Source organism: Marinomonas foliarum (genome assembly GCF_016906065.1).
Lineage (GTDB): Bacteria > Pseudomonadota > Gammaproteobacteria > Pseudomonadales > Marinomonadaceae > Marinomonas > Marinomonas foliarum.
In genome coordinates, this window is sequence record NZ_CP070273.1 from 2,045,686 (window position 1) to 2,507,058 (window position 461,373).

Genomic DNA, 461,373 nt, shown 5'->3' on the forward strand with positions numbered 1-461,373 from the left:
GTTTGGCGGGTTTTTAGATAATTTTCAATGGCAGTAATATAGTTGGGTAATAAGGTTTGTGTATCTGCCAGCAGTGAAATACCTTCAGAATCGATCAGAGAAGGAGGTATCTGAAAACCTGTGGCCATGGTTTCTTTAATACTCTTGAGTTCTTGGTTAAGTGGTTCTACATCGTTTGGTGTGAGCGCAGATATTTTTCGTTCAAGCTTTAATAGAGAAACTTCTAGATTTTTTACTTGGGTGGTCAGTCGGCTCAAATTACTGGCGTCACCTGAGGCGCTAGACAGCAAAGATAAATTATAAACTGAGTAGGCACCAAACCCTGCATAGCCAATGCAGACAAGGAGTACAATTGCCATTAGTTTTTGACGTACAGATAACGACATTAAGGGCATAAAAAACTCCATATTAAATGTATTAATTACGGTAAACAGGCTAGATGAAAAGCTGGGAGCATTAAAATCATATATTTAGATCATATGTGATAAAATAAACTTATATAGGTGGGAGTCGTTGTGGATCAATGTAAAGTTGAAAGAAGAACGAACTTATTTCAACTATCCTAGATTATTCTAGGAAAAAGTATTTGTTAAACCACTAAAACAACCAATATTCATAATAAGTTTAGACATATTTAGATTGGAATCTATGCAATCAACCCGTTTGCTTTGACACCTTTTAACTCTTCTCTTGTTTGAGTGTCACGATAGCCAGAATCCGCCATGAATGTTGGACGCCGTTGTGCTCATTCTGTGAGTTAACCCCGCTCTAGCGTCTACACCAATATGGGCTTTTAAGCCAAAGATGCTTAAATCAATGTAAAGTTAGATAATCAGCGAACTAAATTGCGATGATTAGGTTAGTACACGTGGGGAGAGGCAATGAGCGTTAAGAATTATTCACTGGGACAGGTCGGCGATTATGAGATCAAGCAATTAAAAGTCTTTAAAACCGTCGTCGATTGCGGTGGGTTTTCGGCGGCAGAAACTTCGCTTAATATTGGCCGATCAACTATCAGTCTACATATCTCTAATTTAGAAGCGCGCCTGAATCTTGTTTTGTGTAAGCGTGGTCGCGGCGGATTCTCTCTCACGGAAGAAGGCGTCATCATTTATGAAATGACCGAGAATCTACTTGAGTCACTCGATGCTTTTCGTACTACTGTAAATAACTTAAACGCTAGCTTAACGGGTAAGCTTCGCCTTGCCTTATCAGATAAAGTGAGTTTAGATCCACGTAGTCACTTCCCTGAGCTTATCCAGCGTTTCTCTTTAGAGGCACCTGAAGTTTCCATCACCACTAATGTGTCTTCTATGTCTAACATTGAGCGTATGATCCTCAATGACGAGGCTGATATAGGTTTTATTCCTTATCATCGCAAGCTGGACGGGCTAAGTTATGTGCAGTTATACAGCGATGATTGTTATTTATATTGCGGCAAGGATCACCCGCTGGCGACGATGTCTGCTGAAGAACAGGATGAACAGGTGAACAAGTTCCCAGCGACTCACGCGGGGTTAAAGCCGCACGAAGCGATCAGTGAGCAAATCTCAGGAATGAATCTGACGGCGATTTCATATTTTTATGATAGTCGTCTAGCTCTGATCTTATCAGGTCGTTATATCGGCTTTTTGCCAGAACGCTATGCGGAGCCCTACGTCGAATCTGGAAAAATACTTGCTGTCGCGCCAGAAAATCGCTCTTACACTTTAGGCGTCGCCGTGATTTGCAAGAAAACCACCCAACCTAATAAACCTCGTGAATTGTTCCTAAAAGTGTTACATCAGACGGTTGAAGAGCTGATTTCTGCGCCGTATTAGAGGTTAGCCATGCGGTTGGGCAAAAAGATAACCATCAAAATCTGGCGCTTCCGTATCTGAGAGCTTAAACAAGGTTTGTTTAACGTTCTCTAAATGCTGCCACATGGCTTGTCTTGCTCCCTCTGCATTTCGTTTACGCAGCTGAACGAGTACTTTTTTGTGATCGTCTAACCATTGATCATGATACGACGTGTCTTGTATGCGAGCATGAAGCTTTTTCCACATCGGATTACCATCGCGCATATCCCATAAGCGTGTGGCTGTATCCAGCAGCACCGTGTTCTGAGTAGCTTGAGCGATAGACAAATGAAAGTCTCTGTCTGCGTTATTGGCATTTTCGACGACTTCTAATTCCGCACTTTCGATATCTAGAATATCTTGCAGCTTTTGAAGGTCTTGTTTAGTGATAACAGGCGCCGCGCAAGCGGCGATTGAGCTTTCAATCTCTTGGCGGGCTTGTAATAACTCAAATGGACCGACATCCGATACCTGAATAATAGGCTGTAAAGAAGCGAGGCTATTTTTCAAATAACTGCCTGAGCCTTTTCTAACTTCGATCAGCTCTTCAATTTCCAACATGATGAAGGCTTCTCTTACTAAGGTTCTGCTGACGCCAAATAATTCTGCGTAAACACGTTCCGTAGGTAACTTATCACCAATCTTCATTGTGGATTTTGCAATTTCTTGCTTAATGCTTTCGCCAATTTCTCTGTAGAGTCGTTCTGCCATAGGAGGATTCTTAGTTACTTTAATTGCCATTAATCTGGTATGCCATTTTCACGTAAGACACACTTAAAGTCGATATTTTAATCAATCCGACAGATATAAATTACAATTTGGTATGCCAATTTTGCTGTTTTTACTTGTTAGACGCGAAATTTTCAGCTATTTTGAGAGAATAATAGGTATTTGGCATACCAAAAAAAATAATTAGGTATCGTAGTTTATGAAAATTCGATCAGCAAAAGTAATAGTGACCTGTCCTGGTCGCAACCTAGTCACATTAAAAATAGAAACAGACGAAGGTGTTTATGGCATTGGCGATGCGACGCTTAATGGTCGTGAAAAGTCTGTTGTTTCTTACCTTGAAGACCACGTTATCCCTACCCTAATTGGCAAAGACCCACAGCGAATAGAAGACATTTGGCAGTACTTGTACCGTGGTGCTTATTGGCGTCGAGGTCCAGTTGGTATGACGGCGATTGCCGCTGTTGATGTTGCTTTGTGGGATATTAAAGCCAAACTTGCTGGTATGCCTTTGTACCAATTACTTGGCGGAAAAAGCCGTGAAAAAGTGATGGTTTATGGTCATGCCACTGGATTAGATATTGATTCCTGCCTAGAAGAAGTTCGCAAGCATGTTGAACTAGGCTACAAAGCGGTTCGAGTGCAATGTGGCATTCCAGGCATACCAACGACCTACGGTGTTTCTAAAGAAGCGGGCAAACCTTATGAGCCTGCAGACTCTGCTCTACCTTCTGAGAATGTTTGGTCAACGGAAAAATACCTTAATCATGTGCCAGAACTATTTGCTGCTGTTCGCAAAGAGTTCGGTGAAGACTTGCATATACTGCATGATGTACATCATCGCCTGACACCAATTCAAGCGGCACGCTTAGGTAAAGAAGTTGAGAAATTCCACTTATTTTGGCTAGAAGATTGTACGCCTGTCGAAAACCAGTCTTCTTATGAATTAATCCGCAAACATACGACAACGCCGCTAGCGATTGGCGAAGTCTTCAATAGTTTGTCCGATTGCCAAGAGTTGATTCAAAATCAGCTCATCGATTATGTCCGCGCAACAATTACCCATGCTGGTGGCATAACGAATGTACGGCGCATTGCTGATTTCGCGTCTATCTTTCACGTTAAAACGGGTTTCCATGGTGCGACGGACCTTTCCCCTATTTGTATGGGCGCCGCATTGCACTTTGATACTTGGGTGCCTAACTTTGGCATTCAAGAACACATGCCGCATACCAAGGAAACGGATCTTGTTTTCCCTCATGCGTATGAGTTTAACGATGGCTTTTTCACGCCGGGTGACGTACCAGGCCATGGTGTCGACATTGATGAAGAGCTTGCTGCGAAATATCCCTATAAACCTGCTTATCTTCCGGTTAATCGCCTTGAAGATGGCACCTTGTGGAATTGGTAGAAAATTATGAAAGCGTTTCAAGTAGCAAATGTAAATGACTATGCTTTGATCGATACCAAACAGCCTGTTGCTGAAGCGGGTGAAGTATTGATTAAAACCGCCTTTGCCGGAATTTGTGGATCCGATCTTCACATTATTCATGGACAAAACCCTTTCGTTAAATTTCCTCGAATTACAGGGCATGAGTTTTCAGGTGTAGTGGCAGCCGTTGGCGAAGGTGTTACGCACGTGAGTGTTGGCGATAAAGTCTGTGTTGACCCTGTTATTAGTTGTGGCGAATGTTATGCCTGCCGTGCTGGACGCTTTAACGTCTGTGCGAATCTACAAGTGTTTGGTGTACACCGTAATGGCGGCTTTGGCGAATTCACCAGCGCGCCTGCAAGCAACGTTTTAGTACTTCCTGATAACGTCACGCTTGAACAAGCAGCCTTAGTTGAGCCTTATTCCATTGCCACTAATGTGTTATCTCGCATGGAACCTATTCCTGGTGACACCTTGTTGGTGTATGGCGCGGGCGTGATTGGATTGACTATCGTGCAAGTGGCGAAAGCCATGGGCATCGAACGCATCATTGTGACTGATATTGTTGATGAGCGCTTAGAAACAGCCAAAGCGCTTGGTGCAACGGACGTGATCAATAGTCGGGTAAACAAAGTAGAAAACTGTATCCAAGAATGGACTAATGGCGAAGGTGTACCTTTGATTGCCGATGCCGCTTGTATTCCAGCTCTTTTGCCCGAAATTTTACGTATTGCCTGCCCTGCTGGGCGTGTTGGTTTGTTGGGCTTTACCTCTACGCCAAGCGATCTTGCGCAAATTGAGGTGATTAAGAAAGAGCTGACAATAGTGGGTTCTCGTCTTAATAACCGCCGTTTTCCTCAAGTGCTTGAAATGATTTCGTCAGGTCGATTAGATCCTTTGGCTTTGATCAGTCATCGAATTGCTTTAAACGATATTGGCGATGGTATTCAGTTAATGGAAAACCACCCAGAACTTACTCGTAAAGTGCTTGTTGAGATGAGTAAGTAATTGATAACTCAATAATATAAATCTAAAAATAAAAATGGAGTTCCCTATGATTAAACCAATGTTAAAAGTCGCCGTCATGTCTTCAATCTTGTTGACTGGCTTAGCTCAGGCAGCTGATGTTACTTTGAAGTTTGGCTACCCAGCCAATGAAGAGAATATTTGGCATAAAGCCGCTTTGAAATTCAAAGAAGTAGCGGAAACAAAATCTAATGGACGTATCGACGTTAAGCTTTACCCAAATGAACAATTAGGTAAAGAAATGGATGTGATTAACAGCATTCAGCTTGGTACAGCGGACATGACAATAACGGGTGAATCGCTACAAAACTGGGCACCAAAAGCGGCATTAATGGCGGTTCCTTATGCCTTTACTAGCTCCGAACAGCTGAAAAAAGCCGTTAATGGTGACGTTGGTAAAGAAATCACTGATCAAATTACTCAGCGTACAGGTCTTCAGCCTATCGCATGGTTTGAGCGTGGCCCTCGCCATTTAACGTCTAACCGCAAAATTCAATCTCCTAGCGATTTAGATGGTTTGAAGTTGCGTGTTCCTAACGTACCTCTGTTTGTAAAAACATGGCAAACATTAGGCGCTAAACCAATTCCTATGGCGTTTAGCGAAGTGTTTACCGCGTTACAGCAAAATACGATTGATGGACAAGAAAACCCACTTAGCCTGATTAACAGCGCGAGCTTCTACGAAGTTCAGAAATATGTGAATTTGACAGGTCACGTTCGTAGCTGGATTTATGTGGTAATTGGTCAAGATAAACTAAACAGCATGCCTGCTGATTTGCGCACTATTGTTCTGGACGCTGGTAAGCAAATGCAAAGCTATGAGCACGGCATGTTTGCAGCTGATGAAGCGCAGTTGCGTTCTACTCTAGAGTCTCGTGGTATGGAGTTTGTAGAGCCAGACCTGAAAGCGTTCAAAGCCGCAGCTCAAAAAGCAGTACAAGAAGCTCTGACGCCTGAACAGCTTGCGCTTTACAACAAGATCTAAATCTCTAGTAACAGATCCAGATCTACATCCGTTTAAGACGCCTATTTTCGCTTCAAACAGCGAAAATAGGCCACTTTGGAGAAAAGTGCGATGAGTACCTCATCTCAAACCAATAACCCAAAAGACTATCTTGGCAAGTTGGAATATGGCATCCAATTGCTACTGCGCATAGTTGATTGGGTATTTTCTGTATTAGCGGTATCGGCTCTGTTAGCGATTGCGGCTGTTGTTGTTTTGCAAGTTGTCTCTCGTTTCATGTTGCCCAGTTCTCCTATTTGGACTGAAGAACTCTCCCGCTATTTGTTTGTATACCTTATCGTTATGGGTTCTGGGTTGGTGATTCGCCATAATCGCCATGTGCGACTGGAACTATTTCAGGGGGCATTAAGCCGATTCTGGAATAAAGTGTATCAAATTTCTTGTCACCTTTTGGCCGGTAGCTTCGCTATTTATATCCTGCCTTATGCCATCAAATATGCGCAAATTGGGCGTTGGCAAACCTCCCCCGCTCTGGAAGTTCCCATGTATTGGGCTTTTTTATCCGTGAGCTTTTTCTTCGCTTTAACGGCGTTTTATAGCTTTATGAGTATTGTGCTTGTATTGCTCGATCGAGATGATCAAGAGGTATCCTCATAATGGAAATCATTTTATTGTTTGCCGTGTTTTTTCTATTACTGCTCGTGGGTGTACCAATTGTTTTTTGCTTAGGTATTGCATCGCTAACGTATTTAACTATGGTGGGGATTCCGTTAACTATTGTGCCTCAACGCTTATATGCTGGCATGGATTCCTTTGTTTTGCTGTGTATCCCTGGCTTTATTCTGGCCGGTAATTTAATGAACGTCGGCAATATCACCGATTACATTATTCGTTTCAGTAATGCCTTGTTAGGCCATATTCGTGGCGGGCTTGGACTGGCCAATGTTGGTGGCTCGATGATCTTTGGTGGTATTTCCGGTACGGCCGTAGCCGATACAGCAAGTATTGGTGCCGTGATGATTCCTGGTATGGCGAAAAGTGGTTATGACAAACCTTTTGCTGCCGCCGTTACCGCTGCGTCTTCAACGATTGGTCCCATCATTCCTCCAAGTGTGCCTATGATCATCGTGGGTTCTTTGAGTGGCATTTCTGTCGGTAAGATGTTTTTAGCCGGTGTCGTTCCGGGCTTTATGCTAGGACTTGCCATGATGGTGACGGCCTATATTATTGCCGTGAAGCGTCAATACCCTCGCGAGAAACGCGCCACATTAAAAGAAATCTATACCGTTGGTAAAGGGGCGTTTTGGGCGCTGTTAATGACCTTTATTATCCTATACGGGATTATTGGTGGACTCTTTACACCAACAGAAGCTTCTATTATGGCCAGCTTATATGCCTTTGTTGTTGGCATGTTTGTCTATAAAGGTCTGACTTGGCAGAACCTTCCCAAGCTATTAGTTGATACGGTTTTAAGTTCTACCAGCTTGCTGTTATTAGTGGGAATGGCAAATTTATTCGGCTGGATCCTAACCAGTGAGCAAATACCACAAATGCTGGCGAGCGCTATTTTTAGCATTAGCGAAAACCCATTGGTGGTAATTTTAATCATCAACATCGTGTTATTGGTCGTTGGTGGGTTCATGGAAACCATCGCGGCGTTGATTATCCTTTTCCCTACTTTGCTAAAAGTGGCCGAAGGTATTGGTATGGACCCAATTCACTTTGGTGTGATGGCGGTGCTTAATCTGATTATCGGCTTAACAACGCCACCAGTTGGTGTGTGCTTATTCGTGGCGGCGGGTATCAGTGAATTACCAATGACGGCGGTGGTAAAAGCCATTTGGCCATTCTTAATCTGTAACCTTGTTGTTCTTTTACTGGTTTCTTATGTCCCTGCTATTTCATTGTGGCTGCCTTCGCTGTTGGGTTAATTAGGATTATTTAAATAATGAAAGTTCAACATATAAATAGCCAGATTGACGCTAGTAAGCATGATATTGGCATAGTTCACATTGGTTTAGGTGCTTTTCATCGTGCTCACCAAGCGGTGTATTTAGAGCAAACACTTGCTCTGCATGGTGGTGATTGGATGATCGCCAGTGCAAACATTCGCTCCAATTATAGTTTGGTTGAGCAGATGAATGCGGCTGAGCATTGCTATCATGTAGTGGAGTATGCCGATACGAGTAATGCTAATCTAAGAGAGATTAAAGCGATTAAGAACACGTTTTTCTGCGGTTCTGATGAAGGACGAGAAGCCTTACTCGCTCAAATGACAGCACCAGCAACTAAGGTAGTAACGTTGACGGTTACTGAAAAGGGTTACTACTTAGCGCCTTCTACTGGCGAGTTATTGGTAGGTGCTCCTGAAATTCAACATGACATGGCGTCTCCATCACAACCTAAAACGGCTTTGGGTTTGATCCTTGAGTCATTAAAGCAACGTCGTGCGCAAGGCCTTTCGGCTTTTACCGTATTGTCTTGTGACAATATGCCTCATAATGGTATTCGCGCCAAAGGTGCCGTTGTAGCGCTAGCCAAAGGACAGGATGATGAATTCGCCCAATGGATTGAGAAAAACGTTGCGTTTCCAAATTCCATGGTAGATCGCATTGTTCCTGCGGTATCTGAGCAAGATCTTGCTATGATTAAAGCTGACACTGGAATCAGTGAGCCGACCGTGGTTAAGTGCGAACAGTTTAGTCAGTGGGTGATAGAAGATCATTTCCCTGCAGGTCGTCCGCAGTGGGAATCCGCTGGTGTTCAAATGGTAGATGATGTATCCAGCTATGAAATGATGAAGCTGCGAATGCTAAATGGAAGTCATTCATTATTGGCATACTTGGGCTCTATTGCGGGCTTTAAAAGCGTCGCAGACGCCGTGCAAGACAAGGATATTCGTGCCTTTCTTGAACATTATATGATGCAAGAAGTGGCGCCGACCTTACCTAGCTTTAGCCAAACGGAAATAGCGATCTACTGCCAACAGTTATTAGCACGTTTTGAAAATGACAGTTTACAGCACCAGCTCAAGCAAATTGCGATGGACGGTAGCCAGAAGCTGCCACAACGCTGGTTGACTGGCTTAACGGAACTTCAAGCGCAAGCACTGGCAGCACCGGCGATAGAGCTTGGTATTGCTGGCTGGATTGCCTTTCTTTGTGATGCTGAACAGGGTCAACAAAGTATTAATGATCCGCTCGAAACAGTGTTATTTGAAACGGTTAATCGCTATAGAGACGATTCGGTCAGCTTAGTTGGCACTTTATTGCAACGTAACGATATCTTCCCATCTAGTCTAGTAAAGAACGAGGCTTTGCAGGTTCGTCTCGTTGGTTTAGTGGACGAGCTGTTAGCGGGAGCCAAGGTTCAGAGCTTGATGAGTCATATTTATCATCAAGAATGATAAGTAAATGCGGATAAAAAATTCAATTATTAGGCGTTCTTATTTCAGTAAGAGCGCCTTTTTTTATATGTTTGTTCCGTGAGTCAGGATACAAATTTTAACTAAAAGATAAAATTCCGAAAAGTTTTTCCTACATGAAGGGTGTATTGTTAATCAATATTGATAAAAGTGAATTTTTACTTTTTTGCGAGCATGAGGATAGTTAGAGCGGCAATATGAAAAAAATCATGGTACTGACCTCCACTTTGTTCATGGCATTTACCGCACACGCTTCTTCCGTGAATATCGCTTTGGATGCGGCTCCGAACCGTGAAGGTTCTGGCACATATCGATATGTAGATAATTTATTGCTCTCTTTAAATGAAGCTGGCTGGGAGACTGAATCGTTTCCGCGCAACAGCATAGGAGGAGAGAACGAACGACTTTCTATGGTTCGTTCGGGGACATTAGACATATCTATGTCCCAATATTCCTCAGCAGCGCAATTTGTCCCTGAAATGCAGGTGTTGCAGCTCCCCTATATGTTTAAAGACACAGATCATCAATATAACTTCTTCGTCAACAGCGATTACCTTGATAGCGTAAATAGACGTTTATCGAGCGAAGGGCTTCGTATCTTAGCGGTTGTGCCGACAGGCGGTTTTTTAGGTATTTTTAATGACGAAAAAACCATTAAAACGGTCACAGATATGCATGGTTTACGGATGAGAGCATTGGATGAAAATCAGCTAACCATCTACCAAAAGATGGGCGCGAATGGGGTATTAATTCCGTTTTCTGAAGTGCCTAATGCCCTGCGTGTTGGTATTGCTGATGGGTATATAAATGCCTCGTCGGTTCCCATTATTTTCAACCATACAGAGCTACTGAAACATTTTACTAATGCGAAAGTGATTATGTCTGCCCGTTTGGTATTGGCTTCTCAATATTGGTGGGACAATTTAACTCGAGCAGAAAAAGAGCAGTTTACGGCCATGTCACATGCCGCGCAAAAAGAAGTTTTTGAGTGGGTAAACTCTTCGGAAGAGAATCACCATAAAGCCTTGGTTGCAGCTGGCATAGAAGTCTATGAGCCGACAGCTGAAGAGTTGTTAACCTTTAAAGCGGCTGTAGCGACGATGAACCAACAAGTAAATGGTGTGCCTTTTGAGCGTGTGGTACAGCTACAGAAAATGATTAGTGATTATAAAACGCATTAACCGATAGTGCTTTTGATGGCGCATAAAAATGCGGCTCTGATAATTATTCAGAGCCGCATTGTTGTTTTCACCCTAAAGCTTAAACAATCTCTTTAAAGCAGCGTTTAAAGATTTCCATGCCTTCGTCGACAATGTCCATCTCGATGGTCAAAGCAGGAAGGAAACGAATAACGTTACCGCGGATACCACAAGATAACAGCACCAAACCATTTTCAGCTGCTTTTGCAGATAGCTTCTTAGCAAGTTCAGGGTAAGGTTTGTTCACATCGCCATCATGAACAAACTCCACTGCGATCATCGCGCCTGCATTACGGATATCACCAATAATGCTTGGGTACTCAGTTTGCATTTCTTCTAAGTGCTTAACGAAGTGAGCACCTACTTCTACTGCTCGGTCGCATAGTTTCTCTTCTTCGATAACATCAAATACCGCAAGACCGGCCGCACAGCCCACTGGAGAGCCGCCATAAGTGCCGCCTAAGCCGCCAGGAATCGGTGCGTCCATAATGTCTGCTTTACCAACCACCGCTGCGATTGGGAAACCTCCCGCGATGCCTTTTGCTGCTGTCATCAAGTCAGCCTCAATACCTGCTTGCTCGTGACAAAACATAGTGCCTGTACGCGCGAAGCCTGCTTGAATTTCATCAAGAATTAACAAAATACCATGTTCGTCACACAGTTTACGTAGCTTCTGCATAAAGCTTGCTGAAGCCATGTAAAAACCGCCCTCGCCTTGTACTGGCTCGATGATGATTGCCGCAACGCGAGAAGGCTCAATGTCGCAAGTGAAGCGCATTTGAAGGTCAGCAAGTGCTTGCTCTTCGGTAATGCCCAAGTAATCATTTGGGTAAGGGATATGGAAAATATCGCTTGGGAAAGGGCCAAAACCAATTTTGTAAGGGTTCACTTTACCTGTCAGACCCATGGTCATGTTCGTACGACCGTGGAAGCCACCGTTGAAAGCAATAATGCCCGGACGACCAGTGTAAGCACGGGCAATCTTCACACAGTTTTCCACCGCTTCGGCACCTGTGGTAACGAAGATGGATTTTTTCGGAGTGTTGCCTGGTGCCGCTGCGTTTAGCTTCTCAGCCAATGCTACCGCTGATTCGTATGGACTAACCATCACACAAGTGTGAGTGAAGCGCTCAAGTTGTGCTTGTACCGCTGCCTTTACTTTTGGATGGTTATGGCCCGTATTTACTACTGCGATTCCTGCACCAAAATCGATGTGACGCTTGCCTTCCACGTCCCAGATTTCTGCGTTTAGAGCGCGGTCAACATAAACTGGCGCCATGTTGCCTTGCCCACGAGCAATAGCGCTTTCTTTGCGTTTCTGTAGATCTGCATTGTTCATATTGTCTTTCACCTTTTAGAGCAAGCTCTATGTACATGAAGCGGCGTTAGCACCGCCTAATAGTTAACGATAAGAGTGGTTGAGTAAGGTAAAGCCTTACGCCAAGCCGCCCATGCACAAGTATTTGATTTCCACATATTCGTCGATGCCGTACTGAGAGCCTTCACGGCCACTGCCTGACTCTTTCACACCGCCGAATGGCGCGACTTCACTAGAAATAATTCCTTCGTTGATGCCGACCATGCCGTATTCCAATGCTTCAGATACACGCCAGATACGCGCGATATTTTGGGAATAGAAGTAAGATGCCAAGCCAAATGGGGTATTGTTCGCCATGGCAACGGCTTCGTCTTCGGTTTTAAACTGAAACAATGGCGCAACTGGACCAAAAATTTCGTTAGAGAAAATGTCCATCTCTTCCGTTACACCTGTCAAAATAGTTGGCTCGAAGAACTGCGCGCCAGCAGCCGTGGCTTTGGAACCACCGATTAGCGCTTTCGCACCTTTTGCTACTGCATCACCAACAAGCTGTTCCACTTTACTGATCGCAGCTGGATTGATCAGTGGGCCAATATTGACGTCTTCAGCAAAACCATCGCCAGTTTTAAATGTCGCAACACGTTTGGCTAGTTTCTCTGCGAAGGCATCGTACACACCTTCTTGTACCAAGATGCGGTTTGCACAAACACAGGTTTGGCCGGCGTTACGATATTTAGAAGCGATCGCGCCTTCGACTGCAGCGTCTAGGTCTGCATCATCAAATACGATGAAAGGTGCGTTGCCGCCTAATTCCATTGATGTACGTTTCACCGTTTGTGCGCACTGAGAAAGCAATAATTTACCGACTGGTGTAGAACCTGTGAAAGACAACTTACGCACCGTTGGGTTGCCTGTTAATACGCCGCCAATGGCTTTTGCGTCTTTACCAACCACTACGTTCAAAACGCCCGCTGGAATGCCTGCCTGATGCGCTAATTCTGCTAATGCCAAGGCGCACAAAGGCGTTTCGTCAGAAGGCTTGATCACAATCGCACAACCTGCTGCAAGCGCAGGACCCGCTTTACGCGTAATCATGGCGATTGGGAAGTTCCAAGGCGTGATGGCTGCGACAACACCTATTGGCTGTTTGATGGTCAATACGCGCTTGTCCTTGGCGAAGGTTGGAATCACATCGCCGTTCAGGCGGCGAGCTTCGTCAGCAAACCAATCAATAAAAGACGCGCCATAACCGACTTCGCCCTTCGCTTCCGCAAACGGTTTACCTTGTTCCAAGGTCATCAAGGTCGCTAAATCGTCTTGGTTGTCTAAAATTAGCTGGTTCCAACGACGTAATAAGGTTGCACGCTCTTTCGCCGTGCGGCCCTGCCATTCTTTCTGTGCTTTTTCGGCTGCTTCAACCGCTTGTGTTGTCTCGTCTGCGCCTAAATCCGCAACATCGATAATATGATCACCGTTGGCAGGATTGGTAATAGCGAAGGTCTTGCCAGATTTAGCTGCTACCCATTCGCCACCAATGTACGAGTGACTTTTTAGTAGAGAAGGTTGAGATAGTATTGCTGTCATAAAACACTCCAGACTATATTGCGGAGGATGGTGAGTGCGCGTCACAGTGCCGCACTGTCAATGTCTATCGATAGTAGGCAATGGGCACAGTTTGAAAAATGAGAAGCTATCAATTCAATGTTTGAAGATGTTCAAACATTGACTGTCATTTACAGGTCAATGCGACAAAACCAATATTCTGTATCGATTCTGCATGATGACGTGGCGAGCGTGAAATACCTCCCTTTGGGTATAAATGACTTTTTAAGGGGATGGGGTGGAAAAGCACGACTTACGTCGTCATTAGGCGATTTTTGAGTATAATAAAGTCATCATTTAAAGGCTGTTTCGCCTGTAACAACAGTTTATCTGAACAAATTAAGAGGGTATGGAGTTGGCGCAAAAAAGAGCGGTTGTTCGTCAGAGCTTACCCGATGTGATTACCGAAGATTTACGTCAGCGTATTTTGTCTGGTGACCTTGCTGAAGGCGAGTTGATTCGTCAGGAATTATTGGCAGAAGAATACGATGTATCACGTATGCCCATACGTGAGGCCTTAAAGCGTCTTGATGCTGAAGGCTTGGTGGTTTTCCAGAATAATCGTGGCGCGACTGTGACTCAACATTCACTGGAAGAAATTGCCGAAATTTTTGATGTGCGTATTTTACTGGAAGTCGATCTGTTTCAGCGAGCGATCCCAAACATGACAGTGCAACAAGTGGCTGAATGCGAGACATTGCTAGAAGCCATGGATGCTTCCTATCAAGCGGGTAACGTCGCCGAATGGGGGCCGTTAAATGGACAATATCACGCTAAATTGTACGAAGCGGCAGGACGTCATTTAACGGAAGCACTATTAGTACGAGTAACCTTGCAGGCTAACCGTTATGTCAGCATGCACATTGATAAACAAAATAAACGCGAAAGCGCCAGCCATGATCACCACGAGTTGTTGGATCTAGCGCGTCAAGGCGATGTGCTTGGGGCAACAGAGCAACTGCGTCGTCATCTGGTAAATACCAAACATCAAGTCATAGAATTCGTTAAACAAACTAGGGCACAGTAACCGTACTTTGCCCTATTCTGCTCACCCTTTCTTTAGCTTCAATAAATCCTCGTAAAGCGCCCGTGGAACCTCCAGCTCGTTACGCTCTAGATTAAACACTTGAGCTGCTTGGCGTCGTTGTGATGGAAGACGTGCACCTTGGTCAATCACATCGGCAAACAGTCGTTCTGCGCGATCATTGTTTTCAACGGCATGGCCGCCACTGAGCATATTAGGATCAAACGCAATAATGATTTCACCATGATACGGAGCCTCTGGTTTACCCCCAGCTGCCTCCATACTTTCCTTGCTGGTTAGGTCATCGATCAGTGGCCCCGCCATTAATTCGATCATCAAGGATAACGCAGAGCCTTTGTGCCCTCCGAAAGTCAGCATAGCGCCATTCATGGCCGCTTCTGCGTCTGTCGTCGGGTTGCCTTCACTGTCTATCGCCACGCCTTCTGGAAGCGGTTTTCCAGCGCGTCGGTACAGCTCAATTTCACCGCGAGCGAATTGGCTGGTGGCAAAATCAAAGGTAAATGGCGCTTTGCCATGTCGTGGCCAACTGAAAGCAAAAGGATTGGTGCCTAGCAAGCCGCGTTTACCGCCAGCAGGGGCTACCCATGCATGGCTTGGCAACATGGCCATACCAACCAGGCCTGCCGCCGACAGCATTTCAACTTCTGGCCAAAGCGCTGAAAAATGAAAGCAACGATTTATCGCCAGAGCGGCGACGCCATTCTTCTTCGCCTTTTCTATCAATAAAGGCATCGCCGCTTTCATCGCCAGCAGCGAAACGGCATCGTTCGCATCGGCGCGAACAACTGCAGGACCCACATCACTAATGGTTGGTTCTGCAGTGCCGCTGGCGCGACCAGATCGAATGCTTTCAACACACATAAACAAGCGATACAAACCATGGGAATGGCAATCACCAAGCTGGTTGGTGTAAATAATGTCAGTAATAACACTGGCATGTTCTGTATTAAAGCCATTACTGGTGAGTACCGATTCACTGAGTTCACGTACCTGGTTTAGGCTAAGAGTAATATTGTCGCTCATGGTATCTCCCAAGATTCAATGAAATGCGTATAAAATCACTTAAAACGCAAAGCTGAATAGGCTTCAAGTGGAATACTTGATGGCTGGTGGTGTATTAACTCCGCAACCAATTCCGCAGTGCCTGCGGATTGCGTTAAGCCTAAATGACCATGTCCGAAAGCATAAATCACCCGCTTAGATTGGCTGGAGTAACTGATGACAGGCAAGCTGTCTGGCATAGAGGGCCGAAAGCCCATCCATTGTTTACCATTTTCAATGTTCAGATCCGGTAAAAACTGAGCGGCTTTATCGAGCAAAATTTCGGAGCGCTTAAAGTTTGGCGCTAAAGACAAGCCACCTAATTCGACGGCGCCGCCAACCCGTACGCCACCGCCCGCCTTGGTGACCACAAAACCATGATTACTAAAAGTGATGTGGGTTTTTAAATCAAATGCACCAGCGGGCAAGGTTGTGTTGTACCCTCGTTCAGTATCGAGCGGCAAACTGTCACCAATAGACAGGGCTAAAGCTTTTGACCAAGCGCCTGCTGCTAGTACGATTTGGCTGGCTTCATAATCCGCCGAATCGCATTTTAAGCCAACTAAATCCTCTTTTAAATCAATAGCATGAACCATTGAAATGGCGATTTTACCGCCTAGTTTTTCAAACTCATTGGCCAAATGATCTGTCCAAATTTTAGGGTCGACAACATTTTTCCATTCTGGCGTAAAAACAGCATGAGTAAACCTAGGGTGAATGCCTGGCTGGATTTTGGCGATGGCCTGTGGGCAGAGCAGTAGCTCATAAACCACACCGTGTTCTTGGCGAGTCTGCCAGCCGGCAAGGCTGGCGTTGAACTCATCTTGTCCTTCGTAAAGCTGTAACTGCCCTTCGCGACGAATCATGGCTTCGCCATTAACTGCTTCAATCTGACGCTCTAATGCGGCTTTTGAAAAATTCATTAAACTGGCTTGCGCAGCTAAAGCGGCTTGGTATTTGTCTTTCCAGCTGGCGCGCCAGAAACGCAGCATCCAAGGCAATATTTTCAGTGCGTAAGCCGGACGCAAAGACAAAGGGCCGAGAGGATCGATCAACCATTTTGGCGCTTTGCGCATAATGCCCGGTGTCGCAAGAGGAATTACATCCGCAAAGGCGAACGCGCCTGCATTACCAGACGAAGTTTCAGCTGCGACGCCTCTACTGTCTAACACAAGGACTTGCTTGCCTTGCTGTTGAAGTTTTAGCGCTGCGCTTATTCCAATGATGCCTGCGCCAATGACGATGACATCATAGTGTTGCGAGTTCATAGTAACACTCCGTGGCGGAGCGGATCCGCAGGGTTGGTCATTATCTTGGCTTCTTTGGTGATAAAGGCTTGTCCAGTAATCGATGGCACGATAGCACCTTCTGGTACTTTGGCGGATGTGGAGAACTGATAACTCAACGTATAGCCGCTGCCGATGGTGCTTTCTTGGTAGATTTCTTCGCCAGGAGCGAGGCGCTGATCCGCTGCTAAACAGGATAAGCGAGCAGAACTGCCTGTGCCACAAGGCGAGCGGTCATAAGCATCGTCTGGGCACAAAACGAAATTACGACTGTGTCCTTTTTCTGTTAGTGCAGGCCCATAGAAAACAACGTGATCGATAATGCCGCCGTTTTCGCCCTCAATGCCATTGGCATAAATGCTTTCTCTTACCTTGATTCCTACTTCAGTCAGTGTACGAATATTGCTGGGCAAGACGGGCGTTGGACTGTCATTAACAATAAAGAACCAATTGCCACCGTAAGCAATATCACCGACAACCGTACCGACGCCTTCTACATTCAGAGTAACGCCTTTTTTTAAGCGGTAACTGTCTATGTTCTGCACTGTGACGGTATTGCTGTCGGTCAAAGTGACTTCAACAATGCCCACGGGCGTTTCTATCTTATGGGTGCCAATGCCTATTTTGCCAATGTGCGCCAGTGTCGCCGCAAGACCAATGGTGCCGTGACCACACATACCAATGACCGCCGCCGCATCAAAGTAAATTACCCCTGTAACGCACTCAGGGTTTGTTGGCTCGACCAACAATGCGCCCACCATGGCTTCTTGACCGTAGGGTTCCACCACTAATGAGCGATAGAAGTCTTTATGTTCTGTCGCAAGGCGTTTGGCTCGTTCAGCTAAAGGCCCAGATCCAAGATCAGGGCCACCTTCTAATACGACGCGGGTTGGTTCGCCTTCCGTATGGCTATCGACAACAACTATCATTGTGTTACCTGCATTCTGTAATCACTCCACCTTGTTTAGACCAATCGGCAAACCACGTCTTGAACAAGGCATATTGTTGTTCGCAGTAATGGCGTTGGGCATCGTTCAATTCGTCTGTTTCATTGAAATGTAAGCGGTATTCCTCTTCTCCATTCAACACTAACAAATATTTGAAGAAAAGCACCAATTCTGGACCTTCATCAAAGCTGGCTAATACACTAAAGGCCTCTTCCAACTCTTTTGCTCGGACTCGCGCTTCGGCATTGCCGGCGGCCGCTTTGCGTGACAAATTCGCCAGCAACAGCACCTCTTTTGGTAATGCTGTGCCTATACCTGTGATCGCACCGACTGCGCCACAATTTACGAAGCCATGGAAAACCGCGGTATCTACTCCGACCATGAGCAAGACACTGTCGTCTTTCGAAGTGATATTTTCCGCAGCATAACGAAGGTCGTCTTCACCACCAAACTCTTTAAAACCCACCAAATTTGCGTGCTCAGCACGTAAGCTGAAAAACAAATCAGCGCGCGTTGCGAACCCATACACTGGGCTATTGTAAATAATAGCAGGCACATCTGGTGCGGCTGACAATATCGCCTTGAAATGGTTCTTTTGCGCAGCAATCACTGTACCGCGAGACAGAACACGAGGAATCACCATCAAGCCTGCCGCTCCGACTTTTTGTGCGTGAGCCGCCAGCGCTACTGCGGACTTTGTGTTAATCGCCCCAGTGCCGACCACTACAGGTACACCAGCATCCACCAAGCGCTCCACGCCTTCCATGCGCTCGGCATCCGTTAACAAAGGCCAATCACCCATAGAACCGCAATACACCACCGCCGACATCCCCGCCGCGATCATTTCCTTACCCTTCTTCACCAAGCCATCGAAATCGGGCGTGCGATCCGCCTTACAAGGCGTCATCAACGCCGGCATGATGCCGTTAAAAACACTAACATCTAACACTGCATTACTCATCATTCGATACCTTTTCAAAGAAATTGGAGGAATTTGCTGACCATTAGTAAAAATGGATTTTGTATCCAAAATATACCGAGTGCAAAAAGTAGTCAATGAATTATCTGCATAGGTGCGATTTCTACAAAGATTTATACTGTTCTACTTGCTGGCTTTTGAAGAAGTGTGTTCTATATGTTTGCCTATAACGTTTAATAAGTTGTAAGAGGTTTGTTTGTCCTATTTAGATCAGTTCATGCAGCAGTGGAAAACGTATTTACAACAGCAGCTTTCCCTATGTGGCATGAACTATATAGTCTCGGAGGCTGGTGATGCTGCGGATATTAAGACGAATTCATTGGCGTATTTCAGTTGGCTTCGGACGACTTCTGGAGCCAATAAGAGTTTCGATGAATCAAGGGATGAAGTCGCTTGGATCATGCTGGAAAAGCAGTTAAAAGCCTTTGCGGAAAAAGCAGAAAAAGGTACGTTTGATCTAGTATCGAAGCTACACCTTGAGGAAAACCAAATTCAGATAGTTCTCAATTTTAGTTATGATGACGAGCAACATATCGTTTATGTGAGTTGAGCTCTGATTTCTTAATTATCGCGTTTCATCATAAGAAAATATTCTTGTCGTTTCCGAGAAGGAGGGTGTTGCTAAACCACTTCCGTTGATCTTGTAGGTCGCGCATTTATGCCGACAAAAAACTCGTTACAACAAATTTCGTCTTGTCGGGCTAAAGCCACGACCTAAAAAAACAATATAAATCAATAGGTTGTAATTTAGAAAACATAGGTTTCTCACGCAAAAGTCTCGTAATCATTAAGCCTTTTTCGCTGTCTTGTTCGGCAAGTCGGTAATCGTCCCGGCGCCGAGTTCTGCAGCTAAGCCAACGGTTTCATGGAGGCTTGGGTGAGCGTGGATAGTTAAGGCAATGTCTTCTAATGTGGCACCTAGTTCGATGGCTAGGGTCAGTTCTCCGAGTAATTCCCCTGCATGAGAACCAACGATACCAGCACCTAAGACGCGGTCTGTTGTTTCGTCATAAATGAGTTTGGTTTTGCCTTGGGTCACGCCGGAGGCAATGGCGCGTCCACTGGCACTCCATGGAAATACGGCGGTTTTAACTGGAATATCCTGCTTTTTCGCTTCAGTTTCGGTTAAACCAACCCAAGCCACTTCTGGGAAAGTGTAGGCAATAGAAGGAATAGCAAGCGGTTGAAAATCGACCTTGTGACCCGCAATTACCTCGGCGACGGTATGGCCTTGGTGCGAGGCTTTATGCGCCAGCATCGGGCCATGAGTGACATCGCCAATAGCGTAAATATTGGGTACAGATGTTTGGCACTTATCATCAGTCAATACAAAACCACGCTCGTCTAATTTGACGCCAATGTCTGAAATACCAGCGGTTTTGCCATTCGGTGAGCGACCGACAGCAACCTGTACTGCATCGACAGCGAGCTGGCGTTCGCCATCTTTGTCCTTCAAGGTAACGTTTAACGCTTCTGGTGTGGCTTCTATATTGGTCACTTGGGTTTTGGTTAAAAAGCTCATGCGGTCTTTGTTGACTTGCTCGAAGACCTTCACAAGGTCTTTGTCTGCGCCTGTCATGACCTGCTCGCCAAGCTCGGCAACCGTAATTTTCGCGCCGAGTGATTGATAAACCGTTGCCATTTCTAAACCAATAATGCCGCCGCCAAGTATCAATAGGTGCTCTGGAATACGTTCGAGCTGTAGCGCGCTGGTGGAGTCTAAAATACGTGGATCGTCATATGGCACAAAGGGCAGTTTAATGGCACGAGAACCCACGGCGATGATGGCGTTTTTGAATGCTACTTTTTCTTCTGAACCATCTTTTGAGACTGTAATAGAGTTTGTAGAGTCAAACTTGCCTTCACCATAAAAAACCGTGACTTTTCGCCCCTTAGCCATCAGTGCAAGGTTGCTGGTTAGAGTGTCTACGGTGGATTGTCTGTGGTGTCGAATGGCTTCAAGATTGATAGTCGGCTTGGCAAATTGCACGCCATGAGCAGGCTCGTCAGCCATCAGGATTTTACCTGCAACATGCAAAAGCGCTTTGGAGGGAATGCAGCCAACGTTTAAACAAACGCCGCCCAAGGTCCTGTGGCGCTCTATCATGGCGACGTTTAAACCTAAATCGGCTGCTCGAAACGCCGCTGCATACCCGCCAGGACCACTGCCCAACACTACTAAATCGTACATTATATTCTTCTCCTCTGGCTGTTTGATGAGGTAGGAAAGCATGCTACCTATCACTAGATAGGTAGAATATAGCTTGAGTATTCAAGTAGGGTCAATAAAATACCTATCACTAGATAGATAAATACATGAGATAAGTAAATGACGACGGATAAAAACGACACCAAAACGAAAATTATGGACACGGCCGAAGGCTTTATAGTGCAAGGTGGCTATAACGCGTTTAGCTTCCGAGACATCGCTGACGCGGTAGGGATTAAAAGTGCGAGTGTTCACTATCACTATCCGACCAAAGCCGACTTGGTCTCTGCCGTGATGGCTCGTTACACCGAATCGTTCTCTATACAATTACCCGACCCAACAGACGAAAGCTTAGATCCAAAAATTATGATCAATGGATTCATCGATGGCTTTAAAGCCAAGATAGTTGATCAGCGTGACATGAGCTTGTGTACTATGTTGACATCGAACAAGCCAATTTTACCTGAGGCGGTTTGTGTTGAGTTGGCTGCATTTTATCAGTTAATCTTAGATTGGCTGACTCAAGTCTTTATGCGTTTGAATGAAGCCACTGAAAAAATCGGATTTATGCAAGCGAGTCAACTACTTGCCTGTCTGCATGGGGCTTCAATTCTGGTACAAGGCACGAATCAGCCTGACTTTTTTGATCACGCTCTATCCGACTTTCGAAGTCGTTATCTATAAAACCATACGAGATACTAATTTCAGGCATGGCATGATTGAGGTATCATAAAGCTTCCATGTTTTATGCGAAAAGTTTGCTTAATGAGTCCAGCCGAAAAGCATTTATACAGTCCCACTTTTGAGTGGCGTTTTCTTCATCCACGTTTTTGGTTGACGTGGATTGGTGTATTTTTTTCGCTACTAATTGCCTATTTTCCTCAGCGCTGGCGAGATAAGTTAGCCAGTTGGGTTGCCTGTCATTTGTTGCATACCAAGAGCGGAGCGTTAAAACGAGCGCGAATAAACTTAGAACAATGTTTTCCAGAAAAACCGCTTGAAGAGCGCGAGGCGCTGTTGAAGAAAAACTTTCAAACAGCAGCACAGTTTTTTATCGCTTATGGTGAGCTAATTGTGCGCAGTAAGCGGCATTGCGAAAATCGTTGTGTTATGTCTGGGGAAGAGCATTTGTTCCCTCTGTTGGAAAGCGATCAAAATGTGATAGCTTTGGTCCCGCATTGTTGGGCCATTGATTACGCGGGTGTGATGTTGACAGCCAGAGGTCATAAAACGGTGGCCATGATTCGCATTCAGAAAAACCCCATTTTCAACTGGTTAATTCACCGTCAGCGTACTCGTTATGGCGCACGTGTTTATTGTCGTACAAGCGGGATTAAGCCTTTCATGTCTTCGGTCAAAGAAGGCTATTTAGGCTATTACTTGCCAGATGAAGATTTGGGTGCCCAGCATTCGGTGTTTACGCCTTTCTTTGCATCAAACAAAGCGACAATGAAGGGGCTGGGTAAATTAGCCAAACTAAGTAACGCGAAAGTTGTGCCTATGCTGCCTGCCTATAATGCCGAAACTGGCAAATATGAGCTTTTCATTTCTCCTCCGCTAGAGAACTTTCCTAGTGGAGATGAAACGACTGATGCATTGATAATGAATCAGGCGTTGGAGGCTATGATCGCCAAACATCCTGAACAATACATGTGGGTGCTTAATTTACTGCGAACGCGTCCTGATGGATCCCGTCTTTATTAGTGAGATGCTTCACGAAAATTGTCTATTAAGTGATAAACTACGGCCTACATAATTAGGCCGTTTTTATTTACTCTACAATCGACACCACAAGATGGAGCATTTCATGTCAGCAAGCTCAACCGCTACGGTAACGAACCTTGATGTCCAAGCCGTTAAAGACTATCTCCTGTCTCTTCAAGATCACATTTGCGCGACGTTAGAAAGTGTTGAGCCGTCTATGCGTTTTAAAGAAGATGCTTGGGATCGACCGAATGGCGGTGGCGGACGCACTCGTGTTATCGCCGGTGGTGAGGTTATTGAAAAAGGGGGCGTGAACTTCTCTCACGTCATGGGAGACAACTTACCGCCCTCGGCGACAGCAGATCGTCCAGAACTAGCTGGTGGGCGATTTGAAGCCATGGGAGTGTCTTTGGTTATTCATCCGAACAATCCAATGGCCCCGACATCTCATGCCAATGTACGTTTGTTTATCGTCTATAAAGATGGCATGGCGCCAGTTTGGTGGTTTGGTGGCGGTTTTGACCTGACACCGTATTATGGCTTTGATGAAGACTGTATCCATTGGCACCAAGCGTCTTACGATGCGGTTGAGCCCTTCGGTGAAGGTTATTATTCTCGTTTTAAAACATGGTGTGACGAGTATTTTTATTTGAAACATCGTGGCGAACCGCGTGGTATCGGCGGTTTGTTTTATGATGACTTTAACGACGGCAGCTTTGAGCATTGTTTCGGCATGATGCAATCGGTAGGTAATGCTTATACTGAAGCGTATTTGCCAATTTTAGAGCGTCGCAAAGATTTGCCATTCACAGAGCAGCAGCGAGATTTCCAACTGCATCGTCGCGGGCGTTATGTGGAGTTCAATTTGGTGTTTGACCGTGGTACGCATTTTGGTTTGCAGAGCGGATTGGGTCGGACTGAGTCTATATTGATGTCCTTACCGCCGGAAGTTCGCTGGACCTATGAGTATCAAATTGAGCCAAACAGTGAAGAAGCAAAATTAACTGATTATTACCTAACATCAAAAGAGTGGCTGGCTGCGCGCTAGTTGCGGCTTACTATTAGAAGAATTATCAAGGGAATACATTGTGGATCAATACGCTGTTGTTGGAAACCCGATTGCTCACAGTAAATCACCGAGCATTCACGCGCATTTTGCTGAACTAACAAAACAAGAATTGGCCTATTCTACCTTGCTTGGTGATGAAGCAGAGTTCGAAAACCAAGTCAGAGATTTTTTTGGAAAAGGCGGCAAAGGCTTGAATGTCACAGTGCCTTTTAAAGAACGTGCTTATGCCATGTGCGACATCTTAAGCCAGCGCGCCAAACAAGCGGGCGCGGTGAATACCTTGATGATGGGACGAAATGGTGACCTTTTCGGCGACAATACCGATGGAATAGGTATGGTTCGTGACATTGTTAGCAACCACGGACAAAGTTTGACCGACAAACGTATTCTTATTTTGGGGGCTGGTGGCGCGGTGCGTGGCGTGCTTGAACCTGTTTTGTCTGAGAACCCAGAATCTGTCACCATCGCGAATCGTACGGTCGTAAAGGCGCAGATTTTAGCGGATCATTTTGATTGTCTGGCGTCGTCTTTTGAGGCACTCGAAGGTCATTTTGATATTATTATCAATGGTACCTCAGCGAGTTTATCTGGCAGTTTGCCACCCTTAAAAGGTGAGCTAATAAACGCTAAAACATGGTGCTACGACATGATGTATGGCAAAGGGCGCACCATCTTTCTACAGTGGGCCCATGAACATGGCGCCGATGGCGCTGATGGTCTTGGTATGCTCGTAGGCCAAGCCGCAGAAGCCTTTTATCTGTGGCGACAAATTCGTCCTGAAACGGCCAGTTTAGTCGAGGTAATGCGCCAGCAGATGTAAATCTAACGGTATTGGCAATCAGCGATAGAAAGGAAAGTAGTATGAAAGCGCAGTGGTTCAATTCGGTCGATCAAATAGGCGAAGCCAAATGGCAAGAGGCTATTGGAGAAACGCGATACCCGTTTGCGCAATTTGCTTTTCATCAAGCGTTAGAACAAAGCAAAAGTATTGGCGACGGAACCGGTTGGTATCCTGAATACTTGCTGGTAATGGACGATGATGACAGCCCTCTTGCCATCGCCCCAACCTATTTGAAAACCCACTCCCAAGGTGAATTTGTTTTCGATTGGTCTTGGGCGGATGCCTACCAGCGTTACGGCATGCGTTACTTCCCTAAACGTATCTGGGCAATTCCTTTTTCCCCAGTAACTGGCTTACGTATCTTCTCTCACCTTGATCCAAAAGGCGATGATGACGAGTTTTCTCATCTGTACCCAGCGCTGGCCGAATTGATGACTCAAGCCAACCAAGAACGTGCGTTTTCAAGCTGGCATCTGTTATTTACCAAGCCAGAACACGCGGCGTTGTTCGCACCAAACAAAGATCTGCTGCACCGCATTTCCTGTCAGTTTCATTGGTTCAATCGTGATTACAAAGATATGGAAGATTACTTATCTCACTTCTCTAGCCGTAAACGCAAAACGGCACGTAAGGAGCGAGACAAAGTCGCCAAAGAAGGCATTACACTGACGCGCACCATCGGCAAAGATTTAACCACAGCAGACATCGATTTCTTTTACCTGTGCTATCAATCCACTTACGCTAAACGTGGACAGCAAGGTTATTTGACGCGAGAGTTTTTCGGTCAATTAGCTAAGAATATGGGTGATCAAATTCTCTTGGTACAAGCGTTCAGAGGCGATGAAGCCATCGCAGCGTCTTGGTGTTTCTTCGACGATCACTCTTTGTATGGTCGTTATTGGGGCTGTATGGAAGAAGTGGATTGCCTGCATTTCGAAGCTTGCTACTACCAAGGCATCGAGTTTTGCTTGGAAAAAGGGTTACAGCATTTTGATCCTGGTACTCAAGGGGAACACAAAATCGCCCGCGGTTTTGAACCTGTCTTCAGCCACAGTATTCACTACATTGCCCACGAAGGCTTCCGCGAAGCCATTGGCAACTTCTGTGAAGAAGAGGCGCAAGCCGTGCGTGAGTACCATCAAGATACCCACGCGTTATTGCCGTTTAAGCAGGAAAGCTGATTACTGCCAATGGCTCGGGAGGAAATTTGCTTAATTTGGAGAATCATTTCTCTGATACAGCACTGCCAAGGACGACACCAGACCTTCCATTGCTATGCGTAGTTCTGGTGGGCCAATGACTTCTAGTTCGGCACCAAAGCGCAAGAGTTCCGCGCAGCCGTGTACCGATTCTCCCACTGGAAATTTGGCTCGGTGCCAGCCTGAATCATCCATTGGCTCAATCGTCGCTTGTCTCACCACATAAGAAGAACTCACGTATTCCATGATCTTAACACCCAACGCGGTTAAACGTACTTCGGCGATAATTGGAAATTGAAGCGCTTCCATACGGCGTAAACTATCCTGCCAAAACGCGGCTAAATTGAAGTCTTTAGGCCGCTCGAATGTCTCATCCAGTAAGGTCAGTGATTCAATACGAGATACGCGATACGTTCGAACGTCTGTATCGACCTTCGCCATCAAATACCACTGTCCACCTTTTAAAACGATGCCTAGAGGTTGGGTCTGACGTTGTATTTCGCCTTTCCAACTCTGATAGCGCATGGTAATAAGCTGTTGCTCCAATACGGCAGTCATCAATGTTGGCAAGTAGGTGACTTGTTCATCGTCAGAAAACCAATTTGGCGCATCCAGCAAAAATCGGCTCTGTAAGCGGTCGGATTCATAGCGCATGTCTTCCGGTAAGGCGGCTTTTAATTTCAATTGCGCGTCAGCAAGAGTTGCTTGCAGCCCCATTTTTTGAGCTGGACCGGACAACCCCGTCAGAAACAGTGTTTCGGCTTCCTTCGCGGAAAGTCCATTCAGTCGGGTCCGATAACCTTGCAACAACCGATAGCCACCTTGCACTCCTTGTTCGCTGTAGACGGGGACGCCAATGGCGCTAAGTGCTTCGATATCCCGATAAACCGTGCGAATAGAGATTTCACAGGCGTCAGCTAATGCACGCGCGGTGACCTTTTCATGGGTCTGTAACATCATCAGAAGTTTCAGTATTCGACTGGCTCGCATGGGGGCTCTCTTTTTAGTGCCAAGCAGGTTGTATTTTTTCAGTATAGCGAAGATACCTGACATCAGGTGGCAGGTTTAGTCACTAATATAGCTCATGTACAACCAAAAATGATCTAACAACTTACTGAGGTAACGGATATGAGCGAGATTCAAAGCAGCCAAGACACCATCACTCTGTACCATGCTCCACAAACCAGAGGCACTGGCGTTTTGGTTTTGCTAGAAGAATTAGGTGTACCCTATGAGATGAAAGTGCTGAATTTTAAAGCAGGAGAAAACCAGCAGCCGGAATTTTTGGCTATTAATCCTTTGGGTAAACTCCCAACCCTTGTTCACAATGGCACTGTAGTCACCGAACAAGTCGCTTGTTATCTATATTTGGCTGATCTTTTCCCTGAAAAAGGTTTGGCACCCGCTTTAAATGACCCAAAACGTGGTGCTTATTTGCGCTGGATGGCCTACCAAGGCAGCAGCTTTGAACCCGCTTTGATCGACAAAGCCTTTAATCGCTCTCCTGTTGAAGCGTCTCAATTAGCTTATGGTAGTTTTGATAAAATGCTGAAAACACTGTTCGACCAAATAGCCAAAGGTCCTTATTTATTAGGAGAACAACTTTATGCTGTTGATATTCTGTGGGGTATCAGCTTGAAATGGTGTCGTATGTTTGGACTAATCACTACGAACCCTGTGGTGGATGCTTATATTGAGCGTGTAATCTCACGTCCAGCGTTTATTAAAGCTGAACAACAAGATCAAGCACTGTTGCTTGCCCAGGAAAGTGAGTAACCCCCTCCCAACCTCCCCCTTAGCAGGGGAAGGAGCCAGTCTTGCTGTATTAACTCCCTCCCTTTTTGTTTTTCAAAGGGAGGGTTAGGGAGGAGTTAAAGATCACACCTCTTGATGCGGGCCGAACAATTCGTAATGAATACGGTCGGCTTCTACGCCTAGGGTGAGTAGTTGCTGTTTGACAAACATCATGAAGCCAACGGGTCCACATAAGTAAAACTCGCCATCCGTCAGCGGTAAGCTGTCTTTTATTGCTTCTAATTGCATCATGCCGTTTAACACGCCTTCTTCTTCATTGTCAGCTTGCTCGTACCAAGTGTGAACGGACAAATTCAGTTGTCCTTTCAAACTGTTCACGTGCTCTTTGAAGGAATGCTGGCCTTGATGAGCACAAGCGTGCAAATAGCTTACAGGACGGCTGTATTGTTGCTTAGCGAGCGTGTTTAGCATAGCTTGCATTGGCGTTAAACCAACACCGCCAGAAATCAGTACCACAGGTGTTTGTTTGTCTTTAAACACGAAATCCCCAGCCGGTGGCATGGCTTCAATTTCATCGCCAATGTTTAAGTGATCGTGAAGGTAATTCGACATAACTCCCTTGATATCGCCCGCACCTTCGCGCTTTACGCTGATACGATAATTTTTACCATTTGGCGCTGTTGATAGAGAGTATTGACGTATCTCATCGAATTCATTGCCTTTTGGATGTAACTTAACGCCCAAATATTGGCCTGGCTGGTAATCAATTACCGCGCCACCATCGACAGGCTCAAACACAAAACTGGTGACCAAATCGGACTCTGGTGTTTTAGACGCCACACGGAAACGACGGAAGTCTTTCCAGCCACCAAGTTGCGCAGCGCGTTCTTTATAAAGATCGCCTTCGACTTGGATAAAGATTCCTGCTAGTTGCATGTAAGCTGCGACCCATGCTTCTTCTACGTCCTTGGTGAAGGCGTCTGGTGCTAACTCACGCAAGGTTTCAATCAGGTGATGGCCAACGATGTCGTATTGATTCGGTTGGATATTGAAACTGGTGTGTTTATGGGCAATACGCATGACAGCACTGGTAAGCACTTCTAAGTTATCGATGTGTGTTGCGTAGGCCGCGATAGCATTGAATAAGGCTGCTGGTTGGCCACCTGTTTTTTGGTGGGTCATGTTGAACACATCTTTTAGTTCTGGGTTATGAGAAAACATGCGTTGGTAAAAATGTTCTGTAATCGCTGTTCCTGCAGACGCTAATAAGGGAATTGTGGCTTTTACTGTGTCTATATGTTGTTGAGATAACATGGTTGTATCCTTTTGACGTAGATGAATAAAATCGGGTTATCTTCTCTATAGCGAAGTACGTGCCAACTTAAAATTTCTAATAAAATCAATGTTTTATTTTTATTTCAGCTATTTAAGAGTCAATATGACTCGCTAATATAAAAGTCTATATGATATCTTTGAGTCAAATTGACACGAACAGTCATTCGTCCTATGAGTCGATCATCATGAATCAGGTTTCTAATAATGCTTTGTTAAGCTTTGCCCTCGACCTTGCCAGCGCCGTAACGCAACCTAATCGCTTCGAGCAATTGGTGTACGCGGTGCGGGCAACGATCAACTGCGATGCGGTGGTCTTGTTGTCTCACAGTAATGGTGTGCTGACGCCGCTGGCTCAGCGTGGTTTATCGGAAGACCTAATGGGGCGACGCTTTATTATTGATGAACACCCGCGCTTGAAAGCGATCAGTCGTGGGCATTATCCGGTTCGTTTTCCTGCCGATTCCGATCTCCCCGACCCTTACGATGGCATGGTGTTAGGTCATGACGAGAATTTGCCTGTGCATTCTTGTATGGGTGTGCCGCTGTATTTGGAAGGCAAATTGATTGGCGTGGTGACATTAGACAGCATCCTGCCGGGCGTTTTTGATGATATCGACGCACGTGCGTTAGAAATCATCGGCACCATGGCGGCGATGACGCTCAACACCGCTATCTTGATGGAGCAATTAGAGAACCAATCACAACATGCTCAGAACGTATTGAAAGTAATTGGCGAGCAAAACCATGAAATGATAGGTCAGAGCAAAGCCATGCAAGACCTTAAACAGTCGATTAATCTGGTTGCCTCATCGGATTTTGCCATTTTGATTGAAGGAGAAACGGGCGTAGGCAAAGAGTTGGTTGCGAGAGCCTTGCATGAGCAATCTGCGCGCTCTGAAGCGCCAATGGTTTATGTGAACTGCGCTGCGATTCCTCATCATCTTATCGAAAGTGAGTTGTTTGGCCATGTAAAAGGCGCCTTTACTGGTGCGGATCGAGATCGCGACGGTAAGTTTTTATTGGCCGACGGTGGAACCTTATTACTTGATGAAATTGGCGAACTGCCGCTAGAAGTACAAGGCACTTTGCTTCGTGCTATCCAAAACCAAGAAATCCAAGCGGTAGGTAAAGATCAAATCCGCAAAGTAAACGTACGTATCATTGCTGCGACCAACCGACATTTAAAAACCGAAGTAGCAGAGAATCGTTTTCGAGCGGATTTATTTCATCGCCTCAGTGTGTTCCCGATTCAAGTTCCTGCGCTGCGAGACAGACAAGGTGACATTGCATTATTGGCCGGCTTTTTTGCCGAGCGCTTCCGACGTAAATTGGGTCTGCAACAACTCACCTTGTCTGCGTCGGCAATCAATTTATTAGATGCTTATCACTGGCCCGGAAATGTGCGCGAGCTAGAGCATGTTATTTCTCGTGCTGCGCTTTTCTCTAAGGCCGAGAGTTCAAAAGCTGATAATCCAAAGGGCATTACCGTTATCACTTCTACTCATTTAACAGGGTTACAAATTGATAATAGTGCTAAAGAAAAGATACAGAAAAATGAGCTGGAGCCGCGTTTAGAAAAACACAAACCAATCGATTTGCGTTTAGAAACAGAAACTTATCAACGAAATCTAATCCGTAAAGCGCTAGAAGACAATCAAGGAAATTGGACCAAAGCCGCTCAGCAGCTGTCTTTGGACCGCGCCAACCTAGCCCGCTTGGCGAAACGCTTAGGCATCTTCGTCGCCAAAGAAATTCGCTCTTAATCGTAAAGCGTTTCAGAAGCGCAATGACATTCCACTGAGGGAGGCGACAGTTTCGAAGAGGAATGTCATTGTGTTTCGTTTAAACTGATTCGCTGTGCCTAGCCGCACTCACCTGTCGAATCCGTTCCGCGGGAAATTCGAGTTTAGGTAATAAATAGGCTTTCAAATCTTCTGGATAACCTAATTCATCGAGAGCGGCTGCCATGCAGTTTAACCACATGGCTTTTTCTTTTTCGGTGACGATTAAGTGTGCGTGGGCTTGAGGTAAGCTGATTGGACCGTATTTTTGCGAGAAGAGTTTTTCGCCGCCCATCCAGCCAGATAGAAAAGACACCAGTTTATCGATGGTCAGTTCAATATTGCTAGGATGCATATCAAACAGCGGACGAAAATCTGGCGTGTTTTCCATGATGCGATAGAAGGCTTCGACTAATTTTTGCAAGCCCAGTAACCCGCCAACAGCTTGTAGAGTTGCGTCACCTTCACCATATACTGGTGGATTGGATAGAGTCATTTTATTCGGCGTCTTGTTTGGAATTATTTGGCTGATTTTGTGTTTTTTTTTGCTTCTTTCTCTTTGTCCATTTTGATCGAGTTGCGGTAGCCACCTATTGCCGCCAAAGCGCCAATGATAAAGCTCATATAAAGCGGAATTTGAAACAACATAGTAATACTGATGAAGACACATCCGACGGCTAAACCTTCGAGAAAGGGCTTGAATTGCTTGAGCATAGGAGTTCTCCGGACGATAAAAAAATAATCGCAAGTTTAGCAAATTTCCACGAAGAAGTGAGCTACTTGTGGAAAAAAGTACCACTTATCCAACATTAGAACGTGGTAATATTTTATATTTTTATGGTGACGTTTCTTGTGGACAAGTTAGTGAATAGTGCAAAAAAGAATCATCCCATGGTTTTTTTCAGGAAAAAAACCTCTTTTATGGTGAAAAGTGCCGCTTAATGTGAATAACTGCTATGATTTTCCACATTTTTTTCTGGTGCATGATTCCGCTGCTGGTCGATTTTTACCCACAGAAAATAAAGTATCCACAAGAGAGACATGAATGTCGAAATTTTCCTTACATTCTATTTTTAGCTCATATCGAGCAAATATAACGTTAAACCATAAAATTTGGCGCATGGCGTGGCCACCGATGATTTCGAACATTACCACTCCTCTATTGGGCTTGGTGGATACAGCGGTGGTTGGGCATTTAGGCACGGCAATACACCTTGCCGCTGTGGCGATTGGTGCGAGCATTTTTAGCTTTCTATTTTGGGCATTTGGCTTCTTGCGCATGGGCTCAACTGGATTGACTGCACAAGCTCTGGGACAAGGCGACGAACGACGCGTTCGTGAATTGCTCTTGCAATCGATTTTGATGGGCGTGTTTATCGGGGTCATGCTGATTCTATTCCGAGCCCCATTGATCGATTTGGCGATCACTCTGATGGAGCCAAGTGCTGAAGTGGAACCTTGGGCGCGTTTGTATTGTGAAGCGCGGATTTTCAGTGCGCCAGCGGTATTAGCCGGTTATGCCTTAATGGGATGGTTCTTTGGCGTGCAATATTCCAAGGGTCCACTGTGGATGCTGTTGGTGATCAACGTTGCCAATATGGTGCTCGATTATGTCGCGGTTTATGGATTAGGCATGGCGAGTGACGGCGTGGCGTGGGCAACTGTGTTTGCGCATTATATTGGCGTAACGGTCGCTGGCGTATTGGCTTGGCATAAGTTAAAAGGCTTTTCCGGTCATGTGCCGTTAAGTGTTTTAGCAAAATGGCGCGAATACATGGCGTTAGTGAAAGTGAATCGCTATCTTTTTGTGCGTACGATTCTTTTGCTATTGGTTATGTTGTTTTTTACCGCTCAAGGTGCGCGCCAAGGAGATTCTATTCTTGCTGCCAACGCTGTATTGCTAACTTTCTTGATGATTATTTCGAACGCCTTGGATGGTTTTGCCTTTTCGGTGGAAGCCTTGTGTGGCGAATACTATGGCCGCAAAGACAAAACGAATTTTAAGAAGGTCATTCAGCTCTCTACCTATTGGGCGCTGTTCGCTGCTTGTATTTTGATGCTGATATTTTGGCTTTTTGGTAATCAAATCATCGCTTTACTAACCAACGTACAAACCGTACGAGACGATGCGGCTCTGTACCTACCTTGGTTAATATTTTTCCCTCTGTTGGGTATTTGGTCCTTTATGTTGGATGGCATTTTCATTGGCACAACCAGCGTAAAGCAAATGCAAAACACCATGATCATTTGTGTCGTCGGCGTGTTTTTCCCTGTGTGGTTTATAAGCCAAGATCTTGGCAATCATGGCTTATGGCTCAGCCAAGCCATGTTGTTTATCGCCAGGGCCATCACTTTGTATTGGTGTTATCTGCAGAATATGAAAAAAGGCGTTTGGTTTGCAAATCCTTAAAACTTATTACTTCCTGTAAAGGACTCTGTTAATAATTGAAATTTTTCTGGCGGCGGGGTTTGTTACCATGCATGACGTGCTCTTTTTTAAAGTCACCAAACATGGAGAGAATTCAATATGTCGAAGAATTTCTTAAGCGAGTTAACCGGTTCTTTTGCCACGCCAGCGTTAGAAAATCCTACTGGCGTGATGATGGAAGCCGCGTATCAATATTTAGGTCTGGATTGGCGTTACATCAATTGCGAAATCCAGCCAGATGATCTTAAAGACGCCGTATTGGGTGCGAAAGCCATGAACTGGCGCGGTTTTAACTGCTCAATCCCTCATAAAGTGTCTGTTATTTCTCACCTTGATGACTTAGGCGAGTCGGCTCGAATCATTGGCGCAGTCAATACCGTGGTGAATCGTGATGGTAAGCTTATTGGTGAAAATACCGATGGCCGTGGTTTTGTCGAATCCGTTAAATCTAGCTTAGAGCTTACTAATAAGCGTGTTGTTTTGTTTGGCGCAGGTGGCGCGGCACGCGCCGTGGCGGTGGAACTGGCCCTAGCTGGCGTAGCACAAATAACTATTGTGAATCGCAATCAAGCGCGCGGCGAAGAGCTTGCCCAACTGGTTGCCGATAACACGTTGGCTGGCGCGGAATATCACGCTTGGACAAAGCAATATCAGATTCCTGCCGAGACGGATTTGGTGATCAATGTGACTTCTATTGGTTTATATCCCAATGTGGATGCAGAGCTAGATATAGACACAGATTCGATTAAATCTCACATGGTAGTTGCAGATGGGATTTTTAATCCACCTGAAACGCGATTGATTCAAACCGCGAAATCCAAGGGCTGCACGACGGTAAATGGCTTGGGCATGCTCGTTCAGCAAGGCGCGATTGCCTTCGAATACTGGACAGGAAAAGCCCCTTCTGTTTCTGTAATGAAAGCGGCATTGAGTGATGCTTTAGACATTACAGATCTGGATAGCACGGATTTGGAAAGTACGGAAAAGTAGCTTTCACTTATTCATCCAAAGATTGTTCAAAGCGGATTCTGGTGTTCATTACGTCGTAGTGAGCGCTGGATCCGTGTTTCCTCTTGGCGCATTTTCAATAAATTATCTTCCACGAAAACCAAATGCGTATGCGCCGCCGTGCGAGCGGCTTCGGCATCGCCCTCCATTATCGCTTGATACAGATTCGTGTGTTGTTCCATCACACGTTGTCGGGCAGCTTGTTTCTCGAATAGATTCCTAAGGTTGCTCGAAATGCTCTTCGCCAACATGGCGTGCAGGCTGCGGAGTGTGTGAAGCAAGACTACGTTGTGTGCTGCTTCCGCGATGGTCATGTGAAACTCCACATCGAGCTTGGCTTCCAAGGCGAAGGCTTTATTTTGGTTGGCCTCTACCAGTTGATTAAAGCACTGTGTGAGCTTGGTTTTGTCTGCGTCGGTACTGCGCAACGCGGCGTAATAAGCAGCAAGACTTTCTAGCGCATCGCGAAACTCCAATTGGTCGTATAAAAATTCATCGTGGGAACTGATCAAATCTTGTAACGGATCTTCAAAAGAACTGCCGAGTTGTTCCGACACATAAGTGCCACCACCATGACGACTGAATAACACACCGCGGGCGATCAGCTTTTGAATGGCTTCACGTAACGAAGGACGAGATACCTCAAAACGTGCGGCTAATTCCCTTTCTGGTGGCAGTTTTTGCCCTGCTGTAAAACTGCCTTCTAAAATCATGCTTTCGAGTTCTTTCATGATGATGTCGGAAATTTTCGGCTGTTTAACTCGCCCAAAGTGATTGGATTCCATGACTTTTCCTAAAAACTTATTCTTTAAAGATGGCTTTCACGCTTGCTGTGTATAAGTTAAAAAGTGGTAGAACCAATTAATATTGTCGCTAAAATTCACGAAATATCGACTAAAATATCAGTTGACAAAGTTTCTTTGAATTCTTACTGTGCCTTATATTTAAAAGGTAAATTGGTATTACCAATTTGTCTAGCGTTAATTTTCAATACTAATATTCTCTAACAATAAAAAGGCTACCGCCGTGGAAGCTTCCATGAACACTGATTCACTTGCTGATAAAACCGCTCAATATCGCGATCTATATTTTGCTTTGAAAGACGCGAAAAGCGGCGCGATTGACGAATCTCGATTGATCCGCGATCCACTGCGCACCTTGGCATATGGCACGGATGCGAGTTTTTATCGGCTGATTCCGCAATTGGTGGTACGAGTCGATAACGAAGCAGAAGTGCAATTGGTGCTGAAAGAAGCCAGAAAGCGCAATTTGCCAGTGACATTTCGAGCGGCAGGCACCAGTTTGTCTGGGCAAGCGGTCACTGATTCCATCTTGATGCAATTGTCGGATAACTGGAAGGGTCATCGAGTACATGAGCATGGTCACAGCATTTCGCTTCAGCCTGGCATTATTGGCGCGCGAGCGAACCAACTGCTCGCGCCCTTCCAGCGTAAAATCGGCCCAGATCCAGCGTCCATCAATGCCTGTATGATTGGCGGTATTGCAGCGAACAACGCCAGTGGCATGTGCTGCGGTACAGCACAAAACAGCTATCACACCATTCAAAGTGCCCGTCTGATTTTTGCCGATGGTTCCTTGTTGGATACCGCGGACGAAGCCAGCCGTTTGGCGTTTGGCAATCGTAACGCTGACTTACTCGATACGCTTAGTCGTTTGTCTAAAAGCGTTCAGGCTAATAGAGAATTAGCCGAAAAAATCAGACACAAATACCGGTTAAAAAATACTACAGGGTACAGCTTAAATAGCTTAACGGATTACCAAGATCCTTTTGATATCTTGCTGCATTTGATGATCGGCTCCGAAGGCACCTTGGGTTTTATCAGCGAAGTGACCTATGAAACCGTGGTTGATCATCCGATAAAAGCTGCGGCGATGATTTTCTTTGACGGTATGGAAATCACCTGTCGAGCGGTGACGGCGTTAAAAAGTTCACCTGTGTCTGCCGTGGAATTGATAGATCGAGCTGGCCTGCGAGCCGTAGAAGGTAAACCGGGCATGCCGGAAATATTATCGTCCCTTGGTTCACAAGCGGCGGGTTTATTGGTCGATGTACGCGCTGCCAATGCTGAAGAATTAGAAGCCAATTTAGTCTTGGTGAAACAAGCGTTAAGCGGCCAAGCCACACTTAATCCCATTGAATTTACTCAAGACAAAATCATCTACGATTCCTATTGGAAAATTCGCAAGGGCTTGTTCCCCGCTGTTGGCGCAGTTCGTCCTGTTGGCACCACGGTGATCATCGAAGACGTTGCCTTCCCTGTCGAACAGCTCGCCGAAGGTGTTTTGGAGTTGCAAGGTGTGTTTCAAAAACATGGCTACCGCGAAGCGATTCTGTTCGGCCACGCCTTAGAAGGCAATTTGCACTTTGTTTTTACCCAAGGCTTTGATGATCCAAAGGAAGTGAAACGTTACGAGCAACTGATGGACGAAGTCGCGCAATTGGTCGCGGTGAAATACAAAGGCTCGTTGAAAGCGGAACACGGCACTGGCCGTAATATGGCGCCTTATGTGGAGCTGGAATGGGGCAAAGAAGCCTACGACATTATGTGGGAAATCAAACGCGCGTTTGACCCGCAAAGCTTGCTCAATCCAGATGTGATCTTGTCGCACAATGCCAACTTGCATGTGCAGAACCTCAAACCTTTGCCGAAAGCCAATGACAAAGTCGATACTTGTATCGAATGCGGTTTTTGTGAATCCTCTTGTCCGTCAAAATCCATTACCTTAACACCTCGCCAACGTATAGTAATTTGGCGTGAAATTCAGCGGTTGACCGCAATGGGTACAGATCCGAAACGCTTAGCAGAGCTGAAAAAAGAGTATGATTATCAAGGGGTTGATACCTGTGCGGTCTGTGGCTTGTGTTCGATGCAGTGTCCCGTTGGCATCAATACGGGTGATTTAACCCGTGAATTACGCCATGATCGTCACCCAGACAGCAAAGTCGGTTATTGGGTTGCCGATCATTTTGAAGGCGTGACCAAGGCAGCGAAAGTCGGACTCAATTTTGCCAGCGGTACACGTCGCATTATTGGTGATTCAGGCATGACGGCGGTTACTTCGGTAATGAATAAAGTTTCCCAAGGAGCCGTACCTAAATGGCATAAACAAATGCCCAGCTCTGCCGCGTCTTTGAAGTCTATTCCTGTTATTCAGTGTAATAATATTCAAAGTAATGAGATGCAAGCGGATGACAGGCAGAATGAAGTGATTTACTTCCCCAGCTGCGCGACTCGCGTCATGGGCGCAGGGCCGAATGCCGAAGATAAACGCTCCGTCATGGCGGTGATGTTCTCTGTATTGCAAAAAGCAGGCTATAAAGTCACTGTACCTGATAATGTCGACAGCCAATGCTGTGGCATGGCGTTTCAATCCAAAGGGCAATTTGAAGCGGCCAACCAAAAAGCAAACGATCTCAATACGTTACTACTCGAAGCCAGCGATAATGGGCGAATCCCTATCGTCTGCGATGTCAGTCCTTGCTTGCTAAGAATGCAGGAAAGCCTTGATTCACGTTTAGAATTACACGAGCAAGTGGGCTTTGTATCTACCCATGTCATGCAGAATCTTACGGTGAAGGAAAAACTCAGCAAAATCGCCCTGCATGTGACTTGTAGCACAACCCGCATGGGGCTCGCTGACAGCTTCGTACAGCTTGCTCATCAACTGGCTGACGAAGTGGTGATTCCGCCAGACATTACCTGCTGCGGCTTTGCTGGCGACAAAGGCTTCTCCACTCCAGAGCTCAACGCCAGCGCCTTGAAAACCCTGGCCAAAGCCGTAGACGGCTGTGAAGCAGGCTACTCCAACAGCCGCACCTGTGAGATTGGCTTATCGGAACACAGCGGCATCGAGTATCAATCCATCGTCTATCTGGTTGATCAATTGTCGCACCCCTTAGTTTCTTAGATGCGCTTATCAAGAGGACGCTCATCGGTAAACCCGCAACAAAGACCAACGCCTCGTTACGGCGCTAAAGCGAGAACATCCACTCGGCGTTGGTCTTTGTTGCTTGTTGGATTAGAGTTCAACATCTATTCGAATACTATTGATTATATTAAGTATTTGTTGCGGGTGGTTTATATAAGCACAGGCAGAACTTTTTTTCTCTAGAGCTTTTAGTTCTGCATTTAATGAGAAATTTTTCAAACCAAAAAAAGTTATTGATTGATCGTCAAATATAGGATTATTAAAATTATATGATTTTGATTGTGCTATTTGTGATAAACCACCAGAAAGCTGTTTTATTGTTTCTATTACTTTTTCCTTTCCAATCACAAAATCAATTATTTTCGATTTTTCTCCATTGGCTTTGTAAGCCATCATTGCCCTTGATATAGGAGTTTTGGGCTCTATTAGCCCTCCATACAAAGCATCACCAAATACAATGCCAACTAAATCAAATATCGGGAAAATAGCCTCTTTAAAGTCAACTGAGGTGAGTACAACCTCAAGTTGTGTGCATATTTGTTTTAGACGTCTAAGTGATAGATGATCCTTGTTTAGTCTACATATCACATTGACAACTTCGCGAAGCTCTTCCACACCGTGGATCGACGGAAAGGTGTTTAACTCATTTATTTTGACGGTGCTAAATATATTATTTGCAGTAAGAAACTCAAGAAAGTTTGGTTCTGGAAGAGTAAAGCGTTGCTCAAAAAATCGACTGAGGTATTCATGAGAGTCAAAGTCATGGCCGTAGACGGCTTTGATGGAGTGTTGTAATTGGCTGGTATCCGTTGATAAAACAAAGATGAAGTCTGGAATATCAAATAAGTGTTTTACCGTCTCTAGCATTTCGATGGCGTAGGTTGGGCGGCAGCGATCTAGTTCATCAATGAAGATGAAGACTTGTTTGTTAGGATTGTCTTCAAGGGCGAAGTCGACAAGTTCGCGTGCTTGTTCTTTGAAGTCTTGGGTGAATTGCTTATGTCGTTTGTGTTGACTGGCAACTTCCAATCCTAAATCGCCCATATTCAAGTCGTCTTTTACAGCACTGTGATTAGTGACGGAGCCTGTGGCAGAAGCAATTAGGTCGAGTATTTCGCTTGTTGCCGCTTCTCCAAGAAGGTGTTTACCTACAACTTTTGACCCGATTGGCAGCATGCTTTTGCCCATATTAAATATGGCGCTGGCGACGTTTCTTTCCACATTACGAAATCTTGCATCGTGGTTCTTGATGTTTGATTTGATCTGCTCAAGCAGTTCGGCAATGATGATGGCGAGCGGATTATTTAGATAATCCGATTCCCACGCATCTATTTTGATGGCTATGTGGCCTTTGTCTTCGACAAGTTTTTTCCACTCTGTAACAAAGTAAGTCTTCCCTGTTCCCCACGCACCGTTGAGGTTCACAACATAGGCATTGTCTTTTGTGTTACGACTTTTTAGGTATTGAGTAAAACGCTCTGCGAGTTCTTTTCGCTTATTCCCCGTCGCGCAATTGGCAAAGGCTTTTGTATCTGTGTCGCTCATAGGGCATTCCTTTGTTAAATCAATCTAACAGTAGTCTATATCACAAAACCAACACTTAGCTGTCACTAGATCAACATCTCGCGGATGTTTGCGCTTTAGCGCCGGAGCGAGAGTTGATCTGGTAACAGCGTTACTGCGGACTAGAGCATGAACGTCGAGTACAAGCCAAACCCACAGACGATGAGCAGCGCCCAGCCTACGAATTGGAAGAAGACGGGTGTTTCAGCTTTTTGAATGCGGTTGTGGAGCTTTTGTCCGAAGACGTGACCTATCAAGGCGCAAGGCAGTAACCAAAGTTGGTGAATGAGCTGTAGGTCGATGCCAGCGATGAGGAAGGACACCATTTTGATCATCACCAGAATGAACCAGAGTACAAACAAGGTATCGCGCAGCTGGTGGCGGGGAACTTTGGTGGCGAAGACGGAGACGATAAGCGGTGCGCCGATTAAGGAGGTGCCGCTGACGTAACCGCCAAGCATGAGGAAGATAGTGTCGAGGAATTTGTTGTTGGTATAAAACGGCTTATTCACTATGTAAGATACGGCAAAAACGGCGACGATGACAAAAATTACGCCTGTAACTATGTTGCCCGGTAAGGTTAACAAGCCAAATACGCCGATCAATTTCGGTACTATCATGATGCCGAGGGCTTTTTTTAAATAACCCCAAGCGATATTGCCTTGTGCTTCTTGCGGTTCTTCGCCTCGTTCTGCAGCTTTAATCGCCTGTTGCTTCGTTACTTTTGAACCTTGCCATGCAATCCAGCTGGAAAATACCAAAAGGTGGATTGAAATAATCGGCAAAAATAGCAGCGGATCGTTTTTCACCAGCAATAAGAAAGGTAAAGCGAGTACGGCTCCGCCAAACCCTAAGCCACTGCGAACAAAGCCGCTCCATATAAAAATGGCGCCGATTAAGGCGTATTGCCACCAAAATAAGTGTTCCATGGTTATCCTTGTATTAAAAAGCGTTATGAGCGCTAGTGTAACCAAACTTTGCCTTTCAGACTAAGGGCTTGGGTGAAACCAGTGTTGTTGGTGAAGAAATTTAGTCAGTTCCTCTTTTAATAGTTTGGCTCTGGCCGATAAGCTGCGTCGATAAGGCCAGACAAGAAAAATCTCTCGATTTTGACCACGCCACTCAGGTAGTATTCGAACCAGCTCGCCCGTTTCAAGGGCACCTATCACCATACTCATGGGCATTAAAGTAATGCCTGCACCCGCTTTGGCAAGGTTAAGGGTGACATTCATATCATTACTAATATGTCTGTGTTCCTTATTAAGTTGGTGATGCTCTCCTTGCTGATTTATTAGTAGCCAGTCGACAAACATTTTAGATGCAATACTTGGTGCATTTTGAAGTTCTTCTATGCAATCAGGTAATGTAAAAGTCGCCTGTGGGGACGAAACCAGAACAGGCTCAATGTGCCCTAATTTATTTTGAATTAATGACGAGTTGGTTTGGTTTCCTGAACGTAAAGCGATGTCTGCACGTGTGTCCCGAATGTCTTGTAGTGTATTGCTTAATTCGATGTTAAGTGCAATATCTGGGTACAGTTTTACAAATTCTTGCCAAAATGCATCCAGAGGTCCGCTGCCTAAATTGACGGGTGCTAGCACTTTGAGGTCCCCTTTTAGGCTGTTTAGAGTTTGATCTAAATTAGAAATACGCTGGTCTAATGCATCGATAAACTCTGCACATTCTTCGTAGTAACTTTCTCCCACCGGCGTGAGTTTGAGGCCTTTGGTGGAGCGATGAAGTAACTCGCAGCCAAGCTTTTGCTCAAGGGCACTTATACGGCGAGACACTGTGGCGATGGTCATATCAAGGTGCTGGGCAGCAGCCGTCAGACTATGTTTATTAGCAGCGGTGATAAAAATCTTCAGGTCATCAAGCATTTTGCATTTTCGTAAATTTGATTTTGAAAAATCAGTATATTTACAAATATTGTTATTTGCTAGCATGTGTTCAGAGTTTGAGTCGTTTACTTACTTTTTGTCTGGGGCACTCTATTTTGAGAAGGCGATGAGTTAATCAGGAGAGAAAAATGAAACACAGAATTATTTTTGCCATGCTAATGTCGTTTACCCTGTCGTTGATTATGTCGGCATGGATTACGTACGTGAATATTGGGCTACACCCAGATTTTGTTAGTTTCTGGATGCATGCTTGGGTATTAGCTTGGCCAGCAGCGGGTATTATTTCTTTTATCGCAGGGCCATTTTTGCATGGTTTAGCGCACAAATTAGCCGCTAAAATCTAGTATCCAAGATAAGGCTTCGTTAAATATAGCGTCAGAAACAAAAAAACCGCTTGGAAGCGGTTTTTTTGTGTTTGAAATAAGGCTAAGTAGGTTCTACATCAGTATGAAAAACTTAATTGCTTGGCTTTTCATCCCAAACGGTTAGGTCAATATCATCACGAATTTCTGGGTAGTCTTCAGAATTGAAGACTGGAGTGTGCGTTTTCAATTGATTGAAATAGTCTTTGGTCAATTTCACCACTAAACCAGATAGCATCATGATGGCAATTAAGTTGATAGTTGCCATTAGACCCATAGCCGCATCAGCCGCATTGAATACCATAGCGACGCTTTCGTAAGCGCCCCAAGGGATCATGGCTAGCGCCAAAACGCGTAGAATGAAAATGCCTGGTTTATTTGCCCATTTTAGGTAAGTTAGCGCGTTTTCTGCGTAGCTGTAGTTACCAATGATGGACGTAAAGGCAAAGAAGAAGATAGCGACGGCGACAAAGTACTGACCTGCGCTGCCCACATGATGCGTCAAGGCGGTTTGCGTTAAGTTAATCCCTGTTTCACCATTACCCAAAGCACCAGATAGCAAGATCATTAATGCTGTGGCAGTACAGATCAAAATGGTATCGATGAATACACCTAGAGACTGCACCATACCCTGTGATGCAGGGTGATGAGGATTTGGTGTTGCTACGGCTGCGATATTTGGTGCAGAACCCATACCCGCTTCATTAGAGAACAAGCCACGTTTAACGCCGTTTAACATTGCACCTAATACGCCACCAGCAGCTTGTTCAATACCAAACGCGCTCTTGAAGATTAATGCAAAGGCAGCCGGTACGTCGCTGATGTTGCTGAAAATCACATACAAGGCAAGCAATAGGTACAATACCGCCATGAATGGCACAACGATTTCAGCAAAACGAGCGATTTTCTTGATGCCACCAAAAATAACAATCGCGGCCAGAGCCATGATGATTAAGCCTGTTACGCCTGTGTCTACACCGAATGCACCTTTCATTGCGCCGGCGATCGAGTTAGCTTGCACCGCGTTGAAGACCAAACCGAAAGCCAAGATAAGCGCAAGAGAAAAGACCGCGCCAGCCCAGGGAGCTTTTAAGCCTTTACTAATGTAAAACGCTGGGCCGCCACGAAGTTGGCCATTTTGATCGCGCACTTTATAAAGTTGAGCAAGAGAGCTTTCTGCGTAAGCAGTAGCCATACCAATCAAAGCCACAACCCACATCCAAAATATGGCGCCTGGACCACCTAAAAACAAAGCGACAGCAACACCTGTCATGTTGCCTGTTCCCACACGAGACGCAAGGCTGGTACAAAGCGCTTGGAAGGGTGAAATGCCACCGCGATCCGATTGTGGTGCTTTTAGAACAGTACGAATGAATTCAGGAAAACGACGGACCTGAATAAAACCTAGACGCAAGGTGAAATACACACCAACCGCTAGTAGCCCGTAGATGAGGATATAGCCCCAGAAAATAGTGTTTAAGAAGTCTATGATGGCTGCCATTTAGGGCACTCCCTTTATTCGATAAGATTATCGTTTTATTGTTCGTGGGTTGAATGTTAGAAATGCTTTTCGGGTAAGAAAGGCCCTCTAAGAAACGCGCAGAAGCTTAAAAAAGTGTGCAAGGGTAGCGATTTTATGGAAAACCGCAAGAGGAAAACTGCCGTTATGCACTTAAAAAGTGCATAAAAAGAGGTTTGTTACTTATGGCGGGAATACGAGATAAGGATCTGGGAAGGGATCTTATCTCGTTTGATAGCTTGAGGTTGTTAGTGTTTAGAACGCATTGGGAGTTGTTGGTAAAGGAAAAACCACTGTTTGGATGGGGTCTTGCTCTACCACACCCCACTCTCTTTTTAAGGGAACAACGCCAGCCCACACAGGCCAGTTGTTATCGGCTGGATCATCGATTGGTGGTTCTGCTCGGAATTTGACCGAGGCTTCGTCGATTTTGATGCGCACGACGCCAGTGGCTTTGATCTCTTGATCGTTGACTGGACGTAGTGTGTCCCAGCGGCCTGGGCTGACTTTATCGAGAAAAAGTTTGAACTGGCGTACTTTTTCATCTTTATCGTCAATCAATTCCGGTACGCCAAATAAGGTCACAGAGCGATAATTCACCGAATGGTGCATGGCGGAACGAGCTAAAACCAAGCCATCTAATAAACTCACGTTAATGCAGACCTTTTCAGGTTCAACGATTGGGCCTTTCACATTGCGCGCTTTAGAGTGTGCGTGCCAGTAGAAGTAGTCGCCTTCGCGCCAATGGCTGGTGGGTGTCACAAAGACTTGACCATCTTTAGTTTGCCCGACGTGACACATTAGCGCTGCATCAATAATGTCTAGCGCTAGGTCTTTATCGTAAGAGGCTCTGTTCGGCCCTCTTTTTACTTTGCTTAATGCCGTTTCTTCTAGCGACTGACTCATGCATTCTCTCCTTGTGTCTCAATGGGTGATTGGCTATAACAAGACTTTAGAGAAAACTGGCTTTTATAAAAATAGCCAGAATTAAGATAAAAAAGCAGGCCAGATATGAAGCACGGCATAGGCAGTTTACGTTTTTCACTTGATGACGAAGGCGCTCCTTATTACCAACAGTTGATTGAGCAAATCCAGCAAGGCATTGTTTCGGGAGCGTTATCTGTGGGTGACAAATTACCCTCCTCGCGTTTGCTAGCTGGCTCGTTGGGCGTTTCTCGAAGTACAACCTCACGGGCTTATGATCAGCTAATCGCAGAAGGTATTTTAACCAGCGAAGAAAAGCGTGGTGTGTTTGTTGCGGCTTTACCCATGGTGAACCATCGCACGACGTCATCTCACCCTATCTCTGCATCTACTCATAAAACGCCACTGACATGGGCATTTGATGCGGGGGCTGATGTGTCTGTCTTTCCTACCAAGGAATGGGCTGCGAGTATGCGACGTAGTTGGTTAAAGCCGGATTTCACTGTGTTGGAAGGTGGCTATCCAGCTGGATACCCTGCTTTAAAAGACGCAATAGTCGATTATTTGTATCGTGTTCGTGGTCTTGACTGTTCGGCTGAGCAAATTATTGTCACGGCTGGAAGTCGAGACTCGCTACTTTTATTGCAACATGCGATTACGTTATTAGGTGGTTCTGGAGGATCGTCAATGAAGTGGTGGTTAGAGGAGCCGACCTATCCGCCAATTCGCCAAGCTATTGATTCATCTGCCAAGGCGGGTGCCCTTTTGATTGATGAAGATGGCCCGTGTCTGCCAGACAGTGAATACGCTTCGAGTGTGGCGGTTGTTACGCCGAATCGGCAATACCCTCTTGGGGTAAGTATGAGTGCGGCTCGACGACAGCAATGGTTGCAGGCGTTGCAAAATAATTCCCCAAACTGGTGGCTGATAGAAGACGATTACGACAATGAGTTTGTCTATCAGGGGCGAAGCAATGTGCCTTTTATGCAAACGGCGAGCATGCATGATCAACCCCGAGATCGAGTGTTCTTTGTTGGGAGTTTTTCGAAAGTGCTGTTCCGTGGTTTACGGCTTGGCTTTATTGTTGCGCCCAAGAAACATATCGAAACATTACATAAAAGTCAGCGAGTGCTGGGGTCATCTGCATCCTTGCCAATACAGCCTGCAGTAGCAGACTTTATGATTCAAGGTCATTTTGATCGCCATGTAAATCGAATGCGTCGTCATTATCGACTTAAACGAGATGTTCTATTAGCGCTATTAGAGCGTCATTTAGCGACTTGGTTCGAATGGAAGAAGCCTCGCGGTGGCATGCATGTATTAATTGAATTAAAGTCTGCCTTTGTTCCTATCGTGCAAACTGATGTGGCTTTAGATCAGCTAATAGCCGAAGAACTTAAACTTGATGATGTACAACTTTCTCCTTTGTCTGACCACTACATTTATGCACAAAAAGAATCTAATAATTGTCGATTTGGTTTTTTATTAGGTTTTAGTGGTCCAAAAGAGGAAGAAATGACGTATATAGTGAACATTCTTCAAAATTGGTCACGTGCGAATTTGGTAAAAAAGAAGCCTTACTGATTGTAAGAAAAATGCCTTAGAAGGTTGTTAACCTTAGTAGTTGCGGGCTATGGCAGCAGGATTTGCTCAAGACAAGAATGTGAATTTTTACAAAAAGACCGTGAAGCAAACATGAACAAAGGCTAAACTAGACTTTGTGCGGTTGTATAATTTTTGCTATATTTCGCACACTTAAATTCGTATGAAGCGAGTAAAAACGGCTTTTACACTTTTGATTTTATGAATCGGATGGATAAATTGAACAAATTTCAAGACATTCAGCATCACTATGTGCATTCGGTATCCAGTGTCTTGGCGGATTCTTTACGCCATGCTGCCACCGTGTCTTGCTTGTTTTTGATTTTTTTCTTACTGATTGCTGCACCTCTCTCTGTTGATAACCAAAGTGTTATTAATATCGACCCTATTTTTAATGCGGGGCTAGCCTCTAGCCTCGTATTTATAACTCTATTATTGGTTAGTTATTGGTCCGTTATGGTCAATATCAACCCCGCTCGCCAGAAATTGGCCTTCTCTTTATTTCATGTGTTTGCTCCTAATGAGCAACCCAGTCGTGCTGAGGCGCGATGCATGATGAGATGTGGAGCTCCCCTTTTCAGATTTAGGTGATCCAAAAAGCTATTGCTGCGTTAATTCTGTTAACTAGGTAATAGTCTTTGTACTGTTTTCAGTGTGGTGATCTTTACTGAAATACCCGGCATTTGCCGGATTTTCGTTCTGTTGCTTGGTTGTCAGGTGGCAGTTTTGTGAACATAAGGGTTAGAGGATGATTCTCTTGTTAACTCGTATCCTAAGTAAAGTCGCTTTGGCGCTAATGGTGGGCTTGCTCGCCGGTTGTCAGGGTGGTGTGCTCGATCCTAAAGGGCAAGTAGGTATTGAAGAGAAGCAACTAATTATTGTTGCGACTTTGTTGATGCTGCTTGTTGTGATTCCTGTCATCTTCATGACACTGTATTTCGCTTGGAAATACCGTGAAGGCCGTGACGAAATTTACGAACCAAAATGGTCGCACTCCACAAAAATTGAAACCATTGTTTGGGCTATTCCAATTGTTATCGTCATCATTCTTGGTGTGATTACATGGAAATCTACTCACTCATTGGATCCTTACAAGCCTTTGAAATCGGATAAAGATCATATCAATGTTCAGGTCGTTTCTATGAACTGGAAATGGTTGTTCATCTATCCTGATTTAGGCATTGCTACAGTCAACGAACTGAGATTCCCAGCTAACGTTCCTGTCGCTTTCCAAATTTCATCTGAAGGCACAATGAACTCGTTCTTCATTCCTCAATTGGGTAGCCAAATTTACTCAATGGCAGGCATGGTGACTAAGCTTCACTTGATTGCAAATGAGCCAGGTACATTTGATGGTATCTCTGCAAACTACAGTGGTGCTGGTTTTACTGGGATGAAATTCAAAGCAATCGCTACGGAAACTGAAGCTGATTTTGACGCTTGGGTAGAAGGTGTGAAAGCTGGATCTCATAATGTCATCAATAATGGCATATTGGATCAAACATCCTATGAAAAGCTTGCTGAACATGATTTAGATGAGCATCACATTGAACCAACTCCAGTTCAGTACTACAACTCAATTGCATCGAGTATTTTCATGAACAACGTTACGAAGTTCATGAAAGACCATGGGCAAGTTGAATTGCTGAAAGGAACGTCTTTTGAACCTAAAATGATTCATGGCGAAATGGGTCACGGTGAGATGAATCATGGTGAGATGAATCACAGTGATATGAATCATGGAGAGTCTGAAGACTCATCGCATGATATGCATACGGAGGCTGGAAAATAATGTCTGCACTCTTAGGCAAACTATCGTGGGACGCTCTTCCGTACGACCCGATTGTTATCGGCACATTGTGTGTCGTTGCGATCGCTGGTTGTGTACTTGCTTTCCTACTTATTAAACACAAATTGCTTGGTGTACTCTGGAATGACTGGTTAACGTCTGTTGACCATAAAAAACTGGGTATTATGTATATCGTTCTAGCATTGGTAATGCTTATCCGTGGTTTCGCGGATGCCATTATGATGCGTTTGCAGCTCGCGCTTGCAACGAACGGTGATCCAGGCTATTTACCTCCAAGCCACTATGACCAAATTTTCACGGCTCACGGTGTCATCATGATCATCTTTATGGCGATGCCATTCATGATCGGTTTGATGAACATTGTTGTACCGCTACAAATTGGTGCTCGTGATGTGGCTTTCCCATTCCTAAACAACTTAAGCTTTTGGCTAGCTGTTTCTGGTGCGGTATTGGTAAATATTTCCTTAGGCCTTGGTGAGTTTGCTAAAACTGGTTGGGTGGCTTATCCACCGTTATCAGGATTGGAATACAGTCCAGGGGTCGGGGTTGACTACTACATATGGGCGCTGCAGATATCCGGTATAGGTACGACATTAACAGCAGTTAACTTCTTGGCGACTGTTTTCAAAATGCGTACGCCAGGTATGAAGTTGATGGATATGCCGATCTTCACTTGGACCTGTACTTGGGCCAATATCTTGATCGCAGCATCATTCCCAATTTTGACTGCTGTACTAGCGATGTTGACACTTGACCGTTACTTAGACTTCCATTTCTTCACGAATGATGGCGGCGGTAACTCAATGATGTATATCAACTTGTTCTGGGCATGGGGTCACCCTGAAGTGTACATTCTTGTACTTCCAGCATTTGGTATCTTCTCTGAGATCGTTTCTACCTTTACTGGTAAGCGTTTGTTCGGCTACAAATCTATGGTTTGGGCGACAGCGTCGATTTCCATTCTTGGTTTCATCGTATGGTTGCATCACTTCTTTACCATGGGTTCCAGTGCGAACGTCAATGCCTTCTTTGGTGTGATGACAATGATCATCGCGGTACCAACAGGTGTGAAACTATTTAACTGGTTGTTTACTATGTACCGTGGTCGCCTTCGTGTGACTGTACCGGTTCTTTGGACGCTTGGTTTCATGGTGACGTTTACTGTCGGTGGTATGACAGGTGTACTACTTGCAGTACCTGGTGCTAACTATGTATTGCATAACAGCTTGTTCTTGATTGCCCACTTCCACAACACCATCATTGGTGGTGCGGTATTTGGTTATCTAGCTGGTTTCGCTTTCTGGTTCCCTAAAGCAATGGGCTTCCACCTCAATGTTAAATTGGGTAAAGCGGCTTTCTGGTGCTGGTTGGTCGGCTTCTTCTTAGCCTTTATGCCTCTTTACGTACTGGGTTTCTTGGGTATGACTCGTCGTCTTAACCACACGGATAACCCAGACTGGAACATCTGGCTATATATAGCGGTTGTTGGTGCTTTTGTTATCCTCGCGGGTATCATTTGTCAGTTCCTACAATTGTATGTCAGCTTCCGCGATCGTAAGGACAACATGGATACCACTGGTGATCCATGGAATGGTCATACGCTTGAGTGGTCTACAGCTTCTCCGCCGCAGTACTATAACTTTGCTGAACTGCCTGTTGTTTCTGAGATCGATGCGTTTACCGATATGAAAGAAAAAGGCACTGCTTATGTTCGTAAAGAAAGCTACGCACCTATCCACATGCCTAAGAACACTAAGGCTGGGATTATCATTGGTGCCCTTATTACGGCATTTGGTTTTGCAATGATCTGGCATATTTGGTGGTTGGCAATTGTTGGTTTGGTGGGTTCAATCGTGACCTTTATTGCTCGCGCTTACACCTCAGATGTTGATTACTATGTTCAGCCTGATGAAATCGCTCAGATCGAAAATGAGCACCTAGATAACGTGGCTAAGGGGTAATCATGAGCACTACACATATGAATACGCACGACGCTCACGAAGCTGGTGCACATCACGACGAACATCATGATACTGGTGGCAACACCATCTTCGGGTTCTGGTTATACCTAATGACAGACTGCTTGCTTTTTGCATCAGTCTTCGCTACCTACGCTGTGCTCTTTATGAACACAGCAGGCGGTGTCTCCGGTAAAGATATTTTTGATCTTGAGTTAATCCTTGCGGGCACGGCTGCGCTACTTGTTTCAAGTATCACATTCGGTTTTGCAATGATTTGTGCTCATAACAAAAACCGTTCTGGTACGTTAATGTGGTTGCTGGCGACCTTTATTTTTGGTGGCGTGTTTATAGCCCTAGAAATATATGAGTTTCAGCATTTGATCCATAACGGCAATGGCCCTCAAGCTAGCGCTTTCTTGTCAGCGTTTTTTAGCCTTGTTGGCTTGCATGGATTGCACGTTACAGCAGGTTTGATTTGGATGGTTATTTTAGCTGTTGAAATCATGATGACAGGGTTGACTGGTCGATCATTGACTCGTCTGGCTTGTCTAAGCTTGTTCTGGCACTTTTTGGATATAATCTGGATCTGTGTTTTCACCGTTGTTTATCTGATGGGGGCGATCTAATGAGCGATCATTCTTCTGAAGCGCATTCACACGGTAGCGTGAAGTCTTACTTGGTTGGTTTTATCTGGTCTGTTATTTTGACTGGTATTCCATTCTGGATGGTAATGACGGAAGCGTTCGATAAGGGTCCAACTTACATAACAATCGTATTGTTAGCCATTGTTCAGATTTTTGTTCATTTGAAGTATTTCCTTCATTTGGACTTCTCTGAACAAGGTAAGTTGGATACTTATTCATTCATATTCTCTGCCGTAATTATTGTGATGGTTGTCGCGTTATCCGTTTGGATTATCTACGCTTCCAACGCAATGATGATGTAAGCAGAGTTTTTTGATGATTATGCGGACTTCTTTCATTACAAGTAATGTGTGTCCGACGGGAGCCTGTAAAGATGTTTAAGCGTTATCTTCAGGTGACAAAGCCTGGCATCATTATGGGTAACCTCATCTCTGTTGCGGGGGGCTTCTTTTTAGCCTCCCGTGGCGAGATTGACTGGATCCTTATGCTAGCGACAGTGATCGGTTTGTCGTTGGTGGTTGCTTCTGGCTGTGCCATTAACAACTATATTGATAGAGATATTGATGCGAAAATGCAGCGTACACGTAACCGTGTGACGGTAAATGGTGAAATGTCAGGTAAAGCGGCATTCTTCCATGGCGTTGTATTAGGTGTAATTGGTTTGGCTTTACTGTCGTACTTTACAAACTGGGTCGCGGTTGCTTTCGCGGTGTTTGGTTATGTAGTGTACGTCGGCTTGTATACATTGCACTTCAAGCGTAAGTCCGTTTACGGCACGTTTGTCGGTAGTTTATCAGGTGCTGTTCCTCCTGTTGTGGGGTATTGTGCGGCGGCGGGCCAGTTTGATGCTGGTGCTGCTATTTTGTTAACTATGTTTTGTATTTGGCAAATGCCACACTCTTACGCAATTGCTATCTTTCGCTATAAAGATTACGAAGCAGCAGGCATTCCTGTGTTGCCAGTGTCACAAGGCATTGCAAAAGCGAAACGCCATATTATTCTTCACATTGCCGCTTTTGCGGTTGTTGCAGCACTATTACCGCTGACTGGATATGTAGGAATAGGTTTTATGGTTGTTGCACTGGCTACCAGCCTTTGGTGGCTAGCAATGGCGTTACGAGGCTACCGTCCAGGTATTGATGTGAATGGTTGGGCACGACAAGTGTTCTTCTTCTCCATTATTACGGTAACGGCGCTGAGTGTGACTATGGCATTGGATTTTAATGAAGTTTCACCCAATCTATTGGTATTTAGCGCTCATTAATTCATGCTTTCCAAAACGGGCTTTAAGCCCGTTTTTTATTTCTTTTCTCCTTCCTGATAACTTTCTATTTTTTTCATTATTGGTTATTTTGAATACTTGCTTGTGGTATCTCACTTTGAAAGTGTGATCCTTAGATTTGGCATCCAGTATCAAAAAGGACGATGTGAATGAAAATGCTTTTGACTGTGACGGCATCAATTGCTGTTTTGCTTATTTTTGCTGCAAACCCTCTTTATGCGAATGTAGAGAATTGCCAAGCACTCGTCTCCAAAGCGCCTAAAAACGTAGACATTAAGACCATAATGATGAGAGCTGATAAGGATGTCCGGAGCCCGTATTGTTTAGTATCCGGTGTTATGGCTCGGCGTATGGGTGTTGATAACAAGTTTTATTCGATCAAATTTGAGTTACGTTTACCGAACCTTTGGCAGGGTCGTTTTGCCTATCAATTTAATGGCGGCAACGACGGTGAGGTTAAGCCTGCATTAGGTAAAATAACAGGTTTGCTTAACTCTCAGTACGCGATTAACCAAGGCTTTGCTGTTGTTTCAAGCAATGGTGGCCATGATTCAAGAGCATATCCTGCAATGGGGTTAGCCGGTGGAGCCGCTTTTGGTCATGATCCTGAAGCGCGTCGAGATTACGGCTATGGTGCAGTACAAAAACTCAACCCTGTTGCTCGATCTTTAGTCGAAAGTTATTACCAATCTCCGGTCCAATATGCTTATGGACTTGGTCAGTCGAACGGTGGTCGTATGGCGATGGTGGCCGCTTCTCGGTTTCCTGAGATGTTTGATGGGCTGTTAGTTGGCTACCCAGGTTTTAATTTACCAAAAGCAGCTCTACAACATGCCTGGGATATTCAAGCGTTACGTCGTGTCAATGATGATATCGGCCAAGCTTTGAGCAAGCGTGATTTAACGTTTTTTACCAACCAGTTACTAACCCAATGCGATACATTGGATGGAATTAGTGATGACTTGATTTTTGCGGTGGATGCCTGTCAGAAGGTATTCAATCCGAAGGCATTGGTCTGTAAAAACGACTTGGATAGAAATTGTCTTTCATTGAATAAGGTTGCGGCATTGATGCGCATGCACATGGGGCCTCACAATTCTAAAAACCAAGCGCTATACACGGATTGGGTTTATGACAGCGGCATTCGTTCTAACAACTGGCGGATGTGGAAACTGGAAAGTGAAAGTTCCGCGTGGAGCAATAAGCCAATTAGCTTAGTTATGGGAGGGGCTTCCTTAGCACATATTTTTACCACTCCATATTCTAATGTGCCTGGCGACGTGTATTCATTGGAAAACTACTTACTAAACTTTGACTTTGATAAAGACGCACCGAAAATATTTGCGACGAATAATCAATTCAAAGAATCTGCTATGTCTATAATGACACCGCCAGATGCTGCCAAGCCAAAGCTAACGGGGTTTCACAATAACGGTGGAAAAATGATTATTTTTCACGGCAATAGTGACCCTGTTTTCTCTGTAAAAGACACGGTACGTTGGTATGATTTCTTGGACTTTACCCTTGAAGGTCGAGCTTCTGAGTTCGTGCGTTTATATCGTGTCCCAGGCATGCCTCATGGCCAAGGTGGTTTATCTGTGGACCAGTTTGATATGCTTCAGCCACTAATTTCGTGGGTAGAACGCAAGGCTGCACCTCATAGTGTGGTGGCAGCAACACGGCTGGATAATCCGGAAATTACAGCACGTATGGCTGATTTAACTCGCCCTCTATGCCCTTACCCCTCTTATGCGAAATATCGTCAAGGCAGTTTGCAGAAGGCGAGTTCATTCCAGTGTGTCGTGAGTAAATAAAACTATGCTGCTTTTAGCGGCCACCACCGACATCAATAAAGCCACCAGTGGAATAGCTGGATTTGTCGCTGAGGAACCAGAGAATCGCTTCGGCGACCTCTTCTGGCTGTCCTCCGCGTTGCAGCGGTAAATTAGGCCCTATGCGATCCACTCGTCCTGCTTCGCCGCCATCGGCGTGCATGTCGGTGTATATCAAACCAGGTCTGACCACGTTAACTCGAATGCCATCGCTAGCCACTTCTAAGGCAAAGCCCTTGGAGAAAGAATCTACCGCACCTTTGCTAGCGGCGTAGTCTACGTACTCATTTGGTGATCCATAAACAGAGGCAAGAGACGACACATTGACGATAGCGCCACCTTCACCTCCTTGGCTCTTAGCCATGTCTTGAAAGGCTTCTTGGCAGCAATGCATGGTGCCAAAGACATTGGTTTGAAAGACTCGCTGCCAGCGTTCTGGTTGGGTATCCACAAAGCGTGCTTGTTGATCTAGTACCCCGGCACTATTCACTAAAGCCTTAATCGGCCCCCAGTTACGTCGAATTGTGGCAAACATCTTACTGACTTGTTCAGTGTTGCTTATGTCCGCTTGTATGCAATGTGCTATTCCGCCAGATGCGATTATGTCAGTGGCGACGTTTTCTGCAGAAGTCGCATCTTCTCGGTAGTTGATAATAACTTCATAGCTGTGTTGGGCCGCGAGTTTAGCCGTCGCTGCGCCTATGCCTCTCCCACCACCAGTAATCAAAAGTATGGGTAATTTCAAATCACTCTCCTTGTTGTTTTAGTTACTCTTCACAATAACGTGCCTACTTGACTAAAACCAGACTCTGACTCCTCTGATATTAAGGATTTTTAAACGATTATTTTTCATAAACTGAGGAAGTATTAGGCATCTTTATAAAGCCAGATTGAATATAGTAAGTAATATATATAATAATCATAAGATATTAAATTTGGTGGTTTTAATGCAAACAAACAACATTGGTTTTCTTCTAACAGACATCATTCGTCTCATGCGTAGAGAGTATTTAAAAAGCGATCTCTGTATGACCCCAATGCAAGCGCGGGCACTGGTATACGTTTCTCATTACGAGGGTATTCGACAAGTGCAATTAGCTGAAATGCTGGATATTCAGCCCATTACGCTTGCTCGTCTAATCGACCAATTGTCGGAAGATAATTTGGTCGAGCGTCGTCCAGACCCAAAAGACCGTCGTGCCTATGGATTGTATTTAATGGCGAAGTCGGCGCCATTGTTAGAAAAAATCGATGTTGAGGTGAAGCGTGTTCGTGAGAAAGCGCTACAAGGCTTAACAGATGAGCAAGTCACTGTTCTTCAGGATGCGCTCTCTGTCATGCATACAAATTTATCAATTGACTCGTCATTATAGAATTTACTTGGGGAAATACTGGAAATGAGTGAACAAGAAAATAATCCATCTGTTTCAAAACAAGTGGAAAAACGCACGACTCGTCGTACTTTATTAGTGGCATTGCCTTTAGTGGTTATTTTAGCTTCTGTGTTTGTTTATATGAAAGGCGGTCGCTATGTTGAAACAGACAACGCTTATGTCCAATCAGATATAACGACAATAAACCCCGAAGTATCAGGGGCGATCCAGTCTATTTCAGTTAAAGAGAACCAAAAAATCGAAAAGGGTCAGCTGTTATTTAGAATCGACCCAACCTCTTTTAAAGTGGCCGAAGCCAAGGCGCAAGCACAACTACAGCAAGTTCGTCTGAATTTATTGGAGCAAAAAGCTGCTTATGAAGAGAAGAAAGCTGAAATTCAATTAGCAGAGAAAAAATACACATTTAGCCAACGTGAAGAAAAGCGCCAAGGTAATTTGTTAAAGCAAAAATTCGTTTCTGATACGCAGTATGATCAAGCTCAACAAGCTGCTGAAGTCAGTGAATTGAATGTCACTACCTTGAAAAAGGACTTGTTCCGTTTGAAAGAAGCGTTAGGCGGTGACCCAAGTGCGCCACTGGAAGACCACCCAAGCTATCAAGCTGCCCAAGCGGCATTAGATCAGGCACGAATTGATCTTGCTCATATTGATATAAGGGCACCTGCCTCTGGTGTAGTGGCAAAAGTTCCTAATAGTGGTGAATACATTACAGCTGGCTCAATCTCAATGGTGTTGGTGTCTGATGAAAAGCAATGGATTGAAGCCAACTTCACCGAAAAAGATTTGAGCTATGTAAAAGAAGGACAAGACGTTGAAGTAGAGGTAGATGCCTATCCAGGTTTGGTTCTCTCTGGCAAAGTTGAAAGTATCAGCCCTGCAACTGGCGCTAGTTTTTCAGTTATCCCTGCCGAAAATGCCACTGGTAATTGGGTAAAAATAGCACAGCGACTCATGGTAAAAGTATCCGTAGATGAGAAGCCAGGCACACCCGTGTTGCGTACAGGCTTTAGTGCAAATGTCACCATAGATACAGAACATCATCGACGTTTGCTCGGTGTAGCTTTGTGAGGCGATAGTTATGGCGGCGACACAAAGCGTACAACCTAAAAGTGCTGGTACAACTCGTATCATGATTACGATATCGGTGATGCTGGCAACCATTATGCAAGCGTTAGACACCACAATTGCCAATGTTGCATTGCCGAATATGAAAGGAGCAATGGGAACGACTCAGGATCAGATTTCTTGGGTCTTAACGTCTTACATTGTTGCGGCCGCTATTTGTATGCCACTTACAGGTATTGTGGCTGCAAAGATTGGTCGTAAGCGTTTGTTTATGTGGTCTGTTGTTGGTTTTACTGTGACTTCGATCTTATGTGGTGCAGCCCAATCTTTAGATCAAATCGTCTTCTTTCGATTGCTACAAGGGGTCTTTGGCGCAAGCTTGGTGCCCTTGTCTCAATCTGTATTACTTGATACTTACCCGAAAGAAAAGCACGGCTCAGCCATGGCTATGTGGGGTGTGGGTGTCATGGTTGGGCCAATCTTAGGGCCTTATCTTGGTGGCTTATTGACCGAATATTACAGCTGGCGCTGGGTGTTTTACATTAATGTGCCCTTTGGCATCGTTGCTTGGCTTGGTCTTGCTGGTTTCTTAGAAGAGTCACCGTTGGATAAAAAGCGCAGCTTTGACCTTTATGGCTTTGTGTTACTTGGCATTGCCATCGGTAGTTTGCAGATGATGCTTGACCGGGGAGAATCTCAAAGCTGGTTTGAAAGTCTAGAAGTTATCATAGAGGGCATGCTCGCCGTTGTTTGTGGTTATATGTTTCTGGTTCATATTTTCACCCATGATCACCCCTTTATTGACCCTAAGATGTTCCATGATCGAAACTTTAGTGTCGGCATGGTGTTTATCTTTATCGTTGGGGTAATTCTATTATCATCAATGGCATTACTGCCGCCATTTATGAGTTCTTTGATGGGGTATCCAGTGGTCGACATAGGTGCAATTTTGGCGCCGCGTGGCTTTGGTACTATGGGGGCGATGATAATCGTCGGGCGTTTAGCTAACAAAGTGGATGCTCGCTATTTCATTTCCTTAGGTTTGTCACTGATTACCTTTTCTATGTGGGAGATGACGCTGTTTACGACAGAAGTCACCGCATGGGACATCATACGTACGGGGATGGTGCAGGGTGTTGGCTTAGGCTTTATTTTTGTGCCTCTATCAACCATTAGTTTTGCCACACTGAACCCTAAATATCGTAACGAAGGCACGGCGATGTTTAGTTTGCTGCGTAACATTGGTAGCAGTATTGGTATATCTGTAGTGACAACCTATTTGGCACAACGCTCGCAAATTAACCACGCTGCATTTGCAGACTATATCAACCCATTTAATCTTGGGTTGCAAATGGCTCAAGAAAGTGGGGTATATAATACTGCCACAACAGCGGGGTTAGCTGCGATAAACCAAGTTGTGACGGTTCAAGCGACCACTCTAGCGTACCTTCAAGATTTTCGTCTAATGATGTGGGTATCTGTTGCGGCAGTGCCTTTGGTTTTTCTTCTGAAAAGTCCTGCGAAAAAATCTCCGGCTTAAATTGACAACAAAAAATCTAGATTTCACTTCAATAGCCCTGATTTTTCAGGGCTTTTTTATTGTAATCAACGACTATGAGTATTACTCCTTATCGATCAATTCTGACATAAGCTAGCACTGTCTAAAGGCACACGTTATCATGCGGCAATTGGTTCTGTCTGGAGGTAAATATGAACTCATTAGATCGACATTTTATTTTGGGCTATGGCAGTCTAATCAATGGCGAAAGCCGCGCAAAAACTGGAGAAACTGGCAATGTATGGCCTGTTAAGCTTCATGGATTTGAGCGTCATTGGTCAGTGATGTCTGTCGATTATGGAATGAGTTCAGTAGCCGTTGTTCATGCTCCAGAAAAAGCCTGTAATGGGGTGTTGGTTGAAGTGCCTTTTGATCAATTTCCCTTGTTCGATGAACGTGAACAAGGCTATCAGCGAGCAAAGATTGATGCTGAACAACTCACCACCTATCAAGATGACCCACTGCCAGCGGGGACTTATTGGGTTTATCACACCCATGACGTGGTTGAGCCGCATCAAGAATGTCCGATTGCTCTAAGCTATCTCGATGTTATTTTGTCTGGCTGTTTAGAACATGGCGATGCGTTTACACAGGACTTTTTAGTCTTAACTCGAGGTTGGACATCGCCTTTGCTAAATGACCGGCAAGCACCACGCTACCCAAGAGTACAACCAGATCTTCCTACAGAGCGCTTAAATATATTACTTGCGCCTGTAACCACCCTTTCTATAAAAGAGCTATCTGTAACTTATGAATCTTAACTCGACGAGCCAATTGTTGGCACGCAACGAAGAAGAATTGGTTGGCAAAGTTTTATTTGCTAACCCTGAAGACACTTATCCATTGGATTTAAGCAGAAAGGCGGATGTGTCCGCGTGGTGCCAATCTAAAACCTTTTATGATGCTCTGTTGCGAGTCGGCTTTGTAGAGGAGAAGTTATTCTTGTCTGCTCAGTGGGCATTGGAAAATGGCAGTGATTTTGATCATGTTGTGATTTATCAGCCAAAAGCCAAAGAATTGCTCGACTACCTAATTGCAGCAGCTTTGCCTCTGCTAAAAGATGGCGGTCAGATATGGCTGGTGGGCGACAATAAGAGTGGCGTGAAATCGTCTATGAAGCGCTTAGAAGCGGGTCTAGACGAAGTAGGTAAAGTTGACGGGGCCAAACATTGCCTGCTGTACACTGGCTACAAGCGCCGCCCAGCGAAGACATTTGTATTTGAAGATTGGATCGTTACTTGGAAACAAGATATTGCAGGCCAAAGCTTCTCTTTATGCAGTTTGCCTGGTGTTTTTGGCCATGGAAAGCTTGATAAAGGTACGAGTATTTTATTAAACCAATTGAATGAACATCGTTTTATGAGCGATGTAGCCAATGCGCGTATACTCGACTTTGGCTGTGGCGATGGCATTATTTCCCTTTGGTTGCATAACAAAACAGGCGCGCATATCACAGCGCTAGATGACAGTGTTTTAGCGTTGAAAGCGACCGAGCTGACTTTTGCTGCGAACCAAATCAGCGATGCTGTTACCTTGATCGCTTCGAATGGCTTAAGTGAAGTAAAAGGCCGCTTTAACTACGTCGTGACTAATCCACCGTTTCATACGGGCGTTAACACCGACTACAGCATAGCGGAAAGCTTCTTTATGGGAGTTAAACAGCATCTTACCTTAAACGGTGAGCTGTTTGTGGTTGCCAATGATTTTTTGCGTTACCCGCCAATTCTTGACGCGGCGTTAGGATCGCATACTCGCCTTTATCGCGATAAAGGCTTTGCTATCTATCACGGCCGCCAACCTAAGAAGAAGTAATGCTTTAAGCGATAACGGAACTAAAAAAACGCCCATTTTCGAAAATGGGCGTTTTTTTGTGTCTTTAGCAGGGGCGATTTTTAAGTGTGTGCGTTGTATTCAGAAAATCTTCTGCATAGTTTAACGGTCGGTCAGTGCGAGTTTTATACCTAATAGTGCAAAGCTTGCAGCAAAGGTTTGTTGTAGGTATTTGGTGATTTTAGAGGAGCCAATTAAATATTGACGAGCTTTGCTTGCGAGCATGCCGTACAAAATGAAAATAAGGAGCGTCATCGCCATAAAAATACCACCAAGTAGTAACATTTGACTGGTTGCTGAGCTCATACTAGAAGAAATAAATTGCGGCAAAAAGGCTAAGAAGAAAATAGTGAGTTTTGGGTTTAATACATTGATTAAACAGCCTTTTAAAGCAATTTGTACTGAGTTTACTTTCAGCTCTTTTTTATTTTCTAGTTGCACTCCGCCTGTGTCCTTCCACATACACCAAGCTAGGTACAACAAGTAAGCAACACCAATAAATTTAATAACTTGAAAAGCCAAAGCGCTGGTATGAAGAATCACAGCGAGACCGAAAATACTGGCTAACATCGAAGGTAATATACCCAAAGTACAGCCTAATGCTGCAGCGAATGAGGCGCGGATGCCCAGAAAAATCCCAGTAGAAATAGTGTAAATAACGCCTGTACCGGGAATGAGAACTAGAATTAGGGACGTGATTAAAAACTCTATACTAATCATAAGTAATATCCTTTTATAGTGGATCCTGATATGGGTTTTGATAACATCAAATCGCTATCTTAAAACTTATAAAGTAACTAGTTTGATGTCTACTTAATATAACGAAAATATAACATCAATACCTGTATGAAATTGATGATATATTTGCGTATCTGGTGACATTGATAGGTATCTTCTACGACATCTGCTAGAGTCTCGCCTTAGTCATATTCATGCCCCCTAACACTAGGAAATCATTTTGAACAACAACGATATTTTACGCCGCCTTCGCTACACTTTTGATCTAAAGGAGCTAGAGATAGTAGATATCTTTGCTGCGGCAGATGGCATTGCTTCACAAGAGCAAGTCACCAGCTGGCTAAAAAAAGAAGACGATGCAGGCTATGTTGAAATGATTGATGTAGAAATGGCGACCTTCCTAAATGGCTTTATTAACACGAAACGTGGCAAGCGTGAAGGCCCGCAGCCAGTGCCTGAAAAACGCCTAACGAATAACGCTATTTTTATGAAGTTACGCATCGCCTTGAATCTGCAAGCAGAGGAAATCCTCGATATTATGTCGCTAGCAGAGTTCAACCTTAGCAAACATGAGCTAAGTTCTTTTTTCCGCAAGCCAGATAACCGCCATTACTGCGAATGCAAAGACCAAATCTTGCGTAACTTCCTGATGGGATTGCAAAAACAGTTTCGCGTGTAATTTCTAATCTTTTAGAACTTCGTGCTTTCAATAAAAAAGCTGCTGCCGACTAGGTAGCGGCTTTTTTATTGTCTTTTCACCCAATGTACAAAGATTGCACTATATGGATATTTGGATGAGCAATCCTCTGCGATATTGACCCTCTAATTATAAATATAAATGTTAGTAAGTAGGGTGGTATTCATATGTTGATTAAAAACAAAGTCGCACAAGCGGTTATTATTGCAGGCTTATCTTCTCAAGGTTTTGCGCTTGAATTGGGTGATTTTAATGGTACTCAATTTAGTGTTGGTGGTTATCTTAAGGCTGAGGGTGTGTTTAACAACCCAGATGAGAGCCGTAGTACGTTTGAAAGCAGTGCTAGTCAGTCACGCTTGAATTTTACCACTAGCCGTCAAGAAGGCGACCATAAACTGAAAGGCTTTATTGAAGGTGATTTCCGAGGCGCTTCTTCAGTATTTCGTCTTCGCCACGCAACATTGACGGTTGATAATTTAACGGTGGGTCAGACTTGGACTGGGCAGTTTTTCGCCAATGCACCTTTTGATACTGAAATGATTAACTTTTATGGAACGGGTATTGGTACGGTTTCAGGGAACGGAGCAGTAGTCCGACCTGACCTTGTTGCGCATTATGCAAAGGGTGGTTTGCGATTAACGGCACAGGATCCTCTTTATAGTCATGCAAGCCTTCCTGATTTGGTTGTCGGATACACACATAGAACCGCCGAAGGCCATGCTTATAACGTGTCGGTTACAGGTAGAGACGTCGACACAACGCCGTCTGATACAAACGATAGTGAGTCGAAATTTGGTGCCGCATTGTCTTTGGCTGCAAAGCTGAAATTTGGTGATACAAGCGTATCTGTAAGCGGCTTCTCTGGTACGGGTGCCGCAATTTATGCTGGTTGGGGTTACAACGGAGCTGCTGGAACTGCTGGTTCTGCTGAATTAGATGGTAATGGCGATCTATTGACGGTCACTGGTTTTTCAGCGGGCGTTGGTCATAAGTTGAGTGATAAGCTACGAGCGAATCTACGCTATGGTCAAGTGTCTACAGATGCTTCAAGCTTGGCTGATGATACGCTAACCATCACCACAGCCAATATGATTTATACATTCCTTCCAGGGCTTGATATTGGTGTTGAGCTACGAGACCAAAGTGCGGCGACTAATGGTGCTGCGAGCGGTAGCATTGTAACGCGTCCTGCTGGACAGCAAGTCGAAATCATGGCGATGTACAAGTTCTAATACAAGAGCACTAGCAAGAACAGACTGGGCCTTACCCTTTTGCCTAGTCTGTTTTTTTTAGCTCTAGGTTAATGAGTAAAATGCCTTAGCGTTTGAGAAGGCAATTCCCCAATTTGTTCTCTGTATTGAGCTGAGAATCTCCCCAAATTTGTAAAACCATACTCCAGCGCGACTTGTGTCACATTTCTAATGCGTTCATTGTTTTTTAATTCGGAGTGAATGCTTTCTAATTTTAAACGGCGTATGTAAGCGGACGGCGTTAGCCCTGCTTCTCTTTCAAAGAGGTTATACAAGGATTTGCGACTAATCTGGCATACCTTGGCTAATTCATCGATTGTTATGTCTGCTGTAATATTATCCAGTACATAATTCCGCACGCGCTCGACATGACGGTGAAGTGACAAAGTAGACTGAGGCTGGGTAAAGTTGCTCTTGAACATGGTTAGAATTGCACTATTAAATAGTCGACAGTAGTAAATCAATGCTCGGTCGCAAAGAGTGCGTTTATCCTGCTGTAACATGTCATTAAGCAGGTTAAATAAAGGCCCTGTCATTGGGAATACATTGGCTTTATGTTCGAATTGAATTGGGTCTTTTGTCGTTACATAGCCGAACTTTCGTGCGGTTTGGTGTAAAAAATCCGTTGGGATTTTAACAATAAGCTTTCGGCAGCTTTTGGAGTTGTTTGATTCAAATCGAGTGCCAGGCATGATTAAAATGGAGTCGCCGGCCCGCAATGTACGTACTTCATTATTAGATTTACCGATGCTATGGCCAGAGAGAATGATATGTAGGAAGTAAGCACTTGATACTTTAGACGCACGAATATTTGTGCTGGTGCCAGCTTCGTATTCTAAAATGGAAAGTGGCCCGAATTCCTTGAACGTTAACTTTGCAAGTTTCTGGAGCGGGGAGCTCTGGATGAAATAATACTCCCCAAACGCCTTATCTCGTAAAATGTTTGTTAGCGTTTGCGAAGAAGCTTCTGCGACATGAAGGTCGTAGATAGAAAAATCAAACTTCATATTTACACCAATGCATTAATTATTTTTATAAGTTAGCAATCTAGGTAAAACTTTGAATTCGTTTTACTGCGCCTATGAAGTGTAATGCTTGGTGGTTTGACTTAGTCATCCAATTTTGAGGTTAGTACATCAATTATTGATATAGTAAACAATATTCCTGTAAATTATTTTTCTGACAGATGATAAGAAGTGATGAGAGACCTAGGAGTAATCAATTTGATAGCAAGAGAGTGGAAAGCCTGTTGTCTAATGGCGAAAAACGGCTTCATTTTCTAATAGAGAAGAACCGAGAATTCGACTTGGTCTCTTGAGCCCGCTTGGTCTATTAACGTGAGTTGATAGTTGCCGGATTTTAGGTCTTTTAATGTGGCTTTTCTTTGCTGCTCTGGTAACAGAACGCCGTTTAAAAACCAGTAGAAAGGCGCTTCGCCTCCTTCGGCTGAAATGCGGATATTGCGATTTTGTTGCTTAGGTAGCTGGAACGCATCTTGATCTGTGAGTCCATGGATACGGACTGCTGATTGGCGAATGATATTGCCTGTTGTTTCACATCTAGAGTCCCAGCTAGGTATCCGAGAAGATCGGTGTTGTTCTGGTGTTAGCCAGTTATCTAGCGGTGCAGGCCAAACGGTGACCTTTTGGCGTTTGGCTTCGATCTGACAGCTGATATTGACCCGTAACTTGGAATCATTCGCTTGCCAGAATTGAAATTCAGATTGGTTGAATGGCTGCTGTAGCGACGCAGTGTTGTACCAAGTCTTAGGAATGGTGCCATCGAGGATATAAGCGCTGTGGCTTTCCTCGCAATCCTTTTTAACCATGTCACCTTGTGGCCAGCATATGTCTACTTTGGACACGCTGTCGGGCATTTGTGGGGCTGGGCGCTGATCGTTTAGCCGTTGATAAATATTGTTTAATAATGGCACTGCGGTAACTTGGCCATAATGGCCGGGCATGGGAACACCATCGGGTCTGCCAATCCAAACGCCTAATGTGTAGTGCTGGCTCACGCCAATCGCCCAGGCATCGCGGAATCCATAGCTTGTGCCGGTCTTCACCGCTAAGCCAGAAACAGAATCTGGATTATCTAATAATATTTTTCGAATAACCCAAGCTGCGCCCTCGCTCAACAGCGGTTGCTGTGATTGTGGGTCGGTAGGACTAAAACGCAGATGTCGTGCTTGGCCTTTGTTCCCAAGGCTGGTGTAGGCATAGACAAGATCTTCTAAGTCAGAGCCAACGCCACCGAGAGCCACCGCCAGATTAGGCTTTGCCCCGATCGGAAGCTTCAACTCGATGCCTGCTTTTTGCATTTTTAAGAAAAAGTAAATGGGCTTGAGCTGTTCCAATACTTGTACCGCGGGAATATTCAGGCTTTTTTGCAAAGCATGGGTGACGGAAACTGGTCCACTGACGCCACCGTTGAAGTTGTCGGGTTGATAGTCCCCGAACTTGAGTGGCACATCCATCAATAAGCTTTCGCTATGAATTAAGCCTTCATCCAATGCTATACCGTAAATAAAGGGTTTAAGTGTTGAACCTGGCGAGCGAGTAGCCTGAACCATATCCACGTAAGCGAAACGGCTGCTGTCATTGAAATCCGCCGATCCTGCGTAGACTTTTACCTTACCTGTTTGGTTTTCGACAACCAAGGCTGCAGCCGAGACTTTTTGCCCAATACCATGGACATAATTTCTCAGCAGGTTACTGATCTGACCTTGCCATTGAGAGTGGATAAAGGTTTTGATCTGAGGTGCTGTGCTTTGTGTTACTAATCGGCGGGCGAGCAATGGCGCTGATTGGTAATCTTGTTTGGTTATGGTGGGAATGTCTTCGATTAATGCATCGTTTAAGCGCTCTGTTGACCACTCTTCCAGTGTTACTAAACGGCGCATTAACTTGTTCCGAGCTTGCTGGGCGCGTTCGTTATGTCGATCTGGTCGGTAATAGCTGGGTGCTTGTGGCAAAACTGCTAAGAGAGCCGCTTGGGCGTCTGTTAGTTGTTTCACCTTATGACCAAAGTAACCCAAGGAAGCGGCTTGAATGCCTTCGTAGGTGCCACCAAAGGGCGCATGGTTGAGATAATAGGTGAGGATGTCTGCTTTGCTAAAATGCCACTCTAATTGCAGAGCACGGACGATTTCTTTGAGTTTTCCCCATACGGTTCTGGGTTCTGGGTAACGTATGCGAGCCACTTGCATGGTCAAGGTTGAGCCGCCAGAGACGATGTCGCCTGTGCTTATCCATTGCCAAGTGGCGCGAGTGAGAGCAAACACATTGACGCCAGGGTGATGGTAAAAATATTGATCTTCGTAAGTAATGAGCGCTTCGAGGTAGTTTCGGGAAACCTCGTCTAATGTTACCGGAAAGCGCCACACGCCGTTTTCATCGGCAAAATTACGCAAAATCGAACCATCCTCGGCAAGAACGGTTTGGCTCAACGAGCGGGATTCCAAGTCGATCGGCACAAGCTTGTCGAATATCAAGAAAGACAAAAAAAACAGAATTCCGGCGATGGGCAAACAAACCCATAACCGGAATCGACTATTCAACAGCGCCATTAACGAGGCTGTATTTCCAAGGTCGTAATCGACGTACCAATGGCACGGTAATTAGGACGATACATGTCTTCTACAAAGGGCGGTGCGACCTGATAAGTCCCCGGCGTGACAGCACGAACTAGGTAATAGAGCTTCTTCACAGATTTATCGGAAAGGCTCACGGAAGCCAGAAAGCGATCATCTCGATACTCTTGATACAGCAGGTTGTTTTCACGGAAGTAACGACCAAGCGGCTTTTCGTAAATCATAATGCTGTCTAGATCGACGCTGGCATTGCTGAGGTTTTGGTTCTCTAATTCCAAGCCTGCTGGCAAAAGGTCAATCACCAAGGCGTCTGGGATGCGTAAGTCATCATCCACCGTAGACACATTCAATTCCACAATGAGCAAATCCCCACTGGTTAATGTGGTTGGTGTCGTCGGTTGACCTGTTAGGTCGTAATACTGGCGGCTAATGCGCAGCCCTTCGCTGTATGGCTCTGGGGTGTTTTTAGGTGCGCCTTGGTATTGCAGGCTGACATACAGTTTTTGGTCGTCTGCGGTAATGCCTTTGAGCTTGCGCAACTGGTCGGCATCAAATACAGAGTTGAATGCCTGTTCTTTTACTAGCGACTGTTCACCAGAAGGTAATTGGATGTTCGCACGCCATTTACTGTTGTTATTGGCGTACTGGCGAGCCACTTTTAATAAAGCGATGCGCTCTTGAGTGCTGAACCAGCGTTTGCTTTGTAGGCTCTCAATCATCTTATCAACTAGATCTCCGTCATCCAGTCCAAGCTCTAAGGCAACCGCAAGACTAAGGGCTTGATCGCGCACAATAGAGCCGTAATCACGATAATAAGCATACTGTTTGCGGTCAATCTTTAGAGCCAGTTCAAGTGCTGTTTGGGCTCTTGAAGTGTCATTTAATTGATGTAATGCACCTGCTAAGTGCATCCAAGCAAGTCCAGATTCGTTTAGTTCTGTTGTCGATGATTGATCATAGAGTCTACGAACGAAGCTCAAGCTAATGGCATCCGCTTTGGCTAAGACAAACGCAGCATAAGCACGATAAGAGAACTGATAATAATCAGAGCTTTCGCTCCACATATCGCTTTCAGGGTTATTGTTGACAAAGAAGGTCAATCTTTCGATGGCGCGTTTTAGCATATCATCATCAATGACAACGCCTTGTTTACGCGCATCGACTAAAAACTCTGTAGCATAAACGGTGCCCCACCGAGATTCCCAACTGCTCGAATCCCAGTAGCCAAAGCCGCCATTGCTCAATTGCTTTGACTTAAGTTTTTCGATTCCGTCCTGGATTTGCTTTAGACGGAAGGCTTCGCTAAAGGGTTGGTTAAATTCTTGTTCAATACTGTCATGCAAATCGAGCTGATTGACCATGTCTTCATTTAACAACAGCCAAGGGTAAGTCGAGCTGGTGGTTTGTTCTACGCAGCCATAAGGGTACTGTAACAAGTTTTCAAATTGGCTTCTAAAGTTGATCGCAGGGCGATTAGAAATCGTTAACATCGCTTGAACACTGTTGTCTCGCAATGAGCTGATATCAAAGCTCGGCTTCCACTGTTCGTCTGGCTCAAGCGTCGCACGTAATTGGTTCGTTGCCCAAGGATAAGGGCTTCGCACACCAAGTCGCCACGTTCGCGTGATATTGATGTCGTCGCCATTGGTGGCATTAAGTGTAATGACACCTTGGCCTTCCATGTCCGAGCCTTTGATAGGAATGGAAAGCACGGTTTTTTCTTTATCGGCAAGCTCTAGGTTCTGCTGCAAACCTTCGCTAATGATGGCGCCATTTACTTCTACACTGACATCAAATGTCTGCTTGGCATCGGAAAGGTTATGCAGGTCAATGCTGATTTGGCTCTTATCACCCATCGCAAGGAAACGCGGCATGGCAATTTGCGAGACAAGCTTGTCAGCGACAATCATTTCGTTGTGAGCGCTGCCGTAACTGTGATCACCATAGACCACGACCATCCATTCCAATTTGCCATTGAAATTAGGCAGATCAAAACTGACATCGGCTTCGCCATTGACGAGAGCAACCGGCTCACTCAGGAAGGAGATAATTTGCACATCAGATTTTGGCTTTTTACCGCCGCGGCTGAGTTCTGCATCAGATTCATTAAAGGCATCGCCACCAAATTTCTGGCGGATCATGTCATAACCTAGGTTATTTATGATCTTGCCATAGATATCGAAATACGCCGATTCAAAACGACGCGGCGCATAAAAATACTGCTCAGGTTGAGGTGGTTTATAGCGCGTAATATTCAGCACGCCTTTATCAACAAGAGCGACCGTTGCATAAAGCGGTTGATTCCCAAGTTCTGATACATTCGCTACCTTAATATGCGCGCTAACTACTTTGTTTGGCTGAACTTTTTCTTCGGTGGTCAGCTCTACGTCGGCAATGGCATCTGGGCGAATGATGGGTAAATGCACAATTCCTAAGGCGCGTTTTGGTGCGACTTCGGTGACTTGGTCCGCTGGCGTTAACACCATCGCTGTGACGTATAAGTCGTGTCGATTCCAATTCTGTTGTACATCGAAACTAACTTCATTTGTGCCTTTTTCGATGTTCTTATGCAGGCTGTATTGAACGCCATTAGTGGATTCCACATTAATAATGCCATCACCAGCAACAGGACTGGTTAAACGCAATGTTGCTTTATCACCGGGCTCGTAGTGATCTTTATCCAACGACATTTGCAACATGTCGGGTTTTAAATTGCTGCTGCTTTGGTTATCCCAACTCCACTCCGTTTCAAACTCAAAGGTGCTTTTGGCTCCCGTTTCAGAGGTGACTTCCAAAATATACGTGCCCCATTGCACAGGGAAATCGACGGTGACGGCGTCGTCTTTGACGGCAATATTTTCATTACCAACCGTATAAATATGGCTCTGATAATTCCAGTACCAGCCTCGGGATTCGTTGTATTCCCAGAAGTACTCTCGGTAATTTCGAGACAGGCGAACACTGAGTTTGTCAGCAACCGGTTCCCCTTCTTGATCGACACTCAATAACTTAAATTGCAGCGTTTCATTGGATGCAGGTCGACCTTTAAATAATGGCTGGATACCAACCAACTTTTCGAAGTCTGGTAACTGTATGACGCTCTGATTCCGAGTTACGGGGCGACCGCCACTTTCGTAAACGCTGGCGCTAACAAGATAGCGCAATGGCACTGGCGTGCTGGCCCAATTATCGGGGATGGAAATCATCCCTTTGCCATCTTTATCCAGTTTGATTGCGTCGGTTTTCAGCGTGCGGCCGTTGATTTTTTCGTTGGCATTGCCGAAGTAATAATCCTTTAGCGAAGGAAACGGTGTCGTCGAAGGTGTGACAGTGATAACCGCATCGGCATCATTGCCAGCAGCAGGCGCACCATAAAGGTAATCACCTTGGATAGGAACATAAAATTTGCTATTGGTGGGAGCATAGCGAGTTTGATTAGGAACATCATCGTAAAAGGACAGCGTCAGGGTTTCCGGTAAAAAATCTTCTACCTGAAACCAGTAAGTATCCACATAATCGTCATTAATGCTGACTTCAAGACGCCATTTTCCTGTTGGCGCGTTGTCGCCTAACTGGAAACCAGTTTGATAAAGATTGGTGCTGTCGGGCTGCCAAGTGAACTGTTTTTTGCGTTCGCCACGAGCATCGTAAAGTCGAGCTTGCAGTGGTAGATTCGCCACTTTTTGGCCGTCAAAATCTCGCAGTAATAAATTAATCGAAACGTTTTCACCAGGGCGATAAAGGTCTCGCGGGCCGTACATAAACATCTGGTAAGGGCGATGTAAGCTTGGCACATTTGGGTAGGCGGATAAGTCTAATTCATCACGGTCTAATTTTAAGAAGGTAATGCTGTCGCCATGACGAGCAACCACGGATTGTGGCAAGTCGTTGGTCGATAATTGGTAGCTGCCGTCTTGTCCACTTGTGGCGGCTTGATCGTGGGCCGCTTGTTTATCTGTTTTCGGCCACAAAAACCGTAGATTAACATTAGCCATTGGTTTTGCCGTGGCAATGGAGTGACTGTAAACCACCAAAGAGTCTTTGTATTTTCTGGCGTGTAAGCCGATGTCTGTGATGGTGAAAACTGCCGTGTCGTAGGCGTAGTCATAATCACCTGGCTTGCGGATAACGGCCACATAAATGCCCGGAGCATTCTTTTCTATGACGGGATCTAAATTTAAATTGTAGGTCTTACGTTGATTGGCTTTGGCATCATTTTCATAGCGTGCAGAATGGACCAAATCGGCGTATTGCTTTAGTCGTGTAAGGCTGTAGTAATCGTTCATTCCTTGCAATGATGTTTCATCAAGAAAACGGTCTAAAGCGTCATCACGAACCCGAAAGACATCTAAGTCCACCGACTTCTGATTGATAACAGTGACTGGAATGCCATTTTGAATATTACCGACAAGAAAGCTGCCTTTACCGGAAAAATTGGCGCCGGGAACGATTGCGCGGGTTTTAACGGTTCGTTCAAAGCTATGAAGGTTACCTTTACTGTCTTTCTCGGTCAGCACTTTTCCCGTAAGCGATTTTGGTTTGGTGTCGACTTTTATGGTGTATTCGGTGCTGGGTTCAACAAATGGCAGTACCCATTGGCGACCATTATTTTGCGGTATCCAGATATTGCCAGTGGTGGGATTGGGTGTCACAGAAATTGATTTGCTTAGGTCGCTTTGAGGGTCAATGGCTTCGGTAAAACGAATCACCAAGGCGGGAGCCTTGTCTTGAGTAGTTTCGCTGACATCAGAAATATAAAAATCCGCCGCGTGGAGCGTGCTGGAAAGCAGCAACAAACTCATCCAAATGAGGTGGAGACCGGATAGAACTGACCGCATGACAAGCATCCCTTTTGCGTTTATAGGCAATGGATTCTATAAGCTCATACAGTGGGTTACAAGGTGAATAGGTGATGGTCCATAGAGTAAAGAGCACTTAATAAAAAAACGCCCTTGCGGGCGTTAATATAGACAAAACTGAAAGAGAGGGCTGTTAGCAGCTTACGCCGCACCCACCGCAATGGCCTCAATACGGTTTTCTTCCACAGCATGACAAGCAATCATGTGGCCTTGTTCTTGCTCCGCTTGATCGTCTAATCGCAGCAATGGCGTTTCGGTTTTACAGCGGTCGTTGGCATAGCTGCAACGCCCGTGGAAAGCACAGCCAGAAGGTGGATTAAGCGGTGAAGGCAGTTCGCCTTGTAGCTTAATACGCACACGGCGCTTATCTGGTGAAAGCTGCGGCGTACTAGAAAGCAATGCTAAGGTATAAGGGTGTTTAGGGTTTTCGAACAGCTGTTCGCGAGAGCCTTGTTCCACCACTTTACCCAAGTACATCACCATGACGTCGTCAGCGATGTGCTCGACCACGGACAAATCGTGGGAGATGAACACATAGCTCAAACCAAATTCTTCCTGCAAATCCATCATCAAGTTCAATACTTGCGCTTGAACCGATACATCCAGTGCCGACACGGGCTCGTCAGCGACGATGACATTTGGGTCGAGCATCAAGCCACGAGCAATGGCGATACGCTGACGCTGTCCACCAGAAAACATGTGCGGATAACGGTCGTAATGTTCGGTTTTTAAGCCGACTTTCGCCATGATAGTGAGGGCTTTTTCTTTGCGTTCAGCCTTGGATAGTTTGGTATTAATCACCAAAGGCTCTTCCAATATCGCGCCGATTTTCTTACGTGGATTCAGCGAGCCATAAGGGTTCTGGAAGATGATTTGGATCTTCTGGCGCAGCTTCGCTTGAGCATCTGCACTCAAGGTAAGTAAGTCTTCACCAAGGTGCGCTAGCTTGCCGCTGGTCGGAGTTTCAATCATGGTCAGCATGCGGCCAAGAGTGGATTTACCACAACCAGATTCACCTACTACCGCAAGGGTTTTACCTTTTTCAAGATTGAAGCTAATACCATCAACGGCTTTCACTACGGCATCTGGCTTAAATAGACCTTGTTTGACGTGGTAATGCTGCTTTAAGTCTTCGGCTTTCAAAATTAACTTGCTATCGGATTGGTTCATGCGGCTGGTCTCCCTTCGCGGTCCAATGGCGTATGGCATTTCACTTGGCGATCAAGATCGCCTTGGTTCGCAGGCTCCACCTTACGACAATGATCAGTCGCATAAGGGCAGCGCGGGCTTAGCAAACATCCCAATGGACGATCATATTGACCCGGAACCACACCGGGTAATGCTTCAAGGCGTGCTTTACCAGAGGCCGACTCTGGTAAAGAAGCCAGCAAGGCTTGCGTGTACGGGTGTTTCGGTGTGCTAAAGACTTCTGATGCAGGGCCAGATTCGACAATTTGTCCCGCGTACATGACGATAACGCGATGAGCCACTTCGGCCACGAGAGCCAAATCGTGAGTGATCAACACCAAGCCCATTTGCTTCTTGCGTTGCAGCTCGATCAATAGATCTATGATCTGTGCTTGAATGGTCACGTCTAGCGCGGTTGTCGGCTCGTCTGCGATCAATAAGCGTGGATCACAGGCAATGGACATGGCAATCATCACACGCTGGCTCATGCCGCCTGACAGCTGATGAGGATAATTGTCTAAACGTGATTCCGGTGCCGGAATACCCACTTGTGTTAGTAACTCAATAGCACGGGTTCTTAGTTCTTTCTTGCTGCCGCCTTGGTGCGTTTTTAACGCTTCCATGATCTGATAACCCACTGTGAAACAGGGGTTAAGACTGGTCATTGGATCTTGGAAGATCATCGCAATGTCGGAGCCGGTGAGCTTACGACGTTGTTTTTCTGGCATGGCTTGCAGATCTTGACCATCGAAGGTTAATTGGTCTGCGCTAACTTTACCTGGGAAGTCGATCAAGCCCATGATGGACAATGAACTCACACTCTTACCTGAGCCAGATTCCCCAACGATGCCGAGAACTTCCCCTTCTTCGACTTTATAACTGATGTTATCTACGGCGCGAAAATTGCCGAAGGTAACGCTTAAATTTTCCAACTGTAACAGTGACATAACAACCTCTCTTACTGTTTCAACTTGGGATCAAGGGCATCACGCAAGCCATCGCCCATGAGGTTAAACGCCAGTACTGTGATCAAAATCATCAAACCGGGGAAAGTAACCACCCACCACGCGCGCTGAACAAACTGCAACGCATCGGCCAACATAGAACCCCATTCAGGAGTTGGTGGTTGTGCGCCAAGGCCAAGAAAGCCAAGGGCTGCCATATCAAGAATGGCGCTGGAGAAGCCTAACGTTGCTTGCACGATCAATGGCGCTAAGCAGTTTGGCAAAATGCATACAAACATCAAACGCAGCGGGCTAGCACCGATTACGCGAGAAGAGGTCACATAATCTCGGGACATTTCTGCCATGGTCGCTGCACGGGTCAAACGCACATAATGCGGTAGTGAGACAATGGAAATCGCCAAGGCAGCATTCACTATGCTTGGTCCTAAGATGGCAACGATCGCAATCGCCAACAACAAGCTTGGCATCGCCAACATGATGTCGACGATACGCATGATGGCGGTATCTATCATGCCTTTAAAGTAGCCTGCAATCAGACCCAGTAAAATACCCATGATCAAAGACGCGGTAACCGCGACGAGGCCAACAGCAATAGAAAGGCGTGAGCCATAGATCAAGCGAGATAAGATATCTCGGCCCACATCATCTGTTCCTAATACAAAAGACCAGTTGCCGCCGTCTAGCCATGCTGGTGGCAATAACAGCGCATCGCGGTATTGTTCAGATGGGGAATGCGGCGCAACAAAGTTAGCAAAGACTGCCATAAAGCAAATAATCGCAATAACGACTAAACCGGCTACAGCGCCTTTGTTGCTGCTAAAATAGTGCCAAAACTCTTGTAATGGCGTCATTGGTACTGGCGCAGTCAATGGAATGTCTGTCGTGGACGTTTTTGTAGATGTTGTCATAAACGCCTCCTTATCGGCTGTGTCGAATTCGTGGGTTAACAATGCCGTAAGTGATATCCACCAAGAGATTCACGACAATGATGATACAAGCGACAATCAAAATACCGCCTTGTACTACGGGGTAATCACGGCGTCCGATAGACTCGATTAACCATTTACCAATCCCCGGCCAAGCAAACACGGTTTCGGTCAAAATGGCGCCGGATAACAAAATACCCACTTGCAGACCGATAACGGTAATTACTGGGATCAAGGCGTTACGCAGCGCATGAATCACGATGACTCGCCAAGGTGCAATACCTTTCGCGCGAGCGGTACGAATGTAATCTTCGCTTAATACTTCCAGCATAGAAGAGCGCGTCATACGGGCAATAACCGCCATAGGGATGGTGCCGAGAACAATACTTGGCAAGATCAGGTGCGAAACCGCGGAAGAAAACGCGCCTTCTTCACCGGACAATAATGAGTCAATCAGCATGAAGCCGGTAACGTCGTCTATCCAGTACACCACGTCGATCCGTCCAGAGACGGGTGTCCAACCCAGATTAACGGAAAATACCAACATCAATAGTAGCGCCCACCAAAATATGGGCATGGAATAACCGGTGAGAGAAAACGTCATCACCGAATGGTCTATCACGGTTCCTCGTTTTACCGCAGCAAAAATACCCGCGGGCAAACCGATTAGAATTGCAAAAATAGCCGCACAAAAAGCCAGTTCAATCGTGGCCGGGAAAAGTGTGAGGAATTCTTTCATTACCGGTTCTCTGGTAATGAGGGAGTTGCCTAGGTCTCCCTGTAAAACGCCAGTGACATAGTTGTAATACTGCATGTACAAAGGCTGATCAAATCCTAACTGGGCACTCAACTCAGCGTGGCGCTCTGCGCTCACACCGCGTTCACCAGCCATGACCTCGATTGGATCACCGGGAATTAAGCGAATAAGGGTAAAAGTCAGCAAGGTAATCCCGAGGAAGGTCGGAATAACAAGGCTTAAGCGACGGAAAATAAATTGGAACATAAAGGACAGGCTCTCTTGGGATGTTATGCGACCGAGTATTTTGCTCGGTCAGCAAAACATCTGCTCGCGTCCCAGCGAGCAGATGTTTTGTTTAGTCCGAAGACCGTATTTCTAAACGTTGATTACTTGCTGACGTTGTAGAAGTAGTGACCACCAAGTGGGTCAATTTTGTAACCTTTCACTTCTTTACGGATTGGCTCGTAAACAACTGAGTGAGCAACAGTGATCCAAGGAGCTTCACGTTTGAAAACAACTTGAGACTCTTCGTACAACTTAGTTCGCTCTGCTTTGTCAGATGTTTGTTTTGCACTTAGAAGCAAGTTGTTGAACTCTTCGTTACACCACTGTGCACGGTTAGAGCCGCCAACGCCGTCACAACCTAGCAATACGTATAGGAAGTTATCAGGGTCACCATTATCACCAGTCCAACCTAGCAATACGGTATCGTGTTCACCTTTTTTAGAGCGGTTTAAGTACTCACCCCATTCGTAGGAAACGATTTCCGCTTTTACGCCAACTTTAGACCAGTCTTCTTGCATGATTTCAGCCATACGACGTGCATTTGGGTTGTATGGACGTTGTACAGGCATTGCCCAGATGTTGGTTGAGAAACCATCTGGATAGCCTGCTTCAGCAAGTAATTTCTTCGCTTTTACAGGATCATACGGGTAATCAACGATGTCTTTGTTGTAAGACCACATGGTTGGTGGAATAGGGTTCTTAGCGACTTTACCTGCGCCTTGGAAAACCGCATCAATGATAGCGCTCTTATCCGTTGCTAAGTTTAGGGCTTGGCGAACACGAGGATCCGTGAACGGTTTTTTCTGTGTATTAAATGCCAAGTAACCAACGTTCAAACCTTCCTGGTTCATTAGGTTGATGTTTGGATCCGCTTCCATTTGCTTAAGATCTGCAGGGTTTGGGTACGGCATAATATCACATTCGCCCGCTTTCAATTTCGCGTAACGAACAGAGGCATCTGGTGTGATAGAGAAAACAAGACGATCAACTTTTGCTTTGCCTTTCCAGTAGTCTTCAAACGCTGTGTAGCGGATCAAAGAATCTTTTTGGTACTGAACTTTTTGGAAAGGACCTGTTGCAACTGGATCGATGTCTAGCTTTTCAGGTGTGCCTTTTTTCATGTAGAAATCGGCTTGTTCCTTAGAGAAAATAGACGCGAAGTCCATTGCAAGGTTAGCAATGAAAGGCGCTTCTGGTTTCGTCAAAACGAACTTAACGGTGTAGTCGTCGATTTTTACCATTTCTTTAATCAAAGTATCCATACCCATGCCAGTGAAGTACTCGTAAGAGCCGCCGGACACTGTGTGGTAAGGGTTTTCTTTGTTGCCTTGACGATCGAAAGTGAAAATTACATCGTCAGCGTTAAAGTCACGTGTTGGCTTGAAGTCTTTTGAAGAATGGAACTTCACGCCTTTGCGTAAATGGAAAGTGTATTCAAGACCATCGCTTGATACATCATAGCTTGTTGCTAAGCCTGGCTCTGTTTCAGTCGTTCCAAGTTTGAATTCGACTAAACGGTTGAACATGTTTTTTGATGTCGCATCAAAAGTTGTACCAGCAGTATAGAACGCTGGGTTAAAGCCCTCTGGGCTACCTTCTGAACAATAAACTAGTGTGGATGCTGCGTGAGCGGATGTGCCAATTGCTCCAGCGGCCATGAGTGCAAGCGTCAGTTTTGCTAACCCTTTTTTCATTGTAACTCTCCATTAGCATAATTATATTCGTGTTTAACACGTGGGAAGTCGAATCAAGGTATTCGTTACTTTTGTGATTATCTTGGGTAGGTTAAGAGCCATCTTGTTAGTTCGAGTCTTTTACAGTTTTTAAAACAAACCCCATCCAAACTCCTAGTTCGAATGGGGTTGCTCTGCCTCGTCCCTGAGCCCCCTTTAGCTATAAATGATGAGCCTGAATAAACAGAAACCTCAAAAACAGCGTCACTGAAGAGTACTTAAGCCAATTTAAATAACCAATCGAAATAACGATATGTCCTATACGTGGAATGAATACAAAATTTAGATAAAGCGATGAAAGCCTTGAAAACAAAGGTTTAGCAGGTGAACTCCTACGTAAGGAATAGGGAAGAAAAAGGGCGGTATTTTTTAAATAATCTGCAGGAAGTGGAAAGAATGGAGGTCGAAAGAGGTTTTCTAGCGAGTTTTTGTGTGGCTAAAACGAGAACAACTCCTGCTTAATCCACCCCCTTGAAGATAAGGTGAGGAAACAAGCAACACAAGTCCATCTCTTGAAAATAAGAGGGAGTGTGGAGGGGAATAGCACAGGCTCCTCCCCCTGCTAAGGGGGAGGTTGGGAGGGGGTTACTTTTTATCAAACGCTTTTATTAGAACCGATGTGTCTTGACGACTACGGCCTTCAGCAATAAGTGCTTGATAGTCTTGATCAACCGCCTGAGTTAAAGGAATCTGGATGCCCATTTTTTCGGCCTGAGCTAGGCTCAGCCCTAAATCCTTATGCATCCACTCTATGGCAAAACCAAAATCAAATTCGTCTTTCGCCATAGTCTCACCACGGTTTTCTAATTGCCAAGAACCCGCAGCTCCGTGCTTTAGCGTATCAACCAGTGTTTCTATGTCTAACCCTGCTTTCTGAGCAAAACGAATCCCTTCAGATAAACCGGACAACACACCACCGATAAGAATCTGGTTGACCATTTTTGCAACCTGACCGTTACCGACAGGGCCCATTAAGCTAGTGGCTTTTGCGTAGCAATCTAATATCGGCTGAGCTTTGTCTAAGTCGTTTTGCAAACCACCTATCATGACGGTTAATACGCCGTTTACGGCGCCCGCTTGGCCGCCTGAAACTGGTGCATCCATGAAGCGAAAGCCACGCTCTTGGGCTGCTTGATGAAGCTCTTTTGCCACTTCCGCTGATGCGGTTGTGTGGTCAATAAACAGAGTGCCTGATTTTGCGTATTGGAAGGCACCATCTGGACCTAAATAGACCGCACGTAAATCGTCGTCGTTGCCTACGCAGGTTAATACAATATCGGCGTCTTTTGCCGCGAGGGCCGGAGTAGTCGCAAAGGTGCCTATGTATTCGTTACACCAGCTTTGTGCTTTTTGTGTTGATCGATTGAAGACGACAACCTCATGGCCAGCTTTGCTGACATGCCCTGCCATTGGGTAGCCCATTGTTCCGAGTCCGATGAAGCTTACTTTCATTGCGTTTCTCCTTACTGCGTTGTTCGAGACATTGGTTAATGCATTAATTCAATGCACAAGATCATACGGATTTGCCGTTCGATTGCGAGATACAAAAAAGAGGTAATTGGAGCATACAGAGGCAAAATACAGTGGTTTTTGTCGTAATTAACGCCTTGTAATGAAAAAGAGGTTCGCCCGAATTACTTGTGGATAACTTTGTGCACGAAAAATCTGACGAGCGATTATTTCGCCTTAATGCGAATATGTTTAAATAATCGTGCATATTTTGTACTGAATTTGTTTTTTCCTTTTGCTTAAATTGCCATTACTCTATTAGCCAAGAGTAATGGCCGCACTGATATAATGTATTTAACTTGAGTATTATTCATTGTTGAGACTGATTCTCTTTTAATTTTTGCAAATAGAATGGCTATTTTTTAAACAAAATCAATTAAAAACAATGCGTTATGACTGAATTATATCCTTTATTGCCTCATGTAACGCATGTGCCAACGTGTCGTTCCCTTGGGCGTCTAAATGCACGCCATCGACTTCGCTAGGCTGTAAAACACCGGCAGCATTAAGGAAAATGCATTTGTTGTGTGCTGCAATATCTTGGTAGTACTGGTGAAAATGTTGTGACTTTTCAATGGCTCCGCTGAAACTCTCCGCCATAGAGCCCGTTGGGGATAAAATATTTGGTGGAGCGATGATCACAAGGGTTGGGCTTGGGAAACCGTGAGGATTTGGTATTCTTGACTTCTCGATCAGCTTCTCTACGCCTTTCGCCGCTTCAAAGGCACCCACATTGAAATGTCGCTTCAGGTCGTTGGTGCCTAGCATTAGCACTAAAATGTCTACTGGGCCAAAGGTTTCTAACGCAGCTTGAAGGTATGACAAGCCATTTCTGCCTTCCAAGAAAGGGTCATTCCATATAGTGGTCCGGCCCGGTAATCCAAAATTTATAACTTGGTGATGTTTCCCTAAAAGGTCATTTAAGATATTGGGCCAGCGTAAATGTTTTGGATAACGCCCACCATTAGGAATGCTGCCCCAAGTAAGGGAATCGCCATAACACAAAATAGTCGCCATAATCTGCTCCTTGCTTTTTTTATGAATCATTAGATAGTGTAGTTAATCTGCGGCGTTTGATCACAAAATAATAACGAGCTGTGAGAGGCCAACATGAATATAATTTCTTCTACTTACTCTTCTAAAAACGACATTCACTCGGCTTTTTATCGTCTGAAGAACTTGGCGAATCAAACCCCTTTTCCATCGGCTGAAGATCGTCAGTATTGTCTTGCTCGTTTACAAGTGGCACTCATGGATCATGAAACAGCCTTATTAGATGCCTTACAAAAAGATTTTGGACAGCGTGCCCATGAAGAATCTAGATTAATCGAGCTTGTCCCTTTGCTTAGCGAAATAAAGCACGCAAAGCGCCATCTTGTTAAATGGATGAAACCGTCAAAGCGTAACGTCCATATTAGTACCTTGCCTGCTAGCGCTAAGGTGTTCTATCAGCCCAAAGGCGTTGTTGGTGTCGTCTCCCCTTGGAACTATCCTGTATTGCTCTCTCTCGGGCCTTTAGTAGGGGCATTGGCTGCTGGCAACCGAGTGATGATGAAGTTGTCAGAATTTTGCCCTGAAACCAATCGAGTGTTGCGTGACATTGTGAACCAAGCCTTAGCTGAGGATTGGATAGAGGTAATCGAAGGCGAGGCCGATATTGCTAATGAGTTTAGTAAGCAACCTTTTGATCACCTTTTATTTACTGGTTCGACGTCCGTAGGCCATATCATTATGCGTAACGCTGCCGAGCATTTAACGCCTATTACTTTGGAGTTGGGCGGAAAATCTCCGTTGCTGGTAGCACCATCAGCGGATTTGCGAGATACCGCCAAGAAGCTTGTATTTGGTAAGGCTTTAAATGCAGGGCAAACCTGTGTCGCGCCCGATTACATTTTGTGTCAGGCAGATCAAAAACTGACCTTAATTGAGCAAATCAAACAGGAACTCGCTGTTTATTATCCAGAGGGTGTGTTGAGCCCCGATTATACGAATTTGATTAATATTCGCCAATTAGACCGCCTGAAAGGCTATTTAGATGAGGCCAGAGCCGCTGGTGTCATGTGTGACAATCTTATGCCCCAAGGTCCAGAGGAAAGTGATGGCAAGCTGGCGCTGCATGTACTGCATCAACCTGATGACAGGTTGAGCGTGATGCAAGATGAGATCTTCGGGCCCTTGTTACCCATTTTAACTTACACCGATCTGTCTGACGCCCTGTTTTATATCCAGCAACGACCTCGGCCTTTAGCAATGTACTTGTTTACGCAACAAAATGATGATCAAAGGCGATGCGAGGAAAATATTGCCAGTGGCAGCTTGGTGATCAACCATACCCTAGTGCAAGTGGCGCAAGCGGATTTGCCCTTTGGAGGCATTGGCGCATCGGGCATGGGCGCTTATCATGCTGAAGAAGGCTTTCGCACCTTTTCCCATAGCAAATCGGTATTACGTAAACGTGGGCCGAATGTTCTTGGTTTGTTAAGGCCGCCATACGGACGTCGTATTCATCGGTTAGTCGCAAAATACTGGCGATGGCTTTAATAAAATAAAAATCCCACGCTGATCTCTCAACGTGGGATTTGTCGTTCTACTGTATTTTATATATTTATTTCAACGCATTGAGTCTATTCGCAATGGCGTCGATCTCTTTACTCATGCGACTAAGCTGACTAGAGTCGCTGGCGTTACTGCCAGTTAACTCTTGCAAGCGAGAGACAAACTGGCTCAAGTCCTGTGACACTTTTTGCTGTTCGCCAGCGGCCACCGAGATTTGCGTTGCTTGATCTGTGATCTGAGAGAAAGCGCTCACCACTTGTTGTAAGTGATTCGCTGTCGACTCTGCAGTTGACACGGCACGTTCAGTTTCGCTGTGCCCCAGTTCCATAGAGCTAACGGATTCTTTCGACGCAACCTGCAAGCGTCCTAGCACTTGCTCTATTTCCACCGCAGAGCTTTCACTCTTCGCGGCAAGGTTGCGAACTTCATCGGCCACTACCGCAAAGCCTCGACCTGTTTCCCCTGCTCGAGCCGCCTCAATCGCCGCGTTAAGAGCAAGTAGGTTAGTTTGCTCAGCAATGTCACGAATCACACCTAACATACCGTTTGCACGACGACTGTCTTCATCCAGCTTGAGAATATTGGTTTGTGCTTGACTCATGGCACTGGTAAGAGAGCGCATCGTTTCGATGACGGTATTCATTTCGTCGCCACTGCTGCGTACGTCTTTATGAATGCGTTCAACGGTTTCTCGGGTTTCATTAGCGTACATGGCAACGTCATGAGAGGTCGCTCCCAATTCTTCTGTTGCCGCCGCTAAGGTAGTGTTTTCATCACTTAGACTGTTTGCCTTATTTAAGAAGTCATTACTGAATACGCTTAAACGACCTGCATCTTTTACAAGGTTGGCAGATTCTATGTGGATTTGTTCGAGCAATTTCTTCAGTTTGTCGCCATAAGCATTCACTGCCTGACGTAAATCACCTAGTTCATTCAATTTACCCACTTCCAGTTCTTGGGTGCTGCCGCCATCAGCCAGCTCTTGAATTTGTTGCGTTGTTTGGGTGATCTGACCAAGTAAACTACGGAAGAAAGAAATGGCGATGATGCTAACAATGATGAGCAAAGCCCCAATGACAATCATCAAGAATAAGCCCATGCTTTGAGCGATTTCCGTCATTCTTTCTTTTGGTACGACTAAGCCTATAGTCCAGCCTGTTTGTGGGTGTTTGATTAAATCCACATACGCTGCACCATCTAAAATAGCATCGTGATCAAGCGAGATAACTTGCTCTTTACCCTCTACTTTTTTCAATGCAGGCTTTAACCATGGAAGCTGATTGCCAAGCTCTGTTGCCGTAAGCATACTGCCATCGCTTTTCACTATATTCGCTTCCCCTTTTGGAAAGCTTAATACTTGGCCTGTTTGGTCAATGGCGAAGACATAACCTTGGTTTTCAGTACCATATTGTTCAAGAGATTTGGTAACGCCATCGAGCATCATATCGACCGTGGTGACACCGGTAAATTGATTGTTTTCTTTCATTGGAATGGTACAGGTTACCATTGGAATATTGGTGACAGGATCTATGTAGGCTTCGGACCAAGCACACAGTTTTTGTGAAGACGTTTTGCCAACAGTGTACCAAGACTCGTTGTGATAACCCGACCCAGCAGGATCATTGTAATCGTCGAGATAACTCATTTTAGAGCCATCACGTCCCCAGAAAAAACTACGTCGCTCTGTTCCGGATGTAAATGCAGAGGGTTCTGGCCAAATACCACCACCCGCTATGCTTTTGTCATCATGGTTATTAATAATACTAGGGAATAGCTTTTTGAAGAGCGCTTCTTCTTTAGGAAGCTGAGAGCCTGCTAATGCAAGGGTACTAGTAAGTAATTGGATTTTCTCCAGCTTGGCACTGAGTAATTCAGTTAATCCTTTTTGATTTACGGTAATTTGCCTTTGCCGTTCTGCGGTTAAGTCGGGTTTTACCTTCATTTCAATAACGATATAAATACTGGCAAGAGCGAGCAAGAGAATGACCACTAAACCAATATTAATTTGCTGTCGAATTCTTAACGGTGATTTCATAGTAGCCTCATTCTGCACAACACGGGGAATGGTGTATAAGACAATAGTCTTATACACAGACTGAGAGCAAGAGTATTTTTTATACAATCCATATAAAGGTTTTATCCTATCTTAGTTTTCCAAAAAAGATTTTTCATTTTATATATTAGACCTGTGATTGTTAATAGAGTATTTCAATGTTTTGATAACTCAGAATACTGAGTAAAGATGAGGAAGGTTTGTGGTCTGTAATAATACAATCGTAATCGCTCATTTTCCCCTATGACTAGCCTTACTCGCAGGCTCGCGCTAGCATGAGGAAATTTTTCTGGAGCTTGGCCCATGTTTCAACTTGTTCTTCTTAGTAATCAACAGCATATCGATGTAGCAAATCTGTCTCTATCCGCAGAATTAATGGGCTTACCGAAAGATATTCCGATTAGTGTACAGCAGACATGTCTTATGGGCGGCAAGCAAACTGGCTCACGTTTGATCACTTTGATCGTGGGGGATTCTGTGGTTCGTGTTGTGCCGACTCGTGGCATGGCAGTGCTTGATGTTGTCAGAAAAGATAAAGCAGGGAAGGACGTACGCTTTGGTTGGGATTCGCCAGTTAAAGAAGTCGTACATCCAAGCTTTGTTAATCAAGAAGCGTCTGGCGGCATTGGTTGGTTGGATGGTTTTAACGAGATGATTGTACGTTGTGGTTACCAGTGGGCAGGTCACCCAGGCCAAGATGGCGATGAGTTTTTGACATTGCACGGTCGTATTCAAAATACACCTGCCGACGAAGTAACTTTAGAAGTCGAGCAAGTGCCGCCGTATCGTGTGACCTTGCGCGGCCGAGTTGATGAAAAGCGTTTTAAGTCCACTAATTTCGAACTACATACTGTCTTGTCACTCACTCCTGATGAGCCATATTTATTGATTGAAGATACCTTGACCAACAAAGGCAGCTATCCACGTGAATACCAAGCGATCTACCACAATAACTTCGCTCAGCCGATTCTTGAAAATGGTGCGCAACTTCATGTTCCCATGGCGGAATTGTCACCGTTTAATGACTATGCTGCTGGTGGTTTGAGTGATTGGAATCAAGTGCCTGCGCCCACCAAAGATTTTGACGAAATGGTGTTTAATATTCGCCCGCTGAGTGACAAGAATGGTTTTTCCCATGCGTTATTGCATAATGCAGAGGCAAGCCGTGGTATAGAAGTGAGTTATCAAACTAATACTTTGCCAGTACTGACCATATGGAAAAATACGGACACACTAGAACAAGGTTACGTAATGGGAATCGAGCCGGGCACCAGCTTTGCTTATAACCGCTCTTATCAGCGTAATTTAGGTTTGGTGCCGACGATTGACGCGGGTGAGTCGAAACACTTTGTTGTGCGTTTTGGTTTGTTAACGGATGAAAGTCAAATCAAAGCCAGTGTGGAGAATATCGCTCAAATACAAAGTGCTCAAACCGCTCAGATGTTGTCTACGCCGATTGTGCGCCTTGGTGAAGCATAGAGGTTCGGGAGTATCGCTCCCAATCACCAGCTTCCATATAGGGTGCGTTATCGAGAGATTTGTTATAAACATAAATCCAGCCTCTACCATAAGGCGAGAAAACACGCTTTCTAACATACATAGAGCTTTCTGGCGTTTTTGGGTCGTAGCCTTCCAGTTGATCCAAAGACGCGAGTATCTCGTCTGATACGTCGTACCATTCCACTCGAATTCGGCCGCTTTCGTCATGGGTCGAAGCAATACCTGGGAAGTTACCTAGGTTGTGCATGCGAAAACCAGTTAGCCAGCCTAAACCGATGCGTTTGCATTCGGTAAGAAGTTCATGATTATTGAGCCCCTCACGAAGCGTTCCGTACACAGCAACAATGTTTGTAGGCATATTGAATTCCATAATGACAATCAAAGTGCACAAGATGAACTTGGTGGCGGTGTATTTCAAGTCCTCTAGATGGAAATTACAATGCCATGACACAACCTTGATGCATTCATGAAACTACGGACATTTGAATCGTTCGACTCAGCCTTTCACGAGATTTTGACCGTGCGCTTTTTCATGATCAAGCAGCCAGCGTTTTCTCTCTAATCCTCCCGCGTAACCGGTTAAGCTGCCATCCTTACCAATGACTCGATGGCAAGGAATAACAATGGCAACACGGTTCATACCGTTGGCTCTGGCAACAGCTCTGACCGCTTTGGGATTATCCAGGCGTGTTGCTTGTTCTTGATAGCTTGCTGTTTCACCAAATGGAATGGTGCCAAGCATCTGCCAAACGGCATTTTGAAAGTCGGTTCCTGGAGTATGAAGGGGTACATTAAATTCGCTTCGTTTGCCTGAGAAGTATTCTGCTAACTCTTGTTTTAGTTGATTAATATGCGCATTTTCACCCGCAACGATAGGCGCTTTCAAACGACGCTGTAAGTCTTCAAATTCAGTTTCTAACATACGTCGGTCAACGAATTCTAATAGACAAATTCCTTCCTCTGTTGCGCAGACAAACATAGGGCCAATGGGCGTTGTTAGCCTATCGATTAAAATCACAGCATTCTCCAAATTTAGGGTTGGCGCATGGCCAAGTAACTTTTTAAAAGTGTAACCGAAACCACTTAAGGAATCGTAGCCTGAATCTAACGCGGTACTGGTGGCCGTTTTGCCTGTCTTTAGTTCCTGAAAGGCATAATTGATGCGATACATGCGCTGGAAGGTTTGAAATGTCATACCGTAGTGTTGATTAAACCAACGACGTACAAAGATGGGCCGTATTCCAGATTCTCTTAATGTTTGGTCGGTGATTTTTGCCTTAGTACAATCGCGTATGAGGTTTATCGCCACTTGTACTTCATACGGTGCTTCGTGAGTATTTTCAGTTGGTCGACAGACTTTGCAGGGGCGAAATCCTGCGTCCATTGCATCTTTGAAATGCGTGTAAAACACGACATTTTCGCGCTTTGGTTTACGTGCTCGACAAGTCGCAATACAGAAAATAGACGTGGTTTTAACTCCCACAAAAAATACGCCAACGTAACTGGGCTCACGATTGAGTAAGGCTTGATAATAACCATCAGCTTGTTTTTCATTTGTTATTAACATGCGAATGTCCGTTTTGAATCGTTGTTTTTTAGATCGGCGTTGTGTTGATAAAACTAGGTTAGCTTGATTCTCTTTGTAGCAACAACCGAAAACTGAACGAGTATTTTTTATTGTTCTTCGAATAGAGGTAAATTATCTTTTGTCAGATTGACCAATACTCCTTATTATTCGTCCCTTCTTCAGGTCCTAGCTTCTTTGAGAGTAATCTAAGGGTGATGTTATGGATTACAGTTTATTTACTGTGTCTCTTTTGATTGGTACAGGTTTTATTGCTGGCATTATCAATACGCTGGCTGGAGGCGGTTCAAATTTAACATTGCCAGCGCTGATGGTTATGGGAATGCCGGCAGACATCGCCAATGCAACAAACCGAGTTGGCGTGTTTTTACAGAATGTGGCGGCGACCTTTGGTTTTCGCAAAGCGAAGAAGCTTGATAATGCGGACATCTTGCCAGTAATGATTCCGTCGTTACTTGGCGGCGTGGTCGGTGCGTTTGCTGCCAGTTATGCACCAGAAAATTGGCTTAAACCTTTGCTATTGAGCGCCATGATTGGCATGACGATTATCATGATTGTTCGTCCTACCATGATTGCGCCACCAGAAGGGACTGTGCCTTTCAAAGTATCGGAAAAGCCAAGTGCATGGATTGCCTTGTTTATTGCTGGTGTTTACGGTGGCTTTGTTCAAGCGGGAGTGGGTTTTATCTTGATTGCCGCATTGGCTGGCACTTTACGCTACGATCTAGTTCGAACCAACGCGCTAAAAATGGTCTGTACATTAGGCTTTACCGCCTTGGCGCTGGGAGTGTTTATTTGGAATGATCAGATTCTGTGGATCCCTGGCCTAATATTGGCTTCAGGTACCATGCTAGGATCCTTCCTCGCTGTGAAAATGGCCATTAAAGCAAACCCAAGCCATTTGAAGTGGTTTCTGTTTATCATGACAGTTTGTGGTAGTGCTGCTGCATTGTTAAGTGATTAACCTCTTGGAACTATCCTCACGGCATTAATGCCATGAGGACGGTACAGATGAGCTGACCTTGACGATTCACGCCAGCCTTAGGAAATATCTGTTTTAGCTGAGAACGAATGGTAGCTTCACTTTTAGAACGATTTTCGGCAATTTCTTTCAAGCTCATCCCTAGAACTAAATCAGCACACAGCTTAGATTCGGCAGGGGATAGATCAAAATACGCCGCGATCAATTCTGGTGTAGGCATTGAACGTTTAGCGCTATCATACAAAGTGGCCAAAATACCGCTGCCTTCAATTGGGGCAAGCGTCATAACTACAGGTTCTGTGCCACTTGCCTTAAAGATAATGACATCATTATCATAAATGCCTTGTCCCATGCTGGCGCGAATAATTTGGGTTGACGCCGTTAGAAATGAGTTTGTATGTTGGGCATTTTTGAATTCAAGACGTTTGTCTTTTACAGATATTTGATCGTGCCTTGATAAGAAGTCTTCGGCTTTTTGGTTCGCATAAATCAGCTCAGATCGTTCATTTAAAATGAAACTGGGATTGGGTAACGCGTCGATGAGCGCTGCCATAGATCGATTCGTGGTATTGGTTTTATCAAGTTGCTTATATAAAAGCACTGCTTGTTTGATAAAAGGTACCAAACGATTTAGCTGAGCAATTTCAGCTTCTTGATAAGCCCCTTGTTCCACTGTTCTTTGCATGGCCAACAATGTCGTATGTGTTTCCGTACTGTCGACCACCAGCCATGCACTATCAATCATGTTTTGATCTTGCTGCCAGCGATCGTAATTGGGTAGGTGCTTAACTTGCTCAATCAAAGACAGTGCTGTCTGAAATTGTCCAGGATGACAATGAATAGCATGATTGGAGACTAAGTCGCTCTCAATCATCTTGTTGTTTATGTACCATTCCATAAACTCTAAAGATAAGCCTGCGTACCAAATGCTTTCTATTTGTAAGGGATGTTTTCTAATGACGACCAGCTCAGCGGCACAGGCATCAATAGATTCCGTCAGTAGATCTAGGAAAGTATGAAAGCCTTCTGTTTCTATCAGGGCTGCATACAAGGATTGAATCAGCTGTGGTTCTTTTGATAATGGCTCGCAAGTGAACCTTGTATCCAGAATAGATTGGGGCATAGTTTTTACTACATCATTATTTTCTTAATAAAAGACATACTTTATTTTCAGCTCATACTAGATCAAGAATAGTCCTAGGTTTTATATTACTCTGATGATACATAATTATGACTAAGACATAATATAGTTATACCTAAGTGCACTATTTTTCTCTATAGACTCCTTGGTGACTTCCCACACTTTAAAGTTATTTTTTGTATTCGACTCTCCGGAAATGTAAGGTGAGAATTATCGGCTCAAGCGGATGGAGTGCGGAGAGGGCACCATGAGAATAAGACATTTCAAATCTTCAGATTCAACAAAAATAGCCGATCTTTTTCATGGTTCAGTGCATTCAATAAGCTCTGATATCTATTCAAAAGAACAGTTAGAAGCTTGGGCGCCAACACCGCCAGATTACACTATGTGGAAAGTGCGGTTAGAAAAAACTAAACCTTTTGTCGCTATTATTGATGGCGTGGTTGTTGGTTTTATCGAACTAGAACTGGATGGCCATATAGATTGCATGTACGTACACAGGGACTACCAACGCCAAGGCGTGGCGAAGGCACTTTTTAAGCACGTAAGTCACGAAGCGAGAAAAAATGGCTGTAAGACACTGTATGTTGAAGCCAGTATTCTTGCTAAAGCCTTCTTCGAAAAAATGGGCTTTGGTATTGAGTCTGAAAACATTGTTAAGAAGAACCGCCAAGAATTGATCAACTATTCTATGAGCGGTTTACCAAAGCCTTAGTTTATTCTCCTCAAACTTCTCCTGTGTTTAGCAGCATGCCTTGTGGGCTGGTGTCGAAGATCAAGACGCGATTCAAATCTACCGACATCGAGATATTTTCTTGGCGTTTGACATGGGAGCGTAGGTCGAGTCGGGCTTTGGCGTCTTCACCACCGAGTTTGAACATGATTTCCTTATCGAAACCAAGGTTTTCCACCAGTTCCACTTGTATATCGTTGAATTCAAATAGGTTGTCACTGGGCGATGACAAAGCGCTGTCTTCAAAGAAGTCAGGGCGAATGCCAACCAAAACTGTGTCGTGGGATTTGAGGTCCTGTAAATCTACATTGGCGATTTTCGCCGCTGGCAGTCGGTAATTATCGAATACCAGATCTTCACCTTCTATCTTGGCTTCGATCAAGTTCATCGCGGGTGAACCAATAAAGGTCGCGACAAAGGTGTTGGTCGGCTGTAGATAGATCTCCATCGGCGTGCCGACTTGTTCGACGATGCCATCGCGCATCACCACAACGCGGTCGCCCAAAGTCATGGCCTCGATCTGATCGTGGGTAACGTAGATCGCCGTCATGTTGTATTGATGCTGAATACGGGCGATTTCTGTCCGCATGTGATGGCGCAATTTAGCGTCCAAATTCGACAACGGCTCATCAAACAAATACACATCAGCATCACGAGCCAATGCTCGCCCCATGGCGACACGTTGGCGCTGGCCACCAGATAAATCGGCAGGTTTGCGATCCAAGTAGTCGTCGAGCTTGAGCATTTCCGATACGTCTGCGAGTTTCTCTTTAATCGTTTCAGCGTCCGCACCGGATTTTTTCAAGCCAAAGACGATGTTTTCTCGCACCGACATGTGCGGATACAAGGCGTAGTTTTGGAACACCATGGCGATGTTGCGTTTGTGTGGTGGCAAATCGTTAATGGCACGTTTGCCAATTTGTATTTCCCCTTGGGTGATGTCTTCCAACCCAGCCACCATGCGCAGCGTGGTACTTTTACCGCAACCGCTTGGGCCAACCAGCACGACAAACTCACCATCTTTTACTTCTAAGTTTAGGTTCTTCACAATCGGCAAGTTGCCATAAGACTTATTTACGTTTCGTAAGATTACTGAGCTCATAATTCTATTCCTTATCCTTTAACGCCGCCGTCTGTGAGGCCACCTGACAAATGCTTATTCGCCAACATGAAACAAATCACCACCGGTAGCAGAGTCAACATGGATGCGGCCATGATGCGATCCCAAATGGCGTTTTTCGAGGTAAACAAAGTTTGTAATGCCAAGGGCAAGGTTTGGAAATCTTGGTATTGTTTGAGGAACACGGAAGCAAACAAATACTCGTTCCAAGCGATGACAAAACAATAGATAAACACGGTAAACAGCATGGGTTTCGACAAGGGCATGATGATGCGCCAGAAGGCTTCTACCCTTGAGCAACCGTCCATCATTGCCGCTTCTTCTAAGGAGAAGGGAATGGTACGAAAGTAATTTCCCAACATGTACATGGCGACTGGCAAGGTCTGAATCAGATAAATCAAAAACAGACTGAAAATTGTCCCTGCGGCGCTGGATGCCAAGCCAACGTTGACGCTCATTTGATAAAGCGGAACCATCAGCAATACGCCGCCAACCATGTAGACAAACAAAACACCGTTTGCCATTAAAGATTGCGCAGGGAAACGTAAGCGCGCAATGGCATAGGCAGCAAGAGACGCCAAAAAAGTCGAGAAAATCCCTGTCACGAAGGAAATCACAAAGGTATTGAGCATGTAGCGACCAAACGGAAACACATCGCCGCCGGCGCTAAATTTATCCAGCAGCATCTGCTTTTTCTCGGCTGACAACGCGGGGTTGTCCAGTAGACGTTGCACACTCGCAGGGACATCCACTTCTTTTGCTGGCATCAAGCCAAGTAGCTCTTTGTAGGCATCCAAGTGTAAAACACGAGGAATGAGTGATGGATTACCCCAATCTATCGGATGTTTTAACGAGGTTGATAGAATCTGCAGAAATGGAAACACGCAGAAAATCACCAACGCGAGCACCAAGGCATACAAAATCACAGACTGGGTGGTTGAGCGTTTATTCATCATATTCTTCCCCTACCACTTAATGACTTTACGAACGTACAGCCAGATCAAGCCGACCAGCACGAGTAATTGAATCACCGAAATCGCGGCTGCTACGCCTTGATCGACAATGCCTGCGAACGCTTGGTAATATGTGAAAATTGGCAAGGTTTCGACATTGGGTGCAAGCAAGTAAACATCTTCAAAGCGGTTCAAATTCCAGATAATGCGCAGCAACACCACGGTGGCAATGACGAATCTCAGCTCTGGTAAGGTCACGTGCCAAAACCGTCCCCACGCATTTTGTCCATCTATCGCGGCTGCTTCGTACAAGTCTTTCGGTACGCTTTGTAATTTGGCGAGAAACAGCAAATAGGCGATCGGGAAATGCTTCCAAATATCGAAAACAATCACGACAAATAGAGCCGAGTCTGGGTTGCCGATGAGGTTTTCCCGTGTGTCCGTCAGATGTAAAACATCGACCACCACGTGGTTATAAATGCCGTTCACTGGATCGAAAATAAACTGCCAGCCAAATACCACACTGATGACGGGGGCAAAGTAAGGTAGGAGAATCAAACCGCGAGCCAGGTTGCGAAAGCGAAACTCTTGATTCATCAAAATGGCGGCCGCCAAGCCCAATACCGTTGTCCCGATTACAGTGCCAATTAGATAAATAACCGACACGCCGATGGAATGGTAATAACGCGGATTGCCGAGCAAATCCGTGTAGTTTTCCATGCCGACGAACGTCTTGGTGCCATTGAGTTGAACGTCAAAAAAGCTCAGATAGATGTTGAATAGAATTGGGTAAATCACCAGCAAGCCAATGATGCCGACCGCGGGAGCGACCAGTTTTAGACCCAAGCGAGATTCGTTTTTTATGAGTACAGAAGACATATGTTCTTCCCTTTTTTGCATTTGACCCGACCCTAGCTCTCCTCTTAATAAGGGGAGGGCACTGATTACTGCTCCTCCCCCTTTACAAGGGGGAGGTTGGGAGGGGTCTATTGTCTATTCGCCCATGATGGCTTTCATTTCCGCTTCGGCATCGTCCAGCGCCGCTTGCGGATCTTTTCCTTCAATGGTGACGCTGTAGATCATTCGTGGAATAACCGATTTAGCGAAGATGGCGCCGGAGGCTGGGAAGGTTTTACCTTCTACCACAGAGAAAGAGCGAATATCGTCAAAACCCGATACGATCTGCTTCATCTTGTCTGCACCATAAAGCTTAAATACACCATTTGGGTCTTCCAAATAGGCTGGATCTTCAGCGATGCCTTTCAACATAGGATTCATACCGCCTGGAGCCATGTGCAGGAAGGTGATGTAACTGGCTGGATCGTACATAAACTCGATGAAGTCTTTGGTAGCTTTAGTGTTTTCAGCACTTTTTGTTTTCAGTGCGACAAGACCAGACAAGGTGCCGTAAGATGCGGCGCTTTTGTGGGTGATAATTGGCGCGAACGCGGTATTTTTCACCAATTCAGGGTCGAAGGTGCCACCGCTGAGTTCTTTGAAGTTTGCTGAAGACAAAGAGCCTTTTGCCACTTCTGCGAGAGCAAGGTCATCCATTATGTAAGTGGAATAGAAGAACATGCCCATCTTGCCTTGTAAGTAATAATCCCGAGCGCGCCAGTTCTGTGGCCCTGGTGGATTGTACTTGGCTAACTCTTTGTAATACTCGATGGTTTCAAGGGTGGCTGGGCTGTTGAAGACCAAATTGCCTTTGGCATCGAACTCACTGGCATTATTGGATAGTGCCAGTTGGGTGAATACTTGTTCTGTGTAGCTGTCTTGTTTAGTGCCGATCAAAATGCCGTATTGATTATTGGCTTTGTCAGTCAGTGCCTTGGCGGCCGTTTCTATATTTTCCCAAGTGTTAGGTGCCGCTAGGCCTTTTTCATCGAACCAGTCTTTGCGATACCAAATGCCTTGAATAAAACCGTGATAAGGCAAACCATAGTAATCGCCAGAAGGTGAGGCTAGCGTGGTCAGTGCGCCTTTATGAAAGCGATTTTTGCCGATGTCTTGGATCACGTCTTGGTGTGTTTTGGTGTCGACTACGCCTTCTTCCCCCAGAGCCATGATGATTTCAGAGTTCACTTCAATTAACTGTGGTGTTGTGCCAGCAGCGACGGCGGCGGCCATTTGTGTTGCCATTTCGTTTTCATCAACCGCGACGACTTTAACCGTCACGCCATCGTTTAAAGCTTCAAAGGTGCTGGCAAGTAACTCGATATTTTGTAAGCGGTCGGTTTGGGTTTGTGCTGTCCAAAATTCTACTGTGGCAGCGTGAGCGAGCTGGCTTATCAGGAGTCCGTTTACCAGCATTGTGCCGGCGACGAATAGTGACGTTTTAGTTTTCATTATGGCTTCCTCTTGTTGTTATTTGTCTGCTTCTTATGGCTTTAAAAACGTGGGTTATTAAAGTCCTATCGACACAACCCCCGGAGCTAAAACGACTTGTAGGTCCTTCACCGGAGTCCCTTTGATGCGCGCTACCATCATCTGGGCAAGCTGTTCACCGATTTGTGCTGGTGGCGCTTGCTGAATGCTGGTAATCCCCATACTGGCGGTCAGCTCATCTGTGGGCGTATCACAACCAATCACACACACAGGCTTATCTCTTTCATTTAGCTGTGTGTTGTGCAATCGCATGGCCGCCAATGCGGCGGCACGTGCGCTGGTGCTGGTTAGGCAAATCAACGCGGTGATATCTGGGTGCTGGAGTAGAAACTCGGCACAAGCGAGGTAACTTTCTTCCTCGTCATAGCCCACTTCTAACCATTGTTCAGACGCAAGAGAAAGCCCAATTTGCTCGGCGGCATCTTGAATCCCGCGTCGCCTTTCTTGGGCGAAGAAATCCCGATCGCTTACTGACACCACACCAATTTTGCGATGTCCTTGTTCGTTCAGGCGACTCAGGCTTAAATGACCAACTTGGTAATTATCCAAATCCAGCCAAGCAAATTGCGTCGCGCGCTCGGTGCGTCCGTAACACACAAAAGGCACGTTAAGTTTCAGTAAACGATGGACTTTCGGGTCGTTAACCCGAGTGCGAAGGAGTAGAAAACCGTCTTGATCGCCTGCTTTTACTAGACGTTCAAACTCGCTTAATTCCTGTTTGCCGGTATCGATTGCCACCACTTGCAGCAAATAGCCTTCTGCTTGCAGCGCGTGTCGAGTTCCAGCCAACACCTTCGAAAGAATGGGGTCGAGATATTGTGTGTCTTGGCAAGGAATAATCGCCGTAATTACACGTTTTGCTTGCACCCAATGAGCCATTTCTGGCCCTTTCAATTGGTAGCCCTGTCGCGCAGCTTCTTTTAGCACACGCTTTTTTGTGCTCGGGCTAATGTCTGGGTAATCGTTCAGTGCTCGTGACACCGTGGATACCGACAACTCCAACTGGGTTGCTATCTCTTTAATTGACATAAATTAATTCACTGCACCATTCTTATTGTTACCACTGTCCATCATTCAAGCCTGATTTAAAAGACTTAATCGTGCATTTTGTGACCAGCAATAATTGACGTTAAGACCGAAAATGTTTCGATGCAATACTTTATTTTTGCACAATTTAAGGGCGTTTTGCCGCGGTGAGGTTTCTTTCGATTACATTGAAAATGTAGGGAACACGACATACTATCAAGATACTTATATTGTTAAGCGTATTCCCCATTATAATGAAAAAGATAACAAAACTGCCTGTTGATGCCAGAAAGCAAAAGATTCTCGATGTCCTTTTCGAGGATCCAGTGATTGCTCAGGCTCTTACTCAAATCAATGTTTTTGTCATTGATCATTATCCTGATGGTATGCGTATTACGAATAGCTTCAAGGGTCAGGCAGGTCAGTCCTCGCATGATGCATTTACTTGGATAGAATTGGTTCATCCCGAAGACAGAGCCCGTGTTCGCTCTGAATGGGAAAGGGTTGTATTGGGTCATGAAGATTTTTTCGAGAGTGAATATCGCTACATGATTCGAGGAGAATATCGCTGGATTTTAATTAAAGGCAGTATGATTTCTCGTACTTCTGATAGAGGACCAGAACTCTATATCGCCGTTGATCGAGATATAACGGAAGAGCGACGATTACGTCAGCTATTAGAAGAAGAAAGAGCACTCCTGGCGCAGTTAGTGATTAGGGACGAGTTTCTTAACATACTTAATCGGCGTTATCTTGAAACAAAGCAATCGCACTTTTTCCGCAACGATGGGCAAACACCCGTTGCTGTGTTGGTGTTGGATATCGATAATTTTAAGCAATTAAATACTCGCTTAACACATCACGGTGGCGATATGGTGTTGCAAGCCGTGGTAGGTGCCATTCAAACCTGTTTAGGCCGCTTAGACATTCTGGCTCGCTATGGCGGTGATGAATTTGCTTTGGTCTTTCCCCAGTCTTCGTTTGAATACGCTCATGATATGGCTGAACAAATCTTAGGCGCTGTCTCCAAGGTCGAGATTCCCAAGATAAGTGACATGACAATATCCGCTAGTATCGGCCTAGTTCACGGTAATCCAGTCGAAGGTCAGGATTTCTGGAGCTATTTTGAAGAGGCGGACGAACTATTGTTGTTAGCTAAAAAGCTTGGGAAAGCACAAATACAAAGCAAATTACTGCCTTAGTAAAGATAGGTCGAGATAAGCAAAATATAAAAAAATCGGTGAGGAGCACCTGTGAATTATCTATATTTTTGCTTTCCTCGACCATATCAAGCGGCCTTAATCCTTCATTTTGTCGACCATTTCGACAAATCTTGCTACGCCAGATGTAATCTCAGTGAGGCCGTGTGATACTTCATTAATACTTTCTTGTCCATGAAGGGCGATACCCGAAACCGAGCTAAGCATCTCATCCATATCATTGATTAAATTGTGATTTTTTTGTACGACTTCACTAATTTCCGATGTCGCTGTAGCCGTATTACTGGCCAGTTTTCGAACTTCATCTGCAACAACGGAGAAGCCGCGTCCGGCTTCGCCAGCACGTGCCGCTTCTATCGCCGCGTTAAGGGCGAGTAAGTTGGTTTGATCGGCAATAGAACGAATGGTGACGACTATATCGGAGATGCTCTTAGATTGAGTTTTCAGTAAATCGCCTAAATCTGCGGCCTGTTTTACTTTTTCGGCAATATCGTTCGATGTTTGCACTGACGCATTAAGAATCTCTACGGCGTTTGACGACACTTGACTGGTTTGTTCCGAGGTGGCTGCAGCCAGTTCAATCGCGTTCATCGCATTATTAACGCGTTCTGAAATGTCTGAAGCGAACTTAATGACTTTGTAGACGCGACCTTTTTCATCAAAAATTGGGTTGTATGTCGCTTCTAACCATATAATTTTTCCTTCGCCATCAAAGCGTTGGAAGCGCCCAGATGAATGCTGTCCATGTGCTAATTCGGACCAAAAGTTAGGACGTTCTCTGTAGAATTTATCATCACAGAACATTTTATGATGTTCGCCAACAATGTCTTTTAGGTCACATTTCATGGTCCTTAAAACATTACTGTTGGCGTGAAGTATGTTGCCTTCAGGGTCAAACTCTATGACCGCAAGGGAGCGGTCTAATGCTGTCAACACCGCATTCTTATTTGCCAAGGATTCTTGCATTTCTGTGATGTCGTTCGCTATTTTTAGTATCTTCGTTACCTTACCTGAGTCATCGGACACAGGAAAGTAGCTGGCTTCTAGGTGAATAGGTTGCTTGTTTTGTTTAAAGCGTAGAAAAGTACCGTGGAAAGATTTTCCTGCCTTAAGGTCATCCCAAAATGTTTTGTATTCAGTGGATTTTATGTATTCGTTGTCACAAAAAATACGATGATGTTTGCCAATAATTTGATCTAGTGAGTAGCCCACCGCTTCTAAAAAAATCGGATTGGCATCCAATATAATGCCATTCACATCAAAGCTAATACAGGCAGTATTTTGTTTGATGGCGTTTAATTCATCTTGGAACTGGCTTGAAGGCTGAACTTGTTCTTTCTTAGGCGACGACTTATCTTCTTTTTTACTGAAAAACATCTAGGCTATCCTTAATTAACGGCTTTTAACCTTCTGAGCAAAGTGGAATTTCATCTTTGGCTGATGAGGAAAAAGATGCTTTCCATATGTATCTTTCGATTATGGTTGAAGATAATGATATTTGCATAATCAAAAACACTATCTTCGAGTGATTTTTTGACTTTACGGCCTCTCAAATCCATCCCTTGTCCAATCAATTTTTTCTCGCATAAAGCAGTCTTCCGCATGGTCGCTGATGAGTCCCATGGATTGCATGAAGGTAAAAAAGCATTGAGGTTAGGTTAAAAAACAACCATACTGTATTCAAATGGATACGGATTTCTTTATGTATGATATTAAACTCACGGATGAGTTCAACCTTTGGCTGCGTCAGTTAAAAGATCACTCAACTAGGATTCGTTTAGCCCGCCGCTTAGAAAAGGCGTCACGTGGATTACTTGGCGATGTTAAGCCTGTAGGCGATGGTTTGTATGAAATGAGAGAGCATTTTGGACCAGGTTGGAGAATGTATTACGTTCAACGCGGGACGACTTTGATCATAATGTTGGCTGGTGGCGATAAAACGACGCAAAGCAGAGACATAGAATTGGCTAAACAGCGAGCTAGAAAACTGGATGAGGCGACATGACTTCAATAAAAGAATTAACCAACTTTGATATGGCCGAGCAGCTTCGTACCGACGAAGACATTGCCACGTATTTGTCTATGGTGCTTAAAGATGGTGATACTGACGAGCTTATTCATGCACTTGGTCATATTGCCAAAGCACGAGGCATGACTCAGATAGCCAAAGACAGCGGGCTAGGGCGTGAAAGCCTTTACAAAGCCCTCAGATCCGGTTCTCGGCCGCAATTTGATACGATAGTAAAAGTGCTTAAATCCCTTAATTTTGATTTGAAAGCTGTGATTCATACGCAAAAATAAGCAAATCGACTTCGATTAGATGTGCTTTCATGGCCTCACAAACCCCTTCCTCGCTTTATCAATTTCCTCCCGCAGAAAACAGTCTTCTGCATGGTCGTTGATGAGTCCCATGGATTGCATGAAGGCGTACATTGTTGTTGGGCCGACGAATTGCCAGCCGCGCTTTTTGAGCTCTTTTGAAAGGGCGATAGATTCAGCGCAGGTGGTTTGGGTTTCTGGCGGCGGTAGGCTGTTCTGATCGGGTTCGTAACGCCAGATAAAGGCCGCGAGGGAACCTTCTTGTTCGATCATTTCAATAGCGCGTTTGGCGTTGTTAATCACCGCAAGAATTTTTCGTTTGTTACGCACTATGTCTTGGTTGTTAAGTAATTCTGCTATTTCTTTCTCACCAAATAATGCCACTTTATGAAAGTCGAAACTCTCGAAGGCGGCACGAAAGTTGTCTCGCTTGCTCAAGATCGTGCGCCAGCTCAAACCCGATTGAAAAGTCTCTAAGCAGAGTTTTTCAAATAAGCGCTGATCGTCATCGACAGGAAAACCCCATTCGTTATCGTGGTAATGAGGAAAGTCTGGCGCGGTGCTGGCCCACGCGCAGCGGGGTTTATTGTCTGACTCGGTATTTGTACCCATATGCTATGCCCTATCAGACGGATGGTTGACACCATCGGTGGTTTCTATTTCACCAAGATCATAAGGGTTTACTCCTTCAAGACAACCTATGTTGTAGCCGTATAAATCAGGAAAGGATCGACGTTGGTGGTGGGTGTAAATGCCACAGTTTGAACAGAAGAAATGCTTGGCAGTATTGGTGTTAAATTGATACAGCGTTAACACATCATGGCCTTTTACTATGCGAAGGTTATCTAGTGCGACAGAGCCTACGATGGCGCCTTTTCGACGACAAATAGAGCAATCGCAGCGCCTTGGATTTTCGATACCGTTAGGTAGGGTTAATTCCAATTCAACCGCGCCACAATGACAACTTGCTTTGTGTTTAAGTCTTATCTCTGTTGGGCCGACTTGTTTGATCATGACATTTACCTCTTCAAAGGTTTCAGCAAACACACCACGCGTTCTATTTCGTTAAAGCCAAGCTGTTTGTGCAGGTTGACGCTTTTCTCGTTGGAGATCGGGGCGTCGCTGCCAAGTTCCAGAAAGCCTTGTTGTTTGGCCCATTGCTCGGCGGCGTGAATCAAGGTTTTGCCAATGCCTTGTCCTCTGTTTTGTTGACTTGAGTATAAATGATCTGATGTCTTTGATTTCAGATAGAAAATTCGACTCTTAACGTTGATTATTTGTCAGCATGTGACATTGAATGATACAAATATTCACGTCCTTCTGAAACATCGTTCTTTTTCAGTTATTTTGATTGAAAATATAGACTTTAGAGGCGAAAGGAAAGTTTTATTAAGCTATAGATGTGTTGTGAGAAATGCTACTTACTATAACCTCATGGTAAAATTGGGCTCAACAAAATGATAATAAAAGAGTGTAGATGCTGTGAAAATTGATCAACGAACTTCTAGAGCTATGAATCGGAGACTCATCCTAAATTTACTGCGTAAAGAAGGGGCGATGAGTCGAGCTGACATTGCAACTGTCACAGGGTTAAGCCCTGCTGCGGTTACGTTTGTAGTGAGTGATTTATTGGATGAACAATTTCTGTTAGAAGGTAACACGACAAAAGGAGGCAATGGGCGAAGACCAATACCTTTGACAATCAACTACGCCGGTCATCTTGCGATTGGCATTAAAATGAATGTAGATCACCTTGAGTGTATTCTGACGGATCTTTCTATAAAACCGATTTCCTCTGTGGTTGTTGAGTTTGCTAATACGTCCCCTGAAGCTGTATTAGACGCTGCTGTTATTGCTGTAGGACGCTTGCAGAAAGTAGCTGAAGCGCATCATAGATTCATAGGTATAGGTTTTACCATGGCTGGAACCATTGATGTTAAGTCTGGAATTTGTGTTCGCAGTCATCGATTTAACTGGAAAAATGTCTCTTTTGCTAAAATGCTCGAAGAGAAAGTCAAAGTGCCTGTCTGGTTGGAAGACGACACAATTGCTTTTGCGATGGCGCATCATCTATTTGGCGTTGGTCGGCAGCATAAAACCTTTGGTGCATTGGCTATCGGAGAAGGCATAGGTTGCGCCATTGTAATTGAGGGCGGCGTTCATCATGGTATTAATGGAGAAGCGGGAAAAATCGGCCATATAATTCATGATTTAAATGGTGAGCTTTGCGAGTGTGGTCGTCATGGTTGTTTGCAAACTTATTTCTCTGCACCTAGTCTTGTAGAGCGATGGCGTAAACAACGCCAACTAACTAATGTTGATCGATTTGCAATGAAAGAGGCTGCGTTAGCGGGCGATGATATAGCAATCCAGATTCTTCAAGAGGCAGGTCATCAAATCGGTAAGCATCTGGCGAGCTTTATTATTGTGACAGATCCAGAAGTCATTATTGTCGGTGGTGAATCGGTGACATTTGGTGACTTTTTGTTTGCTCCATTACGAGCAAGTTTAGAGATTTATTGTTTATCTAAACCACCCATTGTTATTCCAGATGAACGGGATGACTTTTGGAGTTCTGGTGCCGCGGTGTTAGCAACGCAACAGCTTTTTAATTTTGAGCTGCTTTTTTCTGAGGATCAAGCTCAATCATAAAAACAGAGGCTGCAATTGTTACATCGCAGCCTCTAAGGGAGAAGCTAGGCTACCCTAGCTTGTTTTACAGGCGAATAACTTTGTAATCATAAGCTGCTAATAAAACACGCTCTTCAATGGTTTTATTATAGATTATATCTAACCCCTTCGGTATATTTTCTATCAACACTTCACATTCTAATGTATTGATTAAGAAGAGTAATTTATGATTGTCTTTTGCTCTTATTACGGCTTCTATGCCTTTAGGCAAATCCTTGATGACAGGCTGTACGCTCGTTTTATTAAACAGAACCTTCGTTAGGCTTGGCAACATGTCTTCTGTCAAATAAGTAGTTAAATAACATGCTTGTCCTTTACCAACAGCGCGGTTCGTTAATAAAGGCTTACCCTCCATAAAACGAGTTTTCCATTGCCCAAGCTCATGAACATCATCTTCATGGCTGATTATTTCATAAAGGTGAGCCGCATCGAATACTTGATCATTCAGGCAATATTGATAACGGCGATTTGCAGAGCAAGCTGGCAAAGGTTTCTGTGTGTTATATAGACCTTGCTCAACCGGGAAGCGAGTAAACAACCCATCCTCTTGTGGAGAGGCAAGACGGCCAAACTCTTCAACCTTGATACCCAATAACGCAGATAGTCCCGCTACGGGCGCAAGCTCTGTTGGAATATGATTGTTTGTATCACGTGTACCAGTCATTGCTGAGACAAGTAAAGTACCGCCGTTTTCTACAAAAGCCGTTACTTTTTCTGTCCACTCAGGCTGCCACATTAGCCAATGAGGTACATATAGTACTTTTAAGCGACTTAAATCATCCTCAGGGTGGATGAAACCACATGATATACCAGACTCATAACAATGGCGGTAGAACAAAGTGGCATCATCTTGGGGTGATGGTAACCCCATTGGATAGGTTTTATGAGCTTCTTGATTATCAAAATCTGCCCCCGCAATACCTATGTCAAAGGCAACGGATGTTCCTAATAACTCATTTTTGATTAGGTTAATATCTGAGGCAAATTGGCACGCTTCATGGTAGCGACGACGAGGCTCATCATCATGATCGATCAGCCCCATCCAATATATCTCGGCTCCATAATGGGCTGGACGCCAACGGAAAAACATTAGGCCATCTGCACCACGAGCGACAGATGACATTGCCATACGGCGCATCTCCCCGGGTTCTGGTGTCATTGTGGAGAAGGCTGGTTGACTACCAAATCCAGATGCTTGCTCTGGCACAATAAAGTTTCCAGAGTGACTTCGACATATATCAAGCTGCAAAGCTTGTGTTACTCCATGACCTCCAGTACGACGCATTTCGTCATATAGCATTGGATAAATATCGAAACCGATGAAATCGAGATCTTGCCCAAATTGACCGCGAAAATCGATATCTGCAAGGTTTCCTAAATTGTGGAAAACAAACCACTTATTGTTAACGCCTTTAAGAATTTCTACTTGATCTCGTTGGAAATCCGCAGTGGCTTGAGCAAGAAATCGATGGTAATCCTGAACATGGCCGGGGCTTAAAAAAGAAGGCGCCATAGGAATCGGTAGCACGACTTGATCAAAGTTGTCATAAGCCGTTGCCCAAAAATTACCGCCCCAAGCAAAATTTAAAGCGCTAATATCTGCGTATTTATGACGTAAATAATTCCGAAACGCCAATGCTGTAGAGTCAGAATAAGACTCCGATACTGTTGTATTGAGTTCATTGTCTGTCTGCCAGCCGATGACATAAGGATTGTCTTTATAATGCTCTGCCAATGCTCGCGTGATTCGGCGGCTATGGTGACGAAGAACTGGACTTGTTGTATCTCCATGCTGACGAGAGCCATGACTGGCTTGGCGGCCATTTCTGTCGACACGTAAAATTTCAGGGTAATTTAGTGTCATCCAACGAGGCGGTGTTGCAGTTGGTGTACATAAAATAGTGTTAATGCCAGTTTTCCCTAAAATTTCAATAGCTCGATCAAAGAGGTCAAAATCAAATTTCCCTTCGTAGGGCTCCCATAGATGCCATGCAAACTCCCCCATACGAACGGTATTGAAGCCCGCGGCTTTCATCCGTTCTGCATCACGTAGCCAATAGCTCTCATCTACGTGTTCTGGATAATGTGGCACACCTAAAAGGAAGTCATCTAGATTTAATGGGCGCCATACAGATAAAGGTTTTTTGGGTAATACTTTCATTACTTAGGACTCCAATTCCAAAACAGATTCACTTTTAATTATTTTTTGTGGGCTGATGGTTGCCCCGTCAGGTGCAAATAGGTACAAGTTTTCAATTTGAAAGGCCAACTCAATTTTAGATTGGTTTCGAAGGGGAACCATCGCTGGAATTTGTACAGTTAAATCTTCTGTCCCCGTATCGGATTGATATGCTTTAATTGGTTGAGCATCCACGTATAGAACCGTTTCACGACCAAGTTGCTCTACCAGTTTTACTGTCGCTGTGATGGGAATATCTTGCTGGTTGTTATTCAAATTTCTTAGACGTAAGTTCTCAGGACGAATTCCTAGAGTGACTATGTCTGAAACCTTTAATTTGCTTTCGCCGTTTTCAGATAACGGACATTCAATTAGGGGTAATCCTTTCACAGAAATTAGTGCATGTTGGGCATTTGTCTTCTCAACTTTACCTTTAAAAAAATTCATTCGTGGCGCGCCAAGAAAGCCCGCGACAAATAGATTTATCGGATTTGTATACAGCTCAAGTGGCGAACCAACTTGCTCAATATGACCTGCATTTAATACAACAATACGACTTGCCATCGTCATGGCTTCAACTTGATCATGGGTCACATAAATCATTGTGGAGCCTAAACGAGCATGCAATGTCGATAGCTCGACTCTCATCTGTGTCCTTAAGGCTGCATCTAAATTTGACAGCGGCTCATCGAATAAAAATACTTCAGGAGATCGTGTGATCGCTCGGCCAATAGCGACACGTTGACGTTGTCCACCTGATAATTGTTTTGGATACTTATCTAACTGCTCAGTGATTCGAAGAATTTCTGCCGCTCGTTTCACAGCAAGAGTAATTTCTTCTTTTGGGCGTTTGGCCATGCGTAACCCAAATCCCATATTTTCGCCCACTGTCATATGCGGATACAAAGCATAGGATTGAAACACCATGGCGATATCGCGTTCTCCAGGATCAACATTCGTGACGTCACGCCCTTTAATGAAAAGAGACCCTGCTGTGATGTTTTCTAAACCCGCAATGGTTTTTAGCAAGGTTGATTTACCACAGCCGGATGGGCCTACCATGACAATAAACTCACCTTTTTCTATGGTTAAATTAATGTCTTTTAGTACGTGAAAACCGTTGTAATGTTTGTCTAAATTTGTCAGTTCGACACTGCTCATAATTGGATACCTCAAATTCAAAAACTCGGTTAGCCTTTTACAGCGCCCATGGTAAGACCTGACACGAAATGTTTTTGCATCATGAAAAACATCAGTACAGGTGGAATAGCGATGAACATAGTGGCCGCAGAAACGATGTTCCAAGCAGAAACATACTCACCCATTAAAGAGGTTAGTCCAGCGGTAACAGGTTTCACTGTATCGCTTTGGGTTAATACAATGGCCCAGAAGTAATCATTCCAGACAAAGGTAAATATCAAGATGGCTAATGCCGCAATTGCTGGTCGGACTAACGGCACAACGACATGAATAAGTATTTGCCATGGGCTAGCGCCTTCAGCTCTGGCCGCTTGGAATAATTCATCAGGCAAAGCTGCAATAAAATTACGCATAAACAAGGTCGCAAAGCCTGTTTGAAATGCTACATGGAAAATGATTAATGCTGCGTAGCTATCATAGAGTCCTAAGTTCACCATCAGATCTCTAATCGGAATCATCATTACCTGTTGAGGTAAGAAATTCCCTCCTACGAACATGGCAAAAATGAACCAATTACCTTTGAAGTGATAACGAGAAAGAACAAAACCAGTTAAGGTCGACAGTACTAAGATAAAAATAACCGAAGGAATTGTAATAATTAGGCTATTAAAAAAATAACGTGTCATATTGGTTTGCTGAAACACTGCCATATAATTTTCAAGAAGATTAAAGCTAGTTGGCATTCCCCAATAATTACCTATCATGACATCAGAGAAAGATCGAATAGATGTCAACATGATGGCAAATAAAGGCAATAACCATAGGGTTAGAACCATGAATACCAATGTCATGTAGATGAAACGGTGTCGTTTGTGGCTGTCAGGTACTTGTCTTGGATACATGATTATTTCTCCTCCGCTTTTACTAAGCCGCGTAGATACCAGACAATGAAGACTGACATGATCAGGAATAGCACCGTGGCAATCGCGGCACCATAGCCAAATCGATAAGAGAATAAGGATTGTTCATACATTTGATAGGCCAAGACCGTCGATGACCCGAAGGGGCCGCCTGATGTCATGACTGCAATGATGTCGAAAGAGCGCAAAGCACCAATAATAGTAATTGCTAGAGCTATAAAGCTGATTTGTTTTAGCTGAGGAATCACAATAAAGCGCAGCATATTCAAACCTTTTGCCCCATCAATACGTCCAGCGTTGATTTGCTCCTCATCTAGGTTGTTGAGTCCAGCTAAAAATAGAACCATACAAAAGGCTACTTGCGGCCAAAGGGCAGCCAATACAATCGCAGGCGTCACCCAAAAATCATCGGATAATAGAGCGGGTACGTTGGCGGCTCCAAAACTGTGAAAAATTAGCGCTAACAAACCGTAAGTTGGGTCGTAAAACCATCCAAAAATAACCCCAACCGTGACAGTTGATAACACCAGAGGCATAAAGAACAAAGATTTAGCTAAGCGCATGCCCCTAATTTTTTGATTGAGTAACAGTGCGATAGCAAGACCTAATGGAAGTGAACTCAAAAACATCACTATCCAAATAATGTTGTTACGCAAAGACACATAGAACTGAGGGTCATCTAGCAGTTCTTTATAATTATCGAGCCCAACCCAAACTTTAGCGCCAAAACCATCCCAAGAGTGCAATGAAATCCAAAAGGTCTCTATCGACGACAAGATAATGACGACAAAGAAAAGGATTAGCCCAGGGGCCAGCAATAGAACCGGAGTTAACCAGTTTCTATTGCTTTTCCAGAAAGAAGGCATGAGGAAATCTCCAATAAAATGAAACATTTTATTTATAAAAAGTGTTTATATATTTCGACGTTTTCTAGCCGTAAATACGCTGACGAGCTCGCTCAATTTTCAACAAAATGTTGTCGCGGTATTGAGGTCTCACCATAAACTCTTGGAATCCTTTTAAGCCTTCTCTAGCAAGGTCTGGGTGTGAATCTCTATCATAGTATTGAGCTGTCCCTTGTACGGATTTCATTTCTCTGGCAATCATATTAACAATTGCATCGTTAGACGGCGGACAGTCATTACGAGCGGGCAAATTTCCTTCAGGTTCAAGGTAAGCGGCTAAATTTTCAGGTTGATAAAAATAGGAGAGAAACTCTTTTGCAAGCTCAATATTAGGTGCACCAGATGGAACGTGAATCGAGTCCACAGAGAAATCTTCATATTGAGGCATGTCTGATTTAATTGTAGGAAAAGGAGCAAACTTGAGTTGGTCAAGATCCTCTTTGGGGAAGGAATATTTAATGAAGTTGCCTAAATCCATCATTGCGGCTTTTTTCTGGACCAATTGAGCTGCTGCTGGATCCCAAGCGTAAGAGGTGGCATTTGGTGTAAATAGATCAGCATTAATTAGCTGTTCCCATAGGTCAAATACTTCTTTCAAAGATCCATCGGTGTAGGGGATTTTGCCATTCATGAGCGCCATATGATGGTCTAAACCATTAATGCGTAAATTCATATGGTCAAACCATCCAGCTGCTGGCCACATGTTTTTTGTGCCCATAGATATTGGTGTAATGCCCGCTTTTTTTGATTGATCTGCTAGAAGGAAGAAGTCGTCAAAAGTTTTTGGAACAGTTAAATTGTGCTCGTTGAAGGTGTCTTGTCGATAAAACATTCCCCATAGAATACCGCCTGTTGGTAAACCATATTGGCGATCGTTTATTGTTACAGAACCAATGGTACCACCGAGTGCTTGACGGTAATTTTGTTGCTCGACTAGATCTGATAAATCAGCAAATAAACCTCGCTCAACAAAAGTGCGCATGCGACTACCAGAAAACCAAAAACAAATGTCCGGTGGGCTCGCAACAAGATAATTTCGAATTGCTGTTTTATGAGCTTCGTGGTCCATATTGTTTACGACGACATTCACACCAGCCATTTTGCCAAACTCTCTTGCTAGTCGCTCGATGACGAGCTTCTGTTCAACATTGCCTCGGTTAGAAATAATCGTTAATTGGCGACTTTTTCCTATGGCTGGAAAGGAAAGAGCTGCGCCTGCCAATACAGCACCTGCGCCTTGTATGAAGTGTCTACGGCTTAATGGGTTGAGTATTTTATCGTCTTTCATTGCTATCTTTACCCCGTTGTTTTTATTGTGGTGGTAATATGAGTAAAGCAAATAAGTGTCCTCAGGTAAATAGTTAATTTAATAAATTAACTATTTACCTGAGGTAATTCCAATTCAACTGCACCACAATGACAGCTGGCTTTGTGTTTGAGTTCCTGAATTCAAGTCCGAAGTGCGACACTTTTTATTTCAAGCTGCTAAGCACATCTCTTTAAATACGACTGCTGGCTGCTTGAACCCTAAACACTTCCTTGGGCGATAATTGATTCGTGTCATCGCCCAGTGAATCGTGTCATCTTCAATGTTTCTTAAATCTGTTCCTTTACGAATATATTGTCTCAAGAGGCCATTGCTGTTTTCGTTGGCTCCACGCTCCCAAGAACTGTAGGGGTGGGCAAAATATACTTTCGTCTCTAGCGCTTCTGCTATTTCCGCATGATGAGCAAACTCTCTACCATTATCCGCTGTAATCGTATGCACATGAGCTTTAAAGGGCGTTAATAGCTCTATTGTGGCTCGGGTGACATCAGCAGCAGACTTTGAATTGACTTTCTTTATCAGGTAAAAACGTGTCTTTCGCTCTAGAAGAGTGACAATTGAACCCGTACCATGTTTACCTAAAACGGTGTCTATTTCCCAATCTCCAAACCGCTTTCTTGTATCAACAATATCAGGCCGCTCTTCTATCGATACCGCATTCTTTATTGCCTCACCTTTTGTCCGCTTACCTTTTCGGTAACGCTTATGACCTTGCCTTAAGAGACGATAAAGTGTCCCTTTGAGCCTTTTATCGTCATTAATATACTGATAAATCCATTCATGGCTGACTGGTACACCGCATAAGGTTAATACATGAGAGACTTGCTCTGGACTCCAGTCAAACTCAATGAGGATGCGAACAAAATCAATGGTCTTTGCGGGTATTCGATACTTTGCCGACGCTTTTCGTCTTGTTAGGCTGCTCTTTTGTGCTTCTTTAGGACAGTAGCCGTTTATTTGTCTATTACGCTTTAACTCACGATACACCGTCGATCGATGGCATTTTATCGTACTGGCTATCTCAGATACGGAGGTTTCACGTTCTAAAAGGGCCGAAATCTGGTATCTTTTCCCTTCGGTCAACTGCTGATAATTCATGTTGGTACTGCTTTTTTCTGTGGTAAGAAGAATCATACCAACGTCAGCAGTTGGCTTCTTCTATACCTGCGTTGCAGTGTCGCACTTATTATCTGAATTTAGGTTTTATCTCTGTTGGGCCGACTTGTTTGATCATGATATTTATCCTTTTAACGGTTTCAGCAAACACACCACGCGTTCTATTTCGTTAAAGCCAAGTTGTTTGTGAAGGTTGACGCTTTTCTCATTGGTGATCGGGGCGTCGCTGCCAAGTTCCAGAAAGCCTTGTTGTTTGGCCCATTGCTCGGCGGCGTGAATCAAGGCTTTGCCAATGCCTTGTCCTTGGCAATCTGGTGACACAAACCAAGCCTCAATATAAGGCGTGGTTTGTTGGCTGCTGCCAGGGACATTGTCGCGAAGGTTTAGCTCGATAAAACCCACCATCTTTTTTGAGTTATCAAGCGCAACTAACACCTCTTTTACATTGGAGTAAGTTCCTAAAAAGAAGGCGTTAACTTCCGCTTGGCAGATGTCTTTGATCTCTGGTAGAAATTCGACTCTGAGTGCTGACCATGCCGCTGCATCGCTTGCTTGTATGGTGCGGATGTTGATTGTCATACATTAACCTTTGCTATTCTGTTTACTCATCTTTAGCGGCTTGTAATTTAGCTAAATCTGCACCGGCGATGGCTTTCAAACATTGGGTTATTTTCTCGGCGCTCCAATCCCACCAAGCAATGTTTTGTAGCGCTTGAATGGTTTGCTCGTCAAAACGATATTTGATGATCTTGGCAGGATTTCCACCGACCGCGCTGTAAGCTGGCACGTCGGATGTCACCACGGATTTGCTAGCGATGATGGCGCCGTTACCAATTTGCACACCGGGCATGATGGTGGCGTCGTAGCCAATCCACACATCATTACCTATATTCGTATCGCCTTTGTAGGGTAAGTCGCCAGCTTCGGGCGCCACTTTTTCCCAACTGTTGCCGAAGATGTAAAACGGATACGTTGAGAAACCAGCGTTGGCGTGGTTAGCGCCATTCATGATGAATGTAACGTCTTTTGCGATGGCGCAGAACTTACCAATAATTAGCTTATCGCCAATAAAATCAAAGTGATAAAGCACATTGTCTTCAAAACGTTCTGGCCCATCTGGATCATCGTAATAGGTGTAATCGCCAACGATGATATTGTTTCGGGTAATGAAATTTTTAAGATAACCCACTTGTGGGAAGCCCTTCATCGGCTCTTTATTATTTGGATTGGGTCCTTTCATATTGCCTCCTTTTCTAATCAATTACGTGCAAGGCGCGGTATTCGTCGTAGGCGAATTGGTCTGTCATGCCGCTGATGTAGTCTTGAATGAGACGACAGCGGAAATAGAACTCCCATGCATCATCAGTGATGGATTCCAGCTTGCAGCCTTTGAAATGAGTTTTGAAGTCAGTCAGACTTTTGTCTTCGATGGCGGTTCGATAGGCGCGAATGTGTTTTTGTGAGAGCTTTCTAAATACTCTCGCCTCGTATGCGGGTGCTTTTATGTCGTTGTCTAGAACCTTGTTGAAGCTGGCTCTGTCTAGTTTGAGTAATGGGGCATAAATATCCAGGAGTCCATTGATGATTCGGTAGCCTTGTAGCTCTTGCCCTTCTACTTCAGGCGTGCTGAAGGCGTATTTTCGAGCCACTGTTTTGAGTGTTTCGACCACGGCGTGATGATAGCTACCATCTTCAATTAGGGCGTTATTAAAAGAGCCGTGGAATACGGCATCGATATTATCGATAAAGCGCTTACAAGCGTATTTCGGCAGTTCTTTATTGATGCCTACACGCAGTCCAACAAAGAACATACTGTCGATTTTGTTTTGTCGATACATGGATTCGGCAGAGACAATAATCTCATCCATCATTTGATTGACTGACAGTTTGAAATCATCAGATTGGCAAGTATTGGTAAATTCTTCACGTAAAATGTTTGGTAAATCCGCAATAGATAAAATACCTTTCTCTTCCGCATCTTCGATATCGGCCACACCATAAGAAATATCGTCAGCAGCTTCCATGATGTATGCGAAGGGAGAGCGTCTTCCTTCTTGAATATTTAACGCTTCTCTTAATGCCTTGATAAAGGGCGCTTCACTCAAATAAAAACCGACCTTTTTTTGTAGGTAATTTTTATCTGGTTTGGAAGTGTCGCCACGACGGGTGTATTTCATAATGCCAGACAATTGGCTATAGGTGAGGTTGAGCGCAAGCAAACTGTGTACTAAGCGAATGGCTTGAGCATTACCTTCAAAGTTACAGATGTCACGTTCTAGAGCGGTCAGTTCGTCGTTGAGTTTGATGTCTGAGTCGTCAGTATCTGGCATAAAACGCTTAAGAAATTGGCTTGTATGTTTCTCAAACCATTTGATCATGGTGTCTTCTCCAAAGTGACCGAAGGGCGGGTTGCCCACATCATGCATCAGACAAGACATTTCGACGATGGATTCAAATTGGCGGTCTAATCCAGTCAGTCCATATTCCTCTAGCTTTCCCTTGTCTTTCGACAAACTCTGAAATACCAACTGGCTAATGTAACGTCCAACTTGCTGTACTTCCATCGAATGGGTCAAACGACTGCGTACGGCAGCATTGCGCTCGAGAGGAAAGACTTGTGTTTTCTGCTGCAAGCGACGAATAGCTGCGGAATTTATAATGCGCCCTCTGTCACTTTCGAAGTCGCCCTGTGGTGCTATTTTTGTGTCGTCAGAATTTCGGCTGTTATGAAGGCGGTTAGATCGAATTTTTTGTCTAAAATTAATTGTCATGAAGCACATCCTTGATCTGGAAACATTTCTTATCATTCGATAGTAACGATATTTTGGACGACAAGTCATGTTTTAAGTGATGGTATTTTAAACAATGAAGCGGATGGTTCGTTTGCTTATCATGCAGTTAGATATCGACTTGTCACATAACTGTCATCTTGATGCTTTCTACTGTCTGTATAGTCAAAGGTAAAAGTAGTAGGGAAAAATGTTATGCCTTCAACCCCAGTTGTGGCGACTCTACAAGAGCATGTGTCTTTTCTCTTGCATGAGGTCGAAACACACTGTCATCTCGTTGAGCTTTTTTTTACATCAGGTTCTGTGGAGTTATTGTCGAGTATTCGCGGGCGTCGTGGTTATGTGCAAGCGCTGCGTGAAAAAGCAGACATTGAAACGGCACGTTTATTAGAGCGTCGCAAAGCCAATACCACCTTCCATGCGCAAGTCAGTGGCATGCATACCTTGGTGATCGCCCTTGAGATGCTGACCAAGCATTGTTTCGATTGTGTTCGTGAGGGCACATTAGAGGAAGCCTACGAGCATCCGACAGGGCCAGAGTGCCGTAAGTTGGTGAAACGTATCAGGCGTGCTTTGCGCTTAGTGAAAGTCGGTGTGAGCGAAAATCGTCGACGAACGGGCATCAAGCTAGGTCGACGCACGCATAAGCTGCTGGCGAGCTATAACGAGCTGCAAGCGTTAACTTTGCAAGCGAAGTTCGACTTGAGCGATGACCAATTGCGCGCTGCGATTCTAAGCAATGTCAGTGTGAAACGCCTGATAGAACAATTAGGCGTGGTGGCTGAAGCCTTGATTAAGGTGGATCTTGGTCAAGTGGCGACATTGCAAAATTACCCTCATTTATTGGACAGCGCGACCAACCTAAATTATGACCTGCGAGATTTGAAAGTTCGCCGTTTGGCGTTGACTCGCTCTGGCAGTGCCATTGCGGCGATTACTCACAAGGATGAATCTGGCAAAGAGGTGCTAGCGGTTTACAAAGAAGGTGATCGTGCAAAGATTGATGAAGAAGTGGCTGGCGTGAATCAATGGCGCAATATTGACCCTAGATTAGCCCCTAGCGTTCTTTCTCAAACAGGCACATCTCAAGTCAATGGGAAGAGCGATGACAGCAATGAGCAATCGTCTTTATTGATCGAACATATTCCGGGAAAGACCTTGGAAGCTTTGTTACTCGATGGTGACCAAGAGGGCACACAAGCCGCGCTCAAAGTCTTGTTTAAAACCCTGAATCAAACATGGAAAGCCAGTCTAACGCCGGAGTCTTGCACTGCGAATTTCATGAAACAACTGCAAAAACGCATTGGTGACAGTCGTAAGGTTCATCCTGAATTTTTTAAAGACGAAGAACGCATTTGTGGTTACACCAGTCTAAGCTTTGATGAGTTAGTACGTCGCGTGGCGGTGAATGAAGCCCAATGGCGAGCGCCTTTTTCCGTGCTGACCCATGGGGATTTTAACGTCGATAATCTGATTTACGATGATGCGGAAAAACGCGTGTATTTTATCGATCTACATCGCGCGTCTTACTTTGATTATGTGCAAGATTTGTCGGTGTTAATGGTCTCGATTTACCGCTTACAGGTATTAAGTGGTGAGACGCGAACACAGATGATGGAAAGCGCCAAAGAGGTGTATCGCTTTGGTCGACGCTTTGCCAATCGTCAACAAGATACCTCGTTTGAAGTTCGTCTTGCGGCGGGGCTTGCCCGTTCTTTTGCGACTTCGACACGATTTATTTTTGATAAAAAGCTCGCATCTCGAATGCATTTACGCGCTCGCTATTTGCTGGAGCGTCTAGCAAAGCTGTCGTCAGAAGAACGCACCACAGAACAAGCCCAAACATTTACCTTACCGCTTAAGGAGCTTTACGTTGAATAAGCCGAGAATCGGGGTCATTGGCATCCCGGGAAAATGGTCCACAGAAGTATTGGCGGATCGCCTTGAAGAGCGTACTGGCTTTCGTGCTGTGATCGATATGAGTCAAGTTGAGTTGCGCTTAGACACCAATCAATTGATGTTTCAAGACTTGGATTTGATGACGCTAGACGGTTTGATCATCAAGAAGATCAGCGAAGTCTATGCGCCTGCCACAGAAGACCGTATTCATTTGTTGTCTTATGCAGAACGTGCTGGCGTCAAACTGTTTAGCCCAACTCAAAGTGTGGGTAACTTGGTAAACCGCTTAAGCGGTACTCTGGCGTTACAGCAAGGCAATATCCCCATGCCAAAAACGCGTATCACAGAGAACCCAGAACAAGCCTTTGCTACAGTGCGAGAATTTGGCTCCGCGATTTTAAAGCCGCTGTACTCCACCAAAGCCCGCGGCATGATCATGTTAACCCAAGACGACAGCGACGAATTTGTTCGTAACGCGCTGGAAGAGTATCGTCAGAGTCAGTCGATTTATTATATTCAGCAAACCGTGAAACTGGATGGTCGAGATTTGGGCATGGTGTTTGTCGGTGGCGAATACCTTTGTACTTACGCGCGCGTCGGCAATAAAGACTCTTGGAACACCACGATTAATAGCGGTGGCAAGTATGAAAAATTTGAGCCTGATGCCGAGCTGATTGAATTAGGCCGCCGAGCGCAATCTTGTTATGACTTGAGTTTTACCACGGTAGATATTGCCCTGACTGATCAAGGTCCAGTGGTGTTTGAGGTGTCGGCTTTCGGTGGCTTTAAAGGCGCGTTAGAAGGTTGCGATATTGACGCTGCCACTGTGTACGCGGACTTTGTTTTACAGGAATGTGCCCTACAAAAAGGTGTTGTACAAGAAGGCGCATTGCAGAAGAAGGAGATGGCATCATGATTAAAACCCTATTGAACTTGCCCCATGTAAACGAAGCACTCAGTCATTGTGACGAAACGATTCGACTTCATTTTGCCGACTTGTCGGTTATCGTGCATTCCAATGAAGCCATGTTGTTGGCTGGTATTGCCGATTATTATCGTAGTTATTTGAAGACCGAGGCTCACACGACAACGTCTTTGAATTTGTATGTGATGGAGCAAAACGTCGTTGGCGATGAGCTAGATTGGTTAAATGTGCCACGTGAAGAAGGCAAACAAGGCCGTAAAGAAGGCTATCTTGATGTGGCTGGTGGACGTTGGATTAAAAAATTCAAAACCGGTATGGCGTTTTTACAGCGCCCAGATCATGCGGTTGCTGTGGGCCCTTGTGCGTCTAACTTGGCACAAATTATTAACTTCATTAACAATCAGTTTTTGAATCATTACTTACGTGAAGGCTTCACCTTGGGCCACGCGTCGGCGTTTTGTGTAAATGGCCAAGCTACAGCCATCGCCGCTGGATCAGGCGGTGGCAAGTCCACCTTGATGCTGCGTTGTCTGGAAAACCCTGAGCGTGACTTTCTCACCAATGATCGACTGTTGCTAAAAAAGACAGAGTTTAAGAAAGCTGATGGAGGCACTCAAACCATCGGCTTGGCAAAGCTGCCACGAGTAAACCCAGGCACCTTGTTGCACGCCGAGCGTTTACGTCACATCTTGCCAGAAGCGCGCCAACAAGCCTTGCGCCAAATGCCGCAAAGTGAGCTGTGGTCTTTGGAAGAAAAATACGATGTTCAAATCGAAGATGAATACGGCCCAAACCGTGTTGTTTTAGCTGCAAACCTGTCTCGTCTCATTATGTTGGACTGGTCATTAGATAGCTCTGAGGCGACACAATTAGAGTCGGTTGATTTGTCGTCTCAGGCCGAAGTTATCGAAGGGTTGCGTAAACGTCCGGGGCCGTTTTATCAAGATCAGAGCGGTGAGTTTGCCGACCTAAACGCCATTGACTCTGTGGCGCACTATTGTAGTGAACTGGCGAATGCCGACGTTTATCGACTCACTGGCAAGATCGACTTTGATCGTGCTTATGAATTAATCGCTGCGTTGGACTGAATGCCACGCGCCTGATTAATGGCTCTTTTAATAGAAAAGGTAACCAATACAATGCAAAGCCCCATCCCAACCGTCACAGACCGCCCTCATCATGCTGACATTATCGCTCGCTTACCGAGCGAGTGGACCGCTTGGCCTCGGGATGAAAGCTCGGTGAATAGTCATGTTTTAGAAGCAAGCAAAACGCCTTCTTTATTCAAGAAAAATAAGCTGCGCTGGCCAAAACGTTCCGTGGTGTTTATTTCTGATCCTCATGCGGATGCAGCCGCCTTTGAAAATTCCTTGATCGCGGCAGGCGTGGCAGAGCGCAAGAAAAAATCGGGCTTGGGGCATCTTTCTCTGACCAAAAAAGGCAGGCAGTCTGAGATTATCGTTGGTGGTGATTGCTTGGACAAAGGGCCGAGTAATCTTGAATTACTGCGTAGTGTCAAACAGCTTTATAAGCTAAAAGCGCGGGTGACTTTATTGGCTGGTAATCATGATTTACGGTTACTGATGGGCTTGTTAGCGTTGGCGCGTAAAAAAGACGTGGGTAACCAGCATTTTTTCGTGCGCATGGGCAAAAAAGTTGTGCCGCTGTTTCGTGAAGTCTTCGATGAATATTTAGCGGATACAAAATGGGATAAGAAAATTCCCGATGAAGATGAGTGTCGAGAGTTGTTATTCCCAGGAGACGACTGGTTTAAAGCGTTCCCATTTCACGCGGCCGGCTTTTTGACTGCAGAAGGCATCGATCGTGAAGTGCGCAAGATGGAATCGAAAAATCACAGTTTCGAGAAACACTGCTTGTCGGCTGGATTGAGCTTACGACAAGTGTATGCGACCTCATTGAAATGTCAGCAGTTGTTTTTGCACAAGAAGGGCGAATTCAATTGGTTTTTCCGCAAGATGGAATTGGTTGCAAAACGTGGTTCATTCTTGTTTTTGCATGCCGGTTTAGATGACAGCATGGGGCAAATGCTACTGAAAAGCGGCACCAAGTATGCGAATAAAGCCTTCCACCAGAATTTGAAGCGTCGTGACCTGTTTAGCTTTTACTACAGCTCTATAGCCAACACGTTTAGAACCAAATACCGTGACGCCGATCTCCCATTGACCCATCGAGGTGTTAAAGCCATTCACAAGGCCGGTATTCATGTGGTTGTTCAGGGGCATATTAACCGCCAGCAAGGCCAGCGAATTACCATCAAAAAAGGCTTGGTGCATGTGGAAGCGGATATCACCTTAGACTGCCATTCGCGCACAGCTGAAGGGTTAAAAGGCCACGGTATTGGTGCGACCTTGATTGGTAAAGACACTGGTGTTGTTGGGCTCAGCTGCGATTACCCCACTGCGAAAGTTATTTCGGCTGAAGAACTGCAAGGAATCTACGGATAAGCATTATGAAATCGAAAACAGAATTTAAATACGAAGCCTTATTGGATGCCGACGATATTCAAGACGTCCTAAAAGCCCTGTCAAAAGGTTTGTCGAAAGGTAAACTGGAATTCAGTGAAGAAAAAGAAGGTACGTTAACGCTTGATCCAAAAGGTCTCATGCGTCTTAAGGTGCGTGCTTATGAAGATGAAGACAGTCAACAGTTCGAAGTCAAAGTACGCTGGGAAAAACACCCTAAGCGTCTTAATAAAACAGCACCTAATATATTGTCTTGATGCTGTTCACCCTCCCAAAGAGCGCTTTTGTTTGGATAAAAGCGCTCTTTTATATGCATTACAAAAAAATACAAGTCCTTTCTTTTTATTTGCACTTTTTGTTCTATATTCCATGTTGGAAGTCTCCATTTTCAATATGAGGTAAAGGAATATGCTCTCATTCTCACAAAAGTTATATCTAGGTTTCGCAATTGTTATTGGCCTTTTAGCTTTGGTTGGCTCGACGGCATTTTTTGCACTCGACAAGGCATCGAGTGGTTTTGATGAATACCGTTCTATGGCAAGAGCGACGAATGCAGTTGGTCGAGTTCAAGCAAATATGTTAATGGTCCGTATGGACGAAAAAAGCTACATAGCAACCGGAAGTGAAAAAGATAAAGAGGCATTTGAATATTACTGGGGTAAAACTCAGACACTCATCGATGAAGCAGCGATAGACCTTAATTCACCCGAAGACTTAAAAACTATTAACGAGCTAGAGGTGTCATTGACTAATTACTCTAATGGCTTTGAGGAAGTGGTGAATCTAAAAACTAAAAGAAACGAGTTAGTTGAGAAAGTTTTAAATGTTAAAGGCCCGATGATTGAGAGAAACTTAACTGAAATACTGATTTCAGCAAAAGAGGCTGGCGATGTTACTGCAGCTTTTCATGCATCGTTTGCGATGAGACATTTGTTGCTAGCGCGTTTGTATGTCCTGAAGTTTCTAGAGTCGAATGAGCTTGATGCCGTTGAAAGAGTGAATCAAGAAGTGGTTAACCTTAATACGGAAATACAGACACTAAATCGAGAACTACAAAACCCAGCTCGTCAGGCCTTATTAGAAACTGTTTCTCAGGACATGGCGATCTATAAGCAAGCCTTTGATCAGACAGTCTCGGTTATATTAGATCGTAACGCGATTGTGAATAATACATTGAACCCAATCGGTAATGTTGTGACTAAGATGACAGAGGACTTGAAGTTATCTATTAAGAACGAACAAGATTTACTTGGGCCTGAATTGACCGAAAGTAATGAGTTGGCTGTCTTTATTATCGAAATCTCTGTTGTCATTGCCATCTTATTAGGTGCTGTCATTTCTTGGTTGATTACTCGTGCAACCACGTCGCAATTAGGTGGCGACCCAGCTCTGGTCACGAAAGTTGTACGAGGAGTAGCAAGAGGCGACTTGGAAGTTCAGTTACCAGATAATAATGAACAAGAAGCAAGCTTATACGCAGCTATTCGTGTCATGGTAGCAAGCCTGAAAGATAAAGCGGTTTTAGCTCAAAAAATTGCTGATGGGGATTTGACGGCAACGGTTGTATTGTCATCCGATAAAGACAGTCTAGGGCGAGCCTTGAAGGATATGGTAAAAAACCTTAACTCTATACTTTTAGATATTCAAAATGCTGGTGAGCAAATTGCTGCTGGCAGTTCACAAGTATCAATATTTAGTCATTCTCTTGCTGAAGGCGCTACTCAACAAAAAGACAATTTGCAGACTATTTCGGCGGCATTGGAACAGTTGTCAGTGCAAACCAGTGAAAACGCCGAAAGCGCTAAAGAGGCGAATCTTCTGGCTGATAAAGCCCAGAAAGCAGTAGTTCAAGGTCAGTCGCAAATGCATGAAATGATAGTAGCGATGAATGAAATTAAAAGTGCTGGAGAAAGCATTGCTGGTTTTATTAAGACCATTGATGAAATAGCAGAGCAAACTAATTTGCTGGCATTAAATGCGGCCATTGAAGCCGCTCGTGCGGGCGAGCAAGGTCGAGGTTTTGCGGTGGTTGCAGATGAAGTGCGGGGCTTAGCGTCAAGAAGCACAGATGCTGCGGCTGAAACAGCGAAGTTAATTCAGCTTTCATCCACCAAGACGGCGAATGGTGTTTCTATTGCTGAAAGCACGGATAAGTCTCTGCAGGCAGTTTTTGATGGTATTAGTGAAACCTCAACTGTCGTTGCGAAAATCGCAGCGGCCAGCCATGAGCAAGCTTTGGCGGTGAACGAAGTGACCCAAGCGATGGCATCGGTTGGTGACGTTGTTGAGTTAAATGCAGCGGGTTCTGTTGAAGGTGCGGCCGCAGCAGAAGAATTGAGTGGTCAAAGTGCGGCGATGAAACAAACGATGGCGCGTTTTACCCTGGCGAGTTGATCGTTAATTAGCTATTTTTGGTTTATTGTTCGCCACCTACATTATAGGTATGGGTGGCGTTTCAATACTTTAGATAGTTATTTTTTCGAGGATACAGAAGGGGGCTACGCATGCTAGCGCTAAGACCAAATTGCGAGTGTTGTGATAAGGATTTACCACCGTCGGCTGAAGATGCCATGATTTGCAGTTTTGAATGTACTTTCTGTGTCGACTGCGTTGATACGAAGCTTCCTAATAACCGCTGCCCAAACTGTGGTGGTAACTTAGCCTCAAGGCCTATTCGCCCCGCCAATAAACTGGAAAATAACCCTCCTTCTTCAGAGCGCGTTATATCTGATTGTCCCTCAGTTGAATAGTCTTTATAGTAGTAATCAGTATTTGATACTCATTACTACTATAATTATAAGAAACGAAAGGGCTAAGTATGTCTAGATACCTAGTTTTTATGGTTGGGCTACTGTGTTCGCCTTCCTTAGTATGGGCTGCGAATCCGTCTATCAACGAGCTGAATTCCTGTGTGGCTTTGGTCGAATTTGTTGATTCCAAGCTGGATGACTACGCAAAGAATTATGCCGAAGAAGACATACGCGCTGTTCATACTGGATTATCTTCCTACCGTGATTACCTTCAAGAGGAAGTAATTACGCCACGACTACTTAATATGTATGGTGGTAACGCAGGCCAGGCAAAACTGATGCAGACACTGTTTGATCGACAAAAGAATACATTTGCTTCGCATCTCAATGAACGCTATTCCGAAAAGAAACTGTTTACCGAATATGCCGCTGCGATTAATGACTGCACGGCCTATACTCGTATCAAGCCTGAGGTCGTCAAGAAGCTTAATCTTGCTATCACCGCTATGATTAGGATGCAAAACCAATAAGCAAATCGGGTTGAACCTCGTCCCTTATACTTATTGGTTGATGTATGTTTTAAAAGCCGCTTGGTTGATCGATTAAATTAGCCACTGAAAGCAGATGTTGTTCATTTAAATAGCTGAGTAGTTCTGTATTAACATCGTGTTGAATATTGGGTAACCCTTGATTGCCAAATATACGATTTATTTCAATAACATATGGGACTGAGCCGACCATGGCAATGTCGAATCCAGCATGATTGATGTCTAGCGATTCTGCTAGATAGGTGACAAGGTCTTGAGCTTCTTTTGGAATTAAGCCCATTTCTACTTGGCCACCTTGGCTGATGTTGTTGTGAAAGCCATTATCCGATTGTAAACGCCAATAGCCACTGACAATCTTATTGCCCACCCAAATAACGCGCATATCTCTGTCTATTGGTAAATATTCCTGCACATAAAGCACGTTAGTTTGATCGATATATTCACGCCACTGCCCTATGGTCTCAATCAGAAACACGCCTTTACCCATGCTGCTACGTGGGACTTTAGCCACAAAAGGCGATGGCATTTCTTCCCAAATTTTTTCCGCTTCATAGGGGGTGTTTGCTGCAATAACGGTATAGGGGTGTTGCATGGGCACAATAGTGCGGAAAGTTCGCGTCATTTCGACTTTATCGTGGCCAATCATGTAAGTGGCAATACTGGGAAAAATACGCTTTTTAAGCCCGTGAACTAAGGCATTAAGTTGCCAATACTGAGGGAAAAGTAGCCAGTCGGCCTCTTTAATCTCATCTAGATGTTCATACATAGATTCTGGTTTTATGTAGCGAACCTGGGGTAAATGCAGTGTTCTTAGGGCGTCAAAAGATATGATTTTCATTATGTAATAATCAGTAACTAAACATGCCGCGATTGTGAGGCTTGATGATTAAAAAAGAAACAAAAAATCACCACAATCAGAGACAAAAGCTCTCTTGATATACGCCGCTTAATTTTAATTAATGTTCACGGGGGGCATATTTAAGAAAAATACCAAGAGACATCAGCAGGAACCCTGCACTAGCAACTATCGCTACTGGATAGTACAAATTGCCTGCCATGTCGAGCTGGCTGTATTTGATCACCATAATCAGACCTTCTAGTGCCATAGCAACACAAACTGTGCCGATAAATCTGGGCAGGGTTCGTCTTAATAAAACTATAACGTCATGCTCATTATCACTGCCGTATTCTTTGTTGATCACCATAGCCAATTCAAATACCGCAATGGCGATTATGTTTGAATTGATAACCTTAATGATGGCTTGGGTTAGGCTTTCACCATGGTTGAACTCATTGATTGCACCAGCGAAGCTGGCAATGACAACAAAACCAGAAAGGGTAAAAAAGATAGTCGAAAATGTTTTGGCAAAAAGTTTTTGAACATTAACGTTCATTGTAAGAATCCCTCTTATTTCAAGATGATTCTTACAATAGGGGTTCTCGAGTTAATAAATAGACTAATCAATAGGTTACCGCGAAGCTTCCTCATTGATGACATGGACATTTCAGTCTTTACGAATGATGATTGTTGGCTGAAAAGCGGTTAGTAAAAAAGAAAAAGCTGTCAAAAAGAGCGAAGCCAGTTGAATTTGTATTCGCTCTTTTTAGCTGGCTAATTGGAAGAATTAATCGTGTTTTGATTCAGCATCTTGGTTGCTTTGGCTTTACGAAGTCGTCGTACTGAGTCAACGATCAGCATAGCAAGAGCCGACCAGATCAATACAAAGGTCGTCAGTTTTTCTGGACTAAGTGGCTCGTCGTACAAGAACACCGCTAGAAAAAACATGCCTGTTGGACCTATATATTGGAAAAATCCAAGTGTCACCATACTGACTCTGTTCGCTGCTGCTGCAAAGCACATTAGTGGAACCATAGTTACCGGGCCAGCCGCAAACAGTAGCCAATTAACATTCGCGCTATTCTCAAACATGTTGGCGCTTGGTGACGGGCTGAGTACCAAATAAGCAAGGGCTAAAGGCAGCATAATGGCTGTTTCAATTGCCATACCGGTAAAACTATCCACAGCAATTTTTTTACGTACCAAGCCATAAAAGCCAAAGGTAATAGCGAGGATTAAAGCGATCCAAGGTAAAGAACCAAATTGAATCACTTCAAATACCACTGCACAGAAACATAAAACGACGGCGGCTTTGCGAACTTTATCAAGTTTGTCTTTGAAGAAAATGACACCTAATAAAATACTAATGAGTGGGTTTATGTAATAGCCCAAACTAGCACTTAGCATTTTGTTATTTTGTACCGCCCAAATAAACGTCCCCCAATTCAAGCCAATAAGAAGTGTTGATATCAGCATGGCCATTAGGGTTTTAGGTGAGTTTAAGACCTTCTTTAATGCGTCGGTGTAACGTAATAGGATTATCAATACAAGCACAATGACGCAAGACCAAATCACTCGATGGGCAAGAATCTCTGTCGCAGGAACAAACGACATTTCCTTAAAATAAATCGGCGCAATGGCCCAAAGCGTAAAAGCCGTTAACGCGTATAATATGCCGCTTCTAGAAGAGGTATGCATTGACGTTTTCCTATTCAATGAATGTGTATTTTTGAGTAACGAGTGTATAGCAATACTGAGTATTTGGTCAGGAGTTTGTTAAATATAAAATGGAGTATTTCATTATGATGATGGCTGTACTTATTGCCTAAGTAAAAAGATGGGTTTAAAGTTAACGCATTAATTTTACTTAATCGAACTTCGGGGCGGGGCGAAATTCCCCACCGGCGGTGATTTGACAAGATTGAAGAATCTATCAACAGCCCGCGAGCGCTTTGTTTATTATGAACAAAGGTCAGCAGATCTGGTGAGACTCCAGAGCCGACGGTCATAGTCCGGATGATAGAAGTCGACCAAGTCTTTGTTGTGTCTGATGCTTTTCAGGTGCTTCTGAGCTGCGCATTATCGTGTGTAGGTCTTGGTATATTCCTCATCACCCCTGTTCATCTTGATATTTGGAGAAACCAAAGATGGCAGGCACATTCTTTATTATGATCGCGTGTTTCACGTGGGCACTTGATACCTTGATTCGTTACCCTTTATTGGGGGCGGGTTATTCCACTCTGCAAATAGTCCTAATCGAACACCTTACCTTGGTGTTGTTTGTCGCACCTATGCTGTGGCGCTATCGCCATGTTTATCGCCATATGTCGATAAGTGGCTTTTCATGTTTGTTTTTTATTGGTGGCATAGGCTCTGCCATGGGCACCTTGGCGTTTACAGAAGCCTTTCATTACTTGAATCCAACGGTCGTTATTTTGCTGCAAAAACTGCAACCAATCGTGGCGATTTTATTGGCCTACTGGTTGTTGAAAGAACGTATTGAAGGGCAATTTGTCCGCTGGGCGGCCGTTATTTTACTGGGCAGTTTCGTAATGATGTGGCCGGATTTGCGTCAATTAGGCGATGCCCAATGGCACTATTCCAGTGACGTAAGCAGTATTATGAAAGGCTATGGATACACCTTGATTGCGGTTATTGCTTGGGGCGCGGCGACGGTCTGTGGCAAATACTTGTCTTACCAACATATGCCAGCGAACGCGATTATGTCCGGCCGTTTTGTTGCCGGTTTATTGGTGTTATTACCCATGGCATTAGCGCAGTCTGATGGCTTGAAAGTGATGACCTCTATCGATTTAAGCTTAGTGGTGGTGATGGCATTGCTTAGTGGATTTATCGGTATGTGGTTCTACTACCAAGGTCTAAAAACAGTCCCCGCGCAACTTGCTACCTTGGCGGAACTGTCCTTCCCTGTCTTCGCCGCCGCCATCAACTGGCTATTCCTTGATATGGGGCTAACTGGCTACCAAATCATAGGCGGTTTAATGCTTATCCTCGGCAACATCGGATTGCGCATGAAAGAACTGAGAAAGGCTGAGTTAACGGCCGTGGCTCAATAGTTTTAGTTGTTTTGCCTTAAATGGTCTGGAAGGTGTTCTTTCAGGCCATTTCTTGTTTCCCTCATTGTCCTTTTTGACCCTATGTTCTGCCCTCGTTTCTCGTTAATTGCCTTTTTATAATGCTTCTATCAAATTTAATGGTGGTAAGCATTATGACGTTTAAAGACAGTATGTTGGCTCTGGTGATTATCCTCGCTTGGGGATTAAACTTTGTGGTGATCTCTTTTGGCCTTGGCGAAGTGCCGCCTTTGTTATTGGGCGGGCTGCGGTTTTTAATGGTGGCGGCGATTGGTTGTTTGTTGGTTAAACGGCCTAATATTCCGCTGAAGTGGTGGTGTGTATATGCACTACCAATGGGTTTTATGCAGTTCGCCTTTTTGTTTATAGCGATGGCGAATGGTATGCCTGCTGGCTTGGCTTCTTTGATATTGCAGTCTCAGGCGTTGTTTACCATGGTGTTTGCGTTGGTCTTTTTGAAAGAAGGTGTGAAGTTTCATCAAGTGTTGGCGATTGCTTTAGCGGGCGGTGGTTTGCTGATGATTGCTGTGGTGTCTGGCGTCAGCGATATGACGTTGTTTGGGTTTATTCTAACCTTGTTCGCCGCAGCGAGCTGGGCGTTGGGGAATATTAGTGCTCGCACTATGAGTCAGAAAGGCTACGCAGTGAATGTGAACCTGGTTATTTGGAGTGCTTGGGTGCCGCCATTGCCTTTCTTTGTGTACTCTTGGTTTATGGAAGGGCCTGAGTTGATGTATTCAGCTTTGATGAATATTAGTTGGGTGTCTATTGGTGCTCTGGCTTATCTTGCCTTGGTGGCGACTATTTTGGGTTATTCTTTGTGGGGATATTTGATGGGCCGTTATCCAGCGAGCCAAGTTGCACCCTTGACCTTGGGTGTTCCTATCGTGGGTTTGACCTTTGCAGCGATAATACTGGATGAAAGCCTGTTACCACTTCAATGGATCGGTGTGTGTTTTGTATTGATCGGTCTGTTGGTTAATACTTTTGGTGTTCGGCTTTTCGATCAATTCAAAACAACCTTCAAAGAGGTATAAGGTGTCGGTGATAACTAAGATTCAAGTTTATTTTATTATGATGCCGAATAGTGTTTTGCTGGATACGATTGGCCCTGCGGAGGCCTTTCAATATGCAAATCGCTTTGTAGCTGGGGCCGAACCTTTGAATCAGAGACAATTTGAACTGCATTTTGTTGGCCCTGAAGTAAAGGTCGAAAATACCTTGGGGTTAAATATTCAAGTTGAACCACTACCTGATGTTATAGCGGTGAATAGCTGGGTTGTTAGTACTGGACTGGCGGGTGATCTAATTGATTTAGATACGCCTGCTATGGAAGCAACGATAGGTTGGTTAGTTCAACAGGAAAATTATATTGGTCGCTATATTAGTATTTGTGCAGGGACTTTATTATTTGCAAAAGCTGGGCTTTTAGCGGGTCGAGCCTGTACTACTCACCATATGCATTTAGAAGAGCTGCAAGCGATAGAACCGAGCGCTAAGGTGTTGGGTAATCGATTGTTTGCCGTGGATGATAGTTTTTATAGCAGTGCTGGCGTAACGGCTGGTATTGATTTGGCTCTGTATCTTATACAACAGGAATTTGGCGCAAATTGTGCGAGTCAGGTCGCACGTCATATGGTGTTGTTTTCTCGTCGTGGCCCAAATGATCCTAGTCAATCTCCATGGCTAGAAAACCGCAATCACTTTCATCAAAGCGTACACCGTGTGCAAGATGCGATTCAGGTAGACCCTGCACGCAATTGGTCATTAGAAAGCTTGGCAGCTGTTGCCCAGTGCAGTCCGCGTCATCTCGTGCGTTTGTTTAAAGAAAGCGCCGGTGTAACGACACGGGAATATATCCATAAATTGCGCCTTGCTTTAGCGATGCAGTTTTTGCAAAGCACCTCTTTGCCAATAGAAGAAGTCGCAGAACGTTGTGGCTTCGACGACCCAAGACAATTTCGTCGTCTTTGGGCGAGGCAACATGAATTTCCTCCTTCGCATTATCGAGCGAAATACTAAGCCTTTCCTTACTCTAATTATAAATATCTGCCCCTCTTTGGTGCTTTTTGCTTTAGAATAACGCCTGTAATTTGTCCGTAAGGTCAGCTTTTAAGTGCATCTTTTTAGTCGATGGCTTAATTTTCATTCTAATAAGGAAGCGAGATGCCAAACTCCTCTTTTCAATCATCAACCACCGAGCCGAAAACTCAATGGTTAAACGTTATTTTGCTGTGGGTGGCGGGTATCTCTGCTGCGATGCAATTTGCTAAGTTTTCTGTGTCGTTTGATGGTTTGCTGGAGCATTATCAGATGGGGGCGACGTCAACGGGCGCGGCGCTTTCCGCAGTGGGTATTGCTGGATTGGTGTTTGGTGTGTCGGCGGGCATGATTGCCAGTCGAGTGGGCTATTTGAAGGTATTGGTGGGCGCTTTGCTGCTAGGCGGTTGCTTGTCTTTGATTCAATCTACATTACCACATTTTAATCTATTGTTTGTGACCCGTATGCTGGAAGGCTTTTCTCAGTTGGGTGTGGTTGTCGCTGCGCCCACTTTGATTGCTAAATTAAGTGCCCCGCAACATAAGTCTTTGACCATGGGGATTTGGGGGACGTTTTTTGGTGTCGCGTTTGCGTTATGCGGTTGGGCTGGAAAGAGCATTTTAGACCAATACGGTTTGCAGACATTGTTTTTGAGCCATGGGCTTTTTATCACCGCAATCGGTGTGGTGTTGTTTTTCAAGCTAAGAAAAAATCCGGTTTTGGACTTGGTACCAGTGACAGAGATGCAAGACGGTTTTATTAGGCAAATGATCAAGATTTATCAGAACCCTCGTGCTTTGCTGCCAAGCTGTGTGTTCTTGTTTTATACCTGCACTTTGGTGTCTGTGTTGACCTACGTGCCTGGTTTGATTGGCGATTCTACATTGCAGAAGCTGATGATGGTTGTGTTGCCACTCATTAGTACAGGCGGTACTTTTTTAGCGGGTGCTATTGCGCAATATCTCATGCGACCACAGCGTGTTGCTTTGATGGCGTATTTTGGCGTTGCCAGCAGTGCGGTAGTTTTGTCATTAATCAGTGGCTCGGCTGAACTCTTCTGTGTTGTGGTTGGTGTGATGGTGTTGTTTCTAGGAATGGTACCTGGCTCTGCGCTAGCGATGATTCCCACTCTGGCTCGCAACCCAAGTGAGCAAGCGCAAGGTTATGGCTTACTTGCCCAGTTCGGCAATATTGGCGCAACGGTTGGGCCTCCGGCGTTTGCAACGGCAATCGCGGTTTATGGTCTTTCTGGCTTGGTCGTGTTGGTCTTGTGCGTTTGTTGTTTTGGCGTGTTGTTTAGTCTTTTAGCAGGGCGTATAAAAGCCGTTTTATAAACCGCGATTTATTCTTTTGGCCGTGTTTGCTTTAGTCAGGCGCGGCTTCGTTTTCTGCTCTCTGTGGATTATTTAAAAAATAATCCTTCTTGCTGTAATAATTCCAGTCTGTATTCTGTCTAACTACCATTAACGAATTGATTAATTGTATTTTTCCCGAGTCGCAAGGCTCTTTCGGAGTTCTACTAATGAAAAAAATTGGATTGCTGGTACTGATTGCGGCATTGGCAGCGGGCTTTTTCTATTTTGATTTGCACCAGCTATTAACGTTAGAAGGCTTGAAATCGGGCTTGGTACGATTTGAAGAGTGGCGTGCAGTCAGTCCGTTCTTGGTGGGTGGAGGGTTCTTACTCTTATACGTCATTGTGACGGCGTTGTCTTTGCCTGGGGCGGTCATTATGACCTTGGCGGCAGGCGCACTATTTGGCTTGCTGTGGGGCACTGTGATTGTTTCTTTTGCCAGTTCCATTGGTGCGACCTTGGCGTTTCTTGTGTCCCGTTACCTGTTGCAAGACACAGTGCAAAAACGCTTTGGTGATCGATTAAAGGCGATTAATGAAGGAGTCGAAAGAGAAGGCGCGTTTTATTTATTTACTCTTCGTCTTGTGCCTCTTTTTCCTTTCTTCTTAATCAACTTATTGATGGGGTTGACGACGATTCGTGCTTTGACTTTCTATTGGGTGAGTCAAATCGGTATGTTCGCAGGCACTCTGGTGTACGTCAATGCAGGAACTCAGCTTGGTCAATTGGAGAGTTTGTCGGGTATTTTGTCACCGTCTTTGCTGTTGTCTTTTGTCTTGTTGGGTGTGTTTCCGCTTATGGCCAAGAAAATTGTCGATCTGGTGAAAGCGCGCCGTGTGTATGCTGGATTTAGCAAACCAAAATCCTTCGATCGAAATCTGATTGTCATTGGTGCGGGTGCTGGTGGCTTAGTAAGTGCTTACATAGCAGCGACAGTAAAAGCCAAAGTCACCTTGGTCGAAGCCCATAAAATGGGCGGTGATTGCTTAAATTATGGTTGTATTCCGAGTAAGGCATTGATCAAAAGTGCGAAAGTCGCACATCAAATGCGCCATGCTGAAAACTATGGTTTGAACAGCAGCGAGCCGACGTTTTCGTTCAAAAAAGTCATGCAGCGAATCCACGATGTGATTGCGACAATAGAGCCTCATGATAGCGTTGAGCGTTACAGCAAAATGGGTGTCGATGTGGTGCAGGGTTACGCCAAGTTGATTGACCCTTGGACGGTAGAAATTCAACGACATGACGGCGACACGCAACGTTTGACTGCGCGCAGTATTGTGTTGGCAACCGGCGCTCGCCCTTTTGTGCCGAATCTGCCAGGTTTAGACGAGGTGGGTTATTACACCAGCGATACCATGTGGGACGCCTTTGCTAAGTTCGATGAGCCGCCGAAGCGCCTTGTGGTTTTAGGTGGTGGCCCGATTGGTTGTGAATTAGCGCAGAGCTTTGCTCGTTTAGGGTCCAAGGTTACACAAGTGGAACGCTCGGCTCGTATTATGGGCCGAGAAGACGAAGAAGTGTCTAAGCTGGCACAAGAAAGCCTAATTCAAGATGGCGTGATTATGCTGACTTCTCACAGTGCCGTACGTTGTGAAAAAGAAGGCGATGTGAAGCGTTTGATCATTGAGCATGATGGACAAGAATCGATCATTGAGTTTGATGCGCTCATCTGTGCAGTTGGCCGCGAAGCGCGTCTGGAAGGTTATGGTCTAGAAAATCTGGGAATTGAAACCAAGGGCACCATTGTCACTAACGATTATCTGGAAACTCTTTACCCCAATATTTTTGCCGCAGGCGATGTGGCGGGGCCATATCAATTTACCCATGTGGCCGCTCATCAAGCTTGGTACGCGGCGGTGAACGCTTTATTTGGTACCTTTAAAAAATTCCGTGTCGATTATCGAGTGATTCCTTGGACCACCTTTGTTGATCCTGAAGTGGCGCGAGTGGGCTTGAGTGAACAAGACGCCAAAGACCAAGGCATTGCTTATGAAATGGTGCGTTACGAATTGGATGACTTGGATCGCGCCATTGCCGATAGTGCGGCAAAAGGCTTTGTCAAAGTGCTGACGGTGCCGGGCAAAGATAAGATCTTGGGAGTGACCATTGTTGGCGAACACGCTGGGGATTTGTTGGCAGAATTTGTACAGGCGATGAAACATGGTCTTGGCCTGAATAAAGTCCTCGGCACGATTCATACTTATCCAACATGGGCGGAAGCCAATAAATACGCTGCCGGTGAATGGAAACGCGCACACGCACCGCAACGTATTTTGAACTGGCTGGAAAAATACCATGCTTGGCGTCGAGGTTAAGTTGATGAAAAAGCTTCGTTTATTGGTTTTAACGTTATTGAGTGTCTCCTTCGCTGGCCTGTTCAGCGCTCAGGTGATCGCGGCAAATACCTTCGATCACAGTCAATGGGATGCATTGCTAAAACAGTATGTGTTACCGCTCAATGGCGGTCAGGCAAGCCAAGTGGATTATCAAGGCTTTGCCGATGATAAGGCGCAACTGGATCGCTACTTAGCGGATTTGTCTAAGGTGAAAAGCGGCGAGTTTGATGCTTGGCCGAAAGACGAGCAATTGGCGTTTTTGATTAATGCTTATAATGCGTGGACAGTAGAATTGATCCTGACAGAGTGGCCGGATTTGGATTCGATTAAAGATCTCGGCAGCTTTTTTAGTTCGCCGTGGAGTAAGTCTTTTATTCCGCTATTGGGTGAAACGCGATCTTTGGATGATATCGAACATACCTTGATTCGTGGTTCAGATCGTTATCAAGACCCACGCATTCATTTCGCGGTGAATTGCGCGAGTATCGGTTGTCCTGCGCTTCGTAATGAAGCTTATACGGGCAAGCGTTTAGATGCTCAGCTAGACGAACAAACGCGACTTTTCTTGCAAGATCGCAGTCGGAATCGAATAGATAATGGCAAGCTAGCGTTGTCGTCGATTTTCAAATGGTATCGAGAAGACTTCGAAAAAGGCTGGAAGGGCTATTCATCGTTGGAACAGTTTTTAGTCGATCACGCAGTGGATTTGTCTTTAAACCCTGAAGAGGTTCAGAAGCTTAAAGACAAAGATATGCCCCCCCGTTTTCTAGATTACGATTGGTCGTTGAATCGTACTTTATAAATCGCTTCCCGTGCTGTTAGAAAAGCCTTTCATCATTTCCCAGAATGCGTTCGCTTGCGAACTCTGGGTTTGATGGCGTAAGCGAATCATAAAAATGGGCAGCTGATTCTGTGAGGTAAAATTCTCCACTTCAATCGGCACCAATTGTCCGTTACTCAATTCTGCCTGAATGCAATGCTTCGGCATGCGTGCCCAACCAAGTCCGTGCACCAACAAGGTTTTCTTCGCTTGAAAATCGTTTACGTACCAGCGTTTGCCTGTTGGTAAAACGTACCTATGGCCATTTTCTGAGGCGTTGGCCGTGGTGTCGTTGACCAAAATTTGGGGAATGGCGTACAAGGATTGTTGCTTGATCTTGGTGTCGCTGGTGTTAAGCGTGGCGAGTAATTCTGGGCTGATCACAGCAATCATAGTGATTTTATTCAGCTCGATAAAGGCGTGTCTGTCATCGAGCCCGTATCGTGGGCCAATGGCGATTTCGCATTGGTTCTTGGCGAGCTTTTCTTGCACTCCATAAAGGTGGTCTGTGGTGATGTCCAAGGCAATATCCGCGTGCTGGCGCTGAAAGGCTTTGATTCGTGACATGCAGTTATCGTCTAACGCCATTTGGCTTAAACAGAGTTGCAGTGGCGCTTCTGTGCCTTGGGCGAGGTCATTGCCTAAGTTTTCCAGTTGCAGAGCCTGAGACATGAGTTTTTGGCTTTGCAGGAAAAAGGCATGGCCTTCAGGTGTCAGCGTCGGCCGATAGCTGTTGCGGTCGAACAATAGAAAACCAAATTGCTCTTCTAGTGCTTTTACGGCCGCGCTAATGCCTGGTTGTGTTTTGTGAATAGCGTCTGCGGCAGAACGAAAACTGCCCGTTTCGACCACGGCAATAAAGGCTCTTAATTGATCCAGTTTCATGATGGTCTCAAGATGATTATTAATTTGGATCGTTTTGATAATAAAACGAGATTATTTATTGTTCATTATTTGCCGTATTATTGCACGCATAAAACGAGTCATGTCGTGAGATATTTGAAGGAGTGAAACGTGGATACTACGGTTGTTGTGTTGTTTTTAGCGGGTTTAATTACCGGCTTTTCTAAATTTTCTATTGGCGGCATGGGATTATTGGTCCTGCCTATTGTGATGATTGCTGTCCCAGGGCCTGAGGCGTTAGCCATTTTATTACCTCTGTATATTATTACCGACATCATGGCGGTGTTTAGCTATCGGTCTAAAATCGCTTGGTCTGTGTTAGCGCGCTTTTTGCCTTTGGCTTTTCTCGGGGTGTTTGTCGCCAGTCATTTCCTCGCAAACATTAACGCGGAACAGTTTGTGAGTTTTCTTGGTGTGATGATACTTGCCATGATTGCGCTTGGATTATATCTGGATTACCGCCCAACCTCTTTTATGCAGAAGCCGCTCGCGGCTTATTCCATGGGGTTTATTGGCGGGATTGTGACCATGATGGCCAACGCAGCGGGACCGATATTTAGCTTGTTCCTATTGGAGCAAAAGCTGGATAAGAAAACCTATGTTAGTACCCGCGCGTGGGCATTTTTCATTATTAACGTGGTAAAACTGCCATTTTATATCAGCCTCGGCTTGCTTTCAGTTGAGAGCACAAAAACCAGCTTATACGCAGTGCCTGGATTGGTGATAGGTTCTTTCATCGGCTACTACGTATTAAAAAAAGTGAACCCAATCCAATTCAAATGGTTAATTCGCATTATGTCGACGGTCGCAGCCTTGAAGCTGTTTCTGTTTTCATAGTGTTATTTTCCTAGTTTAGATAGCATCTCAGGTTTCATAAATTTGTGAATGATGACCATAAATAGGATGGACGGCACAAGAAGAATCAATGCGGTGATTGAGGCGATCTGATAGTTCCCTTCCATACTGGCGGTGTACAGCAAGAGTGGCAATGTGCTGATATTCGGCGAACCAACAAAGAAAGTCCCGGTAAATTCGTCTAATGACTCTAAGAAGACAAAAATACAGCTGGCGATAAGCCCAGGTGCGGCTTGTGGTAATACGATATGAAAGAAGGTGTAGAAAGGCCCTGCCCCCAAATTCCGAGACGCACGTTCTAGCATTGGGTCAGTTGATGAAAATGCCGCGACACTGATCCAGATAGAAAACATCAAACCATGAACACTATGGACTATGATCACACCTGGTAAGGTACCGTTTAAGCCAAATTCATAAAACAGCCGAGCGATGTTCATGTACACGGTTAAATTTGGAAATGCTTGAGGGATTAAAAACAGTAACATCCAAAAAATACGCAATGGCATACTGCGTTTGGAGAGAGCATAGCCCGCCGGAATTGAGACGATCATACAAACCACCACGGTTAATACCGCAATCAGTAAGCTGGTAAATAATGAACCAGACACATCGCTATAAGGGTTAAATACTTGCTGCCAATATTTGAATCCCCATTGGCTTGGGAGCGCATGAGGAAAGTACCAACTCTCCGTTACGGTCCAAATCAGTAAGTTCATGATAGGGCCAAATAATGCCAGTGCGAGCAATAAGATAAAGACACATTGCAGCCAAAAACTGAACCGCAAAGAGCGAATGTTGAACTTGTCTAGCAAGGCTTTATGTTGTGGATAGCTCATTAGTTAGCCCCTTTTTCTTTGAGATTTTGGCGCAGATAAAACCAAGCTAAGCCAGCGCAAATACAGTACGACACCAAGCCTAGTGCGTTCGCTACGTGATAGTCGCCATAAGAATTGATGCGGAACGCCATGTCCGCCGTCATCATGGTAGGTGAGCCTGTGCCTATCATCAGTGGAACGGATAATACGGACATCATGGTGACAATGGATAACACCATGGCAACGCCTAAAGTCGGAATAATTTGTGGCAAGATAATCTGAAATAGAATACGCAAACGTGACGCGTCTAAATTGCGAGCAGCACGGATTTGAGAGTCGTCCAAGGCGGCCATGGCGCCAGAGATTAACAAGGTCGAAAAGGCCAATTGCTTCCAGACAAAGGTAATAATGATGCCGCTCCAGCCAAGGAAAGACACGGTGTCCATGGGCGTTAGTAAGCCAGAAGCGACAAAGGCATTATTCATTAAGCCATTTTTTGCCAAAAAGGTGCGCATCATTTGCGCGGTGACAATAAAGGGAATGAATAAAGGCAAACGATAAAGAAAGGCCAGTGTTTTCGTTAAAGTACGAAAAGGCGATAAAGTAATCAAAGCGGCGATGGTGATGGATAATACCGCTAAAATGACGACCGAAATCAACACAATGATGATGGTAAAAAGGATGTCATTTGAGTAAAGCTCAAAGGCTTTGCTTAAATGGCTGAGAGTGATACTGCCATCATCTAATGTAATGGCTGAATAAAGCGAAAATCCCAATGGGTATAGAAAGAAAATACCGACCATGAGCGCGGCTGGGGCGATTAACCAAAGAGGGTTCTTTAGTAGGTTGTGTGATGTCGTTTGACGCATGTTTATTTCCAATGACCAACACAAGAGAAAATGGCCCCGAGCAGAGTAATTCAGAAAATTCGTGCTCAGGGCTTAGGTTGAGCGAGTACTTCGCTCAGTGGCTTAGCTCACAAAACTAGTTAGAAACGTTTCGCTCGTAGCCTTCTTTGATATCATCAAAGTACGGCCCAATCGGGAAGCTTTTTCCATATTTAGATAAATCGTTCGGTGTGATTTCTGCGAACAATTTTTCCCATGTGGCTTTATCAAGCTTGGCTTCTACATAATTCGCATCAATGCCTGGATACCAGTTGAACTGCTTCACAATACCGTTGGCTTGAATTTCTGGGCTGGTGGCTAATTCAATGAACTCGCGAGCCAGTTGAGGGTGCGCAGCTTTGGTTGGCGTCACGTAGTACATTGGTTGTCCCGGCATACCTGGTGCAATCAAAGAGAGTTTAAGCGATGGTGGAATCTTGCCTTGCTCTTTCCAGCTATAGAACATGTCGACCCAAACTGGCCCCATAAAAATCTCACCACGGTTTAGCATGTCTAACGTGCCTGCGTTGCCTGGTGTGAAAGTGATGTTCTTGTTGAACTCTTTTAGTTCGGCAAAGGCTTTGTCCCAAGAAGACTCAACACTTTTGTCGTACGGCATGGCAGACAATGTATGAGCATCTGTACCATAAGCGTAAATCCAACCTGTAACGAAGCTCACGCCAGACATGCCGTTTTTAATGCCGTTGTAGCCGAAAGATTTAGGGTGCTTTTGCGTCCACTTAACCAATTCGTCATAAGATGTTGGTGGGTTTGTAACGAAATCACTGTTATAAGCGATAGCGGTTTGGCTATGAAACATAGGCATAACGTAACCATCAACATTAATGCCGAGGGCATTTTTTGCACTGTCTCTGGATACCATTTTGCCAGTGTTAATATCGCTGCGATATTTTGCAAGCAGTCCATTTTCAACCAATTCACCACCAATTTTCTGGTGTACAACGGCCACATCAATGTCCCATTTATCCATACCGCTGTCGCTTTGTGCCGATAGCTTTTCCATAATTTTGTGGGAGCCCGCATCACCTGGGCCTGTACCAACTACGTTGACTTTCACACCTGGGTGCGTTGCTTCAAATTTAGGAGCAAGGTAGGTTTTTACGTAATCCACCATGTTTTGACTGCCGGCAGAAGCCACGTTCAGTGTGGTGTCTGCGTAAGCAAAAGTTGAAAATTGAGTAAGGCCGACAGCGGCAATTACGGCGATATTCGTTTTAGTAAACATGATTCATCCTCATTGATTAAACAGTAACGGCATGGTTTTTTTGATGCTTGGCATGTTCTACGCTTTTAGTGAAAGCATGCAGAGCATCGGTGGGAACGCGTAAAGTAACGGGAGTATTCTCAGGTAGATTCTGGTCGTGATCCGCCTGTATGGCGTGCTTCCCGCAGCGCACACTAATTTGGTAGTTATTGCCAAAGAACACACTTTGTTCGACGTGGCCGTTGATCACCAAGCCCGTATGGAAGTCATCTTTGCTTGCAGGTTGCTGAGTCGATAGCACTGCATTTTCACTACGAAAATAAATGTCTAATGGAGTGGCATGGTTACTCAGGTTTAGACTGAAAGCGTCGTCGTTAGTGGGCCACTCGATATGGTTTTCTGCCCCCATAAAGTCGGCAACAAAAGGCGTACTTGGGTGGTGATAAATTTCTTCGGGTGTACCAATTTGTTCTATTTTTCCTTGGTTTAACACGGCGATTCGGTCCGCCATTACTAGGGCTTCTTCCTGATCATGGGTGACTATGAGTGAGGTGAAGCCAAGTTGTTTTTGCAGGGCTTTGATTTCATGGCGAACACTTAGCCTTACCTTTGCATCAAGATTCGAAAGTGGCTCATCGAGAACCAGCACATCGGGTCTGATCGCCAACGCACGAGCCAGAGCCACTCGTTGACGCTGCCCTCCTGACAAGGCGGTAACCTTCTCATTTTCTAATCCCTCTAACTTAACGATGCTCAGTAACTCGCTAACTCGGCTTTCTATTTCTGCCTGTTTGGCTTTTTGAACTTTGAGCCCGTAGCCGATGTTTTGTGCGACGGTCATGTGAGGCCAAAGAGCGTAACTTTGAAAGACCATGGTAATGTTGCGTTTTTCGGCGGGAAGCTGAGAAACGGCTCGGTTACCGGCAAAAATTTCGCCATTACTAACAGGAACGAAGCCGCATAAGGCATTGAGTAGCGTGGTTTTTCCACAGCCAGATGGACCGAGTAAGGCAATCATCTCGCCTTGCTCAACGGTTAAATTGATATTGTCTAATATCATTTTTTTGCCGTAGCCTGCCTGTAAGTTCTTTATGTGTAAGTGCGCCATGCCTTCTCTTTTCTCCAAACCGATAAAACGAGTGTCGGTAGGATTTTTGAAGTTTTTTTAACAAATGAACACGTGTTCAGTGATTTGTAAAAAAAATGCAATCTCTAACCGACATTATGGTGGCCTACTTTGTCGGATCTTTATGACAATTTAATTAAGCTAAAAAGACATCTTGGTGAGGCAGTATGAAAATTGACGTAATTGGTAGTGGCAGTGCGTTCTCTAAACGCAACAATACCTCCTCGATTAGAATTATAGATTGTCAGCAAAACCAATGGCTTATCGATTGTGGGCCAACGGTGCCTCGGGCGATTTGGCAGCGAAATATTGGTGTGAATGATATTCAGGTAATTTATTTTACTCACATACATCCAGACCATAGCTCAGGTTTAGCCGCGTTGATTAACCAATGGAAAAGTTTCAATCGCACGGAGCCTTTGACTATTTTTTGCCAAGCCGAACAGCAGCAGCCTCTAAAAGCGCTGGTGGAGTTGGCTGTGTGGCCGGAAACTCAGGTGTGTTTTGAGATTCATTGGCAGGACATTGCGGACCAATTCGAATGGAAGCACTGGCACATCCGCACAGCGAACACTCAGCATGAAATGGCGAACAAAGCGATTCGAATTACGGCCGATGAAAAAACCTTGTTTTACAGTGGAGATGGTCGTCCTACTGCTGCTAGCCAGTCGTTGATGAAAGATGTGGACATGGCTTTTCAGGAATGCGCGTCTTTTGAGGCTTTATCTAATGACTCCTCTCATGGGGATTTGCCAGGTTGTGAGCGCTTGCTTGTGGACACTGGTGCTAAGGCGTTGGGGATTTATCATTGTTTTGATGAGGCGATACCGAGTTTATTGCAAGCTGTGAGGGATATTCCTGACATGTTTTTGAGTCGAGATGGTCTGCTGCTGGATTTAGACGATATCGACCTTAGTCATCATGCCTTTGATTCTATTTCAATAGGACAAGGAGGAAAAGTGTGAGCGATTCTCGGGGTGGACGATCTGTGTCTGCCGAAGATGTTGCGAAACTCGCTGGCGTGTCTCGTGCGTCTGTGTCTCGCGTGTTTAGCGATCAAGGCAATGTGGCTCGCGAAACCCGCGAAAAAATATTACAGGCGGCGAATGAGTTGGGTTATCAAGTCAATTTTTTGGCTCAGGGTTTAAACCGTAAACGCAGCCAGTTAGTCGGTGTGGTGGTGGCGCGCTTAAGTGATCCTTTTCGTAGCAGTTTGCTTGAGGGCTTGTTGAGTGAAATTCAGCGTAAGGGCTATCAAGCCCTCGTTACAGAAGTGCGTGATGCGGACGAATTGGAAATGACCATTCGGCGCTTTACGCAATTTCGTGTGTCGGGAGTGGTCGTCACATCCGGCCAGCCACCAGTGGAATTGGTTAAAGAGTGCGTACAACATAATATTCCTGTCGTCGGCATTAATCGTCATATGGATATCCCTGATGTGGATTTTGTCTGTTCCGACAATAAAATGGCAGCCGTTCTTGTTGCGGAGCAGTTTGTGCGTTGTGGCTGCTCGTCTATTGCTTGGCTGAATTATAAAGACTCTACTTGGTCTGGTATCAACCGTGGTGAGATGTTTTGTCAGGCCACGGCTGAGATAGGTCTATGTGATGAGAGCGATTTACTTCATATTATCGCCGACATGGATGGATATGAAGGGGGAAGGCAAGCAGCTCACGTCTTTTGTGCTGAAGGTGGGAAAGTCGATGGTGTGTTTTGTGCTAATGCTCAGCTGGCCTGCGGCTTTTTGGATGGGATGCGAGAAAATGGCTTTGATGCCCCCCAAGACTTTCACATCATTGGCTTTGATAATACGCCGCAAACTGCGCAATACAGTTATCGCTTGACGACGATTCATCAAGATGTCGAGGAAACCGCGAAGCGTGTCTTATCTTGCTTGGAAGCCAGGGGGCAAGATCCCTATATTGATCAAACTATAGAAGAAATACCGGTCAAATTGGTGATTAGAAATACCTCGCCAGACTTTGAATTGACCAGCATAAGGACAAAAGAACATGCAAGATAGCTATCAGATTTTAGAAACCGCAATTAGAGCGGCTGGCAAACGTGCTCAAAGCTTTCGTCAGTCTGGATTGTCAGTAACCACAAAAAGTCGGCAAGATTTTGTCTCTCAGGCAGATGTTGCGGTTGAAGCAGAGTTAAAAGAAGTGATTCGAGGCCTATTCCCAGACGATGGTTTTTTGGGGGAAGAAAGTGGTCTGGTTCAGGCTTCAAACCCAGAAAACAATGGAGTCTGGGTGATTGACCCTATTGATGGCACCACTAATTACGTTCAAGGTATGGACTATTGGTGTGTTTCCGTCGCTTATGTAAAACACAAAGAAATCCAGATGGGCTTTGTTTATGCGCCGGATAGAGAAGAATTTTTTATCGCCAAGAAAGGTCAAGGTGCGTATTTGAATGGCGTGCAATTAACTATTCATGAGCCTAAACAAGGTCAAGCACTGCTTGGACTAGGTCGGTCTAATCGCCGACCAGTACAAGAATACTGTGATCTTATCTTGATGTTGGATAAACAGAATATCGAATATCGACGTTTTGGTGCGGGTGCACTCATGCTGGCTCATGTGTCATCTGGGTTGGTTCATGGCTATTTTGAGTCTCATCTAAACAGTTGGGATGCTTTGGCGGGCTTGCTGTTAATAGAAGAAGCTGGCGGGCAAGTGACGGACTTCCTTAAGAACGATGGGTTGTTAAACGGTAACCTGGTTTGGGCTGCGAGCCCACAGCTGTGGCAAGACTTGAGACCACTGTTAAGTTCTTGAATGGTGTTTTTTCAATAACTCTGCGAAGATTGTCGGCCTTTAAAATACGTGATCGATAGAGTCTATGAGTCAGAATACTGGGTTTACAAACTATCTTGGTGCTTACAGCGCACAGGTTCAACAGCAAGCGCAAACTTTGTTGGACTCGGAGAAGTCTGGTGAGTGGTTATTAAAAAAATACCCAGTAGCTCACACCTTAAATGGCCCTCGAGCTTTGTATGATTATGCGATGGCTTTGAAGAACGATTTTATGCGCAGTTCGCCGCCGATCAGCAAAGTCATTTATGACGACAAGATCCACATTATTAATAACGCGCTTGGGTTACATACTTTTGTCTCTAGAATGCAGGGCAGCAAGCTAAAAGCGAAACATGAAATTCGTATCTCATCTTTGTTTCGGCGTATTCCTGAGCCGTTATTAAAAATGATCTTGGTACATGAGTTGGCGCATCTTAAAGAAAAAGATCACAACAAGGCGTTCTATAAGCTGTGCTGTTATATGGAAGCGGATTATCATCAACTGGAGTTTGATTTGCGCTTATATTTGAGTCATCGAGAACGATTCGGCGACTTATGGTAAGTCAGTGGAAGGAAGAAGAGAGCGAACATAAAAAAGGCCTATTTCTGATCAAATAGGCCTTTTTTAAACTATTTTATGCGTTGGCTAGCTTGAAGTCTGGCTTAATCGCGGTGAGCTTTTTCGTTAAGTAATTCAATAACACGCCATACATTGGGATAAATAGTCCAAGACTGATGATCAGCTTAAAGCCGAAATCAGCCAGTGCAATAGCTTGCCAATGTTCCGCCATAAATGCATCAGGGCTTTGGTAGAAGGCGATCCCAAAGAATGCCAAGGTGTCTAATCCATTGCCAAATACGGTTGACGCTGCAGGAGCGACCCACCATGCTTTTAACTGGCGAAGTCGATTAAATACCTGAATATCAAGAACTTGACCTAGCAGATAAGCCATTAAGCTTGCTATAGCAATACGCCCGACAAACTCGTTGAATGAAGCGAGTGCTCCGAAGCCTTGAAACTGTCCCTGCGCAAAGACAACCGATAGCACATAAGACACGATTAACGATGGAATCATCACTAGGAAAATAATTTTTCTAGCTAATGCTGCGCCGAAGATTCTGACTGTTAGATCCGTTGCCAAAAAGATAAACGGAAAGGTAAATGCACCCCATGTGGTGTGAAAACCCGCAACGGTGAAAGGGATTTGTACTAGATAATTGCTTGAAGCAATGATTAGTAGGTGGAACATTGCAAGGTAGCAAAGCGCCTTGCCTTTTTGCTCAGATGTGAACGTACTCATATTGTGGCCTTTTTCGTTTGCTTGGGGTGAGGGAACCCAAATTAAAAAGCTCGCTTTTAATTGACGAACTTTCAGCGTTTTCTATTTTATACATCTGACCATAAGGTCAAATGCGGAGCGGAATTATACATGAAACGCTTGGTTAAAAAAGATCCAGCTGTAAAAAATCCTGTAAATCTCCGGCTATCGGCTATCTCGTTTATTTAGTGGGCTTGATTGGGTAGCCAATGCGAGAGACCCAGTTATGGTAAAACCAACCAAATAGAATAATAAGCAAGCAGCCAGATAGAACCGGTGAAAGCAAAAATCCCCATGACGCATTGATTGATAATACTAGAAGCGGATTAGCGCCTGCGGGGGGGTGTAATGTATTGGTTAGCATCATCAAGGAAACACCAACGCCAACACTTACGGCCATTGTTAGTGGTGTCACGTCCCAAAATTGTAAGCTAATCAGCCCTATGGTTGTCGTTAGTAGATGGCCTCCTAGAATGTTTTTGGGTTGAGCTAATGGGCTATTTGGTAAAGCAAATAAAATGACCATGGTCGCGCCAAAAGGGGCCATGACTCCAAGATACTCTGGTGCAAATTGAGCGCCTTGAGCAATCATAAATATACATAGGGTTGCTCCTATTCCTGCCAAGCCGATAGTGAAGCATCTTGATTGGTAAGATGATCGAAAAAATCTCGATAACATGAATGTATTCCCCTAAGGTTCAAATAATCAGTGGGAGACTGATCTGTCTCCCTGATAGTAGACAAGTCTGTTCACCCATGTCAATATTCATTTTAAGTGAGGGAGAAGAGAAGTGACGAAACCTGATTTATTAATACACACGGCGTTTAAGCTTTTTTATCTGCATGGTATTCATGCGGTTGGAATCAACACTATTTTGGCTGAAACGGGTGTGGCGAAGAAAACCTTGTATCATCATTTTGCGAGTAAAGAGGCATTGATAGAGGCGGTATTGATCTATCGTGACCAAATATTTATGGATTGGTTAACGGCCCGAATGATGTCGGCTGGCGATGGCAAATCCGCCGTTTTAGGCTTGTTTGATGCGCTAGATGACTGGTTTCACGATAGAGTGGACGTATTGCTTCCCTTCAAAGGCTGTTTTTTTGTCAAAGCGAATGGTGAATTTTCTGATCACATGGTGAATGACATTTGTCAGCGCCATAAGCAAAATATAACGTCTTTTATCCAAGCAAACCTTGTTGGTCATTCATCGGAATTATCTGCAGTTGATTTAGCGCAGAGTATCAGTGTGTTGAAGGAAGGAGCGATTGCCCAAGCTTACGTTGCAGGTGACTTAGATGCGGCCAAGAGGGCAAAAGACATGGCTGTTGCCCTCTTGGGGTAAGAATTCAAATCTGTACCTGATTGATCAGTCTTCATCCTCGGAGCTGTTGATTCGAGCTAGCCTATCTTGCTCTTCCTCGAAGGCATCTTGGATTTCTTGTAAAACAGAGTCCACATCGGCTTCTTCGGTCGGTTCTTCGAAGTGGCCAGTTAACTCCGTGTGTGCGGTTAGCTTGCCTGCTTCAAATAACGCCCACATTTCTTTGGCGTATTTGGTTTCCAATAGTTCTGGTGCGAACATGCCGTAGTAGTTGCGCATGTTGTTTACGTCGCGTTCTAGCATCCATTCAGCATTATTGTTTGCGACAGCGTCGACAGCTTGAGGAAGGTCAATGATGACAGGGCCATGGGAGTCTACTAAGACGTTGAATTCCGATAGATCACCATGAATTAAGCCAGCAGACAGCATGCGGACAATGTCTTTGATGATGGTGTCGTGATCGCGTTTAGCTTGTTCAGCGGTGAGAACAACATCATTCAGTCGTGGAGCAACATCGCCGCTATCATCGGTGACAAGCTCCATCAATAAGACGCCATCGAAGCAGCCATAAGGCGTTGGGGCGCGTACACCTGCCGCCGCCAATCGGTATAAAGCGTCGACTTCGGCGTTCTGCCAAAGGTTTTCTTGTTCATCGCGGCCAAACTTAGAGCCTTTTTCCATCGCTCTAGAGCGACGGCTATTGCGCACTTTCCTGCCTTCACGGTATTGAACAGCCTGTTTAAAGCTGCGTTTACCGGCTTCTTTATAGACTTTTGCGCAACGGATCTCTGATCCGCAGCGAACTACGTAGACAGTCGCTTCTTTTCCGCTCATTAATTGTCGAAGTACTTCGTCTACTAAGCCGTCTTCGATGAGTGGTTGTATTCTTTTAGGGATTTTCATGCGGCTCGTTATACAGTGATTAGGTGGCTAATGAAACAACCAGGAATAGAAAATAGACTTTTTCACTGGTGTTACGAAATCGTGTTTACCTGCCATTACGGTCTTATTCGTTGATTTCACGCTTGTTATATTCGCTCCTCACCAGATATTCGATCATTTCATTGATTTTCATGTTCCTGTCTTCTGCTAGCGCATTGAGCTTTTGTTTGGTGTTGAGAGTCATGCTAATGCTATAAGGTTTCTTGCCGCTAGATTTCTCACGAAATTTTTTCTGGCTCCAAGCCTTCTTCATTTTATCAATGATTAATACTTTACGGTCTACGTTATCAGATAAATCAATAGTAGCAATAACTGCCGCTTTTTTTTCTGTGTCTGAGGTCGGTATCCAGGCCTGCTCTAAAGGTCTTTGAGTGATATTTTGTAGATAAGACCATGCCCAATGCCATTGTGCTGGGTTGTTTTCTTCTAGCCAATTGATCAGCGTATTATTAGTCTGTATCTCCTGCCATTTTACTTTCAGTGCTTCTAAGATGTCTTGTTGCTGCTTGTGATCGGCTTCGCCATCATAAAAAGCTGTTAATACGTCACTTTGCCTTTCCGCTGGTGTTTCTCTTTCAATAATAAATGCTTTGTTTGACAGTAATTGTAATGAATTATTGGTGTCGGCTGTGTCGAGTTCCGGCTTTTTAGTGAGGCGCTTTAAGTGACACCATAACCAGTTGCATAAACGCTCATCTTTTTTATCAATCCACCTGAAATAACTCGAAGGAAGTTGAGTGGATCTAAAAGCGGTACGCATTTGCGAGGCGAAGTTTTTAGGTGCTCGATTTTTATTAATCAAACTCTCTAGTTCCTCGTTGAGTTTTGATAAACGATCTTCGAGAGACTCCCCTCGTAAATTTCTTGCTGAGCTTCCTTTAATTGTTTTCAGTAAATAATCCGCATAAAAGGCACATTCTCTTTCTGATGCTGCTTCTAAAACTTCAGCGTTGCTTCTAATCATGTGGTCGATCCTTTTTTGACTGTTTTTTGTTTAAAAATACAAAATATTACTGTGTAGAGTTTTTCGTAAATCTTACGTGTATTTTAGTAATCTTACGGTAAATTTACAGTGAATCCATAGTAATTAAAAGAGTTTTTCTGATGATTTTATAGTGACTAAAAAGTCCGTTTTTGTGTAAGTGGTAAAAAATGTTTGCATGCAGGAACTAGATCAAGAAGTGAGTGGCTTTATGGGTACAGAAAGGCAAAATGTAAAAATACCGTGACGTCATCGGTTTATGACGGCGCGGTATTTTCATTGAGAGGGAAAAGGGTTCGGGGGGTAAGAGGTGAGCTTTTAGCGTCGCTTTCTTTTCGGCTTTTTATCTGTTGATGAGGAAAAACCGAGCGCTTTGGCTCTTAATTCTTTTTTGGAGGGTTCACGTCGTTTTGCTGAGTTATCAATAATATTAAGGTCAGGCTCAAAGCCCGAAAGCCATTGGGGGATGAACTGCTCATCGAGCATCTTTTCAATATCGGTTAATAGATAGCGCTCTTTTTCAGTGATCAAACTGATGGCAATACCTGTTGCGCCTGCTCGCCCCGTACGTCCTATACGGTGAATATAATCTTCGGCATTGTAGGGCAACTCGTGATTAATAACGTATTGCAACTGATCGATATCAATACCCCTTGCAGCTACATCGGTGGCCACAAGAGCACGAACTTTGCCATTTTTAAAGTCAGTTAATACTCTATCTCTTGCGCCTTGGGATTTATCTCCATGGATAGATTGGGTCGCTATTCCATCTTTTTGCATCTCTTTTGCTAGTTCATCTGCTCCTTGTTTGGTGCGTGTAAAAATAAGTACCTGTTGCCAGTTCTTTGAGCCGATCAAGTATGAAATAAGCGCACTCTTACGGTTTTTATCAACGGCATAGATGGTTTGTTCAACTTTAGATGCTGTGGTATTTCGATTGTCTACTTCGATGAGTTGAGGATCTTTTAAAAGTGTTTTGCTTAACGCGAAAATTTCGTCATTAAAAGTGGCTGAAAAGAAAAGTGTTTGTCTGGTTTCAGGTAGTTTTTTTAATATTCTTTGGATGTCGATGATAAAGCCCATGTCCAGCATTCGGTCGGCTTCGTCGAGTACCAGTGATTTCAGGTCACTTAAATCAATTAGATTTTTCATTATCAATTCAAGCAGGCGACCAGGTGTTGCGACCAGTACTTGGCAGCCATTTCTAAGTGCATCTAGTTGGACATTAATACTGGCGCCACCATAAGCAACTACTGATTTAATAAGAGTATTAGCACTGTATTTCTCAAAACTTGCATGAACTTGTTGAGCAAGCTCGCGAGTTGGAGTGAGTACAAGGACTTGAATACCAAGAGGGTTATCATTTGATTCTGTCGTAAGAATCTGGTGCAAAAGAGGCAAAGCGAATGCAGCAGTTTTCCCCGTACCTGTTTGTGCACCTGCCATCAGATCTTTTTTAGCTAGCACAGCTGGAATAGCTGCTTGTTGAATAGGTGTTGGGGTTGGGTAACCAAGGTTTTGTACTTGTAGAAGAATGTCTTGGTGAAGTCCTAATGAAGCAAAGCTCATGGGTTTCCTGCTAATAATAAAGATGCAAAGTTAGACTGTATTGTAGCACCTTGCTCTTCTTACTGATGGGCTTTTAACATGTTGAGACTGGGTTATTGGAATAAAACGAGAAAAGGCAGATCTAGGTAAGACCTGCCTTTATTGGTGCATCACATTTTATGTGCGAGACGGTGAGCCATTATTTGGTGGCTACATTGTAATCCATAACCAACTCGTTATTTTTCTTCCATGACTCTTGCTCTTCTGCAGACGCTTTAGGAGAGAAGAAACCTAATTGCGCATAGCTCAAGCCAAGGACAGGAGAGATCCAACAAGCAAAGGCTAGTGGAATATAAAGTAAGTTCTCGAAGTTACCATCGCCAATACTCAAACCTAAAGCACCGATAACAAAAGCACCACCTGCATTCCAAGGAACAAGAGGAGAAATCAATGTACCACCTTCTTCGATTGCTCTAGAAAGGTTAAGTGTTGAGTATTTCATACCGCGATAAACAGGCGCATACATACGGCCCGGTAAAGCGATAGATAGATACGGGTCACCTGCTACTAAGTTAGTCGCAACCGAGGTTAATGTTGCAGAAGTCTGAACGCCTTTAAAAGTGTTTACCCTTGTCATAATGGCGCTGATGACGGCTTCTAAACAACCGGTTCTTTCAAGTGCACCACCAAAACCCAGTGCAATTAAAATCAAGGAAATAGTCCACATCATTGACTGGACTCCTCCACGGTTTAACAGGCTGTTGATCTCATCTGAGCTTGTAGTAATGGAGTAACCGCTATTGGCATAGGTGAGAATGTCATGAACGCCTGCACCCTGAGTGATAGCTGCAACTGCAGCACCGGCAAGAACACCGGCAAACAACGATGGAATAGGAGGCATGCGTCGCACTGCAAGAACAATAACAACCAATGCTGGAGCGAGTAACCAAGCAGATATTTCAAAGTTATTCTGCAAAGAAGTAGTGATGGCGTTAATGCGTTCAAAAGAACTGTTATCACTGCCGATCAATGTGAAACCAGCGATCAAATAAATAACCAAGGCAATCAACATCGCAGGTATAGTCGTTGGCATCATGTTTTTGATGTGAGAGAACACGTCTGTGCCTGTCACCGCAGGAGCTAGGTTAGTAGTGTCAGAAAGTGGTGAGACTTTATCGCCAAAGAATGCGCCAGAGACAACAGCACCTGCTGTCCAATACATTGGGATTTCAAAACCCGCCCCGATACCCATGAGCGCCAAACCAACTGTACCAACAGTCCCCCATGATGTGCCCAAGGATAGAGAAACCACAGCACAAAGAAGCATAGCTGCAGCAAGGAAGATCTGCGGCGATAATAATGTCAGCCCATAATAAATAAGTGTTGGAACGGTACCACTGGCAATCCACACACCGACTAACATACCAACAAGAATCAGTACTGAAACTGATGGCATGGACACGTGGATTACATTGAAAATACCTTTTTCGATTTGCTTCCACTTCAATCCTTGTTTGATCCCGACCAATGACGTGAGCGCCAAACCAATAGCCAGAGGAATGTGTGGGGTGAAATCGCCGAAGTAAAATATTTGAATACCAAGTAACGCAAGCGTCAGTACAACGGGAATAAGAGCAAGCCCTAAGCTTGGCTTATTCATCTCCGTAGATTCTGTGTTTATTGACATAGACGGTTCCTTTGCTTTCTTTTTTGTTGGGAGTAAAGAGGAAGGTGGCATGTGACATGCGATATTCTTCTTTCCTTCATATAAGTTTTAGCAGGAAGACTGAGTTTATTCACGAACAAGTCGTAATACTTTGTATGAACAATGTGAAAGCTAAATAGGACTATAAGCGACGTTTAATAGGCTTTTTAGTAGTAAAGTTAAGTTTGCAAGACTACTTGAAATGCTCTAATGAGAAACAACAATTGAAAAGTAATACGACACAGCCAGTCTATAAAAATAATTTATTACTATTTTTTGCGCTATTTTTGGGCAAATAAAAACGCCACTGAATCCTATATTTAAGTCGACTATTCCCTGTTGTGGTCCCTAATCCACATAGGACAATCAAAAATGCACCAAGGCTGATCTTATCTGATTCGACGACCAGTTTTGTTACATGCCACTGTAAGGGGGCGACATGTTTTTAGAGTTGATGAAGAGCCAAATTTGCACCTATGTCATTAAATGGCTTTATTTAATAATGCTGAGATAATAAAAGAGAACATTCTGTTTACAACTCATCCAAGTATTTACATTTTGTTAATATTCTACGAGAGAAAAGGGTTCTTATCTTTCTACGTCTTAATTGTTATAGTTCTGGAGCAAATCACATAATGATTTGTTCAATATTACAAAATAACGACAAAAATGATCATGAAATATTGGATCCAACTTTTACCTTGTGTAGTGCATCACTATGTTAATGTCAGACAGTAAAATCCTCATTGTTGACGATTCAAGTGTCATCAGAGAGACCTTAGAAAGTTACTTTGCAGAAGAAGGCTATACCGTCACCAGTGCTGAAACAGCCGAAGCCGCAGAACAGTTATTGATTGAGCAAGATTTCGATCTTATCTTGCTGGATATCCGCTTGCCTGGCAAAGATGGCTTAACCTTGACGCGAGAGCTGAGAAGTCGCTCTGAAGTGGGCATCATTTTGGTTACCGGCAAGCAGGATGATATTGATCGTATTATTGGGTTGGAATGTGGGGCGGACGAGTACGTTTGCAAACCATTCAATGCACGTGAAGTATTGGCACGAGGTAAGAACCTAATTCGTCGAGTTCGAAAACAGCGAGAACTGTCCAAGACCGCAGTTGAAGAACCAGTGCTACAAGCTATTGGAACATGGCAACTAGATACGTCTCGGCGTGTGTTAGTAAAATCTGACCGTAGTGTGAATCAACTAACTGAAGGGGAGTTTCAGCTGCTGTTAGCGTTAAAAATGAGCGAAGGTGCCGTCCTGACGCGAGATCAATTAATGGACCGGATTAAGAATCGTACTTGGAACGCTACCGATCGGACGATTGATGTCTTGATTGGGCGAATCCGTCGTAAATTAAGTGAAGACCCTTTATGCCCTCAAATGATCATTACCGTTCATGGTGTTGGTTATCTTTTTAGTCATTCAGCCCAAGACGATTGCTAGTGCTGGTTATTGTTTATAAGTGGACACTGGCCGTTATTTTTTTGATAAGCGCTTCTGTGCCTACTTGGGCAGAGTCGTCGGCTGAGTTAGACAGTTTATCCGGGGCAACGGTAAGAGTGTGTGGAAACAATGCATACCCTCCAGTTACTTGGATAAACAAAAATCAGCAGATTGATGGAATCAATGTGGCCGTTATTCGACGTTTATTCGAGCCACTCGGTGTCACTGTCGACACCTTTCAAGACAGCAATTGGCGGCGTTGCATCAAAGAAGTGGAATTAGGCAATGTAGATATATTGTCTGGTTTTAAAACAGATGTCCGTCAGCAATTTATGACTTATCTTGATGCGCCAATTATTCGGGAGTCTATTTATCTTTATTACCCCATCGAGCACCCTCTTATGTTTGAAGGCTGGGAAGCATTAGCTGGCTTGCGAGTGGGAGTGTTAATGGGTGATAGCTTTGGCAATAAAGTCGACGCGGCACTACATAAATACCCCAGCCTTGAATTTGTTTCTACACAAGATCAAAACTTATTAAAACTGGCTGACAATCGTTTAGACGTCGTCCCTATGGGCGGATTGTCGGGCCAACTAGATCTTCGTCGGCTGGGGCTAGAAGGTAAAATTGGTTACACCAAGACAGATGTGAGCGACTTTTGGTATCTGGCTATTTCCAAAAAATCCTCATTAATTCAATGGCTGCCATTGTTAAACCAACGCTTAAACCAGCTTTTGAAAGACCCAGAAATAGTATCCAAGCTAGTGACTAAATATCACCAAGTTTACAGCGAAGACCTTGATCTAAGTCACAGGAGAGCTGAACAATAATGTCTCAATCAATGAAGTTTTCTTTGCTCTCCAACCTCCTGCGTTACAAAAAAATGCATCCTCTGGCGTATCGTATTTTTATTAAGCTGTTATCAATCAGTTTATTACTAGCACTTATTTCCACCAGTATTCAGGTGTTCAATGAATACCGACGTGAAAAGGCTTCAATGCAGCAGCAAACGGATTACATCACGTCATCCCATATCGAAGGGGTACGCAAGGGGCTCTGGGATTTGGACAGTGAGCAACTAGAGTTGCAGCTAAAAGGTATTATGAACTTTTCTAATGTGAATGCTGTAACACTGCATTCAGCTGACTGGAAAGAAGACATTATTGTCGGCGATAAATCCGCGATTCCAGATAATGGCACGACATTGCCTATTTACTATATCGGCCGTGATGGCGAGCCAACTACTCGCTTGTTGGGTGAATTGACGGTCTACCATGATTTGGCTGCGATTCAGTCAAAGCTGTTTCGTTCCGCCATCGAAATTGCACTTTTTCAAAGCTTATTAGTACTAATTAACGGAGTACTATTGCTGTTAATCGTTCACTTTATGGTGACCCGCCATCTTGAGTACATGGCTAGCTATACTCGTTCAATTGGTGCTGGAAATCTGAAAACGAGACTGGTATTACCGCATAAAACGCCTCGCCAAGACACAGATGAAATTGATTCTGTAGTGAATGCAATGAATGACATGCGAGAAGCGATACTAGAAGACATTAAACAGAAAGATCTGATTGAAGCCGAGTTGCGTTATCACCGTGATCAATTACAAGAGCAAGTGAGCCGACGAACACGACGATTACAAGGTGCAAAAGAAGCCGCAGAAAAAGCCAATGTAGCCAAGAGTCAGTTTTTGGCCACCATGAGTCACGAAATAAAGACACCGTTGAACGGCATTTTGGGGATGGTGGAACTATTGCAAAGTCAGCATCAGACTCCTCAAAGTGCGGAAAAACTCAGTGCTATTTATCAGTCAGGCGAAGCATTGTTAGAAATTCTTAATGGCTTGTTGGATTATGCTCGTCTAGAAGAAGGTATGTACAGTCCTGAGATTCTGCCATTCTCATTGAGTGAATTGGTGAATTCAACGAGCTTGTTGTTCTTGGCACAGGCTCGTCAACAAAACACTACTTTGAATGTCCAAATTAGCGAGCAGCTAGATGAACGTTATCAAGGGGCTGCTGGGGCGCTACGACAGATTTTGTCGAATTTGATTTCTAATGCCATCAAGTTCACTCACGATGGGTCTGTCACCATTTCAGTGGAGCCCGCCCAAGAGCATTCGGAGCAAGCCAAAGGTGTGCTGATTGAGGTGGAAGACACCGGAGTAGGAATTCCGAACCAATACCTTGGGCATATTTTTGAGCGCTTTAGTCAAGCCGATGAAAGTGTAACTCGACGCTTTGGTGGTACAGGGTTAGGATTGGCGATTACCGCTCAACTGGTGCGTGTTTTAGATGGTGAAATGGGGGTTGAAAGTGAAGAAGGGCGAGGCAGTGTATTTTGGTTTTATGTGCCTCTATTAGCGCTAGATCCTCCTCTTAGCTCCATTAGTGATGTGATAAAAGTACCGCAGAAACTGGCGTCTATGTCTATCTTATTGGTTGAAGATACACCAATTAACCAAGCAGTCACCACTGAGCTATTAGAAAAAGACGGTCATAAAGTCACGCTGGCTACTGATGGGCAGGAAGCTCTAAATAAAGCCTCTGAACACCTCTTTGATTTAATTTTAATGGACATTCATTTGCCCTTGTTAAGTGGTTTAGATGTGGCTGATCAAATACGTCATTGTGACCATATCAATGCGCGCACACCAATTGTTGCACTAACGGCGAACGTGCTACCAAGTAATGTTAAACAATGCCACGACATTGGAATTCGGGCTGTTATTCCAAAACCATTTAAACGCGAATTATTATATCAAGTGATGGGTGAGCAATTAAGCCGGAGTTATCAGTTTGATGACGGTCAAGAAAGTGTCACAGGTCTGATTAATTCAAGCCTTATACATTCCCACTTAGTGGCTTTGGGTAAACAGCGTTTGCAGAAATTGATGTCATTATTCTCTACAGCGGTGGAACGAGGCTTGGAAGAAATGGCTGAAATGAATGCTCAGCAAGACCTCTATGAGATTTCTGATATTGCTCACCGACTAGCGGGCGATGCCGATGCTGTAGGAGCTCAGGCCTTAGCTTATGCCTTCCGCGAGTTGGAAAGCCGTTGTAATGCCAATGGCGAAATAGACTTGAGTGCTGATATTACGAAGTTGACGCCGCTATATTTCTCAACTCTAGCACTATTAAAAGAGACGTTAAAAAATGCCTAATAAGTATTCATTATCAATCTCGGAGTGATGCCGGTCTTTTTTGGATAATAGTTACAAAACTCGTCTTTTTTATTTTTTAAATAAAGTGTTTCATTGACTCTCTGGCTTTGTATGGCTTAGTTGTTGCTTGTAAGTGATGTGCCTGCCTTTGTTTTAATTAGATGGAATCTTCGTATATATGACGATTAAGTCGCGCTTTTTACTCTCTACCACGTTCATTTTGGTATTAACTTGTTTCTTCTCTTGGCTTTCTATTCGTGTGCTTGCTGAAGATATTGTTGTGAGTTGGGTCGAGCGTTATGCCGAGAAACAAGCTAGATACGATAAAGTCAGAACCTTATTACCCCTAATTCAAGAAATAAACCTTTCTAAAGAATTTGCTGAGCTGGAGTCCTTAAAAGCGTGGGCAAAGCAGCCAAATAATGATTCATTAAAACAGCAAGCTTTGCTCGATACAGAGACGTTCAGAATGCGCTTTGCAGAGAAGTCCTACTTTATTGCATTGAAAGGGAGTGAGCGTTATTACTACAGCGACGAGGCTACCTCGGGGAATTTTTATCGTTATACCCTCGAGTCTACGAAAGAATCAGACGCTTGGTTCTATCAGATCATGGAACAAAATCTAGATCTCCATCTGAATGTAAACCCAGATGTAGAGCTAGGAGTAATTAAATTGTGGACTGATGTGTTAATCCGTCAAGGTGACGACGTCTTGGGGGTTGTTGGAACGGGGCTAGATTTGTCTGATTTTTTACATCAGATGGTTGAAAAACAAGATATTTATTCAGCAATTGTCTTTACCAATTATGAAGGCTCTATCCAGCTTCATCAGAAGGAGGAGTTGATTAACTACTCCTCTATAACTAAAAATGCCAAGGGTAAAAAGCTGGTTTTTCAATTGCTTGATGATGAAGAATCAAAAACTCGCCTAAAACAGTCTTTTGAGAGAGCAAAAGACAACCCAAATCAGACCGAAATGATCTCAGTGGATAAAGATGGGACTCGTCAGCTAGCCAGTATTATTTACATTCCCGAAATCGATTGGTTTCAAGTGAACTTTATTGATATTAATCGCTTTCTGCCATTGAGTGAGTTCTCCGGTCTGTTTATTGTCTTTTTTGTTAGTCTCGTTTTCGCCTTAATTATTTTTTATATTTTGTTGTCATTAATCGTTACAAGACCGTTAGCGGAATTAGACTTGTCTATTCGTCAGTTAGGTAAAAACCACTACCGTGCGCCCAAACTACGCTACTTTGCTGGTACTGAAATTAAGCGGCTGGTATCCCATTATCAAACAATGTCGACCTCTCTTTTAGAGTATCAGCACGAACTAGAAGAAAAGGTAAAAGAGCGAACGGCTGAATTAAATCGACTATCAACATTAGACCCTTTGACTGAACTATATAATCGCCGCGGTTTTGAAATACATATGAAAGAGTATTTGCAGTCGTGGCAAAAGGACCATGAACCCTTTGGTCTGATCAATGTTGATGTCAACGAGTTTAAATTAATCAATGATCGACTGGGCCATGCGGCGGGGGACTTTGTCTTGCAAAAAATAGCCTCTCATCTCTTGAGTGTGGTAGATAAAAAAGGTGTGGTTGCAAGGTGGGGTGGAGATGAGTTTCTAATTTTGGTTAGGGGAAAGCAGGAACAAGACCGTATTTCTAAACGCCTGCATGATGACAAACTTTTGCATGGAATTGACTTTAATGGGGATCAGATCTTCCTCCAATTTAGCATCGGAAATGCATTTATTCAGGAAAACGATACATTAGAGTTACTTTTAAATAGAGCTGATAAAGCTATGTATGAAGAAAAATTTCATGCGAAAACCTCTAGTTAATTAAGTAGTAAAGATCGATGTAAAATATAAAAAAATAGCCGTTTTAAATACAAAGTCAGTACTAATTTTTTTATTATCTTTTTCTAAATTTTAGCTAAATTTCTTAAGGTATTAATGAAGTGAGTTATTGATTTAAGCATAAGAGAATTAAGTAAAAAATAAGAATCAAACCTGTTGTTGGATTATTGTAATAACGTAACTGAAATGTATTATTAATTTTGAAAACATATGTTTTTGTGAAGTCTACTTATTATAAAAATAACATTCAGGTCTGAAAATTATGAAAAAAACGATTCTACACACTGCCATTGTTGGAAGTCTTCTATCCATCGGTGCAGTTCAAGCCGCTCCTTCCTTTGATGGAAATTTCGAGTTAAATACCGATGCCATTTCTAAAGCAGAAGGTGATTCTACATACAAGCAAGATGGTCGCCTTGAGCTAAACGTGACAGGCAGACACACAATGGGTGATAGCTTCTTCGCGGGTAAAGGCTCCCTTCTTATAAAAACAACGGGCGACGCTGTTGTTGATGATGCTTACGTCCAATTTGGTAATAGCACTTGGGACCTTCAGGCCGGTCGTTTTGAGGCAGTAAATCTGTTCCCAAAAGGCAAAGATACCCTCATTGAACACGTAGAAGCAGTAGATGTTTATGAAGCGAACATGACTCGCGGCCGTGAAGGTGATGATACTGGTCAGTTTGCTTTACACTTCAATGCGAGCGAAAGTGTTAAATTTGAACTTGCTACTCTTTATGGCGATCCAAATATCGATGAAACCACAGAAGATAAAGCGACGGCTATCTCTGGTATTAGACCTTCTGTAACCTTTGCTGCGGGCGCCGCGACTATTACAGCGGGCTATGAAAGTGTTAAGTATGATTTGGCAGCAGGCGGTGAAGTTAAAAAATCTGGTTATGCAGTCTCTGCTAATTTTGATGTGGCCGCTGCGAACGTTAATCTTGCCGCAACGTTCGGTAAAGATCATGAAACCGATGAAAAAGTGACTTCTATGATGGCAAATATGACATACGGTAACTTTGGTCTAGGTCTTATTGCTTCTTCTGTCGATGAAGGAACGAGTGATGATCCTTCTTTGTTAACCACTTATATTGCTTACACAGTGCCAGTGTTGGATATTGAGAATGCAACGGTGACCTTTGCTGGTTCATATTCAACGGCTGATAAAGTGGCTGCGGGTACAAATGATAAAGTAACTGCAGCACGAGTTCGATTTAACTATGGCTTCTAGCGTTTAGTTAAAGGTAAGAGCAATATTATTGGTTATTCCCTTTTCTGGTGATATTGCTCTTCATCGTGGTTATTTTCCTGTCCCACTTTTCTTCTAGTACACTTTACTTATTCGAGTGTAGATATCTTTTATCGAATAAAATGGCTTCCCATACAGATTTACGTTATTAAATATCTCACTCTGACACCATGGCGAAAATAAATGAGCCAAAGTGCCTGTGTGAGAGAATGAATTACTTAGCCGTTTCAAATGGGTTTTGTTGCTGGCTTTCTTCTGCATCATGGCTGTCATGTTTTAAATCAGCCAGCACTTTATCGGTTAATTTATAGCTGTATAAAAAGATAGCTAAACCGATGGTCGCACCAATCGCGTTACCTAGGTTGAGAGCGTCCCACATGCCTTGAATGACGGCTGGAGTTTGCTGTACAGCGTTTCCTGCAGTGGTTTCAATAAACCCAACCATAGCGAGATAACCCATTGCAATTGCCCCTCCAACCGCTGTTGTCGCTTTATTCGCAAAGGTTTGAGTTGCAAAGGTGACGGCTTCAAGGCGTTTACCTGAGCGTATATAGCCATACTCAATACAATCGGCAATGAAAATACTTGGCATAATCAGAGTGACACCAAGAGCAACAGCTTTGATCATGGTTAAAGCAACGAATGCTTCGATATGTTCATAGCCAATTACCCATGTAATCAAAGACAGAATGCATAGGGCGGCAGAAGCCCAAGCGAAGGTGGCAATTTTTCCAACTTTACGAATACCAATCGGCACTAATGGTGATGCCAGCATAGCTGGGCCAATCATGGCGAAAAGGAATAAGCCGGAAAGAGAGGGATCATTAAATACATCCCGTGCGATATAAGGCATTAAGGTAAAGGCAACGTTAGATCCACCAATAAAAACAAAGGCAAGGATAAACATCAGCAAGTATTTATTACCAGTGACCGTGCCTAATATTTGCTTAAGCGAGGGTATCTCTTGTTTTACTACGTGGCGTTCTTTTACTTTGCGAATGGTTAACATCAGAAGCATGGCAGTGAAGCACATAATGACAGCCGCCAGCGTCCATTTCCCACCGAGTTTTTCGACCAACCAAGGTGCGCTAATCATAGCGATGACCATGCCCACAAAGCCGCCAAAACGCACAAAAGAATAGATTACATTACGTTCGTCTTTGTTGTTGGTCATGACAGTGCCAATAGCGTAAGCGGGGGCATCAGAAACGGTATAGAGCATGCCCCAGCCTACATAAGTAATGAAGGCATAGACTATACGAAGCCACATTGGCTGCTCCGCTAGGTAATCACCGAAGGCAAAGACTAATACGGTAGCAAGAGGAACGGCCCAAGCAATTGCGTTCACCCAAGGTTTGAATTTACCGCCTTTAAAACGACTTCGCTCGACAAGAACAGAAAGAATTGGGTCATTAACCGCGTCCCATACTCTGGCTAAAAGAAAAATAATGCCCACTGTGCCAGCGGATAAACCGAGTACAGAAGTGTAGTAAATGCTGATAAAGATAGTCACAAACATAAAAATAATGTTTTGACCGGTGAAAAAGGTGTAATAGCTTACGCGTTCACGAAAACTGGTTTCATAGTTCGAGTTCGACATAATGGTCTCGTTGTTGTTTTTATTGTTTATTAACTAAGCCCTTCATTACGCATCAGTGATTCGTTGTAATGAAGGGCTTTTTAACAGAGTTAAACGATAATGTTTAAGCTCTTGTTTCCTTGTTATTTAACGAGGCAATAAGTTGCAAAATCTGATCTTCAGAATATTGCTGGCTATTGAATACTGGCAAATTACGTAATGGCATATCCGCCACCATGGACTCCGCCATCAGGCGATCGGCTTGTGCCGCAGAGTCATTCTGATCGCCGCCCATCATTTGGGTAAATACAGAAAGCATGCTTTCAAACAGAGGTTTGCCTAATGGTTCGTTGGCAATGTCACCCAAGGTTGAGTTCACCGTGTAAGGCTTAGTAGGAGTGGGGGCGGGAATGTCGTAACCTAATAACGCAGTGAATGCCGCGTCATTAAAATCACGTTTTGCAGGCTCAAAGTAGGTTTTTAATGCAGCATTGGGCTGTTTCTTTGCCACTTCCGTGTCTAAGGTAATATTGGCGGTATCGCGAATATCTTCTATAGAAGAGCCAATATGAATCTGATATTCATCGCTCTCAGCTATCCAAGATGATTGAGCTTCATCCCAATAGGCAAAGGCACGATAATCCAGCTCAAGCGCGATTTCTTTGCTTTCACCTGGTTCTAAGAAAACCTTTTCGAAGGCTTTTAACTCTTTGGCTGGGCGAGGTTGAGAAGGGGATTTTTGCCCAACGTAACACTGTACAACTTCCGCGCCGGCTTTATCGCCGGTGTTGGTGATAGTGATTTGTAGCCTAATAGCGTCATTTTCTTTAAATGGTGAGTGATCGCCACTTAGTAAGGTTAAATGGTAATAAGTGAAGCTCGTGTAAGACAAACCATGACCGAAAGGAAAAAGTGCTTTCGTGCTGGTGGTATCAAAATAGCGATAACCGACCCAAATAGCCTCGCGGTATTGCACTTGTTTTGTGGTGCCTGGGAAATAAGGTTGGCTTGGTACATCGTCTAAATTTGCTGGGAAGGTTTCAGCCAATTTACCACTGGGGTTTACCTCGCCAGAAAGCACTTTAGCCACCGCTGAAGCACCGGCTTGTCCGCCTAGATAAGCTTCCAGTATGGCGGGTACCTTGTCGACAAATGGTAGAATCACAGGTGCGCCATTTTGCAGCACAACAAGGGTTTTATTGAGCTGTTCGCCAAGCTCAGCGATTAGGTCTAGTTGCACCTGTGGCAGATTTAAATGCTGACGATCAAAGCCTTCTGATTCGTATTTTGGCGTCAGTCCTGCAAACAAAAACACCACGTCTGCTTGTTTTGCTAATTCAATAGCTTTGGCGATTTCTGCCGCGTCTTCTTTATCATTGAGATGGTAGCCAGCAGTGTAACTGACATTATCGGCACCAAACTGTTTTTTGATTTCGTCGAGAGGCTGTTCCAATTTGAATGGATTAATTTTAGAACTGCCTGCGCCTTGGTAGCGAGTGTTGTTAGCTAATGCGCCAATAACAGCGATTTTCTTTCCTGCAGCCACTGGCAATAGACCATCATTTTTTAACAGCACACAGGTTTCTTCCGCGACTCGCGCAGCGAGTTCATGGTGAGCATTTAAGTCGGCTTTTACTTTATCGCTTTCTAGAGAAACTTGTGATTTTAAAATCAGTTCCAATACGCGAGCGACAGATTTGTCTAACGCTTCCATCGTCAGTTGACCGCTCTCAACAGCAGCAATGATCTTCTTGGTATTCATATCGCCAGAGCTTGGCATTTCTAAATGCTGGCCATTCTTGACGCCTTCAACGCGGTCGTTATTGGCGCCCCAATCGGTAACAATAATGCCTTCAAAGCCCCATTCTTTAACAAGAATGTCGTCGAGCAATTGTTTGTGCTCTGCCGCGTAGGTGCCGTTTACCTTGTTATAAGAGCACATGACTGTCCAAGGTTGGGTCTGCTTAACCGCTCTTTCAAAAGCTGGCAGGTAGATTTCGCGTAAGGTTCTTTGGTCAACAACGGCATCGACCGTCATACGACAATGTTCATGATTGTTGACTGCGTAATGTTTTAGGCTAGTGCCCACGCCTTGGCTTTGTACGCCTTTGATCCAAGCTGCAGACATGTCGCCAGCCAGTAATGGGTCTTCGGAAAAATATTCGAAGTTACGACCACCCAATGGGTTACGTTTAATGTTAGTGCCAGGGCCGAGCAAGACCGACACATCTTCAGCGCGGCATTCTTTGCCAAGCGCGACGCCCATATCTTCAATTAACTTGGTATTCCAAGATGCGGCAAGTCCTGATGCAGTTGGGAAGCAGGTAGCTTTTACTGCTGCGTTTAAACCAACGTGATCGCCTTCGCCGGCTTGTTTGCGTAAGCCATGAGGGCCATCCGTTACCATGATGGAGGGTAAGTCTAAGCGCTCAATACCATGTAGGTTCCAAAAATCCTTGCCGGTACAGAGCATGGCTTTTTCTTCTAGGGTTAGTTCGGTTAAGAGTTGTTTTATTTTTGTATCACTCATCGTTTTCATCCTTTTTAAGGTTGTCGAGATGGTTTCATACCATCGAGTAGTAATTGAATTAACACAGGGGTGAGTTGCGGAATGGCCTCTTGTTCAATTTCCATTAAGGCATTTTTGCGTAGCAACATTCGGCGGAAAAAAGTTGGGACCGCATTGAATAGGGTTACCGCTAAATAAGCGGCTGGAATATCGGTTCGAATACTGCCTTCGGCTTGTCCTAGGGCAACAATGTCAGAGAGAGATTGGCTGACCGTTTCTGGTAATAATTGTGTCAGTTTTTCACGGAATTCGGTTGGTATACGTGATCCAGCATAGTAGCCATCAAACTCGGCAATAAAACGGTCATCGTCTTCGTATTGAGGATCAGAATAGGCTTGCATTAACACGCCAAGACCCTCGCGAATGTTGGAATAATGGCGAGCTTTGATTTTTTCTATGATGTTTTCATAAATATCGATCTTACGAGTCAGCACCACCACAAGAATGGCGAAGCCCAAATCGTATTTGTCTTGGTAATAGCGATACAAGGTATTACGACTCATGCCAGTGGCCGCCGCAATGTCTTTCATTTGAGTATCAGCAAAGCCATTTTCGATAAAAAGGGTTTCAGCAATGTTGATGATTTTGTCCCGAGTTGCCTCGGTTTGGTGAACCATTCTAGCAATCATAATAATGTTACACGTGTTATATTTTTTGAGGTAATTTAAGAGCTGATGAGTTTATAGTCAATGACTAATTGCACGATCAGAGGTTAAAAATGAGTAAATGGAATTGCAGCGAGAGAATTTAGAATAAAAAAAGCCTTTGCCTCCATTGTGGAGAAAAAGGCTTAAATTTTTATAAATCAATAGTTTAAATCATTATTCAATGACGCGTAGGGTCATCAAATCACTGTCTTTGGTGATGACCAAACTTGGATCAACGCGCAAACAACTGCCAGCGTAATGTCCCGCTACCGAGAAAGTACAGACTTGTGAGCGATATCCTTCAATGTCTGGTAGCTTCCATAGCGCTTGGAAGATTTGATCTTGATGAGCAAAGCGCCCAGTCGTCTCTTCCATTAAGTCGTCTTCACCGTCGTACAAGCTGATGTTAAAGCCACAGCGCCCCGCAATCGGTTTGCTCACATAACCGTTGGTTTTTAACGCATTGCTTAATTCAAAGGACGATTCCAATAAATAGGGATGATCGGGAAAAAGCAGCCATAAAACCGGTAAAATCGCTTTATTGCTTGGAATAAGCGTCCAAAGAGGTTCGTATACCATGACATCTTTACGCAATAATACATCGACTAAACGTGGTGCTTCGCTGCGTGCTACATCGGTTTTATAGTCGCGTAGACGTTGTTCATCGTCATCGCATTCGGCGCGGATTTGATCCAACGCGGTTTCCCATGCCCATGTCTTCCATACCCAACGAATTTTAACACCGTCAGCGTCGACTACATCGCCATCTTGGTCCCAGCGCAAACTGCTGACACCTTTGATAACCTTACAATTGAGTCCGGCTTTTTCCATGGTGCGTTTCATGAAAAGAGCGTGATAGTTCTCTTCTAAGTCTGTGTCCTGCATGATGTGAATCACACCTTTTACCGCACTGTTTTTCCACGCTTCGATCAATTCATCGACCAATTCTGTCGCAGAACCTTCGCCTTCCGCTACGCCATAATGCGTGGCCCACTTGTCTTGAATAATACCGGCTTCCATGTAGCAAGAGGCTGAGTCGCAGTTGTATTCGTATACCTTGATGCCTTGAGCAGACAAGCTGAAATCAAAGCGTCCGGTGATCATCTGGTTGCGACGGTTGTCCCAAGATTGATGGATTTTAGGCCACAAGGCAGGAGGGATATTAAAGCTAGAAAGCAGATCATCGTTTTGCAGCACATAATCGGTAGCGTGCATAAACAAGGCGTGTAATTCATTGGTCGCGCGTTTTAGTTCTCGTTCAGCGGACTCTGTCATCACCATGTATTTGTAGTCGTCTTCCGGTCGACTGGCGAGTTTGTGTCCGCCCATCATGTCGACAAAGGCTTCTTCCGCTGGATTCGCTATATTTAGCCAAGCACGAGAAGCTTGGCCTTTGTTTGGCACATGGCGAATTTGTAAATCAAACAACGCTGGGTCGTCTGGTTCAATATTTTCTGCGTGCAGGTCATCTTCAGTTTGGATGACCCAACCCATAATGGACGCATCGCCATAGGAGCAACGCAGCCAATAACCACCATCTTTGCTGATACGCGCATCAAGCACGCGAGAGTAATCTTGGCCTTCTTCCCACACTTGATGGCCGACGTTTTGCTCGACCAAGTACAAGCGATCCGGTAAAACTTTAGTTACAATCGCCACATGGCCGGTAACTTCAAATTCACCGCCTTCGTTCCAAATCAAAAGAGCACCGACTTCAGGATGTCGTAACGAGCCATTGCGAAATGATTTCAGTGGCAAGCGGCTTTCATCGGCAATGAGCCGAGCTGACGTTAAACGAAAAATATCATAAGCCATAGCAACATCATCAAAGATATAGCCTTTATTGAGATACAACCAACGCCTAGCAAACTCCACGCATTGCCACTTGTAGCCCATGAAAATGCCATCTACATAACTACGATAGGCATGCCGGTTGGGCAACTCATTGTCATCGGCGGAATCATAGTCGGAAGAGTAAACGGGCACATTGCCTGGCGCTATACCTAACAGGGTGCCAAAAGGCGCGATTGGCCTGCTGGAGTCGGATGTCATTAGCTTGAATTCCCTCACACGAAACGTGTTCAAACGGGTAAAAGAAAGTCGACATAAATGTCGTCTGATGCTCGCAATATAGTCCTTGAAAAGGTGACCTGCAAGCACTCTTGATGCTTATTTTTTGATCTGTATTTAAGAGAAGTTTGAACGACTATTCAGGAAAGAAAGTGCACGAGATTGTTTTTTAAAATAACTGCCATATCTAGTGTTTATCCTTTCTATAAAGATTGAAAATTATTCTGGAGTTCATCATGACAAACACAGCCACAAACCTGTTCAGCCCAGTAAAAGTGGGAAACTTAGAGTTACCTAATCGTTTTATCATGGCGCCTTTGACTCGCACACGTGCTCCTGGTCATCAGCCAAATGCCTTGATGGCAGAATATTATGCTCAACGTGCCAGCACAGGTTTGTTGATCACCGAATGTACTATGGTGACTGAGGGAACATCAGCCTTTGGCGATGATCCAGGTATATATTCCGCTGAACAGATCGAAGGCTGGAAGCTAACGACAAACGCCGTCCATGAAAAAGGCGGCCGTATATTTATGCAAATTTGGCATGGTGGTCGTGCTTGTCATCCGTTATTAAATGGTGGCAAAGAAGCCGTTTCTGCCAGCGCGATTGAAATCGATGGTGAAACTCATACTCCTGAAGGCAAAAAGCCCTACACGGTACCTCGTGCATTAACCGTGGCCGAAATCAAAGACATTGTGGGAGATTTTCGTCAGGCGGCAATCAATGCAAAAGAAGCAGGATTTGATGGTGTTGAAATTCATGGTGCTAATGGTTATTTGATTGATCAATTTTTGCGTGAAAGCTCGAACCAGCGCACAGATGAATATGGCGGTTCCTTGGAAAACCGTGCCCGCTTCTTAACGGAAGTGATCGAAGCGGTTACAGACGTATTTGGCTGCGATCGAGTTGGCTTGCGCCTATCACCACTTAATAGCTTCCAAAGCATGAAAGAAGGCGATCCTGTGGCATGGACTCGCTTCTTGAGCGAACATTTAAACCGCTTTAACTTAGCGTATTTGCATTTGATGCGTGCGGACTTCTTTGGCGAGCAGCAAGCCGATGTTGTCAGTGTCGCGCGTGACGCTTACAAGGGGCATTTGATGGTCAATATGGGCTACTCGCCAGAAGAAGCCAACCAAGTGCTAGCAGATAATCAAGCGGACAGCGTGGCGTTTGGTAAAGATATTCTTGCCAACCCAGACTTTGTTGAACGCGTTCAGGCGGGCGCTGAATTAAACGAGCCTAACCCAAATACCTTCTATACATCTGGTGCCGTAGGTTATACCGATTATCCATTTATGACTGCGTAGTCTCAGTTAATACAAGCTCAATCTGAAAACGCCAAGGTGAATGCCTTGGCGTTTTTTTTGTTGAAATTGTTAGATAAATTAAATGATTATCTCATCATAAAATTATTCTCATTCAAAGAGGATTGACGAAGGATCCTTAAGTCTTTTAACTTAGTTAAATTTACTTTCGCTTAAGGCAACATATCGTGACCATCTCTTCTACTCTTACTTCCAAATTGCCATCCGTCGGCACCACTATTTTTACCAGAATGTCAGCATTGGCGGCGGAAAAGGGAGCGATCAATTTGTCGCAAGGCTTTCCAGATTTTCCGCCTGATGCGCGATTATTGGCGCGTGCCTCGCAGGCGATTTTAACTGATAATAATCAATACTCGCCCATGACTGGCTTGCCAATATTGCGAGATGCGATTGCCAGCTTGGTAGAGCGTCATTATGGTCGAAAAGTTAACGCACTTAGTGAGATTACAGTGACGAGCGGTGCGTCGGAAGCCATTTTCGATACGATTGCCGCCTTAGTTCATAACGGCGATGAAGTGATTTTGTTCGATCCCGCTTATGACTTATACGAGCCAGCGGTGACGTTGGCGGGCGGTGTTTGTAAACGAGTGACGTTAACGGCACCGAATTTTCGCCCTGATTGGCAGGCGTTTGCTGAATTGCTAACGGATAAAACACGCTTGATATTAATCAATACGCCACACAACCCAACAGGAAGCTGTTGGCTGGCTGAGGATTTAGAATCTTTATGGCGAGCGATTGCGAGCCGAGACATTTATTTACTGTCTGATGAAGTGTATGAGTTTATTCACTTTGGTGAATCCGCAGTAAGTGTTCACAAACATGCGGAGCTTTCAAAGCGTAGCCTAGTGGTCTCGTCTTTTGGTAAAAGTTTTCATTTAACAGGCTGGAAGGTGGGTTATGTTGTGGCGCCAGCGGAATTAACTGTGGAGCTTCGCAAAGTACATCAGTTTGTTTCTTTCTGCACAGCAACGCCTTTACAACAGGCCTTGGGAGAACACCTAACCGCTGAACCCGAAGCAAGCACTGGCTTGGCCAGCTTTTATCGCCAAAAGCGTGATGTATTGAGAGGCGCATTAGCTAGCAGCCGTTTTAAGCTATTGCCTTGTGAAGGCACCTATTTCCAATTATTGGACTATAGCGCGATCAGTGATTTGGACGACGTAGCGTTTTGCGAATGGCTTATTGATCAAGTCGGCGTAGCCGCGATTCCAGTGAGCGTTTTTTACCAGCAAGCGCCAAGAGATCAGCGCATAATTCGTCTGTGTTTCGCTAAAGAAGAAATTACTCTATTAGAAGCCGCTCGTCGTTTAAGTGAGCTTTAACTAAATAAAAAAGCCAACATCGGTGTTTGTCACCTAGTTGGCTTTTATTGACCGCTTATTTTAGTAGTTATTTAGCTTGGCATGGTTTCGAACGCAGCCACATCGCTTAAGTGATCATCCCAGTTGCCTTTGCTATCCATGAATATATGCGCTTGCGGCGTTATATCGACATCTGTATCTAAGCAGCCTGCCGGTACCACAACCAAACCACGACTTTTCGCATCGGTAGGGACATTGGAGCCACAAACAGAGCAAAATGTACGAGCAAAGTTTGTGTCTTCTAATCGATAAAAGCTGAGTTTGTCTTCGCCGCTTAACCAATTTAAGGTCGCGCCTGGCGCAAAAAGGTTAGCACAATGCGCTGTACCAGAGGTTTTTCTACAACGGCTACAGTGACAAAGGAAAAACTTCTTAAATTCACCTTCCAGTTCAAATTTAACCGCACCACATAAGCAAGATCCAGTATGAAGATGGCTCATTATTGCATGCTCCAAACAAAGAGTTTTTTAATTATACGCCGACTGAAAACATGCCTTCTAAGTCATGTTTTGAATAAGCACGAAACGCCAACATAGTTTCTGTTTTTAAAATGTTATCGATCTGTGCAAGGTGCTGTGTCACCAATTCAGATAGTTGATCATTTGTCTGCACACGAGCAATGGCGGTAATGTCGTATGAACCGCTTACAGAATACACTTCAGATAAACCTTCAATAGAAGCCAGTTTTTCAGCGACTTGGTTGATGTACTTTTTCTCAACAGAAAGCATGATAATCGCGGTAACCATAGAATGTCCTTTTTGGATTGTTAATGTACGCTGAGGCTTGAATGAAAAGAGACGTCAGCGAATAGAGGGAATTAAAGCACCTTAAGTGTCTATTTACAAAGGCGCAAAGAGGGAAGTTAAGTGGATAAATGGGAAAGTTAGAACGGCGAAAAAAGTGGTTCTAAGGAGGAAAACGACATGTTTGAGTCATATAGTTTGAAAGGTGAGAAATATTTAGCCATAAAATTCTATAAGAAAACTTTATAGCAATCGCGAAAGTTATATTTTCTTTGATCTGCTTACTTAACTATTCATTTGTTTACGCAATAGTTTTGAAAAAAAACGCTAGACTCATTTGATTACATATTGGCACGGAAAAAAAACGGTAAGAGATTTAGTGCTTTTGGTATGCTTTATCTACGTCTTGGGGTGAGCATTCATAATGCCTAATACATATAAAATCATTTCTTAGAGGTAGAAAGTGTTCGAGACAAGTACAGCAGAAATAAATAGTAGCGTCGATTTAATGATGTCTATTTTGGGTGTTCAGAATCAAAGCAGAATGGATGCGGAACTCTTAGCAGGTTCCTTTAATTATGATTTGGAGCATCTAGTACAAGCTATTCGACAGCATTTAGGGATGGACGTCGCGTTTTTGTCTCGTTTTCATAATGGTAATCGTGAAATGTTGTATGTCGATAAAAAAGACATTTGTAATGGTTCACTTAATAAAGGTCATAAGGATAAAAACGAAGAAACTTATTGCCAGCTAATTGCCGAAGAAAAACTGCCGAGAATTATTCCTGATACGTCGCAGAATGAAATAACCAAAGCGTTAGCGGTAACAAAAATTTTAAATATAGGCAGTTATATTGGAGTGCCTATCTATCTCTCAGATGGTTATCTTTATGGTACTTTGTGTTGCTTCAGTGAGAAGGCTGATGAGTCATTGACGAATAAAGACCTTTCAATGTTAACGCTGTTTGCAAAAATTTCGGCTCGTAATATCGAAAAAGAACTGACCGCATCAAGATTACGCGAAGCTGCATGTGACAATATTTTTGACATTATAAATAACTGTAAGCTATCCATTGTATTGCAGCCAATCTATGATTTTAAAGCCAAATCTATTAAGGGCTTCGAATGTTTGTCTCGCTTTCAAGTCGAGCCATATCGTTCCCCTGATTATTGGTTCAATCAGGCAAACATATCAGGTGTTGGTGAAGCACTAGAGCTATTTGCTATTGAAGAATCATTAAGTTTATTACCGCTTATTCCTGAACAATATTATATAACACTGAATGTTTCTCCTAAGCACCTTACATCACTTTACTTACAATCTATGTTAGACAAAGCGCCTCTGCATCGTATTGTTTTAGAAGTAACCGAGCGAGAATCTATTCCAGACTATAAGGCGTTTAGAAATGCCATTCAGCACTTTCGAGACAGAGGCATGCGCCTTGCTGTTGACGATGCAGGGGCCGGCTTTGCCAGCTTCCAGCATATATTGGAGCTGGAGGCCGATATCATTAAATTAGATAGAAGCTTAATCGCTAATATCAATTCAGATCATAGAAAGAGAGCCTTGGTTGCCGCACTCATTGGCTTCGCGAAAGAAACCAAAAGCACAGTTTTAGGCGAGGGAGTGGAGACCTTAGCGGAGCTAGAAGTGCTGCAAGAATTGGGCGCACAAAAAATTCAGGGTTATTTCTTCTGTCATCCTCTACCGCTTAAAGACGTGCTGGCTTTTTGTGAGGCTTGAAGGCTTGTTTTAAGCCTTTTTCTGGTGCCTATTAAGTGTCACTAATGTACATTTCTTGCTCTTATCTCCCTGTAAAGTAACGCAGTCTTTTCCTATCAAACCAAAGAAAATGGTTTTTATGCACTATAATGGCATGTACTATGCGTGACTTTTATTTTAGCGCTGTGATGATTTGCGGGTTAAAACAACGATGACAAATGGAATGAGAGAGTCTTATGAATACAACGTTTAAAGTGTTACTTGGGATGGGGCTCGGCATCATTGTTGGCTTGATCCTCAATTTAACGGGGCTAAATGCCGATGGGACATGGGCGAACAGTTACTTAACGGATGGCTTGTTTAAAGTCGTTGGTACAATGTTCGTTAACGCCCTGAAAATGCTTGTTGTACCTTTGGTTTTCTTCTCATTGGTCTGTGGTGTGTGTGGCATTGGTGACATCAAGTTACTGGGAAGGATTGGGTCTAAATCGTTCGTTCTTTACCTTCTGACAACGGCCATTGCCATTGCCGCAGCGCTGACTATTGCCACCGCTTTTGGTATTGGTGAAGGCATGAATGCCGAGTCCTCTGTGACCTTCACAGGGAAAGACTCTCCACCATTATCGACGGTATTGATTAATATCGTTCCTTCAAATCCTATTAGCGCCATGGCGCAAGGTGACATGCTTCCGGTGATCTTTTTCTCGATCATGTTTGGTGTAAGCATCTTAATGGTAGGACAAAAAGCTAAGGTTGTTAGCGATTTCATTGAGTCATTAAACGACATAATGATGAAGATGGTCACCATTATTATGGAAGTGGCGCCGTATGCCGTGTTCTGTCTTATCGCTAGAGCTATAGCGGAATTGGGGATGGATTTACTCGCTCAGTTGTTGGGTTATGTATTGGTGCTGATTGGCGTCTTGTTCTTCCATTTATTTGTGACTTTGCAAGTGATCCTGAAAGTCTTGTCTGGCTTGAGCCCAATTACTTTCATGAAGAAAATGCGTAACACGCAAGTGTTTGCTTTTAGTACATCCAGCTCAAACGCGACGATTCCTGTTACCTTGCGTGCGGTGACAAAGCGCCTTGGCGTGAAAAACTCGGTAGCGTCTTTTACTGTACCGTTTGGTGCGACCATCAACATGGATGGTACTGCCATTATGCAGGGTGTCGCGACGGTCTTTATTGCCAATATTTATAATGTAGAGCTTGGTATGATGGGTTACCTAACGGTGATCTTAATGTCTGTACTGGCATCGATTGGTACCGCAGGCGTTCCTGGTGTTGGCTTGATTATGCTATCTATGGTGTTTGCTCAAGTAGGCTTACCAATCGAAGGTATTGGCTTGATTTTGGGTGTGGACCGCTTGTTAGACATGATTCGTACTGCGGTTAACGTGTCTGGTGATGCTGTAGTGTCTACTGTGGTTGCTAAGAGCGAAGGACAGTTAGACGAAAGTGTCTACAATGATCCTAATGCGGGTAATCAGTCTGAAATGCATTTAGAAACCAAACAGAGCTAATAACGGTTAGTATCAGAGGATTCTCTGAACAAACGAATCGTCTAAATAGAGAAGAGCGCAGCCCTCAAGGGTAAGCGCTCTTTTTTTACATGCGATACAGAGGTTAAAAACGTGTAACGACAGTCACGCCCGGTGGGTTGATCTTGTCTATGTTGGTTAGCGCTGCAATGGATTCTTCTAGGCTGATGGTGCGGCCAAGTAGTTTTTCTGGGCTGAGTTTTCCTGACTTAATCATCGACAACATGGCATCGTAACGGAACGCCTGCATGCCGTGACTGCCAATAATTTCTAATTCATGAGCGATAACCAGATTCATTGGAATCGGTGGAGTTGCTTGATCAGCTAACAGCAAGCCGACCTGAACGTGTTTCCCCAACTTTTTTAAACTCTTAATGGAGTTTATGCAGGTTGTTGGGTGGCCTAAAGCATCGATTGATACATGAGCTCCGCCACGGGTGATCTCTTTAATTGCTTCTGCTACATCAGGCACGCTGGTGGCGTTAATGGTCGCGTAAGCGCCTAGGGCTTTTGCTAATTCAAGTTTGTCGTCTGTCACGTCCACCGCAATCACATTGGCACCAATGCTGTTGGCAATCATGATGGCTGACAAGCCAACACCGCCACAACCATGCACAGCCACCCATTGTCCTGCACTGACTTTACCCTGATCGACAACCGCTCTAAACGAGGTCACAAAGCGACAGCCAAGGCTAGCCGCTGTGGTGAAGTCTATGCTTTCTGGCAAGGTAACAAGGTTCACATCCGCATTGTGAATAGAGACGTATTCGGCAAAAGAGCCCCAGTGAGTGAATCCTGGTTGTGTTTGATTACCACAGACTTGATGATTGCCACCGTGACATTCAGGACAAGAGCCACAGCCGCTAACAAAGGGCACAGTAACTCGGTCACCGACTTTAAAACGCTGAACATCTTTGCCTACGGCTTCAATAACACCTGCAAACTCATGACCTGGAACGTGTGGCAGCACAATGTCTGGATCGTGTCCCATCCAGCCATGCCAATCACTGCGGCAAACACCTGTCGCTTCAACTTTGATCACCACGCCATGATTTTCTGGCGTTGGATCTTCGACATTCATAATTTTAGGTGTGGCTGAAAAGCTTTCGTAGACAACGGCTTTCATGGTGTTCTCCTTTGGTGATCAATACGTCAGCCTAATAGACTACTGAATATAGAAGAAATTACCTTGCTCTTTTCCTTGTATATCAGCGAACTTAAGAAATACTATTTCAGATATTTGGTATTTAAGAGGGAAATCTTTCAATGGTGGCTTTGGATAAGGTAGACACTGATATTGTTCGACGTATGCAGCAAGACGGTAAGCTGACTAACGCAAAATTAGCCAGCGAACTTTCATTAAGTGAAACACCCTGTTGGCGCCGGCTAAAACGCCTCGAGGAAGAGGGTATTATTACCGATTATCAGGCGAACCTTGACCGACGTAAGTTAGGCTTTGGGGTGATGGCGTTTGTGCAGTTGACCTGTAATCAGCACGATGCAGAAATCACTCAAACTTTCGAACAGATGATCCAGCAGTGTGACAATGTTTTGTCTTGTCATAACACCACAGGTGCGGCGGATTTTTTACTGCAAGTGGTTGCTAAAGATTTAGACGATTACAGCCGCTTTGTGGATCAAGTTCTGAGAAAATTACCGGGTGTGTCTGCAATCGCTTCGAATATCTCTTTGCGAGAACTAAAAGCATCAACGCGGTTGCCAGTATAATGACTGTATTTTAGAGAAGATGCAGATAATACAAAGCCAACTGGTAAGGGTTGGCTTTGTGCTTCACACGCCAGAAAAACAAACAATCACAAGGTCATTACAATACGGCCTGTGATTTCACCTTTTTCCATATCGGCAAAAATCTCATTAATATCATCCAGTGTTTTTTCTGCAATAATGGCTTTGACCTTACCTCGTGCGGCAAATTCCAAGCACTCTTCTAGATCTTTACGAGTACCAACGATGGAACCAACTACGCTGACACCATTAAGCACCGTGTTAAAAATTGGCAACGGCATGTCTTCTGGCGGCAAACCTACCAAGACACATTTACCGCCACGACGAATCACGTCATAGCTCTGTCTGAAGCCCGCTTTGCTGACAGCAGTACAAACGGTGGCATGAACACCTGAGGTTGTGTCTAGAATTTCTTTTACGACATCGTCGGTTTTGAAATCAAAGAAATATTCTGCACCTAGTGACATAGACAGCTCACGTTTGGCTTCGCCTGTATCAACCGCAACGACTCGAAATCCCATGGCAACAGCGTATTGCACGGCTAAATGGCCTAGACCGCCAATACCAAATAGAGCGACCCAATCGCCAGGTTTTGCGCCAGAGACTTTGAGCGCTTTATAGGTCGTCACACCGGCACAGAATAACGGCGCTGCTTCAACATAACCTAAGCCTTCCGGTACTTTAACCACATATTCAGCATGAGCCGCGCAGTATTCAGCGTAACCACCATCGACGGAATAACCAGCATTTTGCTGCGAAAGGCATAAGTTTTCGTTGCCTGTTAAGCAATATTCACAATGTCCGCAGGCGCTGTACAACCAAGGAATGCCGACTCGATCTCCCAAGACCAAATGCTTTACCGCACTGCCGACTTCAACAATCTCACCTACGCCTTCGTGACCAGGGATAAAGGGCAGGGTAGGTTTTACAGGCCAATCTCCATGACAAGCATGTAAATCCGTATGGCAAACGCCACAAGCATGAATCTTGACGAGTACTTGATGTGGTTCAACATTAGGTTTAGCCACATCCTCAATGTTTAGAATGGCACCAAATTTACTGGCTACAGCTGCTTTCATAACAAACTCCATCTTTTTATTTAATTAGACGCAATGCTATGTAGTCATAGTGGCACAGAGGAGGAGCGGAAGAGCTGCTTTAGATCAAGGGTTAGGCCTAATTTTTATAAAGAAAAGAGGCTTTGTAAGGCCGTCTCTACTTTCTGCAGCAAACATGCAGTCTAAGTGCATCTACAGAAATACGGTTGTTTTTAATCAAGCCATCGCCAAGTATGTATGTAGCAACACGGAATAAAAGTAACGCTAATTAGGAGGAACATATGCAAAATCAAACTGCACAAGCCCACCACATTACAGACATTATTAAAGTGATGAACGGCGGTATTGAATTCTACCAAGAAGCGAAAACTAAACTTGATAACAGTACTTACCAAGCTTTCTTTGATCGTATGATTGGCGCTAAAGCAGAAGCGGTGCAAGAGCTACAACCCTTCGCTATTGATCAACAAGGCGAAGTCGAAAATGACACTAGCAACATGGTGAAAGCGCGCCAATCGTACACGAAGCTGTTGGCTAAGATCTCTGGCGATTCGACTACGTTTACTTATATTGATCAGCTTGAGGAAGTGGAAGATAAGGTTCTAGAAGAACTTGATTTGGCGCTAGAGCGAAAGCAAGCTCAAGACTGTGATGTTACCTTGCGTCGCGTTAAAGTCAGAATGAAAGAGTGCCATGATGAGATGAAGGCACTACAAGTCGCAGCTCAACATTAATGATATAGGGTGAGAAGCCGCGTTTTAGCCTTTGATTTGCTTTTACCTAAGGCAAAAACTTAGGGTAAGCGTTGCGGAACATTATTAGTATTGTAAAGCCAGCATGGGTAGATTAGGGGTCCATGCTGGCTTTTTTCATTTCTAATCATAGAGTTAGTGTGTAAATCACAGAAGTCACGTCAGGTCATGCAGGTTGCTATTCTTATCAGCTTTTGTCAGGGTGTAAGAAGAGGAGGCTTTTATGACCAATTCACAAAAGACAGTAACGGGTGCAATACTGTTACCAGTATTCATCCCAACCGTTATCGTTACCCTATTTCTTATCGTAGGAACCCTAAGTAATCCAGAGTTTGCAGGAGAGGTATTTCAAAGCGCATTGGCTTGGGTTACTCAGACTTTTGGCTGGTTCTATATGCTGGCTACCGCAATTTTTCTCGTATTTCTTGTTTGTATCGGATTCAGTAGCTGGGGCAATATTCGTTTAGGTCCAGATCATGGAGACCCTGAATACAGTTTTCCGGCTTGGTTTGCGATGCTTTTTTCCGCAGGCTACGGGATTGCCTTGTTGTTTTTTGGTGTTGCTGAGCCTGTCTTACACTTTTCCCAACCACCGAATGCTACTGCCGAAACCATTGGTGCAGCTCGAGAAGCGATGCAAATTGCCTATTTTCATTGGGGCCTTCATATCTGGGGGATTTACGGCCTGATGGGGCTGGTTCTGGCTTACTTTGCCTTTCGTCATGGTTTGCCATTGTCGGTGCGGTCGGCACTTTATCCCCTGATTGGTGATCGTATTTACGGACCTATTGGTCATATTGTCGATGTGTTTGCCATTCTTGGTACTTTGTTTGGTTTGGCGACCACGCTGGGTTTATCAGTTACGCAAATCAACGCGGGTTTACATTACCTTTGGGAAGGCATACCGATTAACACCATGGTGCAAATCACCGCCATTGGGTTAATTACGTTAGCTGCAATAGGTTCTGTGGTTGCTGGTATGGATAAAGGGGTAAAAAATCTTTCGATTTTAAATATGTGCTTGGCTGTCTTTATCATGGTGATTGTGTTTTTCGTTGGCCCAAGTATTCATATTCTTGATGCCTTCGTACAAAACACAGGCTCTTATCTCAGCAACATTGTAGAGCGGACGTTTAATCTACAGGCTTATACGCAAAGTGATTGGATTGGTAACTGGACGCTGTTTATCTTTGCGTGGACTATCGCTTGGGCGCCATTCGTCGGCTTGTTTATTGCAAAAATTAGCCGAGGTCGTACTATCCGCCAGTTTATCTTTGGTGTGCTTGCGGTACCGACGCTGTTTACTTTCCTATGGTTTGCTATCTTTGGCGATACCGCCCTGTATTTGATTATGGAGCAAGGTAAAGATGTCTTGATTGGCGAAGTTCAGGCAGACCATTCGGTAGCATTATTCCAGTTCTATGATTTATTGCCTTGGTCTACTTTCCTATCGGTGATTACCGTCTTTCTAATCATTACCTTCTTTGTTACCTCATCGGATTCTGGGTCCTTAGTCGTTGATTCATTGGCTTCTGGTGGTGCGCTGGAAACACCTGTGTGGCAGCGAGTCTTTTGGGCGTCTCTAGAAGGTATTATTGCAGCAACCTTATTACTGGCGGGTGGCTTAGGGGCCTTGCAAACCATGAGCATCTTAGCCGCACTGCCTTTTGCCATCATCATGTTGATTGCGGCACTTGGTTTATGGCGGGCCTTGGTAATCGAAGGGCATCGTGGTGCAGCAGTGGAAGCCGCTGCAACACCAGGTCGAGCATTTAGTAATGAAGGCAGCTGGCGCAAACGCTTAAGTACTTTGTTCAAGTTTCCTGGCGAAGCTAAGGTGACTCACTTTATTAAAGAAGTGGTTGAGCCTGCGATGGAAGAAGTACAAAAAGAGCTCGCGATTCATGGCTGGAAAGCCAATATCACTAGAGAAGAAAACGGTGTTACTTTTCAGCTAGAAAGGGACGAAAAGTTAGATTTCTATTACCAAGTAGTGGCCACGGAACATGAAATACCAGAAGCCCACAGTGAGAATTCGAAATACGATACTCATTGGCAGGCCGATGTGTATATTCGTAATGGCGCACTGGGTTATGAGCTCTATGGCTGTAGTCAGGATGAGGTAATACGTGATCTGATTGACCAGCTAGAACAGTACTTCAACTTTGTTGATGCCGCTCCAGGGCAATTACCTTGGAATACGGTGTCGTAGCTTAAATCTTGTTTAAAAGAGCAAAAGTCTATTAAAGCGTAAGCAAAAAAAGCCCGCATTGGCTCAATGAGTGAATGCGGGTTGTTATTAAATTGCTTATGCGTAATTTGCTTTTTTATCGCTAATTACTGACTCAGGGACGATGACACTCAAAGATTGAGGTCTGACGACGACTTCTAGCTTTTCAGCTTCACGCTCTTCGCCATCGATCACATAGTGACCTACTTGACTGATATCTACCGTTACACGCGATGCAGAACGATGGAATACGCCATTGTTCCCTTCAGGGGCTTCGCTGTCTTCATTTTGGTCGCCCAATCCAAGCATAGCCAATTCAGCCAAATTCAATATTTGCATGCGCTCAGGGTCTAACCAAGTTAAATCCAACTCGCCATCCATAATATTCGGTACGCCTTTACCTTGTGCTAAAAGCGTCGTTATAGGAGCGGCATTAGCAATGGTTAGGCTTGGTGTTGTGATGGTGAAAGGTTCATCGTCATTCAGTTGAATAGTAAATTCATGGACCTCGTTTTGGCCGATGGCTTCCCATAGACCTTTCAAGTAAGCAAGCTGACCACTGGTGTTCTTTTTACTACGGTCGGCTTTTTCAATCATCTGTTGCTCAAAACCAACGCCCGCCAGTAATAGCATTAATTCGCCGTTACAGGTTGCGGTGTCGATGCGTTGTTCGCAGCCATCAATTAGGTTTAAGCAAATGGTTTCCAAAGGTGCGACTTTTGACATGGTGCCGCAGAGCACATGGCTTAGCGCATTGGCGGTGCCAAATGGGATAATACCCAGCTTAATGTTGGTGCCTACCATGGCCGCTGCAACCTCAGTGACTGTGCCATCGCCACCACAGGCAATGATCATATCTGGCGAAGCTTTAACCGCTTCTTTGGCTAATGCAGTGCCATTTTTTTCTGGTGTGGTTGTTTTCACCGTGACATCAAAATAGGCTGATAGATAACGCAAAATAACGTCTTGTTGTGCTTCCCATTGGCGTGTTCCAGACACCGGATTGGCAATGAGCCAAGCGGAGTTATGCACCACCAAAAGCTTACTTTCTAAGGCGCTTTTTAGATGTTTAAACTGGCGTTTGTTTAAGCGAACAGTCTGGCGAATATCACGTATTTTTTCCATCACCTCTCTGGGAGTGGACTTAGGGTTCTGGCTCAGTAAATACGCTGCCATCATGAAGGCTGAGCGGCCTCGACCTAAAGCACAATGAATGACCACAGAGCGGCCCGTTTTACGGTGTGTGTGTATCCAGTTAAGAGCTTTTTGTATTTGCGTATCGGAAGGGACTGAGTGATCAAGAATTGGAATATTTAAGTAGTCCACATCGGCTTGATAAGACATCCAATTTAAAGAACTAAATTCAGCGGTTACGTCTAATACAGCGCTAATGTTCTCGCTTTTTATTTCATGAATATCCGAAGGGAATAAGCGTCGAGCCAAGAATAAGCCGTCATCTATTTTCTGTAACGCAGGAACAGAATCTGTGCTTCTCGCCCAACTGTTATAAAGCTGTGTGCTCCACAAAAAAGGCAGAAATACCCAGCGCACATAAATGGGTACTGTGCCATCGGAACGTTTGCGAAATATTGTTGGTTTATTAAGAAGATAGGCCAGACTGACAGTGAAAAAAGACAGGGCAAACCATGCCCAAGCGAGCTGGAAATAGACATTGCTGGTCATGATAACCAACAACACAAAAACAGCAGACACTAATAAATAATAGTTTGGTTTAAACAATACAACTCTCCCTAGAGTCCAGCCATAGTTCAAACAGAGTAACACACTGTTTTTTAAAAGTAAGACAGTAGCTCGTAAAGGTACAGATAGAAAAAAGAATCTCGCAATAAAAGTCAGATTTAGGACAGAATCGTCTTAGTATCTGACTCCTATCATTTGTGGGTTAAAGATCGGATTTTCGACCATGATTTTTTCTAAGCGTCGAGTTGCCTCATTGGCTTTTGGCGATGTGAAAAGCGTCACTTCCATGTCTGGAAGAGAGGGCAAATCCTGATAAATAGCCAAATCCTCTTCTTCTAAGGTGTGGTAAGGAACAATACCAACCCCTACGCCAGCGCGAACCGCTGCTAGAACGCCTGAACGGCTTTGGCTGGTAAAGGCGATGCGATAAGGAATTTTGGCATTGTCGAGTGCTTCACAGGCAAATTGACGGTGTTTACAACCCTCAGCAAATACCACTAAGGGCAGTACGCTTTGGGTATGAACAAAATGATTTTTTGGACCGATCCAAACCAGTTCATCACGGCGTAACCGAATGCCGCCTTCGGTATCAGCCAGCATTTCAACTAGAGCAATATCAAGCTTGCCTTTGTCCAAAAGGTCCAGCAAATAATCTGGACGATAATCACAAATCGCCTCTAGTTCAGCTTCGGGGTAGCTCAAAATGAAGTCCTGTAAAAGCGGAGCAAGCGTGCGGCTAGCGTACTGATCATGCGTTCCCAGCCGAACCACACCACTAATGTCCATATTCTGAAACGAACCAACAATTTGATCATGAAGGTTTAAAAGCTGTTGCGCATGCGCTTTTAATTGCTCTCCGACAGCAGTTAATCGCACACCATGTTGACCACGTTCCATCAGTGGGTTGGCGATTAAATCTTCCAAGCGATTGAGCTGCATGCTGATTGTCGATGGCGCCTTGTGCAGTTGTTTGGCGGCCTCAGTCAGGTTTAGCGTCTCAGCCACGACCATAAAAGTGCGAAGTAAATTTATCGGTAAATCACGCATTGTTTAGTTTTCAATATAGTTGAACGTAGAGTTGAATATTTATCGATTTACCGAATAAAAGCAAGCTCCTAATATGGCGCCATTGATTGTTTTTTATACATGTCTTTCAAGGGTGTTTTTAGCAAGGAGTTTTTGATGCGTATTCCAATAACATTTGGCTTTAATCAGGTTATCAGTCACGGCTTTGGTATTTTCTTGTTTGCGGCATTAGTGCCAACCATGCAAGGCTCGCTTGATATTACCAGTTGGCATCTCGCCCTAGCTGGGGCGCTAACACAAGTGTCTTATCTTATCGGTGCTATGTTATTGGGCGTAATTGGTCCGCGCCTAGACTCCGGTCGCTTGTTGCTGATCACAGGCATACTCACTACGTCTTTGCTGTTTACCATGGCATGGCTAGATAATACGACTGTCATGATTTTTGTTCTCACCGTGATGGCGGCGAGTGCGGCCATTAGTTGGGGGTCCATTGTGGAGCTAGTTACTCGGTACGGTCGTGCTGACCGCACAGCGACTAACTTGTCTATTGCTTCAAGCGGTACTGCTTGGGGTTACAGTGTTAATGGTTTGATCATTTTACTGATTGTTCCACTATTGGGATGGCGAAGCGGTTGGATGGCTGCATCGGTACTTGGACTGATTACCTTGGTAGTCACTTTTAGGTTACTTAAAAGCGTTCGATCTCAGTCACAGGATCAAGACATTGATGTTACTTTCGCAATGGGCACACGGCAGTTGTTTAAAACCGTATTGCGTGAACGCACCGCTTTTCTTGCTTGCTTGATTTTGCTACTAGTGGGCGCTTCAACCATTACTTTTACGACTTGGCTGAATACCTATTTGGCGGAGTTATCACTACCGCCAGCATTGGGCGGATATACTTGGGGGATTATTGGCGTAACAGGCATGATCGCGGGCTTTTTTGTTGGCAAATTGGCAGATAACAAAGGTCCTAGTGTTACGCTTTTGGTTATTTTTGGCATTTTTGCTTTAGGCTTGTTGGCTTTCACTTATCGTCCTGAGCAGTTTGTTATGCTTGCAGGCTTTGGCTACGGCATGATGTATTTCCCTATTTGGGGCATTATTGCAGGCTGGATAAGCAAACAATATTCTTCCAAAGCGACCATGCAGATCAACGGTATTGGCATGGTGACGTTTGGACTTGGTGGTGCTCTAGGCAATGTCTTGGCAGGGATGATTTACGATGCGACTGGTAGCCTGTCCAATGTGTATTTACTTATCTGCGGGCTGGCTGTCGTGTTGTTTGTATTGGCAATGTATATATTCTTGCATGAGCGCCAATCCAACAAACCACGCTCTGACAGCTTCTTACAGCCAGAAATTTGATCTGGTGTTTAATGGTATTGACCGTCAGCCTTCATGGCTGACGGTCACATTTTTCATTTTTACCCAAGCCGCACTTATACTTTTAACTTCGACAAAATGTTGGTTAATTGATTCACTGCTTCCACACTATTCTTATGGCCGGACGATAAGCTGGAGACAACGTCGCGTAATTCCTGTGCAGCATCACTGATGATTACAAGGTTACGATTAATCTCTTCTGCTACGTTAGACTGCTCTGTGGCGGCAGAAGCTACTTGTGAGGAATTCTCGGAAATAGTCACTACGCGATCGTTAACAAAACCTAATTTCTCTGCGCTGTTGTTGGCCACGGTTACTGTTTCGCTGATGTTAGATTGACTGTTGTTTATCAAGTTTACTGCGGAGCCGACGTCTTCTTGTAGAGCTTTTATAAGGGTGTCGACTTCCTCTGTGGAGTCTTGTGTACGTGCCGCGAGACTACGCACTTCGTCCGCTACGACAGCGAACCCTCTGCCTTGCTCACCTGCGCGGGCGGCTTCTATTGCAGCATTCAAGGCCAACAAATTGGTTTGCTCTGCGATAGCACGAATGGTGTCTAAAATGCTGTAAATTGCGTCGCTGCGTTCAGAGACTTTAGCTACTTGAGTGCTGGCTTCGTTCAGTTCAGAGGCAAAATGTTCTACTTGGCTGCGGTTGTGCTGTACTAAGTCTAATGATTCTTTAAGATAACCGCTCATTTCATTAGTGGCATTGCCATTTTCTTGAGCTAAGTTTGCCACATCAAAAGCAGAGCTCGACATCTCTGTTACAGCGGTCACAACGGACTGAATTTGATCAGTTTGCGATGAAATAGACGAGTCGACTTGTATGGTGGTATCAACAAAGCTTTCATTGGAATGTGCTACGACATGGCGCTGTTCATTGAGTTGTTGAACCATTTTTTGCAGTTTTTCAGTAAACAGATTAAAACCATCGGCAAGCTGTACCAATTCGAGATGTTTTTGTTGCCCCAGGCGTTGCGTTAAATCGCCTTCTTCAGAAGCCAGCTCCTTCATACGTGACGCGATATCACCCAATGGTGCGGTTACAGAACGTACTATTAGATAAATAACCCCTAACCCAATGAATACCAAAATCAATGAAAGTCCGAGTAAAATCGTTACGGCATTGTTGGTTTTAGCACTTAGTCCAGCGTTTAACTTTATGGATGGCGCAAGTAAAACGCTAGTCGGAACAGACAAGAATACAGTCCAGTTTTGAGCCGCGTGTCCAATGGCAAAATCACTGGTAAATGTCCACTCTAACTCTCCTTCAACCAATCCTTTTTTCGTAAGATCCACACCAGATAACGGAGTCGATTTTATGTTATTGCCTACCGCTTTGGGGAATGCACTGGAACCCACGATAATGCCACGTTGGCTAACAATAGTAATCTGCCCTTGACCATCGAATAGGTTTTGAGCCAAAGAAGTGACTTCGGTTTGAATCCTCGGCAAATTGACATCCGCACCGACCAAGCCGACAGACTTTTTGTTGACCAAGACGGGTTCGGTGTAACTGGTCATAAGCACACTATTGCCCTCTGATATTTCATATAGATAAGGATCGAGTAAGCAGGCATTAGCAGATTCTAGAGAGCATAAATACCATTCAGATTCACGAATACCATTGTCGTCTACTTCGGTGCCGTACTTCTCTGCAGACTCTGTTTCGTAAGAAACAAATTGCCCTTCTTCTTTCACCCAATATACATCTAAGGTTCCAACATCTGATGTCGTGAGCGTGTTCTTTGGCGACGTGCTGTCTAATTGGTCGTAACCGTTTTTTTCAAATTGAGCATACAAAGCACTCATGGTTGGCGTGCTTTTTACAAAGCCTTTTGTCATCGCGTGAACACGCTCACGGCTGAATGGTTCGCCGCTGTTTCCTATGGCTGTTTGAGTGAGCAGTGAGGCGAAGTTGGTCACCGTCGAAGCGGTGGATTCGAGGAACACTCGAACCTTAGTTTGTGCTTCATTAGCCGTGGACATTAGTAAGGTTTCTGCTTGGTCTTTTTGAACTTGATTTAGTTCATCTGATGCGAATTCATTGATTGAACGGATGGATTGAGTAGAGGCCAAAATCACAATACCTACTAGACACATGGCAAAAAAGCCAACGAGGAAAACAAGCTTTACTCTTATACTAAGATTCGACATCTGGAGCCTTTTTTTGGTTAGTCAATTGGATTGGATTCAGCGAGCGAATACGTTTTATTGGCTATTAGTGTAGACAATACGGCAATAAAAGATAAAAAAAAAAGCGTCAGGACTCTATATGCCTTTGGAGGTAGTTGCGCATTTTTGTACTTCAGGAGAAAGAGATAGCACTAAAAAAGTATTAGACTATGGTTTGGGCCCGCTATGGTATTGTTCTTGAGAATGATGGGAAGAACTCGACATATTGTTTCGCTGTTGCGAATAAAATAATGGATCAACATAAACCTAGCAAAAACGAGCTGTTATTTAATGGCTCGCAATGACATGGTTAATAGCTTTTGAAATTAGGTCTTTTTTCACCAATGTGCTTTTCACTGGTTTATCAAACCAGAAGTCCATTGGTTGATCAAAACCGATGCCGTGCATGTAGTTGTAGAGCGCTTTTCGCAGTCCGTCGCCAAGCATGTCGTGATCGGTTCCCGTTGGATCGGTGAAGTCCACGTCGTTTTCTGCGAACAAAATATCAGGGCGTTCTACGAGAGTGATGCCATATTCTTCCGGGTTAATACCAATTGGGCTGTGTGCTGTGGCGGCGAATCTATGCCAGAAAGCCGATTGAAAACAGCCTTGCGCCATCATCTGACGCACCATGTCTAAAGCGTCTATGGTTTCTTGCTCAGTTTGTGTCGGGAAGCCATACATCAAATAAGAATGCACCAGAATATCCGCATCACTGAAGGCTTTGGTTACGCGAGCGACTTGTTCGACGCTCACGCCTTTTTTCATCAGCTTAAGCAATCGATCCGACGCGACTTCAAGGCCACCACTGACCGCGATACAACCAGAATCCGCCAATAACTGACAGCGCTCTGGTGTGAAGGTTTTTTCAAAACGAATATTGCCCCACCAACTGATCACCACGCCGCGTTCGATTAGGCGTCTTGCTAAGGCAAACAAGGCTTTTGGCGGAGCGGCTTCGTCAACAAAATGGAAACCTGTTTGTCCGGTTTCTGCGATCAATTCTTCAATACGGTCCACCAATATATCGGCGCCTGCCGCATCGTAGCGATCGATGTAATCCAATGTCACGTCACAGAAACTGCATTTGCGCCAGTAACAGCCGTGGGCAATGGTGAGCTTGTTCCAGCGGCCATCACTCCAGATTCGGTGCATCGGATTGAGCATTTCACACAGGGACAAGTATTCGGTTAACGGCAAACCGTCGTAAATCGGTGTGCCGACATCAGTTTGCGGGATATCGTGAAGCTCGGCGTTTTCATTGTAGTGAACGAATGGCTCGCCATTTTCGTCTTCAGCGAGGAAGTAAGTACGCACTAACTCGTCGATTTCACGCTTTCCGTCAAAGAATTCCAGCAAGGTCATAAAAGGACGTTCGCCATCATCAAGGCAGAGGAAATCGACAAACTCAAACACGCGAGGGTCTTTCAGTGCACGTAGCTCGGTGTTAATAAAACCACCGCCCAATACCACAGGAAGATCGGGATTAATGCTTTTACAAGTTTGCGCAATACGCAGTGCGCCGAGCATATTACCGGGGAAAGGCACGGTTAATGCCACGACGCTGGGTTGCGTTTCTTCCAGATATTGCTCGACCAATTGCTCGAGGATTTCTGAACTGAAGCTCGGTTCGCCCATCAGCGTATTGTAGAGATCGTCAAAACTTGGGTTAGCTGCCGCTAGACGCTCGCCATAGCGACTGACTTCAAAATACGGATCGACGCCTTGAGTAATCACAGCCGACAAGTCATTAATAAACAAAGTGGCCAGATATTTGGCTTTGTCTTGCACGCCAAGCTGGCCAAAGGCGGTTTTTAAAATGTCGCCTGACACGGCTTCCATCTGTTCTATAGCATCAAACGCAGGCCCTTCAGGCAAGAAACGGCGGGATGTAATACGCAGTGCAAGGCTGGAATCTTTACCTTGTAAAAAACGAATAACCGGTTCAACGCAAAGGCGATAACGATCAAACTCCGCTAAGAAGCTAAATACGGCATCAGGCAGCTCGTCGTCTTCAAATGACTCGAAGTTGTCTTCCACATGCTGGCGGATAATATCCAGCGCAGGGGCTGTCATCATCTCTAAGAATAACTCAATGGCAGGGTCTCGCTGCACCGCCTCATAGCCCCGAGAGCGCAAAAAGCCCGTCAAATACGCCGTTGCTGGGTAGGGCGTATTTAATTGCGTCATGGGTGGAGTCATCAGAAGAACGGTCATAGCCTGCCTTTAAAGTAAAACCTAATCGGAATAGGCGGATTCTAGCATTTAAAAAGAGTTCCAACCTTTTTTAAATGCTGTTTTTCTAGCTGTTCTTTAGTTCAAGGATTATGAATTAAGACGTTTTCTAATGAAGGTAGAATTGGGGCTGCCCATAGCGGCATGTTGATACTATGGGCATTTTTCAGAAACTATTTTTTTTTAATTTTTATTCATTGTGTTGTTAATAAAATTAATTATATCGTTGTTAAATCGAGTGCTTTCTTCAAAAAATGGAGAGTGTCCTGAGTTTTCATATATTTTGCTCTGACTAGTAGAATTAAGCTCTTTAACTCTCTTTAGAGATGCGTTGGGGTTAACCAAAGCATCATGAGCGCCATAAATTAAAAGAAAAGGTTTGGTTAGCTTGCCTAGGCCATTCACAACATCCACATTCATACTTGGAACGGTTTTTTGCATGTTAAAAGATGCTGTCGCAGCATTGGCCAATAAAAGCTCAAAAGTCTCGGTATCAGGTTGTGTATTAAAGCATAAGCGTATGAAGTGACGTTCAGCTTCAAGATGTGTTTTTAGGTCTTCATCTGCCATACCACTATAAGTCTTTGGATGAGGTGTGATTTGTCCAGCCGCTAACTCAATCACTCCACCAACATACATAACACCCGCGATATGAGAGTCGCCATAGGTTGCTAAATAGCTACTGATGACAGATCCCCCTAGAGACCAGCCAACTAATATTGGCTTTTGTGGTGATGTGGTTTTAACCGACTCAATCACTGCGGCTAAATCATCGCCCCATAAACGACCATTTTGATATGATTCGATTGCCTCAGGTTGATCAGATAATCCATGACCACGAAGATCAAATGTAATTAAACGGTTTTTTGCCAGCTGAGGGTCATTAATTTGCGAACTCCAGCTTAAATGGCTGCCAAGCAGACCGTGAACAAAAATGATAGGTATTCCTTCTGGAGCCCCAGATTCTTGTACAGCAAGAGATACGCCATCGGCAGAAACCACTTTATAATTCTGATCACTAGCGAAAGCCAATGGAGTAAAAAACATTAAGAAAAACGAGTAGAGTAAGCTACTCAAAGCGAGCTTACGTGCGATTTTTATCATAAGATATATCCTTAGTTTAAGATTAAAAACGCAGTCTAAACCCTAACACTAATGTGAGAGTCAACGTAAAATTTGAGTATTCTATGCAAAACAGAAAACCAACAGGAACGATCACTATTGGCAATTTAGCTAAGCGATCAGGTGTCAGTGTGAGATCTATTCGACACTATGAAGAAGAGGGCGTATTAACATGCTATCGTGGAGATAATGGCTATCGTTTTTTTTCGATAGAAGCGATTACTCAGGTAAGGCAAATTCAGCGTTTGATTTCTTTTGGTTTCAATCTCAAAGATATACGTACTTTCCCCGAATGCATGAGACTAGTAGAAGGCGCTGAATTTTGTGAAGAAACACTCAGCGCTCAACAGTCACTGCTACAATCTATCGATCATCAAATAGAGACATTAGAAGAGCGTAAATATCAGCTACTGAAAACGATGTCAGAGAACATTTCCCAAGCATCATCGGTTATAGATGAAAGGTAATAGGTGTATAGATTAGGATTTACAGTGTTGTCGAACGGAAAGCATAATAGTCAACAAGTAGCTCGCATCTGTTCTATAGCATCAAACGCAGGGCCTTCAGGTAAAAAACGGCGGGATGTAATACGCAGTGCAAGGCTGGAACCTTTACCTTGTAAAAAGCGAATAACCGGTTAAACACAAAGACGATAGCGATCAAACTCCGCTAAGAAGCTAAATACGGCATCAGGCAGCTCGTCGTCTTCAAATGATTCAAAATTGTCTTCTACGTGCTGGCGGATAATATCCAGCGCAGGGGCTGTCATCATCTCTAAGAATAACTCAATGGCCTCGCTGCACCGCCTCATAGCCCCGAGAGCGCAAAAAGCCCGTCAAATACGCCGTTGCTGGGTAGGGCGTATTTAATTGCGTCATGGGTGGAGTCATCAGAAGAACGGTCATAGCCTGCCTTTAAAGTAAAACCTAATCGGAATAGGCGGATTCTAGCAAATGACCTGCACAAAAGCCCCGTGAATTCGGGGCTGGTGCCCGTTTATATTAGATAATACTAGCGAATAATGGCAATTATCACATCCATGACATTGGTATTTGTTGGGCCAGTAATAAAGATCGCATCCTGTTCACGCAAGTAGGTCCCTGCGTCAGCGCGTTTCAATGCATCTCGAACCGCGTGCATATCTTTTGCTGTTGAGCCATCTACAATACCGCCAGCTGCGTCGGTTGGACCATCACTGCCGTCAGTGCCGGCAACCAGCACCAATATGTTATCGCGACCAACGATGTTTTCTGCAATGCCTAGTGCCAGCGCTTGGTTACGGCCACCGTTGCCGGGGTTTTCGGGTAGCTTAACCGTTGGCTCTCCGCCAAAAATGTACACACCCGGTTCGGCATCTATTAGTTGCTGACCAATATAAGAAGACAGTATTTCAACATCGTCATACAGGTTTTCTGTATTTTCGATAACGTGATAGCCAAGCTCTGTTGCTTTGTTGGCCGCTGCTTCTCGGGCGACTTGGTTGGTACCAATTAAGGCAACGCTGGCAGCCGATGGACAGCGTTTAATTGACCCAGTGCCAGAGCCAATGGTACCAATGTCATCGCCTTCCACGTCGGAAATAGCCAGTACGCGGACGTCAGCACCTTTAAATTTTTCGAGTAACTTACCGTCTTTGACCAAAGAGGTTTCTTTGCGGCGGGTATTGATCTGACCAATATTATAGCCAGCTGCAAGCATTTGATCTGTTAGCTTTTGCCAGTCTTCCAAGCTGACATCGTCAGGCAGAGCTTCAGATAAAGCCGATGCGCCACCAGAGACTAAAAGAAGTAATTTACTACCTGCTTGCATGTCTGTGACCGTAGAGAGTATTTGCTTGCCAGCGTCTAATGAGTGTTGATCTGGAACAGGATGAGCTGACTCAAGAACCGTTACGTTGGTTGCATTCCACATAGTTTGGTCTGTGTGATCGTACTTTGTGACTAATAACGCAGGGCAATCGTTACCTAGTGCCGCTAAGGCACCTGCACACATGCCACTGGCTGCTTTACCGACGGCTATGATTTGATCTGGCGTGAAGTCAGTAAAGCTTTCTACTGCACGGTACGTTGCATTGTAGCCAGCCACCGCATTGATCGCAGCGTCAAAAATAGACACAGCAGAGTTTTTATCATGTGAATGCAAACCTGTTCTCCCTTACTTGCCTCAGAGGCATAAACTAAAAAACCGCATCAACAGGACAGAGTCACGCCCTTAGATGCGGTTTTTTGAATGTCTAACGACAGTATTACTTAATTACCAAGTGGCCCTTGCAGACCATTTTGAGCAAGTAACGTCGTGTAGATATTCGAGTTCAATACCATCATCTCCGAGTATTCAGCAACAAGTGCCGCGCGTTTGTCTGTGTCTTCGGTTGCGTTAATTGCTCCCCAGTATGCCGCAATTTGTGTTGCGCTGTCAGCTAGTTGCTTGATTTGCTCAGCTGATAACGCTTTAACAGAACTCGCGTTTACTTTGCCCACGCCGTTGACCGTCTTAGTACCACCGTTGGTGAAACCTTTAGGCAAATCGCCTGTTAGGTTAATCACTTTACCGTGTTGAATCACACTTAGGATTTGATCAACCGCTTGCTTAGCGCCTTCGACGCGAGAAACGTGTTCTGTGTCTGCCGCCGCATGTGGTAGAAGTTCCATTTTGCCTACGTGCTTTTCGTAGATGTTGCGGTAAGGAACCATTGGGCCAGATAATTCGCCAGTAGCTGGGTCTTTAAACAAATCCGCATCGATTGCTGCGTAACGGATTTGGCCGCTTGCTAAGGCAGCGTCTAACGCTTCGATGTCAACTACTTCGCCACGGTCGTAGTTAACTAGCACGGCACCTTGTTTCATTGCAGAGAAAACGTCTGCATTGATGATGTCAGAGTTGCTGAACTTGCCAGTATCAGCATTGAATGCACCTAGGCCAGTGTGTGGGCTAAGTACGTCAGCGTCTTGTGCTGCTTCAACGATGCTAGAGGCGTAAGTGAAGCCTTCAGACTCGATCCATTTCTGGTGCGCAGGACGAGCGTATACAGATACCTTCATACCAAATGCAGCGCCTAGTTTCGCTACTTCACGACCGATGTTGCCGTAACCAACAACAGCAAGCTTCTTACCTTCAAGCTTAGTCGTTGGGAACTCTGCAAGGTTCTTACCTGTGTCGAAGTCACCCGCCACAACGCGATCGTGCATGGCAGAAACTTGTAGATCAGGAAGCACTTTAAGCAGCGCTTTCATTGCCGCTTGTGCGGTTGCACGAGAGTTGAAGCTTGGTGTGTTCATCAGTGGTGCAACACCACCTTCACCGTTACCGCCGCCCCAGCTAGCAGAGCCCATGTTGCCAGTGCCCGCACCGATACGTACGCCACCTAACTCGAACTTAGATTCCGCTGGGAAGAATGTCGCTGCAGCGATCACAGCGTCGTATTGGCCTTCGCCCGTTTCAGCTAATAGCTCGTCTTCACGGCTTAGGCTTGGCTGGTAGAAGAAATGTACTTTACCTTTTGCCAAGTCGCCTGTTTCAGCAACAGAGCCGAAATGGAACTCACCGCCTTGAGATTTGATGTAAGCTGCAACTTCGCTGCAATCCGCGTTGCCGTCAGCATCGAATACCATGCCAACAAGATCAGCAATCAGTACTTTGTAAGCACGGTTAGCGTCGTCTACACGAACGTCAGCAGCATTTGATGCAGAAACGGCGCTTTCGAAAGACTCGCCTTGTTCAGCTAGCAATTCTTCAAGAACCGCATTTTTCGCACGTAGGTAGCAGTACTGAATGTTTTCGAGTAGCGCCGTGATGTCTTGTGAAGGACGGATACCGCCGATCCATGCGCGGTAGTCGCCTGGCGTACCTGGGAATGCGTTTACGTAACGAGCAACGTCTAGACCTTTCTCGTGCGCACCGTCAGTATGAGTGATACCTTCGTAGCCTAACATTTGCTTCGACTTAGCAATGATGCGAGCGTGAACGTCTGCGTCTGTGATGTCACCATCCGTCACTTTGAGAAGCGTTACGGCTGCACCACGAGAATCTGCATTAGATACACCAAGTTCGAACAAGTCGCTGCTTGCTATCCAGCTGTCTACAGACTGGCGGTTTGCTGCAGAACGCGCATTCAGTGCGTAAACATCACCTATCATGCGTTCGTTGCGAAGGATCGCAAAGGTGGTTTCGGCAAACGCTAAGGTGCTGAAGGTATTAATGATACCGCCAAGCATTTGGTCTTTTTCTGCATCGTAGATTGGGCCAAGATCAGTGGTTTTTTCACTGGTCAGTGGTTCTTTTGCGTCACGTGGCACTGCAATTTTAAGCTGACGAGGAATCGCCCAAGAAGGGTCTTTCTGGTTCGCATTGATCAGTGCTAAGGCAGGTTTAGTCAAAGAAACGATGAAGTAACCAGAAATACCGCCGATGGCTTTTTGGAACGGCATGAATAGGTTGCATTTTGTTAGTACGCCATCCACCAACTCTTTCGCCCAAGGCATAGCACCAAGTAGGGACGTTGCATCGATTACGGCGTGGTGTTCTTCTGGGTTAGCGTCAATCCAAGCCAATAAGTTGGCAATTTCTTGCTCTGTGTAAGTGGTCGCGCCTGTTGTTTCATGGCCCACACCGAAGAACAATTTAACGCCTTTTTCGATTAGGAAGTCAGCACTTGGAATCGCGCCTTCGCCTTCAGCAAAGATAATACGGTTTTCGTCACCGTTAGTCGCATAACGCTGTAATTCTGTTAGCTGAGTGCCCCAAGATTGACGAAAGAAACCGCCAGCCTTGCCTTCAGCCGATTCAGGCTTAGGCGTATCAACGTACACAATTTGAGAGGCATCGTTTGCAGTCATTAAATGCAGAGCTGCTGCGGTAAAGCCACTGTGACCACCACCAAGACCAACCGCCATACGGTTGGCTTTAGGAAAACCAAAGTAGCGGTGAATTTCACGCATCATGTCATTTAGGACTTTGTCTGCAGGGTAGCCACGGTGCATGCCACGACCGATTTCCGCAGTAGTGAAACTACCAATGCGATTACCTTTGTCGTCTAGTTTTGGGTAGTTTTCTTCTATCCAAGCGTCAAATTCAAAACGAAGTTGACGAGCATCCACTTCGTTTAATGTCATGTCTGTAATAGGACCAACGCCGAAGAACTGGTTGCTAGTAGCCTGAGGAGCGCCTTTTTGTGTCAGAGAAAGCGCACTCGCGCGAGCGGCTTTAAGTTGCTCAATTGAAGTCATCGTTTTCATTACCTGCAAGATAGTTTATACGTTCGCTCTGGCTTTAATGGCTATTCTAAGACCAGGCAGAGAAGAGTCCCTGTCCTTCCCCACAGATAAGAATGTTTACCCATGGACATTATCCAAACAGAGCATGGTTTTATTTTTTAAACACAAAACGATAAATGAGAATCTTTATTACGTTGTGCTAGTGCAGCAGTGTAATCTTGTTCAACGACATGAAAGTGTTCTGAAAACGCCAAAATAATGCGTGTCCCCTACAAATGGACGCAATTAATCGACTTAAAAGTGAAAAAGCGCACTTTATGGCACTAGGGGAAGGAGAAAGTGGGTGGCATGCTCGTATTAGAATGGTGAAATACGAGCTTTAAAGATTATTCAAGAATGGGCTTCAAATAGTCTAGGCCAAGTTGCTGCATTTGCTGTTCAACCCAATCGACTCTTTGACGAAGATAATAGGTTAGCTCGTTAGGGTTTCGAGTACGGGGACTTGGTAGCATGATGGCCAAGCGAGCTGCTTGGTTCATGGTGAGCTTGCTGGCGGATCTGCCAAAATAATGCTGGCTTGCGGCTTCGACACCATAAATGCCTTGGCCAAACTCAGCGATATTCAAATACACTTCAAGAATACGCTTCTTGCCCCATAGTGTTTCAAGGCCAATGGCAAAGCCTGCTTCTAATCCTTTGCGAATAAAACTTCGACCAGACCAAAGGAAAAGATTTTTTGCCGTTTGCTGGGTAATAGTGCTCGCACCACGAAGACCTTGTCCATCATCGTATTGGTCAAGCGCCTTACTTATCGCGGTAAAATCAACGCCGAAGTGATTGGGAAAGCGTTGGTCTTCGGAAGCAACCACGGCGAGTGGCATATAGGGCGGTAGCTTATCAATGCTGATCCAATCTTGAGTGACTGGATAAGGGCTTTGCAACATAAACGCTGTGGTTGGCGGTGGTATAAAGCGAAACACCAATAAAACAAGAATCAGCAATAGCAAAGCGCGCCAAAGAATGGTCCAAGTCTTTTTGAAAATACCCTGTTTACGCTTTGCCATTTATTCTCTCTTAATGATTCGAACGAGGCTTTCTAGCCCGCGACAACCAAGAGTATAAACAATAACAGTGGTAAATCTTTAATGAATCTTTAGTTTTTGCTGCGCAGACTCTATACCTCGATTCCTGTAGCATTCGTCCACCAAAATTTTACCGTCCGCAACATCGGATTTCACCTTACATTATAGCAATAGGACATTGCCAAATGGCCGACTTTAAAACCCATTTTACGGTGGCAGCCATACTCAGCGCACCATTGGCAGCCAGCACCTTTATTATGGGCTTTGCCAATATGAACGAGGCCATTTTTTACGCCTTGGCTGGCACCCTTGGTGGATTATTGCCTGATATCGATGCCGATGATTCTGCCGCTATTCGTCTGATATTTCGGCTCTTTGGCGCCTTGGCTGGTGGTCTGGCAATTGCGTTTGGCATGGAGAAACTGATTCATTGGCAGGTACTCGCCTTAGCGATTGTCAGTTATTTAGTGGTACGTTTCCCTATCCAATGGGTGTTTGAGCAATTTACTATACATAGGGGGACGTTGCACAGTCTGCTGGCCAATATGATGTTTGCCATGCTTGCCGTTCCTATTACTTATCACTTGTTCGCTCTTGAAGTGAAAACCGCTTGGGGGATTGGTGGTTTTATCTTCTTGGGTGCGACCATCCATCTCATACTTGATGAGTTATACAGTATTGAGCTGTCTGGCATGCGTATCAAACGCTCGTTTGGCACCGCGATGAAGCTCACCGATTGGGGTGAGCCGCTGGCGTCGCTGGTGTTGTTGCTCTGCTGCGTAGTGGGTTATTGGTTAAGCCCAAGCGCAGAAGCTTGGATAACAGCCTTTACTTGGTGGCCGGAGAACGTACAGTTATCAGAATGGTTTATACAAGAGCTAAACGAGTTACGTCAGCTCTGGGGTTAGGGGATAAATGGGTTCAGCGGATCAAGGCTGGCTTATGAAGACATAACCCAGTCTGTCGCTTCTTTCTTACGCTTGAACACCTTAATGTCTGCAGAGATAAACCAGCTAATTACACGAATTAGTCTGTTCTGCCAACGGCTTTTGCCGTAGATGGCAATGCGATTGAACTCACCGCCAAGTCTCTGACTTAATAAAAATTCCGACCAAGCGCTTTTAATGCTCCAGCCTTCAAACTCACTAATATCCACCAATAAACCCGCATAAGGGGAATGTATAGTGTACAGCGCCGCCTCTAGCTTAGGCGTGATGCTTTCGAAATCCATGTCGCTTGGGTGACCTGAGGTTTTCACATTAAGTAACAGCTTGTCGTTATAACGCTTTGCATTCAGTGAAACACCATTTGTGTAAGTAGACATAATTAGCTCCTAAAAAGCGCTTATCAATAGTGTTACTTTAGAACAAAATTGCCAGTAGGAAAGTTGATTAACTCAGCATAGATAGTCAGCAAGCAGCGTGTAATTTGCGCTTTTTGCTAAAAGTGTCAGTAAAGACAATAGAAAAAGGGAGAATCTCTATAATGTAGCCACCTAACGTGGATACATTTGCTTGAGTGTTGTTATGCCTAGGCACATATTATTGGCCTAGGCGTTTGCAAAGTAATGATGATTAGTTTGATCTTAATCAATAACAGTTGGCGAATTTAAGCTGTTTGTTGGGACAGCACACTGCGGCGGAATTGCAGGATAACCAATATAATCAAAAACCCTACCGCCAAGCAGAACGGAAACAGCACTGTCGTCACAGAGTAGGCTTCCAGCGCCACCACAGAGCACACATTACGTAAAATCATAATAATGAAGAAAACACGGCTGTCTTCAAAGGGGCGGTGATAAACTTTTCGAAAGGTGGGGCCAAAGCCTATCATATCGATCGTGGTCAGAATCAGGACTGCCCACAGGGGATCATTTGTTACGTACCACAGAGGCAGTGATGCCAAGGCAAGAGCCAAACATCCCCAGTCTAATTTAGTGATAGTGGCATCACCGCGCTTAATATACGCTAAGAAGGCAATGAAAATCGTAATAAAGCCCGATAGCCCGATGGGCCATGCGCCCACGCCGCCCTCGGCTTCTAGCTGAGCAAAGAATACAATGGTAGTGGTAATGCCCCAAATGACCCATGAAAATACATGAGGTTTCACCTTGCCTCGCAGGATCAGCGCAATATAAGGCACAAAACCAACCATCGCTAACGCAATAGCAATGCCACTAAAAACAAGCTTTATATTAAAATCCATCTGTCTTTCCTGCCTCATCCATCATAGTAACACTCGATTCTACCGACTTCATTGTTAAACAGACGGACAAAATACGTCAAATTTGCACCAAAATAGGTCGTTTAAAGTGAGTTATGGATTGTCTATTAAGTGATAGCCAAAATGGCTTCTAGCGCCCAATTTTTAAACACATCTAAATTGTCCAATTGTTCTTTGAGATGTTTTACAATCCAGAGACCATCCAAGACTCAGCACACCATAGAAGGGCAATGGCCAAATGAATCCATCGAACAAGGAAGTGGGCTCCAACTTAGTGGGAAAAGGCGTATTGTTATGCCTAGCCGCGATGTTGGTATTCGCGTCACAAGATGCCGTGACGAAAATCCTCGTGCAGGATATGTCCGTAGCGCAAGTGGTATTAGTGCGCTATTGGGTATTTGCCCTGTTTGCCATCGTTTGGGTATCACGCACCAGCACTATTCGCCATGCATTACGTTCAGTTCGTCCTAAGTTACAAGTATTGCGCTCCATATTATCCATCGCAGAGATTGCGATTTTTAATTTGGCTCTGCGTTATCTTGGCTTGGCAGAATCCCATTCGTTGATGGCGGCATTCCCATTGATGGCGATTGCCTTGGCGGCCCCCATCCTAGGAGAACGGGTAAGCATGAAATCGTGGTTAGCGGTTTGTGTCGGCTTTGCCGGAACGCTTATTATTCTTCGGCCTGGGTTGGACGTCTTTAAACCTGAGTCATTGATACCATTAACTGCAGCCCTGTGCTTTGCCTGTTACCATATCGTGACTCGTCAGGTGAGTTCAGCGGGTGATGGTTTTCATACCAACATACTGTATATGGCGTTGATCGGCTTCGTGTGTGCAACCCTCTTTGGTGTGACGGCATGGCGTGTACCAAGCATGCAGGAATGGATGCTATTGGCCGTGGTCTCGATTATGAGTGTCGCCGCGCAGCTTTTGTTAGTGAAAGCGCTAGAGTATGCACCAGCCTCGGTATTACAGCCGTTCAACTACAGCTTACTGGTGTTTGCCACCATTATTGGCTTCTTAGTATTTAGCGAACTACCAGACAGGTGGACCATAGTAGGAGCGGGCATTGTCATTGCCAGTGGACTGTACGTGATCTACCTACAGCGTACTCGTGAATAGTTTTTTATATGCACCCGAATCCCTACAGCCCGATATGGCAGTGGGGAATGACAGTTTTAAAGAAAATATTAAACGCTGACTGGCAGGCGAGTCTCGCCTATGAAGCGCGGTAGGGAACCGAGTCAGACGGATTAAATTTCCATCAGCCCAATTGACCCTAATTGTTAGACCTCAGCGATCAATATTGTTGAACTTGATTTCTACCTAACGCTTTTGCTTTATACAAAGCAAAGTCTGATTTGGTGTAAAGCTGCTCAAAAGAGGCTTTGCTATCTTCGGTTACGAGGCCGACAGATATGCTTAAAAAGACAGTGTGTCCATTTATCTTAAGAGGTGTCGCGGCGATCTGTTCTCGAATTCGATTGATAATGTTGAAGGCTATTTCCTGATCAGTATTGCGAAGAAAGATAGCGAATTCCTCGCCGCCAACTCTGCCAAATATATCGTATTGTCTCAGTTGTGTTGTTGCCAGCTTAGTAACATGCTGCAACGCTGCATCTCCAATTTGGTGACCAAATTCATCATTAACTTTTTTGAAAAGGTCTAAATCAATTAACGCCATTGTCGAGTAGGTTCCAGCGTGTCGATTGCGTTTTAGCTCATTCTCGACTGAATTGACAAAACCTCGGCGATTGGCACACCCAGTCAGCTCATCGACGAGAGCAAGCTCGCTGAGCTTTTCTAATGTATTTTCCAGCCCACCCTGAAGGATTTTTTGTTTGGTGATTTCTTTCATCTGAACTAAAAGAAAGCGGGACTCATTGACTTGCTCAGAAAATAAATACCAACGACCATCCATGAAATCGACTTCAAAAATTCGAAACGGGCGCGATCTTCTCATTTTATGGGCATAGTGTAAAAAGGCATTAACATCCTTAGAATCAATTTTCGCTCCACGGCCATTCGAGTAGTTTAGTCGAACAATTTCCTCAAACGATCTGCCTATGAGTTGTTCTTTAGGGTGGTAATTTAGCTCAGCGAAGGCTGAATTACAGAATATAAGTATGTCGTCTTGATCATATATACCGTAGCCGTCTTGGCTAAGCTCGATAAACTCGTTAATCATTTGAGCGCGTACTCCAAGTAATGACTCACAAAACTCAATCACTGTATAAAACATAAGGTGTTCATTGGCATAACTATAGCAGGGGTTAAGCAAGGCAACCCAAAATGCTATTCTGATTTTTAAATCTTGTGTCATCAGTGCAGAGGAAGACTTTTTTATCTGCCAGCGATATATCGAACTGAATCCTGTTAGAGCTAATATGGTTGGTCATCCTGCTGACTACAAATGGTCGAGCTATCGCTTTCACGCCCAGGAGTCACTGGATCTACAAAGTGAGCTTTGGCAGCCACATGAGCTTTATCTCAAGCTTTATTCAAATACCACATCCCAGAAGAAGAACTCGGACGGATTCGATCCGCTACGCATTCAGATATGGCATTGGGGAATAACAGGTTTAAAGAAGAGATTGAAAAGCTAACGGGCAGGAGAGTTTCGCCTGTAAAGCGAGGGCGGAAGCCAAGTAAGAAGGCTTAATTTTTATCTGGCCCCAATTGTTGAATTTTCATCTGACCCCAATTGTTGACCCCAATTGTTATAGCTCTCATAGCCCGAAAAATCATCACAAATGAAATAAATGGACGTTAGATTAATTTTGCACCTATGTGCAAAATTAATTTTTATGCAATCAGGTTGTCATATTGACCGGTTACTGTTCCGCTTGTTTTTTGGAAATCGCATCATACCTGTTTCACTGTCACTTTTAGGAAAACTCATGAATCGTTATTCTCTCATCGCCTCAGCAACTATCGCCTTGTTGGGTGCGTCTAGTAGCCTCGCTCAGTCTGTTGAATATCAATACAGCAGCAAGGCAACTTATGTACCTAAACAAGATTTAAACAGCTACGAAGCCGTACCTAATGGTTATGAAATTGCTTATACGCAATTGGTTGAACGCCACGGAGCACGTGCATTATCAAGTCCAAAATACGATATATTGACTAAGCAAGTATGGACGTTGGCGAAACAACGCGGTCAATTAACAGAGCTAGGTGAAAAACTTGGGCCGATCACCGACCAAGTAACCGCCGCAAACAAAACTCTAGGCTACGGCTTACTCACAAAAATTGGTGAAGAAGAGCCTTCAGGTATTGCCACACGTATGGCTGAGCGTTTGCCACTGTTCATGCGGAATACATCTCAACAGCCAGTCTGCATCCAGGTGCAAACATCAGGTAAAGCGCGGGCCAATCAAACGGCCCATTTCTTCATGCAGTCGCTTGCAAAAGACGTTAATTATGTAAGTGATGATGCGGCGCAGTGTTATCAAGCCCAAACACAAGCCAATAAAATTGATAAGAAGATGGTCAATAAATACGAGCTTTACTCCCACAAAACCAATCCAGCAAAAAACGCCAATTATCAAGAGTACAAAGGCAATTATGAAGCGTATAAAGCGTTTAAAAAATCAGACAAGCTAGAGGCGGTCTTTGATGAGCTCGCAAGACTGCCGCAAACTAAGTTATTAGCTCGTGAGATGCTAGAGCGCATTTATACCAAAGAGTTTGTCGATTTCCTTGAGCATCAAATTTCTGATGACAAAAACTGCGATGTGGCGGCTGGAAATTGCTTTAAAACCAATACTCGTAAACCAGATGAAACAGAAGACGATTGGAAGTACGTGCAAAACGAAGTCGATGCGGCATCCAAGCTTTACAACATGTTTATTATCGCGCCTGGGATGTTGCGAGAGGCCCAAGCACAAGGTGGTGAATGGGATCTGAAACAGTTTATTACGCCAGAAGAGTCCGCTTGGTTCGCTTACCAGTCTGATGCGGAAGATTTCTATGAAAAAGGGCCAAGCTTTGCGGATGGCCATGGTGTGACTTACAACATTGCGAAGCCCCTGCTAAAAGACATGTTCAATGAAATGGACGCCGTTGCAAACAACCGCCAAGCGGTTAAGCATGTCGCCAAACTTCGTTTTGCCCACGCGGAGCAAATTATGCCCTTGGCGGCGCTTCTGCATGTCGAAGGCAGCCAGAAATCCGCGTCCCCTGATGAACTTTATAGCCAAGCAAATAATGCATGGCGTGGCGGCTGGGTAACGCCTTACTCTGCGAACATTCAATGGGATTTGTTTAAAAGCAAAAAACCGAATAGTGCCACTTTGGTGAAGATGCTCTACAACGAAAAAGAAATCGGCTTTAAAGACGATTGTAACGTCTTTCCAGGCACTCAATATTTCTACAGTTTAAGCGAACTAAAACGTTGCTATGGCGATGAGTTAAGCCCTCTATAGCGGTACATCACCACTTTCAGTACTAAATGAACTCTTTATTAAATTATAAACACTTTTCAATAAGGTGGGGTTGCTGTTGTCTAGCGGCACGGACAAACCTCACCGAGGAACCTCACAATGAACAAGACAATTCTAGCAACCGCAATGCTTTCTTCTCTCACGACTACTTCCGTTATGGCAGCCACCATTGTTGATCAAGACGGCTTTAAATATAAACTGAATGGAGACATCCAAATCCAATTGCAAAAAGACAATGGTGAAGATAAAAATCTCTACGTGAATTTTGATTCTTTGAAACTTGATAACAAAATTTCTTATCAACTCACCAAGGACCTGAGTGCTTTTGGTCGAATTAAGTTTGATTTTGATGACGCGGCTAACGATGACGAAGATCAAAATAGCGCGGCACTCAAAGACGCTTATGTCGGTTTTGCTTACCGTGATACTGCGCTGTCGGTTGGTAAGCAAGATTACGCTACGGATGAGTTTGGTGTGGCGGAGGACTATGAGATGGACTCGGACGATGTGGCTTTTGATGAAACGGGTGGCGACGACGTGATCTTAGTAAACTTCGACCTAGACAAAGTTAACCTTATGCTTTCGACGGAATTACGAGCAGAAGGTGAAGACAGTGAAGGCGAGCAGTCATTTGATGCGTTTGCATCGTTTAATGTTTCAAACGTGGAATTCGCCGTCGCCTATCAAAATCGTGAGGAAGCAATTCATGGCGATAAGATGGACTCGTATGGTGTGAGTGCCAAATACGATGCCGGCTTTGCGACCTTCGCAGCAGACTACTCGGAAGCGAAAGACACGTTAAAAGTCTATAACCTCGTGGCCATGTTTGACGTAACCGACTCGACCACCATGGTGCTTGGTTATGTGAATAATAAACCTGAATCGGATGAAGAAGTTTATGAGTGGTATACCAACGTGACGTATGCGTTTCCTGAGTTTAAAGACGTAAAAGTCTTTGCAGAGCTTTCTAACACAAACAAAGAAGGCGCGGAAATAGCCTACGTTGCAGGCACGGAAATCGAATTTTAAACTTGGACTCATGCCCTACTTTCCGGTAGGGCACTGAAATTGTGAAATTGTGAAATTGGGGTCAGATGAAAATAGAAAACGGGTCGCCAGCTTGACTCAATAAGTGTTTACCCTAAGATATCGGCTAGTCTGATATTTATGAACAGGATGTTCGTATCAGCGTTTTTTCAGTAAAGCTTATTTCAAAGGAGTGAAATATGGCGAGGCTTCCACGACTTTGTCCGATTGGTATCCCGCAACACATTATCCAACGTGGCAACAACCGCCAAGTGTGTTCTGCCAGTGAAGATGACTTCATCGCTTATGTACATTGGCTAACGGAATACGCTCAAGAGTTTGACGTTAAAGTGCATGCATGGGTCTTGATGACCAATCACGTACATTTACTTGCAACGCCAATGACCGAGGGCGGTATCTCGAAGATGATGCAAGCACTGGGACGCCGCTATGTCCGTTACTTCAACTACACCTATCAAAGAACCGGTACATTGTGGGAGGGGCGATTTAAATCTTGTGTCATCAATGCTGAAGAATACTTTTTTATCTGCCAGCGATACATCGAACTGAATCCCGTTAGAGCTAATATGGTTGGTCATCCTGCTGACTACAAATGGTCGAGCTATCGCTTTCACGCGCAGGAGTCACTGGATCTACAAAGTGAGCTTTGGCAACCGCATGAACTTTATCTCAAGCTTAGCTTTCAGCAGGAAACGCGAGCGAAGCGTTATCAAGCCTTATTCAAATACCACATCCCAGAAGAAGAGCTTGGCCGGATTCGATCCGCTACGCATTCAGATATGGCACTGGGGAATGACAGATTCAAAGAAGAGATTGAGAAGTTAACGGGTAGGCGAGTGACGCCAAGAAAGCGTGGTAGGAAACCAAGCCAGATGGATTAAATTTTCATCTGACCCCAATTGTTACCAAACTTAGCTTAGTAATACTGTATTTTTGAAAAAATTTTCATTTTCTTTTAATATTTTATTGTTCTTAGATGCTCTATAAGATGCATACCAGTCCATAAGACTGTACACAACTGAATTTGAACGGCATATATTTCTACTGAAATCCTCGTTATTATTTACATCTTCTAAAAGTGTTAATAGCTGAGGCGTGCTTAAATATGAAACTCGATGAAAAGGGCTGTGTTCATAATCATCACTTTTCCCCATTAATTCAGAATGCAACCTAGTGAATTCATCTAAGGTTTTGTTGATTTTATCTATGGGTTCAATAGCGGATTCATTGCTCACACTAAATTTTGTATTATAAAGACCATGTAAAATGCTACTTTTGATATTATCACATTGTAGTGATGCCATATCCTCAAGAGATAAAATCAATTTAAAAATATCACGGCCATCTAAATTTATTTTTTTAGTATTGTTTGGGTTTTTTATTTCACCTTCATTTAGTAATATTAATTCAATAGTAGTCAGTTGGTTTATTGATTTTATAAAACTTAATGTCGTATCAATAAGTAAATGTAGAGGACTTCCAGATAGAGAATCTTTTGTTAATCCTTTTTTCTTAACTTCTATCAAAAAAATATAATCATTAGACTCTACAATAAAGTCACATTCACCTTGATTGCGATTAGTTTCTGTGATTTTTTTCATGTATTCGGGAGATAGGTATTCAAAGCTATGATGATATTTAACATTTGATGCTTCAAAATTCTCCTTTATGAAATTCTCTAATGCAAATCCTAAATTTTGTTCTGTTTTAGGATTGTATTTATCAGAAATTTTCAAAAGAGCACGATATTTTGCCATGTTATATGTTGCTATGTTGGTGATAATATAGCAACTTTTAATTCTAATTAATGGAGTTTCTTTGATGTTAGATTTAGTCGAATCAAAAGGAGATAAATAGTTTTTATTGATTTCATTTGCTGGTTTTGATATTGAGTTTAACATCTTTAGTATGTTTTTTGGACTGTCTAAATCTATACACAATCTGAGTATATGATCTTCTGTAAACTCACCAGATAAAGCCCCTTCTTGATATAGATAGTTTTCAAGTTTTTCCATAATTCTAGAGGCCAACATTATTTCAGAAAGACTATCTTTAGTGTTTTTTTCAAGGAGTTCAAAGATTCGAGGAAATATTTTTCTTCCATGTAAGGGAGATAATTGCGGTAAGTAATATATTTCAGGGTATAAAACCCACTCTCTTAGTTTTTTAATTATATTCTCTGAGTCAACATGAATATTCTCCCAAGGAGAAATCTTCTCTACATCAATAATTGTAGCAAGATGAGTGGATAGATTTTGTATTTCATTAAAGAATTTTTCTTGCTCTGCTATTTTTAATTTGCATGTTAGGTTTAAGTTCTTGCAGAATAGATTGAAAACATATCCGTATGGAGTAGATGGTTCTTGAAAAGTCGGAATTGTAGGCCTTTTTTTATAGAAAAAAAACCGTTTTTCATTATCTGAGTAGTTTTTACTTATAACTGAAATAAATTTAACAAAACCTTGTTTTCCAAGTTTTTCTACACGATAGTTTATAGCTGTAGCGAGTCTAACCAGCTCTGGGTCTTCTAGTTTTATATAACCATCAATACTTTCTATATTGAACCCCCTTTTTTTTAGATATAAAAGGGAATTAGCGATAGAAATGTATTCTTCTGGGACCATATGGTCGACTTTTATTTTTTTATACAATAAGTATAAAATAGAAAGCTTAATTGCTTTAATCCATTGATGTTTATTAGTAAAAATAAAAACTTTATCAGTTATGGCATCCCTAATAACCTGAAATATTTGAAGTGACTCATCAATTAGTTCGGATGATTTTGGGTTTAAAACTTTTTCAATTACTAGTTGTTGTCTCGTATTCAGAGAGTCTATACCAATTCCTGAAGAACTATTAAGCAACTTAGACAGTTCGGAATATATGATTTTATAATCACTAAAATCTCCAGAAATTTCATTTTTTATTTCATCCTCAACAAAGCTACTTTTTGCTTCAAGAAAAAGTTGATAGTAGTCATTGGTTGATCCCTTCATTACTTTATTCCTTCTAATTATTTACTGATCAAGTTTACTTGAATCTGAATTCGTATTTAAAGAGATATGCTTAGCAACTTGAAATAAAAAGTGTCGCACTTCGGACCTGAATTCAGGGGCAATTAGGTAGATGAAGCTAAATTCACATTTTAGCAATCTAAAGTCGAGATATATATTCCACATGGCGGACTCACTTTGGACGTCCATTGCCTCAACTAACATACCACTCTTAATAAAACAGCTAAGACGATTGTGAAACGTCATGGCATCCCGAATATCGATCTAATTTGAACCTATTTCGGTCTAATCTGTTTAAGACTTGATTTTTATTTGTGCCAAATGACTCCTTACTAGGTTTTATCGTTTATAATCTATGGTTTTTACATAAAACATAATATTTTCTTTAAATCTGAGGTCATTTCTTTTTCTCTTTTAAATAAATATATATTTATAATTAAGGTTATTAATAGAAGATATGCTATGAAATCAAAAGTATTAAATCTCTTGTTTAAAACTAGAAATTCAAAAAGGCCGTCTTCATTTTTTGTTAAGTACTCTATAACCTCAAGGCTTGTAGATAATAAGATTAATGTTTTAATTATTAGAAAAGCTATGCCAAAAATCCATTGTAAAGATGCGAATCTAGGTTCTGCTTTTTTTTCTAAAATTGACTTTATGCTATTGAAATTCTCTTTATTTTCATTTATAGCTTCAAGAATAATTTCAATATTGATTTTTTCTCTATTTAATTTATTCCATAATTTATATTTGAAGATTCTTTTTATTGATTTTAATAATAGGTATGCCATTGTTAGAAAACTTGATGCTATTGCTATAGAGTAAGAAACAATTAAAAATATGTCCGTATGATTTGGTTCGTTTTTTATTATGTTGCTCGTGATTAAACATGAAAAAATAGTCAATAAGGACATGAAGGTGATTGAAATAGTAATTGGTAAATTGATTTTTCCATTTGTATATAGATAATGAAAAGTTTCTTTTTTCATGGCTTTGTTTAGACTATTTATGAAATTGTCATACTTGCTTTTTCTTGCGAATATTATTTCTTTATTCATTATTTTTTAATTCTCTCTAGTTTTACAGGGTCTCAACAATGCTTTACTGTAATAGGGAGATAAAAAAGCTTGCTGAGTTGCTTACTTCATCAATTGACTATTTTTAGATCTGAGGCGCTCAATGCGCCTCGTCCCAGTTGTCTCCAACTCCCGCTTCCACAAGTAAAGGCACGTCGATTTTGCTGCTGTTTTGCATGATGTCGACGATTTTTGCTTGGGCTTTTTCTAGGTCTTTTTCTGCGACTTCGAAGATGAGTTCATCGTGTACTTGCATGATCATTTTTACGTCTAGGTCGGTGTCCGCTAGCCAGTCGTGCATTTTGATCATGGCGCGTTTGATGATGTCGGCGGCGGAGCCTTGCATGGGGGCGTTGATCGCGGTGCGTTCGGCGGCTTGGCGCATCATGGCGTTTTTCGCTTTGATGTCTGGCAGGTACAAGCGGCGGCCGTAGATGGTTTCCACGTAGCCTTTTTCTTTCGCGCCTTCGCGGGTGTTTTCCATGTATTGTTGCACGCCTGGGTAACGTTCGAAGTAGCGTTTGATGTATTTTCCTGCTTCTGGGCGACCAATGCCAAGCTGTTTCGCTAGACCAAAGGCAGACATGCCGTAGATCAAACCGAAGTTTATGGCTTTGGCGCGGCGACGTTGTTCTGTGGTCACTTCTTCTAAGCTCACTTCGAAGACTTCCGCTGCGGTGGCTTTGTGCACGTCGGCGTCTTTTGTGAAAGCGTCTAATAAGCCCGGATCTTGGGACAGGTGCGCCATGATGCGTAATTCGACTTGCGAGTAGTCGGCCGCCACTAACTTGTAGCCTTTAGGCGCGATAAAAGCTTGGCGAATGCGGCGACCTTCAGCAGAACGAATCGGGATGTTCTGCAAGTTCGGATCGGTCGACGACAAACGGCCTGTCGCGGTAATGGCTTGGTGGTACGAGGTATGAATGCGGCCCGTCTTTTGGATCATCTCTGGCAGTTTGTCTGTGTAAGTGGATTTCAACTTAGACAGGCTGCGGTGTTCCATGATCAAGCGAGGCAGTTCGTAGTCTTGCGCCAGTTCTTGCAAAATTGGTTCGGCAGTAGATGGCTGGCCTTTGGGTGTTTTTTTGATCACCGGCAAACCTTGTTTTTCGAACAAGATAACTTGCAGTTGTTTCGGCGAGCTTAGGTTGAAGCTTTCGCCCGCTTCTTCGTGGGCTTTGATTTCTAGCTCTTGCAGTTTTCCAGCGATTTCAGTGCTTTGCAGGTGCAAGAGTTCTGGGTCGATCAAGGCTCCGGTTTGTTCCATTTTCGCCAATACCGGAATCAGTGGGCATTCAATGTCTTTAAAGATGCTGACCAATTCTGGTGTGGTTTCGATTTTCGGCCAAATGGCTTCATGCAAACGCAAGGTGATGTCGGCGTCTTCAGCTGCGTAAAAGGCAGCCACTTCTAAGTCGATTTGGTTAAAGGTTTTTTGCTTCGCGCCTTTGCCGGCAATGTCTTCGAAGCTCACGTTGGTGTGACCAAGGAATTTGCTCGCCAAGGTGTCCATGTCGTGACGTGAACTTACGGAGTTGTACACGTAAGATTCCAACATGGTGTCGTAGGCAATGCCGCGCAAGGTGATGTCGTAGTTGTTGAGCACGTTGGCGTCGTATTTTAGGTGTTGGCCGACTTTGGCTTTGCTGTCGTCTTCGAGCCAAGGTTTCAGCTGTTCTAACACCCAAGTGCGATCTAGCTGTTCTGGCGCGCCTTCGTAATCGTGAGCCACTGGAACGTAAGCCGCTTCGCCCACTTCTACCGAGAAGGACAAGCCAACCAGTTCGGCGGCCATGTAGTTCAGCGAGGTGGTTTCTGTATCGAAGGCAACCAGTTCAGCGGCTTGGATTTTCTCTAGCCATTTGTTGAAGCTTGCTTTGTCTAAGACGGTGTCGTAGTTGGCTTCGATGTTGGATTTAACCGGTGTTTCCACTTGGCCATTTTGCTCTGAGGAAGCATTACCAACGGTATCGCTGGCGGTTTCTACGCTTGGCGCTTTGTCTAGGTCAGACAACCAAGTTTTGAATTCCAGCTTGGTGAACCATTCACGCAGCTTTTCTTTGTCGGCTTCGCCGTTTTTCAATTCTTGTGGTTCGAAAGGCAGTTCTACGTCGCATTTGATGGTCGCCAAGGTATAAGACAGCTCGGCCATCTCTTTGTTGTCTTCCATTTTTTGCTTCATGGTTTTAGAACCACGGAAGCCCAAGTCAGCGATTTCGTCTAAGCGCGTATAGATGTCTTTGATGCTGCCCAATCCTTGCAACAAGGCAAGGGCGGTTTTTTCGCCTACACCGGGTACGCCTGGGATGTTATCGACTTTGTCACCCATCAATGCGAGGTAATCGATAATAAGTTCAGGCGGAATGCCGAACTTGTCTTTCACGCCTTGGATGTCCATGACGGTGTTGTTCATGGTGTTCACAAGGGTGACTTTGTCGGTAACCAACTGAGCCATGTCTTTATCGCCCGTAGAAACCACCACGTCACGGCCTTGTTCGCCCACTTGTTTGGCGATGGTGCCGATTACGTCGTCGGCTTCTACGTTATCTATGATCACCAGCGGCAAGCCCATGGCTTCCACCACGCGGTGAATCGGTTCGATTTGCGGGCGTAGGTCGTCTGGCATGGGTGGACGGTGCGCTTTGTATTCGCTGTAGATCTCGTCGCGGAAGGTTTTACCCTTAGCGTCGAAGATGATGACCATAGGGGAATCTGGGTAGGTTTTGATTAGGCTGCGGATCATGCTGATCACACCGCGCGTGGCGTTGGTCGGTTGGCCATCGCTGGTGTGCATAGGTGGAATCGCGTGGAATGCTCGGTAAAGGTAAGACGAGCCGTCTACCAAGATCATTGGTGTTTGTGTTGTAGAATCCGTAGCCAAAATAGAACCTCTTTGTGAATCGGCAAATATGAGGTCTATTCTAAGCGGTTATGATGATTTTTACAGTCTAAACCCAGATAAAGTTACGAATGCTCTGTTGTGCTAGTCAACTATGAGTAATTGTCGCATTTTCATAGTTAATGACTGCTGAATGTCACTGAATGCGATGATGTTGTCTCGGCCACTTTCTTTTGCATGATACAAGGCTTGATCGGCTTCTTCGATTACGTGGTCAAACGCAGTGATCGAAGCAATGCGAGATACGCCAATACTTGTGGTGACTTTTCCCACAGTGCGAAAAGGAACCTGTCCAAAAACAAGATGGCAATCATTGGCTAGCTTATTCAATGTAGCGGCCGACGGGTTGGTAATCACCAAAAGAAATTCTTCTCCACCCCAGCGCACAAGGCAATGGTTGTCTCGGTATACGGTGCGCAAGCGTGAAGCGATTTCAACTAATACCTGATCGCCTGTGGCGTGGCCAAAGCGGTCGTTGATGTTTTTGAAATAATCCACATCGAGCAGTACTAAACCTATAGTGTCGGTTTGATTGTTGCGGTTTAGCCAGCTGTGTAAGCCGCGTCGATTATAGGTGTCTGTTAGGAAATCTCTGTCAGCGTGCATTTTATAGCGCATCAGGTCGTAGAAAATGTCGTCTAGTTGCTGCTTGATATTTTGTTGGTAAGGAATAATTGCCACAATAAACAAGCTGGCAGTGCCAAATAAAAATAACAAGTCGTAACCGCGCGATGTGTGCAATTCAGCTGGGTGCAGCAGTAAATAATGCAGTACAGGTAAGACGTTTAGCGCCCAGAATAAAGCCCCGAATTTGGTGTGCCTTTTCGGCAGCACCAACATAATAAGCATAGATGTCATTATGATCATGCCAGAAATGGGCGGATAGCTTTCGATAAATACGAGTCTTCCTTGCCACCCGTTATAGATAAACATAAAGGTGACTGGTGTGAAGGTAAGCAAGGTGATGGCCGCATACCAATTGAGGGTTTTGCTTGATCTAATCAAAGGGTTCTTATGGAAATACAGCAATAAGACCAAGCAAGCCGCGCATGTTACAAGGGGGAACACATTGAAAAATAACCCGCATAACCCATAGCTGAGCGCAGAAATAATCAGAAGTCTATAGATAGCATCTTTCAAGATGTTCTTTTGGTAGTTTGCTGAGTTCATTGCATCGTTTTGATCAGTTTGTTAAATACTTGGTTAAATAATATACGATGCGGCTTTTTTAATATGTTGCTACTTGGTGAATATATGTCGACTAAGTTATCTGAGTTGTAACCAGTGGCTTCGCATAGAATATAAAGTGTGCGCAGAAAAACAGGGGATTTGCGCTACTTAGAATTGACCTTTCTGCACTTATTGTGGAGCATAGGCGTTTTCATATTATCGTCATCCTTTGATAACAAATTAGGTAACACAACTTGGCTGTTTACACTTCCCTTTCGGACTCTGACATGCGCGCCTTAGTGGCGGATTATTATTTAGGTGAGCTGGTTTCGTTTCAAGGCATTTCCGGTGGGGTAGAAAACACCAACTACTTTTTGACAACGACAACGGGTAAGTACGTTGTGACTCTGTTTGAAGAGTTTGATTTAGACGAAGTTCCGTATTTCTTGGACGTTGTCGCTCATTTGAAACACAAAGGCTTTAATGTTCCTGCGGCTTTGATTGATATTCATGGTGAACGCCTACGTGAAGTAAATGGTCGACCGACTATCATTGTTGACTGCTTCCCCGGTGGTGAGCTGAAAGGCACGGACGAAACTTCTTGTCGATTAATGGGCGAAGCCTTAGCGAAGCTGCATATTGCGGGTGAGGACTTCCCTGTTCATCGTGATAGCCATCGTGGCGTGGCGTGGTGGCATAAAACCAGCCAAGCCATCGCAGATCAATTAGAGCCAGAACAAGCGGAATTATTGTTGTCGCAAATTGCTGAATTTGATGCCTTTATTACAGAACATCCAGATTTACCGAAAACCACTATTCATGGGGATTTGTTCTACAACAACACTTTGTTTGAAGGCAACAAGTTGTCTGCCATTATCGATTTCTACAATGCGTGCCATTCTTGGGTGATGTACGACTTAGCCATTGTGGTGAACGATTGGTGCTCGGATATGGCGACAGGTGAATTGAATAGCGCCAAATATAAGGCGTTAATAAAAGCCTATTTGCATGAACGTGAAGCCAGCCCAGAAGAGATTCTTGCTTGGCCGCATATGTTGAAAATCGCAGCGTTGCGTTTTTGGCTGTCTCGTTTGGAAGCGTGGCATGGGGCGAAGCATGACCCTGAACGTTTGGCGCAGCAGCATGATCCGCTTGAGTTTCAGCGTATTTTAGAGTCTCGTGTGCAATATTCCCCGAGCTTAGTTGAGTTCCTATAGGTCAGTTTTCGAGCTTTTAAGACTCTGTTCTTATGAAACTATTTTTTAAGGTGAAGTGATGCGTCTTTGGTTGTGTTTGTGCGTTACGGCTCTGTTTACGGGCTCTGCTATGGCACACCCTCATGTTTGGGTGGATTCTCAGTATCGTGTCAATGTCGACCAAGCCAATGTGTCTAGCCTTGCAGCGACATGGGAGTTGGATCTTTTTACGTCGACAAGCTTGATTGCTGAATACGACGTAGACGGTGATGGTGAGCTCACAGGTCAAGAAAAACTCGATATGATTGAGGTGTTGAAGAGCTTTGAGAATTACGGCTTTTTTATCAAAATGAAACAAGACGGCGCAGATTTGGTGCCAGAACAAGTGCGCGTTGCGGATGTTCGTATTCGGGACCAAATGTTGTGGATTCGTCTAGGCATTGATTTGCCTACTCCCGTTAATCTAGAAACTTCGACCTTGAGTCTGGCCTTTGGTGACGATGAATTGTATTTCGCCATGGAGCCATTGGAAGAAGGTTTAGTGCGTTTGTCCGGTGCCTTATCTGAAATATGTACGCCAGTAGAACGTGACGCTACAGAAACCTCCGTCGCCGTTTGGGTTGATCTGACTTGTCAGCCTTAATCTAATTATTTTCTAGCGATTTTTCGTTTTCAATGTTTCATATAAAGGTCTAAGCGCATGTTAGAACATTTCCAATGGTTGCCTTTCTTAGCCGCTATTACGGTACTTACTATGAGCCCAGGTGTGGACACTATTTTGGTGATGCGCAACGCGGCATCAGGTGGTTGGCGGTTGGGTTTTTTGACTAGCTTAGGCATTTGCATGGGGTTATTTGCTCATGCGACCGTGTCGGCGTTAGGCCTGTCAGTCATCCTGCTAGGTTCTGCAGGTTTGTTTACTGCCTTTAAATTAGCTGGTGCGGCGTATCTTGTGTACTTGGGTGTGCAAGCGATTCGAAGTGCGATGAAGCCGGTTGGCATGACCTTTAAAGATGCGAAAAATCCTAAGTCATTGACGGCATGGGGCAGCTTTCGTCAAGGGATCTTGTCTAACGTATTGAACCCTAAGCCGATTATTTTCTACATGGCATTTTTGCCACAGTTTATTGACCCTAGCCATTCGGCATTGGCTCAATCACTTTTTATGGCCTCACTTCATTTTATCATAGCGATGTTGTGGCAAACGTTTCTTGCGCTTATGGTTCATAAAGCGCGCGTTTGGTTGGCGCGACCAAAAGTGGCGTTGGTCTTGGACGGTTTAACTGGCGTATTGCTGTTGGGCTTTGGTGCAAAACTCGCATTGAGCCAGCGCTGAGTGCTAGGGGGTCTTGTATGACTGAGTACAAACGCCTTCTAGCAACATGGTTTCTATGATGTCGATGACTTTTATTCTGGGTACTCGACCTCTTAATTCCGCATCAATAAGCGCAGAGAATAAGCCGTGGCAGCATTCTGTCATGGCGACTGAGCTTATATCAATTCGAAAAACACCTTCTTGCTGACCTCGTAAAAAGAACTTGTCTAGAATGTCTTGTGTTTCGACACAAGCGCCACTTTCGGCTAACGCAGGCTGCCAATATTGTATGATGAAAATGGTTAGCTCTTTATTGGCGTAGTAGTTTTCTAGCAGCTTACGAATCCCTTCTCTTGGTTCCGCTGTATCGAGATCGGCGTCTCGAATAGCTTCTTGATAAGACTCAATACTGCGTTGTAACAGCCTTTCAATTAGGTTTTCTCGCGTTCGACAGAAACGATACAAGGTAGCCTTGCTCACACCGACAGCACAGGACAGCTCTTGCAATGATGCTCGTGGGTATTCAACCAAAGCAAGCGCAAGTGAATTCAGCAATGTGTTGTTCGTTTCTTCTTCAGCCATGATCTTTTTCCAAAATTTTTGACAGTTGACTTTTATTTCGACTTAAGTGCAACTCCTCGATGTTGGCATTTTACTTGGAATGTCGACGAGATGAAATAAAAAACTATAAAGAATCAAATGAATCTAAGTTGATTCATTTGGAATTGTTTAGTATCTTACCTGTCTTTCTCAGTCAGATAAAATTTTAAGGTACAAAACAATGATACGAATTTTAAAAAATGGACGGACGCTGCTAATGCTGGCTGCGTTATTTGTTGTGTCTGGCTGCTCTTCTAGTGAGCCAGAAGCTCAAGCGAGCCCTCCACCTAGTGCAAAAGCGGCGACCGTGACTACCGTGCAACCTATTGAGTTTGAAGAAAATGCCATTTTACCAGGAAGAATCGAACCTATCCGTGAGGCAGAAGTACGAGCTCGTGTTCCAGGTATCGTTTTACATAGAACTTTTGTAGAAGGCTCTGATGTTAGTGCGGGAGACGTCTTGTTCGAAATCGATCCTGCGTCTTTAAAAATAGCGCTTGATAGTGCTAAGGGTAAATTGGCCATGGCGGAAGCAACTCTGTTTGATGCCAAGATGCTGGTGGACCGTTATGCCCCGTTATTAAAATCTCAGGCTGTTAGTAAGCAAACATTTGATGCCGCTCAAGCGGCTTACTTGAGTGCTAGCGCGTCGGTTGCTTCAGCGAAAGCGGATGTGGCAAACGCTGAACTAAGCCTTGAATATGCAACGGTGCGTGCGCCTATTTCGGGTCGTATTGGCCGAGCAAATGTCAGCGAAGGCATGTTGGTCGGACAAGGTGATGCGACGCTGCTGGCTACTATTCAGCAGCTTGACTCTGTTTATATCGATTTTACTCAATCTGTAACCGATACCTTGAAATACAAGCAATCAGTAAAAGGTGAGTCTACTCATAGCACCAAATTGATAGCTAGATTAGACGGTTACGACAAGCGCTTTGAAGGCAAGTTGTTGTTCTCTGATAGCCAAGTTGACGAAAAAACTGGCAATGTTGTGTTGCGCGGTTTGTTCCCAAATCCAGAGAAAGTGCTATTGCCAGGTATGTATGTCCGAGTGGAAGCCGTTCAGTCTTATTCTTCAACGGCTATTTTGATCCCTCAACGTGCCGTGATGCGTGGCAACAGTGGTGCGTTTGTTTATGTTGTGAATGACCAAAACACAGTGGAGTCTCGCTCAATTACAACGGGGTCTATGTCGCAAAATTTGTGGCGTATTACTGACGGCTTAAAGAGTGGCGATAAAGTAATTATTGATAATGCTGCCATGTATCAAGCAGGAGAGAAGGTAACGCCTTCCGTTAAATTGGCCTCTAACATTTAGTCCATTGCTCCTTTCATCTCATTTATTAAGACGTTTTTAGAGGCTTAATGCATGTCTAATTTCTTTATTGCGCGGCCCAACTTTGCTTGGGTAATTGCAATCTTTATTTTGTTGGCAGGGTTGCTTGCTTTGCCAACGCTACCGGTATCGCAATTTCCGGTCGTCGCGCCACCGCAGATTACGGTAAGTGCTACGTACCCTGGTGCATCTGCTCAGGTGTTGGTGGACTCGGTGACTAGTGTTATCGAAGAAGAGCTAAATGGCGCGAAAGGTTTGCTCTATTTTGATTCGTCTAGTAACGCCAATGGTATTGCTCAGATTACTGCGTCTTTTGAACCGGGTACTGACCCAGATTTGGCTCAGGTCGATATACAAAACCGACTCAAAAAAGCCGAAGCCCGTTTACCAAGTAGTGTTATTGCACAAGGTGTACAAGTAGACCAAGCGAGCTCTGGCTTCTTGATGATTTATGCGCTGACTTTCAAAGGGGATGATTCGGCTAAAAGTATCGTTGCCTTGGCCGATTACGCAGCACGTAATATTAACAATAATATTCGTCGTGTAGAGGGTGTTGGTAAGCTGCAATATTTCGGTACCGAAGCGGCTATGCGAGTTTGGGTTTCTCCTGAGAAGCTGTTGAGTTACGGATTATCCATTGGTGATGTTAATAACGCGATTAGAAACCAAAACGTACAGGTTCCAGCGGGTAGCTTTGGTGGTCGCCCAGCGGATAATGAACAAGAGCTAACAGCCAGTTTGGTGGTGAAAGGCTTTTTAGAAGATCCTGAAGAGTTTCGTAATATCGTATTACGCAGTAGCTCCGATGGCTCTGCCGTGTATCTTAAAGACGTTGCTCGCGTTGAACTAGGCAAGCAAGACTATAACTTTGAGACCCGTTTGAATGGTCGAAAAGCCGTGATGGGGGCCGTGCAATTATCGCCTGGTGCAAATGCCATAGAAACAGTGAAAGCGGTTAAAGCCCGTGCTGCAGAATTGGAAGAAACTTTCCCCGATGATATTCAAATCAGTTTCCCTTATGACACGTCTAAATTCGTTAGCGCTGCGATTGAAAAAGTAATTTACACCTTGCTTGAAGCTATTCTGTTGGTTTTCTTAGTGATGTTGCTGTTCTTGCAGAATTTACGCTATACCTTGATTCCGACTATCGTAGTGCCAGTGTGTATTTTAGGTACCTTTGCGGTGATGTCTTTCATAGGCTTTTCAGTCAATATGATGACCATGTTTGGTATGGTGTTGGCGATTGGTATCTTGGTGGATGACGCCATTGTCGTGGTGGAAAACGTCGAGCGAATTATGGCGGAAGAAGGGCTTCCTCCGAAAGAAGCAACGATTAAAGCAATGGGACAAGTGTCTGGTGCCATTGTTGGTATCACTTTGGTGTTGTCTGCGGTGTTTGTTCCTCTGGCATTTATGAGCGGTTCCGTTGGTATTATTTATCAACAGTTCTCTATGTCGCTTGCCGTTTCTATTATGTTGTCTGGTATTTTGGCACTGACATTTACACCAGCGTTATGTGCCACCATATTGAAGCCGATCAACACAGAAGAACATCATGAAAAAGGTGGTTTCTTTGGCTGGTTTAACCGTAAGTTTGCCACTTTAACAAGCCGTTATTCGACATTAAATAGTAAGTTGGTTAGCCGTTCTGGACGTTTCATGTTGGTGTATCTTGTGCTGATTGCTGGCCTTGGTTATACCTATGTGCATTTGCCTGAATCTTTTGTTCCAACGGAAGACCAAGGCTATATGATTGTAGATGTGCAGCTTCCGGCTGGTGCTACTTTTTCTCGAACCAATGAGACAATGAAAAATGTTGAAGCGTTTTTAGGTCAGCGTGATGCGGTAGAGAATGTTGTTTCCGTTATGGGCTTTAGTTTCTCTGGTATGGGGGCGAATGCCGGCTTGCTATTCCCGACTTTTACCGATTGGTCTGCCCGCGAGCAATCATTGACGGATGAAACGACGGCCTTTAACCAGTTTGCCGGTAGCATTTCTGACGGCCGATCTATGGCGGTTGCGCCACCGGCTATTGAAGGTATGGGTAACTCTGGTGGTTTCTCACTACGATTACAGGACCGAAGTAACTTAGGACGAGAAGCGTTAACGAACGCGCGTAATGTGGTTCTAGGTCAAGCAAATGCATCTCCAATCATCGCTTACGCCATGATGGAAGGTTTAGAAGACGCACCTCAGCTTAGGATCGATATCGATCGTAAAAAAGCCACAGCTTTGGGCGTGGGTTTTGAATCGATTAATAATGCGGTATCAACGGCATATGGTTCTGCTTCTGTTAACGACTTCACCAATGCTGGTCGTTTGCAACGAGTAGTCGTTCAGGCGGATGTTGCTGACCGTATGACGCCTGAGCGCGTGTTAGAGCTGCAAGTTATGAATGATGAAGGCAACCTAGTTCCTATGCGTTCATTCGCAAGTAGCTTGTGGGAAATAGGGCCGGTTCAGGTGTCTCGTTACAATGGTTATCCAGCTTATAAAATTTCTGGGAGCCCTATGCCAGGTTATAGTTCGGGTGATGCCATGCTTGAAATTGAGCGCATAGTAGACACTTTGCCAAAAGGCATTGGCTTTGAGTGGACGGGACTGTCTTACCAAGAGAAATCGGCGGGTTCTCAAGCACCTATGTTGTTGGCTATTTCAATATTAGTGGTCTTCTTGTTGTTAGTTGCATTGTACGAAAGCTGGTCTATTCCGTTTTCGGTTATTTTGATTATTCCAATTGGTGCTTTGGGTGCGGTTGCGGCTGTGTATCTAACGGGAATGTCTAATGACGTCTACTTTAAGGTTGGCTTGATTACTATTATTGGTTTGTCAGCGAAGAATGCGATCTTGATTGTTGAGTTTGCTAAAGACCTTTATAAGCAAGGATATTCCTTGAGAGACTCTGCAATCGAAGCTGCCAAACTGCGCTTCCGTCCAATTATTATGACGTCTATGGCCTTTATTTTAGGGGTTGTGCCGTTAACATTAGCTTCCGGAGCTGGGGCTGCTAGTCAGCACTCTTTGGGTGTGAGTGTTATCGGTGGCATGATCTCTGCGACATTATTAGGTGTGTTGTTTGTCCCTGTGTTCTTTACATGGGTGCTTGGACGCTTTCAAAAGAAAGCAGTGTCATAAGACGCATTCATTTGCGTTTGAAAAATGAGTGAGCGTTCGAAAAGCCGACTTTATGTCGGCTTTTCTTTTTGTCATTCATTGTTATTTACTCCTCTTTCTTTCAGATTCTTTGCTAGAATTCTCTCGTCTGTGTTCTCTTAGAAGCGCTTTTTTAATAGAGACGGCTTTCAGATAGATATTTGCCGCGCCACAAGCGCTGCAAATTGGGTGTGTCCTAGCAATATATGGTAGGGCTTTAGATAATAAGCATGCGGCTTTGCTGCCTGTTTCTTTGGTGATTCTTTTAATGAGTTTATTGATCTCGACTTGGATTAAGTTCTTCTTTCTCTTCGCGCCGTTTTTTGTGTTGTCTATGTTTCTTGCGTTAACGCGTGGGGAGTCTTCAACCTCTCGTCGACAGGTGGCGAATAAGGCTATTATTGCATCTGTGGCGATATCGATTGTGTTGTTGTTTTTTGGTGGCAGTTTGTTTGCCGTATTAGGCATCACATTGGATTCTTTCCGTATTGGCTCTGGTATCTTGCTGTTTATGTCTGCCTTGAGCTTGGTTCGTGATGGGACACGTAATCATGCTGTGGGTATGCCAAGCGAAGAACGTGACGATGTGTCAGTTGTACCTCTGGCAGTGCCAACCATTATTGGGCCTGCGACTATTGGTACGATTCTGGTTTATGGCGCTGAATTGCAAGGTTGGGATTTAATTATCGGCTTATGCGGTTTGTTGTTGGCGTTGGGTACCTTAGCGATGATTTTGTATTCTGGTTCCTTGATCGAGAAAATGCTGGGTCGAACCGGCTTGAATGTCTTGTCTAAAATTACAGGTTTGATTTTGGCGGCTATGGCTGCGCAAATCTTTATGAGCGGTGTGATGGGATTTATAGAACCTGTTACAACAGCTGTTAGCTAGGCGGTAATAAGTTAAATCTTGTACAAATTGCGGCGTTTCTAGGCTTTGGCTTCTCCTTGACTTTGAGTTGTTATATCATAACAAAATTCTGTCCAGTCTCGGTGATAACCCATTATGGCAAAGAACGTCGCTTTTTTATTTTTCTCTTTCTTTTGTTTGAGCTCGCCTCTCTATGCCGCGATGGATTTTGCGGTGTATCAAGACTTTATTCAGTGGATTCTTGCTCAGCAGGCCACCTTTCATCGTGAGCTTGTGACTTTGGTGCGCTCTATTAGCAAGGGCGGCAGCCCTGTTTTATTGTGGGGATTAATCTCTACCAGTTTCTTTTATGGCGTGTTTCACGCGGCAGGTCCTGGGCATGGGAAGGCGGTAATTTCGGCTTATATGCTGGCGAGCAAAGCACCATTACGTCGCGGAGTTAGCTTGGCTTTTTTATGTGCTGGCGTTCAAGCAGTGATGGCGGTATTAGTCATTGTGGTGTTGAGCCAAGTATTTTCCTTGGCGGGAAAAGCCATGCAAATCAGTCGTTTCTTTGAAGTGGCGAGTTTTGCTGCGGTTGGTTTGATTGGTGTGTGGATTCTTGTGCGCTTATTACGCGGCCAGTCTGGTTGTGGTCATGATCACTCGCAAGATCATTTAGAAGAGCACCATAACCATTCTCATGAGGGTCACACACATGAAGGTCATTCCCATGGAAGTCATGGTCACTCGCACAGCCACTCTCATGATCATACTTGCTGTGCACACCATGAAGACGAGGCAAAAACCGCCCGTCGGAGTATTTGGGCCATGGTGGCTGCGGTTGGTATTCGTCCTTGTACTGGGGCCATTTTGGTTTTGTTATTTTCTTTGAGCACGGGTATTTTTGTTTGGGGCCTGGTGGCGACTTTTGCCATGGCGTTAGGCACAGCAATTACGGTTGCTTCTTTGGCGGGTGTCAGTGTGTTTGTGCGCGATACCGGCTTTGCGTTAAGCAGTGAGCATCGCGTTTGGCGACAACGAGTGTCGCGCGCATTTGGTTTTATTGCCGCTTTCGCTTTGATCATCATCAGTACTTCAATGATTTGGAGCTACTTAAGTAATGCAGGAAGGGCTTTCTAATGAAACATGAAGACTCGCATCAGCACGTCCATCACAACCATAATGACTGTATTGAGAGTGCGTTGAGCACGGCGGAAGCGCTGTGTGTCCAGCAGGGGCAGCGACTAACGAAAGTACGCCGTCGCGCATTGGAATTAATCTGGGAAAGTCATCGACCGCTTGGTGCTTATCAGCTATTGGCGAAGTTGGCCGAAGAAGGGTTTAACTCTGCACCACCAACGGTTTATCGTGCATTGGATTTTCTTTTAGGTGCAGGCTTGATTCACAAAGTTGAATCGATGAACGCTTACCTTGGTTGTGCCCATGCAGACAAAGCTCACAAAGGCTATTTCTTGATTTGCGACGAATGTCACAATGTTATGGAATTTGATTACCAAGATATTCATGCGGCGTTGGTTGAAAAGGCTGCACATCAAGGTTTTGAACTGCGAGCTGAAACCATTGAGTTAACGGGGTTGTGCGCGAAATGTAAGGAACAATCAGCAGGAGCAAACGCGTGAGTAAACGATTGGTTGCCTTTGAAAAAATTGGTATTGCGTTTGATGGTCGAGTACTGCTCGAAAACATAGATATGACCATTAGCGAGGGTGAGATTGTTACCTTAATTGGCCCAAATGGTAGCGGTAAAAGCACTCTGATTCGTACTCTGTTAGGTTTGCAAGAAGCTACGTCCGGCGAAGTGGTAAGACACAAAACCTTGCGTATCGGTTATATGCCGCAAAAGCTGCATATCGATCCGACCCTGCCATTAACGGTAAAGCATTTCTTGGCCTTGGTGCGTGGTGTCGATAAGCAACAGATTCTTCCAACACTCGAAAAACTTGGCATTGGTCATTTGCTCCAATCCCAAGTACATGTGTTGTCTGGTGGCGAAACGCAGCGCGTATTATTGGCTCGCGCTTTGTTGAATCGACCGAATTTATTGGTACTTGATGAGCCTGTTCAGGGCGTGGATGTGAATGGGCAAGTGGAACTTTATAACCTGATTGAAGGCATTCGTAATGAGCTAAATTGCGGTGTTTTGATGGTGTCCCATGATTTGCATTTGGTAATGGCGAAAACCGATACCGTGGTCTGTATTAATCAGCATGTGTGCTGTTCAGGTAGTCCGCAACACGTTACAGGTCATCCAGCCTATCAAGCTTTGTTTGGCGTACCAGGAGCAGACGAATCCATCGCGATTTATGCCCATCAGCATGATCATGTGCATGATGAACACGGTAGTATTTTGTCGGACGATGGCGATGCCCATGCCCATTGTAAACATCATTAATCACACCTAAGTTAGCCGATATTGGAGTTAGTTAAACCATGTTAGATCTTTTACTGAGAGCCTTGTTTGGTGGGTTAGGTGTGGCGGCGGTCGCTGGGCCGCTAGGGGCCTTTGTTGTGTGGCGACGCATGGCGTATTTTGGTGATACCTTGGCGCATTCTGCCTTGTTAGGCGTGGCGTTAGGCTTTTTATTCGACATCAACTTGAATCTTGCCATTATTGTGTTGTGTGTGGGCTTGGCCTTGGTGCTGGTGACGTTGCAGAAGAAGCACATTATTGCCACGGATACTTTGTTGGGGATTTTGGCACATTCCGCTTTGTCGCTTGGTCTAGTGGCGGTGAGTTTCCTCGATAACATTCGCATCGATTTGATGGCGTATTTATTTGGTGATTTGCTGGCGATTAACCAAGCCGATGTGTATTGGATTTATGGCGGTGGTCTGGCGGTTATCGCGCTATTGGTGACTTTCTGGAAGCCATTGCTCGCCGTTACCGTAAACGAAGAATTGGCAAAAGTAGAAGGTTATCCGGTAGAGGCGATTCGTTTATTGCTGATGTTGCTGGTGGCTTTGGTGATTGCCGTGGCGATGAAAATCGTCGGTGTGCTGCTGATTACCTCTTTGATGATCATTCCCGCAGCAACCGCACGGAAGCTGTCGAAGACGCCGATTCAAATGGCGTCGTTCGCTAGCTTGATTGGCTGCTTGTCGGTGTGTGGTGGCTTGTGGGCGTCTTATCGTTGGGACACACCAACAGGCCCAAGTGTTGTCGTCTGCGCGGCCTTGTTGTTCCTAGTGGCTTACACTCTGCCATTTAAACGCTTACGTTAGTTTATTCGGTGTTTTTATAGGCAGGCTTATTTATCGTCCGATTCCTTTGCCTTGGAGTAGGACTTTGATAAGCCGCGGATCATTTCCATTTGTTTGCCAAATTGACGACACGGTCCACAGATTGCCGTGTGCATAGCCAAGTTTATTTTTTCTTTAGCGGATAAAGGGCGGTCCAGTTTCTCCGAGAGCATCTGGGTCGCTTGTTTGCATTTAATCATTTACGATGTCTCCTTCTGAAACCAGTGGTCTTCTAGACATTCTCGTAAGCGGAGCCGAGCGCGATACAAGGTGACGTTTAAGCTGCTGACGGTTACTTCTTCGTTATGGCAGATTTCAGGCGTGTCCATTTCGAGAAATTCGCGCATCATAAATAACCTGCCGTATTTGGCTGGCAAGGCATCCAAACAAGCATCGAAGATTCGCCAGAAGTGAGTGTTTTCAACACCATGTTCTGGTTGATCCCATTTTTTTGGGCGCTCATCTTTTTGCCAGTGGCCATTTTCTTCGAACAAGTGCTCTATTAAGGCGTCGCCATTTAGGTTCGGCCCGTCTTCAAGCTGACTGGCTGCCGTGTGGCGTTTTTCCTTACGCAACAAATCGATAATTTTGTTCTTTAAAATGGAAAACACCCAAGTCTTAAACGCGGCTTGTCGCGCAAAACGATCAATATTTTGATACGCAGAGATCATCGCTTCTTGTACTGCGTCTTCGGCAATCTGATTGTCTCGAACTTGAAGCCTTGCGAACTTCAGCATCTGTGTACGTAAATCTTCAATAAAAACAGTATCCTGAAAGATATTTACTGCTGCTGAAGAATCTATTTCAACAGAGAGGTTCGCATTAGTCATTTAAGCCTCGGGTTGTTTGTCTGATTGTTAGACGATATTGGTCTGGTATTTATTACCATTCAACAGCGCTATTTTCATTTATCTTTCTGGCTCGCTTTTGCTTCAGCCAAGTACTCGTCTTTCAATTTAACGTAATTAAGTCCGGCATATTGAAAGTATTCGATTTCTTTGGCGTTAAGTGGACGGATTTGCTTAACAGGGGAGCCCATGTACATAAAACCGGTTTCTAAACGCTTACCTGGTGGCACCAAAGAGCCAGCGCCTATGATAACTTCATCTTCAATCACTGCGCCATCAAGGATGGTGGTTCCCATGCCCACTAAGACTCGGCTGCCAATGGTACAACCGTGCAACATCGCCATGTGACCCACTGTCACATCGTCGCCAATGTCCAAAGGGTGACCTTCAGGCTTGTAGGTGCTGGCATGAGTAATGTGCAAGCAGGAGTTGTCTTGAATACTGGTGCGAGCACCAATACGGATACGATGCATGTCGCCACGGATCGCCACCAAAGGCCAAACCGAGCTGTCTTCGCCAATGGTGACATCGCCAATGATCACGGCATTTTCATCGACCCATACACGGTCGCCTAGTTGTGGTGTTTTGCCACGGAAAGATTTCATCACCATATACTGCTCTCTTACAGGATTTGATTAATAGAAAGTGTTAATAAACGAAGGAACTATTAACACAATAGCGTTTTATGCATTGAAAAAGTGTTAAGACAACCTATCTTATTAAGCATAGTATTGACCAATGCATTACAGCGTTCAATTTTTAAAAGGATATCATGATATGTCACAGTCTGTATGGGACGCGACCAGCTTACCGAGCTTTACCGACGTCGATGTTGCGAACATCGAAGCGGATCTAGAGAAACTACTGAAACATAACCAAGCCGCGATTGATGCTTGTGTGAGTGAAAACGCCAATCCAACATGGGCAAGTCTTGTTTTGCCATTGGATCAACTTCACGACGACTTAAATAACTTTTGGTCGCCAATCAGCCATTTGAATTCCGTTAAAAATACGCCTGAGTTACGTGCCGCTTACAACGCTTGCTTACCAAAATTGACTCAGTTTTATACGGATCTTGGACAAAACAAAGCCTTGTATCAAGCTTACAAGAGTCTTGCTGAAAGTGAGGCGGCGAAAACGCTAAGCCAAGCTCAAAGTGAAGCCTTGGCGCAAACGATTCGTGATTTCGAATTGTCTGGTGTCGGCCTAGAAGGCGACGCCAAGAAACGCTATGGCGAGATTAGCCAGCGTTTGTCTGAGTTGGGCAGTCAGTTTGGTGAAAACGTATTAGACGCGACACAAGCGTGGAGCAAACTAATCACCGACGAAAGTGAGCTGTCTGGTTTGCCAGAGTCCGCTTTGGCACAAGCTAAGCAAATGGCCGAAGCCAAAGAAAAGGACGGCTGGTTGTTCACCCTAGATTTCCCATCTTACATTCCAGTGATGAGTTACGCCGACAATGCAGAACTGCGCGAAGAAATGTACCGTGCCTTTGCGACGCGCGCGTCAGATCAAGGTGGTGATATCAAATTCAACAATGCGCCTCTGGTTGACGAAATTTTAGAGCTACGTCATGAGATGGCTCATATTCTTGGTTTTGATAATTACGCAGAATTGTCTGTTGCCACTAAGATGGCGGACAATGGCCAGCAGGTTATCGATTTCTTAGGTGATCTAGCGAAAAAGTCAAAAAGCTCGGCAGAACAAGATCTTGCGCAACTAACAGCGTTCGCGAAAGACGAAAACGGCGTGGAAAAATTGAACGCTTGGGACATGACCTATTATGCGGAAAAACTACGCCAACATAAGTTCAGTATTTCTCAAGAAGAACTGCGTCCTTACTTTCCGATGAATAAAGTTTTATCCGGATTGTTTCACGTGGCACAAACTTTATTCGGTGTGGATATTCGCGAAGAAAAAGAATTTGATAGCTATAACAAGGACTTGCAGTTATTTACGATCAGCAAGGGTGGCGAAGACGTGTCTCGTTTCTATCTAGATCCGTATGCGCGTGAAGCAAAACGCGGTGGTGCATGGATGGATTCTTGCCGTACTCGCCGTCGTTTAAGTGATGACCGCTTGCAGCTACCGATTGCCTATCTTGTGTGTAACTTCACACCACCAATTGGTGATAAACCTGCCTTGTTGACGCACGACGAAGTGACGACCTTGTTCCACGAATTTGGTCATGGCTTGCACCACATGTTGACCCAAGTGGATGTATCTTCTGTATCGGGCATTAACGGTGTGGCGTGGGATGCGGTCGAGTTGCCAAGCCAATTCATGGAAAACTGGTGTTACGAGCCAGAAGCATTGGCTCATATTGCGGGCCATTACGAAACAGGTGAGCCGTTGCCACAAGACTTGTTAGACAAAATGTTAGCAGCAAAGAACTTCCAGTCTGGCATGCAGATGATGCGTCAATTGGAGTTTTCTTTGTTCGATTTCCGTCTACACATGGAATATCAAAAAGACATTTCTGTTCAATCAGTGCTTGATGATGTTCGTAGTAAAGTGGCGGTGGTCACACCGCCTGAGTTTAATCGTTTCCAAAATAGCTTCTCGCATATTTTTGCGGGTGGTTACGCGGCCGGTTACTACAGCTACAAATGGGCAGAAGTGTTATCGGCAGATGCTTTCTCGAAATTCGAAGAAGACGGCATCTTCAATAAAGATACTGGCGCTCGCTTCCGTGATACCATATTGGCCAATGGTGGCTCTCGTCCAGCAGCAGAATTATTTGCTGAGTTCCGCGGTCGTGAGCCAAGCACCGATGCCTTATTGAGACACAGCGGCATCGCGGCTTAACTTTTTGTACTGCAAGGAAGCAGCGCTTCGCCTGATGAGAATCTGACAAAGCGCTGCTTTTTTATAGCGCCGAATTAGGGCGTTACTTTTTTTGAAGGTAGGGTTATGACAGTAAAACGCTTTATCGCAGGGGCGGTGTGCCCTCGTTGTAGTGAGATGGATAAAATTCGTGCTTGGCGCGATGATGACGCCGAAAAGCAATATCGTGAGTGCGTTGGTTGTGGATACACGGATGAGCAATCTACGGTTATACAGGCGCAGCCCACTGAGATTCCAACACGAGTAAACACGCCTCACAGCCGCTCTCCAGAAACAGAAGAAGTCGTGATCAACTTCATTCCAAATCCTGGTACGACCAAGCACTAAACTTGCTCTGTAGGGTGATAAAAAAGCGAACGGTGCCAGCACCATTCGCTTTTTTATTGCTGCGTTTTTTCTAGTTATAGCCTTTAATCTGCATAACCGCTGCCGATGGCTCGAAATGGCATATCAAGATCCAACTCAGGTACTTGTAGGCCAATCCAGGTCGGGAAGGTGTTGCTGTTTGGTCCTGGGAATACAGTGTATTCGTTTGCCCAAGGGTAGCGCTTCACCGCTTCGTCAATTTTTGGAATCAATGCTTCGGCTTTTGGGCCAATAATAGACAGTACTTTTTCTGGTTTCGCGCCAAACCAGTAGCGATCTGGTGTCGCTGTTTTATATTCAGATAACGCTGGAAGTCCTCTTTCTACTCGCCAACCGACCACTTCATGTACCGTGTATTCAGATGCGTTTTTTTCTTTGGTCGCCACCCATGTATGAACCGCAAACCAGCCTCGCCAACTAAAAGCGTCGGCGGCATAAAACTCGATAACGGCTGCTTTTTCTGTTTCTGGTGATGGCGCGATGCCTGCAGGCTCTCGGCTTGCTGTGCGCCAGTTATCGTTCGAAGAGCATGCACTTAAAAATAGCGTGATGAAAATGAGTCCTAGATACTTTGCCATGCTTTGTCCTTGGGCTGTTGGGTATTTTATTGCTATTAACATACGCAAATTTTGGTGTATTTGGGTCACTATTTATGGCTTTGGTTCACTATTCCCTATTTTTTGCCAAGTTCAAAAAATGAGCATAAAAAAACGCCAACGATGTTGGCGTTTTGGTTTTGTACTTCTGAATAGATCTGAAATTAGTTCATTTCAGTAATGAACTCTTCACTTGAACGGCGTACTTTTTTCAGTTCTTTTAGCCAGTCGCCTTCTTCTGCACGGTAACCCAAAGGCAATAGAATCACAGAGCGTAGACCGCGTTCAGTAAGACCTAGGATCTCATCAACTTTAGCTGGGTCAAAGCCTTCCATTGGTGTGCTGTCTACGCCTTCTTCAGCGGCTGCAATTAAGGCAGTGCCTAGACCAATGTAAGCCTGACGAGCTGCGTGTTGGTAGTTCACTTCAGCATCACGTGGAGGGTAAGCGCCTAAAATCATTTGGCGGTAGTTTTCCCAGCCTTCATTTTTAAAGCCTCGTTCGTCGTTTACTAGATCGAACATTTTATTAATGCGTTCTTCTGTGTAGTTATCCCACGCAGCAAACACTAATAGGTGAGAACCGTCAGTGATTTGTGCTTGGTTCCAAGCATGGGGAACGATGGCTTCACGTAGCGCTTTGTTTTTCACCACAATGACTTCATATGGCTGAAGTCCACTTGATGTCGCTGTTAGGCGAATAGCTTCTAGGATGCGGTCTACTTTTTCTTGCTCAACAACTTTGCTTGAGTCCATTTTTTTTGTGGCATAACGCCAGTTTAGTTTTTCTAACAAATTCGACATGGTTATTCCTAGATAAGGTTTTTGTATGCCTTTAATATTGCTCTTGTTGTTATCAAGTTCAAGGTACATTTTGAGCATAAAGTGAGGAAGTTGAATAATCGGTTAACTGTTCGATTTAGTTGATATGTTGCAATAATATCTGCAATTACGCCCTAAAATGGTTCATTTTTGAGCGAGGATGAAGTAAGGTGCGGCTTTGAAAATTTCAACGGACCCCCTTCTAATGTCATTTGCTCAAAACCCCTCTTTGTTTCAGCGTTATCTTCGCGGTAGTTTAGTACTACAAATTGCCATCGGTATTGTTTGTGGCGTCGTCCTGGCGTATGTGTCGCCAAGCACGGCGCTATCAACTTCTTTGATGGGCGATTTTTTTGTTAAAGCACTTAAAGCGATAGCACCAATCTTGGTCTTTTTGTTGGTGATGGCATCGATTGCCAATCACAAGCAAGCTCAGCAAAGCCATATTCGCCCAGTGATTCTGCTTTATATTATCGGCACGTTTGTCGCGGCATTAACAGCCGTTGTGTTCAGCTTTGCTTTTCCTACTGAGCTAAATTTGGTCGCGCCAGATTTAAGTAAAAGTGCGCCTCAGGGAATTGGTGAAGTCTTACATACCTTGGTATTTAAGATGGTCGATAACCCTGTTAACGCTTTGGTTCAAGGGAATTATGTAGGCATTTTGACTTGGGCGATTGGCTTAGGTTTGGGGTTACGTCATGCCTCTGAAGCGACGAAATCTGTCCTACAACACATATCGACCAGTGTGACTGGTATTGTTTCTTTTATTATTCGTTTAGCGCCGTTTGGTATCTTTGGTTTGGTTGCGAGCACCATAGCCGCAACTGGCTTTGACGCATTGCTTGGCTATTCTCACCTATTGGCTGTGTTGATTGGTGCGATGCTGTTTATTGCCTTTGTGACGAACCCACTATTGGTATTCTGGAAAATTCGCCGTAATCCCTATCCTTTAGTATTTAAGTGCTTAAAAGAAAGTGGCGTAACCGCATTCTTTACCCGTAGTTCGGCAGCAAATATTCCCGTAAATTTGGATTTGTGTAAGCGCTTAGATTTGGACGAGGATACTTATTCTGTGTCCATTCCTTTGGGTGCGACCATCAATATGGCTGGCGCAGCGATTACCATTACGGTGTTAACCTTAGCTGCAGTGCACACTTTAGGCATCTCATTGGATTTTGGTACAGCGTTATTGCTTAGCGTGATTGCTGCCGTCTCTGCATGTGGAGCATCGGGTGTTGCGGGTGGTTCGTTGTTGCTGATTCCATTAGCGTGTAGCTTATTCAATATTTCGAATGAGGTGGCAATGCAAGTAGTAGCGGTTGGCTTTATTATCGGCGTTTTACAGGATTCTGCCGAGACCGCATTGAATAGTTCGACAGACGCTCTGTTTACAGCGGCGGCTTGTCTTTCTAATGATAAGAGCTAGATTTCAATAACCTTGTTATAGACCTGTGATAACAAAAAAGGGAAGCTGGGAGCTTCCCTTTTTTGTTTCTACGATTTGCTAGCTTAAACTGTTAAAGCTTAAACTGGGTAACCAGTTTATCAAGCTGAGCAGACAGTTTCTGTAAGTTGGTACTTGATGCAGTCAGTTCATCAGCTATTTCAGATGTCTCTGTTGTTAGCTGATTAATCTCTTCAACGTTTTTACTCATGTCGTTTACTACAAGAGATTGCTCTTCTGTCGCAGTGGCAACCTGAATGTTCATGTCGCTGATCTGACCAATGTGTGAAGTAATTTGCTCCAGTGATGTATTGGCTTCATTCGCCTGACCCACCACCTCGGTGCTCTGATCTTGCCCAGATTGGATAGTCGCAACGGTTTTGGCTGATTGCTCTTGAAGCTTATCGATCATTTTTTGGATTTCGTCAGTCGATGCAGCAGAGCGGCTGGCAAGGTTACGTACTTCATCGGCAACGACGGCGAAGCCTCGACCTTGCTCACCTGCACGGGCAGCTTCGATCGCCGCGTTCAACGCCAATAAGTTAGTTTGCTCCGAGATACTGCGAATCGTATCTAGGATGCTACCAATCGAATCTGTCTGTGTTGCTAGCGAATCAATGTCGGCACTAATATGTTGTATTTCAGTAGATAGCGCAGTCACACCTTGGCGAGCGCGTGCTACCAATCCTGCTCCTTGGTGAGCTTGTTTATCTGCTTCTTGGGCTGCTTTAGCTGCTTGAGACGCGTTTTCTGCGATGTTTTCCACTGTGGCGCCCATTTCATGAATGGCTGTAGCGATCTGAGTGGTACGATCTCGCTCATTCAGGCAGTTGGTGTGCGTTGCCTTGGCTTTCGATGCGACGTCGTTTGCGGTGTGAGCAAGCTGACGGGAGTTGTCAGCTACGTTTTCAATTGCCGTACGGACTTTAGTGATAAACTGATTAAAGTGCTGGGCGATATCGCTAAGCTCGTCTTTGCCATCAAGAGACATCATAGAACCAAGATCTAATTTGTCACTGGCAGTTGAAATATGTTGCTGTAGATAAGAAACTCGGCTGTTAAGACGACGTAACATTAACCAAGCTAAGATGATAGAGGCCGATAGTGCGATCACTATTAAGGCGATCATGTTGTTGCGGCTTTTTTCATAATTAATCTGGCTTTGGTTGTAGCTTTGTTGACCTTGCTCAAGCAGTTCGTCAAGGATGACATTGACGGCTTTACGCATTACGCCATAGCTGTCTGCGTATTTAGTTTTATATATTTCTTGAGCAGTCGTTAAGTCATTATTTTCGATAGCGGCAAGCATTGGCGTTAGCTCATCACGTTTGACTTTAGCGAACACGTCAATGAGATTCTGTACTTCAGCACGCATTTTAGGATTCACTTGGGAGTTCAACGCTTGCTTAAGCGCCATATCCATTTCTGGGATATCTTCTGTACGGGTTTCTTTAACGCGAGTTAGGGCACCTTTTTTATCTTGCATGGCTGGAATTTCTTGCAGCAAGATAATATCGATACCAACACGCATACGAGGGATTCGTGATGCAACTTCCGCGAGAGATCGCATTGGGGCGCTGGTATTTTGGGCCAACTGTTTAGTTTGCTCCTGTCCGCTAGAAAGACCGCGTAAGCCTGCCCAACTAACGAGTAAGAGCACAAGGCAAGGCAAGGCTATTACGGAGATAAATTGAGCTTTCAGAGACATTTTATTGAATATCACGATGTATTACCTACAGTAAGTTATTTTTATTGCGTTATTACTGTGAAACTCAAAGTCCATTTACGTTTTACAGAACAAGGTATGCTTGGTTAATTTATTGAGAGAATGCGTGAGTACAAAAAAGTCATCTTTAATCCGTGCTTTTTGTGCTCATCTTATAAAGGGTTCCCTATATTACCTCTAAAAAATGACACTTTTAAGTAATATTTGATGTTTTATTAACCAGTTTAAGAGGTGTGTATTGAGTAATGCATTTCGGTCGCTATCAAACTTGAATTACCGACTTTGGTTCGGTGGCGCAGTTATTTCGAATATCGGTACCTGGCTGCAGCGGACTGCTCAGGATTGGATCGTCATCGCCGAACTATCAGATAAGAATGCGTCAGCCGTAGGGCTGGTGGTATTTTTACAATTTGCACCACAGATTTTACTCTTGCCTGTCACTGGTTGGGCTGCGGATCGAATGGATCGTCGAAAGTTGCTGTTTATTACTCAATGCTTGATGGCGACCTTGGCATTGATTCTTGGCATATTGGTATTGAGTGGTCATGTTGAGCTATGGCAGGTATGCGCCTGTGCGTTTGCCTTAGGTTGTGTGGCGGCATTTGATGCGCCTGCTCGTCATGCCTTTGTGTCGGATCTTGTAAGTGAAAAAGAATTATCAAACGCCGTTGGGCTCAATTCTGTGTCCTTTAACTCAGCCCGCTTAGTTGGGCCGGCCATTGCAGGCATACTGATCGCCTTAATCGGGACTGGTTGGGTGTTTATGATCAATGTGCTGTCTTTTATTCCTTTACTAGTCGCTCTACATCGTTTCAAAAGCCGCCTGCCAAAAATTGAAACGGATAACAGTAAAAAGACGCCCGATGTAGCGAAGTTTTTGGATGGCTTTCGGTACATTTGGCAGCATCGTGAGATGGCCGTCATACTGGTTATGTCGTTTTTAATTTGTAGCCTAGGTATGAATTTTTCGGTGTACCTATCTGCGATGACTGTGCATGTGTTTCAAGGGCATGCGGATCAATATGGTTTCTTAATTTCTATGATGGCGATTGGTTCGATTAGTGGGGCATTGGTAACTGCTAGCCGTCGTTCTTCACCGACGTTTCGCTTTATGATTTATGTTGCAGCTATGTTCGCGGTGAGCTGCTTATTGGTGGCCATCAGCACGTCATTCTGGGCATTCGCTGTGCTGCTTATTTTGCTCGGCCTTAGTTTGCAGCTGTTTACTACATCGACTGCTTCTTATATGCAGGTGGCAACGGAGAAGCGCTATAGAGGCCGAGTGATGGCTGTGGTTTTGGCTACAGCAATGGGCAGTACGGCGTTGGGTGCGCCTTTGGTTGGTTGGATTGCTGACTTCTTTGGTGCTAGATGGGCAATCGGCGTGGGCAGTATTTCTGGGGTGCTTGCTGCCTTGTTGGGTTTTTGGTTTTTACGCCAACAGGCAAACACAAAGCGGGTTGATCCTCTATAATTTAGAATGAATGGCTTGATTAGTGAGTGCTTGGCACCTGTGCCGAACTGCAGTAGTCTTGATTTGATGTAATTTGTATCAGCCTAACAATATCGATGGAGAAGTTTATGTCGCAGCATCTTGTATTGAGTTTTATTGGCGAAGACCGCCCAGGCCTTGTTGAGAGCCTGTCCGACACCATCGCACGTTACAATGGCAACTGGCTAGAAAGTCGCATGGCGCATTTGGCCGATAAATTTGCCGGTATTTTGACTGTCTCTGTACCGCAGGATCAACAAGAAGCTCTAGTGAGTGCCTTACGTGATTTTGAAAAATTGGGTTTGCATGTCACCGTTGAAGTGGGTAAGCAAAGTGTTGGATCAGGCTCTACTTTGTCTCTCTCTGTGGTTGGCAATGATCGTCCGGGTATTGTTAAAGAAGTATCTCAGGTGTTGCATTCATTAATGGTTAATGTCAAAGAACTCACCACTTCGTGTGAACCTGCACCGATGAGCTCTGACATGTTATTTAAAACCGAGATGGTTTTAGTGGTTCCAAAAAACCTACTTTTGTCAGAATTAGAAGCTGCATTAGAAAAAATAAGCAGCGATTTAATGGTAGAGCTTTCTGTTAAACAGTTTGCCTAGCCTGATAAGTTATTTTGACTGCTGAACGATAACTTCAGAGCAATTCAATGTTGTCTAAACACCATTCTGCTCTTTCTAAGACGGCGTGCTTTTGTGTGTCGTCTTGCTTATCCCAATTACCGTAAATCATACCAATACGATGATTCTTCGCTAGATGTTGTCGATGCTTGACCATAAAACGCCAATATAAGCTGTTGAGCGGGCAAGATTCCTCGCTGGTTTTCTCTTTTACCTTGTAATGGCAATTACCGCAGTAATCGCTCATTTTCTGCATATAACTTCCGCTTGCCGCATAAGGTTTGGAGGCAATCCAACCGCCATCAGCAAATTGGCTCATGCCGCGCGTATTGGGCAACTCCACCCATTCCAAGGCGTCTACGTAAATGCCTAAATACCATTTGTCGACCTGCTCAGGCTGAACCTCAGTTAACATGCAGAAGTTCCCCGTGACCATCAAGCGCTGAATGTGATGGGCATAAGCGTAATCGAGAGATTGCCCAATGGCGCTGGCAAGACACTTCATCTTAGTTTGACCGTTCCAGAAATAGCTTGGTAGGTCTCGTTCAGCGTTTAGGGCATTTTGTTGTTGATAGTCAGGCATATTGATCCAATACATGCCGCGCACATATTCACGCCAGCCAAGAATTTGTCGGACAAAGCCTTCTATTTGAGCAATGTCGATATTTTCGTTTTCTTGATAAGCGGAAATAGCGGCTTTTATCACATGCTTTGGGCTGATCAATTTTGCATTAAGAGCAAAGGACAGGCGCGAATGATACAAACTCCAGCTGTGGGACGTTTGGTTTGTCATAGCGTCTTGAAAACGGCCAAAATTCGGCAGTAATTGCTCGCAGAAGAAGGCGAGTAAATTTAGCGCGTCTTGGCTGGTGACAGGCCAAAGTAAAGTCGATTCAGCTTGACCAATAGACGGAATTTGATGGCGTTGAATACGCTCAAGTAGGTGGGTCACATCATGCTGGAAACACAAGGGTGCTGGAATATCGGTTAAGTCTTTAGTTTTGAGCTTATTGCGATTGGCGTTGTCGTAATTCCATTGGCCACCTTCTGGCTGACCTTGATCGTCTATCAATATATTAAAGCGTAGGCGCATTTTGCGATAAAAGTGTTCCATGCGAACGGGATTTTTAGCGTGAAAGAGCCTAGGTATTTCGTTGAAAGGCAACAAAAAATGCTCGCTATCGACTATATTAAAGACTGGCGTCGAATTAGTGGTGGTTAGCGCATGATATTGTGCCAATACTCGATATTCATCAGGGCGCTGTAATTCAACACGTAGAATATCGTGTTGCTCCGTAAGACTGAATATTACCTCTTCTAAGCTTTGGTTCAGGGTATCATCTAAAGTAAGATAACATACTTGATGGCCATTTTCTTTTAGCGCATCAGCAAAGCGTTCTATCGCAAGAAAAAAAGCGCAGAGCTTTTGAATATGGTGCGTCACATAAGTGGCTTCTGGGTGTAGTTCAGCGATCAAATACAGCACACCTTGGTCATGTTTTTTGAACCAAGAGTGCGCAGCGTTGAGTTGATCGCCAAGAATAACGCGCAGAGTATGATATTTATGTTGGCTATTATGTACCATGATTAATTGCTTGATGTTGGGTAAATTGGCCAGTCAGCCGCATCGACTGAATCTAATTGTGTATCGTAGACTTGGCCTTGCCATTTATGAGTAAAATTCTGATTTGGGTCGTATTGTGCAGTTTGTTTTTCCAAATTGAAATGACGGCCGCCTCTAGGGTCTGCTCCGACACCTGCAATATATTGCCAGTTCCCCCAGTTGGAGCCGACATTGTAATCGATCAGTTGCTCTTCAAAGTAAGCCGCGCCATAACGCCAATCAATGCCTAACTCATAGATTAAACAACTGGCAACAATCTGGCGACCTCGGTTGCTCATAAAACCGGTTTCGTTGAGCTGTTTCATACAAGCGTTAACGATGGGGTAGGGCGTATTGCCTTGGCTCCATTTCCGAAAACGCTCCGCGTAATAGCTGCCTTGAGTTTGTTTTCCTGTTAAGCCACCCGGCAAGAAAAGTTGTTTACCATAACGCGTCGCGTACCAGTGAAAGTATTCACGCCACAGCAGTTCGAAATAAATCCAATAAGTGGATTCGCTTGCGCCGTGATCGCGTTCATAGACGTCGAGACTGGCTTTAATTTGTCTGGCTGACAAACTGCCTTGTGCTAGCCAAGGAGAGAGCTTGGTGGAATTTTCCCAACCATCTAATTCATTACGCATTGCTTTATATTGGTTCGGGAGATTGGTAGAGAAATAATCGCTTAGCTGATCCATTGCCGCTTCTTCACCACCCGTAAAGGCACTGTGGTTGTCAGTAATTTGGTGTTGCCATGGCATAATATTATGGATATTAAAACTCGGTGCAGGCGGTAGTTTGTGTAAGCTTGGCAGTGGGGTTGTCGAGTCTACATTTTCGACCAAGCGGCGAAACTTTGAGAATGATTCGGGTAATCCTGTTAAATTAAATGGTAGCTGAGAAGGCGTGAATAAACTCAGCCCATGATCTATTTGGATGCGCACGTCAGGATATTGGTTTTCGATGCGCTTAAGCGTTTGTTGCTCGTCCCAACCACCATGATGGTTACGATAAAGGTGGGATATGGGAACTTCGTTGAGAATCAAATTTAAGCTGGTGTCGGCATCCATAGTACTGACGAATAAAGTTTGTCCTACTTTAGCTAATGTCGCGTTTAGATCGTTGAGTCCTTGCTGTAAAAAACGACGGCGGTTTTCTGACATACCTTGCGTTGCGTAACGGCTTGGGCGTTGATGATGAGGCTCCATACAATACAAACAAACGAGAAAATCCACTTCCTGCATTGCTCGCCATAATATGTTCTGATCTGCGCTGCGTAAATCGTCTCCAAACCATACCAAACCCACTTTCATTACATCATCCTTTTTATTGTCTTGCTTAACCTTAGTACGTATTTAGGAGAACATTGGTTTAGATTGGATGCAAATCAGCGTTGAGTTAGTTATTTGGAATAACTTTGCTTAAAACCTTTCAAAAAGAAATTATTTTAACGAGCATGCAAAAACCATATCGAAAATAGGGTTATAATGCGCGAAAATTTCCCGTTTACGTTATAAGGTAGTGATAAATATGAGTCTTCCAAATTGCCCAAAATGCGATTCTGCTTACGTGTATGAAGATCAAGCTATGTTGGTTTGCCCAGAGTGCGCGCACGAATGGAATCCGAACGAAGTTGTGGTCGATGAAGATGCGCTTATTATCAAAGACATGGGCGGTAACTTATTGCAAGAAGGCGATAAAGTGACGTTGGCGAAAGACCTGAAAGTAAAAGGCTCTTCTCAAGTGCTAAAAATCGGCACCAAAGCGACTATTAAGCGTTTCGTCGATGGCGACCACGACATCGATTGCAAAATAGATGGCGGCGGCGAAATGATGCTGAAATCTCAGTTTGTGAAAAAATCTTCCGTTTAAGATCTGTAGAAGGGTTAGATAGGGCTCGTTTGGTCTTTTCTAACCCTTTTTTGTGTCTTTCTCTATTTCCCTATCCGATAGTCATCCCGTTAAATTTAGTGGTTTTGTAGGTTTATAGTGAGCATATCGATGAACTTGCGTACTTTTGCAGCTAGATGCTTGCGATTAGGGTAGATCGCATGAATCGGAATCTCCTTGCCTGAATACTCCGGAAATAGCTTAACAAGACGGTTCTTTTGTAGATCATCGACGGCTAAAAAAGAAGGCAAAAATGCCACCCCCATTCCTTCTACTGTCGCATCTTTCACGGCTTCACCACTATCAAAACGTAGGCGCTGTGTTCCTGCTATGGTGACATCCTTGCCATTTTCTTGGTGTAAATACCAAGCACTTGAATTGGGATTCAGCCCATAGATGAGACGCTGCTGCTCTTCTAGTGCGGTGATATCTTCTGTTATCTCATTTTCTGCTAAGTAGGTGGGCGATGCATAAATATAAGGAGAGTATTTAGCAATGGGGCGGGCAATCATTAAAGATTGGTTTGGCATATCTCCCATTCTGATTGCTAGGTCAAAACCTTCCTCTACCAAGTCCACAATTCTGTCTGTAAAGCTTATTTCTACTTCTAAATGGGGCCATTGCTTCAGGAATTTATTGAGGAGTGGCAATATCACTATCCTTCCAAAAGCCGCTGTTACAGTGAGGCGTAATGTGCCTTTTGGTTCCATGTCATCCTGTCGAACACTTTTTTCTGCATCCTCTATGTCGCTGAGTATTTGCGTGCACCTCTCATAGAAATACTGCCCATCGGAGGTCAATGAGACTCGGCGAGTAGTGCGATGGAGTAAGCGTGTACCAAGGTGGGCTTCCAAGCGCGCTAATGATTTACCCGCTGCTGAACGGGTTAAGCCCATCTTTTTTCCTCCAAGGACAAAATTTCCAGCTTCAGCAATAGCCACAAAAGTACGCATGGTGTTTAGCTCGATACTGCCCGTCGAATGGTGTGTGCTGAATTTTTGGATGCTCACTGTAGAAACCTATTCCCCAAGATATGACTTAGAATTTGGATTGTTGAATAAAATACCATAAAGGAGACGTTATGCTACCTGAAAATGCGAAAAATGCTTTAAATGGCTGGATAAAAGCGGCCACACCGATTATTGAAAAAATGACAGGCCAAAGTGACATAAGCTGGCCAGATGCCCGCGCTAGTTATGTTGATGATCTTGATAAACTGTTTCCTGCACCAGAAGGCGTTTCATTTCGTCATGTTGATCTAGGTGGTGTTTCTACCATGTTAGTCACACCAGATAATGTCATAGAAGGTCGAGTATTGTTTTATGTACATGGCGGCGGTTATGTTCATGGCGGCGTAAAAGCCTATCGAGGGTTAGCTGGGCATTATGCTAAGCAGCTTCGTGCTCAAGTGTATGTACCGGATTATCGACAAGCACCTGAGTACCCATTTCCCTTGCCGATAGATGATACATTCAATGCTTACAGGGCTTTGCTAGAGCAGGGGGGGGACCCTCGCACCTTAGCCATTTCCGGTGATTCCGCAGGCGGGGCCATGATCGTCACCATTATGAGAAAAGCCAGAGATGCGAAGCTGCCTCTTCCTGCCGCAGCGGTTGCTATTTCTCCTTGGGCAGACCTGACTCACTGTGGTGTTTCCGCCAGAATTAGAAATGGCATTGATCCAATATGTACTACGGATTTTCTCGACCAGCTAGCGGCTCTATTCTTGGCTGGCGAGTTACCAACGAACCCTGATGCATCACCTATTTTTGCGGATGTTAGAGGATTATCACCAACCTTAATTCAAATCGGTGAAAATGAAGTTATGTTGCATGGCGCGACCCGACTGGCTTCTCATCTTGGTGAAAACCGAGTTAGGACGACGTTAGAAGTATGGCCTGGAATGTTTCACGTTTGGCATATTTTTTCAGGGTTACTTCCTGAAGCTGATCACGCTTTACGAAATGCTGTTAGATTTATCGATGATGCTTTTACATCAGAGCTGGATACCAACGAACAAGCTTAAAAGCGCCCGTCTAACTAAGGTTTGTGGTTAAAAATTAGGAATCGCCTGTAAAAAGCAGAGAAAAGGTTTTTTCTCTGCTTTTTGGGCTTTTTTCGAAAAACGTGATCAGTATTTATTTAAAATTTTTGCCTTAAACACGTAACTCCCAAAAGGTAATAATGACGCAACAAATCCTATCAAGGCGTGTTTTGACGAAACCCCATATCGGGACACACTTAACGCCAACAGAATGTTAAATAAAATAAACAACCCTCCATGAACTGGGCCAATGATGCTTACATATTCCGGCATGTCCATCAGGCGTTTCAATGGCACGGCAATGAAGAGCAGCAATAGAAGCGACGTGCCTTCTAAAATGGAGATAAATCGTAACATTTTCATACTGTGTCTCTTTTATTGAAGTGTGTTGAAAGAATGTATTCAGCGCTAATAAGACCCCAGAATAACAGTTTAATTTCATTTCAAGGTCGGTTATTTAAAGAGTGGAATCATGTCAGCAGAGTCATTCGTTGAATGACGTCGAGAGTATTAACATCACTTCTGATTTTCAGCCCATTTTAGTAAGGCGTCTAGAGCAGGGCAAAGTTCCTGACCCCAGTCCGTTAAACGGTATTCTACTTTTGGTGGAACTTGATGATAAATGGTTCGTGTGACGATTCCATCGGCTTCCATTTGACGAAGCTGTTGAATGAGCATTTTCTGAGTGATGGCAGGAATGGCTTTTTCTAATTCAGAGAAGCGTTTTACTTGTCCGCCAAAGAGATGGAAGAGGATGACCAACTTCCATTTTCCTTCCAGAATTTTTAGTACTTGCTCTACGCCATCGGCTGCAGAAGCTGGCGTCCATTTTTTTGTCATTTTTTTTATGGCCTCAGCCCTTATGAGATCAAAAACTTACTTCAGAGTAAGTACCCTACTTTTTTGTCGGTTCTTGTTTTCCGGATAGCTTAACGCCATTCTTCTCAGACAGCAATTTGGCTTGTATTGAGCCACTAATTTAAGTGAAGGAGTTTTACTATGACAATTGTTCTTCCCAAACCAATCGCAAATTATTTTAAAGCAGATAAGGAAAATGGTGAGGCTATTGTTGCCTGCTTTTCCGAGAATGCAGTGGTAAAAGATGAAGGACAAACTCATATGGGATTAGATGCAATTAGGCATTGGAAAATGAGCACATCGTCTAAATATACCTACACAGTTGAACCGCAGTCATTACGCGAATGCGAGGAGAAAATGATTGTCACCGGTTTGGTCGCAGGTAACTTTCCTGGGAGTCCTGTGAATCTTCAATACGCTTTCACGCTGGATGGTGACAACATCACGGCACTGGAGATCTCCTTATGAGTTTTGACCTTGAATTAAATGGGCGTATAGCTTTGGTTACTGGCGGAACTAAGGGCTTGGGAGCGGCGGTCGTTGAGTCGTTACATGACGCAGGAGTGCATGTGATTGCCGTGGCTCGTTCTGTTCCTAAAGAAGCCCTAGAAGGCATTTCATACATAGAAGGGGATTTGCTGACGGCAGCGGGTTGTAGCGCGCTAGTAAACACCGTATTAGATAAGTTTGGTGGTGTTGATATTGTTGTCAATGTGCTGGGCGGCTCAAGCGCTCCCAGTGGAGGTTTTTCTGTCCTTGATGAGCAAGAGTGGGAAAATGCATTGAGTCAAAATTTACTGTCTGCGGTACGCATTGATAGAGGGTTATTGCCCTCAATGATAACAAAAGGCTCTGGTGTTATTGTTCACGTCACATCGATACAGAACAAACTTCCCTTGCCTGAATCGACTACCGCTTATGCCGCAGCGAAAGCGGCGTTATCCACTTACAGTAAAAGCTTATCGAAAGAAGTGGCGCCAAAAGGCATTCGCGTTGTGCGTGTTTCCCCCGGTTGGATAGAAACGGAAGCATCGGTTCGACTTGCTGAACGGCTTGCTGATCATGCCGGTACGGATTATGAAGGAGGTAAAAAGATTATTATGGATTCGCTTGGTGGTATTCCTTTAGGACGTCCAGCACAACCTTCTGAAGTTGCCGACTTAATTACCTTCCTAGTATCGGCTAGAGCTTCATCCATAACAGGCACCGAATACGTTGTTGATGGCGGTACTGTACCTACAGCTTAGAAGCTTTCCACATAGTTTCTTCTTGCTGAACCAGATAGTCAGCCAACATTAGCACTTAAAAAAACGCCCTCCGTTTTAGGGGAGGGCATTTTCATTGGGGAACTTTGTAATTTAGTTAACTTGTTAGCTTTTTTAGAAGCCAGCCCCTATGGCACCCATGATGTTGAAGATAGTGCCTCCAACAGATGAGCCGCTATCTTGATTTTGCTGTGCTGCTTTTTGTTGATTGATGGCTACTTGCTGATCACGTAGGACTTTAATTTGAGCAAATTTGCCTTTAAAGCTTTCAGCGGTATAACCATCTGCATTTTTGTGTGTTGGGTTTGCTCCTAAATCAATCAAAGTGGCAGCCAATATATTCCGATCAAAAAACTCTGCGTCATGCAAAGGGCTCATACTTTTTGTTTCGTATAAGTATGAGCCATAAGTGTTAAAGCCAACAATGACTGGAGTGTTATGGGTTACATTAACGTCTGCTCCATATTTCACCAGTATTCTAGCTCTTTCAGAAGACTGCACTTCATCGAGGTAGTTTCCTAGTTCGGTGAGAAACATACACTTTCCGTGGACACAAGAGTATCGCATATTCGCGTCTAGGCCATTTTCGAGTAAAGCGGTTAATAAATTGTTTGTTGTAGAAGTGAATATGGACTCATAAAGAGGAGAGCCATATTCAGGTAATTTGTTTGGATCGCCACCCATATCTATTATTTTTTGTACTGCAATAGCGGTATTTTTCCCATCACGAAAGGTTGGGGCCGGATTTTTTAGCACAGCAAAGTGATCTGGGTAATATGAATATGAAGAAACGACATAATGTAAACAATTGGTGTAGTTAAGAGTGTCGTCTGGATAGCGTTCCAATAATACTTGCATAATGTCGAACTCAGCGACTCCGCAAGCCAGCTCTGCAGCGGGGACATTAACCGGTGTGCGTGCCCATTGATTGTTAAGATTTAAATATCGTATAGAAACTTTATGGGCGGCATTGATGCTGATCAGGTATTTCACTGCGTCGAGGTTTCGGTTGTAGATGGCGGCCTCCATGGCGTTGGAGTACTCAATATAGCTGGGTAGGGCATCCTTTGAACTTGTTATGTAGGGGTTGTCTTTATGGCTTTCTAACACCGCCATATCATTGTTTGTTATTCCATGGATTTGGATATCTGCTTCTTTTGATTTTTGGCTCGCGCAACCAGATAACACAATTAGAAGTAGACTAAGGCTAAATAAGCGATTCATAACGAATACTCTTTGAAGCTATAAGGGTTAAATGTGCACTTAATATTAAATCAATATAGGTTGCGTATTGTGCTCCCTCTACCCCTATTTGAGGTATTTTAGTTTTTTATTGATTATAGAATGTAAAAAAACCGCCATCTAATTGAGCTAGATTGTCGACACCGTTGTCATTCATTCTATGTATCACTTCAAAGTTATACTTTAGGTACAGATCGATATTGTGCTGCTCGCACTGCAAGTACAGAGCAGAAATACTCATATTTTTAGCGTGATCAAAAACATGAGGAAGAATCATGTTGGAGTAACCTTGCCCACGTTTATTAGGTGGAACGAAAACACCACCGAGCCAATGCTTGTAGTCTCGGAAATCAGGGTGTTCATGGAACTTCAACTCCGCCGCAGCCAGTAACTCGTTATCGTCATGCAGAACAAAAGATAGGGGCAGACTCTCTCTATTTTGCGCCATTGCCGTGACTTTTATCAGAATATCGTCGAGCGAACGGTTAGGTGATAAATGTCCCCACTCATCGAAATACCACTGGGCGATGGTAGGAATAAATGACTTCTGATCCTATAAAAATGAGACATTCAAAGTAACCTCTTCACTTCTTAATTATTAAGTTGTTTAAATATATATTAAGTAGAGGGTAGTGATTCTAATTTATTTTCTAGATTAGTCCCCTGTTATCTCCTTCATTTCAATAAAAAAATTTTAAATTTATTATAAAATGATCCTGAAAACTTTATAATAAGTTTTGAATTAAGTTATGCCTTTTAAAGAATGGAAACTATGTCATGGAATACACTTATTTGAACTTATCTGATAAGTTCAATGTTGATACTTTGGCTCTAATATCATCTGTTCTTACTTAAAAAATGCCAGATTATAGAGACATTTATGTCAACAGTTGTAGATAGAAAAGTAAAAGAAGATGCTATTGGTTTACTAAAAAGTCATTCAATAGCCGGATTTTTCATAAACATCATTACCAGTGCTTTTTTGGCTTTTGGTTTTGAAAAAAACATTGATCAGGACGCAAAAGTGACTTGGTGGCTTGTCATGGTCAGTATCATAATTTGTCGTGCTATATGCTTTTTTTTAGGCCAACATTTTTTTGCTAAAAACTCGAAATACGACTTGTATGTATTTTCTGTTGGAGCCGTTGCGACTGCATTAATGTGGTCTTTTTATCCATTGTATTTTTATCAAAATGCCAGCGACCTAGAGTTGACGAGCACTATGGTTGTCATCGCCGGTTTTGCAGGTGGTTCAGCGATTATTCTTGCAGCAAATAAAGTATTAGCGACTTTTTATGTGCTTGTTTTGCTTTTGCCTTACTCGATATTGCTGACGCTTTCTGATGAAGCATCGCATCAGTCTTTGGGTTTTCTTGGTCTTTTTTTCGCGTTATTCGTTTTTATTAAGGCGATTAAATTTGCCGATTTTACTATCGATGTGATTTCCACTAAACATCAGAACGCCCTGTTATTATCTAGTATGGAGCAAAAAATACAGGAACGTACTGAGGCACTCATTACGCTTTCAAATATAGATTCACTCACTAATCTTTTGAATCGTAAAGCATTTTTAGAGCAGTTTAATGAATTAATCCACAACCAGCCAGAAACACTGTCCTTCGCTGTTTTGTTCGTCGACTTAGATGGCTTTAAAGGGATTAATGATACGTTAAGTCATGAAATAGGCGATCAAGTTTTAATGATGGCTGCCGCTCGTATTAAAAATTTCAACAGCGAATCTCAGCTTGTTTGTCGTTGGGGCGGGGATGAATTTATTGTTGTATTGCCTCATAAGAGTGGTTCTCAGACCTCAGCTTTTGCCCGAGACTTGATTGAAAAAATATCAGAGCCTTATTTTGATCATAACTATCGAGTGACCATTGGTGCCACTATTGGTATCTCGATTTATCCAGAGCACAGCCAGCGAAAAGAAGAACTGATTCAGCATGCCGATATGGCGATGTATCAACAAAAACGCCAAGGAAAAGGCCGTGTAGGTTATTTTACCGAGACTTTGCGTATACAGTTGCAGCGTGAATTTAACTTACGAGATCAATTGATAACGGCAATAGAGAAAGAAGAGCTACGTCTTGTTTATCAGCCGATTGTGAACGCTAAAACAGGAAAACCGGACGCCTTTGAAGCCTTACTGCGTTGGAATAGCGCTTTTGGACCAATTGCACCAGATCAATTTATTCCTATAGCCGAGCAATATGGCCAGATAAAAAGCATTGGTTTGTGGGTGTTAGAGCAAGCATGCCAACAAGCGAAGACGTTTCAACTAATATCCCCGAACCTGACTATGTGCGTCAATGTCTCTGTGGCACAGTTTCAAGATGAGGATTTTATCGAGCAAATTTCGGCTATCTTCCAAAAACATGATTTTGACCCTTCCAGCTTGAATATTGAAATCACCGAGTCTTTTTTCGCTTCGGATAAACAGGGGTTAATGCAGAAAATTAAAGCGTTGCAGGAAATGGGCGTACAGATTTCTATTGATGACTTTGGTACGGGTTATTCTTCCCTTTCATCGATGCAAGATATGGGCGTCGACATCGTCAAAATTGATAAAAGCTTTGTTGATAGCATCCAAGGCAGCGGGCTCAGCATTATTACTGCCGTACTGCTTATCGCCAAAGAGTTAAATTATCAGGTGGTGGCAGAAGGGATCGAGACAGAAGAGCAAGCCAATGTCTTACGAGATCTTAATGTCACCTATTTGCAAGGCTATTACTTTTCTCGACCCATCGAGTCAGAACAAGCGTTAGAGTATTTGGAAGCGTTGTAACTTTTATCTAACACACTTCGAATATTTGTAGTTCCACTAATGTGGGTTTGCGAATGCCGACACCGATAAAAACTCGCTCGGTAATCCACTGAAAGCGCTCTGAACTGGTTTCAAATTTGGGTACACTGCGAAAATACACGTCTTTTGGGTCCACGAGCTCGCCGTCTTTGATCTTTTGAGTTATTGGAGCGAGGCGGGAAGTTTGTTTCTAACCTAATTGCAGGAACAAAAAAACCGCCATCCAGCTAAGCCAGAGGGCGGTTTATATAACTCTAATTGTTTGCTTAGTTACGAATCAAGTAATCAAATGCGCCTAGAGCTGCGGTTGCGCCGCCACCCATGGAGATGATGATTTGCTTGTACGGTGTTGTCGTAACATCGCCTGCTGCGAATACACCTGGGATAGAGGTTTCGCCATGAGCGTTGATGACGATTTCGCCTCTGTTCGTTAACTCCAACGTGTCTTTTAAGAACTCGCTGTTTGGTACTAAGCCGATTTGTACGAATATCCCTGCCACGTCTACAAGATGAGACTCGTCGGTTAATCGGTCTGTGTATTTTAAACCAATAACACGTTGTCCATCACCGATGACTTCGGTTGTCATGGCGTTTTTGATGATAGTCACATTTGGCAAAGAGTTGGCTTTTTTCACCAATACATCGTCGGCACGTAAGGTGTCGGCAAATTCAAATACGGTCACGTGTTCAGTGATGCCGGCCAAGTCGATTGCCGCTTCGATACCTGAGTTACCACCACCAATAACGGCAGTTCTTTTGCCTTTGAACAATGGGCCGTCACAGTGTGGGCAGTAAGCTACGCCCTTGTTACGGTATTCTTGTTCGCCCGGTACGTTCATTTCTCTCCAACGTGCGCCAGTGGCTAACACAACGGATTTACTTTGTAGTATTGCACCGTTTTCCAATTCCACTTCGATGAACTCTTTCTTCTCTAGGCGAACGGCTTTTTGCAGCTTCATTAGGTCAACATCGTAATCCAATACGTGTTGCTCAAGGCCGGCGACCAATTTCGGGCCGTCGGTGGCTTTCACAGAGATGAAGTTTTCAATCGCCATGGTGTCACTGACTTGTCCACCAAAACGTTCAGCCACGACGCCTGTTCGGATGCCTTTACGAGCGGCATAAATGGCTGCGGCTGCGCCTGCTGGACCGCCACCAACAACTAGCATGTCGTAAGGTGCTTTTTCTGCTAACTCGGCCGCTTGTTTGTCTGCTGCGCCAGTATCTACTTTGTTGATTATTTCTGCCAGTGTCATGCGACCTTGGCCAAAGAGTTCGCCATTTAGGTACACAGATGGCACGGCCATGATGTTGCGTTCGTTTACTTCGTCTTGGAATAAAGAACCATCGATCATGGTCGCGGTAATGTTAGGGTTTAATACCGCCATTAAGTTAACAGCTTGCACCACGTCTGGACAGTTGTGGCAAGAGAGGGAAATGTACACCTCAAAGTTCAATTTAGATGTTAGAGACTTAATTTGTTCTAGGGTCTCTTGTGCCGCTTTGGATGGGTGACCACCCGCTTGTAATAGAGCCAGTACGAGAGAGGTAAACTCGTGGCCCATTGGGATGCCTGCAAAACGCACACGTGCTGCTTCGCCTTTTGGCGCGATGGCCATTTGCGGTGCACGACCTTGTGAGTTTGCATCTACCGTTAGGGTGATTTTGTCGCTTTTTAGCTTGGTAATTTCGCGAGCCAATTCAAGTAATTCTTCTGATTTTGCTGAACCGTTTGTGGACACAGTAATTTCAATCGGATTAACGATATTTTGCAGGTATGTGCCCAACTGCTGTTTTAAGTTTGCTTCTAACATGATGATGAAACCTGTATATGATTGAGTGATTTACTGTGCTGAGAGTAAAAAGGGGTCAGGTGTGACCCCTTTATTGTTCTTTGTTCGACAGCTTAGATTTTGCCAACTAGGTCTAGAGAAGGAGTCAGTGTTTCTTCGCCTTCTTTCCATTTCGCTGGGCAAACTTCACCTGGGTGAGCGGCTACGTATTGTGCTGCTTTTACTTTGCGAAGTAGGTCTTGAGCGTCACGGCCAATACCTTCAGCAGTGATTTCCATGGCTTGGATAGTGCCTTCTGGATCGATCAAGAAAGTCGCGCGATCTGCAAGACCTTGGCCTTCACGCATTACGCCGAAGTTGTTTGTGATGTTGCCTGTTTGATCGCCAACCATGTAGTACTGGATTTTGCCGATTGTTTCAGAGCTTGCGTGCCATGCTTTGTGAGTGAAGTGAGTGTCTGTAGAGACAGAGAATACTTCTACACCGCGAGATTGAAGTTCAGCGTAGTTGTCTGCAACATCGCCTAGTTCTGTTGGGCATACGAAAGTGAAGTCAGCTGGGTAGAAGAAGAATACGGCCCATTTGCCTAGCACGTCTTTTTCAGAAATTTCTACGAATTCGCCGTTTTTAAAAGCCGTTGCATTGAATGGTTTGATTTGTGTGTTGATCATTGTGTTTCTCCTAATATGTGTTTGAGTGCGTTACCAACAGAACTCATATTAGGGAAAATGGAGCTATAGTTAAAATTGTTATTAACTAAAGCTATGATTGATAAAAACTATTTTTGGTGGTGAAAACATAGAGTGGGAGAAAGAAGCAGGTAAGTAGACAAGGGAATCTCTTAAAGCAAAGGGGTTAAGTGACTAGCTTTCTTCGTCAGGGTAGGCTGCACGTACTTCTTCGATTTCGGGCATGACGGCATGAAGTAATTGGATTAATGAAGCATCGAAATGCAGGCCTGCATTCTCGTCCATGTACTTTAATGTTTCTTCAAGTGTCCACGGAGCCTTGTATGGGCGTTTAGAAAGTAATGCATCTAGTACATCGGCAATAGCGACGATACGACCTTCAATAGGAATCTCTTCGCCCTTTAGTCCATATGGGTAACCTGAGCCATCCCATTTTTCATGATGGGTAAGCGCAATGACTTTCGCCATATTTAACATTGGATCATCATCACAATCTCCTAAGATCTTGGCTCCGAAAATAGTGTGCTGCTTCATGGTGTCCCATTCATCATGATCCAATTTTCCTGGTTTTAGGAGGATGGAGTCTGCAATGCCAATTTTTCCAACATCATGCATGGGAGCAGCATTAAATACCATTTCTACCCAATCTGGGTTGCCACCATAGGCTTCTGCGAGGAATTTAGAGTAATGGCTCATACGAATAACGTGTGCGCCAGTTTCATTGTCTTTGTACTCTACGGCTCGCCCAAGGTGCTGAATAATGCGTAGGCGGTTCTGTTCCAGTGACAGTGTACGTTCTTTGACTTTCTTTTGCAGTTGGCGGTTTTGATTGTAGAGCGCGATATGTGTGCGAACACGCGCTTTTACTCTCGGAGGGCTGATCGGTTTGGTTATGTAATCAACGGCGCCAAGTGCGAAGCCTTGCTCTTCATCGCAAGGATTGGCTTTGGCGGTAACAAACAGGACGGGGATATCTGATGTGACAGGATTGGCTTTTAGTCGGCGGCAAACTTCGTAGCCATCCATTTCTGGCATCATGACATCCAATAAGATCATTTCTGGCTTAGGCGAGCTTTGTTGAGCAATTTGCAGTGCTTTTTTGCCATTTGTGGCGATTTTCAGATCGTAATCATTGCGCAACGTTGCAGCCAATACGTCAATATTTTCAGGCGTGTCATCCACAATAAGAATGAGAGGCTTGTGTTGTTCCTGTGTAAACATGAAAGTGTCCGCCATTATGATGTCGATTTATATGCAACTCACTATTGTTCTGGCATTAAGTCTTTTAACTTATTTAAGGCTGACTCAAAGTCATAACGAGTGATGGACTGACGAATGCTGTGTAGAACATCAATGCTTTCATTACCCTCCATGATGCTTTCAAGCTCTGCTGCAACAATATCCGCATCCAGCCTATTGTTCAATAAATGATCGTACAGCTTATTTAGCAATGTTTGATAGTAGTCTGATGAAATTTTTTGTCGTTTTTTTGTTGCTAACGGTGTTTCACTCGTCAGGCGTGCTTGCCGATCTTTATGAGATCGAATGGGCAGTAGAACACGTTCCAGCTCTTCTGCAAGTTGATTGAGCGCCTGTGTGAACTGTTCTTCTGATTGCTGGCAAGCATTTTCCAACTCGGCCGCTTTGTGCATTAAATCGGTCATTCCAATATTGCCGGCATTACCCTTTAAGGTATGTAACATGCGCAAGGCGTCTTCTTTATCACTCTCTTTATATAGTTCACTAAACTGTTTAACAAAGAGAGATTGAGAGTCATAAAAACGCAACAGTAAGCGCCAAAAAAAGTTGATGTCATATTGTGTTATTGCAAGCCCAACTGTTAGGTCAATACCCACTAGTTTTCCTAAGTCACGTTGTTCCTCAGGTGTAAGAGACTGTTGATAGAGTGTGGGGGCTGATGGAGCTTGTTGGACAGACGTTGGCTTTGGTTTGATCCATTTCTGCAATGTCTCAAACATAACATTGACTTGAATTGGCTTGGAAATATGGTCATTCATGCCACACTGAATCACTTTTTCTTCATCTCCTGCAAGCGCGTTAGCTGTCATGGAGATGATAGGTAAATCATGATACTTAGAGTCTTGCCGAATGATTCTCGTGGCGGTATATCCATCCATGACAGGCATTTGGCAATCCATAAGAATACCATCATAGGTATTGTCTTTAAGTTTATCGAGCGCTTCTTGGCCATTTTGGGCCGTGTCTACGATAAGGCCATTAGTAGACAGTAGTTCTTGTGCCAGTTCCAAATTCAGTAAGTTATCTTCGACCAATAATATGTGTGCACCGACCAAGGATTGAGTGTTCGTTTTAGGAAGTAAGGTGTGTTTTATTGGTACCGCGTATTCCAAGTGCGAGGATTGAATAATGGCATCAAACAACGAAGAAGGCGTGACTGGCTTGGTTAAGAAACCTGAAATGTTGACGTCTTTACTGGCTCGCCGTGCGTCGTCTAAACCGTAAGCGGTGACCATCAAAATGGTTGGGAAATCTTTGTCGCCTTGATGTTTTTCGAGTAGCGCTCGGCAGGTTTCTACACCGTCCATATCGGGCATTTTCCAATCAACCAATACTAACGAGAAAGGGTCCTCAGTTTGGTTTTCAGTAATCAGGCTTAATGCTTCTTTGCCACTGCTGGCGGTGGTGGCTCTTAGGCCAAAGTTATCAATAATATGACACAAGATATCCCGTGATGAACTATTGTCATCAACAATAAGCACTCGATGTGACAGCGGCAAATTAGGTAACTTTTCAGATTGAATCTTGCTCTGTTCAAACGCCACGGTGAAGTGGAAAGTACTGCCTTCATTCACTGTACTTTCTACCCAAATATTACCATCCATTAAGTCGATGATTTTTTTCGAAATGGCGAGCCCTAAGCCTGTGCCACCAAACTTACGAGTAGTTGATGAGTCGGCCTGAGAAAAAGACTGGAAGAGTCTGGTTTGCTGTTCTGCTGAAATACCAATACCTGAGTCTTTGACACTGAAGTGAAGTTCAATCAGGTCACCTTTTTGCTTGAAAACATGCGCAGAAATAATGATTTCACCTTGCTCTGTAAACTTAATGGCATTGTTACCTAGGTTAAGTAAAACCTGTCTAAGTCTTAAGGGGTCACCCATTAAATGTGGTGGTACATTAGGGGAAATATCGAACAAGAGTTCGATGGACTTTTCATCGGCTTTTAGCGCCAGTATGTTTGCGGCATCACCAAATACATTATTAATATTGAAGTCGATTTTTTCGATGGTGAGCATACCTGCTTCGACTTTAGAAAAATCGAGAATGTCATTGATGATGCCAAGTAATGACTCGGCAGAATAACTGACCTTTTCAATATAGCTGCGTTGTTTTTTATTCAAGTCGGTTAACAACGCAAGATGAGACATACCAATGATGGCGTTCATTGGTGTGCGGATTTCATGGCTCATATTGGCGAGAAAATCACTTTTAGCTCGGTTTGCTTGCTCGGCGGCGTCTTTCGCGACTTCTAGTTCATTAGTGCGGTTTTTGACTTCGATTTCGAGCTGTTCTCGGTGTGCTTTGAGGGCGTTTTCAGCTTGTTTACGCTGACGAATATTATGCCAAGTACAGAGTGTTGCGGGATGGTTGGCAATCATAATACTTGCCATGGTAACTTCTGCGATCAGAGGTTGGCCGGTAGCGTCAGACAGCAGCCACTCAAAACGATGATAACCTTCTTGCTCTACTTGTCTAAGAACATTTTCAAGAGCGGTGGAAGAGTTATAACCATTGGCTTGAGTGGGTGGGCTGAGTTCTTCCATGGTTTTTTGTTTGATGTCCCGCTCTTGGGTGAACCTCATTTGTTCAACGGCGGCCTTGTTACACTCCACAACTTTATGGCCTGAAAGTATCCATACAGGGTCAGGAGATAATTCGAACATGGAGCGGAAACGGTTCTCACTGTCGACCAAATCTGCTAGTTGTTTTTTAACTCGACGAGATACAATCCAAGACAAAATCAGCAATGCCAAGACACCCATCAGTACCTTTGACGACATTTTTTTAGTGAAATCATCAAGACGTGTTTCTACTTCGTAGTTGGTTTTTTTTGACTGGGACTGAACGCGTTCACCAATGGAATCCAACATCTTAGGTAAGTCTTGAAAAGCGCTGTAGAAGCGTTTGTCTAAACGTTCTCGGTCACTTTCAATTTGTAGTTGATCGATACGCATCTGGTACAAACTCAAGCCAGAAGGAACAATGATGTCCCTTTGTTGATTCACATAATAGCGATCACCAAACATCTCGTTCGCCAGTTTTTGAGTTAGCGATGTTATTTTTTTTGAGGCGCCACTAAAGTCTTTTTCTAACAAAACCGGCAGACGGTTTAGGCTTTCTAATATCGGTTTCACACCATTGTCTTTGATGTCTCTTAGATTGTCTCTGTCGGCCTCGGTTAGCATGAAGTTAATCAGTACTCTCAAGTCAGAAAGGCTCAGGATAATTTGACGTATTTGCGAGTTTAGACGTTGATTTCCAAAGTTACTGTACTCTAATGCTAGCTTTGCTTTTTGGTCGCCGGTGCTGTTGTTGTAGCGATATAGAATAACGGCTTCACTAAGGTGTATTTTACCTTCCACATCATTAAGCAAATCGCGAATTACTTGTAATGTCGCTAGGGTATCTTCTTTGTAGTTGTCATTTGGGTAACTTTGTTTAAAGATGCTGCGTTGTTGGCTCCAGACTTGAATATCTACAGTGAGTTGCAGTATTTGATTAAGTCCTCTATTAAGCGCTGCAGACAAAAATCTAAAATCAATATCTTTTTCTCCCGCTTTTTCCAGTGACTTTATGGCAGCATCGATGCGGTCTATTTGTTCTGCTGGTGGATAAACTGCGGCATAGTCTTCTTTCAGTACTTGGCGTAGTCGATATTGATGCGAGGGTAAAAGTTCTCTTAGTTCGGACGATGCAAATAGCAGCTCGTCTTGGGATGTTCTTGCGTCGTTGTAAGTGACTTTTAAGTCGGTCAGCGCAGTTGAGAGCATGATGGAGAAAGCGATTGTCATGGTAAGTGCCACAAACGTAAGCAGCCAGACTAAGGACCGGATACTAGATTTTGGCATTTTCATGGACACTTTCATTACGTATGACACCTACTCTAAGAGATTCGCGTAATCGAGATACAATTTTGACGCAGCGGAAAAAGGAATTGAAACCAGCTGCCCTACTTTCAACTGTGTTAACCATACGGAATGGCTTGCTTGATGCTCTTGGGGTGAGAGCATAAGCGGTACGCCAAGACCTATATCGAATTCCCCTAATGACTCAAGGGCATCAATGATTTTTTCGCGGCTTGTCGGTAATTCATTCGAAAATGGTTTGGTGAAGATTCGAGCCGCGATATAGCCTTCAAAGCTTAGTGGGTTTAGTTTAGCTTGTGGTGAATATTTAGCCATATCTTCACGGAAATCGATCGCTACAGGCAATGCTTTATCTCTAAATGAAGGCACCACCTGGGTGACTAGGATTCTGGCTGGTATGTCCTGTAACTGCTCCACAAATAAGCGACTGCCCATAAAGGAGATACCAACAAACAAGGGGTCTAGGCCATATTCTCGTGTTAATCGAATAAATTTGGCACTGGGGCCAGCGCTGCCAATCATGAAAATAACTTTGGGTGTGGGATTACGAATCAGTAAGTCTGCAACGGCGTGCTCTACCGCTAGAGTGTTGCGTGAGTATTCCATTTGAAATAGATCGTATTTTGGATCTATGTTGTGCTTTTCAATCAATTTATTAAGGTGCTTACGTCCCGTGCTGCCAAACATATCTTGTTGGTTAAAGAGTGCTATATCGTCTGGCGTCAAGTTTAGCTCGGCAGCGAGGGCATCAAAAACGGCAGCTAGTTCTTCTTCATAGCTAGCCCGATAGTTAATTAAGTAACGGTCGGGAGTAATAGGGCGAATAACAGAAGAGCCTGTGACAGGTGCAAATAGAAGCGTCTTATTTTCTAGGGCAATGGGCGCACTGACGGCGACAGTGGGGGTTCCTATATTGCCAAATAACACATCAACGAAACTTTCTTCAATCAGGGCTCTAACATTAGAGGCCACTTTTCTAGGCTCGTAAGCATCGTCCATGGCCATTAGCTGAACCGTGTGACCTGTTTCACTCTTGAAGCGAGAAAAAGCAGCGCGTGCGCCTGCGCTAAAGTCTTCTCCCATTGATGCGTTATCCCCTGAGAAAGCGCCACTCATTCCTACCTTCATAATCTGCGCAGATTGGCTCGTGCTTGCAGCGCTTAGGTTGGCAAGAACAAGCAGAAAAGAAAAGACGACAAAGCGCGATAAAACCATTGGTTTTTAGTTCTCCGTTGAAGGAAATATAACGACAGAAAATAGACTTAGATTAAGTGTTTAACGACTCTCGCTTGAGTGTAGAGCGTTTTCTAGGAAAGATGGGAAAGTATTTATATAGAAATTGTCTTGATTTGTTACTGATGTGCAACTTATTGCAATATAACGCTCATCAAAAGGGAGTTAGGGCTCATCTGCTTGATGAGCGTTATATCATTGAAAGGCTAGCGCCACTGCGCAAGGCGAGCCATTTGTAAATGACGCTCTTGCTCTGCCTGATCAACCGTGATCGGCGTAAACTGAATAATATCTCCTGGCTTTTGCTGTGCCAGAATGCTGCCACCAATACGTGTTACGCAGCCTATTTTTGGATAGCCACCTATGGTTTGCCTGTCTTGCAGCAAGACAATCGGTTGGCCATCTTTAGGCACTTGAATCGCACCATAAGCGATACCTTCAGAGATAATGCCTTTCAGGGTACTGTGAATTTCTTGTCCTTCTAAACGGTAACCCATGCGGTCTGAGTTTGACGATACAGTGTAATCGCTAGAGAAAAAGTTTGCCCGTTCCAAAGAGGAAAAAGATTGGTATTGGTAACCTAAAATCACAGGGATTTCTCTGTTGCCATAATTCGGAATCGCCAAGCGTGGTACGGATCGTTTTTCATGATCAGAACAAGCTTGATAGACCAACATGTCCCCTTTTTTCAGCTTGTCGCCTTTGCCGGTTAACCCGCCAACCTTTTCGCGTACGACGGTCGCAACACTGCCTAATATGGGGTCGCAAAGGAAACCACCTTTTACGGCAAGATAAGCACGCAAGCCCCAGACCGGCTGGTGGAAGGCCAGAATGTCGCCTTTTTTAATGGCGTAAGTTTGCCAAGGCGTGATGCTTCTATCGTTTAGTGTCGCTCCAAGATCCGCGCCAGTAATGGCGATGCTGGTGTCTGCTTGGGCTTCCAGAGTCAACATGCCAAAGGTGATTTCGACTTGAGGGCTGTTGTCTTTGTTATCTAGTAATGCGTTACCCCAGCGAAAGGCAACTTCGTCCATTGGCCCCCCCGTGGTTAACCCAATAGACTGATGACCATGACGACCCAAATCTTGAACCAGTGCCAATAAACCGGGTTTAATTACTTTAAAAGCCATCTAGCTGACCTCCTTGTACCAAGAACTCATCTCGAGAAATCGGCTCGAATCGAACCGAGTCCCCCATGGCGATCAGTGCGAGATTTTCACTTCCCCAATCAATTAAATTGACAGGCGTTCGGCCAATAATTTGCCAACCACCCGGCGTAACACTGGGATAAACTGCGGTTTGATTTTCTGCCAATGCCACACTACCAACCGGTACTTTTAGGCGTGGAGTGGTTTTTCTTGGAACATGAAGTTCATCGGGCGTATTCCCCAAAAAAGCAAACCCCGGCGTAAACCCAATGGCATAGGCGCGATAGGTTGTTTCACTATGACGCTGAATTATTTCGCTGATGCTCAAATGACAGTGCTTGGCAACGTCTTCGATATCAGGCCCGACTTCTTTACCGTAATAAACAGGAATCACCACTTCGCGCTGATCTTTGACTGAAAAGTCATTAGGATCAATGGCTTCTATGGTCTGGCGAATGGTTTTAAAAATAGCAAAGCGGTCATAATGGTCGTCATCAAACACCACCAATAGGGTGGTGTAGGATGGCACCAAATCAACAATGCCTTCTAGTTTTACTAAGTATTGTGTTACTTGAGCAATGTAGTTGGACGTAGCTTCGCTAATCACCCGACTAAAGGTTAATAAGCAGGCCTGATTACTGACCATTTCTATATTTGGAAGATTTTCACCGCTCATGATTTATTTCGCATTTGTCTGATTTTGTCGATCAACCAATGTACGGATGCGCGTTACGGCATCTACAGCATGAGCGCCATCGCCATGCACACAAATGGTATCTGCATGGATGGCCAGTTGCTTGCCTGAGCTGGTCGTTAATGTGCCTGTTTCGCATAATTGTTCGACTTGCTTTTCGATCAAATCAAAGCTGGCGTGAACGGCATTTGGTTCTTTACGGGGCGTGAGTCGACCTTCGTCTGTGTATAAGCGATCAGAGAAAGCTTCAAACCAAACGTTGAGACCGTATTTCTTGGCCATCTTCTTAATCTCAGGGGCTTCTGGCACGGCCATCACCATTAATGTCAATGTAGCGTCTAGTTCGCTTACTGCTTGCATCACTGTGTCTAACACAGCGAAATCTGCCATCATGGTGTTGTACAAAGCGCCATGAGGTTTGACGTAATCCACATGGGTGTTTTGGCTTTCGCAGATGCCTTTTAACGCGCCAATTTGATATTGAATCAACGCTTTTAATTCAGCGGGAGCAATATCCATATTACGACGACCGAAGCCAACCAAATCCGGATAAGCTGGATGCGCGCCAATGGTGACATTGTGCTGTTTTGCTAAGGCAACGGTCTTTGCCATGGTCAATGGGTCGGAAGCGTGAAAGCCGCAAGCGATGTTTGCTTGATCAACAAATGGCATGATTTGATCGTCTAAGCCCATTTGCCAAGTGCCGAACGCTTCGCCCATATCACAATTTAATTTCATTTTTGAATCCTTAAGCCTGTTCACTGTTAAGCGCTTAGTTTTGAGACATGGTTGTTGGTAAATAGGTCACAATTTCAGGAAAGATACTAATTAACAGAATGGCCACGCCAATAAGTAAAAAGAACGGTAAGGCAGCTTTTGCTACATACAAAATGTTCTTCCCTGTCAGGGCCTGAATCACAAAGAGGTTGAAGCCAACGGGTGGGGTGATTTGCGACATTTCCACCACTAATACAATGAAAATACCAAACCACAACAGGTCAATATTCGCTGCTTGTACCATAGGTAAGATGACCGCAACGGTCAGCACGACTACAGAAATACCATCTAAGAAACAGCCTAAAATCACGAATAACACGGTGAGGTATAGGATCAATTCCATAGGTGACAAAGACATGCCCGAAATCCACAAAGCCAAGGCTTTAGGTATGCCCAAGAAGCCCATTGCCAATGTTAGAAAGTGCGCGCCGATCAAGATGAAACCAATCATACAAGAACTTTTTACGGCACCTAATAAGCTGTCCATAAAGCTATGACGACTTAATGAGCCTGTGAGTGCAGCAAGCACCAAAGCGCCCGCTACGCCCAAAGCCGCGGCTTCTGTTGGCGTCGTAATACCGCCGTAAATAGAACCTAAAACAAAGCCAATTAAACCCATGACAGGCAATAGTTTGCGCAAGCCTTTAATGCGTGCCGACCAGCTAGTTTCATGGCCTGTTGTTTTAGGTAATTCGTCTTTATGTAGGTGTCCCCAGATCATGGTGAAGCCCATAAACAAAGATACAAGTAATAACCCCGGCAAAGCGCCAGCGATAAACAAGCGTGCGATAGACACTTCTGCCGCCACACCATAAACAATCAAAATAATCGATGGTGGAATTAACAGCCCCAATGTTCCAGAGCCTGCTAAGGTGCCGATGGCCATACGATCGCTGTAACCTTGTTTGCGAAGTTCAGGCAAGGTCATGCGCCCTATTGTCGCAGCGGTGGCTGCAGAAGAGCCCGATACCGCAGCAAAAATGCCACAACTAAGAATATTTACATGCAGCAATTTACCCGGAACGCCACCTAACCAAGGCGACAGACCTTTGAATAAATCCTCAGATAAGCGCGTACGAAACAGCACCTCCCCCATCCAAATGAACAATGGCAAAGCGGTCAGTGACCACGCAGTACTTGCCCCCCAGCTTGAGGTCGCAAAAAGCAAATCCACTTGATAGTTTTCAGAAAGAATTAAGCCCAAACCACCAATGGCGATTAGGGTAAAAGACACCCAAACACCCAGTGACAAAAGGGCAAGCATGGCAAATGCCAACAGGATAGAAATCCACATCATATCCATTAGATTTCCTCCAAAGACAGGGCGTCTTCTTGTTCACTGTAAGTAGGTTGTTTACCACCAAGTACTGAGATTAATGCATCCAAAATAGCTAGGTTGAGTGCGATGACACCAATGGCAACTGGCAGTTGAGGTATCCAAAGTGGCACAGGAATGTAGCCATATGACACTTCTTCATAAATATAGGACTCGTAAACCATGTAACAGCAGGCATAGGATAAATAGCTCAATAACGCTAAGGACAGTATTAGAATCGCGCCTTCTTGAATCTTGCGAGGTACCGGAGAAAATCGTTGAATCAGCAAGGTGACTCGAATATGGCCGCCTTCACGGAAGGTATAAGCCAATCCAAGAAAGGTCGATGCCGCAAGTGCATAGCCTGCGAAGTCTTCTGCAGAGGGGACAATAAAACCGAATAAACGACCGACGATTTGTGCTAATAAAAGCGAGGTAATAATAACGATACACAAACCGGACAGCAGGCCAGAGCAGAGGTAAAGTTTTTCTTTTAATTGGCTCATAGTGTTCACTTTTTGCTTGGAAGACACCGCCTAAACCTATCTTATGGTAATGGTTAGAAGTAGGCGGTGTTAGGAGGACACTTATATCTAATTGTTTTAATTAGATAGACTTAATCATTAGTTTTGGTAGCGAGTTAGGATTTCACCAATCTCTTTTGGTGCTTCTGCTTTCCACTCTTCTGTCATTGTTTTACCGATGGCTTTTAATTCTTCAACTAACTGAGAAGACGGGTCTGATACCATCATGCCGTTTTCAACCAAGGTAGCTTTGTCCTTCGCCGCGCGTGCTGCAATTTGAGTCCAACCAGCTGCCTCAGCGTGCTTGGCAGCGTCTAGTACGATTTGTTGAGTGGCTTTATCCAAACGACGGAATGAGCGCTTGTTGACCACCACAATGTTTTTTGGAATCCATGCTTTTACATCTGTGTAGTGATTCACATAATCCCAAGCTTGACTATCAACACCTGTTGACGGTGATGTAATCATGGCTTGAATGATACCAGTGCTAAAAGCTTGAGGAATGTCTGGGGTTTGGATCGTCATTGGCGTGGTGTTCATCAAATCAGCAAGACGAGATTGCGTTGGGCTATAAGCGCGCATTTTCTGGCCTTTTAGGTCTGACAAAGTGTTCACTGCATCTTTGCTGTAAAGGCTCTGCGCTGGCCATGCAACAGTGTAAAGCAACATCATGCCGTCTTTATCAAGTTCTTTAGCAATAGATGGCTTAGCTGCTTCCCACAATTTTTTAGCATCTTCAAAAGACGTGGCCAAGAACGGAATATTATCGTGCTTGTAGATCGGGTTTTCATTACCCAAAATCCCCAAGAACATTTCGCCCATTTGTACCTGCCCCGTTTTTACTGCACGTGGAATTTCAGGGTGTTTTACCAAAGAGCCACCAGAGTGAACAGTAATTTCAAGGTCGCTATTGTCTTGGACCTCTTTCGCAAAGGTATAAGCGATTTGCGTTTGCAGGTTGCCATCACCGTAAGGCGTTGGCATATGCCATTTTTCAGCAAAACTGGCTGTAGAGGTCAGACCGCCAAGAGCGATGCCGCTAACAATTAATGCATTGGATAACTTTGACATAGTAATCGTTCCTATTTTAAGTGTGGTTGTGTGTTTCTTATTATTAATAGCGCGATATTTTTATCTGCGCAGAGCTTCTCAGGTGTTCTTTGTAAGGCTAAAGAACAGCAAGATCGGTATCTAAAATATCTGTCACCAGCATTTTTCCTGGTGAATGGGTAATGCAAATCGGTGGTTTTGCGTTACGAATGGCCACCTGTGGTGTGACGCCACAAGCCCAGAATACGGGTACCTCTCCCTCTTTAACGCTGACTGCATCGCCGTAATCAGGCTTGCTTAAATCTGCGATACCAATCTCTTGTGGAGAACCAAAATGTAATGGCGCGCCATGAGCTTTTGGGAAACGTGTGGTGATTTGAATCGCTCGGATCGCATCTTTTGGTACATAAGGGCGCATTGTCATGACTGTGTTACCGAAAAAACGACCGGCTGGTACAGTAGCAATGTTGGTTTCATACATAGAAACATTAACGTCTTCTTCAATATTTCTTGGTGTAAGACCTGCCTGTGACAAAGCATGTTCAAAAGAAAAAGAACACCCTAGGACAAAAGCCACCATGTCGTCTTGCCATAGTTCTTCAATATCTGTACGGTTTTCGACTTTTTCGCCATTGCGGTAAACATAGTATTCTGGAATGTCGTGGCGCATATCGATGTCGTGGCCAAGCTCTGGCATTGTGAAATCGCCAACTTCAGAAACATCGATCAAAGGGCAGGATATTGGGTTCTTCTGGCAGTAAAGCAAAAAATCACTTGCCCAATCTGCAGGTAAAATAACCACGTTGCCTTGCATCGCCCCTTGTACCAAACCGCTCGTAGGGCCAGTGTGCGCTTTACTACGAATTGCTTGACGCAAATCATATGCTTTTTGCAGTAATGGTGACTGAGCTGGTTTCATGGAGGTTTTCCTTATTCTTGCCACAATCTATAGACCAAGAGTAGATCTTGCCTACCATAAAAGTCTAATCATGTTTTTTTGGGTTATTTGATAAAAAATATTTATTAGGTCGTTTGTAATGAGCATTATACCTTTGACGGAACAGACCAAGGAGGGTAGTTTTCCAGAGCAATGAATACCTAATAGTGAGCGAATCTATGACGCAATCCAAACTATCGAATTTTGCTTGGCAGGACCGAGATCTTATCGCCAAGTGGAAGAGTGCTTTAGAGGTTATTGATACAAAAGGCCAGTCAGTTTTTACTGAGCTGTTTGATTATATTGAGCCTCAGCCAGGGCCATTGAATGGAGCGATTATTTCGATTAAAGACCTGTTTCAAGTACAAGGCTATAACACGCAAGCTGGATCTGTATTTATTAATCAACAACTTGCCGACCAAGATGCTGCCGCTGTGGCTCAGTTAAGAGAAGCCGGAGCGAGCTTTTTGGGTCATACCAATATGACAGAACTTGCCTATTCTGGGGTGGGACTAAATCCTCATTACGGTACACCGGATAATCCGATTAATGCAGGTCACATTACCGGAGGATCAACCAGTGGCGGCGCTGCCTCGATCGCTTTGGGTGTGGCGGACGCGGCACTTGGTACAGACACAGGCGGTTCATTGCGTATACCGGCGGCGTTTTGTGGTTTAACAGGCTTTAAACCCTCACAACAAACTGTTTCCAGAGAAGGCTGTTTACCCTTGTCAGATTCACTTGATTCAATTGGTCCAATAGCTAAAACAGTAGAAGAGTGTGAATTACTGTGGCAGGTGTTATCTGGTACGACACCTTTAACTGATTGCAAAAGAAGCCAAGACATAGAAACGCTACGTATTGTCATACCGAGCAACTTTGGTTTGAACGATTTGGATGCGCAGGTTGAACAAGGTTTTGCCGAGCAATTGGCTCGTCTTGAGGCTGCTGACGTGGTGGTTGAACGATGTTTTATTGATGCGCTGGAAAACTATAAAACCTTACCTGTTTGGCAGTTTTCCGCCTTTGAAAGTTGGTCGTTTTATAGCAAGAATTACGATCTGGACAAAGCGAATATTGACCCACGAGTGGCCTCTCGTATCGCCCGTGCGAAAACCATTAGTGCTGAGAGTTTTCAGCAGACTCAAGCGGCTCGACAGGCGTTTATTAAGCGAATGTCAGAAGAGGAACCTAATACGGTTTTCTTGTTACCAACGGTGGCTGTGGTCGCACCTAAGTTGTCTGATTTAGAACAAGATTCCGAATACGATCGTCTAAACTTATTGTGCTTGCGCAATACGTCGTTAGCCAATGTATTAAACGGTTGTAGTATTTCCTTACCATTCAACTTCCAACAAGAGTCAATGGGGCTAATGTTGACCGCTGGCAACGGTAAAGATCAGGCGATATTGGATCTTGCCAAAAGGTTGCAGTCTATTTTAAGAGACTAATTACTGAGCTTGCTTTTTACTGTATTCCTGAGCGGAGACCACAGCAATATTCGTTGCTACTTCAGCAATGGGGTTAAATGGCTCGTCCGAATAAGAGGCGGTGAATGTGAGGTCATTAGGCGTCCAGACTGCTCTAATCTTTCGTAGGGATCCCGCCTCTAGTTCTTTAGTAATCATGATGTTCGGTAGGGTGGAAATCCCTACGGCGTCAATGGCTAAGCTACGGCAAGCAGCCAAGGATGTCGATGCAAAAAAGTGTGCTGGAGGCCCATCGAGCTCGCGGAATTTTTGATTGATTTCCACATAAGGTTTGGTGGCCCGAGCGTAAGTGATAATGGGCCACTTGGCTAATTCTTCTAAATACAATAATCGATCAGGCAGGTCTAAATGTGGACTTGCTACCCAAGAAAGAGAAAACGTACAGAGTTCGCGGTTAACAATATTTGGTTCTGAAATCGGCCCCATCAAAAGCCCTAAATCCAATGACCTGTCTTTTATACCATTGGCCAAATTGCTGGTGATATCGACGGTCATTTCCACATCAAGATTGGGCATGTCTTTGTTGAGCCGTGAAAGGAAATCCGGTAACCAAGTGTTTACTATGGTTTCTGAAACCCCCAAACGCAGCACACCTGAATATGCAGTAGAAAGCCCCGCGCGCTTTTTAAGTTGCTCGGTCTGGTAAAGAATTTTTTCTACATAAGGGAGTAATTCTTTGCCTTTTGAGGTCAGCATAATCGGGCTGGAGCCGCCTTCTCGTTCGAATAGTTTGACGCCTAATTCTTCTTCTAATCCTGATATCCGAGCTGAAATCGCTGGTTGCGTGGTATGGAGGCGCTCGGCGGCTTTACGAAAGCTTCCTAAAGAGGCAACCCAAACAAAAGTTTCAAGACGTTTATAGTTCACGTTATTGCGACCTCTAGTGTAATAAGTAGACAAAAAAGCAAGGATTGTCCAAAAGAGTATAAGGCTGGCAATGTTTCGGCAATCTTTTCGTTAAGTCTTACTCGGAGTAATAGGAGTGGCATAAAGCTTGCGGTATGCTGTAAACAATTTTATAGGACCATTTAAGATATGAACAAATTAATTAAGTTATTGCTTAAAGGGTTAGTGGCGGTGTTACCGATTGGTATAACCGTGTCTCTAATCTATTGGCTGTTAGCGACGGGTGAAGCGATTGCTCAACCATTGCTATTACTATTGATTCCAGAATCACTTTATTTCCCGGGGTTAGGCTTGATCGCGAGCTTGTCCATGCTGGTTCTGACTGGCTTCTTGGTGAATTTATACGGCTTTCGCTATCTGGTTAAAATTAGCCAGAATATTTTCGAGCGCATCCCGTTAGTAAAGTCCATTTACGGTGCGATTAAAGACATGATGATGGTCTTCAATTTGGCGGAAAAGAAGGAAATGAAAAGCGTTGTGTCGATTGAATGGAACGGCGCGCAAGTGATTGGTTTTGTTACCGGTGAGCAAACTGGACAGCAGCTCTTTGGCGAGCAAGACTTAGTCGGCGTTTATGTACCGTTAAGTTATCAGATTGGTGGCATGACGCTTTATATATCCCGTGACCGTTTGACTGAGTTGGATATTGGCGTAGAAGAAGCCATGCGTCTGGCCTTGACCGCAGGTGTGCAGAGTAAACCTAAGGCTGAATGATTTAAAGTTTGTATTTCACTAGAAATCATTGGGGCGTGAGTCAAAATTCTTTATCATACACTTCTTTTTTAGTAACTCTTTGAAGTGATGTTGGTAAGTATGCAAGAAGCGGCGCAAACGCAGAAAACAGTTATTGTTGTTGGAGCAGGCCCTGCAGGCCTGATGGCAGCAGAAGGGATCTGTGCCGCTGGCTATCAGGTTCATGTATACGATGCGAAGCCCAGTGCGTGCCGTAAGTTTTTATTAGCCGGTGTGGGAGGCATGAACATTACCCATTCCGAAGCGTATCCAGACTTTATTCAACGCTATTATGATAAAGCCGAGTGGCTTAATACCTCAATTAGTCAATTCAATGCTGATGCCTTATGCGAATGGATTCATGACTTAGGTATAGAAACCTTTGTTGGCACATCTGGCCGAGTTTTCCCCAAAGACATGAAAGCGGCTCCGTTATTACGTAGCTGGTTAAAGCGTTTACGTGATGCTGGTGTGCAGTTTCATATGCGCCACAAAATGACGAACTTGTCAGCCAATGAAGTGGTGTTTGAGTATGTTGGTGAACGTGTGACGGCAAAGGCCGATGCGGTTGTATTGGCAATGGGCGGTGCAAGCTGGCCAAAGCTTGGCTCTGACGGCGCTTGGTTTTCTGTGTTGACGAATAATGGCGTTGATGTGGCTCCCCTACAAAGCGCTAATTGCGGTTTTTACAGTGAGTGGAGTGAGCATTTAAAAACAAAATTTGCCGGGAACCCTCTTAAAGACGTTGCATTTTCTTTTACCTTGGCAGATGGGCAAGTGGTGACGAAAAAGGGTGAGTGCATTGTTACCCAAGATGGCATGGAAGGCAGCCTGATATATGCGTTTTCTAAATACCTTCGAGATGGCATTAACGACTCAGGCCAATCGTCTTTGTTGATGGACTTCCTGCCACTGCAAAGTGAAGAGCAAGTCATCAAAAAACTGCGTAATACCAAGCCGAAAGAATCCTTTAGCAAATATTTGAAACGCACCTTGAGTATCACAGGTGTGAAGGCGGTGTTGCTGCATGAGTCTTTTCCTAAAGAAGCCTTCCAAACGCCAGAGACTTTAGCTCGATGCTTAAAAGCTGTGCCTGTTAGTTTTTATAAAACTAAGCCAATAGAGGAAGTTATTTCGAGTGCGGGTGGTGTGTGCGAAAACAGTGTGAATGAGTCGCTTATGCTACATGCTATGCCCGGTGTGTTTTGTGCCGGCGAAATGCTGGATTGGGAAGCGCCAACAGGCGGCTACCTATTAACGGCGTGCTTTGCGACAGGTCATTTAGTCGCCAAAGGCGTGGATGAATTCCTGTCCTGAGTAGAAGATATAACCCCCTCAGTCTGAATACATAAAAAACGCCCAATGTTGCCATTGGGCGTTTTAATCTTAACGATTATTGAAGCTTTCTATTTTGGTAACACAATACATCCGTATATGAGAATGATTCGGTTATCTTAACGAAATATTAGTTAGACGCTTGTTGGTTTGGCATGCCGAAGCTGTACTGTACACCAACAGAAGTCACGTTATCTAAATGGTTGTCCTCAATGTCTTTCACTAGACGGAAGTCTGCACGAAGATCCACATCGCTGTTGATCGCGTATTTCACACCGCCACCCGCGTTAACTAGTAGGTTATTTGAGTCGCCATCAACATCTGTCATACCAACGCCTGCAGCAACATATGGCGTTAGATTGACGGTCGTAAATTCTGGAAGGCTATAGAGGCCATCGACTCGGTATTGATCTAGATCGTTGTTGCGTCCGCGTTTACTGGCATCTGAATGAAGGTAAACCGCTTCTAGAGCCAATGGGCTGTTTGTTTGATAGCCGACACCAATGGAGTAAGAGGTGTCATTTCCTGCTTGTCTATCGCTGTCCGTGTTGTAGTAACCGATGCTTGGCGTTACGGTAAAACCTGGTTTTGGTGTTTCTGCATATGCCATGGTAGCGAGTGATGAAGCTATTAGGACACCGCTAAAAAGAGTGCGTTTTTTAAAAGATGTAGACATATTATTTCTCCTAATGAACATAATGTTTTGTTGTTCACTATCTAGATTACGCTGATTTTCCCCCCTGAAAACCCCATCTCAATTGCGCAAAAAATAGGACATGAACACCTGCTGCCCAATCATGACGCAAGCTTTACTTAAGTGGTGATATTCAAGCAATACGATGGTCAAAATGTGTTCGAAAGGGTGTAGGAAATGCGCTGCTTATTACAGTAAGTTTTCACTTAAAAAATGCCAAAAAGTAATTGTGGCCTGACTATGAAGAAGTCCGTTACAAAGCCATAAAATAAGCAAAAAAACGCCCAATACAGAGTATTGGGCGCAAGTTGATAGTTAGCAGATAGTAACAGCGAGATGATTAGGCTTCGCTGGTGGAGATAATCGCAACAATACGGCGGTTCGCTTCACGGTGCTCTTCCGTATCGTTTTCGACAAAAGGTCGTTCTTCGCCATAACCGATGGCATCGACACGAGATTCGTCAACCTGAAACGTGTTGATTAGTACATCGGCAACGGATTGAGCGCGTTTTTCTGAAACGGTTTGGTTGTAGTTTGCCGCACCTGTATCGTCAGTATGACCTTCAATAACCACTGTGCTGCCAGGGTTCTCTTGAAGGAATACCGCTATTTTTTCAATATCCGGATAAAACTTCTGCTCAACAGTGGTTTTGTTAAGACCAAATTGAATGTTTATTTTTTCCGGGGGTAGAGTTTCTACAACGGTTTGTTGAGCCGGCTCTTCCATCATAGGGGCTTCTGTCATCGATTCTTCCTGAATCATTTCTTCCGGTTGCTCTGATATTTCTTCAGTCATCGGCTCGGCTTCTATTGGCTCGGCTTGCTGAACTGGCTCAGGCTCCACTTGAGTATAGGTTTGTTCGACAGGCGTATAGCTATCATTGCTAGAAGATGATTGCTTAGATGGGCCGCCAAATGTCATTTGCACACCCAAAGAGGTCACATTATCAAGATGATGATCTTCCACATCATTTACCAAACGGAAGTCTGCTCGTAGTGAAACCGTATCATTGACTGCGTATTTCAAACCACCACCGGCATTGACTTGAATATTGTCATGGCCTGTATCGTTACTAAAATCTGTGGTGCCAACACCTGCAGCTAAATAAGGGGTGAGATCTACGCTGTTTAGGGTCGGTAAATGATAGAGGCCGTCTAGACGGTATTGATCTACATCGACATTATTCCCTGCCTGCTTACTGTCGGCGTTTAGGTAAACAAATTCTACAGCCCATGGATTGTTAAATTGATATCCCAAACCTAAGGAATAGGCTTTGTCATCCTTAATATCTCGGTCGCTATCCATGTTGTAGTAGCCAATACTTGGCGTAATTGTGAATCCTTCTTGTTGTTGTGCAAGCGCCAATGTGGACAGTGAAGACGCTGCAATAATACTGCTGAGAAGCGTGCGTTTTGCGATGTTATAAGACATTTTTTTATCTCCTGATAAATTGCTATGTTGGTTGTTCTTTTTCCAGAATAGCGCGTTTATCGGGGCTTCAAAATTGACATAAAAGTGACCTTAAGCCCTTATGTAATAAGGGCTCTCGCAATAATGACGAGGATTTTACGTTATAGGCATTTTCAACACGGATGAAGAGGTCCATGAGCGTTTAAAAGCGTAGAAAAGGAGATATTCATTACACGAGATTTTCAAATTGAAAAAGAAGAAATGAGGTATCAGGCGTGTGTTGATACCTCATGTAAAGACAAGAACAGGTTAATCGTGCATTAATGACTGATGAGCGCCACCACCGGCCATTACACCAGCAGCCGAGGCTAAGGTAGCATTGTGCATTGGGCTGGCGGCATCGCCAGCCGCAAAGACACCTTCTACTGACGTTTGTTTCATTGCATTGGTTTTGATCACAAGACCAAGAGGGCCTTCTTCAAACTCACAGCCTAACTGTTCTGCAAATGGGCTTGTCATATGAGTCTTGGGGGCAACAAAGAGTGCCGCAATACGAATTGCCCTACCGTCAGCAAGGTACACCGTGGATATTTCAGGTGTTCGTCCAAGTACTTCAACTATCGGTGTGTTTTCAATGGTAACGCCACGTTTTTTCAGGAAGGCGCTTTGCTCTTCGTCCGGCTCGTAGAGACCCTGAGTAAAATAAGTAGTTGGGCCCCAGTCAGGGATCATCCCTGCTTGATGAATGGATATAGGGCTGGTGGCAAGAACGCCAAGTGGCTGGTTACGAACTTCATAGCCATGACAATAAGGGCAGTGAATGACGGTTGCCCCCCAGCGTTCTTTTAGGCCAGGGATGTCTGGAATCTCATCTTTTAATCCAGTTGCCAAAATGAGCTTCTTACTGGTCAATATGCTTTTGTCTGCAAGCGTAACGCTGAATCCTTCAGTGTGCTTTTCGACGCTTGTCGCTTTGCCTTCCACAATACTGGCGGTTGGGTATTTTAGTAACTGTCGATAAGCCTCTTGCTGAATGGCAAATGGCGACACGCCATCCAAGCCGAAAAATCCATGAGATTCATCTGCGAAACGATTTCTGGGTTCGCCTGCGTCGATGACAGTAACGGTTCTTTGTCCTCTTACGAGCTGCATGGCAGCGGAAAGCCCAGCAAAGCTTCCACCAATTACGATAACGTCGAGTTGCATTGGTTGTTCCTCATTTTTATCAAGAATAAATATTTATGAAACATCATAAGTTACATGAAACACCAAAGTCAACTCACGATACTTTTAATGTTTCATGATAAACTGAGTTAGAATGCAAAGATCGTTATTCACCATGAGATTGCTGATGAGAAAAGACAGCCGTTTATCCCGTATGCTGCATGTACTGATTCACATGGATCAGTTAGATGCGCCTGCCACGTCTGAAAAAATTGCTAAGATGCTTAATACCAATCCCGTTGTGGTGCGCCGCACCATGGCTGGTTTGCGAGACAAAGGCTATGTCACCTCTGTTAAAGGTCACGGTGGTGGTTGGTCATTAGCAATGGCGTTATCAGACATCACCTTGTTAGACATTCATAATGCCATGGGCGACAGTTCAGTATTTACCATTGGATTGTCTGATGAACACACATCTTGTCCGATTGAAATCGCAGTTAACCAAGCGATTAGTGACGTATTGATTGAAGCAGAAGCGTTATTGTTAGAGCGTTTTCGGGATGTGACATTGGACAAGTTAGCGGTCGGTTTTGCGGATTATCCGCTGAACCAACAAACCTCTAGCGGAGAGTAAAAACGTGGTTCGTTCTCAACGTTTGCTTGCTCTCATTGCTTTACTGCGCAGTCATCGATATCCGGTATCAGGCCAGACCTTAGCTGACAAGCTGGAGGTGAGTGTACGAACCTTGTATCGAGACATTGCGACTCTGCAAGAACAGGGGGCAAATATCCAAGGTGAAGCGGGCGTGGGTTACGTACTCAAGCCTGGTTTTCTACTGCCGCCATTAATGTTCACCGAGGAAGAAATAGAAGCTTTGGTTCTTGGCGCTCGTTGGGTGTCTCAACGCACTGACAACCAATTAAGCGACGGCGCACAAAATGCCTTGAACAAAATTGCAGCGGTATTGCCTATAGAGTTAAAAGACATGCTCGACGATACGACTTTGCTGATCGGTCCGAGTAAAGAGATGACCACAGATACGGTGGATATGGGCGACGTTCGCCAAGCGATTCGAGATGAAAAGGTTCTCTCCATTGATTATCGAGATTTAAAAGGCAAGCAGTCTCAGCGTCGAATCTGGCCATTTGCCTTGGGGTATTTTGATGAGGTTCGGGTGTTAGTGGCTTGGTGTGAATTGCGCCAAGACATTCGTAATTTTCGGACGGATAGAATTTTCTCTTGTGAGTTAATAAACACGCGTTACGCAACGCCTCGTCATGTATTGCTTAAACAATGGCGTGCGACATTGAGTAATAAACCTTCCTAATTCATTTACTACTGACAAGATCTGACACTCCGCTTATTTATTCTCACTTTATCGGGCCAAAGCCTGATGAGAAGTACTAAACTTTTAATGTGAAATATAAACAGCGAATAGGAATGTCAGTATGGATCTTTCAAATTTCACCATCTTATATGTCGACAATGTTCAACGCAGCGTGGATTTTTATCGTTCTTTATTTGAGCGCGAACCGGTAGAAGCCACCGAAAGCTTTGCTTTGTTTGTTTCGGAAACTGGCGCGAAGTTTGGTTTGTGGGTGCGAGAAGATGTTTTTCCAACAGCCAAGGATGTGCCCGCGGGCAGTATGGAAGTGGCGTTAACTCTTGATAACCTGATTACTTTGCAGATTAACTACATCAAATGGCGAGAGTTGGGAGTCGATATTATTCAAGAGCCAACCATCATGGATTTCGGGACTACTTTTACAGCGCTTGATCCAGATGGTCATCGTTTGCGTGTCTATACTCCTGAAAAAGCCAATAATAACTAAGAGTCGGTGATTAACCCGAAAAAGCACCGTCACTATTTATCTAATTGGCGGTGTTTTTTTGATTGAAAAGAAACGTAGTAGATCTTTTTTGGAGATTATTAATCAGAATGAAATGATGGGTTAACTGAAGGCATATTGATCCAGCCGATGAGCAAGCCTAGACTGATCTCATTCAATAAAGCCAATTCAGCGTTTTGCAAGTTGGCTACTTACTCCAGTTTTAGAGGTGAACAACTATGTTACCCACTTATTTTATTTCACACGGCGGCGGCCCTTGGCCTTATATTGCTGACATGCGCGCCATGTTTTCTAATCTTGAAGCGTCTTTGGTTCGAATGACACAAGAATTGCCTGAAAAGCCAAAAGCGATTTTGATGATATCAGGTCATTGGGAACGCAAAACCTTTGGTGTTCAGTCTAACCCTGCGCCTGGAATGGAATACGATTATTACGGTTTTCCTGCACATACTTATGAAGTGAAATACCAAGCCCCTGGCTCGCCAGAGGTGGCTAATCGCGTCGCAGATCTCATTAAAAGTGCAGGCTTTCCGGTGGATCTGGATGACAAAAAAGGTTTTGACCACGGTGCGTTCGCTCCAATGGCCGTGATGTACCCAGAAGCAGATATGCCACTGGTTCAATTGTCACTTAAATCGAACCTAAACCCAGAAGAACATATGGCGTTAGGTCGTGCCTTGGCACCCTTGCGTGAAGAGGGCGTATTGATCGTCGGAAGTGGTTTAAGCTTTCACAACCTTGGGTTAAGAGGCCCGCAAGCCATTAAACCTTCTACTGATTTTGATGCTTGGCTACAAGAAACCTTATTAGAATCCGAGCCAGCCGAGCGCAGTGCTAACATCATTGAGTGGGACAAAGCCCCTTACGCTCGTCTTTGCCATCCACGAGAAGATCATTTGATTCCTCTTATGGTTGCTCTTGGTGCCGCAGAGGATGGCAAAGCCACCTGTGTTTATCATGACGAAGGATTGTTTGGTGGTTGGACGGCGTCTAGCTTTCGCTTTGATTAAGGAAGGTGCGAGCAAGTCCTCTTGCCTCAGCATGTGGATAAAAGCCTGTTGTTCGAGGCGAGTGCCGAATGTGAATAGTGGTTCTATTTGCGAGGTGCTCAACAAAGAATACAGGCTTTTAGGCCATGCCCTGCGGGTCTTTCAGAGAAAACGTCACATGTCGTTGCGACTCTTTGAAAGGTACCTACATTTCTTCAGAGTCGCGCCTTATTTGACGATTTCTCTGAAAGACTGAGGTTTAGTAGACTTATTCGTACCTTCCTTAAGCGTTCTTAGGTTTTTTCGTCGTATATTTTTTGGTGGCTCTAGATCGAAAGCCAGATCTAGCGCCAACTTGTTTGATTCGACCTTTCATTTCCAGCATGGCAATTTTTATCTTCTTATTCGACGTTGCCAGTTTCTTTAACTGCTCTATTTCTTTTAAAGCCTCAGCAAATTGCTTCTGCTTAAGTAAAATCTCAACAATTTCCTGCATGTGGTTGATGACTTCCGTGTGATCCGTGGTGAAGTTAGACAAACTGATTTCAAACGCCTTTCTCGCATTGTTCAATGTCTCATCTGGTTGATCTGTCTGTTCGTTGTTGCGTGTCATTGTGGTCATGAAAGCCTTAGAGGGTAGGTTATATTTGGCGTCTAAAATCGAGTCGTAATACTTGTCGAGGAAGATTTGAAACATTGGCCGAAAAAGTGTGAAGACAGCGCGGATCGAACACAATGATGTCGCCAGCGGTGCCGGTCAATGTGACAACCTTCTGTTCGATGCCATGTAGCGAATTGCCTTCTTCAATGAATCGTTGGATTCGTTGATCAGGAGAACCTTCTTGAATAAGTTTTTGGAACCAAGGGTCTTCTTGAATAAGAGGGTCTAACACCTGATCCATAGGCAATAACGTTACGTCTTTAGGGCTCTCATACAGTCCGCTATTCACCGAAGAAAAAGCGTTTATTAACTCCTCGTTATTGGATGTTCCTAGAGTTTTGGCAAGACGCTCCGCTCGTCGATGAGATCCAGAAATGACGGTTGTCGCCCCCATATCTGCAGTGACATTATCAAGAAACACAAAGACAAATAAACTCCAAGGCTTGGCGTCACCTACCACAGCAGGTTCATCGCAGTGCCAAGATTTATGAGGTACATTCCAAACTGACTCTGAACCTGGAAAGCTTAACAAAGAATACCAAAGGTCTAGCGGGCGCCAAGTGTGATCGACAAATATTTGATCGATAACCGGTTGGATCGCACGCTCGATATCGTCTAATTTCCCTGCGGCTTTGAGCTCTCGCATAATCGACCCCATGCCGTTTAGTCGTTTTGCGCGAGCGTCCCCGATAGGGTTGTTAACATTGGAAAACCAAGTGCTAGGTTTGTCGAGATGAATGTCAAACTTGCGATGCACTTCCTGCCAAAGATGGGTTTGTACATCGGCAAGCATTTCAACATCGACGACATTGGAAAGTTTCAGGACTCCTTTGTTTTGGAAATCTTCTTGTTTAGATAATGTCATCGAATTAGTTTCCCGTTCAGCGTTAGCGTCTCAGTGAGTTCTGTCTAAGACCAATAATACCATTGAGCTCTATTTAAAGAAGGGTTGTAGTCTGAAAAAACACTTGTCTCAAAAAAAGTAGTTTATGCAGACAGTTATGATTACTTCACACCTAAAGGCTTAACAAAGCCCCCCCTTGCTATGTTTGTTGCCGATATGAGCCAGTGCTTTTTGATAAAAAGTCATTAATTAGGTCGATTGACGATTGCTCTGAAAGGATAAAGTCAGCGACCTTTGGATAGTGAAAATTACAGTCATGATTTTGTAAGGCTGGGGGTTGAGTGAAAAGTACTTTGTTATGCTCGCCCATTCGAAGAATGAGGAGATAATTATGAGAGCCACTTTACTTATTATTGCAGTCAGTTTGGTGTCGTTAACGGGTTGCGAGATAAATCGAGTGGGCGGGAAATTTGCTGGCATTGATATCGAAGCAAAGAGCGATGAAGGTCACAAAGATAATGGCTCATCTGGTAAGTTTTGTCCTCCTGGGCAAGCTAAAAAAGGTGGCTGCTAGCACCACATTTAACAATATTACCCATCGTTCAGAGTAAACTGAGATGAATTGAAGTGGTTTCATGTCAGTTTAATGGCGAAGTTTTCTGTTTTTAACATAAATTTTCAAATATTAGACAGAGTAATTTCCTAAAGTTGTCTATGGTTAAGAAACTACCATGCAATCTACGGAGAGAACTCGCATGAACAGAAAAGATGACCGCATAGAACATTTAGTCAGTTTACTCGAAAACTTAGAGAAGGTTTCGCTTCAGGATATTGCCCAAATTCCGCCTTCTCAGCAGCATATACTGGCCGAAAAAATTGAGAGCTTACAGGATGAGCTCAAAGCATTAATGACGGAAGATGAAAAAATCACTCATTGATTTGATGACTTTTGGTCTATGTTTACTTGCCAGATAACCTCTATATTTCAGCATATTCCCGCCAAAAAAAGACCGGCCTAAGCCGGTCAAACGTTCAGAGTACTGGGACAAACAATATAACGAACATTATTCCCAAGAACGAAGTAGGTCATCATAAGAAACCGTAACACCTTGAGGTTTCTCATTGGACAATTTCGCTTTTGGAGAGCCTGGTTGTGCCAACCAGTAAGCTTCGTCACGCGGTTTGTTCATTTTTGGTCCACAGATAGGTTGTACATTAGCGCGTTCTAGACGCTCCATAACCTTATCTTGCGCTGCGGCTAGGCCATTAAGTGCTTCTTGTGGTGTTGCTTCTCCGCTTGCTGCTTGAGAAATGTACTGCCACCAAAGCTGAGCCAGCTTAGGATAATCTGGCACGTTGATCCCAGTTGGTGACCATTGCTTACGCGCTGGCCCTTTGTAGAACTCAACCAAACCGCCTAACTTAGGAGCCGCAGCCGCCATTTCAGGAGAGTTGATGTCGGATTCACGAATAGGAGTTAAGCCTACGAGTGTTTTCTTCAAAGAAACCGTTTTTGCTGTGGTGAACTGAGCGTACAACCATGCCGCTAGGCGACGATCGTCTGGTGTAGAGTTCATGAAAGTCCAAGCACCAACGTCTTGATAACCTTTCTTCATGCCTTCTTCCCAGTATGGTCCAACTGGCGATGGAGCCATGCGCCATTTTGGTGAACCGTCTTCGTTTACAACAGGAAGACCTTTCGTTGTCATGTCCGCTGTAAACGCGGTATACCAGAAAATTTGTTGAGCCACGCCACCTTGAGCTGGCACTGGACCAGATTCAGAGAAGGTCATGCCTTGAGCTTCTGGTGGTGCGTACTTACGTAACCATTCTACGTATTTTGTTGTTGCGTAAACGGCCGCAGGGCCGTTTGTTGCACCACCACGAGAAACGCTTGAGCCTACTGGTGAGCAGGCATCTTTAATACGAATACCCCATTCATCGACAGGTAAACCATTAGGTGTACCCTTGTCGCCAGCACCCGCCATAGAGAACCAAGCATCAGTGAAACGCCAGCCTAGAGAAGGGTCTTTTTTACCGTAATCCATGTGGCCGTATACGCGTTCTCCATCGACGTTTTTAACTTTATCCGTGAAGAATTCGGCAATGTCTTCATAAGCAGACCAGTTAACAGGTACGCCTAGTTCGTAACCGTAAATAGATTTAAATTTCGCTTTTAAATCAGGACGAGCAAACCAGTCAGCACGGAACCAATAAAGGTTGGCAAATTGCTGCGTTGGCAATTGGTAAAGTTTACCATCTGGCCCTGTGGTGAAATCCAAACCGATGAAGTCGGCAAGGTCTAGGGTTGGTGACGTGAAATTTTTACCGTCGCCTTGCATCATGTCAGAGATTGGTACGACTTTGCCGTAGCGGAAATGGGTACCGATCAAGTCGGAATCGTTGACGTAAGCATCGTAGATGTTACGACCAGATTGCATTTGTGTTTGCAGTTTTTCGACAACATCACCTTCTTGGATCAAGTCATGGTTGACCTTGATGCCGGTGATTTCCGTGAAGGCCTTAGCCAATACTTGAGATTCATATTTGTGGGTAGTTAATGTCTCTGACGCCACGTTGATTTCCATACCGCGAAATTTTTTCGCGGCGTCGGTGAACCATTGCATTTCATCAAGCTGCTGTTGCTTGCTTAGTGTTGAAACGGTGAATTCGGTATCTACCCACTTTTTTGCAGCATCTGAGTATGCGTCAGCCCACAAGGTGGCCGAATGCATCATGACTGCAAAGGGTAAGGCGGCGAGTGCAATTTTTTTCTTATTGTAGTGCATGTTTTACCTCAACAAAGTTTAGTTTTTTATGTTCGGCTTCCGTGCCAGATAGATAGTCCATCAGTTCTTACTGAGAGAGACGCTGACTAGCCCCATCGCATTAGGATAAGCATCCAAAATGCACATAGGACGGTTGCCACCGCGATGTTCACATCCGTTAACGCAACGAATGCAAGGTGGATAAAAGCACTGCTAAGCAGGCCTATGAATAAGCGATCACCGCGGGTGGTTACCAGTGGCAAAAAGCCACGGCGTTCTACACAAGGTGAAATTACTTGCCATGTGGTCATACCGACCAAGATCACAGCAATGCCGATAAAAAACAGGGCAGTAGGTAATGTCCAAGACATCCAAGCCATAATAATTCTCCTTACACTCGACCAAGGGCAAAGCCCTTCGCCACATGGTTACGAACGAAGTAAATGACCAGCATTCCCGGAATAATTGTCAGTACACCTGCAGCCGCGAGCAGCCCCCAATCCATCCCTGAAGCAGACACTGTTCTCGTCATAATGGCAGCGATTGGTTTTGCTTCGACTGACGTTAATGTTCTCGCTAGCAATAGTTCTACCCAAGAGAACATGAAGCAGAAGAAGGCCGTTACACCGATACCTGAGCGAATCAAAGGAATGAAGATGCGTACGAAGAATTTCGGAAACGAGTAGCCATCTATGTACGCTGTTTCGTCAATTTCACGAGGCACGCCACTCATAAAACCTTCCAGTATCCACACTGCTAATGGCACAGTGAAAATACAGTGCGCTAGCGCCACGGCAATATGGGTGTCGAACAAACCCACTGACGAATAAAGCTGGAAGAAAGGCAGTAAGAAAACCGCAGGTGGTGCCATACGATTAGATAGCAGCCAGAAGAACATGTGCTTATCGCCAATGAACTTATAGCGGCTAAAGGCATAAGCAGCGGGTAAGGCAACCAGTAGACTGATAACCATATTCATGGATACGTAAAAAATTGAGTTTACGTAACCCATGTACCAAGTTGGGTCGCCAAATATCTTGGCGTAGTTTGCCAAAGTGAAATCCGCTGGGACAAAAGATAATCCGCTAAGAATTTCGGTATTGGTTTTAAATGACATGTTGATTAGCCAATAAATTGGCAGCAATAACAGAATCAAATACAGCACCAAGCCAAAGCGACCTCTAAGATGCGCGTTACGGGTTTTGCGCTCAGCTCGGCTATATACCGGAGCTTGCTCTTTTGTACCTGTATTGTGGCGCGTCATTGATGTTTTTAATTGCGTCATGATCCGCTCCTACTTGTCTTTTTGCATGTTCATGATGGTGGTGTAGAACACCCAACACACGAGCAAGATGATTAAGAAGTACACCAGTGAGAACGCCGCTGCAGGGCCAAGATCAAACTGGCCGATGGCTTGCTGTACCAAGGACTGACTCAAGAAAGTCGTAGAGCTACCTGGGCCACCGCCTGTTAGTACAAAAGGCTCGGTGTAAATCATGAAGGAATCCATAAAGCGTAATAACACACCAATAATCAGTACGTTAGTAAGCTTAGGCAGCTGGATGTAACGGAATACTGCCCAGCGAGACGCTTGGTCGATACGCGCCGCTTGGTAATAGACTTCAGGAATTGCTCGCAGACCTGAATAGCACAACAAGGCAACCAAAGGTGTCCAATGCCACACGTCCATCAAGACTACGGTTAACCAAGCGTCAGTAGGATCAGATGCATAGTTGTAATCGACACCGATACTACTCATAAAGGCTCCGAACAAACCTATGTCAGCACGACCGAAGATTTGCCAAATTGTGCCTACCACGTTCCATGGAATCAGCAGGGGAATCGCCACCAAAATCAAAGCCAAAGAGGCGCCGCGACCTTTAGTTGGCATCATCAAGGCAACACAAATACCCAGCGGTACTTCAATGATAAGAATGGTGAATGAGTAGATAAACTGACGCAGCAGGGCTTCATGTAAGCGGCTGTCTAGCATCACTTGCTTGAACCACTCTGTACCGACAAAGTAACGCGTATAAGGGTCAAAAATATCCTGTACCGAATAGTTCACCACAGTCATCAACGGAATGATGGCAGAAAAAGCAACGATGAGGAAAACGGGCATAACAAGGAACCATGCCTTGTTGTTCTCGACTTTAGTTTGCATGGTCGGTCTCCTTGTTCTGGTGCGCTGTGTCTGTTTGACCGTCTACATCAACCAGATATTCGTCCACATAGACCTTGGTCCATTGTTCCGGAAAGCTCACATAAATTTGGCCTGATGGGATTTTTTGGTCTTCGCTCAAGCGTGCCTTCATTACTTGCCCATGGAACATGAAAGACAGAATCTTGTAGGTACCAAGGTCTTCTACGTAATCTACGTCGACAGAAAAGGCGTCGTCGTTTTTACCATCCCACACATGGACAAATTCAGGACGAATGCCCAAAGTGACCTTGTTGGCTCCCATGGCTTTTAAACGCGTTAGCATGGCCTCGCTGACGGAGATTTTATGATCGCCAAACATTAGCGCTGCTTTTTCGTCTTGGCTTTTGAGTTCTGCCTCAAAAAAGTTCATACCTGGGCTGCCAATAAAGTAGCCAACAAAAGTATGTGCAGGTTTTTCGAATAACTCTCGTGGCGTGCCGAATTGGACGATTTGCCCGTTGTACATCACGGCGATTTTATCTGCAAAAGTAGAGGCTTCTAGCTGATCGTGCGTCACATATACCATGGTGATGTTGAACTGTTCATGGATTTGCTTGAGCTTACGACGTAATTTCCATTTCAGCTGAGGATCGATAACGGTAAGAGGCTCATCAAACAAAATTGCTGATACATCGTCACGTACTAAGCCACGTCCCATGGATACTTTTTGTTTTTGATCCGCTGACAAACCTTTGGCTTTACGCTTTAGCTGGTCAGACAGTTCAAGAATTTCGGCAACTTCGTAGACTTTCGACTTCACCTTGTATTCTGGTACGCCAATATTGCGTAGAGGAAAGGCCAAGTTATCAAACACTGTCATGGTGTCGTACACCACTGGGAATTGGAAAACCTGCGCGATATTGCGCTCTTCGGGTTTTAATTCGTTTACGCGTTTGCCGTCAAATAATACCTCCCCGTTAGAAGGTTTTAGCAGGCCCGAAATAATATTCAGTAGTGTGGATTTACCGCAGCCAGATGGGCCAAGTAGGGCAAAGGCTCCGCCTTGTTCCCAAACGTGAGACATTTCGCGGATGGCGTAGTCTTCTGGCTTGGTTGGATTATCGGTATAAGTATGCGCTAAGGCATTTAAGGTAATAGAAGCCATGATTATTGATCCCTCATTCGTGCTGGGGAATGCACCATCTTGCCTTGAGCGTCAAAGGCGTACAGCTTGTGCGTCGGGAAATAGACTTTAATTTCTTGATCCACTTGGTAAGCGTGAACCCCAGATAAATGCAGTACTAAATCAAAATGGGGGTTGTGAACATGCAAGAAGGTTTCTGATCCACTGATCTCCGCCAAATCAACTCGGACAGGCAACTCTAAATCATCGTCAGAGTGTGGCACCAAACCTATGTGCGAAGCGCGCACACCAAATTGATATTCACCAGGAGTCAGGCGGCGCAAATCGCTGTTCAAACGGAAATGGACAGTGTCGTCGAAAGTGACTTCTTCTTCGCTGACGCGACCAGGAACCACGTTGATTGGTGGTTCAGAGAACATCTCTGCAGTGATAATGTCTTTTGGCTGGTGATAAACCTCAGCAGTTGGCCCCATTTGCAGCAAGCGACCTTCGTTTAAAACAGCGGTGTTGCCACCCAGAGCCAAGGCTTCGTTCGGTTCGGTTGTGGCGTAAATAGCGATACAGTTACGGGCTTTGAACAAGGCGCGTAATTCTTGGCGTAGCTCTTCGCGTAATTTGTAATCGAGGTTAACCAGAGGTTCATCGAATAAGATAATTTGCGAGTCTTTCACCAAGGCTCTCGCCATGGCGGTACGCTGTTGCTGGCCACCGGAAAGTTGCAGTGGCAAACGATCAAGGAAAGGATCGATGCGAAGCATTTCTGCGGTTTCACGTACACGGCGGTCGACTTCTTTTTCATCCATCTTTGCCAAGCGAAGTGGCGACGCGATGTTTTCGTAAACCGTAAGATTGGGGTAATTGATGAACTGTTGGTACACCATGGAAATGTTGCGTTCGCGAACAGGCACACCTGTTACGTCCACTCCATTCATGAGGATTTTTCCTTTGGTAGGTCGATCAAGACCCGCCATGAGGCGCATTAGCGTCGTTTTACCGGACAGAGTGCGTCCAAGTAGAACGTTGAAAGAGCCGGGTTCGAGAGATAAATTTACATCATCGATCCACGTCTCGCCTTCAACAACGCGCGATACATTCTGCAGCGTCAGAGACATTGTAAGTACCTTTTTTGTTGTTATTGTTTTCTTGTGTGAACATCTTGTGTCTTTCGCAAGGCTCAAAAATGAACGCACAGTAATTTTGTCTGTATGTTGTAAATACTTACAAAAGCCGTGCCAAAAATATTTCTATACTTCTGGTAAGATATAACTCATTGAAAAATATTGGTTTTATTATGATTTTTAGTTGGGTTTGGTGGTTTTCACTTTCGAAAAAGGACTGTTCACGAGTGTTCAAAGTGTTTACAGTCTGCCAACTACAGTGAACATTTCATGCACACTCCGAGGGATCTCCTTGAGGTGTTGGAGTAGGAAATGCAAGACGAAGAAGAACAAAAACAACAACAAAGTGCTGCCGTATCTGCCGTCATAGACTCTGGATCGGAAACGAATTTGACGCAAACTCACAAAGAGCGAATTCAAGCGTCTTGGTATCGTTGCGAGCAATTTGGCTTGGATCACAGCAGTCGACCCGATTTCGCGACCTTGCCAAAAGGTTCGTTAACAGATCTGATAGATCAGCATCGTAGCTTGCTCGAAACCACAGAAAACGAAGTGTTGCCGTATTACGAAAATATTCTGAGCAATTCGGCGTGTATGATCGTTTTGGCGGACCGCCAAGGTCATGTACTGAATACTTGGGGGCAACCGCGTTTTGGCAGTGCTGCACAGCATGGTTTGGTAGGCGGGAACCAATGGACCGAAATGGGGGTTGGCACCAATGCGATTGGTACCGCTCTGATTACTGGCGAAGCGATTCAAGTGGGTCGAGATGAACACTTCTTACGTGCTAATCGTTTTATGGTTGGCTCGGCATCGCCTATCTACAACACCAAAAACGATTTGGTTGGTGTGTTGGACATCTCATCAGACGCGTATCTGCCTCAAGATCATACTTTTGGCATGGTCAAACTCATGTCGTTGAGTGTGGAGAACCGCCTGATATTTTCCGCCTTTCAACAAGAGCATTTCATTCTTAGTTTTAATACCAATGTGGTCAGTTTAGACAGTCATTGGTCTGGTATTTTGGTGCTGGATGAAAACGGTACGATTGTCTCTGCTAACCGTCGTGCAGAAGTGGTTCTCGCTCAGGACTTGGCGTTGCTCAACATTAATCAAATATTTGATATCGAAATGCGTGAGATCAAACATCATCCTTTTAGTTTGCCGATGAAGTTGATTGCCATGGGGCGCTATCAGTTTTACGTTAAAGTGATTCCTCCCGTACAGCAAATCATGCGCATACCAGACTTTCGTCAGCGAGCAGATTATGTTGCACCATCACAGCCAGAAGCCATTGTTATGAATGAAAAAAATCCACCAGTTGAAAAGGTGAAGAAGCCGGAAGAACTGTCGTTTAAAGCGATTCCAGATAACGTCATTCCACTGGCTGAATTACAACATGGCGACGATCGAGTCGAGCGTTTAGTGCGCCAAGCTCATAAGATTATGGAAAAAGATATTCCTATCTTGATTCATGGTGAAACGGGCGCTGGTAAAGAGATATTTGTACGCAGTTTGCACTATCACAGCTCTCGTGCCAAAGAGATGTTAGTGGCGGTAAATTGTGCTGCCATTCCTGCTGAATTGGTAGAGTCTGAACTTTTTGGTTATGAAAAAGGCGCTTTTACTGGTGCGCAAAATCGAGGCTCAATAGGTCTGATTCGTCGCGCGCATCACGGCACATTATTTCTCGATGAAATTGGTGAAATGCCCATGGCTGTGCAGTCGCGTTTGTTGCGGGTTTTGCAAGAAAGAGTGGTCACGCCATTGGGTTCTACTGAAGCCTTTCCGGTGGACATTAAACTGATTTCCGCCACCAATCGAATCTTAAAAGAAGAAGTGAAAGAAGGGCGTTTTCGCCAAGATTTATACTATCGAATTTCAGGTATGAACATCGAACTACCCGCTTTGCGCGAGCGCACTGACAAAGCGGCATTGATCAAATACCTTCATGAGCGTTTACGCAAAGAAGAACCAGGCCCAGCTTTGTCGCAAGCTATGTTGGACTTACTGGTGACGCATCCATGGCCGGGTAACATGCGCCAACTTGCTCATGTATTAAAAGTCGGCATGGCAATGGCCGATGAGGAAGAGCTAGAAGAATGGCATTTACCTGATGATTTCTTTGATGACCTCGATGCCATGGGACAAGTTGATGATTCAACATCATCAAAGGCTGGTAGTGAACAAGATGAACCGTTAGAAGACTTGATACCTAGGCTGTTAAATGAATTCAAAGGCAATGTCTCGCAAACCGCCAAAACCGCAGGAGTGAGCCGCAATACGGTTTATAAATATGCGAAGCCTAAAGAAAGTGATGCCTAAGCTGACAATGTCATCCCTGTTTTAACCTCTGTGGTTAAAACAGGGATCGGTATACTATCTAGCCACTTTTGCGACAGCTTCAATTTCAATTAAAATCTCTGGGGAAGCCAAAGAGGCAACGCCAATCCCCGTTAATGCAGGGCGTGAGGTACCTAGTGTGCTGGCGATAATAGGGACGATGTCTTCCATATGGTCTGCAACCTCACCACGCACATAGACTCGTAGCTGCAGGATATTTTCGACTGAGGAATTTGCCTCTTCTAGCACCGTGATTAAGTGTTTTGCTGCATTGGCAGTTTGCGTTTTCATGTCGTGATTATGAGTTTGAAAATCGGTGTCCCAGTCGACTTGCCCTGAAATAAAAACCAATCCCGCATCGTTATCTACCGTGGCTTGTGACATACCCGTTGCTGCACCATCATACAAGGATAGTGGATTAATGCGTTTAATGGACATAAAGACCTCTACATAGTGTTTAAAGTGACGCTAGGGTAGAGGTGAGTGGGGCGTTTGGCGATAAAGCTAAGCTTGTTGCTCATACAAGCGAAGATCATTTTTAATGAGCAAACTTCTTCTGGATGCTATCTAGTAACCAGCTAATTAATGGGTCATGTTTTGCGTTTGGGTGATAGGCAGCTACGACTTGATAACCTGGTGGGTATTTTTCTAATGGAAGCTCAACTAGTCCTTCGTAAGGTAATAGTCTCGAAGGAATGAATCCCACCATGTTTGACTGTTTTAAGGTTTCTTTCGCCATATGAAAGGAAGGGGCAGATACGGCAACATGACGTGGAAAACCTTGTTGTTCAAACCAAGTATCAGCAGAGCCTATAAAGCTGCCAACGCCAGGCGAAACAATGACGAAGTCGTGTGTGGTTAATTGTTCTAGTGATAGGCCATGAGTACGTTCAATGGATTTATTCGCTGTTACGCATAGGTATTTTTCGGTAAATAACGGCGTTGAAATCAATCCTTCGGGAGCATAGGCGCTGGTGGTAAAAGCAATATCTATTGAGCCTTGATGGATTTTTTTGGTTAGGTTGGCGTGTTCGATATTGGTAACGATCACTTTTACTTTAGGAGCGTACTGTCTAAGCTCTCTAATGAGCTCGGTGACGATCACTTCTTGGGTGTAGTCTGTTGCACAGATAACCAGTGTTCTTTCTGCTTCCTGTGGTGAAAACGCTTTTGCCAGAGGGATGCTATTTATGTAGGTTAATATTTTTTCGATGTGTTGCTCTATCTCTTTGGCGTAGGGTGTTGGAATCATTCCATGCCCTGTTCTAACAAAGAGTTGATCACCAAGAATGCTTCTTATTTTTTTAAGTTGAAGACTGACAGCCTGTTGAGAAACACTTAAATGTTCTGCCGCTGCTGAAATATTGCCGAACTGATAAAGAGCGCTTAATGTTCTAAGATGATTTATTTCAAGTTTATCTATCATGCGCGTCTCGTTGGCTATTAGTAGTACAGATAGGTGTATAGATGTTATTAATAGTTGCTAAATGATCGTTTTCAATACTTTTTTCTATGTAAAACACTCTGGAGTGAATGGCATGTTGCGTCAATGTTTCTTAGGGATTATCTGTGTTTTGTCATTAGCTTCTTGCAGTTCTCATTCTATTCAAGATGAACAAACTCGGCAGGCTAGTGTTAGTTTGCCTTTATTACATGGCTGGCATGATGACAAAGAGGTGCTCTACATAACAACCGACGTATCAGACCAAGCGGTGGCCAAAGCCAAAAATGCCAATTATGCGCCTCGGTTACGTGATGCTGTGCCGAATTACCCGAAACCACCCCAAGTGAAAACTGTGCTAGAGCGTGTGTATGCATTTCCGAATCAAGAGCAAGCTTGGAGCGTATTTGCGTCGGTTCCAGAGCCATTAGGTTATGAAAGCCAAGACACTCATTACTCGCCACTTTGGTTGATGTACGTCGTGGTATGGAAAGATCCAAGCAAGGCAACAGAATTGACATCTGAAGAAGCGATTTTTACGGCAGAAGATCAGGGGTTGGTTACCATCGAACGAACCGATGTCGTGCTTAATTGTCCGGTCATTCCGTTTTCTCTTGTTGAATAGCACTCAATTATAGAACGCTCTATTTAGGGCGTTCTTGTCTTTGAATATCCACTCCCAGTCGTTACTTAACACTCCCAATCCTGAGGCTCGTCCATCCCTTTAAATGAATAAAATTCAATGTGGTTAAGTTTAATTCATTTTTATTCATGATAATGGTTGCGTATAAATGTACTCATAGAGTCATTAGACAGATCGCCAATAATCAAAAACTGGCAAGTGAGAACAAGGAAGAGATCCTTATTTCACTTCAGAAAATAGGATACGAGGTCACCATGAGTAACGAATTTATCTTTACCATTAAGCGTATTTGCTTCGATGAAAATTACCGCCCTGCAGACAATACGCGCATCACAACGAACTTTGCGAATTTGGCTAGAGGAGAGAGACGACAAGAAAATCTTCGTGATGCATTGAGGATGATTAACAACCGTTTTAATGCGCTGGCGCATTGGGATAATGCAAAGGGAAATCGTTACTCTGTTGAACTTGAAATCATTTCGGTTGATGTTGATATCGAAGGAAAAGGCCAGTCCTTTCCAACCATTGAAATCTTGAAGACGAATATTTTTGATCATCATACTGAGCAGCGTATCGAAGGTATTGTAGGAAACAATTTCTCTTCTTATGTGCGTGATTATGACTTCAGCGTCTTGCTACCAAACCACAACAAAGACCAAGCGGAATTTAGTATTCCTGATAACTTCGGTGAGTTACATGGAAAGCTCTTTAAAAGTTTTGTGACATCGGACAGCTTTAAAGAAAACTTTACTAAGCCACCTGTTATTTGTCTGAGTGTTTCCGACAATAAAACGTACCAGCGTACAGGAAATCAGCACCCAGTTCTGGGGGTAGAATATCAACCAAATGGCACCTCTTTGACCGAGCAATACTTTCAGAAGATGGGCTTACAGGTTCGATACTTTATGCCTGCCAACAGCGCTGCGCCATTGGCTTTTTATTTTGTGGGAGATTTGCTTAACGACTACACCAACCTTGAGCTTATTGGCACCATCAGCACGATGGAGACCTTCCAGAAAATCTACCGGCCAGAAATTTATAATGCCAACGCGGTTGCTGGAAAGAGCTATCAACCTAACTTAAAAAACCTCGACCACTCTTTAACGCAAATTGTTTATGACCGTGAAGAACGCAGTCAGTTGGCGAGTGAACAAGGCAAATTTGCTGAGCAGAATTTCATAAAGCCATATCAAAAGGTACTTGAGCAGTGGTCTGCTAATTGCGCATAAACGCGACCCTTAATGGTTATTTTTCAAACATTACATTTAATAAATGGCATTCTTTATTATGAAAACAGATATTGAAAAAACAGTTGCTAACAACACACTGCTACCGACTTCAACCGCTGGCAGCTTACCGAAGCCCACATGGCTTGCAGAGCCAGAAACCCTTTGGTCTCCTTGGAAATTGGAAGGCGATCAATTAGTTGATGGTAAACAGGATGCACTGCGCATCTCGCTTCAAGAGCAACAGCAAGCGGGCATTGATATTGTCAGTGACGGTGAACAAACGCGCCAACACTTTGTTACCACTTTTATTGAGCATCTTAGCGGCGTTGATTTTGAGAATCGTCAGACAGTAAGAATTCGTGATCGCTATGACGCGAGCGTACCTACTGTCGTTGGTCCTGTTAGTCGTATCAAGCCAGTGTTTGTTGAAGATGCTAAATTTTTGCGTCAGCAAACCAAGCAACCGATTAAATGGGCGCTGCCAGGCCCAATGACCATGATTGATACACTTTATGATGATCATTATAAAAGCCGAGAAAAGCTCGCATGGGAATTTGCCAAAATTCTCAACCAAGAAGCAAAAGAATTAGAAGCAGCTGGTGTGGATATCATCCAATTTGATGAGCCCGCGTTTAATGTGTTTTTTGATGATGTGAATGATTGGGGCATCGCAACCTTAGAAAGAGCCATCGAAGGTCTTAAATGCGAAACGGCGGTGCATATTTGTTATGGCTACGGCATTAAAGCCAATACGGATTGGAAAAAGACGCTTGGGTCTGAATGGCGACAATATGAAGAAGCCTTCCCTAAGCTGCAACAATCCAGCATCGATATTATTTCGCTTGAATGCCATAACTCGCATGTGCCCATGGAGTTGCTTGAGCTGATTCGCGGTAAGAAAGTCATGGTTGGCGCAATCGACGTAGCAAACCATGCCATTGAGACACCAGAAGAAGTGGCCAATACTCTGCGAAAAGCGCTACAGTTTGTCGATGCCGACAAGCTTTATCCTTGTACTAACTGTGGCATGGCTCCGCTGCCTCGTGCCGTGGCAAGAGGCAAGCTACATGCCTTGAGTGCTGGCGCAGACATTATTCGAAAAGAGCTGGCTTTGTTGTCGAATTAATTGGCCTCAATCGTAAAAATCCCGTTCGAATTGACATATCGAAACGGGATTATCTTGGCTTTCTAAATCTGCTTTTTTAAATAAGTGTAACTAAAGCTCGTTTTACTCTGACACAAACTCGATGTAACTGGCTCTAACTGCAAGGTTATTTTCAAGCAAAAATTTCGACGGAGGTTGACCAGTATGTTTGCTAAAAGCAGAGCTAAACGCACTGGCAGATTGGTAACCTATCCTTTCGGCAATAGTGGCCATAGTATACTTTTGGCGCCTTAAAAGATCTTTCGCAATCGCCATACGCCATGCAATGACATATTCCATTGGTGTACAACCCACAGCTTTGTTAAAGCGTTGAAAAAAAGCGGAGCGGGACAATGAGGCCTCCTTTGCTAATTCATCGATCGTCCATGATTGACTCACATCTTGATGAATTTTTCGGATCGCAATGGCAAGCCGTTCATCGGCTAAACCGACTAACAAACTAGGAACTTCTGGCGTGTCCATCTTCGTTCTAAAAGCTTCAATCAGCAGAATTTCTAATAATCGAGCCAATACAGAATCACGGCCGGGGCGTTGCGCCAAGGATTCCTCAATAACAAGCTCTACCAGCGTGGTGAGTCTTTTTGCTTCGCGCAGGTGAACAAGTTTCGGAAGAAGCGATACCAGTATTTTTGAATCTGGCGCCTCAAATTGACAATGGCCAATAAGTAAATGCGCATTCAACTCTTGCTCTGCTTCACCTACAAAATAGGTACTAGCAGCCGTTTTAATGGGCACAGTATCGGCTTCTGTCAGTGCTAGAGGATGACTGCTGGCTACCGTAAAAGCATGTGCTTCAGGAACAAGGACAAAATCGCCAGCGGTTAGATAAATCGATTCTTCGCCTTTTAATGTGAACTCGCAATTTCCCTCTAGCACAACACAATAGAACGGATTACCGATTTCTTCGCGTCTAATACGCCACTTGCCTGCGGCATGGACTACCTTGGAAAAAGCGGCTTTTGGTTGCAATAGGGTCACAATACTCGAAAGAGGATCTATCATTTAAATACTATTGGTAATGTTATGTGGATTTTTCATTATATATTGTACATGCACCTTTAGATAGAGTTAACACCTCAATCGCTTAAGGAGCTTTTATGAATAATCTCGTTACCGAATCTAAGAATATCCCAGAGTCTAATAGTCAACTTACTCTGTCGATTAGCCCGATTGCCCTAACCATTGAAGGTCGTGAAACACCGCTTGAGCTCAGAATTACCCTGCCAGTAAGTGGCGAGGATATTCCAATTATCTTACTTTCTCATGGTCATGGTCCATCGTCGTACCTGCCTTCTAAAGATGGTTACGCCCCACTGGTAAACTATTGCGCTGAGCAAGGTTTTGCCGTTATTCAACCTACTCATGCAAGTTCAAGAGTGGGTGGTCTCGACAATACTCACCCAGATGCGCCACTTTTTCTCAATGAAAGAGTGCTTGAAATGAAAACTATTTTAGACAGTTTGGCGCAAATTGAGCGTGATATAGTTAGTCTTTCTGGCCGATTAGATAAAGAGCGTATCGCGATCGTAGGGCACTCTGCAGGGGCGATGACAGCGGCCATGTTAATGGGCATGACGTTACCACATATAAGCAGCGTATTAGATCAGCGTATCAAAGTGGGAGTTCTATTAGCGGCTGTGGGCAAAGGAGGAGATGATTTAATTGAATCAGCAAGAGAAAGGTTCCCTGAAATTAATCCAAATTATTCATCAATGACCACAAAAAACTTAGTAGTGTATGGTGATCAAGACCTTAGTCCGCACTTCACAACTCGTAACGCAGACTGGCATGCCGATCCATATCACATTGCTCCGGGCAGCGATTTTTTGCTGACGTTAATGGGCGGCAAACATGGCCTAGGTGGTATTGCCGGTTATGACGCAAAAGAAACCGATGACGAAGATCCTGATCGTCTCGCCATTACTCAAAAAATGACAGCAGCGTATTTAAAATCAGCTTTATATGAGGATGACAATGCATGGGAGCAAGCTTGTGAAGCTCTGCAAGCTTTTGCCAGTAAACAGGCTTACGTGGAAAGTAAACACTGAACGCTATGAAGCTTAAGACTCCAATAACCTAGAGATTCATTTTTGGGTAGATAAAAAAAACCGTTTCGAATTTAAAAGTCGAAACGGGGTTTTTATGTATTGCTAGTCAAAATTAATAAAGGCTAAATATTTGATACAACTTTTAGCATATCCAGAAACGCATCCACGGATTCCACTGCTGCCGACTCATGCATGGTGTGGTAACCAATAGTTGGGATTTGAATCGTTGTGCCATCTACCAAGCCATTTGATGCGGCGATAATACGGCCAAGTTCGGTACTTCCAAGGGAGCTTGGTTGCAGGCCTTGCTCAGCTCGTTTGGCGTTTTCATTTTCTACGTAACGGTTTTTATATAAGTAACTGATGTTGTTTTTCTCGCACAGCTCTTCAAGAAGTTTTGTACTGTCTTTGTTGAATGTGGCGTTGGCGTCTTTTTCCCTAAGTACCAGAAGCTGCTCGTTAGCCGCATCAAGATTCGGGAACGGGCTAGTATCAACCACAAATAAACGGTTGGTTGAACCGCCAAAACGACGGAACCATTCTAGTAAATAGCGCCAGCTTTTTCCTGCTTCTTCCTGTGCGGTAAAAAAGGCGGTGCCTTTGAAACCATGATCAAAAAGATGCACCAAAGCTGCGGCTGAAATCACGTTGTCGAGCTGACCTTCTAAGCGATTGTCGACTATGTGTAATTGGTCTTTAAAAGCGATTGGCGTACCTGCAACCACACCTTCTAACCCTTCGGTTTCGAAAATCAAGTTGTTACGGAATTCACAAACGTAAGAGCTTTTAATAGTTCCTTTGCCGCGATAAACCCCAGACCAAGGCTCGTAGGCGTAGATCTCCTCATGGTTGAAGCGCTCTGTGACCTTGGACATGAGTTCTTCAGACACCGAGTTGTTCAGTAAATCGGTGCGGTTTGCCGAAACAAACGCTGCGTATTGGAATTCGTTCGGACCCGTACACACCAATCCATGACGATCTATATGCGCCGAGAACATGGTACTAAACGGATCACTGCCTTGGGCAACCAACAAACCTTCGTACCAAGTGACTTTTGCCCCTCGCTCTTCCAGTTCGCGTTGTAACACGCGGAAAAATGAATGCTCTGCGCCAACCACACTGGGCGCGCGAATAAGCAGTTTGAGCAGGTCGATAAAGTCATCACTAGGCATGCAAAAGGTTCCAAAAAAGGGGGAATCGGAACCTTGTTTATAAACGGAATTGATTTATTAACATAATGTTTTTTTGTTATTTTAATTGTATATATTTGTATTCTCTGATTTATTCATTACACAATGCTTTTATAATAAAGAAATCATCGAAAATAGCAGAACTCACATTGGCAAGGAGGAAAAATGTTTTTTTCCAATAGCAAACTTAAAGCGAGAGTTGTTGAATTAGAGAAAGAATTGTCCTCTTTCCATGAAACGGAAGCTGATTTGAGAGAAGAAATGATATTTTTCTCTCTCGATTCAAACGGTATTATCCTTGAAGCTAATGAGCTATTTTTGACTGCTTGTGGGTATGAAAAAAGCGAGTTGATCGGGCGTAATATTAAAGAAATTATTGTTAAAAAATCATTAGCAAAAGAGCATTGTCAAAAGATGCTGTCCAGTATTAGTGAGAAGGATCACTGGCATGGTGCATTACAGCTGGTGACAAAAAGTGGCGAAGAGGCATGGTTTCGTTCAATTGTTCAGCCTAATACGCGCGGCGAAAATGATTCAGTGACGTTGGCTGTCTATTCCACCGAGTTAACACGCACTATTTCTCAAGCCAAAGAAACACAAGATATGTTGGCCGCTTTGAATCGTTCTTCAGCAGTAATCGAATTTAGTTTGGATGGTATTATTTTAGCTGCGAATGACAATTTCTTAAAAGGTATGGGCTACTCTAAAAAGCAAATTGTTGGCCAGCACCACAGAATGTTTTGTGAAACGCAAGAAGCAGAATCGCAAGAATATAAAAAGTTCTGGCAGCGCTTACGTTCAGGTGAGTTTGTTTCCGACCGCTTTAAGCGAATAGATAGTCACGGAAACACGGTATGGTTAGAAGCATCCTACAACCCAATACATGACGAAAGTGGCGATCTGTATAAAGTAGTTAAATTTGCGACGGTTATTACTGAGCAGATGAACCGTGAATTTGCGATCTCCGAAACTTCAGAAATTGCTTATGGCGTGTCTAAAAAAAGTGTCTCAGATGCATTAACGGGTAAACAGGTAATTGAATCGACCATTAAGACAATGAACGAATTGTCTGGTCAGATGAGTACCGCAGGGCAAGGGATTTTTGAGCTAAATACACAGTCCACCAAGGTGTCAGAATTGGTTGAAAGTATTCGAGGCATCGCTGATCAGACTAACCTTCTTGCGCTGAATGCTGCAATTGAAGCTGCACGAGCGGGCGAACAAGGTCGTGGCTTTGCGGTTGTAGCCGATGAAGTGAGACAACTTGCTTCAAGAACCAGTTCGGCTACGGAAGAAATCATCAAGGTAGTTGGTGATAACAAAAAACTAACTGAGCAAGCCGTTTCTCTTATCGAAGGCAGTATGGAGAAAGCGCAAGTAGCGCTTAAATTGTCTAATGATGCGGGAGACGTAATGAACGATATAGAAATGGGGGCAAACCAAGTAGTGGATGCCGTCAGCCAGTTTAATAATAAGCTTTAGGCTTTATTTTAAATAACGAATGTTCTCTATAATCCTCTAAGATTTTGTTTCTTAGAGGATTTTTTGTATATAGGACAAGCGCTCTAAAATAACGCCATCTGATCACCTTCCTTTGGAGGAACGGCAAAATGACGGCAATCGAGATAACTGAGTCGGTTGTCGTCCAGCCCATATTTGCGTCGTGCGACATGAAAGCGTTGATTGATTAAATCCGCGAAGATACCTTCCCCCGTCATGCGTTTGCCAAATTGGCTGTTGTAGAGCTTGCCGCCGCGCATGTCCATAATACGCTGCAAAACATGCTCAGCACGGTCTGGGTAATGCTGGTGGAGCCAATCCGAAAACAAAGGCGCAACCTCGTGAGGCAAACGCAACATAATGTAATTGATGGATTGCGCGCCAACCTCTGCGCAAGCAGCGACGATTTCTTCTAACTCATTATTGTTGATAAAAGGAATCACTGGTGCGACAAGAACCGAAACCGGAATTCCAGCTTCGCGTAAGGTTTTAATCACCTGTAAACGTGTTTTTCCAGACGCTGTTCTGGGTTCCAAAATACGCTTTAAATCGTTATTGAGTGTTGTCACACTGACCGCCACATGAATCAGATTTTTTTCTGCCATCAGCGTGAGTAACTCAATGTCTCTTAGAATCAGTGTGCTCTTGGTGATCAGCGAAATGGGTTGATTGTGGGCCAAGGCAATTTCTAATAACCGACGAGTGATTTTCAGCTGTTTTTCTATCGGCTGATAAGCGTCGGTATTAATACCCAAAGCAATGGGTTCACAACGATAGTTTGGGTGAGCCAGTTCTTCTTCAAACAGAAATGCTGCATTAGTTTTGGCAATCAGTTTAGTTTCAAAATCCAACCCTGGCGACAAATCTAAATACGCATGAGTCGGGCGAGCAAAACAATATACGCAGCCATGTTCACAGCCTTTATAAGGGTTGACCGACATGCGAAAAGGAATATCAGGGGAGGAATTGCGACTAATGATGCTTTTGGCGCGTTCATGACGAACCTCCGTTTTGGGAGATGAGGTTTCCAACAAGGCGATGGCTTCGTCGTTTTCATCTACTTCCACCAGCGTAATCGCAAAGCGCCCCGCCATATTATTGGTGGTACCACGTCCCTTGAGCGGATGGTTGAAAGGGGATTTTTCGCCTTTTTGATCGCTGTTATTGATAAAAGAAGAAGAAGACATAAAAGCACTCAAAATACTGTATATATAACCAGTATTTTGAGTGCTAAATTTGGATAAAGCAAGTTTTCATTTGTCGGTTTTTTACAACGAGACGTTACGTTTTTGTCGCATCAGGAATACAAAAGCGATGCCGCCGACAAGGCCGGTGAGAATACCGATTGGCATGTCTTCGGGTGGCATGATGATTCTGGAAGCGATGTCTGCCGCGACTAGGAACAAAGCACCGAATAGCGCCGATAACGGCAGGACTTTGCGATAATCGCCGCCAACCAACAAACGCACTATATGCGGCACCATTAAGCCGACAAAGCCGATGACGCCAGAAAAAGCTACCGCCGCGCCAGTTAGTAGGGCGCAGACAACAATCACAATCAGGCGGAAGCGCTCGACCGGAACGCCCAAGGTGCTGGCACTTTCATCGCCAAGAGTCATAGCGTTTAGATAACGGGCGTTGTAAATCAAATAGCCGGAACCGAGTAAAAGCGTGACCAGCGGAAACCAAAGTTGTCCCCATTGAGCCAGTCCTAATCCGCCAAGCATCCAGAAAATCACTGTATGAGACGATCGATGATCGCCCATAAAAATGAACAGATTTCCCAAGGCCGTCAGCACAAAGGCGACGGCGACACCGGCGAGAATCAAACGACCCGCACTGTGTGCCGAGGAAAAATTCGCGACAGCTAAGACCAAAAACATTGCACCTAAGGCGCCAATGAAGGCAAACACGGGAACTGTAACCACACCTAAAATCATGCCAGTGTGGAGCAAGGCGATAATCGCGCCTAACGCCGCCCCAGAAGACACACCCAATAAATGCGGATCGGCCAAAGGATTGCGAGTCACGGATTGCAGTGCCGCACCGACAATCGCCAAGGCAGCCCCGACCATGGCGGCAAGCAGTGTGCGCGGTAAGCGAACTGCCCAGATGATGTTCTCGCGCCCCATCGACCAGTTAGGCAGCGTGTTGGTGATCGACAGTTTATGGCCGATCACGCTCCACACAGTGGACTGGCTAATGGACACGGAACCCACACCAATTGCCACGCCCATTAATAGCAAGAGTAAGATGCTCAACATGATTAACAACGCTGGCAGGGGGATGCGTCCCATGATGGTGAGCTTTTTCTGGCCTGCTTTCATGATGCGGTTCTAAAAGCCTCAGCTAAGCGTTTAATTGCATTAATATTACGAGGCCCCGGCGTTGCCTCGACGTATTCCAATACCACGAAATGATTGTTTTTCACGGCTGGAATATTTTCGAAGGCTGGGTTACTGCGCAAGAAGTTGATCTTTTGTTCTGCAGTCACGTCGCCATAGTTAACGATGACAATTACCTCTGGAGATCGATCAATAACAGCCTCCCATCCCATTTGCGTCCAGCTTTTCTGTACATCATCAACAATGTTTTTACCGCCAGCAGCTTCGATCAAAGCGGTTGGCATGCCGAATCGACCCGAAGTAAAAGGCTGCTCTTCGCCGGAATCGTAAACGAAGACTTTCGGTGCTGTTTTTAATGGCTTGAGGTTGGCTTGGAAGTTAGCCAAATCTTGTTGGTAGCCTTTGACTAAAGCTTGCGCTTTTTCTTCTTTGTCAAAAATACGACCTAGATTGAGTAAATCAACATAAAGGTCATCCATGGAAACTTTTGGTTTGTCCATGATGTGAATACAGCTTTCTGTTAACTCGTAAACCTTGATGCCAAGAGGAGCCAAGGTATCAGGTGTGACGCCGCCACCGACACGCATGCCGTAGTTCCAGCCAGCAAAATAAAAGTCGGCATCGGCGCCTAATAGGACTTCTTTGTTTGGGTATTTAGGAGAAAGCTCAGGCAATTCACCAATGCCATTTCGTAGCGTTGGGTCTAGAGTTTTCCAGCCAGAAACACCTGTAAAGCCGACCATGTGGTCCTGTAGGCCAAGGGCCAACATCATCTCAGTTAGATTCACATCGTTTGATATCGCCGCTCTAGGCGCTTGCTCAAACGTGACCTCACGATCGCAGCTTTGTACCGTAACAGGATAGCCAGAAGCATTGGCCAAACCTGTCTGTAAAAGCCCAAGTAATGCGCCGCCAATAATTAGTGACGTGTGTTTGATGTGCGTATTGACGTTCGTTGTCATGAAAGTGTCCTGTTAATCATTCCGTTAATCATTGATGTAAAAAGAAAATCTTGGTCGTTGCGTGATGGGGTGTTCATCAATAATGGTGTCCACATCAAATACTTGTTTTATGCGTTGCTTGGTAAAGACATCATTGGGTGGTGCGCAGTCCTGCATTTCGCCGTTTTGCATCACCAGTACTCGGTCAGCGTAAGCGGAGGCGAGGGCTAAATCGTGTAATGACACAATAAGCGTGCAAGGCAGTTTTGCTAATAAGGCCAACACATCAAGCTGGTGACGAATGTCGAGGTGATTGGTTGGCTCATCGAGAATAAGTACATCAGGGCGCTGCGCCAACGCTCTGGCGATCATCACTCGTTGGCGTTCACCGCCAGATAAAGAGTCAAAAGAGCGATCGGCTAAATGTGCCACATCGAGTAAGGCGAGTGCGCTATCGACAATTTGGGAATCTTCGTCAGAGCGCCCCCAAACAAGCGACTTTGGTGTCAGGCCGATTTCTACCATTTCAAAAACGCTTAGACCAAATTCACCGCCAGCGTCTTGTAACACGGTAGCGATGCGTTGGGCGCATTGACGCGGCGACAAGGACCATAAATCTTGGTCATCAAGTAAAACCGTGCCCTTGGTTGGTTTATTGGTACGATAAAGACAGCGTAATAAGCTGGTTTTTCCGGAACCGTTCGGCCCAACAATCGCCAGAAACTCGCCTGGATGAATGGTGGCGGTTATTGGCTTGAGCAAGGTTTTGTCACGATAAGGCGACCAAGCGACGTCGTTCAGTTGTATGCCAGCGGGCTTGCAAGCGGAAAAAAACGCGTAAGAAGTATCGTCTTGTTGGCATTTATTAGTTGGAGTATTACTGGTTTGGCTGGTCAAGGCGATAGGGTTCCGTAATATTTAAATGTTATAATATAACAAAATAAGATATGGACACAATCTGCCCTTTAAAAGGCTGACTATACGTAAGGACGGTTAGCTCAACAAGGCCTGTTGATTGGCGAATTTTCATCTTCACATGCGCTAATTCAATAAAGAATCGGCAAGAGGACTATATTGGCTCACGGTAGCGAGGTAAAGTTAGCCTATTTATGCCATGAGATGAAATGAGGATCGATATGTCTGAATACTTTGCAACGGTTGAGTGGAAGCGTGGATCACAGTTATTTTTAGATAAAAAATACAGCCGTGCCCATGAATGGCAGTTCGAAGGAGGTATCGTTATTCCTGCTTCGTCGTCGCCACACATTGTGCCTTTGCCCATGTCTGTGGCAGAAAATGTCGATCCTGAAGAGGCCTTTGTTGCTTCTATTTCCAGCTGTCATATGTTGTTCTTTTTGGACTTCGCCTCTCGCAAAAACCTCATTGTCGAACAATACACTGACAACGCTATTGGTACCTTGGCAACTGGCCCAAATGGCAAACAAATGATGACTGAAGTCTTGCTTCGTCCAGCAGTCACCTTTGTTAGCGAAAGACCCAATGCCGAGGTGTTACAAGCATTGCATCATCAATCCCACGAAGCTTGTTTTATCGCTAACTCGGTGTTGACCGAAGTTCGAGTCGATGAGGCGTTTTGTATTTGATTTGTGACGTTAAACTTGGGTAATGGGAATGAACCAATCCAAGTCCTCAATCTCTTTAATCCAACGTTGAATATTTGGATACTCAGACAATTGATAAGCGCCGCCTTCTTCCGCCACATGGGTATAAGGGAAAAGGCAAATATCGGCAAGAGTCATAGTGTTTCCGACTAAATAAGTGTGAGCGGCTAAGGCCTCTTCCATTTGTTTTAACGCGGCGTGACCTTGCTTAATCCGGTCTGGCAGCATCTGCTTTTTTAGATCCGTCATGGCGTTATGAGTTAGCCAAAATCGTGGTGAAGCAATATTAGGTTCATGGCTGTATTGCTCCCAAAATAACCATTTATAGACCTTGGCTCTAAGGATCGGATCCGGTGGCAATAGCGAGGAATTATACTGTTCCGCAAGATAGAGAAGCACCGCATTACTTTCGCTTAAGCATTGCCCGTCATCCAATTCCAAGACTGGAATTTTTCCATTTGGGTTCATCGCCAAGAAAGACTCTGTACGCGTTTCGCCCTTGGTGATGTCATATTGTTTTAAGATCACTTTCATGTCTAAGCGCGCGCATAACAAACGGATTTTATAACCGTTCCCTGAGGGCAAGAAATCGTGCAGAATCATGAGTGTCTCCTTCTTAGTTGATGCTTTGATCATCTGATAAACAGCGCACGGAAAAAAGCGAATTAAATTGAAGGCTGGCTTAACGCATTTTGATGAATGCATTTAAGTTAAAGTGTGTAAAACAAAGAGAGGACAGCATTGGACACGGAACTATTAAAGACGCTTGTGGCGATTGTTGATCATGGCAGTTTTCAACGCGCCGCTATGCAAACTTTTCGTACTCCCTCGGCCGTCAGCATGCAAATGAAGCGGCTAGAAGAGCAAGTCGGCACCGAGCTGTTTTGCAAGCAAGGTCGGGAGCAAGTGCTTACTGAAGACGGTCAGCAGTTGGTGCATTACGCACGGCGCATCTTGCAGCTGCAAGAGAGCGCATTACAATCCATCAAAGGCCCACAGCAGGGTGTCTTGCTGAATCTCGGTTGCCCAAATGATTATGTGGCGAATTTACTCGTTATTGTCATGTCTGTCATGGAAACCATGCAGCCTAGTATTCGCTTTCGAATTCGTACGGGGACATCGGCTGAACTAAGAGAGCTGATGGACAAGGGGGAGGTGGATTTAGCACTAGTTACACGAACACCTGACAGCGACGAAGGTTTGACCTTGTTCCAAGACAAAGGTGTTTGGGTGGCGAAGAAAGGCTTTGATTGGACGACACTGAATCCTTTATCACTGGCCTTATATGAATCGAGCTGTAAATTCCATTCTAGCGCAGTTGATGGTTTGCAGAAAAAAGGCACGGATTATCAGCTGTATTGTGTGACCGCGAATCTTACCCTGATTGAACGTCTTCTAATGGCCGAAAAAGCTATCTCCGCCATCGCCAGCATCAGCGTGAATGATTCACTGGAAATCATCGAAAGTGACCTATTGCCAGCCTTGCCAGCGGTACAAATTGCCTTTTCCCGCTCCGCCTCCGCACCCGATTGGTTAACGATCGCTTGGATAGAAGAAGTAATTGAACGGGTGAGGAAGTAAAGTTAATGACAAGTTCAAGCCTCTGCAACAGTATAAAACCGTTCAACATTTTTCGTTATTTCACCCCAATGAGGAGACGCTTTCACTCTGGCTTGATGTTTCTCAAATGCCGCTTTGTCGGTGAATTCTTCGTACACATCAAAGTGTTGTGGGTTGTTTGAATCTCGCACCACAGTGAAGGCGTTGCAACCCGCTTCTTGCTGCGTCAGGGTGATGTGGTTGGGTAGCTCTGCCAATACCGCATTTAGATCTTCTGATGGCACTTCAATATGACCGCTTAGGGTAACGTTTGGCATGGTCGTTCGTCCTATCGGTTCTTTGTGAGAGAAAATGCCCAATTAAATTTCACTGCGCTGACGGCGAGTAATATCAATATCACTCCGAGTATTTGCGTTAGGCTGATATGGGTCGAAAAAGCCAAATGGTCGACAAATAGAGCGGTGATCGGATAAATAAACGATAGCAAGGCAATTAGACTGGTGGGTAGCTTTTGAAAGCTGTCGTACATGATGATGTACATAAATCCGGTTAGCACGGCACCGAGTATCAATAGATCCATCCAATGACTGGTTTGCGTCGGTAAATTGTTGAAGTCCGCAAAGGGCAAAAGCATAAAGATACCAACGACCACCTGTACCAAGGCCACAAATGTCGAAGGTACTTGGCTGACTTTTTTCGTCACCAAAGTAGTCACGGTATAAAGTAACGCCGCACCTAAGGCGAGTGATAAGCCAAATAATGCATAAGATCCATCGCTGCTTGCTTCACCCGAGAAGAGGGCATTGAGTTCATTCAAATCCAATTCTACGATTAAAAACAGCCCGATAAACGCCAAGGCGAGCCAAAACAGTAAGCTGGCCGATAACTTTTCTTTGGTGATTAACGCACCAGTTATGACTAAAAAGAGTGGTTGCATGTGATAAGCCACTGTGGCGATAGAAAAGGGAATGTAATTGAACGAAGCAAATAGAAATATCCAGTTTCCTACTAACGTTATGCCGCCCAAAATAATCATCAGCAAGACACTGCGCTGAAAGTATTCTCGACGAATTAGTCCTGCATAGTAGGCGTAACCGCCTAGAACAACAGCGCCGATGACGCAGCGGAAAAATACTACGTTCCAAAAGGCTTGGCCTGAACTGATAACAAAATAACCGATAGTGCCAGAGAGAATCATGGCGAGAACCAATTCGATAGTGCCTATGGTGGTGCTGGAGCGCTGCATGGTATTCCTTTGAGTCATGACGAAACTCGATAATAACAGAGTCTTAAATCAAGATTGTCATTTTGCTGTGTTAGAGAAGGTTAATGTGTAAAATGATTAACCATTATCGCTATAACTGTTCGCGCAACTATCCATGAGAACTTATGACTTCTGACAATTCGTTATTTCCTAAAAATCCATTATTACTCGACAACCAGTTGTGTTTTGCCCTGTACTCGACGTCTCTTGCGATGACGCAGTTTTATAAAGAGCCGCTTTCAGCGATCGGTCTGACCTATCCGCAATATACGGTGATGTTGATTTTGTGGGAGCAAGATGGCGTAAGCTTGAAGCACATCAGCGATGCGCTTGGGCAAAAATCTGGTGCACTTACACCCGTAATCAAGCGTATGGAAGCTGATGGATTAGTGCAGCGTTTACGTGGTGTGGACGATGATCGTAGCTTGAGTATTGCCTTGACTGAAAAAGGCAAAAAACTGCGTGAACAAGGTTTAGAAGTAAACCGCTGTGTTGCTGAAGCATGCGGAATCGATATGAATGAAGTGGTCGCTTTACGTGAGCAGCTCGTTGCCCTTAGGAAAAAACTTACGAAATAGGGCTTGCGCAATAATAGTTATTGCAATAACATAAATTCATCGGCTCATCCTATTGAGCCTTTATTTTTAACTTTATTGTTATCGCGATAATTATTAAGTAAGCAATATTCATCAATAGTGTTATTAAGGAGCAATATTATGAAACCTATTTACAGCGCAACAGCAACATCCACTGGTGGCCGCGACGGTCGCTCTGTTTCATCTGATAATAAACTGGACCTCGCTCTAAGCACGCCAAAAGAACTTGGTGGCGCTGGTGGTGAAGGGACTAACCCAGAGCAGCTATTTGCCGCAGGTTACTCTGCTTGTTTTATCGGTGCATTTAAGTTGGTGGCATCCAAGCAAAAAGTGAAACTTCCAAATGATGTCAGCATAACGGCTACCATTGGTATCGGTGAAAACACGAAAGGCGAAGGCTTCACTATCTGTGCAGATTTAGAAGTAGATGTGCCTGGCGTAGAAAAAGACGTTGTTGAGCAATTGGTTGAAGCCGCTCACAAGGTTTGCCCATATTCCAATGCGACACGCGGTAACATTGATGTGAACTTCACCATCAAATAAACGCTTTCAAATTGAAGCGTTAGTCTGAGAGTCCCTTTTGCATGAATTTGCAGAAGGGATTTTTTGTTGCGTTTTAATCATAGTCTTAACCGACTACACTGGTGTTGATACGACACATTTTCTGATTTAAATAGAGGTGAAACAGCATGACACATCGAAAGCTCGAACAGCATGAGATAGAGCAAGCCCTTAACCAGCTAAATACAGAATCGTCAGAAGACTGGGCAATAGAAGACGAAAAACTCAGTAAAACCTTTAAATTCAAAGACTTTCAGCATGCTTTCGGTTTTATGACCATGTGTGCGATATACGCAGAAAAGAAAGATCATCATCCCGAATGGTTTAATGTTTACAACAAAGTTAGCATTCAACTGACGTCTCACGATGTATCTGGCATCTCTAATAAAGACTTTAATTTAGCGAAAAAAATGGAAGCCTTTGCATTGTCTTTGTAACCGATATTTCGCGGCAACGCATAGGCTTTCGGAATTAATTGGCCATAATGGCTGCTAATAACTGGCTAGAAGTAGGCACTAGACCCACTTTAATTTCGAAAGGCTTGAATACTTTATTGATGATCTCAGAGGTGTAATTGCCCTTGTCGTTTTCGATCTCGGACAGAGTTTTACGTGACACACCTGCAAGCTCTGTGTATGCATCTTGCCGTAAGCCTAAGACACCAACACGTAGCTCCCGCAACGCCATACCTTGTGTTATTTCATTCATTAGTAGACGTTTAATTATTTGATTGATCGCAATGAGCTGCTCTTCACTTGTCATCGGCTCTAAACTTTTCGATGCGCGTTGGCGAAGAGAGTTGCTAGTCGACGCATTTGGTACTGCTAGATTAATAGTGTCAGCAATAGGTGCAGTCTTCTTTACCTCTACTACAGGCTCTTGTGCAACCTTGGCTGGTTTTTCTATCACTTCTACCGGTGTTTTGGCTTTTACTTCTTTCTTTGCTTTTTCCTGCTTTTTGGCTTCTAACTTTTCTTGTTTCTTCTTTTTTAGCTCATTTTTCTTTGATTTAGCTTTGTGCTTCTTCATTGGTTGAGCGCTGTCTAATTGTCCTTTCATCTTCATTTTTTGTCTCCGCAGTCTTTAGATAAAGCATAGTTGATACTATTAATAAAGTGAGAGTACAGAGCTAATATGACAGATAAGTAACAATAATGAATGAAGAGAAAGTTTATAACGTCCTCTATCCTGTTTTAGGACGCGTTACTCGTATTTTCCTTTCATAGTGACTTCTTTTAAAAGTACTTTGAAAGGAAATATCTCCATGAAACGATTTGCGTGTTTTGCTTTATTGGTTATCAGTTGGGCGGCGAATGCTTCTGCGTATTCGGTGGGTTTTGATCAGGTTCAGTTATATACAGACAGCGATAGGCCGTTAAAAGCCAGTGTTTGGTATCCATCACAGACGACCTTTCCCACTGAAAGAATTGCGGAAAACGCGGCGTTTTTTGGAAGCAATGTGGTACGAGTGGGAACGCCTTTGGCGGGTAAGTTTCCGCTGGTAGTGATGTCTCATGGTTATCGTGGCAACTGGCGTAATCAAAATTGGCTAGCAACGAAATTGGCACAAGATGGTTATGTTGTGGCGTCACTTGATCATCCTGGAACCACGTCGTTTGATCATTCTGCACAAGCGGCGGCTCAGTGGTGGCAGCGCGCAGGTGATTTATCGCGTTTGTTGGATTGGTTGTTAAACGAGTCTTATCTATTGCCAAATATCGATGCTAATAACGTTACCGCAATCGGTCACTCATTGGGTGGCTGGACGGTGATGTTGCTAGCGGGCGCGCAATTTGACCGTGATCAGTTAAAGCAAGAATGCAGCCTGAAAGCGAGCCCTCGTGTGTGTGGTTTGATGGCTGAGCTTGGTTTGGATCAACCGCAAGTCGGCGAACCGAATGGCAGCTTACAAGACACGCGAATCAAGCGAGTGGTTTCATTGGATTTAGGTTTAGCGCGTAGCTTTTCCCGCCAGAGCTTACAGAGTTTAACCACTCCGACTCTAATCCTCGCGGCCGATATCGATATTGGTGATTTACCTCAAGCAGAAGAATCCGGCTTTCTTGCCCAATATATCCCCAAAAATAAGCGTCAATACATTGTCTACCCAGACGCCGCGCACTTTAGCTTTATGCAGCTTTGTAAGCCCGGTGCCATTGATTTGATAGAAGAGGAAAATCCAGGTGATGGCATTGTTTGCAAAGATGGTAATGAACGATCTCGGGATGAACTTCATCAGGTGATGTATCAAGATATCATTCGATTTATCCAAGCTTCTTAGCCTTTGATATTAGCGCGGCGAAAGGCACTCGGTGTTTGTTGTGTCACGCGCGAAAACTCTCTATGGAAGTTAGACTTCGTTTGAAAGCCAGAGTCCAAATAAATTTGGGTGATGGCTTTGTCTGTGGTGAGTAAAAGTGTTTTTGCTCGTTCGATGCGATATTCGTTCACCACTTGAGAAATGTTGCGGCCGTAAACTTGGTTAATGGCAGCGGAGATCTGACGCGCTGGAATACAGGCTTTTCTGGCGAGTCTGTCGAGTGTTAGATCTGGGTCGAGAAATACTTCTTTGGTACTCAGCAAAACGTCTATTTTATGAATGATGTCTTTCACCTCATCGTCAGTTAACGGATGCTGAGACTTGTCTTTTGATTCTTCTACGGATGTTGTTTTTTCATTTTGATCGGACGCTTCTTCATTAACGCTGGGTGCCATACTTAGACTCATCATAATGACGGCAACTGACAGCATTGGCAGTAATATCGCATGACCAATAGCGAGAATAATCAGTGCATGCTCGCCAGCAAAAAAAGAAAAGTCGACGGCTAAAGCACCATCAATCATGGCAGACATTAAGAGAATACTACCGGCGATGCGTTCGGCTTTTAAGGCGTTATCGATGTCGGATAAACGCACTTGCTCTGGAAGGTTTGATGTTTTAAACGAGGCTCGAATTAATGCAATGCCATAGCTCACATAAAGCAGCGTTAACATTGGGTCCAAAGGTGGTCGCCAAAATGGATAACTGAAAGACGCCAAGGTAACAAAAATAGGTGGTAAAAAATGCCAAACTTTAAACTGATGGCGCTTATGAGCGCTTGAAAAACAGTACCAAGCGGTAACGGGAATACAAGAGGCCAGGATAGGTTGGATCAGACGGAATAAAGAATAATCAAAGGTCCAACGCAGACCAACGACGGTCGTTGTTAGCGCACACAAAGCAATAAAAACAAACGCGGATTGTGTGGTTTCTTCGCGACGAAAAAACAAGACGCCAGCCAAGATAGCTAACAGTAAGGCAACCACAAAAGGTAAGGGAATAGCGATCATTTTGGCTCCATCTTTTATCACTCAGATCTTTATTATGTCCTAGATCCTTATCAAGAACGTCCTTAAACCTGATTTAGGACGCGAATCTTTCTTTCGCAACGTACTGTTAAGCCTTCAATAACTCTTTGGGTTAATCAAAGGAGAAAAGTATGGACTGGTATTTTGATGCGTGGAAGCGTTATGCGCAATTTTCTGGACGAGCATCGCTAAAAGCATTTTGGATGTTCTTCTTGGTGAACTGTTTGATCTCGGTTGTGTTTGTTGTGTTGGAAATAGTCTTTCAATCGACATGGAAAATAGAGGCGCTTTATAGCTTGTTAGCTTTTTTACCTATGCTGTCTTTGACTGTACGTAGATTACATGACACTAACCGTTCCGCTTGGTGGTTGCTGGTGGTTTTGGTTCCCGCGATAGGCATGCTTGTTTTGCTGATGTTATTGGCCTTACCAAGTGAACCTGACAGCGACTTTGGACATTATCCACAAAATAACGCCATGCTATAAACAGGAGCCAAACATGAAAGATGTTAATAACTTACCCCACTTATCCACCATGTTATGCTCAATTTTACTGCTTCTGTCGGTTTCTGCTTGCAGCAGTGAAGCAAAAACCACGAATGAAAGTAACTTAGCATTTTCAGATGACGTAAAAGCCGTGGTCTACATAGAGTCGCCGAAAGTTGGTACTTTATTGCAGCTGCGAGGTATCGCAGGAAAAGGTGTGTTGATTGCCAAAAAAGACAATCGACAAGAAGATCAATCAACCTGTGTTTCTGCTCCAATTCGACTTGCCGCCGGAGATTTCAGTGGCGACAGCATTGGGATTCAGTCTGCAGAACCTATTCGATTGCTTATCTACTCCGATAAGGTCGTAGAAAAACTGGGGAGAGGGGATGAAGTGGTCAGCGAACATTATGTTATTACCGATCAAAATGATACCGGACTTGGCGACATCAAAATCGAATCTGGTTTAACGCTCAGTTATGGCTTTGTTCTTAACCCCGGCGAATGGTCTTGGTCATCCGTATTTGGTTTGGATCACCACGATGTGAATTGTAGTCTTAATAGCAATGCGTTAAATCGCCCAACTTGAGACGTTTTTCATACTGTCTAACAATATCTTTTTTGCCTGTTCGAAGCCGTCAGGCAGTGTATTGTTTTTGTGAGATACAAGGTAAATGGGATAAGTAAATTCTGCCGCGCCTTTTACCTTGTGCAAGCGTCCTTCTTGCAAATATCGATCAACCACTCGTGTGCGGAAATAGCCGTTTCCGCCTTTCGCTAACATGTATTTGAGCGCCATAGGGCCAAGCGAAAATTGCATCGCTGCTCGGCGGTTAAAAGGGACACAACGATCAAACTGCAGGGTGAATTCTTCTCCCCATTCAATGAATAAATCTGGCGTTTTTCGCTGTTTGGAGACGACGTGAATGAGCTTTTCCTCAATGATCTGTTCGACGATTAAACCGGGTAAATAGCGTGGACTATGAACAATAATGGCATCTACTTCTTGTTTCTGAAGGGATTGATACAAACTGTCAGTTGTCGTCACTTGGCTGTTGATGACTAAATGAGGCATGTCGTCACTCATCGCCAGTAGCCAGTCGATGAGAATCGGGTTCCACAGGCTAATTTCGCCACCAATCCTCAAAGTCTGCTGAGCCTGATAATCTGAAATGCCGCAAAGCTGCTTTGCTTGTTCCCAAGCTTCCATCATATTTTTCGCAGGAGTCACAAAGGCCTCCCCACTTTTGGTCAGCTTAGCACCGGCTCTATTACGCACAAATAAACGGCAATCTAAGGATGACTCTAGAGCCTGAACTCGGGCTGTTACTGTTGTTTGAGTCACATATAGACGCTCTGCGGCCTTGGCAAAAGTGCCCGCGTGAATAATTTCGAGAAATGTTCTGGCTTGCTCAATATCCATCTTTATTTTAAATGCAATTATATTGCACTTAAGCCTCATTTAAATTCGTTATACATGAGGCTATTTTAATCACTAAAATGGCGCCGTTACTAGGAAAACACTATAGATCGCTTTAGTTGTTTGAAATCGTTATTTATTTTTGTAAGGCCTCATTGAATAAATGTTCCTCTCATTTTGTCGTAATACTGCTCATTTCATTGGTATTGAAACCAATAAAACCTCCCACTTTGAACGCTTTTTATCAGGTATGACGGCTTGTCTCGCATTAGTTAGTGTTTACTATTTATCGAGTTTGTTTTTATCTCTACCGGATTCATTATTGGTGGTCGCTTCTATTGGGGCCAGTGCTGTTTTATTGTTTGCCATTCCCCATGGTGCTTTGTCTCAGCCGTGGCCCTTTGTTACTGGTCATCTAATATCAGCGCTGATTGGTATTGGTTTTTATCAGGCGTTCGGAGCGTCTTTTGTGACGGGGGCGGCCGCGGTCGGCGTATCGATTATCGGCATGCATTACCTGCGTTGCTTGCATCCACCTGGCGGGTCGACCGCACTATCGTGTGTTATCGGTGGCAGCAGCATACATGCGATGGGATTTGAATTTTTACTGTATCCGCTATTGATTAATCTATTAGCGATGCTGGTGTTCGCTTTCATCATCAACAATGGCTTTCATTGGCGGCGTTATCCCGCTTCTTTAAATGTTTCGCTCCATCAAGAAGCCCATGAGCAGCACCTGATTGAAATGGAAGACCTTTATCACGTGCTAGAGCAGGAAGACATTTTTATCGACGTGAGTGCAGAGGAGCTTATGCATATCTACAACGCCGCAAGAGAGCACGCGAAAGAGCACCATAAAAGACGTGTAGCGAAATTGCCGAGATAGGGCGCTATGGCTCTTATTGATCCATTTCGAGATTGAAATCTAATGCAAAAGGGCTAACATGTTTTTTCAATTCTCCTTTTTAAAAAACATGGTTTTTTGAGATTATTTCGTTACAGCCAACTGTATTGATAAGACCTTACTTTGCCTTCTTCGGCACCTGCTAGCCTAGTAAGCGCTCTTTATCGAATGATACATTCTATTTGGGCTGACACACTTCGATATCCCATAGTTTCATTAATTCTGTAATGGAAGCGTCGAGATCCGAGGCATCCACTCCATCTCTAGCTAGTATCGATACACCTAGCAGGAAACTATTGAAGGCGATTCCCATAGACCTAGCGTTCGCTTTTTTGGACAGCTCTCCCATAGCGATTGCGTGTTCTACGCATCGCACAAAGCCTTGAAACGTTCGTGAACGCGAGGCCGTAAGTGGTTCAACAACGTGAGTAAGCTCTGGCGTGGGTGCGCTCATTGTCCCCAAAGACACCATACATCCCTTGGGATGCCCTGATTCACATTGCATTTTTGTCGAGCGACGGAGTGCAAGCTCAACAGCGTCTCTGGGTGGAATCTCGTCGTCCCATAGGGAGTCTGTTACGCATGCATAAGTTTCTAAATAACATTGTACAGCTTCATTGAACAATTCCTCTTTAGAGCCGAATGCTGCGTAAAAGCTGGGTGTAGAAATCCCTCCACCAATATTAGCCTTTAGTTGGCTTAGAGAAGTCATTTCGTAGCCATGTTCCCAGAAAAGATGCATAGCTTGCACAACTGCTTTCTGGCGATCAAATGTTCTAGGTCTGCCCATTTTTGCCATTTCTTTCTCCATTTCTTTTATGACTTATATACTACTTGATACATAAGTTATTGACAATGTTAGGTGCTTTGTCATACATTTGTATCGATCGATCTATAAGTCGTCACGGAGACACATAAGTGCCAACGTGTAACCCACCAAATTTTTAAAGGACAGTTTTTTTGTGAATAATTCTCTCAATAAAGCAAATGCGGGAGATCCAGGTCGCTTACCTATGTCGGCACTGCTTGCATTGGCGATGACCGGATTCATTTGTATCGTCACTGAAACATTGCCTGCGGGGCTGCTGTCTCAGATCAGTGCAGGTCTGGAAATAAGCCAAGCTATGGCAGGTCAAATGGTAACTGCATATGCGTTGGGGTCGTTGCTTGCGGCCATTCCATTGACAATTGCGACACGTGGCTGGAAGCGGCGTAACGTTCTGCTGCTGACCATCTTCGGTTTCTTCGTTTTCAACTCGGTTACCGCTTTATCAAGCAACTATGTTCTAACATTGGTTGCTCGTTTCTTCGCGGGTGTTGCAGCTGGACTTGCTTGGAGTCTATTAGCTGGTTATGCGCGCCGTATGGTCCAGCCCCATCAGCAAGGCCGTGCAATGGCTGTCGCCATGGTCGGTATCCCTCTTGCTTTGTCTTTGGGTGTACCTCTTGGCACATTTATGGGCGCTACTATCGGTTGGCAAACTGCATTTGGCGTTATGTCAGGTTTGGCACTTGTCTTGATCGTCTGGGTGATAGCGAAGGTTCCTGACTATCCGGGACAGTCTGCTCACGAGCGCTTACCGTTGAAGAAAGTCTTCATGAGTCCCGGAGTACGACCAGTACTCTGCGTGGTTATGACATGGATGTTAGCCCACAATATTCTCTATACCTATATTGCCCCGTTTGTTGAGCAAGCAGGGCTTGGAGAACGAATTGACTTGGTCCTACTTACCTTTGGTCTTGCAGCCCTTGTCGGTATTTGGTTTGCAGGCATGCTGGTGGACCGATATTTGCGTACTACCGTTCTAACAAGTCTTTTAGCATTCGCTTTAATTGCTTTGATATTTGGATTTGGTGCTCAATCTCCAGAAATTATCTATATCGGTGTCGCAGTATGGGGCATCACTTTTGGAGGCGCATCCACCTTATTGCAAACCGCATTGGCCGATGCTGCAGGTAATGGTGCTGATGTGGCGCTTTCTATGAATGTTGTTGCATGGAATTCAGCTATTGCCTGCGGAGGTATCCTTGGCGGGATACTGCTTGATTCAGTGGGTGTTAGCTCTTTCCCTTGGTCTCTGTTGGCCTTACTTTCAATCGCATTTTTAATAGCTTGGTCATATCATTCGCATGCCTTTAAATCTGGGGCGCGTATTGGTGGAAGGTCGGCCGTTTAACATTGATTGAAAAATGTCTGATTAAGTAGGCCTAACAATCTAAGGACGTTTGACTAAGTATCATTATTTCCGCTAGCTTTTTGTAGCATCCAAAGGTTTGTATTACTTCGTTTTGAAAACCACACGCTAACTCTGGCGTGTGGTTTTACTTGGCTTCTGCGACAGTTAAAGCACTGCCCCGATGAATTGTTTCAATTCATCGGTTTGTGGGTTGGATAGGATGGTTTTTGGATCGCCTTGTTCCCAGACTTTGCCTTGGTGCATGAAGACGACTCGGCTGCCGACATCGCGGGCGAAGTTCATTTCATGAGTAACTAGAACCAAGGTGATGCCTTCTTTTGCCAGTTGTTCGAGTACTTTTAATACTTCGCCGACCAGTTCAGGGTCGAGAGCAGAAGTAATTTCATCGCACAGCAAGACTTTTGGCGACATTGCCAAGGCACGGGCAATGGCAACACGTTGTTGCTGGCCGCCAGACAGTTTTTCTGGGAAGCTGTCGAATTTTTCTGCAAGTCCCACTTTTTCCAGCATGGCGCGAGCCGTCGTTTCTGCCTCGGCTTTGCTTTTCTTCAACACAATCGTCGGCGCAAGCATGACGTTTTCGCCCACTGTCATATGTGGGAAAAGGTTAAAGTTCTGGAATATCATACCGACGCTAAGGGCAAGGCGACGAACCTGAATGTCTTCGGTGGTGACTTCTTTACCGTCCACCGTGATGCCGCCTTCTTGGTAATGCTCCAAACCATTAATGCAGCGCAGTAGCGTACTTTTACCAGAGCCACTTTTACCAATGATGGAAACCACTTCGCCCGCTTTGATGTCGAGATCAATGCCTTTTAGCACATGATGATCGCCATAGAATTTATGGACTTGATGTAAGTTAACGAGAGACATTGAATTTTTTCTCCAGATGCTTGCTGTACAGAGACAGTGGATAACAAAGTATGAAGTAGATAAGTGCAACGAGAGTAAAGACTTTAAACGGTTCAAAAGTGGCGTTATTTAACATGGTGCCAACTTTAGTCAGTTCGACAAAACCAATTACTGATGCCAACGCGGTACCTTTAATCACCTGTACTGAAAAGCCGACCGTTGGTGCCGTCGCCACGCGAATCGCTTGTGGCAAGATAATAAAGCGTAAGGTTTGTAAGAAGCTCAAGCCCAAGCATCGGCTGGCTTCCCATTGTCCTTTAGGTAGTGTGTCTATACAGCCACGCCAAATTTCAACCAAGAAGGCGCTGGTAAAAAACGTCAGTGACAAAATCGCTGCACCCCACGCGGATATTTCATAACCCAGCATGGATAAGCCAAAGAAGCATAAGAACATCTGCATCAGCAATGGTGTGCCTTGAAACAGTTCCACGTAGATTTTTACGATGCGTTGCATTGTAGGATTACGGGTTAAACGCATGGCGGTTAATGTCAGTGCGACCGTAGTGCCGCCGATAAAAGCTGCGAGTGACAATAAAATCGTCCATTGTGTCGCAAACATTAGATTGCGCAGAATGTCGTAGTTAGAAAATTCGATCATTGAGTATTCCTCATTTTGCTTTTCATCGAGAGCCTCTTAATCGGCTGTACGATAAGCAAATAGGCGTTTTCCTAAAGCGTTGAAAGCAAATCGCAGCAGAATAGACAAACCTAGGTACATCAAGGCGGTCACCAAGTAGCTTTCAAAAGCACGAAAATTACGTGATTGCACAAGGTTGGCGGCGTAGGTTAAGTCTTGCACCGAGATCTGAGAAATAACCGCAGAACCCAGCATGACGATGATGCATTGGCTGGTGAGAGCTGGGTAAATCTTTTCAAATGCCGGAACGAAGATCACGCGCGTCAGTGTTTGGCGAAAGTTAAGCCCCAACACTTTTGCCGCTTCTATTTGGCCTTTGGAAATACTGGCAAGACCTGCACGAATGATTTCTGTGCTGTACGCGCCAAGGTTAATGGTCAGAGCAATCATGCTGGCTTCCCATGGCGACAACATCATGCCAATAGCAGGAAGACCAAAGAAGATAAAAAAGAGCTGAACAATAAACGGCGTGTTACGAATAAGTTCCACATACACACTGACGACTCGTTGACTGGCTCGGTTGCCGTATTGGCGAATCGTCGCGCAGGCTGTTCCCAATGCCACGCCCAAGATCGTTGTCAGTACAGTGAGTTCAACAGTGGTTTTTAAACCACTGAGGAACACGTCGCTGTATTGCAAAAGATCAGAGAAATACAACATAACGAAAGCCTTATGCGCCGAAGCCTTTAGGTAGTGGTGCTTTTAACCATTTCATGGAAATGTCGTTTAATTCACCCGATGCCAAGGCGCCTTTGATCAGCTCGTTCACTTTAGCTTGTAGAGCCGTTTCGCCTTTTGCCATACCAATGTAACAAGGTGAGTCTTTCAGCATGAATTTACTTTCTGGCGCGCGTTGTGGCTGACGTTTAGCAATTTCAGCCGCAACTAAGTTACCAGTGGCAATCAAGTTAACTTGGCCAGATAGGTAAGCGGTTAGTGTGGTGTTGTTGTCTTCAAAGCGTCGTACGTTGACAGACTTAGGTGCATTTTTCTCAAGCTCTAAATCCTCTACTGAACCGCGAGTAACGCCGACGGTTTTGTCTGCTAGCTCACCGATTTCTGACACGGCAACCTCTTTAGAACCAAAAACACCTAAGAAGAAAGGAGCGTAAGGCGTCGAAAAGTCGATGGCTTTTTCACGCTCTGGGTTTTTACCAAGGCTCGAAATAACCAAATCTACTTTTTTAGTTTGTAGGTAAGGAATGCGGTTGGCGCTGGTGACTGGGACGATTTCGATTTTTACGCCCATTTCTTCCGCGATGTAATTCGCCATGTCCACGTCGATGCCTTGTGGTTTCAAGTCGGTACCAATGGAGCCAAATGGAGGGAAGTCTTGAGGAACAGCGATACGAATAAGGTTGCGATCTTTGATGTCTTGCAGCACATCAGCGCTTGCGCTTAGTACACTGAAGCTAGCCGCAATGATTAAAGTTTTGCTAAGCAATTTTGTTAATCTTTTCATGGTTGGGGAGTCCTGTTTCATTTTGTGAATGCCTGAAACACAATTTGCAACAGTCATGCCAATGTGAAACAAAAGTTTCTTTAATGCTGATTTATGTAACAAATCGCAGCATAATAAGTGCGAAGCGCGTTATCAAGAAAGAGTGGGGGTGCTAGGCTCTACAATGGAAAGAAGGTTCTAGTATTTATTTGGCGCACTATAGTTGGGCGACCATGCTTTTTTGGTGCGTTACTGTATTTTCTAGTTATCAAATTACATAAGACGCTATCAAAGCATTAATCTAAGTTGGCAGCTTAACGATAATCGATTACCGTAGAGCAAAATATCCCCGAATAGAGGTTAACCCGTGGCGACAAAGCAGGATGTGCTATCCCTGATCGAGCAGACTTACCCAACGCTGTCTCCATCAGCGCGATCCATAGCGAATTACTTACAACAGAATCCCTTGGCGATTGTGAGTCAAACGTCTGCCGAGATTGCGGATAACACCAATACGTCAAAAGCGACAGTGAGTCGTTTCTTTCGCCAGCTTGGTTATGATTCTCAGCAAGGCGCGAAGCAAGCGCAATTAGCTCTGCGCGAAAGTGGCGTGCCGATATTCACCCAAGGTTCGTCTTTGGATCAAACCGCACAAGAGCTAAAAAACTTGTCGTTAACCTTTGAAGGATTACGACCAGAGACTCTGAATGAGATCAGCGAACGATTAGCTAAAGCAAGCCGAGTCACCTTGATCGGTTTTCGTAATGCTTATCCGTTGGCGTTGCATTTTCGTCAGCAGTTGCAACAGGTACGTCATTCTGTGCGCTTATTGCCACAGCCGGGGCAAACTTTGGGGGAAGACCTACACGATATTCTGGATGATGAAGTGGTTGTCTTGCTGGGTTTTAGACGTCGTACCCGCCAGTTCAAACAAATCGTAGAAGCTTTGCAAGGCCGAAATACCATCTTGATTACCGATCCAACAGGCCAGGTTTATAACCAACAAGTGTCCCATGTAATGGTGTGTCACCTTGGTAACGAAAGCCCATTCGACAGCTACGCAGCGCCAATGAGCTTGATTTCCATGCTGTGTAATCGCGTGTTTGGTGTTCTGGGCGATGCGGCTAGCCGCCAGACGCAGGCGATTTCGGTATTGTATGAAGATTTGGATGAATTGGAGCCTTAACGGTCTTTGATACTTTTGCAGAAAAAATAGATTTATTTTTCGTTTCAGTTGACAGGATGCTGAAACGATTGTTTCATGTATTCTACACAAGCGGAGGACATATGAAACATTTTATTGTACAAAATCCTTTTATCAATTTAAGTGAAACGACTTGGAATGATAGTTCCTCTGACGATTCTTTGTTGCCATTAAGCGATTTACGTTTGGCGGTGAAAGACTTGTTTCATATGGCAGAACTGCCGACTTCCGCAGGCAACCCAACTTGGTTAGCGACTCATCCTATCCCGACAAAAACGTCTTCCAGCGTTGCTGCTTTGCTGAATAATGGCGCGATTTTTTGTGGAAAAACCATTACTGATGAGTTGGCTTACAGCCTTAATGGCCAAAATATTCATTACGGAACACCCTCAAACCCGATGACACCTAATCGTCTCCCAGGCGGGTCGTCATCGGGTTCGGCGGTGGCCGTTGCGGCGGATCTTGCTGATATAGGGTTAGGCACAGACACTGGCGGCTCGATTCGCGTGCCAGCAAGCTATAACGGTTTATTTGGATTACGTCCGACCCATGGCGTGATTCCATCAGACAATATGGTTGCTCTTGCGCCGTCTTTTGATACGGTAGGTTGGCTCACCAGAGACTTAGATGCATTAGCGAAAACAGCTAGCGTTTTGCTTAAAAACAAACCGCCGAAAGAATTTAATAACATATTGATTGCTAAGAATTTAATCGATCAAGTTGAGCACGTGAAAGAGCTAAATATTCAGCTTCAAACATGGCGTGAACAAGGTCGCTTTCCCAAAGAATCTTCCGTCGTAATCGACACTAAAGTGTGGAAAACCAGCGAGACATTTCGAACCTTACAAGGCGCAGAAATTTGGCACGAACATGGTAAATGGATCAAGAGTTTAGAAGGTCTTGATGGTGTATTTGCGCCAGATATTCAGTCACGTTTTGAGTGGTGTAAAACCATTTCCGAGGCCGATGTTGCTGCTGCGAAACAACAAAGACAGCGTTTTACGGATTGGTTAGAACATGAAATCGAGGGTGCTGTGTTGATCATCCCAACCACGCCAGGTTTAGCGCCATTATTTGATGCGGCCGATGATGAACTCGCGGCCTATCGTAATCAGTTGATGGACATTACAGCCATTGCTGGACTAGCTGGTTTGCCGCAATTGCATCTGCCTGTTTGTACCTTACATGGTGCGCCATGTGGCTTGTCTTTAGTGAGTTCAAAAGGTACAGATTTGGCGCTGATTGAATTCGCAAAAACCTTAATGGAGTAGCGTCATGAAAAAGAACGAGATCGCTTTTACTGCGCCGCACTTTAAAGCCACAGAAACAGGGCAAAAAATCCTTAAACAAGGTGGCACAGCGATAGAAGCCATGGTGGCTGCCGCGGCGACGATTGCCGTGGTGTATCCACACATGAATGGCTTGGGTGGCGATGGTTTTTGGTTGATCAGCGAGCCGGGAAAAACACCAGTCGGTATCGATGCTTCAGGGAGAGCCGCTGAATTAGCCACGCTGGATTTTTATCACGGCTACGACAGCATTCCAGCCCGAGACGGCAAAGCCGCTGTGACTATGGCCGGTGCTGTTGCAGGCTGGCAAGAAGCCTTAGGTGTGAGTCAAAAATGGCAAGCCGCCTCTAACGCACAAAACTTACCTTTATCGACCTTGCTTGATGATGCCATTCAATTAGCGAAAAACGGCAGTGAGGTGACAAAAACCTACGTCGATGCCAGCAAAAAAACCTTTGCTGACTTAGTTGGTGTTCAGGGTTTTTCTGAGGCATTTTTGAACGCTGGTGGCCTCTATAAAGAGGGCGATACGTTGACTTTTCCAGTACTGGCAAAAACGCTGGAACAGTTAGCTGAAAAAGGCTTAGACGATTTTTATCACGGCGATATTGCCAAACGTTTGGCGAAAGATTTAGCGAGTGCAGGTTCACCGATTCGCTTGGCGGATTTTCATTCTTATCAGGCAAAATGCGTAGAACCTTTGCAGGTCAAAACCAGCGTCGGCTCTCTTTATAATCTGCCAGCACCGACGCAAGGCATCGCGTCTTTATTGATTTTGGTCTTGTATGACAAGCTTTATACGCAAGGTAAAACCGCGACAGACATGGCACATTTGTTAATTGAATGCACCAAACAAGCCTTTATTGCCCGTAATCAATTTGTCACTGACGAGTCCCGTTTAGCAATGGACCTGTCATCTTTACTGGATGATGAGCAACTGGAAAAAATGTGTCACGAGATTGCTTTAGAGCGTGCGCAGCCTTGGCCTCATCAAGCCAAGCATGGTGACACTATTTGGATGGGCGCCTGTGACAGTGAAGGCCGCATGGTCAGCTACATTCAGAGTTTGTATTGGGAATTTGGTAGCGGTGTGGTGAGTCCTTCCACTGGTATTGTGTGGAACAACCGCGGCTCGTCGTTTTCTCTTGAAAAAGGCTCTTTGCAAGAACTTGGGCCGAATTTAAAACCTTTTCATACGCTGAATCCAGCGTTTGCTGAACTAAACGATGGTCGTCGTATGAGCTACGGCACCATGGGGGGAGAAGGGCAGCCACAGACGCAAGCCGCTTTGTTTAGCCGTTATGTTTATCACCAGATGCCGTTGGATCGAGCCATTAGCGAAGGTCGTTGGTTGCTCGGTCGAACGTGGGGCGATGTAAGTCATAATTTGAAAATAGAGCGTGACTTTGCTGATATCGCTGCGGATGAATTGGTGCAACGCGGACATGATCTAGTCATCGTTGATTCGTGCAATGAATTAATGGGTCATGCGGGCGCAGTGGTGCTTCATCAAGATGGACACACTGACGCAGCAACGGATCCACGTAGTGATGGTTCAGCCATCGTTAGTACTTTTGACTAGCAACACTTTTAGTTTTGTAGGCATGATGAGAGAGATACGACCGTGATCAGGCGTGAGATGTTATTTAGCCATTTATATTGTTTTTTTGTAGGTCGTGGCTTTAGCCCGACAATACGTGATTTGTCGTAATGCGTTTTTTGTCGGCCTAAAGGCGCGACCTACAAGACCGACGGAAGTCGTTTAGCGACACTTGGGACGGGGTTATGCATTCAGTAACACCTTGATCTAGTAATACTTTTTTTGGTTGTTTTACTTAGGAGAAAACAGAAAAATGTCATTCATAATGGAAAATTATTCCATGATTCTTGCCATGATGGCCACGGGTGTGGTTGGCGGGATTTTAGCGGGTTTACTGGGCGTTGGCGGCGGCATCGTTATCGTACCTGTGTTGTTTTTCTTGTATCAAGGATTGGGAGTCAGTGCGGATACGGCCATGCTGGTGGCGACAGCAACGTCACTAGCGACGATTATTCCTACGTCGATTAGTTCGATTCGTGCCCATAAAGCCAAAGGCAATGTGGACTTTGATTTGTTGAAGCGTTGGGGCTTTTTTATCTTCTTGGGTGTGATGCTCGGCAGTTTTGTCGTAACACGTGTGGATGGCCAATGGCTGACTTTGCTGTTCGGTATTATCGCAACCTTGTCTGCGCTAAATATGCTGCTGGGTAAAAAAGACAGCATGTTTAAATCCTTACCAGGCAGTGCAGGCCAAGGCGTGATGGCGACTTGTGTTGGCTTTTTTAGCTCAATGGTTGGCATCGGTGGCGGTACGCTGACTGTTCCTATGCTGACTTTCTGTAACTACCCTGCGCACCGTGCTGTAGGTACAGCAGCAGCAGTAGGTTTGATCATTTCTTTACCTGCAGCCTTGACTATGTTGATTTTTGGGCAAAGTCCAATTGACTCCCCTTACGGTACTGTCGGTCTAGTTAACTTGATTGGCGCAGCCTGCATCATTCCATTGACGGTGTTATTTGCGCCCGTCGGTGCGGCATTAGCTCACCGTTTAGATGCGGCTAAATTGAAGAAAGTCTTCGCTGTTGTGTTGATTTTCACTGGCATCAAAATGCTTTATCAGGTTTTAGGTTAGGAGATTATTATGCAGCCGCTTTCATTGCCACCAAGATTATTAATGGGTCCGGGGCCAATTAACTGTTACCCACGCGTGTTGTCGGCTATGTCGACTCAGTTAGTGGGGCAATACGATCCGACCATGACCAGCTACATGAATGAAGTCATGGAATTATACCGTCGTGTTTTTAATACCCAGAACCAACAAACTTTTTTGATCGATGGTACTTCTCGTGCCGGCATTGAAGCGGCACTTGTGTCTTGCCTGGAGCCTGGCGATAAAGTGCTAATTCCTATCTTTGGTCGTTTTGGTCACTTGTTGGCTGAGATTGCTGAGCGCGCCGATGCGGAAGTTCACACAATTGAAGTGCCTTGGGGGGAAGTATTTGATCCACAGCAAATCGAAGATGCGATCAAGAAAGTACAGCCAAAATTATTGGCGATTGTACAGGGCGATACTTCGACAACCATGTTTCAGCCATTAGAAGAGCTAGGCGATATTTGTCGCGCTCATGATGTGTTGTTTTACACCGATGCCACGGCCTCAATCGGCGGTAATCCGTTGGAAGTTGACGCGTGGAAAATCGACGCTGTGTCAGTGGGTTTGCAAAAATGTCTTGGTGGCCCATCAGGCAGTGCGCCAATTACCTTGAGCGATCGATTTGTGTCTTGTGTACGCAAGCGCGCCCATGTGGAAGCCGGGATCCGTGATGCTCATCATCAAGGCTCATCTGGCATGCGCATCCGTTCGAACTATTTTGACTTGCCGATGATCATGGATTATTGGGGCGATGAGCGTTTGAACCATCATACGGAAGCGGCAACTATGTTATTTGGCTCCCGTGAGTGTGCAATCCAATTACTGAGCGAAGGTCAGGATGCGGTGATTCAACGTCATCAGTTGGCTGGCAACGCCATGCTGCAAGGTGTTATCGCTTTGGGCTTACAGCCATTTGGTGATTTGAAACACAAGATGAGCAACGTAGTAGGCGTACATATTCCTGATAACGTCGATGGTGAACAAATTCGCCATGATTTGCTAAACATTTTTAATATCGAAATCGGTACCAGCTTTGGCCCATTAAAAGGCAAGGTTTGGCGTATTGGCACCATGGGTTACAACGCTCGCCAAGACGCTGTTTTGCATACCTTGCAGTCGCTAGAAACCGTACTTCGTCGTGCTGGTTTTGCGTTACCAGCAGGCGCTGCGGTAGACGCGGCCATGTCGGTTTACGCAGGAGAAAAATAATGACAGATTACGGCAAACTCGCTCAGTTGGTCATGGACCGCTGTGACGAACTTGGCAAAATCAGTCAAAGCGACGATTGCCTAGATCGTCGTTATCTCACCAAAGAACACAAACAAGCCAATGGATTGGTGGGCGGCTGGATGCAAGAAGCGGGCATGCAAACCTGGCAAGATGAAGCAGGTAATCTATGGGGACGTTGGCAAGCAGACGACCCTGATGCACCGCGATTTATCATGGGCAGCCATTTGGATACGGTGCCAAACGGTGGTCAATACGATGGCATGTTGGGTGTGATTACACCTGTTACCTTGATCGCAGCGATGCAAGCCGCGGGTGTTCGTTTGCCGTTTCACCTAGATGTAGTAGGTTTCGGCGACGAAGAAGGCACGCGTTTTAGTTCTACCTTGCTTGGCAGTCGTGCGCTGACAGGTCAATGGCCTGCAAGCTGGGCCGATGTGAAAGACAGCGATGGCATTAGTTTATCGCAAGCACTGAAAGACTTTGGTTCGGACTTCGCGAGCATTCCCAATGCGGCCATCGCAACCGACAACTTACTTGGTTACCTTGAACTGCATATTGAGCAAGGACCAGTGCTAGAAGATTTAGACTTGCCCGTCGGCGTGGTCAGTGCCATCGCCGGGGCAAAGCGCTTTGAATTTAATATTACCGGCATGGCAGGACACGCGGGCACAGTGCCAATGAATCTGCGCCAAGATGCCCTTTGTGCCAGCAGTGAAATGATTCTTGCTGTAGAAAGAGTTGCTCAAAATCATGGTATTGTTGCTACAGTCGGCCGCATTCAAAATCGTCCCAATGGCGTGAATGTGATTTCTGGCAACACCGGCTTTTCCCTCGATATTCGCAGCGAATTTGATGATAAACGAGACGTCGCGCTCGATGAGATCTTGCTGAAATTAGACGCCATTGCCGCTCGTCGTAACGTGGGCATTGAGCGCAAAGCGACCCATGCTGCTAACGCTGTGCATTGTGACGCCAAGCTGCAAAGCGTGCTACGTAATGCGATTGAAGTACAGAATATTCCTGTTCATACTTTGTTCTCTGGTGCGGGACACGACGCTATGGCGATTGCTGACATTTGTCCTGTGGCCATGTTGTTCATGCGCTGCGAGAAAGGCATTAGCCATCATCCAGCGGAAGCGATTGACACGCCCGATGTAGCCGTGACCTTGGCCGTGCTGAACCACACATTACAGAATTTGGCCTAAAGCTTTTTTTGGGCTACTCCGAATAACGCCTCGCTCCCCGAGCAGGCTCGAAGAATCGCTCTGGCGTTATGCGGAGTAGCTGATTGTGTGTGGCGTAACGCCTCGCTCCTGCTGTACTGAACCTAGTATCACGTTTCGCTCCCCGAGCAAGCTCGAAGAATCGCTCTAGCGTAATTCTGGGTGCAGTTTGTGATGGGCGGTTGGATAATCGTTCTAGCGTTGTAATACGAATACACGAAAAAGGCTTCCATGCGTTTAATTGGCGCTGACGTGTCGAGGAACGAGACAATACGCAAGCCAATTGAATTGCATGGAAGCTTATGATGACGGTAAACGAGCAGACTAGAACTTATAAATTTGGTAAGTAGAGAGAATTTTGATGATTTTTACGCGTATTTTTAACGATGATCAGGGAAGAAGCCATTTCGGTGATTTGAATATTGATGTCCGTGATGGTGGCCCCATTGGTTTCTTGTCGGAGCGTTTTCCAGCGGGTGAGATGATTTTTCGTGAGACTCCAAGCGACTACGATTTTAAATGGCATCCAGCGCCGCAGCGTCAGCTTTTGTTCATTATAAAAGGCCGTTGTGAGTTTAAAGTGTCGTCTGGTGAAATCCGCCAATTTGGTGCAGGTGATGTGGTTTTGTTAGAAGACACAGAAGGCGAAGGCCACTGTAGCAAAGCCTTATTCAACGAAGTCAGACACTCGATTTTTGTGACTGTGCCGGATGATGCGGTGTTTGGTTAGTACACACGTTAAACGCTGAATTTTTTAGTAATTCTTAAAAGCCTGAATCGAATGATTCAGGCTTTTTTATTGTATTTCATTTGGTCTTTTACATCGTGCTTAATGTTTATGAGGATGATAATTGTTATTATAACGATCTGTTAAAAAGAACAATTCAAGGAAGCTCCTTAAGATGCAGGTAAACCGAGTAAGAAAATTGGCATTTCTGCTAATAGCATTTTTGCTGATTTTAGTTCCAGTCAATCAGGTGATGGCGTCAGAAACAAAGACGATTATTCATGCGATGGGCAGCACTGATGTGCCCAAAAAAGCCTTACGTGTGGTGACCTTGTTTCAAGGGGCGACGGATTCTGTAGTGGCGTTGGGTGTGACGCCAGTTGGTGTGGTGGATTCTTGGGCACAGCAGCCAACCTATGAATATTTGCGAGATGCTTTAAAAGGCGTAGCTCATGTGGGATTGGAAACTCAACCGAACCTTGAGGCTATTGTGGCGTTAAAGCCAGATTTGATTATTGCCACCAAGTCTCGCCATGAAAAGATCTATCGTCAATTGTCACAGATCGCGCCCACGGTAATGGCAGAAAATGTTTATGACTTTAAAACCACCCTGGATTTAACGGCTGAAGCATTGAGCAAGCAAGAGAAAGGTAAGCAGGTTTGGAATGTTTTTCAGCAGCGTATTAGGATTTTCCGTAAGGCCATCAAGCAGCGCGAGGCAAACTGGCCTTTGACCGCCGCGGTTTTAAATATTCGCGCGGATCATTTGCGCTTGTATTTGAAGCAAAGTTTTTCGGGTGTGGTGTTGAACGAGATAGGCTTTCAATTCCCTTTGCCAAATGAAAAAGGTTGGGGTGTTAAGCTGAAAACGAAGGAAGCCTTGCCAAGTGTGAACGCGGACGTGTTCTTTATTATCCTGCAGTCTAATGATGCAGCCGTTAAGCAAAATTACGATGCGTGGCGTGCCCACCCATTATGGAAGATGCTCACCGCCCCTAAAAACCAGCAAGTGTATGAAGTGGATAATGTGGCTTGGTTATTGTCAGGCGGGATTTTAGGGGCTGAGAAAATCTTGGATCAGCTATACCAAATCTATAACTTACCTCAGGCAGGCCACTAGAGCGTTTATGGTCTTATTCAGTAGTCGTACTTTTAAATGGGGTCTTCTTGCTCTGTCTCTTTTATGCCTGATGGTCTCTTTAATGGGGAGCGTTGCCTATGGCCAGTATGTTGTTTCAATGAAATCCGTTTGGACGGCATTTTGGGCATATGATCCTCAATCGATAGATCACGTTATTATCCGTACCACGCGTTTATCCCGTGCTCTTGTTGCTTGTTTAGTCGGCTCGGCGTTGGCAGTTTCCGGTGTCTTGATGCAAGCCTTAACGCGTAATCCGTTGGCATCACCGTCTATTTTTGGTGTTAACGCAGGCGCCGTGTTTGCGATTGTTTTGTTTTCCACCTTCTTTTCGGTCACTTCCCTGAATACGTTTTTATGGCTGGCTTTTTTGGGCGCGAGCGTGGCTGGTGCGTTAGTTTATGGGTTGGGTAGTTTAGGAAAAGATGGATTGTCTCCGGTTCGTATTGTCTTGTCTGGGGCAGCGATTTCCGCGCTCTTCATGGCGTTCACCCAAGGCATATTGGTGATAGGTCAAGAAGGCTTAGACAGTGTGTTGTTTTGGGTGGCGGGTTCCGTATCGAGTCGTGATTTGTCTATGGTAATTCCATTAGCGCCAGCTTTTGTTGTCGGTATTGTGTTGGCAATTCTGGCTGCGCCACAGATCAATATTCTGTTGTCTGGCGATGATATTGCTAAGGGATTAGGGCAGAACACGGTGTTGATTAAGGTGGTGCTGAGTTTGCTGATTATTGGCTTGGCAGGCGGTTCTGTCGCCCTCGGTGGCAGTATTGGTTTTATCGGTTTGATGGTGCCACATATGGTGCGTTCCGTGGTGGGTTATGATCATAAATGGTTGATCCCATTAAGTGCTTTATGGGGGGCAATTTTGCTACTGTGTGCTGATGTAATTAGTCGTTTTGTGATCATGCCAGAAGAGGTACCCATTGGTGTGACAACGGCTATTTTGGGTGCGCCCTTCTTTATTTATTTGGCGAGAAAAGGCGGTAAACGTGAGTAAGTTTTTCAGCGTTCGCCATCGATTCTTTTCTTTCTCGACCCCTGCGCGTTCCTTGTGGTCGATGTTTATTCTCTGTGTTGTTTTTCTAGCGATTATTTTGCTTTCCCTGTGTTTGGGTGAAGAGTTTATTACTTTGCCTCAGGTGTTTAAGGCGCTGCTTGGAGAGGCTAATCAAGCGGTGCAGTTTGTCGTGGAAACCTTGCGCCTACCAAGGGTGCTGATGGCGTCGATGGTAGGCGCGGCCTTGGCATCGTCTGGGTTGGTGCTGCAATCCATGATACGCAACCCGTTGGCGTCCCCTGACATCATTGGCATTACCGGCGGCGCTTCTGCGGCGGCGGTGTGCTTTATTTCGTTTTTTGCGGCGGCAATGGGCATGGTTTGGCTGCCTATATTCGCTATTGCAGGCGCTTTGTTAGCTGCTTTATTGATTTACGCGCTGGCTTGGAATAGTGGCGTGACTCCGATGCGGTTGGTATTGGTCGGCATTGGTATTTCCTCGGCGATGGGCGCAGTGACGACCTTTGTTATTGCGGCAAGTCCACTTTCGACCAGCATTACAGCGTATATCTGGCTGACAGGCAGTGTGTATGGCGCGAGCTGGATTGAGGTGAAGGCCTTATTACCTTGGTTGTTGATTTCATGGCCGTTGGCGTTTTATTTAGCGCGTCGCGTGAATACTCAAGAGTTGGGCGATCAATTGGCTACGGGCTTGGGTATCTCCGTTCAGCGTTTGCGTTTGGCCTTGTTGTTTTTGAGTGTGATTATGGCGGCGCCAGCCATTGCTTATGCGGGGGCGGTGGGTTTTGTGGGCTTGATTGCGCCGCATATTGCTCGTCGTCTTGTGGCACGCAGCTTTGCGCTTTTGCTGCCAACTTCTGCATTGGTGGGCGCTTGCCTAGTGATGATGGCAGACTTATGTGGTCGTTTATTGTTTCAGCCTTTGGATATTCCTGCTGGTGTTTTTGTGTCTGCTATTGGCGCGCCATTTTTCATTTATTTACTCTATCGACAGCGGTTCTAAGTCGGTTGGACATGTTGGGATTTTTTAACCATGAGTTTGTCTGAAAATCATGTATTAGGCGATAAGGTATTAACTCAAAGTCCATTAGAAAGTGTGACGCTTTCCTTAGGTTATGAGAAAAAAGCCATTATTAAGTCTTTGGATTTAGCTATTCAGTCTAACCAAATTACAGTGCTGGTGGGCGGTAATGGCTGTGGTAAATCTACCTTGCTGAAGTCGTTTGCGCGGTTATTAAAGCCATCCTCAGGGCAGATCCTCTTGAATGGTGCTGATATTCACTCATTGTCTGGAAAAGACGTGGCTCGCAAGCTGGCTATCCTTCCACAAGGGCCTGTTGCGCCAGAAGGTTTAACGGTGGAACAGTTGGTGCGTCAAGGTCGCTATCCTCATCAAAATTGGTTGCAAAGCTGGACGGAAGAAGATGAGTGTTTAGTACGTAAAGCTTTGCAAGACACCAATATGACTGAGTTTGCTGATCGTTCCATTGATGCTTTATCTGGTGGGCAGCGGCAGCGAGCTTGGATTGCCATGGCGCTGGCACAGAATACCGATATTTTGTTATTGGACGAGCCGACAACCTATTTGGATTTAACCCATCAGATAGAGATTCTCGATCTGCTGTTTGAGCTTAATTTGACCCAGAATACGACTATTCTAATGGTGTTACATGACTTGAATCTGGCTGCTCGTTACGCCCACAAAATGATAGCCATTAAAGACGGTACGGTTTTTTGCCAAGGCGCACCAGAGGCGATTTTAGATCATGATATGGTGAAAGCTGTGTTTGATATGGAATGTCATATTAGCGCAGACCCTCTGTTTGGTACGCCAATGTGCATTCCTTATGGAAAAGGTCGCAAAGTCGACACTCAGGCCGTTGAGAATGTTTAAACAAGACAATAAACATGCGCTTCTTTCTGCTGAGTGGGAAGTGTTGGCGGGGTTTGGGCTTAAGGCTTATCAGCAAGATGAGCCGCTTGCGATTGATTCAAACAAGCTATTAGATGACGACTTGTGCTTGGAAACGCTGCGCAACATTATGCCAGAACTCGGCGCCCCAAATCTGAAAATTACGGCGTCTTTAGTAATCAAGCGAGTGGCATTTCTTACGTTGGCACCTTTCTTATACGCCATGTCTGGGTTTGATAAAGGCCTTGATGGTTCCATAGAAAACAGTGTTTTCGAATATCCGTTAGATAACAGAATTTGGCAATCCAAGATGCCATTAAAAAATACATCGGTGTCAGTTTTAGAAAGTTCGGATAACGAAGCGCGAGACGCTTGGCGAGATGAGATATTGAGCAAAGTATTTTCGGGGCATTTAACCTTGTTGGTCGAGCAATTTTACCGCTTAACTAAAGTGTCACGGCGTGTTCTCTGGGAAAATATTGCAGTGCGGGTTTTTAGTATTTACGAGCAGCGTATTCTTACCAATATTGCTGAAGAGAAAAGGGCGATAGCGGAAGCGGATTATGCGTATTTGCTTGATAAAAGTACGACGGATTTATTCGGTTTAAACGAAAACCCTTTGATGGTTTTTTATCGAGATAAGCAATTAACGGCACTATCGGAAAACCCTGTTCGAGTTCGACGTACTTGTTGTTTTTACTACCAAGCGACTGAGCCGCCAGTGTATTGCGGCTCCTGTCCTTTGCCTTTGAAGAAAAAGAGAACAACCCCACCTTAACCCTTGAAGATAAGGGGAGGAGGCTGTTCTCGTTCTTAGGGGGTTAAAAATCCAAACCATAAGCCAATGTCACTGTACGGCCTCTACCTTTGAAGTAGAAGCTGTCGTTTGCGTAGGCGGCTTGTGAATAGTAAGTGAAATAATCTTCATTCAAGAGATTGGCCACGGAGACATTCATCTTGCCTACTGGCAGTTTATAGCCAATAGATGCATCGACTAGAGTATATCCGTCAAAGTCTAAATCCTCATTATCAAAGCTTCGGCTGAAGGCGTGGCTTACTTGCAGTAAAGAAGATAACTTTTCATTCCAATTTGCGTTCCATGAAGTAACTAAACGATTTGGTGATATATCAGCTCCTGTTAGCTTAGTCTCTACCTTTCCATCACCATCTGTGTCTGATTTACCTTGAATGAAAGAATAGCTAGCTTGCAACTTGTGCTTTTTGTTTAGTTGGAATCCTAAAGAAGCTTCTGCGCCTTGAATTTCTTTCTTTTCACGTTTGACAATATAAAGCCCATTTTCTTCAACGATACGGCTACCTAGGTCTGAGTCAGATTCGTAGTAGCTTAACTCGAAATCATATGGATGGCGGTTTACACGAAATCCCACTTCATAGTTATCGGTCACAATTGGGGATAGATCTATTAGCGAATCAACGTCTTGACCTGCAATATCAACCCCGCGAAGTACGCGTCCAACGTCAGGCATGCCAAAGCCTTGTGAGTAGTTGGTGAAAACACTTACGGCCGGTGTTATTTTGAAAACAGCACCTGCGTTGTAGACTGTTTCGTGGAAACTTGGGCTTCCGCCATTGACTGTCACACCGTTGTTAGCGGCCACTGTTTGATAGGTGCCTACGTCTAATTTAGCGTGTTCATCACGAACACCTGCCTGCAACACCAAGCGCTCGGTTGGCTTATATTCAAACTGAATGAAAGGTGCATAGTTGGTATATTCTGTTTCTGGAACATAAGTGCGGTTGGTTAATATCAATGTCTGACTGGTTTTGTCCTGTAGTAAATCTAACCCTGTCGTGATGCTTAAAGTATTATCTAATAGGTCATTTTTGGTCAGGCTAAATTTCGCACCGATTTTTTCAGATTGGTTTTGGCTTTGGTCGTAAAGGGTACCGCTTGGAGCAATGCTGGTGTCCTGAAAACTGTTGGAGTTTGATGCTCCGTAACGACCTTCAAAATCTTGATGAAAAGCTTGGGCTTTAAACTCCATGCCATCAAGGTCGCTGTCAGTGTAGAAAAGACTGGTTGTTTGCACGTCGTTATAAGGAGCCACACCGTTTGGTGGTGTGCCTTTGACAGAGCTGGTGGCAACACCATTATCTCTGTCACCATCCACTCCGGTAAAGTTCATGCGTCCTTTCATTTGGTACTTATTAACTTCTAGTTCCAGCCTTTGATCGTCGCCTAACCAGTAGCCTAATTTGACAAAAGCGTCATAGCTTTTTGAATCCATTATGTCGCCACGAACGGTTGCCGCCCCAACATAGTTACCATCGGCATCGAGGTACATGCCTTGTACTTCGTTGGTTAGACCGACAAGGTAATCGAAATCGCCTTGTGATCCTTCTGCTTGATAGCCAATTTTATAAGATAAGGTGTCGCTGCTTATTTTTTCAGTCGGTGTGGTCATTTGTACATCGACATGTTGTTTTAGCTTGTTGGAGCGCGTTGATTTGGTGATGAAGTTAATGATGCCGCCAGTTGCTCCTAGGCCGTGAACGGCGGTTGCGCCATGGATAACTTCGATGCGTTCCACCATAGAAAGGTCAATAGTGTGGGCAGATCGACTGCCTTCTCGAATGGGGTTGGACTGTGGCACACCATCTATCATGTATAAAACAGAGCGGCCGCGGAATGTCTGGCTGCTGTTATTCAGTTTTTGTGTATTTGGAGAATAAGCAGGTAGAAGGTTAGACAGGGCCTGAGAACTATCGGTTGAAATAGAAAGCTGCTCTTCGATTTGCTCACGATTGATAACGGTAATGACCTGAGGGCTGTCTTCTTTTTTCGTATTAGAGCGGCTGGTTTGGATAACCATAGCATTAAGATTAATTGCTTGGTTGTCTGTTGTCTGGTACTGGCCACGTTCTACCAAGCTATAGGTACCATCTTGATTAGGAACCATCTCTAAATCAGTAGTAGATAACAATTGCTCAATGAGTTCTATCGGACTGGTATTGCCAGAAATGCCTTTACTTTGAAGGTCTCGCGTTAATGTTGAGTTAAATGAGAGTGCTATATTGTGACGAGCAGCAAACGTAGTGAGAGCGTTTCCAAGATTGCCAGCTTCAATTTTTAGTGGTTGCTGAACGCTCTGGCTTGGTGCTTCTTGTGCCAAAGTAAGTGGGCTAATACCAGACGCGATTATTAAACCACTGCAGGTTAATGTTGTGCTGATTGCCTTCTGAAATTGTGTTTTTAAATGTGTTTTTTTACGGGTAGACATGGCCACCTCCTTTTTCAAATTAGGATGCTTATTAGTTGTTTAACTAGTAAGCCACCTGAAAAGAAAAAAAGTGTCAGCCGAAATAGGAATTATTTCGTTTTTTTTTTGATTAGGTGGTTTTTGACTTCCTTAAACGGCTTCTAAAGTGACCCAATAATTCCCCAGATGACTGTTTATTTGAATAGGGTAGGTGTGCGATAGCATGCTGAAAATGGTATTGATGTTTTTAAGAGGAAAAGCACCTGATATATCGATGTTTTCAATATCGGGAGAAACTCGTAGTAAGCCTCTATGATAGCGGGAGACTTCTCTGATGAACTGGTTTAATGGCATATTGTGAACAGCTAGCATGTTGTCTAGCCATGAAGTGGTTTCTGATGCGAGTGCTTTACGAGATAAAACACCATGGCTGGATAGCTCGATTTGATAGCCTGTGCTAATGGTATTGTCTTGCGTGTTTTTTACTAGCCTAGGTGACGCTTCAACCTGACCCTCAATCACCCCTAACCTGGTTAGACCGCTATATTGGCGTACGGTGAAATTCGCATCCAAGGGCGATAAAATTGCATCCTGTGTCTTGATTGTAAAAGAGGGTAGCTGTTGAGAGTGTGTCGATACAGTATGAACTTGGATTTCACCTTCTCGCAGTGATAATAAGCGTGCCTTGTCATCAAACGAAATATCAAATGCCGTTGCCGTATTGAGTTTCACCATAGTACCGTCTGGTAAGGTGACTTGCTTTTGCTGTCCTTTCGCTGTGCGATAATCGGCGTTCCATTGCTGACTGTCGACTGTTTTATAGCCTCCCCAAATTAACGGTCCAGAAGCCAATAATAATGCCAGCTTGCCAATATTTAAACGACGTGTTGCATCGTCAGGTCGATTCAATACTGCGTAAGCAATGTCTTTAGGTAAAGTGTCCACTTGATTGATAAAATGTTGGGCTCGTTGCCAAGCGAGCTGATTGTCTTTGTCTGCTTCTAACCAACCTTGTAGTTGTTTTTGCTCGTTGTCAGTGAGTGGCGTTTCTTGTTGTCTGATTAGCCAATCAGCGGCTTCGTGCATGCTCTTTTTTGATATCTTATTCAAAAAAGTCGTCCCCCATCAAAACAAAGCACTTAACATAAGCTTGTTTCATATATCGCTTCACTGTGGCGAGAGAAAGCTGCATATCATCGGCTATTTGTTGATATTTTTTACCCTCTATTTGCGATAGCAAAAATACCTGTTTTACTTGGCTTGGAAGGCCATTTAGCAAAGCATCTACTTCCTCCAAGGTTTGTAAAATAATGAACTCATTTTCAGGCGAAATGACGAAAGATTCTGGCTGCTTTGCTAACAGCTCTAGGTACGCCTGTTCTAACGATTTTCGTCTGTAAAAATGACACACAAGACCTTTGGCAATCGTTGCTAAATATGCCTTGGGTTCCTTGATGGTTGCCGCATTTTGCTTCGCGTGAATACGCAAGAAAGTATCTTGAGTTAAATCAGCGGCATCGAATGGGCTGTCTAAACGTTTACGAATCCATGTGAATAGCCAGCTGTGGTGGTTGACATATAAAGAGTGCATTTCGTCATGTTGCACACTGTGGTTCGCATTGTGCGGCATGAAACCAAGCCTTAAATAGTGGAATGATAATTAATATCATTAAAAGGCTTTGTGGCTACCATGTCAAGAAGTGTGTTGGCGTGGATGCTATTTTGCATCGAATAGAGAGGAAAAAGCGCCGTTGTAAAGTGAATACAGGCGCTCTCCATTTCTTTGTTGGTCATTGTAATAAAAGGTTTTTAACGCCAAATCATTCTGGAGGATGATTCGCTATCCAGTGATCCGCGATGTCTTCGCGGCGGGTGATCCAGACGTCGTTGTGGGATTGCACGTAGTCGAGGAATTTCTTCAGTGCCATAAAGCGACTTGGTTTACCGAGTGTTCGGCAGTGCATGCCGATGGACATCATTTTTGGTGCGGTCGCGCCTTCTTCATACAAACAATCAAAGTTGTCTTTCAAGTATTGAAAAAACTCCTCTGCATGGTTGAATCCATAAGGCGAAGAAAACTTCATGTCGTTGCAGTCGAGCGTGTAAGGCACGATCAGGTGTGGTTTGCTACCACCATTTGGAGTGTCGACCTTTACCCAGTAAGGTAGGTCGTCGCCGTAGTTGTCGGAATCGTATTTGAGTTGCGCTTGCTCGGCCACTAAGGCGCGAGTATTTGGCGAGTCGCGCCCTGTGTACCAGCCTGCGGGCTTCACGCCAGTGATTTCTTCGATCAAGGCAAGGGCTTGTTGCATGTGCTCGCGTTCTTGCTCGATTGGCATGTCTTGGTAATGAATCCATTTTAAGCCATGGCAGACGATTTCGTGTTTGCCTTCGACAAAGGCTTTTGCTACTTCTGGGTTACGTTGTAACGCGGTGGCGATGGCAAAAACAGTGAGTGGTAAACCACGCTTTTCGAACTCATTTAGAATGCGCCAAACACCAGTGCGAGAACCATATTCGTAAAGGGATTCCATGCTCATGTGACGGTCTTTGAAAGGCTGCGCCCCGAATATTTCGGACAAAAAAGTCTCGGCGTGTTCATCACCATGCAAGACGCAGTTTTCACCGCCTTCTTCAAAGTTTAAAACAAACTGGACAGCAACTCGGGCATTGTTGGGCCATTTTACGTTTGGCAGCCCTTGGCGGCCATAACCCGCGTAATCGCGTTCTAAATAGTGTTTCATTATCTGTGTTCCATTATTTTTTTATGTCGTTTAGCAGCGGTTATAAACTCCAGTGGGCATAACGCCCAGTAAAAGCTTTGCTAACACGCTGTCCGTATTGACCTTTTTTAGAGGTTTGTAGCCCTAACTGATGCAATGATTCTGCCAGTTTTACCGCGGCGACAACGCCATCAATGATAGGAACAGGTAATTCAGCAGACAGCTTTTCCACCAAACTCGACATGCCTGCGCATCCTAATACTATCGCTTCTGCACCGTCTTGCTCTATGGCCGCAAGGCATTCCGTTTTTAGTAGTAAGTAAGCCGCTGGGTCGATATTTTCTAATGCCAAAACAGGAATGTCGGTGGCTCTGACACCGCTACAATGATGCTTATGACCATACTTTTGTAGTAAATGCTCACTCGCTGGTAAGGTACGAGATAGCGTGGTCACAACCCCAAAACGATGGGCAATCAGGCTGGCCATGTGAAAACCTGCTTCAGCAATGCCAATTACGGGGGCATCAGCTAATTCGCGCGCTGCATCTAGAGCTGGATCGCCAAAACAAGCAATAATATGAGCGTCGACACCTTGTTGTTTGCCTTGCTCGATAAGATCGAGAAGAGCAGCGCTGGCAATGACTTCATCAAAAGCGCATTCGATGCTTTTGGGGCCATGCTCAGGAGTGCTAGCGATAATATGGGTGCTATCAAGAGCTATAGATTGCGCGCTCAGCACCATAGCGTGAGTCATGTCGGCGCTGGTGTTTGGGTTGATTAGTTGGATTTTCATAATGTCCTTTTAAGGCACTAAAAAGTTTAACGAGAGAACAGTTGTTGGAAATCTATGTTCTCTTCAGATTTGCTTTCGAGAATGAGTGAGGATTTGATGTGTTTAAGGTGATGACTCATCCAGTTTTGCGCCTTGTCTGCGTTTCCTTGATCAAGAAGATCCAGTAGCTCCGAGTGCTCGCCGCAGTCGCAACCCACACTGCCGCGAGTACCGTAAGCAGCCAGTATTAAAGAAGATCGATAACAAAGCTGTTCGATAAAACTAGCCAGTACTTTATTGCCAGATAATGTTGCCAATTCATAATGAAAGCGAGCGGTTAACTGGATAGAATCAGCTAGTTGATTGCTTTCTTCTGCGCGTTTTTCTTCTATCGCCATAGTGCGAAAGTGTTGAGATTGGGCCGAATTCCAGTGAGATAATACAGCAGGGATGAGTTGTGGCTCGATCAGAATGCGGCTGTCTAGTACTTCTAATGCTTCTGCTTTGCTTGGGTGATTTACTTGTGCGCCTTTGTTTTTCTCGATCACCACAAAATGTTCTAAGGCGAGCCGCTGCAATACTTTGCGGATGCCTGTTCGGCTTACACCAAATGCTTCTGATAAGCGGTCTTCAGGTAAACGCGCCCCAGGTGGTAATTGGTGTTCGACAATGGCTTTTAGTATTTGTCGGTAAATGTTCTCGTCGTTCGACATGAGTATTTCTCTATAAATTGTATACGATATTTTAGTAAATATGCTTGATAAGACAATATAACATGTCAGTTTGTTTCGTACATCTTAAACAAAAAATCAATTTATTGTGCACAATGCTGGTGTGCATAAATAACTTTTGACTTAATTTAGTGCAATTTTATCGATGTTTTCGTCTGTCATTTCTGTTATTGCTTATATTTATTGAACTCTATTGTTGGCACATAAATTGTATTTAGTATTGTATACAATATAAAAGGAATGTAGCCATGAAGAAAGAGTTTGAGCAAAGTCCTAAATTGGCAAATAGTGATCTCTTGCCAGAAAAAGATCAGAAATGGGGTTGGTACAGCATCTTCGCTTTCTGGATGTCTGATGTACACAGTGTGGGTGGTTATGTGTTTGCCGCCAGCCTGTTTGCGTTAGGGTTAAATGGTATTCAGGTGTTTATCAGTTTGTTATTAGGGATTTCTATTGTATTGGTGTTTGCCAACTTGATGGGGAAGCCGGGACAGAAAGCAGGTATCCCTTTTCCTGTGGTAGCACGAATGTCTTTTGGTGTGTTCGGCGCTAATATTCCAGCCATCATTCGTGGCTTGATCGCGGTTGTTTGGTACGGTATTCAAACCTTTTTGGCATCCAGTTCCTTCATCATCCTTCTGTTGTACTTTTTTCCAGATATGGCGTCTCTTGCTGATAAGTCATTCATTGGGCTTTCGTACTTAGGTTGGATTGGCTTCACTGCGATGTGGCTTGTGCAAGGGATTGTGTTCATGTTTGGTATGGATATGATTCGTAAAGTGATCGATTGGTCTGGTCCTGCTATTTATATCGCTATGTTTGCTTTGTGCATTTATATGGTGGATCGAGCGGGTTGGGAAAATATCAGTTTCAATCTGAGTTCAAATAACCTGACGGGCCTAGATGTGTATGTGCAGATGTTCATCGCGATTGCTTTAGTAGCGGCGTATTTTGCAGGTCCAACGTTGAACTTCAGTGACTTCTCTCGTTATTGCGGCAGTTATAAAAAGTTGAAACTGGGTAATATATTGGGCTTGCCCGTTAACTTTGTGTTGTTCTCTTTGTTCAGTGTGGTGATTGTTTCGGCTTCGATTCCTGTGTTTGGTCAGATGATCACCGATCCAGTGGAAACCGTGAAACGTCTTGATTCTGGTTTTATCACGGTACTGGGTGCATTGACGTTTATCTTTGCGACAGTGGGTATCAATATCGTGGCGAACTTTGTTGCGCCAGCGTTTGATTTTTCGAATGTTTCTCCACAGAAAATCAGCTTTAAAGCGGGTGGTTTTATTGCCGCATTTGGTTCTGTTCTGCTAACGCCTTGGAACCTGTTCAATAACCCAGAAGTGATTCATTACACAGTGGACGTATTAGGCGCAATGATAGGGCCTTTGTACGGCATTATTATTGTTGATTACTACTTCATCAAGAAAGGTCATATCGATGTAGCGGCTTTGTATACGGAATCGCCAAAAGGTCGATACTGGTATGAGAATGGCGTGAATAAGAAGAGTGTTTATGCCTTACTGATTGCTGGCTTTGTTTCTATCTTAGCGACCTTTGTATTTAGTTCTTTGGCAAATTACGCCATCTTCATTGGTGGTATTGTGGCGGCTTTGGCTTACCGTTATATGATGGAACCTGAGCGTGTTGCCTTGCAAAGTATGAATCTTGCGAAGTCGTAATTTGATCTAAGAAAATGTGTAGAAAATGAAGCCCCGCATTTTTCAATGCGGGGCTTTTTGTTGTGACGAAAGTTATTGAGTCGAATTAAGTTGAGGCAGCAAGGTCTGCTTCAGCAGCGGCCAACATGTCGAACTCTTCTTCTGGTGTTTTCGCCACTAGGCGGTTTTTGCTGTACAAGAAGTAGTAAGCGGCGCCGATGGCGAACAATACCAGCGTGTAGAAAAACGCGCGTGGATCGTAAGCGTAAACACCCGTCAAAGCCAATAGAGACAACACAAAAGCGATAGATGAGGTAACGATACCGCCAGGTGTTTTATATGGGCGTTCCATGTTTGGTTGCTTGATGCGCAATAAGATATGGCTTAACGCCATCAAGGCATATGACACAGTCGCGCCAACAACGGCCATGGCTAACATCAGGTCGCCTTCGCCAGTTAAAGAAGCAAGAAAGCCCAAAATACCAGGTACGATCAAAGCGCGAGAAGGCACTTTGCGTTTATCGGTAACAGACAAGCTCTTAGGAAGGTAACCGGCGCGAGACAAAGCGAATACCAAACGGCTGTAACCGTAGATGATGGAGAAGAAAGAGGCGATCAAGCCAGCAAGCCCCAATACGTTAACCGCGGTTGCCAAGGTTCCGTGACCTGCAAAGTTCAAGGCATCCACTAAAGGCACGGCACTCTTACTCATGGCGTCTGCACCTGCTGCGCCCGCCAATAAAAACACCACTAAAAGTGCAGTGAAAAGTAAGAAAATCATCGCGCCGATAATGCCCTTAGGCACATCTTTCGCTGGGTCTTTGGCTTCTTCTGCTGCAAGAGGAACGCCTTCAACAGCCAAGAATAACCACATGCCAAATGGCAATGCAGCCCAAACGCCATACCAACCCATTGGCATAAACTCAGACGCGCCAGCGGCATCGGTTACGGCAACATCGAATAAACGGCTTGTATCAAAATCACCAATCAAGGCCACCGCCGTTGCTAAGATGGCGATAACCGCCAAGCCACTGATGACCATCATGACTTTTAGTGCTTCACCAACCCCAGCCAAGTGGATGGCAATAAAAACAAGATAAAACGCCGCATAAACCCAAGGCCCATTAAATCCTAGGAGGGCTTCCACCGCAGAACCGATAAATATCACAATGGCAGCCGGTGCTAAAGCGTATTCAATTAATACTGCCAAGCCTGTTAAATAACCACCAGTAGGCCCCATCGCTTGACGAGCAAAACTGTAACCGCCGCCCGCCGCTGGGATAGCGGCAGACATTTCTGCCAATGACAAAACTAGAGTTAAATACATTACCGCCATGAGCCCTGCCGCAATGGCAAACCCGCCCCAGCCCGCTTCAGCGATGCCAAAGTTCCAGCCCGCGAAATCGCCTGATATTACGTAAGAAACCCCTAAACCCGCTAGCAAAATCCAGCCAGCGGAGCCCCTTTTTAACTGGCGTTTTGCCAGGTATTCTTTATCTAATTGATCACTCATTGTCGTTCCTTTTGTGTTCTAGTTAAGTGGTTTAACCGTCATTTTTGCCCGATGGGCTTATGTATTTCTTGTCCCTAAGAGATGAGGAAGTTCTTTGACTCCTTGGTCGTGTCCATAATTAAATCATCGTCTGATCTATCTTTGAGTTTGACGCCAGACAGCTTCAGGTTTCGTGCTTCGTTTAATAGATAAAAGGCTTTGCGTGCGGCCTCTTGGTAGACCAAACCCGCTGGACGGATATTGGATATACAGTTGCGATAGGCATCGGTAAAGCCGACTTTGCCGCCCCAAGTTAGGTACAAACCTAAACTATCGGGCGAGCTCAGCCCCGGACGTTCGCCGATTAACACCAAAACGCACTTGGCGTTGAGTCGTTCACACACATCATCGCCAATGGCCACGCGACCTTGTTTTACAAAGCAGATAGGCGCTAGCTTCCAATCTTTTATATGGCTAGAAAGTGCGTGCAGAAAAGGCAGCGTGTTTTGCTCTATTGCCAATGATGACAAACCATCAACCACCACAATCGCAAGGTCATAATCTTGTGAAGTGGAAGCTCGATGTTCGTCTAGTTTATTGGCGGATGCTTCGTCTAATCGGCGGCCATAATCTGGACGCTGTAGATAGGTTGCGCGATCCGTCGCGCGACTGTGCAGCATTAGGGGGGCACAGTGTTTCGTCCAATCTTTTGCCCAGTCTTGCTCCATGAGTGTTTTTGATAAGGCGTCGCAATCAAGTTGGGTGTGAACCGCATCAATGGCCTGAGCGTGGGCAAGTTGAAACGCTAATAAATGCTTGGTTGGTAGGCTGATACCGGAGCGGCCCAATCCAACCCGCGCATCGGTAAAAGCATTAAGCTTACTCCACGCGTTTTCGGTGACAGGCTCTTCTTTTCCAGTAAGAACAGAAGCATGCGGATGGGGCGGAAAAGACTTATTAGATTTAGGGGGATCTTGGCTCATGAGCGACCTCCAATCATACGATTGAGTGACTTATGAAACGCATCGGGTAGCTGGTGATTGAGCGTAAATTGCTCGTTGTTTTTGAAGATTTCCATCTTGGCTAGCCAGAGATCAAATTCCGGCGACGGCTTCAATCCTAATACCTTTCGAGCATATAGCGCATCATGAAACGAGGTTGTCTGGTAGTTCAACATGATGTCATCGGAGCCAGGAATGCCCATCACAAAAGTACAGCCAGCGACACCTAAAAGTGTCAGTAAATTATCCATGTCGTTTTGGTCGGCTTCGGCATGATTGGTGTAGCAAACATCACAACCCATGGGTAAGCCAAGCAACTTGCCGCAGAAATGATCTTCCAAACCCGCACGGGTGATTTCTTTGCCATCGTACAAATATTCAGGGCCGATGAAGCCGACTACCGTGTTAACCAGCAATGGATTGAACTTACGTGCTACTGCATAAGCGCGTGCTTCACAGGTTTGCTGATCTAAGCCGTGATTGGCGTTGGCGGACAAGGCACTGCCTTGGCCTGTTTCAAAATACATAACGTTGTTGCCAACTGTGCCGCGATTCAGCGACAAGGCCGCGTCTTGCGCTTCGGCCAGATTTGCTAGGTTAAAACCAAAACTGTCGTTGGTGGCTTGAGTTCCGCCTATAGACTGGAAAACCAAATCCACTGGCGCGCCTTGCTCGATGCATTCAATGGTGTTGGTAACGTGAGTTAAAACGCAAGATTGAGTCGGGATTTCATAATGCTGGATGACTTCGTCCATCATCTTGATCAAGCGCGTGGCTTGCTGCACGTTGTCGGTAGCTGGGTTGATGCCTATCACGGCATCACCATTGGCGTAGAGCAAACCGTCTAACATGCTGGCGGCGATACCTGTTAAATCGTCGGTTGGGTGGTTGGGTTGTAAGCGCGTCGATAAATGCCCCGGTAAACCAATGGTATTGCGAAACGCGGTTTTTACATGGCATTTTTTTGCGACCAGAATCAAATCCTGATTGCGCATAATTTTACTGACAGCAGCGGCCATTTCTGGCGTCACACCGGGGCGAATCTGAGTCAGCACGTCGCTGGTGGCTAAATCGCTCAATAGCCAATCACGAAACCCGCCCACGGTAAGATGTGAAATCAAAGAAAAGGCAGTTTTGTCATGATCGTCTAATATTAGTCGGGTAATTTCGTCTTCTTCATAGGGAACGAGGGCTTGCTCTAGGAAAAGGCTCAGTGGAATATCGGCAAGCGTCATTTGAGCAATGACACGCTCTTCAGCGCTTTCGGCGGCCACACCGGCTAAGCGATCACCAGATCGGGCCGGTGTGGCCTTCGCCATTAACTCGGCAAGATCGACAAAGCCGAAGGTGCGTTCTCCAACTATGTTGCTGAATTGAAAGTGCTGACGTTGAGAGGAATGTAGCTTGCTCATAATGATTCTCGCGCTTTACTGAGAGGGTGTTGGTTCAAGAAAGCAAACTAGAAAAAGGTGTCAATTTTGCATAGCTTGAACATATATGACGTTAGTTAACATTACGGAATTCCATAAAACGACGTTATCGAATAATGGCAAAATTAATAAAATCTTTATTTTTCAAATTGTTAGGTTGGTTTTCTATTTATTTCGAAGAAAATCAATAAACATGGACAGACGTGATTATGTTGAATTCAATGATTGACGCACCAAAACAGGGCTTTTTCTCTGATATATCGAAAGCTGATGCATCGCAAGTTCGTGTGCCGAAAGTAAGATTGTCGGAAGCGCACGACGCCGATTTGCATGCCAGTAATCTGACCAACTGGCAACAAGAGTACGATCAGACCAGCCGTGGTAGCTTTTACGGTCGTATTGTCGAGCTGCCGTTTGATGGATTGCAGGTTTTTTGTGAGCACACCAGTCAGTCATTGCAGCAAAAATGTGTCGTTTGGCCTGACTCTGTTTGGTTGGGGATTCCTCTTGCCGATCAAGAAGAGAGTCGCATTAACGGTTTAACGATTCATGAAAATAACATCATGTGTCGACCGGGCGATTGTGATTTCCAGCTTTCCACACCGCAGGATTATGATTTATATGGATTAGTGGTGGATCGATCAAAGCTGATCAAAATGGCCGCGATTCACGGGGTGGATCTAAATTGGAAAGAACTCACCGAATGTGGTCGCCTTGGAGTACCTGACAAAACCCTAGACGAAGTGCGCTTCTTACTCGCGCGTTTGCTCAGTGCAGAAAGCAGAACGCCACCGCGCTTGCAGCAAGACATTGTCATGATGGCTTTGTTGGAAGTACTCAAAGTAGAAACCCCACAACCTGCCAAAACACAAAGCTATTATCACCGTAAAAGCGTTGTAGATAATGCGCGTCTGTTTTTAGATCAACACCTTGATGAACCTGTCACAGTTACCCAGTTGTGTGAAGTAACCAATGTCAGCCGTCGCACCCTGCAATACAGCTTTGAAAGCATTCTCGGCGTCAGCCCTATTCAATACCTGCGCATTAGTCGACTAAACGGCGTGCGTCGCTCACTGGTACAAGCGAAAAGTGGCCAAGCTGTCAGCGACATCGCCGCCCTATGGGGATTTTGGCACCTGAGCCAGTTTGCCAAAGACTACAAACAACTGTTTGGTGAAACACCCTCAAAAACACTCACAGGGCTGAGTAGTTGAGCACAAAGTAAGATAGTTAATGACAGGCTCGGTTTGTGTAATAAATAAATCTTTCAAAAAAATATCGGTTATCTGAAACCTTTTTTCAAAAGATGAGTATCTCTGTATGAGCCGCCCAATTGGGTGACAACTAGTTTACTAATAAAACTCATATAGGATGATTATGATGAAAAAGACAATTATTGCTGCCACAACTGCTTTCGCTGTTTCTGCTTGTTCAACTGGCTTTTATGGAACATCTGACCAAGATAGCCATATCGCTGGGTACGCGCTTGCTAATAATGGAACGACTTTGATCACAATGGGGTCTATCGCGTCTCCCGCTAAAATGGACACTTTTACGCTAAGTAGTAAGCTTGATGCCGTGGCTTATCGTCCTGTCACTGGCGAGCTGTTGGGCTATTCCAATGGTGCTGTCTATTCTGTTGATGCTAAGACTGGCAAGCTAACTGATCTTGGTGCTAGCTTCACAAAAGGTGCCATGATTTCAAAGGATGCTTCAGCAACCGCGATGGATTTTAATAACGCCATTGATGCTGTTCGTATGGTTGGCTCTGACGGTACCAACTTGGTGTATTTCCCAGTCGGTTTTGGTGACCAAGATAAGCGTGCTAATTCAGTATTAAAATTCACCTCAACATTCTATGCAAAAGGCGATAGCAACGAAGGCATGACGCCTGAAATTTTTGCCAATGCTTACACGAACGCCATTGCCGGTGCAAAAGCATCGAGCACTTTCCAGTTTGCGTTAGACAGCAAAACAGATTCCTTGGTCAGCCTTGCTAATAATGCAGGCGAATTAAAAACCGTCGCTAAGATCACCATCAATGGCAAGGCCGTAGACGTATCATCAATGGGTGGCTTCGATATTGTTTCTGCCAAAGAAGGTTCTGACGCCGCTTACGCTGTATTACAGCTCGAAGGTGCATCAAAAGCTGGTCTTTACTCTATGAACCTTACGACAGGCGCGGCAACCTTAATGGCCGACCTACCAATGGGTGGCTTTAGTGGTTTTGCTGTCTCAAGCGCAAAATAATGACAAAGGGTGTTTTTACACCATCAGTCATTTAAAGATAGATAGAGGCTGATAGCTAGGGCCCAGATGAAAAATCTCCGTATTCTTCATCTGGGCCCTAATTAATTCTAAAGGTCTATTCCTCGACCTTTTTTATGTTGATCATTAACTGATAACCTCTGTTACGAAAGCTGCGGATGGGGTTGTCGTTGCCTGTTTTTAGTTTATTGCGTAAGCGAGAAACGAGTACTTCAATGCGATTTTTCTCGAAAATACTAAGGTCCTCGTTAAAGGCTTCTGACACCATTTTTGGAGATACGATTTTCCCCGCATGTTGTGTGAAAAGCTTAAGGAGTATGCTTTCTCTCTCATTGATCTCTATTGCTTGGCTATCGGGAGTACAGATGATGTGTTGTGATGGTGAATGTAACCATGTGTTTTGATCTTGTGGGGCTTTATCATCAGCTTGCGAATTGTTACTAAACCGTCTTAGTAAAGTGTGAGTCGTGGCGAGTAATTCACGATAATCAAAAGGCTTGGTTATATACGCATCGGCTTCACTAAGCCCAGAGAGCTTGTCATCCATTGAGTTGCGAGCAGTGACAAAAATAATCAATATATTCTGTGTTGTTGGATCGTTTCTTAATTTACTCGCAATAGATAAACCGTCTTCCCCAGGTAAGTTCCAATCCAGTATGACCAAGCTTGGTATTTGCTCTTCCATTAAGCTGGAAAGCTCTTTGGAAGAGCTTGCTCCATGGGCATCGTAGCCCTCACTTTTTAGCCATAACAGCCCGTTTTCTAATAAAACGGCATTGTCTTCAACAAAATAAATACGTGCCATGTTCGGGGTTATTCCTAATCTTTTTCTACCGCTGGAATCCATACCTCAAAGGTGACTATCCAAATGTCTTGTTCTTTTTGGGTATAACATTCTATATACCCTGAGTGAGCTTCAATGATAGCTTGAACCAAATATAAGCCCAAGCCAACCCCTTGAATATTTGGGGTCTCAGCCTGACGGTAATACTTTTGAAACCATATTTTAGTATTGGGTTCTTCGGCTGATTTATAATGATTAGACAAGGAGACTAACGTGCCCTCTTGTCCTTTTCGTGTCGCCTGTGTTGCTGTGATGGAAACCAATGAGGTTGGTGTTTTATATTTCAACGCATTGACTAATAGATTGCTTAATACCAGCTCAAATAGAGATGCATCTGCATTTACCTTCAAGTTAGCTGGAATATCGATCTTGTATTCTTGGTCGCTAATGAGCAAATAATCAAGAGTATTGGTAGTGACACGATAAACATTAATAGGTTCTTGGTTTAGGGTGAAATGCTCTTTCTCTGAATGCTCCGTCATTAATGTGGTGTTGATTAAGGTGTTTAGCTCCCTCACTGATTTCTGGATAGTCTCGTGTCGTTTTGCCACAGCAGGGGGAATGTGAATTTTCTCTATGTTTAATGTTTGTAAGACGCTATCAATCACTGTAAGAGGCGTTTTTAATTCATGGGTGACCAACGCCATAAAATTGGCGTGGTCCGCTCTGCGTTGCTTTTCAATTTCCAGTGTTTGTCGCGCTAAATGTATTTGGGTGTCAAACTCAAATTTCATTTTGTCTTCGGCTTTTTTATTTTCATGTAGAACCTGATACATCATGATAATAAACACAAAAGACGTGACTTCAGGCATGTAGACAAAAATAGAAGGTATGGACACCCGCTGTGTCGCACCAATAACACTAATGAGGTTTAACACAAAGAAAGCGACATACCCAACAAGGAAGATTTGACTACCTGCCACCTTGTTTTTGACGCCTACCCAACAAATGTAGGCAAGTATTGGAAATAGTAAAAACGAGGCTTGATACATTAAAGGAGCAAAAAAGCGGAAGCCATCAAAAAATATACTGAGAAAAGTGGCGGCATTTAACCCTAGGTCTATGAGTAATATCGAATGCACTCGTGGGAATTGTTTCTTTGTCTCAAAAAAACTAATAAAGAATAAAGCGATTCCCGATAGTAGTAAGCAAACGCTACCAGGTGCTAGCAAGTTCACAATAAAAGGCTGACTTGGGAAAATATATTGTGTCAGCGTGCCCGCCGTCACTAAGCGGTGAAGAATACTGCCAATAATATAGATACACCCTAATGCATACGCCCTTTTTTTCGTTAGCCAAGACATGACAAAGCCATAAAAGCAAAGCATGAGCCAACTGCCAATGGCGATACCGGACAATAGATTTTGTGTGTTGTGCGCGACAAGCGCTGCTTCTTGTGTTCTGAGCGTCAAATTTAGTGTGGTGGAGCTGGTGGTTTGTAGGCGAATGTAAAAGGTGTGAGGCTGATTGTCAGGCAAATTGAGAGGCAAAGAATAAGGTATTAATGGGTAGGCTTGTTGGTCTGCTGTTAGCATATCACCCACTTCCGCAACAGGGTTACTTTTATCACCCTGAGTTGAATATAGCTTCACACTGTCTAGATAAGTTGGGTTGATTGATAAAAGCCACTTTGCAGCGCTTGCGTGATCACGTTGTAGCGTTAACTTAAACCAGTGCACATTACTTGAAAAACCAGCAGAAAATGGAAATGCCACGGGTGAAAAGGCATCCGGCTTGGCTTGTATATCTTCTAAATCTAATAAACCTGTTTTATCAACAAAATACCCAATGTGTTTATCGAGCTTTACTGTGTTCACGCCATTGTTGATAAGCGTCACTTGGGAAAATGCCGACCAAGAAAAAGTAAGCGCAAAAATAGCAATAAAAAGCCGATGTAAATTCAACATAGATTCCGTGTTTTGGCTGGTATTCGGATAACGTATGGGATGACATCTTAAATGTCTTGTCTTACAGCGTCTAGAGCCTTAGTGAAATGGGTGTTTGCCTTATTTTGCATAGTTATTTTTCATTTTTCGACACTTTGACAGCTTTCGTCAGTTTCGGGTCTCTTCAAAGTATTATCCTTGACGCATTTCTGACCGAGTGGTGGGTTTTGTCGCGCTGCTGGTCCATTTTTGTACTTAATGCTTTGGAGTTAAAAAATTAATGAATCGTTCGTTTCGTTTAGTATGGAATGCTGCACTTGGCCTATGGGCTGTCGCCAGTGAAGCCGCCAAGGGCAAACATAAAACCCAATCTTCCAGCAAAATCCCCAAACTAAAGTCCGGTGTACTGGGCAGCGTGCTTATTGCGGGTATTGGGTTAATGCCATTGTCAAATGCATTGGCTGCTGTTGATTGGAAGGGAGGAGAAGGTTCTTGGGCAGAGGGTTCGAATTGGGATAGTAGTTCGGTGCCAACAGATTCAGATATTGCTCTAGTTAACAGTGGAACAGCGACCGTAGACGGCGGGACTAAGGCCGTAAGTCGTAATTTATACATAGGAAGTCAAGGCAACTCTGAAGGTACCGTTACAGTAACGGGAGGCGAGGCTTCTTTAAAACTAACAGGTTTTCTTAATGTTGGTATCAGTGGAAAAGGCATTTTAGATATCTCTAATGGGGCAAGGGTTACTGTTACTTCTAGCCAGAATACAAGTATCGGACTTAATGAAGACTCTGAAGGAACTGTTAACATAACTGGAACGGATACTGCCTTAGAAGTAAATAGTTCGATGTATATTGGTTCTCGAGGTAAAGGCACTTTGTCAATTTCTGAAGGGGCAAAGGTAACTTCGGGTGACGTTCTTTATATTGGAAAAACCAATGGCTCATTGGGTACCGTTACCGTATCTGGAAGTGGTTCTTTGATAAAATCAACACGCAATATTTTCGTTGGTGACGGAGGTACAGCCACCTTGACGATTTCTAACGGGGCAAAGGTTACTTCGGATAGCGGTCTTTCTATCGCAAGCTTGGATAGCAGTGAAGGCACCCTTAATATTGGTGCTGCAGAAGGTGAAGCAGCAGCGGCAGCCGGTATATTAACGGTAGGCGAAGATAGTGTCGTTAGGTTTGGTCGCGAGGCGATTTCCGACGAGATGATGGGGATGGATATGCCCGCGCAATTTGGCACGGGCTTGTTAGTGTTTAACCATACCGATACTAATTATGTTTTCGCTTCTGACATCGCTGGCGGAAGGAGCGACAAAAGCAATATCAACATTGTGAACGGCACCACCCGTTTTACTGGGGATTTAACTGGTTACGAGGGAAATACCAATGTTAAGGGCGGTACCTTATCCATTGCTGATGGCGAGACTTTGACATTAGGCGGTAATTACAATCAGACCAGCGGTACTCTGAAAATAGGCGCCAGCAGCCTCAACAGCTTCGGTAAGTTAAAAGTGACTGGCACCGCGACCTTTGCCGCAGGCTCCAAAATTAATGTAGATGTCACTGAAACCAACAGTTTGGCGGCGGGCAGCATGACGAAAGTCGTCGAAGCGGGTACGTTGACGTCTGATGGTTTTGTTGTAACCGACAACTCAGCCTTGTTTGACTTCACAGCGGTTGTCGAGGGTGACAATGTTAACTTAACCGTTGTTCAAGGTACGACGGATAATTCAGATACGGATAATTCAGATACGGATAATTCAGATACGGACAATTCAGGTAATGGTGGTTCAGACAATGATGATTCCGCAACTTCCAATGATAAAGCCACGGTAGTGAAATATGTGCAACAGCAAAATTTCACTACCGGCCTAGGTGCCGCCACTGTGCTTGATAAGTTTGTACAAGGCGGCACAACGGGAACTGGTATGGATACTGTTGTGACCGCCTTGGGTAAGATTTCCACCGGTAAAGAAGTCAGTAACGCCGTGGCGCAAACCTTGCCATTATTGTCTGGATCGTCCTCAAAAGTGTCTGCTGGCGTAATGCAAGCCAATGGCAATGTGGTGGCGGCGCGTCAGTCTAGTACGGCGAGTGTATCCTCTGGTGGTCGTTCAGTCGAAACTGGTACCTCTTCGGGTGATGGTTTTATCTCTGACAAAAATGCTTGGGTTAAGCCTGTGGGTAGTTGGGCGAAGCAAGATTCCCGTGGTGGCGTAAGTGGCTACGATGCCGAAACCTACGGCATCATCGGTGGTATGGACGGTGATATTAATGACAACACGTCTGTGGGTTTTGCCTTGTCTTATATGAACACCAAAGCCGATGGTAGAGTAACGAGTACAACCAACCATGCGGATATTGATGCTTATCAAGCAATGTTTTACGGTCAGCGCAGCTTGGGAGAAAGCTTCCACAATGTGGATGTGACTTGGCAGGCTGGCTTGGGTGTTAACCAAACCGATGGCACACGAAATATCAACTTTATGAGCACCACGGCGAAATCTGACTACACCAGTTATACCGGGAATTTAAGTGCTGGATTAGGACGTACTTTTGTTGTTAATGGTGACACCAAACTCACGCCAAGTGTGCGTGCAGATTACTCTTATATCAAAGACGAAAGTTACAAAGAAACCGGTGCGGATGCCTTGAACCTAAACGTGCGCAGCAACACGTCAGAAGCTTTCTTAGTTTCGTTGCATGGTGATTTGAATCAACGGATTAACGACAGCTTGTCATTGGCGGTCAGCGCTGGTGTGGGTTATGACGTCATGAACGATGCCTCTAGCACTACAGCGTCTTATGCTGGTGGTGGTGCGTCTTTTATAACAGAAGGTTTGGACTTGTCTCCTTGGGTGGTGAGTGCGGGTATTGGTGTCAATTACGCCTTGGACGATGCGACAGAAATTACGGTTCGTTATGACTTAGAAGGGCGTTCCGACTTCCTAAGCCAAACAGCCACAGCGAAATTTACTTGGATGTTTTAAAGGCTAAAGTCTCGTTTTTAAACACCAAGTGGTTATGATAAAAGCCTCGCATTATTATGCGGGGCTTTTTTTTGCATCGAAAAGGAATGGTATGAAAACGTGTTTTTGGGTTTTTATAGTGTTATCCGTATTGATACTGCAAGGCTGCGCACGTTTTTCCGTTGAAAGTCGAGTAGAAAATGCTGATTCAATGGCGGAGCAAGTGGGTTGGAAAAAACAGACAATAGATACTGAGTATTTTGCCATTCGTAGCTATTCACCTCGTTTTGAAAAAAGCCGATTAAGTGATCGATTAGCGGTTTATATAGAAGGTGATGGCTTGGCGTGGATTAGTCGTACTAAGCCTTCTTCTAACCCAACGCCGATGAACCCTTTGGCCTTGACACTTGCGATGAAAGATCGAGGAAGTGCCGTGTATTTAGGTCGCCCTTGCCAGTACGTTGAAGACAAAAAATGTTCTAGAAAGTACTGGACAGCTGAACGTTTTGCTCCTGAAGTTGTGGCGTCAATGGATGAAGCTGTATCACTGGTGAAAGCAAAAATGCACGCTAGTCAGCTTGTTTTAGTGGGTTATTCTGGCGGTGGCGCGGTGGCGGCTTTGGTGGCTGCAAAGCGTGATGATGTGGTTCGACTCGTTACTGTGGCCGGGAACTTAGATCCTCAAAAATGGACTCAGCAACTGAATGTTTCACCTCTGACTGGCTCGCTTAACCCTGCCGACTATTGGGAAAAATTAACCGACATTCCACAACTTCATCTCGTGGGTGAAAATGATAGTTCGGTACCATTATTTGTCGCCGAGTCTTATCAAGGACGTTTTCCTGCGGAAAAGAAGCCGGAGGTCAAAGTGGTGGAAGGTTTTGATCACCATTGTTGTTGGTCAACACAATGGCCGGAACTGATGGAGTAAAAGCAGATTACACGTCGTACCGCCTCAAATTATCTACTACAGCAATGTAAAGCATGTTAAAAAAAGAGTATCGCTTCAGTCTTAGATAATTGCCATTGGGAGGTGAAAATGAGCATCCAAATTCGTCCTGCTGTGATTGATGATCTACCCGCGTTAACGGACCTTTATAATCACTACATTGTGAATACGGCGACGACTTTCGATATAGAGCCTTATACATTAGAAGGTCGAGCGGTTTGGTTTTCGCAGTTTGCGCCCACAGGTCGACATCGTTTACTGGTGGCGGAACAAGACGGTGAAATTCTTGGTTATGCTTGTAGCGGTCAATTCAAACCAAAACGCGCTTATGAAACCTCGGTGGAAGTTAGTATTTATCTAAAGCCAAACACCAAAGGTCGAGGTCTAGGAACCGCTCTGTATCTTGAGCTGTTTGAGCAACTGGAAACAGAAGACGTACACCGCGCCTACGCGGGCATCACCTTACCCAACGAAGCCTCACAAATTATCCATGAAAAATTCGGCTTTGAATCCGTAGGTGTCTACCTAGAAGTGGGCCGAAAATTTGGACAATACTGGGATGTAGAGTGGTTTGAAAAAGAGGTTGGTGGAAGTCATTAAAAAGCCAAGCCCAACGTCTTTGAAAAATTGGGTTTGGCTTAACGTCGTTTTTCTGGGATCACTTCCTCATTAGATAAAGAAAGTAAGCACCGCCAATTAAGGATGACAATAACCCCGCGGGGAATTGCCAAGGGAACCAAATAACTCGCCCCATCCAATCTGCCATCACCATGACTAAAGCGCCAAGTAGGCAAGCGGTTATTAGCTGTTTATAGGCCGTGTTTTGGTTAAGTGCGCGTGCCATGTGTGGTGCTAATAATCCGATAAATGTCAGAGGGCCTATGATGGCGGTACAGAGTGTTGTTATTGCCGCAATCAAGACAAATATGACTCGGCGAACGAGCAGCGTATTGAGTCCTACACTGCTGGCAGATACTTCACCAAGAGCGATTAAATCTAGCCACCGATGAAGCAGCACGGCGATAAGGCCAAACACAGCCACGCCAACCGCTAAAATACTCACGTCTTGATAACTCACTAAGTAGGTGGATCCTGAAAGCCAGGTCAGCAGGGCGCTGACATTTTCTTGGCCAGATGACATAGAAATTCGCATGATCGCATCTAAAGCCGCGCTTAAAGCTATGCCTGTTAGTAATAGCTGAGAGGGAGCAAAACGATGCTTTTTACCTAGCCACCAAATCATTGAGGTAACGGCGAGAGCACCCAATGTGCCAATAAGAATTTGCTCATAGCGGTTAATGCTGATGCCAAAAATAAGAGTGCATAAGACAAGGGTAAGCGCCGCGCCGGAGCTTATGCCTAAAATTTCTGGGCTAGCCATCGGGTTGTTCGTTAGGCGTTGAATAAGCGTTCCTGTAATGGCTAAACCAATACCCGCAAAAAGGGCGCCCAGTATTCGGGGTGTACGCAGATGCAGTAACGTATCATTGACCGCGAATTCCCAGCCTTGTGTATTTTTACCGACAAATAAAGCCATGAAAGAAATACTAACCAAGGCGACAATTAAGCCGATAAGAACGGGCAGAAAACGGCGATGGCGAAGGTGAGGAGCAGCTTCATCGGTCGCACGTAACTGAGATGGCCAAGTTTGGCGATTGAGCAGCCATAATAAGAACGGTGCACCTAACAGTGCGGTCATTGCGCCAGTAGGAAGCAAATCACCTGTCGCTGCCGATATAGGCTGCGTCAACTGATCGGCGAACAACAGAATTAACGCCCCCACTAATCCGCTAGCAAGTATTTGCTTTGTCAGGTTTCTAACGCCTAATAGTCGAGTAATGCCTGGTGCGACAATGCCAATAAAGCCAATAATGCCCACTTCACTCACAATCACAGCGGTAATGAAAATGGCCGAGGTCAAGGCAATAAGCTTAATGCGTTTTACATTGTTGCCTATTGTGTTGGAAACACTGTCTCCTAAAATTAACGTATAAAGAGGCCGTTGAATGAGCAATAACGCAATCATTGGCACACTCAGCAGGGGCAAAATACGTTGCACTGACTCCCAACTATTTTGGTGTAATGCGCCTGCTCCCCAAATGAAAACAGAGCTTAAATTGCGTTCATAAACCAACATAAGCATGGTATTTGTTGCGCCAATAAATAGGCTGATGACCATTCCTGAAAGAATTAAATGAATGGGAGCAAAACCTTTTCTAGCGGCAATTAAAAACACGAGTATGCTGGTGCCTGCGCCTCCAATGAAGGCCGGAACAAAATGAGGTAATGTCATGCTAGCGGGTATAAAAAGCACCCCCAAAACCATACCTAATTGAGCGCCAGAGGCGACTCCCAATGTCGTCGGTGCTGCGATAGGGTTGCGCAATACAAACTGCATAATGCAACCGGCGACGGCAAGCGAAAAACCGCAAATGCAGGCTATGGCGAGTCTAGGCAGGTACGTTAAATAAACAATGAGCTCTTTATAATTGGTCGTATCGTAGTCAAACACGACTTTTTGTAAAAGCGACCAGCCACCGGCATAAGGCGTCGTATACTGAATAAAGGCGATGACTAAGCCAAGAGCCAGCACTAAGCCAATAGGTAGAGTGATTCGAATCGGTAAAGCTGTCATAAAATAAAAAGCCGTTATGGTTGCGCCGCGAAAATATCAACAAGCTGATTGCTTAATCGCTGAACGGCTAACAACCCGCCATAGTTCCAGACTGGAGGTAACTTGTGTACTTTGTTTTGACGGGTAAATGCCATCGCCTGCCATAGTGGTGAGTTTTGAAACTTATCGAACTCGGTTGGCTTGGTTGATTGCAATAAAACGACATTGGCTTGCTGGTGCTCTGCTATTTTTGCCAGTTCTACGGTCGAGAATCCCCAAAAGCTCGTACTTTCCTGCCATTCATTTTGTAGACCCATTTCGTTAACTGTATCTTGGATTAATGAGCCAGCCCCTTCAAAGTGGAGTGTGCTGCTGTCGACAAAGCGGACAAATAAGAGTGGGTCCAATTGAGGGTTAGCGGCCTTAATTAACGCCCCGTTTTTCTTCAATAGAGCTTGTGTGTCGGCAATGATTTTTTGGGCTTCTTGTTCTTTTCCAAGTATGTCGCCGAGCTTTAGCGTCAGTTCTTGAGCGTTTTTGTAGGGCGTTCTTTTGTCACTATAAACATCGTAAATCAATGTTGGGGCTATGTTGCCTAGTTTCTTTATAGCAGGAGCCAAATGACTACTGATTAAGATTAGGTCAGGTTTAAGGCTTGTTAATAACTCTAAACTTGGTTCGTTACGCGCGCCAACATCTTCAATGCCTTTCGGTAGCTTAGGGCTTGCTACCCATGCCGTATACCCTTCTTTATCCGCCATTCCTATTGCTGTAACGCCAAGGCTGAGTAGTGTCTCTGTCATGTCCCAGCCGATAGAAATGATTCTTTTTGGCGGCGTCGTAAAAGCACTTGAGGTGATCTCGGATGAGTTAGCCGCAGACACCAGCGTCGATATAAATAAGGCGAGACAAATAAATAAACATTTCATGATAGGTCCTTAAGGAATGTAGCTAATGGGATGGCCGGTTATTGGGTGTTGAAAAAGTGCCAGCTCCATGCCGTAAATTTTCTCTAGTGTGTCCACTTTCATCATTTCGCTTGGCGATCCTTGAGCAATGACTTCGCCTGAATGCAGAGCGATTAAGTGATCACTGAATTTGGCGGCCATATTGATATCATGCAGTACCATAATGACGGTTAACCCAAGACTCAGATTCAGTTCTCTTATTAGGGCTAATAGCTCGTATTGATGTGAAATATCTAAGGCAGATGTTGGTTCGTCAAGTAAGATGCACTCACTTTGTTGGGCTAATAACATGGCGATCCAAGCACGCTGGCGCTCACCACCAGACAGGGTGGCGACAAAGCGATCTTGATAGTCTTCTAGCCCAACTTTTTGAATTGCCTCTTGAATGAATGCTTTATCTTGCGCTGTGTATCGACCAAAGGCGCCTTTCCATGGAAAACGCCCAAAGCTAACCAGCTCCTTAACGGTAACACCATCGGTGACTGGAGGATGCTGCGGGAGATAGGCTACTTTGAGTGCAAACTCTTTTGGCTTGAAGTGGGTTATTGCTTTGTCCTCAAGCAAAACCTCGCCTTGAGACGGCGCATTTTGACGACTTAGAAGCTTCATTAATGTCGATTTTCCGCAGCCGTTATGGCCAAGCAGCGTAGTAATAATACCTTTTTGAAAAGTTAGATTTGTTGGCTGTAATATGGTGTGCGGGGATATCGTAACGGAGGCATTATTAAGCTGAAGCATAGGGTTCGTCGTAATTATGTATAGGGTTCGTCTTGTTGTATGGGCTTAGGCTATAAATATCATACATTGATAATATTAATAATGCTTCTCATTTGTAGTGTTTATTCGACTAGCTTTAGCAAGATACTGTCCAATGTGGCTTTAAGTTACCAATAATTAACCTAGGTTAATTTCTTCTCTTTTTTGCATCTGTAGTCTTGGTTGTACTCTATATCTACAGATTATTGAAAGGATCGCAGTATGTCGTTGTCGTCTAGTCTACAAAATTATCTATCTGATCTTGATTTGGCTGTGCCAGAACAGCCAAATATGGAATTTGTTAAAGCATTACAGTCGGCCCATGTGGCTCGTTATAGCTTTAATAGTTTGGCGGTGGTGCTGGGTGAAGAAATCTCTTTGGGCCTTGATGCTATTAGTCAGAAAATCGTCACGCGAGGATTAGGTGGATATTGCTTTGAGCATAACAAACTAACCTTTGAGCTTTTGAAAGCGTTGGGTTATGACGTACAGCTTAAGTTGGCGCGCGTGCTGAATAATAACCTCGAGCGCGAAGCGGGTAGAACCCACCGAGTAACCTTGTTAACGCTAGAAGGTGTGAGCTATTTAGTGGACACCGGCTTTGGTGGTAATGGGCCAATTGCGCCATTACGACTCGATATCAATACTGACCAAACAGCGGGTTTGGATCGTTATCGTCTGTTGGCAAAAGATAAGGGCGAATACGATCTTCAGGTAATAAAGGACAATGACTATTTCACCCTTTACCGTTTTGACAATGCGGCTTACAGCGATGCAGATTGTGAGTTAGGGCATTTTTATTCTCATAAAAATCCACAAGCGGTGTTTTTAAAGAACTTGATGGTGACGCTGAAAAAGCAAGATCAGACAATTGCTTTGGTGAACAACGAATTTATTACGAGAGATTACCAAGGTGAACAGAAGCGGTTGATCGAAAGCTCTGAATCTCTTGGCAATATTTTAGCGTCTGAGTTTGATATTGCCCTTGAACCCGCAGTGGTTGAGCATTTATTTATTCGCTTTTTAGCGCCCATGTTGTCGGTGAATGAGGCCGGAGCAGAGTCATGAGTTCATTCTTTACTTTGTTATTATGGGCGTGGTTGATGGCGTCTTCTTTTATCGTATCGGGTCATATGGTGGAATACGCGAGTCCTATTGCGACCTCGGCGTTTCGCTTTTTATTGGCGATGTTGATTATGTTGCCGGCGCTATTATTCAGTTGGCAGCGTGGCAAGCAGAATAAAATAGAGCAGTTCCGAGCCTTGTTCGCTTCGCGTCAGCGACTTTTTCATTACGTGGTGATCAGTGGCGCGTTAGTCGGCTTTTTTATCGGTTTGTTTGTCGCTTTGCAGTCGACCACGCCTTTGAATACATCGGTTTTGTACACACTGGTTCCCTTAATTGGTGTAATGATTGCGAGAGTTTGGCTCAAAGAACTCGCGCCTTTGTGGCGAGTGATTGGTTTTGTTCTTGGCTCTATCGGCGCGATGACAGTGTTATTTTCGACACAAGGCAATGATGGATTTCAGTGGCATTCCGGTGATTATATTTTTATTGGGGCATGTTTTTTATTGGCTTTGCATGTGGTGTCGGTACAGAAATGGGGGCGTTCGTTAGGGGCGTTGTCTGGCGCGTTTATGATTATGCTATTTGGATCGTTTTGGCTGCTGCCTATTGCATTGATTTGGGGCGAGCTGGATCAGGTGCAATGGTCGTCACAAGGTTTTTGGGTAAATGTCTTGTACCTGACCGTCTTTACGACCTTGTTTACCTTTGTCTTGCAGCAGCGTTTAGTGATGACGGTTGGGGCGAGTCGGCTATTGGCGATGTCTTATACGATACCCGTTTGGGTTGCGTTATTTACCGCGTTGACTCAATCACGTTTATTAAGCTTGGTAGATTGGCCTTTTGCTTCAGGTATTCTCATTTTAGGTGTTGCACTGTTTCTTATTGATGGCAATTTAAGCAAGGTGAAAATAGTCCATGGATCGAATTCAACTGCAAAATAGTTTTCAAACCTATTTTAACGAATTAGGTTATGACATTGATTGGCAAAGGCTGACGGTGCCAATGGACGTTCATGTCATTCGAAAAGGCGATTATTTATTTCAACAAGGGGATTTTGCGAATCGTCTGTTTTTTTTACATTCTGGACTCGTGCGTTATGTGAGTGTTTCCGATGAAGGCAAAGAGTTCACGCAAACCTTTGCGAAGAGCCCAAGAATCATTGGCTCAACTAAGGCGATGGTGACTGAAGCACGTGTTTTGTTCGGTATTCAGGCCTTGGAAGATAGCATGATCTCTTCCTATCCTTGGCGAGCTTTTTATGAGCAGATGCGTCAGGATGTTGGCTTTTTAGAGTGTTACGCTAAATTTCTAGAGCGCATTTTTATTGCTAAAGAAGAGCGTGAAAATGCCTTTGTAAAACATTCCGCCGAGCGTCGCTATCTCGATTTTTGTGCCGACTACCCTGAACTTAAAAATGTTATTCCGCAGCAACAAATTGCGTCTTATATTGGAATCACGCCAGTGGCGTTGAGTCGAATTAGACAAAAGTTAAATCGACGTTAATTTATGTTGAATAGAGAGCTTCAACTCACTAATAAAGGTTTGGGTGATTGCGGACTGTCGCTCGCGATGCAAGGTAATTCCTATTGTGCATTCAGGTTGGGGGAGCGTAATGGGTATTTGCTTCAGGCGTGGGTTGAGTTTGTTAATGTTCCAATCATCATAAAATAGTAGCGCAATGGCGTCGCTGTGAATAACGAGCTCTTCTGACGAGGCAAAGGTTAACATTTCAAGCGCCTGAATCGGTGGCTTGTTATCGATACTATGAAACAAACTCTCGAAATAATCCCTAATAGGCGTGCCATGACGCGCTACGATCCAACGTTCATTGACCAAATCGCTTAGTGTTTTTGCATAGCTGTGAACGGGATGATCAGCACGAGCTATTAAGGCGTATCGAGCACGCAATAATGGCAGCTCGATGAGCTCTGAATGGATTGGCCCTTTTCTCATCAGCCCTAGAAAACAATCTATTTCACCTTGTCGTAGTGCATTCGCCAACATATGGTAGGGGCCCTGCATAGCTTGCAGTCGAATGCCTGAGTGTTGTTTGAAAATAGAGGCAAACGCAATGGGAACAATATCTTGGCAGGAAAATGACAGCATGCCAACGGATAGTCTGCCCGCTAATTCATTGGGTAAAGATTGAAGTTGATGCTGAAGAGACTGAACAACAGGTGAAACTCTGAGATAGAGGGAAGCAAGCTGTTTGGCGGCAGTTTGTGGAATCAGACCTCGGCGTGCCCTTGAAAAAAGAGGCTGCTGCACCATGTTTTCGACTTCTTTTAAGGTTTTGCTGACCGCCGGCTGTGTCATCTCAAGTATTTGTGCTGCGACTGAGGCGCTGCCGACTCTCACCACGGCCTCTATGATCATCAAATGGCGCCATTCAACATAGGTTTTTAGCTTTAGTAAGGTAGTGGTGTTTTGCTGTAGTTGGCGCTCTGTATCAGCGATGGCTTGTAAAATGCTGTTGCAAGACGAGATTACTAGCTCCCCTGCTGAAGTGGGCTCCGCTCCGCTCCAACCACGCGTGAAAATACTCACCTCTAAGGCATGCTCTGCTTGTGATAATGCTCGCGAGACACTGGATTGACTCAGGCTTAATGAGGTACTGGCGTCCTTCTCGGTACCTTTTTTCATGATTTCTCTAATCACACGACATTGTTTTATGGTCAAAGGAAAGTGTGCCGTGGTGGTGTTCATCTTGTGTTTCCTGTTAGTAGATGCCTTCCATTATAGGTTTCTAATCTATGATATAACCAAATTTAAATCTATGTTTTTAAATGTGCATATGGCAAGGCGGCCTTTTATGTGTACCTTTAAATAATCAAGTTTTACTTAGTGAATGTGCTCGATGAGTGCAGGCGGTATACGAATGAATAATAACAAGAAGCCTTACAGCAATATTCCTGGCACGACCGTGTTTGACGGCGATATGGCCAGAATAGGTTTTCACCTCAATCAGTTTTGTATGTCTTTAATGAAAGAATCGAACCGAGTTGCGTTCAAACAAGATGAACGGGCTTATCTTGATCAATGGTCCATGACTGAGGACCAAAAAAAAGCCGTGTTGGCTCGCGACTTTCGTCAACTTATTGCCCTTGGTGGCAATATTTATTACCTCGTCAAAATCAGTTCAAATGATGGGCTTAGCGTCGCGGCAGCGGTGTCTAGCATGACTAATTTATCTCCTGAAGATTACATGGAAATGATGCGCAACGGTGGTCGATCGCCAGAGGGCAATCGATTCACGAATGAAAAAGAGTCTGACAAAAATCCGTCCAAGGAGAAGCAATAATGGCAAAGATTACGGCAGGATTGGGAACCTCTCATGTTCCATTGCTTGGACACATTATTGATAAAGGCGACAGCGGTGACGTTAAATGGGCGCCGATATTTGATGGTTTTCAGTTCACTAAAAAATGGATTCGCGAGCAAAAACCAGATGTGGTGATTTTGGTGTACAACGACCATGCGACCGCATTTGATATGAAGTTCACCCCAACCTTTGCTATTGGCTGTGGCGAAGAATATCGCCCAGCTGACGAAGGTTATGGCACACGCCCTGTTCCTACAGTAAAGGGGGCACCAAAAATGGCGTGGCACATTACTGAGTCGCTGATAAAGCAAGGCTTTGACATGACGATTGTCAATGAAATGGATGTGGACCATGGTCTTACCGTTCCTCTATCCATGGTGTTTGGTCAAGTTGATGAATGGCCTTGCCAAGTGATTCCTTTGGCGGTGAATACTGTTGTTTACCCTGCACCAACTGGAGAGCGCTGTCTTGCTCTTGGCAAAGCTATCCGAGCCGCTATCGATCAATATCCAGAAGACGTGAATGTTCAGGTTTGGGGAACGGGCGGTATGAGTCATCAATTACTGGGTGAGCGAGCAGGTTTGATTAACCAAGAGTGGGATCTCGCTTTTATGGATGATTTAAAAAGCGATTACGCCAAGTTAGCTGCGATTTCCCAAGTTGAGTACATTCGCGAATCCGGCACAGAAGGGGCTGAAATGGTGATGTGGTTGATCATGCGTGGGGCATTAAACCACGATGTAACAGAGATTCATCGTCATTACCATGTGCCGGTTTCTAATACTGCGCTGGGGCATTTGATCTACGAAAATTTTGATGAAAAGGGAGCCTAAATCACAATGAATGTGCGAATAACTAGACCCAAATTAGTTTGTTTAGCTGGTTTGCTATGTGATCAACGAATGTGGCAAAACGTCGCATCTCAATTAGAAAAAGATGCAAACGTCGAAATCATGAGCTTCGCAGGTTTTGATGATCTAACCGAAATGGCTCGGTTTGTGTTATCCAGTGTTGAAGGTGATTTTGCTTTGGCAGGTCACTCTATGGGTGGACGTGTCGCTCTGGAAATATATCGCCTTGCACCTCAGAGAGTAACGCACCTTGCGCTTTTAAATACGGGAGTGCACCCAAAATCGGACAAAGAAATCCCAGGTAGAATACGATTAATCGATTTGGCGAAACAGCATGGAATGGCGCTTTTAGCGGACGAATGGCTGGTGCCCATGATGTCTCCAAAGGGCTTAGAAAATAGGTCTCTAATGGAATCGCTTGAGAAAATGGTTATGGCGTATTCGGTTGAAGATTTTGAAAAGCAGATACAGGCTTTGATCAATCGTCCTGATGCAGAAGGCCAGCTCGCCAACATATCAGTGCCGACATTATTACTATCGGGAACGCAAGACACATGGAGCCCTGTTGCCCAGCATCAGGTAATCCAACAAAAAATTACGGGCAGTGAGTTGGTAGTGATCGATGATGCTGGTCATATGGCGCCAGTAGAGCAACCAGAAAACGTTGCTGCCGCACTGCACTCATGGTTACAGAAGTAGGTGAATGATGAGTACGCAAGCGATAGAAAAGATGTTGATAGAGTGGCAGTGTCAGTCATTGGTAACACGTTCTATTAACCTACTTGATCAATGTCGATGGGAAGAGCTGGCGAAGTGTTATGCCGAAGATGGCGTGCTTTATCGCCCTAGCGCACCAACAATAAAGATCGAGGGACGAGAGGCTATTTTAGCGTCTTTTACAGCTCGTCCAGCAAAAGAAACCTGTCATGCGTTGACGAATCTGGAATCCAATATTATCGACGATAGGCACGTTATTGTGACATCGAGAGTGGTGTTGTTTGCAGCAAACAAAAAAGCTGATGGTGAAGAAAGTCTACTTGAGGCAAATGCTGATGTTTTCATTGGCCGTTTTGTGGATGAGCTTAGAAAAATTGGTGATGAGTGGGCGATTTCGAAAAGACAGGGCTCGATTGAACTACACTACAAGGGTAGATGATCTGGCTTAGGCTAGTCAGGGTAGTTAAAACGATTTGCTAGGTGGTATAGAGGGTTAGAGGGCTAAAGTAATCGTTAAAGGTTAATCAGTTAAAGTAGGGTTTCTTTTAAAGTAGGGCGCTCCGTTTACTCGGTCGGTGCCATTACAAAAATAATAAAGCCTTTAAGAAGGCGCAAAGCAACATTGGGAGAATACTTATGTCATTGAATAAAATCATTCTTGCGGCGTCAGCGGCTATTGCGATATCTGGTCAAGTCTTTGCACAAGAGTTGAAATTTGCCAGTTTTACGCCACCGTTCCACACTATTAATGCGTCAGTGATTGAAAAACTCAATACGGATTTATCTGCCGCTACTAATGGTTCTCTCACCGTTCGCGGTTACCACGGTGGAGAGCTAGGTGCGGGCCCTGCTGAGCAATACGTGCGTGTTTTGCAAGGCGCTGCCGACATGTCTTGGGGCTTGCCGGGTTATACATCCTCGCAGTTTGGTAAAACCATGATTGCGGAATTACCAGGCGCGATCCCTGAAGATATGCCTGGTTATGAAGCGCTTTGGCGCGCTTATGATAAACATTTAAGTCGTGAGTTTCCTGGTACTAAGCCCGTAGCATTGTGGACATCTGAACCGAATATTTTCATTATGCGCAATAAGGTAATTCGTACACCAGCGGATCTTGCTGGTCTTAAGATTCGTGTTGCAGGTACGACTGCTGCGGAAGTGGCAAAAGCATTAGGCGCAACGCCTGTGCAAATGCCAGCAAGTCAAATTTATAACGCTATGCAAACTGGTTTGATTGATGGGGTTATAACGGGTGCGTCTACCTTGAAAGATTTCAAATTAGATGAAGTTGCTGATGCGATGACATTGGGGGCGCCATTAGGTCGATTAACTTTCTATTCTGTACTGAGTAGCCGAGTTTACGATGGATTAAGTGCAGACCAAAAAGCAGCGGTGGACGCAGCGAGTGGCCTTAGCCTATCAAAAAGTGCCGAAGATGCTTGGATGAAAACTGCCATCGCAGCACTTGAAGCCGCAAGAGCGGATAGCGCGAATACTGTGGTAGAACTGACAGATACTGAAAAAGAAGCCTTTGCAAAGGCTGTGTCTGGCGTTATCCAGTCCTATGTTAAAAGTGTCGATGGTGCAGAGACACTGTCTGCATTGAAAGGCAAATAACATTATGTTGAACGCAATACGCACATTGGCGGATAGGCTAATTGGCTTATCCGCCGCCTTGGGGGCTTTGGGGTTGATCGTGGAAGTGGTCATTCTTTTGGCGGATGTTATTGGACGAGCCTTTGGTTCGCCAATTTATGGTTCACAAGACATGATTACTATGACGATGGTCATCGTGGTTTTCGGGGCTATGGCTCTGTGTGACCGCCAAGGAGGCCACATTGCAGTGGATCTTTTCGAACGTAGTTATCCGGCATGGATGAATCGACTGATCGATATCTTTTCCGCCTTGCTTGGTGCCGTCATCTTTGTGGGTATTGCTTATGCCGTTAACGAAAGCGCTAAAATTTCAACCATGTTGAACTTGTCGACTAATTTGTTGCGCTTGCCAAAAGACATATTTCAACACTGTCTGTCTATCTTAGCTTTATTAACCGCTGGAGGAATGTCGTTGCGTGCTGTTGAATTAATTCTATCGGGGCGTGACATTCGCAAAGGGGATGCTGCATGAGCGCTTCAATGATTGGTTTTATTGGCATTTTTGTCATGTTTGTTTTGCTGGCATTACGCGTGCCTGTGGCGTTTACCATGTTTTCGGTGGGCTTTGTTGGTATTACGGTGCTTGATAGTAGTCGATCTGCGTTTAGTTTGTTGGCTTCTGAAACCTTTACTTTAGCTTCTTCTCCTGAATTGGTGGTTATTCCGCTGTTTATATTGATGGGGAACGTGGCGTCAGTCACGGGAATGAGCCAAAAACTCTATGATGCGGCGTATGCCATTATCGGGCAGCTACGTGGCGGACTGGCTTCTGCAACAGTAATTGGTTGTGGTGGTTTTGCTGCACTGTCTGGGTCGTCTGTTGCGTCAGCATTGACGATGGGCAAGGTGGCTTTAGGGCAGATGGATCGCTTTAAATATAACAAAAGGCTATCGACAGGTGTCGTTGCTGCTGGTGGTACGCTTGGTATATTAATTCCTCCTTCGACTGGCTTTGTTATCTATGCCATTTTGACTGAGCAAAGTATTGGTCGCTTGTTCTTGGCGGGGGTTTTGCCCGGCATCATGCTGTTGATGTTGTTCATTTTAGTGATCACCGTCATTTGTTGGTTCCGTCCTGAATATGGTCCAGCTGGGCCGGCAACCAGCTTGCGTAAAAAAGTGAAAGCTTTAATAGGTGCTGGGCCGATTGTCTCGGTGATATTACTGACGATAGGCGGAATTTACGGCGGGTTGTTCTCTCCAGTTGAAGCGGCTGCCGTAGGTGCTGGTGTGGTGATTTTGGTTGGGTTTGTAACTCGTACATTGTCACTAAAAACGCTTTGGCATGCGTCTCGGGATGCGGTTGTCACAACGGCTACTGTGATGCTTATCTTGATTGCGGCTCATTTGATTAACCCGTTTATGGCGTTAAGTCATATTCCCTCAGCGGTAGGCGAATTACTGTCAGGGCTAGGCTTGGGCGTTATTGGAACGCTGATACTGATTCTTGCTATCTATCTTGTGTTGGGTTGTTTTCTTGAAGGCTTCGCCATGTTGGTTCTGACCTTGCCAATATTCTTTCCGATTATTGTTTCACTAGGAATAGACCCAATCTGGTTTGGTGTACTGACGGTGTTGACTCTCGAAATGGGGTTGATTTCGCCTCCAGTGGGAATCAACGTCTTTATCGTTAAGTCTGTCGCGCCAAAAGTAGAGTTAGGTGATATTTTTCGCGGTGTCTTACCCTTCTGGCTGATGATGATCTTGGCGGTAGCCTTATTGATTATCTTCCCTCAGATTGTACTTTATCTTCCTAACACTATGTTTGGGTGACCTTAGCACAGTAGTAAAAATACGAGATATAAAGTAAAAAGCCCCATGTTATTTTCCAATTAATGGATAAATAACATGGGGCTTTTTATCAAGCGTTTGCTTGTTCTGCTTTGACTTTTTCTAGGACTTCTTCAATAGCGCTTTTGAATACTTCTGCTGGCTGCCCACCAGAAATTGCATAGGCGTTATTGATGATCACAGTCGGCACGGAGGTGATTCCATTCTGTTGCCAGATCTTTTCTTGCTGACGTACTTCTTCAGCAAAATGACCATTTTCCAAAATCCCTTTGGCTGCTGCTAGGTCTAGATTAACGCTGGCAGCAAGATTCGCTAACGTGCTGAAGTCACTGACATCTTGGTTGTGTGTAAAGTGCGCTTTAAATAGCGCTTTTTTAAGCTCAACCTGTTTGCCTTCTAAGTGGGCCCAATACAGCAAGCGGTGAGCATCAAATGAGTTACGCATGCGGCTTTCTGAATTGAAGTTGAAATCAAAATCGATTTCCTTACCTCTGGCTTGGATCATTTCTCTGTTTTTGTCTGATTGTTCTTTATTGATGCCGTATTTTTCTGTGATGTGTTCGCTTAGATCTTGACCTTCTGCAGGCATGTTCGGATTCAGTTCAAATGGCTGGAAGGTCAGTGTGGTATCGATTTTGTCGCTAAGTTGATCCAGTGCTTTATTGAGATTACCAAGACCGACAACGCACCAAGGGCACATTACATCGGAAACAAATTGAATATCTAATGGCTCTTTCATAGTGGTTCCCATCGCTTGTAGATAAAAGATTAAGGTTAAAAATTGTACATAGGAAAATAAATGGGGGCGTGTGTAAGAATTAAAAGAGAGAAAGCCTTCCCGTGGTGACCATTGCAGATAATTTACACAAACCTGAATAAATTAACCTTAGGGTCGCTCTGAATCTCCTGCAAAAGTTTATTGATGATCCTATTCTTGTGTGATGTTATACATTTAATATTTTTTAACTGACTTGATGACATTCACTAGGTTAACAGGATTAAGATTAATGACTCAGAACACTTATAATAATCAGTATGTGTATGTTTCAAATGCAAAAAGCGGCACTATTACTCGATATCTATTAGACGATAAGCAGGGGAAGTTGGTCCCTTTAGGCAGTACGAAAACGGGTGAGAATGTGATGCCGTTGTCTGTCAGTCCAGACAAGTCTCATTTATACGCTTCAATACGCTCTGAGCCATTTCGCGTTATTTCTTATCGTATTGACCCTATATCTGGTGATTTAAAACAAGTTTGTGAAGCGAATTTACCAACCAGTATGGCGAATATTGCGACAGATAAGACCGGGCGTTTTCTCTTTGCTGCGTCTTATGGCGGGCATGTAATCAGTGTTAGTCCTATCGATGATAATGGTGTGGTGGCTCGTGAGGCACAGCAAGTGCTAGATACTGGCCGCAATGCTCACGCTATTCATGCTAGCCCAGATAATCGTTTTGTATTTTCTTCTAGCTTAGGAGATGACGAAATCATGCAGTATCGGTTTGATGAACAAAGCGGACAACTAACATCAAACTCGCCTGCTTCCGTTAAAACTGAAAAATACGCAGGTCCAAGGCATCTTGTGTTTTCTGACGATGGTCAATTCGTCTATGTTCTTGGAGAGCTATCAGGAACGGTAACCACGTATGCTTTTGATAACAAGACAGGGTTGTTAACACTCAAAGGCGAAAGTGAAGGCGTTCCTGCAAAAGCCTTGTCTTTGGAAAACGGTGTGCCGCCTTCTATAAAAGCGAGCAATGATCATCCTAAAGTGTGGGCCGCTGATATGCATTTATCAGTGGATGGTCGTTTTTTGTATGTGTCTGAGAGAACCAAAAGTATCATTACGACTTTGTCGCTTGACCAGAAAACTGGCCTGCCAAGCTACCAAAAAATGACTCAGGTCGAGCAGCAGCCACGTGGATTTGCTCTCAGTAAAGATGGTCGCTTTATGGTGGTGTCGGGTGAAAAAGACGCCAATTTAGGTTTGTATCGAGTGGATGTAGAGACCGGCGAATTCACTAAGGTAGATGAGGCTCCAACTGGTGAAGGCGCTAATTGGGTCGAGATTGTGAATTTGTAATGGTTGTTGAGTGAATAAAAAAAGCATCCTGGCAGCTCTCTAGTTTATGCAGAGTGGAAGGATGCTTCTTTATTAGTGATGGCGGTTAAACAATCCCAGCGTCCACGACAAAGTTTTGGCCTGCGCAGGCGCGACTGTCTTGGGAGGCAAGAAACAGCGCCATAGCAACAATATCGTCTGGCTCAATACGGAATTTAAGCGACTGCACATCAATAAATTCTTGATCCAGTTCTGGTGTTAACCAAAGTGCTTTTTGACGTTCTGTGACCACCGCTCCCGGAACAATGGAATTGACTCGAATACCGCGAGGGCCAAGTTCTCTTGCCATGGTGCGTGTCATTGTGTGGATCGCACCTTTTGACGTAGTGTAACCGACCATGCCAGCACGGCCACGCATCCAGCTGATCGATCCCATGTTGATAATGCTCGCGCCTTCTTTCATCCATTTTGCTGCCGCTTGCATACCAAAGAAATGCGGGCGCATGTTGATGTTTAGGCAGTTATCCCAGTATTCTGGTGTGACGTCTTCGATTTTATGACGGTCATCTTTGCCCGCGTTATTGATCAATACGTCTAAGTGGCCAAGCTCTTGTGCTGCATCGTCAATGGCGGATTGCAAAGCAGCAATGTCGCGCACGTCGACTTTTCTAAACCAAGGCGTCACTTTGAATTCGTCGGCCAGTTTTTGGTTTAACGCCGTAGAGCTAGCGTCATCAATATCGATGTACGCCACACGTGCGCCTTGTTTCATAAAGTGATGAACAAGGAATTCGCCAATCCCTGAACCACCGCCCGTGATAAACACGACTTTGTCTTTTAAGGAAGGGTATTGGTTGGTTAATGTCGGCATGTATTATTCTCCGATCGACAAACAATGGGTGTGCTCATGGCGACATGAACACACCCTACAAGTTTTAATTTATCTGCTATTTATCTAAACCGGCAACACAAACATATTTAGTGTTTATGTAGTCTTCAATGCCGTATTTAGAGCCTTCACGGCCAAGACCGGATTCTTTATAGCCACCAAATGGCGCAACTTCTGTAGCGATGACGCCAGCATTCACTCCGACTAAGCCTGTTTCTAGTGCTTCTGCTACACGGAAAATACGACCAATATCGCGAGAGTAGAAATAAGACGCTAGGCCGTATTCGGTGTCATTTGCCATGGCGATGACATCGTCTTCTGTTTCAAACTTGAAGACGGGTGCCAAAGGACCAAAGGTTTCTTCTTTGGCAAACAGCATGTCTTGTGTTGCGTTGGCGATAACGGTTGGGTGATAGAAGTTGTCACCTAATTCATGGCGTTTACCACCGGTGACGACTTTGCCGCCTTTACTGATCGCGTCTTGTACATGCTCGTCCACTTTATCGACGGCTGCGTGGTTAATCAGCGGGCCTTGTTCTACACCGCTTTCAGTACCGTGGCCGATTTTCATGGCGGCTACTTGTGTCGCGAATTTCTCAACGAAGGCATCGTACACGCCTGCTTGAACATAAATGCGGTTGGCACAAACACAAGTTTGGCCAGCGTTACGGTATTTGGACATCATGGCACCCGCAACTGCATCATCGATGTTGGCATCATCAAAGACTACGAAAGGCGCATTACCACCAAGTTCAAGAGAGACTTTTTTCATGGTGTCAGCACAGTCTTTCATCAGCAATTTGCCGATTGGTGTAGAGCCAGTAAATGTCAGCTTACGTACAACAGAAGAGTCGGTTAGGGTTTTGGCAATTTGGCTCGCTTTACCCACAACGATATTAATCACGCCTGCTGGAATGCCAGCTTCAATCGCTAGCACGCCCATGGCCAATGCACTTAATGGGGTTTCGGAGGCGGGCTTGATGATCATGGTACAACCTGCCGCAAGTGCTGGACCTGCTTTACGAGTGATCATGGCGGCAGGGAAGTTCCAAGGTGTAATAGCTGCACACACGCCAACAGGTTCTTTCATTACCAAGATACGACGGTCTGGTGCGTAAGTTGGAATCATGTCGCCATAAATGCGTTTGCCTTCTTCTGCAAACCATTCAATGAAAGAGGCGGCGTAGCCAATTTCGCCACGAGATTCTGCTAAAGGCTTGCCTTGCTCTGCAGTCATCAGTTGCGCTAGGTCTTCTTGGTTTTCCATTAGTAGGTCATGCCAGCGGCGGAGTAATGCAGCACGCTCTTTGGCGGTTTTCTTTTTCCAGGTTTTTTGCGCCGCTTCGGCGGCAGCGATGGCTTGCTGGGTTTCGGCAGGACCAACGCTCGCAATGGTTGTTACTAATTCACCGGTCGCTGGGTTGAATACGTCGAGCGTGTTGCCTTCTGAAGATTCGACCCACTCTCCATTGATTAAACATTTTGTTTGTAGGAGTGCTTTGTTCTTTAGTTCAAGCATTGCGGTACCTCTATTAGTTTGTTCGCTTTATTTTTAGGTTGTTACGGTTTGTGTTTATTTCAAGTCGATGCTTTTTTTGTCCACTATTTTTAATAGCTAAATAGGATAGTTCTTGACTTCTCTTATGTCTTATATAAGAGTTATATCATAAGTTTGAAGAAGCCGTAAACAATCATTGTTGGTTAAGCGCTCGAACGATAAAAATAAACACTGAAAGAACAGGACTACATCATGGCAAAACGTATCGAAGACCTTCGCAGTCAGCGTTGGTTTGCTCCTGACAATATGCGAGCTTTTGCGCATCGACAACGAACGCAACAGACTGGATACAAGCGCAGCGATTTCATGAATCGCCCCGTTATAGGCATCATTAATACCTGGAGCGACATCAGTACTTGTCATACTCATCTTAGAGAGCGTGCCCAGTTTGTCAAAGAAGGCATTATTCGTGCCGGCGGTTATCCATTAGAAATGCCTGCCATGTCACTTGGTGAAGTGATGGTAAAGCCAACCACCATGATGTACCGAAACTTCCTTGCGATGGAAACGGAAGAGTTGCTGCGTAGTCATCCGATTGATGGCGCGATTTTAATGGGCGGCTGTGACAAAACCACACCGGGCCTATTAATGGGCGCCATTAGTATGAACATTCCAGCTATTTATATTCCCGCTGGCGCGAGTCTAAACGGTAATTTCAAGGGCGAAAAAATTGGCACGGGCACTCATACTCGAAAATATTGGGATGAAAAACGTGCGGGTAATTTAAGTGATGAAGATTGGCTCGAACTAGAAGCTAAAATGACGCGTTCTGTAGGTACTTGTAACACCATGGGTACGGCTTCTTCACTGACCTCTATGGCGGAAGTGTTGGGCTTTTGTTTGCCGGGTTCGGCAACTATCCCAGCGGCCGATTCTGCCCATCAACGCCTGTGCTCTCTTGCAGGTGAACGTATCACCAAAATGGTATTTGAAGACCTAACACCAAAATCCCTTGCCACCAAAGAAGCCTTTGAAAACGCCATTGTCACTTATGTTGCGCTGGGTGGTTCCACTAATGGCATTATCCATTTAATCGCCATGGCGGGGCGTGCTGGTATTGATTTACCCATGTCTTTGTTTGATGAATGGGCACGCAAAGTCCCTGTTATTGCCAATCTTATGCCGGCGGGAGAATACTTAATGGAAGACCTATTTTATGCTGGTGGTCTGCCTGCTTTATTAACGCGCCTAAAAGAATTTCTCCATCTTGATCAAGGTAACGTCAACGGTCGTACCTTGGGTGAGAACTTGGATGGCGTCGAAATTTATAATGACGACGTGATTCGCTCTCTAGATAACCCAGTAAACGACCGCGGCACGATTGGTGTGATTACTGGAAACCTCTGCCCTGATGGTGCTGTATGTAAACCTTCCGCGGCCTCTCCGCATTTATTGAACCACCGAGGCAAAGCCTTGGTATTTGAAAACCACGCTCAAATGACGGCGCAGATCGACGACCCTGATCTTGATGTGGATGAAAATACCGTTTTAGTCCTAAAAAATGCTGGGCCAATTGGTGGTCCGGGTATGCCTGAATGGGGCGGTTTACCAATTCCGAAAAAGCTTTTGCAGAAAGGCGTGCGTGACATGGTGCGTATTTCGGATGCGCGCATGAGCGGCACGCACTATGGCACCTGTATTTTACACGTTGCACCTGAATCTTATATTGGCGGGCCGCTGGCCTTTGTTCAAACCGGTGACTGGATCGCCCTGGACGTGGAAAAACGCACGCTGAATCTAGAAATTAGTGATGAAGAAATGGCGGCTCGAAAAGCGGCTTGGGCACCACCACCACCAAAGTTTGCTCGTGGTTATGGCGCTATGTTTTCAACCCATGTCACCCAAGCAAACGAAGGGTGCGACTTTGACTTTTTACAAGGTGACGCTGTCATCGATGAACCGGAGATATTCTAAATGAGCAAGACGATTAACCCATTTAAACAGCGTTTACTGGATGGTCAAAAGTTGATTGGAGGCTGGACGCTGTCTGGTAGCCCAACGGTCGCAGAGGCTATGGCGTTTTTGAACTATGACTATTTGGTGGTGGATTTAGAACACAGCCCTGCCAGCATTCACGATACTACGCCGATTTTACGTGCGGTTGAGCAAACGCTAACCGCAGCGGTGGTTCGTATGCCAAGCCATGATCCGATTGCGATTAAGCAAGTATTGGATCAAGGCGGTATGACCTTGTATTTCCCATTCGTTGAATCGGTTGAAGAGGCAAAAGCCATTGTTCAAGCCTGCATGTACCCACCATTGGGCAAGCGCGGCTTTGCCAAAATGCATCGAGCGGCGCGTTATACCACTCGTGAAGATTATCCTGCAGCGGCCAACGAGCAGGTGTGTTTGATACCTCAGCTTGAAACGGTTGAGGCGTTAGAACTTGCGGTAGAAATCGGCAAGGTGGAAGGCGTCAGTGCAGTATTCATTGGTCCTGGAGATTTGTCGATGACAATGGGCTTGCCAGGTCAGGTAAATCACCCTGATGTGCGTGCCAAAATCGTGGCTTGTGTGAATGCCTGTAATCAAGCTGGGATTCCTGTAGGAACGGTTATGCCTACGCCTGACGATGCAAAATGGGCGTTAGAAGTTGGCTTTAGTTTTGTGTCGATTGCCAATGATCTGGCCAATATGTTGGGTCAGTGTAAAGCGCATTTGGCGCAAATGAAGAACTCGTAAAGGTGTCTCTATGCTTTTATTAACAAGAATAATAACTTTGCTAGGGCAGGTAAATTCTGCCTTCGTGTTCGTTTTCAAGTATCTGGCAATCACCGCTGTGGCAGTGATGACGGCTTCGATTCTCGTTCAGGTGTTTTGTCGTTATGTGCTTAACGACTCATTACCTTGGTCTGAAGAGCTAGCGCGCTACCTGATGGTTTGGATGACGTTTTTGACACTGCCTGTGGTCTCTCGCACTAAGCAACATGCGGCGCTCGATATTATTTTAGGGTCTTTACCAAGGCGCTTGAGCTTGCTGCTGGAGTTGGTGTTGTATGTATTGGTCGGGATTGTCTTGTATTACGCGTTTAATAAAAGCCTAGATTTCGCCCTAAAAGGGACGCGCATGTTAGCCACGGCGCTGCCTATTACTAAAGCTTGGTCATACATGGCGATGCCGATTGGTTTTGGCGTCATGATGCTGGTGTATATCGAACTTTTCTTAATTGGTATTGCGCGTCTTTTTAATGAATCTAACGACGACCATTTTGTGTTGTCAGATAGCGAAAGCGAGGGATAACCCATGGGTATTTCATTTTTCTGGATTTTGCTTTCTGTGATGTTTTTGGGGATGCCTGTTGCGTTTGCTTTGTTGTTTGCGCCGGGTTTGAGTCTATTTCTAGAAGGCAAAGAGATGTTCTATCTCTTGCTGACACAGCGTTTGTATAACGGTATTGATAGCTTTCCTTTGATGGCGATTCCGTTTTTTATGTTGGCAGGTGAGGTAATGAACCGCAGTGGCATTACCTTGTCGCTTGTACAGGTAAGCCAAGCCTTCATCGGGCATCTACGTGGCGGTTTAGCGCAAATTAATATTTTGTCTTCTATGTTGTTTGCAGGCCTTAGTGGTTCGGCGGTGGCGGATTGCTCGGCGTTAGGGAAAATGCTGATCCCAGCGATGGAAAAGAACGGTTACTCGCGTCGTTTTGCGGCGGCCGTAACAGCAGCTTCGTCTGTGATTGGGCCGATTATTCCGCCAAGTGGCATCATGATTTTGTATGCGTTTGTGATGAACGTATCAGTTGGTGGTCTGTTTGCCGCAGGCCTTGTTCCAGGCGTTTTGGTTGGCACTAGTTTGATGGCGATGACGTGGTTTTTAGCACGTCGTCGCGGTTATAAAGTGGCATCAGAAAAGGCGTCTTGGTCAGAGCGTGGTACGGCGGTTAAACAAGCTTTTTGGCCTTTGATGACGTCGGTTATTTTGCTTGGCGGTATTTTATCTGGAGTGTTTACACCGACAGAGGCGGCGGCGGTTGCGGCTGCCTACGCTTTGGTTGTTAGCTTGTTGTCGAGAACGATGAAGATGAGTAGCTTGCCAAGCTTGTTTTACGCGACGGCTAAATCGTCTGCGGTTATTTTGTTCCTTGTTGGTAGTGCTGTGGCGTTTTCTTCGGTGATCAGCCTATCTGGCGCGCCACAAAAAGTCGCTGCGATCATGGTTTCTTTGACTGAAAATCCATTGCTGCTACTGCTGATTATTAACTTGCTACTTTTATTTGTCGGCATGTTCTTAGATGCCGGCCCTGCGATTCTTATTCTGGGTCCTATTCTTGGGCCGATCGTGACGCAGTTTGGTATTGATCCTTTACATTTTGCCATCGTGATGTGTGTCAACTTGACCATAGGTTTGACCACGCCACCCATGGGCTTGGTGCTGTTTGTTGCGTCCAGTGTGAGTGGCGAGCGAGTTGAGACGATTAGCCGCGAAATGCTGCCTTACTTGGCGGTGCATATCATGGTTATTTTGCTCATTACCTATATTCCAGCATTAACAATGACCTTGCCTCGTTTGCTCGGTTTTGCCTCCTGATGGATGGTAAACCACGGTTTTTTGGCATAGTTAAGGACGAAACAAACGAGGGAGGCTTTTATGCTTATGGATAGTTCGAGCCTGCTTTTATTATTGTTCTTTGCGCTCGGCAGTTACATTCAGGCGACAACAGGTTTCGCTTTTGGATTGATTGTCGTGAGCAGTGTGTCTGCATTAGGTTTAGCGCCTATTGAGGTCACTGCGTTTGCGGTGAGTGTGTTAAGTCTTATCAATGCTGGGATTGGGCTTTATGGAGGGCATTGGAAACAGATAAATCTTCGAGCTTTCTGGGGATTTGTTCTGCCCTGTCTACCCGCAATATATCTTGGAGTATGGTTGCTTGGTTACCTTGGCGAGAACGCATTAGGCTGGCTTAAATTTAGTTTAGGTTTGTGTATTGTCGTCAGTAGTTTGGTGATGATGCTACAAGCTCATAGAGTGAGAAAGAAATCCTCTGCTGGTGCTTTTGCTGTCAGTGGGGTGATAGGTGGCGTCATGGGTGGCATGTTTGCAACGTTCGGTCCGCCGATCACTTTCATGATGTATCGCCAGCCAGATGACCAAGCCAGAATACGCGCGACCTTATTAGGTATATTTTGTTGCACGGCGGCATTGCGCGTGGGATCAGTTAGCCTTTCTCAAGGTGTTGATATCGACACCTGGCTGTTATGTGCGCTTGGCTTTCCTGTGGTTGTGATAGCGACCTTAGTAGCGAGAAAGTTTCCTATGCCTATTTCGGGGCGAGCGATGCGCTTCGTGGCGTTTAGTTTGTTGCTATTGTCGGGTGTTAGCTTGATGTGGCAGGGATTTTAGATAGGATAGTTTTTACAAATAGACAAGAGCGCGTGACCTTGTGGTGATGCGCTCTTTTTGTTTGTTAATTTTTCGAGTCAGTTAATTGAGTTCGACAAGATAATGTAGGTCTTCGCTGTTGGCGCGGCTGATTCGGTATTCCACGGTGCGTCCATCTAGCGCCCTAGCGGTACGGCTAACTTCTAGGAGAGGTTGTCCTGCTGCGATGTTTAAAACGCTTTGATCTTGTTCATCGGCCAATACCGCTTTTAATCTGTCGGTGGCTTTGTGGATCGTGATATTAAAGTGTTGTTGGTAGTAGTGATAAAGTGAATGTGGCAACTTTTCTTCTTTATCTAAATTCATAAAGTAGCGATGGGGCAGATAGATTAACTCACGAATGGAAGCCGTATTGTTAATCGAACGCACACGATGAATTTCAATGACTTTCTCTTCTGGTGGCAGTTCGAAAAGAGTGCGCAGTTTATCATCGGGTGTAATTAATTGTGTTTCGAGTAATTGGGCGTAAGGCAGCTCGGGAATATCGCCGTTGTCACTTTTGAAATGGAAAAAGTGAAACATCATTTTTTGCAGTGTGTGTTCTGATACAAAGGTGCCAACGCCTTGACGACGAAATAAGACATTGTCTTCTGTTAATGCGTTAAGTGCCTTTCGAACCGTTCCCTGACTGACGCCAAGCAGGTCTGCAAGTTGAAACTCACTCGGTAAAATCTCACCGGGCTTCCAAGAACCTTCGATAATTCTTTCCGTAATTAGCTCTTGAACCTGTTTATACAGAGGTTTGAAGGTAGGTGATGGCTGCGGTGTACTGACTGTCATGGTTGGCCCTGCTGTGTATCGAATCAATTTAGAATACCAGACGAAATAAAAAAATCTGTTATTTTCTTGCACTTTATGTCTTATATAAGATATAAAACAAGTTATAACAATATAATAGTTCATTTGCTATCAATAATCGCACGGCGCTTAGTTAATAAATGTTCTGTTGGCCTGTTTGACCACTTACGTGATTCAGAATAAAAATACGTGATCCTAGAATAAAAATACGGAGCCTTCGAAATGAAAAAAACCGATTTACTAAAAAAGACCACAGCTGCTTTTGTTCCAACATTGGTTGCTGCGAGTTTGTCTCTAGCTGCGATGCCTACGTTGGCGGCTGATTACGAATTCAATATCGTTCATCTTTCTAATACAAGTGATGAAGATTATGATGGTGCAGTAGTATTGAAAGACCACGTAGAAGCGCAATCCAACGGTCGTATAAAGGTTAATATTTATTCTGGTGGCCAGCTATGTGGTAATCCAACAGAATGTATTGAAGCGCTACAAGCGAACTTGATCCAAGTGTTCAATACTACAACGGGAGGTTTGTCGAACGTTTTTCCTGAAATTCAAGCAATTGATATCCCATACATCTTCCCAACAGATCGAGTGGCTGAGTGTGCGCTAAATAACGAAATGCTAGTTGGCCCGATTCGTAAAGAGCTATTGGATCGAACTGGCACTATGCGCTTAATGACGATTGGTAACACGGGCGGCTGGCGTAATTTTGCAACCACGAGCAAACAGATTAAAACCCCAGAAGATGTGAAAGGTTTGAAGATCCGTACGATCAACTCGCCAATCCAAATGCAACTTGTAAAAGCGATGGGTGGTAGCCCAACGGCTGTGCCTTGGCCAGAAGTATATACATCATTGGCAACTGGATTGGTGGAAGGCACTAAAAACGGCATTACCGATATTATGGGTATGAAATTTAACGAACATATTAAATACATGACGCTAGATGGCCATGGTTATATGGCGTCTATGTGGTGGATGAATAACGACTCACTGAAAGATATGCCAGAAGACCTTCAACACATCATGATGGATGGCTTCGATGCGTTACGTGAAGTGACAACCGTCATGCCAAAACGTCGTCAGATTGAAGCCTACAATGAGTTTAAGGCATCTGGCGGTACGGTTTATGCGCCGACAGCAGAAGAAAAAGCGCAGTTCCAAGAAGCGGCGAAACCAGTGCGTGATTGGTTCGTTAATGAATATGGCGCTAAGTGGGTCGAAACCACTGAAAGCGCGGTTAAATCCTGTGAAGCTTCTATTAATGACGCTTACATGGCACAGAATTAATCCACGAGAACTGTGTTAGTGAAATAGTAAATATTCTTCTGAACGGTATTTTCCGTTAAGCCAGTGCTTGCACTGGCTTTTTTTTGCCTGTTGTTTGGTGTTGATAATTGTCGAGTTTTATTATTTCGGCACTTGCGCTTGAAGGTGGGCGATTAATCTTTCCATCAAGGGCGTTAGGCTGTTTTTACGCCATACAAAGTGGATGTCGAGTTCTGGCAAAATACCATCAATCGGGCGGTAAGTTAAGCCTTCTCGCTGGTCGAATTGTGTGGATTCTGGAACAAGTGCGATGCCCACACCAGCGGCCACTAGAGTTCGAGTGGTTTGAGTCAACCGAGCGATTTGTACAATATCAGGCTCAACGCCAGCAGCATGCAGGTGATGCATTATTTGGTCGTACAAAGACGGATGGGCTTGTCTAACAAACGAGATAAACGGCAGTTGGTGTAAGTCACTTAAAGGCACACTTTCTTTTTGCGCAAGTGGATGATTCTCTGGCAAGGCGAGCAGGTGTTTTTGCGTTTCATAGCCTTGGTGTTCTAGGTCGGTGATGTCCATTAGGGGATTAAGGAAGATCATCGCCAAATCGATTTTTTCTGTTCTTAGGGCATCCAAGGCATGGGTTGTGGTCATTTCTTCTAGATTGAGCGTCACGCCATGATTGTCTTGTTTGAACTGAGCAATGCCTTTGGAAAAATGCGGCGTGCCAGCCGCCCAAACAAAACCCAGTGATAGGTTGCCTGATGTGCCGTTGGAAATACTTCGAACTTGCTCTTGTATTTTTTCCCAGTCCTGCAAAAGGGCCCTTGCTTGAGGTAGAAGAGCTTCTCCTGCAGGCGTCAGAGAGACTTTCTGGCTACTACGCTCAAAAAGTACGGCGCCAATTTCATCTTCAATGGCTTTAATTTGTTGCGACAGAGGTGGCTGGGCAATATGCAATCGAGCCGCTGCGCGTCCAAAATGCAGCTCTTCCGCTACGGTAATAAAATACTTTAGTTTTCTAAAACGCATGATATCTTTTTCATATTAAGCATGTGATTAACATATATTAGACATAATGATGCGCTTTTCCTATCTTAGCCTTACAAAATAATTCTAAGTTAGGTGAGACACCATGAGCAGAGAAAAAATCGACGGACAGCTTTTTAGCTACACAGGCCCAGCCTTTCATTACATCAATGAAGAGGAGCGTCACTTCTTCGCCAAAGAGCCAGCGCAGTTTCGAGTGAATCTGATTGGCTGCGGTATGATCGGCATGGAGCACATGCGCGTAGCGACTCGCGTTGGTCGTTCTGCTATTCATGGTGTGTTCGATCTAAACGAGCGCAGCGTGAAAGTGGCAAAAGAAGAGTTTGCGAAAATCACTGATGAAGACTTCAAAGTCTACAAAACGCTAGAAGCGGCGTGTAATGACCCAGAAGTTGACGGTATTTTAATTTGTACGCCTAATTTTACGCATCTTGATGTTCTAAAAGTGGCGATCAAATCGGGCAAGCATATCTTCATGGAAAAGCCGATGGCGACCAAGTTAGAAGATGCCTACGAAATCACCAAAATGGCGAAAGAATATGGCGCTGTGTTGCAGATCGGCTTGCAGTATCGCTATAAATCGATTTATTCCGAAGCCATTCATGAAGTGCTAGAACGCAAAGCGGTCGGTGAAGTGAAGATGATCAACATCATGGAGCACCGTATTCCCTTCCTTGATAAAGTGAATCAGTGGAACAAGTTCTCTAAATTCTCTGGCGGTACACTAGTAGAAAAATGCTGTCACTACTTTGATTTAATGAACCTGTTTGCTCAATCTCGTCCAGTACGCGTTTATGCTAACGGTTCCCAGTCTACCAATTTCCGTGACTTCGAGTTTAAAGGCGAAAAATCCGATATTCTGGATAGTGCTTTTGTCACTGTTGAATATGAAAATGGCGTGCGCGCTGGTTTTAACCTTTGCATGTTTGCGCCTATGTTCCATGAAGAGCTATTGGTGTGCGGCGATGAAGGCCGTGTGAAAGCCGCTGAGATTGAAGACTTCAGCGAAAACGCACGTTTGCGTACAGAGATGGAAGTCTTTTGTGGTCAGAATCGTCCATCTAAAACCTCACAGCCAAGCTACCCTAAATTGATTGAGGCCTCTGGTCACAACGGTGCTACTTGGTTTGAGCACATCGCTTTTGCTGACCAAATGGCTGGTAAGCAAACTAACAGCGCGACAGTCGAAGAAGGTTTCTGGTCTGTTGTAGTGGGTTGTGCAGCGGAAGAATCTGTAAAAACAGGTAAAATTGTAGAAGTCGCAGAACTGCTTAAATCCAAAGGTATTGATCTTTAATCATTTTTTTAAATAAGTCAGATCGCAAACCAGTCTTTGTTTTCAAGGACTGGTTTTTTTGTTTGCTGCTGTAATTTGGGCCATTTTTTCTAGTGTTATTATGGAAGTGTGGTGCTACTTTTTAAGAGCAATAAAAAAAATAATTCCATATTGAAATGTAGGTTGTATGATGTATGATGTTATTGCGTTCGATAAATGGAACTAATGACAACGTCCTACATACAAAAACAATTATAGGAAAAGTGGTTATGAAAAAAATACTCCAGAGCACAACAATTTTTATGGCAGCTGCTTGTGCATTAGCGCCTGCGGCAGCCTATGCTTCAGACAATCCAATTAGAGGAAACATCCGCGTTGTAATTGGTTCTAAATCAACGGGTGGCGATACTTATCAGGCTTCTTCCATTATCGCTGAAGCACTTGCGAAAAAGATTGATGCGAACATTAAAGTGGATGCCGTTGGCTTCTCTGCTGCCTATCAGGCATTAGGTCGAGTGCCAACAGGCAACACTTTAATGATATTCCACGACCAAGCCTATCTTGGAAATCTATATGGCCAAAAAGGCTATGAAGACCCTTTCAAAGAGTGGACGATAGGGCCTTCTTTCGCCACGAATCCAGGTAATGGCTACCTTGTACCTAAAAATTCTCCATACAAAAACATGGATGAGATTCTAAACGCTGCAGGGAACGGTAAAACAATACGCGTTGCGATTCAGCCAGGTGGTGTATCTGAGATTGGCTATACCGCAATGAAGAACGCGGTGCGTTTGGCGTACCCAGGTCAAGAAGACAACCTTGTTGCCTTGAATACAGGTTCTCAATCAGACAAAAACCAAGCTTTATTTGATGGTCTAGCAGATGTTATCAATGGCAGTGTACAGGCTAATGAGCAATATACTCGCCTTCCTGCTGATGACCAAAAGGCCATGGATTTTGTTTGGTTGACTGCAAAAGCGTCAACAATTGCTAAAGCAAACCCTAACGGTATGGGAGAAACCTCTCGTGATCAGTTGATGCAATACGCATCCGGTCTTGGGGTGAATATTCCAATGGACGCAGAGAATAACTTTACCTTTGATAAAGAGTTCTACTTTTTATACAACAAGCGTATGTCTCCGGAAGTGATTAAGTTTTTAGACAATGCGTTGGCAGAAGTATTTGCTGATGGCAAGGTTCAAGAAACATTTAAGAAATCCTTCTTTATCCCTAACTTCCGTACTTCTGCAGAAGCGCAAAAGCACTTCCAAGAGAAGCGTGACAGTTATGCGAAAATCATTAATAACCTACATAAATAATTAAAGTAAGTCGGCACCGTGGAATGCAGTTTGGCTGCGGTGCCGTAATCTTTCGCTAGAGAGGGTTATAATGTCTGACTGGTTTTCATCCTTAAATACCGTAGTGATCGACTTCGATACATCCCATCTGTTTTTCCCAAGGATTGTTATTTCCTTGTTGCTGATTTTAGGATTGGTGATAGTCGTCTCTTATTTTCGTCCTGTCATGCAGGCTATTCGTGCCGGTCGATATCAGTTCTTTGCTAAAAATGCAGACTTTTTTCGTCTCTTAATGACGTTCGCTTTGATTCCTGCTTATTTTTGGGGGATGGATGCGATAGGGACAATGCTACCTAATATGGGGTTAGGTTTTTTACTGGCATCGATTCCTTTTGTCTTCCTGATGTCGATGTTGTACTGCCACGATATGACCCGTCGTAACCTGATAATCATTGTTTCCAACGCAGTAATAACACCGACCTTTGTTTGGGGTGTGCTTTACCACCTATTCGCTGTGTCGATGCCTTAGAGGCGGAGTGACTTTATGGAATTTCTTGAATTACTTTCACCGTCCTTCTTTTTATTAGCGGCGGCTGGATCCATCATCGGCATCATTTTTGGTGCTATCCCTGGTATGACAGCGACAATGGCTGTTGCAGTGTGTCTACCATTAACTTATACCTTGGGCTTACAAGAAGGCTTAGCGCTGTTGCTAGGACTATATGTTGGCGGTATTTCGGGTGGTTTGGTGCCTGCTGTATTGCTGAATATTCCAGGTACGCCGTCGTCGATTACGACAACCTTTGATGGTTATCCGATGGCGCAACGGGGTGAAGCCGAGCGTGCCCTGAAGACCTGTATTGTTGCTTCTTTGTTTGGCGGTACGTTCAGCGCGATCGTATTGTTCTTCTTTGCGCCTGTCTTGTCAGACTTCGCTATTAAGTTCTCATACATTGAGAAGTTCCTAATGATCTTTTTTGCAATGTCGGTTATTGCGTCATTGTCTAAAAATATTCTAATGGGCGTTTTTAGTGGGCTACTTGGTGTATTGCTTAGTTTGATAGGCACTTACGATGTGTCTAACGGTGGTAATGGCGAATATCGTCTAATGGCACCGTTCATGGAACCTTACTTGGCTTATGGCTTTTCATTGTTGCCGGTATTGATTGGTCTTTTCGGTATTTCAACCATCATTGAAGAAGCTGAAAAGGGCGCCAGAGAACCCTCTTTTGAAAATAAAGTAAATCTCAGTAAAGGTACGCCTTTTCGCTTCAATATTTTCAGAGGCCAATTTAGTAACTTATTGCGCTCTTCTTCGATCGGCACATTCATTGGTATGTTGCCTGGTATTGGTGGAAGTGCGGCGTCGATTTTAGCGTATACACAACAAAAGAATTTTTCTAAGCACCCAGAGAAGTTGGGTAAAGGTGAGCCAGAGGGCTTGGTGGCATCAGAGTCGGCAAATAACGGTTTGACTGGTGGTGCTTTGATTCCTTTGTTGTCGTTGGGTATTCCTGGCGACAGTACAACTGCTGTCTTGATTGGAGCCTTTACGCTGCAAGGTTTACAAGTAGGGCCTTTGTTCATTGGCGAAAATATAGACACATGGTTCTCGATGATAACGGCGCTTATGTTTGCCAACATCGTCATGTTTATCGTGATGTTCTATGCCATTCGTCATATCGCTAAAGTGGTGCTGATTCCGAAATTTATCTTATACCCAATCATTGTAATGATGTGTGCAGTGGGCGCTTATGCGATTAACTACGGCATCATGTTTGATGTATGGACATTGTTCTTATTCGGTGTTGCTGGTTGGGTCTTTACTAAGATTGGTATTGAGATTGCGCCTTTGGTTATCGGCTTTATCTTGGGCAGCAGTGCCGAAGTGTATTTTGTGAAGAGTTTAGAGTCTTACGGTGAGTATTCCATTTTGTTCACCAAAAGTCCGATTGCGATGGTGTTATGGGGGTTGATTATTTTATCTATCGTCGTGTCTGTGATGATCCATAGAAAAAGCAAACAACACGCGAATAAAGAGGTGAAGTCATGAGTGATTCTTATGTACTGATTCAAATACATGAAAGTGACAATGTTGCCATTATCTTAAATCAAGGTGGTGCACCAAAGGGGGCCGAGCTTCCAGGTGGCGTTGTCTTGTTAGAAGACGTGCCACAGGGTCATAAGGTTGCTTTGGCTGATATTGCTAATGGCGGTGAAGTGCGTCGTTACAATGAAGTAGTGGGCTACGCAAAACACGAAATTAAACAAGGCTCTTGGGTGTCTGAGAAAGTGGTCGATATGCCGACGCCTCCTGCACTCGATGAGTTGCCACTGGCGACTCGCGAGAAGCCTGCTTTTGAGCCTTTGGAAGGTTATACCTTTGATGGTTATAAAAATCCGGATGGCTCAGCGGGCACTAAAAACTTGTTAGGTATCAGTACCAGCGTGCAATGTGTTGCCGGTATTACTGACTATGTTGTTAAGTTGATCAAAAAAACGCTTTTACCAAAATACCCAAATGTAGATGGCGTTGTGGCACTCAATCATAGCTATGGTTGTGGGGTGGCAATTACTGCGCCTGCGGCTATCGTGCCAATTCGTACATTACAAAACATCGCTAAAAATCCGAACTTTGGTGGTGAAATTATGGTGGTAGGTTTGGGTTGTGAAAAGCTCTCTCCATCACGCTTGCTTGAAATAGACGATGAGCAAGCGATTAATATTTTGCCAAACTCTGAAGCGGCCAAGACTTTAGAAGACCATGTGGTGAGCCTGCAGGATGAAAATCATCACGGTTTCCAAGATATGGTCGACCATATTATGGAGATGGCCGAAGCGCACCTTGAACGTTTAAACAAGCGACGTCGAGAGCCGTGCCCAATTTCAGAGCTGGTTGTTGGTATGCAGTGTGGTGGTAGCGATGCTTTTTCTGGCATTACTGCGAACCCCGCTGTTGGTTATGCGTCAGATTTGATTGTTCGTGCAGGCGGTTCTGTCATGTTTTCTGAGGTGACAGAAGTGCGTGATGCTATCCATCTTTTAACGCCACGAGCGGACACAGTGGAAGTTGGAAAGGCCTTGCTGCGTGAAATGCAATGGTACGACGATTACCTAAATCAAGGTCAAGCCGATCGCAGCGCAAACACCACACCGGGTAACAAAAAAGGCGGTCTGAACAACATAGTGGAAAAATCCCTTGGTTCCATTACTAAGTCGGGTAATAGCCCCATTATCGATGTGCTAAGTCCAGGTGAGCGTATTCGTAAACGAGGGCTTATATTTGCGGCAACGCCTGCCAGTGATTTTATTTGTGGCACCTTGCAGTTCGCTTCTGGAATGAATATCCAAGTATTTACCACAGGACGTGGTACGCCGTATGGCTTGGAGGTCGCCCCTGTTATTAAAGTGTCGACAAACTCTACGTTGGGTAAGCGTTGGCACGACTTAATTGATATGGATGCAGGACGTATCGCGAGCAAAGAAATTACTTTAGAAGAAGCAGGCTGGGAGTTGTTCCACCTCATTCTTGATGTCGCGTCAGGGCGTAAGCAAGTGGCTGCAGATAAGCTGGGCTTACACAATGATTTGGTCTTATTTAATCCTGCACCAGTGACCTAATTATTAGGCGAAATGTCATTGCTATTTGAATGTATGGTTGTATGATGTATAACAAACTAAAAATTTCTAACAAGCCTTAAGGCAAAGTTAATAACAAGAAGTGAGGAAAACAAAATGGCTTTTTCTGTTGAACAAATGCGCGGCGCTCTAAGTGATGGTCTTTTATCATTCCCGGTAACTGACTTCGATGCGAACGGTAAATTTAACGCTGAGACATATAAAGAGCGCCTAGAGTCGTTCATCAAGCACGGCGTTTCTTCAATTTTCATTGCTGGTGGCACTGGCGAGTTTTTCTCTCTTGATGAAGAAGACTTCCGCGAAATCGTTAAGGTTTCTGTTGCAACAGTAAAAGGTCGTGTACCAGTAATTGCTGCTGCAGGCCGCAGCGTAAAAGATGCGTCTAACTTTTCTAAAATTGCTGCAGATGCAGGTTGTGATGGTATCTTGTTGATGCCTCCATTCTTAACGGAATGCCCAGAAGACGGCATCATAGAATACGCATCGGCGGTTATGGCGAGCGCTGATACTCAATTTATTTACTATAACCGTGGTAATGGCATTCTAAGCGCTGAGTCTGTTAAAGAGCTGGCTGCTCGTAACCCGAACATGGTGGCGCTAAAAGATGGCGTGGGTAACATCGCAGCATTGAATGACACGATTAAAACAGTAGGTGATCGTCTAGTTTACATCGGTGGTGTTCCAACGGCTGAGATCTTTGCTGAAGCCTACCTTTCAATTGGTGTTAATACATATTCATCTGCTGCGTACAACTTCATGCCTGAAATGGCGATGGACTTTTATAAAGCATTGCGTGGTGGTGATCAGGCAACGGTAACGCGTATTATTCAAGATTTCTTCATTCCTTTCTGTCGCCTACGTGACACTAAGAAGGGTTATGCGGTAAGTCTGATTAAAGCTGGTGCGGCACTGAAAGGCATCTCAGCTGGCGATGTGCGTCCGCCTCTTACTATGCCAAACGCTGCAGATCTTGCTGCTTTAAAAGCGATTATTGAACGTAATTAAGCATTAAAGATTAAGGTGGGGGAGTTTACTCTCCCATTCGATCTAATAAATCGGGGAGAGCCCATCATATGTTTACAACAATTAAAAAAATGCAGGTAGTGCCAGTTGCTGGCTATGATAGTTTTCTGCTGAATCTTAGTGGTGGTCACGCACCATGGTTTATTCGTACAGTAGTAATACTGGAAGATAATGATGGAAATATCGGCCTAGGCGAAGTGCCAGCAACCGATAAAATTATTTCTACACTGGAAGAATGTCGCGCCCTAGTCGAAGGGCAGAGCGTCGGAAAGTGGAAAAGCATTATTAGTGATGTGCGTAATGCGACATCCGGTAAAGTGGATGATGTTCGCGGCAACCAAACCTTTGACCTTAGAACGGCTGTTCACGTTATTACAGCAATTGAGTCTGCATTGTTGGATTTGGCTGGTCAAAATATGGGCTTACCTGTTGTTGATTTACTTGGTCAATATGGCAAACAGCGCGACGAAGTTGAAGCGTTAGGCTATTTATTTTTCCTAGGTGACCGCACCAAAACAAACTTGCCTTACCCAACCTATGATAATCCTGTTGATGAGTGGGATCGTGTACGTGGTCTAGAAGCCGTGACGCCAGATTCTATAGCAACACTCGCAAAAGCCGCTTACGACCGTTATGGCTTCAAAGACTTTAAATTAAAAGGTGGTGTTCTTGATGGCCATCAAGAAGCAGATTGTATTCGCGCATTATACGAAGCCTTCCCAGAAGCACGTTTGACGTTAGATCCAAATGGCGCTTGGACGCTTGATCAGGCAGTAGAATATCTAGATCCAATCAAACACATGTTGAGCTACGCAGAAGACCCTTGTGGTCAAGAAGGTGCTTGGTCTGGTCGTGAAACTATGTCTGAATTCAAACGCAGAACGGGTTTGAAAACCGCAACTAACATGATCGCAACGGACTGGAAACAGTTCAAAAATGCAGTGCGTATGGACTCTGTTGATATTCCGCTGGCCGATTGTCATTTCTGGACCATGCAAGGTGCCGTAGCCGTAGGTGAATTATGTAACGAATGGGGCATGACGTGGGGATCTCACAGCAACAACCACTTCGATATCTCTTTGGCGATGATGACGCATGTTGCTGCTGCTTGTCCGGGTGAAGTGACCGCAATTGATACCCATTGGATTTGGCAAGATGGCCAGCGCGTTACCAAAGACCCATTAAAAATTCGTGGTGGCAAAATTACCGTACCAACTAAACCTGGTTTAGGTATTGAATTGGACCGTGAAAAACTGATGGAAGCGCACGAATTATATAAAACGTTAACCTTAGGGCAGCGTGACGATAGTCAGGCAATGCAGTTTCTTATTCCGGGTTGGACATTTGATTCTAAGAAACCAGCGCTTGTTAGATAGTTAGCACTGGGGTAATGTTCTGGGTTTTAGAATATACGGCGTATTTAGAATGGATGGGGTTAAAACGGTGGCTAAATCACTACAAATAGAGCGAGTGGGTAAGGGCGATAGCTTAGCAAGCAATGTTGCAAAACAACTTGAAAAGCAAATTTCGGCTGGCCATATTTCTGTTGGAGATAAATTACCAACAGAAAATGCATTATGCGATCTATTTGGTGTGAGCCGCACCGTTATCCGAGAAGCAATTACACAGCTGAAGTCACTGGGTCTGGTTGAAACGAAACGTGGGGTTGGTACCAGCGTTATTCGTGCTCAGTCTAGTGAGACGTTGTTTGCTTATCAGATTGACCCCACTGCCATTGCCGATATTCTACATATCTTAGAAATGCGTTTGAGTGTTGAAACAACGGCTTGTGAGCTGGCAGCTTTACGTCGCTCAGAAGAAGATGTGGCAATACTTGAAAAACATTTTAATGATTTTGACGAGGCATTAAGTCGAGGCGAATTGGCACGAAAAGAAGACTATGCTTTTCATTTAGCTATTTGTTCTGCTACTCGTAACCCTTTCCTTAAACAGTTCTATGAGCAGTTTAATAAGAACGTTATCCCAAGAGCAAAGTTAATAAATACAGACTTGGAGCAAGTTGCAACAGACGAATACTTACGTCGTATTCGATCTGAGCATCTTGAGATCTTTAACTGTATTAGAGACCAAAATGCAGAAGGTGCCAGACAGGCAATGCATAACCATTTATATCGTGCCTATCACCTATATGAACGTTATCAAAGCGATAATACGTTTGATTTAGAGTGAGACCATTTTTACGCGCGATCAGATTATTGTATTGCACAAAGCCTTCACCACAATGTAATTGAGACGAACCTAGCTCGTTTCTTTTTATTGCTCGCGCGTGTTTTTTAAGCACGCGCTTATTTTGTACAAAAAAATTGGGGGAAACATGGATACGAAAGGGCTTCTTAAAGGCACTTCATTGGTGGCAGGTAACGATATTACTGGCACGCAAAAAGCCATTTATGCAATCAATCCTGCGACAAATGAAACACTTGAACCTGCTTATAATGGCGCAACCAAAGACGAAGTTGAGCAAGCGGTGAGTGCTGCTTGGCAAGCATTTGATCAATACCGTGCCATTAGTACAGAAAAACGTGCCGCTTTCCTAGAATGCGTCGCTGATGAAATTTTAGCATTAGGTGATGCCTTGGTAGAGCGTGCTATGGCGGAATCTGGTTTGCCAAAAGCGCGTATCGAAGGTGAGCGTGGCCGTACTATGGGGCAATTACGTTTGTTCGCTGGCGTTGTTCGTTTGGGTAAAGCTACGGATGCTCGCATTGATCCTGCTATGCCAGATCGTGCGCCATTGCCTCGCTCTGATTTACGTTTCCAAAAAATTGCCTTAGGCCCAGTTGCGGTCTTTGGTGCAAGTAACTTCCCATTGGCTTTCTCTGTTGCTGGTGGTGATACAGCGTCTGCATTGGCGGCAGGCTGTCCTGTTGTCGTAAAAGCACATTCTGCTCATCCTGGTACGTCTGAACTTGTTGGTCGCGCGATTACGGCAGCGGTTAAAAAATGCGGCCTGCCTGCAGGCGTTTTCTCTCTACTTTATGGCTCTGGCCGTGAAATCGGTAGTGCTTTGGTAGCGCACCCTTCTATTAAAGCCGTTGGTTTTACTGGATCTCGTAGCGGTGGCGTTGCGCTGATGAATATTGCTGCAAATCGTCCTGAGCCAATTCCTGTTTATGCAGAAATGAGCAGCATCAACCCAGTCTTTGTCATGCCTGAAAAACTGTCTGCTGAAGCGCAAAGTGTGGCGAAAGGTTTTGTTGGCTCACTTGCCATGGGCGCAGGTCAATTCTGTACAAACCCAGGCATGGTTGTTCTGTTGAAAGGCGAAGCGGCGGATAGCTTTAAAGCAACGGTTGCTAGCGAAGTACAAGCATTGGGCACACAAACCATGCTAACACCTGGTATTTACCAAGCTTACTGTGAAGGTGTTGAGAAACTGAACAACAACTCAACAGCGGCACTGTTGGCGAAAGGTAATGATAGCGATCAACCAAACCAGTGTTGCCCACATGTATTCGCTACCAGTGCGAAAGCTTTCTTGGCTGATGCATCAATGGAAGATGAAGTATTTGGCTCAACGTCTTTGATCATCGAGTGCGATACCTTGGATGAATACAAGGTGGTGGCTGAGCATTTAGAAGGTCAATTGACTGCAACGGTTCAAATGTCTGATGAGGATGTTGAAGCCGTTCGAGCTTTGTTACCCACGCTAGAGCGTAAAGTCGGTCGTATCCTATGCAATGGCTACCCAACAGGTGTAGAAGTGTGTCATTCCATGGTTCATGGTGGTCCTTTCCCTGCAACCTCTGATAGCCGTTCTACGTCTGTTGGTAGTGCGGCGATTGATCGCTTCCTACGACCAGTGTGTTACCAAGACTTCCCAAGCTCATTGATCCCTGAAGCCATTCAAGATAAGAATCCTTTGAATGTGCCGCAATTGGTGGATGGAAAGTTTAACTAAGTCACACTTATTAAGCTCCAATAATCGCTATTTCAAGGGGCACTTCGGTGCCCCTTTTTATTTGTTGCTGTGCTATTTGGGAGAGATTGATGGAAGTGACTGCTTTTACGGCTATTTTGGATGTGTCCATCCCCGTTTTATTACTGATAGTGGTTGGGGCCTTTCTGAGAAAGCGAGGCGTCATTGATGACAGTTTCATTGCTTCTGGCTCACGCTTTGTCTTTGCTGTCGGCATGCCGACGTTACTCTTTTTTAGCATGCTTGGGGCGAGTCCGAGTAATTTGATGTCATGGCAAATGCCGCTGTTTTTTGCGGTAGGTATACTGCTTACCTTCGGTTTCGCATGGTGGTTATCTGGCCGTGCGAAAGTGCCAGAACACGAGCGAGGCATCTTTATTCAAATCGCATTTCGCGGTAATACTGGTGTGTTCAGTTTAGCCCTTGTTGTGAACATGTTTGGCGACGAAGGCGTTGTAATAGGCGGTGTTTTGGCCAGTATCACGTCTGTTATGTTTAACGTGTTGGCCGAAATTGCTCTGTCACGTTATCAAAAAGACTACACCATTAGTCACAAAGCATTGTTTGGCACCATCGTGCGCAATCCGATGATTGTTGGTGTTGTGGCAGGCATTATCGTGAATCTGATCGGCTTGCCGATTCCGAGTCAGGTAGTGACCACAGGTAAGTATTTAGGCAGTGTGACTTTACCCTTAGCTTTGTTGTGCATTGGCGGCTCGTTGGCTACCAGTCGCTTTATTTTACCGCGCCGTATTTCGTTAGCGATTGCGGTTAAAGTTTTTATTAGCCCAGTGATTTTAACCTGCTTGGCTGCATTATTAGGCTTCTCTGAGCACGAGCAGTTGTATCTATTCTTGTTTTTTGGTGCGCCCGTCGCAGCGTCAGCCTACGTCGTTTCTGTAGCCCATGGCAGTGACGGCAAAGTGACCGCCAATGCCATTGCCACATCCACCTTAGTCGGCTCATTGGTGATCGTATTTATCGCTCCAGTGCTGTTGGCGATACTTTAAACGGACATAAGGAAATCATTATATGAGTAAAATCGACGTATTGGTCGTTTGGCCAAACCGCCCAGAACAAATGCAAATGCTGGCAGACACTTATGAACTACATCGTTACGATCTTGCCTCAGTAGAAGAAAAAGCCGCCATGATCGGTGCTGTTGGTGACAAGATACGTGCGGTGGCAACCACTCACGGGGGCGGCTTTGACGAAACCTTATTGGCGCAACTGCCGAATTTGGAAATCGTTTGTTCATCCAGTGTGGGTCTGGATACCATCTGCGTGGAAGCCTGCCACAAGCGCGGCATTCCTGTTACAAATACGCCGGATGTATTGACCGATGATGTGGCCGATATGGCGATGATGCTCACATTGACGACACTGCGCCGTATGTTGCCTGCAGTGGATTGGATTCAGAGTGGTCACTGGGTCGAGAAGGGCATGATGCCGTTGAATGCCTCTCTGAAAGGTAAAACTCTTGGTATCGTAGGCTTAGGGCGAATTGGCAAAGCCATCGCAGCCCGTGCTGAAGCGTTTGGTATGAGTGTCAGTTACTTCAGTCGTCAAGCTAAAACAGATGTCGCTTACCGTCACTACGACGATCTGGTTGCCTTGGCAAAAGACGTGGATGTGTTAGCACCGGTCATTCCTGGTGGCCCAGCGACAGAAGGCTTAATTAGCCGCGAAGTTTTGAAAGCATTAGGTGAGGACAGCTACTTTATCAATGTTTCGCGTGGTTCCGTCGTTGATGAAGAGGCGTTAGTAGAGTTGCTTGAACAGCGCGCGATCAAAGGTGCGGGTTTGGATGTATTTGTGGATGAACCGAATGTTCCTAAAGCACTACTGTCTATGGATCACGTGGTCTTACAGCCTCACTGTGCTAGCGGCACTTACGAAACGCGTGCTGCCATGGCGCAATTGGTAGTGGAAAATCTCGCTGCGCACTTTGCAGGTAAACCACTGCTTACGCCTGTTATTCTTTGATTTTCTAGATAAAAAAGCTCGAATTTCCATAGGGAAATTCGAGCAAGCTAGAGCACAACTTTTGCCTGAACATTGCTCCTTTAAGTCGGCAAGACATTAAAGGATCTAACCTCTTAGAAGCGTGGTACGGTGCCTTTCCAGTCTGGTTGGTACTTGCGCATTTCCGCAACGTCATCACGAGCACGGATGCCACAGTTTTCATAGTTTTTGGCTAACACAGCTAAGGCGTCTCTATCCAATTCCACACCTAAGCCAGGTTTATCAGGGACCACGACTGCGCCATTTTTGAATGGGATCTTGCCGCCGACAATCACTTCCTCTTCTTGCCAAGGGTAGTGTGTGTCGCAGGCGTAGGTTAGATTATCAATCGCTGCGGCGGCATGAGTCATGGCCATTAAGCTGATGCCTAAGTGAGAGTTGGAGTGCATTGATAGGCCGATGTCCCATGTTTTACACAACTGTGCCAATTCTTGTGTGGCTCTTAGGCCGCCCCAGTAATGGTGATCAGACAAAATGACTTGCACCGAATCCAGCTCGATGGCCTTTGGAATGTCAAAGAACCCAATGACATACATATTGGTCGCTAATGGAATGTCGGTCATGGCGCTTACTTGTCCCATGGCTTCTTGGCCGTGGGCAGGGTCTTCTAAATATTGCAGTAGTCCATTGCCAAATTTGTCTAATAAGCGCTTGGTGGTTTCAACCGTCCAACCACCATTGGGATCAATACGCAGCGGTACATCTGGGAAGGCCTCACGTAGTGCTTCTAGCGCTTCAATCTCTTTTTCCGGCTCGAACACACCCGCTTTGAGTTTGATCGATTGGAAGCCGTATTGATCAATCATCTTTTTCGCTTGCGCAACGATTTGCTCTGGTGTTACCGCTTCGCCCCATGTATCTACCCATGGATCATCGGTAAAGCCATGACGTTCAAATTTGTAGAACAGGTAAGCGCTGTAGGCAACTTCATCGCGTACTTTACCGCCTAATAAATCACATACAGGACGGCCTGTAATCTTACCCATTAGGTCTAAGCAAGCGACTTCGAAGGCAGAGAAAATACGTGGTACTGTGGTTGCGCCCAATGTTCCTGGGGCGATGTCTAGCCCTGAGTTTGGATCAGGTAGAGTGACAACGGATTCAATCTTGTTACGGATCGCATTGACATTGAAGACATCCATGCCCACTAGGTGTGGCGCGACTTGGCGCAATTGGCTGATGGTCTGTTCGTCGCCATAACTTTCGCCTAAACCGTACTGGCCGTCTTCTGTCTTTATTTCAATAATGGTGCGTAAAGCCCATGCTTCATGAACACCATAAACATTGAGTAGTGGAGGATCACGGAACGCAATAGGCGTAATTTCAATTTGTTTAATACGTGACATACGGTTATCTCCTGATAAAAGGGAGTCTTATCGATGGCTTTTTGCCATCAATAAGAAGGTTAAAAATGTAAATGGTTAATATCCTAAAGTGCTAGGCAAAACCTGCGGCGAGAGCAAACATACAAACGATTAGAATGGTGGCAACAACGCCCCCCGCAATCCAAGGCGCAACGCCATAACGGTCAATTTCAGACTGATTATCGTGACCAATCATAAATATTCTCCTAGGTTAATTTCCGAGCGCTTCGGGAAGCCAAAGGGCGATTTGAGGGAAGCTCATTACCAGAATCAACCCGACAATTTGTAAGCCGATAAATGGCAACACAGAGATGAAGATTTCTTGCAGAGAAATGTCTTTTGGTGCGACTGATTTGAGCCAGAAGCAGGCTGGACCAAACGGTGGTGATAAGAAGTAAATCTGAATGTTGAGAACAAACAGAATACCAAACCAGACTTTTGCTTGATCTGGCGTCAGCCCAAGCTCAGGCGCTAGGGTCATGACGACGGGGGCAAAAACAGGAACCGTAATTAGCACGATGGCGATCCATTCCATAAAGGTGCCTAAGATCACCAAAATCAGCATCATTACCAAGATTACGCCAATGGCTGGAATGCCAAGGTTCATAAACAGTGAGCGCATAAAGTCCGCGCCACCGATTAGATTGAAGATACCGACAAAAGATACGGACCCCAGTACCAACCAAATGATGGTGCCCACGGTGGCCATAGAACCAACTAAAGATGCCTTAAGCATGGACCATTTAAATTCGTGACGCACTGCAGAAACAATCATGGCACCCAAGGCACCCACTGCCGCCGCTTCGGTGACCGAAGCGATACCGCCATAGATGGACCCCATCACACAGCCGATTAGCATAATGCTCAGGAATACTGCGCTCAGACGAGCTTTAGACAGCTTACGCTCTTCACCTGTTAGCGCTGCTACTTCTTTCGCTGTTGGCGCTAATTTAGGATTAATGTGCACACGAATCAGAACATACAGTGCATAGAAGACCGCCAGCATTAGCCCAGGTACGGCTCCTGCCATAAATAGATCGCCAATGGCGACTTCAGCAGACAGGCCGTAAACGATCATGATGATCGAAGGTGGAATCAGGGTTGCCAAGGCGCCTGCAGCACAAATTAAGCCAATGCTCATTTTTCGGTCATAGCCTAAGCGCAGCATTTGAGGCAAAGCCACAAGACCAAGCATCACAATTTCGCCGCCCATTACACCGGACATGGCCGCGAGAATAACCGCCACAACTACGGTTTGTACTGCCACGCCACCGCGTAGATTGCCTGCAAATATCGACATGGCATCGAACAAATCTTCTGCGATACCTGATTTTTCTAGGATCGTCGCCATTAATACGAAAAAGGGAATGGCTATCAAGGTGTAGTGGTCAAGCAATGCTGCAGTGTTGGCAGATACTAGGTACAACCCGCGCGGGCCAAAAAAAGCAACGGCCATTACGACTGAGACGATCAAGGTTACGATACCCAGTGGCATACCTGTCATCATCAAAGACACCAGCATCGCGACCATGATTAAGGATATTACCCCTAAGCTGTATGAGCGCATGTCCAGTGCAGCGCTTGGGTCTAGGCTTTGGCCAACCGCTGAGAAGTAACCACTCACGCCATCGAAAATCGATCCAGGTCCAGAAATATAGGCCAGTACACCATTAATAAAGTACAGCACCATAAATAGACCGATTATCTTCACTGCCGCTTTGGCCCATCTGCTGTTTACGTGACGCCAAAGGTTAACGGTTAGCTGAGCGAGGTACATGAATCCACCCAGCATGAGTAAGGTTTTCAACAGCATGGGCATGGGGGAATTAAACGCACTACCGGTACGTTCAATATGATCTATCGCCATGTAGGCGCGCATGGAAGCATCGGATAGCAACAGGAATAGCGCAACAATACCAATGCAAGATGCAAATAGATCAAGGCGCCATTGGGCTTTAGGGGAGACGATATTATGAATCACCGTAATACCAATATGGCGTTTCTTTAGCGTGATGTAGCCTGCCGACAGCATCCAACTTGCGGCGCACAGCACCATCACCACTTCAAATGCCCATTGTGTTGGCGAATTAAACACATAGCGGGCAACAACTTCCCATAAGGTGGCACCGGCCGCAACAAGGTAAAGCAGCGAAACCCCAATGCCAGAAAAGTGGCTAAAGTGATCTATGGGCGTGTATTCGAATTCTTCATGCTGCTGCGCATGCTCAATCGGGTTGTCGTCGGCAATTTCGACAATGTCATCAGCGTTGAGGCTTTGAGTTTTGGACATAGTGTTCACCTGATCTATCAGCCTACTGCATGGGGAGGCTTATTTTTATGTGAAAGGTGCGACGGCGGGACAATGCCCAGCCGCCGCTAGTGGTAAATCACTCTTGGGCTAGAGTAGGCCTTTTTCGGTCATGAATTTAACGTGTGCTTTGTACACTTCTGTTGCTAGAGGTGATGCACTACCGAATGCTTCCCATGCTTGTTTCGCGATCTTACGGAAATCGTCTCGCTCGGATTGAGGCCAGTCGATGACGGTAATGTCGCCTTTGGCTTTGTCGCGTGCGACCAGCTCTTTATCTTTAGCATCTAGATAGGTGCGTAGGTCTGCGTAAGCGCTCAAGAACCATTCTGTTAGAGCAGCTTGGTCTTCTTTGTCTATCTTGTTCCAGGTTGCTTCGTTGATGGTAAATTGCATAAAAGGCATTGAGTGAATGCCAGGATAAATTGGAAATTTGGCGACCTTGTGCATGCCGCTGGCGTCATTGTTTGCGTACGCTGAAGAGTCAGCCGCGTCAATCACGTTTTTCTCTAGTGCGGTGTACACCTCAGAGCCTGGAAGTGACACGGGTGCTGCGCCGGCACGACGAAATACGTCTGCAGCAAGACCTTCAGGAGAGCGAACTTTCAACCCTTTCATATCTGCGACCCCACGAACCGGTACTTTTGATACGAAGGCTTCGCGTTTTTCAGAGCTACAGCCAATGACATGAACGCCGGGATCGTATTTGTTGTACATCTTTTGTAGCAGCTCTTTACCGCCGCCTTGCATGCAAAACTCTTCAATTTGGGCTGGATTGTCATAGCCTGCAATTAAGTCGCCCATTAACGCATAAGCGGGGTCTTTACCTGCAAAATAGCTGGTTGCGGTTAAGTCGCCATCCAAGATTCCCATAGAAACGGCCACAGGCGTTTCTTTATGTGAAACGACAGAGCCAATAGGTAGCAATTCTATTTGCAGGTCGCCTCCAGTCATTTCTTTTAGTTTAGGTATCCATATTTGATTCAAGCGAGTCAAACTGATGTGTGACGCATTAAAGCTGGTTTGGACCTTGAGCGTTTCAGCGTAGGTTGGGGCTACTGAAAATACTAACCCTGCTGTAAGTAGAGTTGCAGTGAGCGTTTTAGGTATGGATTTGAGAGGCATAGTTCTTCTCCTGATTTTTAGATTTATTGTTAGGAATTGCTCTTTATAGTTTCTTATATACTAATATATTAGTTGGCTTTGTCATTCATATACTAATATATTAATTTCGATGCGCAAGTCTTTTTTCTTTCGTGCTGCAAACGGCTCTGAGATAATGACTTAACTATTTAAGGCAAAATATGGCTTCAATCTTATGAACCAGAAGAATAATTATTTGATTAAAAATTATTTAGAGCAGAGTAACGACTTACCTCGTACAGCGGTTGATCGTGTGTATGATGATCTATTGCGTCGCATTGTTAGTTTAGAGCTTCCACCGGGATCGCAGCTTGTTCGAGGTGAGATGTGCAGTGAATATAAAGTCAGTCAAACACCGGTCAGAGAAGCATTGCTGAGACTAGAGCAGGTGGGCTTGGTGAATGTTAAGCCTCAGTCTGGTACAGAAGTTTCTTACATCGATGTAAAACAATTAGAGCAGAGTCACTTTCTTCGAGAGGCGCTCGAATTTGAAGTGGTGCGACAGTTAACGCTGATTTCAAACGAGGGAATTGTTTCACAGTTACGAGAGATTGTTGCAATGCAGGAGCAGGTTTCTACAGCAGACAGCGAGGACATTATCATGTTTGCTAAACTGGATGAGCTGTTCCATCGTTCAATGTTTACTGCCATAGGCCATGAGTCTTTGTATAAATTGGTGCGTTCAAGGTCTGGGCATATGGATCGTGTGCGACGCTTGCATTTACCTTCTGAAGGCAAGATTCGCAGTGTTCTGGCTGGACATACGGCGATTATTGATGCGATCGCGAGCGGTTCGCAAGACAAGGCTTTTGAGGCTATGCGTGATCATTTGGCGGGTACTATTTCACGAGTACGTATTTTACAGGAGGAATTTCCTGAGTATTTTTGCTAACCGTTATCCGCATTTTGGTTCGATATAAAATCCCTTGAACATTCCTTAATTGATCAACGATAAGTTGGTATAAAATAGGCTTTTTATGTACTGATAGAGCTCTCTATTAACCAAAAAGGTTGGTAGAGCGTTTCTTTATGGAGTCTATGTTGTTGGAAGCAAAAAGCGTTATATTGGATGTGGCTGCCCCCGTTTTACTTATGGTGGCGATGGGGGGCTTTTTAAGACGAATCAGGCTGATTAACGACGATTTTATTCTTGTTAGTTCACGGTTTGTTTTTAAAGTGTGCATGCCAACGTTGCTGTTTTTAGGGCTGTACTCTAATAATCTAAGCGGTCTCATCCGTGTGAACTTTGCGCTATATTTTGTCTTTTCTATTTTCCTCACTTTTTTGCTCGCTTGGTTTCTCGCGATTCGTATTTCATTGCCCTCTGCCCAGCGTGGGGTTTTTGTACAAATAGCCTTTCGGGGAAATTGCGGTGTTTTTAGTTTAGCGCTAGCCGTTAACATGTTCGGCCAAGAAGGCGTTGCTATCGGTGGGGTTATGTCAGGATTAAGTGTGCTGCTGTTTAATATTTTGGCGGAAATAATTTTGACTAGGTACAGTGATGGCGCTCTGCGTATTCGGTCTATGTTGAAAAACATGGCGCAGAACCCTCTTATACTGGCAATTATTCTTGGTGTTCTGGCGAATTTGTGTGCTTTACATTTACCTGTCTTTATCGTAAAAACAGGCTCCTTGATTGGTGGTGTAACATTGCCTTTGGCGTTAGTTTGTATTGGTGGTGCGTTGGCGACAAGCGGTCTTCGGTTACCTAGGTTTTTTTCTTTTGCCATTCTAAGTAAGGTGCTGATTAGCCCGTTTTTGTTTACCTTTATTGCTTTTTGGCTTGGTTTTACCCAAAAAGAATTATTATATCTCTTCCTATTCTTGAGTGCGCCAACGGCTGCATCTGCTTACGTGTCGGCAGTATCGAAAGGGGATGATGGCAGGTCGACTGCGAATGCTATCGCGAGCTCGACGTTAATTTCATCGGTGATCATTGTAATTTGTGTGCCTATTATCGTTAGGCTAACAAGCAGCTGATTAGCCCAAATTTTTGAGAATGTAGGGCTGAGATAAGCGTTTGGCCAGTCATACTATGAATGGCCTCTGTCTATTTCCCTTATTAACTCTCTATATCGTCTAAGCCCATTCGTTAAGTGGGTTTTCATCGCTTTTCTTGCGGCTTCTACGTCTTTTTCGGCATAGGCATCAATGATGGCTTTATGTTCTTCTATTAATATTTTTTCAAGATCAGGTTTCTGAATTAGGTTCGCCTCATCATGTAGGCGAGTGCGTGGGATAGAGCGCTTAGCTAATATGGATAATAGATCCACAAAATGCTGGTTGTTGCTTGCGCTAGCAATGGCATGGTGAAAATCATAGTCTTCTTTTTCAGCATTTTGCTGATTTTTCAGCTGGCGCTCTAGCAGGTCAAAACACCGATAAATTTCTGCTTCTTGCGCTAGTGAACTGCGTGATATAGCTAATGCAATACTTTCAACCTCAAGTGCAATGCGGATTTCGATCGTCTCTATGATCGCTGTTAAGGTCATCTCACCTTGCGCTAAGCTTGCTACTGTTTCCGTTTTTGGGCTGGATACAAACACTCCTACACCCTGTTTTGCTTCGACTAAACCTTCAGCCTTAAGAGTAGCGATGGCTTCACGAAGGACGGTTCTGCTTACTCCCATTTCTGCTATTAAGCTTGGCTCTGTTGGTAGTTTATCTCCAGGAACGAGCTTTTCTTGAGCTATTTTTTCCCGTAGACGTATCGCTGTCAGTTGTGGAAGGCGCAATTTGGTGTTGTCTTTTTCTGGCATTTTTATAATGACCTGTTACTTCTCAATTTACATTACGTGCATAAGCGGTCGATAAGTATATCACATATGATGACTCTGTTTTTTCTTTAAATTATGGCTGTTTTATAGGAGAAATACAGTCTTTTTAGATTTAGTCATATGATGTCTGTTGTAATACAACTAAATCTTATGATACAAATTAATTGTTGGTGATATGTGTTTGCTTAAACGGTCATCTCGACAACATAAACCGCCACCGATAATGGTGACGAAAAAGGAGAAATAACAATGATAAAAAAATTTTCCACTAAAAAAATCGGGTCTGCTTTACTGGTTAGTGGTGCTTTAGCGGCTTCATGTTTTGCGCCCTTAGCGCAAGCGGATTGGAAGGGGTGGAATGTCCATCCAGCTGGCTATCCTGTAACGGTTGCGATGGAGTCTTTTATAAAAGAGGCTGAGAAAGCGACCGATGGTCGTGTCAGTGGCCGAGTTTATAATGGCGCTATTCTTGGTAGCCAAGAAGATGCTATCCAAATGATGCAAGTTGGCGGTATCGATTTTGCAGAATTTAACTTAGGCCCTATAGGCGCCTCTGTTCCAGAAGTAAATGTCGTTTCTTTACCATTTATTTTTAAAAGTGTTGAACACATGCATCGGGTTATGGATGGACCTGTTGGTGACGAGCTAAGTAAGGCAATGGAGAAGAAGGGGATTATTTCCCTAGCTTGGTATGATTCTGGCTCTCGCTCATTTTACGATTCACGTAAGCCGATAAAAACACCAGAAGACATGAAAGGCCTGAAGTTTCGTGTAATGAATAATGAACTTTATGTTGGCATGGTAGAAGCGCTTGGTGGTAACGCGACGCCAATGGCTTATTCTGAAGTTTACCAGTCTCTTAAAACTGGGGTAGTGGATGGTGCTGAAAATAACTGGCCATCATATGACTCTAGTAACCATTTCGAAGTGGCAAAATATTATTCTTTGACTCAGCACCTTATCTTGCCTGAAACCTTGAGTGTCAGTGCAAAAGCATGGGCTAAGTTGTCTCCAGCAGATCAAAAGGCAGTTCGTAAAGCGGCACAAGACAGTGCAATGCTTGAACGCAAACTATGGGCAGAAAAAGTCACCGAGAGCCGTCAAAAGCTAATCGACGCAGGTATTGAAATTACAGAGATCAAAGATAAATCGGCCTTCCAAGATGCAATGGCACCCGTTTATGCGAAAGCGGTTAAAGATAACCCTACTTTGGCTCCATTAATCGAAAAAATTCGCAACACGAACTAAATCGTAGAGTGAAGTAAGCGCCGTCATCTAATACTTTGGTGTTGGGTGGCGGTAATTCGATGATTTTTTATCGCGAGTAATGTGATGAATTCTTCTTCTATAAAAGAACCCGTCGTGAAGCGTTTTCTTGATCTGCTGTCAGTCATTGCGATGAGCATGTCTGGCGTTTGCATGGTCATTCTTGTTGTCTCGTTCGGTTGGTTAGTATTTGGTCGTTATGTGTTGAATGACACCCCAACTTGGGTCGAGCAAATGGCCATGTTGTTGGTTACTACGATCACGTTTTTAGGTGCGTCAGTTGGTATTCATCAACGTACGCATTTAAGTGTTGAAATGCTGTCTTTGGTGCTACCAGAGAAGAGCATGAAATGTGTCGATATTTTTATTGATCTAACGCTATTCGTGTTTGGTGTTGCTATGGCTTATTACAGCCATGAACTGGCATCTTTTGCTTGGAGTCGCAACATTCCTCTATTGGGTATTCCCGATGGCATTCGTTATATTCCAGTGGTGACTGCGGGAATTCTAATTTCTCTTTTCTCTTCCTACCGTGTATTCAATGGCGTAGCCGCACTGTGTTCGCCTCAGGAAACCGTGAATAAATCTGCTCCAAAAGGGGACCGATAACATGGGTTTAGCAATTTTATTAGGCATTTTTGCCTTGTTAACTGTGGTTGGTGTGCCGGTAGCTTTTGCTCTGGGCATGGCTGCGATCAGTGCGTTTTGGTACGAAGGTCTGCCACTTATGATTGGTTTTCAGCGCATTGTGGCCGGCATGTCTACCTTCTCTCTATTGGCTATTCCATTTTTTATTTTTGCCGGTGAGCTCATGCTGCATGGTGGGATTGCTGCACGTTTGATTCGCTTAGCGTCTGCCAGTGTTGGTTGGATGCGTGGCGGTTTAGGACAGGTTAACGTCTTCTCTAGTATGTTGTTCGGCGGTATTTCTGGATCAGCGGTAGCGGATGTATCGGCACTAGGGTCTTTGCTTATACCTGTGATGAAGGAAAAAGGCTATGACGATGATTATGCAGTGAATGTCACGGTAAGCTCTTCTATCGCAGGCATTATGATTCCGCCTAGTCATAATATGATTTTATATGTGGTCGCAGCAGGTGGCGGTATTTCCGTTGCTAGCTTGTTTATTGCAGGCATAGTGCCCGGTATTTTGATGTGTTTGATGTTGGGTTTTGTCGCTCGTTGGATCGCGATTCGTAGGAACTTTCCAACTGAACAATTTGCGGGGTGGCGTTTTGTCTTTGTGGCGTTTATTGCCTCTTTCCCTGGCTTAATTACCGCGATCATTGTGGTGGGTGGCGCATTATCTGGCATCTTTACCGTGACTGAGTCAGGGGCTATAGGTGCCTTATATGCAATAGTCATTACAGGGTTTGTTTATCGCTCTTTAAGCTTAAAAGACTTTTGGATTGCTGTTATCCGTTCGGTAAAAACAACAGGGATGGTGATGATTTTAGTTGGCTGTGCAGGCGCATTTGGATACATGCTGGCTCTCTATGAAGTACCAAAAGTGCTAGCTAGTGCGCTTACGTCTGTTTCGGATAATCCGATAGTCATCTTTTTGCTAATGAACCTGATTTTGCTTTTGTTAGGCATGATTATGGACATGGCAGCACTGATTCTAATTTGTACTCCTATTTTCTTACCGGTTGCCGTTAGTTTGGGCATGGATCCAGTCCAGTTTGGCATCATGTTGATGATGAACTTAGGGTTGGGGCTTTGTACACCGCCTGTTGGTGGCTGTTTGTTTGTGGGTTGTGCCATTGGTGAGGTGCCAATACAAAGAGCTGTGAAGAGTATTTGGCCATTTTACTTGGCGATGCTGGCAGCGCTGATGCTGGTGACATATATCCCTGCTGTGTCTATGACTTTGCCTAGCTGGATTAACCCATAACGATAGGGTCATTGCTGTGGCCATAGGAGTAAAAATGAAACGTGTTTTGATCACTGGCGCTGCTGGCCATTTAGGTAATGTTATGCGTCCCCGATTAAATGATTGGGCGACAGAAGTTCGCCTTTCTGACATTACCAAAGTAGATAATATAAAAGCGAACGAACAGTTTGTGCAGTGCGATCTAGGGGATGCCGCTGCGGTTATGTCCCTTGTTGAAGGATGTGATGCCATTGTTCACTTTGGAGGGGTATCAACAGAGAATACGTTTGATAATATCTTAAATGGAAACATAAAAGGTGCTTACAATTTATATGAAGCCGCCAGGAAAAATGGTGTAAAGCGTATCTTTTTTGCTAGTTCCAATCATGTGGTTGGTTTTCATGATAGAGAAACACTTTTAGATGCTCACTGCGCAATGCGACCTGACAGTATGTATGGGCTATCGAAATGCTTTGGTGAGCTATTGGCACAGTATTATTACGATAAATTTGGTATTGAATCGGCAGTAGTTCGCATTGGTTCTTGTTTTCCCAAACCGAGTAACCGTCGCATGTTATCGACTTGGTTAAGTGAAGGGGATTTGTCAGACTTGATCAAAAAAGTATATGCCGCAGATCGATTAGGTTGCACGGTTATATATGGTGTATCTGACAACCCAAGCACGTGGTGGGATAACCGCCACGCCAAATTTATAGGTTGGACACCAAAGGATTCATCTGCGGTGTTTGAAAATGAAGCGTATTTGCAAGAAGAGCAGGCAGACCCAAATGATCCAGCAGTCCGTTTTCAAGGAGGGGGATTTGCCTGCGCAGGGCATTTCGAAGATTAGCGTTACAACTTAGTTTATTTCGATTAAATCAAATCGGTTCATAAGGTTTATTGCTCGATTTATTGGGCAGGGCTTTGTGCTGCCAAAATAAGAGCTTTTTACCCAAAAAATAACAAAAAAGGATGATTCTATGACACTTTCTGTCGAGCGTATTCGAGCTTCTCTTAGCGATGGTTTGCTTTCGTTTCCAATTACAGACTTTGATGAAAAAGGCCAATTTAACCCAGAAACCTATAAGGCGCGCATTGAGTGGTTTATTGAGCATGATGTGTCTGCTGTTTTTGTTGCGGGTGGTACAGGGGAATTTTTCTCTTTGGATTTAGCAGAATACAAACAGATTGTTAAAATTGCTGTGGAGACTGTGGCCGGGCGGGTACCTGTGATCGCCAGTGCGGGGCGGAGTGTGGCTGAAGCTAAGGCGTTCGTTCTTGCCGCCGAAGAGGTTGGCTGTGATGGTATTCTCTTAATGCCTCCATTTTTAACAGAGTGCCCAGAAGACGGTATTATTGAATACGCGTCTCAGATTATGCAAAGCAGCCCTATTCAGTTCATTTACTATAACCGTGGTAACGGTATTTTAGGGGCGGAAAATGTTAAATTATTGGCTGCGAATAACCCAAATTTAATTGCACTAAAAGATGGTGTGGGCAATATTGCAGCCTTGAATGATACGATTAAAACGGTAGGCGATAGACTGGTATACATCGGTGGTGTGCCAACGGCGGAGATCTTTGCTGAGGCCTATCTTTCGATCGGCGTAAATACCTATTCTTCTGCGGTATTTAACTTTATGCCAGGTATGGCAAACCGTTTTTACAAGGCATTGCGAGAGGGAAATAAAGCCGTCGTTACCTCTATTATTCAAGACTTCTTTATTCCATTTTGTCGTCTACGGGATGAGAAAAAAGGTTATGCAGTTAGCCTTATCAAATCGGGGGCATCAGCGATCGGTCGATCTGCAGGGGAAGTCAGAGCGCCTTTAACTATGCCGACGAGTGAGCAAGAAAATCGGCTTAAAGCCCTAATCGACGCGAATAAATAGAGGTCTTCACTGCTACCCTAATGCTTGCTGGGAGTTGAAATGTCAAATTTCGATGCACTGTGCATGTCTCTTAGTTTTTAATAAAAAAGCCGCTGTTCATATCAATATGAGCAGCGGCTTTTTTGCATTTTACTTTATTAGTAACTACTAGGCGGGTAAAACACCTAATTCCACTAAGCGTTCATGTAAATAGCTTTTTGCCGTATGGCGTGCGGAAAGCACGACTTCCGGCTTCGGATGTAAGAACAGAGGCAGAGAAATACGCGATTTGGTTTTGTCTGCGCCTTCTGGGTTTATTACACGGTGCGACGTTGATGGGAAATACCCACCAGAGGCTTCTTGCAGCATGTCGCCAATGTTGACGATTAATGTACCAAAGTCGCAAGGTACATCCATCCAAGTGCCGTCTTTTGCTTTGACCTGTAACCCTGGCTCGTTGGCAGAAGGCAATATCGTCAATAGATTAATGTCTTCATGGGCACCTGCTCGAATCGCACCGAGCTCTTCATCACCCTTTAGTGGTGGGTAATGCAAGATACGCAGTAAGGTTTGCTGGCTATTTTCTACCATGCTGGAGAGTGGCTGTGTGTAATGCTTTGCCACGTCAGCTGGAGAGTGTTCTTCTACCCAAGCCAGTAGTTCCTCTGCCAAGCTGGTGGCTTCGCCATAATATTGTTCTAAAGATGGCTTCTGCTTTGCTGGGCATTGTCCCCAAGGGTAGTAATGGAAGTATTCTTTTATATCTCGCTTGGTGTGGCCTTTTGCTGTTTCGGCTACTTTTGGCGAGAAGTAACCATCTTGTGGACCAACATTGTAGCGATAATCGTACTTGCTCTCATCCGCAAAGAATTCTTGCCAATCTTTGTAGATAGCACTAACGAGTTCTTTTTTGATTGGATGGTTTTTAAGGACACCAAAGCCTGTTTCACGAAGGGATTTTACAAAGTCTTCTGCGGCGGTTGGGCTTTTGTAGTCAATAGCTTGTAATTGCATGATTGTTTCCTATAGGCCAAATATTGGCTTTTTGTCTGAATAAGTACCGTTTGATAATAGATGGATACGGAGAATTTTCGAGAACAATATAGGGAATCTAAGACGACCAGCCACTGTGGAAAAAATAACGCAAATCGACGGTTTCGGCTTGATAATGCTGAATCCATTGCGCCAAACTCATCGCGTGCAGACGATCAAATATCGCAGCGTTAGCTGATTCAATTTGTACGTGTTGTGATGATGTTAAGGGCACTACCTGCCTCCTAAACGCATGGTTTTTTTAATCCTATATAAAGGATCAGAAGTGTTAGTTTACTGTTTGAAAAGTAAGTTTTGAAGGGATTCAGTAATAAATTGTCACAGAGGGGTGGGTTAATTCTCAGTTTGTCCTATACTGCAGGGGTCGGCTATCCACATTTGCCGTCTTCTTTAGCACTTCTCTACTGTCTATTTTTTCGTTTTTGTTGGCAAGTTTGGTCTCAGGTTCAAGTACTTCTTAGGTTTTAATAACAGGCGCTTTCGTTGCGCTGTCATCAATTTAAAGAGGGCACATGACTATGAATGCATTTTTCGATTCTTTTAAAAATCACTTTTTAATTTCAATGCCACACCTAGATGACCCACATTTTGAACATACTGTTATTTATCTTTGTGAACACACCAAAGCTGGTGCCATGGGGATTATTATCAATCGTCCCTCAAATGTTGATTTTACCGAATTGGCAGACCATCTTGGAATTCAAATTCACAGCCCACGTTTAACCTCTGAACCAATTTACACAGGTGGTCCAGTGGAATCGGAGCGTGGTTTCATATTGCATACTGCAGATAAAGTTTGGAGTAACACGCTACGTGTTACCGACGACATTTCCCTGTCCGCGTCCTTAGAGGCGTTAGAAGAAATCGCGCAAGGCGCTGGCCCTGAAGCCTTTCGTATTACGTTAGGTTGTGCCGGTTGGGATGCAGGTCAGCTGGAAGGTGAGATCGCCAATAATGATTGGCTGGTATGTGAGGCGGATTTAGACGTATTATTCCACACACCAAGTGATATGCAATTTACTGCCGCGACACGCGTGTTGGGAATTGATATTACAAGACTTTCACCGGATATAGGACATGGTTAATGACAGCGTCAATCTCGACAGAAATGTCTTTAGACGATAACCAGAAGCCCAATACTGCTCGTTCAGTATTGGGCTTTGATTTTGGCACAACACGAATGGGAGTGGCAATTGGTCAAAGTATTACAGGTACTGCCCGCCCACTGAATCCATTAAAGGCAAAAGATGGCATTCCTAATTGGGATGAGATTACCCGTATCGTTGAAGAGTGGAAGCCGGATGCGTTTGTTGTTGGTTTACCCTTAGATATGGATGGTACAGAAAATGAGATGTGTCAACGTGCACGCAAGTTTGCCAAACGCTTGCATGGACGTTTTAACCTTCCTTACCATATGATGGACGAACGCTTGTCTTCTTATGAAGCCAAAGGGCAGGTTATTGCCCGCGGGGGAAATCGTAATTTTAAAGATAACTCGGTGGATGGTTTGGCTGCTCAAATGATTGTCGAAACATGGTTTGCAGAATCGAGTTAAGCGAACGGGTTTGAATAGCAGTTTTTACGAATTTATTAGCAAGGTTTGAGAAATAATGAAGTTAGATTTAGAGAAATCTCTAGCGTCAATGAAAGTGCAATTAGCAGCCTATTGTGAGCAGAAAAGCATTGAAGACGCGATTGTAGTTGGTATTCATTCTGGTGGTGTTTGGGTGGCAGAACGCTTGATGGCAGCTGTGCCAACGAGTGAACCTTTGGCTACGCTTGATATTACCTTTTACCGTGATGATTTTACCAAAGCCGGTTTGAATCCTAAGGTGAATCAAACCTTGTTGCCTGCAATCGAAGATCGTCACGTTATATTGGTTGATGATGTACTTATGTCTGGTCGTACTATTCGCGCAGCGATGAATGAAATCTTTGATTTTGGCCGACCAGCCAGTGTGACTTTAGCCATCCTTTATGATCTTGGCCAACATGAGTTGCCGATTGCGGCGGATATTGTGGGTGAGCGATTGACACTTAATCCTGAACAAAGGGTTAAGTTGGTAGGGCCAGAAAACTTAAGTGTCTCGGTCATTGATGCTCATTAATATGCGCGACAAAGCTTTATTTTTTGTCAAACACGTACGACAATTAACGTATGGATAAGATTGACGGTGCGGCGGTTGCAAGAATGACATTTCATCAGAAAACAGGATGGAATAACCGTTACGTGTCATTAATGCCCGGTTGCAGATTGCCTGTACCGGGCATTTTCCTATCTAGACTTCCTATTTAAAATAGAGAATGACGACCATGTCGTCTTTGCAGTTTGAGGAAAGCAAACCATGATGCGATCCGAACCTCGGGCATTACAGTTAAATGAACACGGCCAGCTTAAGCATTTCCTAACGTTGGATGGATTAGATAAGACCATTTTGACGGAGATTCTGGATCGAGCCGACTCCTTTCTTTCGATGGGCGAACAGTCTGTAAAGAAAGTTCCTCTGCTACGTGGTAAAACCGTAGTCAATTTATTTTTCGAAAACTCTACTCGTACGCGCACAACTTTTGAATTGGCCGCCAAACGCTTGTCTGCCGATGTTATCAATTTAAATATTGAAACATCAGCTACATCAAAGGGGGAATCCTTGCTGGATACCCTAAAAAACTTGGAAGCTATGCAAAGCGACATGTTTATTGTTCGCCATTCAGACAGTGGTGCAGCGCATTTTATTGCTGAGCACTGCACGCCAAATGTTGCCATTATCAATGCAGGCGATGGCCGTCATGCGCACCCAACACAAGCTATGTTAGATATGCTGACGATTCGTCGTCACAAGGGAGGCTTTGAAGGGCTAAAAGTCGCTATTGTTGGCGACATTCTTCATTCTCGGGTAGCACGTTCACAACTTCAAGCGCTAACAACATTGGGTGTGAGTGAAGTGCGTTTGGTTGGTCCTAAAACATTAGTGCCTAGTTTCTTTGCTGAAATGGGTGCGACGATTTGCCATGATCTAGAAGCCGGTCTAAAAGGTGTCGACGTGGTGGTTATGCTGCGTTTGCAAAAAGAACGCATGAAAGGCGCTTTGTTGCCAAGTGAAAGCGAATTTTATCGTTTGTATGGTTTGACTGAAGAGACGCTTGCTTGGGCAAAACCGGATGCCATTGTGATGCACCCAGGCCCAATTAATCGTGGCGTAGAGATTTCATCAGAGGTTGCTGACGGTAAACATTCAGTTATTTTGGATCAAGTAACCAACGGTATTGCAGTGCGCATGGCGGTATTGTCTATGGCCATGAGTGGGCAACTGCAAAGTGATGAATCGTCAGCTGTGAAGGATGAAGAATAGTATGAAATTACGTATTCAAAACGGTCGTTTGATCGACCCAAGTCAAGACATCGACGCAGTAACAGAATTATTCATCGATAATCAAAAAATCGTTGCGATCGGTGAGGCGCCAGAAGGTTTTGAAAACGCCGAGGTGGTTGATGCCTCTGGTCAGTGGATTTTACCTGGGCTAGTGGACCTTGCAGTGGCACTGCGTGAGCCTGGTCAAACTCAAAAAGGCAGCATTGCGACAGAAGGTCGTGCAGCTGTCGCCGGCGGTATTACTACCTTGGTCTGCCCACCAGACACGCGACCTATTGTCGATACGCCTGCAGTGGCGGCATTGATTCAAGACAAAGCCGATGAAGCTGGAATGGCGAATGTGTTTCCGATTGGCGCATTGACTCAAGGTCTAGAAGGCGCACAACTGAGTAACATGGTTGCTTTAACTGAAGCTGGCTGTATTGCACTGTCGAATCATCGTCACCCAATGGTCAGTACTAAAGTGTTGTCTCGAGCGCTTGAATACGCAGCGACACACGATTTGTTGGTGGTCTTCCATCCCGATGAGTCCAGCCTTTCAGAAGGTGGCTGTGCCCATGAAGGCTTGATGTCGACTATGCATGGTTTGGCGGGTATTCCTGAAGAAGCGGAAACCATCGCCTTAATGCGCGATTTATTACTGGTCGAGAAAACTGGCGTACGTGCGCACTTTGCTCGCCTGTCTTGTGCCAAGTCTGTCGAAATGATCGCTGACGCAAAAGCGTCCGGTTTGGATGTGACTGCGGATGTTGCAGTGCATAACTTGCTGCTAAACGATCAAGTGCTAGGTGGTTTTGATGGCCATTTTCATGTGTTGCCACCTTTGCGGAGCGATGAAGATCGCTTGACGCTTATCGAGGGCATCAAGGCGGGTGTGATTACAGCAATCTGTTCTGATCATCAGCCTCATGAAAAAATGGCAAAAACTGCGCCTTTTGCTGCAACTGAACCAGGCATGGCAAACGTCGAGGTATTATTGCCATTGGCTATGTTGCTAATGGACGAAGGGGATTTGGATTTCACTACGGTTTTGAAGTGCTTAACCTCTGGTCCAGCGGCTTGTTTTGGTTTAGAGGCGGGTTCTTTATCCGTGGGTAGTTTTGCTGACTTTACCCTATTTGATAGCACTGTGCGCTGGACTTGGGATTACGAAGGGCGCAGGACAAAAGGCCATAATTCGCCTTACTTTGGTGAGGAGTTTGTAGGTCGAGTGCTGACGACATACATTTCTGGCCAACGCGTTTATCAAGTGGCATAAACGCTCTGTAGTGTAAGGTCTAGCTAAGTTTTTATTCGGCTAGACCTTACTATTTCTTTACTTTTACTATTCGGCCGTTACTCTAGTTTGAATTACAAACGGATGTGGTTTTAATCTTTTATGTCTAATGCCCCCTCAAATATACTGCTAGAGCAGCAGCAAACCTTGCTCTCTCGTATTGCATACCTTGAAAAAGAGCGAGACTTCATAAAAAAGTTGTACAGTGGCATGCCTCAAATGCTGCAGACAATTTCAAAAGGTGCTTTGCTTAGTTCCTTGCTGGATAGCTTTAAAACTAAGATGCAAGCACAGCTGCCGAATGCATATTGTTTGTTTCTTACCACTGATAAAGATTGCCTACAGTGGCGCCTACAATACACAGACTCTGTTAATACTGCATTGCTCAATTCGAATAATTTCCTTAGCAAAATCCCCCAAGCTTTAGTGACCTTTGCTGCAAGCCCTTCTTGCCCACAGCGCCATGATGAAGAAATTCAAAGCGCATCAGGATGGAAAGTTTGGCAGTCGTTTATTAATGAACGGGGTTTTTCTGATGTATCTATGGTCAGTGTGTCGGACGGACAAGGTTCTATTTATCTGATGTTAGTATTCCAGCGAGACGCGCATCGATTAGAAAGTGATCTGATGATGTTGGCGTTGGATAATTACGCGTCTTGGTTGAGCGCGGTATTTGAAAGAGAGCAGGCAGATTTATTATTGCTGGAAGACAGTCATCGAGATCCAACAACTGGTTTGCTTAGACGATACAGTTTTGAGAATAGTTTTGGCATCATTCTGAAAGACTCCCGTCGCCATTTTTTACGCGCAGCGTTATTTTCAATTAGGGTTCTTTCTTCGTCCGCAATAAAAGAAACAGAATTAAAAGCGTTGGCTGAAGTGATGCAAGATACTGTGCGTGATAATGACCTAATTGCCTATTTTGGTGGGCGAGAACTGGTGATGGGAATTCGTATCCAGCATTTAGCAGATGCTGAAGTGGTGGCGCAAAAGTTACAGAAATCACTCAATTCACCAAAGTTCACTGACTATGCTTTGTTACAAGGAGGCTTGTCTATCGGTATTGCTTTTTACCCAGAGCATTCATCCCTTGAGTCTCTTTATGCAGCAGCGTCGTTGGCAGCTAATTCTTTGGGAAATGTCCCTGGCTATCGAATAGAATTTCATGGCAATTGTTTTCAATCCAGTGCGGACTTTTATTCTCTTTAAGCTTTTTTCAGCCTTTTAAAAGAATGCTATGCTTCGCCTTTTGTGGCGCTTCCTTTATTATCGGTTAGATGTATTGGAATAACCGTTAGATTTAATAACGATAACAAAGAGGCGTGGCAGACATGGCGACTGAAGTAGAGCTCAACGACACCAAAGAAATTAGAGCGAATTTAGCGGTCGTCTCTCAACAGATTGAAGAGCTTGAGCTGCAATATGATCGGACAGCAGGCAGTGTTCGTTTATTGGCAGTGAGTAAAACCAAACCCATTGAAGCAATAAAAGCCGCCTACGATGTAGGGCAACGAGCATTTGGTGAGAACTATGTGCAAGAAGCCGTAGAAAAACATCATGCTTTAGCGCACTTAGACGACCTTGAATGGCATTTCATTGGCCCTATCCAATCTAACAAGTCTCGTTTAATTGCCGAATCAATGGATTGGGTTCATTCCGTTGACCGGGAGAAAATTGCTCGTCGTCTTAGTGAGCAGCGCCCAGATAACATGCCGCCATTAAATGTCTGTATTCAAATAAATATCAGCGGTGAAGAAAGCAAAGCGGGCGTATCCTTGTCTGAATTGAAGGACATGGTGGCTTTAGTTTCCAGTTTGCCAAATTTGCAGCTCAGGGGCTTAATGGCGATTCCTGCGCCACAGGACAATTTTGCCGCGCAATGTCTTGTGTATGCGCCTTTACATCAGGCGTTCATTGAATTATCCAAATCCGATAGCATGATAGATACCTTGTCTATCGGTATGTCTGGTGATTTACCCGCGGCCATTGCGTCTTGCAGTACCATGGTTCGTGTGGGCACGGCAATTTTCGGTGCGCGAGACTATTCTGCTAAGGCATGATGGGCTGTATCGTAATAAAACTTTAAAACAGACGGCGATAAAGCCTCTGCTACAAGAATGAAATAATAGGATTTGAAATGACACCAAGCATTGCTTTTATCGGCGTTGGGAATATGGCGAGAGCCATTTTTAGTGGTTTGCTGGCGAGTGGTTATCCTGCTGATAAAATCATGGGAACCTCTAGAACACCGGAAAAACGCGAATATTACCAACAGCAATACGGCATTTCCATGCTTTCAGAGAATGAGCAAGCTGTGAACGAAGCGGATGTTGTTGTGTTGTGTGTGAAGCCAGCACAAATGCAAATGGTTGTTGAAGAGTTTGCCTCCTTTGTCCGTGAAGACCAGTTGTTTATTTCAGTAGCGGCTGGTGTGGAACTGAATGCACTGGCGACCTGGTTAGGTAAACCGGCTGCTGTAGTGCGTAGTATGCCAAACACGCCTTCTCAGCTGGGTGCTGGTATGACGGGCTTGATTGCCAACCAATACACAAATGAATCTCAGAAAGAATGGGTAAGCGAGCTTTTTGCAAGCATTGGTAGTTCAGTGTGGATAGAAGACGAAATACACATGCACACAGTGACGGCATTATCAGGAAGTGCGCCAGCGTACTTCTTCCGTTTTGTAGAAGCGATGGTAAAAAATGCCAAAGAACAAGGGCTAGATGAAGAGACAAGTCGTCAGCTAGCCAGCCACGCTATGTTAGGTGCGGCACGAATGATTGTTGAATTAGAAGACCCGATTGATCAATTAAGAAAGAATATTACTTCGCCAAAGGGAACGACAGAGCAAGCTTTGTTGTCTTTTGAGGCGGCTGATATTGATAAAATAGTCGCGAATGCTATGTATGCGTGTGCTGAGCGCTCGAAAGAGATGGCAAAAACTTTTTCTGCTAAGAAAGATTAATTTAAGGACATAGATAACATGTACTCAGATCCATTTGTAATGCTAGTAAAGGTTATTTGTAACCTGTACTTATTTATTGTGTTGTTGCGTTTGGTATTGCAACTGACGAGAGCAGATTTTTATAACCCGATTAGCCAAGGCATTGTGAAAGCAACCAGCCCTATCGTATTGCCTTTGCGAAAAGTGATTCCCGCTATTGGTCGTTTGGACACAGCATCGCTGTTGTTGGCTTTTTTAGTGCAATTTATCACAGTTGCATTAGTTGTAATGATTAGCGGAGCTGTAATCTCTTCGGCCAGTTATGCTATTTACACGGTTGCAGGAACCCTTTATCACCTGCTTGATCTGTATTTCTGGGCCATGCTTATTTCTGTTATTTTGAGCTGGGTTGCACCGGGTGCGAATCATCCAGGCGCTATGCTGGTTGGGCAAATAACGGCTCCTTTGTATCGTACTTGTCAGCGATTTATTCCAACGTTAGGTGGTCTTGACCTGTCGCCGATATTTATCTTCTTGGCGATTTCATTCTTGAAGCAAATGCTGGCTCCTTACAGTATTTAGTAGCATAGAATTAGGTGCAATGGGGTCGATACATAGTGGACTGTGTTTCGACGAATTGAGAACAAGGTCGTATTCCTATATGATGCGACCCCTGAATGGGAATTAGAGCGCATTTATAGCGCCAGCAGCCCGACATGTTCTCCTTTATTAATTTTTTTGGATGAAAGCTATGAGTACGATTGCGGTTTATCCTGGGACATTTGACCCTATTACAAACGGCCATACGGATTTGGTTGAACGCGCATCAAAGCTATTTAACAAAGTTATTGTAGCGGTGGCAGCGAGCCCGAAAAAGCGTCCAGCCCTGTCTCATGAACTGCGTATTTCATTGGCGAAAACGGTATTGGGCCATTTGCCCAATGTAGAAGTAGTGGGTTTTGATAACTTGTTAACAGAGTTTACTCGTTCGGTGAATGGTCAAGTGGTTATTCGCGGTCTTCGAGCGGTGTCAGATTTCGAGTATGAATTTCAATTAGCCAATATGAATCGTGCGATTGCACCTGATGTAGAAAGTATTTTTCTGACACCTTCAGAGAAGCACTCTTATATTTCTTCAACATTGGTTCGAGAAATTGCGTCGTTGAATGGTGACTTTGGGCAATTCGTTAGCCCAGAAGTAAAATGTGTTTTACAGGAACACTATAAAACCATTTAATCTTGGTTTTGTTCATTGTCGTTATTTATACCGCTGAATATATTATGGCGGTTTTAGGAGAGAATTATGTCTCTTATTATTACTGATGAATGCATCAATTGTGATGTGTGCGAACCTGAATGTCCGAACGAGGCCATTTCTCAAGGTGAAGAAATATATGTAATTGAGCCATCAAAGTGCACCGAATGTGTTGGCCATTTTGATGAGCCTCAATGTCAGCAAGTTTGCCCTGTTGACTGCATACCTCTGGATCCAAACCGTAAGGAAACAGAAGAGCAGTTGATGGAAAAATATTTAACGCTTACAGGTCAACTGTAGCTTATAGGTTGTTGCTGCTATCGACGCTAATAGTTTTATCTTTTTAGCGGGGATATTGCTATTAGTTAGTATTCTCGCAAGCTCATTTACTGTTCGTGTCGGCTTACCTTTATTACTTGTCTTTCTCGGTATCGGGATGTTGGCAGGGGAGGACGGGGTAGGCCGATTGGATTTCGACAATCCAAATCTTGCCTTCTTCGTTGGTAATCTCGCATTGGCTGTCATTCTTCTAGATGGCGGTATGCAAACCAAAACCAGCACTTTCCGTGTGGCCTTATGGCCATCTTTGTCGCTTGCTACTCTTGGTGTTGTGTTAACCACGGCGTCCGTTGGTACATTCGCTGCTTGGCTTTTAGACGTTAAACTCATTTATGGTTTATTACTGGGGGCCATTGTTGGCTCCACCGATGCGGCTGCAGTATTTAGTTTACTGCGCAATAGCGGCGTTAAACTTAATGAGCGAGTGGGCGGCACGTTAGAAATCGAATCGGGTGCCAATGATCCGATGGCAATCTTACTGGTGGTGATGCTGACTGGCTTGCTGCAAAGTTCTGAGCCGCTAAGTGTGTTGGCGTTCCTAGGGCAAATGGTACAGCAGTTTGCGATCGGTGGTGTGTTAGGCGTGCTTGGCGGCAAGCTGCTATTAATGGTTTTGCGTCGTGTACCTCTAATCGAAGGCTTGTACGCACTGCTGATTATCGCATTTGGTTTGGCGATGTTCTCAGGCGTAAATATTATTGGTGGTAGTGGTTTTCTGGCGGTTTATCTTGTTGGGCTGACCGTTGGTAATGGTCGGATCAAACAGCAAGAAGCTATTTCACAAGTTATGGATGGTTTGGCTTGGTTAGCTCAAGCAGGCATGTTCTTATTGCTAGGTTTGTTAGTAACGCCTTCAAGTCTGCTGACCCATGGCTGGCAGGCGGTTGCAATAGCTGCTTTCTTGATTTTTGTTGCTCGCCCTGTTGCCGTAATTCTTTGCTTGTTGCCATTCGATTTTCGTTGGCCTGAACGTTTTTATATCAGTTGGGTGGGGTTGCGTGGTGCGGTACCGATTGTCTTGGCGCTATATCCTGTCATTGCAGGGCTGTCTAATTCGGAATTGCTATTCGAAATTACCTTCACGGTCGTACTCATCTCTTTATTGTTACAAGGCTCAACCGTGCCGCAAGTAGCACGCTGGTTGAAAATTGAAGTGCCACCCGCACCAGCTCCTACCACAAGCTTCTCTTTGATTAGCGATGCAAATGCAAACCACTCATTAGAATTGTACGAATTCTTAGTGCAAGCCGATGGTGTGCGTATACCAAGCACTATTCTCCAGAATGTGCCGAGTGAAACGGTTTCTACGCCTCAGCTCGTATCGCTGGTACGTAATCAACAGCCAATGGTAGTTGACGCACAAACAGAGCTGAAGTCTTGTGACCGCATTTGGATGCTACTTCACCCTGGTGATGTGAATGATGTTGCGCAAATATTTTCGCAGAAAGCCTCGTCGTCTTTCTTATTGCAGAACTTCTTTGGTGAGTTTGCCATTCGCGGCGATGCGTCTTTGATTGATTTGGCAAAAGTGTACGGTGTCCCACTTGATGGTATTGATGAATCAGACACCGCAGCAGAATTGTTGCAGCGCCAATTAGGTAAGCATTTGGTGGTGGGTGACCGAGTGCGTTTCGGCAATATACGACTAACCATAAGGCAAATGAACGGTGGGGAAATCGAAGTCATTGGGCTTAAGCTTCAAGATAAGTAAGCTAAAGCCCAATCTTAGTTAAGTGTTAAATAACCGTCTTATTTCTTCGCTTGATGGGATAGCTTGATCATAGTTGATCAGTACAATAAGTCCCTCGGCATCGATGGTCGACTTCGCCTGAGGGTGAGTCACTATGCTGCCATCCTTATGAACATAGCCTAGCGCTGTCCCTATGTCTTTCTGGATCAGTGTGGTGACGACTTTTGCCCATACAACATTATGTAAGACCACATTTAGTCGAATAGTATGGTCGCCTTGGTGTCGAAACAGGTCCTCTAATACTTGCTCAGTGCCTGGAGCAATCAAAGAGCGCACCAGCATTTCTGGGTAAGCGCGTACGGGTCTAATGACTGCTTTAGCTCCGGCGTCTTTAAACCTAGGACGGTTCGAATCATTAACGGCCTCAGCCATAATGAACGCGGTCGAGTTAAGTGCTTTTATGCGATGTAAGATGTCAAAGGTTAAGCTGTCAGAATGGATTTCTTGGTTATCGCGGCACAGCACAATAATGTATTTTGCTGTGTCTGCTCCTGCCGATTCCAACATGCCATCTTCTAACGCATCTCCAGTATGATGAACCACGCCTTGGGATCTTAGGGTCAACGGTAAGCCGTCTGGGAAGGCCTCTGTGAGTATTTGGATTGGCACATCGACTAATTCTGGTGTTTGGCAAATTTGGTCTACTAAGAGCTCTAAATAACGCTCAGAGTCGTACTGCGGAGTATTAATAATAAGAATATGATTTTGCATGTCATCCCATCTCATTCGGCCTTTAATACGCATTTCTTTGCGCGATAGCCTGATTTCAACATAGTCACTAGCAATTTGAGCAAGCAGGGTTATCCCCATACCATAGATTAAAACAATGGTAGAAAACTGCCCCCAAAAAGTGGCGGCAGAAATATCGCCATAACCTGTGGTACTGGCCGACGTCATAGTTAACCAAAAGGCTTGCCACCAATTTAGGTCTTCAAAGAAAACCATCGCTAAACTATGGAAGCCAATAACGCCCGCCAAGAAGATGAGGCGTTTTTTTAGATCGCTGGTATCGTGAAGATGTACTTTTTTACGAAATTGGCGGCGACTGTTTTTTTTCTTTAAAAGCAGTGAAAGAGAATTCATCGTACCTCTGCTGGTTATTCGCTGTCTGCAGGCATAGCATAACCCAGCTGACGCCAAGATTCGTATACCATCACCGCGACTGTATTAGATAGATTCAGACTGCGAGAGTTCGCTTGCATTGGCAAGCGTAAACGCTGAGCTGGAGGTAAAGCATCAATAAACTCTGCTGGCAATCCACGAGTTTCTGGACCAAACACCAAGACATCATTTTCGGCAAAGTTTGCTTCACTGTGTGTACGGCTGCCTTTAGTCGTTAGCGCATAAACAGTGCCTATCTCATTTTGATCAACAAACGCCTGAAAATCAGGATAGCGTTTTAGGCGAGTGAACTCGTGATAATCCAACCCAGCTCGACGTAGTTTTTTATCTTCTAACTCAAAACCTAATGGCTCGATAAGATGAAGGTGATAGCCCGTGTTCGCACACAATCGAATGACATTGCCTGTGTTAGGCGGTATTTCTGGTTGGTAAAGTACAATATGCAGCATGGTATTATCTCCTTGATATAGGAAGATAATACCAGAGCAGCAGAAGAAACTAAGATTTTAATTTTTTTTCAAAAAAACTATTGACCCTAAAAAAGGTTTCTCTATAATACGCCCCACTTGCCCAGATAGCTCAGTCGGTAGAGCAGAGGATTGAAAATCCTCGTGTCGGCGGTTCGATTCCGTCTCTGGGCACCATGATTAAGAGAAAGCCTGCTATTTTAGCAGGCTTTTTTTTGGTCAAAATGGCTTGCTCATCTCCATAGTCATTTTTTTCTATTTGCCCAGATAGCTCAGTCGGTAGAGCAGAGGATTGAAAATCCTCGTGTCGGCGGTTCGATTCCGTCTCTGGGCACCATTGTAATTTCTTAAACCTCCTTTTAAATACTGAATGGCTCTCTTTTATTCGAGCGATCTCATTTCGTTTTTATTATGCTCATTTTTAATAAGTCCCTGAAACTTCGCTGTTCACACAATGTCATCTTTTCGTTGCCAATCGCTTAAGGTGAATTGCTTTTTCTTACATAAAGTAACTAAGATTAAATCTTAAATGTGTGTCGATTTCGCTATGCTTAGTAGTTCTTTGGTGGAGCAAGTAAATATGATGAAGGTGATGTCTGTCATTGCTGTAACAGCGCTGGGGTATTTTGTCCTTGGTGTGCTTGGACTTGCTGTGGCAATTTCTCCTGGTTATTCAACAATCATTTGGCCGGCTTCTGGGTTAGCGGTAGCTGCATCTATTTTTTATCCTAAACTTGCACCTCTTGGTATTTTTATCGGGTCCTTGTTACTCAATATTGGTGCGACTTGGTATAACCATCATATTTTTGCTTTTGTTCTACCGGCGCTCATCGCGTTCGGATCGACGTTACAGTCAACTGTTGCTGGTTATCTTGTGCGTCGCTTTGTGGGTGTGCCTTTTCAGTTTCATCGTACGGCGTTGGTTGTGCGGTTTATCCTTTTAGCTGGTGTTCTTTCTTCTCTTATTGGCGCAAGTGTGGGGTCCTCTTCGTTACTTGCTTTTGGTGTAATTGGCAAAGAAGCCTTTTTAACCAACTGGCTTGTTTGGTGGGGCGGCGACATGATGGGGGTGCTGGTTATGGTGCCTTTACTTGCTGTTTGTTTCCCTCGGTATTTTGGCAATCGATTCGATAACTCTTTGCGTCTGCTGAGTGGTTTTTTGTTTGTTTTGGCTATTACGATTATGTTGTCGTGGGGTAGTAGTTATTCCGAATGGAATAAGCAGTCAAAAGAGTTTGATGCAAATGCTGAATTGTTAGAGACGTTACTGGCAAATCGAATTAAAAACAGTGTGGATATGTTGCACAGTTTTGTTGGGTTGGTAAACGGTAGTGAAAAAATTCAAGCTAATGAGTTTGATATTTTTGCGAACAGTGTGATGCAACGTGATAATTCTATTTTAGCCGTGTCGCTGAATTTTTTGGTGACTGGAGAAGATATTCCAAGCTTTGAAGAAAAGATCCAAAGAAATTACCCGAAGCATGTGTTTCGAGTTAAGGAGAAAGACAGTACAGGAGTATTAAAGTTGGCGACGCCAAGACCTAAACATATTGTCGTAACCTTTATGAGTCCTTTTAAGAAGAATGAGGCTGCATTGGGTTACGATGTCTATTCACAGTCAGATCGACGTTTTGCCTTAGATAATGCCATTTTTCTTCGACAGGCTTATCCGACATCTCCGCTTAAATTAGTTCAAAATTCCACCGGTGTGCTTTTATTTCTGCCGTTCTTTGATCGTCAAACAGACACTGTACGTGGTGTTGCTGCAGCGGTTATTGAGTTGAGTTCTTTAACCGACACTATAGTTAATCAAGGGGGGTTACCTAATACCGATCTGTATTTAGTGGATGCTGATAATGGCGCCCCTGACCCTATTATTGTAGCAAAAAGTACGGCTTCGAATTTATCAGGAAAAGAACTTGTCACGCGCTATAACGGAGGAAAATTTGAGCACGCTGTTAGGTTTGATATTCAGGTGGGCGCAAAATCTTGGCAGCTTTATCAGGTTAGCGACAGCTATTTCTTTAAACCGCCTTGGATTGTTAAATTTGTTTTAGCGTGTGGCTTTTTGTTCACGGGTTTATTTGGTTGGTTTTTATTGATCGTCAGTAGTCATACGTCAGAAATCGAGAATCGCGTTAGATTGAGAACACGTGACTTGCAGCTGGTGAACGAGCATTTAAAAGCGTCTGAGCTGGAGCAAAGTAAAGCTAAGGAAGAGGCGCAAGAAGCGAGTCGTGCGAAGAGTGAGTTTTTGGCGAACATGAGCCATGAAATACGTACGCCACTGAATGGTGTTATTGGCTGTTTGTCTTTGTTGATGAATACTAAACTGCAGTCTGAACAATCTAAATTAGTGAGTATATCTCAGCAAAGTGCTGAGTCTTTGTTGGATATTCTTAATGACATTTTAGATTTGTCCAAGATCGAAATGGGCGGGTTAGTGTTAGAGAAACACGAGTTTGAACTGCCTGATTTGATTGAAGAAGTGACCAACATCTTTGTTCTCAGGGCGGAGGAAAAAGGCATAGTACTAAACTCGCCTGCGGTGTTGGTTCCTGAATTAACCTTGTTCGGAGATCGGTTACGACTCAAGCAGGTGTTGGTGAATTTGTTAGGCAATGCGATTAAATTCACTAGTGCTGGTGAAGTGTCTTTACGTATTGAGGTGGAGCCGCTATCCGACGCGGATGTGGTGTTACGTATTAGCGTTGAAGACACTGGTGTCGGTGTGTCTGAGGAGAGTCAGCGTCGATTGTTCCAGCGCTTTAATCAAGCGGACAGTTCGACGACTCGTAAGTTTGGTGGTACTGGACTAGGTTTGGCGATCAGCAAAGAAATTGTCGAGGCGATGGCGGGTGAAATTGGCTTGGTATCGGCAGAAGGCAAGGGATCGACCTTCTGGTTCCGTGTGCCATTTGAAACGCGTTCTGCGCCTATCAAAGAAATGGTGGTAATGCCTCAATTTAAGATGACGTTAGTGTATATTAATGACACTGGGCGAGAGTATGTTAGTGCGATACTTGACTCTCTTGGTGTTACACACAATGCATATAGCAACCTTGAGCAGGCCTTGTCTGAAAGAGAGTTAATTGGTCAATGCGTATTATTGGATACCGATGCTCTGGCTGCAGGAAACCAAGTTGATGTGACAGCATGGGATACCTTTTGTATAGCTAAAACAGTGTCGCAAATTTTATTGCATGGACGTTCTGATGCAGAGCCTGAGAAAGAGAAATATATTGATAGGTTAACCAAGCCTATCTTTATCCGGCCTTTGCTAAAAGTATTAGAAAATATAAAACCTGTATTGGAAGGAGAGGTGGTTATGACAGTTAAAGAAACGGAAAACACGTCAGAAGGGCGTCCTGTCTTTAATGCCAAGGTTTTGTTAGCTGAAGATAATTTAACCAATCAGATTGTGGCTCGAGGTCTATTAAATATGTATGGCGTTGACGTTGTGGTGGCCAGCGATGGACAAAAAGCTGTAGAAGAAGCCCAAACTACTAAGTTTGATATGATCTTTATGGATTGTCAGATGCCAGTGATGGATGGCTATGAAGCAACTCGTGTAATTCGTCAGTCTTCAGGCGGCGCAACGCCGTCAGATGTTGCGATTGTCGCTCTTAGTGCCAATGTTATGAAAGGCGATGAAGACGAATGCTTTGCTGCAGGCATGAATGACCATATTGCAAAACCTATCTCACAAGATAAGTTAACTGCGATTCTTACAAAGTGGCTTTCTTAAGGCGATATTATGAATACGGTCATAGATATTGAGGTTCTTCCTAATGATTGAGCTAAAGGTGTTTGATAATACTGACTACAGTAACCGTTTAGCATGCAATCAGGAGTTGATGGCTCTGGTGGCAGCGGAGTTCATTAAGGAAGCCAAAGGCTTATTGGACATGTTACATGCGCATATTGTTAACCAAGAGTGGGACGAATTTTCATTGGTGTCGCACCGTTTGAAAGGTGCGGCACTAGAAGTGTCCGGTAACCGTTTTTGTAAGCTCATTGTGGAAATGGAAATGCAGTCGAAGCAGGGCAACGTCGACACTCTTTCATCTCGTTATAGCATGTTAAAAGAAGAATTCGACGCGCTTGTTTATGCGCTCAACCAATACGTTTTACAGTAATTATCCCTTCATTTTTTTGTCGATATTCATGGGTATGGCCGTTTTTATATGGTTGTACTGAATGTCTTTGTTGGCTATGTCTTGAGTATTTCCTCCGTTTTGGTTTCATTTGAATGCTTGTTGTATTTCAAATGAAACCTATCTATCATCAAAATGAAATATTTTCTTTCTATAGTGGTTCTTTCTTTTCTAATAAAAACTCATTGTGAGGAACACGGAAATGCATAATTTGAAGTTAGCGTCAGTTGTTGTTGGTTTATCTATGGCAAGTTCGGCCTTTGCTGCCACGCAAGTAGAATGGTGGCATGCAATGGGTGGTGCAAATGGTGAAAAGGTCAATGAAATCGCCAAAGCCTTTAATGACTCACAAAGTGATTATGAGGTAAAACCTGTCTACAAAGGCAACTATACCGAGACTATGACGTCAGCGATTGCGGCGTTTCGGGCGAAACAGCAGCCAGCCATTGTTCAAGTATTTGAGGTGGGGACCGCGAGCATGATGGCGGCCGAAGGTGCGATTTATCCTGTGTATAAATTGATGAAAGACTCTGGTCAGGCATTTGATGAAAGTGCTTACTTGAGTGCGGTGACAGGCTATTACTCGAACACTGATGGCGAAATGCTTTCTATGCCTTTCAATAGTTCCACACCTGTTCTGTATTACAACAAAGATTTATTCAAAAAAGCGGGCATCAGCCAAGCGCCTAAAACATGGCAAGAAGTAGAAAGTGTGTCTAAGAAGCTGCTCGCGTCTGGCGTTAGTTGTGGCTTTACGACCGCTTGGCAATCTTGGGTGCAGTTGGAAAACCTAAGTGCTCGTCATAACGTACCTTTTGCAACGCTGGAAAACGGCTTTGCAGGGTTGGGAACAGAGTTTAAATTCAATGGTCCTTTGCAAGTTGCTCATATAGAGAAAATGGGTGAATGGCAAAAGAGTGGTATTTTTAGTTATGCGGGTCGTACCAATGACGGCGCAGCTAAATTCTATAGCCAAGAATGCGCTATGTTTACTGAGTCTTCTGCGGGTTACGCTGGTATCAAACGTAACGCAACATTCGACTTTGGTGTGAGTGAACTTCCATACTGGGAAGGCAAAGTTAAGCAGCCTTCTAACACCATTATTGGTGGTGCGTCTTTATGGGTGCTGCAAGGCCACTCTAAAGAAGAATATAAAGGTGTTGCTTCTTTCCTAAGCTACTTGTCTAAAGCGTCAGTGCAAGCAGATTGGCATCAATTCTCTGGTTACCTGCCAATCACTAAAGCGGCTTACGATTTAACCAAAGAGCAAGGCTTCTACAAGGCGAACCCTGGAACAGAGACAGGCGTTAACCAAATGACGACTGGCACGCCAACTGCCAATACCAAAGGTTTGCGTTTTGGTAACTTTGTACAGATTCGTGGCATCATCGATGAGTCTTTAGAGTCTGTCTGGAGCGGTAAGGTTGATGCACAAACAGCACTAAATACGGCTGTTGAACGTGGTAACGCGCAACTTCGTCGATTTGAAAAAGCGAACAAGTAAATAAAATCTGCGCCCTTATGTTTTATACGTAAGGGCGCTTTATATTTCTACGATAGTTTGTTTTTTTATTTGTTGTTCTCTTTTGTTTGGATTGTCCGATGACAGTTACCTTTCCCCAAAAAGGCCTACCTTGGCTATTGTTGTTGCCGCAGTTGTTGGTCACAGCGATTTTCTTCCTTTGGCCTGCTGAACAAGCTTTAGAGCAAGCGTTTTATCAAGAAGACGCCTTTGGCTTGAGTCGTGAATTTATTGGTTTGGAAAATTTTATCGATTTGTTCACCGACCCTCTGTACTACCAATCTATGTTAACCACTTTGGTGTTCAGTTTTTCTGTTGCCATTGTGGGCATGTCGTTGGCGCTTTTCTTAGCTGTGATGGCGGACCGTGTGATCCGTGGCAAGCTAGCGTATCAAACCTTATTGATTTGGCCATATGCCGTCGCGCCAGTGTTGGCGGGTGTGTTGTGGTGGATTTTATTTGATCCGAGCATGGGGCCGATTGCCTTGTGGTTGAAGTCGGCCGGTGTTGACTGGAATCATTATCTTGATGGCAACCAAGCGATGATCTTGGTGGTAATTGCTTCGACTTGGAAGCAAATCAGTTATAACTTTTTATTTTTCCTTGCGGGTTTGCAAGCCGTGCCACGCTCGCTTATTGAAGCGGCGGCGATTGATGGTGCAAGTCCGTTTAAGCGCTTTTGGACCATTGTTTTTCCGCTTTTGTCTCCGACGACGTTTTTCTTGTTAGTTGTTAACCTTGTATACGCCTTCTTTGAAACCTTCGGTGTAATCGATGCGACCACCAAAGGCGGCCCAGGACAAAGTACCACGACCTTAGTTTATAAGGTGTTTGATGACGGTTTTGTTGGTTTGGATCTGGGTGGATCGGCTGCGCAATCGGTTGTGCTCATGGCGATTGTTGGTTTGATGACCGTTATTCAGTTTCGTTTTATTGAGCGGAAGGTGCAGTACTCATGATCGAAAATCGACCTTGGTTAACCTTTGCTAGCCACGCCACGTTATTGGTGGGGATCGGCTTGGTGGCATTACCTGTTTGGATGGCTCTGGTAGCGTCGACGCATCCTGCTTCGGCATTTGGTGTCGGGCATATCCCTCTGTGGTTTGGTGATGCTGGTGTAGAAACATGGGGAACCGTGTTGTTTGAAGAGGCGGGCAACGGTGTGGACACGCCTGTCTGGTTTATGATGCTGAATTCTCTGATCATGGCACTGGGCATTACCTTCGGCAAAATCGTCATTTCTTTGTTATCGGCTTACGCCATTGTGTTTTTTCGATTCCCGTTTCGTAACTTGTGTTTTTGGATCATTTTTATGACCTTGATGCTGCCAGTTGAGGTGCGGATTGTGCCGACCTACGAGGTGGTAGCGAATCTGGATCTTCTCAATAGCTATACGGGGTTAACTCTGCCTTTGATCGCCAGCGCAACAGCGACTTTTTTGTTTCGCCAATGCTTCTTGAGTATACCGGGAGAGCTGGTGGAAGCCGCGCGAATAGACGGTGCTGGGCCATGGCGTTTCTTCTTTGACATCTTGTTGCCTCTGTCTCGAACTAATATCGCGGCCTTGTTTGTGATCTTGTTTATTTATGGTTGGAATCAATATTTATGGCCTTTGTTGATCACCACGGACGACGCTTATTACACCTTGGTGATGAGTATTAAGCGCATGCTGTCGGTGACCGATGGTGATATCGCATGGAACCAAATTATGGCAACCACCTTATTAGCGATGTTGCCACCAGTTGCGGTGGTGATAGGCATGCAGAAGCTGTTTGTTAAAGGCTTAGTGGATTCGGAGAAGTAGTAATGACGGACGTTATTTTAGAAAAAGTGGGTAAGACTTACCCTAATGGTTATCATGCTATTCCAAGCGTCGATTTAACGATTGAAGAAGGCGAATTTATTGTTTTGGTCGGCCCTTCTGGTTGTGGTAAATCCACCTTGTTGCGCATGGTGGCAGGTCTGGAAAGTATTTCTACTGGTGAACTGCGCATCCGTGGCGAGCGCATGAATGAGAAGGAACCCGCAGAGCGTGACATCGCCATGGTGTTTCAGAATTACGCCTTGTACCCGCATATGTCGGTGTACGACAACATGGCTTACGGCCTGAAAAACCGCGGCATGCCAAAGGATCAAATTGCAGAAAAAGTCAGTGATGTAGCACAGATGCTGGGCTTAACGGAATTGCTGCAACGTAAGCCGCGTCAATTGTCTGGAGGTCAGCGCCAACGTGTTGCTATGGGGCGAGCCATGGTTCGTGACCCGAAAGTGTTCTTGTTTGATGAACCCTTGTCTAACTTGGATGCAAAATTACGTGTGCAGATGCGTGTCGAAATTCGTCAGTTGCAGCGTAAATTAGGCACCACGACCTTGTATGTGACCCATGATCAAGTTGAGGCGATGACCTTGGCAGATCGCTTGGTGGTTTTAAACAAAGGCAAGGCGGAGCAAATTGGTACGCCGATGGATTTATACAATAAACCGGCAACGCCTTTTGTGGCGGCGTTTATTGGCTCGCCATCGATGAATTTGATCAATGCGAATTTGACTGAGCAAGGTATTAAAATTTCTGACGCCTTAACACTGCCTTTGTCCCATCAACATCGTGGAAGCATTGTTTGGGGGATTCGCCCAGAGCATCTAGAAGTGAGTGATGAGCACAATGCCGATTTCGCTTTGCGTATCCAAGCGGTAGAATCACTGGGAGCGGAAACCTTAATTCACGGTAAAATAGAAACAGCATCAGGTGATGGAGAACCCTTGGTAGTGCGTTTGTCTGGACCGCATTTGCCGGATGTGAATAGTCTTATGTGGTTAATGGCGCCAGCACAACACTGGCATTTGTTTGACGAGAAAACTCAACAGAGACTGTGAGAACAAAATGCAAAATAATGATGTTTCAAAAGGTTATATTTTGAAAGACAAGGTGTTGGATACAAAAGTAATGGGGCACCGTGGTGCTGCACTATTGGCACCTGAAAATACCTTGGCGTCTATCCGAGCGGCTGCTGATGTGGGTGCAACGTGGGTGGAAATCGACGTGTATTTAATTGCTGAAGGTGGCTTGGTTATTTTTCATGATGACACACTTGATCGTTGCACTGATGGTTCAGGTTTAACGCGTGATGCAAGACCAATGGATATGGCAGAATTGGACGCCGGGTCTTGGTTCTCGGACAAGTTCACTGGTGAGAAAGTGCCCACTTTATTGGAGGCATTGGAATGCATTCAGTCGTTAAATCTGGGCCTGAATCTAGAGATTAAACATGATAGCACCGATGTAGAAAATATTGTGCCTTCTGTATTAGCTATGTTACGTGATCATTGGCAAGACAATGACAAACTGATGATTTCCAGCTTCAATCTTGCGGCGTTAGAGCTATGTTATGAGATTGATGCTCAGCGACATCTTGCGCCCTTGTATGAAGACATTCCTGAAAATTGGCTGGAGCAGCTTAAGGCTATTAAAGCGTACAGCTTGAATTGTGATTATTCGCGATTAACCGAAACTCAAGCGCGAGCTATCAAAGCGGCAGGTTATAAGTTGCTGTGTTATACCGCCAATGACCCTAAAAAAGTGGAAGCACATTGGGAGTGGGGAATGGATGCGGTAATTACCGATGATCCGACTCAGTTCTCATCACTGTTGGCAGAATAAATTAAGGGCGTTGTGTGGGATTAAATGAAAGGCAAAACCAGATATTAAACTGGGTGCAGCAAGAAGACGCCCTATTGGTTGAAGAGATGGTGGCACGCTTTAATGTGTCATCACAGACCATACGTAAAGACATTAATCAACTAGCAGAACGTCATCTTGTGCGTCGAACTCATGGTGGTATTGCGCCAGTGTCTAGTGCGGAAAATTTACCGTTCGACCATCGCCAGTTTTTGAACAGTGACGCGAAAGAAGCGATTGCCGCTGATGTTGCTCAGGTGATACCCGACGGCGCCTCCGTGTTTCTAGGGATTGGCACCACAGTGGAATATGTGGCGAAAGCTTTGGTGTCTCATCGTGACCTACAAGTATTTACCAATAATTTAACAGTGGCGAGCATCTTGGGTAATTACCCTGAGATACGAGTGCGCGTTTTGGCTGGAAAGTTACGTCATCAGCATCATGATTTAGTGGGTGAAGAAACCTTGTCTGGATTGCGCCAATATTATTTTGATTACGGCGTATTAGGCTGTGGTGGTCTGGATGAAGATCAAGGAATATTGGATTTTGATCCTGAAGAAGCGGCGGTGAGCCGTGTTTTGGTCGAGCAAAGTCGTCATAGTTTGTTGGTTGCTGATCAACACAAATGGGCGCGCAAGGCCATGGCGCGAGTACAGCCTTTTTCTGCAGTAGATTGGCTTTTTAGTGATGTACTGACAGAGTCGCAAACTCATTTACTCACCGCTCATGGTGTTCAAATTAAACTTTGTGCTTAGGACAATTATGTCGATATCTGTGCCTTCTGCGTTGTCGCTTTCTTCTTTAGAAAGCCAGATTTGCCAAAACTTACGATTTATTCTAACGGATTTTGATGACACGCTAACATGGGAAGGCCAGTTGCCTGTGGAAACTTTACAGGCGTTGGCGCAACTTGAAGCAAAAGGCATCAAGGTGATTCCAGTGACAGGCGGTTGTGCTGGCTGGTCCGATATGATTGCTAGAGCACTGCCTGTTGATGGTGTGATTACTGAAGGTGGTGCGTGTTTTATTGGCCGAACGGCTGACCGCCATCTGACGTATTCTTTCTGGCGCGATGAGTCAGAAATGCGTGCCGAGCAAGCGGCTATTCTTGCTCAAGTGAATGAAGTGCTCACTCAGTTTCCGCGTTTACATTTGGCAAGAGATCAGGCTTATCGTTTGACTGATGTGGCTATTGATTATGCGCAAGATGTCAAACCCGCAGCGGTGGCCGATAAAGATGCTTGTTTGGCGGCTCTCATTGAAATGGGATTAAACGCGAAAGCCAGTTCGATACATATAAACGTTTGCTCGCAAGGCTATGACAAGTTTTCAATGGCGCAGAGAGTATTGAGTAATGTGTATGGACTGAGTGATGCGCAGCAGCAAGAACAGGTGCTTTATGTTGGCGATGCGCCCAACGATGAAAGTATGTTTGCGCGCTTTCCACTGAGTGTTGGTGTTGCCAATATTGCCCAGCATTTGCCGATGATGCGCCACCGACCTCGTTATCAGACGACGCAACCGGGTGGTTTGGGTTTTGCTGAGCTGGCAGATTTTGTTTTGTCCGCTAGGCTTTCTTAAGCTGTCTTCGTTTCGATATGAGTGTGGCAATGCCGACGGCAACGCCACCGAAAATCAAGCCGACCGAGAAGCTAATGCCTGTGTTTATTAAGCTGGTCATCAACGGCAGGTGAGCAATATCACCAGAAATGGCTAGTTCAGCAAGATGATGCAAAGCTGGTAAACCATGAACAAAAATGCCGCCGCCAACAAGGAACATGGCAATAGTTCCGACAATGGTTAGAAGCCGGATCAGCATGGGCGCGCCTTTCAATATGACTAGTCCCAGAGGTTGAACGAAGGCGTTTTTTGATTGATTAAGGTGTAGGCCAATATCGTCAAGGCGAACGATTAATCCTACCAATAAGTACACGCCCACGGTGACAGCAAAAGCAATCAGGCTCACCACTAGAGCTTGTGTTAATAAGCTTTGCTCTGCGACGGTCCCTAAAGCGATAACAATGATTTCTGCTGACAAAACGAAATCAGTTCGAATGGCGCCTTTTACTTTGCTCTTTTCTAAAGTGACTAGCTCTGCGGCGGATTTTGCTTGTTTGATATTTTGTCTAAGTGTTTCTTTTTCTTCATGGTTGTCTTTAAAGGTATGAAGGAGTTTTTCTGTGCCTTCAAAACACAGATATAATCCGCCAGCCATGAGTAATGGTTGAATGAGCCACGGAATAAAAGCACTGATGGTCAATGCCAATGGCACTAAAATAAGTTTGTTTAAAAACGAGCCTTTGGCAACAGCCCAAACGACTGGTAATTCTCGATCGGCTTTGACGCCGGAGACTTGCTCTGCGTTTAAGGCAAGGTCATCGCCTAACACTCCTGCGGTTTTTTTCGCCGCGACTTTAGAAAAAACGGCAACATCATCTAATAAGGTGGTGATGTCATCAAGAAGTGCCAATAAGCCTGTCATTGCCATGATGGTTCGCTCTAATGGTAAATAAAAAATTTACGGGTAAACACAAGGAATTAATGTACTTGGTATAGAGTGTCGCTTTTTGAATATTATAGATAGATGTTAGTTGATTTTCATGACATTTATCGTCTACATACGTGCTATTGTTTGAGTAGTTTGTATGTTCGAGTTTTTGTTCTGTAATTTATGATGGAGTATTGTTTGGTGAGTCGGCACTCTTGGCTATCGCTCTCCTTATGGTCTTAATAAGAGGTTTTTTATGACGAGCTCTTTACGCATTTGGCGTCGTATGGAGGTGCCAGATCTTATTCGTGTGCATCGTTATCAGAGTTTGCCTGAACAGGGTCCTAAAGTGCTCTTTTTCAGTGGTGGCTCGGCACTCAATAAAATTAGCCGAGTTTTTAAAAAATACACACACCACTCTGTACATTTAGTGACACCGTTTGATTCTGGTGGTAGTTCCGCGCGTTTGCGTGCCGAATTTGATATTCCTGCCGTGGGAGATTTGCGCAGTCGTTTAATGGCTTTGGCGGATGAAACCGTCATGGGGCAGCCGGAAGTGTATGCACTATTTACTCACCGGCTTGAGCAAAAAGCCGATCCTCTAGCATTAAAGTATCAACTGCAGCAGCTGGTGATGGGCGAGCATCCGCTTATCGAAACTATTCCCAATCCGATGAAAGCGTTAATCCAGAATCAACTTGCTGTCACCCAATCACACATTAATGATAGTTTTGATTTGCGTGGGGCGAGTATTGGTAATTTGATTATGGCTGGAGGCTATTTAAGTAATCAGCACCAGTTAGATCCCATTGTTTTTTTATTCTCTCGTTTAGTTAAAGCTTTAGGTGAGGTAAAGACGACATTAAATGCTAGCCTTCATTTAGGTGTGGAGCTTGAAAATGGGGAGTATGTTCTAGGCCAACATCGGATAACGGGAAAAGAAACCGACATATTGCCCAGTCCAATAAAGCGCATGTGGCTGAATAAAGGTTTGCGCCATGTTATGCCGACTAATCTCCATATTGCTAATGATCGTGTTGATGCAATTAAAACGGCTGATTTGATTTGCTATCCCCCAGGTAGCTTTTATAGCAGTCTGTTAGCAAACCTTATGCCTGAAGGGGTTGGGCGCTCTATTTGTGCAAATCCTAACCCCAAAGTCTACCTGCCTAATTTGGGCGTGGATCCCGAGCAGCAAGGTTTATCTCTGATGGAGCGTGTGACACGTTTGATATCCACCATATCGGCCGATACGAAGAATGTAGGGCCATACTCTTCATTGGATTATTTGTTATTAGACGATGTCTATGATTATGGCGAAATAGACAGTGTGTTCTTGAATGATCTGAAGGTGACTGTTATCAAAACGCCTTTGATCACCGATAAACAATACAAATACGATGAGCATTTGGTTGCTAGAGCTTTGTTATCTTTTGTATAAAGGGTCTATTCGAGCTACAAAAAAAGTATATGCTGCTCTTATGCAAAGCAGGTTTTTAGTCTAGATATATACTGATTAGATGCAAACGACCTATTTGTATTTTTAGAGCATCGTCTTTAATGTCTAACGCATTAAATATGGCACGTATCAAAAAGAGAGTAATAATGAGTACACGAGTACTGATTTGTGATGATTCAAAGATTGCCCGCAAGCAATTGGCTAGAATATTGCCGACAGACTGGGATGTCGAAGTCGAGTTTGCTGAAGACGGTCAAGAGGCACTGGATATCTTGTCATCTTCAGATTTTGATATTCTGTTTTTAGACTTAAATATGCCGGTGAAAGACGGCTATGAAACGCTCGAAGCGTTACAGTCCTTTGAGCAGGCGCCAGCAGTAATAGTGGTCTCTGGTGATGTTCAGCCGAAGGCTATCCAGCGGGTAAGGGATATGGGGGCAATAGCCTTTCATAAAAAACCCGCATCCGCTGAAGAGCTGCGTAGTTTATTGATTTCGCTAAAACTTTTTTCTGTCGATAGTGATGATCTGCAGAGTAAGGTTGTTGCTGAGCAGCAGACGGCTGCAGAGCAATTTACTCTCAACGAATGCTTACAAGAAATTTCGAACATTGCTATGGGGCGTGCCGCTAGCGTATTAGCAGAAATGCTGAATGTATTTATTAAGCTACCTGTGCCGACTGTGAATATTTTGGAAGTCAGTGAACTGCAAATGGCGTTGGACTATAGCGTTAAAAAAGACAGTTGCTCAGCAGTGTCGCAAGGTTATGTTGGCTCTGGTATTGCGTTTGAAACTCTGCTCATCTTTAGTGATTCCAGCTTTCCAGATATGGCGAAACTTTTAGGCGTGACGGATACCATTACGAGAGAGTTAGAAACAGAGCTTTTGATGGATGTCTCTTCTGTTTTGGTTGGCCCTTTTATGGCTGCCATTGGGAAGCAGCTTAATATCGATTTTAGTCATAGCCATCCGCTGTTACTGGGGCAACATGTTAAAATTGCCGACTTGATTAATGAAAAGAAAGCGACGTGGAAAAGAACGTTAGCGGTTGAAATTGTCTATGAAGTGGAAAACTATCAGATTAGTTGCGATTTAATTATGCTTTTCACTGAAGATTCTGTGCCAACGCTAGAAAATTTATTGTCCTTTTTGGTTGAGGAAGACGAATGAGTAATGAAGCGGATGGAATGGCAGATCTTCATTGGATGTTTGATATGCTTCATCATATTGATGTTGGGCTTGTGGTGTTGGATTCGAAGTATCGAGTAAAGCTATGGAACAACTTCATGGAAAATCATAGTGGTGTGAGTTCATCGATAGCGAAGGAGCAATCTTTGCTGACGCTTTATCCAGAATTAGATACAGGGTGGTTGCACCAGAAGTTGGATAATGTCTTTGCTTTGAAAACGCCGATTTTTATATCTTGGGAGCAGCGACCGCATTTCTTTCCATTTAAAAGTTATCGTCCCATTACAGGTATGGCAAATAAGATGTATCAGAATGTAGCAATACGTCCAATCTCCAGTCCTGATGGGTCAATCAAGAATATATGTTTGGTTGTCTATGATGTTACAGATATCGCAACCAATAAAATGGCATTATCTGCTGCTAACCATAAATTACGACGCCTGAGCCAAGCTCTTTCTAAATAGTGCCTTCCTTTTGTGTGTTTTTGGAAAAGGAAGGTGTTTTCTGCTATTTTTTCTTGGCTGGGATTTTATAAAGTTCCACCAATGTTTCTTCTTGCTTGTCACCCTGTAAGCATAGCCCCTCAGGGTCGATGAGAACGCGCCCATTCATTGCTTCACGACCAAGTAACATTCTGTAGCCCATGGTATCTCTATTGGTTAGCGTGACTTCTGCTTCCCAAGTTTTATTACCAAGTGTCAGAGGTACACGAATGACAGGGCGGCTTTCTTTGTCTCCGCTCGAGCTTTTAATAACTCTTTGATCAACAAGCTGAGCTTCACAATGAACGGTTGCCTTACGATTCTTTTGTAGGGGATGAACCTCAAAACGTACCCAGTGTTCATCATTGTGGGTAAAGCGCTTGATGTTAATCGCATGCATCGAAGAGGTTTTTGCCCCTGAATCTACTCTTGCTTTAATAGCTGGGATGTTTAGAGAGGGAAACGCACACCACTCCTCGCAACCAATTACTATTTTAGGATCACTTTGTTGATTCATAAAAAATTCAGCGCCTCTGGAAAGAAAAATAGAACACTCTATATATCAGGGAAATACCTGCTAGGTTGTTGTGTTTTATAGCTTAAAAGCGTGGTGAGGTTAAGTTTTAATTGCTGTTCTGATTGCTTATCTACTCTGCTGAATTGTTAGTATAACTTCAAACTATTGTAATCATATTGGCTGCAGTTAATATGGGCGTATTAAAACACTTTTATGGAGTTATAGATGAATGGCCGACTGATTCAAGAGTTGGAAGAGCTGGGTGGTGAAATTCGCCCGTCAAGCTTTAGAAAATGCGATCAAATCATTATCGAGCAACCGGGCTTCAGCGCATCCATCGCGTTGTGGGGCGGTCATTTAGAAAGCTTTATTCCTGCTGGTCAAGAGGACCTTCTTTTTCAATCCGTAAATCAAGGTGGAGAAGGGCGCTTCGGTCGCCGCCATTTTGGTGTTCCTGTATGTTGGCCGTGGTTTGGAGCCAATTATGTCCATGATGACTATCCTGCACATGGAGTAGCGCGTTATTTTCGTTGGGAATTTATCGAAGCGGGACGTTTTAAAAATGGCGACGTGAAAATTGTGATTCGTTTGGCGTCTGAAAATCATCCTTTGGTTGAAGAAATGTGGCCGTACGCTTTTGAATTGCGCCAAGTGTTTCGTTTCTCAAACAAAGGCTTCCGGATTAATTTCTCGGCAGCTAATCTATCTGATAAAGCTATGCCAGTAAGTGAAGCGCTGCATACTTACTTCAATATATCGGACAACCAAACCGCAGAAGTGCATGGTCTAGAGCAAGTCACTTACGTTGACAAATTTGATAACGGTAGTCGTCACCTTCAACAAGGTGCTGTGACGCCGTGTGATCATATGGATCGCGTCTATGTATCTGCACCAGATGTGTGCGAAATCCATGATCCAGGCTTGCAAAGAAAATTAGTAATCAGTACCGAAGGTAGCAATAGCACTGTGTTGTGGAACCCAGGTGCTGAATTGGCGAGACAGCGCGTTGATATGGAAGACGAAGATTACCGACGTTTTGTTTGTGTGGAAGCCGCTAATGCTCTTACTGACGAATACGATATTCCTCCCGGTGGCATCCATCAGCTGAAACTAAAAGTGAGGCACAAGCCGCTGGTGAATGAATAGTGTTATTAATCACTCATTGAGTACCGTAAAGTAAAAAGCCCGTTAGGAGTGATCCTAGCGGGCTTCTCTTTGACTATAAAATCGCTCAAGAGCTTTTACGTTCAAGAGCTCTTAGTCAATGTTGTATTCTACGATTAATGGTGCATGGTCAGAAAAACGCTGGCCTTTATAAATCGTGCCACCTTGGATTAGGTTTTTTATTCCAGGTGTGGCGATTTGATAATCTAAACGACCGCCTTCATCCAGCTTCCAAGCACGCTCATAATCTGGCCACCAAGTATATTGTTTGTCTTGCTTATTCACTTGGCGGAACGCATCTATATATTCCAACTCATTGAAAATTTCGTTAATCCATTTGCGCTCTTCTGGTAAAAAACCAGAGTTGCGCTGGTTCACGAACCAGCTGCTCACATCAATTGGTGAACGCGCCACGTTGGCTGTACCACAGAAAATAAATTCACGACGCTTGCGACGGGTTTTAATTAAGTGGTTTTTAAAACCCTCCATGAAGCGATATTTATGTTCTTGTAATGCTTCTTCATGATTGGAGCCATGAGGCGTTAGGAAAGCACCTATGCTGACTTTATCGAAGTCTGCTTGAATAAAGCGTCCTTCAAAGTCGCATTCAGGGAACCCCATTCCTGTCATAATGGCTTTAGGCATGGTTTTGCAATAGATTGCAACGCCAGCTTGCTCAGGGTTCTCCATGGAGTCAAAGAAGTATGTGTTGTACCCAGGAGGGAAAAACACACTGTCATTTAACGTACGTTCGTCTGCTTGTATGTCTTGTAGGCATACAACATCTGGGTCCTGACGAACCATCCATTCGAAAAAGCCGCGTTCTGCAGCTTGTCTTATACCGTTTACATTAAGGCTGATGACCTTCATTTCTGGTCCCTACAATTCCTAGCCGTGTGTTATATTAGCACCTATCCAATGTTGGCATGGCTTCGCTCGTTCTTGGCGGCGCTTTGTTGTGTATTATTTTTATCTTTCTGGAGTTGGCATGAAACCTTACCAAAGAGACTTTATCGAATTCGCTATTGAGCAAAATGTGCTACGTTTTGGCGAATTCACGCTTAAATCAGGACGCGTAAGTCCTTACTTTTTTAATGCCGGCTTATTTAGCTCTGGCCAAGCACTTGCGAAGTTAGGACGCTTTTACGCAACCTCATTAATGGAAGCAAATGTTCCATTTGATGTTCTGTTTGGTCCAGCCTACAAAGGCATTCCATTGGCAACAACAACGGCTGTTGCCTTGTATGACCATCATAATGTAGACACACCATACGTTTTCAACCGTAAAGAAGCAAAAACTCACGGTGAAGGTGGTTCTCTAGTGGGTGCTCCTTTAGCAGGTAATGTCATGATTATTGATGACGTTATTACCGCAGGAACAGCCATTCGAGAAGTTATGGCTATTATTAAAGATGCTAATGCCACACCCGCTGGTGTTCTTATCGCCCTAGATCGTCAAGAACGAGGCCAGGGTGAATTGTCTGCCATTCAAGAAGTCGAACGTGACTTCGGAATGCCAGTTATTAGCATTGTCTCTTTAAACGACATTATGACGTATTTAGCAGAACAGGATTCTCCTGAGTTTGCGAAACATCTTAATGCGGTTAAAGAATACCGTCATCAATACGGTATTTGATGCAAAAAATTTCGTTAAGGTTTTAGATAATAATCTAAAACCTTAACGATTTAGCATCAAGTTCTGTGCCAATACTGTCCATTGCTCTTGCCAAATGTCCATTGGCTTAACTTTAAATTCGCTGCGAACGTAATGGCGGATCTTACCTTCGATAATTGCAATCAGAAAATTCGCACATGGCGCAACCCCCATCGTTGGTCGTAGGCCTTGCTTTAAGTCTGCTTCACGAATGATCTGCTTTAACTGGGTTTCGATACGGTCAAATACTTGTGCAATACGAACTCTAAGTCGTTCCGTCTCACCAGCTAGCGCATCTGCAGTTAATAAACGGCACATGCCTGGATTTTGTTCGGCAAAACCAAGAATCAGCTTCATGATGACTTCTATACGAGAAACCACATTCGACTCTTCTTGGATGATCAAATTGATGCGAGTAAAAAGGCTTTCCTCAATAAACTCGATTAAGCCTTCAAACATTTTCGCTTTACTGGGGAAATGACGATACAGAGCAGCTTCCGATACACCAACTTGTTTTGCCAGAGCAGACGTAGTTATACGTGCTCCTGGGCTGCTTTCTAGCATTTGTGCTAGAGATTGCAGTATTTGAGTGCGGCGATCGTTTTTTTTATTGCTCATGTGTCGAGTCCAGTTTTCTGCCAGTGTTATTTATTGCTTGTACTGATTGCTTTTACCTAGGCTTATTCGCCTACTTTGGTATTGGAAATTAGCGTACCAACACCTGTGTCGGTAAATATTTCTAATAAAGTCGCGTGCGGTACCCGACCATCAATAATATGTGCGCTTGTGACGCCGGCGTTTACTGCAGACAATGCGCAGCTGATTTTTGGTAGCATGCCGCCGTAAATCGTACCGTCAGCGATCAGCGCGTCTACTTGAGCTGTGCTTAATCCTGTTAAGACATTACCTTGCTTGTCTTGTACGCCAGAAATATTGGTGAGCAACATGAGTTTTTCTGCACCAACAGCTTCCGCCACTTTGCCAGCAACAAGGTCAGCATTGATGTTGTAAGAGTTACCTTGATCGTCCACGCCAATTGGCGCGATGACAGGAATAAGGTCACTGTTTTCAAACAATTTTAGAAAGCTAGTATCTATGCTTGCTACTTCACCTACATGGCCAATATCCACTTGTTCTGGAGTAGACATGCCTTCGGCTTGGTGCTTAACGAACAATTTTTTCGCTTTAATAAAGCGGCTATCTTTGCCTGTGATACCAATGGCTTTACCACCTGCTTCACAAATCAAATTAACGATCTCTTTGTTTACTTGACCACCTAGTACCATCTCAACAACATCCATGGTGGCAGTATCGGTTACGCGCATACCATTGATGAATTTTGATTCGATGTTCAGCTTCGTTAGCATGTCGCCGATTTGAGGCCCGCCACCGTGAACAACGATAGGGTTAATGCCAATGGCTTTCATCAAAACGATATCTCGTGCAAAGCCTGCTTGTAAATTTTCATCTGTCATTGCGTTGCCGCCGTATTTGATAACCAGCGTCTTACCAGCAAAGCGTTGGATGTAAGGAAGCGATTCGCTTAAAACCTTAGCCACATCTAAAGCAGACTCACGAGAAAAAGCCACGATTTATGTACTCCTGTAAACAAAGAATGGGTTGCATGAAAAATAGATACAATATGCTGGTGTTACTTATTTAAAAAAATAACAATTTTACCGAGTCAGTTTGATAAAACGATGACAGACAAGGCCAGTAATGAGTGTAAGCAACCACTTAGGTTTGAAATAATAGCGTGATATTGAAGGATTAACTATAGAAATTTATACGAAATTGACGAAGTTTTGACTTATGAAACTTAATATTATCAGACTGGCGTGGGAAGGGTGAGTGAATGTAGTAAGGCACTTAGAAAAGGTGAATTATTCTCACCCTTTCTAAGTATTCTGTGCTTACTTGGTGCCTGTGTGACCAAAGCCGCCTTCACCACGTTCGGTGCTTTCGAATTCCGTGACAATATTAAATTCTGCTTGAACAACAGGAAGCAAAACTAATTGAGCGACACGTTCGCCAGGTTCAATGGTGAATGTTGTATTGCCACGGTTCCAACAAGACACCATTAGCTCACCTTGGTAATCTGAATCGATTAAACCTACTAGGTTGCCCAATACAATGCCATGTTTATGGCCTAATCCAGAGCGTGGCAAAATAGTTGCTGCTAAATTTGGGTCTTGGATGTAAATAGACAAGCCTGTTGGTAGTAGCGTTGTTTCACCTGGTGCAAGGTCGATTGCCTGATCAAGGCAAGCGCGCAAATCCAAACCAGCAGAACCTTCTGTCGCATAAGTTGGTAATGGAATCTCTTTGCCGATTTTGTCGCTCAGGATTTTTAATTGAATCGCTTGTTTCATGGTTATCTTCTCTTTTCTCTTAGTGCATGATGAGGTTTAAATCGCAGACTTAATGTATTGCTGAATAAACTCAACGAGTTGGTTTGCTAGGTCGCTTTTTGCAGCTTTGTCAGGCGACCAAGTTTTGTCTTTGGTAATCACTGTGACTTGGTTTTCATCTTGGTTAAAACCAATATCGCTGCGCGAAACATCATTGGCGATAATAATATCCAGTCCTTTGCGTTCTAATTTGCTTTTCGCGTATTCGGTCACATTCTGTGTTTCAGCGGCGAAGCCAATGATGGTTTTGGCGCGTTTTTGTAGGACAAGTGTCGCTATTATGTCTGGGTTTTTAACCAGCGTCAGAGTCATTTCATCCGTGTCAGATTGTTTCTTCATCTTTTGATCGCTGGCGGCTTTCATTTTGAAGTCGGCAACGGCTGCGGCACCAATGAAGACATCAGCTTGAGTGCTCATGCTCTGCTCGCACGCAGCTAGCATTTCATCAGCGCTTTTTACTGCAATAATATTCGCTCCAGTGGGCGGTGTTAATTGTACTGGGCCACTAACCAAGGTGACTCTCGCGCCACGGGCAATTGCTGCACTGGCGAGGGCGTAACCCATTTTACCTGAGCTGTGATTACTGATGTAACGAACTGGGTCGATAGATTCCATGGTTGGACCTGCGGTAATAACCCAGTGTTGGCCAGTTAGATCTTGCTCGATTAGAGAGCCTTGGAAATGCGCGATAACAGCATTAAAAATATCATTCGGCTCACTCATGCGCCCAGGCCCAATATCACCGCAAGCTTGCGCGCCATCAGCAGGTCCGATGTTTAATACGCCTCGTTCGGCTAGTAGTTTTGCATTGGCTTGTGTTGCAGGATGGCGCCACATGGCTTGGTTCATAGCAGGAGCAATCAAAACAGGGGATTCGGTGGCTAAACATAGGGTGCTTAATAAGTCGTTTGCCATGCCTTGAGCATAGCGCGCCATGAAGTCAGCAGAAGCGGGTGCAATGACGATTAAGTCAGCCCATTTTGCTAGCTCTATATGTCCCATTCCCGCTTCGGCATTTGGGTCTAATAAGGTACTGCGAACAGGGTTGCCAGAGATAGCTTGTAGGGTCATCTCAGTGACAAAAGCTTTTGCACCTTCTGTTAAAACGACTTGAACCTCAGCGTTAGCCTTAGTTAACAAACGAATTAACTCGATGCTTTTATAAGCAGCGATGCCACCAGTAATACCTAATAGAATGCGTTTTTGAGCGAGACTTGACATAAAAAACTTCTCAATTCGATCTGTGATAGATAAGGTTAGCAAATAAGGCAGGATGCCTTTTGCGAGTATTTTTACGTTACCGCTAACTTTGCTTGTCTAAGTTAAAGCAAGATTATCATGTATCAAGGAGTAGATCATGAGTATTAAACATTGGCCTGAGCAGGAAAGGCCGCGTGAGAAACTAATTCACCAAGGTGCAGGCGCCTTAAGTGACTCTGAACTTTTAGCTATTTTCCTTCGTACTGGAACGCAAGGCATCAGCGCGGTCGAGCTTGCTCGGCAAGTATTGTCTCAGTTTGGTGGGCTACGTTCCTTAATGTCTGCGAGCCGTGAAGAGTTTTGCCAAGGTTTTGGCTTAGGGGATGCAAAATACACTCAACTGCAAGCTGTACTGGAAATGTCCAAGCGCCATCTGCAAGAGCAGCTAATGCGCGAAACTGTGTTCACCAGTGCAGAACACGTCCGAACTTATCTTTCTTCCCAGTTACGCCATTCGCAGCGAGAAGTCTTCGCGGTGCTCTTCTTAGATACTCAGCACCGATTAATTCGTTACCAAGAGCTTTTTATGGGCACCATCGATGCTGCCGCGGTTTACCCTCGTGAGGTCGTTAAAGCAGCACTGCAATACAATGCCGCCGCGGTAATCCTCGCCCATAATCATCCAAGTGGCGTAGCCGAACCGAGCCAAGCGGATATCAGTATTACCGAGAAAATCAAACGGGCTCTTGATCTCGTCGATGTGCGGCTGTTGGATCACTTTGTGGTCGGCGATGGCTCGCCAGTGTCCTTGGCTGAGAGGGGACTGGTATAGGCGGTTTTACAATGAAGATAGTGATGCTCTGTAGAGGTAAACGCTAGTTTCAATAAGAAGTGCGACTATATGTTTCGTTGGTGCTTTTTGTTCGAACGCGCCAATTGATCATTTTTTTAACAAAAGAATTGCTCAATGGGTTGGCTTATGGGAAAATGCGCGCCGCTATATCCTCGGTATGGGATTTTTTTGATTCATAAGGAATCATGCTCCGCCTGAGGAAGTGAAACACTTCCAATAATCTTTCTGGATAGCAAAAGGTATTTAATTATGTCTCGCGTATGTCAAGTTACTGGGAAGCGTCCTGTTACAGGTAACAACGTTTCTCACTCAAAACGCCGTACTAAACGTCGTTTTCTTCCTAACCTTCATTGGCACCGTTTTTGGGTCGAAGGTGAAAACCGTTACATCCGTTTACGTGTATCTTCTAAAGGTATGCGTATTATCGATAAAAAGGGCATTGAAACAGTTCTTGTTGAAATGCGCGCTAACGGCGAAAAAGTATAAGGATCTGAATCATGGCTTCTAAAGGCGCTCGCGATCTAATTCGCATGGTATCTTCTGCTGGTACTGGTCACTTTTACACAACTGACAAGAACAAGCGAAATACTCCGGACAAACTTGAAATGAAAAAGTTTGATCCTGTTGTACGTAAGCACGTTATGTACAAAGAAGCGAAAATTAAATAATTTTCGGTCTTTGTCAAAAGGAACCGACTCAGTGAGTCGGTTTTTTTGTATCTAATAGAAACACCTTGTTCATTTGGTCAATATTTTTCCTGTGGCAATTAGTAGCTGCACTTTATTTGTTTACTCAGTATTGTCTGTGTGTCTAGTCATCATTGAGGTTAACTATGCCTGAGTTACCAGAAGTAGAAACCACCTTACGTGGCATCGAGCCCAAATTAGTTGGACGCACTCTTGCTAGAGTGGATATTCGTCAGCCAAAGCTGCGCTGGTTAATCACGCCTGAGCTAAGCTCAGAAATGGTAGGTGAGGAAATTACTCATCTTTCCCGTCGTGGTAAATACATTGGTATTCATACGTCAAAAGGCACCTTGGTTGTTCATCTTGGTATGTCTGGTAGTTTGTATTTTGTGCCTGCCGAGACGCCGCCGTTGTTTCATGATCATGTGGATTTTTGCTTTGCCGATGACGATGTATGGTTGAGATATACGGATCCGAGACGTTTCGGGGCAATTCTGTGGACAACGAAAGATTGGAACGAGCATGAACTAATCGCACATTTAGGCCCAGAGCCGCTCTCAGAGCTTTTTAATGCTGACATGCTGTATGCGAGAGCGAAGGGGCGCAAAGTTCCTATTAAGACTTTTATCATGGACAGCAAGATCGTGGTGGGAGTTGGTAATATTTATGCGAATGAAGCGCTATTTAAAGCGGGAATCCGTCCAGATCGTTTGGCGGGTAAAATTAGTAAAGTGCGTCTGGCGCGTTTGGTAGAATGCATTAAAGTGGTGCTGGCCGCTGCCATTAAACAGGGCGGAACCACGCTAAAAGACTTTGTTGGTGGTGATGGCAAACCGGGCTACTTTAAACAAGAATTAGCGGTTTATGGTCGAGCAGACAAACCATGTATCTCATGCAATGCTCCCTTAAAAGAAATTCGTCAGGCTCAACGTAGCACTGTTTTTTGCGTTAATTGCCAATCTTGACCATTTGTTTATGTCTGCATGAGATTGGCGGCATAAGAATTGCTGTTCAGCTATAATGGGTAATTGTTGTTACCTAGAAAAAAGTGTTTTCTGGATTGGCTTTTTGCCATATAAGTAAGAATATTGCTTAAAATGTGCATATATCGTTGCGGTATAGAGTTAATCGGTTTATTTTTGACCAGTTAGGCAAGATTCTATGGTTGCCTAGAACATATTACATAAATAAGAGGAATTGGAATGAAAGCTGTCTTTCTTGCGTCAGTAACAGCATTGGCTATCTCATCAAGTTTAGCCCAAGCTGCATCAGAACCTGCAGTTGTTTATGATCAAGCGGGTAAATTCGATAAATCTTTTAACGAAGGTGTTTATAACGGCGTTAAAAAATACACGGCTGAAACGGGCATTCAGGTTCGTGAATTTGAACCTAAAAACGAAGCGCAAGTAGAGCAAGGCCTACGTCGTTTAGCAAAACGCGGTTATTCTCCAATCGTTACGGTTGGCTTTAACATGACGTCTGCGGTTGAGAAAGTCGCGAAAGATTTTCCTGAAATTAACTTCACTATCATTGATGGTGTGATCGACCTTCCAAACGTTCAGTCTGTTGTTTTTAAAGAGCAAGAAGGTTCTTTCTTAGTGGGTGCTTTGGCAGCTATGGCGTCTAAAACCGATACAGTAGGTTTTGTTGGCGGTATGGACATTCCTCTTGTTCGTAAGTTTGGCTGTGGTTATGAACAGGGTGTTAAATATGAATCTCCTAACGCCACTGTCTTGCAAAACATGACGGGTTCTACTGGTGCAGCGTTCAATGACCCAACGAAAGGATCTGAATTAGCTAAAAGTCAATTCTCTAAAGGCGCAGATGTTGTGTTTGCTGCAGCCGGCGGTACGGGTATCGGTGTTTACCAAGCAGCAAAAGACGAAGGTAAGTTGGCGATCGGTGTTGACTCAAACCAAAACCATATCCAACCAGGTACAATGTTGACGTCTATGGTTAAGCGTGTTGATGAAGCCGCTTTCAAAACCTATACAGATTCTGCTGCAGGCACTTGGAAACCAGGCCTAGTTGTATTGGGTCTTGCTGAAGACGGTGTTGATTGGGCGTTGGATGATAATAATGCCAAGCTAATCACTGCAGATATGAAAGCGAAGATCAATGATATTCGTGCAAAAATTATTAGTGGTGACATTGCAGTTCACGATTACATGTCTGACAACACGTGTAACTACTAACCTGCCAAAGAAAACAGTTACTTACGTCATGTGAGTAACTGTTTTTTTTGTTCTAGTGTGTTTGATTCTTAAGCAGATGAATTACTTTTAGATATGACGAATAAAACAATGCCATACGCAATTGAGTTGCGAGACATCAGTAAACGTTTTGGTGCCGTTCAGGCCAATAAAGACATTTGCTTACAAGTTCCAGCAGGTACGATTCACGGCATCATCGGTGAAAACGGTGCGGGTAAATCTACCCTGATGAGTATCATTTATGGCTTTTATGAAGCCGACACGGGCCATATTGAAGTAGATGGCAAGCGTGTTGATATTCGTAGTTCTCAAGATGCGATCAATGCCGGCATCGGCATGGTGCATCAACACTTCATGTTAGTGGAAAATTTTAGTGTTCTTGAGAATGTTATTTTAGGCGCAGAAGGCGGCGCGGTACTTAAAAATGGTATCGGTGCAGCGCGCGTAGAATTGCAACGCTTGGCTCATGAATACAGTTTAGACATTGATGTAGACGCAATCGTAGAGGAACTTCCGGTTGGTTTACAGCAACGCGTTGAGATCTTAAAAGCATTATATCGTGGCGCACGTATTCTTATATTGGATGAGCCGACTGGTGTACTGACGCCACAGGAAGCTGACCACCTGTTTCGTATTCTAAAAGCCTTAAAAGAACAAGGCGTTACTGTTTTGCTCATTACCCATAAGCTCCGTGAAATCATGGCTTCCACCGACAATGTATCGGTGATGCGCCAAGGTGAAATGGTAGCGCACCGAGAAACAGTCAATACGAGCAAGGAAGATCTTGCTGAGTTGATGGTTGGCAAAAAAGTCCGTCTTACTGTTGATAAAGATGAAGCTCAACCGAGTGATGTTTTGCTGTCTGCGAAAAACTTATCTCAGTTTGATAGTCAAGGCGTGAAGCGCTTAAAGGACGTAAGTTTAGAGCTGCGTGCTGGTGAAATCCTAGGTATTGCTGGCGTGTCTGGTAATGGTCAAAGCGAGTTATTAAGTGTTCTTTCAGGCATTACGCCGATGGATGAAGGTGAAATCCACTTTGCAGGCCAAGTGATTAACGCAAAAGCACCGAAAAATGCCGCACAAATGCGCGATTTAAAGATGGCTCATGTGCCGGAAGATCGCCATAAAATGGGCTTAGTAACGGGTTTTGAAGCTTATGAAGCGGCTGTGTTGGGTTACCATAACTCGCCAGTTTATAACGGTAAAATCCTAATGAACCGCAAGGCGATGCTCGATGAATGTAATGATCGCATGGCGGCTTGGGATGTGCGTCCACCAAACCCTCACTTGAAAACAGCAAATTTCTCTGGTGGTAATCAGCAGAAAATCGTTATTGCCCGTGAAGTTGAACAAAACCCTGAAGTGTTATTGATTGGTCAGCCAACTCGCGGTGTTGATATTGGTGCGATCGAAAACATTCACGAACAAATCGTAAAACTAAGAGACTCAGGTAAAGCCATTTTACTTGTGTCCGTTGAATTGGATGAAATTATGGCACTAAGTGATCGCATTATTGTGATGTTTGATGGTGCGGTTGTTGGCGAGCTTGATGCAAAAGATGCGAACGAACGAACCCTTGGCTTGATGATGGCTAATGCTTTTAACGAAGAAGAAGGGGTATCGGCATGAGTCAGGCGAAAGTTCCTGCTTGGGTAAATGTTGCCCTTATTCCAGTGCTGAATATTTTGTTGGCATTTCTGGTATCTGGCTTGGTAATTCTTGCTATTGGTGAAAACCCGATTGAGGCCGCTGGTTATTTGATCTATGGCGCTTTTGGTTACGATGAAGGTATGGGTTATACGCTGTATTACGCGACAAACTTGATCTTTACAGGCTTAGCGGTATCGGTTGCCTTTAAAGGTGGCTTGTTCAACATAGGTGGTGAAGGGCAAGCCTATATTGGTGGTTTGGGTGTGGGGTTGATCTGTTTGTCTCTTGATCACACTATGCCGTTTTATGTAATTGCGCCTTTGGCGGTAATTGGTGCAGCGGTATTTGGCGCAGCATGGGGCTATATTCCTGCGTACTTGCAAGCCCGCCGTGGTAGTCACATTGTTATCACTACCATCATGTTTAACTTTATTGCCTCTTCGTTGATGGTTTACTTAATCGTGAACTGGTTAAAACAAGATGGCCGTATGGCACCAAATAGCCGAACATTTGAAGAAAATGCTTGGTTACCTTATTTGCATGAAGTTTTTTCACCACTTGGCATCGAAATCGGTGACTCTCCACTGAACTTGTCTTTCATTTGGGCTTTGTTGTGCTGTGTGTTTGTTTGGGGATTGGTTTGGCATACCCGTTGGGGTTACCAGCTGCGAACGCTGGGTACAAACCCAACAGCGGCGCGTTATGCCGGTATTGATACCGCTAAAGTAACCATCTGGGCGATGCTGATTTCTGGTGGCTTGGCTGGCTTTGTTGGTCTGAATGAAATCATGGGTGTGAACCATAACTTATTGCTCAACTTCACGGCGGGTTATGGTTTTGCGGGTATCGCGGTGGCCTTGATGGGACGTAACAACCCGATTGGTATTATCTTGGCGGCGATTTTGTTTGGTGCCTTGTACCAAGGTGGTGCTGAGTTGGCATTTGAAATTCCAACCATTACGCCTGAAATCGTTGTGGTAATTCAGGGTTTGGTGATTTTGTTCTCTGGTGCGCTTGAGCATATGTTCAAGGATCGTATCGAAGGCTTTTTTATTCGCAGAGCGGTCGCGTAGGGGAAGATTATGTTTGAAACATTGATACTCATGTTAGACGCGACAATGCGCGTTTCTACTCCGCTTATTTTCGCTGCACTAGCGGGCTTATATTCTGAGCGCGCGGGCATTGTTGATATCGGTTTAGAAGGTAAAATTCTGGGCAGTGCCTTTGCGGCAGCAGCGGCAGCATCTGTTTTTGGCTCAGCTTGGATTGGCTTGTGCTTTGGTATAATGGCCTCGGTTGGCTTAGCCATGATTCACGGCTTTGCTTGTATCACACACCGTGGTGATCACATTGTTTCTGGTGTAGCGATTAACACGATAGTAGCTGGTTTAACCGTTACTTTATCAATGCATTGGTTTGGTATGGGAGGTCAAACACCTGCACTAACTGGTGATGCGCGCTTCTTAGACATTACCTTCCCATTTGCAGATGCGTTGGAAAGTGTGCCTGTGATCGGATCTATTTATTCGAATTTGCTAAGTGGCCATAATATTTTGGTTTATTTGGCATTTTTAATGGTGCCTATTACTTATTGGGCGATTTATAAAACTCGTTTCGGTTTGCGTCTGCGTGCAGTGGGTGAGAACCCTCATGCGGTAGATACGGCGGGTATTTCGGTCTCTTTCATTCGTTATCGCGCCTTGATCATTTGTGGCATTTTATGTGGTCTTGCTGGCGCGTATTTGTCTACAGCTCATAACGCTGGTTTCTTGAAAGACATGAGTGCGGGTAAAGGTTACATGGCATTGGCTGCGCTTATCTTTGGGAAGTGGCGTCCTGTTCCAGTATTGCTGGCTTGTTTGTTGTTTGGTTTCTTGGATGCTGTGGCGGTTCGCATGCAGGGTGTTGAGATTCCAGGTATTGGCCAAGTGCCAGTTCAGGCAATTGAAGTTTTACCATACGTATTAACTGTCTTGTTGCTTGCAGGTTTCATTGGCAAAGCGATCGGTCCTAAAGCCATTGGTCGCCCTTACGTGAAAGAGCGAGCCTAGCATGTCTGATATGAAACAGAATGCAGAGCTGTTTGAACTTGCTAAAGACGCGATGAATAAAGCCTATGTGCCTTATTCTAAGTTTCCTGTTGGTGCGGCGATAGTAACGGCTGGCGGCAAGATTTACTCTGGCTGCAATGTCGAAAACGCCGCTTATCCAGAAGGCACATGTGCTGAAGCGGGTGCAATTGCTTCTATGGTGCTTGGCGGTGATACGCAGATCAAAGACATCTATGTGATTGGCAAAGGGGACGAATTGGTAACGCCTTGTGGTGGCTGCCGTCAGAAAATTCGTGAGTTTTCTTCTGTGGATACCATGATTCATATTTGTGGCGCAGAAGGAGTGAGAAAATCTCTTACGATGAACGAGCTATTGCCTTTCTCGTTTGGCCCAGAAAATCTCGAACAAGCTAGCTAGTATTTAATTGTTAGTTTACAAAACCACCTTCGGGTGGTTTTTTCGTTTAGGCGTCTTGGTTCCTTGAAAGCCAGCGCGCCAGCATTGGCCCAGCAATCAGTACCAATAAAAACCTTGCCACCTGCATGGCCATGACAAAAGACACATCGGCGCTGGTTGATGCGGCAATAATGGCAACAGAGTCAGCACCGCCAGGACTTGTGGCGAGAAAGGCTGTGAGTGGGTCGATATCGGCAAAAGTGATCAAAAGCATGGCTAAGCAAGCGTTAATGGCAATGAGCGCTAGAATCGCGCCTAACACGTGCGGGAAGACATGCCATGCGTGTTGTAATACTTGCCGAGTGAAGCGAAAACCAATACCCCAACCTAATATGGCAAAGCTGATCGCTAAGCACCAATGGGGTAGAACGATAGGTAAAACACCGGTGAACTTAATCACTAGCCCTATCGCGAGAGAAAGCAGCAAAGGCCCGCTTGGAAGGCGAAGCTTTACGCCAATAATGCTCACCACCAAGATGACCGATAATGTGATGGCGAAACCTGACCATGAAGGCACGCCGAGCCAATCAATCGACTCAGTAGTAACACCATCAACGTGAAATACCGCCGCAACAACGGTTGCCGCGATAGCACAACACGCCACACGCAAATATTGCATAAAGGCGACTAGTCGCATATCCGCTCCGTAGGATTCAGACATAATGGTCATTGCTGAAGCTGCACCGGGAGACGAGCCCCAAATGGCCGTGGTGCCAGGTAGTAAACCGCTACGACTAAGCAACCAACCTAAAAAGCTAGACGCGACAATCGTCGAGACAGTGCCAATTAGAAACAACGGCCATTCCATAGAAATCTTTGCAAAGACGGTCAGCGGAAGGCTGTTTGCTATCATCATGCCCAAAATGCCTTGAGCCATTAAAAACAGTGGTTTGGGCATTGTCATGCCTGCTCCGCTAACCGCCAAAGTGATGGCTGTGATCATAGGGCCAAGCAACAGTGCGGCGGGTAAGTTTGCGTATTCAAAGCACACCACCAAAACAAAAGACACGGCTAATAAGACGGATAATCGCCAAGTTGTAGGCCAACGAGAAGGGGTTTTACAAAGCAATAAAAAACGAGAAGTCATGTCTATCTTTAGAAAAAAGCAGTGGGTTTAATGGCGCAAAGCATACCTGAAATGAGCGGGCATTATTGGTGCCTCTGGTGATGTTAACCATACTCGCAACTTATGTTCGCTATTATTGGGCGTGTTTAGGTTAATCATGAAAAGATATACCTGAAAACTGACAATACTCTGACGGATGTTTCGTTGCGCTGAATTTGTTATACCTATCTATCTGTTACTATAGCGCTGAAAATCAAAGCGACTTAAAGGAAAAGAAAAAACCATGCGAACAATTAGTATCTTATGTTGGGTCATCTCTTCTCTCGTTTTGACAGCCTGCGCGAGTGGTCCAATCAGTCGCTCCGATTCCGTCGGGTTCGAAGAAAGTGGCGGAGCCAGTTATTACGCCATGAAGTACCAAGGCCGAAAAACCGCCAGCGGAGAATTGTTTGATCAAAAAGCCATGACCGCAGCTCATAAACGTCTGCCTTTTGGCTCTAAAGTCAAAGTTACCAATGTCGATAATGGCAAAAGCGTTGTAGTGCGTGTTAATGATCGCGGGCCCTTTGTTCGTGGGCGTATTATTGATCTGAGTAAGTCCGCCTTCCAACGCATTGGAAACACTCGCGATGGTGTAATAGAAGTTGAGATTGAAGTGCTGCGTTGAGACCTTTGCACAACTACTGTGCTTGCCAATACTATGTTAAAAATAGACTCGAATTGCTCATTTATAACCCATAAACTCCGCCTTCTCGTCTATTTTTGCCTTGTCTTGACTTCGCTCGTGACATTGTGAAAAAGGTCTCGGTTTCATTTCACAGTTAGGAAGCACCTCGACACTTTTCAAGCATGCTTGGTGTCAGTTTAATGCTCGCTACCATTTGACCGAAATCGTCTGGATCACGCTGTATGGTGAACCCTAAGTGTCGGCAGAACTCTATCATGCGTTTGTTTTCAGCTAAAACGATGCCTTTCATCACTCGAATGCCTTTGTCGGCGGCGACTTGCATCAGTCGTCGCATCAGGTAAGACGCTAAGCCTAAGCCTTGGAATTCATCGCCAAGCACGACGGCAAACTCACAGCTTTGATCGTCGAAGTTATCTATGTATCGAGCTGTGCCAATTAATACATCTTGTCCATCCCGTTGAATCACCGCGAGCAAAGCCATTTCTCGGTCATAATCAATGTGTGACATGCTGGCGAGCATGCGAGGCGTTAATTCCTCGATATTGGAGATAAAACGAAAGTAGCGAGTCTCGTGGGACATGCTGCGGACAAAGTCCGCTAAGATGCCAGAATCTCTTGGTAAAACAGGTCGAACGGTGGCGATCTCGTCACTTTTTAATACTCGCTCCGATACCCATTGTCTTGGGTAGGGATGAATGGCGAGATGTTCATAGCGTCGCCAGTTTTTGCAAAGACGAAGGTTTGCTGTGACATCCGCGTAAACACTGCCACTATCGTGAAGCCTCACATCGGACAGTTCTAAGTTTTCAATTTCGGGCAATTCACACACCATGGTGGATAAATTGCGCAGCAGGCTTTCCAATTCAAAAGATTCTTCGCCGGGAAAGGCGCGCTGAATTAAATCTTTCGCCAAAATGGTATTCAGCGGCGGCAAGGCAACGGCTTCCGCTTGCTTATGTTGTTGAGCGCCTTCTAATGACAGTCCGATGGCTGGGCCAAACACCACATCTTGAAAGACGCGTAAATGGATGGGAGCGGATAACTGATTTGAAGACTGACGACGAGTGATTAATCGAATATGAAACAGCTCAAAAATATCTCGTAAAGCATCCGCTGTTGGCGCTTTATCACCTTGTTTGTAAAGTAGATTGAGTTTGTTTGTGGCTTCTGAGACATCGATTTTAAAGCGGAACGCATGGCTGTCTGGCGATTGCTTGGCGAGTAATTGGTTGCGCTGGAATTGCACCAAGAATTGAAACCCCTCTATGGCGGTTTCTGGGGTGCGGAAGGTTGGAATGCCTGCTTCATTAATGCGTGTGCGCATGTTGGTCATATTTCCACCGCCGAGCAAACAGACCATGACGAGCTTTTTCTGAGTGCGATGCAATTTGATAATGAGGTCGTATAAGGAGTCGATATCGATGAGTGCGGTTGGGCTGAGCGTTAACAGCACGGCTCCGCAGTCTGAACTGCTTAGTGCATCGGCAGCGAGATCGATAAAGAGATCCGTCGCGCAACTCGCCCAAACGGTTGTCACAGGGCCAATGCCGCCACGGCCTGCCATGGTGGATTCCAGTTTATTGTGCAGTTCGCCTGTTGGAGTAAGCAAATCAATACCCAGTTCTGTAGCTCGTTGTGCGGCGAGTTCGCCCGGCCCTGCCCCATTTCCTATGATCAATAAAGAGCCATCTTTGACTCGACGAGCATTGGTCATTACCGAAGCGGCTGCGATTAAATCATTCAAACGTCGGCCACGTACCGCACCAGTTCGGCTTAGTGCCGCGTCTAACACACGTTCGTCTGCGCCAATAGAATGTTCTGTCACAACGGCAACTGGTTTGCTGCGCCCTGTAGCGCGCAGGCTGCTGAGGAAACGAGTAGGCCGACCAATTTTTTGTAAATACATCAAAATCGCCTGACTGTCGAAATCATTGGATAAGTAATCCAAGACCTGTGACGGCATCACATCAACGGGTGTCCCCATGGATACTACTTGAGAAAATCCAATGCCTTGCCAAGTTGCCCAGTCCACAAGGGCGCTGGCGACTGTACCAGATTGAGACATCAAGGCTAAGCGGCCCGCTAGCGGTTGCGTTAAACCAAGCCAAGCAAAAACGCCTTGTTTTGGGCGACAAATACCAAAGCTGTTAGGGCCAAGTAAACGCACATTGTTCTTGCGCAGTGCTTCAACCAGTGATTCTTGGCTGTCCCCCGTCCACGATAACATCAGCAAAGAGCCAATGCCTGCAGCACCGCAGTCAGCAATAATGTCTTCCATTGATTGAGTGCTGTGGGTGCCCACCAATACAGCGATGTCTGGACTGGTGGTTAATTCTGTTAAGCTTGCTACCAACGGAAAGAGGACGGTTTTAGCAGGCTGAACACCCGCTAAATACACAGGACAAGATTTTTGAGCAGTAGATAATGAGTTTAATAGAGCCAACATAAGCGGATCGTTGGCATCGTCGCCAGTGAGCACCACCATAGATTTAGGGGCGAGTAGAGATTGTAATGCGTGTTGGCTCACCTGATCTTCTCCATAAACTCAATGTACATCTTATGACAGTAGCACAGTCTTCGTCTGTCGCAATGATAGACCATGGTAGGATAGATTGTTTTGGTGCTTTTGTGGTTTGATACAAGACACGAAAACGCCAAAGACATAAAAAATAATAATGTAGAGACACCGAATGACAACGGCTTACATCACACACACTTATTGCGATAAGCATGATATGGGAGACGATCACCCCGAGTCTCCGTTGCGCCTTGGGGCGATTCAGAATCGTTTGATCATGGGACAGTTGATGGATTTTCTACGTCGAATGGAATCCGATCCCGCGACGCGAGAGCAGGTTCTCCTCGCCCATGATGAAGCCTACGTGGATTCCATTTTTGCGCGCGCGCCAGAAGAAGGCCATGTGGAATTAGAGCCAGAAACCTTGATGATGCCGCATACTTTGGATGCGGCTTTGTACGCTGCTGGTTCTGTGATTAAAGCGGTTGATCTGGTTATGACAGGCGAGATGGATAATGCGTTTTGCGCCATTCGTCCGCCGGGCCATCATGCAGAATACGACAAAGCCATGGGGTTTTGCTTGTTCAATAACATTGCCGTTGGAACTCGCTACGCCATTGAACAATATGGTTTAGATCGCGTGGCGATTGTGGATTTTGACGTTCATCACGGCAACGGCACAGAGGATATTTTCAAATCCGATCCCAAAGTACTTTATGCGTCCAGCTACCAGCATCCGTTTTATCCCTACAGCGATCCGGGCGCTTCTCACGATAATATTCTTCATATGCCGTTAGACGCTGGCTCTGGAAGCGAAGCATTTCAAGCCATTATTTCCGAGCAACTCTTACCTGCGTTGGAAGCCTTCAAGCCTCAGTTGATTATGATTTCCGCAGGCTTTGATGCCCACAAAGAAGATCCAATGGGGCAACTAAGACTAAGTGAGTCAGATTTCACTTGGATCACTGATCTTTTGATGGATGTAGCGGAGCGACATTGTGATGGGAAAATCGTCTCTGTCTTAGAAGGCGGCTACAACGTAGATGCCCTAGGCCGTGCGGCGTTTTGTCATATTCGTAGTTTGATGAAAATTTGACACTATCCTAGCCCTATAACGTTAGGACTAGGTATTTAAAGTCTTATGAATTTATTTCGACAGTGCATTAGGCAACCATAATGCAATCTCTGGGAATAGACAGAGAATAAAGGCCGCAACACACATCAAAATAAAGAAAGGGAAAGCGGATTTTGCGACTTGTCCTATCTTTTCTCCGGTAAGACCTTGTAAGACAAACAGATTAAAGCCAACTGGCGGGGTAATCTGTCCAAGCTCTATTAAGATGACAAGAAAAATACCGAACCAGATTGGATCAAATCCTGCCAAAATAACAATCGGCAGAGTGATAGGTAAGCTCATAACGGTAATGGATATGCCATCTAAGAATAAACCTAATATGACGTAAAATACCGCCAGCGCTAACAGCAATAAGCTAGGAGAAAGATTCAAGCTAGCGATATAGCTGGCGAGTTCAGACGGCAGATGAAGAAATCCCATTGCCGTGGACAAAAGCGCAGCAGAGACCAATATGCTGCAGACCATGGTTGAACTCAATAAGGTGGCAATCATAGCTTCTTGTATCATTTTAAAAGATAACTGGCGTTCTTTTATTAGAATAACAAGTGTCGCAAATACACCAACGGCTGCGGCTTCTGATGGTGTGGCAATACCAGAGTAAATAGCTCCCATAACAATGACGATCAGTGAAATAACGGGCAACAGGAGGAAGATGCTTTCTAATTTCCCTGCTGTTTCAGACTTTTCAGGCGGACAAAGTGAAGGGTTTAACAAGGCTCTGATCACTATGTAGCCAGAATAAAGCGTCGCAATTAAAATGCCTGGTAACACTCCCGCCATAAAAAGCTTACTGATTGACACTTCTGACTGGATTCCATAAACGATCATCACAAGAGAAGGTGGAATTAATAGGCCTAAACTACCAGCGCCAGCCAAAGATCCGATGGACAAACTTCTGTCATAACCGCGCTTTTTCAGCTCTGTTGTGGTGATTTTTCCGACGGTTGCCGTGGTGGCTGCGCTTGATCCACTTACCGCTGCAAATAGTGCGCAGCCAAACACATTTGTGTGCAGTATGCCGCCAGGAATTTTTTTCGTCCAAGGCTCTAAACCTCGAAACAATCTATCCGAAATATTGGATCGAAAGATAAGTTCGCCCATCAAAATAAAGAGCGGGATGGCAGATAATTCCCAAGAATTGGCGGATCGAAAAAGAATGCGGCTGAGTATGGCGCCAGCGCGATCCATACTGACATCGCCAATGACAATGAGAGACAACAAGGCAACGATGGCTAGGCCTGAGAATACCCAAACACCAAGCCCGAGAACCAAGAGAATTAGGGCGATAACGCCAACGGCTGATAATACAATTTCCATCTTATTTATTGATCTCGATGTGAGGGGCGTGGCGTGTAGATATGAGGACAAGTATTCTGACAAAGAGCGTCAAACACAAAAGACCTAAGCCAACGAGCACCATGCCTTCAGGGATCCACAAAGGTGTTTCTGCAATCGACTCACTGGTGATATTGCGCTTAAAGCTACGGGATACATTGATGTACCAATAACATGACACCCAAAAAAACATGGTAAAAGAAACGAGAGAGATAAACGTATCTAATAGCCAATGGTACTTTTCAGGGAGTCGGTCGCTTAAAATATTGACCTTAATGAGCCCGTTTCTTTCTAAGCTGTAGCCTAATCCCAGAAAGGTAATCGTTGCGATTGCGTAACCAACGAATTCATCTAGAACATAGGTTGATGTGCCGAAAAGACGTAAGACTATTTCCAGCAATATATGGCATAGAAGGTAAGCGATTAGCAACATTGCAAGGGCGCCAGACAGCTGGTTAAGCCGTCTGGATAATAAAGCCAAAGAGCGGATGATCATTTATTTTTCTCAAAATCTGCCATGATATCGCTACCAGATGTACCTGTGTCTTCTAACCATTCTTTTAATGATGGTTTTGCTGATTCTTGTAACCAACTAATAAAGTTTTTTGAAAGATCTTGATGAATGGTTACGTTGTTGGCCGCGAGGTCTTTGTAGTTGTCTGCAACTCGAGTTCTTACCGTTTTCCAATTATGCTCATCTGTTAATGCAGCCGCTTTTAGAATGGCACTTTGCTCATCAGTGGATAAATCATCAAACGCATCTTTGTTCATATGAACCATGTTCAGAGGAATGGCGTATTGAATGGCGCTGTAGTTATCAAGGTGTTCCCAAAACTTACCACTTGCACCTGCGTCAGCGGAAGTAAGTACCGCCTTGATTCCACCTGTGGACAGCTGAGGAACTACGTCTCCCCAGGACAGCTTAATAGGTTCAGCGCCTGCCTCGCGTAATGTTAATGTGCCATTTTTGTCATAGGTACGGATTTTCAAATTAGCGAGCTCTGCTTTTGTGGTTACAGGTTTTTGGGACCAAATACCGCTGGCAGGCCAAGGAGAAGCGTAAAGAAGAATTTGTCCATTTTGAGCAAAGACTTTTTGATAATAAGGTTTAGCTATTTGATAAAGTTGTTCAGCTTGGTCTTCGTTTTCAACGATAAATGGCAATGAAGACAACAAAAATATAGGGTCAATACCTGCCATGCTGCCAGCCAATGTGTCAGCGATCTGGATAGCATTATCGGCAACCGCGTAAAAGTTATCTGTCGATTTGAAACCTAACGAACCGCCTGTATGAAGCGTGATATCTACTTCACCCTTGCTCAGTTTGGTGACTTGATCAATGAAGTATTTGTCCCCTTCAGCGTGAATTGATGTCGCGTTGTACTCATTAGAGAAGTCAAATTTAGCGGCGGCTAATGTGAATGGTGCTTGGGACAAGGCAATAGAAACTAACAAAAGGCTAGAGCTGCGCATACGACTTTATTCCTTCGAGAGTGGGGATAATCCCACTCTAGGCCGCTTCTCTTCTGGTTGGGTTTGCTATAACGACAAAAGACTGATGGATAGCGACACCTTCTTAACAGGTGAGGAAGTGCTGGCATCAATCAGGTGCATTTGATTGATGTGTGAGTTTACGTATCTTGAAAAGTGCGTCGAGTGTCCGTTGGTGGTTGGCCAAAGAATCGATGATATGTACGGCTGAAATGAGCTGAGCTGACAAAGCCGCAAGCAACAGAGATTTCAAAAATACTTAAGTTCGACTGTTGTATTAGCTGACGTGCGCGGGTTAAGCGGTATTCCATATAATATCGAGCTGGTGTGACGCCGACGTTAATTTTAAACAATCTTTCTATTTGTCGACGAGAAATGCCAACTAGCTTAGTAAGTTCATCAATACTTAATGGGTCTTCAATGTTATTTTCCATTAATTGGATGGCTTCTTTAATACAATCTGGTGTATGCGTTTCGGATCGCAAAAAACGGTTAATTGTTTTGGTGTCAGCGTTGCTTGTTCGATCCGAACCAATCACTTCTGCTACGGCTTGGGAGCAATCTGGCCCATAAGAGCCTTTTATAAAATGAAGCATCATATCCAGTGCTGTGTTCGGGCCGCAACACGTGAATAGTCCGCTGTCTTCGGTAAAAGAAGAGGTAGACAAGTTCAGCGATGGGAAACGCTCTCTCATAATGGCTTTATTGTCTTGGTGGATAGAGATGGATTCACCTAGTTTGATTTTACTGTCGGCAATATAGAAGCTGCCATTCCACAACCCCATGATGGTGGCGTTAGTCTGCGCGGCTTTGACTATTTTCTTGTTAAGAGAGGGCTCTGGTTTAAGCGAGCTACGGAAACCACCGCATATGATAAGGATAGAGTCTTTAGTTAGTTCGATGTCTTCAATATTGCCATCTGTGGTTAACTCAATCGAAATATCTGATAGCGCTTTTTTATCCTTTACACTGTATGTTTTACACTCGTAAATCGGGTGATCATGCACTAGGTTAAGCGTTACTAGTGTATCGAGAGCGATAGAGAAAGACGACATTGAAAAGTGGTCAAGTAGAACGAAGTTTGCTCTTCTGGTCGGGGTAGAAGAATTTTTAGTAGGTGTCGAGCTAGAGTAAGCAAGGTTCGAGCGTTTCAGATGGCTCTGAAACAAAGAGGTGTTTAGCTTTTCGCTGACTTCCAACATTCTTTACCCTTTATAATTTTTTGTGGACACAATATCCGATTTTTAAAGCAAAATAAATGCCGCCAATTCTAAAGTATAGTCTTTAGAATTGAGCTGTAGATAACAATAAGCGTGACAGACGCTTTATCTTCTTGGGTAAAGAAAAAGCAGCTCAAATGATGCTGCTTTTTTAATGTATTTTGTTATTTTTCCCAGCTTAATAGCACGGGCTTCTGTGCGTCATGAGCAAAGAAGTAACCCGCTTTCGGAGTGACATACAAAGTTTGCCCTTTGTCGAAGCAGTTTTTATCGAATGCTTTGTGAGGTAGATCGATTTCCCAGACGTCGTTGCTTTGCCAATCAATCGGAGTGAGCTCTAGACGTACTTCGGCGCCAATCGGGTTGATGGCAATGACGCGCAGCGGCAAGCTGGCTTGCGCCGTTGGTTCTCTTGATACAAAGAACTCATGAGAGCGAATATACAATTGTCCGTCTTTTTGTTCTGCACCATTTGGCAGAGCGATACTGGCTTGCTGATTTTGCCAGTTGCCGTTTTCCATTTTGCCTTCAAAGACATTGGCGTTACCAAGGAAGTCGAATACAAATCGGCTATTGGGTGACGCGTAAAGTGCTCCGGGTTGGTCGATTTGTTCAATGTGTCCATTGCTCATGACGACAACGCGATCAGACAACTCCAAGGCTTCTTCTTGGTCATGGGTAACGAAGACACTGGTGAAACCTAGCTCATCGTGCAATCCGCGTAACCAGCGACGTAGTTCTTTACGAACCTTGGCATCTAAGGCGCCAAAAGGTTCGTCTAGTAACAAGACTTCTGGCTGAGTCGCCAAGGCGCGTGCCAAAGCAATACGCTGCTTTTGACCGCCTGAAAGCTGAGATGGGAAACGGTTAGCAAGATGTGCAAGCTGTACCATTTCCAGTAAATGCATCACACGGGTTTTGATTTCGGTCGGGCTTGGGCGTTCTTTACGTGGTAAGACTTCTAAGCCAAAGGCCACATTGTCAGCCACTGTCATATGGCGGAACAAGGCGTAGTTTTGGAATACAAAGCCCACGCGACGATCTCGCACATGCAAGTTAGTCACGTCTCGGTCGCCAAATTGAATGCGGCCTGTGTCTGCGCCTTCGAGCCCAGCGATAATACGTAGCAAAGTGGTTTTCCCTGAACCAGATGGTCCAAGCAAGCCAATCATTTCGCCTTCGTTGATATCTAATGACAAAGGTGACAAGGCTTGAAACTGCCCAAAGTGTTTGGAAATGTTTTCAATCAAAATGCTCATTGTGTCACCTGTCTTTCTTTTTCAGCTTCAATTTTTAAACTACGTTCCTGACGCCATTCGATGAAGGCTTTCAACAACAAGGTAAGTAGGGCAATCATTGCCAAAAGCGAGGCGCTGGCGAAGGCTGCCGCTGCTTGGTAATCCTCATATTGTGCTTGTACTAATAATGGCAAGGTATTGGTTTCGCCTCGAATGTTGCCAGACACCACAGACACTGCACCGAACTCTCCCACGGCGCGCGCATTGGTTAGGATAACGCCATAAATCAGCGCCCATTTGATATTTGGTAGAGTCACACGGCGGAACAGCTGCCAGCCAGAAGCGCCCAGAATCACCGCCGCTTCTTCGTCTTCTCGTCCTTGTTGTTGCATCAAGGGGATCAATTCACGTGCCACAAACGGACAAGTTACAAACACGGTTACCATGACAATACCCGGCCAAGCGAACATCAATTGGATGTCTTGATCATACAACCAAGAGCCAATCCAGCCGTTATTGCCGTACAGCAATAAGTACAATAAACCAGCGACCACAGGGGAAACTGCGAAGGGAATGTCCATCAGGGTCATCAAAAGTTTGCGACCTGGGAATTCAAAACGCGTCACAGCCCATGCGAGCATAACGCCGAAGACCAAGTTGATTGGCACTGTTAACGCCGCAACGACTAGAGTTAAACCAATCGCGTGCAAGGTGTCGGCTTCAATCAAACTGTTGAAGTAGTGAGCAGCCCCTTCCATAAACGCCTGCTGGAAAATGGCAATGAGCGGCACAACTAACAAAATCGCGGTCAAAAACAGCGTGAGACCAATGAGTAACCATTTCACCAATGGGCTGTCGCCGACTCTAAGTTGGTTCGATGAGTGTTTAGACGATGACATATAAGCTTCCTAACTGCGTCCGTGAAGACGACGTAAATAACGCGCCTGCCAAATGTTAATGGCGAACAAGAGGATCAGCGACGCCATCAGTACAACCGAGGCAATGGCGCTGGCGGCAGGGAAATCGAACTCTTGTAAGCTAACGAATATCATTAAGGACGTAATCTCGCTGACGTAAGGCATGTTGCCCGCGATAAAGATCACCGCGCCAAATTCGCCTAAGCTACGAGTGAATGACAAGGCAATTCCCGTCATCAATGCTGGCCACAAGGCGGGGAAAATAACCCGACGAAATACAGACCAATCGGACGCGCCTAAGGTCATTCCTGCTTCTTCCTCTTCTGGTGACAGTTCTTCCAATACTGGCTGAACGGTTCTTACCACAAAAGGAATACTGGTAAATGCCATGGCAAGCACAATACCCCAAGGTGTGTAAGCGACTTTTAGCCCTAGGCTTTCGAGGATTTCACCATACCAACCATTTTGCGCATATAAGGTGGCTAAAGTGATACCGGCAACCGCGGTTGGCAAGGCAAAAGGCAAATCCACCAAGGCGTCTAGAATACGGCGTCCGGGGAAGTCGTATCGAACTAACACCCATGCGAGCAATAAACCAAAAAAACCGTTAAAAATCGAAGCAAGTAAAGCTGCCCACAGCGTCACCTTGTAACTGGCAACAACGCGTTCGTCGCTAATCACTTGCCAATATCTGTCCCAGCCCATATCGACCGATTGCATAACCAGCCCGCTCATTGGGAGTAATAGAATCAAGCTGATAAACAGTAGAGACGTGCCCAAACTCAAACTGAGTCCGGGCAAGACGCGTTTATGGCGAGGCCGAGTCTCGGTCGCGCTTAGATGTGTTGCCATGTATTTGCCTATTAGGGTCTTAATGAAAGCAGTTCAATAATAAAGACGCTAGTCGCTTTAGAGACAGAAAAGCCGGAGACGCAAGCGTATCCGGCTAGTTGTTATCTATTTAGATATTAGCGGCGCTGAAGTTGGTCTAGTTTACCACCATTTGCGAATAATTCTTTAGTCGCTTGTGGCCAGCCGCCAGCAATATTTTCGACGGTTAACAAATTCACTTCAGGAAACTTGTCGGCAAATTCTTTTTTCACTACGTCGTTGTGTACGCGGTAGTTGAAACCCGCCAATAGACGCTGAGATTCTTCGCTGTACAAGTAGCTTAGGTATTCATGAGACACTTCTTCTGTGCCGTTTTTCTTCGCATTTTTTTCCACTACAGCGACTGGGAATTCCGCCAAGATAGATGTCTTTGGTACAACCACTTCGTACTTGTCTGCACCGTATTGGTTACGAATATTGTTTACTTCCGATTCGAAGGTAATCAATACATCGCCAATGCCACGCTCAACAAAAGTCGTTGTCGCGCCACGGCCACCAGTATCAAACACAGACACGTTTTTTAGGAAAGTACCTAGGAAATCATCCACTTTCGCTTCGTTGTCTTTACCGAAGGTATTTTGTGCATAACCGTAAGCCGCTAGGAAAGTGTAACGACCGTTGCCAGAGGTTTTAGGGTTTGGGAACACCAATGCCACATCATTACCAGCTAGATCGCCCCAGCTTTTGATATTTTTCGGATTGCCTTTACGAACTAGGAAGGCAATCGTTGAATAATAAGGCGAGCTGGCATTTGGGAATTCATTTTTCCAATCTGCTGGGATCATTTTGCCTTTGTCATGCAAAACTTGAACGTCAGTGACTTGGTTAAAAGTAACGACGTCTGCTGACAAGCCATTCATGATGGCGTTGGCTTGTTTTGAAGAACCTGCGTGAGACTGTTTGATCTCGATGGTTTTGCCCGTTTTCTCTAACCAATGTTTTTCAAACGTTGGGTTGTAAGTGGCAAACAACTCACGAGCGATATCGTAAGACGTGTTAAGAATTGTTTGATCCGCAGCCGACGCTTGAACGGCTCCGCTCAATAACAATGTACCAATAATAGATTTTAAAAAGCGTTGCTTAGATTTCATAGTGACCTCATCTGGGAAGCTTAATATTTCATTATGTGAGAGGTTACTTAAAAGATTTAGTTATTACAACGGCTATAAATAAACTTTTTTGGAATATGCATAAGGCGTTTTTTGCAAAAGATATTTTTCAATTATTTAATTCTTTAAAAAATGTTTCGTTTCAATGACTGATTGCAGCCAATCCATAAATACAGTTAGGCGTTTGGTTGTTTGTCTACGTGATGAGTAGAGTAAAGACACCGGCATTGGCTCGGCTTCAAATTGAGGTAGGACAGAGATGAGTAGGCCTTTCTTGATGAGGTTTTCTGCGCCAATAGCGGGGAGTTGGGCAATGCCAAGCCCTGCTAAACAAGCATCTAAATAAGCATCTGTGCCATTAACCGCTAGGCTGCTTGGCATGGGTTGTTGTTTTACTGTGTCGCCTTCCATGTATTCAAATTGGGCGTCGAAATTACCGAGCATATGAGAATATCCAATCAGTTTATGATTGGCTAATTCTGCAAGACTCTGTGGAATACCATATTTTTTAACATAGCTTGGCGATACGCAGTTTACGCTTCGGTACAGCGTTAATGGGCGAGCGATAAGGCTACTATCTTCAAGATCACCCACCCGAATGACGCAATCAATGCCTTCTTTAATCATATCTACTCGATAATCTGCGCTGCTGATCTTTAAGCGTATGTTCGGGTATTTTTCGAGAAAGTCGGCCAAATGCGGAATGACAACCGTAGTGGCAAAGCGGCTTGGCATGTCGACTCTGAGTACACCGCGAACATCATCAGGGTTGCGTTGGAACTGGCTTCCTAGGGCATCTAGTTCGGCGAGCAGTGTTTGGCACTGTGGCAAGTAGGTCTCACCGTCTTGCGTTAAGGTGATGCTGCGCGTACTGCGATGAAAAAGCCGCGTGCCTAATTCACTTTCAAGTCCTTGTATGGCACTGGATATGCTTGATTTTGGTAAGCCAAGAGCGTCTGCTGCTTTGGTGAAGCTACCGAATTGAGCAACCAATACAAAGCGCTGCATGGCTTCAAACTTGTCCATCTCTTCTACCTTTGTTCGCTTAATACGAACAATGTTATCACTTTTATCATGTATATCGATCACAATAAATTATCTACTCTGTTCAACGTGCCCAGAGCCGATATGGTTTAAGGCTTTAAAATTCTTACAGAATAGATTGGAGTGAGTGATGAATAAATTAGCAATTATTACTGGTGCTAGCCGTGGTTTAGGAAAAAACAGTGCTTTAGCGTTAGCTGACAAAGGCATAGATGTTATTTTTACTTATCACAATAATCTTCAAGCGGCACAAGATGTGATTGAAGAGATTAAACAAAAAGGCCAAAAAGCTTTTGCTCTTCAATTGGATACACGCGATTTTGATGCCGTTCCTGAGTTCGTTAACCAGCTTCAAAATTTATTGGTCAATGAGTTTGCACGAAGCGATTTCGATTATTTGTTAAATAACGCTGGCACAGGTTTGCGTGCAAGTGTTGAAGAAACCACTTATGAAGAGCTAGAAAATATGCTGGCGATCCATGTAAAGGGGCCTTTCTTTTTAACGCAGGCATTATTACCACATATTAAAGACGGCGGTCATATTCTCAATATTTCTTCTGGTTTGGCACGGTTTAGTATGCCAGGTTCAAGTGCCTACGCGATGGCCAAAGGTGCTGTAGAAGTCATGACACGTTATATGGCTAAAGAGTTCGCAAACCGACAAATCCGCGTAAATACCTTGGCACCAGGCGCTATCGCTACAGACTTTGGCGGTGGTAATGTGCGTGACAACCAACAAGTGAATAAAATGGTGGCATCTGTTACCGCCTTGGGGCGGGTTGGAGAGGCGGACGATATTGGTAAAGCCGTTGCCATGTTACTGAGTGAAGACAGCGGCTGGATTACGGGACAGCGTATTGAAGCGTCTGGCGGTATGTTTCTATAACTACACACTGCCTTCTTTTTCAATCACTAAAATGCGCGCCTCACCAACGGGGTGCGCAACATGTTCAGTGCCAATCGCCGCGTAGAAAATATCGCCGACAGACATCAATTGAACAAGCTCTTTTCCATCGACTCGATAGTGCATATTCACCTCGCCGTCTAACACCACAAACACTTCTTCACCATCATTGATGTGCCATTTATAAGGTTGATCCGTCCAATGTAAACGCGTCGTCACGCCGTTCATATTGGCAATATCCAACGCGCCCCAAGCACGATCTGCAGTGAAATCTTTGGCTTTGATGAATGTCATTGTTTTTATTCCTGAATGAGAGATACAGCACGACGTTAGAATGTCATAGCAATGAAGACAAGGTAGTATTTTCGCTTAGGTTAAAACGACGGTGATAAAGGTCAAAATGTGGGCCGGATGTGGCAAAGTGTTGGGAGGGGTAGGGGGGGGATAAAAATGTTGATTAGAGACCGCTTTTAAAACGATCTACTTGCTATTTAGTATTTACGTTTTCAATCACTTTTTCTCGCGCCTCTTGGTTTGAAAGGCCTTTGCCTTCAGTAAACTGTTGTTCTGCTATTTTTATTTCCTCAGCAAGTTGTCGCTCATTGTGGGTGGCGACGGCTTGTTCTAGCGATTCTTTTAAGTCTTCATAGAAGTTCATTTCTTATAACCTACTTAGCTCAGATTTAGTTGTTTTTATTTTAGTGCACTTTTCATGCTTATGCTCTTGCTTCACTATCATGAAATCTATATTGTACTAGTACGTGAATACATAACTGTTTATCAAATAGAAGTGCCTATGAAAGATTTGGTCCAGTTTTTAACCGAAGCCGGTGATGAAGTGGTGTTGGAGAAGCGCTTGAAAGCTTTGCTAACACCGAAGGAAATCAATGAGATGCAACACAGGTTACAAATTTTATCTCTGTTGGAGCAGGGTGTTCCGCAGCGAGACATTGCGAAACAATTGGGTGTGGGTATTGCCACTGTAACCCGTGGTTCCCGAGCATTGAAGGAATTAAAAGAGATATGAGTTCATATAATAAAAAGCCGCAGCGCATCACGCTGCCGCGTAAGCCTAAGTACGTCACTATCAGTTCTGCCTGCGATTTTTTTGATCTGTTTAAAAAGATCGAGAAGCGTTTTGATAATTGTTTTATGTTGGAATCTCTTGGTGAAGAGAGCTTTATTTCCCGCCATTCGATCATTGGCTTTGACCCTGAAAAATTGATTTGGGCCGAAGGCAAGCAGCTGTTTATCCAAGAACGTGATGGCAGCACGGAATCTTACGAATCTGATAATCCATATTACTTGCTACGTGACATTGTGCCGCAGAACATTTTGTCGCGCGGTTTTGCTGGTGGTTTAACGGGTTATATCGGTTACGACAGCATGAATTACTTTGAGCCAACCTTGGATCTGCAATCGAGCGAGATGTTTGATGCGTTTCGTTTTGGTTTGTACAAAGATGGCTTGATTCTGGATAAGATGACAGGCGAAGTTTTTTACTTTTATTACGACGATAATTCCACTGGAAATCGTGTGGAATTAGTGAACGGCATGATGGCGGAACCAACGCCAGAAAACGGTCCATTTGTGGTCACGCCAGCGGGCGAGTCCATGAGCAAAACCGATCACGCTGATGCGGTTGCTAAGGTGAAGCAAGACATCATCGAAGGTAAGATTTTCCAGTGCGAAGTGGGCTTCAAAAAATGGTTCGATATGGAAGGCGACACTATCAATTTGTACGAGCAATTGCGTGAAGTGAACCCATCGCCGCAAATGTATTACATTAATTTTGGTGAGCAAAAAGTTATCGGTGCCAGCCCAGAATTGTTATTCCGTGTGCGCCAAGGCGAAATGGAAACCTTCCCATTAGCGGGTACAGCGAAGCGTGGTAAAGACGCCGCAGAAGACACCGCCTTTGCGCGTGCTTTGTTGAATGACCCAAAAGAAATCGCCGAACACAATATGATTGTTGATCTACATCGTAACGACATCGGCCGTGTGGCGCGATTCGGTACGGTAAAAGTGCGTAGTTTGATGGACATTAAACGCTTTAGCCACGTTCAGCACATTTCCAGCGAGATTGTCGGCATCATGGCAGAAGATCACGACATGTTCTCTGCCTTGGCGAGTAACTTCCCCGCAGGAACCTTGACGGGCGCGCCAAAAATCGAAGCCATGAAGATCATCGATGATTTGGAAAACGACGGCCGTGGGCCTTACGGTGGTGCGGTTGGTCAGTTCTCTTTCAATGGCGACTGTATGTTTGCGATTCCAATTCGTACTGTGTTTGCCAAGGGCAACAAAGCTTATGTGCAAACCTGTGGCGGCAATGTGTATGACTCCAATGCCGAAGACGAATACGAAGAAATCCAACGTAAATTTGCTGGCACTAAACGCGTGTTAGACAGCTTTGCACCAAAAGCGAATCAGGAGTAAGGGAAGCATGAAAGTTTATATTATCGACAACTACGATTCCTTCACTTACAACCTGTATCAGTTTATTGGTGAAGTGTTAGAAACCGAAAAAAGCCGTGGCGAGATTGACACTTTTGAGGTGATTGTCAAACGTAACGATGAAGTCACGTTGGATGACATTCGTGCCGCTGCGCCAGATCGCATCATCATTTCTCCAGGACCAGGCTCTCCAGACGACAAGGCGTATTTCGGTGTGTGTGCCGACGTCATTCTAGAGTTCGGTAAAACCATTCCACTAATGGGCGTGTGCTTGGGAATGCAGGGAATTTGTCATGTATTTGGCGGCAAAGTAGTGAAAGCGCCATTGCCAATGCATGGTAAAACCAGCCCGATTACGCACAACGGCGAAGGTATTTTCCATGACATTCCAGATCAATTAGAAGTCATGCGTTATCACTCGCTCATCGCCGAAGCAGAAAGCTTTCCTGACGTATTGGAAGTCACCGCCTCGGTAGGTGATTTAAAAGAAGCCGACTTCAACGACATTGCTACGATTCACCAAGGCGGCAAGTTTGAACTGATGGGCGTTCGTCATAAAGAATACCCGATCCAAGGCATTCAGTTTCATCCAGAGTCCTTCGCAACCGAAGGCGGAAAAGACCTAATCAGAAACTTCTTGTTTCAGGTTTGATGAGTTAAAAATTTAGTACCTTTGAAGTAATAGAAAAGCAGTGCTCAGAAATGGGTGCTGTTTTTTAATTTTTAATCCATTGCCAGCCACGTCCGAGCCATTCATAAAAAGCGCGCTGGCTTTTGTAAGCAGCGTTGGCGTCGATTTGCCAGTCGCTTTTCTCGGACCCTAAATACAGAGCCGGTGCAGGAATAATGTTGATGCCGGTTTTTTCGAAGAAGATAGACGCACGCTTGAGGTGTGATGCTTCTGTTACCAAGGCCGCGAGTTTCCCTTCTAAATACGGTTTCATCATATTAGCTTCCTCTTCGGTGTCTTTGGCGAGAGGAAAGGCTTTAATTCGGTTGGGTTGTACGCCTAATTCTATGGCTGCTCGGCGCATGACTTCTGCGTGAGGTTCTCTCATTTCACCAGAGTAACCAGACACAAATAATTGCGCGTTTGGGTTGGCCTTTAAAATGCGCAAACCTTCCTCAAGTCTGAATAGTGCGCTGTTGCCTAGTGCCATGATTATCGGTGTATTGCTTAAATCTTTGTGTCCACTGCCAAGAACGATCACTGCGTCTACCGGTTGCTGAATATTAAACACAGGATAGTCGTGTTCTACCGTCGCAATCAGTGTATTGGAAACTGGGTTCCAGCTGGTTAATCCCAACATTAATATGCCGCAAAAGAGGAAAAATTTAGCGACTTTAGGCCATTTCTTCATCAACAAGAATGCGAGACTCATGGCCAGCAAAGTGAGAGGAATTGGCATAAGCATCATGCCGATGGTTTTCTTAAGGTAAAAAAGAACAATGCCCATGGAGCTATCTCTTTAATTATGTCGTTTTAGAATACAGAGAGCATAAAGTAGTAGGTAGTCATCTTAAAGTGAAAGTGCTCATAGAATTTAGTTTTTAAGGTTCGTTATTTGAATGGTTTTAAGTATTGATCTTTACTACTGGCTATGGATTGATAGAGGTCTATTTAATAAGGAGAAAGCTCTATGTTGATTGAAGTTTGGCTCGCTTTTGTTGTCGCGTCTATTACCATGTTGGTCATTCCTGGCCCAACGATTTTGGCTGTGATTGCGAATTCAGTAGCCCATGGTCGACGAGCGAATATCCCTTTGGTGGTTGGTGTGGCGCTGGGGGATTCCACCGCGTTATTAGCTTCTTTAGTTGGATTAGGGGCTTTGTTTTCTGTGTCGGCTTTTTGGTTTACTGTGGTGAAGGGGGTTGGTGGCTTATATCTTTTGTATTTGGGATTTAAGTTACTTAGGTCAGGCGCATCACCAATGAAGATTCCTTCATCTGACAAGCTCACGTCAAAATGGCGTCTGTTTTTGAATACCTACATTGTGACGGTTTTGAACCCCAAAGGTATTATTTTCTTTGTGGCATTTTTGCCGCAGTTTGTTTCTCCCCATGGCAATGCTGCTGAGCAGCTTTGGATTTTGGCGATTACCTTTGTCACGTTGGCGACCTTGTCTGCATCTACCTATGCCTTTTTTGCACTGAAAGCTCGTACGCTGCTGTCTTCTGAAAAAGCGATGCGCGGCTTTAATCTGGCAGGTGGTTCCTTGATGTCGATTGCTGGTATTTGGGCGTTGTTTGCTCGTCGAGTCTCATCTTAGTCATTGCGATTCCAAAAGGCGTTTTAGCGTACCGTTTTATGGGTAAAATAGTCGCGACTTTTACGTGGATTTTATGAATATGATGACGCCCGAGATTTTTATTAAGCGCCAATGTAAGGCCGACACAGTGGAGCGAACCTCTTTGATTCAGTCATTGTGGAGTGGTTACGGCGAGGTGGTGCGTTATTCGCTAACGGGACAAGAGTCGCCATCGTCTGTGATCGCCAAACATTGTACATTTCCCATGGACGTGAATCACCCTAGAGGCTGGCATTCGGATCACGCGCATTTGCGTAAAGTTCGCTCATATAAAGTTGAGCAGAATTGGTATCGACAATGGGCGTCCCGCTGTAATCTTTCGGCTCGAGTTGCACAGTGCTACGGTGATTTGTATGACGAAAAGACAGGGCATCGATTAACCTTATTAGAAGATTTAGACGCTGCTGGCTACGCGGATCGATATAACGCTCACAATATCGAGTATTTGATTTCTTGTATTAATTGGCTCGCAGCGTTTCATGCGGGCTTTATTCACCCAACACCTTCTTCTGATTGGCCGCAAGGCTTGTGGCGCAAGGGAACCTATTGGCACCTTGATACTCGGCAAGAAGAGTGGTCAGTCATGGCTGAGGGCGAATTAAAATCTGCCGCGTCTGAATTGGCAAAATGTTTGGATAACGCACGCTTTAAAACCATCGTGCATGGCGATGCTAAAGTGGCTAATTTTTGTTTTTCTCCACTCGATAATCAGGTGGCGGCTGTGGATTTTCAATATGTGGGTGGTGGTGTTGGAATTCAGGATCTAGCGTACCTTTTAGGGAGTGCGTTATCTGAATCTGAACTGACAGAAAATATAGACTACCTACTGGAGCATTATTTCTCTGAGCTAGGGCGTGAGTTAATGGCGCAAGGAGAATCGCAAGCTTTTGCTCAAGAGGTTGTCGAAGAATGGCAATACTTGTTTCCTATCGCTTGGGCTGACTTCCATCGTTTTATTATGGGCTGGTCTCCGACTCATCCGAAGAACACACCTTTTAGCCAGCAACTAACGGATCAAGCACTAAGACAGTTACGACGATCTTAGTGCTCGGTTTGTTTTCGCAGTGGCTTCTGCACTCATAGGGTCTTCTGGCCAAGGATGTTTCGGATATCTTCCGCGCATTTCTTTGCGTACTTCAGGGTAAGCCTCACGCCAAAAGAAAGCCAAATCTTGGGTCACGGCAAGTGGTCGCTGCCCTGGCGAAAGCAGTTCGATACGGACGATTTGATTGAGTACGGTTGGGCTATTCGTATAGCCAAACATTTCTTGCAGTTTGACCCTTAGGGTTGGCTGTTGCTCACAGTAATCAATAGCATGACTCGCCCCAGATGGCACAGTGATACGCGAGGGGACTTTTTTATTGAGAAATTGCTGTTGGCTCCAATCTAACAGAGATAACAATATATCGTTTAACGGGAGTTTATTCATCGCTTGTTGATTGGTTACTTTACCAAGATATGGCCCGAGCCATTCTTCTAGATCGGCCAATAATGCCTTATCAGAACAGTCTGACCAGAGGTTTTGTTTGTCGTGCATAAAGGCAAATTGTAAGCGCGCTCGAAGCTGCTCGCTGGAATCGTTCCAAGGTAAAACCGAAAGACCTTCTTGGCGAATATGCTGGCAAATCGCTTGGCTGATGTCTGTTTCTGATGGCTTGCTCAGTTTTTGTTTATCAATACACAGTTTGCCGATCCAACGTTGTGATTCACTTAACAGGCGGGCGTCTTTTTTTGACCAAGCGAGATGGTTTTTTATGATAAATAAATCGGAAAAATCATCTATCAACGTGGAAAGTTGGATCGGATAGGCGAGAAAAATACGATCCTCTTCTTGGCCATGATGTCCGCCGATATCCAGCGCGATAAGCCACTCGCTCTGTGCACAAGGGTCGAGTGACGATAGGCTCGCCATGCGCCCATTAGCCAACTTGTAGCGAGTCTTGTCGTGGTCTTGCCCTGAACGTTGAGCAATACGATCCGCAAACGCTCGAATCAACAAAAAGGCGACTTCCTGTTGATTATTAGCTGACGTTTGTTGAACGCTGATTTGCTGACTGCGTCTTTGCCATTGTTGCTGAGCGTTTAAGTAGTTCTGTCTCGGTCGCTTACTCTGCGTCTGATTGTGACCGGCTAACCAGCTCAGTCGATCTGATAAGTCGCTATGATGATTCGCAAAGGGATCGCCTTCCGACAGTATGGTGCAGATGGCGCTGGCTGCATCACTGTCATCATTTTGTTTTCCATCTAAAAGCAATCGAGCGAGTCTGGGTTCGATGCCGAGATTGCTCATTTGCTCACCGAGTTGGCTTAACTTTAAATACGGTTGTGATGTTTGATTTTGTTCAAGAGCTTGCAGATTGGTTAGCAAGTCGATCGATTGTTGCCAGTGGCTGTTTGGTGGCGGTGTAATCCAATCTAATTCAAGACGCTCTTGTACACCCCATTTCGCCAAATCCATCACCAAACTGCTGAGGTCGCTGATTTCTATTTGCGGCTGAGCTTGCGGTGCGAGTTGATGTTGTTGACTTTCGCTCCACCAACGATAACAAATGCCTTCTTCGGTACGGCCTGCTCGGCCCATTCGCTGAGTGGTTTCTGCCTGGGTCGCGCGACGAGTATGTAAGCGTGTCGTTGCTGTGCTGGCATCAAAGCGCGCTTCTCGACTTAAGCCGCTGTCAATCACCACTCGGATACCATCAATAGTTAAACTGGTTTGGGCAATGGCAGTGGCGAGTACAATTTTTCGATTAGGCGCTGTCGTTGGCTCAATGACGGCTTCTTGTTCTTTTAAACTGAGCTCGCCATATAAAGGCAAGATGCTTAAATGTGGTTCATGGCCTAAACGCTGCTGTAACTGGCTTGCCGCTTGGCGAATTTCTTTTTGACCTGGTAGGAAAACGAGTAGGCTGCCAGTTTCTTCATTAAAGGCTTGGCAGGTGAGTCGTACTACTTCATAGGTGACTTGAAAGGTCTTGAGTGCCTTGTTGCTGTAATGAACGGTGATGGGAAAACTGCGGCCTTGGCTGGTTAGAGTCGGGCAGCCGAGTCGTGTTTCAAGCGCCTCGGTATCAAGTGTGGCGGACATGACTAACAGCTTAAGCGGGTCTTCATCGCGATACAGTTGTCGTGCTTGCAAGCATAAAGCAAAAGCTAAATCTGAGTGCAAATTACGTTCGTGGAATTCGTCGAAGATTACTAAAGCAATGTCATCTAAACTGGGATCATCGTGCAGCATACGCGTTAGCACGCCTTCGGTGACTACCAAGACTTGCGTCTGAGCGCTTTCTTTTCCTTCGTGACGAATACGATAGCCAACGCGTTTTCCAAGCGGCTCTTGCAAGGTATCAGCAAGACGCTTTGCAGCCGCTTTCGCAGCCAAACGTCTTGGTTCTAACATGATGATCTTGCGACCTTTTAGCCAAGCTTCATTCATTAAAGCCAGCGGCACTACCGTGGTTTTACCTGCACCGGGCGCGGCTTCTAAAATGGCCTCGTGGTGATGCAAAAGCTGGTTTTTTAGCTGGGGAATAAGTTGGTAAATCGGTAGTTCGTTAGACATAAGACCGCTCATTAATACGCTGTGATAATGATAACGTTTTTAAGCTGTTAGCGCAGTCTCACTTTCGGTTTACCAATGGCGATATCGGTTTTGCAGGTGGCGATGCAAGGCAAGAAATAACCATTTTGCTTTTCTCTGTTGTTTAAGCCATGCGGCAGGCGTTGAGCGTAATCAATTTCACCAGATAGCAAAGGGGTGAGGCAAACGCCACATACGCCATTGGTACAGGCTTGTTTAATTGGAACGCCTGCGGATTTCAGGGCCGACATGATGGTTTCTTCAGGTTCTGCTTGAATGGATTGCTCAGGTTCTAAAAAAGCGAGATGAATCTTTTTCTTCTGAGGTATTAGTTTCTGCTGCACGAGAAGCTTTTCCTTTTGTTAATCTGCTATTAACTTTAACATGATATTAATAGTGCAATGATAGAGGCTTCTCTAGCTTGGTGTGCGTCTAATAAAAACGATAATGGATTCCAACCCAGACAATGACAGAACAACATAAAAAGACTTTATTGGTAGTGGATGACGATCAAGATATTCGTCAGTTGCTTTGTGATGCTTTGTCGCAGAAAGGTTACAAAGTACTGGAAGCGGAAAATGGCAGCCAAATGTGGCTTCACCTTGAAGCTGAGCCAGTCGATTTGGTATTGATGGATCTATATTTACGAGAAGAGGATGGTTTAAACCTTGCTCGTGATACTCGTGAACGTTTTGCAATGCCGATCATGATGTTAACCGGAAAAGGCGATGAAACCGATCGAATCTTAGGGCTAGAGTTAGCCGCAGACGATTATATGATGAAGCCGTTTAATTTACGTGAACTGACAGCGCGAATTCATGCCTTGTTACGCCGTTCTTATCAAGCCCCACCAACAGCGGGAAGTACGATCAATCAAGATCACGACTGTTTAAAATTCGGTAGTTGGACTTTGGATCTCACTGCGCGTCTTTTGCATGATCCGGACGGCAAATTAGTAACATTAACTTTAGGTGAGTTTTCTCTTTTAGAGGTATTAGCGCGTCATCCAGATCGTATCTTTTCTCGTGAGCAACTTATAGAGCAAAGCCGAGGCTTAGAAACTGAGGTATTTGATCGAACAGTTGATGTACTGATTCTGCGCCTAAGGCGAAAAATAGAGAGCAATCCAAAAACGCCTGAGTTCATCAAGACTCAACGAGGTCTTGGTTACTTTTTCCAAGGCCCAGTGCGGATTAATTAAATGCGTTTTACCAGTATTCGTCAAAAAGCCTCCTTGTCTATTTTAGCGATTAGCTTGGTGGCGTTTTTTATGGTGGGGATTGGTTGGCAATCCATGCGCGTCAGTGAAGCTTCTTTATCAGAATTTGAGTCAGAAACCCTACCTGAAATCTCTACCTCTTTAACGCTAGCCGAAGGCGTTGCGCAATTGGCCGCGATAGCACCTTATACCGCAGGTTCTGGGCGTCCTTTTCAGTTACAAACTGAATCCGAGCGCATTCATCGTCGTATTCTTGAGCTGCGCGGAGTTGCTGACAGTTTGACGGATTCTGTCTTTCAACAGGATATCGATAAACGATTGGATGATCTGCAAACCACCCTTGAAGAGCTTGTTGCCTTGGTGCGTGAAGAGTTGTATCTGCGAGAAGACAGCTTGGCGCAACAGTTTCGGATTCGTCAGTTGCCGCTAAATGATGATGCCGCTAGTGTGACTAATCAGCAAGG

Annotated in this window: 427 protein-coding genes, 2 tRNA genes, 2 pseudogenes and 1 riboswitch (2 of these 432 cut by a window edge); of the genes and pseudogenes, 228 read left to right on the forward strand and 203 right to left on the reverse strand. The window is 44.5% G+C overall.

Annotated elements, in window-relative coordinates; translation table 11 throughout:
* Together JSY38_RS09460 and JSY38_RS18505 are read right to left on the reverse strand one after the other, a co-directional pair.
* A protein-coding gene (locus JSY38_RS09460; RefSeq protein WP_205113043.1) for a methyl-accepting chemotaxis protein crosses the window boundary here: on the reverse strand, positions 1-395 show its 5' portion. The gene continues 1,498 nt to the left of window position 1, outside the view; only the first 395 of its 1,893 coding nucleotides appear in the window; its start codon is at positions 393-395; its stop codon lies beyond the left edge, outside the window.
* Between the two features lie 254 nt (positions 396-649).
* Positions 650-803: pseudogene (locus JSY38_RS18505) on the reverse strand (IS5/IS1182 family transposase); the annotation flags it as partial.
* A 78-nt stretch (positions 804-881) separates the two neighbouring features.
* Between JSY38_RS18505 and JSY38_RS09465 the strand changes: the two are divergent.
* Positions 882-1,820 carry a LysR family transcriptional regulator gene (locus tag JSY38_RS09465; RefSeq protein WP_205113044.1) on the forward strand — a complete coding sequence of 313 codons (939 nt, stop codon included), beginning with the start codon at positions 882-884 and terminating at the stop codon, positions 1,818-1,820.
* Positions 1,821-1,823: 3 nt separating this feature from the next.
* Here the strand turns inward: JSY38_RS09465 and JSY38_RS09470 are convergent, their stop codons facing one another.
* On the reverse strand, positions 1,824-2,549 hold the full coding sequence (locus JSY38_RS09470) for an FCD domain-containing protein (RefSeq protein ID WP_205113045.1): 726 nt from the start codon (positions 2,547-2,549) through the stop codon (positions 1,824-1,826).
* A gap of 217 nt (positions 2,550-2,766) precedes the next feature.
* Between JSY38_RS09470 and manD the strand changes: the two genes are divergently transcribed.
* From manD to JSY38_RS09505, 7 genes are all read left to right on the forward strand, one after another.
* Positions 2,767-3,978: a D-mannonate dehydratase ManD gene (gene manD, locus JSY38_RS09475; RefSeq protein WP_205113046.1), complete on the forward strand. Its 1,212-nt coding sequence runs from the start codon at positions 2,767-2,769 to the stop codon at positions 3,976-3,978.
* 6 nt (positions 3,979-3,984) lie between these two features.
* Positions 3,985-5,007, forward strand: coding sequence for a Zn-dependent oxidoreductase (locus JSY38_RS09480; RefSeq protein ID WP_205113047.1), 1,023 nt, complete (start codon positions 3,985-3,987; stop codon positions 5,005-5,007).
* Between the two features lie 46 nt (positions 5,008-5,053).
* Positions 5,054-6,010 (forward strand): TRAP transporter substrate-binding protein, encoded by a 957-nt coding sequence (locus JSY38_RS09485; protein ID WP_114410533.1) that lies wholly within the window; start codon positions 5,054-5,056, stop codon positions 6,008-6,010.
* Positions 6,011-6,100: 90 nt separating this feature from the next.
* Positions 6,101-6,646, forward strand: coding sequence for a TRAP transporter small permease (locus JSY38_RS09490; protein WP_114410534.1), 546 nt, complete (start codon positions 6,101-6,103; stop codon positions 6,644-6,646).
* Positions 6,646-7,920 carry a TRAP transporter large permease gene (locus JSY38_RS09495; protein WP_114410535.1) on the forward strand — a complete coding sequence of 425 codons (1,275 nt, stop codon included), beginning with the start codon at positions 6,646-6,648 and terminating at the stop codon, positions 7,918-7,920. The genes JSY38_RS09490 and JSY38_RS09495 overlap by 1 nt, the downstream gene beginning before the upstream one ends.
* Positions 7,921-7,937: 17 nt before the next feature.
* Entirely contained in the window at positions 7,938-9,395 is a 1,458-nt protein-coding gene (locus JSY38_RS09500) for a mannitol dehydrogenase family protein (protein ID WP_239543937.1), read from the forward strand.
* A 215-nt stretch (positions 9,396-9,610) separates the two neighbouring features.
* Entirely contained in the window at positions 9,611-10,594 is a 984-nt protein-coding gene (locus tag JSY38_RS09505; RefSeq protein WP_205113048.1) for a TRAP transporter substrate-binding protein, read from the forward strand.
* Positions 10,595-10,673: 79 nt separating this feature from the next.
* Here the strand turns inward: JSY38_RS09505 and gabT are convergent, their stop codons facing one another.
* Together gabT and JSY38_RS09515 are read right to left on the reverse strand one after the other, a co-directional pair.
* Positions 10,674-11,951 (reverse strand): 4-aminobutyrate--2-oxoglutarate transaminase, encoded by a 1,278-nt coding sequence (gabT, locus tag JSY38_RS09510; RefSeq protein ID WP_205113049.1) that lies wholly within the window; start codon positions 11,949-11,951, stop codon positions 10,674-10,676.
* Between the two features lie 96 nt (positions 11,952-12,047).
* A complete protein-coding gene (locus JSY38_RS09515; protein WP_205113050.1) occupies positions 12,048-13,514 on the reverse strand; it encodes an NAD-dependent succinate-semialdehyde dehydrogenase in 1,467 nt (488 codons plus the stop codon).
* A 373-nt stretch (positions 13,515-13,887) separates the two neighbouring features.
* Between JSY38_RS09515 and JSY38_RS09520 the strand changes: the two genes are divergently transcribed.
* Entirely contained in the window at positions 13,888-14,559 is a 672-nt protein-coding gene (locus JSY38_RS09520) for a GntR family transcriptional regulator (protein WP_205113051.1), read from the forward strand.
* 21 nt (positions 14,560-14,580) lie between these two features.
* Here JSY38_RS09520 and JSY38_RS09525 read toward each other — a convergent pair whose 3' ends face one another.
* Genes JSY38_RS09525 through JSY38_RS09540 form a run of 4 tightly spaced genes read right to left on the reverse strand, consistent with a single transcriptional unit; the run spans position 14,581 to position 18,815 of the window.
* Positions 14,581-15,600 carry an Ldh family oxidoreductase gene (locus JSY38_RS09525; RefSeq protein ID WP_205113052.1) on the reverse strand — a complete coding sequence of 340 codons (1,020 nt, stop codon included), beginning with the start codon at positions 15,598-15,600 and terminating at the stop codon, positions 14,581-14,583.
* 35 nt (positions 15,601-15,635) lie between these two features.
* Complete coding sequence (locus JSY38_RS09530; RefSeq protein ID WP_205113053.1) at positions 15,636-16,886, reverse strand: NAD(P)/FAD-dependent oxidoreductase; 1,251 nt, start codon at positions 16,884-16,886, stop codon at positions 15,636-15,638.
* A complete protein-coding gene (locus JSY38_RS09535; RefSeq protein ID WP_275586977.1) occupies positions 16,883-17,833 on the reverse strand; it encodes a 4-hydroxyproline epimerase in 951 nt (316 codons plus the stop codon). The genes JSY38_RS09530 and JSY38_RS09535 overlap by 4 nt, the downstream gene beginning before the upstream one ends.
* Positions 17,834-17,837: 4 nt before the next feature.
* Positions 17,838-18,815 (reverse strand): dihydrodipicolinate synthase family protein, encoded by a 978-nt coding sequence (locus tag JSY38_RS09540; protein ID WP_205113054.1) that lies wholly within the window; start codon positions 18,813-18,815, stop codon positions 17,838-17,840.
* A 211-nt stretch (positions 18,816-19,026) separates the two neighbouring features.
* On the opposite strand from JSY38_RS09540, the gene JSY38_RS09545 reads away from it, so the two are divergent.
* Entirely contained in the window at positions 19,027-19,380 is a 354-nt protein-coding gene (locus tag JSY38_RS09545; RefSeq protein ID WP_205113055.1) for a hypothetical protein, read from the forward strand.
* Between the two features lie 237 nt (positions 19,381-19,617).
* Here the strand turns inward: JSY38_RS09545 and lpdA are convergent, their stop codons facing one another.
* On the reverse strand, positions 19,618-21,021 hold the full coding sequence (gene lpdA / locus JSY38_RS09550; RefSeq protein ID WP_205113056.1) for a dihydrolipoyl dehydrogenase: 1,404 nt from the start codon (positions 21,019-21,021) through the stop codon (positions 19,618-19,620).
* 138 nt (positions 21,022-21,159) lie between these two features.
* Here lpdA and JSY38_RS09555 point away from each other — a divergent pair, with 138 nt between their 5' ends.
* The 5 genes from JSY38_RS09555 to JSY38_RS09575 all read left to right on the forward strand — a co-directional run bounded on the left by JSY38_RS09555 (position 21,160) and on the right by JSY38_RS09575 (position 25,834).
* A complete protein-coding gene (locus tag JSY38_RS09555) occupies positions 21,160-21,723 on the forward strand; it encodes a TetR/AcrR family transcriptional regulator (protein WP_205113057.1) in 564 nt (187 codons plus the stop codon).
* 81 nt (positions 21,724-21,804) lie between these two features.
* Entirely contained in the window at positions 21,805-22,743 is a 939-nt protein-coding gene (gene lpxM, locus JSY38_RS09560) for a lauroyl-Kdo(2)-lipid IV(A) myristoyltransferase (RefSeq protein WP_205113058.1), read from the forward strand.
* 103 nt (positions 22,744-22,846) lie between these two features.
* Positions 22,847-23,791, forward strand: coding sequence for an oxygen-dependent coproporphyrinogen oxidase (gene hemF / locus JSY38_RS09565; protein ID WP_114410547.1), 945 nt, complete (start codon positions 22,847-22,849; stop codon positions 23,789-23,791).
* A 40-nt stretch (positions 23,792-23,831) separates the two neighbouring features.
* Entirely contained in the window at positions 23,832-24,632 is an 801-nt protein-coding gene (aroE, locus tag JSY38_RS09570) for a shikimate dehydrogenase (RefSeq protein ID WP_205113059.1), read from the forward strand.
* Positions 24,633-24,673: 41 nt separating this feature from the next.
* Positions 24,674-25,834 carry a GNAT family N-acetyltransferase gene (locus JSY38_RS09575; protein WP_205113060.1) on the forward strand — a complete coding sequence of 387 codons (1,161 nt, stop codon included), beginning with the start codon at positions 24,674-24,676 and terminating at the stop codon, positions 25,832-25,834.
* A 30-nt stretch (positions 25,835-25,864) separates the two neighbouring features.
* On the opposite strand, the gene JSY38_RS09580 is transcribed toward JSY38_RS09575, so the two are convergent.
* Entirely contained in the window at positions 25,865-26,842 is a 978-nt protein-coding gene (locus JSY38_RS09580; RefSeq protein WP_205113061.1) for a helix-turn-helix transcriptional regulator, read from the reverse strand.
* Positions 26,843-26,980: 138 nt separating this feature from the next.
* Here JSY38_RS09580 and JSY38_RS09585 point away from each other — a divergent pair, with 138 nt between their 5' ends.
* A complete protein-coding gene (locus JSY38_RS09585) occupies positions 26,981-27,628 on the forward strand; it encodes a glutathione S-transferase family protein (protein WP_205113062.1) in 648 nt (215 codons plus the stop codon).
* 102 nt (positions 27,629-27,730) lie between these two features.
* On the opposite strand, the gene hmpA is transcribed toward JSY38_RS09585, so the two are convergent.
* Positions 27,731-28,921: an NO-inducible flavohemoprotein gene (gene hmpA, locus JSY38_RS09590; RefSeq protein ID WP_205113063.1), complete on the reverse strand. Its 1,191-nt coding sequence runs from the start codon at positions 28,919-28,921 to the stop codon at positions 27,731-27,733.
* Between the two features lie 206 nt (positions 28,922-29,127).
* Here hmpA and norR point away from each other — a divergent pair, with 206 nt between their 5' ends.
* Positions 29,128-30,705 carry a nitric oxide reductase transcriptional regulator NorR gene (norR, locus tag JSY38_RS09595; RefSeq protein WP_239543938.1) on the forward strand — a complete coding sequence of 526 codons (1,578 nt, stop codon included), beginning with the start codon at positions 29,128-29,130 and terminating at the stop codon, positions 30,703-30,705.
* Positions 30,706-30,784: 79 nt separating this feature from the next.
* Here the strand turns inward: norR and JSY38_RS09600 are convergent, their stop codons facing one another.
* Positions 30,785-31,219, reverse strand: coding sequence for a group II truncated hemoglobin (locus JSY38_RS09600; RefSeq protein WP_205113065.1), 435 nt, complete (start codon positions 31,217-31,219; stop codon positions 30,785-30,787).
* 23 nt (positions 31,220-31,242) lie between these two features.
* Complete coding sequence (locus tag JSY38_RS09605; protein ID WP_205113066.1) at positions 31,243-31,437, reverse strand: hypothetical protein; 195 nt, start codon at positions 31,435-31,437, stop codon at positions 31,243-31,245.
* Positions 31,438-31,843: 406 nt separating this feature from the next.
* Between JSY38_RS09605 and JSY38_RS09610 the strand changes: the two genes are divergently transcribed.
* Positions 31,844-33,133, forward strand: a complete 1,290-nt coding sequence (locus tag JSY38_RS09610; protein WP_205116747.1) for an MATE family efflux transporter — start codon at positions 31,844-31,846, stop codon at positions 33,131-33,133.
* Positions 33,134-33,250: 117 nt separating this feature from the next.
* A complete protein-coding gene (gene aroE, locus JSY38_RS09615) occupies positions 33,251-34,141 on the forward strand; it encodes a shikimate dehydrogenase (RefSeq protein WP_205113067.1) in 891 nt (296 codons plus the stop codon).
* 26 nt (positions 34,142-34,167) lie between these two features.
* Here the strand turns inward: aroE (JSY38_RS09615) and JSY38_RS09620 are convergent, their stop codons facing one another.
* Positions 34,168-34,944 carry an FCD domain-containing protein gene (locus JSY38_RS09620; RefSeq protein ID WP_205113068.1) on the reverse strand — a complete coding sequence of 259 codons (777 nt, stop codon included), beginning with the start codon at positions 34,942-34,944 and terminating at the stop codon, positions 34,168-34,170.
* Between the two features lie 253 nt (positions 34,945-35,197).
* Here JSY38_RS09620 and JSY38_RS09625 point away from each other — a divergent pair, with 253 nt between their 5' ends.
* A complete protein-coding gene (locus JSY38_RS09625) occupies positions 35,198-38,089 on the forward strand; it encodes an FAD-binding and (Fe-S)-binding domain-containing protein (protein ID WP_205113069.1) in 2,892 nt (963 codons plus the stop codon).
* A gap of 111 nt (positions 38,090-38,200) precedes the next feature.
* Here JSY38_RS09625 and JSY38_RS09630 read toward each other — a convergent pair whose 3' ends face one another.
* The 3 genes from JSY38_RS09630 to JSY38_RS09640 all read right to left on the reverse strand — a co-directional run bounded on the left by JSY38_RS09630 (position 38,201) and on the right by JSY38_RS09640 (position 41,553).
* A complete protein-coding gene (locus JSY38_RS09630) occupies positions 38,201-39,655 on the reverse strand; it encodes a KAP family P-loop NTPase fold protein (protein WP_205113070.1) in 1,455 nt (484 codons plus the stop codon).
* A 140-nt stretch (positions 39,656-39,795) separates the two neighbouring features.
* Positions 39,796-40,602 (reverse strand): sulfite exporter TauE/SafE family protein, encoded by an 807-nt coding sequence (locus tag JSY38_RS09635; protein ID WP_205113071.1) that lies wholly within the window; start codon positions 40,600-40,602, stop codon positions 39,796-39,798.
* Between the two features lie 60 nt (positions 40,603-40,662).
* A complete protein-coding gene (locus JSY38_RS09640) occupies positions 40,663-41,553 on the reverse strand; it encodes a LysR family transcriptional regulator (RefSeq protein WP_205113072.1) in 891 nt (296 codons plus the stop codon).
* A 149-nt stretch (positions 41,554-41,702) separates the two neighbouring features.
* On the opposite strand from JSY38_RS09640, the gene JSY38_RS09645 reads away from it, so the two are divergent.
* Positions 41,703-41,918 (forward strand): DUF2798 domain-containing protein, encoded by a 216-nt coding sequence (locus JSY38_RS09645; protein WP_205113073.1) that lies wholly within the window; start codon positions 41,703-41,705, stop codon positions 41,916-41,918.
* Between the two features lie 112 nt (positions 41,919-42,030).
* On the opposite strand, the gene JSY38_RS09650 is transcribed toward JSY38_RS09645, so the two are convergent.
* Together JSY38_RS09650 and JSY38_RS09655 are read right to left on the reverse strand one after the other, a co-directional pair.
* The gene (locus JSY38_RS09650) at positions 42,031-43,437 is read right to left on the reverse strand and encodes an alanine/glycine:cation symporter family protein (RefSeq protein ID WP_205113074.1); all 1,407 of its coding nucleotides are present in this window, start codon (positions 43,435-43,437) and stop codon (positions 42,031-42,033) included.
* Positions 43,438-43,710: 273 nt separating this feature from the next.
* Positions 43,711-44,361: a pyridoxamine 5'-phosphate oxidase family protein gene (locus tag JSY38_RS09655; protein ID WP_205113075.1), complete on the reverse strand. Its 651-nt coding sequence runs from the start codon at positions 44,359-44,361 to the stop codon at positions 43,711-43,713.
* Positions 44,362-44,466: 105 nt separating this feature from the next.
* Here JSY38_RS09655 and pdxR point away from each other — a divergent pair, with 105 nt between their 5' ends.
* From pdxR to JSY38_RS09695, 8 genes are all read left to right on the forward strand, one after another.
* Positions 44,467-45,963: a MocR-like pyridoxine biosynthesis transcription factor PdxR gene (pdxR, locus tag JSY38_RS09660; protein WP_205113076.1), complete on the forward strand. Its 1,497-nt coding sequence runs from the start codon at positions 44,467-44,469 to the stop codon at positions 45,961-45,963.
* A gap of 237 nt (positions 45,964-46,200) precedes the next feature.
* Positions 46,201-46,572, forward strand: a complete 372-nt coding sequence (locus JSY38_RS09665) for a hypothetical protein (RefSeq protein ID WP_205113077.1) — start codon at positions 46,201-46,203, stop codon at positions 46,570-46,572.
* A gap of 157 nt (positions 46,573-46,729) precedes the next feature.
* Positions 46,730-47,773, forward strand: a complete 1,044-nt coding sequence (gene cyoA / locus JSY38_RS09670) for a ubiquinol oxidase subunit II (RefSeq protein WP_205113078.1) — start codon at positions 46,730-46,732, stop codon at positions 47,771-47,773.
* Positions 47,773-49,752, forward strand: coding sequence for a cytochrome o ubiquinol oxidase subunit I (gene cyoB / locus JSY38_RS09675; RefSeq protein WP_205113079.1), 1,980 nt, complete (start codon positions 47,773-47,775; stop codon positions 49,750-49,752). The genes cyoA and cyoB overlap by 1 nt, the downstream gene beginning before the upstream one ends.
* A 2-nt stretch (positions 49,753-49,754) precedes the next feature.
* Complete coding sequence (cyoC, locus tag JSY38_RS09680; RefSeq protein WP_205113080.1) at positions 49,755-50,378, forward strand: cytochrome o ubiquinol oxidase subunit III; 624 nt, start codon at positions 49,755-49,757, stop codon at positions 50,376-50,378.
* Complete coding sequence (gene cyoD / locus JSY38_RS09685; protein ID WP_024024358.1) at positions 50,378-50,698, forward strand: cytochrome o ubiquinol oxidase subunit IV; 321 nt, start codon at positions 50,378-50,380, stop codon at positions 50,696-50,698. The genes cyoC and cyoD overlap by 1 nt, the downstream gene beginning before the upstream one ends.
* A gap of 71 nt (positions 50,699-50,769) precedes the next feature.
* Positions 50,770-51,660 (forward strand): heme o synthase, encoded by an 891-nt coding sequence (cyoE, locus tag JSY38_RS09690; protein ID WP_205113081.1) that lies wholly within the window; start codon positions 50,770-50,772, stop codon positions 51,658-51,660.
* A gap of 167 nt (positions 51,661-51,827) precedes the next feature.
* A complete protein-coding gene (locus JSY38_RS09695; RefSeq protein ID WP_114410566.1) occupies positions 51,828-53,492 on the forward strand; it encodes a tannase/feruloyl esterase family alpha/beta hydrolase in 1,665 nt (554 codons plus the stop codon).
* 13 nt (positions 53,493-53,505) lie between these two features.
* Here the strand turns inward: JSY38_RS09695 and JSY38_RS09700 are convergent, their stop codons facing one another.
* Complete coding sequence (locus JSY38_RS09700; RefSeq protein ID WP_205113082.1) at positions 53,506-54,255, reverse strand: SDR family oxidoreductase; 750 nt, start codon at positions 54,253-54,255, stop codon at positions 53,506-53,508.
* A 202-nt stretch (positions 54,256-54,457) separates the two neighbouring features.
* Here JSY38_RS09700 and JSY38_RS09705 point away from each other — a divergent pair, with 202 nt between their 5' ends.
* The 5 genes from JSY38_RS09705 (at position 54,458) to JSY38_RS09725 (ending at position 59,339) form a co-directional block, all read left to right on the forward strand.
* Positions 54,458-54,883 (forward strand): MarR family winged helix-turn-helix transcriptional regulator, encoded by a 426-nt coding sequence (locus JSY38_RS09705; RefSeq protein WP_114410568.1) that lies wholly within the window; start codon positions 54,458-54,460, stop codon positions 54,881-54,883.
* Positions 54,884-54,907: 24 nt separating this feature from the next.
* Positions 54,908-55,972, forward strand: coding sequence for an HlyD family secretion protein (locus JSY38_RS09710; RefSeq protein WP_114410569.1), 1,065 nt, complete (start codon positions 54,908-54,910; stop codon positions 55,970-55,972).
* Positions 55,973-55,982: 10 nt separating this feature from the next.
* Positions 55,983-57,509, forward strand: coding sequence for a DHA2 family efflux MFS transporter permease subunit (locus JSY38_RS09715; RefSeq protein WP_205113083.1), 1,527 nt, complete (start codon positions 55,983-55,985; stop codon positions 57,507-57,509).
* A gap of 170 nt (positions 57,510-57,679) precedes the next feature.
* Positions 57,680-58,288 carry a gamma-glutamylcyclotransferase family protein gene (locus tag JSY38_RS09720; protein ID WP_114410571.1) on the forward strand — a complete coding sequence of 203 codons (609 nt, stop codon included), beginning with the start codon at positions 57,680-57,682 and terminating at the stop codon, positions 58,286-58,288.
* Positions 58,278-59,339 carry a class I SAM-dependent methyltransferase gene (locus JSY38_RS09725; RefSeq protein WP_205113084.1) on the forward strand — a complete coding sequence of 354 codons (1,062 nt, stop codon included), beginning with the start codon at positions 58,278-58,280 and terminating at the stop codon, positions 59,337-59,339. The genes JSY38_RS09720 and JSY38_RS09725 overlap by 11 nt, the downstream gene beginning before the upstream one ends.
* Positions 59,340-59,459: 120 nt before the next feature.
* Here JSY38_RS09725 and JSY38_RS09730 read toward each other — a convergent pair whose 3' ends face one another.
* The gene (locus JSY38_RS09730) at positions 59,460-60,077 is read right to left on the reverse strand and encodes a LysE family translocator (protein WP_205113085.1); all 618 of its coding nucleotides are present in this window, start codon (positions 60,075-60,077) and stop codon (positions 59,460-59,462) included.
* Between the two features lie 238 nt (positions 60,078-60,315).
* Here JSY38_RS09730 and JSY38_RS09735 point away from each other — a divergent pair, with 238 nt between their 5' ends.
* Complete coding sequence (locus tag JSY38_RS09735; RefSeq protein WP_114410574.1) at positions 60,316-60,774, forward strand: YehS family protein; 459 nt, start codon at positions 60,316-60,318, stop codon at positions 60,772-60,774.
* A gap of 185 nt (positions 60,775-60,959) precedes the next feature.
* Positions 60,960-62,024 (forward strand): hypothetical protein, encoded by a 1,065-nt coding sequence (locus tag JSY38_RS09740; RefSeq protein ID WP_205113086.1) that lies wholly within the window; start codon positions 60,960-60,962, stop codon positions 62,022-62,024.
* Positions 62,025-62,092: 68 nt separating this feature from the next.
* Here JSY38_RS09740 and JSY38_RS09745 read toward each other — a convergent pair whose 3' ends face one another.
* From JSY38_RS09745 to JSY38_RS09790, 10 genes are all read right to left on the reverse strand, one after another.
* Positions 62,093-63,049, reverse strand: coding sequence for an AraC family transcriptional regulator (locus JSY38_RS09745; RefSeq protein WP_114410576.1), 957 nt, complete (start codon positions 63,047-63,049; stop codon positions 62,093-62,095).
* Positions 63,050-63,321: 272 nt separating this feature from the next.
* Positions 63,322-65,610, reverse strand: coding sequence for a penicillin-binding protein 1C (gene pbpC, locus JSY38_RS09750; protein WP_275586978.1), 2,289 nt, complete (start codon positions 65,608-65,610; stop codon positions 63,322-63,324).
* Positions 65,610-70,472 carry an alpha-2-macroglobulin family protein gene (locus tag JSY38_RS09755; protein ID WP_205113088.1) on the reverse strand — a complete coding sequence of 1,621 codons (4,863 nt, stop codon included), beginning with the start codon at positions 70,470-70,472 and terminating at the stop codon, positions 65,610-65,612. The genes pbpC and JSY38_RS09755 overlap by 1 nt, the downstream gene beginning before the upstream one ends.
* A gap of 162 nt (positions 70,473-70,634) precedes the next feature.
* Positions 70,635-71,663, reverse strand: a complete 1,029-nt coding sequence (locus JSY38_RS09760; protein WP_205113089.1) for a peptide ABC transporter ATP-binding protein — start codon at positions 71,661-71,663, stop codon at positions 70,635-70,637.
* Positions 71,660-72,628, reverse strand: coding sequence for a dipeptide ABC transporter ATP-binding protein (dppD, locus tag JSY38_RS09765; RefSeq protein WP_114410580.1), 969 nt, complete (start codon positions 72,626-72,628; stop codon positions 71,660-71,662). The genes JSY38_RS09760 and dppD overlap by 4 nt, the downstream gene beginning before the upstream one ends.
* An 11-nt stretch (positions 72,629-72,639) precedes the next feature.
* Positions 72,640-73,554 (reverse strand): dipeptide ABC transporter permease DppC, encoded by a 915-nt coding sequence (gene dppC, locus JSY38_RS09770; protein WP_205113090.1) that lies wholly within the window; start codon positions 73,552-73,554, stop codon positions 72,640-72,642.
* A 10-nt stretch (positions 73,555-73,564) separates the two neighbouring features.
* Positions 73,565-74,575, reverse strand: a complete 1,011-nt coding sequence (locus JSY38_RS09775; protein WP_114410582.1) for an ABC transporter permease subunit — start codon at positions 74,573-74,575, stop codon at positions 73,565-73,567.
* Positions 74,576-74,697: 122 nt separating this feature from the next.
* Positions 74,698-76,290 carry an ABC transporter substrate-binding protein gene (locus JSY38_RS09780; RefSeq protein ID WP_114410583.1) on the reverse strand — a complete coding sequence of 531 codons (1,593 nt, stop codon included), beginning with the start codon at positions 76,288-76,290 and terminating at the stop codon, positions 74,698-74,700.
* Positions 76,291-76,914: 624 nt separating this feature from the next.
* Positions 76,915-77,781: an NAD(P)-dependent oxidoreductase gene (locus JSY38_RS09785; protein ID WP_205113091.1), complete on the reverse strand. Its 867-nt coding sequence runs from the start codon at positions 77,779-77,781 to the stop codon at positions 76,915-76,917.
* A gap of 447 nt (positions 77,782-78,228) precedes the next feature.
* Positions 78,229-78,855: an SGNH/GDSL hydrolase family protein gene (locus tag JSY38_RS09790; protein ID WP_114410585.1), complete on the reverse strand. Its 627-nt coding sequence runs from the start codon at positions 78,853-78,855 to the stop codon at positions 78,229-78,231.
* Positions 78,856-78,948: 93 nt separating this feature from the next.
* Between JSY38_RS09790 and JSY38_RS09795 the strand changes: the two genes are divergently transcribed.
* Positions 78,949-80,379 carry a coniferyl aldehyde dehydrogenase gene (locus tag JSY38_RS09795; RefSeq protein ID WP_205113092.1) on the forward strand — a complete coding sequence of 477 codons (1,431 nt, stop codon included), beginning with the start codon at positions 78,949-78,951 and terminating at the stop codon, positions 80,377-80,379.
* Between the two features lie 64 nt (positions 80,380-80,443).
* Here JSY38_RS09795 and JSY38_RS09800 read toward each other — a convergent pair whose 3' ends face one another.
* The gene (locus JSY38_RS09800) at positions 80,444-82,429 is read right to left on the reverse strand and encodes a methyl-accepting chemotaxis protein (protein ID WP_205113093.1); all 1,986 of its coding nucleotides are present in this window, start codon (positions 82,427-82,429) and stop codon (positions 80,444-80,446) included.
* 321 nt (positions 82,430-82,750) lie between these two features.
* On the opposite strand from JSY38_RS09800, the gene JSY38_RS09805 reads away from it, so the two are divergent.
* Positions 82,751-83,926, forward strand: a complete 1,176-nt coding sequence (locus JSY38_RS09805) for an aldose 1-epimerase family protein (RefSeq protein WP_205113094.1) — start codon at positions 82,751-82,753, stop codon at positions 83,924-83,926.
* Here JSY38_RS09805 and JSY38_RS09810 read toward each other — a convergent pair.
* Positions 83,895-84,305, reverse strand: a complete 411-nt coding sequence (locus JSY38_RS09810) for a gamma-glutamylcyclotransferase family protein (RefSeq protein WP_239543939.1) — start codon at positions 84,303-84,305, stop codon at positions 83,895-83,897. The two genes, JSY38_RS09805 and JSY38_RS09810, sit on opposite strands and share 32 nt — an antisense overlap.
* Before the next feature lie 138 nt (positions 84,306-84,443).
* Positions 84,444-85,514: a bifunctional transcriptional activator/DNA repair enzyme AdaA gene (locus JSY38_RS09815; RefSeq protein WP_205113095.1), complete on the reverse strand. Its 1,071-nt coding sequence runs from the start codon at positions 85,512-85,514 to the stop codon at positions 84,444-84,446.
* 220 nt (positions 85,515-85,734) lie between these two features.
* On the opposite strand from JSY38_RS09815, the gene JSY38_RS09820 reads away from it, so the two are divergent.
* Positions 85,735-86,496: a sulfite exporter TauE/SafE family protein gene (locus JSY38_RS09820; RefSeq protein ID WP_205113096.1), complete on the forward strand. Its 762-nt coding sequence runs from the start codon at positions 85,735-85,737 to the stop codon at positions 86,494-86,496.
* Positions 86,497-86,512: 16 nt separating this feature from the next.
* Here the strand turns inward: JSY38_RS09820 and JSY38_RS09825 are convergent, their stop codons facing one another.
* A complete protein-coding gene (locus JSY38_RS09825) occupies positions 86,513-87,637 on the reverse strand; it encodes a helix-turn-helix domain-containing protein (protein ID WP_205113097.1) in 1,125 nt (374 codons plus the stop codon).
* A gap of 265 nt (positions 87,638-87,902) precedes the next feature.
* On the opposite strand from JSY38_RS09825, the gene JSY38_RS09830 reads away from it, so the two are divergent.
* Positions 87,903-88,370: a GNAT family N-acetyltransferase gene (locus JSY38_RS09830; protein ID WP_114410599.1), complete on the forward strand. Its 468-nt coding sequence runs from the start codon at positions 87,903-87,905 to the stop codon at positions 88,368-88,370.
* Positions 88,371-88,380: 10 nt separating this feature from the next.
* On the opposite strand, the gene JSY38_RS09835 is transcribed toward JSY38_RS09830, so the two are convergent.
* From JSY38_RS09835 to JSY38_RS09855, 5 genes are all read right to left on the reverse strand, one after another.
* The gene (locus tag JSY38_RS09835) at positions 88,381-89,490 is read right to left on the reverse strand and encodes an ABC transporter ATP-binding protein (protein ID WP_205113098.1); all 1,110 of its coding nucleotides are present in this window, start codon (positions 89,488-89,490) and stop codon (positions 88,381-88,383) included.
* 11 nt (positions 89,491-89,501) lie between these two features.
* Positions 89,502-90,464 carry a carbohydrate ABC transporter permease gene (locus JSY38_RS09840; RefSeq protein ID WP_205113099.1) on the reverse strand — a complete coding sequence of 321 codons (963 nt, stop codon included), beginning with the start codon at positions 90,462-90,464 and terminating at the stop codon, positions 89,502-89,504.
* Positions 90,465-90,473: 9 nt separating this feature from the next.
* Entirely contained in the window at positions 90,474-91,340 is an 867-nt protein-coding gene (locus tag JSY38_RS09845) for a carbohydrate ABC transporter permease (protein WP_205113100.1), read from the reverse strand.
* A gap of 114 nt (positions 91,341-91,454) precedes the next feature.
* Positions 91,455-92,810 (reverse strand): ABC transporter substrate-binding protein, encoded by a 1,356-nt coding sequence (locus JSY38_RS09850; protein WP_205113101.1) that lies wholly within the window; start codon positions 92,808-92,810, stop codon positions 91,455-91,457.
* Between the two features lie 57 nt (positions 92,811-92,867).
* Positions 92,868-93,878 carry a LacI family DNA-binding transcriptional regulator gene (locus JSY38_RS09855; protein WP_205113102.1) on the reverse strand — a complete coding sequence of 337 codons (1,011 nt, stop codon included), beginning with the start codon at positions 93,876-93,878 and terminating at the stop codon, positions 92,868-92,870.
* Between the two features lie 251 nt (positions 93,879-94,129).
* On the opposite strand from JSY38_RS09855, the gene JSY38_RS09860 reads away from it, so the two are divergent.
* The gene (locus JSY38_RS09860) at positions 94,130-95,077 is read left to right on the forward strand and encodes a GGDEF domain-containing protein (protein ID WP_205113103.1); all 948 of its coding nucleotides are present in this window, start codon (positions 94,130-94,132) and stop codon (positions 95,075-95,077) included.
* A 96-nt stretch (positions 95,078-95,173) separates the two neighbouring features.
* On the opposite strand, the gene JSY38_RS18675 is transcribed toward JSY38_RS09860, so the two are convergent.
* Positions 95,174-96,472, reverse strand: a complete 1,299-nt coding sequence (locus tag JSY38_RS18675) for a methyl-accepting chemotaxis protein (RefSeq protein WP_205113104.1) — start codon at positions 96,470-96,472, stop codon at positions 95,174-95,176.
* A gap of 325 nt (positions 96,473-96,797) precedes the next feature.
* Here JSY38_RS18675 and JSY38_RS09870 point away from each other — a divergent pair, with 325 nt between their 5' ends.
* Both JSY38_RS09870 and JSY38_RS09875 read left to right on the forward strand, forming a co-directional pair.
* On the forward strand, positions 96,798-97,100 hold the full coding sequence (locus JSY38_RS09870) for a type II toxin-antitoxin system RelE/ParE family toxin (RefSeq protein WP_205113105.1): 303 nt from the start codon (positions 96,798-96,800) through the stop codon (positions 97,098-97,100).
* Positions 97,097-97,396 (forward strand): addiction module antidote protein, encoded by a 300-nt coding sequence (locus JSY38_RS09875; RefSeq protein WP_205113106.1) that lies wholly within the window; start codon positions 97,097-97,099, stop codon positions 97,394-97,396. Before JSY38_RS09870 ends, JSY38_RS09875 begins: the two co-directional genes overlap by 4 nt.
* A 27-nt stretch (positions 97,397-97,423) precedes the next feature.
* Here JSY38_RS09875 and JSY38_RS09880 read toward each other — a convergent pair whose 3' ends face one another.
* Genes JSY38_RS09880 through JSY38_RS09890 form a run of 3 tightly spaced genes read right to left on the reverse strand, consistent with a single transcriptional unit; the run spans position 97,424 to position 98,691 of the window.
* Positions 97,424-98,026, reverse strand: coding sequence for a DNA-3-methyladenine glycosylase I (locus JSY38_RS09880; RefSeq protein WP_205113107.1), 603 nt, complete (start codon positions 98,024-98,026; stop codon positions 97,424-97,426).
* A 3-nt stretch (positions 98,027-98,029) separates the two neighbouring features.
* Positions 98,030-98,428 (reverse strand): GFA family protein, encoded by a 399-nt coding sequence (locus JSY38_RS09885; RefSeq protein WP_205113108.1) that lies wholly within the window; start codon positions 98,426-98,428, stop codon positions 98,030-98,032.
* 5 nt (positions 98,429-98,433) lie between these two features.
* Positions 98,434-98,691, reverse strand: a complete 258-nt coding sequence (locus JSY38_RS09890) for a GNAT family N-acetyltransferase (RefSeq protein WP_338041503.1) — start codon at positions 98,689-98,691, stop codon at positions 98,434-98,436.
* A gap of 235 nt (positions 98,692-98,926) precedes the next feature.
* On the opposite strand from JSY38_RS09890, the gene JSY38_RS09895 reads away from it, so the two are divergent.
* On the forward strand, positions 98,927-100,066 hold the full coding sequence (locus tag JSY38_RS09895) for an ROK family transcriptional regulator (RefSeq protein ID WP_275586991.1): 1,140 nt from the start codon (positions 98,927-98,929) through the stop codon (positions 100,064-100,066).
* 64 nt (positions 100,067-100,130) lie between these two features.
* Here the strand turns inward: JSY38_RS09895 and JSY38_RS09900 are convergent, their stop codons facing one another.
* The 9 genes from JSY38_RS09900 to dgt all read right to left on the reverse strand — a co-directional run bounded on the left by JSY38_RS09900 (position 100,131) and on the right by dgt (position 110,463).
* On the reverse strand, positions 100,131-102,266 hold the full coding sequence (locus tag JSY38_RS09900) for a beta-galactosidase (protein WP_205113109.1): 2,136 nt from the start codon (positions 102,264-102,266) through the stop codon (positions 100,131-100,133).
* Positions 102,267-102,269: 3 nt separating this feature from the next.
* Positions 102,270-103,445, reverse strand: coding sequence for an ABC transporter ATP-binding protein (locus tag JSY38_RS09905; RefSeq protein ID WP_205113110.1), 1,176 nt, complete (start codon positions 103,443-103,445; stop codon positions 102,270-102,272).
* A gap of 29 nt (positions 103,446-103,474) precedes the next feature.
* Positions 103,475-104,326 carry a carbohydrate ABC transporter permease gene (locus JSY38_RS09910; protein ID WP_205113111.1) on the reverse strand — a complete coding sequence of 284 codons (852 nt, stop codon included), beginning with the start codon at positions 104,324-104,326 and terminating at the stop codon, positions 103,475-103,477.
* A gap of 2 nt (positions 104,327-104,328) precedes the next feature.
* Positions 104,329-105,210 (reverse strand): carbohydrate ABC transporter permease, encoded by an 882-nt coding sequence (locus tag JSY38_RS09915; RefSeq protein ID WP_205113112.1) that lies wholly within the window; start codon positions 105,208-105,210, stop codon positions 104,329-104,331.
* A 64-nt stretch (positions 105,211-105,274) separates the two neighbouring features.
* Positions 105,275-106,537 (reverse strand): ABC transporter substrate-binding protein, encoded by a 1,263-nt coding sequence (locus tag JSY38_RS09920; protein ID WP_205113113.1) that lies wholly within the window; start codon positions 106,535-106,537, stop codon positions 105,275-105,277.
* 189 nt (positions 106,538-106,726) lie between these two features.
* A complete protein-coding gene (locus JSY38_RS09925) occupies positions 106,727-107,674 on the reverse strand; it encodes an IS30 family transposase (protein WP_205113114.1) in 948 nt (315 codons plus the stop codon).
* Positions 107,675-107,815: 141 nt separating this feature from the next.
* A complete protein-coding gene (locus tag JSY38_RS09930; protein WP_205113115.1) occupies positions 107,816-108,271 on the reverse strand; it encodes a GNAT family N-acetyltransferase in 456 nt (151 codons plus the stop codon).
* A gap of 22 nt (positions 108,272-108,293) precedes the next feature.
* A complete protein-coding gene (locus tag JSY38_RS09935) occupies positions 108,294-108,932 on the reverse strand; it encodes a Vat family streptogramin A O-acetyltransferase (protein WP_205113116.1) in 639 nt (212 codons plus the stop codon).
* Between the two features lie 13 nt (positions 108,933-108,945).
* The gene (gene dgt / locus JSY38_RS09940) at positions 108,946-110,463 is read right to left on the reverse strand and encodes a dGTPase (protein WP_205113117.1); all 1,518 of its coding nucleotides are present in this window, start codon (positions 110,461-110,463) and stop codon (positions 108,946-108,948) included.
* A gap of 213 nt (positions 110,464-110,676) precedes the next feature.
* Here dgt and JSY38_RS09945 point away from each other — a divergent pair, with 213 nt between their 5' ends.
* The 8 genes from JSY38_RS09945 (at position 110,677) to JSY38_RS09980 (ending at position 119,068) form a co-directional block, all read left to right on the forward strand.
* On the forward strand, positions 110,677-112,362 hold the full coding sequence (locus JSY38_RS09945; protein ID WP_205113118.1) for a phosphotransferase: 1,686 nt from the start codon (positions 110,677-110,679) through the stop codon (positions 112,360-112,362).
* Positions 112,355-113,296, forward strand: a complete 942-nt coding sequence (locus JSY38_RS09950) for a GAK system ATP-grasp enzyme (protein ID WP_205113119.1) — start codon at positions 112,355-112,357, stop codon at positions 113,294-113,296. Before JSY38_RS09945 ends, JSY38_RS09950 begins: the two co-directional genes overlap by 8 nt.
* The gene (locus tag JSY38_RS09955; protein ID WP_205113120.1) at positions 113,293-114,393 is read left to right on the forward strand and encodes an HprK-related kinase B; all 1,101 of its coding nucleotides are present in this window, start codon (positions 113,293-113,295) and stop codon (positions 114,391-114,393) included. Before JSY38_RS09950 ends, JSY38_RS09955 begins: the two co-directional genes overlap by 4 nt.
* A gap of 51 nt (positions 114,394-114,444) precedes the next feature.
* Positions 114,445-115,770 (forward strand): metallophosphoesterase, encoded by a 1,326-nt coding sequence (locus JSY38_RS09960; RefSeq protein ID WP_205113121.1) that lies wholly within the window; start codon positions 114,445-114,447, stop codon positions 115,768-115,770.
* A 5-nt stretch (positions 115,771-115,775) separates the two neighbouring features.
* A complete protein-coding gene (locus JSY38_RS09965; protein ID WP_205113122.1) occupies positions 115,776-116,045 on the forward strand; it encodes an amphi-Trp domain-containing protein in 270 nt (89 codons plus the stop codon).
* 151 nt (positions 116,046-116,196) lie between these two features.
* The gene (locus JSY38_RS09970; RefSeq protein WP_205113123.1) at positions 116,197-118,182 is read left to right on the forward strand and encodes a HAMP domain-containing methyl-accepting chemotaxis protein; all 1,986 of its coding nucleotides are present in this window, start codon (positions 116,197-116,199) and stop codon (positions 118,180-118,182) included.
* A 110-nt stretch (positions 118,183-118,292) separates the two neighbouring features.
* Positions 118,293-118,538 carry a DUF1272 domain-containing protein gene (locus JSY38_RS09975; protein ID WP_114413175.1) on the forward strand — a complete coding sequence of 82 codons (246 nt, stop codon included), beginning with the start codon at positions 118,293-118,295 and terminating at the stop codon, positions 118,536-118,538.
* Positions 118,539-118,606: 68 nt separating this feature from the next.
* Complete coding sequence (locus JSY38_RS09980) at positions 118,607-119,068, forward strand: hypothetical protein (RefSeq protein WP_114413174.1); 462 nt, start codon at positions 118,607-118,609, stop codon at positions 119,066-119,068.
* 49 nt (positions 119,069-119,117) lie between these two features.
* Here the strand turns inward: JSY38_RS09980 and JSY38_RS09985 are convergent, their stop codons facing one another.
* The 3 genes from JSY38_RS09985 to rarD form a co-directional block, all read right to left on the reverse strand.
* Positions 119,118-119,924, reverse strand: a complete 807-nt coding sequence (locus JSY38_RS09985) for an ATP-grasp domain-containing protein (RefSeq protein WP_114413173.1) — start codon at positions 119,922-119,924, stop codon at positions 119,118-119,120.
* 118 nt (positions 119,925-120,042) lie between these two features.
* The gene (locus JSY38_RS09990) at positions 120,043-120,480 is read right to left on the reverse strand and encodes a hypothetical protein (RefSeq protein WP_114413172.1); all 438 of its coding nucleotides are present in this window, start codon (positions 120,478-120,480) and stop codon (positions 120,043-120,045) included.
* Between the two features lie 218 nt (positions 120,481-120,698).
* Positions 120,699-121,622, reverse strand: coding sequence for an EamA family transporter RarD (gene rarD / locus JSY38_RS09995; protein WP_205113124.1), 924 nt, complete (start codon positions 121,620-121,622; stop codon positions 120,699-120,701).
* A 171-nt stretch (positions 121,623-121,793) separates the two neighbouring features.
* A riboswitch (FMN riboswitch) is annotated at positions 121,794-121,956 on the forward strand.
* A 115-nt stretch (positions 121,957-122,071) separates the two neighbouring features.
* Between rarD and JSY38_RS10000 the strand changes: the two genes are divergently transcribed.
* The 6 genes from JSY38_RS10000 (at position 122,072) to JSY38_RS10025 (ending at position 129,556) form a co-directional block, all read left to right on the forward strand.
* On the forward strand, positions 122,072-123,001 hold the full coding sequence (locus tag JSY38_RS10000; RefSeq protein WP_205113125.1) for a DMT family transporter: 930 nt from the start codon (positions 122,072-122,074) through the stop codon (positions 122,999-123,001).
* Positions 123,002-123,153: 152 nt separating this feature from the next.
* A complete protein-coding gene (locus JSY38_RS10005; protein ID WP_205113126.1) occupies positions 123,154-124,056 on the forward strand; it encodes an EamA family transporter in 903 nt (300 codons plus the stop codon).
* Between the two features lies 1 nt (position 124,057).
* Positions 124,058-125,041: a GlxA family transcriptional regulator gene (locus JSY38_RS10010; protein WP_205113127.1), complete on the forward strand. Its 984-nt coding sequence runs from the start codon at positions 124,058-124,060 to the stop codon at positions 125,039-125,041.
* Positions 125,042-125,185: 144 nt separating this feature from the next.
* Positions 125,186-126,394, forward strand: a complete 1,209-nt coding sequence (locus JSY38_RS10015; protein WP_114413167.1) for an MFS transporter — start codon at positions 125,186-125,188, stop codon at positions 126,392-126,394.
* Between the two features lie 188 nt (positions 126,395-126,582).
* Positions 126,583-128,733 carry an FAD-dependent oxidoreductase gene (locus JSY38_RS10020; protein ID WP_205113128.1) on the forward strand — a complete coding sequence of 717 codons (2,151 nt, stop codon included), beginning with the start codon at positions 126,583-126,585 and terminating at the stop codon, positions 128,731-128,733.
* 4 nt (positions 128,734-128,737) lie between these two features.
* Positions 128,738-129,556, forward strand: a complete 819-nt coding sequence (locus JSY38_RS10025; RefSeq protein ID WP_205113129.1) for a DUF547 domain-containing protein — start codon at positions 128,738-128,740, stop codon at positions 129,554-129,556.
* Here the strand turns inward: JSY38_RS10025 and JSY38_RS10030 are convergent.
* Complete coding sequence (locus JSY38_RS10030; protein ID WP_205113130.1) at positions 129,551-130,459, reverse strand: LysR family transcriptional regulator; 909 nt, start codon at positions 130,457-130,459, stop codon at positions 129,551-129,553. The genes JSY38_RS10025 and JSY38_RS10030 overlap by 6 nt on opposite strands.
* 129 nt (positions 130,460-130,588) lie before the next feature.
* Between JSY38_RS10030 and JSY38_RS10035 the strand changes: the two genes are divergently transcribed.
* Positions 130,589-131,314 carry a sulfite exporter TauE/SafE family protein gene (locus JSY38_RS10035; RefSeq protein ID WP_205113131.1) on the forward strand — a complete coding sequence of 242 codons (726 nt, stop codon included), beginning with the start codon at positions 130,589-130,591 and terminating at the stop codon, positions 131,312-131,314.
* A gap of 2 nt (positions 131,315-131,316) precedes the next feature.
* Here JSY38_RS10035 and JSY38_RS10040 read toward each other — a convergent pair whose 3' ends face one another.
* The 4 genes from JSY38_RS10040 to JSY38_RS10055 all read right to left on the reverse strand — a co-directional run bounded on the left by JSY38_RS10040 (position 131,317) and on the right by JSY38_RS10055 (position 135,367).
* Positions 131,317-132,168 (reverse strand): ABC transporter permease, encoded by an 852-nt coding sequence (locus tag JSY38_RS10040; protein ID WP_205113132.1) that lies wholly within the window; start codon positions 132,166-132,168, stop codon positions 131,317-131,319.
* On the reverse strand, positions 132,168-133,016 hold the full coding sequence (locus JSY38_RS10045) for an ABC transporter permease (RefSeq protein WP_205113133.1): 849 nt from the start codon (positions 133,014-133,016) through the stop codon (positions 132,168-132,170). Before JSY38_RS10045 ends, JSY38_RS10040 begins: the two co-directional genes overlap by 1 nt.
* Before the next feature lie 115 nt (positions 133,017-133,131).
* The gene (locus JSY38_RS10050; RefSeq protein WP_205113134.1) at positions 133,132-134,280 is read right to left on the reverse strand and encodes an ABC transporter substrate-binding protein; all 1,149 of its coding nucleotides are present in this window, start codon (positions 134,278-134,280) and stop codon (positions 133,132-133,134) included.
* A gap of 16 nt (positions 134,281-134,296) precedes the next feature.
* Complete coding sequence (locus JSY38_RS10055) at positions 134,297-135,367, reverse strand: ABC transporter ATP-binding protein (protein ID WP_205113135.1); 1,071 nt, start codon at positions 135,365-135,367, stop codon at positions 134,297-134,299.
* Positions 135,368-135,552: 185 nt separating this feature from the next.
* Here JSY38_RS10055 and JSY38_RS10060 point away from each other — a divergent pair, with 185 nt between their 5' ends.
* The 4 genes from JSY38_RS10060 (at position 135,553) to JSY38_RS10075 (ending at position 138,748) form a co-directional block, all read left to right on the forward strand.
* Positions 135,553-136,350 (forward strand): MBL fold metallo-hydrolase, encoded by a 798-nt coding sequence (locus tag JSY38_RS10060; protein WP_205113136.1) that lies wholly within the window; start codon positions 135,553-135,555, stop codon positions 136,348-136,350.
* Positions 136,347-137,408, forward strand: a complete 1,062-nt coding sequence (locus JSY38_RS10065) for a LacI family DNA-binding transcriptional regulator (protein ID WP_205113137.1) — start codon at positions 136,347-136,349, stop codon at positions 137,406-137,408. The genes JSY38_RS10060 and JSY38_RS10065 overlap by 4 nt, the downstream gene beginning before the upstream one ends.
* The gene (locus JSY38_RS10070; protein WP_205113138.1) at positions 137,398-138,168 is read left to right on the forward strand and encodes an inositol monophosphatase family protein; all 771 of its coding nucleotides are present in this window, start codon (positions 137,398-137,400) and stop codon (positions 138,166-138,168) included. The genes JSY38_RS10065 and JSY38_RS10070 overlap by 11 nt, the downstream gene beginning before the upstream one ends.
* A 64-nt stretch (positions 138,169-138,232) precedes the next feature.
* Positions 138,233-138,748 carry a YgjP-like metallopeptidase domain-containing protein gene (locus JSY38_RS10075; protein ID WP_205113139.1) on the forward strand — a complete coding sequence of 172 codons (516 nt, stop codon included), beginning with the start codon at positions 138,233-138,235 and terminating at the stop codon, positions 138,746-138,748.
* A 73-nt stretch (positions 138,749-138,821) separates the two neighbouring features.
* On the opposite strand, the gene JSY38_RS10080 is transcribed toward JSY38_RS10075, so the two are convergent.
* Positions 138,822-139,487, reverse strand: a complete 666-nt coding sequence (locus JSY38_RS10080; protein ID WP_114413155.1) for a 7-cyano-7-deazaguanine/7-aminomethyl-7-deazaguanine transporter — start codon at positions 139,485-139,487, stop codon at positions 138,822-138,824.
* A gap of 199 nt (positions 139,488-139,686) precedes the next feature.
* Positions 139,687-140,184: an HPP family protein gene (locus JSY38_RS10085; protein WP_205113140.1), complete on the reverse strand. Its 498-nt coding sequence runs from the start codon at positions 140,182-140,184 to the stop codon at positions 139,687-139,689.
* A 112-nt stretch (positions 140,185-140,296) separates the two neighbouring features.
* Between JSY38_RS10085 and JSY38_RS10090 the strand changes: the two genes are divergently transcribed.
* Positions 140,297-140,851, forward strand: coding sequence for a TetR/AcrR family transcriptional regulator (locus JSY38_RS10090; RefSeq protein ID WP_205113141.1), 555 nt, complete (start codon positions 140,297-140,299; stop codon positions 140,849-140,851).
* A gap of 24 nt (positions 140,852-140,875) precedes the next feature.
* Here JSY38_RS10090 and JSY38_RS10095 read toward each other — a convergent pair whose 3' ends face one another.
* The 4 genes from JSY38_RS10095 to nhaC form a co-directional block, all read right to left on the reverse strand.
* A complete protein-coding gene (locus JSY38_RS10095) occupies positions 140,876-141,733 on the reverse strand; it encodes a PA4780 family RIO1-like protein kinase (protein ID WP_114413153.1) in 858 nt (285 codons plus the stop codon).
* A 103-nt stretch (positions 141,734-141,836) separates the two neighbouring features.
* Positions 141,837-142,736, reverse strand: coding sequence for a hypothetical protein (locus tag JSY38_RS10100; protein ID WP_205113142.1), 900 nt, complete (start codon positions 142,734-142,736; stop codon positions 141,837-141,839).
* Positions 142,737-143,072: 336 nt separating this feature from the next.
* Positions 143,073-144,323 carry a DEAD/DEAH box helicase gene (locus JSY38_RS10105; RefSeq protein ID WP_205113143.1) on the reverse strand — a complete coding sequence of 417 codons (1,251 nt, stop codon included), beginning with the start codon at positions 144,321-144,323 and terminating at the stop codon, positions 143,073-143,075.
* A gap of 178 nt (positions 144,324-144,501) precedes the next feature.
* Positions 144,502-145,989, reverse strand: coding sequence for a Na+/H+ antiporter NhaC (nhaC, locus tag JSY38_RS10110; protein ID WP_114413150.1), 1,488 nt, complete (start codon positions 145,987-145,989; stop codon positions 144,502-144,504).
* A 736-nt stretch (positions 145,990-146,725) separates the two neighbouring features.
* On the opposite strand from nhaC, the gene JSY38_RS10115 reads away from it, so the two are divergent.
* The 5 genes from JSY38_RS10115 (at position 146,726) to JSY38_RS10135 (ending at position 153,724) form a co-directional block, all read left to right on the forward strand.
* Positions 146,726-147,457, forward strand: coding sequence for a response regulator (locus tag JSY38_RS10115; RefSeq protein ID WP_114413149.1), 732 nt, complete (start codon positions 146,726-146,728; stop codon positions 147,455-147,457).
* Positions 147,457-148,287 (forward strand): substrate-binding periplasmic protein, encoded by an 831-nt coding sequence (locus JSY38_RS10120; RefSeq protein WP_205113144.1) that lies wholly within the window; start codon positions 147,457-147,459, stop codon positions 148,285-148,287. The genes JSY38_RS10115 and JSY38_RS10120 overlap by 1 nt, the downstream gene beginning before the upstream one ends.
* Positions 148,287-150,626 carry an ATP-binding protein gene (locus JSY38_RS10125; protein WP_205113145.1) on the forward strand — a complete coding sequence of 780 codons (2,340 nt, stop codon included), beginning with the start codon at positions 148,287-148,289 and terminating at the stop codon, positions 150,624-150,626. Before JSY38_RS10120 ends, JSY38_RS10125 begins: the two co-directional genes overlap by 1 nt.
* A gap of 178 nt (positions 150,627-150,804) precedes the next feature.
* Positions 150,805-152,472, forward strand: coding sequence for a GGDEF domain-containing protein (locus tag JSY38_RS10130; RefSeq protein ID WP_114413146.1), 1,668 nt, complete (start codon positions 150,805-150,807; stop codon positions 152,470-152,472).
* Between the two features lie 280 nt (positions 152,473-152,752).
* Positions 152,753-153,724, forward strand: a complete 972-nt coding sequence (locus JSY38_RS10135) for a carbohydrate porin (protein WP_205113146.1) — start codon at positions 152,753-152,755, stop codon at positions 153,722-153,724.
* A 232-nt stretch (positions 153,725-153,956) separates the two neighbouring features.
* Here the strand turns inward: JSY38_RS10135 and JSY38_RS10140 are convergent, their stop codons facing one another.
* The 4 genes from JSY38_RS10140 to gss form a co-directional block, all read right to left on the reverse strand.
* Positions 153,957-155,342, reverse strand: coding sequence for an MFS transporter (locus tag JSY38_RS10140; protein WP_205113147.1), 1,386 nt, complete (start codon positions 155,340-155,342; stop codon positions 153,957-153,959).
* A gap of 103 nt (positions 155,343-155,445) precedes the next feature.
* Positions 155,446-157,851, reverse strand: coding sequence for a glycoside hydrolase family 3 C-terminal domain-containing protein (locus JSY38_RS10145; RefSeq protein ID WP_205113148.1), 2,406 nt, complete (start codon positions 157,849-157,851; stop codon positions 155,446-155,448).
* Positions 157,852-157,865: 14 nt separating this feature from the next.
* Complete coding sequence (locus tag JSY38_RS10150) at positions 157,866-158,507, reverse strand: TetR/AcrR family transcriptional regulator (protein WP_239543941.1); 642 nt, start codon at positions 158,505-158,507, stop codon at positions 157,866-157,868.
* Between the two features lie 204 nt (positions 158,508-158,711).
* Entirely contained in the window at positions 158,712-160,589 is a 1,878-nt protein-coding gene (gene gss, locus JSY38_RS10155; protein WP_205113150.1) for a bifunctional glutathionylspermidine amidase/synthase, read from the reverse strand.
* A 254-nt stretch (positions 160,590-160,843) separates the two neighbouring features.
* On the opposite strand from gss, the gene JSY38_RS10160 reads away from it, so the two are divergent.
* Both JSY38_RS10160 and JSY38_RS10165 read left to right on the forward strand, forming a co-directional pair.
* Positions 160,844-161,920, forward strand: coding sequence for an alkene reductase (locus JSY38_RS10160; protein ID WP_205113151.1), 1,077 nt, complete (start codon positions 160,844-160,846; stop codon positions 161,918-161,920).
* 185 nt (positions 161,921-162,105) lie between these two features.
* A complete protein-coding gene (locus JSY38_RS10165) occupies positions 162,106-163,263 on the forward strand; it encodes a methionine aminotransferase (RefSeq protein ID WP_205113152.1) in 1,158 nt (385 codons plus the stop codon).
* A 71-nt stretch (positions 163,264-163,334) separates the two neighbouring features.
* Here JSY38_RS10165 and JSY38_RS10170 read toward each other — a convergent pair whose 3' ends face one another.
* Entirely contained in the window at positions 163,335-163,742 is a 408-nt protein-coding gene (locus tag JSY38_RS10170) for a GFA family protein (protein WP_114412050.1), read from the reverse strand.
* Positions 163,743-163,773: 31 nt separating this feature from the next.
* A complete protein-coding gene (locus JSY38_RS10175) occupies positions 163,774-164,049 on the reverse strand; it encodes an Lrp/AsnC family transcriptional regulator (protein WP_110574507.1) in 276 nt (91 codons plus the stop codon).
* A gap of 460 nt (positions 164,050-164,509) precedes the next feature.
* Between JSY38_RS10175 and JSY38_RS10180 the strand changes: the two genes are divergently transcribed.
* The gene (locus JSY38_RS10180) at positions 164,510-165,790 is read left to right on the forward strand and encodes a sensor domain-containing phosphodiesterase (protein ID WP_205113153.1); all 1,281 of its coding nucleotides are present in this window, start codon (positions 164,510-164,512) and stop codon (positions 165,788-165,790) included.
* A 215-nt stretch (positions 165,791-166,005) separates the two neighbouring features.
* Positions 166,006-167,295, forward strand: coding sequence for a dicarboxylate/amino acid:cation symporter (locus JSY38_RS10185; protein WP_205113154.1), 1,290 nt, complete (start codon positions 166,006-166,008; stop codon positions 167,293-167,295).
* A gap of 103 nt (positions 167,296-167,398) precedes the next feature.
* Here the strand turns inward: JSY38_RS10185 and JSY38_RS10190 are convergent, their stop codons facing one another.
* Positions 167,399-168,439 (reverse strand): zinc-dependent alcohol dehydrogenase family protein, encoded by a 1,041-nt coding sequence (locus JSY38_RS10190; protein WP_205113155.1) that lies wholly within the window; start codon positions 168,437-168,439, stop codon positions 167,399-167,401.
* Positions 168,440-168,579: 140 nt separating this feature from the next.
* On the opposite strand from JSY38_RS10190, the gene JSY38_RS10195 reads away from it, so the two are divergent.
* On the forward strand, positions 168,580-169,041 hold the full coding sequence (locus tag JSY38_RS10195; RefSeq protein WP_114412054.1) for an Lrp/AsnC family transcriptional regulator: 462 nt from the start codon (positions 168,580-168,582) through the stop codon (positions 169,039-169,041).
* A gap of 86 nt (positions 169,042-169,127) precedes the next feature.
* Here JSY38_RS10195 and adhP read toward each other — a convergent pair whose 3' ends face one another.
* A complete protein-coding gene (gene adhP / locus JSY38_RS10200; protein WP_205113156.1) occupies positions 169,128-170,138 on the reverse strand; it encodes an alcohol dehydrogenase AdhP in 1,011 nt (336 codons plus the stop codon).
* A gap of 260 nt (positions 170,139-170,398) precedes the next feature.
* Between adhP and JSY38_RS10205 the strand changes: the two genes are divergently transcribed.
* Together JSY38_RS10205 and JSY38_RS10210 are read left to right on the forward strand one after the other, a co-directional pair.
* Positions 170,399-170,851 carry a PA2169 family four-helix-bundle protein gene (locus JSY38_RS10205; protein WP_114412056.1) on the forward strand — a complete coding sequence of 151 codons (453 nt, stop codon included), beginning with the start codon at positions 170,399-170,401 and terminating at the stop codon, positions 170,849-170,851.
* A 241-nt stretch (positions 170,852-171,092) separates the two neighbouring features.
* Positions 171,093-173,081, forward strand: a complete 1,989-nt coding sequence (locus JSY38_RS10210; protein WP_114412057.1) for a BCCT family transporter — start codon at positions 171,093-171,095, stop codon at positions 173,079-173,081.
* 96 nt (positions 173,082-173,177) lie between these two features.
* On the opposite strand, the gene JSY38_RS10215 is transcribed toward JSY38_RS10210, so the two are convergent.
* A complete protein-coding gene (locus JSY38_RS10215) occupies positions 173,178-174,839 on the reverse strand; it encodes a diacylglycerol kinase family protein (RefSeq protein ID WP_114412058.1) in 1,662 nt (553 codons plus the stop codon).
* A gap of 135 nt (positions 174,840-174,974) precedes the next feature.
* Positions 174,975-175,847, reverse strand: a complete 873-nt coding sequence (locus tag JSY38_RS10220; protein ID WP_205113157.1) for a LysR family transcriptional regulator — start codon at positions 175,845-175,847, stop codon at positions 174,975-174,977.
* Between the two features lie 135 nt (positions 175,848-175,982).
* Between JSY38_RS10220 and JSY38_RS10225 the strand changes: the two genes are divergently transcribed.
* A complete protein-coding gene (locus tag JSY38_RS10225) occupies positions 175,983-177,194 on the forward strand; it encodes an MFS transporter (protein WP_114412060.1) in 1,212 nt (403 codons plus the stop codon).
* 74 nt (positions 177,195-177,268) lie between these two features.
* Here the strand turns inward: JSY38_RS10225 and JSY38_RS10230 are convergent, their stop codons facing one another.
* The 3 genes from JSY38_RS10230 to JSY38_RS10240 form a co-directional block, all read right to left on the reverse strand.
* On the reverse strand, positions 177,269-179,371 hold the full coding sequence (locus JSY38_RS10230; RefSeq protein WP_205113158.1) for a methyl-accepting chemotaxis protein: 2,103 nt from the start codon (positions 179,369-179,371) through the stop codon (positions 177,269-177,271).
* Positions 179,372-179,677: 306 nt separating this feature from the next.
* Positions 179,678-181,606, reverse strand: coding sequence for a B12-binding domain-containing radical SAM protein (locus tag JSY38_RS10235; protein WP_205113159.1), 1,929 nt, complete (start codon positions 181,604-181,606; stop codon positions 179,678-179,680).
* 201 nt (positions 181,607-181,807) lie between these two features.
* Positions 181,808-182,728 carry an alpha/beta fold hydrolase gene (locus JSY38_RS10240; RefSeq protein ID WP_114412063.1) on the reverse strand — a complete coding sequence of 307 codons (921 nt, stop codon included), beginning with the start codon at positions 182,726-182,728 and terminating at the stop codon, positions 181,808-181,810.
* A gap of 83 nt (positions 182,729-182,811) precedes the next feature.
* Between JSY38_RS10240 and JSY38_RS10245 the strand changes: the two genes are divergently transcribed.
* A complete protein-coding gene (locus JSY38_RS10245) occupies positions 182,812-183,213 on the forward strand; it encodes a MerR family transcriptional regulator (RefSeq protein WP_114412064.1) in 402 nt (133 codons plus the stop codon).
* Between the two features lie 170 nt (positions 183,214-183,383).
* Here JSY38_RS10245 and JSY38_RS18580 read toward each other — a convergent pair whose 3' ends face one another.
* The 4 genes from JSY38_RS18580 to mtgA form a co-directional block, all read right to left on the reverse strand.
* Positions 183,384-183,518: a hypothetical protein gene (locus JSY38_RS18580; RefSeq protein ID WP_275586979.1), complete on the reverse strand. Its 135-nt coding sequence runs from the start codon at positions 183,516-183,518 to the stop codon at positions 183,384-183,386.
* A gap of 239 nt (positions 183,519-183,757) precedes the next feature.
* The gene (locus tag JSY38_RS10255) at positions 183,758-184,888 is read right to left on the reverse strand and encodes a glycerate kinase type-2 family protein (RefSeq protein ID WP_205113160.1); all 1,131 of its coding nucleotides are present in this window, start codon (positions 184,886-184,888) and stop codon (positions 183,758-183,760) included.
* Positions 184,889-184,995: 107 nt separating this feature from the next.
* The gene (locus JSY38_RS10260) at positions 184,996-187,971 is read right to left on the reverse strand and encodes an NAD(P)-dependent oxidoreductase (protein WP_205113161.1); all 2,976 of its coding nucleotides are present in this window, start codon (positions 187,969-187,971) and stop codon (positions 184,996-184,998) included.
* 374 nt (positions 187,972-188,345) lie between these two features.
* On the reverse strand, positions 188,346-189,023 hold the full coding sequence (gene mtgA, locus JSY38_RS10265; RefSeq protein WP_205113162.1) for a monofunctional biosynthetic peptidoglycan transglycosylase: 678 nt from the start codon (positions 189,021-189,023) through the stop codon (positions 188,346-188,348).
* 203 nt (positions 189,024-189,226) lie between these two features.
* Here mtgA and JSY38_RS10270 point away from each other — a divergent pair, with 203 nt between their 5' ends.
* Positions 189,227-189,949, forward strand: coding sequence for a metal-dependent hydrolase (locus JSY38_RS10270; protein ID WP_205113163.1), 723 nt, complete (start codon positions 189,227-189,229; stop codon positions 189,947-189,949).
* 32 nt (positions 189,950-189,981) lie between these two features.
* On the opposite strand, the gene JSY38_RS10275 is transcribed toward JSY38_RS10270, so the two are convergent.
* Positions 189,982-190,365 (reverse strand): SpoIIAA family protein, encoded by a 384-nt coding sequence (locus JSY38_RS10275; RefSeq protein WP_114412069.1) that lies wholly within the window; start codon positions 190,363-190,365, stop codon positions 189,982-189,984.
* Between the two features lie 284 nt (positions 190,366-190,649).
* Positions 190,650-191,246, reverse strand: a complete 597-nt coding sequence (locus JSY38_RS10280; RefSeq protein ID WP_205113164.1) for a hypothetical protein — start codon at positions 191,244-191,246, stop codon at positions 190,650-190,652.
* Positions 191,247-191,502: 256 nt separating this feature from the next.
* Here JSY38_RS10280 and JSY38_RS10285 point away from each other — a divergent pair, with 256 nt between their 5' ends.
* The gene (locus JSY38_RS10285; protein WP_205113165.1) at positions 191,503-192,390 is read left to right on the forward strand and encodes a DMT family transporter; all 888 of its coding nucleotides are present in this window, start codon (positions 191,503-191,505) and stop codon (positions 192,388-192,390) included.
* A 178-nt stretch (positions 192,391-192,568) separates the two neighbouring features.
* Here the strand turns inward: JSY38_RS10285 and JSY38_RS10290 are convergent, their stop codons facing one another.
* Positions 192,569-193,510 carry a sensor domain-containing diguanylate cyclase gene (locus tag JSY38_RS10290; RefSeq protein ID WP_239543942.1) on the reverse strand — a complete coding sequence of 314 codons (942 nt, stop codon included), beginning with the start codon at positions 193,508-193,510 and terminating at the stop codon, positions 192,569-192,571.
* Between the two features lie 658 nt (positions 193,511-194,168).
* Here JSY38_RS10290 and JSY38_RS10295 point away from each other — a divergent pair.
* The 3 genes from JSY38_RS10295 to JSY38_RS10305 all read left to right on the forward strand — a co-directional run bounded on the left by JSY38_RS10295 (position 194,169) and on the right by JSY38_RS10305 (position 197,641).
* Positions 194,169-195,695, forward strand: coding sequence for a histidine-type phosphatase (locus JSY38_RS10295; protein WP_205113166.1), 1,527 nt, complete (start codon positions 194,169-194,171; stop codon positions 195,693-195,695).
* Between the two features lie 117 nt (positions 195,696-195,812).
* Positions 195,813-196,742, forward strand: coding sequence for a porin (locus JSY38_RS10300; protein ID WP_205113167.1), 930 nt, complete (start codon positions 195,813-195,815; stop codon positions 196,740-196,742).
* Between the two features lie 197 nt (positions 196,743-196,939).
* A complete protein-coding gene (locus JSY38_RS10305) occupies positions 196,940-197,641 on the forward strand; it encodes a transposase (protein WP_205113168.1) in 702 nt (233 codons plus the stop codon).
* A 30-nt stretch (positions 197,642-197,671) separates the two neighbouring features.
* Here JSY38_RS10305 and JSY38_RS10310 read toward each other — a convergent pair whose 3' ends face one another.
* From JSY38_RS10310 to JSY38_RS10325, 4 genes are all read right to left on the reverse strand, one after another.
* On the reverse strand, positions 197,672-199,756 hold the full coding sequence (locus JSY38_RS10310) for a DUF4143 domain-containing protein (protein WP_205113169.1): 2,085 nt from the start codon (positions 199,754-199,756) through the stop codon (positions 197,672-197,674).
* 380 nt (positions 199,757-200,136) lie between these two features.
* Positions 200,137-200,832: a hypothetical protein gene (locus JSY38_RS10315; protein WP_205113170.1), complete on the reverse strand. Its 696-nt coding sequence runs from the start codon at positions 200,830-200,832 to the stop codon at positions 200,137-200,139.
* A gap of 118 nt (positions 200,833-200,950) precedes the next feature.
* Positions 200,951-203,701, reverse strand: a complete 2,751-nt coding sequence (polA, locus tag JSY38_RS10320) for a DNA polymerase I (protein ID WP_205116764.1) — start codon at positions 203,699-203,701, stop codon at positions 200,951-200,953.
* 132 nt (positions 203,702-203,833) lie between these two features.
* Entirely contained in the window at positions 203,834-204,754 is a 921-nt protein-coding gene (locus JSY38_RS10325; RefSeq protein WP_205113171.1) for a GGDEF domain-containing protein, read from the reverse strand.
* Between the two features lie 419 nt (positions 204,755-205,173).
* Between JSY38_RS10325 and JSY38_RS10330 the strand changes: the two genes are divergently transcribed.
* Genes JSY38_RS10330 through JSY38_RS10340 form a run of 3 tightly spaced genes read left to right on the forward strand, consistent with a single transcriptional unit; the run spans position 205,174 to position 207,451 of the window.
* Entirely contained in the window at positions 205,174-206,136 is a 963-nt protein-coding gene (locus JSY38_RS10330; protein ID WP_205113172.1) for a homoserine kinase, read from the forward strand.
* Positions 206,137-206,194: 58 nt separating this feature from the next.
* Positions 206,195-206,758: a DUF1007 family protein gene (locus tag JSY38_RS10335; protein ID WP_114412078.1), complete on the forward strand. Its 564-nt coding sequence runs from the start codon at positions 206,195-206,197 to the stop codon at positions 206,756-206,758.
* A 57-nt stretch (positions 206,759-206,815) separates the two neighbouring features.
* The gene (locus tag JSY38_RS10340; protein WP_114412079.1) at positions 206,816-207,451 is read left to right on the forward strand and encodes a LysE family translocator; all 636 of its coding nucleotides are present in this window, start codon (positions 206,816-206,818) and stop codon (positions 207,449-207,451) included.
* A gap of 3 nt (positions 207,452-207,454) precedes the next feature.
* Here JSY38_RS10340 and JSY38_RS10345 read toward each other — a convergent pair whose 3' ends face one another.
* A complete protein-coding gene (locus JSY38_RS10345; RefSeq protein ID WP_205113173.1) occupies positions 207,455-208,012 on the reverse strand; it encodes a TetR/AcrR family transcriptional regulator in 558 nt (185 codons plus the stop codon).
* Between the two features lie 199 nt (positions 208,013-208,211).
* Between JSY38_RS10345 and JSY38_RS10350 the strand changes: the two genes are divergently transcribed.
* From JSY38_RS10350 to znuB, 7 genes are all read left to right on the forward strand, one after another.
* A complete protein-coding gene (locus JSY38_RS10350) occupies positions 208,212-209,348 on the forward strand; it encodes an efflux RND transporter periplasmic adaptor subunit (RefSeq protein WP_205113174.1) in 1,137 nt (378 codons plus the stop codon).
* Positions 209,349-209,399: 51 nt separating this feature from the next.
* The gene (locus JSY38_RS10355) at positions 209,400-212,501 is read left to right on the forward strand and encodes an efflux RND transporter permease subunit (RefSeq protein WP_205113175.1); all 3,102 of its coding nucleotides are present in this window, start codon (positions 209,400-209,402) and stop codon (positions 212,499-212,501) included.
* A 286-nt stretch (positions 212,502-212,787) separates the two neighbouring features.
* Complete coding sequence (locus JSY38_RS10360; RefSeq protein ID WP_114412083.1) at positions 212,788-213,408, forward strand: MarC family protein; 621 nt, start codon at positions 212,788-212,790, stop codon at positions 213,406-213,408.
* A 114-nt stretch (positions 213,409-213,522) separates the two neighbouring features.
* Positions 213,523-214,509, forward strand: coding sequence for a nickel/cobalt transporter (locus JSY38_RS10365; RefSeq protein WP_205113176.1), 987 nt, complete (start codon positions 213,523-213,525; stop codon positions 214,507-214,509).
* Positions 214,509-215,009, forward strand: coding sequence for a Fur family transcriptional regulator (locus JSY38_RS10370; protein WP_205113177.1), 501 nt, complete (start codon positions 214,509-214,511; stop codon positions 215,007-215,009). Before JSY38_RS10365 ends, JSY38_RS10370 begins: the two co-directional genes overlap by 1 nt.
* Positions 215,006-215,782 carry a zinc ABC transporter ATP-binding protein ZnuC gene (gene znuC / locus JSY38_RS10375; RefSeq protein ID WP_205113178.1) on the forward strand — a complete coding sequence of 259 codons (777 nt, stop codon included), beginning with the start codon at positions 215,006-215,008 and terminating at the stop codon, positions 215,780-215,782. Before JSY38_RS10370 ends, znuC begins: the two co-directional genes overlap by 4 nt.
* 38 nt (positions 215,783-215,820) lie before the next feature.
* Positions 215,821-216,612 carry a zinc ABC transporter permease subunit ZnuB gene (gene znuB / locus JSY38_RS10380; protein WP_114412087.1) on the forward strand — a complete coding sequence of 264 codons (792 nt, stop codon included), beginning with the start codon at positions 215,821-215,823 and terminating at the stop codon, positions 216,610-216,612.
* A 26-nt stretch (positions 216,613-216,638) separates the two neighbouring features.
* Here the strand turns inward: znuB and JSY38_RS18585 are convergent, their stop codons facing one another.
* The 3 genes from JSY38_RS18585 to JSY38_RS10395 all read right to left on the reverse strand — a co-directional run bounded on the left by JSY38_RS18585 (position 216,639) and on the right by JSY38_RS10395 (position 218,089).
* A complete protein-coding gene (locus JSY38_RS18585) occupies positions 216,639-216,830 on the reverse strand; it encodes a zf-HC2 domain-containing protein (RefSeq protein WP_205113179.1) in 192 nt (63 codons plus the stop codon).
* A complete protein-coding gene (locus tag JSY38_RS10390) occupies positions 216,831-217,460 on the reverse strand; it encodes an RNA polymerase factor sigma-70 (protein WP_205113180.1) in 630 nt (209 codons plus the stop codon). It abuts the gene before it with no gap.
* A 74-nt stretch (positions 217,461-217,534) separates the two neighbouring features.
* The gene (locus JSY38_RS10395) at positions 217,535-218,089 is read right to left on the reverse strand and encodes a gamma carbonic anhydrase family protein (protein WP_205113181.1); all 555 of its coding nucleotides are present in this window, start codon (positions 218,087-218,089) and stop codon (positions 217,535-217,537) included.
* A gap of 166 nt (positions 218,090-218,255) precedes the next feature.
* On the opposite strand from JSY38_RS10395, the gene prlC reads away from it, so the two are divergent.
* Together prlC and JSY38_RS10405 are read left to right on the forward strand one after the other, a co-directional pair.
* Complete coding sequence (gene prlC, locus JSY38_RS10400) at positions 218,256-220,286, forward strand: oligopeptidase A (RefSeq protein ID WP_205113182.1); 2,031 nt, start codon at positions 218,256-218,258, stop codon at positions 220,284-220,286.
* Positions 220,287-220,391: 105 nt separating this feature from the next.
* Positions 220,392-220,652 carry a YheV family putative zinc ribbon protein gene (locus JSY38_RS10405; protein ID WP_114412092.1) on the forward strand — a complete coding sequence of 87 codons (261 nt, stop codon included), beginning with the start codon at positions 220,392-220,394 and terminating at the stop codon, positions 220,650-220,652.
* 83 nt (positions 220,653-220,735) lie between these two features.
* On the opposite strand, the gene JSY38_RS10410 is transcribed toward JSY38_RS10405, so the two are convergent.
* A complete protein-coding gene (locus JSY38_RS10410) occupies positions 220,736-221,269 on the reverse strand; it encodes a DUF3750 domain-containing protein (RefSeq protein WP_114412093.1) in 534 nt (177 codons plus the stop codon).
* A gap of 182 nt (positions 221,270-221,451) precedes the next feature.
* Positions 221,452-222,090 carry an NAD(P)H-dependent oxidoreductase gene (locus JSY38_RS10415; RefSeq protein ID WP_205113183.1) on the reverse strand — a complete coding sequence of 213 codons (639 nt, stop codon included), beginning with the start codon at positions 222,088-222,090 and terminating at the stop codon, positions 221,452-221,454.
* Positions 222,091-222,313: 223 nt separating this feature from the next.
* Between JSY38_RS10415 and sstT the strand changes: the two genes are divergently transcribed.
* Positions 222,314-223,534 (forward strand): serine/threonine transporter SstT, encoded by a 1,221-nt coding sequence (sstT, locus tag JSY38_RS10420; RefSeq protein ID WP_205116766.1) that lies wholly within the window; start codon positions 222,314-222,316, stop codon positions 223,532-223,534.
* Between the two features lie 91 nt (positions 223,535-223,625).
* Here sstT and JSY38_RS10425 read toward each other — a convergent pair whose 3' ends face one another.
* Positions 223,626-225,275 (reverse strand): methyl-accepting chemotaxis protein, encoded by a 1,650-nt coding sequence (locus JSY38_RS10425; protein WP_205113184.1) that lies wholly within the window; start codon positions 225,273-225,275, stop codon positions 223,626-223,628.
* Between the two features lie 241 nt (positions 225,276-225,516).
* Here JSY38_RS10425 and JSY38_RS10430 point away from each other — a divergent pair, with 241 nt between their 5' ends.
* Both JSY38_RS10430 and JSY38_RS10435 read left to right on the forward strand, forming a co-directional pair.
* Positions 225,517-226,752, forward strand: coding sequence for an MFS transporter (locus JSY38_RS10430; RefSeq protein WP_205113185.1), 1,236 nt, complete (start codon positions 225,517-225,519; stop codon positions 226,750-226,752).
* A 107-nt stretch (positions 226,753-226,859) separates the two neighbouring features.
* Positions 226,860-227,378, forward strand: a complete 519-nt coding sequence (locus JSY38_RS10435; protein ID WP_205113186.1) for a glycine cleavage system transcriptional repressor — start codon at positions 226,860-226,862, stop codon at positions 227,376-227,378.
* A gap of 34 nt (positions 227,379-227,412) precedes the next feature.
* On the opposite strand, the gene JSY38_RS10440 is transcribed toward JSY38_RS10435, so the two are convergent.
* Together JSY38_RS10440 and JSY38_RS10445 are read right to left on the reverse strand one after the other, a co-directional pair.
* Positions 227,413-228,981, reverse strand: a complete 1,569-nt coding sequence (locus JSY38_RS10440) for a cryptochrome/photolyase family protein (protein ID WP_205113187.1) — start codon at positions 228,979-228,981, stop codon at positions 227,413-227,415.
* 2 nt (positions 228,982-228,983) lie between these two features.
* A complete protein-coding gene (locus JSY38_RS10445) occupies positions 228,984-230,309 on the reverse strand; it encodes a DASH family cryptochrome (protein ID WP_205113188.1) in 1,326 nt (441 codons plus the stop codon).
* Between the two features lie 217 nt (positions 230,310-230,526).
* Between JSY38_RS10445 and JSY38_RS10450 the strand changes: the two genes are divergently transcribed.
* Positions 230,527-230,868: a zinc ribbon domain-containing protein YjdM gene (locus tag JSY38_RS10450; RefSeq protein ID WP_114412100.1), complete on the forward strand. Its 342-nt coding sequence runs from the start codon at positions 230,527-230,529 to the stop codon at positions 230,866-230,868.
* A 95-nt stretch (positions 230,869-230,963) separates the two neighbouring features.
* Here JSY38_RS10450 and JSY38_RS10455 read toward each other — a convergent pair whose 3' ends face one another.
* Positions 230,964-231,896 (reverse strand): LysR family transcriptional regulator, encoded by a 933-nt coding sequence (locus tag JSY38_RS10455; RefSeq protein ID WP_205113189.1) that lies wholly within the window; start codon positions 231,894-231,896, stop codon positions 230,964-230,966.
* Positions 231,897-231,967: 71 nt separating this feature from the next.
* Between JSY38_RS10455 and JSY38_RS10460 the strand changes: the two genes are divergently transcribed.
* Positions 231,968-232,912: an alpha/beta hydrolase gene (locus tag JSY38_RS10460; protein WP_114412102.1), complete on the forward strand. Its 945-nt coding sequence runs from the start codon at positions 231,968-231,970 to the stop codon at positions 232,910-232,912.
* Between the two features lie 105 nt (positions 232,913-233,017).
* Here JSY38_RS10460 and JSY38_RS10465 read toward each other — a convergent pair whose 3' ends face one another.
* Together JSY38_RS10465 and JSY38_RS10470 are read right to left on the reverse strand one after the other, a co-directional pair.
* A complete protein-coding gene (locus tag JSY38_RS10465; RefSeq protein ID WP_114412103.1) occupies positions 233,018-233,293 on the reverse strand; it encodes a DUF3817 domain-containing protein in 276 nt (91 codons plus the stop codon).
* A 153-nt stretch (positions 233,294-233,446) separates the two neighbouring features.
* Positions 233,447-233,770 carry a winged helix-turn-helix transcriptional regulator gene (locus tag JSY38_RS10470; RefSeq protein WP_114412104.1) on the reverse strand — a complete coding sequence of 108 codons (324 nt, stop codon included), beginning with the start codon at positions 233,768-233,770 and terminating at the stop codon, positions 233,447-233,449.
* A 159-nt stretch (positions 233,771-233,929) separates the two neighbouring features.
* Here JSY38_RS10470 and JSY38_RS10475 point away from each other — a divergent pair, with 159 nt between their 5' ends.
* Together JSY38_RS10475 and JSY38_RS10480 are read left to right on the forward strand one after the other, a co-directional pair.
* Positions 233,930-234,256, forward strand: a complete 327-nt coding sequence (locus JSY38_RS10475) for a nuclear transport factor 2 family protein (RefSeq protein ID WP_205113190.1) — start codon at positions 233,930-233,932, stop codon at positions 234,254-234,256.
* The gene (locus tag JSY38_RS10480; protein ID WP_114412106.1) at positions 234,253-235,035 is read left to right on the forward strand and encodes an SDR family oxidoreductase; all 783 of its coding nucleotides are present in this window, start codon (positions 234,253-234,255) and stop codon (positions 235,033-235,035) included. Before JSY38_RS10475 ends, JSY38_RS10480 begins: the two co-directional genes overlap by 4 nt.
* A gap of 132 nt (positions 235,036-235,167) precedes the next feature.
* Here JSY38_RS10480 and JSY38_RS10485 read toward each other — a convergent pair whose 3' ends face one another.
* Together JSY38_RS10485 and JSY38_RS10490 are read right to left on the reverse strand one after the other, a co-directional pair.
* A complete protein-coding gene (locus JSY38_RS10485) occupies positions 235,168-236,277 on the reverse strand; it encodes an ankyrin repeat domain-containing protein (protein WP_205113191.1) in 1,110 nt (369 codons plus the stop codon).
* A gap of 106 nt (positions 236,278-236,383) precedes the next feature.
* On the reverse strand, positions 236,384-236,833 hold the full coding sequence (locus JSY38_RS10490) for a GNAT family N-acetyltransferase (RefSeq protein ID WP_338041504.1): 450 nt from the start codon (positions 236,831-236,833) through the stop codon (positions 236,384-236,386).
* Between the two features lie 342 nt (positions 236,834-237,175).
* Here JSY38_RS10490 and JSY38_RS10495 point away from each other — a divergent pair, with 342 nt between their 5' ends.
* Positions 237,176-239,083: a putative bifunctional diguanylate cyclase/phosphodiesterase gene (locus tag JSY38_RS10495; RefSeq protein ID WP_205113193.1), complete on the forward strand. Its 1,908-nt coding sequence runs from the start codon at positions 237,176-237,178 to the stop codon at positions 239,081-239,083.
* Positions 239,084-239,090: 7 nt separating this feature from the next.
* Here JSY38_RS10495 and JSY38_RS10500 read toward each other — a convergent pair whose 3' ends face one another.
* The 13 genes from JSY38_RS10500 to JSY38_RS10560 all read right to left on the reverse strand — a co-directional run bounded on the left by JSY38_RS10500 (position 239,091) and on the right by JSY38_RS10560 (position 254,372).
* A complete protein-coding gene (locus tag JSY38_RS10500; protein WP_338041505.1) occupies positions 239,091-239,267 on the reverse strand; it encodes a DUF3237 family protein in 177 nt (58 codons plus the stop codon).
* A 100-nt stretch (positions 239,268-239,367) separates the two neighbouring features.
* A complete protein-coding gene (ahpF, locus tag JSY38_RS10505; protein WP_205113195.1) occupies positions 239,368-240,915 on the reverse strand; it encodes an alkyl hydroperoxide reductase subunit F in 1,548 nt (515 codons plus the stop codon).
* A 92-nt stretch (positions 240,916-241,007) separates the two neighbouring features.
* On the reverse strand, positions 241,008-241,565 hold the full coding sequence (gene ahpC / locus JSY38_RS10510; protein ID WP_114412109.1) for an alkyl hydroperoxide reductase subunit C: 558 nt from the start codon (positions 241,563-241,565) through the stop codon (positions 241,008-241,010).
* A gap of 192 nt (positions 241,566-241,757) precedes the next feature.
* Positions 241,758-242,804: a response regulator gene (locus JSY38_RS10515; RefSeq protein WP_114412110.1), complete on the reverse strand. Its 1,047-nt coding sequence runs from the start codon at positions 242,802-242,804 to the stop codon at positions 241,758-241,760.
* Between the two features lie 41 nt (positions 242,805-242,845).
* Complete coding sequence (locus JSY38_RS10520) at positions 242,846-246,637, reverse strand: response regulator (protein ID WP_205113196.1); 3,792 nt, start codon at positions 246,635-246,637, stop codon at positions 242,846-242,848.
* A gap of 87 nt (positions 246,638-246,724) precedes the next feature.
* Positions 246,725-247,927, reverse strand: coding sequence for an ABC transporter substrate-binding protein (locus JSY38_RS10525; protein ID WP_205113197.1), 1,203 nt, complete (start codon positions 247,925-247,927; stop codon positions 246,725-246,727).
* Between the two features lie 224 nt (positions 247,928-248,151).
* The gene (locus tag JSY38_RS10530; protein ID WP_205113198.1) at positions 248,152-249,075 is read right to left on the reverse strand and encodes a 5-oxoprolinase subunit C family protein; all 924 of its coding nucleotides are present in this window, start codon (positions 249,073-249,075) and stop codon (positions 248,152-248,154) included.
* Positions 249,065-249,769, reverse strand: a complete 705-nt coding sequence (gene pxpB, locus JSY38_RS10535) for a 5-oxoprolinase subunit PxpB (protein WP_205113199.1) — start codon at positions 249,767-249,769, stop codon at positions 249,065-249,067. The genes JSY38_RS10530 and pxpB overlap by 11 nt, the downstream gene beginning before the upstream one ends.
* A 3-nt stretch (positions 249,770-249,772) precedes the next feature.
* On the reverse strand, positions 249,773-250,525 hold the full coding sequence (locus JSY38_RS10540; protein WP_114413348.1) for a 5-oxoprolinase subunit PxpA: 753 nt from the start codon (positions 250,523-250,525) through the stop codon (positions 249,773-249,775).
* 34 nt (positions 250,526-250,559) lie between these two features.
* Complete coding sequence (locus tag JSY38_RS10545) at positions 250,560-251,867, reverse strand: TRAP transporter large permease (protein ID WP_114413347.1); 1,308 nt, start codon at positions 251,865-251,867, stop codon at positions 250,560-250,562.
* Entirely contained in the window at positions 251,867-252,385 is a 519-nt protein-coding gene (locus JSY38_RS10550; RefSeq protein WP_114413346.1) for a TRAP transporter small permease, read from the reverse strand. Before JSY38_RS10550 ends, JSY38_RS10545 begins: the two co-directional genes overlap by 1 nt.
* Positions 252,386-252,502: 117 nt before the next feature.
* Positions 252,503-253,474, reverse strand: coding sequence for a TRAP transporter substrate-binding protein (locus tag JSY38_RS10555; RefSeq protein WP_114413345.1), 972 nt, complete (start codon positions 253,472-253,474; stop codon positions 252,503-252,505).
* A gap of 97 nt (positions 253,475-253,571) precedes the next feature.
* Positions 253,572-254,372, reverse strand: coding sequence for a putative hydro-lyase (locus JSY38_RS10560; RefSeq protein WP_205113200.1), 801 nt, complete (start codon positions 254,370-254,372; stop codon positions 253,572-253,574).
* A 197-nt stretch (positions 254,373-254,569) separates the two neighbouring features.
* Between JSY38_RS10560 and JSY38_RS10565 the strand changes: the two genes are divergently transcribed.
* Positions 254,570-255,841, forward strand: coding sequence for an amidase family protein (locus JSY38_RS10565; RefSeq protein ID WP_205113201.1), 1,272 nt, complete (start codon positions 254,570-254,572; stop codon positions 255,839-255,841).
* Here JSY38_RS10565 and JSY38_RS10570 read toward each other — a convergent pair whose 3' ends face one another.
* Positions 255,842-256,747, reverse strand: coding sequence for a LysR family transcriptional regulator (locus JSY38_RS10570; protein ID WP_114413343.1), 906 nt, complete (start codon positions 256,745-256,747; stop codon positions 255,842-255,844).
* A gap of 168 nt (positions 256,748-256,915) precedes the next feature.
* On the opposite strand from JSY38_RS10570, the gene JSY38_RS10575 reads away from it, so the two are divergent.
* A complete protein-coding gene (locus tag JSY38_RS10575) occupies positions 256,916-257,500 on the forward strand; it encodes a DUF502 domain-containing protein (protein WP_114413342.1) in 585 nt (194 codons plus the stop codon).
* Positions 257,501-257,599: 99 nt separating this feature from the next.
* Entirely contained in the window at positions 257,600-258,835 is a 1,236-nt protein-coding gene (locus JSY38_RS10580; protein ID WP_205113202.1) for a TIGR03862 family flavoprotein, read from the forward strand.
* A gap of 148 nt (positions 258,836-258,983) precedes the next feature.
* Here the strand turns inward: JSY38_RS10580 and JSY38_RS10585 are convergent, their stop codons facing one another.
* From JSY38_RS10585 to JSY38_RS10595, 3 genes are all read right to left on the reverse strand, one after another.
* A complete protein-coding gene (locus JSY38_RS10585; protein ID WP_114413339.1) occupies positions 258,984-259,529 on the reverse strand; it encodes a porin family protein in 546 nt (181 codons plus the stop codon).
* 358 nt (positions 259,530-259,887) lie between these two features.
* Positions 259,888-260,979 carry an OmpA family protein gene (locus JSY38_RS10590; RefSeq protein ID WP_205113203.1) on the reverse strand — a complete coding sequence of 364 codons (1,092 nt, stop codon included), beginning with the start codon at positions 260,977-260,979 and terminating at the stop codon, positions 259,888-259,890.
* A 288-nt stretch (positions 260,980-261,267) separates the two neighbouring features.
* Positions 261,268-262,164, reverse strand: a complete 897-nt coding sequence (locus JSY38_RS10595; RefSeq protein WP_114413337.1) for an NAD(P)/FAD-dependent oxidoreductase — start codon at positions 262,162-262,164, stop codon at positions 261,268-261,270.
* A gap of 112 nt (positions 262,165-262,276) precedes the next feature.
* On the opposite strand from JSY38_RS10595, the gene JSY38_RS10600 reads away from it, so the two are divergent.
* The 4 genes from JSY38_RS10600 (at position 262,277) to JSY38_RS10615 (ending at position 264,983) form a co-directional block, all read left to right on the forward strand.
* Positions 262,277-262,756 carry an Rrf2 family transcriptional regulator gene (locus JSY38_RS10600; RefSeq protein ID WP_239543943.1) on the forward strand — a complete coding sequence of 160 codons (480 nt, stop codon included), beginning with the start codon at positions 262,277-262,279 and terminating at the stop codon, positions 262,754-262,756.
* Positions 262,757-262,760: 4 nt separating this feature from the next.
* A complete protein-coding gene (locus JSY38_RS10605) occupies positions 262,761-263,450 on the forward strand; it encodes a helix-turn-helix transcriptional regulator (protein ID WP_205113204.1) in 690 nt (229 codons plus the stop codon).
* A gap of 121 nt (positions 263,451-263,571) precedes the next feature.
* Positions 263,572-263,955, forward strand: a complete 384-nt coding sequence (locus tag JSY38_RS10610; protein ID WP_114413334.1) for a VOC family protein — start codon at positions 263,572-263,574, stop codon at positions 263,953-263,955.
* A gap of 236 nt (positions 263,956-264,191) precedes the next feature.
* Complete coding sequence (locus tag JSY38_RS10615) at positions 264,192-264,983, forward strand: DODA-type extradiol aromatic ring-opening family dioxygenase (protein ID WP_205113205.1); 792 nt, start codon at positions 264,192-264,194, stop codon at positions 264,981-264,983.
* 262 nt (positions 264,984-265,245) lie between these two features.
* Here JSY38_RS10615 and JSY38_RS10620 read toward each other — a convergent pair whose 3' ends face one another.
* Positions 265,246-265,584: a hypothetical protein gene (locus JSY38_RS10620; RefSeq protein ID WP_205113206.1), complete on the reverse strand. Its 339-nt coding sequence runs from the start codon at positions 265,582-265,584 to the stop codon at positions 265,246-265,248.
* 19 nt (positions 265,585-265,603) lie between these two features.
* A complete protein-coding gene (locus tag JSY38_RS10625; protein ID WP_205113207.1) occupies positions 265,604-266,488 on the reverse strand; it encodes a phytanoyl-CoA dioxygenase family protein in 885 nt (294 codons plus the stop codon).
* Positions 266,489-266,858: 370 nt separating this feature from the next.
* Here JSY38_RS10625 and JSY38_RS10630 point away from each other — a divergent pair, with 370 nt between their 5' ends.
* The gene (locus tag JSY38_RS10630) at positions 266,859-267,041 is read left to right on the forward strand and encodes a hypothetical protein (protein WP_114413330.1); all 183 of its coding nucleotides are present in this window, start codon (positions 266,859-266,861) and stop codon (positions 267,039-267,041) included.
* 181 nt (positions 267,042-267,222) lie between these two features.
* Positions 267,223-267,405, forward strand: coding sequence for a hypothetical protein (locus tag JSY38_RS10635; protein ID WP_114413329.1), 183 nt, complete (start codon positions 267,223-267,225; stop codon positions 267,403-267,405).
* Between the two features lie 126 nt (positions 267,406-267,531).
* On the opposite strand, the gene JSY38_RS10640 is transcribed toward JSY38_RS10635, so the two are convergent.
* The 6 genes from JSY38_RS10640 to JSY38_RS10665 form a co-directional block, all read right to left on the reverse strand.
* Entirely contained in the window at positions 267,532-269,256 is a 1,725-nt protein-coding gene (locus tag JSY38_RS10640) for an ABC transporter substrate-binding protein (protein WP_205113208.1), read from the reverse strand.
* Positions 269,257-269,342: 86 nt separating this feature from the next.
* Positions 269,343-269,615: a DUF2160 domain-containing protein gene (locus JSY38_RS10645; protein WP_205113209.1), complete on the reverse strand. Its 273-nt coding sequence runs from the start codon at positions 269,613-269,615 to the stop codon at positions 269,343-269,345.
* An 11-nt stretch (positions 269,616-269,626) separates the two neighbouring features.
* Positions 269,627-270,499: a carbohydrate ABC transporter permease gene (locus JSY38_RS10650; RefSeq protein ID WP_476738610.1), complete on the reverse strand. Its 873-nt coding sequence runs from the start codon at positions 270,497-270,499 to the stop codon at positions 269,627-269,629.
* A 30-nt stretch (positions 270,500-270,529) separates the two neighbouring features.
* Positions 270,530-271,399 (reverse strand): carbohydrate ABC transporter permease, encoded by an 870-nt coding sequence (locus JSY38_RS10655; RefSeq protein WP_110574667.1) that lies wholly within the window; start codon positions 271,397-271,399, stop codon positions 270,530-270,532.
* On the reverse strand, positions 271,389-272,543 hold the full coding sequence (locus JSY38_RS10660) for an ABC transporter ATP-binding protein (protein WP_205113210.1): 1,155 nt from the start codon (positions 272,541-272,543) through the stop codon (positions 271,389-271,391). Before JSY38_RS10660 ends, JSY38_RS10655 begins: the two co-directional genes overlap by 11 nt.
* A 2-nt stretch (positions 272,544-272,545) precedes the next feature.
* On the reverse strand, positions 272,546-273,634 hold the full coding sequence (locus JSY38_RS10665; protein WP_114413324.1) for an ABC transporter ATP-binding protein: 1,089 nt from the start codon (positions 273,632-273,634) through the stop codon (positions 272,546-272,548).
* Positions 273,635-273,952: 318 nt separating this feature from the next.
* Here JSY38_RS10665 and JSY38_RS10670 point away from each other — a divergent pair, with 318 nt between their 5' ends.
* Entirely contained in the window at positions 273,953-275,965 is a 2,013-nt protein-coding gene (locus JSY38_RS10670; protein WP_205113211.1) for a sigma-54-dependent Fis family transcriptional regulator, read from the forward strand.
* 54 nt (positions 275,966-276,019) lie between these two features.
* Here the strand turns inward: JSY38_RS10670 and JSY38_RS10675 are convergent, their stop codons facing one another.
* Positions 276,020-276,421, reverse strand: coding sequence for a RidA family protein (locus JSY38_RS10675; RefSeq protein WP_205113212.1), 402 nt, complete (start codon positions 276,419-276,421; stop codon positions 276,020-276,022).
* Positions 276,422-276,521: 100 nt separating this feature from the next.
* Positions 276,522-277,409 carry a LysR family transcriptional regulator gene (locus JSY38_RS10680; protein WP_205113213.1) on the reverse strand — a complete coding sequence of 296 codons (888 nt, stop codon included), beginning with the start codon at positions 277,407-277,409 and terminating at the stop codon, positions 276,522-276,524.
* A gap of 112 nt (positions 277,410-277,521) precedes the next feature.
* Between JSY38_RS10680 and JSY38_RS10685 the strand changes: the two genes are divergently transcribed.
* The 3 genes from JSY38_RS10685 (at position 277,522) to JSY38_RS10695 (ending at position 280,422) form a co-directional block, all read left to right on the forward strand.
* Positions 277,522-278,049: a DUF7482 domain-containing protein gene (locus JSY38_RS10685; protein WP_205113214.1), complete on the forward strand. Its 528-nt coding sequence runs from the start codon at positions 277,522-277,524 to the stop codon at positions 278,047-278,049.
* Positions 278,050-278,321: 272 nt separating this feature from the next.
* Positions 278,322-279,296 (forward strand): DUF1852 domain-containing protein, encoded by a 975-nt coding sequence (locus JSY38_RS10690; RefSeq protein WP_205113215.1) that lies wholly within the window; start codon positions 278,322-278,324, stop codon positions 279,294-279,296.
* A 58-nt stretch (positions 279,297-279,354) separates the two neighbouring features.
* Positions 279,355-280,422: a methionine synthase gene (locus JSY38_RS10695; protein WP_205113216.1), complete on the forward strand. Its 1,068-nt coding sequence runs from the start codon at positions 279,355-279,357 to the stop codon at positions 280,420-280,422.
* Between the two features lie 102 nt (positions 280,423-280,524).
* On the opposite strand, the gene JSY38_RS10700 is transcribed toward JSY38_RS10695, so the two are convergent.
* Entirely contained in the window at positions 280,525-281,463 is a 939-nt protein-coding gene (locus tag JSY38_RS10700) for an AraC family transcriptional regulator (RefSeq protein ID WP_205113217.1), read from the reverse strand.
* A 95-nt stretch (positions 281,464-281,558) separates the two neighbouring features.
* Between JSY38_RS10700 and JSY38_RS10705 the strand changes: the two genes are divergently transcribed.
* On the forward strand, positions 281,559-282,509 hold the full coding sequence (locus JSY38_RS10705; RefSeq protein WP_205113218.1) for an alpha/beta hydrolase family protein: 951 nt from the start codon (positions 281,559-281,561) through the stop codon (positions 282,507-282,509).
* 122 nt (positions 282,510-282,631) lie between these two features.
* Here JSY38_RS10705 and JSY38_RS10710 read toward each other — a convergent pair whose 3' ends face one another.
* The gene (locus JSY38_RS10710; protein WP_205113219.1) at positions 282,632-283,681 is read right to left on the reverse strand and encodes a peptidase M42; all 1,050 of its coding nucleotides are present in this window, start codon (positions 283,679-283,681) and stop codon (positions 282,632-282,634) included.
* A 183-nt stretch (positions 283,682-283,864) separates the two neighbouring features.
* Here JSY38_RS10710 and JSY38_RS10715 point away from each other — a divergent pair, with 183 nt between their 5' ends.
* Complete coding sequence (locus tag JSY38_RS10715; protein WP_205113220.1) at positions 283,865-285,181, forward strand: methyl-accepting chemotaxis protein; 1,317 nt, start codon at positions 283,865-283,867, stop codon at positions 285,179-285,181.
* Between the two features lie 83 nt (positions 285,182-285,264).
* On the opposite strand, the gene JSY38_RS10720 is transcribed toward JSY38_RS10715, so the two are convergent.
* From JSY38_RS10720 to JSY38_RS10735, 4 genes are all read right to left on the reverse strand, one after another.
* Positions 285,265-286,386 carry a PA0069 family radical SAM protein gene (locus JSY38_RS10720; protein WP_205113221.1) on the reverse strand — a complete coding sequence of 374 codons (1,122 nt, stop codon included), beginning with the start codon at positions 286,384-286,386 and terminating at the stop codon, positions 285,265-285,267.
* A gap of 81 nt (positions 286,387-286,467) precedes the next feature.
* Positions 286,468-287,496, reverse strand: coding sequence for a FecCD family ABC transporter permease (locus JSY38_RS10725; protein ID WP_309477165.1), 1,029 nt, complete (start codon positions 287,494-287,496; stop codon positions 286,468-286,470).
* Positions 287,497-287,522: 26 nt separating this feature from the next.
* Positions 287,523-288,506 (reverse strand): ABC transporter substrate-binding protein, encoded by a 984-nt coding sequence (locus JSY38_RS10730; RefSeq protein ID WP_205113222.1) that lies wholly within the window; start codon positions 288,504-288,506, stop codon positions 287,523-287,525.
* Between the two features lie 24 nt (positions 288,507-288,530).
* Positions 288,531-289,382, reverse strand: coding sequence for an ABC transporter ATP-binding protein (locus JSY38_RS10735; RefSeq protein ID WP_205113223.1), 852 nt, complete (start codon positions 289,380-289,382; stop codon positions 288,531-288,533).
* 239 nt (positions 289,383-289,621) lie between these two features.
* Between JSY38_RS10735 and JSY38_RS10740 the strand changes: the two genes are divergently transcribed.
* Positions 289,622-290,089 (forward strand): OsmC family protein, encoded by a 468-nt coding sequence (locus JSY38_RS10740; RefSeq protein ID WP_205113224.1) that lies wholly within the window; start codon positions 289,622-289,624, stop codon positions 290,087-290,089.
* Between the two features lie 9 nt (positions 290,090-290,098).
* Here JSY38_RS10740 and JSY38_RS10745 read toward each other — a convergent pair whose 3' ends face one another.
* Positions 290,099-290,710: a glutathione S-transferase family protein gene (locus tag JSY38_RS10745; RefSeq protein WP_205113225.1), complete on the reverse strand. Its 612-nt coding sequence runs from the start codon at positions 290,708-290,710 to the stop codon at positions 290,099-290,101.
* A 138-nt stretch (positions 290,711-290,848) separates the two neighbouring features.
* On the opposite strand from JSY38_RS10745, the gene JSY38_RS10750 reads away from it, so the two are divergent.
* The gene (locus tag JSY38_RS10750) at positions 290,849-291,688 is read left to right on the forward strand and encodes a LysR family transcriptional regulator (protein ID WP_114413096.1); all 840 of its coding nucleotides are present in this window, start codon (positions 290,849-290,851) and stop codon (positions 291,686-291,688) included.
* Between the two features lie 14 nt (positions 291,689-291,702).
* Here the strand turns inward: JSY38_RS10750 and JSY38_RS10755 are convergent, their stop codons facing one another.
* Both JSY38_RS10755 and JSY38_RS10760 read right to left on the reverse strand, forming a co-directional pair.
* Entirely contained in the window at positions 291,703-291,984 is a 282-nt protein-coding gene (locus tag JSY38_RS10755) for a putative quinol monooxygenase (protein ID WP_205113226.1), read from the reverse strand.
* A gap of 11 nt (positions 291,985-291,995) precedes the next feature.
* Positions 291,996-292,931, reverse strand: coding sequence for a DMT family transporter (locus tag JSY38_RS10760; protein ID WP_239543945.1), 936 nt, complete (start codon positions 292,929-292,931; stop codon positions 291,996-291,998).
* A gap of 125 nt (positions 292,932-293,056) precedes the next feature.
* Here JSY38_RS10760 and JSY38_RS10765 point away from each other — a divergent pair, with 125 nt between their 5' ends.
* The 3 genes from JSY38_RS10765 to JSY38_RS10775 all read left to right on the forward strand — a co-directional run bounded on the left by JSY38_RS10765 (position 293,057) and on the right by JSY38_RS10775 (position 294,525).
* On the forward strand, positions 293,057-293,509 hold the full coding sequence (locus tag JSY38_RS10765; protein ID WP_110574699.1) for a MarR family winged helix-turn-helix transcriptional regulator: 453 nt from the start codon (positions 293,057-293,059) through the stop codon (positions 293,507-293,509).
* Positions 293,510-293,647: 138 nt separating this feature from the next.
* Positions 293,648-294,070 (forward strand): organic hydroperoxide resistance protein, encoded by a 423-nt coding sequence (locus tag JSY38_RS10770; RefSeq protein ID WP_110574701.1) that lies wholly within the window; start codon positions 293,648-293,650, stop codon positions 294,068-294,070.
* Between the two features lie 146 nt (positions 294,071-294,216).
* Positions 294,217-294,525, forward strand: coding sequence for a 4a-hydroxytetrahydrobiopterin dehydratase (locus JSY38_RS10775; protein WP_205113227.1), 309 nt, complete (start codon positions 294,217-294,219; stop codon positions 294,523-294,525).
* 34 nt (positions 294,526-294,559) lie between these two features.
* Here JSY38_RS10775 and JSY38_RS10780 read toward each other — a convergent pair whose 3' ends face one another.
* Positions 294,560-295,153 (reverse strand): helix-turn-helix transcriptional regulator, encoded by a 594-nt coding sequence (locus JSY38_RS10780; RefSeq protein ID WP_205113228.1) that lies wholly within the window; start codon positions 295,151-295,153, stop codon positions 294,560-294,562.
* 199 nt (positions 295,154-295,352) lie between these two features.
* On the opposite strand from JSY38_RS10780, the gene JSY38_RS10785 reads away from it, so the two are divergent.
* A complete protein-coding gene (locus tag JSY38_RS10785) occupies positions 295,353-296,369 on the forward strand; it encodes an alpha/beta hydrolase family protein (RefSeq protein WP_205113229.1) in 1,017 nt (338 codons plus the stop codon).
* Here JSY38_RS10785 and JSY38_RS10790 read toward each other — a convergent pair.
* Positions 296,366-297,418, reverse strand: a complete 1,053-nt coding sequence (locus JSY38_RS10790; RefSeq protein ID WP_205113230.1) for a helix-turn-helix domain-containing protein — start codon at positions 297,416-297,418, stop codon at positions 296,366-296,368. The genes JSY38_RS10785 and JSY38_RS10790 overlap by 4 nt on opposite strands.
* 149 nt (positions 297,419-297,567) lie before the next feature.
* On the opposite strand from JSY38_RS10790, the gene JSY38_RS10795 reads away from it, so the two are divergent.
* On the forward strand, positions 297,568-297,921 hold the full coding sequence (locus JSY38_RS10795; RefSeq protein ID WP_205113231.1) for a DUF805 domain-containing protein: 354 nt from the start codon (positions 297,568-297,570) through the stop codon (positions 297,919-297,921).
* A gap of 13 nt (positions 297,922-297,934) precedes the next feature.
* Positions 297,935-298,510 (forward strand): hypothetical protein, encoded by a 576-nt coding sequence (locus JSY38_RS10800; RefSeq protein ID WP_205113232.1) that lies wholly within the window; start codon positions 297,935-297,937, stop codon positions 298,508-298,510.
* Here the strand turns inward: JSY38_RS10800 and JSY38_RS10805 are convergent.
* A complete protein-coding gene (locus JSY38_RS10805; RefSeq protein WP_205113233.1) occupies positions 298,493-299,344 on the reverse strand; it encodes a LysR family transcriptional regulator in 852 nt (283 codons plus the stop codon). The two genes, JSY38_RS10800 and JSY38_RS10805, sit on opposite strands and share 18 nt — an antisense overlap.
* Positions 299,345-299,504: 160 nt before the next feature.
* Between JSY38_RS10805 and JSY38_RS10810 the strand changes: the two genes are divergently transcribed.
* Complete coding sequence (locus tag JSY38_RS10810; protein WP_205113234.1) at positions 299,505-300,227, forward strand: HPP family protein; 723 nt, start codon at positions 299,505-299,507, stop codon at positions 300,225-300,227.
* Positions 300,228-300,423: 196 nt separating this feature from the next.
* Here the strand turns inward: JSY38_RS10810 and JSY38_RS10815 are convergent, their stop codons facing one another.
* Complete coding sequence (locus JSY38_RS10815) at positions 300,424-301,044, reverse strand: TetR/AcrR family transcriptional regulator (RefSeq protein WP_205113235.1); 621 nt, start codon at positions 301,042-301,044, stop codon at positions 300,424-300,426.
* Positions 301,045-301,207: 163 nt separating this feature from the next.
* Here JSY38_RS10815 and JSY38_RS10820 point away from each other — a divergent pair, with 163 nt between their 5' ends.
* Positions 301,208-302,422 (forward strand): MFS transporter, encoded by a 1,215-nt coding sequence (locus tag JSY38_RS10820; protein WP_239543946.1) that lies wholly within the window; start codon positions 301,208-301,210, stop codon positions 302,420-302,422.
* A 165-nt stretch (positions 302,423-302,587) separates the two neighbouring features.
* Here the strand turns inward: JSY38_RS10820 and JSY38_RS10825 are convergent, their stop codons facing one another.
* The 4 genes from JSY38_RS10825 to JSY38_RS10840 are packed head-to-tail and all read right to left on the reverse strand — an operon-like array spanning position 302,588 to position 305,454.
* Entirely contained in the window at positions 302,588-303,316 is a 729-nt protein-coding gene (locus tag JSY38_RS10825) for an amino acid ABC transporter ATP-binding protein (protein WP_205113236.1), read from the reverse strand.
* Positions 303,303-303,953, reverse strand: coding sequence for an amino acid ABC transporter permease (locus JSY38_RS10830; RefSeq protein ID WP_205113237.1), 651 nt, complete (start codon positions 303,951-303,953; stop codon positions 303,303-303,305). The genes JSY38_RS10825 and JSY38_RS10830 overlap by 14 nt, the downstream gene beginning before the upstream one ends.
* Before the next feature lie 36 nt (positions 303,954-303,989).
* Positions 303,990-304,652: an amino acid ABC transporter permease gene (locus tag JSY38_RS10835; protein ID WP_114413110.1), complete on the reverse strand. Its 663-nt coding sequence runs from the start codon at positions 304,650-304,652 to the stop codon at positions 303,990-303,992.
* Positions 304,653-304,662: 10 nt separating this feature from the next.
* Positions 304,663-305,454, reverse strand: a complete 792-nt coding sequence (locus JSY38_RS10840; protein ID WP_205113238.1) for a transporter substrate-binding domain-containing protein — start codon at positions 305,452-305,454, stop codon at positions 304,663-304,665.
* Between the two features lie 346 nt (positions 305,455-305,800).
* Here JSY38_RS10840 and JSY38_RS10845 point away from each other — a divergent pair, with 346 nt between their 5' ends.
* The 6 genes from JSY38_RS10845 to JSY38_RS10870 all read left to right on the forward strand — a co-directional run bounded on the left by JSY38_RS10845 (position 305,801) and on the right by JSY38_RS10870 (position 313,054).
* Positions 305,801-306,619 (forward strand): MurR/RpiR family transcriptional regulator, encoded by an 819-nt coding sequence (locus JSY38_RS10845; RefSeq protein WP_205113239.1) that lies wholly within the window; start codon positions 305,801-305,803, stop codon positions 306,617-306,619.
* A gap of 101 nt (positions 306,620-306,720) precedes the next feature.
* Positions 306,721-307,908 (forward strand): amidase, encoded by a 1,188-nt coding sequence (locus JSY38_RS10850; protein WP_205113240.1) that lies wholly within the window; start codon positions 306,721-306,723, stop codon positions 307,906-307,908.
* A gap of 4 nt (positions 307,909-307,912) precedes the next feature.
* Complete coding sequence (locus JSY38_RS10855; protein WP_205113241.1) at positions 307,913-309,508, forward strand: gamma-glutamyltransferase family protein; 1,596 nt, start codon at positions 307,913-307,915, stop codon at positions 309,506-309,508.
* Positions 309,509-309,779: 271 nt separating this feature from the next.
* The gene (locus JSY38_RS10860; protein ID WP_205113242.1) at positions 309,780-310,598 is read left to right on the forward strand and encodes a sulfite exporter TauE/SafE family protein; all 819 of its coding nucleotides are present in this window, start codon (positions 309,780-309,782) and stop codon (positions 310,596-310,598) included.
* 9 nt (positions 310,599-310,607) lie between these two features.
* The gene (locus JSY38_RS10865; protein WP_205113243.1) at positions 310,608-311,828 is read left to right on the forward strand and encodes a pyridoxal-phosphate-dependent aminotransferase family protein; all 1,221 of its coding nucleotides are present in this window, start codon (positions 310,608-310,610) and stop codon (positions 311,826-311,828) included.
* On the forward strand, positions 311,828-313,054 hold the full coding sequence (locus JSY38_RS10870) for an allantoate amidohydrolase (RefSeq protein ID WP_205113244.1): 1,227 nt from the start codon (positions 311,828-311,830) through the stop codon (positions 313,052-313,054). Before JSY38_RS10865 ends, JSY38_RS10870 begins: the two co-directional genes overlap by 1 nt.
* Here JSY38_RS10870 and JSY38_RS18650 read toward each other — a convergent pair.
* Positions 313,051-313,155: pseudogene (locus tag JSY38_RS18650) on the reverse strand (hypothetical protein); the annotation flags it as partial. The gene JSY38_RS10870 and the pseudogene JSY38_RS18650 sit on opposite strands and share 4 nt — an antisense overlap.
* A 278-nt stretch (positions 313,156-313,433) precedes the next feature.
* On the opposite strand from JSY38_RS18650, the gene JSY38_RS10875 reads away from it, so the two are divergent.
* From JSY38_RS10875 to JSY38_RS10900, 6 genes are all read left to right on the forward strand, one after another.
* Positions 313,434-313,802: a cupin domain-containing protein gene (locus tag JSY38_RS10875; RefSeq protein WP_205116775.1), complete on the forward strand. Its 369-nt coding sequence runs from the start codon at positions 313,434-313,436 to the stop codon at positions 313,800-313,802.
* A gap of 172 nt (positions 313,803-313,974) precedes the next feature.
* Entirely contained in the window at positions 313,975-314,919 is a 945-nt protein-coding gene (locus JSY38_RS10880) for an ABC transporter substrate-binding protein (protein WP_205113245.1), read from the forward strand.
* A 7-nt stretch (positions 314,920-314,926) separates the two neighbouring features.
* A complete protein-coding gene (locus JSY38_RS10885; protein ID WP_205113246.1) occupies positions 314,927-315,937 on the forward strand; it encodes a FecCD family ABC transporter permease in 1,011 nt (336 codons plus the stop codon).
* Positions 315,930-316,961, forward strand: a complete 1,032-nt coding sequence (locus JSY38_RS10890; RefSeq protein WP_205113247.1) for a FecCD family ABC transporter permease — start codon at positions 315,930-315,932, stop codon at positions 316,959-316,961. The genes JSY38_RS10885 and JSY38_RS10890 overlap by 8 nt, the downstream gene beginning before the upstream one ends.
* Positions 316,962-316,991: 30 nt before the next feature.
* A complete protein-coding gene (locus JSY38_RS10895) occupies positions 316,992-317,852 on the forward strand; it encodes an ABC transporter ATP-binding protein (RefSeq protein WP_239543947.1) in 861 nt (286 codons plus the stop codon).
* Positions 317,845-318,648 (forward strand): IucA/IucC family C-terminal-domain containing protein, encoded by an 804-nt coding sequence (locus JSY38_RS10900; RefSeq protein ID WP_205113248.1) that lies wholly within the window; start codon positions 317,845-317,847, stop codon positions 318,646-318,648. Before JSY38_RS10895 ends, JSY38_RS10900 begins: the two co-directional genes overlap by 8 nt.
* 43 nt (positions 318,649-318,691) lie before the next feature.
* Here JSY38_RS10900 and JSY38_RS10905 read toward each other — a convergent pair whose 3' ends face one another.
* The 6 genes from JSY38_RS10905 to JSY38_RS10930 form a co-directional block, all read right to left on the reverse strand.
* Positions 318,692-321,112 (reverse strand): TonB-dependent receptor, encoded by a 2,421-nt coding sequence (locus JSY38_RS10905; RefSeq protein ID WP_239543948.1) that lies wholly within the window; start codon positions 321,110-321,112, stop codon positions 318,692-318,694.
* Between the two features lie 129 nt (positions 321,113-321,241).
* Positions 321,242-322,201, reverse strand: coding sequence for a FecR domain-containing protein (locus tag JSY38_RS10910; protein ID WP_205113249.1), 960 nt, complete (start codon positions 322,199-322,201; stop codon positions 321,242-321,244).
* Positions 322,194-322,721, reverse strand: coding sequence for a sigma-70 family RNA polymerase sigma factor (locus JSY38_RS10915; RefSeq protein WP_205113250.1), 528 nt, complete (start codon positions 322,719-322,721; stop codon positions 322,194-322,196). Before JSY38_RS10915 ends, JSY38_RS10910 begins: the two co-directional genes overlap by 8 nt.
* 190 nt (positions 322,722-322,911) lie before the next feature.
* On the reverse strand, positions 322,912-323,835 hold the full coding sequence (gene puuE / locus JSY38_RS10920) for an allantoinase PuuE (RefSeq protein WP_205113251.1): 924 nt from the start codon (positions 323,833-323,835) through the stop codon (positions 322,912-322,914).
* A gap of 40 nt (positions 323,836-323,875) precedes the next feature.
* Entirely contained in the window at positions 323,876-324,607 is a 732-nt protein-coding gene (locus JSY38_RS10925) for an aspartate/glutamate racemase family protein (RefSeq protein WP_205113252.1), read from the reverse strand.
* 26 nt (positions 324,608-324,633) lie between these two features.
* Positions 324,634-325,299: a GntR family transcriptional regulator gene (locus JSY38_RS10930; protein ID WP_205113253.1), complete on the reverse strand. Its 666-nt coding sequence runs from the start codon at positions 325,297-325,299 to the stop codon at positions 324,634-324,636.
* A 266-nt stretch (positions 325,300-325,565) separates the two neighbouring features.
* On the opposite strand from JSY38_RS10930, the gene JSY38_RS10935 reads away from it, so the two are divergent.
* Complete coding sequence (locus JSY38_RS10935; RefSeq protein ID WP_205113254.1) at positions 325,566-327,002, forward strand: NCS1 family nucleobase:cation symporter-1; 1,437 nt, start codon at positions 325,566-325,568, stop codon at positions 327,000-327,002.
* An 85-nt stretch (positions 327,003-327,087) separates the two neighbouring features.
* Here JSY38_RS10935 and eat read toward each other — a convergent pair whose 3' ends face one another.
* The 3 genes from eat to JSY38_RS10950 all read right to left on the reverse strand — a co-directional run bounded on the left by eat (position 327,088) and on the right by JSY38_RS10950 (position 330,886).
* Positions 327,088-328,494: an ethanolamine permease gene (gene eat, locus JSY38_RS10940; RefSeq protein WP_205113255.1), complete on the reverse strand. Its 1,407-nt coding sequence runs from the start codon at positions 328,492-328,494 to the stop codon at positions 327,088-327,090.
* 74 nt (positions 328,495-328,568) lie between these two features.
* The gene (gene eutC, locus JSY38_RS10945) at positions 328,569-329,456 is read right to left on the reverse strand and encodes an ethanolamine ammonia-lyase subunit EutC (RefSeq protein WP_205113256.1); all 888 of its coding nucleotides are present in this window, start codon (positions 329,454-329,456) and stop codon (positions 328,569-328,571) included.
* A complete protein-coding gene (locus JSY38_RS10950; protein ID WP_205113257.1) occupies positions 329,453-330,886 on the reverse strand; it encodes an ethanolamine ammonia-lyase subunit EutB in 1,434 nt (477 codons plus the stop codon). The genes eutC and JSY38_RS10950 overlap by 4 nt, the downstream gene beginning before the upstream one ends.
* 227 nt (positions 330,887-331,113) lie before the next feature.
* Between JSY38_RS10950 and JSY38_RS10955 the strand changes: the two genes are divergently transcribed.
* On the forward strand, positions 331,114-332,118 hold the full coding sequence (locus tag JSY38_RS10955; RefSeq protein ID WP_205113258.1) for a helix-turn-helix domain-containing protein: 1,005 nt from the start codon (positions 331,114-331,116) through the stop codon (positions 332,116-332,118).
* Between the two features lie 166 nt (positions 332,119-332,284).
* Positions 332,285-333,154, forward strand: a complete 870-nt coding sequence (locus tag JSY38_RS10960) for a DUF4394 domain-containing protein (protein ID WP_239543949.1) — start codon at positions 332,285-332,287, stop codon at positions 333,152-333,154.
* Positions 333,155-333,269: 115 nt separating this feature from the next.
* Here the strand turns inward: JSY38_RS10960 and JSY38_RS10965 are convergent, their stop codons facing one another.
* Positions 333,270-333,977 carry a response regulator transcription factor gene (locus JSY38_RS10965; RefSeq protein WP_205113260.1) on the reverse strand — a complete coding sequence of 236 codons (708 nt, stop codon included), beginning with the start codon at positions 333,975-333,977 and terminating at the stop codon, positions 333,270-333,272.
* A 14-nt stretch (positions 333,978-333,991) separates the two neighbouring features.
* Positions 333,992-335,923, reverse strand: a complete 1,932-nt coding sequence (locus JSY38_RS10970; protein ID WP_205113261.1) for a sensor histidine kinase — start codon at positions 335,921-335,923, stop codon at positions 333,992-333,994.
* A gap of 259 nt (positions 335,924-336,182) precedes the next feature.
* Here JSY38_RS10970 and JSY38_RS10975 point away from each other — a divergent pair, with 259 nt between their 5' ends.
* The 3 genes from JSY38_RS10975 (at position 336,183) to JSY38_RS10985 (ending at position 340,428) form a co-directional block, all read left to right on the forward strand.
* Complete coding sequence (locus JSY38_RS10975; RefSeq protein WP_205113262.1) at positions 336,183-338,900, forward strand: autotransporter domain-containing protein; 2,718 nt, start codon at positions 336,183-336,185, stop codon at positions 338,898-338,900.
* Positions 338,901-338,991: 91 nt separating this feature from the next.
* Complete coding sequence (locus tag JSY38_RS10980; protein WP_205113263.1) at positions 338,992-339,810, forward strand: alpha/beta hydrolase; 819 nt, start codon at positions 338,992-338,994, stop codon at positions 339,808-339,810.
* A 108-nt stretch (positions 339,811-339,918) separates the two neighbouring features.
* On the forward strand, positions 339,919-340,428 hold the full coding sequence (locus tag JSY38_RS10985) for a GNAT family N-acetyltransferase (protein ID WP_114413133.1): 510 nt from the start codon (positions 339,919-339,921) through the stop codon (positions 340,426-340,428).
* Between the two features lie 58 nt (positions 340,429-340,486).
* On the opposite strand, the gene fhuB is transcribed toward JSY38_RS10985, so the two are convergent.
* From fhuB to JSY38_RS11000, 3 genes are read right to left on the reverse strand one after another with little or no spacing between them, the layout of a single operon-like run.
* The gene (gene fhuB, locus JSY38_RS10990) at positions 340,487-342,463 is read right to left on the reverse strand and encodes a Fe(3+)-hydroxamate ABC transporter permease FhuB (protein WP_205113264.1); all 1,977 of its coding nucleotides are present in this window, start codon (positions 342,461-342,463) and stop codon (positions 340,487-340,489) included.
* A gap of 14 nt (positions 342,464-342,477) precedes the next feature.
* Positions 342,478-343,371: an iron-siderophore ABC transporter substrate-binding protein gene (locus tag JSY38_RS10995; RefSeq protein ID WP_205113265.1), complete on the reverse strand. Its 894-nt coding sequence runs from the start codon at positions 343,369-343,371 to the stop codon at positions 342,478-342,480.
* 9 nt (positions 343,372-343,380) lie between these two features.
* Positions 343,381-344,148: an ABC transporter ATP-binding protein gene (locus JSY38_RS11000; protein ID WP_114413136.1), complete on the reverse strand. Its 768-nt coding sequence runs from the start codon at positions 344,146-344,148 to the stop codon at positions 343,381-343,383.
* A gap of 240 nt (positions 344,149-344,388) precedes the next feature.
* Here JSY38_RS11000 and JSY38_RS11005 point away from each other — a divergent pair, with 240 nt between their 5' ends.
* The 3 genes from JSY38_RS11005 to JSY38_RS11015 are packed head-to-tail and all read left to right on the forward strand — an operon-like array spanning position 344,389 to position 346,737.
* The gene (locus JSY38_RS11005) at positions 344,389-345,234 is read left to right on the forward strand and encodes an arylamine N-acetyltransferase family protein (RefSeq protein WP_205113266.1); all 846 of its coding nucleotides are present in this window, start codon (positions 344,389-344,391) and stop codon (positions 345,232-345,234) included.
* Entirely contained in the window at positions 345,231-346,175 is a 945-nt protein-coding gene (locus JSY38_RS11010) for a DMT family transporter (RefSeq protein WP_205113267.1), read from the forward strand. The genes JSY38_RS11005 and JSY38_RS11010 overlap by 4 nt, the downstream gene beginning before the upstream one ends.
* Entirely contained in the window at positions 346,150-346,737 is a 588-nt protein-coding gene (locus JSY38_RS11015; protein WP_205113268.1) for a Crp/Fnr family transcriptional regulator, read from the forward strand. Before JSY38_RS11010 ends, JSY38_RS11015 begins: the two co-directional genes overlap by 26 nt.
* Here JSY38_RS11015 and JSY38_RS11020 read toward each other — a convergent pair.
* Complete coding sequence (locus JSY38_RS11020) at positions 346,723-347,940, reverse strand: LysR family transcriptional regulator (protein ID WP_205113269.1); 1,218 nt, start codon at positions 347,938-347,940, stop codon at positions 346,723-346,725. The two genes, JSY38_RS11015 and JSY38_RS11020, sit on opposite strands and share 15 nt — an antisense overlap.
* Positions 347,941-348,112: 172 nt before the next feature.
* Between JSY38_RS11020 and ligA the strand changes: the two genes are divergently transcribed.
* The 7 genes from ligA to JSY38_RS11055 all read left to right on the forward strand — a co-directional run bounded on the left by ligA (position 348,113) and on the right by JSY38_RS11055 (position 353,553).
* Complete coding sequence (gene ligA, locus JSY38_RS11025) at positions 348,113-348,535, forward strand: protocatechuate 4,5-dioxygenase subunit alpha (RefSeq protein ID WP_205113270.1); 423 nt, start codon at positions 348,113-348,115, stop codon at positions 348,533-348,535.
* Positions 348,535-349,389, forward strand: coding sequence for a class III extradiol dioxygenase subunit beta (locus tag JSY38_RS11030; protein ID WP_205113271.1), 855 nt, complete (start codon positions 348,535-348,537; stop codon positions 349,387-349,389). Before ligA ends, JSY38_RS11030 begins: the two co-directional genes overlap by 1 nt.
* 6 nt (positions 349,390-349,395) lie before the next feature.
* Positions 349,396-350,106 (forward strand): alpha/beta fold hydrolase, encoded by a 711-nt coding sequence (locus JSY38_RS11035; protein WP_338041429.1) that lies wholly within the window; start codon positions 349,396-349,398, stop codon positions 350,104-350,106.
* A gap of 4 nt (positions 350,107-350,110) precedes the next feature.
* Positions 350,111-350,563: a nuclear transport factor 2 family protein gene (locus JSY38_RS11040; RefSeq protein ID WP_205113273.1), complete on the forward strand. Its 453-nt coding sequence runs from the start codon at positions 350,111-350,113 to the stop codon at positions 350,561-350,563.
* 197 nt (positions 350,564-350,760) lie between these two features.
* Entirely contained in the window at positions 350,761-351,741 is a 981-nt protein-coding gene (locus tag JSY38_RS11045) for a TRAP transporter substrate-binding protein (protein WP_205113274.1), read from the forward strand.
* A 4-nt stretch (positions 351,742-351,745) separates the two neighbouring features.
* Positions 351,746-352,252 (forward strand): TRAP transporter small permease, encoded by a 507-nt coding sequence (locus tag JSY38_RS11050; protein WP_205113275.1) that lies wholly within the window; start codon positions 351,746-351,748, stop codon positions 352,250-352,252.
* Positions 352,249-353,553 carry a TRAP transporter large permease gene (locus JSY38_RS11055; protein WP_205113276.1) on the forward strand — a complete coding sequence of 435 codons (1,305 nt, stop codon included), beginning with the start codon at positions 352,249-352,251 and terminating at the stop codon, positions 353,551-353,553. Before JSY38_RS11050 ends, JSY38_RS11055 begins: the two co-directional genes overlap by 4 nt.
* A gap of 88 nt (positions 353,554-353,641) precedes the next feature.
* Here JSY38_RS11055 and JSY38_RS11060 read toward each other — a convergent pair whose 3' ends face one another.
* A complete protein-coding gene (locus tag JSY38_RS11060) occupies positions 353,642-354,310 on the reverse strand; it encodes a DsbA family oxidoreductase (RefSeq protein WP_205113277.1) in 669 nt (222 codons plus the stop codon).
* Positions 354,311-354,578: 268 nt separating this feature from the next.
* On the opposite strand from JSY38_RS11060, the gene JSY38_RS11065 reads away from it, so the two are divergent.
* Positions 354,579-355,655, forward strand: a complete 1,077-nt coding sequence (locus JSY38_RS11065; RefSeq protein ID WP_205113278.1) for a lactonase family protein — start codon at positions 354,579-354,581, stop codon at positions 355,653-355,655.
* Positions 355,656-355,740: 85 nt separating this feature from the next.
* Here JSY38_RS11065 and JSY38_RS11070 read toward each other — a convergent pair whose 3' ends face one another.
* Both JSY38_RS11070 and JSY38_RS11075 read right to left on the reverse strand, forming a co-directional pair.
* Positions 355,741-356,505: an SDR family NAD(P)-dependent oxidoreductase gene (locus JSY38_RS11070; protein ID WP_205113279.1), complete on the reverse strand. Its 765-nt coding sequence runs from the start codon at positions 356,503-356,505 to the stop codon at positions 355,741-355,743.
* Positions 356,506-356,581: 76 nt separating this feature from the next.
* Entirely contained in the window at positions 356,582-358,042 is a 1,461-nt protein-coding gene (locus JSY38_RS11075; protein ID WP_205113280.1) for an NAD-dependent succinate-semialdehyde dehydrogenase, read from the reverse strand.
* Between the two features lie 231 nt (positions 358,043-358,273).
* On the opposite strand from JSY38_RS11075, the gene araD reads away from it, so the two are divergent.
* The 5 genes from araD to JSY38_RS11100 all read left to right on the forward strand — a co-directional run bounded on the left by araD (position 358,274) and on the right by JSY38_RS11100 (position 363,425).
* Positions 358,274-359,995: an L-arabinonate dehydratase gene (araD, locus tag JSY38_RS11080; RefSeq protein WP_205113281.1), complete on the forward strand. Its 1,722-nt coding sequence runs from the start codon at positions 358,274-358,276 to the stop codon at positions 359,993-359,995.
* Complete coding sequence (locus JSY38_RS11085) at positions 359,996-360,763, forward strand: HpcH/HpaI aldolase family protein (RefSeq protein ID WP_205113282.1); 768 nt, start codon at positions 359,996-359,998, stop codon at positions 360,761-360,763. It begins immediately after the preceding gene.
* A gap of 64 nt (positions 360,764-360,827) precedes the next feature.
* Positions 360,828-361,322: a TRAP transporter small permease gene (locus JSY38_RS11090; protein ID WP_205113283.1), complete on the forward strand. Its 495-nt coding sequence runs from the start codon at positions 360,828-360,830 to the stop codon at positions 361,320-361,322.
* A gap of 3 nt (positions 361,323-361,325) precedes the next feature.
* Complete coding sequence (locus JSY38_RS11095) at positions 361,326-362,612, forward strand: TRAP transporter large permease (protein ID WP_205113284.1); 1,287 nt, start codon at positions 361,326-361,328, stop codon at positions 362,610-362,612.
* A 60-nt stretch (positions 362,613-362,672) separates the two neighbouring features.
* A complete protein-coding gene (locus JSY38_RS11100) occupies positions 362,673-363,425 on the forward strand; it encodes a TSUP family transporter (protein WP_205113285.1) in 753 nt (250 codons plus the stop codon).
* 81 nt (positions 363,426-363,506) lie between these two features.
* On the opposite strand, the gene JSY38_RS11105 is transcribed toward JSY38_RS11100, so the two are convergent.
* The gene (locus JSY38_RS11105; RefSeq protein ID WP_205113286.1) at positions 363,507-364,244 is read right to left on the reverse strand and encodes a GntR family transcriptional regulator; all 738 of its coding nucleotides are present in this window, start codon (positions 364,242-364,244) and stop codon (positions 363,507-363,509) included.
* A gap of 240 nt (positions 364,245-364,484) precedes the next feature.
* On the opposite strand from JSY38_RS11105, the gene JSY38_RS11110 reads away from it, so the two are divergent.
* Positions 364,485-365,555: a TRAP transporter substrate-binding protein gene (locus JSY38_RS11110; protein WP_205113287.1), complete on the forward strand. Its 1,071-nt coding sequence runs from the start codon at positions 364,485-364,487 to the stop codon at positions 365,553-365,555.
* Positions 365,556-365,675: 120 nt separating this feature from the next.
* Here the strand turns inward: JSY38_RS11110 and JSY38_RS11115 are convergent, their stop codons facing one another.
* Positions 365,676-366,566: a LysR substrate-binding domain-containing protein gene (locus JSY38_RS11115; protein ID WP_205113288.1), complete on the reverse strand. Its 891-nt coding sequence runs from the start codon at positions 366,564-366,566 to the stop codon at positions 365,676-365,678.
* Between the two features lie 103 nt (positions 366,567-366,669).
* Between JSY38_RS11115 and JSY38_RS11120 the strand changes: the two genes are divergently transcribed.
* The 11 genes from JSY38_RS11120 (at position 366,670) to JSY38_RS11170 (ending at position 379,746) form a co-directional block, all read left to right on the forward strand.
* Positions 366,670-367,881 carry a Gfo/Idh/MocA family protein gene (locus JSY38_RS11120; RefSeq protein WP_205113289.1) on the forward strand — a complete coding sequence of 404 codons (1,212 nt, stop codon included), beginning with the start codon at positions 366,670-366,672 and terminating at the stop codon, positions 367,879-367,881.
* Between the two features lie 248 nt (positions 367,882-368,129).
* Entirely contained in the window at positions 368,130-369,179 is a 1,050-nt protein-coding gene (locus JSY38_RS11125) for a type 2 periplasmic-binding domain-containing protein (protein ID WP_205113290.1), read from the forward strand.
* A gap of 70 nt (positions 369,180-369,249) precedes the next feature.
* A complete protein-coding gene (locus JSY38_RS11130) occupies positions 369,250-369,687 on the forward strand; it encodes a tripartite tricarboxylate transporter TctB family protein (protein ID WP_205113291.1) in 438 nt (145 codons plus the stop codon).
* A gap of 15 nt (positions 369,688-369,702) precedes the next feature.
* Entirely contained in the window at positions 369,703-371,211 is a 1,509-nt protein-coding gene (locus JSY38_RS11135) for a tripartite tricarboxylate transporter permease (protein ID WP_205113292.1), read from the forward strand.
* Positions 371,208-372,779, forward strand: coding sequence for a galactarate dehydratase (gene garD / locus JSY38_RS11140; RefSeq protein WP_205113293.1), 1,572 nt, complete (start codon positions 371,208-371,210; stop codon positions 372,777-372,779). The genes JSY38_RS11135 and garD overlap by 4 nt, the downstream gene beginning before the upstream one ends.
* Positions 372,780-372,893: 114 nt before the next feature.
* On the forward strand, positions 372,894-373,802 hold the full coding sequence (locus tag JSY38_RS11145) for a 5-dehydro-4-deoxyglucarate dehydratase (RefSeq protein ID WP_205113294.1): 909 nt from the start codon (positions 372,894-372,896) through the stop codon (positions 373,800-373,802).
* 68 nt (positions 373,803-373,870) lie between these two features.
* A complete protein-coding gene (locus JSY38_RS11150; protein ID WP_205113295.1) occupies positions 373,871-375,196 on the forward strand; it encodes an enolase C-terminal domain-like protein in 1,326 nt (441 codons plus the stop codon).
* Positions 375,197-375,263: 67 nt separating this feature from the next.
* The gene (locus JSY38_RS11155; protein ID WP_239543950.1) at positions 375,264-376,010 is read left to right on the forward strand and encodes a FadR/GntR family transcriptional regulator; all 747 of its coding nucleotides are present in this window, start codon (positions 375,264-375,266) and stop codon (positions 376,008-376,010) included.
* 145 nt (positions 376,011-376,155) lie between these two features.
* Positions 376,156-377,742, forward strand: a complete 1,587-nt coding sequence (locus tag JSY38_RS11160; protein ID WP_205113297.1) for an aldehyde dehydrogenase (NADP(+)) — start codon at positions 376,156-376,158, stop codon at positions 377,740-377,742.
* Positions 377,743-377,831: 89 nt separating this feature from the next.
* Positions 377,832-378,770, forward strand: coding sequence for an AEC family transporter (locus JSY38_RS11165; RefSeq protein ID WP_205113298.1), 939 nt, complete (start codon positions 377,832-377,834; stop codon positions 378,768-378,770).
* Positions 378,771-378,792: 22 nt separating this feature from the next.
* Positions 378,793-379,746: a 2-hydroxyacid dehydrogenase gene (locus JSY38_RS11170; RefSeq protein WP_205113299.1), complete on the forward strand. Its 954-nt coding sequence runs from the start codon at positions 378,793-378,795 to the stop codon at positions 379,744-379,746.
* Positions 379,747-379,859: 113 nt separating this feature from the next.
* On the opposite strand, the gene JSY38_RS11175 is transcribed toward JSY38_RS11170, so the two are convergent.
* The 4 genes from JSY38_RS11175 to JSY38_RS11190 form a co-directional block, all read right to left on the reverse strand.
* On the reverse strand, positions 379,860-381,131 hold the full coding sequence (locus JSY38_RS11175) for a glucarate dehydratase family protein (protein WP_205113300.1): 1,272 nt from the start codon (positions 381,129-381,131) through the stop codon (positions 379,860-379,862).
* A gap of 91 nt (positions 381,132-381,222) precedes the next feature.
* Positions 381,223-381,345 carry a dihydroxy-acid dehydratase gene (locus JSY38_RS11180; RefSeq protein ID WP_205113301.1) on the reverse strand — a complete coding sequence of 41 codons (123 nt, stop codon included), beginning with the start codon at positions 381,343-381,345 and terminating at the stop codon, positions 381,223-381,225.
* A gap of 15 nt (positions 381,346-381,360) precedes the next feature.
* Complete coding sequence (locus JSY38_RS11185) at positions 381,361-383,439, reverse strand: TRAP transporter large permease subunit (protein WP_205113302.1); 2,079 nt, start codon at positions 383,437-383,439, stop codon at positions 381,361-381,363.
* A gap of 108 nt (positions 383,440-383,547) precedes the next feature.
* Positions 383,548-384,582, reverse strand: a complete 1,035-nt coding sequence (locus tag JSY38_RS11190; protein WP_205113303.1) for a TRAP transporter substrate-binding protein — start codon at positions 384,580-384,582, stop codon at positions 383,548-383,550.
* 214 nt (positions 384,583-384,796) lie between these two features.
* Here JSY38_RS11190 and JSY38_RS11195 point away from each other — a divergent pair, with 214 nt between their 5' ends.
* Together JSY38_RS11195 and JSY38_RS11200 are read left to right on the forward strand one after the other, a co-directional pair.
* Positions 384,797-385,492, forward strand: a complete 696-nt coding sequence (locus JSY38_RS11195; RefSeq protein WP_239543951.1) for a GntR family transcriptional regulator — start codon at positions 384,797-384,799, stop codon at positions 385,490-385,492.
* A gap of 137 nt (positions 385,493-385,629) precedes the next feature.
* On the forward strand, positions 385,630-386,580 hold the full coding sequence (locus JSY38_RS11200) for an AEC family transporter (RefSeq protein WP_205113305.1): 951 nt from the start codon (positions 385,630-385,632) through the stop codon (positions 386,578-386,580).
* Positions 386,581-386,633: 53 nt separating this feature from the next.
* On the opposite strand, the gene JSY38_RS11205 is transcribed toward JSY38_RS11200, so the two are convergent.
* Positions 386,634-387,359, reverse strand: a complete 726-nt coding sequence (locus JSY38_RS11205) for a FadR/GntR family transcriptional regulator (protein WP_205113306.1) — start codon at positions 387,357-387,359, stop codon at positions 386,634-386,636.
* A gap of 267 nt (positions 387,360-387,626) precedes the next feature.
* Here JSY38_RS11205 and JSY38_RS11210 point away from each other — a divergent pair, with 267 nt between their 5' ends.
* From JSY38_RS11210 to JSY38_RS11230, 5 genes are all read left to right on the forward strand, one after another.
* Positions 387,627-388,625, forward strand: a complete 999-nt coding sequence (locus JSY38_RS11210; protein ID WP_205113307.1) for a TRAP transporter substrate-binding protein — start codon at positions 387,627-387,629, stop codon at positions 388,623-388,625.
* An 84-nt stretch (positions 388,626-388,709) separates the two neighbouring features.
* Positions 388,710-389,252 (forward strand): TRAP transporter small permease, encoded by a 543-nt coding sequence (locus JSY38_RS11215; RefSeq protein WP_205113308.1) that lies wholly within the window; start codon positions 388,710-388,712, stop codon positions 389,250-389,252.
* Position 389,253: 1 nt separating this feature from the next.
* Positions 389,254-390,537, forward strand: coding sequence for a TRAP transporter large permease (locus JSY38_RS11220; RefSeq protein ID WP_205113309.1), 1,284 nt, complete (start codon positions 389,254-389,256; stop codon positions 390,535-390,537).
* Between the two features lie 34 nt (positions 390,538-390,571).
* On the forward strand, positions 390,572-391,366 hold the full coding sequence (locus tag JSY38_RS11225) for an NAD-dependent epimerase/dehydratase family protein (protein WP_205113310.1): 795 nt from the start codon (positions 390,572-390,574) through the stop codon (positions 391,364-391,366).
* A 130-nt stretch (positions 391,367-391,496) separates the two neighbouring features.
* A complete protein-coding gene (locus JSY38_RS11230) occupies positions 391,497-392,408 on the forward strand; it encodes a 5-dehydro-4-deoxyglucarate dehydratase (RefSeq protein WP_205113311.1) in 912 nt (303 codons plus the stop codon).
* 147 nt (positions 392,409-392,555) lie between these two features.
* Here JSY38_RS11230 and JSY38_RS11235 read toward each other — a convergent pair whose 3' ends face one another.
* Positions 392,556-393,401, reverse strand: a complete 846-nt coding sequence (locus tag JSY38_RS11235) for an isopenicillin N synthase family dioxygenase (protein WP_205113312.1) — start codon at positions 393,399-393,401, stop codon at positions 392,556-392,558.
* Between the two features lie 97 nt (positions 393,402-393,498).
* Positions 393,499-393,654 carry a hypothetical protein gene (locus JSY38_RS11240; protein WP_205113313.1) on the reverse strand — a complete coding sequence of 52 codons (156 nt, stop codon included), beginning with the start codon at positions 393,652-393,654 and terminating at the stop codon, positions 393,499-393,501.
* Between the two features lie 298 nt (positions 393,655-393,952).
* Between JSY38_RS11240 and JSY38_RS11245 the strand changes: the two genes are divergently transcribed.
* From JSY38_RS11245 to JSY38_RS11300, 12 genes are all read left to right on the forward strand, one after another.
* Positions 393,953-394,525 carry a YqgE/AlgH family protein gene (locus tag JSY38_RS11245; protein ID WP_239543952.1) on the forward strand — a complete coding sequence of 191 codons (573 nt, stop codon included), beginning with the start codon at positions 393,953-393,955 and terminating at the stop codon, positions 394,523-394,525.
* The gene (ruvX, locus tag JSY38_RS11250) at positions 394,525-394,995 is read left to right on the forward strand and encodes a Holliday junction resolvase RuvX (protein ID WP_114412983.1); all 471 of its coding nucleotides are present in this window, start codon (positions 394,525-394,527) and stop codon (positions 394,993-394,995) included. Before JSY38_RS11245 ends, ruvX begins: the two co-directional genes overlap by 1 nt.
* A 55-nt stretch (positions 394,996-395,050) precedes the next feature.
* Positions 395,051-395,548, forward strand: a complete 498-nt coding sequence (gene pyrR, locus JSY38_RS11255) for a bifunctional pyr operon transcriptional regulator/uracil phosphoribosyltransferase PyrR (protein ID WP_114412985.1) — start codon at positions 395,051-395,053, stop codon at positions 395,546-395,548.
* Positions 395,549-395,785: 237 nt separating this feature from the next.
* Positions 395,786-396,790 carry an aspartate carbamoyltransferase catalytic subunit gene (locus JSY38_RS11260; protein WP_114412987.1) on the forward strand — a complete coding sequence of 335 codons (1,005 nt, stop codon included), beginning with the start codon at positions 395,786-395,788 and terminating at the stop codon, positions 396,788-396,790.
* Position 396,791: 1 nt separating this feature from the next.
* Positions 396,792-398,069, forward strand: coding sequence for a dihydroorotase (locus JSY38_RS11265; RefSeq protein ID WP_205113314.1), 1,278 nt, complete (start codon positions 396,792-396,794; stop codon positions 398,067-398,069).
* A gap of 120 nt (positions 398,070-398,189) precedes the next feature.
* Positions 398,190-399,296 carry a GGDEF domain-containing protein gene (locus JSY38_RS11270; protein ID WP_239543953.1) on the forward strand — a complete coding sequence of 369 codons (1,107 nt, stop codon included), beginning with the start codon at positions 398,190-398,192 and terminating at the stop codon, positions 399,294-399,296.
* Between the two features lie 122 nt (positions 399,297-399,418).
* On the forward strand, positions 399,419-400,147 hold the full coding sequence (locus JSY38_RS11275) for a YggS family pyridoxal phosphate-dependent enzyme (protein ID WP_205113315.1): 729 nt from the start codon (positions 399,419-399,421) through the stop codon (positions 400,145-400,147).
* A 77-nt stretch (positions 400,148-400,224) separates the two neighbouring features.
* Positions 400,225-401,052, forward strand: coding sequence for a pyrroline-5-carboxylate reductase (proC, locus tag JSY38_RS11280; protein WP_205113316.1), 828 nt, complete (start codon positions 400,225-400,227; stop codon positions 401,050-401,052).
* Positions 401,053-401,070: 18 nt separating this feature from the next.
* Positions 401,071-401,613, forward strand: coding sequence for a YggT family protein (locus tag JSY38_RS11285; RefSeq protein WP_205113317.1), 543 nt, complete (start codon positions 401,071-401,073; stop codon positions 401,611-401,613).
* A gap of 169 nt (positions 401,614-401,782) precedes the next feature.
* Positions 401,783-402,268: a pantetheine-phosphate adenylyltransferase gene (gene coaD, locus JSY38_RS11290; protein WP_205113318.1), complete on the forward strand. Its 486-nt coding sequence runs from the start codon at positions 401,783-401,785 to the stop codon at positions 402,266-402,268.
* Positions 402,269-402,334: 66 nt separating this feature from the next.
* Positions 402,335-402,586, forward strand: a complete 252-nt coding sequence (locus tag JSY38_RS11295) for a YfhL family 4Fe-4S dicluster ferredoxin (RefSeq protein ID WP_113917485.1) — start codon at positions 402,335-402,337, stop codon at positions 402,584-402,586.
* A gap of 19 nt (positions 402,587-402,605) precedes the next feature.
* A complete protein-coding gene (locus tag JSY38_RS11300) occupies positions 402,606-404,336 on the forward strand; it encodes a potassium/proton antiporter (RefSeq protein ID WP_275586993.1) in 1,731 nt (576 codons plus the stop codon).
* 18 nt (positions 404,337-404,354) lie between these two features.
* Here the strand turns inward: JSY38_RS11300 and JSY38_RS11305 are convergent, their stop codons facing one another.
* Entirely contained in the window at positions 404,355-405,458 is a 1,104-nt protein-coding gene (locus JSY38_RS11305; protein ID WP_205113320.1) for a potassium channel protein, read from the reverse strand.
* Between the two features lie 14 nt (positions 405,459-405,472).
* Complete coding sequence (trmL, locus tag JSY38_RS11310) at positions 405,473-405,946, reverse strand: tRNA (uridine(34)/cytosine(34)/5-carboxymethylaminomethyluridine(34)-2'-O)-methyltransferase TrmL (protein WP_205113321.1); 474 nt, start codon at positions 405,944-405,946, stop codon at positions 405,473-405,475.
* Positions 405,947-406,065: 119 nt separating this feature from the next.
* On the opposite strand from trmL, the gene JSY38_RS11315 reads away from it, so the two are divergent.
* From JSY38_RS11315 to JSY38_RS11365, 11 genes are all read left to right on the forward strand, one after another.
* A tRNA-Phe gene (locus JSY38_RS11315) sits at positions 406,066-406,141 on the forward strand.
* Positions 406,142-406,225: 84 nt separating this feature from the next.
* A tRNA-Phe gene (locus JSY38_RS11320) sits at positions 406,226-406,301 on the forward strand.
* Positions 406,302-406,511: 210 nt separating this feature from the next.
* The gene (locus tag JSY38_RS11325) at positions 406,512-409,712 is read left to right on the forward strand and encodes an ATP-binding protein (protein WP_239543954.1); all 3,201 of its coding nucleotides are present in this window, start codon (positions 406,512-406,514) and stop codon (positions 409,710-409,712) included.
* Between the two features lie 43 nt (positions 409,713-409,755).
* Positions 409,756-410,103, forward strand: coding sequence for an Hpt domain-containing protein (locus JSY38_RS11330; protein ID WP_114413002.1), 348 nt, complete (start codon positions 409,756-409,758; stop codon positions 410,101-410,103).
* Positions 410,104-410,323: 220 nt separating this feature from the next.
* Positions 410,324-411,625 (forward strand): sn-glycerol-3-phosphate ABC transporter substrate-binding protein UgpB, encoded by a 1,302-nt coding sequence (ugpB, locus tag JSY38_RS11335; RefSeq protein ID WP_114413003.1) that lies wholly within the window; start codon positions 410,324-410,326, stop codon positions 411,623-411,625.
* Positions 411,626-411,723: 98 nt separating this feature from the next.
* Positions 411,724-412,602: a sn-glycerol-3-phosphate ABC transporter permease UgpA gene (gene ugpA / locus JSY38_RS11340; protein ID WP_110574922.1), complete on the forward strand. Its 879-nt coding sequence runs from the start codon at positions 411,724-411,726 to the stop codon at positions 412,600-412,602.
* Positions 412,599-413,447, forward strand: coding sequence for a sn-glycerol-3-phosphate ABC transporter permease UgpE (ugpE, locus tag JSY38_RS11345; RefSeq protein WP_114413005.1), 849 nt, complete (start codon positions 412,599-412,601; stop codon positions 413,445-413,447). Before ugpA ends, ugpE begins: the two co-directional genes overlap by 4 nt.
* Before the next feature lie 2 nt (positions 413,448-413,449).
* Positions 413,450-414,517 (forward strand): sn-glycerol-3-phosphate import ATP-binding protein UgpC, encoded by a 1,068-nt coding sequence (locus tag JSY38_RS11350; protein ID WP_205113322.1) that lies wholly within the window; start codon positions 413,450-413,452, stop codon positions 414,515-414,517.
* A 7-nt stretch (positions 414,518-414,524) separates the two neighbouring features.
* Positions 414,525-415,301 (forward strand): glycerophosphoryl diester phosphodiesterase, encoded by a 777-nt coding sequence (locus JSY38_RS11355; protein WP_205113323.1) that lies wholly within the window; start codon positions 414,525-414,527, stop codon positions 415,299-415,301.
* A gap of 14 nt (positions 415,302-415,315) precedes the next feature.
* On the forward strand, positions 415,316-416,074 hold the full coding sequence (locus JSY38_RS11360) for a DeoR/GlpR family DNA-binding transcription regulator (RefSeq protein ID WP_114413010.1): 759 nt from the start codon (positions 415,316-415,318) through the stop codon (positions 416,072-416,074).
* Positions 416,075-416,081: 7 nt separating this feature from the next.
* Entirely contained in the window at positions 416,082-416,900 is an 819-nt protein-coding gene (locus tag JSY38_RS11365) for an HAD family hydrolase (RefSeq protein ID WP_114413012.1), read from the forward strand.
* Here JSY38_RS11365 and JSY38_RS11370 read toward each other — a convergent pair.
* Positions 416,887-417,807 carry a DUF808 domain-containing protein gene (locus JSY38_RS11370; protein ID WP_205113324.1) on the reverse strand — a complete coding sequence of 307 codons (921 nt, stop codon included), beginning with the start codon at positions 417,805-417,807 and terminating at the stop codon, positions 416,887-416,889. The genes JSY38_RS11365 and JSY38_RS11370 overlap by 14 nt on opposite strands.
* Positions 417,808-418,063: 256 nt before the next feature.
* Here JSY38_RS11370 and JSY38_RS11375 point away from each other — a divergent pair, with 256 nt between their 5' ends.
* The 3 genes from JSY38_RS11375 (at position 418,064) to JSY38_RS11385 (ending at position 420,917) form a co-directional block, all read left to right on the forward strand.
* A complete protein-coding gene (locus JSY38_RS11375) occupies positions 418,064-419,248 on the forward strand; it encodes a GAK system CofD-like protein (protein ID WP_205113325.1) in 1,185 nt (394 codons plus the stop codon).
* Positions 419,249-419,412: 164 nt separating this feature from the next.
* Complete coding sequence (locus tag JSY38_RS11380; protein WP_205113326.1) at positions 419,413-420,435, forward strand: response regulator; 1,023 nt, start codon at positions 419,413-419,415, stop codon at positions 420,433-420,435.
* Positions 420,432-420,917, forward strand: a complete 486-nt coding sequence (locus tag JSY38_RS11385) for a transcriptional regulator (protein WP_114413017.1) — start codon at positions 420,432-420,434, stop codon at positions 420,915-420,917. Before JSY38_RS11380 ends, JSY38_RS11385 begins: the two co-directional genes overlap by 4 nt.
* A gap of 43 nt (positions 420,918-420,960) precedes the next feature.
* Here JSY38_RS11385 and JSY38_RS11390 read toward each other — a convergent pair whose 3' ends face one another.
* Entirely contained in the window at positions 420,961-421,452 is a 492-nt protein-coding gene (locus tag JSY38_RS11390; RefSeq protein ID WP_114413019.1) for an ATP-dependent zinc protease family protein, read from the reverse strand.
* 225 nt (positions 421,453-421,677) lie between these two features.
* On the opposite strand from JSY38_RS11390, the gene JSY38_RS11395 reads away from it, so the two are divergent.
* The gene (locus tag JSY38_RS11395; RefSeq protein ID WP_114413021.1) at positions 421,678-422,598 is read left to right on the forward strand and encodes a D-hexose-6-phosphate mutarotase; all 921 of its coding nucleotides are present in this window, start codon (positions 421,678-421,680) and stop codon (positions 422,596-422,598) included.
* A gap of 111 nt (positions 422,599-422,709) precedes the next feature.
* Here JSY38_RS11395 and JSY38_RS11400 read toward each other — a convergent pair whose 3' ends face one another.
* A complete protein-coding gene (locus JSY38_RS11400; RefSeq protein ID WP_114413022.1) occupies positions 422,710-423,486 on the reverse strand; it encodes an exodeoxyribonuclease III in 777 nt (258 codons plus the stop codon).
* A 118-nt stretch (positions 423,487-423,604) separates the two neighbouring features.
* Between JSY38_RS11400 and pyrE the strand changes: the two genes are divergently transcribed.
* Complete coding sequence (gene pyrE / locus JSY38_RS11405) at positions 423,605-424,252, forward strand: orotate phosphoribosyltransferase (RefSeq protein ID WP_205113327.1); 648 nt, start codon at positions 423,605-423,607, stop codon at positions 424,250-424,252.
* Positions 424,253-424,294: 42 nt separating this feature from the next.
* Here the strand turns inward: pyrE and slmA are convergent, their stop codons facing one another.
* The 4 genes from slmA to coaBC form a co-directional block, all read right to left on the reverse strand.
* Positions 424,295-424,888: a nucleoid occlusion factor SlmA gene (gene slmA, locus JSY38_RS11410; protein WP_114413024.1), complete on the reverse strand. Its 594-nt coding sequence runs from the start codon at positions 424,886-424,888 to the stop codon at positions 424,295-424,297.
* Positions 424,889-424,950: 62 nt separating this feature from the next.
* Positions 424,951-425,859 (reverse strand): acetylglutamate kinase, encoded by a 909-nt coding sequence (gene argB, locus JSY38_RS11415; protein WP_114413026.1) that lies wholly within the window; start codon positions 425,857-425,859, stop codon positions 424,951-424,953.
* A gap of 324 nt (positions 425,860-426,183) precedes the next feature.
* On the reverse strand, positions 426,184-426,642 hold the full coding sequence (gene dut, locus JSY38_RS11420; protein WP_011978451.1) for a dUTP diphosphatase: 459 nt from the start codon (positions 426,640-426,642) through the stop codon (positions 426,184-426,186).
* 36 nt (positions 426,643-426,678) lie between these two features.
* Positions 426,679-427,902: a bifunctional phosphopantothenoylcysteine decarboxylase/phosphopantothenate--cysteine ligase CoaBC gene (coaBC, locus tag JSY38_RS11425; protein WP_205113328.1), complete on the reverse strand. Its 1,224-nt coding sequence runs from the start codon at positions 427,900-427,902 to the stop codon at positions 426,679-426,681.
* 136 nt (positions 427,903-428,038) lie between these two features.
* Between coaBC and radC the strand changes: the two genes are divergently transcribed.
* The 9 genes from radC (at position 428,039) to JSY38_RS11470 (ending at position 435,752) form a co-directional block, all read left to right on the forward strand.
* Positions 428,039-428,713, forward strand: a complete 675-nt coding sequence (gene radC / locus JSY38_RS11430; RefSeq protein WP_205113329.1) for a RadC family protein — start codon at positions 428,039-428,041, stop codon at positions 428,711-428,713.
* A 270-nt stretch (positions 428,714-428,983) separates the two neighbouring features.
* Entirely contained in the window at positions 428,984-429,220 is a 237-nt protein-coding gene (gene rpmB / locus JSY38_RS11435) for a 50S ribosomal protein L28 (protein ID WP_072838851.1), read from the forward strand.
* A gap of 11 nt (positions 429,221-429,231) precedes the next feature.
* A complete protein-coding gene (rpmG, locus tag JSY38_RS11440; RefSeq protein ID WP_011978459.1) occupies positions 429,232-429,402 on the forward strand; it encodes a 50S ribosomal protein L33 in 171 nt (56 codons plus the stop codon).
* A 164-nt stretch (positions 429,403-429,566) separates the two neighbouring features.
* Entirely contained in the window at positions 429,567-430,385 is an 819-nt protein-coding gene (gene mutM / locus JSY38_RS11445) for a bifunctional DNA-formamidopyrimidine glycosylase/DNA-(apurinic or apyrimidinic site) lyase (protein ID WP_205113330.1), read from the forward strand.
* A gap of 237 nt (positions 430,386-430,622) precedes the next feature.
* On the forward strand, positions 430,623-431,615 hold the full coding sequence (locus tag JSY38_RS11450) for a BMP family lipoprotein (RefSeq protein ID WP_114413030.1): 993 nt from the start codon (positions 430,623-430,625) through the stop codon (positions 431,613-431,615).
* A gap of 93 nt (positions 431,616-431,708) precedes the next feature.
* Entirely contained in the window at positions 431,709-433,262 is a 1,554-nt protein-coding gene (locus JSY38_RS11455) for an ABC transporter ATP-binding protein (RefSeq protein WP_114413031.1), read from the forward strand.
* On the forward strand, positions 433,259-434,356 hold the full coding sequence (locus JSY38_RS11460) for an ABC transporter permease (protein WP_114413032.1): 1,098 nt from the start codon (positions 433,259-433,261) through the stop codon (positions 434,354-434,356). Before JSY38_RS11455 ends, JSY38_RS11460 begins: the two co-directional genes overlap by 4 nt.
* Before the next feature lie 9 nt (positions 434,357-434,365).
* Positions 434,366-435,334 (forward strand): ABC transporter permease, encoded by a 969-nt coding sequence (locus JSY38_RS11465; protein ID WP_114413033.1) that lies wholly within the window; start codon positions 434,366-434,368, stop codon positions 435,332-435,334.
* Position 435,335: 1 nt separating this feature from the next.
* Positions 435,336-435,752 (forward strand): cytidine deaminase, encoded by a 417-nt coding sequence (locus tag JSY38_RS11470; protein ID WP_205113331.1) that lies wholly within the window; start codon positions 435,336-435,338, stop codon positions 435,750-435,752.
* 46 nt (positions 435,753-435,798) lie between these two features.
* On the opposite strand, the gene JSY38_RS11475 is transcribed toward JSY38_RS11470, so the two are convergent.
* Positions 435,799-436,878, reverse strand: coding sequence for an AbrB family transcriptional regulator (locus JSY38_RS11475; RefSeq protein WP_205113332.1), 1,080 nt, complete (start codon positions 436,876-436,878; stop codon positions 435,799-435,801).
* A gap of 262 nt (positions 436,879-437,140) precedes the next feature.
* Here JSY38_RS11475 and JSY38_RS11480 point away from each other — a divergent pair, with 262 nt between their 5' ends.
* The gene (locus JSY38_RS11480; RefSeq protein ID WP_205113333.1) at positions 437,141-437,524 is read left to right on the forward strand and encodes a septal ring lytic transglycosylase RlpA family protein; all 384 of its coding nucleotides are present in this window, start codon (positions 437,141-437,143) and stop codon (positions 437,522-437,524) included.
* Between the two features lie 154 nt (positions 437,525-437,678).
* Here the strand turns inward: JSY38_RS11480 and JSY38_RS11485 are convergent, their stop codons facing one another.
* Positions 437,679-440,072 (reverse strand): bifunctional acetate--CoA ligase family protein/GNAT family N-acetyltransferase, encoded by a 2,394-nt coding sequence (locus tag JSY38_RS11485; protein ID WP_205113334.1) that lies wholly within the window; start codon positions 440,070-440,072, stop codon positions 437,679-437,681.
* A 163-nt stretch (positions 440,073-440,235) separates the two neighbouring features.
* On the opposite strand from JSY38_RS11485, the gene JSY38_RS11490 reads away from it, so the two are divergent.
* Positions 440,236-441,159, forward strand: a complete 924-nt coding sequence (locus JSY38_RS11490) for a histone deacetylase family protein (RefSeq protein ID WP_205113335.1) — start codon at positions 440,236-440,238, stop codon at positions 441,157-441,159.
* Positions 441,160-441,210: 51 nt separating this feature from the next.
* On the opposite strand, the gene JSY38_RS11495 is transcribed toward JSY38_RS11490, so the two are convergent.
* From JSY38_RS11495 to JSY38_RS11535, 9 genes are all read right to left on the reverse strand, one after another.
* Complete coding sequence (locus JSY38_RS11495; protein ID WP_205113336.1) at positions 441,211-442,515, reverse strand: TRAP transporter large permease; 1,305 nt, start codon at positions 442,513-442,515, stop codon at positions 441,211-441,213.
* Between the two features lies 1 nt (position 442,516).
* Positions 442,517-443,029, reverse strand: coding sequence for a TRAP transporter small permease subunit (locus JSY38_RS11500; RefSeq protein WP_205113337.1), 513 nt, complete (start codon positions 443,027-443,029; stop codon positions 442,517-442,519).
* Positions 443,026-444,006 (reverse strand): TRAP transporter substrate-binding protein, encoded by a 981-nt coding sequence (locus JSY38_RS11505; RefSeq protein ID WP_205113338.1) that lies wholly within the window; start codon positions 444,004-444,006, stop codon positions 443,026-443,028. Before JSY38_RS11505 ends, JSY38_RS11500 begins: the two co-directional genes overlap by 4 nt.
* Before the next feature lie 158 nt (positions 444,007-444,164).
* Positions 444,165-445,226 (reverse strand): GlxA family transcriptional regulator, encoded by a 1,062-nt coding sequence (locus JSY38_RS11510; protein ID WP_205113339.1) that lies wholly within the window; start codon positions 445,224-445,226, stop codon positions 444,165-444,167.
* Positions 445,227-445,408: 182 nt separating this feature from the next.
* Positions 445,409-446,503: a sulfate/molybdate ABC transporter ATP-binding protein gene (locus JSY38_RS11515; protein ID WP_205113340.1), complete on the reverse strand. Its 1,095-nt coding sequence runs from the start codon at positions 446,501-446,503 to the stop codon at positions 445,409-445,411.
* Positions 446,500-447,381 (reverse strand): sulfate ABC transporter permease subunit CysW, encoded by an 882-nt coding sequence (gene cysW, locus JSY38_RS11520; RefSeq protein ID WP_114412964.1) that lies wholly within the window; start codon positions 447,379-447,381, stop codon positions 446,500-446,502. Before cysW ends, JSY38_RS11515 begins: the two co-directional genes overlap by 4 nt.
* A gap of 9 nt (positions 447,382-447,390) precedes the next feature.
* Positions 447,391-448,251 carry a sulfate/thiosulfate ABC transporter permease CysT gene (gene cysT / locus JSY38_RS11525; protein ID WP_114412963.1) on the reverse strand — a complete coding sequence of 287 codons (861 nt, stop codon included), beginning with the start codon at positions 448,249-448,251 and terminating at the stop codon, positions 447,391-447,393.
* Between the two features lie 116 nt (positions 448,252-448,367).
* Positions 448,368-449,381 (reverse strand): thiosulfate ABC transporter substrate-binding protein CysP, encoded by a 1,014-nt coding sequence (gene cysP, locus JSY38_RS11530; RefSeq protein WP_205113341.1) that lies wholly within the window; start codon positions 449,379-449,381, stop codon positions 448,368-448,370.
* A gap of 135 nt (positions 449,382-449,516) precedes the next feature.
* The gene (locus tag JSY38_RS11535; protein ID WP_205113342.1) at positions 449,517-450,488 is read right to left on the reverse strand and encodes a LysR family transcriptional regulator; all 972 of its coding nucleotides are present in this window, start codon (positions 450,486-450,488) and stop codon (positions 449,517-449,519) included.
* A gap of 85 nt (positions 450,489-450,573) precedes the next feature.
* Between JSY38_RS11535 and JSY38_RS11540 the strand changes: the two genes are divergently transcribed.
* Entirely contained in the window at positions 450,574-451,329 is a 756-nt protein-coding gene (locus tag JSY38_RS11540; protein ID WP_205113343.1) for an SDR family NAD(P)-dependent oxidoreductase, read from the forward strand.
* Here JSY38_RS11540 and JSY38_RS11545 read toward each other — a convergent pair whose 3' ends face one another.
* Together JSY38_RS11545 and JSY38_RS11550 are read right to left on the reverse strand one after the other, a co-directional pair.
* Complete coding sequence (locus tag JSY38_RS11545; RefSeq protein ID WP_205113344.1) at positions 451,330-451,641, reverse strand: cupin domain-containing protein; 312 nt, start codon at positions 451,639-451,641, stop codon at positions 451,330-451,332.
* A 193-nt stretch (positions 451,642-451,834) separates the two neighbouring features.
* On the reverse strand, positions 451,835-452,005 hold the full coding sequence (locus tag JSY38_RS11550; protein WP_205113345.1) for a hypothetical protein: 171 nt from the start codon (positions 452,003-452,005) through the stop codon (positions 451,835-451,837).
* A 138-nt stretch (positions 452,006-452,143) separates the two neighbouring features.
* On the opposite strand from JSY38_RS11550, the gene JSY38_RS11555 reads away from it, so the two are divergent.
* The 3 genes from JSY38_RS11555 to JSY38_RS11565 are packed head-to-tail and all read left to right on the forward strand — an operon-like array spanning position 452,144 to position 454,456.
* Positions 452,144-452,374, forward strand: a complete 231-nt coding sequence (locus JSY38_RS11555) for a Trp family transcriptional regulator (protein ID WP_205113346.1) — start codon at positions 452,144-452,146, stop codon at positions 452,372-452,374.
* Positions 452,371-453,786, forward strand: a complete 1,416-nt coding sequence (locus JSY38_RS11560; RefSeq protein WP_205113347.1) for an anthranilate synthase component I family protein — start codon at positions 452,371-452,373, stop codon at positions 453,784-453,786. The genes JSY38_RS11555 and JSY38_RS11560 overlap by 4 nt, the downstream gene beginning before the upstream one ends.
* Positions 453,787-453,793: 7 nt before the next feature.
* On the forward strand, positions 453,794-454,456 hold the full coding sequence (locus tag JSY38_RS11565; protein WP_205113348.1) for an anthranilate synthase component II: 663 nt from the start codon (positions 453,794-453,796) through the stop codon (positions 454,454-454,456).
* A 64-nt stretch (positions 454,457-454,520) separates the two neighbouring features.
* Here JSY38_RS11565 and JSY38_RS11570 read toward each other — a convergent pair whose 3' ends face one another.
* Positions 454,521-455,261 (reverse strand): ElyC/SanA/YdcF family protein, encoded by a 741-nt coding sequence (locus tag JSY38_RS11570; protein ID WP_205113349.1) that lies wholly within the window; start codon positions 455,259-455,261, stop codon positions 454,521-454,523.
* A gap of 183 nt (positions 455,262-455,444) precedes the next feature.
* On the opposite strand from JSY38_RS11570, the gene JSY38_RS11575 reads away from it, so the two are divergent.
* Positions 455,445-456,074 carry a LysE family translocator gene (locus tag JSY38_RS11575; RefSeq protein ID WP_205113350.1) on the forward strand — a complete coding sequence of 210 codons (630 nt, stop codon included), beginning with the start codon at positions 455,445-455,447 and terminating at the stop codon, positions 456,072-456,074.
* A gap of 73 nt (positions 456,075-456,147) precedes the next feature.
* A complete protein-coding gene (locus tag JSY38_RS11580) occupies positions 456,148-457,158 on the forward strand; it encodes a phosphotransferase (protein ID WP_239543955.1) in 1,011 nt (336 codons plus the stop codon).
* Here JSY38_RS11580 and hrpB read toward each other — a convergent pair.
* Both hrpB and JSY38_RS11590 read right to left on the reverse strand, forming a co-directional pair.
* On the reverse strand, positions 457,144-459,672 hold the full coding sequence (gene hrpB, locus JSY38_RS11585) for an ATP-dependent helicase HrpB (RefSeq protein ID WP_205113351.1): 2,529 nt from the start codon (positions 459,670-459,672) through the stop codon (positions 457,144-457,146). The two genes, JSY38_RS11580 and hrpB, sit on opposite strands and share 15 nt — an antisense overlap.
* A gap of 47 nt (positions 459,673-459,719) precedes the next feature.
* On the reverse strand, positions 459,720-460,034 hold the full coding sequence (locus JSY38_RS11590) for a 2Fe-2S iron-sulfur cluster-binding protein (RefSeq protein ID WP_239543956.1): 315 nt from the start codon (positions 460,032-460,034) through the stop codon (positions 459,720-459,722).
* A 122-nt stretch (positions 460,035-460,156) separates the two neighbouring features.
* Between JSY38_RS11590 and JSY38_RS11595 the strand changes: the two genes are divergently transcribed.
* Entirely contained in the window at positions 460,157-460,891 is a 735-nt protein-coding gene (locus JSY38_RS11595; RefSeq protein WP_205113352.1) for a response regulator, read from the forward strand.
* Positions 460,892-461,373, forward strand: partial view of a PAS-domain containing protein gene (locus JSY38_RS11600; protein ID WP_205113353.1) — the beginning only. Its footprint extends 2,047 nt past the window's final position; 482 of the gene's 2,529 nt are visible here — the first part of the coding sequence; its start codon is at positions 460,892-460,894; the stop codon falls past the right edge of the window.

Coding starts and splice junctions, on each gene's coding strand:
- JSY38_RS10450 (WP_114412100.1), top strand. CDS start 230,527: ATGAGTCTTCCAAATTGCCCAAAATGCGATTCTGCTTACGTGTATGAA.
- JSY38_RS10085 (WP_205113140.1), bottom strand. CDS start 140,184: ATGTTATCGAGATTTTTTCGATCATCTTACCAATCAAGATGCTTCACT.
- JSY38_RS09610 (WP_205116747.1), top strand. CDS start 31,844: ATGGCGTGGCCACCGATGATTTCGAACATTACCACTCCTCTATTGGGC.
- JSY38_RS11040 (WP_205113273.1), top strand. CDS start 350,111: ATGATGAGTACGCAAGCGATAGAAAAGATGTTGATAGAGTGGCAGTGT.
- JSY38_RS10840 (WP_205113238.1), bottom strand. CDS start 305,454: ATGAAAAGATTAACAAAATTGCTTAGCAAAACTTTAATCATTGCGGCT.
- JSY38_RS10050 (WP_205113134.1), bottom strand. CDS start 134,280: ATGTTTACTAAAACGAATATCGCCGTAATTGCCGCTGTCGGCCTTACT.
- JSY38_RS10245 (WP_114412064.1), top strand. CDS start 182,812: ATGCAAAACAGAAAACCAACAGGAACGATCACTATTGGCAATTTAGCT.
- JSY38_RS10930 (WP_205113253.1), bottom strand. CDS start 325,299: ATGTCGAACGACGAGAACATTTACCGACAAATACTAAAAGCCATTGTC.
- JSY38_RS11510 (WP_205113339.1), bottom strand. CDS start 445,226: ATGTTGGAAGTCAGCGAAAAGCTAAACACCTCTTTGTTTCAGAGCCAT.
- JSY38_RS11200 (WP_205113305.1), top strand. CDS start 385,630: ATGGAGTCTATGTTGTTGGAAGCAAAAAGCGTTATATTGGATGTGGCT.
- JSY38_RS11450 (WP_114413030.1), top strand. CDS start 430,623: ATGAAAGCTGTCTTTCTTGCGTCAGTAACAGCATTGGCTATCTCATCA.
- JSY38_RS11210 (WP_205113307.1), top strand. CDS start 387,627: ATGATAAAAAAATTTTCCACTAAAAAAATCGGGTCTGCTTTACTGGTT.
- JSY38_RS10600 (WP_239543943.1), top strand. CDS start 262,277: ATGCAAAGATCGTTATTCACCATGAGATTGCTGATGAGAAAAGACAGC.
- JSY38_RS11455 (WP_114413031.1), top strand. CDS start 431,709: ATGACGAATAAAACAATGCCATACGCAATTGAGTTGCGAGACATCAGT.
- JSY38_RS11170 (WP_205113299.1), top strand. CDS start 378,793: ATGAGTAAAATCGACGTATTGGTCGTTTGGCCAAACCGCCCAGAACAA.
- JSY38_RS11100 (WP_205113285.1), top strand. CDS start 362,673: ATGCTTATGGATAGTTCGAGCCTGCTTTTATTATTGTTCTTTGCGCTC.
- ruvX (WP_114412983.1), top strand. CDS start 394,525: ATGACAGCGTCAATCTCGACAGAAATGTCTTTAGACGATAACCAGAAG.
- JSY38_RS09990 (WP_114413172.1), bottom strand. CDS start 120,480: ATGAACGTTAATGTTCAAAAACTTTTTGCCAAAACATTTTCGACTATC.
- JSY38_RS10370 (WP_205113177.1), top strand. CDS start 214,509: ATGAAACATGAAGACTCGCATCAGCACGTCCATCACAACCATAATGAC.
- JSY38_RS09820 (WP_205113096.1), top strand. CDS start 85,735: ATGGATTACAGTTTATTTACTGTGTCTCTTTTGATTGGTACAGGTTTT.
- JSY38_RS10810 (WP_205113234.1), top strand. CDS start 299,505: ATGTTCCTCTCATTTTGTCGTAATACTGCTCATTTCATTGGTATTGAA.
- JSY38_RS10515 (WP_114412110.1), bottom strand. CDS start 242,804: ATGTTTACACAGGAACAACACAAGCCTCTCATTCTTATTGTGGATGAC.
- JSY38_RS09490 (WP_114410534.1), top strand. CDS start 6,101: ATGAGTACCTCATCTCAAACCAATAACCCAAAAGACTATCTTGGCAAG.
- JSY38_RS09840 (WP_205113099.1), bottom strand. CDS start 90,464: ATGATGAATAAACGCTCAACCACCCAGTCTGTGATTTTGTATGCCTTG.
- JSY38_RS09730 (WP_205113085.1), bottom strand. CDS start 60,077: ATGATTAGTATAGAGTTTTTAATCACGTCCCTAATTCTAGTTCTCATT.
- JSY38_RS09810 (WP_239543939.1), bottom strand. CDS start 84,305: ATGCCTACAAACATTGTTGCTGTGTACGGAACGCTTCGTGAGGGGCTC.
- dgt (WP_205113117.1), bottom strand. CDS start 110,463: ATGACAATTAATTTTAGACAAAAAATTCGATCTAACCGCCTTCATAAC.
- JSY38_RS10315 (WP_205113170.1), bottom strand. CDS start 200,832: ATGAATAAAGAAATAATATTCGCAAGAAAAAGCAAGTATGACAATTTC.
- JSY38_RS11190 (WP_205113303.1), bottom strand. CDS start 384,582: ATGCCTCTCAAATCCATACCTAAAACGCTCACTGCAACTCTACTTACA.
- JSY38_RS09465 (WP_205113044.1), top strand. CDS start 882: ATGAGCGTTAAGAATTATTCACTGGGACAGGTCGGCGATTATGAGATC.
- hemF (WP_114410547.1), top strand. CDS start 22,847: ATGTCAGCAAGCTCAACCGCTACGGTAACGAACCTTGATGTCCAAGCC.
- JSY38_RS10080 (WP_114413155.1), bottom strand. CDS start 139,487: ATGAGTACGTTCACATCTGAGCAAAAAGGCAAGGCGCTTTGCTACCTT.
- JSY38_RS11245 (WP_239543952.1), top strand. CDS start 393,953: ATGACTATGAATGCATTTTTCGATTCTTTTAAAAATCACTTTTTAATT.
- JSY38_RS09775 (WP_114410582.1), bottom strand. CDS start 74,575: ATGTTCCAATTTATTTTCCGTCGCTTAAGCCTTGTTATTCCGACCTTC.
- sstT (WP_205116766.1), top strand. CDS start 222,314: ATGTCATTTGCTCAAAACCCCTCTTTGTTTCAGCGTTATCTTCGCGGT.
- JSY38_RS10775 (WP_205113227.1), top strand. CDS start 294,217: ATGACACATCGAAAGCTCGAACAGCATGAGATAGAGCAAGCCCTTAAC.
- JSY38_RS09790 (WP_114410585.1), bottom strand. CDS start 78,855: ATGGCGACTATTTTGTGTTATGGCGATTCCCTTACTTGGGGCAGCATT.
- trmL (WP_205113321.1), bottom strand. CDS start 405,946: ATGCTGCATATTGTACTTTACCAACCAGAAATACCGCCTAACACAGGC.
- JSY38_RS10005 (WP_205113126.1), top strand. CDS start 123,154: ATGACGTTTAAAGACAGTATGTTGGCTCTGGTGATTATCCTCGCTTGG.
- JSY38_RS09855 (WP_205113102.1), bottom strand. CDS start 93,878: ATGTCAATTAAAGAGATAGCAACCCAGTTGGAGTTGTCGGTATCCACG.
- JSY38_RS10000 (WP_205113125.1), top strand. CDS start 122,072: ATGGCAGGCACATTCTTTATTATGATCGCGTGTTTCACGTGGGCACTT.
- JSY38_RS10480 (WP_114412106.1), top strand. CDS start 234,253: ATGAGTTTTGACCTTGAATTAAATGGGCGTATAGCTTTGGTTACTGGC.
- JSY38_RS11070 (WP_205113279.1), bottom strand. CDS start 356,505: ATGCCGACATTAACCAACCAATACCCTTCCTTAAAAGACAAAGTCGTG.
- JSY38_RS11545 (WP_205113344.1), bottom strand. CDS start 451,641: ATGACATTCATCAAAGCCAAAGATTTCACTGCAGATCGTGCTTGGGGC.
- JSY38_RS11275 (WP_205113315.1), top strand. CDS start 399,419: ATGGCGACTGAAGTAGAGCTCAACGACACCAAAGAAATTAGAGCGAAT.
- JSY38_RS10230 (WP_205113158.1), bottom strand. CDS start 179,371: ATGTCGAATCTTAGTATAAGAGTAAAGCTTGTTTTCCTCGTTGGCTTT.
- JSY38_RS10435 (WP_205113186.1), top strand. CDS start 226,860: ATGTCGCAGCATCTTGTATTGAGTTTTATTGGCGAAGACCGCCCAGGC.
- JSY38_RS09860 (WP_205113103.1), top strand. CDS start 94,130: ATGAAAAAGATAACAAAACTGCCTGTTGATGCCAGAAAGCAAAAGATT.
- JSY38_RS10045 (WP_205113133.1), bottom strand. CDS start 133,016: ATGCGTCAAACGACATCACACAACCTACTAAAGAACCCTCTTTGGTTA.
- JSY38_RS10495 (WP_205113193.1), top strand. CDS start 237,176: ATGTCAACAGTTGTAGATAGAAAAGTAAAAGAAGATGCTATTGGTTTA.
- garD (WP_205113293.1), top strand. CDS start 371,208: ATGAGTGATTCTTATGTACTGATTCAAATACATGAAAGTGACAATGTT.
- JSY38_RS09525 (WP_205113052.1), bottom strand. CDS start 15,600: ATGAGCGACAATATTACTCTTAGCCTAAACCAGGTACGTGAACTCAGT.
- JSY38_RS09655 (WP_205113075.1), bottom strand. CDS start 44,361: ATGAGTCAGTCGCTAGAAGAAACGGCATTAAGCAAAGTAAAAAGAGGG.
- JSY38_RS10160 (WP_205113151.1), top strand. CDS start 160,844: ATGACAAACACAGCCACAAACCTGTTCAGCCCAGTAAAAGTGGGAAAC.
- JSY38_RS09970 (WP_205113123.1), top strand. CDS start 116,197: ATGCTCTCATTCTCACAAAAGTTATATCTAGGTTTCGCAATTGTTATT.
- JSY38_RS10915 (WP_205113250.1), bottom strand. CDS start 322,721: ATGCCGCACAATGCGAACCACAGTGTGCAACATGACGAAATGCACTCT.
- dppC (WP_205113090.1), bottom strand. CDS start 73,554: ATGACAACATCTACAAAAACGTCCACGACAGACATTCCATTGACTGCG.
- JSY38_RS10135 (WP_205113146.1), top strand. CDS start 152,753: ATGAAAAAAACGATTCTACACACTGCCATTGTTGGAAGTCTTCTATCC.
- JSY38_RS11215 (WP_205113308.1), top strand. CDS start 388,710: ATGAATTCTTCTTCTATAAAAGAACCCGTCGTGAAGCGTTTTCTTGAT.
- JSY38_RS11375 (WP_205113325.1), top strand. CDS start 418,064: ATGACGAGCTCTTTACGCATTTGGCGTCGTATGGAGGTGCCAGATCTT.
- JSY38_RS10635 (WP_114413329.1), top strand. CDS start 267,223: ATGAACAGAAAAGATGACCGCATAGAACATTTAGTCAGTTTACTCGAA.
- JSY38_RS10280 (WP_205113164.1), bottom strand. CDS start 191,246: ATGGATTTTAATATAAAGCTTGTTTTTAGTGGCATTGCTATTGCGTTA.
- JSY38_RS10295 (WP_205113166.1), top strand. CDS start 194,169: ATGAATCGTTATTCTCTCATCGCCTCAGCAACTATCGCCTTGTTGGGT.
- JSY38_RS11380 (WP_205113326.1), top strand. CDS start 419,413: ATGAGTACACGAGTACTGATTTGTGATGATTCAAAGATTGCCCGCAAG.
- cyoC (WP_205113080.1), top strand. CDS start 49,755: ATGAGCACTACACATATGAATACGCACGACGCTCACGAAGCTGGTGCA.
- JSY38_RS10350 (WP_205113174.1), top strand. CDS start 208,212: ATGATACGAATTTTAAAAAATGGACGGACGCTGCTAATGCTGGCTGCG.
- JSY38_RS11095 (WP_205113284.1), top strand. CDS start 361,326: ATGGGTATTTCATTTTTCTGGATTTTGCTTTCTGTGATGTTTTTGGGG.
- ahpF (WP_205113195.1), bottom strand. CDS start 240,915: ATGTTAGAAGCAAACTTAAAACAGCAGTTGGGCACATACCTGCAAAAT.
- JSY38_RS11560 (WP_205113347.1), top strand. CDS start 452,371: ATGAGTTCATATAATAAAAAGCCGCAGCGCATCACGCTGCCGCGTAAG.
- proC (WP_205113316.1), top strand. CDS start 400,225: ATGACACCAAGCATTGCTTTTATCGGCGTTGGGAATATGGCGAGAGCC.
- JSY38_RS10975 (WP_205113262.1), top strand. CDS start 336,183: ATGAATCGTTCGTTTCGTTTAGTATGGAATGCTGCACTTGGCCTATGG.
- JSY38_RS11130 (WP_205113291.1), top strand. CDS start 369,250: ATGTCTGACTGGTTTTCATCCTTAAATACCGTAGTGATCGACTTCGAT.
- cyoE (WP_205113081.1), top strand. CDS start 50,770: ATGTTTAAGCGTTATCTTCAGGTGACAAAGCCTGGCATCATTATGGGT.
- cysT (WP_114412963.1), bottom strand. CDS start 448,251: ATGGCAACACATCTAAGCGCGACCGAGACTCGGCCTCGCCATAAACGC.
- JSY38_RS09605 (WP_205113066.1), bottom strand. CDS start 31,437: ATGCTCAAGCAATTCAAGCCCTTTCTCGAAGGTTTAGCCGTCGGATGT.
- JSY38_RS10195 (WP_114412054.1), top strand. CDS start 168,580: ATGGTGGCTTTGGATAAGGTAGACACTGATATTGTTCGACGTATGCAG.
- JSY38_RS11010 (WP_205113267.1), top strand. CDS start 345,231: ATGAGTTCATTCTTTACTTTGTTATTATGGGCGTGGTTGATGGCGTCT.
- JSY38_RS18675 (WP_205113104.1), bottom strand. CDS start 96,472: ATGTTTTTCAGTAAAAAAGAAGATAAGTCGTCGCCTAAGAAAGAACAA.
- JSY38_RS10595 (WP_114413337.1), bottom strand. CDS start 262,164: ATGCAACTCGACGTTATCGTAATTGGTGGAAGCTTTGCTGGGCTTTCC.
- JSY38_RS10805 (WP_205113233.1), bottom strand. CDS start 299,344: ATGGATATTGAGCAAGCCAGAACATTTCTCGAAATTATTCACGCGGGC.
- JSY38_RS11160 (WP_205113297.1), top strand. CDS start 376,156: ATGGATACGAAAGGGCTTCTTAAAGGCACTTCATTGGTGGCAGGTAAC.
- JSY38_RS18580 (WP_275586979.1), bottom strand. CDS start 183,518: ATGATGACAGCCCCTGCGCTGGATATTATCCGCCAGCACGTAGAAGAC.
- ahpC (WP_114412109.1), bottom strand. CDS start 241,565: ATGATCAACACACAAATCAAACCATTCAATGCAACGGCTTTTAAAAAC.
- JSY38_RS11185 (WP_205113302.1), bottom strand. CDS start 383,439: ATGTCCAAAACTCAAAGCCTCAACGCTGATGACATTGTCGAAATTGCC.
- pbpC (WP_275586978.1), bottom strand. CDS start 65,610: ATGGCGCTGTTGAATAGTCGATTCCGGTTATGGGTTTGTTTGCCCATC.
- JSY38_RS09930 (WP_205113115.1), bottom strand. CDS start 108,271: ATGACAATCAACATCCGCACCATACAAGCAAGCGATGCAGCGGCATGG.
- JSY38_RS11570 (WP_205113349.1), bottom strand. CDS start 455,261: ATGGGCATTGTTCTTTTTTACCTTAAGAAAACCATCGGCATGATGCTT.
- JSY38_RS11480 (WP_205113333.1), top strand. CDS start 437,141: ATGCGAACAATTAGTATCTTATGTTGGGTCATCTCTTCTCTCGTTTTG.
- JSY38_RS10680 (WP_205113213.1), bottom strand. CDS start 277,409: ATGATAGATAAACTTGAAATAAATCATCTTAGAACATTAAGCGCTCTT.
- JSY38_RS10190 (WP_205113155.1), bottom strand. CDS start 168,439: ATGAAAGCCGTTGTCTACGAAAGCTTTTCAGCCACACCTAAAATTATG.
- JSY38_RS10525 (WP_205113197.1), bottom strand. CDS start 247,927: ATGGTTTTATCGCGCTTTGTCGTCTTTTCTTTTCTGCTTGTTCTTGCC.
- JSY38_RS11270 (WP_239543953.1), top strand. CDS start 398,190: ATGTCTAATGCCCCCTCAAATATACTGCTAGAGCAGCAGCAAACCTTG.
- cyoA (WP_205113078.1), top strand. CDS start 46,730: ATGATTCTCTTGTTAACTCGTATCCTAAGTAAAGTCGCTTTGGCGCTA.
- JSY38_RS10960 (WP_239543949.1), top strand. CDS start 332,285: ATGAAAAAGACAATTATTGCTGCCACAACTGCTTTCGCTGTTTCTGCT.
- pyrR (WP_114412985.1), top strand. CDS start 395,051: ATGAAGTTAGATTTAGAGAAATCTCTAGCGTCAATGAAAGTGCAATTA.
- JSY38_RS10875 (WP_205116775.1), top strand. CDS start 313,434: ATGATTTTTACGCGTATTTTTAACGATGATCAGGGAAGAAGCCATTTC.
- JSY38_RS11225 (WP_205113310.1), top strand. CDS start 390,572: ATGAAACGTGTTTTGATCACTGGCGCTGCTGGCCATTTAGGTAATGTT.
- rpmG (WP_011978459.1), top strand. CDS start 429,232: ATGGCTTCTAAAGGCGCTCGCGATCTAATTCGCATGGTATCTTCTGCT.
- gss (WP_205113150.1), bottom strand. CDS start 160,589: ATGACATCCGACTCCAGCAGGCCAATCGCGCCTTTTGGCACCCTGTTA.
- JSY38_RS10555 (WP_114413345.1), bottom strand. CDS start 253,474: ATGTCAAAGTTATCCAATGCATTAATTGTTAGCGGCATCGCTCTTGGC.
- JSY38_RS11055 (WP_205113276.1), top strand. CDS start 352,249: ATGAGCGCTTCAATGATTGGTTTTATTGGCATTTTTGTCATGTTTGTT.
- JSY38_RS10185 (WP_205113154.1), top strand. CDS start 166,006: ATGAATACAACGTTTAAAGTGTTACTTGGGATGGGGCTCGGCATCATT.
- JSY38_RS11150 (WP_205113295.1), top strand. CDS start 373,871: ATGTTTACAACAATTAAAAAAATGCAGGTAGTGCCAGTTGCTGGCTAT.
- JSY38_RS10895 (WP_239543947.1), top strand. CDS start 316,992: ATGAGTTTGTCTGAAAATCATGTATTAGGCGATAAGGTATTAACTCAA.
- JSY38_RS11030 (WP_205113271.1), top strand. CDS start 348,535: ATGGCAAAGATTACGGCAGGATTGGGAACCTCTCATGTTCCATTGCTT.
- coaD (WP_205113318.1), top strand. CDS start 401,783: ATGAGTACGATTGCGGTTTATCCTGGGACATTTGACCCTATTACAAAC.
- gabT (WP_205113049.1), bottom strand. CDS start 11,951: ATGAACAATGCAGATCTACAGAAACGCAAAGAAAGCGCTATTGCTCGT.
- pyrE (WP_205113327.1), top strand. CDS start 423,605: ATGAAACCTTACCAAAGAGACTTTATCGAATTCGCTATTGAGCAAAAT.
- JSY38_RS10630 (WP_114413330.1), top strand. CDS start 266,859: ATGAGAGCCACTTTACTTATTATTGCAGTCAGTTTGGTGTCGTTAACG.
- JSY38_RS10560 (WP_205113200.1), bottom strand. CDS start 254,372: ATGAAACCAGCTCAGTCACCATTACTGCAAAAAGCATATGATTTGCGT.
- JSY38_RS09580 (WP_205113061.1), bottom strand. CDS start 26,842: ATGCGAGCCAGTCGAATACTGAAACTTCTGATGATGTTACAGACCCAT.
- JSY38_RS09980 (WP_114413174.1), top strand. CDS start 118,607: ATGTCTAGATACCTAGTTTTTATGGTTGGGCTACTGTGTTCGCCTTCC.
- JSY38_RS09835 (WP_205113098.1), bottom strand. CDS start 89,490: ATGAGCTCAGTAATCTTACGAAACGTAAATAAGTCTTATGGCAACTTG.
- pdxR (WP_205113076.1), top strand. CDS start 44,467: ATGAAGCACGGCATAGGCAGTTTACGTTTTTCACTTGATGACGAAGGC.
- JSY38_RS10550 (WP_114413346.1), bottom strand. CDS start 252,385: ATGAGCCAATTAAAAGAAAAACTTTACCTCTGCTCTGGCCTGCTGTCC.
- JSY38_RS10220 (WP_205113157.1), bottom strand. CDS start 175,847: ATGCGTGATTTACCGATAAATTTACTTCGCACTTTTATGGTCGTGGCT.
- JSY38_RS11045 (WP_205113274.1), top strand. CDS start 350,761: ATGTCATTGAATAAAATCATTCTTGCGGCGTCAGCGGCTATTGCGATA.
- JSY38_RS10020 (WP_205113128.1), top strand. CDS start 126,583: ATGAAAAAAATTGGATTGCTGGTACTGATTGCGGCATTGGCAGCGGGC.
- JSY38_RS10935 (WP_205113254.1), top strand. CDS start 325,566: ATGAAGAAAGAGTTTGAGCAAAGTCCTAAATTGGCAAATAGTGATCTC.
- mutM (WP_205113330.1), top strand. CDS start 429,567: ATGCCTGAGTTACCAGAAGTAGAAACCACCTTACGTGGCATCGAGCCC.
- JSY38_RS11460 (WP_114413032.1), top strand. CDS start 433,259: ATGAGTCAGGCGAAAGTTCCTGCTTGGGTAAATGTTGCCCTTATTCCA.
- ugpB (WP_114413003.1), top strand. CDS start 410,324: ATGCATAATTTGAAGTTAGCGTCAGTTGTTGTTGGTTTATCTATGGCA.
- JSY38_RS11260 (WP_114412987.1), top strand. CDS start 395,786: ATGATGCGATCCGAACCTCGGGCATTACAGTTAAATGAACACGGCCAG.
- JSY38_RS09720 (WP_114410571.1), top strand. CDS start 57,680: ATGAACTCATTAGATCGACATTTTATTTTGGGCTATGGCAGTCTAATC.
- JSY38_RS10395 (WP_205113181.1), bottom strand. CDS start 218,089: ATGGTGATGAAATCTTTCCGTGGCAAAACACCACAACTAGGCGACCGT.
- JSY38_RS10040 (WP_205113132.1), bottom strand. CDS start 132,168: ATGAGCTATCCACAACATAAAGCCTTGCTAGACAAGTTCAACATTCGC.
- JSY38_RS10885 (WP_205113246.1), top strand. CDS start 314,927: ATGGTCTTATTCAGTAGTCGTACTTTTAAATGGGGTCTTCTTGCTCTG.
- lpxM (WP_205113058.1), top strand. CDS start 21,805: ATGAGTCCAGCCGAAAAGCATTTATACAGTCCCACTTTTGAGTGGCGT.
- JSY38_RS10765 (WP_110574699.1), top strand. CDS start 293,057: ATGACTTCTGACAATTCGTTATTTCCTAAAAATCCATTATTACTCGAC.
- JSY38_RS09485 (WP_114410533.1), top strand. CDS start 5,054: ATGATTAAACCAATGTTAAAAGTCGCCGTCATGTCTTCAATCTTGTTG.
- dut (WP_011978451.1), bottom strand. CDS start 426,642: ATGAAACAAGCGATTCAATTAAAAATCCTGAGCGACAAAATCGGCAAA.
- JSY38_RS10015 (WP_114413167.1), top strand. CDS start 125,186: ATGCCAAACTCCTCTTTTCAATCATCAACCACCGAGCCGAAAACTCAA.
- JSY38_RS10790 (WP_205113230.1), bottom strand. CDS start 297,418: ATGATCGCTATTCCCTTACCTTTTGTGGTTGCCTTACTGTTAGCTATC.
- JSY38_RS10360 (WP_114412083.1), top strand. CDS start 212,788: ATGAGTTTATTGATCTCGACTTGGATTAAGTTCTTCTTTCTCTTCGCG.
- JSY38_RS09755 (WP_205113088.1), bottom strand. CDS start 70,472: ATGCGGTCAGTTCTATCCGGTCTCCACCTCATTTGGATGAGTTTGTTG.
- JSY38_RS11550 (WP_205113345.1), bottom strand. CDS start 452,005: ATGAACTTCTATGAAGACTTAAAAGAATCGCTAGAACAAGCCGTCGCC.
- JSY38_RS11365 (WP_114413012.1), top strand. CDS start 416,082: ATGTCGATATCTGTGCCTTCTGCGTTGTCGCTTTCTTCTTTAGAAAGC.
- JSY38_RS11595 (WP_205113352.1), top strand. CDS start 460,157: ATGACAGAACAACATAAAAAGACTTTATTGGTAGTGGATGACGATCAA.
- znuB (WP_114412087.1), top strand. CDS start 215,821: ATGTTAGATCTTTTACTGAGAGCCTTGTTTGGTGGGTTAGGTGTGGCG.
- JSY38_RS09785 (WP_205113091.1), bottom strand. CDS start 77,781: ATGAAAGTAAGCTTCATCGGACTCGGAACAATGGGCTACCCAATGGCA.
- JSY38_RS11330 (WP_114413002.1), top strand. CDS start 409,756: ATGATTGAGCTAAAGGTGTTTGATAATACTGACTACAGTAACCGTTTA.
- JSY38_RS09710 (WP_114410569.1), top strand. CDS start 54,908: ATGAGTGAACAAGAAAATAATCCATCTGTTTCAAAACAAGTGGAAAAA.
- eat (WP_205113255.1), bottom strand. CDS start 328,494: ATGAGTGATCAATTAGATAAAGAATACCTGGCAAAACGCCAGTTAAAA.
- JSY38_RS11065 (WP_205113278.1), top strand. CDS start 354,579: ATGACTCAGAACACTTATAATAATCAGTATGTGTATGTTTCAAATGCA.
- JSY38_RS09985 (WP_114413173.1), bottom strand. CDS start 119,924: ATGAAAATCATATCTTTTGACGCCCTAAGAACACTGCATTTACCCCAG.
- JSY38_RS10210 (WP_114412057.1), top strand. CDS start 171,093: ATGACCAATTCACAAAAGACAGTAACGGGTGCAATACTGTTACCAGTA.
- JSY38_RS11145 (WP_205113294.1), top strand. CDS start 372,894: ATGGCTTTTTCTGTTGAACAAATGCGCGGCGCTCTAAGTGATGGTCTT.
- JSY38_RS10105 (WP_205113143.1), bottom strand. CDS start 144,323: ATGAGCTTTGCTTCATTAGGACTTCACCAAGACATTCTTCTACAAGTA.
- coaBC (WP_205113328.1), bottom strand. CDS start 427,902: ATGTCAAGTCTCGCTCAAAAACGCATTCTATTAGGTATTACTGGTGGC.
- JSY38_RS11110 (WP_205113287.1), top strand. CDS start 364,485: ATGAAAAAAACCGATTTACTAAAAAAGACCACAGCTGCTTTTGTTCCA.
- JSY38_RS09695 (WP_114410566.1), top strand. CDS start 51,828: ATGAAAATGCTTTTGACTGTGACGGCATCAATTGCTGTTTTGCTTATT.
- JSY38_RS10565 (WP_205113201.1), top strand. CDS start 254,570: ATGACGCAATCCAAACTATCGAATTTTGCTTGGCAGGACCGAGATCTT.
- JSY38_RS11540 (WP_205113343.1), top strand. CDS start 450,574: ATGAATAAATTAGCAATTATTACTGGTGCTAGCCGTGGTTTAGGAAAA.
- lpdA (WP_205113056.1), bottom strand. CDS start 21,021: ATGTACGATTTAGTAGTGTTGGGCAGTGGTCCTGGCGGGTATGCAGCG.
- JSY38_RS10075 (WP_205113139.1), top strand. CDS start 138,233: ATGAGTCAGAATACTGGGTTTACAAACTATCTTGGTGCTTACAGCGCA.
- JSY38_RS11400 (WP_114413022.1), bottom strand. CDS start 423,486: ATGAAGGTCATCAGCCTTAATGTAAACGGTATAAGACAAGCTGCAGAA.
- JSY38_RS11005 (WP_205113266.1), top strand. CDS start 344,389: ATGTCGTTGTCGTCTAGTCTACAAAATTATCTATCTGATCTTGATTTG.
- JSY38_RS10475 (WP_205113190.1), top strand. CDS start 233,930: ATGACAATTGTTCTTCCCAAACCAATCGCAAATTATTTTAAAGCAGAT.
- JSY38_RS10690 (WP_205113215.1), top strand. CDS start 278,322: ATGAGTAACGAATTTATCTTTACCATTAAGCGTATTTGCTTCGATGAA.
- JSY38_RS10150 (WP_239543941.1), bottom strand. CDS start 158,507: ATGGTTCACCAAACCGAGGCAACTCGGGACAAAATCATCAACATTGCT.
- hmpA (WP_205113063.1), bottom strand. CDS start 28,921: ATGTTATCTCAACAACATATAGACACAGTAAAAGCCACAATTCCCTTA.
- JSY38_RS10980 (WP_205113263.1), top strand. CDS start 338,992: ATGAAAACGTGTTTTTGGGTTTTTATAGTGTTATCCGTATTGATACTG.
- adhP (WP_205113156.1), bottom strand. CDS start 170,138: ATGAAAGCAGCTGTAGCCAGTAAATTTGGTGCCATTCTAAACATTGAG.
- JSY38_RS10440 (WP_205113187.1), bottom strand. CDS start 228,981: ATGGTACATAATAGCCAACATAAATATCATACTCTGCGCGTTATTCTT.
- JSY38_RS11370 (WP_205113324.1), bottom strand. CDS start 417,807: ATGGCAATGACAGGCTTATTGGCACTTCTTGATGACATCACCACCTTA.
- JSY38_RS10100 (WP_205113142.1), bottom strand. CDS start 142,736: ATGATTAGAAGCAACGCTGAAGTTTTAGAAGCAGCATCAGAAAGAGAA.
- JSY38_RS11205 (WP_205113306.1), bottom strand. CDS start 387,359: ATGCCAGAAAAAGACAACACCAAATTGCGCCTTCCACAACTGACAGCG.
- JSY38_RS10305 (WP_205113168.1), top strand. CDS start 196,940: ATGGCGAGGCTTCCACGACTTTGTCCGATTGGTATCCCGCAACACATT.
- JSY38_RS11390 (WP_114413019.1), bottom strand. CDS start 421,452: ATGAATCAACAAAGTGATCCTAAAATAGTAATTGGTTGCGAGGAGTGG.
- JSY38_RS11015 (WP_205113268.1), top strand. CDS start 346,150: ATGGATCGAATTCAACTGCAAAATAGTTTTCAAACCTATTTTAACGAA.
- JSY38_RS09705 (WP_114410568.1), top strand. CDS start 54,458: ATGCAAACAAACAACATTGGTTTTCTTCTAACAGACATCATTCGTCTC.
- JSY38_RS11385 (WP_114413017.1), top strand. CDS start 420,432: ATGAGTAATGAAGCGGATGGAATGGCAGATCTTCATTGGATGTTTGAT.
- JSY38_RS10685 (WP_205113214.1), top strand. CDS start 277,522: ATGTTGCGTCAATGTTTCTTAGGGATTATCTGTGTTTTGTCATTAGCT.
- JSY38_RS10415 (WP_205113183.1), bottom strand. CDS start 222,090: ATGTCGAATTTGTTAGAAAAACTAAACTGGCGTTATGCCACAAAAAAA.
- JSY38_RS10575 (WP_114413342.1), top strand. CDS start 256,916: ATGAACAAATTAATTAAGTTATTGCTTAAAGGGTTAGTGGCGGTGTTA.
- JSY38_RS10335 (WP_114412078.1), top strand. CDS start 206,195: ATGCGTCTTTGGTTGTGTTTGTGCGTTACGGCTCTGTTTACGGGCTCT.
- JSY38_RS10290 (WP_239543942.1), bottom strand. CDS start 193,510: ATGTTTTATACAGTGATTGAGTTTTGTGAGTCATTACTTGGAGTACGC.
- JSY38_RS09825 (WP_205113097.1), bottom strand. CDS start 87,637: ATGCCCCAATCTATTCTGGATACAAGGTTCACTTGCGAGCCATTATCA.
- JSY38_RS11135 (WP_205113292.1), top strand. CDS start 369,703: ATGGAATTTCTTGAATTACTTTCACCGTCCTTCTTTTTATTAGCGGCG.
- JSY38_RS11515 (WP_205113340.1), bottom strand. CDS start 446,503: ATGAGCATTTTGATTGAAAACATTTCCAAACACTTTGGGCAGTTTCAA.
- radC (WP_205113329.1), top strand. CDS start 428,039: ATGAGTATTAAACATTGGCCTGAGCAGGAAAGGCCGCGTGAGAAACTA.
- JSY38_RS10540 (WP_114413348.1), bottom strand. CDS start 250,525: ATGAAATTAAATTGTGATATGGGCGAAGCGTTCGGCACTTGGCAAATG.
- JSY38_RS10610 (WP_114413334.1), top strand. CDS start 263,572: ATGGATCTTTCAAATTTCACCATCTTATATGTCGACAATGTTCAACGC.
- JSY38_RS10465 (WP_114412103.1), bottom strand. CDS start 233,293: ATGAAAATGTTACGATTTATCTCCATTTTAGAAGGCACGTCGCTTCTA.
- nhaC (WP_114413150.1), bottom strand. CDS start 145,989: ATGTCAATAAACACAGAATCTACGGAGATGAATAAGCCAAGCTTAGGG.
- JSY38_RS10905 (WP_239543948.1), bottom strand. CDS start 321,112: ATGTCTACCCGTAAAAAAACACATTTAAAAACACAATTTCAGAAGGCA.
- JSY38_RS09630 (WP_205113070.1), bottom strand. CDS start 39,655: ATGAGCGACACAGATACAAAAGCCTTTGCCAATTGCGCGACGGGGAAT.
- JSY38_RS10365 (WP_205113176.1), top strand. CDS start 213,523: ATGGCAAAGAACGTCGCTTTTTTATTTTTCTCTTTCTTTTGTTTGAGC.
- JSY38_RS10170 (WP_114412050.1), bottom strand. CDS start 163,742: ATGAGCCATCTTCATACTGGATCTTGCTTATGTGGTGCGGTTAAATTT.
- JSY38_RS10675 (WP_205113212.1), bottom strand. CDS start 276,421: ATGTCCATTAAACGCATTAATCCACTATCCTTGTATGATGGTGCAGCA.
- JSY38_RS11505 (WP_205113338.1), bottom strand. CDS start 444,006: ATGCGCAGCTCTAGCCTTTTGTTAGTTTCTATTGCCTTGTCCCAAGCA.
- JSY38_RS09915 (WP_205113112.1), bottom strand. CDS start 105,210: ATGCCTTCTTTCTGGAAAAGCAATAGAAACTGGTTAACTCCGGTTCTA.
- JSY38_RS11120 (WP_205113289.1), top strand. CDS start 366,670: ATGAGCAGAGAAAAAATCGACGGACAGCTTTTTAGCTACACAGGCCCA.
- JSY38_RS09505 (WP_205113048.1), top strand. CDS start 9,611: ATGAAAAAAATCATGGTACTGACCTCCACTTTGTTCATGGCATTTACC.
- JSY38_RS11350 (WP_205113322.1), top strand. CDS start 413,450: ATGACGGACGTTATTTTAGAAAAAGTGGGTAAGACTTACCCTAATGGT.
- JSY38_RS09540 (WP_205113054.1), bottom strand. CDS start 18,815: ATGATGAGTAATGCAGTGTTAGATGTTAGTGTTTTTAACGGCATCATG.
- JSY38_RS10785 (WP_205113229.1), top strand. CDS start 295,353: ATGAAACGATTTGCGTGTTTTGCTTTATTGGTTATCAGTTGGGCGGCG.
- norR (WP_239543938.1), top strand. CDS start 29,128: ATGAATCAGGTTTCTAATAATGCTTTGTTAAGCTTTGCCCTCGACCTT.
- JSY38_RS11060 (WP_205113277.1), bottom strand. CDS start 354,310: ATGAAAGAGCCATTAGATATTCAATTTGTTTCCGATGTAATGTGCCCT.
- JSY38_RS10055 (WP_205113135.1), bottom strand. CDS start 135,367: ATGGCGCACTTACACATAAAGAACTTACAGGCAGGCTACGGCAAAAAA.
- JSY38_RS11020 (WP_205113269.1), bottom strand. CDS start 347,940: ATGAACACCACCACGGCACACTTTCCTTTGACCATAAAACAATGTCGT.
- JSY38_RS10725 (WP_309477165.1), bottom strand. CDS start 287,496: ATGGGACGCATCCCCCTGCCAGCGTTGTTAATCATGTTGAGCATCTTA.
- prlC (WP_205113182.1), top strand. CDS start 218,256: ATGTCACAGTCTGTATGGGACGCGACCAGCTTACCGAGCTTTACCGAC.
- JSY38_RS10240 (WP_114412063.1), bottom strand. CDS start 182,728: ATGATAAAAATCGCACGTAAGCTCGCTTTGAGTAGCTTACTCTACTCG.
- JSY38_RS10345 (WP_205113173.1), bottom strand. CDS start 208,012: ATGGCTGAAGAAGAAACGAACAACACATTGCTGAATTCACTTGCGCTT.
- JSY38_RS10995 (WP_205113265.1), bottom strand. CDS start 343,371: ATGAAATGTTTATTTATTTGTCTCGCCTTATTTATATCGACGCTGGTG.
- JSY38_RS10225 (WP_114412060.1), top strand. CDS start 175,983: ATGCGTATTCCAATAACATTTGGCTTTAATCAGGTTATCAGTCACGGC.
- JSY38_RS10115 (WP_114413149.1), top strand. CDS start 146,726: ATGTTAATGTCAGACAGTAAAATCCTCATTGTTGACGATTCAAGTGTC.
- JSY38_RS10300 (WP_205113167.1), top strand. CDS start 195,813: ATGAACAAGACAATTCTAGCAACCGCAATGCTTTCTTCTCTCACGACT.
- JSY38_RS09760 (WP_205113089.1), bottom strand. CDS start 71,663: ATGAACCAATCCGATAGCAAGTTAATTTTGAAAGCCGAAGACTTAAAG.
- JSY38_RS09600 (WP_205113065.1), bottom strand. CDS start 31,219: ATGACTCTATCCAATCCACCAGTATATGGTGAAGGTGACGCAACTCTA.
- JSY38_RS11575 (WP_205113350.1), top strand. CDS start 455,445: ATGTTGATTGAAGTTTGGCTCGCTTTTGTTGTCGCGTCTATTACCATG.
- JSY38_RS09965 (WP_205113122.1), top strand. CDS start 115,776: ATGAAATCGAAAACAGAATTTAAATACGAAGCCTTATTGGATGCCGAC.
- JSY38_RS11235 (WP_205113312.1), bottom strand. CDS start 393,401: ATGCAATTACAAGCTATTGACTACAAAAGCCCAACCGCCGCAGAAGAC.
- JSY38_RS11325 (WP_239543954.1), top strand. CDS start 406,512: ATGCTTAGTAGTTCTTTGGTGGAGCAAGTAAATATGATGAAGGTGATG.
- JSY38_RS10815 (WP_205113235.1), bottom strand. CDS start 301,044: ATGGCAAAAATGGGCAGACCTAGAACATTTGATCGCCAGAAAGCAGTT.
- ugpA (WP_110574922.1), top strand. CDS start 411,724: ATGACAGTTACCTTTCCCCAAAAAGGCCTACCTTGGCTATTGTTGTTG.
- JSY38_RS11050 (WP_205113275.1), top strand. CDS start 351,746: ATGTTGAACGCAATACGCACATTGGCGGATAGGCTAATTGGCTTATCC.
- JSY38_RS09850 (WP_205113101.1), bottom strand. CDS start 92,810: ATGAAAACTAAAACGTCACTATTCGTCGCCGGCACAATGCTGGTAAAC.
- JSY38_RS10860 (WP_205113242.1), top strand. CDS start 309,780: ATGTCATTCATAATGGAAAATTATTCCATGATTCTTGCCATGATGGCC.
- cyoD (WP_024024358.1), top strand. CDS start 50,378: ATGAGCGATCATTCTTCTGAAGCGCATTCACACGGTAGCGTGAAGTCT.
- JSY38_RS10390 (WP_205113180.1), bottom strand. CDS start 217,460: ATGACTAATGCGAACCTCTCTGTTGAAATAGATTCTTCAGCAGCAGTA.
- JSY38_RS10410 (WP_114412093.1), bottom strand. CDS start 221,269: ATGGCAAAGTATCTAGGACTCATTTTCATCACGCTATTTTTAAGTGCA.
- JSY38_RS09945 (WP_205113118.1), top strand. CDS start 110,677: ATGCCTTCAACCCCAGTTGTGGCGACTCTACAAGAGCATGTGTCTTTT.
- JSY38_RS09895 (WP_275586991.1), top strand. CDS start 98,927: ATGAATCGGAGACTCATCCTAAATTTACTGCGTAAAGAAGGGGCGATG.
- JSY38_RS11475 (WP_205113332.1), bottom strand. CDS start 436,878: ATGACTTCTCGTTTTTTATTGCTTTGTAAAACCCCTTCTCGTTGGCCT.
- JSY38_RS09715 (WP_205113083.1), top strand. CDS start 55,983: ATGGCGGCGACACAAAGCGTACAACCTAAAAGTGCTGGTACAACTCGT.
- JSY38_RS10665 (WP_114413324.1), bottom strand. CDS start 273,634: ATGTCTCTGACGCTGCAGAATGTATCGCGCGTTGTTGAAGGCGAGACG.
- JSY38_RS11175 (WP_205113300.1), bottom strand. CDS start 381,131: ATGTCACGTATTAAACAAATTGAAATTACGCCTATTGCGTTCCGTGAT.
- JSY38_RS09575 (WP_205113060.1), top strand. CDS start 24,674: ATGAAAGCGCAGTGGTTCAATTCGGTCGATCAAATAGGCGAAGCCAAA.
- JSY38_RS11470 (WP_205113331.1), top strand. CDS start 435,336: ATGTCTGATATGAAACAGAATGCAGAGCTGTTTGAACTTGCTAAAGAC.
- JSY38_RS09470 (WP_205113045.1), bottom strand. CDS start 2,549: ATGGCAGAACGACTCTACAGAGAAATTGGCGAAAGCATTAAGCAAGAA.
- rarD (WP_205113124.1), bottom strand. CDS start 121,622: ATGCATACCTCTTCTAGAAGCGGCATATTATACGCGTTAACGGCTTTT.
- JSY38_RS09795 (WP_205113092.1), top strand. CDS start 78,949: ATGAATATAATTTCTTCTACTTACTCTTCTAAAAACGACATTCACTCG.
- JSY38_RS09725 (WP_205113084.1), top strand. CDS start 58,278: ATGAATCTTAACTCGACGAGCCAATTGTTGGCACGCAACGAAGAAGAA.
- JSY38_RS10770 (WP_110574701.1), top strand. CDS start 293,648: ATGAAACCTATTTACAGCGCAACAGCAACATCCACTGGTGGCCGCGAC.
- JSY38_RS09925 (WP_205113114.1), bottom strand. CDS start 107,674: ATGAATTATCAGCAGTTGACCGAAGGGAAAAGATACCAGATTTCGGCC.
- JSY38_RS10695 (WP_205113216.1), top strand. CDS start 279,355: ATGAAAACAGATATTGAAAAAACAGTTGCTAACAACACACTGCTACCG.
- JSY38_RS10520 (WP_205113196.1), bottom strand. CDS start 246,637: ATGACAATCGCTTTCTCCATCATGCTCTCAACTGCGCTGACCGACTTA.
- JSY38_RS10640 (WP_205113208.1), bottom strand. CDS start 269,256: ATGCACTACAATAAGAAAAAAATTGCACTCGCCGCCTTACCCTTTGCA.
- JSY38_RS11105 (WP_205113286.1), bottom strand. CDS start 364,244: ATGACAGTCAGTACACCGCAGCCATCACCTACCTTCAAACCTCTGTAT.
- JSY38_RS11230 (WP_205113311.1), top strand. CDS start 391,497: ATGACACTTTCTGTCGAGCGTATTCGAGCTTCTCTTAGCGATGGTTTG.
- JSY38_RS10580 (WP_205113202.1), top strand. CDS start 257,600: ATGCAAGAAGCGGCGCAAACGCAGAAAACAGTTATTGTTGTTGGAGCA.
- puuE (WP_205113251.1), bottom strand. CDS start 323,835: ATGAAACACTATTTAGAACGCGATTACGCGGGTTATGGCCGCCAAGGG.
- JSY38_RS09620 (WP_205113068.1), bottom strand. CDS start 34,944: ATGGAATCCAATCACTTTGGGCGAGTTAAACAGCCGAAAATTTCCGAC.
- JSY38_RS10235 (WP_205113159.1), bottom strand. CDS start 181,606: ATGACCGTTCTTCTGATGACTCCACCCATGACGCAATTAAATACGCCC.
- araD (WP_205113281.1), top strand. CDS start 358,274: ATGGCAAAACGTATCGAAGACCTTCGCAGTCAGCGTTGGTTTGCTCCT.
- JSY38_RS11305 (WP_205113320.1), bottom strand. CDS start 405,458: ATGAATTCTCTTTCACTGCTTTTAAAGAAAAAAAACAGTCGCCGCCAA.
- JSY38_RS09635 (WP_205113071.1), bottom strand. CDS start 40,602: ATGGAACACTTATTTTGGTGGCAATACGCCTTAATCGGCGCCATTTTT.
- JSY38_RS10730 (WP_205113222.1), bottom strand. CDS start 288,506: ATGACAACGAACGTCAATACGCACATCAAACACACGTCACTAATTATT.
- JSY38_RS09640 (WP_205113072.1), bottom strand. CDS start 41,553: ATGCTTGATGACCTGAAGATTTTTATCACCGCTGCTAATAAACATAGT.
- JSY38_RS18585 (WP_205113179.1), bottom strand. CDS start 216,830: ATGATTAAATGCAAACAAGCGACCCAGATGCTCTCGGAGAAACTGGAC.
- JSY38_RS10880 (WP_205113245.1), top strand. CDS start 313,975: ATGCAGGTAAACCGAGTAAGAAAATTGGCATTTCTGCTAATAGCATTT.
- JSY38_RS09625 (WP_205113069.1), top strand. CDS start 35,198: ATGAACACTGATTCACTTGCTGATAAAACCGCTCAATATCGCGATCTA.
- hrpB (WP_205113351.1), bottom strand. CDS start 459,672: ATGTCTAACGAACTACCGATTTACCAACTTATTCCCCAGCTAAAAAAC.
- aroE (WP_205113067.1), top strand. CDS start 33,251: ATGTCGAAGAATTTCTTAAGCGAGTTAACCGGTTCTTTTGCCACGCCA.
- JSY38_RS10855 (WP_205113241.1), top strand. CDS start 307,913: ATGAAAAAGAACGAGATCGCTTTTACTGCGCCGCACTTTAAAGCCACA.
- JSY38_RS10175 (WP_110574507.1), bottom strand. CDS start 164,049: ATGGTTACCGCGATTATCATGCTTTCTGTTGAGAAAAAGTACATCAAC.
- JSY38_RS09645 (WP_205113073.1), top strand. CDS start 41,703: ATGAAACACAGAATTATTTTTGCCATGCTAATGTCGTTTACCCTGTCG.
- JSY38_RS10125 (WP_205113145.1), top strand. CDS start 148,287: ATGTCTCAATCAATGAAGTTTTCTTTGCTCTCCAACCTCCTGCGTTAC.
- JSY38_RS10340 (WP_114412079.1), top strand. CDS start 206,816: ATGTTAGAACATTTCCAATGGTTGCCTTTCTTAGCCGCTATTACGGTA.
- JSY38_RS10670 (WP_205113211.1), top strand. CDS start 273,953: ATGCAAGACGAAGAAGAACAAAAACAACAACAAAGTGCTGCCGTATCT.
- JSY38_RS10275 (WP_114412069.1), bottom strand. CDS start 190,365: ATGTCTACTTACACAAATGGTGTTTCACTGAATGCAAAGCGTTATAAC.
- JSY38_RS10705 (WP_205113218.1), top strand. CDS start 281,559: ATGAATAATCTCGTTACCGAATCTAAGAATATCCCAGAGTCTAATAGT.
- JSY38_RS11555 (WP_205113346.1), top strand. CDS start 452,144: ATGAAAGATTTGGTCCAGTTTTTAACCGAAGCCGGTGATGAAGTGGTG.
- ugpE (WP_114413005.1), top strand. CDS start 412,599: ATGATCGAAAATCGACCTTGGTTAACCTTTGCTAGCCACGCCACGTTA.
- JSY38_RS10620 (WP_205113206.1), bottom strand. CDS start 265,584: ATGACCACAATGACACGCAACAACGAACAGACAGATCAACCAGATGAG.
- JSY38_RS10850 (WP_205113240.1), top strand. CDS start 306,721: ATGAAACATTTTATTGTACAAAATCCTTTTATCAATTTAAGTGAAACG.
- JSY38_RS10830 (WP_205113237.1), bottom strand. CDS start 303,953: ATGATCGAATTTTCTAACTACGACATTCTGCGCAATCTAATGTTTGCG.
- JSY38_RS11115 (WP_205113288.1), bottom strand. CDS start 366,566: ATGCGTTTTAGAAAACTAAAGTATTTTATTACCGTAGCGGAAGAGCTG.
- JSY38_RS10070 (WP_205113138.1), top strand. CDS start 137,398: ATGCAAGATAGCTATCAGATTTTAGAAACCGCAATTAGAGCGGCTGGC.
- JSY38_RS11490 (WP_205113335.1), top strand. CDS start 440,236: ATGACAACGGCTTACATCACACACACTTATTGCGATAAGCATGATATG.
- JSY38_RS09495 (WP_114410535.1), top strand. CDS start 6,646: ATGGAAATCATTTTATTGTTTGCCGTGTTTTTTCTATTACTGCTCGTG.
- JSY38_RS10825 (WP_205113236.1), bottom strand. CDS start 303,316: ATGTCTCTCGTTAACTTACATCAAGTCCATAAATTCTATGGCGATCAT.
- JSY38_RS10405 (WP_114412092.1), top strand. CDS start 220,392: ATGACAGTAAAACGCTTTATCGCAGGGGCGGTGTGCCCTCGTTGTAGT.
- JSY38_RS11465 (WP_114413033.1), top strand. CDS start 434,366: ATGTTTGAAACATTGATACTCATGTTAGACGCGACAATGCGCGTTTCT.
- JSY38_RS10590 (WP_205113203.1), bottom strand. CDS start 260,979: ATGTCTTATAACATCGCAAAACGCACGCTTCTCAGCAGTATTATTGCA.
- JSY38_RS11035 (WP_338041429.1), top strand. CDS start 349,396: ATGAATGTGCGAATAACTAGACCCAAATTAGTTTGTTTAGCTGGTTTG.
- JSY38_RS10485 (WP_205113191.1), bottom strand. CDS start 236,277: ATGAATCGCTTATTTAGCCTTAGTCTACTTCTAATTGTGTTATCTGGT.
- JSY38_RS10585 (WP_114413339.1), bottom strand. CDS start 259,529: ATGTCTACATCTTTTAAAAAACGCACTCTTTTTAGCGGTGTCCTAATA.
- JSY38_RS10965 (WP_205113260.1), bottom strand. CDS start 333,977: ATGGCACGTATTTATTTTGTTGAAGACAATGCCGTTTTATTAGAAAAC.
- JSY38_RS09960 (WP_205113121.1), top strand. CDS start 114,445: ATGCAAAGCCCCATCCCAACCGTCACAGACCGCCCTCATCATGCTGAC.
- JSY38_RS11125 (WP_205113290.1), top strand. CDS start 368,130: ATGAAAAAAATACTCCAGAGCACAACAATTTTTATGGCAGCTGCTTGT.
- JSY38_RS10710 (WP_205113219.1), bottom strand. CDS start 283,681: ATGCCTAGTGATGACTTTATCGACCTGCTCAAACTGCTTATTCGCGCG.
- JSY38_RS11220 (WP_205113309.1), top strand. CDS start 389,254: ATGGGTTTAGCAATTTTATTAGGCATTTTTGCCTTGTTAACTGTGGTT.
- JSY38_RS09845 (WP_205113100.1), bottom strand. CDS start 91,340: ATGTCTTCTGTACTCATAAAAAACGAATCTCGCTTGGGTCTAAAACTG.
- JSY38_RS11180 (WP_205113301.1), bottom strand. CDS start 381,345: ATGATTGGTCACGATAATCAGTCTGAAATTGACCGTTATGGCGTTGCG.
- JSY38_RS10985 (WP_114413133.1), top strand. CDS start 339,919: ATGAGCATCCAAATTCGTCCTGCTGTGATTGATGATCTACCCGCGTTA.
- JSY38_RS10955 (WP_205113258.1), top strand. CDS start 331,114: ATGTTGAATTCAATGATTGACGCACCAAAACAGGGCTTTTTCTCTGAT.
- JSY38_RS10625 (WP_205113207.1), bottom strand. CDS start 266,488: ATGACATTATCTAAACAAGAAGATTTCCAAAACAAAGGAGTCCTGAAA.
- JSY38_RS10310 (WP_205113169.1), bottom strand. CDS start 199,756: ATGAAGGGATCAACCAATGACTACTATCAACTTTTTCTTGAAGCAAAA.
- JSY38_RS11565 (WP_205113348.1), top strand. CDS start 453,794: ATGAAAGTTTATATTATCGACAACTACGATTCCTTCACTTACAACCTG.
- dppD (WP_114410580.1), bottom strand. CDS start 72,628: ATGTCACTGTTACAGTTGGAAAATTTAAGCGTTACCTTCGGCAATTTT.
- eutC (WP_205113256.1), bottom strand. CDS start 329,456: ATGAGCCAAGATCCCCCTAAATCTAATAAGTCTTTTCCGCCCCATCCG.
- JSY38_RS11580 (WP_239543955.1), top strand. CDS start 456,148: ATGAATATGATGACGCCCGAGATTTTTATTAAGCGCCAATGTAAGGCC.
- JSY38_RS10470 (WP_114412104.1), bottom strand. CDS start 233,770: ATGACAAAAAAATGGACGCCAGCTTCTGCAGCCGATGGCGTAGAGCAA.
- cysW (WP_114412964.1), bottom strand. CDS start 447,381: ATGTCATCGTCTAAACACTCATCGAACCAACTTAGAGTCGGCGACAGC.
- JSY38_RS10795 (WP_205113231.1), top strand. CDS start 297,568: ATGGACTGGTATTTTGATGCGTGGAAGCGTTATGCGCAATTTTCTGGA.
- JSY38_RS10900 (WP_205113248.1), top strand. CDS start 317,845: ATGTTTAAACAAGACAATAAACATGCGCTTCTTTCTGCTGAGTGGGAA.
- JSY38_RS10870 (WP_205113244.1), top strand. CDS start 311,828: ATGACAGATTACGGCAAACTCGCTCAGTTGGTCATGGACCGCTGTGAC.
- JSY38_RS10970 (WP_205113261.1), bottom strand. CDS start 335,923: ATGTTGAATTTACATCGGCTTTTTATTGCTATTTTTGCGCTTACTTTT.
- JSY38_RS11395 (WP_114413021.1), top strand. CDS start 421,678: ATGAATGGCCGACTGATTCAAGAGTTGGAAGAGCTGGGTGGTGAAATT.
- JSY38_RS09555 (WP_205113057.1), top strand. CDS start 21,160: ATGACGACGGATAAAAACGACACCAAAACGAAAATTATGGACACGGCC.
- JSY38_RS11000 (WP_114413136.1), bottom strand. CDS start 344,148: ATGCTTCAGCTTAATAATGCCTCCGTTACGATATCCCCGCACACCATA.
- JSY38_RS10655 (WP_110574667.1), bottom strand. CDS start 271,399: ATGCAAACTAAAGTCGAGAACAACAAGGCATGGTTCCTTGTTATGCCC.
- polA (WP_205116764.1), bottom strand. CDS start 203,701: ATGATCTTGGTAGACGGCTCGTCTTACCTTTACCGAGCATTCCACGCG.
- JSY38_RS10460 (WP_114412102.1), top strand. CDS start 231,968: ATGCTACCTGAAAATGCGAAAAATGCTTTAAATGGCTGGATAAAAGCG.
- JSY38_RS11355 (WP_205113323.1), top strand. CDS start 414,525: ATGCAAAATAATGATGTTTCAAAAGGTTATATTTTGAAAGACAAGGTG.
- JSY38_RS11285 (WP_205113317.1), top strand. CDS start 401,071: ATGTACTCAGATCCATTTGTAATGCTAGTAAAGGTTATTTGTAACCTG.
- JSY38_RS10925 (WP_205113252.1), bottom strand. CDS start 324,607: ATGAAAATCCAACTAATCAACCCAAACACCAGCGCCGACATGACTCAC.
- JSY38_RS10615 (WP_205113205.1), top strand. CDS start 264,192: ATGTTACCCACTTATTTTATTTCACACGGCGGCGGCCCTTGGCCTTAT.
- JSY38_RS09830 (WP_114410599.1), top strand. CDS start 87,903: ATGAGAATAAGACATTTCAAATCTTCAGATTCAACAAAAATAGCCGAT.
- JSY38_RS10645 (WP_205113209.1), bottom strand. CDS start 269,615: ATGGCTTGGATGTCTTGGACATTACCTACTGCCCTGTTTTTTATCGGC.
- JSY38_RS10715 (WP_205113220.1), top strand. CDS start 283,865: ATGTTTTTTTCCAATAGCAAACTTAAAGCGAGAGTTGTTGAATTAGAG.
- JSY38_RS10530 (WP_205113198.1), bottom strand. CDS start 249,075: ATGGCTTTTAAAGTAATTAAACCCGGTTTATTGGCACTGGTTCAAGAT.
- JSY38_RS09935 (WP_205113116.1), bottom strand. CDS start 108,932: ATGAAAGGACCCAATCCAAATAATAAAGAGCCGATGAAGGGCTTCCCA.
- JSY38_RS10700 (WP_205113217.1), bottom strand. CDS start 281,463: ATGATAGATCCTCTTTCGAGTATTGTGACCCTATTGCAACCAAAAGCC.
- JSY38_RS09650 (WP_205113074.1), bottom strand. CDS start 43,437: ATGGCAGCCATCATAGACTTCTTAAACACTATTTTCTGGGGCTATATC.
- JSY38_RS10755 (WP_205113226.1), bottom strand. CDS start 291,984: ATGCCAAACGTTACCCTAAGCGGTCATATTGAAGTGCCATCAGAAGAT.
- JSY38_RS10545 (WP_114413347.1), bottom strand. CDS start 251,867: ATGGATATGATGTGGATTTCTATCCTGTTGGCATTTGCCATGCTTGCC.
- JSY38_RS09585 (WP_205113062.1), top strand. CDS start 26,981: ATGAGCGAGATTCAAAGCAGCCAAGACACCATCACTCTGTACCATGCT.
- JSY38_RS10780 (WP_205113228.1), bottom strand. CDS start 295,153: ATGAAGATGAAAGGACAATTAGACAGCGCTCAACCAATGAAGAAGCAC.
- JSY38_RS09740 (WP_205113086.1), top strand. CDS start 60,960: ATGTTGATTAAAAACAAAGTCGCACAAGCGGTTATTATTGCAGGCTTA.
- JSY38_RS10740 (WP_205113224.1), top strand. CDS start 289,622: ATGTCTGAATACTTTGCAACGGTTGAGTGGAAGCGTGGATCACAGTTA.
- JSY38_RS09910 (WP_205113111.1), bottom strand. CDS start 104,326: ATGTATCCAAGACAAGTACCTGACAGCCACAAACGACACCGTTTCATC.
- JSY38_RS10760 (WP_239543945.1), bottom strand. CDS start 292,931: ATGACTCAAAGGAATACCATGCAGCGCTCCAGCACCACCATAGGCACT.
- JSY38_RS10800 (WP_205113232.1), top strand. CDS start 297,935: ATGAAAGATGTTAATAACTTACCCCACTTATCCACCATGTTATGCTCA.
- JSY38_RS11265 (WP_205113314.1), top strand. CDS start 396,792: ATGAAATTACGTATTCAAAACGGTCGTTTGATCGACCCAAGTCAAGAC.
- JSY38_RS11075 (WP_205113280.1), bottom strand. CDS start 358,042: ATGCTTGAACTAAAGAACAAAGCACTCCTACAAACAAAATGTTTAATC.
- JSY38_RS10745 (WP_205113225.1), bottom strand. CDS start 290,710: ATGATTCTGCACGATTTCTTGCCCTCAGGGAACGGTTATAAAATCCGT.
- slmA (WP_114413024.1), bottom strand. CDS start 424,888: ATGAGCAATAAAAAAAACGATCGCCGCACTCAAATACTGCAATCTCTA.
- JSY38_RS10130 (WP_114413146.1), top strand. CDS start 150,805: ATGACGATTAAGTCGCGCTTTTTACTCTCTACCACGTTCATTTTGGTA.
- JSY38_RS09780 (WP_114410583.1), bottom strand. CDS start 76,290: ATGAAAAAAGGGTTAGCAAAACTGACGCTTGCACTCATGGCCGCTGGA.
- JSY38_RS11085 (WP_205113282.1), top strand. CDS start 359,996: ATGAGCAAGACGATTAACCCATTTAAACAGCGTTTACTGGATGGTCAA.
- JSY38_RS10270 (WP_205113163.1), top strand. CDS start 189,227: ATGGCCGACTTTAAAACCCATTTTACGGTGGCAGCCATACTCAGCGCA.
- JSY38_RS10445 (WP_205113188.1), bottom strand. CDS start 230,309: ATGAAAGTGGGTTTGGTATGGTTTGGAGACGATTTACGCAGCGCAGAT.
- JSY38_RS09745 (WP_114410576.1), bottom strand. CDS start 63,049: ATGAAGTTTGATTTTTCTATCTACGACCTTCATGTCGCAGAAGCTTCT.
- JSY38_RS10660 (WP_205113210.1), bottom strand. CDS start 272,543: ATGGCTTCTATTACCTTAAATGCCTTAGCGCATACTTATACCGATAAT.
- JSY38_RS09870 (WP_205113105.1), top strand. CDS start 96,798: ATGTATGATATTAAACTCACGGATGAGTTCAACCTTTGGCTGCGTCAG.
- JSY38_RS09535 (WP_275586977.1), bottom strand. CDS start 17,833: ATGATAGTTGTTGTCGATAGCCATACGGAAGGCGAACCAACCCGCGTC.
- JSY38_RS10260 (WP_205113161.1), bottom strand. CDS start 187,971: ATGACTTCAATTGAGCAACTTAAAGCCGCTCGCGCGAGTGCGCTTTCT.
- JSY38_RS09805 (WP_205113094.1), top strand. CDS start 82,751: ATGTTTCAACTTGTTCTTCTTAGTAATCAACAGCATATCGATGTAGCA.
- JSY38_RS09515 (WP_205113050.1), bottom strand. CDS start 13,514: ATGACAGCAATACTATCTCAACCTTCTCTACTAAAAAGTCACTCGTAC.
- JSY38_RS10835 (WP_114413110.1), bottom strand. CDS start 304,652: ATGTTGTATTTCTCTGATCTTTTGCAATACAGCGACGTGTTCCTCAGT.
- fhuB (WP_205113264.1), bottom strand. CDS start 342,463: ATGACAGCTTTACCGATTCGAATCACTCTACCTATTGGCTTAGTGCTG.
- cysP (WP_205113341.1), bottom strand. CDS start 449,381: ATGAAATCTAAGCAACGCTTTTTAAAATCTATTATTGGTACATTGTTA.
- JSY38_RS10285 (WP_205113165.1), top strand. CDS start 191,503: ATGAATCCATCGAACAAGGAAGTGGGCTCCAACTTAGTGGGAAAAGGC.
- JSY38_RS11295 (WP_113917485.1), top strand. CDS start 402,335: ATGTCTCTTATTATTACTGATGAATGCATCAATTGTGATGTGTGCGAA.
- JSY38_RS11165 (WP_205113298.1), top strand. CDS start 377,832: ATGGAAGTGACTGCTTTTACGGCTATTTTGGATGTGTCCATCCCCGTT.
- JSY38_RS09900 (WP_205113109.1), bottom strand. CDS start 102,266: ATGAAAGTATTACCCAAAAAACCTTTATCTGTATGGCGCCCATTAAAT.
- JSY38_RS11495 (WP_205113336.1), bottom strand. CDS start 442,515: ATGGAAATTGTATTATCAGCCGTTGGCGTTATCGCCCTAATTCTCTTG.
- JSY38_RS09500 (WP_239543937.1), top strand. CDS start 7,938: ATGAAAGTTCAACATATAAATAGCCAGATTGACGCTAGTAAGCATGAT.
- JSY38_RS10720 (WP_205113221.1), bottom strand. CDS start 286,386: ATGTCTTCTTCTTCTTTTATCAATAACAGCGATCAAAAAGGCGAAAAA.
- ligA (WP_205113270.1), top strand. CDS start 348,113: ATGAATAATAACAAGAAGCCTTACAGCAATATTCCTGGCACGACCGTG.
- JSY38_RS09905 (WP_205113110.1), bottom strand. CDS start 103,445: ATGAGCAGTGTCGAACTGACAAATTTAGACAAACATTACAACGGTTTT.
- JSY38_RS09530 (WP_205113053.1), bottom strand. CDS start 16,886: ATGAACTCGCAACACTATGATGTCATCGTCATTGGCGCAGGCATCATT.
- JSY38_RS10950 (WP_205113257.1), bottom strand. CDS start 330,886: ATGAGCAAGCTACATTCCTCTCAACGTCAGCACTTTCAATTCAGCAAC.
- JSY38_RS10865 (WP_205113243.1), top strand. CDS start 310,608: ATGCAGCCGCTTTCATTGCCACCAAGATTATTAATGGGTCCGGGGCCA.
- JSY38_RS10145 (WP_205113148.1), bottom strand. CDS start 157,851: ATGAGTGATACAAAAATAAAACAACTCTTAACCGAACTAACCCTAGAA.
- JSY38_RS10030 (WP_205113130.1), bottom strand. CDS start 130,459: ATGAAACTGGATCAATTAAGAGCCTTTATTGCCGTGGTCGAAACGGGC.
- JSY38_RS09880 (WP_205113107.1), bottom strand. CDS start 98,026: ATGGGTACAAATACCGAGTCAGACAATAAACCCCGCTGCGCGTGGGCC.
- cyoB (WP_205113079.1), top strand. CDS start 47,773: ATGTCTGCACTCTTAGGCAAACTATCGTGGGACGCTCTTCCGTACGAC.
- JSY38_RS11500 (WP_205113337.1), bottom strand. CDS start 443,029: ATGATCATCCGCTCTTTGGCTTTATTATCCAGACGGCTTAACCAGCTG.
- JSY38_RS09480 (WP_205113047.1), top strand. CDS start 3,985: ATGAAAGCGTTTCAAGTAGCAAATGTAAATGACTATGCTTTGATCGAT.
- JSY38_RS09975 (WP_114413175.1), top strand. CDS start 118,293: ATGCTAGCGCTAAGACCAAATTGCGAGTGTTGTGATAAGGATTTACCA.
- JSY38_RS10025 (WP_205113129.1), top strand. CDS start 128,738: ATGAAAAAGCTTCGTTTATTGGTTTTAACGTTATTGAGTGTCTCCTTC.
- pxpB (WP_205113199.1), bottom strand. CDS start 249,769: ATGAGCGGTGAAAATCTTCCAAATATAGAAATGGTCAGTAATCAGGCC.
- JSY38_RS10060 (WP_205113136.1), top strand. CDS start 135,553: ATGAAAATTGACGTAATTGGTAGTGGCAGTGCGTTCTCTAAACGCAAC.
- JSY38_RS09920 (WP_205113113.1), bottom strand. CDS start 106,537: ATGAAAGACGATAAAATACTCAACCCATTAAGCCGTAGACACTTCATA.
- JSY38_RS09800 (WP_205113093.1), bottom strand. CDS start 82,429: ATGAAATCACCGTTAAGAATTCGACAGCAAATTAATATTGGTTTAGTG.
- JSY38_RS10095 (WP_114413153.1), bottom strand. CDS start 141,733: ATGAAAATCCCTAAAAGAATACAACCACTCATCGAAGACGGCTTAGTA.
- JSY38_RS09885 (WP_205113108.1), bottom strand. CDS start 98,428: ATGATCAAACAAGTCGGCCCAACAGAGATAAGACTTAAACACAAAGCA.
- JSY38_RS10140 (WP_205113147.1), bottom strand. CDS start 155,342: ATGTCGAACTCGAACTATGAAACCAGTTTTCGTGAACGCGTAAGCTAT.
- rpmB (WP_072838851.1), top strand. CDS start 428,984: ATGTCTCGCGTATGTCAAGTTACTGGGAAGCGTCCTGTTACAGGTAAC.
- JSY38_RS10650 (WP_476738610.1), bottom strand. CDS start 270,499: ATGACGCGCCACAATACAGGTACAAAAGAGCAAGCTCCGGTATATAGC.
- manD (WP_205113046.1), top strand. CDS start 2,767: ATGAAAATTCGATCAGCAAAAGTAATAGTGACCTGTCCTGGTCGCAAC.
- JSY38_RS10205 (WP_114412056.1), top strand. CDS start 170,399: ATGCAAAATCAAACTGCACAAGCCCACCACATTACAGACATTATTAAA.
- JSY38_RS10355 (WP_205113175.1), top strand. CDS start 209,400: ATGTCTAATTTCTTTATTGCGCGGCCCAACTTTGCTTGGGTAATTGCA.
- JSY38_RS09955 (WP_205113120.1), top strand. CDS start 113,293: ATGATTAAAACCCTATTGAACTTGCCCCATGTAAACGAAGCACTCAGT.
- mtgA (WP_205113162.1), bottom strand. CDS start 189,023: ATGGCAAAGCGTAAACAGGGTATTTTCAAAAAGACTTGGACCATTCTT.
- JSY38_RS09875 (WP_205113106.1), top strand. CDS start 97,097: ATGACTTCAATAAAAGAATTAACCAACTTTGATATGGCCGAGCAGCTT.
- JSY38_RS09815 (WP_205113095.1), bottom strand. CDS start 85,514: ATGTTAATAACAAATGAAAAACAAGCTGATGGTTATTATCAAGCCTTA.